Origin of the sequence: Clostridium sp. 001 (genome assembly GCF_019056555.1) — a bacterium.
In the GTDB taxonomy this organism is placed as follows: domain Bacteria; phylum Bacillota; class Clostridia; order Clostridiales; family Clostridiaceae; genus Clostridium_B; species Clostridium_B ragsdalei.
The window spans coordinates 461,370-922,742 of the sequence record NZ_CP020473.1 but is presented as its reverse complement, the minus strand read 5'-3'; the positions used below and the strand labels follow the sequence as shown (position 1 = coordinate 922,742).

The following is a 461,373-nucleotide window of genomic DNA, read 5'->3' as shown; positions in this document are numbered from 1 at the left end:
TTGGAATAGCTGAAATTTGTATAGTAGATGAAGTAGAACCAGATATGGATAGTATAAAGGAACAATGCCTTAAAAGTATACAGCAAAATTCAGGAACTACTTTTAAAGTAGTGACTAAGAGGGCAAATAAGAAATTCCCCCTTAATTCTATGGAGGTAAGTAGGGAAGTTGGAGCTCATATTTTAAAAAATTCTGAAAATTTAACAGTAGATGTAAGAAAACCAGATTTTTTTGTAAATATAGAGATAAGAGATAGTGCTTATGTATATTCGAAAAGGATAAAAGCCATAGGTGGAATGCCTTATGGAACAAATGGAAGCACAATGCTTATGCTTTCAGGAGGAATAGATTCCCCGGTAGCCGGATATATGATGGCTAGAAGGGGAGTCAGATTAAATTGTGTATACTTCCACAGCCATCCTTATACTAGTGAAAGAGCTAAGGAAAAAGTTAAGGAATTAGCTAGAATATTAAAGGGGTATACAGGAAGCATAAATCTTTATGTAGCACCTTTTACAGAAATACAAATGCAGATAATTAAAAATTGCAGGGAAGACGAACTAACTATAATAATGAGACGATTCATGATGAGAGTAGCTTGCAAGTTAGCGGAGAAATACAATGTTGATTCGGTAACTACAGGTGAAAGTGTTGGTCAGGTGGCAAGTCAAACCATGGAAGGGTTAATTGTAAGCAATGACGTAGCAGACAGACCAGTCTTCAGGCCTCTTATTGCCATGGATAAAGTAGACATAATGGATGAAGCAAGAAAAATTGGTACTTATGAAACTTCAATACTTCCTTATGAAGATTGCTGCACTATATTTGTGCCAAAGCATCCTAAAACTAAGCCTAGAGTTTCCGAAATAAGAAAGGCTGAAAGTGTTTTGGATATAGAAAGCTTGGTAGAAGAAGCAGTTAAAAATACGGAACTTTTCAACTAAAAAAAGGAGGACAGCTTTACCTATTGTAGTGGCTGTACCTCCTTTTTTAATTATTCTTCGCATCCATGACAGCTGTCACAGCTGCTGCAATTAGAAGTCTGGGGCTTGAATACAGGCTCTAAAGTAAATCCTCCAAGTCCATTTTCACTTCCACACAGCAATATAAAACCGCTAAATTGTACAAACAGATCACTATCTACGATAAAAGTTATGTCTTTTACTTTTTGAATCAAATCATGATCTTTTTTTTCATCTACAGATATGTTAAAAGATGGTCCATGGCAGGTCATGCCAGCCAAATATATTCTTATTGCACCAGAAGTTGCGTTATTCTCATCTAAAAATTTTTTGAATTCCTGGTAGGCTATATCACTTATTTTTAAAAAATCCATATAAAAAACCTCTCTTAAAATTATATTTTGTATACTCATTGTATCAAAAATCTTAAATTTATACCATTAAAAATTGTGATAAAATATAACTTGTAATAATTCAAAGTGAATTTTTAATGAATTGGAGAGATAAGTATGAATAAAAAGGATTTGGCAAGTATAAGGAAAGAGTTTAAACTAGGAAGTTATGTACTTCCTATTAAAGAGGTATACAGTGTGTATTTAAAAAAGGATAATGGAGAAATAATAACTAGGGAACTGGAACATTTTGAGATGATGGAAGTGGAAAAAAGAGAGTTGTATTTGAATAACTTTAAAAAAGTGCTTACGGGAACTCTGGATTCTAAAATATTTGAGTTGGACTTTAAAGAAAGCAGAGGCAATGAAGATGGTGAGCACACTCAAAATATATTATATCAAGCGCTAAATTCTGGACAAAGTATAGCTGAATTTGGAGATAAAATAGTAGATAAAGTTTCTAAAAATTACACTTATGATACAGATGTAGTTATAAATTTTATAAAAGCAGAATATTATAATGCAGATAAGAAAAAGGGAAACGAGGATTCTCCAGAGGAATATGTACATGCTATAGAATTTATATTGTGTAGTGTAAATAAGGTGGAGATTCCCAAAAAGGTACTAAAATTTGATTATGCTGAAATGAGATTTAAACCAAATTCTGCACTGGATATGGTTATAAATTTAAATTCACCGCTAGATGGATTTATGTTTCCAAGTTTTTCTTCCCAGTATGTAGATGTAAATAAAGTTATATATTATTCTCAAAAGGCAAAACAAATAAACAGTGCTTTTGTACAAAAAGTATTAAATTGTACTATAAAGCCTACAGCGGTAGAAGAAAAAGAAAGTTTTAATGCTATATTAGGTACGGCAGCAGGAGGCAAAATAAATTCCGATACCATGCAGGAAATATATGAAAAAATGAATGAAAAACTAAGTGAAGAAGAGGATGAGGAAGAAACTACTTTAGATATGAAACAAGTGACGGAAGTGCTTGGAGAAAGCGGTATAGAAAATCCACAAGTTGTAAAAAGCGCATTTGAGGAAGTATGTGGGGGAGACTATGAATTTAAAGTTAGAAATATAATTCCTGATTTTAAAAGTAAATCTATAAAGATAGAAAATGAAGATACAAGTATAACTATAAATCCTCACGACTTAGGAAGTGTAAAACAGGTAGTAAATAAAAGTGGTAGAAAGTGCCTACTCATAGAATTAAAAGATGATATGGTGGTAAATGGTCTTAAACTTGAAACTGAAAAAATGGAAGATTATATATAAGTTTTAGTATTTGGTCTACATTTAAGTGCTTAAAGAACCATAGTATTATGAGAAATACTTATATAGGTTTATGACAAAGTATGATATAATAAATTAAAAAATTTTTCTGATTTGATTTTCCGTAAAGAAAATATTACTTAGAAATTAAGTCATTAAAGAATAGTGTAGATTTAAGGCTATAGGGTAAACAATTTAAATTATTAATTAAGGGGAGTGGGCGTATTGGAAAATGCAATATACATGCTTCAGAAAAAGTTAAAACAATCAAATATTGAATTTATATTTTCAGGAACATTTTCTCAAGGACTAATAGAAGAACTTGGAATAGCTCTAAAACAGAGAATGCAGCTTCAGCAAGCTAAAAAGAGGAAGATTAGCTCGGCTTTTTTTACTTTTGTTGAACAAACACAAAATATTAAACAATATGAAGTATCAAAAGAAAATACAGAAGATTTTTTGGCTATAGTTGGATCTGGTGTAATAGCTATTTCAAAAACTGATTCAGGATATTGTGTAAACTCAGGTAATACTATATTAAACACAGATATTTCAAGTTTGAAAGAAAAGCTAGATAAAATAATATCTATGAATGATGAAGAGCTTACTAATTATTTTAGAGAAGTATCAAGAAGAGAAGTCGATATGAATAGGGGAAGGTGCGGGCTTGGTTTGATTCAAATTGCAAGAAAAGCCACTAAAAAAGTTGAATATAACTTTGAGAGAATAGATGACAGTTACTCTTATTACACATTAACTGTTACGGTATGAGGTGAAAAATGAATAATTTTATGGTTGAAAGTACAAAAAGTACTCCCTATGTAGAGTTTAGTCCAGAATATAATGAACTGATTTTCAAAGGAGAGTCTTATCCAGAGAATGCCTATAGCTTTTATGAACCCATTTATAAATTAATAGATGAATATTTTATTAATTTTCAAAAGTTAACTGTAAATTTTCAGCTTTCATATATCAATACTAGCAGTATAAAGTGCTTAATTATATTGTTTGATAAGCTCAATACTAATTATAAAAATGGAAAAGAAATTATTACAAACTGGTATTATGATGAAGATAATGGTTTTGATTATGACATGGGACAAGACTTTAAAATGGATATAGATATTCCTTTTAACTTTATTGCAATTAATGATGAGGAATAAGAAATGAAGAAAAAAGAGTCACCTAAAGAATTTAGCCGATCTTATATAAAAAATATTTTTAGAATAATTTTTATATCTGGTATAATTATATCTTTTGCAGTAATTGCTACAGCCTTTTTAGGATATATAAATATAAAAAATTCTCTTATAGCTAAAGCTAAGTCTCAAGATATTGTTTTTATGGTAAAATCAATGGCATCTAAGATAGATGGACGTATTAGCAGAGCTGTTGAAACTTCTTATATTTTTGCAAGAGATCCCTTGAATGTAGAGTGGGTAAATGGAGAAGAAAAGGATCAAAAGGTTGGAAAATTGGTTCTAAGTAATTTGGAAAGTATTGCAACTTCCTATGATTACAATTATTTTTTTATAGCAGGAGTAAAAACAAAAAATTATTATTTTAGGCAAAGTTTAAATAAAAACGATAAAAATTTTATAGTGTTATCGGAAAACAATCCTGAGGACAGATGGTTTTTTGAAACTCTTAAATCTAAAAAGCAAATGAGTTTTAATGTAAATTATGATCGTGTAATGGATGATACTTTTCTTTTTGTAAATACAATTATGGGAAGTGTAGAAAACCCTGTTGGTATAACAGGTGTTGCTTTAAGTCTCAACAACATAACAAAGGAATTTAAAGAATTTAAAGTAGGTAAAAAAAGCAACCTTTGGATGGTAGATGAAAAAGGTGTAATTAAACTGTCTGATAAAAGAGAAGATGTAGGAAAAAAAGTTGAAGAGTTTTTACCAAAAGATGTTGTTAAGCAGATTCAAAATCGACCTCTAAATGTTAAAGTAGCACAATATTATGATTCTAATGATGAAATTATGGACTATGCTTACTGTAAGTTAAATTCAACTGATTGGACTCTATTTTATGAAATTCCGAGAAAAGAAAGCATTTCTCTTATTAACTCGCTAAAAATTAATACTGTAATAACTGTAATCTTAGTTTTGTTATTTTTTATGCTTTTATATTACTTTATTTCTAAAAAAATCGCCAATCCATATAAACAGGCTATGATGATTAATGAGGAACTTGAAAATAAGGTCAGTGTGAGGACCCGAGAGCTTCAGGAGTCTAACGAAAAAATAAAAGATAGCATTGAATATGCTAAAAGACTGCAGGAGTCTATCTTGCCTTTAGATAAGGAAATGAAAAAAGTTTTTATGGATAGTTTTGTGATTTGGAAACCTAGGGATATAGTTGGAGGAGACTTTTTCTGGCTAAGAGAAATTAAAGATATGATTATATTAGCAGTAGGGGATTGTACAGGCCATGGTGTTCCAGGTGCACTTATGACTATGACTGTAAATGCAATATTACATGATATAGTAACTACTATAAATAGTGATGATCCTAGTACAATTTTAAAAGAACTTCATGTAAGGCTTAAGGAAACTTTAAATAAAAGTTCTAATCCTCAAAGTATAGATGATGGGCTGGATATAGCATTATTTTGTATAGATAAAAAATCTAATGTGATGTATTGTGGTGCTAATTTGGATTTATATATTAAGCGTGGTAAAGAAGTAAAAATTGTGAAACCTCAAACTAGAGGAGTTGGATATGATTATATAGAATTAAATCAATCTCTATGCAGTGAAGTTATATCAGCTGAGGAAGGAGATATACTTATTGTTAGTACAGATGGTTTTATCCACCAAAATGGAGGATCAAAAAACTATCCTTTTGGAAAGAAACGTTTGTATAATATGATACAAAAATGTGAAGCTCAAGATTTGGGTTCAATGAAAATTCAATTTGAAACAGTATTGCAGAATTACATGGGAAACAAGGAACAGAGAGATGATATTACTGTTTTTGCATTTAAATTAAAATAACTATAGATGTGGGGGGGAAAGTAATGCCAGGTGATTCTGATTTTTTCGAAGCTGAAAAAGCATTGATTAAAGAAGCTCGAGAATTAATTAAAGGTGGAAAGTGTGATAAAAAAACTTTATTGAAAAGTTTTACTATTCTTACTGAACAGTTTGATAAACTCATAAGAGATGTGGAAAAGATAATAAAAATTAGTGATGGTCAACAAGAATACCTTCATAGAATTCAAGGTGATTTGAAAAAGGAAATTGAAGATAGAATAAGAGCAGAAGAAAAACTAAAATATTTTGCAGCTATAGATTCACTTACAGGATGCTATAATAGAGGTATGGGATTAGCATTTTTAGATACTGAATTGAATGCTATAAAGAGAAATAAGAGTTTCTTTTCTATATGTTATATAGATGTAAATGGATTGAAATATGTAAATGATAATTTTGGACACTTCGAAGGCGATGAACTTCTAGTAATGGTTTGTAGATTTATAAAAAAAGTTATAAGAAGTAATGATATTTTATGTAGATTAGGAGGAGATGAATTTTTAATTATTTTTTCAAATAGCAAAAAGGAAAATGTAGAAAAAGCTATAGAAAGAATTAATTTTGACATAAATTCAGAAAATGAAAAGAAGCTGAAGCCTTATTCTGTTTCATTTAGTTATGGGATATTCCAAGTGGATTATGGTAATAGTTTAAGTATTGATGAAATTATACAAAGGGCAGATGCAAAAATGTATGAAAATAAGCAAAAATGTAAGAAATTAGGCTAAACTTAAAATTGAGATCCATATGGGGTTTCTAGCTTGAAAGTTAACTTATACGAATCATGTAATGACAAATTTCATCACGTTAAAAACTTTAATAAGTCTAAAGCTCGGCATTTTGAAAATCTAAGAAGCTTAGCTAAACTCATACTTCAAACATATCTAAGTTCCTAATATTTTCTAAAATACCTCGCTAAAATTTATTGAAAAGTTTTCAAATGTGCTTTCAATTTTGTCATTACATTTTATGTATAAGTTGATTTTTTTGATTAGAGACTCTATAGGTTATTTATCCGATCGCTACCATTGCTAACACCCCCATCGTACTCTGTGATAGTCGCTTTTTTTCAAAGTGGGGGATAAGCACTGCTACGCGCCTGGATAAGTTCTTCTAAGGTTCAGATGGAGAAAAGGTATTCCTTATAAGCAAACTCCACCTAAACCTAAGAATCTCTTGATAAATGAGGAATATTCAGCATGTAATTTTAATTTATCCTCTGCGCTGGCAAACGAAAAGTTTATTCCGTTTTCCGTAACTTTTTTAATATCTTCAATATCAAAATTTTGATATTTTACGAGACATTCGAGTTCCTTAGTTATAGTAGTATTTGATACAGTTGTATTATCTGTATTTACTGTTACAGCAAGTCCATAGTCCAAGTATTTTTTTATAGGATGTTCTTCGTAAGAATTTACAGCAGAAGTATTTACATTACTAGTTATACACATTTCTAATGGAATTTTATTTTCTGCCAGATATACGAGGGTATTTTTATCTTTATAGGCATAAGTTCCATGGCCTATTCTTTCAGCATGCAATAATTTTATAGATTTCATTATATTTTCTACTATACCCGTTTCACCAGCATGTACCGTACGGTGAATATTATAGTCCTTAGCTAAATCAAAAGGCTTTTTGTGTATTTCAGGTGGGAAGTCTGCTTCATTTCCTGCTAAATCCAGAGCAACTACTCCTTTACCTGCATATTTTTTGGCTGAATGGATAAGTTTTAGGGCTTTTTCTACAGGTTCATGTCTTAAAGCACATATAATTAAATTTGACATGATGTTTAGGTTACTTCTTCCATAATCCATAGCAGAAAGCACAGTTTCTATAACTTCATCTAAAGTTAATCCACCATCTAAATGGTTTAAAGGAGCAAACCTTATTTCAATATACTTTATATTTTCTTTTAACGCATCTTCTAATAATTCTAGAGTAACTCTATATATATATTCTTTTTTCTGCATTATTTTTATAGGTAGATAGAACTTATTCAAATATTCTTTTAAGGAATTACATTTTCCTAATACTTTAACTTCTTTCTGAAAGCTACTTAAATCATCATTTATAGTAGAAATATGTTCTTTTTTTGCAATATCCAAAATGGTTTCAGGTCGTATACTGCCATCTAAATGACAATGGAGATCTGTTTTTGGAATAAGTTTAATAAGTTTATTTAAGTTCATGAGTGTCCTCCTATTTTCCATTTTACTGGAATATTTATGAAAATTTTATATTATAATACCATTATTAATAAAATTTTTCAATATAAGTACCATATTTTATAGTAATTTATATAAAAATATATTTTTAACAAGTATTGTAATTTATTAAAAAAAGTAATACAATAAAAAATGTTGTTAAAAATTTTTATGAGGATGGTAGAATTATGGAACAAATGGAAAAAATTAGAAAAAAATTAAATGAATTAGTTATTTTAAGTAATGATTTGTGTAGGGGAGAAGTATTAAGGCTAAGTCAGGAATTGGACAAGTTGATTTATTTACATTATAGAAATATGAATAATTGTAGAGAAAATATGAGATCATCTCTAATTTCTTAGGGGCTGAACAAATTTTTCATATTATGTTACTAAAAACTTATCCAGGTGTATCTGAACATGATATTTGTAGAAATGTATTAAAAACGGATGAAAAAGTTAGATAACTTATTTAAGTGAAGAGTAGATGTTCTGTATTTATTACTTTATATGATATAATAGTTTTTGTTCCGTTGGAACATGACAGCAAGGTTCAATTATTTAAAAATGAATTTATAAAAATTAATTTTTAAATAATGTTGACAAGATAAAAAAGACGTGATAAACTATAAAAGCTGTTGAAGTGAGATGGCAAAATGATCCTTGAAAATTAAACAGAGGAAGATATAAGTACAACTTATTTAGAATAAACCAGCAATTCTTTTGAGCTGCGAGAGCAGCTAAAAAAGTAATTTCGTAAGAATAATGTATTATATTTTGCTAACAAGCTGAAATGTAATATATTAAAAATTGGTAGTAGCGAGCAAGACAAGGAAAAGTTTGAATGAGGAGCGGAACTTACTAACGTAATTGAGCACCGGAATGAAAGCTTTGACGCAGTATTGCGAAGCTAATAGCAATTTTCTAAAATCAATAATAACGAGTAGTTCAAGGAAAACCTCGAGCGAGGAGCGGAGTTTACTTAAGTAAATGAGCACCACAGCGAAAGGTTTGACGCAGAAATGCGAAGTTAGTATTGATTTTCTATAGAGCCATATAAACTTTTAAATTAAGAGTTTGATCCTGGCTCAGGACGAACGCTGGCGGCGTGCTTAACACATGCAAGTCGAGCGATGAAGCTCCTTCGGGAGTGGATTAGCGGCGGACGGGTGAGTAACACGTGGGTAACCTACCTCAAAGAGGGGGATAGCCTCCCGAAAGGGAGATTAATACCGCATAATAATCAGTTTTCACATGGAAATTGATTTAAAGGAGTAATCCGCTTTGAGATGGACCCGCGGCGCATTAGCTAGTTGGTAGGGTAACGGCCTACCAAGGCGACGATGCGTAGCCGACCTGAGAGGGTGATCGGCCACATTGGAACTGAGAGACGGTCCAGACTCCTACGGGAGGCAGCAGTGGGGAATATTGCACAATGGGCGAAAGCCTGATGCAGCAACGCCGCGTGAGTGAAGAAGGTTTTCGGATTGTAAAGCTCTGTCTTTGGGGACGATAATGACGGTACCCAAGGAGGAAGCCACGGCTAACTACGTGCCAGCAGCCGCGGTAATACGTAGGTGGCGAGCGTTGTCCGGAATTACTGGGCGTAAAGAGTGCGTAGGCGGATATTTAAGTGAGATGTGAAATACCCGGGCTTAACCCGGGCACTGCATTTCAAACTGGATATCTAGAGTGCGGGAGAGGAGAATGGAATTCCTAGTGTAGCGGTGAAATGCGTAGAGATTAGGAAGAACACCAGTGGCGAAGGCGATTCTCTGGACCGTAACTGACGCTGAGGCACGAAAGCGTGGGTAGCAAACAGGATTAGATACCCTGGTAGTCCACGCCGTAAACGATGAGTACTAGGTGTAGGAGGTATCGACCCCTTCTGTGCCGCAGTAAACACAATAAGTACTCCGCCTGGGAAGTACGATCGCAAGATTAAAACTCAAAGGAATTGACGGGGGCCCGCACAAGCAGCGGAGCATGTGGTTTAATTCGAAGCAACGCGAAGAACCTTACCTGGACTTGACATACCCTGAATATCTTAGAGATAAGAGAAGCCCTTCGGGGCAGGGATACAGGTGGTGCATGGTTGTCGTCAGCTCGTGTCGTGAGATGTTAGGTTAAGTCCTGCAACGAGCGCAACCCCTGTTGTTAGTTGCTAACATTTAGTTGAGCACTCTAGCAAGACTGCCGCGGTTAACGCGGAGGAAGGTGGGGATGACGTCAAATCATCATGCCCCTTATGTCCAGGGCAACACACGTGCTACAATGGGCAGTACAGAGAGAAGCAAGACCGCAAGGTGGAGCAAACCTCAAAAACTGCCCCCAGTTCGGATTGCAGGCTGAAACTCGCCTACATGAAGTTGGAGTTGCTAGTAATCGCGAATCAGAATGTCGCGGTGAATACGTTCCCGGGCCTTGTACACACCGCCCGTCACACCATGAGAGCTGGCAACACCCGAAGTCCGTAGTCTAACTTAGGAGGACGCGGCCGAAGGTGGGGTTAGTAATTGGGGTGAAGTCGTAACAAGGTAGCCGTAGGAGAACCTGCGGCTGGATCACCTCCTTTCTAGGGAGTCGAAAGATAGAGTATAATCTATCTTATAAATTGATGGTTTAAGTAAGTTAATACTTAAAAATTGATAGTAACAAGTATATCAAGGAAAAACATGAGCGAGGAACAGAGTTTACTTATGTAAATGAGTACCGCAGTGAATGATTTTGACGAAGATATACGAAGTTAATAGCAATTTTTTCACTCTGTTTAATTTTGAAGGATCAGATAGATTCTTCTTTCAATTTACAACCAATTAGGAATATAAATTGAAAAATTGTCCTTTGAAAATTGCACAGTAAATAAGAAATAAAAAAATTGATAGTAACGAGCAGATCGAGGAAAAACATGAGCGAGGAACAGAGTTTACTTATGTAAATGAGTACCGCAGCGAATGATTTTGACGAAGATATGCGAAGTTAATAACAATTTTTAAAAGTAAAGCTAAGGTTATAATATAGCCTTTGTAGAATAAACTTTAATATCATTTTAAAGATTTAAGATGATACAAAGAAAATTGCTAATAGCAATTTTCGATAATAAAGGTCAAGCTACAAAGGGCGCATGGAGGATGCCTTGGCACCAGGAGCCTAAGAAGGACGCGATAAGCTGCGAAAAGCTCTGGGTAGGCGCAAATAGCCAGAGAACCAGAGATATCCGAATGGGGAAACCCACCTAGATAACGCTAGGTACTGCAAACTGAATACATAGGTTTGTAGAGGCAAACCCGGGGAACTGAAACATCTAAGTACCCGGAGGAAGAGAAAGAAACATCGATTTCCTAAGTAGCGGCGAGCGAACGGGAAAGAGCCCAAACCAGGAACTTGTTCCTGGGGTTGCGGATAGGTCATAAATACTGTGAAGTGTTAATTGAAGAGAGCTGGAAGGCTCCGCCGGAGAAGGTAAAAGCCCTGTAAATGAAAGCAAAGAGCAGCCAGATCTAATCCAGAGTACCACGAGACACGAGAAACCTTGTGGGAAACAGGGAGGACCACCTCCCAAGGCTAAATACTACCTGGTGACCGATAGAGAAGGAGTACCGTGAGGGAAAGGTGAAAAGAACCCCGGGAGGGGAGTGAAATAGAACCTGAAACCGTGTGTCCACAAACAGTCGAAGTACGTAAAGTACGACGGCGTGCTTTTTGTAGAACGAGCCAGCGAGTTACGATATGCAGCAAGGTTAAGTACTTAAGGTACGGAGCCGGAGGGAAACCGAGTCTGAAAAGGGCGCCAAGTTGTATGTTGTAGACCCGAAACCGAGTGACCTATCCATGGCCAGGTTGAAGCGGAAGTAAAATTCCGTGGAGGACCGAACCACGTTGGTGTTGAAAAACCATGGGATGAGCTGTGGATAGCGGAGAAATTCCAATCGAACTCGGAGATAGCTGGTTCTCCTCGAAATAGCTTTAGGGCTAGCGTCGGAAATGAGTAATGGAGGTAGAGCACTGAATGGGGTAGGGGCTGACAACAGTTACTGAACCTTATCAAACTCCGAATGCCATATACTTGAATTCCGGCAGTCAGACTGCGAATGATAAGATCCGTGGTCAAAAGGGAAACAGCCCAGACCACCAGCTAAGGTCCCAAAGTGTAAGTTAAGTGGGAAAGGATGTGTGATTTCTAAGACAACTAGGATGTTGGCTCAGAAGCAGCCACTCATTTAAAGAGTGCGTAATAGCTCACTAGTCAAGAGATCATGCGCCGAAAATGTCCGGGGCTAAAACTTACCACCGAAGCTGTGGACTCGAAAGAGTGGTAGAGGAGCATCCTGTATGAGTAGAAGTCGTACCGGAAGGAACGGTGGATTGTACAGGAGAGAGAATGCTGGCATAAGTAGCGAGAAATAAGTGAGAATCTTATTGGTCGAAAACCTAAGGTTTCCTGGGGAAGGTTCGTCCGCCCAGGGTAAGTCGGGACCTAAGCCGAGGCCGAAAGGCGTAGGTGATGGACAATCGGTTGAAATTCCGATACCGCATAAAAGCGTTTGACAAAAGGGATGACGCAGGAGGATAAGGTGTGCATACAAATGGATGTATGTCTAAGCACCGAGTCAGGTATACCAGGAAAATCCGGTATATCAATGATGAGGTGTGATGGGGAACCCGCAAGGGGAAGTACCTGATTTCACGCTGCCGAGAAAAGTCTCTATGGAGCTTTTATGTGCCCGTACCGCAAACCGACACAGGTAGGTGAGGAGAGAATCCTAAGACCATCGGAAGAATTGTTGTTAAGGAACTAGGCAAATTAACTCCGTAACTTAGGGAGAAGGAGAGCCACGCAAGTGGCCGCAGAGAAAAGGCTCAAGCAACTGTTTATCAAAAACACAGGTTTCTGCTAAAGCGAAAGCTGAAGTATAGGAGCTGACGCCTGCCCGGTGCTGGAAGGTTAAGGGGAAGACTTAGCGCAAGCGAAGGTCAGAACTTAAGCCCCAGTAAACGGCGGCCGTAACTATAACGGTCCTAAGGTAGCGAAATTCCTTGTCGGGTAAGTTCCGACCCGCACGAATGGCGTAATGATTTGAGCACTGTCTCGACAACAAATCCGGCGAAATTGAAGTGCAAGTGAAGATGCTTGCTACCCGCGATTGGACGGAAAGACCCCGTAGAGCTTTACTGCAGTTTAGCACTGAATTTCGGTATTGTCTGTACAGGATAGGTGGGAGACTAGGAAGTAGTGGCGCCAGCCATTACCGAGTCGATGTTGGGATACCACCCTGACAGTACTGGAATTCTAACCGGGCTCCATGAAACTGGAGACGGGACAATGTTAGGCGGGCAGTTTGACTGGGGCGGTCGCCTCCTAAAAAGTAACGGAGGCGTACAAAGGTTCCCTCAGAAGGGTTAGAAATTCTTCGAAGAGTGCAAAGGCAGAAGGGAGCTTGACTGCGACACAAACAAGTGGAGCAGGGACGAAAGTCGGGCTTAGTGATCCGGTGGTACCTCGTGGGAGGGCCATCGCTCAACGGATAAAAGCTACCTCGGGGATAACAGGCTGATCTCCCCCAAGAGTTCACATCGACGGGGAGGTTTGGCACCTCGATGTCGGCTCGTCGCATCCTGGGGCTGAAGTAGGTCCCAAGGGTTGGGCTGTTCGCCCATTAAAGCGGCACGCGAGCTGGGTTCAGAACGTCGTGAGACAGTTCGGTCCCTATCCGTCGCGGGCGCAGGAAATTTGAGAGGAGCTGTCCTTAGTACGAGAGGACCGGGATGGACCGACCGCTGGTGAACCAGTTGTTCCGCCAGGAGCATAGCTGGGTAGCCAAGTTGGGAAGGGATAAACGCTGAAAGCATCTAAGTGTGAAGCCCACCTCAAGATAAGATTTCCCATAGCGTAAGCTAGTAAGACCCCTCGAAGAACACGAGGAGATAGGTCAGAGGTGTAAGCAGGGCAACCTGTTAAGCTGACTGATACTAATAGGTCGAGGGCTTGACCAAATAAAAACGAAAGAAAAAAAGTTTACTGTGCAATTTTGAGAGGACAAATAAAATGAAGTTGATAATTGACAATGGAGAGTTGACAGTTAAAGATATTAATTTTAATTTGATTTAAACTTCTTAAAAGTAATATATAAGAAAATTGATAGAAGCGAGCAGATTGAGGAAAGGTTTGAGCGAGGAGCAGAGGTTACTTATGTAAATGAGCACCACAGGGAAGACCTTGACGAAAATATGAGAAGTTAATAGCAATTTTCGATAACAAAATCTGGTGGTAATGACGTGAAGGTAACACCCCTTTCCATACCGAACAGGAAGGTTAAGCTTCAGAGTGCCGATGGTACTGCAGGGGAGGCCCTGTGGGAGAATAGGTCGCTGCCAGGTAAGTAAGATACCCATTGTATAGAACATTTTATGCAGTGGGTATTTAAGTATATGCTTAAAAGTAAAAATTAAAAAAGAAATGAAAGTAAATTAATCTACTTTCATTTCTTTTTTAATCACAAATATATTATTTTTGTTTAACAATTCTTTCGATCCTATCTTTAGTTTCTTTAGGAAGCTTTATATCATAGTATCTTATAGAAGTGTTGAAATCCATATTAAGTGTTATACTTGCCGCAGTTTTTGTAGACAATATATTGTTGCTGCCAGGTATTTCACGTACAGCCATAATCTTATTTATTCTTTTTTGAAGTAATAGCAATTTATCAAAGTCTTTATCCATAAAGGTTTTATAAGTCTCAACCATTAATTTTGCTTGAGTATTAGTTTGAGTTCCTACAATACCGTTTCCACCTATTATAAGGTTTGGTATAAGGTATTCATCGATTCCAGAGAAAACAGCAAAGTTTTTATGGACACTTTTAACCTTTTCTACAAAATTTCTTACATTAGCTAGGGCTGGAGTAGTGTCTTTTACGCCGCCATTTGCTATGTTTTCATATTTATTAGCTAATTTTAAAATTAAATCTGGAGATAAATTTACCTTTGTATTTTGAGGAATATTGTATAATATCATAGGCAAATTTGTATTCTCTGCTATAATGGAGAAATATTCAAAAACATGATTGTCATCTAACTTAAAGTAAAATGGAGGTAAAACCAATATTGCATCTGCATTATTTTCTTCTGCAAATTTGCCCAGTTCAATAACTTCTTTTAAATTGGTACTACCTGTGCCAACTATTAATTTAACTCTTCCATTTATAACTTCTGATGCAAATTTTATGTATTGTTTCTTTTCTTCAAAAGTTAAATTAAAAAATTCACCTGTAGTTCCTAGTATACATATTCCATATATTCCATCAGAAATTAATTTTTCAATCATAGCTTTATTTGATTTACTGTCAAATTGACCATTTTCATCAAAAATAGTTATCATTGGTGTAAAAACACCTTTTAACATAATACAATTCCTCCCAAGTTTTAGTATAATACTCCTATGAAATTAGGAATATTAACCTTTTTATATTACAATTATAATAAGATTAATTTTAAATGAATAATCTTACAACATCATTATCGTATTTATAGTAATATATAGCAATGTTCAATTGCACAAATATTAATCGTTATCAGTTAAACATTTTCATTTATGTGCACATTGTAGCAGAATAAGATTTGCTCTTATTATATAGTCAGGGGGAAGATTAATGGACATTAGTACTAAATTGGCTGAAGAAATAGTGGATAGAACTATGAAAGCCGTGAATAAAAATATTAATATAATGAATAAACAGGGTATTATAATAGCATCAGGTAATAAAGATAGAATTGGAAGCGTTCATGAAGGTGCAGTTCTTGCAATTGGAAGAAAATCTGAATTCAGTATTGATGAAAATCAATGTAGAAAATTAAATGGAGTGGAACAGGGTACAAATATAGTTATTGAATTTGAACATGAAATTGTAGGAGTAATAGGTATTACTGGAAAAAGAGATGAGGTTATAGGCTATGGTAAGCTCATCAAAATGACTGCAGAAATGATAATAGAACAAGCTTATGTTATGAAGGAACTTGAATGGAGCAACAGAGTTAAAGAGGATATGATACTTTCACTTATTAAAAATGATCAAGGATCATTTCGTTTACTTGAAAAGTATACTAAAAAATTTAAAATAGCTTCTAATTATCCTATGGCTATTTTTATTATACAGGTTAATTTTAAACAGATTTCAAATAGAAAAGATTTGGATATATTAAAAAATATAGTATCAATTTTGGAGGGTACTCTTAAGGAATCATTAGTAGCAGTTATTGACTCAAAGACTATCGTTTTATTATATAAGTGTCCAAATATAAAATATAAGGCTATAACTTGTAAGGATAGAATAGAGGGGATTTATGAGAAAATACAAAATCAAACTAATACTGATGCAAAAATATCTGTTGGAAAGGTATATACTAAATTAAGTGATATACATAAATCCTATGAAATAGCCAGAGAAACACTTTTGTTTGGAGAAAAAAGTCATCCTGATAATAACGTATACATTTTTGATGTATTGAAGTATGAGATGTTATTTTTTCAGGATAATGCACAATGGAAAATCAATGAATTGAAGGATTCTTATGGATTAATTGAACTAAATGATAAAAATGGTGAATTAAGAGAAACACTAAAAGTTTTTATAGAAGAAAATGGAGAGTTAAATAAAGTATCAAATAAATTATTCATACATAGAAATACCCTTAATTATCGTCTTAACAAAATATATAAGATTACTAATATGAATCCTAAAAATTATATTGATTTATTTTGGCTGTACTGCTCTATTATTAATTTTGAAACTAATAAAAATTAATGGTTATAATTATGAAAAGAAAGGAATTGATATTTTGAGTTTAATAAGTGATGAAGAAATAGAACAAATTAGAAACATAAATCAGAAAAGGTTAGTAAAATTGCCAGATGGAACTTTAGTACCAGCATTAGGACAAGGCACATGGTATCTGGGTGAAAATTCACAAACGAGAAAAAGGGAGATAGAAACTCTTAGAATGGGAATAAGGCTTGGAATGATACTTATAGATACAGCAGAAATGTATGGAGATGGTGGTTCTGAAGTTTTAGTAGGACAGGCAATAAAGGACATTAGAGACAAGTTATTTATTGTATCCAAAGTATATCCATACAATGCAGGACTTTCAAATATAGTTACTGCTTGTGAAAATAGTTTAAGAAGATTGAATACGGATCATTTAGATTTGTATCTTTTGCATTGGAGAGGAAGTGTGCCTTTTGAAGAAACTATAAAAGGCATGGAAAAATTGAAAAAGCAGGGAAAGATATTAAGATGGGGAGTATCAAATCTAGATACAGTAGATATGAAAGAATTTTCAAGTTGTAAAGATGGGGAAAATTGTATGGTTAATCAGGTATTATATCACCTGGGATCAAGGGGAATTGAATTTGATTTACTGCCATGGCAGAGAAAGCACAACATGCCAATTATGGCGTATTGCCCAATTGCCAAAGGTGGTAAATTGAGAAGACAGTTATTAGATGATCCTATTTTAATAAATATGGCGAAAAAATATAATGCAAAGCCATTACAGATACTTTTAGCCTGGAGTATAAGGACAAAGGATGTGATTGCAATTCCTAAAGCTTCCTGTGAGGAACACGTAATAGAAAATGCAAGATCTGGATCAATTGTTTTATCTAAAGAAGATTTAATTGAACTTGACAGGATATTTCCAAAGCCTACTAGAAAAGTGATTTTGGATGTACTTTAGGCATTTTCAAAGAAATAACTAGTCAGTATGCTAGCCTATTTTTTATCATACTGCGTCGGTAGAACCCTTAGATAGGATTCACTATCTGCGGAACCTGTCTCCTTGTCTGATAAAAAATATACGTCGCATCTTTGACTTGTTATTTTCTTTCAAATGCCTTAAAAAATTTTATTTAGATTAATCTTTGAAATACATCTTCGTTTTAGTTATAATTAATCGAGTAAAACTTTATTAGATATATAAATATTTATCATAACGGAGGGAGTATTATGAAAATAAATCAATTACCAAAGTATTTGAAAGAAGTTGATGGCGAACTGTGGTTTGAGGAGTTTGAGGTTGAGAAAAAAAATTTAAAGATCACTTATAAAGTTAACAAGGTACTTTCTTATTTGAAATCCCCCTATCAAGAGATAGCTTTGATTGACACTGCGGCATTTGGCCCATGTCTTGCACTAGATGGAATAATGCAGTCCACTTCTGCAGATGGGTTTATATACAATGAGATGATAACCCATATTCCAGTACTTACGCACAAAAAACCAGAAAAGGTTTTAGTAATTGGCGGAGGAGATTGCGGGGCAGTGCGAGAACTTTCAAAGTATGAAGAACTTAAAACAATTGATATGGTTGAGCTGGATGAAATAGTAACAAGGGAATGTATAAAGTTTCTTCCAAACATAAGCGGAGGAGCAAATTTTGATAAAAGGGTGAATTTCAAATTTGGAGATGGAGTTCAATATGTAAAAAACACAGATATTAAATATGATGTAATAGTAGTTGATTCACCAGATCCAGAGGGACCTGCCAAAGATTTATTTGGAGAAGAATTTTATAAAAATGTGAAAAAAACATTAAATTCTGACGGAGTAATGGTATGTCAAAGTGAATCTCCAATGCTGCATCGTGATATAATTGAAAGTACAAGAAAAATATTAAAGGATAACTTTAAAATTGTAAAAACATATGTAGCTTTTGTTCCTACTTATCCTGGAGGATTGTGGAGCTTTACAATGGCCTCAGATGTCTATGATCCTTGTAATATAGATGTAGATAGATTGCCCTTAAATACCCGTTATTTAACAAAACAAATTGTAAAGTCCTGCTTTGACCTTCCAAATTTCATAAGTGATTTAAAATAAAGAAAAAATAAATTTAGCTAACATTGTTATGTTAGCTAAATTTATTTGGGGAGGATTATATGGTAAATAGTTTAAATGTAAAGGCAATTAAATTTAATTCTCCAGTTAAATTAAAACCTTTACTAATATCAATTTTAATTGGAGTACTAATTTGTTTTATACCTAAACCCAATATGGTACCTAGAAATGGATGGTACCTCTTGGCAGTGTTTATAGCTATTATAGTTGCCTGTGCTTTAGGGGCTGTATCACTTGGACTAGCATCCTTTATAGGCATATTTATTTTAACTTCCACACACATTATTACAGTAAAAACAGCATTTTCGTCCTATGCAGAAGGAGTTATTTGGCTGATTGTATGTGCTGATTGTCTTTCTATAGGAATAACTAAAACAGGCCTTGGCAAAAGGATTGCCTATAATCTTATTAAGAAGATAGGTAAGAGGACTATAGGTGCAGGATATTCTCTGGTTATATGTGAAATTATATTGTCTATGTTGATTCCAAGTTCTGCTTCAAGGGCTTGTGGAATAGTATTTCCTATTGCAAAATCTTTGTCAAGAGCCTATGGATCAAAAGTTGGAGATGGAACTGAGAAAAAAGCAGGAGAATTTTTAATGCTTACGGCACTACATAGTAATCTTATTTCATCTTCTCTATTTATGACATCTTCGGTTGTAAATTTACTAGCAATTACTATGGCTAGAGATTTGGGAGTAAAAGAGAATATAACTTTTGGCATGTGGTTTTTAATGGCATTAATCCCATCATTGATAGCTTTTATAGTTATACCTATAATCATTTATTTTTTATGTTCTCCAGAAATAAAAAAGATGGACAATGTTAAAGAATTGATGGATAAAAAATTAGAAGAATTAGGACCTATAAGTAAATCAGAGAAACTAATGATTTTTGTATTTGCAATAGTAGTTTTCCTTTGGATTATTGGAAATAAGATAAATTTAGATGTTACAACTGTAGGAGTTTTAGGGCTCATAATATTAATTTCTACAGGAATTGTGTCCTGGGAAGAATTTACTGGCAAAAAGGAAATATGGAATTTACTCATATGGTTAGGAGCATTTATGATGATGGCAGGTCAATTAAACAAATTGGGAGTTATTAAATGGATAAGCAGTATAGTAAGAGAACACATATATACAAAATCATGGATGCTTACACTAATTATAGTATGTATTATAATGTATTATTTGCATTACTTGTTTGCAAGCAATACAGTACATTTTACTGCCTTATTTTCAGCATTTTTAACTATATTATTAAGTGCTGGAGCTCCAGCAGTAGTATCTATATTTTTACTAGTTAATATATCAGCTTTAAGTTCTGGACTTACTCATTATGGGTTAGCACAAGGAGGAGTTTATTTTTCGGAAGGATATGTTAAGCAAAAGAAATGGTGGTTTGTAGGCTTTTGCGTTTCAATAGCACATCTTTTAATTATCATTGGAATTGGAATGTTGTGGTGGAAATTGATTGGAATATATTAAGAAGCTATTTATAAAGTTTTTTAAGTTCTAAATCTCTGCTATAAGAAATTATATATTTAAAAATATATTAGAAAAGCCAAGTTCTTGAATAGATTTTAGGAAATAGGAGGGTTTAAACATGAAAAAGGATTTTAGTATTTTGCTGGCACCAGATTCCTTCAAAGAGAGTATGACTGCAAAAGAAGCTTGTGAAGCTATGGAAAAGGGAATAAAAAAAGTAAATAAAAATATTAAGTGTATACAAGTTCCTATGGCTGATGGGGGAGAGGGAACAATGCAATCTCTCGTTGATGCTGCAGGAGGAGATATATATAAATTAAAAGTAATTGGACCGCTTGGAGATGAAGTGGAAGCTGAATATGGTATTTTAGGAGACGGCGAAACAGGTATTATAGAAATGGCCAGTGCAAGCGGAATAGGTCTGGTGCCCAAAGAAAAGAGAAATCCCCTCATAACAACAACATATGGAACAGGACAATTAATAAGAGAGTGTTTAAACCATAATATAAAAAAATTGTTAGTTGGAATAGGGGGAAGCTCTACTAATGATGGTGGTGTAGGGGCAATTCAAGCTCTAGGCGGAAAATTTATGAACAGAGATGGAAAGGAGATTGGATTTGGCGGCGGTGAGTTAGGCAAAATAGAAAAAATTGATTTAACAAATTTTGATGTTCGCTTGAAGAACGTCAAATTAGAAGTAGCTTGTGATGTTACTAATCCTCTCTGCGGAAAAGAAGGAGCGTCTAATGTCTTTGGACCGCAAAAAGGAGCTACTTCTGAAATGATTAAAGTATTGGATGATAACTTAAGGCATTATGCTAAAATAATTAAGGAACAAATTAATGTAGATGTATCAAATATACCTGGAGCAGGCGCGGCTGGTGGATTAGGAGCTGGACTTATGGTTTTCTTAAAAGGAGAGCTGAAAAACGGTATTGATATAGTTATAGAATATTCTAAGTTGGAAGAAAAAATTAAGCAAGCAGATATAGTTTTTACTGGTGAAGGTAGTATTGATTTTCAAACACAATATGGAAAAACCCCCATTGGAGTAGCTATGATAGCAAAGAAATACAATAAGCCTGTAGTAGCACTGGCAGGTAGTGTTGAAGATGGTATAGATGTATTGTATGAAAAGGGTATAGATTCAATTTTTAGTATTGTTAGAGGTGTGACCACATTAGACTGTGCTCTAAAAAAAGGCAGTGAAAATATAGAGAAAACAGTTGAAAATATAGTAAGATTAATGAATGTAAAATAGTTAAAATCACATGTAAGGAGGTTAAAGTTAAATGGATAGTAATCAATTAAAACCTTTGTATATTAAAGTTAACCCTGAAGACAATGTGGCTATAATAGTAAACAAAGGTGGACTTAAAAAGGGAACTACTTTTGAAAAATGATTGACAAATATGAACCCTTACAAGGTTACACATTTATGGGATATAAAAATGAAGATGGCAGCGTTGGAACTAAAAGTATACTTGGAATAACTACAACAGTTCAATGCGTACAAGGTGTTGTCAACGTTGCAGTAGAAAGAATCAAAAATGAGCTTTTACCTAAGTATAAAAATGTTGATGCTGTTGTAGCTTTGAATCATCTATATGGATGTGGTGTTGCAATACATGGTGATAATTCTGAAATCCCTATAAGGGCAATAAGAAATTTATCCAAAAATCCTAATTTTGGCGGTGAAATGCTGACAGTATCTCTTGGGTGTGAAAAATTAGTACCTACATTACTTTTTCCTGAAATAAAAGATGAAAATCTTGTCATACTACAGGAATGTTTTGGATTTGATGAAATGATTGATGAGATTATGAAAAGAGCAGAAAAAAAACTTAAAAAGTTAAATTCAAGAGTTAGAACCAAATGTCCAGTATCTGATTTAGTAGTTGGACTCCAGTGTGGTGGAAGTGATGCTTTTTCAGGAGTTACGGCAAACCCAGCAGTAGGATTTGCAGCAGATTTATTAGTTAGATCAGGTGCAAAGGTAATGTTTTCTGAGGTGACTGAAATCAGAGATGCAGTTCATTTGCTAGCACCTAGAACAGTTAGCGATGAAGTACTTGCAAATATAATAACGATGCTTCCAAATTCTCCACAGGTTAAAGAAGTTGTCTTGGGGGAAAATGGTGTTATTGAGGGAATAAAAAAGGGTTCTGTATTTATTGATATGAGTTCCATAGCACCGCTTGTTTCTAGGGAGATAGCTAAAAAATTAGAAGAAAAAGGAATTGACATGCTGGATGCTCCAGTAAGTGGAGGAGAACCAAAAGCTATTGACGGAAGTTTATCTATGATGGTAGGCGGAAAGAAAGAAGTTTTTGAAAAATATAAAGATTTACTTTTGAAGATGGGTACAAGTGCAGTACTATGTGGTGATGTTGGTGCAGGAAATGTAACAAAGTTAGCAAACCAGGTAATTGTTGCATTAAATATAGCAGCTATGTCAGAAGCCTTTGTACTAGGAACTAAAGCTGGTGTATCTCCAGAATTAATTTACAATGCTATTCGTGGAGGACTAGCTGGAAGTACTGTATTAGATGCTAAAGCTCCAATGGTACTAGACAGAAATTTCAAACCAGGATTCAAAATTGACCTACATATAAAAGATTTAAAGAATGCTGTTGAAACTGCAGCAGGAGTAGGAGCACCACTTTTCCTTACAAATCAAGTATTAGAAATGCTTAGAAATTTGCATTTAGATGGAGAGGACAAAGTGATCATTCTGCTTTAGTAAAATTCTATGAGAAATTAGGAAAAGTTGAAGTAACTAAATAATTTTGTAGGAATCCGTAGAACTTTAAAACAAAAAATAAACTACTTATGCTTGAGATTAACTTAGGTAAATGTAAAAAAGGATTTAGTATTGAGATCAGGTTCTTGATGCTAAATCCTTTTTTTATTGGAAATCCTGTTCATTAATTATTAACAACTGTATCTTGAAAAAGGCGCAGAAGTTCAATCTTTTTATTTACTTCTGCTTTTCTATAAATATTATGAACATGAGTTTTGGTAGTTCCAATTGATATGTATAATAGATCACTTATTTCCTGATTACTTTTGTTTTCTAATAAAAGGTGAATAACTTCTTTTTCACGGTTAGTTAAATTGTAAGTGCTGCAGAAAAAATTTAGCTGCTTTTCAAATTCAGAAGAATTTGTATCTGTATATGTAGAAGAATCTTTAGTGTAGAAAATACTATGAAGAACTTTATAGGATATTTTAATGGCCATAATAGAGAAGAAAATAGATAAAATATCTTGACTAAAATTTCTTTCGTTTACATTTCGTATTGATAAGTAAGCAATTAATTTGCCCATATTGGGAATTGTAACAATATCTTCTAAAGCAATAAAAATTGTGATAATAAAAGTTGTAGTAAAAAATATTCGGTATGGTTGTATACTAGCTTTATAGTCAGGATTGGTAGAGAACCTGAGGTAATAAAAATAAAAAAAGCAAAGACTAATGATATATAGTTGTTGTATTCCATAAAAGCATTCCAACTTCATGACAGATTCAGGCAACGTAGTTAAATAAATAGAAAGTAAGAAAAATGACATTGGAAACAATAAGTGTTTTATATGAAAACCTTTTTTTAATAATGCAAAAGTAATTAGTAAATAAAAAATTGATATTCCTGTTCCAACTAGTATTTTTAAGATAGGATATGTAATATGTGGAACTACATTTAGATTAAAATTAGTGCCGTATAATAAAAATTCAGCATTATAAATTATGAATTCATCTAAAACAAAAAAAATAAAAGTAAGCCCACCGTATAAATAAATCTTTTTTTTAGAATAACAGTAAGCAAGGAAACAGCTGGTAGACGCCATAGCGTACATAACAATTAAAAAAATATTATAAGAAAAGAAAAATAATTTCATTTTACAATCTCCTTTCACAGTGTTAGCTCATCTAGAAACTATTGCATTCCATTGAATACAAAATAATTTTATCATTTTTCTAATGAAAAAAATAGTCAAATTACAAAAATAGATAAAAGTTTATGTCGGTTTATGTGGTAAATATAAAAAATCCATCTATAGGTATAGCTAATTATATATCTATAGATGGATTTATAAATTTCCTCCAGATGGTAAGCTAGGAAATGCAAGTTCATGAAAATGAACAAACAACAATAAAAAAATATAAATTTTTAGGAGGAAGAAAAAATGGCAGTAAAAGATTTTATTAACACAAATGATTTTAAAAAGGAGGAATTAATGGATATTATTAACTTATCCTTAAAGTTGAAAAGATGTATCAAAAATGGATATTATCCACAGTTACTTAAACATAAAACATTAGGAATGATCTTTCAACAGAGTTCAACTAGAACAAGGGTATCTTTCGAAACAGCAATGGAACAACTTGGTGGACATGCTCAGTATTTAGCTCCAGGTCAGATTCAATTGGGAGGACATGAAACTATCGAGGATACAAGCCGTGTTTTATCTAGATTAGTAGATATTCTTATGGCACGTGTAGACAGACATAAGAGTGTAGTTGATCTTGCAAAAAATGCTACAGTACCAGTAATTAACGGTATGTCTGATTACAACCATCCAACCCAGGAAATGGGAGACATTTGTACTATGACAGAACATTTACCAGAAGGAAAGAAATTAGAAGATTGTAAAGTTGTATTTGTAGGAGATGCTACTCAGGTATGTGCTTCCTTAATGTTTATTACAACTAAATTAGGAATGCATTTCGTTCAATATGGACCAAAAGGTTATCAGTTAAAGAAAGAACTTACTAAGATTGGAGAAGAGAATTGTAAAGTATCTGGTGGTTCATTATTGATTACAGATAATGAAGATGAAGCATTAAAGAATGCAGATTTTGTTTATACTGATGTTTGGTATGGTTTATATGATGCTGAACTTTCTAAAGAAGACAGAATGGCAATATTCTATCCTAAATATCAAGTAACTAAAGAGATGATGGCAAAAGCAAGTCCTAATGTAAAATTTATGCACTGCCTACCTGCAACAAGAGGAGAAGAAGTAGTAGATGAAGTAATAGATGCTGATTATTCTATCGTGTTTGATGAAGGCGAAAACAGATTGACAGCTATGAGAGGATTACTTGTATATTTCTTAAATCAAAATGCAAAAAAAGAAGATAAAGTTGCACAAATGAAGTCTAGAGCTGAATTAGAAGTAGTTCTAAATTCTATTGGTTCAAAAAAATAGATTGGGGTGCATAAAATGGATGAATTAATGACAAACCCGGAAGCAGATGTTAAAGATAGAGAGTTAGGCACAAAGCCCGTAAAAAGTTTATATGCAAGATATAGTTTTGTTACTTTAGTTGGAATGATAGCACAGTGCGTTATGGTTATGTTTGAAGGAGTTATTATAGGACGTGGATTAGGAACTTTAGGTTTAGCTACAGTGAGTATTATCATGCCTCTTGAAAATTTGAGCCTGGCGCTAGGAGGATTTTTTGGAGTTGGTATCAGTAGTATCGCGGCAATAAAGTTAGGTGACAATGACCATGAGGGTGCTAGAAAAGTATTTGCACAGGGATTTTGGTTTTGTACAATATTTATGATTGTGTTGTCAATTCTTATTTTTACCAATGTAGGTAGAGTTGCTGGATTCTTAGGTGCAACATCTCAAATTACAGGTGATGTGGTAAAATTTATAAAAATATTTATGATAGGATACCCATTTTGTGTTATTGGGCAAATGCTGTGTTATGTATTGAGGGTGGATGAAAAACCAGGAATAGCTTCTTTCTTTATGTCCTTTGCATCTATTGTGGCATTAGCAGAACTATTTTTGTCCGTAGTTGTTTTTAAGATAGGGATTACTGGTGCTGCTATCTATTATGCGTTGTCAATAGGTTTATGGTTCGGTTGTATTTATTATTTCCTATTAGATAAAAACACTCTATTTAAAATTAAGGTATCTGATTTAAAAATTGATTTTACTAATATAGCAGCTGCACTAAAAACAGGAATACCGTTTTTTATCATACAGGCAGGTACATTTATTTTTGGAATTGTGATTAATAACATGCTGGGTAAACTTGGAAATGAGGTAGACATTGCAGCTTTTTCAATTATTAATGGTTATGTTATTTATATTCTTATGATGATTTGCAATGCTATGCTTGGTGGTGTTCAGCCAATTGCTAGTTATAATTATGGAGCTAAAAACAAGAGTCGTTTAAAAGAATTAATTAAAGTTAGTGTTTCAAGTAATTTTATTATTGTTATGATACTGGTTATAATTACTGAAATATTTGCTAAACCAATTATTAGTGCATTTGCTGGAAATAATGCTGGCCTTGTAAATTCAGCAACACTTTATACAAGAATTGTAGTATCTTTTGCGGCTTTTGGGTTTACTTCTAACCTGATTTCTGGATATTATCAAGCAGTGGACAAAGTTGCTGTATCTACTGTAATCGGTATAAGTCGATATGTGTTGTTTGCTATTCCACTTATATTTATACTAGTAAAACCATTTGGTATGATGGGAATTTGGTACAGTCAGCCAGTTGCTGATATACTAGCATGTTTATTGTCGTTAATTTTATTAGCAAGAGAAATAAAATCTATTAATAGTTTGGGGTAGTTTGATACTTAGAAAGGGGAAGTTTATGAATAAAGCAGATATTATTCTAAAAAGTAATCATATTTTTACAGGAACTTCAAAAGAAGTCATAGAGGGTATTGTTGCAGTTAAAGATAATAAAATAAGTTATGTGGGAGATGCATCTTGCTTAGATGAGCTAGTTGATGAACATACCCAAATATATAATTATGGTGATCAAATAATTATACCAGGATTTCATGATGCTCATGTTCATGGATTAATGTCAGCACTTATTTTTGATAAAAAAGTACTGCTTATTGGAGGTTTTTCAGAACAGGAATGTGTAGATGCTATTGGTGATTTTGCAGATCGATTTGGAGAAGATGAATGGATAGTTACATCAGGATGGTATCTTCCTGTATGGAAAAATAAAGTACTTCCTACAAAGGATTCTTTGGATGCAGTTTACCCTGATAGACCTGTGGCAATGATGTCAGGGGATGGACATACACTTTGGCTCAATTCTAGAGGACTTAAAAAATTAGGAATTACTGAAGATTCAATTCCACCAGTTGGGGGAAAGTATGGGAAAGATGAACAAGGGCATTTAACTGGTGTTTTATTTGAAACCGCAGGTTTAAGTGCTAGCTCAGATATTTTACAATCCAATGAAAAATGTTTATTTGAGGCTTATAAAAAATTTCAAGGGTATTTAGTACAAAATGGAGTAACATCTATTTGTGATGTGTCTATGATGGCTATGGAAGGAATGGATCAACTTAAAGATGATATATATCAAAAATTATTAGACGAAAATTTGCTAAAAGCACGTGTTAATATGTTTCCAACTATGACAAAAAATTTGGAACGTCCTTTGAAGATGAGAGAAAAGTATAAAGGTACTATGTTGAAATTTGGAGGAACTAAGCAGTTCTTTGATGGTGTTTCAAGTACACATACTGCATATCTTTCAGAACAATATTCTAATGCTTATTTTGAAGGTGACAATGGGAGAACTACCATTGATCCAAAAGATATGGAAGATCTTATTATGTCAGCAGTAGAAAATGATATGAGTATCAGAATTCATACAATTGGAGATGGAGCTATACACTTAGCTTTAGATTCTTTTCAAAAAGCAGAAAAGCAATATGGAAGAAAGCCAAATTTACAGCATACTTTAGAGCATTTGGAAAATATTCAAAAAGAAGATATAAAACGTTTAGCTGATTTGCATGTGATTGCATCAATGCAGCCGGGACATTGTCTAATAGATCCAACAGGCATTGAAAAGGATTTAGGATTGGAAAGATCTAAATTAATGTGGGCTTTCCGTGATATGCTTGATAGCAACGTTACATTGGCATTTGGAACTGATTCTCCAGTTGTTGAACCGATTCCTTTATTAACAATTTATTATGCTGTTACAAGAGAAAATGTACAGGGAGAACCTGAAGGAGGCTGGGAACCTCATCAGAAAATTTCAGTAGAAGAGGCATTGATAGCTCATACCTATGGATCAGCATGTGCTGCTGGCCGTGGTAAGGAACTTGGCACATTGGAAAAAGGTAAATTAGCAGATATTGCAGTTATCGACAGGGATATTATTAATCTGCCACCTAAGGAACTTCTAAATGCTAAAATATGCTTTACTATGACTAATGGAAAAGTAGTACATAAGGCAGAGTAGTAGTTTTAAATAAATTTTATCTAATTAGTACTATAGATTAACTTTAATAATCTAAATATATTATATTAAGGAAGGTATTTATTGTGAAAACGTTAATGTCAATACCTAAAGAAGATGGATTTAGAATGCCAGGAGAATTTGAGAGACATGATGGATGCTGGATGATTTGGCCTGAAAGAACGGATAACTGGAGACTTGGAGCAAAACCTGCACAAAAAGTATTTGTTGAGGTTGCAACTGCTATTAGTGAATTTGAACCAGTAACTGTATGTGTTAGCAATTCTCAGTATGATAATGCAAGAAGCAAACTTTCAGGGCAGGTGCGTGTGGTTGAAATGTCCACAGATGATTCATGGATGCGTGACTGTGGTCCTACTTTTGTAACCAATGGAAAGGAAGTAAGAGGAATTGACTGGACTTTCAATTCATGGGGTGGTTTGGTAGATGGTCTGTATTTCCCATGGGATAAAGATGATCATGTTGCTAGAAAAATTTGTGATATTGAGAGAAAAGATAGATATCGTCTGGATGACTTTATTTTAGAAGGTGGTTCAATTCATGTAGATGGTGAGGGTACGTTGATTACAACGGAAGAATGTCTATTAAGTAAGGGACGTAATTCTCATCTTACAAAATTAGAAATCGAAGATATATTAAAGAAATATTTAAATCTGGAAAAAATTATTTGGATTCCTTATGGAATATACAATGATGAGACAAATGGGCACGTAGATAATATTCTTCATTATATTGCTCCAGGTGAAATCGTTCTTGCATGGACAGAGGACGAAGATGATCCACAATATGATATTTCTCAAAAAGCATATGAAATTCTAAGTAGGGAAAAGGATGCAAAAGGTAGAAATCTAAAGATTAACAAATTAATGTTACCTAAAACATTCTAATTACGAAGGAAGAAAGTGAAGGAGTGGATTCTGTAGATGGTACTCTTCCACGTTGTGAAGGAGACCGACTTGCAGCCTCTTATGCAAATTTCTATATTGCTAATGGAGGTGTTGTATTCCCAATGTTTGGAGACCCTAATGATGAAAAAGCAAGAAAAACTCTTGAAGCTTGCTTCCCTGGACGTAAGGTAGTTGGAATATATGCTAGAGAAATTCTGCTTGGTGGAGGAAACATTCATTGTATTACGCAGCAGCAGCCTGGTATAAAATAATTAGGCATAGAAATTTTTATAAAAAAGGAGAAGAAATATGTCAAGAATTGTAATTGCCCTTGGGGGAAACGCTTTAGGAAAAACTCCAATAGAACAACAGAAAATGATAGATAATGCAGCTCCATCTTTAATTGGATTAATCAAACAGGGGCATGAAATAATTATAAGTCATGGCAACGGTCCTCAAGTAGGAATGATAAGTCTGGCACTTGATATTGCTTCAGCTAACAATGATAAAGTTGCAAAATTTGAGTTACCAGAGTGTACGGCTATGAGTCAGGGATATATAGGATATCATTTGCAAAAGGGGTTAAAAAAAGAACTAAAAAAGCAGGGAATGCCATGGCATGTGGCAACTGTAGTAACACAAATGTTAGTAGATAAGAATGATAATGCTTTTAAATGCCCTACAAAACCAATTGGAGGATTTTATTCAAAAGAAGAGGCATTAAAGATGATGGAAGAAGACCCTAAATTAGTAATGAAAGAAGATGCAGGAAGGGGCTACAGGCAGATGGTTGCATCTCCTAAGCCAGTTGACATAGTGGAAAAGGACTCCATATTGAATTTGCTTGACCATGAATTTATAGTTATTGCATGTGGAGGTGGTGGCGTACCAGTTATTTTAGATGAAAATGGAGATTATAAAGGAGTTCCAGCTGTTATTGATAAAGACTTTGCTTCTGCAAAGCTTGCAGAACTTGTAGACGCAGAATACTTGTTTATTTTAACAGCAGTTGATCGTGTTGCTATTAATTATGGGAAGCCAAATCAAAAAGAATTAAAAGAAGTATCAGTTAAAGAAGCAAAAGCATTAGCTGAAGAAGGACACTTTGCTCCTGGAAGTATGCTGCCTAAAGTAGAAGCTGCTATCCAGTTTGCAAGTAGTAAGCCTGGTAAAAAAGCTGTAATTGCTTCTTTAGAAAAAGCACCACTTGCAATGCAAGGACTCAGTGGAACTCTAATTAAAATGTAGTACTAATTAAAATGTAGTATATATAATAGTAATTTTAAAGATACCTGGTGAGGCTAATAGTTTTACCAGGTATTGATTTAAAAGAATGTAATTATGGTTCATTCGATGAATTCAGAATAATATGACAAAGGATTATTGAATATTTAGGGTAATATTGGTTTTAGAGTCAAGTGAAAGATATTAATTTTAGATGAGAAAGGAGGAATGAAATTGAAACTAAAAAAGATTAGTATGAAAATTTTGATGATATTCTTACCAATAACTATAATTTCTGTACTTATGCTTACTACTACAGCTTATTACTCAAGCAAGCAAATAATTGATACTGAAGTTAATGGAAAAATGAAAAGTCTTTTAAGTAATAATATAGATAATATAGAAAAAAAGCTTATAGTACATTCAAAAATTGTAGAAGCTATGACTAATGTTGTCAAAACATCTTATAAGAAGGTAGGTGAAGAAAATTTACAAAACTTGCTTAAGGAAATGTTGGATTCTAATTCGGATTCTGGAACCCTAGGGGCAGGTATATGGTTTGAACCTAATAAATTTGATTCTGCATTAAAGTATTTTGGACTATATGCATATAAGAATGAAGGTAAAGTAGTCTTTACAGATGTGTATAAAACTGGGCAGGATGATTATTTTAAAGATAGCTGGTATAAGGTAAATATTAATTCTAAAAAAACTGTAAAATGGTCTTCAGCACTGTGGGATTCACTTGCTAGTAACGGTACTTCAAAAGTGACTTTAGTTTCTGCAACATCACCTATTTATGACGATAATCATAGTTTTATAGGTATAGCTTCTGCTGATATTGACATAAGTTCTATTCAAAAGAATATTGCTAACATAAAGATTGGGAAGAGCGGAAGGGCCTTTTTAATAGATGAAAAAGGATTTTATATGGCTGGAGCTAATATTGGCACTGATAAAATTATGAAATCTAAAATTACTGAAGATAAAAATAATTCTTTGAAAAAGTTAGGACAAATTATGATTAATTTAAAGGTTGGCAAAGGAGAGGTAATAGATAAAAATGGAAGAAATATAGTTTATTTTGACGAAGTTCCTGAAACAAAATGGATAGTAGCAATTTGTATTCCTGAAAAAGAATTATATGCAGGTGTAATTTCTCTAATGAATAGAATGATAGCAATTGCTGCTATTTTTATATTAATATTAGTTTTATCTATTATCTTTTTAGTAAAATATTTAAAGAGCAATGTAGATAAAGTTAATAATTTAGCAAAGAGTTTAGGTTTGGGAGATTTAACTCATAAAGTACAAATCAATTCTGAAGATGAATTTGGTCAAATGGCTGTTAATCTTAATTTTATGATAGATAATATTAAACAAATTGTAAGCAATGTGGCTGGCTATTCTAATGAATTAAATTTTTCTAGTAAAAATTTATCTGAAACAGTAGCAAAAGTTACTTCACAGTTTCAAACTATTAATGGCGCTATGAAAGAAATTAATGGAGGGGTGCAAGAAACTACAGCTTCTGCCGAAGAAATATCAGCATCTATGTATGAAATTGGGACTAACGTGAATACTTTATCAAATAAAGCACTTAATGGAAGCAATAATTCATTAAAAATAAAGGAAAGAGCTTCAGAAGTTGAACAAAATAGCAGCAATGCAATTCATGAAACTGAATTAATTTATGGAGAAAAAGAAAAGAAAATTATTGAATCTATTAAAGAGAGTAAAGTAGTTGAAGAAATTGATATAATGGCAGATACTATAGCAGATGTAGCCAAACAAATAAGTTTGTTATCCATAAATGCGGCCATTGAAGCTGCAAGAGCAGGGGAAAAAGGTAAGAGTTTTGCGGTAGTTGCTGATGAAGTAAAAAAACTAGCAGAACAAACATCTGAAGCTGTTAAGAACATAAAAGAGATTATTAGTGAAGTGAAAAATGGATTTACTAATCTTTCAAATAATAGTAATGAATTATTAGTTTTTATGGATGAAAATGTAAGAACTCAATTTAAGTACTTTAATCACATCGGAATCCAATACCAAGAAGATGCTAAATTTGTAAATAATATGTCTAAAAATTTAGCTTCTATGACTGAAGAAATTAGCAGTACTATGGGGGAAGTGTCTACAGCAATAGAAAATTTAGCAGAGTCATCTCAACGGTCAGCTGAAAGTTCAAATCTTATTCATAAAAGTATGGATCATTCTGAATTAGCAATGGATCAGATATTAAAAACTTCTCGAGATCAAGCTGAATTAGTTCAAAAATTGAATAAGCTAATACAAAAATTTAAAATAAGCTAGCTGGAGAAAAATATTTATCCATACATTAGAACAGAAATAGAGCTATTGAATATAATAACTAATGGTAGTAAATAAAAAAGGAGCGTATATATATTTGAATATATATGTAGTCCGTCCAGGAGAATCTACATGGTCTATAGCTAGAAAATTTGGAGTTTCTCCGGACAGTATAATAAAGGCCAACGACCTCAATCCAAGGGAAAGTTTAGTAGTTGGACAATCAATTGTAATTCCATCAAGGGAAAGAGCCTATAGGGTTAAAGCAGGAGATTCACTGTGGTCTATAGCTCAAAAATTTGGAGTTTCCGTAAACAGCATACTGAGTTTAAATAACATGTCAAGTTCTTCCGCTATTTATCCAGGTATGACACTTAGAATACCTGAAAAATCCAAAAACTATGGAACTATTGAAACAAATGGTTTTATACAACCTTCTACTGATGAAAAAGAAACTAGAATTGTAATTGATGCAGCACCATATCTAACTTATATAACTCCTTTTAGCCATCATATTACTGCAGAAGGGGGATTGACTCCGCTTAGGGATGAAACAATTATTGCGGTTGGAAAAAATAATAGGGTTGCACCGTTACTTTCAGTTACAAATTTATCTGAGAAAAACTTTGATACTGAGCTAATAGGAAAGTTCCTTAATGATGAGAAAGCTCAAAATAATCTTATAAATAATATGATAGATATGATGAGGAGAAAGGGTTATTATGGAACTATAGTAGATTTTGAAAGGATTCAACCAGAAAATAGAACGAAGTATAACCGCTTCCTTGAGAAATTAGTAGCAAGGCTTCATCCACTTGGATATGTAGTTGGAACTGCATTGGCACCTAAAACATATGATGTAAAAGCTGGTGCATGGCATGGAGCTCATGATTACAGTGCTCACGGCAGGATAGTTGATTTTGTAATAATAATGACTTACGAGTGGGGGTGGTCGGGTGGCCCACCTATGGCCGTTGCCCCAATTAATGAGGTGAGAAAAGTAATAAACTATGCAGTAACCGTAATACCTCCTAATAAGATAATGATGGGAATGCCGCTTTATGGATACGATTGGACACTTCCATACACCCCAGGAGGAGAATTTGCAGAAAGCGTAGGAAATAGAGAAGCGGTGGATAGAGCAAGAAGATACGGAGCTGTCATAAGGTATGATCAAAAAGCACAATCACCATATTATAACTATATAGATGAAGAAAGACGGCAGCATGTAGTTTGGTTTGAAGATGCAAGAAGTGTAGAGGCCAAATATAAACTTGTAAGTGAATATGGACTTCGAGGTGTTAGCTACTGGGTTTTAGCAAAGCCATTCCCAGAAAACTGGCAGGTACTTGATAATATGTTCAATATTGAAAAAGTTATACCAGCTAGGTGATATGGTTAGAATATAACTGCGAAATTAGTTTTTTCCTCCATAGTTTAATTATTAAAAACTGTTTAGTACAATTTAAAATGTACCCTGTAGGATGGACACATTAAAAGAGGTTGTGTCTAATCTTACAAGGTACTTTTATAGTTTGTGCTAATTATTTTCCTTGAGCTAGAAGTTAGGTATTCAGAATGGTGTTTCAAATACAAATGATAATAGATGGATTAGATATAATGGAACAATTACTATGTATTATAAGGACAGGCTGTTATTCTGGTAACTAATGATGGAGAGAAAATAGTAAAAGTAAAGCAGAGCCAGATGATAAATAGTTATAATAAAACAGATAAATTTAAATTAATAGTTGTATGCCTTGAAAGCCAATATGGAAAATTTAAAAGAGAGCTTGAAAATTTAATAATAAAAACTGTGCCAGACAGTATACTGTAAAAACCATACTACTTACATATAGTATTAAAATAATACGACGATAATTACATGATATAATTTTTTATGAGGAAGGTGAGAAAATAAAAAATGAAGGACAAGTATTTTGATGAATTGATAGAGGAAGGTGAAAAAGATATTGATAAAAATAGTAATATAACTATAGATTTGAATAATAAATGGAACTGTGAACTAATAAAGCATTTGTTAAAGGCTGCTTATGAGGATGGATTGGAAGAAGGGAAAGGTATAAGAGGCCAAGAAATTATAGATATGCTAAGTAGAAGATACTGCTAAAATAAAAATGAACACAAAAGGTAAAACGAATGTAATACTAGTCATGTAAGATAATAAAAATAAAAAAGGAAGGATACTATGAAAAAGATAAAAACTGTTTTTATCATTGCTGCATGCATTGCCCTTAGTTCACAGGTATATTTTAATTTATTTGCACCTGGTTTTACAATAACATTATCTGTAATTGTGCTGCCTATTCTTCTCTATTTTAATAGGGAAATTAATCCTCTTTATTTAACAGCTATAGTTGGAATAGCTTCACCACTTTATAGAGGACTTATTATGTACATAAGTAATACTAGTTTACATCAAATAGTTAGTCCAGTTTTTACTGATATTCTATTTTATTTTACATATGGAATGGTATATTATTTTTTATATTGGAAGAAAATAGAGGCAAATTTGACTAATTTTTTTGTTTCAGCTGTTTTAAGTGATTTTATTGGTAATGTTTTAGAACTAAGTGCACTTATGGCTTTCAAAGGATATAAGTATATTATGTTTCAAGACCTCGTAATTATAGCTTTTATAAGATCTACAATAGCAATAGGTGTAATACTGTTATTTAGATATTATAGTTTTTTACTTGTAAGGGAAGAACATGAGAAGAGATATAGAAAGCTGATACTTATTACTTCAAAAATTAAAAGTGAAGTATATTTTATGAATAAAAATAAAACAGATATTGAAGGTGTTATGAAAAAGGCTTATTATCTTTATAAAACGTTGTCTGAAAATAATTATCCAGTTGAATTTCAAAATGCGTCTTTAGATGTTGCAAAGGATGTTCATGAAATAAAGAAAGATTATGCAAGTGTTATAAAAGGTTTAGAAGAGATATTTGATAAAAAATATGATAATGTTAAGATGAACATTAAGGATATTATGGATATTGTTGAAGCAGATGTAAAAGAACATATAAGAAGAAATAAGTTAAATGTATACTTAGATTTTAAGATATATGATAATTTCAGCGTAGAGAAACATTATTATCTGGTTTCAATTATAAGGAACTTAATTTACAATAGTATTGAATCTATGGAAAAGAGAAAAAATGGCTATATAAGAATTGTTATTAGTAAAAGACAAGGTGAATGCATTTTTGTAGTGTCAGATAATGGATCAGGAATAAAAAAGAAGGATTTAGCTTATGTTTTTAATCCTGGATTTTCAACGAAATTTAATAAAGAAACCGGAGATATATGCAGAGGAATAGGTCTTACTCATGTAAATGGAATTGTAACTGATATTTTTAAGGGCTCAATATCAGTTGTTTCAGAAGAAAAAAAAGGCACAGAGTTTACTATAAAAATAAAAGAGGAGAAGATAGAAGGCGATCAGGATGAGATTTTATGTTGTAGATGATGATATAAGCATAGTTAGAATATTAACTATGATAATAGAAGAAGACGGCAATTTTGAAGTTGTAGGAAGTTCATGCAATAGTGAAGATGCTTTTAATGACATACTTTTACTTAAACCTGATATTGTACTTGTAGATCTTCTTATGCCCGAAATGGATGGAAATGTTCTTGTAAGAAAACTTAAAAGCTTGGATTCAAGCATTTGTTTTATTATGATATCTCAAGTATTAGACAGTGATTTAAGAGCAGAGTCTTATGAAGCAGGAATAGAATTTTTTATAAATAAGCCAATAAATAAGATTGAGGTTAAAAAAGTAATTTCAAAAGTGGCAGAAAGGGTAGAAATGGAGAATATGCTGTCTAATATAAAGAAAATGCTTAAAACTCCAAATAAAAGTAAAAAGGTCGACAAAACTGAAAATGAAAATCTGATCAAAGTAAGACATATTCTAGGTATGCTTGGTATGCTCGGAGAAAAAGGTACAAATGATATAATCAAGATAAGTTTATATCTTATGAAGAATAATAGAAATTTTGTAGAATGCAATTTAGATGATTTGAAAAACTATCTAGGAGATAATGCTCAAGTTGTAAAGCAAAGGATAAGAAGGGCAATAAAAGTAGGATTTACTAATACAGCTAATATGGGTATAGAGGATTATGCTGATGATACTTTTCATACATATGCAAATACACTTTTTGATTTTACCAATGTAAAAGCTGAAATGGATTATATAAATCATAAAAGGAAAACAGGAGGAAAAGTTTCTGTAAATAAGTTTTTTGAAGGGCTTGTACTTAAATGCCAGGATGAATAAAAAATAGCATAGTATTAAATTAAAAGTTCTTAAAATTTTATCTTGAGAACTTTTTTGAATTATCTTGATTTATTTTGAAACTTACATTTTATCATAAAATATGATTAATTGTGACATTTGAGAAAACGGTTTATTTTTGATGGTTTATAAATTAAATTAAGGAGGAAATAATATGGATGCAAATGAAAACGATATAGAAGAGGTACTTGATAAGTCAAAAGGTCTTGAAAGAAGTATGGCAAGCAGACATATTCAAATGTATACAGTTGGCGCAACAATAGGGACGGGCATTTTTTTAGCTTCTGGAAACGTTATCAATAAAGCCGGCCCAGGAGGTGCTGTAATAGCATATATAATTGGAGCATTGATAATGTATTTAATGATGTCTTGTCTTGGAGAGCTTGCAGTAGCAATGCCTGTTTCAGGAAATGTACAAGCATATGCAACAGAATTTATTAGTCCTGCAATGGGATTTACGACTGGTTTTATGAAATGGATAAGCTGTGCAGTTACAGTTACTGCACAAATAGTTGCCTCATCTATTATAATGAAAAATATCTTTCCAAATATTAATCCCATAATTTGGATATTATTGTTTACTATATTGTTAGCAGTTCTTAATATTCTTCCATCTGGAAATTTTGGAGAAACTCAATTTTGGTTTGCGAGTATTAAAGTAATAGCTGTAATATTATTTGTTATAACTGGAATTGGAATAATTACAGGTATTATAGGAGGAAAAACTATTGGATTTACAAATTTTATTTCTGATGGTGGTGCCTTTCCTAATGGCTTTAATGCAATATTAGCATCGATGTTATCTGCTATTTTTGCATTTGGTGGTTCTGATCTTATTGCAACTGCAGCTGGTGAGAGTAAAAATCCTGAGATAGAAATGCCGAAGGCCATAAGAGGATTTATAATTTTAATAACTTTATGTTATGTTACATGTATTTTCTTAATTGGATGTGTACTTCCATGGAGACAGGCAAATCTTGCAGGAAGTCCATTTGCATATATGTTTAAAAGTGCAGGAATTACATCAGCTTCACTTTTAGTTAATATAATTGTTGTAACGTCAGCATTATCATCAGCCAATTCTTTTTTATATGCAAGTATAAGAACGCTCTGGTCACTTGCAAAACATAATCAAGCTCCTAAAATACTAGCTAAAACAAATAAAAAAAAGGTTCCAATATATGCACTTATTATCTCTCTGTCATTTGCATCATTTGCAATTATTTCAAGTTTTATAGCAGCAGATACAGTTTATCTTTTTCTTATATCTTTACTTGCTAGTATTGATATATTTATTTATACAATCGATTGTATATGTCAAATGCGCTTTAGAAAAAATTTTATGTTAGAAGGAAATAAAGTTGAAGATTTAAAATATAAAACACCATTTTATCCAATTACTCCGATTGTAGCAATTATATTGTATGTGGTAGTAATAATAGCAATGATAATTGACCCTACTGAAAGAATGGCTATTTATACTGGTGTTCCTACAGCTTTGATTTTGTATATAGGATATGTACTATTTTCTAATAAAAATAAGAAGAGGAATATTGAGAGAGCAAGTTAATTTATATCAATTGTTTCAAAAGAAAAAAAGACACAGAGTTTACTATAAAAATAAAAAAACATGAGATAGAAGGTGATCAGGATGAGATTTTATGTTGTAGATGATGATATAAGCATAGTTAGAATATTAACTATGATAATAGAAGAAGATGTTAATTTTGAAGTTGTAGGAAGTTCATGCAATAGTGAAGATGCTTTTAATGACATACTTTTACTTAAGCCTGATATTGTACTTGCAGATCTTCTTATGCCTGAAATGGATGGAAATGTTCTTGTAAGAAAACTAAAAAGCTTGGATTCAAGCATTTGTTTTATTATGATATCTCAAGTATTAGACAGTGATTTAAGAGCAGAGTCTTATGAAGCAGGAATAGAATTTTTTATAAATAAGCCAATAAATAAGATTGAGGTTAAAAAAGTAATTTCAAAAGTGGCAGAAAGGGTAGAAATGGAGAATATGCTGTCTAATATAAAGAAAATGCTTAAAACTTCAAATAAAAGTAAAAAGGTTGACAAAACTGAAAATGAAAATCTGGTCAAAGTAAGGCATATTCTAGGTATGCTTGGTATGCTCGGAGAAAAAGGTACAAATGATATAATCAAGATAAGTTTATATCTTATGAAGAATAATAGAAATTTTGTAGAGTGCAATTTAGATGATTTGAAAAACTATTTAGGAGATAATGCCCAGGTTGTAAAGCAAAGGATAAGAAGGGCAATAAAAGTAGGACTTACTAATATATCTAATATGGGTATAGAAGATTATGCTGATGATATTTTTCATACATATGCAAATGCACTTTTTGATTTTACCAATGTAAAAGCTGAAATGGATTATATAAATCATAAAAGGAAAATAGGAGGAAAGGTTTCTATAAATAAGTTTTTTGAAGGCCTTATATTTAAATGTCAGGATAAATAAATTATTCTTATTAATAAATCTTGCTTGTTGGAAGAATCACCACTAGAAAAATAAAATAGATTCTTTAATCTATATGGAAATATAAAAAATAAATAAGCCTATAGCAAGTTCTTTAACTAGTTATAAACTTATTATACGAGGAGTGCAATTTATGAGAAGTATCAAATACAATATAATATTAGTTATTTCATCTCTATGCATATTAAGTTTAATAATATTAGCTTCAGTAAGTTATTTTATTTCTTATGATTTAATAATGAAGGAATCCAAAAGCAAAATTATCGCAGAATCAGATAAATATTCTGAAATAACTAACGAATGGATTGGCGAACAGGGAAAAGTAATCAAAGAAATTGGAGATTGTATTCAGCAAATGGACACAAATGATAATAAAAAAATTTTAACATACCTGCAAGAAAAAACAAAAGACAATCCTAATACAGGGGGAATATATCTAGGGTTTAAAGACAGAAGATATTTAGATGGAACTGGGTGGATACCTGATAAAGATTTTGATTGTACTCAAAGGTACTGGTATAAAGATGCTGTCCAAAAAAATAAATTAGTTTATTCTGAACCCTATTTAGATGAACTTACAAAAAAAATGACAGTTTCGATATCTGAACCTATTGTAAAAAATGGTGAAATAATCGGTGTTGTAAGTTGTGACTTTAAATTAAATACAATTAAAATCATGCTAGATAAAGTAAAACCTGTAAATAATAGTTATACATTTCTGCTAGATAATAAAAATGATTTTATAATGCATCCCAATAAAGATTTTCAACCTACAAAAAATGAAAATAAAAATGTTAATAAAATTATGAATGGAAAATTTGCTAAGATATTAAATAATAATATAACTCTATTAAAGGATTTTGATGGTAAAGAAAAATATTTTGTTACTTCTAAGGTTAACTGTTGTAATTGGCTTGTTGGTGTTGTAGTACCTAAAAATGAATTGGAAAAACCACTTCATTCATTATTGTTAGGATTCATTTTGGTAATAATTATAATGTTAGTGCTTTCAATCTTACTTTCCTTATATATTGGAGGTAAAATTGGAAATCCAATAATATCTGTAACAAAGTTAGTAAAGAAAACTTCCAACTTTGATTTAACTTCTGATACTAGCTGTGATTATTTATTAGGAAGAAAAGATGAAATAGGACAACTTGCTAATGCTACAATTTCAATGAAAAGTTCACTTATAGAATTAATAGGAGCTATACTAGAAGAATCACGTACAATAGAAAATGTAGTAAACACTATAAAAGATAAAATGTCAAATTTGAATGAAGATGTAAAAAAAGTATCTTCAAGTACAGAAGAATTATCGGCAGGTATGGAAGAGACAACAGCGTCTGCTGAAGAAATGTCAGCTACATCACAGGAAATAGGTAGTGATGCTCAGTCTATAGCAGAAAAATCACAGACAGGTGCACTACAGGCCGGAGGAATAAATAAAAGAGCAGATAAAACTAAAAAAAGTGTACAAGCATCTCAGGAAAAAAGCTATCAAATGTTTTTAAGTACAAAAAAAGAACTTGAAATTGCTATAAAAAAGTCCAGCGTAGCCAAACAAATAAATGTGCTTTCAGATACTATCATGCAAATAACGGAACAAACAGGCCTTTTGGCATTAAATGCAACTATTGAAGCTGCAAGAGCGGGAGAAGCAGGAAATGGATTTTCAGTAGTAGCTGAAGAAATTACAAACCTTGCAGGACAATCAAAAGATGCGGCTTCTGAAATACAAAGTATAACCAATAAAGTAATTGAAGCGGTAAATAATCTCTCACAAAGTTCCAGCAGTCTTTTAGAGTTCATGGAGAAGGATGTAAATAAGGATTACAAATCAATGCTTACAGTATCAGAAGAATATAGTAAAGATGCTAGATTTGTAGAGAGTTTAGTAGTAGATTTTAGTTCTACATCAGAGGAACTTTTAGCATCTATTAGTGATGTGTTAAAAACTATAGATAATGTAGCACAGTCAGCAAGTGAAGGTACAAGTGAAATATCAAATATTTCCGATAGAGTACTTGAAATTAATAATAGGTCAGATTATGTATTAGATGAAGTAATTAAAGCAAGTGATTGTGCTAATAAATTGAAAGCTCAAATTTCTAAGTTTAAAATTTAAACAAACTTTTAATAATTTCTGGTATACGTGAAAAAATCCTACATACACCAGGGATTAAGGAAAAAAGGTGTGTAAATTATTTTATGTATTCTCCTCTCTTTACACAAATAATTATTGAAAAGTAGATATTTGTATCTACTTTTCCTCATTTTATAGTCTTATAATATATCTTAATCATCTTAATTTTTCTAGTACAAGTCATATAGTATCAACTCTATATTCTATACTTATTATCTCGTATATATGATTATTATATCTAATTCATATATGTTCATCAGTTCAAGTAGAGGCAAATATTTAATAATATGATTAAGTTATGGTAATTTCTATAGAAACAACCTTTTACATATTGTTTTAATGATTTAACCTATTCATTTTCCTATGCGTAAATCATTCTATGCAAGTACTGTATTGAAGAGAGTAAATTTTAAAAATTTATTTTAAGAACTTTTTGAATTATCTTGATTTATTTTGAAACTTACATTCTAGAATAAATCATAATCATTATAGGAGGTAGTTAAATGTACAATTTAAGAAACAGAAATTTTTTAACACTAATGGATTTTACAACAAAGGAAATAAATTTTATGCTTGATCTTGCTAAAGATCTCAAGAGGGCAAAGTATGCTGGAACGGAGCAACCAAAACTTAAAGGAAAGAATATAGTTCTATTGTTTGAAAAGGATTCAACTAGGACAAGATGTGCATTTGAAGTTGGAGCAAAGGATCAAGGAGCAAATGTAACATATTTAGGACCAACTGGAAGCCAAATGGGAAAGAAAGAGTCAGCAGCAGATACTGCAAGAGTACTTGGAAGAATGTTTGATGGTATAGAATATAGAGGATTTGCACAGGAAACAGTTGAAGATTTGGCTAAATATTCAGGAGTCCCAGTATGGAATGGCCTTACAGATGCTGATCATCCTACTCAAGTATTGGCAGATTTCCTTACTGCAAAAGAACATTTGAATAAACCATATAACAAGATGGTGTTTGTATATTCTGGAGATGGAAGAAACAACGTAGCAAATGCACTTATGATTGGTGCATCAAAAATGGGTATGGATTTTAGAATAGTTAGTCCTAAAGAATTATTTCCATCAGAAGAATTGTTAACTAAATGCAAAAATGTAGCAAAGGAAACAGGAGCAAAGATCACAGTAACCGATAATATTGATGAAGGTGTAAAAGGCGCAGATGTTCTTTATACGGATGTATGGGTATCTATGGGAGAACCTGATGAAGTATGGGAAAAGAGAATAAAGCTTTTGAAGCCATATCAGATAAATAAAGAAATGATAGAGAAGACAGGAAATGAAAAGGTAATATTTGAACATTGTCTCCCTTCTTTCCATGATTTAAAAACTAAAGTGGGAAAACAGATACATGATAAATTTGGCTTAAATGAAATGGAAGTTACAGATGAAGTATTTGAAGGAAAGCATTCAGTAGTATTTGATGAAGCAGAAAACAGAATGCATACTATAAAAGCAGTTATGGTTGCTACACTTGGAGATTAGTTAGAAGGGAGAAGTAAAATATGTCAAAAATAGTAGTAGCATTAGGTGGAAATGCACTGCAGGCTAATCCTAATGACAAATCAGCTGAAACACAACTAAAAACATGTATAGAAACGGCAAAACCAATTGTTGACCTTATTGAAGAAGGTCATGAAGTAGTAATAGCACACGGAAATGGACCTCAGGTTGGGCAGTTAGTTGCTGCATATGAAACAGCTGCAGCAGTAAATGAAAAAAATCCAATTATGCCTTTCCCAGAATGCGGCGCAATGAGCCAGGGATATATAGGATATCAACTTCAGCAGGCAATAAAAGAAGAAATGAAAAAAAGAGGATTAAGTAAGGAAATTGCTACAGTAATTACTCAAGTTGTAGTAGATGAAAACGATCCAGCTTTCAAAAATCCAACTAAACCTGTAGGGTCATTTTTTACAGAAGAACAAGCGAAAAAACTTATGGATGAAAAAGGATATGTTATGAAAGAAGATGCAAACAGAGGATGGAGGAGAGTAGTTCCTTCACCACTTCCTAAAACTGTGATCGAAGAACCTGTAATTAAAACTCTAGTTAATGCTGGACATGTTGTTATCACTGTAGGTGGTGGCGGCATCCCTGTAGTTGATAAGGGAAATGGAGATCTTGAAGGAGTTCCTGCAGTAATTGATAAAGATTTTGCCTCAGAAAAAATTGCAGAATTGCTCAATGCAGATAAATTAGTTATTTTAACTGCAGTAGAACAAGTATCAATTAATTTTGGTAAACCAAATCAGAAAAATATTTTAAAAATGACAGTAGATGAAGCTGAAAAATATATTGAGGAAGGACATTTTGCACCAGGTTCCATGCTTCCAAAAGTTAAAGCTGCATTATCTTTTGTACAATCAAAACTAGGAAGAATAGCAGTCATTACTTCACTTGAAAAAGCTAAAGAATCCATAATGGGCTTGACTGGTACAACTATAACAGTATAATTTTAACGAACAAATGCAATCTAATTAAAATTATATTATATGCTGTAATGTTTGTATAGTATAATGAATATCCAACAAAATTATATTTATTATCTTATTAATAAATATCTATATAACATAGGAAGTTTACTAATAAAGTAAAGTTGAGATAAGGAAATGTTAGGTTATAAAATTACTGCCATATATAATTTATCTGGCAGTAATTTTATAAATGAAAAGGATTTCTAGACATAAAGTTACCGCATATTTTATTCAAAAAGAAGTATCAAATGTAGAAATTTTTATATGAAAGTCACAAAGTTAACGCTTACTTAGTTTCACAAAAGATTATTGATGTTTATAAGGAGGAGTGTTAGTATGCAAAGTGGTATAGAAGGTAGTGTACAAAACCAAGGAGAAGGAAAATTAGGACTTGTACCTTTAATTGGATTAGTAATTGGTTCTATAATTGGTGGTGGAGCTTTTTCTTTTCCAGCAGATATGGCAAAGGTAGCAAGTCCAGGTGCAATTATTATAGCATGGATTATTACTGGAGTTGGAATGTTTACACTTGGTTATGTATTTCAAAATTTATCTCAGCGAAAACCAGATTTGGACTGCGGAATATACAGCTATGCTAAAGCAGGTTTCGGGGAATATACAGGATTTAATTGTGCTTGGGGACACTGGGTTAGCTCGATGTTAGGTGATGTTTCATATTTGGTTATGCTTTTTTGTACAATAGGATATTTCTTTCCTGTATTTGGAAATGGAAATAATTTACCTGCACTAATAGGTGAATCTATATTGATATGGAGTGTTAATGTACTTATATTAAAAGGTGTAAAAACAGCTGCATGGGTAAACGTTTTAACTACTATTGGAAAACTTATACCTATATTTATATTTATAATAGTATCAATAATTATGTTTAAAGTTAACATATTCACCTTGGATTTCTGGGGAAATATGAGCACTAATCTTGGAAGTGTATTGACACAGGTAAAGGGTACAATGCTTATAACCTTGTGGGCATTTATTGGTATAGAAAGTGCAGTTGTATTTTCAAAGCAAGCAAAAGTAAGAAAGGATATCAGTAAAGCCACTATAATAGGATTACTAGGAGTACTTGTTATTTATGTTTTAGTATCATTATTGGCACTTGGTACAATGAAACAAGCTCAATTGGCTGGATTAAAGAGCCCTTCTATGGCATATGCTCTAGAATATATGGTTGGTAAATCAGGTGCTATAGTAGTAAATATAGGTTTGATAATATCATTATTAGGTGCATTTCTTGGATGGACTTTGATATGTTCAGAATTGTCATATTCTGCAGGCAAAGGTAAAGCATTTCCAAAGTTTTTTACAGAAGAAAATGCAAATGGAGCACCTAAAAATGCTCTTTTGGTTACAAATATAGTAACTCAAGTTTTCTTAATATGGGCTTTCTTTGCTAAAAGTTCGTATCAGATACTATACGCTATTGCAAGTTCTGCCGTATTAGTGCCATATTTTTTCAGTGCATTGTATGCTCTAAAATTAACTATCACTAAGGAGACATATACTGCAGGTGATAATACAAGAATTAGAGATATGGTTATATCAGGATTGTCAGTTATATATGCAGTTTGGCTTATATATGCAGCAGGCTTAAGTTATATGCTTCTTCTTACTATATTATTTTCAGGTGGAATTTTAGTTTTTTATAAAGCTAGAAAAGAGGGAAATACAATTGCTTTTACAAATGTAGAAAAAGGTGTAGTAACAATTCTAGTAATTCTTGCAGTTATAAGTGTATATATGATAGTTTCAGGGAAAATTACGATTTAGTTAAAAAATAAAAAGTAGGTAAAATGTTTTTAGGCAGAAAAAAGAAAGGCCGCCAGCAGATTGATATGCCGGTAGGCCTTTATTCATGCTAAAATCTTTTTATAATTGAATCTGCGAAAATAGAACTATTCTATAATAATTAAATTGATGAAAGCATGAAGATGAATTGTGTGTTATAATTTTCATATATAGTTAAATTTAGTAGGAGGAAGTATACTAGTGATGAGTAATTTAAAAACAATTACAATTGCATCTCTATTTATGCTGATGTCGCCATTTTATGCATATACTTGTACTTATGCTAAGGAACTGCCACAACAAAATGGTGTATCTATTAATAAGATATGGAATATAAAGTTTAATGAAAAAATCGATTATAAAACATTATATAATAATATAACTATAACAGATGCTAGCGGAAAAATGATTGATACTATTTTAAGCTTGAATAATGATTGCAAAACAGTTACAGTAACTCCTAAAGGCCAATATAAACCTGGTCAGGTTTATAAAATAACTATAAATAAGAATGTTAAGTCATTGAAGGAAAGCGCAGCTTTAGAGGCGGTTACTAAAGTTTTTTCGACTCAAAGTCAGGAAGATATACTTGCCCATCTACCCCCAACAGATTGGAACCCATTTATAGCTTCGGATAAAGAGCTTACACATTATGGCTATCCATCTAGGCCTAATGATACGCAACAATTAAAAGAATGGAAGAAAAGTGTTACAGGTGGATGGTATGATCCTGAATCAGATACAATTCCTAACCATAGTCATACATGTATTCCTTGTAAAATTGTGTGGAATAAACAAGTATATGATGTAGATGTCAGATGTGGACCAATAAATGGGCAGAAAATTGGACAAACCAGTGATGGGGGAGATATATATCAAATACCTGGAGTTAGCAGTTCATATGGCGTCATTTTAGAATTTAGTGATAAAGATGGACATAGGTGCACAAGAATTGATTATAATGCAAGCGATGCTTTATCTATGTTGTTCTCAGATCCAAGTGAAATTTCAGGAAAAGTTGGTAATTTACAATTTCCTCAATCAGCAACTAAGATTAAAACATCTGTTAATGTTGAAAATAAAAGTATACCAGTAGAACTTGCAACAGAAGTAGATGAATCAGATAAACCAATATATATTATTACATTAATTGAAACTTGGAATACTAAAGGATATTATCATAATGGCTGTATCCAAACTGTGAGAAGGCATTATTGGAGGTTTAGAGTACTCCCCAATGGATATGATTATTTAGATCAAGGAGGAGATGTTCCGCCTCAAACTAAGTAAATAATAAATAGTTTACTAAAGCACCGTATTATTCAGAAAATGGATTTTGCGGTGATTTTATATTTGTAGATCAATAAATTTGAATGTATAGATGCTATTTGATAATTGAATAATGTAGTGTTGAAGATACCTATACTTTTTATATACCTGTGAAAGCATATGAAAAAGTGTGGTACAATTTTTATGTCAATTAAATCACAATCGTAAAATATTGCGATGTAATGATATCTATTTAACTAATAGATAAATAGGTATTTGTTTATGAGAGGTACAAGAATATTTTAGTATGAATAGGAGCGACATAGTTATGGAATTTACAAAACTTAAAAATAGCCTCGAATGCTTAGGGTACAATGTAAGTGAATTTAGTCATGCATATGAAGCAACAAAGTATTTGTCTAATCAAATGAGCGATAGAACTATTGGAATAGGAGGCTCAGTTACAGTAGAGGAAATGAAATTATATGATGCCCTAGCATCTCATAATGAGGTGTACTGGCATATGCGATTACCTGAAAACATGAGTGCTATGGAGATAAGAAAGAAAGCAAACCTTGCGGATATTTATATCTCATCAGTAAATGGAATTGCCGAAACAGGAGAAATCATTAATATTGATAATACTGGAAATCGTGTATCTGCAATCAGTTTTGGACATGATAAAGTTTATTTAATTATTGGTGAAAATAAAATAGCTTCAAATTATGAGGACGCTTTAGATAGAGCAAGAAATATAGCAGCACCTCTTAATGCAAAACGTTTAGGAGTAAAAACCCCATGTGCGGTAAAGGGAGATAAATGTTACGACTGTAAAAGCCCACAGAGAATATGTAGAAATTTTTCTGTATTATGTCGAAAACCTACAGGATGTAAATATGAAGTTGTTTTAATTCATGAAAAGCTTGGATATTAGATAAAAATATATGAATGAATTTTTAAATTTTAATTTATCGTTTAGTTAGCTCGCATTTTACTTAAAAGAGGTAGCCAATACTTTTGAAAATAATTAATGGATTATAAGCATGGCTTTGATTGCATGGGTGTAAGCTATTGATACTAGTGAAGAAGCTTTTTAAATTGTGCTGCATATGTAGCAGATATTACATTCTCTAAATTAAGGTATTTTCTCCACCTGCAGAGGTGGGGATTTTTTATAGAAAGGATAGGATGCCAATGTCTACAAAAAAATCAATGATAAGGTAAAAGATTGATTACATCAGGGATCTATAGTATAACCAAATTGTCTAGAAAAATTTAATAATAGAGGTATTGAATATTGGTAAAAAAACATATTTAAGTAGTATGCTTAGAATTTTTAGAGGAGCTTAAGTCAAAACATAGGAAAGTCTATGATTTTTTAATCTATAAGTAAATTGACACAATTCATCATTAAATATATTTGGACAATTGATAGTAAATTGGGTATACTATAAAAAAGTGACTTGAATTTTAAAGTGTAGTTATATTGCATTATATTAAAAAATCAGAAAATATCCATATTGGAGATGAAAATTTGAATAAGCACATGAATTTATTTAATGAACAGATACAAAAAACAAAAATAGAATATGGGACTAGTAGTTTACCTGTAAGTGATGTACTTAAGATACCTATTTTTAAAGGATGTAAATTAATTTCAGGTGAAAGTGGAATAAGTAAACAGTGTAAGGATTTAACTATACTTGAAACTCCTGATGGTGTTGATTGGCTAAGAGGGGGAGAATTTTTGGTAAGCTCTGGTTATGCATTTAAGGATAATAAAGAAAAATATGATGATATTATATATAGGCTTCATCAAAAAGGAGTATCAGCATTTGGAATAAAGAGAAATAGATATTTAAAGATAATACCGGAAAAAATGATTGAACAATCTTGTAAATATTCACTGCCCCTTATTCTTTTACCATTTGAATTAATATATACAGATGCAGTATCGCAATTTTATGAGGCACTTTTTTATAAGAAGAACAAATATCTTTTAGAACAAAAGTCCATTCTTGAAAAATTTAACAATATAATTATAAATGGTGAAAATACACAGCAAATTGTAGAATTTATAGCAATGCTTACTGATTCAAGTGTTTTAATATTTGATTGTGTGTATAATCTTATATCAAAAAGTGTAAATAGCTCACAGCATGAATTAATAATAGGAAAAATCATAGATAATGTAAGTAAATTTTATGAGGTAAATAGTAATAAACAAATTCAGATAGATAATGTATATATAAATAAGCATGAAATAAAAAATAGAGATAAAACGTTAGGCTATTTTATAAGGATAGGAGATAATCCGGAGGATAAAGTTTTGAGGAAGACGATTAATTATGGATGCTGGATTATATCTTCGAAAATGGTAAATAATGTAGGAGATCATTTTAACAATTTAAAAATTAAAAAAATGGTTACTGAAATTATAATGAATAAGGATAATCTGAGTAAAAGTTTCTTTTTAAATATACGTGAAATTTTTCAATGGACAGATAAAGATAAATTTGTTGGAATATGTTTTCACTTTTTATATAATGATTCAATAAAAAATAAGATTAACGAGTATAAAAAACAATTTTATGACATTATTTTAATACGTATACTGGACAAGAATGGTTTCTTAATTACAGAGAAGAACAATAATGTTTTTGTACTTTTCCCACTAAGAGACGATATTTTACATAACATAAAGAAAAAGGTGGAAATTTTATGCAAGAGCTGGAAAGATGAAATTATTATATCCTATGGAACTTCAGATAAATATACTGATTTTATATATATTAAAAATATGTATTATGAGAGTATGATATCTGCGATATTTCCCACTAATAATTTAATTGCTAAAAATGATTCGCTGAGGTTTGCAAAAATTATTGGATTACTTGAAGATAATAAAGAATTGTACAATTCTTATGATAGCGTAATCTCAAAATTAGAGGACTATGATTCTAAACATAATGCTATGCTATTAGAGACATTAAAAATGTATCTAATTTGCAATATGAATAAAAAATATACTTCGGATAAATTGTTTATTCATGCTGAAACATTAAGATATAGGTTGAATAAAATTAAAGAAATTACTGGGTATTCCTTAAACACGTCCGAAGGAATTTTTATGTTATACATGGGCATAATAATTTACGAGGTTCAAAAATCAAATTAGAAATTCAAGTAATTGCGTTTTATGGTATAATCAAATTAATAAATTATAAAAAAACATTACACATTATTTAACATAAATTAAAAAAAGCCACAGTTTTTATGAATTATCATAAAAAACTATGGCTTTTTTTATGAAAGTGCTTATATTAATTACTGAAAGTTTTTGATATCATCTAAACAATAAATAGATCAAAAAAATTAGGAGGTGATTAAATGAGTAAAACTGTCAATGTAGGGTTGGTTCAAATGAATTCAAAGCTTGGAAATGTAGAGGAAAATGTAAAGAGAGCTGTAAGTTTTATAAAACAGGCAAGTTATAAAAAGGCTCATATAGTATGTTTACCTGAACTTTTTGCTACTGGATATAATCTTGATATTTTGAAGAATCAAACGAACATTTTGGGAGAAAATTATTATGATTTTATAGTAAAAAATATGTCTGAGGCTGCAAAAAAATATAATGTTTTTGTAATTGCCCCTTTTGCAGAAAAAAGAGGAATAAAAGGTGTGCTATATAATTCGGCTGCGTTATTTGATAATGAAGGTAATATTCTTGGAAGTTATGCAAAGACTCATCTTTGTGCTGCAGAAAAACTTTACTACAGAGAAGGAGCAGAGTATAAAGTTTTTAACACTAAATTAGGGAAAATAGGAATTATCATATGTTATGATGCTGGATTTCCTGAAGCATGTAGAACACTGGCACTTGAAGGAGCAGATATGATATTTATTCCTGCAGCATGGAGAATACAGGATGAATATATGTGGGATTTGAATCTTGCCCAGAGAGCTCTTGAAAATGTACTTTTTACTATAGGTGTAAACAGGGTTGGAATAGAAGGAAATTTACATTTATTTGGAAAGAGTAAGATATGTGCACCAAACAGCTCAATTATAAAAGAACTGCCAAAAGATTTGGAAGAAGTTGATGTTGTGGAAATTAATCTTGAGGATATAAGTAAGTTTAGAAGTGAAATACCATACTTGAGAGACAGAAATCCAATTATATATAAAAAAATTGTTGAAGAATACTAATGAAAATTGAGGGGTGATTTAAATGTCAAAAGAAAAAGCAGGAGACGATTATGCATTAAGTAGAGTGCCTAGTAATGTAAGAAGACCTATGTGGGAAGTACTTATAATAAGACTTGGTTGTTTGGCATGTGTTTCACAAGTTATGCTTGGAGCTGCTCTTGGTTATGGAATGACATTTTGGGGTGCTTTCTGGGCTACAATATTTGGAAGCGTTATCCTCCAGGCGGTAAGTTTCGCCATAGGTGCAGCTGCTGCTAAAGAAGGGCTTTCTACAAGTCTTCTTTCAAGATGGTCTGGATTTGGGAAAGCTGGTTCATCAATAATAGGGGGAATTATAGCAATATCTCTGATGGGGTGGTTTGGAATACAAAATTCCGTTTTTGCAGAGGGTATATATAAAGCAACTGGAATTTTTAATATGCAAATTTGGTCTGCTATTACAGGTCTTGTAGTTACAATCATAGTAGTTTACGGATATAAGGTATTGAGTCTTACAGCGGATGTTACTTTACCACTTTTCTTGTGCACTATGGTATATGCTGGATTTAAATTGTTATCGGGACATGATATAGGAAATCTTATAATGACTGCACAACCTGCAGGAAAAATTCTTTCTATGGGTGCGGCAACAACTATGGTTGCAGGAGGATTTATAACAGGTGCAATAATAACTCCTGATTTAAGTCGTTATATGAAAGGACCTAAAGATGTTTTTGCGGCTACTGTTGTAAGTACATTTGTTGGTGAATTAACTATAAATTTACTTGGTGTTTTAATGGCTCTTGCAGTTAGGACAAGTGATATTGTAAGCATAATGCTATCTATAACAGGATGGCTTGGTGCAGGTATTGTAATATTTTCTACACTTAAGATAAATGATATAAATTTATATTCAGCAAGCCTTGGTATAACTAACATGATAGATGCTATATTTAATATAAAATTGAATAGGGCTGCTGCTACCTGGGGAATAGGAATATTTAGTACAATCTTATCTATGTTAGGTATTATAAATTATTTTCAGAGTTTCTTAACTTTACTTGGAGTTACATTACCTCCTGTTGCAGGTATTATTTTTGTTGATTACTATATATTAAAGAGAGATAGAAAATTACTTGAAGCAACAAGGCATGATGAAAATCTTCCGGAGAGCTGTGAAATTATAAATCCTATTGCAATAGCAGCATGGATTATTGCATCAATTATTGGAAAATTCATAAATATAGGAATACCTGCTATAATGTCTCTGCTTGCTGGTGCAATTATTTACTACTTAGTGTCTATGCTATATAAAGCTGTAACTAAAAGTGAAAAAATTGAATTTAAGAGAACTGTGGATATATAACAATAATTATTGCTAGTAAATGAAATTGTTAAAATATTATTTGAAATTACAATATATGGCTTGATAGGTAGAGAAGACCCGTTGGAAAATACCAGGGAGGAAAGAATATGTCAGATAGTGTATTATTAGACGTTATGAAAAAGAGAAGAAGTATTAGAAGGTTTTCTGAAGAACCAGTTACAAAATCTGAGGTTATGGAATTGCTTAAAGGAGCTGTTACAGCTCCCTCTGGCAGCAATATTCAGCCATGGTTGTTTGGAATTATAGATGATCAAAAACAATTGAATAAAATTTTCCCTTTTAGTCCGGGATTGGGTGGGAAGCCATCCTGCATAATTGTAGTTTGTTCTAATCGAAAATTAGCATATGATAAAGGAGGTAAATTGGGAAGAGATGAACTGGCAATAATGGACATTTCTATGGCATCAGAAAATATTATGCTTCTGGCCGCAGAAAGAGGCTTAGGAACTTGCCCTGTAAAGTCTTTTAATGCTCAGGCAGTTAGAAAAATATTAAAGCTCCCTGAATATGTATCGCCAGATTTAATAATAACTCTTGGATACCCTAAAAATGAGACTAAATCGCCTCCTAAAAGAAAGTTAGAGGATGTTCTTTTCTATAACGACTGGGAGGAAAAAACATATGAATGAAAAATTGATTGAGTTGCTTGCTTATATTGTTTCAAGTGCAGTTGGATGCCTAAATGAACCTAAAATATACGGTTCGCTTAGACTTATTGATACAACTCAAAAAATAATTGAACTGTTTAATGAGCTGAATCTTGTTGAAGATGAAAATTTAAATAAGATAGCCAATATAATAAATGAGGAAAAATCTCTATGCATGAGTGATGATGCAGCATTTGAAAAGATGCTTAATAGTGTATCAGATAAATTAGTACAATTAATAGTAAATGAAGGGAAGTAAGGCTATGAGGAAAATAGGTGTTAAAGAAATTGAGGATATAGCAGTTGGAGCTGCAGTATATGGTACAGGCGGTGGTGGAGATCCATACGTTGGCAAACTTATGGCTATTGATGCCATAAAAACTTATGGAGAAGTTACACTACTTGATGTGGATGAAGTACCAGAGGATGCAATTGTTGTACCTAGTTCCATGATGGGAGCACCGACTATTTTAATTGAAAAAATACCTAACGGTAAAGAAGCCTTAAGTGCTTTTTCACTTTTAAAAAATTATATTGGAAAAGAAATTTCTGCTACAATTCCAATTGAAGCAGGGGGGCTTAATTCAATGATACCTTTTGCAGTGGCGGCAACACTAGGAATACCTGTTGTAGATGCAGATGGAATGGGAAGAGCTTTTCCAGAACTTCAAATGGTAACTTTCAGCCTTGGTGGAGTAAAATCAACACCAATGATATTATGTGACGAAAAGGGAAATGCTACTATGTTTAATACTATAAACAATAAGTGGACTGAAACTTTAGCTAGGGCTGTAACTGTAGTATCGGGCGGCTCAACGATGCTGGCAAGTTATGCTATGACAGGGTCTCAAGTCAAAGAAACTTCAATTAAAGGAATTATAAGCACAACTGAAAAAGTTGGACGTGCGATAAGAATAGCAAAAAGTAATAATACAAATCCTGTTGATGCAGTACTCAAGGCAAGTGGAGGATTTGAATTATTTAAAGGCAAGATATGTGATATATTGAGAAAAACAGATGGTGGGTTTGTACGTGGAGAAAGTAAAATGATGGGTATTGACGAATATAAGGGAAAATCAATTAAAATTGAATTCCAAAATGAAAATTTAATGGCACAAACTGATGATGGAAAAGTACTAGCTACAGTGCCAGATCTCATTGTGGTACTTGATATTGAAACGGGACATGCCATAACAACGGAAACACTTAGATATGGAAACAGAGGAGTGGTAATCTGTATACCTTGTGATGAAAAATGGAGAACTGAAGCGGGAATTAAGACTGTAGGACCAAGATATTTTGGTTACGATGTAAATTATGTTCCTATTGAACAAAGAATTAAAAGCAGAATGGGGGAATTTTAAAATGAAATATAGGATTGGTATAGATGTTGGTGGGACCAACACAGATGCAGTAATTCTTGATGAAAGTTTAACCCCTGTAGCAAAAATAAAAACTCCAACTACTTTAGATGTAAGTTCGGGAATATACAGGGCACTTTTGGAAGTTTTAAGAATAAGCAATGTACCAAGGGAAGATATAAAATACGCTATGCTTGGAACTACACACTGTACTAATGCAATTGTTGAACGTAAAAGGTTAAACAAAGTTGGTGTTATAAGGATTGGGCTTCCTGCTACCACAGCAATAAAGCCAATGACAGGATGGCCTGAAGACCTTAAAGAAGCAATAGGTGATTTTAGGTATATGGTTAAAGGTGGATTTGAATTTGATGGAAGTGAAATTTCAACACTTGATGAAGAATATTTGAGAAAAATAGCAAAAGAAATAAAGGAAAAAGTCAATTCTATAGAAGTTACATCTGTATTTTCACCTGTATCAAATGAACATGAGATCAAGGCTGCAGAAATTTTTAAAGAGGAGATGCCAAATGTACCAGTATCTTTATCGTCCGAAATTGGAAGTATAGGTTTTCTGGAACGTGAAAATGCAAACATATTAAATGCATCTCTGGTAGATGTTGCAGAAACTACTGTTAAAGGTTTTATAAAAGCGCTTAAAAATGAAAATATAAATTGTCAAGTTTATATTGGACAAAATGATGGCACACTTATGTCTGTGGATTATGCAATGAAATATCCTATACTTACTATTGCCTGCGGACCAACTAATAGTCTTAGAGGAGCTTCTTACCTTGCAAAACAAAAAAATGCACTTGTTGTAGATGTAGGAGGTACAACTACGGATATTGGTGTACTTATAAATGGATTTCCGAGAGAGTCTTCTACTGCAGTTGAAATAGGAGGAGTAAGGACAAATTTCCGTATGCCAGATCTTGTATCTATAGGACTTGGAGGAGGAACTGTTATACGAAAAGCTGACAATAAAGTTTCAATTGGACCGGATAGTGTTGGATATAAACTTATAGAAAAGTCACTGTGTTTTGGAGGAGATACGCTTACTACTTCGGATATAGTAACCTCACTTGGTATAGCTAAAATAGGTGATAACGAAAAAGTAAAAGAAGTTGACTCAGAAATGGCAAAAGAAGTATATGAAAAAATAATAGATATGGCAGAAGGGGCAATTGATAGAATAAAGACAAATGCAAATGATATGAAAGTTGTATTGGTAGGTGGGGGAAGTGTGCTTCTTCCAGACAAATTGGCAGGGGCATCAGAAGTCATAAGACCCGATTACTTTGATGTAGCAAATGCTATTGGTGCAGCAATATCCCAAATAAGTGGTCAGGTTGAAAAAATATTTATGTTGGATAAGATTGGACGAGACGAAGCTATCGAAGAAGCCAAAAATATGGCTATTGAACAGGCAATTAAAGCAGGAGCTGATCCTTCATCCATAGAAATTGTAGATATTGACGATGTACCACTTGCGTATATTCCAGGAAATGCAACAAGGATAAGAGTGAAGGCTGCAGGAAATCTCTTAAAATAACTATACTTGGAGGAATAAATATGATATTAAAGCAAGCCATTGATATATATGAATTATTGGATGATCCGAAGATAGATGGAGAAAAAGTTGTGGATTTTTTCACAAAAAATGGTGTAAAGGATATTAATAGCACGAGAATATCTGGTGATAAAGGTTATACTGATTTTGTAAAAATAAAGATTCCTGGAATCAATGGAAAATCTCAAGGTGGATATGCGCCTACTCTGGGTGTTGTTGGAAGGCTTGGAGGTATTGGAGCAAGACCAGATGTCATTGGAATGGTGTCTGATGGAGATGGAGCGGTAGCAGCACTTACTGCAGCTTACAAGCTTGGAATTATGAGCGATAAAGGGGATAAATTAAATGGTGATGTAATAATATCTACTCATATTTGCCCTAATGCTCCTACCTTGGAGCATAATCCTGCTCCATTTATGAATTCACCGGTTAATATGTATACTATGAATGAAAATGAAGTTGAATCAAAAATGGATGCTATACTATCTATTGATACTACAAAAGGAAATAAGATTGTTAACCATAAAGGAGTGGCAATATCTCCTACGGTTAAAGAAGGATATATACTTAAGCTATCCTATGATTTACTCGAAATACTAGAAAAAACTAGTGGAGAAAAGGGAGTTACATTTCCAATAGCTATGCAGGATATTACTCCTTATGGAAATGGAATTTCTCATATCAATAGTATATTACAGCCATCTACTGCGACAAGCTCACCGGTTGTTGGGGTAGCCATAACTACAGAATCGCTAGTTGCAGGGTGTGACACGGGTGCAAGTCACATAGAAGACATATCACTGGCAGCAGGCTTTGCAATAGAAGTAGCTAAGGCTTTTGGAAAAAATAATTGCAGTTTTTACGATGAGGATGAATTTAAAAAATTGAATGAAATTTATGGCAGTATGACCAAGTTTCAAAAGTAAGATAAAAATAATTATCAGAAATATAATAATATTGAAACTGGTTGCTATTATAGAAGTGTGTATTATAGCTATTTTATAGGATTATGTAAAATAGCTATTGTATTTTTCGGAGGTAATTATGGGTTTATATAGTGAAATGTTAGATGAACAAAGAATTAAAAATATGTTTCAAGGGTCAAAGAATGTTTTAGTAATTACTTGTCCTGGATGTGCTTGTGAAAGTCTCTCTTATTCTGATGATCTGCCTTGCAGAAGCTTAGATCAAAATAAAGATATGGTACACAGTGCTATAGCAGTACATAGGATAAGAGATAAATGGAATAAAATATTAGAAACTATGAACATAAATGTTAATAATATAAGTGTTGCATTTCCATGTGAAATGTTCGATACGGAAAGAGAGAGCATATGGAAAGAGTTGAATGATATTGATACAATTGCAATATTAGCATGCTCTAGTGCTTATGTTGCAATCAAAGGAATGCTTCCTGAATTTAAAGGAAAGTTTATTCCAATGATGAGAACGGTAGGGACCTTTGTTTTTACTTTAATTAAAGACGAAACAGGACTTAATTCTAAAGTTGATCGGAAAACAGCTAAAATTCAAAGATTTTTATCATAAACAAAATTTATAAAAAAGATATATAGAGGTGAGCTTATTTAATTGATTAGAATCTTCTTTATGTAACATAAAATTGCCTATTTGATGAATGGTTTTATATTATTTAATATCATATTGCCAAACACATGTTCTAATATAAATAGATAATATAGTTCACTGATTTTAATAAAGACACTGAATTATTCAAAGTCGTTAATGTAGAGCTGAAAGACACATTAGAGGAATATGTAATCCCAGCTACTAAGGCAGCTATAAATCAAAAAGAATATTTTACAGGTTCATCATTTTTTTTGTTGACGGAATAGACATTGGAAAGTTAGCAGATTTATTGCAAAACTATCTGAATGAATATTAAGTCAAATTTCAATTTATATGACAGAATAAAATGAATATAATTCACATTTTTCATATTGAAGATAACAATTGAAAAGTGAATATTTACTGAAATGCCGTATTATTTTAAAAATTTTAAATGTATAAAAGAACTTACGGTGAATTTTTCAAAACTGACTAATATCTATGGAGATAATGTAACGGGAAAGACTACTATATTTGATGCTTTTATATAGTTTCTCTTTGATAAAGACAGTCAAAACAAAAGTAAGTTTGATGTGCAGCCGTTAGACAAAAACCACCTGCTTCAAGCAGGTGGTAGTTAAGTTGATATTTATATAAAATTCACACTAAAGAACTGCCATACCTATAAAACCACTTATAATACCAATTACTGCTACAGAGCATCCTACAAACACAAGTACACGAGTTGAAAAAGCTCTTTTTACTAATAATAAGGATACAATACTAACTGATGGTAAAGTTATAAGTAATGCTGCGGCAGGACCTGTTCCAAGTCCAAAAGCCATTAATGTCTGAATTATTGGTACTTCTCCTGCTGTTGGAATAACAAATAAAGTACCAGCAATTGCAAGTCCAATTATAGCAATTATACTATTTCCCCATGCTGGAGTAACAGCTGGGAATATCCATGCTCTTACTGCTCCTAATATTGCAACAACAATTAAATAAGCAGGAATAGTATCTATGGTTAATTGAAAAAGAGCTTTTAGCCAACGGTTAAATAAATTTCCATCTTCTTTTTCTTCTTGTAGCCCAGGTAATTCTATATCATTATTAGTGTTTTCATTTTTTGAAAATTTAACTGCTAAGGATGAAATACCTAAAACTAAAATAAGTCCAATAACTATTCTAAATATTGCAAAGTTCCATCCTAAAACAAATCCCATAAATATAATAGTTGCTGGATTAAGAGTCGGATTTCCTAGGAAAAAAGCTAGTGCAGCATTAACTGATGCTGAAGATTTTCTAAGACCTACTGTAACTGGTGCAGCACAGCATGTACACATCATTCCTGGGAGAGCAGTAGTTCCAGCTGCTACTGTACTTTTAAGTGAATTACTTCCTATAAACTTTCTTATCCAATTTCTAGGTATTGCTACCTGTACCAATGAACCTAGTAATAAACCTAATATTACGGCCTTCCATACAGCTTTAAAATATGCAGACATATATCCTAAAGATGCGGCCAATGAAGGAGCTGGTGAAGCATTAGACTTTCCTGTAAGTATAGAAGCTCCAATAGAATGTTTTGAAGCTGCTACAAATGCCTTAGAATAATAAGGACTCCATTTCACATAAAATAACCCTACAATTGTTACAATTGCAAAAATTAAAATTAGTACTGTGTTATAATTTTGTTTTTTCGTTTCCATTTTTGTGTAAACCCCCCAGTTTTATTTTTATATTTAAAAATACTTAATTTTTCTCCAAAATAATCCTCCCAATATGCAAAATGCATGTCTTATTCCATTTTTCTTTTTTATGTTATCACAGCTTTTATTATAGTAGAAGTATTATTAGATCTTAAAATAAATAAAATTTATCTATAAGTAAAATGTATTAATAAAACACTTACATACAATATTTTAAAAATATGTTCTATATTAAAACATGACAAAATAAAAGAGCAAATACAATATGGTACTTACTCTTTTATATAAAACATTTCATTGCATTTAAAATTCAGCTCTCAGTCATATAGTAATTTTTATCATATCTATTTTAGTTTACACAAACCTAGGGATGTTCTTTTTATTGTTAGATCGACTTAAATTAATTTATAAAAGAAGTAGTTAGTTGTTTAATATACCTTAACATTGTTTCTGAGCACTCTTCAACACTAGAGGTTTGCTCATCATTCAATATTTTATTAAGCATACCTTGATACAAGAGTATGGTCATTTGATTAAGATCATTTAGGCATTCTGGTTTTAAATATCCATTATCTGCTATTATTTTTAGAAGAGCTAGGTTTCTCTCATATAAATTGCTCTTTAAAAGCATAGGAAGCAAATTCTCGGAATGATCTCCCAATTCTTCAGGAAAAATTGAGTAGTATTCTTCAATAATATTTGAGATAGAATTGCTGTGCTTCACAAAAAAAATATTATTATATATCTCTGGATTTGAAAAAGAATACTTACAAAAATATTTCCAAATTTCATAATACTTATCAATGTTATTATGAAGAGCGTTAATATATTGAGAAAGACTAAAAGTATATTCTCTTAAATGTCTTATAGAAGCGTAAAGAATAAGTTCATCTAAATTTTCAAAGTAGTTATATAAGGTAGCACTATTGTATCCTGCCATATCAGCTACTTTCCTTATTGTTATAGATTGTACTCCTTCTTCATCCATAATTTTAGAAGCAGCATCAATAAAATAACTCATATTTCTGTGTTTTTTAATTGTTTTTTTAACCATATTTATCTCCAATGTTTAAAATATTAGTTTCTATTTAAGTAGTTAGATCAAAAAATAATTGCAATTAATTTTTAATTGCAATTTTACAATTATTCATTATACCATGAAATACTAGAGTTTACAATAGACTAACTTAATCAAGGTATGTAATTAATTATCCAATGTATTCCAGACAGTTGCGTTTCCAAATGTCACGGTTATTCTGAGAAAACTTGTTTATAATGGATGAACTATTAGATATGATAATGTCCTAAATGGCTTATTTACTGTATTTATTAGCATTTGAACATTTAATGGTTAGAAGCTTGTTGTGAACAAGAAAATTGGAATAAGTGGGACATTTTTGTGTGTGGTCCACAATTTTTTACCAATATATAACAGTTTTTGTTAAATATAAAACCTGTTATAAAAATAACAAATACAATCTATCAGAAAATTCAATCGCGATTATATTATAAATGTGATTGAAACATAATCATGACAGTGTTAAAATTAAAACAAATAGCGCTATTGTATTATGTAAATTGAGAATAATGTGTAAAGGTATAGATTAATTTATAAAAGGAGGTATAATTAATGAAACTTGAAATTGGAAACTTTCATGTTAAAGATGTCGTTTTTGGTGAAACAACAAACTATAAAGAGGGCATTTTAACAATTAACAAAAAAGAAGCTCTAGCTTATGTATTGGAAGATGAACATATTACTGAGGCAGATCTTTTAATCGTAAAGCCTGGAGACAAGGTTCGTCTTGTTCCTGTAAAGGAAGCTATTGAATGTAGAGTTAAGGTTGATGGAACCACGTTGTTTCCAGGAGTAACTGGGGATGTAGCTCCAGTTGGAAATGGTCGTACACATGCACTTAAGGATTGCAGCTTGCTTGTAGTTGGCAAGCATTGGGGTGGATTCCAGGATGGATTAATAGATATGAGCGGTGAAGGAGCTAAGTATACTTACTTTTCACAACTGAAAAATATTGTCCTTGTTGGAGATACAGATGAAGATTTTGAGAAAAATGAACAACAGAAGAAAAATAAAGCTTTGAGATTGGCAGGACATAAATTGGCTGAATATATAGGAAGCTGTGTAAAGGATTTAGAGCCCGAAGATATTGAAACTTTTGAATTGACTCCTGTTACCAAAAGAGCTGAAGATGTTCAAAAGCTTCCAAGCGTTGTATTTGTTATGCAGCCTCAATCACAGATGGAAGAAATGGGTTACAATGATCTTGTTTATGGTTGGGATACAAACCATATTGTTCCTACATTTATGCATCCAAATGAAATTTTAGATGGAGCAATGATTTCTGGAAGCTTTATGCCAGTATCATCAAAATGGGCAACATATGATTTTCAAAATAATCCTACTATTAAAGAGTTATATGCAGAGCATGGAAAAACAATAAATTTCCTAGGTGTTATAATGTCAAACTTAAATGTTGCTTTGGATCAGAAAAACCGTGCAGCGTTGTTTGTAGCTCAAATGGCAAAGTCCTTGGGAGCAGATGGAGCTATAGTTTCTGAAGAAGGTTATGGTAATCCTGATGCTGATTTTATTGCATGCATTGTGGCACTAGAGGATGCAGGAGTTAAAACTGTAGGAATTACTAATGAATGTACAGGTAGAGATGGAGAATCACAACCTTTGGTTGCTCTTGATGAAAAAGCGGATGCTATAGTTTCTACTGGAAACGTTTCGGAACTTATAGAGCTTCCTCCTATGGAAACAGTAATTGGTGAACTTGAATCACTTGCTAGAGATGGATTATCCGGTGGTTGGGCAAATGATGAAATACTTGGACCTTCTGTACGAAAAGATGGTTCAATAATTATGGAAAACAATTCTATGTTCTGTGGAGATCAAATTTGTGGATGGTCACCAAAGACAATGAAAGAGTTTTAGGGAGGTGGACTAATATGAAAAAAGCAATTTTATATATAAATCAGTTCTTCGGACAAATAGGAGGAGAAGAAAAAGCTGATTTTGAACCTGAAATTAGAGAAGGACAAGTTGGACCAGCTTTGGCATTAAATGCACTTCTTAAAGATGCTGAAGTTACTCATACCATAATATGTGGTGATAACTTTATGGGATCTAATGAAAAGGAAGCAGTAAGCAGAATATTAGGTTTCCTTGAAGGAAAAGAATTTGATATATTCTTTGCAGGACCTGCATTTCAAGCAGGTAGATATGGAAATGCCTGCGGAGTTATATGTAAAGCAGTAAAAGAAAAATTTAATGTACCAGTAATATCATCTATGCATATTGAAAATCCCGGAGTTGAGATGTTTAAAAAAGATGTTTACATCTTTAAAGGTGGAAATAATGCAGGAAGAATGAGAAAAGACATGAAAGCCATGGCTGATTTTGGAAACAAAATATTGAATGGTGAAAAGCTTTTATGGGCAGATGCAGAAGGTTATTACGGAAGAGGTAAAAGACATCAGATATGGCTTGAATCCAAAGAACCTGCAGCTAAAAGAGTTGTAAAAATGCTCATTAAAAAACTTAATGGTGAGAAATTTGAAACTGAACTTCCTATTCCTAAAAAGGATACAGTAGCTATAGCTCCTGCTATAAAAGACCTAAGTAAAGCTAATATAGCATTAGTAACTACAGGAGGAATAGTTCCAGTGGATAATCCTGATAGAATCCAATCCGCATCTGCAACAAGATGGGGCAGATACGATTACTCCAAGATGGATAGATTGGAATCAGGAGTATTTAAAACAATACATGCAGGTTTTGATCCAGCTGCAGCAAATGCTGATCCTAATGTTATAGTTCCTTTAGATGCTTTAAGAGCATATGAAAAAGAAGGCAAAATAGGAAAAATTCATGAATATTTTTATTCAACCGTAGGAACCGGTACAACTCAAGGTGAGGCAGCCAGAATGGCCAGAGAAATTATAGAGCATTTGAGGGAGGCTAAAGTAGATGGAGTTATATTAACTTCCACCTGAGGAACTTGTACACGTTGCGGTGCAACGATGGTAAAAGAAATTGAAAGAGCTGGCTTCCCAGTTGTTCAAATGTGTAATTTAATTCCTGTAGCAACAACAGTAGGTTCAAATAAAATAGTACCAACTATTTCTATTCCATATCCACTTGGAAATCCTGCAGATTCTAAAGAGCAGCAATGGAAATTAAGATATCATAGAGTTGGTGTAGCTTTAGATGCCCTTACAACTGATATTCAAGAACAAACTGTTTTTAAAGTAAAAATCTAAATCACCTACTCATTCGACGAAAGGAGAAGGGGTTTCATGTAACTAAATAGGTCTTGTTAAAGTGAATGAGACCTATTTAGATTGATTTTGTGAGGGAGGAAAATTAATTATGTCAGATGAACAAAAGTCAAAAGATCGTTCTGTTCTGTATGTTTCTGCAGGTATAGCTTTGGTGTTTGTAGCATTTAGTATAATCCTGCCTTCTCAAATGGCTAAAGCAGCCAATGGTGTGTTATCATTTTTAACTACTAATTTTGGTTGGCTATATCTTTTGTCAGTATTTATCTTTACAGTAGTTATATTTATTATTGCTCTCAGTCGCTATGGTAATATCAAGCTGGGGAAAGATGATGAAAAACCAGAATTTACAACTTTCCAGTGGTTTACTATGCTATTTGGAGGAGGAATGGGTATTGGAATGGTTTTTTGGGCCATTGCTGAACCGATGACTCATTATATGGCACCTCCTGTGGGGCAACCGGGGACTCCGCAAGCTATGCATGATGCTATGCGAATTGTATTTAATGATTTTGGCTTTCATGTATGGATTATTTATGCGGTTTGTGGTTTAGCTCTGGCATATTTCCAGTATCGGAAAGGTCTTCCATGCTTAATCAGCTCGGCTTTTTATCCAATTCTTGGTGAGCGTATTCATGGACCTATCGGTAAAACTATCGATATATTAGCAGTATTTGCTACGATATTTGGAGTAGCAACCAGCTTAGGATTAGGAGCTGCTCAAATTGCCACAGGGATACAATATATCTGGGGAATTACAGCGACACCTGGTATGACTGCTGTTATTATTGCAGTTATGACAGCGATATTTACGTTTGCTACTGTATCTGGACTACATAAGGCAATGCAGGCTGTTGCTGATGTGAAGGTATGGCTTTCAATTGGATTTATGGTATTTATCTTCCTGTTTGGTGGAATGGTATTTATACTAAATACTTTCACTCATACGTTTGGTGATTATATTCAAAACTTTATGGGACAGAGTTTGTGGATGGGCAATATTGAATGGACTAAAGCCTGGCCGATATTCTACAGAGCTTGGTATATTGCATGGGCAGCGTTTGTAGGTCAGTTCATAGCACGTGTTTCCAGAGGTCGTACTATTCGCGAATTCATACTAGCGTCAGTCTTCCTGCCTGCAGGTTTCTGTCTTATATGGATTGCAATCTATGGTGGAGCAGCATTTAATCTAGATGCATTGTCACACGGTGCAATTCAGGCAGCAGTTAAAACTGATATTTCCACAGCTTTATTTGCAACGCTGCAGCATCTACCACTTTATGTTATCACTGCACCGCTTGCGATTGTACTGATCATTGCTTCCTTTGCTGGAGCTGCTAATTCAGCTACCTATGTACTGAGCATGTTTACATCTGGGGGAGACCAGGATCCAAGTAAAAAGTTATGTGGGTTTTGGGGAATTGCCCAAGGAGCTATCACAATAATGCTTGTTTTAGTAGGAGGAACAGCTGCTATAAAGACACTTCAAACGGCTTCAATTGCTGCTGCCTTTCCGTTTATGCTGATTATGCTTGTCATGTGCTACAGCATATACAAGGCTCTTCGGGAAGAGAAAGTTTAAAGAAGAAATAGTAGTATATAAAAATGGTGAACTAAAAGTAAATTTATATAAGTAGTAAGTAAATATTATTGAAATATTAAGAAAGAAGGTGCAATATGAATAATATTTATGATGTTATTATAATAGGTTCTGGTCCTGCCGGACTTTCTGCAGCCTTATATTCAGCAAGGGCTAAGATGAAAACTTTGCTACTAGAAAGAAGCAAGGCAGGTGGACAGATTGTAATTACAGATGAAGTTGCCAACTATCCAGGGTCAATAAAAGAGGCTACAGGTCCCAGCTTAATTGCCAGGATGGAAGAGCAGGTTGAGAGCTTTGGAGCAGAAAGAAAAAAAGATGAGATAAAAGAAGTAGATTTTACTGGAAAAATAAAAAGGCTCAAAGGCATTAATGAAGAATATCAGGCTAAAGCTGTAATCATTGCAACTGGAGCTACTCCAAGACATATTGGATGTCCTGGGGAAAATCAGTTAATTGGTAAAGGCGTGTCTTATTGTGCAACCTGTGATGCAGAATTTTTTGAAGATCTAGAAGTTTTTGTAGTAGGGGGAGGTGATGCAGCTATTGAAGAAGCTCTTTATCTGACGAAGTTTGCTAAAAAGGTTACTATAGTTCATAGAAGAGATGAACTTAGAGCAGCAAAATCCATACAGGAAAAAGCCTTTAAAAATCCTAAAGTTGAAATAATGTGGAATAAAGTAATAACAGAATTAAAAGGTGATGGATTGCTTGAATCTGCTGTATTTAAAGATACAAAAACTGGAGAAATAAATGAATATTTCGCTGATGAAGAGGATGGAACATTTGGAGTGTTTGTCTTTGTAGGTTATTTACCTATAAATGGTCTATTTAAAGATAAAATTACAATGAATAAGGCAGGCTATATTATAACAAATGATAAAATGGAAACTAATATTTCTGGAGTATTTGCAGCAGGAGATATTAGGGAAAAGCCATTGAGACAGGTAGTTACAGCTGCAGCAGATGGAGCAATAGCAGCTGTGGAGGCTGGAAAATATATAGAAAATAATTTTGAAGAGTAGAAGGTGGAGTTAAAATGGTAATTTTGGATAAAAACACATTTAAAGATGAAGTTTTGGAAGCTAAGGGTTATGTACTTGTAGATTATTTTGGAGATGGCTGTGTGCCTTGTAAAGCATTAATGCCTGATGTAGAAGCTTTAGCAGAGAAATATGGAGAACAAGTAAAATTTTGTAAACTCAATACTACAAAAGCTAGAAGATTAGCTATTTCTCAGAGAGTACTTGGTCTTCCAACAATTATTCTCTATAAAGATGGAGAAAAACTTGAAGAAGTTGTAAAAGACGATGCTAATAAAGAAAATATTGAAGCAATGATTAAAAAACACATATAAATATTTAATGTAATTGAGGAGGAAAAGATATGAGTTTATTAGAAGGAAAAAAAGTAATTGCAATAGGAGATAGAGATGGAATTCCAGGCCCAGCTATAGAAGAATGTGTTAAAAGTGCTAAAGGAGAAGCAATATTTGTTTCAACAGAATGCTTTGTTTGAACAGCCGCTGGAGCTATGGATCTGGAGATCCAACAAAGAGTAAAAGATTTAACTGAAAAATATGGCGCAGAAAATGTAATTGTAATTTTAGGAGGAGCAGAAGCAGAAGCATCAGGACTTTCAGCAGAAACAGTATGTGCTGGAGATCCAACATTTGCAGGACCTCTTGCTGGAATAGCATTAGGACTTGGTGTATATCATGCAGTAGAACCTGAAGTTAAAGCAGAATTCGATCCAGCTGTTTATGATGAACAATGTGGAATGATGGAAATGGTTCTTGATGTGGATGAAATTATTAGTGAGGTAAAAACTGTTAGAGACAGTTATTCAAAGTATAACAAATAGTCCATATAACATTTAATAATTAGAAAAAATTAAAAAATGGCATGCAGAAATGTATGCTATTTTCCAGCATATATTAATTGAAATTATTAAGGAGGGTTTTTAATGAGTTTTCCAGTAATCAAAAATGCTGCCTATGTATTAGTAAATGCACCGGATATGACAATACATAATGGTACTACTCAAACATTAGAAAGAGAAACGAATCCAGAGTCAGAGTATTTAAAAGAAATGCCGAATCACTTAAGATCATTTGAGGATGTAGTTGGTTATGCACCAAATCAAACTTATATAGGAAACATGACTCCAGAAGAATTAAGTGAAAGAAAAAGACCTTGGTATGATGAAAAAATTGATGGTGCATCAAGGTTTGGTAAGTTTGGAGAAATAATGCCTGAAGATGAATTCTATGGACTAATTAAGGTAAGTGATGTATTTGATCTTGTCTTATTAGAAAAGAATTTTACTGAAACAGTTAGAGAAAAGTTTAAGGCACGTCCAATTTTAAGTAAGAAAGCAGATGAATTAAAGGAAGGTGTTTGTCTAGCTGATATAGAGAAATTGGTAGAAGATCATGTAGCTGAAGGTTTATATTTAAATGATAAACTTGTAGGATGCGTAAAAAGAGCACATGAATTTGATAAAAATTTAACTTCACATATAATTGTTGAAAATTTATCAGTTAAAGCATCAGGAGTTCTTGCTCTAATGCATTTAGTTGAAAATTCAGGAATAGATGTAAATGAAGTAGAATATATGATTGAATGTTCAGAAGAAGCTATTGGAGACATGAATCAAAGAGGCGGTGGAAATATAGCCAAAGCTTGTGGTGAAATTGCAGGAATCAAAGGTGCTACTGGTATAGACATGAGAGGTTTTTGTGCTGGCCCTTCACATTCAATAGTTAATGCAGCTGCATTAGTTAAAGCAGGAGTTTATAAGAATGTCATTGTGTTTGCTGGTGGTTCCACTGCTAAGCTTGGAATGAATGGTAGAGATCATGTTAAAAAGGGATTGCCTGTTTTAGAAGATTGCTTAGGAGGATTTGCAATACTAATATCTGAAAATGATGGTGTAAGTCCTGTAATAAGAACAGATGTTATAGGAAGGCATAGTATATCTCATGGTGCTGCACCACAGGCAGTATTGGAAGCATTAGTTTTAGATCCATTAACTGAAAATGGATTAAAGATTACTGATGTTGATAAATTTGCGCCGGAACTGCAGACTCCAGACTTAACTGAACCTGCAGGGGCAGGAGATGTTCCAACTCAAAATTACAAGATGATAGGAGCTCTCGCAGTAAAAAATGGGCAGCTAGATAGAAAAGAACTGCCAAACTTTGTAAAACAACATGGATATCCAGGATATGCGCCAACACAAGGGCACATACCATCAGGAGTTCCTATAGTTGGTCATGGTATTGAACATATAATGTCAGGAAAATTAAATAACTTTATGTTAATAGGAAAAGGAAGTCTATTTTTAGGAAGAATGACTAACTTGTTTGATGGAATATCAATATTGGTAGAAAAGAATACTGGTATTGTAGATGATGCTAATACGGTTTCAAAAGAAGAAATTAAGAGCATGATAGCTGAAGAACTTAAGAAATTTGCTGCTCAAATGATAGAAGAATAACAAGTGGCCAGTTTTGACATAGAAAAGAAAATTTCTAGTTAAACATTACAAATTGGGAAATGAATACTAACAAAGAGGAGGGAGCAGCGTGGAGCAAACTAAAAAAGTAATTTCAGAAGTATTTAATGAAATAGCTGATGGAATAATAAGTGGAAGCTTCGGAAAAAGAGTTAAAATTGGATTAACCACTTTTGGTTCAGAACATGGTGTTGAAGAGATGATTAAAGCTGCAGCACTTGCCAAGAGCAAATATGGTGATTTTGATATAGTTTTAATAGGACCTAAAGTTGAAGGAGACTTTGAAATAGTTGAGGTTAGTGATGCTGAAGAAGGCCATAAAAAAATGGTAGAGTTGTTAGATAATAAAGTAATAGACGGATGTGTCACTCAGCATTTTGATTTTCCTATAGGAGTTTCAACAGTTGGAAAAGTTATTACTCCAGGGTTAGGAAAAGAAATGATAATTGCTACAACTACAGGAACAACAGCTACCCATAGAGTTGAAGGAATGATTAAAAATACTATAAATGGAATAGCCGTTGCAAAAGCTTGCGGAATAAAAGATCCTAAGATTGGCATATTAAATGTAGATGGAGCTAGAGGAGTTGAGAGAGCACTTAAAGAACTGCAAAGCAGAGGATATAAGTTTTCTTTTAGTGAATCTTTAAGAGCTGATGGAGGTTCAGTCATGAGAGGAAATGACCTGCTGGCAGGAACACCTGATGTTATGATTTGTGACTCCTTAACAGGTAACTTGCTTGTAAAGATATTTGCATCATTTACAACAGGAGGAAATTATGAAACTACTGGATATGGATATGGTCCAGGAGTAGGAGAAGGCTATGATAAGATAATTAATATAGTATCTAGAGCATCAGGAGCTCCATTAATTTGTGAAGCATTAAAATATTGTGCACTTTCTGCAAAAAATAATTTATTGCAGCTTGCTGATATTGAATATAAAAATGCCAATAAAGCAGGTTTAAAAGAAATAATAGGAAAAATCCTTGAAAAGGAAAAGCCTGCAGCTGCAGTAGAAGAAGTTAAGATTCCACCTAAAAAAGTAGTAACCTATGGGATCCCTGGAATTGATATTCTTGAGCTTGAAGATGCTTGTAGATCACTTTGGAAGGAAGGAATATATTCTGAGAGTGGAATGGGCTGCACTGGACCAATAGTTTTGGTAAGTGAAGATGAAAGCGAAAACGCTATTAATGTACTTGTAAAGAATGGATTTAAATAGTATTATACACAAACACAGTGGATAGAATAAATACTTTTCATAAGTCTAAAGCTCAGTATCTTAAAAGTCTAAGAATTATTGGTAAACTCATACATGAAACATATCAAAGATACTAAGACTTTATAAAATACTGAGCTGAGGCTTATGTCAAAGGTATTTAAATATGTCTTTTAGAATGTTAATATATTTCTTTACATAAGTTAAGTGTCTGTTGGGATTATCTATGTATTGAGATAATTCATGTTGTCATAGTTTCAGTAAGAAAGTCTAGCAGGTTTATAGAAAAGTTCTTTATATATAAATTAAGAATAAGGTGATTTTTATGAAAGAAAAAATAAGAATATGGACTAGGCAGGATAAGAATATTCTTGATGTTTTGGAAAAGGAACAAAGATATATTGTAAAAAGAGAATATATAGAAAACAAAATGGAAAACTGTGCAAAATATTATTTTGAAGTGTATTCTTGGTACACTATGAAAGCAAGTGAAATAGTTCCAATACCTAACGATGTAAAATATCCTATATGGGTTTCAATAACTCCTGATTTTATGCTTCAACGAACCCCTGGTACTGTTATATTAGAGCTTTTAGTAGATAAGGATTTGGTCATTGTGACGGATACAGAAAAATGGGGTAGAGTAGTGAATTTATGGTATGTTCCATTAAGTAAGGAAGATGAAGAAGAATACGATAAAAAACTTAATAATTATGGAATATCAAATTGTTCAAATGCATATATAAGCGGTTTTTACCCTCATCTTAAAAGTGAAATAATTAAAAGTTGGAGTAGATTATTTGACAATTCTTATTCATTGTCAAATTTAAAGCAGGGTACAATTTGGGAGGTGAAAAAGGAATGGGTTCAAAAAGTAATAAGGTAATACTATATACTTCCCAAAGTCCCATAGTTATTAAAACTTTACTTGAACAGAAGGTATGCCATGTAAAAAGAGAATACATTGTAAAAAAGTATCAAGAGGTTTCAAGTATATTTTTAGAGGCATATAATTGGTATATAAATAAAGCACAAAATATTGTAAAAAAGCCTGAACATGCTGAGTATCCATTTTGGACACATAATAAAATAGATTATGCTGGATGGTATCCAGGCAATTACCTGCTTTCTTTGGAAGTGCCTGTAGAAGAATGTGTTTTTTTTAGAGCTGAAGATTGGAATAAGATTTTAAATCTGAAATATTTAGCTGCTGATGAAAAAGATGAAAGAATACACAAGGATATGTTAGCAAAGTTTAATATTTCAATTGAGTCAGACATATTTACCAAGCCTTTTTATCCAAATTTGAAACCAGAAGTAAAAAGAAGCTGGGATAATTTATTTAAATATCATGAGGTAATAAAGTTTGGAGCCATGCAGGAGGAAAACTTACAAGCAGGTTTATGGGAACTTAGAAAAGAGTGGATTATTGATATTAAATCTTCCTTTTAATGAATAACTAAGAAAATATTTGCTTAAAGTATTATACAGCAAGAATTAATTAAGTGTACCATAAAATTCTATTTTGTGTAAAAGGACAAAAATTGATGAATAATCATGTAATCAGGAGGACATTTTAATGGAGTTTAATCAAATAGAAGCATTTATTAATGTAGCAAAGTTTAAAAGCTTTTCTAAGGCTGCGGACTCAATTTTTTTATCACAGCCTGCTATAAGTGCTCATATAGCTAGTTTAGAAAAAGAATTAAAGGTACAATTATTTAATCGAACATCTAGAGAAGTATTTCTAACACCTGCAGGGGAGTCATTTCTAAAATATGCTATAGATATTTTAAATTCCCGGGATAAAGCTATCTATAATCTTGCAAAGTTTAGTGGGACAGTTAGTGGAAAGCTTAGGGTATCAGCAAGTACTGCCCCTTGTAATAATATATTGCCTTCTTTAATAAAAGATTTTCATCAGCAATACCCTGATGTTTCATTTGATGTTGTAGAAGAAAGCTCTGATAAAATAATTAAAGATATTATAAAATTTAATTGTGAAATAGGCTTTGTAGGAAGATTTGTTAATGATGAAAAGATTAGGACTTATAGCATTATGGAAGATGATCTAGTTGTAATATCTCCGTCAGATTTTAATTTCCCTGATATCATAGACATAGACTTTCTACTTAAATATAAGTTTATATTAAGAGAACCAGGATCTGCAACTCGTAAAGCCTTTGAAGACATTCTAAAAAAACAAGGGATAGATGTTTCAAGTATAGATGTGTATTTTGAAGTGAACAATCTAGATGCACTTTATAAGTTTGTAAAAAATGGTCTTGGAATATCCATAGTTTCAGAAAACACATTTAAAGATTATATATCATTAGGATTTATAAAAGAAAGTCGTATAGAGAACATTTCTCTTAAAAGATATATTTATTTAATTGTTAGTTCTAAGAGAACTCTTACTCCTGCTGCAAATGCTTTTTTTAATCTATGTAAGAGGCGTTATAAGTTCTAATAAATATTGGAATTATATGTTAACATATAATATTGTCTTTTATATGTGGTAATTGTTCGTACATAAAATCATTAAATGAATTAGGGGGGTGTAAATGTGAAAGTTTATTTAGATAACTCTGCAACTAGTTATCCAAAACCAGAAGATGTTTATTATTCTGTTTTTAATTATATGAAAAATATAGGTGCAAATCCAGGCAGAGGTGGATATGCTAATGTTTTAGAAGGAGACAGAATTATATTTAGCTGTAGGGAAGCTTTAATGAAGCTTTTTAATTTTAACAAACTTGAAAATGTAATTTTTACATCAAATATAACTGAATCCCTTAACATATTATTAAAAGGTGTCATAAAAGAAGGATGGCATATTATTACTTCATCTATGGAGCATAATTCAATTTTAAGGCCACTTTCTAATCTGAAAGAAACTAAACATATTGATCTAGATATAATTGAATGTCCAGAAAGTGGGATTCTCAATATTGAGGATTTAAAAAAAGCTATTAAGCTTAACACTAAGCTAGTAGTTTTAACTCATGCTTCTAATATAATAGGCAGCATTCAACCCTTAAAGGAAGTGGGCAAAATCTGTCAGGAAAAAGGTATTTATTTTATAGTAGATTCTGCTCAGAGTGCTGGAGCTATACCCGTAGATTTTTCTGAAATAGGCTGCAATGCATTAGCTTTTACAGGACATAAGTCTCTTTTAGGTCCTCAAGGAACAGGTGGCTTTTTAATTGACGATGATTTAAATAAAGAAGCTTCACCTTTTATTGAAGGTGGTACGGGAAGCCTATCAAAAAGTATAACTCAACCTGACTTTCTTCCTGATAAATTTGAAAGTGGAACATTAAATGCACCTGGTATAGCTGGATTACTAGCAGGAATTAATTATATAACTAAAGAAGGAATTTTATCAATCCAAGAAAAGGAACAGCAGCTTTGCCAACATTTTATTGATGGACTTTTAAACATACCTTCTATTAAAGTCTATGGTTCTAAAGATGCATCTTTAAGAACCCCTACTATTTCTATAAATTCAACTAAAATTAATAATGCTGAATTAGGATTTATTTTAGATAGAGACTATGGAATAATGGCTAGATCAGGATTACATTGTGCGCCTTTAGCTCATAAAACTATAAAAACTCTTGCTGAAGGAACTTTAAGATTTAGTTTAGGGCCATTTAACGATAAAAAAGATATTGATTACACTTTATATGCACTAAACTTAATATTAGGATCTGTCTAAAAAAGATGTCAGAGGGTTCACATCTTAAAACTTTTATGGTGGTAGCTTGTTGAAAAGGCCACATTTACTGTTGATTGATTCTAAAGTTATATTTTTTTCATTCTTGGCAATAATTTATAAGTGAAAAAGAGAAATAAAGTGGATATAAAGTGTGAAATTTTAGTAGGAGGTGTCAATGTGGCTCAAAAAAGACTTACAGAGCTAAGTAAAACTTCAGGATGAGCAGCGAAAATAGGGCCGGAGACCCTGTCAAAAATATTAGGCAAGTTACCTAAAATGGAAGATAAAAATTTAATAGTGGGAATAGAAACCTCTGATGATGCGGCTGTCTATAAGATAAATGATGAAATGGCAGTTATACAAACATTAGATTTTTTTACTCCAGTAGTCGATGACCCTTATACTTTTGGGCAAATTGCTGCAGCAAATTCTATAAGTGATGTATATGCAATGGGTGGAAAACCGACAGTAGCTTTAAATATAGTGTGTTTTCCAAATTGTTTATCTATAGATATTTTAGGGGAAATATTAAGAGGGGGAGCAGATAAGATAATTGAAGCAGGAGCAGTAGTTATTGGTGGTCATACGGTAGAGGATGATGAACCCAAATATGGATTATCTGTAATGGGAATAGTCCATCCAGATAAAATTCTTAAAAATTTTGGTTCGAAAGTAGGAGAGGATGTTATTATAACAAAGCCCTTAGGAACTGGAATAATAAACACTGCTATAAAAGGAGGAATGGCATCAAAGAAAGCTTATGATGAAGCTGTAAAAGTTATGACTACCTTAAATAAATATGCAAGTGAAATAATTGCAAATTATAATATTTCAGCTTGCACAGATATAACGGGTTTTGGACTTATGGGGCATGGATATGAAATGGCCGAAGCTTCAGGTGTCACTTTTAAATTTTATAAGGATAAAATACCTTATATAAAAGAGTCAAAAGAGTATGCAGAAATAGGACTTGTACCAGCAGGAACTTATAATAACAGAAAATATATAGAAGGTAAATTTGAGTTTAGAGATACTCCAGAATGGATGAAAGATATATTATTTGATCCTCAAACCTCGGGTGGCCTTTTAATAACTTGTTCAAAAGAGGAAAGTTCTAAAATAATAGAGGAACTTTCAAAATTGGAATTACCATCAGCGATTATTGGTGAAGTAATACTTAAGCAAGAAGAAGGATATATAATAGTGGAATAAGTCTAAGAGGCAGAATAAATTTCTTAGGCTTTTTAATGTCTATGACGGCGAAGATATAATTTTAGAATAGTTTAGAAGGTGGGAATTAGAGTGGAAAAGAATCAACTGTTAAGAGATCTACCAAAGATAGATGAACTTCTAAAAGAAGATATAGTAAACAATGAACTAAAATTTACAATGAGAACGATTGTTGTTGAGACATTAAGAGAGGTTATAGATAACTATAGAGAGCTTATATTAAGTGGCAGTATAGATGAATATTCAAAAGAGGATATATTCAAAAGCTTTTTAGAACTTTTAGAAGAGAAGAAGGGTTCAAAATTTAAAAAAGTTATAAATGCTGCAGGAGTTATTATACATACTAATTTAGGGAGATCACTATTAGCTAAAAAGGCTTTAGAGAATGTTGTAAATGTGGCTGATAACTATAATAACCTGGAGTATGATTTGAAAAAAGGACAAAGGGGTTCAAGGTATAGCCATGTTGAAGAACTTATTAAGAGAGTGACAGGAGCAGAAGCTGCTATTGTTGTAAATAATAATGCAGCTGCAGTTATGCTGGTGTTGAATACTTTGTGTAAGGATAAAGAAGCAATTGTATCTCGAGGGCAGTTAGTTGAAATAGGAGGTTCTTTTAGAGTGCCAGATGTTATGAGTTTTAGTGGAGCAAGGCTTGTAGAAGTTGGAACAACAAATAGAACCCATTTATATGATTATGACAATAATATAAATGAAAATACTGGTGTTTTACTAAAAGTACATACATCTAATTTTAAAATTCTAGGATTTACAGAGGATGTATCTTTAGAAGAACTGGTTAAGCTAGGGTATGAGAGTAAAATACCTGTAGTAGAAGATATAGGAAGCGGTACATTAATAGATTTTTCAAAATATGGATTTACACATGAACCTACAGTTCAGGAAAGTATTAAAAAAGGTGTAGATGTAGTCACTTTTAGTGGAGATAAGATGCTTGGGGGACCGCAGGCAGGAATAGTTATAGGTAAAAAAGTATATATAGATAAAATGAAGAAAAATCAACTTACGAGGGCACTGAGAATAGATAAAATGACACTTGCTGCATTAGAGGGAACACTTAAGTATTATTTAGATGAAAAAGAGGCTGTAGAAAACATACCTACACTGCATATGATACTAAGTCAGAAGAGTGATCATAGAAAAAGGGCACAAAGACTTAAAAAGAAACTTGAAAACAAAATTAAAAACTTTAAATTTGCATTAGAAGAAGATTATTCAATAGTAGGTGGAGGTTCAATGCCTACGGAAAAAATAGGTACATATGTTATAAAGGTAGAAAGTGATAAGTTTTCTCCGCAAGAATTAGAAAAAAAATTGAGAGAAAATAAAACTCCTATAATAATTAGAATTTCAAATAATGAGGTTATATTAGATGTAAGAACTATTTTTGATAAAGATTTTGATATAATAGTAAATGCTTTTGTTTTTTTAGATTAAAAGAGAGGTAGTAATGTATATGAAACATATTATAATTGGAACAGCAGGACATATAGACCACGGAAAGACCACTCTTATAAAAGCCTTAACCGGTAGAGAAACAGATACTCTTAGAGAGGAAAAAGAAAGGGGAATATCTATAAATCTTGGCTTTACTTTCTTTGATCTGCCATCGGGTAAAAGAGCAGGGATTATAGACGTGCCAGGGCATGAGAAGTTTATTAAAAATATGTTAGCAGGAATAAGCAGCATAGATATAGTTATTTTAGTAATAGCTGCAGATGAAGGAATAATGCCTCAAACAAGAGAACATTTTGAAATTCTTCAATTATTGGACGTTAAAAAAGGTATTGTTGTCATTACAAAGTCAGATTTAGTAGATGAAGAATGGTTATTAATGGTAAAGGAAGATATAAAAAATGAATTTAAGGGGACTTTTTTAGAAAATGCTCCAATTCATTCAGTATCTTCTAAGACTGGTATTGGATTAGATGATTTGATAGAAGATATAGACAAATTTACAGAAGAAGCAGAAGCTAAAGACGTGCAAGGGCATTTTAGGCTTCCGGTAGATAGGGTATTTACGATAAGTGGATTTGGAACAATAGTGACAGGAACAGTTATAAGTGGATCCATTAAGGAAGGTGAAATAATAGAAATTTACCCAACAAAGCTTGTATCTAAAGTAAGAGGAATTCAAGTGCATGATCACTCTGTAAAGGCTGCTGAAGCAGGACAGAGATGTGCTATAAATATAGCAAATGTAAAGGTAAGTGATGTTAAAAGGGGAGATGTAATATCTGTTGAAAATTTAATGGAACCATCTTTAATGGTTGATTGTAAATTATATTATTTAAAAAGTGCATTAAAACCCTTAGAAAATAGGCAGAGAGTAAGGCTTTATCATGGGACAAGTGAGATCATATGCAGAGTTGTTATATTAAATAAAGATCAGGTGGAGCCAGGAGAAGAAGCATATGTGCAGCTAAGGTTAGAAAAACCTCTAACTGCTCAAAGAAATGATAGATATGTAATACGAAGCTACTCACCTATGAATACTATAGGAGGTGGATCTATAATTGAGCCACTTGCTAAAAAAGCAAAACGATTTGACCAACAATATATTGAAGAGTTAAAGATAAAAGAAAGTGGAAAAACTGAAAGTATATTAGAAAATACTATTAAAAACTTAAGTAAGGAATATCCAGGAATCACAGACATATTAAAATCATTTGGGAAAAATGAGGAAAATATTGAGGAAAAGCTAGGAAAATTAATAAGTGAAAATAAAATAGTGAAATTTGACAGAGGAGATAAAGCAATTTACGTTCATAGATGTTTTATTAATAAAAAAATAGCTGAAATAGTTAATATACTTGGTAAATACCATAAGGAAAACCCACTTAAATGGGGGATATCTAAAGAAGAAATAAAAAACAAAGTGTTCGGGAAATCACTGAATCAGAAAACCTATGGTCAGATAATGGATTTACTAGTAAGTGAAAAATTATTACTTATACATGGCAATTTTATTTCACTTCCAGACTTTAGTATAACTTATACTAAAGAGCAAAAATTAATAAGAGAACACATTATAAAATCTTTTAAAGATGGTAAATTTTCACCTCCCAAATATAATGAACTTGAGACAAAAGAGAAGGATACTAAAAACTTTAGGATGGTATTTGATTCTATAGTGGATGAAGGTATTTTAGTAAAAGTATCAGAGGATTGTTTCTTTTTGTTAGAAGATTACAGAAAGGTTAAAGAATTAGTTATAAATATTATAACTAATAATGGAAGTATGACTTTAGCAGAACTAAGAGATGAGTTAAATACAAGCAGAAAATATGCTGAGGCACTTGCAGGACATTTTGACAGTATAAAGTTAACTAAAAGGTTAGAAGATAAGAGAGTGCTTTATTAATACTAAAGAATTATAAAAAAAGCTGCTTTGACTTAGTGAATATCTTAATTATATTATAATTGTATCATAAAATGTGATACAATTAATCACATAAAGTGATAAGAAAATAGACGAAAAATGTTGACATAATAAATGGTACATATTATAATACTTTATGTAATTAAATATGGGAGTAGATAGGTTCTGGTGTTCCTGGCGGTCTTCAAAACCGTTCTGTCGTGCTAAGACCATGACGGGTGGGTTCGATTCCCACATATTCCCGCCATTAATAGGATAAAAGACATCTAGTAAATTTGTAAAGTTTACTAGATGTCTTTTTATTTTCCAAAAATTGTACAAGTATAAAATATTAGTATAGAAGTGTTAATATTTATAATTTTTTCAAATTTGACGTAATAATAGCAAAGCTGTATAATCAAGTCAGTTATTGTTGAAAGATTAAAGGTTTATCGTTAAAGTTTATAATTTATATTTGATGTAAATAATATGTTTTTCATAATATAATTTTGACATAATAATATTTCATGAAATACTTATATTATTATTTTTTTGTGTAGAATGGAGGAGTAAAATTGATAGTTATAGAGAACCTTAGCAAAAATTATGGAAAATTGAATGTTTTAGACAAAATCTCATTAACTATTAATGATGGAGAAATTTTTGGGTTAGTTGGAAGAAGCGGTGCAGGAAAATCTACATTATTAAGATGTATTAATGGCTTAGAGAACTTTCAAGAGGGAAATGTAATAATTGATAATGTAAAAGTTAATTCATTAAATAGAAATGAATTAAGAAAATTTAGAAAAGATATTGGAATGATTTTTCAACAATTTTCAATTCTAGAAAGAAAAACAGTGTATGAAAATATTGCACTTCCAATGAAATGTTGGAAATTACCAAAATTACACATAGATAAAAAGGTTAAGGAACTTGTGGAATTAGTAGATATTAAGGACAAGCTTTATGTGAAAACTAATAATTTAAGTGGTGGTCAGAAGCAGCGTGTTGCAATTGCCAGGGCTTTAGCAATGGAACCTAAAATATTGCTATGTGATGAAGCAACATCAGCATTAGATCCTCGAACAACAAAAGACATATTAACGCTACTAAGTAAAATCAATGAGGAATTGAAGATCACAATAGTGTTTGTAACACACCAGATGTCAGTTGTAAGACAATTATGCACAAAATTAGCATTATTAGAAAACGGAAAAATTGTTGAAAATGGGGATGTTCGACAAATTTTTACAAGTCAGTCAGATGCTTTACAAAGATTATTAGGAACTGAAGATTATGAATTAGTGGAAGGGTGCAATTATCAATTAATAACTACAGAAGCTGATGAAAATGATACATTGCTGTCTAAACTGGCAATAGAGGTACAAGTTCCATTTTCTATTGTAGATGGAAATGTAGAACATTTTAGAAAAGAAAAAATGGGAAAATTTATTATAAATTTTGAAGAACAATATGAAGAAAGTTTTCTTTCATATTTTAGACAACATAATGTTATTTATAAAAAAATACATGCTAAGGTGTAAAAAATTAACAATTAGGGAAAGGAAGCGGCAAAATGAGGGATATACCATGGGAAGAAATTATTAATAGGATTATGTTGCCTGCATGTACTGCTACATTAAAAATGCTTGTGTTAGGAGCTTTATTAGGCGGTTTTTTTGGATTTATATTGGCTATGATTATGTATATGACAAGAGAAGATGGCATACGACCGAATAAAACAGTTAATGCAATTTCAAATGCTTTGATTAGTGTTATACGTTCCTTTCCATTTATTATATTAATAGGTAATTGCGAAACTCGCTAATAAAAATGAATAAAAGATGTTTAGAAGTTGCAAAAGTATTGTTAGAAGTTTAAAGACAAATTTTTATGATTTGAAATAGCCATATTGATAAAAAAGGGCGCACGAAATAAAGCAAAGTTGGGTTTCTATTTTTTACAAATAAAATTTATGCAATTAATGGTTTTAGGCTTCTAATATATTCATTTTTATGTATTTTATTTGCTACAATAACTGTTATTAGCTGAGTTATACCGGCTAGAAGTAAGTCAGAATGAAGCGTTAGCTCATTTTGTGTCTTACGATCCGCAACGCAATAACTGCCTTTGAAATGGTTGATGTTTTTCTCGACAGCAGTCCTGATTTTATAAGTGTTTTCCCATTGGAGAGTTCCACGAGTAGTTCCAGGATATGCACGAAGATTCTTTTCAGGATAAATGTAAAACATTCTGCCGCAAGAAGATTTTGTACATGGATTTTCACATAGAGTTACACGTTTGCTCTTTTTAGTTTTTTTATTGTATACCCATTTCATTTTGGGACATACGAATTTCATTGATGGAATTCCAGAACGTAAGTGTGTTTTACTGCCTTCTCGTTTCATTGGAAGCGAATGGTCATAAGGACAGCATGGAATACCATTTTCATTTAAAGGGCAGTCGAATTCTTTTGATGCAAGTTTAGTTTTTAATGGAATGAATGCCTTTTCAAATTTCAAATCATGCAAAAGGTATCGATAAATCAGAATGCTGTCAAAAGCAGCATCACCTAAAAAGATTTTTGGATTTATCAAAGGATGTTTTGCAAAGAAATCCATAAGAACAGGTATAAGAGCTTTAGAATCAGCAAGAGATTTATCTTCATCCGGTGAATCAGATTTTTTCTCAATAACAATATCAGGATGTGCTTTTAGAAAATCCTGATTGTAAAATGAAATATCTCTTACAATACCAAGTCCGTTGGTTACAATGCCAAATTTAAAAGCATAGCAAAAATGACCGTTAATGTACATTTGTTGAATGGCCGGATTAGCTGAAGCGTGTGGAGGCATAGAACCATAGGCAGCTTTATAAGGATCATAAGAATCATCTAAAGCATGTACTTTCTTAAAAGTCTTAAGCTGTTTTATGATGCGGTTAGCATACTTAGGGTTGTTTTCAGTAACAAAAGCTTCGATACCAGAAGTATCAAAAATAGTCATAGAAGCAAGTTTGGGGTCAATTTGCTGGCATATTGGTTCAGTAATATCAACGAGATTATCAAATATCAATTGTAAGTCCAGAATAAAATCCTGTTTAAAACGTGTGAATTTAGAAGCATCAGGGACTTTAAGGAAACCGCAGAAATCCCTTAACTCTTGAGAATATTTAAGAAAAATAATCAAAAGGGAATCCGTAGGAATAGAAAAAATGTGCTGCAAAATCAAAGCACGGAGCATGGCGTAAAGACTGTATTTACGGGGCCTTCCAGTAGAAGCATAAAAATGATTTATGAAGGAAGCAGGGATTAAATCATCAAGGTTAATAGTATTTTCAAGTAAAGAAAGAAACTGAGGCTTGTTATTTTCAAATTTTTCTTTGCAATCAGAAAAAATATCTGCCAAAGAAAGCTGTTTATATGGTATCATAAATATATAACTCCTTTCTGAGGTATATGGTGATTTTGTTTCTTTGCAATTCAATTTTACCATAAATCAGTGAGGAGTTATTTTGTTTTGTAACAAAAAATACACCGCATTTATACGGGTTGTAGCGTTTCGCAAACGCCTAATTATATTAATGGTTTCAATTATACCGTTGACACGTTTAATTGTGGGAAGCAGTATTGGCTGGCAGGCAGCAATTGTTCCATTAACAATAGCTGCAACACCATTCATGGCACGTATATTTGAAAACAGTTTAAAAGAGGTAAATCCATCATTAGTGGAAGCAGCAAAATCTTTTGGAGCTTCTGACATGCAAATTATTTTTAAAGTAGTTATTGTAGAAGCACTGCCATCACTTGTATCAGGTTATATCTTATCTGTAATTCAAGTATTAAATTTCACTGCTGTTGCAGGAACTATTGGTGCTGGAGGATTAGGGGCTTCTGCACTCCAATATGGTTATCAAAGCAATAATGATAAAGTAATGTATTCTATTGTTCTAGTTCTTGTTGTATGGGTTATTTTAATTCAAGTAATAGGAGATTTTGTGTATAAAAAGATTAGATAAATGATTGTGGAATTATGCAAACGATTAAAAAGTATATAAAGGAGGAAAATATGAAGAAAAGAGTTTTAAGTGTATTATTATGTGTTGTTATGTCAGTAGTTATGTTAATGGGATGTGGAAACAAAAGCACTGATAAAAATGGGGCTTCAAAGGATAAAAAGACATTGAAGTTGGCATGTGTAGCCTTTAACTATGATGAGGTGAATGATCCTATAGCAATAAACAAATTAAAAAAGCTTGGATATGATGTTAAAGTTATAGTAATGGAAGATGCAACAACAATGAATGAAGCATGTATGAAAGGTGAAATTGATGCTTCACTACATCAACATAAACCGTGGATGGATGCATATAATAAGTCAAAGAAACAAAATATGGTAATGTTAAAACCGTATATTCATTACAATGTATTTGGCATCTACTCAAAGAAATGGGAAAATATTAAAGACATTCCTAATGGTGCAAAGGTTTGTTTGGGAGAAGATTCAAGTAATCAAGCAAGAGGACTTTTGATGTTACAAAAAGCAGGAATGATTAAAATTAAAGATGGTGTAACTGTTCCGACAACATTAGATATTGCTCAAAATCCTAAAAATCTTAAATTTACAACTGTAAATGTTGCACAGGTTATGAGTTCACTTCCAGATGTAGATATCTGTTTAAGTGCAAAGATGTTTCAAGTAAGTAATAAAATTAGTCAAGATACAGAAATTTATACTTCAGATGATTTATATAATTTTGGAGTAGGATTTGTAGTAAGTCCTGACAATGCAAATGCAAAATGGGCAAAAGATTTAACTGATGCGTATACAACACCTGAAATGAAAAAGGAAATTAACAAAATATTTAAAGGCTGCTATGTGCCAGGTAAATAGCAAGGATAGAGGTTGAAAGTTAAAATAGTAAAACAAAAACTTTCTCAAAGCCAGGTATTTTCATTATGTTTTGTGACTTGAGAATAGGTAATTGCGAAACTCGCTAATAAAAATGAATAAAAGATGTTTAGAAGTTGCAAAAGTATTGTTAGAAGTTTAAAGACAAATTTTTATGATTTGAAATAGCCATATTGATAAAAAAGGGCGCACGAAATAAAGCAAAGTTGGGTTTCTATTTTTTACAAATAAAATTTATGCAATTAATGGTTTTAGGCTTCTAATATATTCATTTTTATGTATTTTATTTGCTACAATAACTGTTATTAGCTGAGTTATACCGGCTAGAAGTAAGTCAGAATGAAGCGTTAGCTCATTTTGTGTCTTACGATCCGCAACGCAATAACTGCCTTTGAAATGGTTGATGTTTTTCTCGACAGCAGTCCTGATTTTATAAGTGTTTTCCCATTGGAGAGTTCCACGAGTAGTTCCAGGATATGCACGAAGATTCTTTTCAGGATAAATGTAAAACATTCTGCCGCAAGAAGATTTTGTACATGGATTTTCACATAGAGTTACACGTTTGCTCTTTTTAGTTTTTTTATTGTATACCCATTTCATTTTGGGACATACGAATTTCATTGATGGAATTCCAGAACGTAAGTGTGTTTTACTGCCTTCTCGTTTCATTGGAAGCGAATGGTCATAAGGACAGCATGGAATACCATTTTCATTTAAAGGGCAGTCGAATTCTTTTGATGCAAGTTTAGTTTTTAATGGAATGAATGCCTTTTCAAATTTCAAATCATGCAAAAGGTATCGATAAATCAGAATGCTGTCAAAAGCAGCATCACCTAAAAAGATTTTTGGATTTATCAAAGGATGTTTTGCAAAGAAATCCATAAGAACAGGTATAAGAGCTTTAGAATCAGCAAGAGATTTATCTTCATCCGGTGAATCAGATTTTTTCTCAATAACAATATCAGGATGTGCTTTTAGAAAATCCTGATTGTAAAATGAAATATCTCTTACAATACCAAGTCCGTTGGTTACAATGCCAAATTTAAAAGCATAGCAAAAATGACCGTTAATGTACATTTGTTGAATGGCCGGATTAGCTGAAGCGTGTGGAGGCATAGAACCATAGGCAGCTTTATAAGGATCATAAGAATCATCTAAAGCATGTACTTTCTTAAAAGTCTTAAGCTGTTTTATGATGCGGTTAGCATACTTAGGGTTGTTTTCAGTAACAAAAGCTTCGATACCAGAAGTATCAAAAATAGTCATAGAAGCAAGTTTGGGGTCAATTTGCTGGCATATTGGTTCAGTAATATCAACGAGATTATCAAATATCAATTGTAAGTCCAGAATAAAATCCTGTTTAAAACGTGTGAATTTAGAAGCATCAGGGACTTTAAGGAAACCGCAGAAATCCCTTAACTCTTGAGAATATTTAAGAAAAATAATCAAAAGGGAATCCGTAGGAATAGAAAAAATGTGCTGCAAAATCAAAGCACGGAGCATGGCGTAAAGACTGTATTTACGGGGCCTTCCAGTAGAAGCATAAAAATGATTTATGAAGGAAGCAGGGATTAAATCATCAAGGTTAATAGTATTTTCAAGTAAAGAAAGAAACTGAGGCTTGTTATTTTCAAATTTTTCTTTGCAATCAGAAAAAATATCTGCCAAAGAAAGCTGTTTATATGGTATCATAAATATATAACTCCTTTCTGAGGTATATGGTGATTTTGTTTCTTTGCAATTCAATTTTACCATAAATCAGTGAGGAGTTATTTTGTTTTGTAACAAAAAATACACCGCATTTATACGGGTTGTAGCGTTTCGCAAACGCCTATGACTTGAGAAAAGCGAAAGGAATGAATGTAAATATGAAGATAACGAAGATAGATATAATGCTTGTAGATGTAAAGTCTAATGATAATCCTGGGTGGTCTCCAATTGTATGTAGAATTTATACAGATGAAGGCATATATGGTGATGGTGAAGCTGCTATGGCTTATGGGGTAGGAGCTACAGGAGCTTTTGGTATTATTCAGGATCTTTCAAAAAAAATTATTGGTATGAATCCATTAGATAATGAAGTTATTTGGGAGAAATTGTATAAATCTACATTCTGGGCACAGAATGGAGGGCCAGTAATATTTTCTGGTATATCAGCTATAGATATTGCACTTTGGGATATTAAAGGTAAATATTTTAAAATGCCTTTATATCAGCTTTTAGGTGGGAAAATGCGTAATAAGTTACGATGTTATGCAAGTCAGTTACAATTTGGATGGGGAGATACAAAAGTGGCTGCAGCAAGCATTGAAGATTATGTTTTTTATGCAAAAAAAGCAGTCTCAGAAGGATATGATGCAATAAAAATAGACTTTTTTACTTTTGCTCCTGATGGGACAAGGTATAACAGCGAGACAACAACAAGACTTCAATCTCCCAAATATGTAAATATGGTAATTAATCGTTTAAAAGCAGTGAGAGAAGCAGTAGGATCGAATGTAGATATAATTATGGAAAATCATTCATATATTGATGCACAAGTAGCTGTTCAAATTGGGTCACTTGCAAAAGAATATGGAATATTATTTTTTGAAGAACCATGTACACCAAACCCTAAAATGAATAAGTTTGTATGTGATAAATTAAATATTCCTATTGCACAAGGTGAACGTATATATACAAGGTGGGGATATGCTCCATATTTTGAGAATAATTCAATTCAATTAATACAGCCAGATTTGGGAAATTGTGGGGGGATTACAGAAGGGAAAAAAATATGTGATTTAGCACATATTTATGATGTAGGCGTTCAGATGCATGTTTGTGCAAGCCCATTATCCACTGCAGTAGCTTTGCATTTAGAAGCAGCTATTCCTAATTTTACAATTCATGAACATCATGTATATAATTTACATCAATACAATAAGCAATTATGCGTTTATGATTACCAACCTAAAAATGGATACTTTGAAGTACCTGATTTGCCGGGTATTGGAAACGAATGGTCTGATTATGTATTTAAAAATAGTAGTTTAGTTACAATAAAGTAATAGATATTCTTTATAGCTATTGATTTTTAAGCAATTCTTGAAATCCTTCAAATCACAAAAATCAATACATAATGAGACAATAATGGCATGGAAGCTAACAAAAAAGTTAATTTTAGAATATTTTGACTGGTTTGAAGAAAATAGAATATGTGAGCAATTAGAAATATAGAGAAAGTTAGAGGATACAGCAAGATGATTAAGATTGAACATTTAAAAATGCAATTTGGACAATCTGTTATTTTAAAAGATATTAATATTGAGATAGGAAAAGGTGAGGTCATAGTATTGATTGGCCCATCAGGTACAGGTAAGTCCACATTTCTTCGTTGTCTTAATTTTTTAGTAAAGCCTACAGAAGGTAAAATTACAATTGATGATTTTACTGTGGATGCTAAAACTGCTTCTAAAAAAGATATTTATAGATTAAGGCAAAAAACATCCATGGTTTTTCAAAATTATAATTTATTGAAAAATAAAACTGCTATCCAAAATATTATGGAACCTATGGTAACGGTACAAAAGAAAAGCAAAAATGAAGCTGAAGAGACAGCTGTTGTTTTACTTAAAAAAGTAGGACTTTTAGAAAAAAGGGATGCATATCCCAAAGAAATGTCTGGTGGGCAACAACAAAGAATAGGAATTGCAAGAGCAATGGCTGTGGATGCAAATGTGATTTTATTTGATGAACCTACATCTTCTTTAGATCCTGAATTAGTTGGAGAAGTGTTAACTGTGATTAAACAATTGGCAGCAGAACATAACAAAACAATGCTGATTGTAACTCATGAAATGAAATTTGCAAAAGAGGTTGCTGATAAAATGATTTTTTTAGAGGATGGTTATATTGCAGGAAAGGGAACTCCTAAAGAAATATTTGAAAATTGTACAAATGAGAGAATTAGAAAATTTGTAAATATAATGACAGCAAATAGTATGGGGGATAAATAAATGAATTTTGATTTTCAATGGTTTATTAATCTGTTTCCAATTGTTTTACCATCATTAAAATTAACAATTGAAATATCCCTAGTGTCATTAATATTTACATTATTGTTATCTGTTGTAATATCAATTATAAGATATTATAAAGTATGGGGATTATATCAATTATTTGGTGTATATATTACGTTTTTTAGAGCAACACCACTTGTAGCACAACTATTTATGTTGTATTTTGGCCTTCCTTGTGTAATTCCAGCACTAAAATCTATGACAGCATTCCAAGCAACTGTAATTGCTCTTACATTAAATACAGCTTCTTTTATGGCAGAAACTTTAAGAGCAGCTTTAGAATCTGTGGAAGTAGGACAACTAGAAGCTTGCTATTCAATGAGCATGACAAAATATCAGACAATGATGCGTGTTGTTTTACCACAAGCATTTGTTGTAGCACTACCTTCTCTTGGAAATCAATTTATTGGCATTATTAAAGGGTCTGCATTAGGATTTACAGTAGGTCTTGCAGATATAATGGCAAAGGCAAAAACGGAAGCTGCATTAACCCTGCGCTTTTTTGAAGCATATTTATGTGTAACTTTAATTTATCTAGTAATTGTAATCTTTGTAGAAAAAATTCAAAGATTAGTAGAGAAAAGAATTGAAAAATTTTGTTAAAAAATGAGGGGGAAAAGCATGAAAAATATTAAGAAAATATTTTCACTTGCAGTATGTGCTTGCATGATTTTTGGTATGACTGCATGTGGAAGTACAAAAAATGATTCACAAAAGAAAGAAGAAACTAAAGGTCCTACAAAAATTATTGTAGCATCTGGTTCATCTTCAGTACCTAATTCATATGTAGAAAATGGCGTACATAAGGGACATGAAGTGGATATTTGGAATGCTATTTCTGCTAAAACCGGTATTAAAGTTCAATTTGTAACTGGTGATTTTGATACTTTGTTTGGATACTTGGATTCTGGTAAAGCAGATACAGTAGGAAATACCATTACAATTAATGCTAAACGTAAAGCCAAGTATGATTTTTCAGAACCATATGCATATATTCCAGAAAAATTAGTTGTACATTCAGATAAGACTAATATTAAAAAATTGAAGGATATATCCGGTATGACTTGTGGATTTTCATCAGGTTCAAATGGTGGAAACCTATTTAAACAAATTGCTAAAGAACAAGGAATTAAGATCAACTTAGTTACATATGATAGTTCTGATTTGTTATTTGAAGCTTTTCGTCAAGGAAAAGTTGATGCTATGATTTACTCTGCAGGCGAAGCAGCATATAAAATTAAAAATGGACTTCTTAATGCAAGAATGGTTGAAGAAAATGTTACAGTTGGAGCAAAAGCATACCCATTCGTAAAAGGTAATGCCAATTCAGAAAAATTAAACAAGGTTGTTACAAAGGCTATTCAAGAAATGAAGAAGGACGGTACATTATCAAAGATTTATCAAAAGTGGTATGGACAGGACTTTAGTGAGAAACCGAAGGATGCTAAAATAGCTAATTAATTCTACATGATAGTAAAGATTAATGATGAGGAAGTGTTGCAACTTGTTAAAGTATGTTGAAAGAAAACAAACCGATAGTAAAAAATGGGATGGATTGGAGGCTATGTTTGGAGCTTCAGATCTAATGCCACTATGGGTTGCAGATATGGATTTCAAAGTAGCTGACTGTGTTGTTGAAAAACTTAAAGAATATTTAGATTTTGGTGTTTTGGGGTATTATAAAGAACCTGAGCAGTATAAGCAGGCTTTTATAAATTGGGAGCAAACTTATCACGGATACACAGTTAAGAAGGAATGGCTTCGCTATTCTCCAGGTGTTGTTCCTGCTATCAATTGGTTCATACAGTTACTTACAGAGAAGAAGGATTCTATTATTGTTTTAACACCTGTATATTATCCATTTTTAGATGCTGTAAAGAATAACGGCAGAAACCTGATAGAAAGCGATTTAATTAATGAAGGTGGAAATTACACTATTGATTTTAAAGACTTTGAAGATAAAATCATAGAAAACCATGTAAAGCTATTTATACTTTGTTCACCACACAATCCTGTAGGCAGGGTTTGGAAAAAGGATGAACTTAAAGGTATCATGAATATCTGCAAAAAACATGATGTAAAGGTAATTTCAGATGAAATTCATCAGGATATTGTAATAGGTGAAAATAAGCATATCCCAGTGGCTACACTAGGAGATTATGACTCTATGCTTGTTACACTTACAGCTGGAACGAAAACTTTTAATCTCGCTTCATGTAAAAATTCTTTTGTTATTATACCAGATCCTCAGATCCGAAAAGCCTTTGATACTTTTGTACAATGTATCCGTGTTCCAGATGGAAATGCCTTTGGATATATTGCAGTACAAAGTGCCTATGAAAAGGGAAGAGCATGGTTAGAAGCAGTATTGCATCAAATTGAAGAAAATTATCTATATATTAAGAAAAAGCTTCATGAGGAACTTCCTCTTGCTGAAGTATCTCCGTTAGAAGGAACTTACTTGCTCTGGATTAATCTAGGTAAGTACATAGAAGGTAATGAGTTGGAAAGTTTTATTAAAGAAAGATGCAAACTTGCTTTAGATTTTGGAGTATGGTTTGGAGGGGAACGTTTCAATCAGTATGTAAGAATGAATATTGCTACGTCAAAAGAAAATATAATTAAAGCTGTTGAACAACTTATACAAGGAATAGAGGACACAGCATTTAAAGTAAAAAATAATATATAACAAATTTATTGAGGGGCATGACCTATCCTCAAGCCAATATGCTTACGTAGAAGCGTTTTTATCTCAGAACCAAGAGTGTTGGATTACAGTCTATACAAATGCATATAAATTCTTAGGTGCTGTTACTACAATCCTTGTTCCAGACAATCTTAAAACAGGAGTAGAATGTGTTTTTTGGTATACTCCTATAATTAATAAGAACTAACATGAAATGGCATGAGCATTGTGGTACAGCAGTAATTTCTGCCTGTGTTAGAAAGCTAAAAGATAAATCCAATGCAGAAGGTTGTGTAGGTATAATATCAACATGGATTATACTGGAGTACCTCCAGTTTCATGCCATCTCATTCTATTTAAGCGTTTAGCAGCTTTTCTATATGTCGTATCTGTCACTAAATCAAAAACTATCTCATCAAAGCACTCCGTGCGATACCATTCCTTTGACATTAATTTTATAAAGATATCTTTTGCAGTATTGAGATTTAATCTTTTCATCCTTAATAAGGATATGTGTTTTAAATTCGATTCTACCGATTCCTTCATCTACACGATATTTATTAACATTTTCTTCAATTCTTCCTCCAATTTTCTTTGTTCAGAAATAATATCAAAATTTACTTTAATTTTATAATTACCCATAAACACCACATTCTTTGCTTTAATATTTGTTTATTTAAGCATCTTACTTTTGTGCCCAAAAGTTTACTGGTAATGTTTTGGATTAATTTATAAAATTTTATGGCACAGGTTGATGTACTTGGATTGATGAACACATATGAGTTAGATATAAAATATAGTATTGCAGCAATGAATATTAGGAGCCTTTAAAATCAAACAAAATAATATGCGGCAAGGCAAGATATATTCTGGTACATAGAAATATATTATAACAATCAGAGAAGGAAACAGGCAATTGTTTATAGTGTACCCTCTCAATTTAGAAAGGAATTTAGAATTTTAATGGCATCATAATTAAAATTATTTTTAGAGATATGAACTGAAAGTATTGTTTTCAAAGAATTTTAAGTTTATATCTGAACTTTTCGAAGTGTCTTCAGCAGTTTACTTTCGTTCATTTTCATAATACACATCTAAAAAATTTTTTATTTTCATACTTAAGGTTTATTTTATTGGGGAAAGGTCAGGACTTTAGATTTAGAAAAGCAATTTATATGTAGTTATGATAAATATTTAAATTATTATATTTATTTTAAATTATTATATTTATGTAGTATATAATTAAACAAATGGACAATTGTATTAAATTATGAAGAAAATTTATAAACAATGAAATATATAAATCGGAATTTGAAAGGTTGATACATGGTGACAAAAATGGATGATAGCACTGAAATGCTTTTTAACTTAGATAACTTGCATACAACTGATTTAGGAGTAGTTAGAATTAAGAAAAATCTTTCTTTAGATGTGGATGATGTTATTAGATGGTGTAGAGATAAAATACAAAATCCAAATGCTCTGATAATCAGAAGAGGCAAAAATTGGTATGTAGATATAGATGATTGTGAAATAACGGTAAATGCTTATAGTTATACAATTATTACGGCTCACAAGATAAAGAAGTAAGTTGGGGTTATTTGAAATGGATTATAGAATAGAGGAATTAGACGCATTTTCTGTTATCGGGCAAGAAATTGAATTAACAAATTACCAAAATAAAAATATAAAAATATGTACTGAATTTTGGAAACAGTTTAATTGTAATCTAAAAAAGGCATATTTATCACAATATGCAAATTGGATTAAATATGCTTTTATGGAAAAAAGAAATGAAACTCTTTTTTACCACTGTGCTGTACCTAAAAAATTAACTATTCCAGAGAACTTTATTTTAAGAGAAGTAGAGCCACAAAAATATTTGGTATTTGAACATACAGGTTCTATGGATAAAATCTATAAAACCTATGCAAAAATTTATAAAGATATATTACCCAATAACAAGTATATTCTTGTGCAAAATAATTTTCTACATTTTGAAAAATACGATTATCGTTTTCATTGGAATAATGAGAAATCTATTATTGAAATTTGGATTCCAATTCAAAACTAATCAAATTCCAGTTTGTATAGTTGAGTAAAATGTGCATAGTATAAAGTTAAGTTGGTTCATAATTCTCATAAATCATATAATAATGGAACTCATTTCAAAGAGTTCTATTATTATATACTATATTATCAACATTGTTCATTAACATAGCCTAAATAAAAAATCAAAAGCAGCATAAGAATTAGAAAATTATGATAATCTACGAAATAAAGAGATATTACGAGTTTAAGATGTCTATTTTATTGGGGAAAGGTCACATTTCATTGTATTTAAAATTCAGCTCACAGTCCTATAGTAATTTTTATCATATCTATTTTAGTTTACACAAACCTGTAGACGTTCTTTTTATTGTCATATGGCCGATTAAATTAATTTCTAAAAAAAGTATTTATTTGTCTAATATACCTTAACATTGTTTCTGAGCACTTTTCAACATTAGATTTTTTTTACTATTTAATATTTTAGTAAGCATTCATCGATATAACAATATGGTCACTTCATTAATATCATTTAGGTATTCTGCTTTCAAGCTTCATCCATAAATTTAGAAGCTACATCAATAAAATAACTTACATTTCTATTTTTTCAATTGTTTTCTTAATCATATTTATCTCCAATGTTTAAAATATTAGTTTTTGCTTAAATAGCTAAAATAAAATTTAACCAAGGTTAAATTTTATTTGCCATTCTACAATTTCTCATTATAATATAAAATGCTAGAATACACAATAAACTATAACTATTTGATTGTTTCAATTTACCATAAGTTAAAAAATTACAAACTTTACTATAATACACTTTACCTATGCACCTCTAAGGGTTCTAAGCATACTTTTTAACAATGTTTAGTAATTTTATTAAATAAAAAATTGCTATAAAAGTAACAAAAAAATCTGTCAGAAAATTCAATCATGATTATATTATAACTATAATTGAATCATGATAATAGTTATGCTAATGTCAAAACAAATAGTGCTATTGGATTATGTAAATTGAGAATAATGTTTAAAGGAATTGAAAATAATATGTAAAGAAATAAATGAATTTATAAAAGGAGGTATAAAGGTGAAGTTAGAAATTGGAAACTTTCATGTCAAGGATATTGTTTTTGGTAAAGCAACAAGCTATAAGGAGGGTATTTTAACAATTAACAAAAAAGAAGCTTTAGATTATGTATTGGAAGATGAGCATATTACTGAGGCAGATCTTTTAATTGTAAAGCCTGGAGATAAAGTTCGTCTTGTTCCAGTAAAGGAAGCTATTGAATGTAGAGTTAAGGTTGATGGAACCACGTTGTTTCCAGGAGTAACTGGAGATGTAATTCCAGCTGGTAATGGACGTACACATGCACTTAAAGATTGCAGCTTGCTTGTAGTTGGTAAGCATTGGGGTGGGTTTCAGGATGGTTTAATTGATATGAGCGGTGAAGGAGCTAAGTATACTTATTTTTCACAGCTAAAAAATATTGTTCTTATTGGAGATACAGATGAGGACTTTGAAAAGAATGAACAACAGAAGAAAAATAAAGCTTTGAGATGGGCGGGACATAAACTGGCCGAATATATAGGAAATTGTGTAAAGGATTTAGAGCCTGAAGATATTGAAACCTTTGAATTAGATTCTATTATGAAAAGGCATGAAGCTGTTAAAAAACTTCCAGGTGTTGTATTTGTTATGCAGCCTCAATCACAAATGGAAGAAATGGGATATAATGATCTAGTCTATGGATGGGATGCAAATCATATGGTTCCAACATTTATGCATCCAAATGAAGTATTGGATGGAGCTGTGATTTCAGGAAGCTTTATGCCATGTTCATCAAAGTGGTCAACTTATGATTTTCAGAATAATCCAACCATTAAAAGACTTTATGCAGAGCATGGAAAAACACTTAACTTCTTAGGAGTTATAATGTCCAATCTTAATGTAGCATTAGAGCAAAAGAAACGTTCAGCCTTATTTGTAGCTCAAATGGCTAAATCCTTAGGTGCAGATGGAGCCATCGTAGCTGAAGAAGGATATGGAAATCCAGATGCAGACTTCATAGCGTGTATAGTAGCTTTAGAAGATGCTGGAGTTAAAACTGTAGGAATTACTAATGAATGTACAGGTAGAGATGGAGAATCACAACCTTTGGTTGCTCTTGATGAAAAAGCGGATGCTATAGTTTCTACTGGAAATGTTTCAGAGTTAATAGAACTACCTCCAATGGAAACTGTTATAGGCGAATTACAATCTTTAGCTAGAGATGGTTTGTCTGGCGGTTGGGCAAATGATGAAATATTAGGACCTTCAGTAAGAGAAGATGGTTCAATTATTATGGAAAACAATGCTATGTTCTGTGGAGATCAGATTGTTGGTTGGTCGCCAAAGACAATGAAAGATTTTTAAGGAGGTGTAGTTTAGATGAAGAAAGCAATTTTATATTTGAACCAATTCTTTGGTCAAATAGGCGGAGAGGATAAGGCAGATTTTCAACCAGAAATAAGAGAAGGGTTAGTTGGACCTGCTTTAGAATTAAATAAACAACTTAAAGGTGCAGAAGTAACTCACACAATAATATGTGGGGATAACTTTATGGGTTCAAATGAAAAAGAAGCAGTAGAAAAAATACTAGGATTTTTGGATGGTAAAGAATTTGATATATTCTTTGCAGGACCTGCATTCCAAGCAGGCAGATATGGAAATGCCTGCGGAGTTATATGTAAAGCTGTAAAAGAGAAGTTTAATGTACCGGTAATATCATCTATGCACATTGAAAATCCTGGTGTTGAGATGTTTAAAAAAGATGTATATATCTTTAAAGGTGGAAATAATGCTGGAAGAATGAAAAAAGATGTAAAGGCAATGGCTGACTTTGGAGATAAAATACTTAATGGTGAAAAGCTTCTTTCTGCAGAAGAAGAAGGCTACTATGGAAGAGGCAAAAGACATCAAGTTTGGCTTGAATCAGGTAAACCAGCTGCTGATAGAGTAGTAGAAATGATGATAAAGAAATTAAATGGTGAAAAATTTGAAACAGAACTGCCTATTCCTAAAATGGATAGAGTTCCAATAGCACCAGCTATTAAAGATTTAAGTAAAGCAACTATAGCTTGTGTAACAACTGGAGGTATAGTTCCTGTAGATAACCCTGATAGAATTCAATCTGCTTCAGCAACAAGATGGGGTAGATATGATATATCAAATTTAGACGATTTAGAAGGTGGAGTATTCAAGACAATCCATGCAGGATTTGACCCTGCAGCAGCAGATGCAGATCCAGATGTAATAGTTCCATTAGATGCTTTAAGAGCATATGAAAAGGAAGGAAAAATAGGTAAACTCCATGAGTATTTCTACTCTACAGTTGGAACTGGAACTACCCAAGGTGAGGCTGCTAGAATGGCAAAAGAAATTATTGTACATTTAAAGGAAGCCGATGTAAATGCAGTTGTACTAACTTCCACCTGAGGAACTTGTACACGTTGCGGTGCAACAATGGTAAAAGAAATTGAAAGAGCTGGCTTCCCAGTTGTTCAAATGTGTAATTTGATTCCTGTAGCAACAACAGTAGGATCAAACAGAATAGTACCAACTATCTCAATTCCATATCCACTTGGAAACCCTGCAGATTCTAAAGATCATCAGTGGAAGTTAAGATATCACAGAGTAGGTGTAGCTTTAGATGCTCTTGCAACTGATATTGAAGAACAAACTGTTTTTAAAGTAAAGATCTAAATCAGTAACTAAATAGGTCTTGTTAAAATTGATGAGACCTATTTAGATTGATTTTGTGAAGGAGGAAAATTAGTTATGTCAAATGAACAAAAAGCAAAAGGCCGTTCTGTTCTGTATATTTCTGCAGGTATAGCTCTAATATTTGTAGCATTTAGTATAATCCTGCCTTCTCAAATGGCTAGAACATCCAATGGTGTGTTATCATTTTTAACTACTAATTTTGGTTGGCTATATCTTTTATCAGTATTTATATTTACAATATTTATATCTGTTATTGCTCTCAGCCGCTATGGTAAAATTAAGCTGGGAAAAGATGATGAAAAACCGGAATTTACAACTTTCCAGTGGTTTACTATGCTATTTGGAGGAGGAATGGGAATCGGAATGGTTTTTTGGTCCATTGCTGAACCGATGAGTCATTATATGGCACCTCCTTTGGGGCAACCAGGAACTCCGCAAGCTATGCATGATGCCATGAGGATTGTATTTAATGATTTCGGTATTCATGTTTGGATTATTTATGCGGTTTGCGGTTTAGCTCTTGGTTATTTTCAGTATCGAAAAGGTCTTCCATGTTTAATCAGCTCAGCTTTTTATCCAATTCTTGGTGAGCGTATTCACGGACCTATCGGTAAAACTATCGATATATTAGCAGTATTTGCTACGATGTTTGGAGTAGCAACCAGCTTAGGACTAGGAGCTGGTCAAATTGCCACAGGAATACAATATATCTGGGGAATTACAGCGACACCTGGTATGACCGCTGTTATTATTGCAGTTATGACAGTAATATTTACGCTTGCTACTGTATCTGGCTTGCATAAGGCGATGCAGGCTGTTGCTGATGTAAAGGTATGGCTTTCAATTGCATTTATGGTATTTATTTTCCTATTTGGTGGAATGGTATTTATACTAAATACTTTTACACATACACTTGGTGATTATATTCAAAACTTTATAGGACAGAGTATGTGGATGGGCAATATTGAATGGACTAAAGCTTGGCCAATATTCTACAGAGCTTGGTATATTGCATGGGCAGGATTTGTAGGCCAGTTTATAGCACGTGTTTCCAGAGGCCGTACTATTCGTGAGTTCATACTTGCATCAGTGTTCTTGCCTTCTGGTTTCTGCTTCATATGGCTTGCAATTTATGGTGGAGCTGCATTTAATTTAGATGCATTGTCAAATGGTGCAATTCAGGCAGCTGTTAAAACTAATATTTCGACTGCTTTATTTGTAACATTACAGCATCTACCACTTTACGTTATCACTGCACCACTTGCGATTATACTGATTGTTACGTCCTTTGCAGGAGCTGCTAATTCAGCAACCTATGTACTTAGCATGCTTACATCAGGAGGAGACTTAAATCCAAGTAAAAGACTTTGTGGTTTTTGGGGAATTGTTCAGGGAGCTGTTACTATAATGATTATTTTAGTAGGAGGCACTGCTGCAATAAAGACACTTCAGACGGCTTCTATTGCTGCTGCTTTTCCGTTCATGCTGATTATGCTTGTTATGTGTTACAGCATATTTAAAGCTCTTCAGGAAGAGAAAGTTTAAAGAAGAAATAGTAGTATATAAAAATGGTGAACTAAAAGTAAATTTATATAAGTAGTAAGTAAATATTATTGAAATATTAAGAAAGAAGGTGCAATATGAATAATATTTATGATGTTATTATAATAGGTTCTGGCCCAGCAGGACTTTCTGCAGCTATATACTCAGCAAGATCTAGACTAAAAACTTTGATACTGGAGAGAAGCAAGGTAGGCGGACAAATTGTAATCACAGATGAAGTAGCTAATTATCCAGGATCAATAAAAGATGCTACAGGACCAAGTTTAATCGCTCGAATGGAAGAGCAGGTTGAAGGTTTTGGTGCCGAAAGAAAAAAAGATAATATAAAAGAAGTTGATTTTACTGGAAAAATAAAAAAATTAAAAGGTGAAAAAGAAGAATATTATGCTAAATCTATAATTATTGCTACAGGAGCTAACCCTAGAAAAATTGGTTGTCCAGGAGAAAATGAATTGATAGGTAAAGGTGTATCTTACTGTGCAACTTGTGATGCAGAATTTTTTGAAGATCTAGAAGTTTTTGTAGTAGGGGGAGGTGATGCAGCTATTGAAGAAGCTCTTTATCTGACGAAGTTTGCTAAAAAGGTTACTATAGTTCATAGAAGAGATGAACTTAGAGCAGCAAAATCAATACAAGAAAAGGCTTTTAAAAATCCTAAAATTGAAATAAAGTGGAACTCAGTAATCACTGAAATAAGAGGTGATGGAATAGTGCAGTCAGCAGTATTTAAGGATACTAAAACAGGTGAGTTGAGTGAATATTTTGCAGATGAAGAAGATGGAACTTTTGGAGTATTTGTATTCGTTGGTTATTTACCTACAAATCAATTAGTTAAAGAGCTAGTTGATACTAGTGAAGCAGGATATATTATAACTAATGATAAGATGGAAACTAATATTGAGGGTGTATTTGCAGCAGGAGATATTAGAGAAAAACCATTGAGACAGGTAGTTACAGCTGCTGCTGATGGTGCTATAGCTGCTGTGCAAGCAGAGAAATATATAGAAAATAATTTTGAAGAATAGAGGATGAAGTTAATATGATAATTTTAGACAAAGAGACATTTAAAGGTGAGGTTTTAGAATCTAAAGGTTATACACTTGTTGATTATTATGGAGATGGTTGTGTACCTTGTCAAGCTTTATTGCCAGATATAGAAGAATTATCAGTTAAATTTGAAGGAAAAGTTAAATTTTGTAAATTGAATACTACAAAGGCTAGAAGATTAGCTATTTCACAAAGGGTACTTGGACTTCCTACAATTGTACTTTATAAAGATGGGGAAAAAATTGAAGAAGTCATAAAGGATGATGCTACAAAAGCAAACATTGAAGCAATGATTGTTAAAAATATTAATGCTTAATTAAATTTATTAGATTGAAGGCCTAAATGGCCTTTAACAGATAATTTATGAGTGGGAGCAAATGGGTAAAATTACCCTGTGTTTCCGACTAAAAGGAGGAAAAAGTTATGAGTTTATTAGAAGGAAAAAAAATAATTGCAATAGGTGACAGGGATGGAATTCCAGGTCCAGCTATCGAAGAATGTGTTAAAAGTGCCAAAGGAGAAGTTGTATTTGTTTCCACAGAATGTTTTGTTTGAACAGCCGCAGGTGCTATGGATCTGGAGATCCAACAAAGAGTAATTGATTTAACTGAAAAATATGGTGCTGAAAATGTGATTGTATTAATAGGAGGAGCTGAGGCAGAGGCTTCAGGTCTATCAGCAGAAACTGTAGCTGCTGGAGATCCAACTTTCGCAGGACCACTTGCAGGAATAGCATTAGGTCTTGGAGTATATCATGTAGTAGAACCAGAAGTTAAAGCAGAATTTGATCCAGCTGTTTATGATGAACAATGTGGAATGATGGAAATGGTTCTTGATGTTAATGAAATTATTAGTGAAGTAAAGCCTATTAGAGATGAATATTCAAAGTACAATAAATAGTTATCGACAACTTTAACAGGCTAAAGATGGCATGCAGCAATGCATGCTGTTTTTGAATATATAATAACTGAACATAATGAATGGAGGTTTTAAAAATGAGTTTTCCAGTAATTAAAAATGCGGCTTATGTATTAGTAAATACACCAGATATGATATTGCACAATGGTACTACTCAAACCCTAGAAAGAGAAACAAATCCAGAATCAGAATATTTAAAGGAGATACAAAATCACTTAAGATCTTTTGAAGATGTTGTTAGTTATGCACCAAATCAAACTTATATCGGAAATATGACTCCAGAAGAATTAAGTGAAAGAAAGAGACCATGGTATAATGAAAAGGTTGAAGGCTTATCTAGATTTGGTAAGTTTGGTGAAATCATGCCGCAGGATGAGTTCTACGGTTTAATGAAGATAAGTGACGTATTTGACCTTGTTTTGTTAGAGAAGAATTTCACAGAGGCTGTTAGAGAAAAGTTTAAGTCTCATGCTGTTTTAAAGATTAAAGCTGACGAGTTAAAGGAAGGAATTGACTTATCTGAAATAGAAAAGCTGTTAGAAAATCATGTAGCTGAAGGATTATATGATAATGGTAAGCTTGTTGGTTGTGTAAAAAGAGCTCATGAGTTTGATAAAAATCTAACTTCACATATTATTGTTGAAAATTTAGCTGTTAAGGCTTCAGGAGTTCTTGCATTAATGCATCTAGTAAAGAATTCAGGGGTAGACGTTAATGAGGTAGAATACTTAATTGAATGTTCAGAAGAAGCTATAGGTGATATGAATCAGAGAGGCGGCGGAAACATAGCTAAGGCTTGCGGTGAAATTGCAGGAATTAAAGGTGCTACAGGCTCAGATATGAGAGGCTTTTGTGCTGGTCCTTCACACTCAATAGTTGCAGCAGCAGCATTGGTTAAAGCAGGCATTTATAAAAATGTAATAGTTTTTGCTGGTGGAGCTACTGCTAAGCTTGGAATGAATGGTAAAGATCATGTTAAAAAAGGATTACCTGTTTTAGAAGATTGCTTAGGAGGATTTGCAATACTAATATCTGAAAATGATGGTGTAAGTCCAATATTAAGAACAGATGTAATAGGAAGACACAGCATTGGACATGGTGCTGCGCCACAAGCAGTTTTAGAAGCATTGGTTTCAGATCCATTAAGTAAGAATGGACTAAAAATTACTGATGTTGATAAATTTGCTCCAGAACTTCAAACTCCAGATATAACAGAACCAGCAGGAGCAGGAGATGTTCCAACTCAAAACTATAAGATGATAGGAGCACTTGCGGTAAAGAGCGGACAATTAGAGAGAAAAGAGTTAGCAAATTTTGTTGTAAAACATGGATACCCAGGATATGCACCAACACAAGGTCATATACCATCAGGAGTACCTATAATTGGTCATGGTATTGAACATATAATGGCAGGAAAATTAAATAACTTTATGTTAATAGGAAAAGGAAGCTTGTTCTTAGGAAGAATGACTAACTTGTTCGATGGAATTTCAATTTTGGTTGAAAAAAATAATGGTGATTCAGATAGTTCGGCTGCAGCAGTTTCAAAAGAAGAAATTAAGAACATGATAGCTGAAGAATTAAAAAAATTTGCATCTAAAATGATGGAAGAATAAATAATGGTATTATAGACATTAGGAAGTATTGAATAGATGCTAATAAAAAGGAGGGAGCAACGTGGAGCAAACTAAAAAAGTAATTGCAGAAGTATTTGATGAAATAGCTGATGGAATAATAAGTGGAAGCTTCGGAAAAAGAGTTAAAATTGGATTAACTACGTTTGGTTCAGAACATGGTGTGGACGAGATGATTAAAGCTGCAGCACTTGCCAAGAGCAAATATGGTGATTTTGATATAGTTTTAATAGGACCTAAAGTTGAAGGAGACTTTGAAATAGTTGAGGTTAGTGATGCTGAAGAAGGCCATAAAAAAATGGTAGAGTTGTTAGATAATAAAGTAATAGACGGATGTGTCACTCAGCATTTTGATTTTCCTATAGGAGTTTCAACAGTTGGAAAAGTTATTACTCCAGGGTTAGGAAAAGAAATGATAATTGCTACAACTACAGGAACAACAGCTACCCATAGAGTTGAAGGAATGATTAAAAATACTATAAATGGAATAGCCGTTGCAAAAGCTTGCGGAATAAAAGATCCTAAGATTGGCATATTAAATGTAGATGGAGCTAGAGGAGTTGAGAGAGCACTTAAAGAACTGCAAAGCAGAGGATATAAGTTTTCTTTTAGTGAATCTTTAAGAGCTGATGGAGGTTCAGTCATGAGAGGAAATGACCTGCTGGCAGGAACACCTGATGTTATGATTTGTGACTCCTTAACAGGTAACTTGCTTGTAAAGATATTTGCATCATTTACAACAGGAGGAAATTATGAAACTACTGGATATGGATATGGTCCAGGAGTAGGAGAAGGCTATGATAAGATAATTAATATAGTATCTAGAGCATCAGGAGCTCCATTAATTTGTGAAGCATTAAAATATTGTGCACTTTCTGCAAAAAATAATTTATTGCAGCTTGCTGATATTGAATATAAAAATGCCAATAAAGCAGGTTTAAAAGAAATAATAGGAAAAATCCTTGAAAAGGAAAAGCCTGCAGCTGCAGTAGAAGAAGTTAAGATTCCACCTAAAAAAGTAGTAACCTATGGGATCCCTGGAATTGATATTCTTGAGCTTGAAGATGCTTGTAAGTCACTTTGGAAGGAAGGAATATATTCTGAGAGTGGAATGGGCTGCACTGGCCCAATAGTTTTAGTAGCAGAAGATGAAGCTGATAAAGCTATAAACGCATTGAAAAAAAATGGATTTAAATAATTTAAAACCGGTATATCAACGAGTTAAGTGGTTTTATGAAAAAATAATTTGATTGAAGATAAGATTGCCTCATTTAGAATTTATAGAGAATGCAGATATGATAGGAATTATACATACTATATATATTAGAACATCTTGATAAGTCTAATGAGGCATCTACTCTTTTAAGAAAGATGGTTAAAGGAGGAGAGTTAGGTTTTAAGAGCAGTAAAGGATTCCAGAACTGGGATCGAGAGCAAGCTAAGTAATCAAGCGAAGGACTAAGAGAGTACTTGTTTAAAGTATTATATAGAAAGAGTTAAATAAGTGCACCATAAAATTCTATATTGTGTAAAATAACGAAAATTGATGAACAATCATGTAACCAGGAGGATATTTTAATGGAGTTTAATCAAATAGAAGCATTGATATTTCAAATATAGATGTGTATTTTGAAGTGAACAATCTAGATGCACTTTATAAGTTTGTAAAAGTAAACAGCTTAATTATATTATAGCTGTATCATAAAATATGATACAATTAATAACATAAAGTGATAAGAAAATAGACCAGAAGTTTAGCACTTAAAAAATTTTTAGGACGGTAGTCCTTTGGATTATAAAGTCTTATGAATATTTACAGTAGAAGTAATAGATTCCGATTTTTACTGGAAATTATACGGAAAAAATTTGCATAATAAAAGCATCCTTTTTATAATGGTTTTGCTGAAAACTAAAAATAAAAGGATGCTGATAAAATGAGTAAAAGTTATTTAAAACAATTACTTACTTATATTAATAAAGTATATGATATAGGTGAAAAAATCAATAGTTTAAAAGATAAAAGAGTAAAATCTCCAGTAAAAGTTTCAACAATAGTTTTCGTAGTGTTATTTGGATTCATGCTTCAAATAAGAAGTTTCAATAGATTAGAACATTGGATTGAAAAGAATAAATTTAAAAAAGTGTTACCTAAAAATACTAAAATGCTGCACATTGACGCAGTCAGGCGGTGTTTAAGTAACTTTGATATGGATGGCTTGAAAAACATTCATATCAGCATAATAAAAACAACTATAAAAAACAAAGTATTTCGAAATGGTACTATTGATGGTTTAAAAGTAGCTGCCATAGATGGTGTAGAGTTATTTGAAAGTACTAAAAAATGTTGCAATAAATGCCTTTCTCGAGAGAATAGAGATGGAACTACCCATTATTTTCATAGATCTGTAGTGTGTGCAACAGTAGGATCAGACCCACATATTATTTTAGGTCAAGAGATGCTTGAACCTAAAAAAGATAGTTCAAGTAAAGATGAAGGTGAAATTACGGGTAGTAAACGACTAATTAAGAAGTTATATAAGAAGTATCATCATTTCGCTGACATCATAGTGGCTGATGCTCTTTACTGTAAATCTACTTGGATAAAAGAAGTTCTTTCTATAGGAATGGATGCATTGGTAAGAGTAAAAGATGAAAGGCTGCACATTGTAAAAGATGCATTAGCCCTATTTAAATGCCGGGAGGCAGATAAAGATTGGACTGTAAAGGAAAATGTAAATACCTATAGAAAGATTAAAGCGTGGGATGATGATAATTTTCAAATGTCTGATTCAAGTATAGAAGTAAGATTCATAAAATTTATAGAAGAAATTCATACTGGAGATAAAGCAGAAATTAAAGAAGAATGGATCATAACAACAGATAAATTTATATCAGTAGAAACTTTATGGAAAATAATGCATAAAAGATGGGATATTGAAAATAATGTATTTCATCAGTTGAAAACTGAATGGCATTTAGATCATTGTTTTCTTCACAGTTCTACAGGGGTAGAGACAGTTTTAATGTTTATGATACTAGCATTTAATTTAATGCAGTTATATTTTTTTAGGTGTATCAGAGGTTTTAGGAAGAAAAAAATGCTCCAAATAGATATTATTGAAGATATAAAAGATGAAAGATTTACTATAGAAGATGATTGGGATAATCCACTATTCATAAAGACGTAATTTTAAAATAAAAACTGGAAACTTTGCATTAAGATTTTTAGGGGTAGGGGAGTGTATAACAATTTTTACGATCTACCGGTTTAAGGGCTTACCAGACCTTTAAATAAGTGTAAAAAAATATAATTCCAGTAAAAATAAAATTTTCACTGGAATTTAGGTGCTAAATCTCTGAAAATAGACGAAAAATGTTGACATAATAAATGGTACATCTTATAATACTTTGTGTAATTAAATATGGGAGTAGATAGGTTCTGGTGTTCCTGGCGGTCTTCAAAACCGTTCTGCCGTGCTAAGACCATGACGGGTGGGTTCGATTCCCACATATTCCCGCCATTAATAGGATAAAAGGATATTTAGTAAATTTGTAAAGTTTACTAAGTATCTTTTTATTTAGTAGAAATTTAAAACTTTTCTCAACTTTCGCACATAAAAATTAAGGCGAAAGCCTTCAGAATAAACACATAAAGCAAAAAAACATTCCTTTTGGTATAATAGAATTGCTAAAAACACCACACCAAAGAAAGGAATGTTTCTTATGAATACTATTATATCAAATGATACTACTGATAAACAATTTAATTTTACTATAAATAGATTTTTTAAAGACAACAAAATTGGACATATACTTAGGCAATGCAATTTTTCTAAAGAAAAAGGATTTTCATGTATTAAAATATTTCAATATATTTTTATGCTTGTTTTTACTGGAAAAAACTTATTTAGAAACTTGGAGTCTGGAAAAAATAATCAATTTTCAAAGGATACTGTATATAGATTTCTTAATTCACCAAACTTTAATTGGAGAAAGTTTTTGTTTTTACTTTCTTCATCAATCATAAAAAATATTATTGTACCACTTACTTCAAAAGATAGAGTTAATGTACTTGTAGTTGATGACTCTTTATACAGTAGGTGCAGGAGCAAATCTGTTGAACTTCTTGCAAGAGTTCATGACCATGTTGAACATAAATATGTCAAAGGCTTTCGCCTTCTCACCCTTGGTTGGTCAGATGGCAATACTTTTTTACCTCTTGCTTTCACTCTGCTTTCTTCCGAAAAGGAGAAAAACAGACTTTGTCCTGAAAACCACAATATTGATAAAAGAACCAATGGTTCTAAACTTCGTAAGGAGGCTGTTTTAAAGTCACCTGAGGTTATGATTAGTTTACTTAAACAAGTTTCAAAATATGCTATTCCTGCATCATATGTTCTTTTTGACAGTTGGTTTACGTACCCAAAAACTCTTATACAGATTTTAGAACTCAAACTTAATACTATTGCTATGGTCAAAGCAATGCCAAGGGTTTACTACAATTACAACGGTAAGTTATTGAACCTTAAAAATCTCTATGCTAATTTAAGAAAAAAGCGTGGTAAGGCAAAAATTCTTTCTTCTGTTATTGTAGGTATTGGCTCTGACAAAAATAGTAATGAGGTAAAAGCAAAAATTGTATTTGTAAGAGATAGAAACAGAAGTAGAAAATGGCTTGCTTTAATTTCTACAAATATATCCTTAGATGACAATGAGATAATAAGAATTTATGGAAAACGCTGGGATATAGAGGTTTTCTTTAAAATGAACAAGTCTTTTCTAAAACTCGCTAAAGAGTTTCAAGGGCGTTCTTATGATTCCATGGTTTCACATACTTCTATAGTTTTTACCAGATACATTATGCTTACTTTAGAGAGCCGTAAGAATAATGACGTTAGAACTATTGGTGGTTTTTTTTATCAATGCTGTGATGAACTTCAAGATATCCAATTTTGTGAAGTAATGAATATTATTATAGATATTCTAAAAAGTGTATTAACTGAAAAACTTCTTCTTTCAAAGAACGTTATTGACTCAATAATAGATAGTTTTATTGCTGCTTTGCCTTGTTATATCAAGGAGAAATTAGTCTTTTTGTCCTGCGAAAGTTGAGTTTTTTAATCCCCAAAACATCCATTATATATTTTAATGTGAATGTTATACAATAATAAAATTAACTAAAAGAAAGAACACCCTATTTTAGAAGAAGGATGTTGACAACGAAACAAGAAAAGTATGTTAGAAAATGCTGCATACAGAAAGGAACGTCCATCAATAGTGTTGCTAGAAAAACAGGACATGATTGGAGAACGGTTAAGAAGTGTATAGAGAAAGAGGATTATAATCAAAAAGTCACATTTTACCTTTACTCAAAATAACTGTAAAGAAGAAACTACTTCCACTTGGTTAATTGCAAATGGTAAAACTTTTGAGCTAGCTGAAAAAGGCTATTTTGCTAAGAAAAAAATTAAAGAGGATATCAACTAGTTGCCCGCCTTTACTGGTGAACATTCTGAAACAGCAGCAATGTTTTTAGATTCTGGAAACACCCATTGTACTGATCAATAAAGAATACTTAAAAATAAAATATAATAAACAAAAAATAATTTTATTTGGGCATTCCTGGTGAACTATTTTAGAAAGTATATTTATAAAAAAATATCCGAAAGAAGTAGCCTATTATATTGGAGTAAGATGATTTATTTTGTATACAAAATTTATAAGTTGCAAAAACTATATAATAGGAGGTGCTTTCTGTGAAAATTGCTATTTTAGGTGCTGGGATGTCAGGCTTGTCTTGTGCAATAACATTAGAGAAACATGGAATTATACCAACAATTTTTGAAAAAAGAAATTGTGTTGGAGATAGATTTGTTAATGCTGAAGCAATGTTTAGTTTACTAGATAGACCTATTAAAGATTCTCTGCATTTTCTCTCTAAGAATTATGATATACATTTGAAACCAATAAATGCTGTTAATAAATTGGTTGTCCATTCAAAAAAGCAAATAGGAAGTATTGATGGAAAAATCGGATACACAAATGTTAGGGGAAGGCATGAAAATTCATATGAATGTCAACTAGAGAAACAATTGATGACAAAAATTAATTTTAATTCAACTTGTGAATATGAAGAAGCATGTAAAAATTTTGAGTATGTAATATTAGCAACAGGAGATGGGGAATATGCTTCACATTTAGGAAATTACAAGTGTGATCTTACATTTACATTAAGAGGTGTAACAGTTGAGGGTAAATTTGCTACAGATATTTCCCATGCATGGTTCAATTATGACATCATACCTAAAGGATATGCATGGATTGTACCATTTTCTGAAAAAGAAGCTAATATTGTTATAGCTTACCCTGACTATCCTGATAATATAAAATTAGATATAAATACAATATGGGAAAGATTTTATAATTTAGTTTGCAAAGATTTAGATCAAAAATTTAGAATAACAGATAAGTTTGAGATTACAAAATATATGACGGGAATATGTAATGTACCCAAGGTTGATAATACTTATTTTGTTGGGAATTGTTTTGGAGCTCTTTCTCCTGGATTAGGATTTGGGCAATTTGCATCAATACTTACGGGGATATATTCAGCTTATGATATATGTGGAATAGGAAAATATGAAAAACTTGTTAAACCCTTATTTAAAAACTATAATCACTCCCTTGTTTTAAGAAGGTTCTTGGAAAATTTAAATGACAAGGATTTGGATTTTGCAATTAAAAATTTAGATAATAAATTAGTACATAAAATCATCGATACAATATGTAGTACTGACAGTAAAATTGATGTACTTCAAGGGATGACTCCATTAATGAAATTATGGAATAAGTATAATTTTTAATAAGAAAAATAGAAAAAACTGTTAGCCAGATATCTACATATCTGGCTAACAGTTTTTATGATAACTTCTCCACCATATCGTAAATAGAGCCATTTTACTTATATGAATTTATAATCTTAGATTTCCATAAACTTCTTAATATCATTTTCAACATCAGTTATTCCACCTATTCCAAAGTTATCCACTAATACCTTAGCAACATTTGCTGAAAGGAACGCAGGAAGCGTTGGTCCTAAGTGAATGTTCTTAACACCTAAGTGTAATAATGATAATAATACTATTACAGCTTTTTGTTCATACCAAGCTATATTATATGATATAGGTAACTCATTTACACTCTTCAATCCAAATACTTCTTGAAGCTTAAGTGCTATAACAACTAATGAATATGAGTCATTACATTGTCCTGCATCTAATACTCTTGGAATTCCACCAATATCACCTAAATTCAATTTGTTATATTTATATTTAGCACAACCTGCAGTTAATATAACTGTATCTTTTGGTAACTTTGAAGCAAATTCTGTATAGTAATCTCTTGATTTTGCTCTTCCATCACATCCAGCCATCACAAAGAATCTCTTTATAGAACCTGATTTAACAGCTTCTACAACCTTATCAGCTAAAGCTAAAACTTGATTATGAGCAAATCCACCAACTATTTGTCCTTTTTCTATTTCTGTAGGTGCACTGCATTTCTTGGCCATTTTTATAACCTTAGAAAAATCTTTTGTTCCATCAGCTTTAACTTCTATATGGCTACATCCTGGCATTCCCGTATCACCTGTCGTAAATAATCTATTCTTATAGGTATCTTTTGGTATAACTAAACAATTTGTAGTCATGATGATTGGGCCATTAAATTTTTCAAATTCTTCTTTTTGCTTCCACCATGCATTACCATAATTTCCTGCAAAGTGCTTATACTTTTTAAATTTAGGATAGTATTGTCCGGCAAGCATTTCACCATGAGTATATACATCTACTCCAGTTCCTTCTGTTTGTTCCAGTAACATTTCTAAGTCTTTTAAGTCATGTCCTGAAATTAATATTCCTGGATTACTTCTAACTCCAATATCAACGGTTGTTATTTCAGGATGTCCATAACTTTCAGTATTAGCTTTATCAAGTAATGCCATGCCATCTACACCAAATTTACCTGCTTCAAGTGATAAAGCTACTAGATCATCAACAGTTAAGCTGTCATCTATTGTAGCTGACAATGCTTTTGCCATAAATGCATGAATCTCTTCACTATTGTAATTCAAATTCATTGCATGCTTCATATAAGCAGACAATCCTTTTAATCCATAAGTGATAAGTTCTCTTAAGCTTCTTATATCTTCATTTTTTGTTGCAAGAACTCCAACTTTTTCAGCTTTTGCATCAAATTCTATAGTATTATCAGCTGTCCAAACTGCTGCATCTGGCATAATCATCTCTGTGGTTTGTATTCCAAATATCTTCTTGAAAAAGCCACCAGTTACTTTTACTTCTCCAACTTTACCACCAGCATTAATTACTTTAGATTTTAAATTTTCTCTTATTTTTAAAGTTTCTTTTACCCTGCCTAAAATAAAATCTCTGTGAAAGTTAGCATTTGTAATCGTTGTAAATAAATTTTCTACTATAACTTTATCAACATTGCTGTCTTTAACTCCAACTTTTCTTCCTTCATTGCTTACAATAGCTAATCCTTTAGTTACATATATTAATAAGTCTTGAGCTTTTGCAACATTTTCATTCTTACCACAAACTCCTACTTTAGTACACCCCTTGCATCCAGCTGTTTCTTGACATTGATAACAAAACATTGACATTTAAGAATTCCACCTTTCTCCTTAAAATTTATACCTACGGATTTATTACTTTCTTTGCTATGATTATATATTACTAAAATACTGTAATTTAATCTGTAACAATAGTTACGAAATAAAAAAATAACAAATGTAAGATTAAAAGAGATTTTAAAAATATAGCCAAGCTCCAGGTAAAAAGGGATGATATAGAGAGAAGAATAAAAGAATACGTAAGCCTAATATAGTTGGTGCAGATTTTTATTGGGCTAAATACAAATGGCATTATATACCTAGATATAAGAAATCAACAAACATATATTATCAACATCAGATAAAAGTAATAGGAGTAGGACTAAATGTGGTACAATTTTTATATCAATTAAATCACAATCGTAAATTATTGTGCAGTAATTATATTAGATAAATGTGAGGTAGAATAACTATGTTAATTAGTTCAGTAACAACAATATATTTTTCACCAACAGGTACAACTAAAAAGATTATTAATTCAATTGTAAAAGGAATGAAAATAATTAATAATAAGATAATTGATTTAACCTTGCCTAAAGTAAGAGAGGCTGGCGTTCCTTTAATTGATGGAGACATAGTGTTAATTGGAGTGCCTGTTTATGAGGAAAAAATTTCTCAAGGGAAACTACCATTAATGGCAAAAATAGTGCCTAAAAATAGTGCTAGATTATTTACAAAAACTCCTTTTGCAGATATGAGTAAATGTAGTCACTGCAATATATGTGTAAAACTGTGTCCTATGAATGCAATCGACAAGGAAACTTTAGAAATAGATGAAGAACAATGTCTGCGTTGTTTTTGTTGTGCTAAAAGGTGTCCTAAAAAGGCAAGAAAAATTATTTATAAACCGAGATTTCTGGTTTCAAAAGTATTAACAATGAAAAATAGAATTATAAAGGAGCCTAAACTGTATTTGTAGGATTTTGTACATAATATTTTTGTCTTGCGTCACAACGGTAAGTTATTATGACATACAGGTGTCATATTTAATATGTTACTATAATATATAGATAGAAATTTATAAGTTAATAATATGAAATATTTAATTTATTTGATTATAGAAATGGCTTTAGAAAATAATGTAATTTTGGTAAAATGATATCTTATTGAAATTGAATTTATGAACTATGAATACTTGTAACAAAGGAGTGCTAATTATGTATACGAGTACAGTTGAAAGGTTTATGGATAAGAATGTAATTCCTACGTCTTTAGAAATATGTAATCTTTTAGGAAAAGAAGCTTATAATAGACTATCAAAGCTTGAAACATTTTTACACGATAGTTATGATTTAATTCGTGAATTAAAATTTCCATTTGGCAACAACTATGGGTGGGGGTATAAATATAGCCATAAAAATAAATTATTGTGTTATGTATTTTTTGAAAGAGGTTCATTTACAGTCACAATAACAATAGGCAAAAATGAATTAAAAAAGCTATATAAAGAGTTGGATAAAATGATTCCTAAAACAAAAAAACTATGGGAAAATCGTTATCCGTGTGGTGATGGTGGTTGGATACATTACAGGGTAGAAAATGATAATGAACTGATGGATGTCCAGAAACTTGTGTGTATTAAGAAAAAACCTAAGCAAAGGTAATTTTATATAAAAAATTCTATAACCCTTGATATATAAGGAATAAATTTAAAAAATAGTGTAAATATCCCACTTGTGAGTATTATTGAGGCTACTTGTGATGAAGTAAAACGACGTAATATATCTAAAGTAGGATTGTTAGAAACAATCTTTACTATGAATGGGGAATTTTTTAAAAAGCCATTCACAAAAAATCATATAGAAGTGATAACTCCAACTGATGAAGAAAGGGAGTTTGTTAATCAAAAGATTTCGCAAGAATTAGAGTTGGGTATTGTCAAGGAAGAGACTTTATTAGTATTTTTGAAGATTATTCAAAGAATGAAAGTTGAAAATGGAATACAGGCAATTATTTTAGGTTGTACTGAATTGCCGTTGTTGGTCAAAGGAGTCAAAACACCAGTGGATTGTTTGGATACAATGCATATACATATTGAAACTCTTGTCAATATGATTATAGATAATTAAATTAAATTTTAATTTAAGGTTTAGCATCATAAATTAGTAATTTGTAGTACAGGTTATTTATATTATGTGATGTAAAAGTAAAAAGTTACGTAATAAATGGAAATTGAATCATATTCGAAACAGGAACTTACTTTGTGGATCATGAAGTGGTAGAGGTAGGAGATAAGGTAACTGGATTTTATGACGCAAATGCACCGGCCATTCGTATTTATCCTCCACAATATCCTGCAATTGTTATGGTAAAAAATATAGAATATCAAAATGTTACTGTGGACTATTTTAACAATCAACTTATAAGCAGCGACGGAAATTTAAAATTAAATATCGCCCTATTTTGTCTATCATCAGCAGGCAGTCTAATTTTATCTTAAATTTGGACTGCATGTTTTTAGAATATATCACTAAGTTCTAATCCATTGTGACCATGTAGTTTTAAAGTTGTCATCATTTTCAACACAATATATATAAAATCTTTCTATTAATTTAGCTCTTTGTTTGGAGCGGTTCATTAGGTATAGTTCATCTCTAAGTAAGTCCTTTCCTCCTAGTAAGACCTGTCTATTCATTATATTTTGGAGACTAACATTTTTAGCATTTTTCATCATATCATACATTACCATAAAAGTACTTGTTCTTCCTACTCCACCTTTACAATGAAAATGTAGCCAGGTATTTTTGGGCAATGATTTAACGAATTTTATAAAATAATCAACCATGTCATTAGTAGGCCTTTCTTTATCTGTTACTGGTATACGCATATATGACATACCATAGCTTTCAACTAATTTTTCTTCATCTTCAACCTTCTTTGGTATTAATATTTTATTGCCAATAGATAGTGGCTTGTTTAATAAGATGCTTTGTAATCTCGTATTTTCATCAAATAAAACTTCTTCTTTAGTCAAGCCTTTATTAGCTTTGTTTCTGTTACCTGACCAACTTATCGCTATACCGTTAATAAATCCATGTGATTCTTGTCTTAAGTCAACTATAATTATTGGCATAGCATCGCCTAGGGATTGTTTAATTAATATAAGACTATTTTCAGAAAATTGGGAACTACCAGATATATTTAAATTAGCTAATCCATTTAAGTTTATAACTTTATTACCTTTAAAATTAGTTAAATCAGTAGTTTTGTGAAAGTGTTTAGATAACTTTTTTGTATTATTAGAATTTATAACAAGGTGCATATTATTATTTTGAGGTTCATAATAGCGTTCTTGCAGCATTCTATCATTCATATACAAGCCATATTTATAAAAAAATGGATGACAATAAGCAGGTACTTTATATGGACAACGGTGTAAATAATAACAAAGATGCGAATATTTATAAAAATAAGCATAGCAGCCATAATGGTTATGTTTAAAACTATCCTGAACTAAATTGTAATTTGTGGAGTTATTTGAAATTATTTTATTTTGTTTCATATATAATTCTCCATAAAAGTTTTTCACACTATATTGTATGATATTAACTCATATTGTTCCTAATTATTTCTACCAATTTTATAATTTTATTATGGAATTAATGTTTTTTATTACCAGGTATAAAGATATATTTATTAATTAAATATTAATTGGTATATGAAAATTAAATAAAGAATTATAGGACTTTTAAAGTATTGATAATATGTTAAGAAGGACTCTTTTTATTGCTTTGATTTGTGGTAAACTTAACATAAAGAGATATATGAGTGTTATGTTTTTAGAATAATATAGGTATTAATGTATGGCGTTCGTACTTAGTTGATTAAATAGTAGAATTTAAGAATCGGAGGCATAATGATGATTACATCGGAAGAGATTAAAAGAAGATTATGGGATGGAGCAAATGAATTAAGAGGTTCCATGGATGCAAGCCGCTATAAGGATTATATGCTTGGACTCATGTTCTATAAGTTTTTAAGTGATAAAACTTTGGAGAAATATAGAGATGCTGCAGGAAAAGGTCAATTATCAGAAGATGAGTTGGTTAGTGAGTATGCTAAGGACAAGCTTGAATATGGAGATGACCTTGAAAAAATGATACAAGATGTTTTGGGGTATTATGTATCTCCAGAATATCTTTATCAAACATGGATTAAAGATATTAATTCAGGAAATTTTGAAGTCCAAAAGGTTTCAGATAGCCTTAATAATTTTGAAAGAACAATAGCTGTATCCGATGATGCAAGTGACTTTAAGGGGCTTTTCTCTAGTTCCACTCTTGATCTTACAGACACAGCTTTAGGCAGCAATTTAAATGAAAGAAGTAAAAATATTAAAGCACTGATACTATTATTTGCGGATCTTAACATGGTGGCTCTGCAAAAAGGTGATGTGCTTGGAGATGCCTATGAGTATTTGATTGGTCAGTTTGCAATGGAGTCTGGAAAGAAGGCTGGGGAATTTTATACACCGCACCAAGTTAGTGAAGTTATGGCTCAGATAGTCGCAAAATCCTCAGAAATTAAATCAATATATGATCCAACAGTTGGGTCAGGCTCCTTACTTTTGACAGTTAAAAAGCACCTGGACAAGAATGTGCAAAGAGATTTGGATTACTATGGTCAGGAAAAGAATACAGCAACCTATAATTTGACCCGTATGAATCTTCTTCTTCATGGAGTGCGTCCGGAAAAAATGACCATTAAAAATGGTGATACTCTTTCCAATGATTGGCCAGAAGATCCAGCAAATCCTAATGAAGGAGTGCAATTTGATGCGGTTGTTATGAATCCACCTTATTCAGCAAAGAACTGGAATAAAGCGGGATTAAAAGTAAGCGACCCCCGTTTTGAAATAGCAGGTACTTTACCACCAGATTCAAAAGGTGATTTTGCATTTTTGCTGCATGGATTATATCACCTAGGAACAAATGGAACTATGGCAATTGTATTACCACATGGGGTCTTATTTCGTGGATCTTCTGAGGGGGAAATCCGTAAAAGATTACTAGATAAGAATTATATTGATGCAATTATAGGTTTACCAAATAATCTGTTTACAAATACAGGAATTCCAGTTGTGATTATAATATTAAAAAAGAATCGTAAAATTGATGCTCCAGTACTTATTATTGATGCATCAAATAATTTTATTAAAGTAGGAAAGCAAAATGTACTTCAGGAAAAAGACATTGCAAAAATAGTAGATGCGTACATGGAAAAGGCGGAGATACCTGGATATAGTCACCTTGCAACACGGGAAAACATCAAGAAAAATGAATACAATATGAATATACCTCGTTACGTTGAAGCTATCGATACGGAAATTAGCCATGATGTGGATGCTCATTTGCTAGGAGGAATCCCACAGAACAATATAGACGATTTAACAGTATTACAAGCACTTGTTCCTGATGTCTTGAATCACTGCTTTGAAACAATTCGTCCTGGATATGTGAGTCTTACAAAGCCAGTAAGTGAACTAACAAACGAGATTTTAAATGATGCCCATATTATTACTATGTCAGATGAAATCAGGACAAAAACAAAGGATTATATAGGGAAGTATTGGGATGTCTTACGAAATGTTGATAAATATACTGATCTAGTAAATCTTATGGAAGAAATGCTTGATAGCATCAAGAAAATTTTGTCCGATTATAAGTATATTGATGTATATGATGGATATCAGATAATAGCGGAAATTTGGAAAGATGCATTAACCCATGATACAGAACTTATTGCAAGTGGTGGATTTTATAATATAGGCCGTACCCGTGAACCTAATATGATAACAAAAGGTTCAGGAAGTAATAAACGAGAGGAACAAGATGGATGGGTTGGAAGTATTATTCCGAGTGGTTTGATTGCAAAGGAACTTTATCATGCAGAATTAGAGGCAATTGAAAATAAAAGAGATTCCATTCAAAGGATAGAGACAGAATTAGCTGATTTGGTAGAAGCTGCAAAGGTTGAAGATAGTGTAGAAAATAATGCTTTATATGATGCTTTGAAAAAGAACGAGGAGGATGAACCAGGTGATGCTTTTGACAATAAATTATTGAAGGCAGAGTTAAAGAAAGCTGAAAAAGCTTCAGAAGAATATGAGTTACTAAAAAAGGTTGAAACATTAATAAATAAAAAATCTTCACTTGCTAAAGCTATCAAATCTGAAGAAAAAGAGCTTAAGGATGCAGTGCAGGAACGTATTTTAGTATTAACGAATGATGAAATAGATAATTTAATGTATAAAAAATGGTTTGAAAGTACTGCTGAAAAAATGGTGAGTTTAGTACAAATTCCATTGAAAGCAGAATTAAACACTTTACAAATGCTTGAGGAACGTTATGCAAATACACTGTCAGAGATAGATACGGAGATAGATAGCTTGATGGGTGAGTTTGAAGCACTTAAGGATGAATTGGTGGTGAAATAATGAGCGAAAATGAGAAAAATGTACCGAAAAGACGATTTAAAGAGTTCGAAAATGCTGAAGTTTGGGAACAGCGTAAGTTAGGAGATGTGATAGATGGATTATATAATGGACAAACTCCATCGCGATTCCGAGATGACTTTTGGAATGGCAATATCAACTGGTTATCAAGCGGAGAATTAAATCGCTCGGTTGTCATAATGACAAGTGAAAAAATAACGTCCGCTGGCCAGGATGACGCAAATTTACGTATTGTTCCTAAAAACACCTTTGTTATGGCAATAACTGGACTAGAGGCTGCTGGAACTCGTGGTAACTGTGGAATTCTTGGTATTGATACAACATTGAATCAGTCCTGTATGGCGGTATTTCCTAATAAGAAATTGCTAAGTACGCAGTTCTTATTTCAATGGTATAAGATGGTAGGAGAAGACTATGGTATTAGATTCACTCAGGGGACAAAGCAACAAAGTTATAACGCTGAACTTATAAAAAATCTTGATATATGCTTGCCAAAAGTAGAAGAACAATTGAAAATAGGTGAATTACTTTCAGAACTCGACAACCTTATAGCCCTTCATCAGTGTAAGTTAGATAAGATGAAAGCATTAAAAAAAGCATATCTTAAGGATATGTTTCCTGCTGAAGGTGAGCGTAAGCCAAAACTAAGATTTGCTGGTTTTACGGACGATTGGGAACAGCGTAAGCTAGGTGAAGAAGTTGCAACTATTGGAACAGGAAAAAGTAAATTTGCTTCGGGTGTTCAAAAATCAGATATAACTCCTTATGCTGTTTTGGGTTCAACATCTGTGATAAGCTATAATGAGAAATATGATTATTCCGGTGATTTTGTATTAACTGCTCGTGTTGGTGTGAATGCTGGTGATTTGTATAAGTATTCTGGAAATGTGAAAATAAGTGATAATACGGTGTTCTTGCAGGGAAGCAACTTGGATTTTATTTATTATGCACTTTCTAAATATAATTTAAAAAACCTATCTTTTGGTACTGGTCAACCACTAATTAAAGCCAGTGAATTGAGTGAGTTGAGATTAAAATTTCCAGTGAGCGAAATAGAACGGAAACAACTTGGAAACTATTTTGCTCACATTGACAACCTTATCACCCTTCATCAGCGTAAGCTCGAAAAACTTCAAAATATAAAGAAAGCATACCTAAATGAAATGTTTATTTAGAGAGGAGCGTAAATCATGAGTAATGCATCTAAAAATTCTTCTGAAAGGACTTTTCAGGAGAATTTTGTGAAAGAACTAGTAAAATACAAATGGAAGGCTCCAGATTACCTAAATGGAAATAAGAAGAAAGTAACGGTATCTGATCTGATTAATCATTGGAGAGGCGAGTTAAATCGTATAAATGCGGATCAACTTGAAGGTGTAGAGTTAACAGATAATGAATTTGCACAGGTAATGACTAAGGTAGGTCAAATCAGCAATAGCTATGAAGCTGCTAAAATATTGTCAATTGAAGAAGCTAAAGGAAAAATTGACGGGATTTATCGTGATGATAATCCAAAAGTAACCAGGAAACAGATTACTTTAACTATATTCAAAAAGGCAGAGGTAAGAGGCGGTGACTCAAGTTACCGTATTGCAAGAGAGGTAGTAACTCCGGGTGATAATCGATTTGATATAGTATTACTAATTAATGGCTTACCACTAATTAATATAGAACAAAAACGCACGGATAAGTCGTTAGATGAAGCCTATGAACAGTTTAAGAGGTACTATAGGGATGGTGAATACTGCAATAACTTCATGGCATTCTCACAGATGATGGTAATTACTACAGAGATTGAAACTCGTTATTTTGCGACACCAAAGTCTGTTGATGCTTTTAATCCATCCTTTGTTTTTCATTGGGCAGATAAAAAGAATAAACCGATAAATGATTGGAAAAAAGTGATTCAACATTTCTTAATGATACCTATGGCACATCAAATGGTTGGAGATTACCTGGTAATTGATGAGGCGAAAGAAGAGGAAAACAGGAAGCATATGCTAATGCGACCATATCAGGTTTACGCATTGCAAGCTGTGGAAGGTGCTGCTTTTGGATGGGATAATAATGGTATACCCCATGGAGGCTTTGTTTGGCATACAACTGGTTCTGGAAAAACAATTACTAGTTTTAAGACAGCCTTGTTTTTATCTACCCGCGCAGGGTTTGATAAGGTAGTATTTTTAGTTGATAGACGAGAACTAGATAGGACTACTAGCGATAATTTTAAGGCATATGCAGCTTATGAACCAGTAACTGTGGATGACACCAAACATACCTATCAATTAAAAAAGCAGCTTAAATCACAGAAGTCAGGAATTATAGTTACAACAACATTTAAACTTAATGCACTTGTAAAGGAATTAGAAGAAGCTAAGGACAATACAGTGGCAGATAAAAGAATTGTATTTATTGTAGATGAAGCTCATCGAACAACAATGGGTCAGATGATGGGGACAATTAAAAATTATTTTAGAAAAAATGGTCTTTTCTATGGTTTTACGGGAACACCTTTATTTGATGAAAATAATGTTAAAGGTAAAATAAATGAGAAAAGTGAAGTAATTAACACTACGGAAAAGTTATTTGGACCGAAACTTCATGAATATACCATTGACGAGGCAATTTCAGATGGGAATGTTTTAGGGTTTTATGTGGATTATATCAATACTGGTGAATTTAAAAGTTATGAAGATTTAAGAGAACAGTTAGTAGAAAAAATGAAAGAAGGGCACCCGGAGCTTTCAGATAGAGAGCTTGAACGGAAGGTACAAGCATTGTCTGAAACAGAAGTGGAAAGGCAGGCTAAAAAAAGAAACATTTTAACCTATCAAGATGAAACACATATTCCAAGAGTTGTTGAGGAAATATTAAATAACTGGGAGAATCAGTCTAAAGAAAGAAAATTTAATGCTATTTTAACAGTTGAGTACAAAAGGCGGGTAGTAGCTTTCTATGATGAATTTAAGAAGCAATTAGATGAACGTGGGAAAAAACTAAATATTGCCATGACCTTCAGTTTTGGAAATGAAAATGATAGTGATACTTATAATATTTCATCAAAAATCATTGAAGGAATGTTTAAGGATTACTCTGAGTTTACAGGTATTGAATTTATTGCCGGTGATAAAAAGCATGGTGAGAATGCATATTTTGAAGATATAGTGGAACGTGCAGCCCGTGGTGGAAGTGGACGTAATAAAAAGAATATAGACCTTGTGATTGTTGCAAAGCAATTACTCACAGGATATGACTCTAAACGATTGAATACGCTGTATGTTGATAGAAAACTGGAACTACAGGACTTAATCCAGGCATATTCCCGTACAAATCGTGTATTTGGAAGGGATAAAGAATTTGGAACAATTGTTAACTTTCAGTATCCAGGGCTTACAAAAGAAGCAGTAACAATTGCGTTGAAATTATATGGTAGTGGAGGCAGCAATAGCAAAGCAATCGTTGATACATATAAGGCAGCGGTTGAAAAATTCAAGATAAATGCGTTGAAAATGGTTAAGTCACTTAAAGATCCTTCGCAGTGGCAAATAATAAAAGATGTGAAAGAAGAGAAAGATAAGTTTATTACTGCATTTAAAGATGCATATGAACAATTCAATTTAGTGGAACAATATTATCAATATAAATGGGAGGATAGTACTTTTGGTATTGAGGAGCATACCTGGTTAAAATATAGAGGTGCGTATAAAAATTTGATAGGTAAAGGTGGGACAGGTGATCCTATACCAAGCATTGTTAAACCTCTTATTGGAAAAACAAAGTTAGCAGGTACACAAGTAATTGATGCATCACATATACTTGAATTGATTGGCTCCAAGGTGAGCAATGTGGATGGTATGCAAACAGTAGATGGGGAAACACGGCGTATAATTTATGAGCAAATTCAAGAACTGAGTGATATGGGTGAAGATAGTAAAGCACATCTATTGAAGGAGTTTGTAGATACTGAATTAATAACTGGAAATTTGCCCTACAACTTAAATTTTGATGAGGCCTTTGATATTTGGAAACAGAATAAATTAAAAGCCGATGTTAATGATTTAGCGGACAGATGGGGAATTGATAGAGAATGGCTTTTCAAATCTGTAAATGCCTTTTCAGTGGCAGAACCTAAGAGGATACCTTATAGAGATGAACTAACCCAAAATGTTAACTATGATGCGGCAGAGGATAAATCAGCAGGTAATAAGTTAAAACATATGATGAAATTAACGCATAAATTGCCAGAGTTGATAGCTGAGACGAAAGAAAAGTATGATTAAAGCTAATGTATATCAGGGAGTATATACGATACCTATAGGTTAAAGAAGTAGGAAATTATTTCGCTAAATATCTCGTTGATGAAACTGCCATTAGAAAGGATATCATAAATATAGCCATATCTGATGCTGATACACTCCTCATAAAATAATCAACTAAAGTTATTGAATTCAAATATATGAATGCTTTTTTAAAATTTAATAATATGGTATGTTATATAAATATTAGGCTATAATATTAAAACTGGGAATTTATATAATACATAAGAGAGATAGGAAATGTATATAAGTATGAAAATAGTAGTAATATATAAATCAAAAACAGGTTTTACAAAGAAATATGCAGAGTGGATTTCAAAAGAATTATCAGCAGATATTTTTGATGCAGCAAATGTTAATATTAATATGCTGGCTAAATATGATACCATAATTTATGGTGGTAGTTTGTATGCAGTAGGCATTATTGGCATAAATTTAATCACAAAAAACTTTAATAAATTAAGAAATAAAAAGATTGTAGTTTTTGCCACAGGGGCATCACCTTCAAGAGATGAAGTGATAACTGAAGTTAGAAATAAAAACTTTACTACAGATCAACAAAAGTCTATCAAATTTTTCTATTTAAGAGGTGGATTTAATTATAGTAAACTAAATATTTTTGATAAATTTCTTATGACACTATTGAAATGGAAAATAAAAAATAAAAAGCAGGAAGATTTATCGTCTGATGAAATAGGTATGCTTTCTATATATGATAAACCAGTAGATTATACAAATAAGAAAAATATACAAAACATAATAACTTATATTAATTCGTAATATATTAATAAGTTCTTGTTCTTTTTTAGATTGTAAATTTAAAAATAACTGGAGGAAATAGGATATGGCTTCTAGTCAAGAGTATTTAGATTTTATCATTGGACAGTTAGATACACTGAATAATATTTCCTATAGAAAAATGATGGGGGAATATATATTATATTTTCAGGGGAAAATTTTTGGAGGAATATATGATGACCGTTTTTTGGTTAAGATAACTAAATCCAGCAAACAGTTGATGTTAGGGGGAACAGAGGAATTGCCATATGATGGTGCAAAACCAATGCTTTTGGTTCACAATGTTGATAACAAAGAGTTATTATACAAACTGATAACAGAGATGTATGAAGAACTTTCTTATCCAAAAGTAAAAAAGAAAAAGTGATTTTTAAATTTAAGGTAGTTATATAAATAGTAGATTTATATAACTTAGAATTATTCCTCTAAATCTTTTGTTGATGAAACTGCCATTAGAAAGGATATCACCAATATAGCCATATCTGATGCTGATACACTCCTCATAAAATAGAATAATCTTAAGTACAATCCTAGTAGATAGTTATCATATATAACAATGATTTATTTCTTGTGTTATTCATATATCTTTCATTTTTAAGATGTGTTGATGAAATAATATAATTCAATAGTTTAAGGCTATGAAAATAACTTTTCATAGTGTCAGAATATTGTTCATTAATTATAAAAAAGAGTGGGGGAGTATAGTGTGAGAAAAATAGCCATAATTTTAATCACTATAATGTTGTTTATGGTTGCAGGTTGTTCAAATAAAGACGTAATTAAACACAACTACACTTATAAAGGAGAAAATGAATTTTGGACTGTCCAATATAAGGTGAATTCTATATACACATTTACTAAGAAAGATGACAAGCTACATTATGAAGGTAATTCTAACGACACATTTACAGTAACCTATAAGAAAAATATATCTGACTTATCTTCGGTAAAACATCTGCAAATATCGTATAAAAGTAGTGCTGGAGGTGGAAGTATAGGGCAAAACTCTCCAAGGAAAAGAACTTATACTATGACATCAAGTAGTACAGGTGGAGCAACGGAGGATAAAGACGAAGTAATAAAAGTCACCATAAATCTTGATGGAAAGATACAAACAATTGAATTAAAAAATTAGAATTACATTAAATTATAGACCAGCTAGTAAAAGTCAATAATTTTTTATAAAAAATTTTATTAATAAAAATAGGCATCACAAAAAATCCATTGAAAAGTACGAACAATGGAAATTGACTCCTAATTATTTTAGCCGTTAGGCTGCTGATTTAGATTGCTTATTAAGATACATTTTTGTATGTATTTTAGGATCACGTAGTTCATACTTTTTTTGATTTTTAAGAACAGAGAATATGTAGTTAATTAACTTATGCATTATTGCTACTAAGCCTACTTTTTTGCTTTTACCTTTCATATTCTCAGTATAGAAATTAAGCAGAACTTTATTTATTGGTTCACCGTTTCTATTTTTACGTATGGATGCTAACGCGACAGCGTATAAGGCTCTTCGGCCTATTCTGGTACCTCGTTTAGACATAACATTTTTGTCACTATTAAACTTACCAGATTGACTAACAGAAGGATCTAAACCAAAATAAGCAACTAAGTGCTTAGGCTTAACGAAGCCTTTAATATTGCCAATTTCACTCATTATTGTGATGGAAGTTAATTCGCCAACACCTGGTATTGAGTAAAGTAATTGTACATTTTTTTTAAATTCATCAGAAATCCTATTGCTACTTAGTAATAGATGTATTTCTTTTAATAGATTTTCAATTTGAATTTCTAATGATTCTATTATAGCAATTGTATTAATTATTTTTACAAATAAACTAGGTGATTTAAGACCAATGTAAACAGCTTCTTCAGCAGCATCATATAGCTTTTTATAAATTTTTTCACTATGGGCTAGTCCTTTTCTAGAATTAGTTGAAATGAAGTTAATAAGTTCATTTCTATCAGCATTCATAATTGATTCAGGACTAGAATACTTTTTTAGAATAGCAATTGATGTTTTACCAGTAATGTCTGAAAAAACAGAGTTATAACTAGGAAATATAACTCTTAAATCAGTAGAAAGCTTTTTCTTAAATGTAGATTTACTATCAGTAAATTTATAGTAATCTCTACAAAGGGATTTTAAAGTGTAAATTTCAATATCAAAATTAGAAGAATATTTGACATTTTGAAATTTACCTATAGTAGCAATGGTTAGAGCATCTTTTTTATCATTTTTCACTTTTCTTATATCCACATTTTTGTTACAATTAGTAATGAGTGGATTAAGGATGCATGTTTCAAATGTATCTTTAAGAAAGTGGAAAAGAGTAAGGTGGTATACACCAGTAGATTCCATGAAAATTGCCGTTTTCATGTTAAACTCTTCTTCCACTTTTTTTATTTGATCTACTAGGTAATCAAAACCATTTCTATTATGCATAATCTTAAAAGGCTTTCTATAAATTTCACCGTCAGGTGATAGTATAGCAACTACTGAGAAGTCTGCTGATACATCAATTCCAACTGTTGGTCTATAAAAAAATTTACTCATATATAATATCTCCTTTGTTTATGAGATAGAATAGATATTCCATTTCTATCAGTAATTTTGTAACCTTGTTTGTGACACAGGTAATTCCCAAAGGGAAACCTAACCAGCTAAACACAGAATTCTCACTGATGGAATGATACGCTATTTCACGGGTAATAATGACTCGGTAGAGTCACTTCCCAGGGGGATCACATCTATCTTCTATTCATGAGATATTATACATCAATATTTACTAGTTTGACTTCCCGTTAGGGAAAAATAGAAAACTAAGTTATAGAGTAGAAATACAAACCCTATCGGGTAATAGAAATTAAGAATAATAAGAGAAAATTGAGTTGTAATGTTCATAAATAATATAGATAGTTTTCTATTGAATGTTATGACTACATTATACAAGGGGGATAGGCAATGGATTATCGGATAAATGAGAAAATATCAGTTTCGAATTTAGCAGATTTACGTCAATCGGTTGGTTGGAATAGAATGGAGTGCGAATTAGAAAATCCTAACTTACAAGATTTTCATACAATTGCTTGTTATAATAATCTTCAATTATAAAGGTGCTTTTATTTTGGAAGGTTACCCGAATGACCAGTTGGAATCTTTAAAGTATCTAAAAAAATTAAATTTGGAAGGATAATTTTATGAGTAAAAAGAGAATTGAAACTAAGAAAATTCAATTAGAATCAAGACATGCTTATGACGGCAGGTCTTATTTTTTTCGAAAAAATACTGAGAAAATATCAAAAAATTACCTAACAAATAATCCAATAATAAGACATAAATTAATTGACTAATATCCATATTTAGGTAGGGCCCTTTTGTAATAAATTTATTTTTTCTTTATTTTTAATATACTTTTAATATATTTTTACCTTTTATAATTGTAAATATTGGTAGCAAATAAAATATATTAAAAGAGGATGATGAAAATGGCGGAGAAAGTTTTAGAATTAAAAAACATTTCTAAAAAGAGAGGTAAAAAGCAGGTATTAACTGATGTTAATTTTTCTATAAATAAGGGCGAGATATGTGGTTTTGTAGGAAGAAACGGGGCAGGCAAGACCACATTAATTAAGATTATAACAAGCATGTTGTTTCCCGATGAAGGTGAAGTTATAATCTGTGGAAAAAATCTTAAAACTGAAAGAGAAGAAGCTTTAAAAAATGTTGGATCAGTAGTGGAAACACCAGTGATGTATGGATATATGACAGGAAGGCAAAACCTAAATTATATATCAAGCGTACTTAAAGATGTAACAAAAGATCAAATAGAAGGTGCTGTAAAATCATCTAATTTAGGTGAAAAAATTGATGAAAAGGTAAAAAAATATTCTCTAGGGATGAAACAAAGACTGGGACTTGCAGAAGCACTGATGGGAAATATATCATTACTAATACTAGATGAGCCTACAAATGGACTGGATCCCATGGGAGTTTTTGAACTTAAAAATACTATAAACACTTTAGCTAAAGAAAAAGGAGTAAGTGTTTTTATATCTTCACATATCTTAAGTGAAATAGAAAATATATGTACAAAAATTGTATTTATAGATGACGGAAAAATTATTAATATTCAGGAAATAGGTGATAAAGAAAAGGCTAGCAGTGAAAAAAATATGTTTATAAAAACTAATTTCCCAGAAAAATCATCAGAAATTATTCAAAATATACCTGATGTAAAATTATTAAAAGTAGAAAATAATGGTATTTCAATTTTAATAAATACTGAGTTACATGATATTTTTGATATATTAAAAAATTTACATGAGGCTGGAATAAAAATAGAAGGTTTCTTTGAAGTAAAGCAAAATTTAGAAGATAAATTTATAAAGATGATGGGGGAAGATAGTGATGAGTAAATATATATGGCAGGAACTTAAAAGAGTTATGATGAAAAAGAAAATTGCGCTTATTGTCATTCTCATTGTTACAATAGCTTTTGGATTAATGAGAATCTCAAAAATAGATACTGTAGAAGTACAAATTCAAAAAGATAAAGTTCTTCTTAACAGTCTAAAGATAGACAAAACTAAAGCTGATACTGAATTTAAAAAGGCAGATATTTCTAGAGATATATTGGAGACCCAAAAAGAAATAGATGACAAAGAAGACATGCTAAATCAAATAAATAACTATGATAAATCAAAATTAGATAAACAAATTGAAAAATTGGAAAAAGGAAATAATCCTAAAAATGAATACAAAATACTTCAATTGAAATATGAAAAAGAACACAATATAGAAAAAAGTGAGTTAGCACCAAAGGGAATGTATGCAGCTATAGATATTTTACAATATTTTGTATTGCTTTTTTTGATTATTCCTATTGTATTGTCATCTGATATAGTATCAGGGGAATATTCACCTAATACAATTAAGGCTTTAATTACTAAACCTATTTCAAGAAAAAAAATCATAACATCCAAGTTTATTGTTTCAGTGATTTTAAGTGCAGGCACTATAATTATAAGTACTATAATATTTATAGTGGAAGCTGGAATTCACTTAGGCTTTTCAGATTATAGATTGCCTTTTGATGTAGGTGCAAAATATGTTTTAGATAAATCACTACCTTTAAGTCCAGTGGCTTCTCAAATGAAGTACGTAAGTGGAAGTATGTCAATAATTCCTGCTTGGAGTGTAATTCTTCAACTTATATTAATTTTAATAGTTATTTCAATAGCTATTATATCAATAATTATGTTTAGATCAACTATTTGCAGGAATTCACTTATTTCATCGCTTGCAAGCTTCATACTAATTGCAGGAACACAATTTTGGTACCTCTTTTGTTTTTCAGGTAAATATCTTGCAGCAGCTAAATATGGCGTTTTTGTAAAGTTTTTACCTATCCCATATATAGTTGATAGTTTGGGTACCTTATCCGGAGATATTTCTTTAAAACTTGCTAGTAGTATAAATGTGTGTTTTGTTTTGATTGTATGTCTTCTGTGGACTTTAGTTATGATGTTTTTAAGTACTTATGTTTTTGGAAAGAGAGATCTTGATTAGCTGTTTTCTAAATATGTATAAATAAAAAGTGATATAATTTTGAATTGGGTGATGGTTATGAAAGAAAATATATTGATAATAGATGATGACAAAGATATAAGAGAAATGCTTGTAAATGAAATTTTATACACACTGGCATCAAATAAAGGCAGGGTGTACTCAACCAAAATGCTTTATGAAATGCTTTGGAAAGATACATTTATGGAAAATGATAATACTGTAACCATGCATGTTAAAAATCTGAGGAACAAGCTAGGTGACAGCATTAAGAAGGGCAAATATATAAAAACTATCTGGGGAGTTGGTTATAAAATTGAGAACGATATTTGAACTTATTATTGTTATAATACTATTTTCCGTAACTTTAAAATTAAAAAGAATATTTAAGCTTAGAAGTGAATTAGTTTTTTGTGCAATTGTTTCTGGACTTATATCATTTATGCTTGTAGTTTTTTTAAAGGAATATATTTTGGGCTCATTTTTGAACAATTATAAAGACACTCCTACCTATATAAATAAACGTATAGTTTCTAGGATTGAAGATAATTTAAAAAAAATGGATATTAATAACTCCAGCAAACTACAGAAATATATGGATAGAGAATTTAATATGTCATGTTATATTTTTGTGGTAAAAAAAGATGGAACAGTAATAGCTGCAAATAATAGAGAAATTAAAAATGTAGATATTCATGAAATTGTAGACGGTAAAAATACATTTAAATTTTTAGATACTAGTAGAGATAGTTTATTTAAAACAACCAGGTGTGATTACTTAAAAGATGGATACTATTTATATTATATATATATATAGGTTATGGAAAATTAGACAATGAAAACAATATAGGCATACTATGGATTGTAACTTTTGCAATTATTTTTTTCTTGCTCATATGGAAGCGTATTTCCTATATATCTAAAATAAAATCAACAGTTAGAAATATTGCAGAAGGCAGATTATCCAATCGTGTTCCATTAAAATACAAAAATGAATTAGGTGAACTTGCCGAAGACATAAACTACATGGCTTCAAAAATTGAGAAAGAAGAAAAAAACAGAAACGAATTCATGACCAATATATCTCATGACTTGAGAACTCCGTTAACTACTATCCTTGGATATATAAATATGATTAAAAATAACAAGTATGAATCAAAAGATGAACTTGATAATTACGTTGACATAATGAATAAGAAAGGTATTTATTTGAAAAACATGCTTGATGATTTTTTTGAATACTCAAAGCTCTCTTCAAATGATATCATACTTGAAAAGCAGAAACTTGAGTTAAATGAACTTGCAAGACAGATAGCTGAAGAAGAGGAAGACGAATTCACACAAAAGGGATTAAAGCTTTCAATTAATCTGCCCCAGGAATCTATTTATATTGAATCAGATCCTAATTTATTTTTAAGGGCTGTGAATAATCTCTTAAGTAATGCATTTAAATATTCCAAAGAAAATACAGTTGTGGAGTTTAATATTAGTAAAGAAATTTTTAATAATACGCCTTATGCAGTGATTTCAGTGTCAAACATTCCTAATGATCCAATCTCAAATGATGATCTGGAAAACTTTTTTGAAAGATTATATAAAAAAGACTCATCTAGACAAAAAGAAGGCAGTGGCTTAGGCTTATCTATTGTCAAAAACATAGTAAAACTTCATGGTGGATTTATAAAAGCTTATAAGCAAGATAATAAATTAGTATTCAAAGTATATCATCCATGTTAACGATCTAATCCTACTATTGGCTTTATGTCTAACTTCATGTATGAAAACATGGCATTGAGTTTCATAGTTTAACTATTTAAATTCTTATATCTATCTAAAAAATATTTTAAATATAGGATTCTTTTTTCTATATCATTTTTCCAATCATCAAGTTGATTTAATCCGGTGTCAGTAATAGTATAGATTTTTTTTGCAGGTCCTGAATTAGTTGTATCCCACGAAAATATTACTGCACCATCATCTTCAAGCTGCTTAAGAGTACGGTATATAGCTCCTTGATCACACTGAAAATCAGGTATATTTTCTATAAGTGAAGTATATATTGCACCACCATATGCAGAACCTTCAGCTAGTGTCAATAAAATAAATGCAGGAAGATGACGAGATTGTTTTCTTTTACCAGCCATAGAATATCTCCTTTTTATTTATAGTATAATAACATTATATTACTTTATACACCTTATTGCAAATAATATATTAGTGTTATTGACACTATCAAAAAATAGATGTATGCTAATAGTGTTAAATACACTATTATATTTATTACACTATGGTGCTTAATTTTACACAACTAATTATATGAGGAGGTAAAAGAATTTTATGTTTACTATGGGATTATACTTTTTAATGCTTGTTCTATTATTTATATCATTAATTAAAAGCCACGAAAAAACTTTACTGGCTCTAAAAAAAGCTTGGAAGTCTTTTGAAAATATCTTGCCGTTATTCCTTTCCATATTGTTTATTATAGGAATTATGCTTGCTATTTTAAGCCCGCAGGTCATTTCAAAAATAATGGGTCATCAATCTGGTATATTAGGTTTAGCGTTAGCTGCACTTATTGGATCTTGTACTGTAATACCTGGTTTTGTCACATTTCCATTAGCAGCTACTTTGTTAAAAAATGGGGCTGGCATGGCTCAAATAACAATGCTTATATCAACGTCAGTCATGGTTGGAATTATTACAATCCCTATTGAATCAAAATATTGGGGTAAGAAAGCCACATATGTTAGAAATTCACTTGCCCTTGTGTTTTCTTTTGCAATTGCTTTTGTGATGGGAGTGTTAATATGATGAAAAGAATATTAAAAAGATATAGAACTTTTGGTATTATTTTAATAATAAATTTAATTTTATTGTTAGTAAAACCTTCATTGGGAATAAATTCGTTGGAAGGAACGGCAGATAATTTAAAGGAACTGCTTGCTATTATGCCCCCGATCTTTATTCTGATGGGGCTTTTGGATGCTTGGGTACAAAAGGAAACAATGATAAAACTTATGGGAAAAGGTTCAGGGTTAAAAGGTATGATTATTGCCTTTTTATTAGGTTCATTTGCTGCTGGACCGGTATATGTTTCTTTCCCTTTTGCTGCAGTTTTGATGAAAAAGGAAAGTGCATTTTTCAACGTGCTAATTTTTATAGGAGCATGGTCTGCTACAAAAATACCTATATCATTATTTGAAGCATCAGTAATGGGATGGAAATTTATGATTACCCGATATGCAATTGATATACCTGTGATTATTTTAATAGCGTATATTACAGATAAAGTTATTTCACCCAATGAGAAGAAAACCATTTATGAAGATGTTGAAATACTTAAATAAAACTTATGTCATTAGGATTTTCTGAGTATAGTAGTTGTATGTGTAAAAATAGACCATATGGTAGAATTAATATCCATCATGTGGTCTTAGTTAGTAAACAAAATATGAAATTTTATTATTTAAAAGTACTTTTATAAGCTTTAAAACTCTTAATTACTTCAGGGTTGTCCTTAATAAATCTTAAAAAATCTTGAAAACATTTTGTTGTTTGCTTACTTACTGTATGCTCAATTTTTTCAGTTTCTTCCAAAACATTAGATTCTGAAACATCAAGTATTCTTAAAAAATTTTCAATAATATTGTGACGATTCAATAATTCAGCTCCAAGAGCTTTTCCTTTCTTCTCAAGTATTAAAATTCCATACTTTTCATATTTTAAAAGTTGTAATTCTGCTAATTTTTGTACCATTTTTGTAGCTGAAGGAGGCTGAACATTAAGTGCATGTGAAAGTTCATGAATTCTTGTAAATCCTGTATTTAAAGATAATCTATATATCATCTCAAGATAATCTTCCATAGAAGCAGTAAGATGTTTATCTTCTTTTTTCATATATTCATTAAAAGTGTAAAAATTATTTTTAGCCATATTTTCACCTACTTTCAGCTGTAGTCTTTTAATAAAGTATATGTTTGATTAAATAAAAAATTGCTTTATTGGAACATTTTTTTTGTTATTACATAGTTTATATTAGAAAAAAAATTTAGCCTTAGCTAACAAGGTTAACTATTAATAACTATTTTATTTGTAATCAACATATCTAATAAGAAGGGTGGTATTTTAATGCAGAGTGAAAAAAGTTCAATTGATGTTAGTTTAACTCAATCAGGAGATATCTATATAAAAAAAGATATAAAAAGGAAAAAGGTAATAGGTCAAAGTAAAATAAAGGAATTAACAAAATTTTTAGGACCTGCTTTTGTTGTAAGTGTAGCATATATTGATCCTGGTAATTTTGCAACTAATATCAGCGGAGGATCAAAATTTAACTATACCCTAATTTGGGTGATTTTATGGAGTAACATAATGGCCATATTTTTACAAACTATGTCTGCCAAATTAGGAATAGCTACAGGACATAATCTCCCTGAAATGTGTGCAAAGGTATTTCCCAAATCTGTAAATTGGGTGTTTTGGATTATTGCTGAATTAGGGGCCATGGCAACAGATTTAGCAGAATTTCTTGGAGGAACATTAGGATTATACCTATTGTTTCATATACCTATGATATATGCAGGACTTCTTACAGGATTAATAACATTTATAATTTGCTATATGGAAAAGTATGGACAAAAAATGATAGAAATTATAATATCAACACTTGTTGCTGTAATCTCTGTTGCATATATAATAGAGATATTTCTTTCTAAACCAGATTGGGCTCAAGTAGGTATTCATACGATAATTCCTATGTTACCTAATGGAGAAGCTGTACTAATTGCTGTAGGAATGCTTGGAGCAACAGTTATGCCTCATGTAATATATTTACACTCACAATTAGTGCAAGATAGAAGTATTGATTTATCAGATAAAGGAAAACTTAAGCATTTAAAAATGGAAAAGATAGATATTGTTATAGCTATGAATATAGCTTTTATTGTTAATGCTGCGATGGTAGTAGTATCTGCTGCAGTTTTTTATAGAAATGGAATGATAGTAGGCACAATGGAACAGGCTCATAAATCATTACAACCGTTAATAGGTTCTTTGTCAAGTGGTGCGTTTGGAATAGCATTACTTGCGTCAGGCTTATCATCTTCGGCTGTGGGAACTCTAGCAGGCCAAACTATAATGAAAGGTTTTGTTAATTTAAGTATACCTATAAATTTAAGAAGACTTATAACAATGATACCAGCTCTAATTATTATTTCACTTGGAATCAATCCGATGTATGCTCTTGTTTTGAGTCAGGTAGCACTTAGTTTTATTTTGCCATTTCCAATAATCCAAATGTTAACTATAGCGAAACGTAAAGATTTGATGGGAATCTTAGTTAATAAAGGATTTGTACGATTGTTAGGTGTCTTAATAGCTACAATAGTAATACTACTGAATATAGTACTTTTATACTTAACATTTACTGGTCAGGCTTAATATTTTCTCTTATTTTTGAGTATTATTTTGCAAATGAATCTGTTAAATTGGACACTTTCATGTACCCCAGTAGGAGAACTTGCAGAAAGTGTGAGATATCATGTTTAGGACTGGATCGTGGAGATATTCACGGTGGAGAAAGAGATGTTGTGGTAGAAGGAGCTTAATCTGGGGACTTTGTCCCCAAATCACTGAGGTTTATTAATTTCTGTAAAGAATACCAATAAACGCTCAGGCTGCTCCTTAGCATTGTCTTATCCCTTAGCAAAATTATCATTACCCTTTTTATTAAAAACTTCATCCCATGTTTTTTCTGCATAGGGTACAAAATCTTCTGCTGATTTTGTTATTTTTTTATGAAATTCATCGTCATGAAGCATTTTTTCTGCTCCAGAATCGTCAGGCTTTGCTCCAACCTCCTTACATACATTAATTATAACATTTGTGTTATCTATCATCATACACGGTCTTAACATATTTTTATTATAAGGTTGTATTGACCTTAGTTTTTTGAAAAAAGGATCTCTAAAAGCATCAATTAAATGTCTACCCTTTAAGTTAATTGTTGAAAAGTGAGAAAATATACAAGGTTCAACATCCTCTTTTGAATTAACATGAAAATAGTATTTGCCTGCTATACACCCACCTACATATGGAGCATCATTAAAGAAATCTAAAGTAAAATATGGTTTATTAGCTCTTATTTCTCTAGCTCTTTTTCCAAGGTGATCTCTCTGTTCTGCTGTAAGCATCATATTAAAATCTTCATCTTCGCCATTAACAGGCATGAATAAAAAGTACCAGCTCATTTTAGAACCTTTTTCAATCAACATATCTGTGAATTCATCACTGAGTACGGTGTTTATATTAGTTCTTGTAACTGCTGAAGATACTCCGAATAATATACCCCTTTCATGGAGCATGTCCATAGCTTTTAAAACTTTTTGGTACGTTCCTTTTCCCCTACGAGCATCAGTATCATTTTCAAATCCCTCAATTGAAAGCATAGGTATTACATTACCACATTTCTTGATTCTATCTGCAATTTTTTCATTAAGTAAAAGTCCGCTAGTAAATGGTGTAAACATTACATCGTCGTATTTTTCATATATATCCAAAAGATAATCATTGAAGAAAGGCTCGCCACCTAAAATGATAATATAATAAATTCCAAGATCTCTTGCTTCTCCTATAATTCTATCAACTTCTTCAGGGGGAATATCATCTTTTTTACTGTAGCTTGAAGCATAACATCCTTTACAGTGAAGTGGACACCTCATGGATGGACTTAAAAGCATGACAAATGGTATTTTAGTATTTTCTTCATCCATGTACTTTTGTCTCTTAGGGCCAGCATACCAATTTGCATTTGCAAAAAAATTAGTAAAAAACTTCTTTAAAGATTTAGTATCTGTATTTTTTAAAATATCCTGGATAAATTCATGTTTGGATTTATCGTTGTTGTAGTAATTCTCAACAAACTCAATCTGAGCTAATGCAGATTTATCTTTTGTCAGCATTTTAATAGCTGAAAATATCTTATCTACATTTTCTCCTGGGTTTTTATCAAGATAATTAACGATTTTGTTTACAATAGCTTGTTTAGTGTTTTTTTCTAAAGCATTTTTTATTTTCATATAAGAGTCCTCCTAGTAAATTTTTTTAAAATTTTGGCCTATTAACTGCTAAAAAATTTGTTCGCTTATATCCCCATAAAATTTTTAGTATATTATACAAGTACTATAAATTAAAATTGAACTAAAGAATATAATTCATCTTTATTTTCCTGAGTTATCCCAATGTATCTAAGAGTGATCTTTTTTGATGAATGATTAAATGTATACATAATAAGACCAATATTGTACCTGCTCGCCTTATAAGTCCAGTATCCCCATGTTTTCCTTAAGCTGTGAGTCCCAAAATTCTTTATATGAAGACTTACAGCTGTAGCTTTTAGAATTCTATAAGCTTGTGTGACACTTATGGGTTTATTTAAGCCTTTTCTGCTCTGAAAAATATAAAAAGTTTGTCCAAGATTATTATGCTCTATATAGGCATTTAGAGCTTTCTTAAGGCTGTTATTTAATTTGATTTTCTTTTTTTGAATCACAAGATCATCCTTGAAACTAAGATAGGAAGTCATTAGATCTTGAACTCTAACTTTAATCACGTCACTAATCCTTAATCCCGTGTTTAATTGAAATTTTGCTAACAGCCAGTCTCTTTCACTTTTATCTTTTAAATGCATGAGCAATGCGTCTATCTTATTTTTATCTCTAATTGGATCCACAACCATCACTTTTTCCTCCTAAAAGCTATGTATTGTTTTTTATATTATACCATAAAAACAATACATTGGAACAAAAAATAATATAAAAACTTACATATAACATAATTTGTGGTATATGATTATGACTTATAATAGATATATTAAAAATGATTTTTATACTATATTTTATGTATAATAAAAGGTGTAAAGAAAGATATGAAGGAGAATACAATGATAAAGAGTAAATTAAAAATAGAAAATATCCCTGCAATTTTGTGGGGTAAGAAATCCGATAAATTATTTGTAGCGGTACATGGTAATATGTCAAATAAGGAAGACGATGCCATTACTATATTTGCAGAAGAGGCAATAGCAATAGGTTATCAAGTGCTTAGTTTTGATTTACCTGAACATGGAGATCGTAAGGATGAGGCCTATGTTTGTAAAGTTCAGAACTGTATTAAAGATCTTAATACTATTATGAATTATGCGCAGTCATTATCAAGTAATATAAGTGTATTTGCTTGTAGTATGGGGACATATTTCACTTTATTAGCATATAAAGATGAGCTACTCAAACAGTGCTTATTTTTATCTCCTGTAGTAAATATGGAACGTATCATAAATAATATGATGACATGGTTTAATGTAAGTGAGAATAGACTTAAATCAGAAAAAGAAATTTTGACACCTATTGGACAAACACTCTATTGGGACTACTATTGCTATGTAAAAGAACATCCTATTACTGTTTGGAATAAGCCAACTTCAATTCTTTATGGTTCAGAAGACAACTTATGTGAGTTTGATGTGGTAGATTCGTTTGTAAAACGCTTCAATTGTAACTTACAAGTTATGGAACAGGGAGAACATTATTTCCACACCGAAGAACAACTACAATTTTTAAGACAGTGGATTAAGAAATATATCCAGGACTAATGAGTGTAATACTTAGTAAATGTATTGAGTAATGTCCTGAGCCTTGAAGCATAATTGCTCTTGCACAGAAAAATTAAGAGAGTGCCAATTAAAGATTATTTATATTTTGTGAAAGAAGGTAGAATAATGACAAGCGTTACAATACGTATGGCAACTAAAGCAGATGCAAAAGAAATTTTAGCTATATATGCACCTTATGTAAGGAATACTGCAATCTCTTTTGAATATGATGTTCCATCTGTTGAAGAATTTACTGAGAGAATTAATAATATATTAAAAAAATATCCATACATAGTAGCGATAGATAACAATCAGATTATTGGTTATGCATATGTTTCGTCATTTAAGGAGCGAATTGCATATGATTGGGCTGTTGAAACTACTATATATCTAAATCAGGATTGTCGAGGTAAAGGTGTAGGCAAAAAATTGTATTTAGCTTTGGAAGAAATATTAAAGAGACAAAATATTCTTAACCTGAATGCGTGTATAGCTTATACATCTACTGAGAATGCATATCTTACCAATGCCAGTACATATTTTCATGATCATTTAGGATATAGGAAAGTTGCACATTTTACAAAATGCGGATACAAGTTTAGAAACTGGTATGATATGATTTGGATGGAGAAAATTATCGGAGAGCATTCTGAAAATCCAAAACCAGTAATTCCAATTTCAGAATTACAATTATAAATTCTAGCTCATGTAACTCTGATGTAAAAATTACCCCAGAAGAATTATCAAAAGTAACTTCTGGAACATGGGTTGGTGTATGTAAATAATAAGAATAAATTCCAATTTAGAAAGGAAATTAATTAAATGATACGTTTGCTTCAAGAAGAAGATATAGAAATTGTTTGTAAAATTGTCAATGATAATTGTAGATCTGTATATGATGGTTATGTAAATGAACAATTGCTCAATGATAATGGTTGTTTTAATAGGGAAAAGAGATTGAAAGCAGATTTCTTATCTGGTAGATTATCAAACTATGTTTATGAATGTAATGGGCATATTGCAGCATTATTATCCATTGGAGATACAGTTGACAATGATAAAATAGGGGCTTTTGAGGTTTGGCGTATTTATATTTCGGAGGCTTATCAAAATCGAGGAATTGGAAGTCAATTAATTAACTTTGCAGAGCAACAGGCGTTTAAATATGGTTATAAAGAAATTGTAATATGGGCTTTTAAGGGAAATAGTAGAGCCATTTCATTTTATAAAAAACATGGATATAAAAAAGATAAAGAAGAATATTTTGGAGAGCCATATTTAACGTATGCTGTTAGATTTAATAAAAACTTAAATAAGTAAGTTCAAAATTAAAATATCGACAAAATGCAGCAATTATATATTTTTAAACCATTTCACTTTTTGCCTCAAGCTTGGAATACATCTTTTCCTGCTGTTTTGTTGTAAATTGAAAGTATATTTCTGTATTTGTAACAGATTTATGCCCAAGCCACCATTGTAATTCTTTTATGTCCATGTCAGATTCTGCTAAATGAACTGCTGTAGTATGCTTTATAGAATGAAAATGATATTTACTTTTATCATAAATATTAGCATAGGAACAATATTTTTTCATCATATAATCAAGAGTTTGTCTGGAAATTGGTTTCCCTCTTTAGCTTTTAAATAAAAATTCAGAATTAGATGATAATTTGCTTTCATGTATATACGTATCTAATGCATTTTTAGTTTTAGTATCAAGTCTTATAGTATTATTGTAACTGCCCTTTAATCTTTTGCAGTAAATTGCACCTTTGGAAGCATTATAATCTTCCAATTTAATTAAACCTATTTCTGAGGCTCTCAAGCCGCATCTATAAGCAACTCTAAAAATTGCTAAATCTCTAACCGCATGTGTACTATCTAAACTGATAATGGCTTTAAAAAGATTTTTTGCTTCTTCTTGGGTAAGATATTTTACTTTTCTGTCACTTTTTCTTTCCATTTAGTCTCCTCTTTTCAAAATAATTGTACATTATAAATATTTTGTATTATAAATTATAACATAATATTGCGTAAAATCCAATTATTATAAGAAAAATATCAAAGTAATGTTATTATTTTCAATAAAATGGAATAAAATATGTAATTATTTTCAATTTATGAAATTAAATTAAAATAAATGAGTATAAAATCATCATTTTTAGAACAAAATATTTATTTCGTCCTAAATAATAATGTATATAAAAAACAAATTAAAATGTGTAAAATACTCTTATAATATAATGTTTTTTACTAACTAGAGTGAAATTTCCAAGTTTTGAGGTGTTGTCCTATAAATAAATATTTATTTATTACAAGACATTTACTTAATAGTGTATTTCTTTTCATTTCATTTCTTTTTATATGGAGTCAATTTTTTAAAAATAAGGAACATTTATTAAACCCATCGTCTCCTGTAAGGATAAGAGTGTTATATGGAATTACTTCAGGGGTTTTAGGCGGATTTTTGATACCTTTTATTATGGAAGATAAAGGTTACATACCGGTAGATTTTCAAAATTTTGCTATACTTATTTCAGCAATAAACGGCGGCTTTTTATCTTCATTTATTACAGGGGTAGTAATTTCTTTCTTTTCAATAGTATTTTGGCTAATAAGTTATCAAACATTACTTATGTCAATTACAATATTAAGTATAAGTATTAGCTGTGGGATTATTTCTAAATGTAGTGTACAGAAAACAAAAAAATGGCTATGCATGATTATCAGCAGCTTGATTTTGCATTTTCTTTTTATGAATATAGTATCGTCAACTGCAAAAATCAATAATACAATTTACAAAGCATTCATTATATATTCAATTTTAACAATTATATTTGGATTTATAATATATTATCTTTGCGAGTATATAAATCAATCAAGTTTGTTGTTTATGAAGTTTAAGGAAGATTCCTGCAGAGACTTTTTAACTGGGCTTAATAATGTTAGAAATTTCAACAACTTATTTAATGATTTATCTAAAAGGGCAGTTGAAAGAAAAGAAAGGCTTTCACTTATTATGATAGATATTGATTGGTTTAAAAAAGTTAATGATACATATGGGCATCCTTCGGGTGATGAAGTGCTAAAACAAATTGCTTTAGTGCTCAAAACAGTATGCAGGTCTTTTGATATAATTTCAAGAAACGGTGGAGAAGAGTTTTCAATATTATTAATAGACTGTCCTAATAGACAAGCTATAGAAATTGGTGAACGAATAAGAAAAGCAATAGAACAGCATGAGTTTATACTATCCACGGGTAAAAAAATTAATATTTCTGTATCTATTGGGGTTACAACTTATCCTGATATTGTAAATAATGTTAAACAAATTGTAGAAAGTGCAGATATCGCTCTATATGAAGCAAAGCATACAGGTAGAAATAAGGTAATTCCATATTATTGATTTTTTATCTATAAAACGGGAAAGCCATGATTGAAGTTTAGAATATATTTTTATGTATTAGAAAATAATATTAAAAGTTATAATAGGTTAATATTATTTGAAAGTCATAAAAGGAGAAAATATGAAATTTAAGAAAAATATAATTACAAAGATAATATGTACAGTTATAATTTTGGTTATTAACATAATTGTGTTTACTGGAGCAGCAAAGGCTTTTAAAAGTGGGTGAAGTATCTGAAAATGAAGCCAAAAACATACTAAAAAATAGCAGAAGATTGCAAAATCAAAAAAAGTATTTAAAAGCTATAGAAGGATATAATATAGTTTTAAAAAATAAGAATATGCCTAAAAGTATTATAAACGAAGCAAAAATATGTAAGCTGCTGGCAGAAAGAAAAGTGCCTGTTTTGGATAAATATTCTTTCCTGCCGGAGTATATGAATATTGGCAAAAATGGTGTGGATTATTATAAAAGCAACAAGTGTAATTACACATTATATGGGGAATATAATCCTGTAAAAAAGTACTTTAATTATCAACCAGATTGGGCTTATATTGAGTCTCCTAGTTTTAAATATGATAAAAACGGCATACCCATGGTAAAATACAATGGCAAATTTTATTATAATGCAGTTACTATATGCCAATATGCACTTTATTTATATGATGGGTATATGGATACTGGAGCTAATAAAGATAAATTTTTAAATACAGCGGATTTTTTAATAAAGAGTATAAAAAAAGATGGATCTCTAAGATATGAGTTCAAATTTGGATATTATGAATGCTTAAATGAAGGATGGGCTTCAAGTATGTCCCAGGGGCAGGCACTTAGTGTATTTACTAGAGCCTATCATTTAACTAAAAATTCAAAATATATAAATGCAGGGCAGAGAGTGCTTAAATATCTTTTAACGCCTGTTTCAGAAGGTGGTGTTATGGATAATCTAGGTGCTTTAGATAAAAGCCTTGACGATAAGATATTTTTTCAGCAATATGTGGGAAAAACGTCTACCTATACATTAAACGGGTATATATTTACATTGATAGGTTTATATGACTGGAGCAGTGTACATTGTCCTCAAAATATATACTATTCTAACATGGCTAAAAGATACTGGAATAAAGGACTTCTAAGCTTAAAATATATACTGCCTTATTATGATATAGGGAACTTCACATCCTATGATTTATATCACATTATAAAAAATGGACCTCCTAGTAGTTCTGACTTTTATCATTGTATTCACATTGAAGAAATGAATGTGCTTTATAATATTACCAAGGATGAATATTATAAAAATATAAGAAACATGTGGATATCTTATGTTAAAAATTAGTATTTGAAAGGTTTAAAAATTCATGCTGGAGGTGTAACATTATAGTTATATGTGAGGTGTGTTGCTATGAAAAAAAATCTTCTCAGCATTGATTGGGATTATTTTATTCCTGTAAGAGAGGAATGGTGCGGCTCTTATATTGAGAATAAGAGAACAAATATTATATTGTGGTATAGGAGATATTTTAAAAATAGGCAAATGGGAGAAAACGTTGAAAAAACAGTTAGAACCGGCAATGAACTGAAAGGCTTTTGGAGTAAAATAAAACAATGTTTTTCCATAGAAAGTAAAGCTAAGGTATATGTATCTGACTCCCATAAGTTTTCTTATTTCATAGCTCAAAACAATAATTGTGATGAAGTTATAAATTTTGATGCACATTCTGATTTGGGTTATGGTGGAATGAAGTCACTTGATTTTGAATTGAATTGTGCCAATTGGCTTGGAAAACTTTTAAAAAACAGTATTATAAAAAAGGCAAGTATAGTTTACAGTCCTTATACTTATGAAGAAAAAAGTGAATTTGAGGAAATAAATAAATCGTTTTCTATAAAATATCCTAAGGTGGAGCATTTAGTAAATAAGAACATAAATGTCATTCACATATGTAGGTCGGGGAGTTGGACTCCTCCCTGGCTTGATAATGAGTTTTATAAATTCATAAATGATTTGCATATGTCATATAAAATTATGAAATGTCCTAAAAGGTGTTGGAATCCTAGAGAGCTTACACTCTCGGATAAAATATATATAATGCTTTGAAAATGTGTTTAATTTTGTAAAGCAGTACTTAGTGTAAAAACTAAATACTGCTTTTTGTATAATGTCACTTTGTATAGAATTTTTTAATGGTTTCGCACACAAAGTTAACTTCATCTTCAGTTATTTCAGGGTATATAGGAAGAGCTAAAACTTTAGTTGAAAGTTTTTCAGCTACAGGGAAATCGCCTTTTTTATAGCCTAAATAATCAAAGCATTTTTGAAGATGAAGAGGGATTGGATAATAAATACTAGTTCCAATTTCATTTTCCTTTAAGTATGCAGCAAGTTCATCTCTTTTTTCTACTAATGTATTGAATGCATAATATACTGGTTTTTGATTTCCTTTAACTGTAGGAAGTTTTATATAGTCACAATCAGCAAGTCTTTCTTTGTACCAATCAGCTACCTTTTGTCTTTGTTTAAGTGCATTGTCTATATACTTTAGTTTAACTAAAAGTACAGCAGCTTGAATAGAATCAAGTCTTGAATTATATCCTATATAGTCATAATGATATTTTTTAGAAGCACCATGTACTCTAAGCATTTTAGCGGTTTCAGCTAACTTGTCATTATTAGTTACTATCATGCCTCCGTCGCCATAACCACCTAGTGTTTTTGTTGGGAAAAATGAATAAATACCAATATCTCCTATAGTACCAGAATGTTTGTATTCATTTGAGGAACCTCCCCACTGCATACCAAAAGCTTCTGCAGCATCTTCTAAAACGCTTAAATTATGCTTGGATGCTATATCCATTATTTTATCCATATCTGCCATCTGTGAAAAAAGATGTATTGGTAATATACTTGCAGTTTTTGAAGTTGTTTTTTCTTCTATTTTATTTGCATCTAGATTAAAAGTATCTTCATCTACATCAACAAAAACTGGTTTTGCATTTAATTTAGCTATACAAGAAGTTGAAGCTAAAAATGTAAAAGGGGAAGTTATAATTTCATCTCCATCTTTAAATCCAAGCGCATGGGAAGCAACTAAAAGAGCATCTGTTCCAGAAGCTACAGCTATGGCATGTTTGGCTCCTGTATATTTTTTTATTTCTTCTTCAAGTTGTGATACTTGAGGTCCAAATATAAAACTTCCACTTTCAAGTACGGCTGATATAGCCTTATTAAATTCTTCTTTTTTTTCTAAGTATTCTCTTGTAGGTGTAAAAAAATTAACTTTCATTTTTTGTCCTCTCTTTCAATTTATTTCATTACTTTTTCTACAGCAGAAATTAATTCTTTAACGACATATTCGGCATCTTCTAATTTAAGAAGAGAATAAACTGGTACAGAAATTTCATTTGCATAGTGATTATATGCATTTGGATAATCCTTTATATCGTAACCTAAATTTTTGTAAAGTGTAAACATAGGCAAAGGAGTATAGTGGACATTAGTAGCTATATCTTTTGCCGCAAGGGATTTTATTACTTCATTTCTTTGATCTTCACTAAAGTCTTTTATACGAAGAAGATATAAGTGGTATGAAGTTTCACGTATAGCATCTTTCTTAAATGGAATTATAGCCCAATCTTTTTCAATTAAAAATTTAGTATATAAATCAAATATAGCTTTACGTTTTTTTAACATTTCTTCATATCTTGGAAATTGTGCCAAACCTATAGCTGCAGATATATCAGTTAAATTGCATTTACCTCCATCTGTAACTATATCATATTTCCATGCGCCTGCCTGCATTTTGGAAAGAGCATCTTTTGATTGGCCATGTAGGGATTCCAACTTAAAATCCTTATATAAGTCCTTTTTACCAAATTTATCATTCTCGTTAAATGTTATTGCACCACCTTCAGCAGTAGTAAAGTTTTTTACTGCATGAAAGGAGAAAACATGGAAATCAGCTTGAGAACCAACTCTTTTACCTTTGTATTTTGCACCAAATGAATGTGCAGAATCCGATACAAAAATTATATCTTCGCGATTTTTATCCTTTAATATTTTGCGAACAGCATCATAATCTATAGGTACTCCTGCAACATCTACTGTATATATAGCTTTTGTCTTAGGTGTTATAGCATCTGCCAATTTTTCTAAATCAATTAAGAAAGAATTTTTTTCTATATCTACTAACTTTGGTTTTATTCCTCTACGTATAGCAGCACTTGCTGTTGCAGTATAAGTATAAGGAGTAGTTATGACTTCATCTCCTGCTTTTATGTCAAATTCCTTCAATACAAGTTCTAGTCCAGCAGAATTACTGTTTACAGCTAGTGCTTTATCGCTATTACAATATTCAGCAATCTTTTTTTCAAATTCAGCACATTTTGGACCTGTAGTAATCCATCCTGATTTTAAAACTTCTACAACTGCGTTTATTTCGGCTTCACCTATATCTGGTGGTGAGAATGGTATTTTCTTATTCATTTATAATCAATCCTTTCATTTCGTTTCATTGTTTATTATATAAATTTTTAGATTGTAGGTTGATGTATAAAACTATTTCCTACTTTCAAAAAAACCAGTATCTTTTGTTATATAAATATACCCATTTTTGTTTATTTCAGACTGCAAGTATTCTGCAAAAGATTCGAGTTTATCTTTGTCAAATGTAGTTTTTGTATTGCCGGGCATAGAAAATATATAGTCTATGAGAGGAGATGCAGCTGTTAGCTTTAAGTTATCACTATATCTTTTCATTTTTACATCATTAAACCACTTAGAGAGTTTTAACAGACCATTTTCAAGTTGAAAACTTTCTGTAATATTAAAACTATCTGTAGTTATATTCTTAAAGTTATATTTTTTAACGATTTCTCTCATTTCCTTCATATGATTTTTACCTACAGTTGAGGCATAAAAATAGCCTTTAGGTTTTAAAACACGATAAATCTCTGAAAGGGATTTGTCTAAATCACCTACATGGTATAATACATGATTTGCTATTACTACATCAAAACTATTGTCCTCATAAGGTATATTTTGTACATCTGCTATTTTAAATGTAAATCTTTTTGAATTAATACCTAAATTATTTTTTGTATCCTGAAGCATTCCGGGGGAAAAATCAGTAAGAGTAATGTCCCAACCTTCAGGAATTTTATCCAAGTTTTTTTGCCATAGCTCCCCATTACCACATCCAAGTTCCAAAATAGAAGCTTTGGAAGGAATATTTAATTGATTAAAAAACCATTTCATCCATCCTCGCTTATTTGTGCTGAAAAGTTCATGAATTCTTATTCTGGCTTTTAAGTTAGAGGCATTTTCATATTGTTCCATCCACTTTTGATCTGTATTTACTATGCTTATTATGTTTATAAACTTGTTCCAATTGAGTTCCTTGTCATTGTCAAGCATATGCACAGCTTCATCTATGGATTTTATTACAGCTTCAATGTGGTATATTTTTTCTTTCATTATCTTTTTTTGTATTTGGAGAGATCTTTTTAAATCACCTTGATTTAAATCATAGTTCATTATTTTAGATATATCCTCAAGTGAAAGACCTATAAATTTAAGAGTAAGTATTTTTTGAAGCTTACCAAAATCTTCAACATTATATAATCGGTGACCAGACTCAGTATAGGCACAGGGCTTTAAAAGGCCTATTTTGTCATAGTACCTTAAAGTCCTCAAGGTAACACCTGATTTTTGGGCAAATTTGCCGATACTTACTAGTTCTGATTTATGGGAACTCATTATTTATCACCTCTGCCTAAATTATTGTAACACATGACGTAAGGTAAGGTACAATAAAAATTTTTATTTTTAAATAATATTTTTGTGATATTATGGTTATATTAGCATAAATAAAGGGTTTGTGTTGAATATAAAATCATTATATGGTAATATCAAATAAAAGTATTTGATATATAATTTATTTTAAAGGAATGTTTATCATGAACATGGACTTTTTCAATATTTTCTACTTTATTCTGTTGTTTATGTGTATAACTGCAGTTTTTTCTGGTGTTTTACAGGTACATAAAAGCTTAAGAGAAAGTATTAGATATAATTTAATAGAATGTATAGTTTTAAGGGCATTAGGTTATCCAAAAAAATTATATATAAAACAGTATGTGAGTTACGAAAAATATAAAGTGTGGATATATTTTACACAGCCTTATTTAAAAATAATGTTTTAAAATATAATAATTTATAGATAGGAGATATTATATGAACATTATTTTTAATTTGCTGGGTGCTTTGCTCAATCACGTATTTAATTTTACAGGAGATTGGGGTATTGCAGTTGTTGTTCTCACTTTAATTGTAAAGGTACTTTTGATGCCTATGTCTATGAAACAAAGGTTTAGCATTTTAAAGCAGCAGAAAGTTGCTAAAAAGATGGAAGACATAAAAATTAAGTATAAAAATGATAAGCTTAAGATGGAAAAGGAAATACAAAACTGTTATAAGGATAATTTAAAAAGCATGATGGGATGTTTACTTACAATTATTCAGTTTCCTATAATAGGTGGGCTTTATAAAACCATTATAAACATGCCTGTAATTTCAGGTACAGTGCTTATACCTTGGGTAGCTTCAATAAAATTAAGCGATAGTTATTTTATAGTTCCTATAGTGTATTCGATCATTTCAATGCTGCCTGGCCTAGTAAATTCTATAGATTATTTTAAAGTCTATAAGGAAGTGCAGTACAATAAGATGTCAGCAATACTTCCTGGAGCAATTGGACTTTTAATAACAATTAAAGCTCCAATAGCACTTGGATTGTATTTTATAACATCTAGTATTTTTTCACTTGTAGAAGAGATAGCCTTTAGAATTTATATTAAAAACAAGCAATTTGTATAGATATTTAGAAAAGGCATTTACTTATAAAAAATGCCTTTTCTTTCAATCAGAGAATCCAAATCATGATTTGGTCAGGTAACGATTACCACTCTGATGTACATATCAATGAATCTTACTTAGTGGGAGATTGTTTCTCCCACTAAGTTTAGATGAATTATCTAGGGGCGTAGCTACTGTTATCTCCCATTTTGATAAAAGTGGGAGTGTTACAGTAGGTATCCATCAGATAAATAAGTTTTAGAAAAGGATGGTTAACTTATGGAAGAAAGCAAGAGTTCATCAAATTTTATTAAAAACATAGTAGAAGAAGACATGAAGTCAGGAAAGTATAAAAAAATAATAACAAGGTTTCCTCCAGAACCTAATGGATATTTACATATAGGCCATGCGAAGTCAATAGTTTTAAATTTTGGATTGGCAGATGAATTTGGTGGAAGAACTAATTTAAGATTTGATGATACTAATCCTTCAAAAGAGGATACAGAATATGTAGAGTCAATAAAAGAAGATGTAAAATGGCTTGGATATGATTGGGATGAATTGCACTTTGCCTCCAGTTATTTTGATGAAATGTATAAAAGAGCATTACTTTTAATAAAAAAAGGTAAAGCTTTTGTGTGCGATTTGACTCCAGATGAAATAAGAGAATATAGGGGCACTTTAACTAAACCTGGCAAGGAAAGTCCTTATAGAAATAGAACTGTAGAAGAAAATCTTGAATTATTTGAAAGAATGAAAAATGGAGAATTTAAAGATGGAGAAAAAGTTTTAAGAGCTAAAATTGATGTGACTTCTCCTAACATAAATATGAGAGATCCAATTATATATCGTATAGCACATGCCCCACATCACAATACTGGAGATAAATGGTGCATATATCCTATGTACGATTTTGCACATCCGCTAGAAGATGCCATTGAGGGAGTAACTCACTCCATATGTACACTTGAGTTTGAGGATCACAGACCTCTTTATGATTGGGTAGTGCGTGAATGTGAAATGGAAAATGTGCCAAAGCAGATAGAATTTGCTAGGCTTAACATTACAAATATGGTAATGAGTAAAAGAAAACTTAAAAAATTAGTAGATGAGAATTTTGTAGATGGATGGGATGATCCACGTATGCCAACTATTGCAGGACTTAGAAGAAGAGGATTTACACCAGAATCTGTCTGCAAATTTTGTAAAGCTATAGGCGTGGCAAAAGCAAGTAGTGTAGTAGATTCTCAAATGCTAGATTACTTTTTAAGAGATGATCTGGAAACAAAAGCACCTAGAACTATGGCTGTTCTAAGACCGCTAAAAGTCGTAATAACAAATTATCCTGAAGGACAATGTGATACTTTTGAAATTGAAAATAATCCAGATGATCCTACAGCAGGAACTAGAAAAGTACCTTTTTCAAAGGAAATATATATTGAACAAGAAGACTTTATGGAAAATCCACCTAAAAAATATTATAGATTATTTCCGGGAAATGAAGTTAGATTAAAAGGTGCTTATTTTATAAAATGTGAAGAAGTCATAAAGGATGAAGAAGGGAACATAAAAGAGCTTCACTGCAGCTATGATCCTGCATCAAAGGGAGGAAATAGTCCTGACGGAAGAAAAGTTAGAGGTACACTTCATTGGGTAAATGCAAGTACTGCAATTCCAGCAGAAATAAGACTTTATGAACCTTTAATTTTAGATGAAAAGGAAGAAGAAGGCAGTGATTCATTTTTAGATAATGTAAATCCAAATTCCTTGGAAATATTAAATGGATTTTTGGAGCCTGATATGAAAAATGCAAAATCAGGCCAAAAATTTCAATTTTTCAGACATGGATATTTCAATGTTGATCCTAGGTTTTTTCAAGAAGGTAAGCTAGTATTTAATAGAATAGTATCCCTTAAGAGTTCTTTTAAAATAAAAAAATAATCTAAAAAACTATAGAGAAGTTATAGTACTATAACTTCTCTATAGTTTTTTTATGCCAATGAATAATTTCAGATTTTTTAGAATATATCATTAAAGAGTTAAAACAAATTACAAAATGATTACATTTTGTCATAATGTATAGTAAAATAGGATGATTTATTATACTATAAATAGGGAAATTAATGAAGTTAAATTAAAGGAAGGTATCGAAATGCTATTTTTTAATTTTACTTAGGCATTTTCAAAGAAATATCTAGTCAGTATGCTAGCCTATTTGACTTGTTATTTTCTTTCAAATGACGTATGACATTAGAATCTTATTAGGGAGATGGAACTGATGAATAAATATGAGGACAAAATTAAAAAAAATAGAATCATTAAAAGAAGAAATAATGTAATTATAGGAGTAATTTTATTATGTGCTTTTGGTTGGGCATTCTTTATAGGAACTAAAGTTGCATACAAAAAACATGCAGTAGTAACTACTTCTAATAAAGTAGAACATCAGAAAAGCGCTGAAGAAAAGCAGCAGGATGAACTAAAACAAAGATTTACAACAAAACAGCCTGCAGGAGCGTATATGCCATGGAAAACCAAGAGAACGGATGGAAAGAAAGTAGCTTATTTAACTTTTGATGATGGCCCTTCTCCAAATACTCTTAAAATACTTTCAATATTGAAACAAAATAATATAAAGGCAACCTTCTTTTTAATCGGACAAAATGCAGAAAGAAATAAGGACTTGGTAAAAGAAGAAGTAAAAGAAGGACATGTAGTTGGAAATCATACTTACAGCCATGAACTTAGATACAGAGAAGATCCATCAGTATTTGTAGATGACATAAATAGATGTGATACAGTAATTAAATCCATAGTTGGAAAAGACTACAATTTAAAACTTATGAGGTTTCCAGGAGGTTCTTTTAACACTCGTCATTTAAACTTGAATCCTTTTAAAGATGCAGTTACAAAAGCAGGATATCATTATGTGGATTGGAATGATTGGATTGGAGATGCTATGAGAAATAATGTTCCTGTGGATGTTTTATTAAATGAGCTTAGAAAATACAGTAATGATAATACTGTAGTAGTTTTGATGCATGATGCTGCTGCAAAGGGAACAACAGTACAAGCTCTTCCTGAAGTAATACAGTATTTAAAGTCAAAAGGATACACTTTTGAAACATTAAATTAGAGTAATTGAAAACTGCTGCCTTGAATAAATAGAAAAATTCATTCACATATACATTTTTTAAATCATAGATTAAATTATATGTACATTAATAATATTTATTCGGAGGCGGCTTCTTATGTGTGGAATTGCAGGATGGATTAATTTAAAAGAGGACATTTCCCAAAACAGAGATGTTATTTTAAATATGACAGATACTTTAAAGAAAAGAGGACCTGATGATGCAGGCTATTACTTTTCTAAAAATGCACTCTTAGGACACAGAAGACTTGTAGTTGTGGATCCTTCTGGTGGTGCACAGCCTATGTCAAAAAGTGTAGGTGGCAGGAGATATATTATTGTATACAATGGAGAACTTTATAATACTGAGGATTTAAGAAAGTTACTTGTAAAAGAAAATTATTCTTTCAAATCCTATTCTGATACAGAGGTACTTCTAACCAGTTACATCCATTGGGGAATAAATTGTTTGAAACATATAAATGGAATATATGCTTTTGCAATATGGGATGAAAGTAAAAATCAGATATTTATGGCAAGAGATCCATTAGGAGTAAAACCACTATTTTATACAGTAAAAGATAATTCACTTATATTTGGTTCAGAAATAAAAACATTACTGGCCCATCCCTTTATTGAACCTGTAGTTGATAGGGATGGCCTGACTGAAATATTTGCCCTTGGACCTGCTAGATCTTTGGGTGGAGGTGTATTTAAAGGTATATATGAAGTACCACCTGCTAATTATGTTCTATATGATAGATATGGTATTAAGCTACGAGAATACTGGAAACCACAGTGTAAAATTCACAATGAAGATACAGAAACAACGGCTCAGCATGTAAAAACACTGCTTGTAGATGCCATTAAGAGACAGCTTGTAGCAGATGTACCCGTTTGTACACTGCTTTCAGGAGGACTTGATTCTAGTGTTATATCTACAGTAGCTGCAGCAGAGTTTAAAAAACAAGGAAAGACTTTAAATACCTACTCAATTGACTATGAAGATAATGACAAATATTTTAAAGCAAATTCCTTTGAACCTACACCAGATAGAGTTTGGGCACTAAAAATGTCGGATTATATAAAAAGTGTTCATCATGGGATTATAAATACAAGTTCTGATTTAGCAGATGCCCTTTATGACTCTGTAAGAGCTAGTGATTTGCCTGGAATGGCAGACATTGATTCCTCGCTGTACCTTTTTTGTAAGGAAATAAGGAAAGACAATACAGTTGCACTGTCAGGAGAATGTGCAGATGAAATTTTTGGAGGATATCCGTGGTATAGAAGACCTGAAGACATTAATGCAGATACTTTTCCATGGTCAAAATCTATTAATTCAAGAAAGGAAATATTGTCTGATGAATTAAAGGCACTTGATTTGGAGGAATATCTAAATGAACAATATAAAAGTAGTATAAAACAGGTGCCTCACATAGATGGTGAATCCAAATTAGAATACAGAATGAGAGAATTATTTTATTTAAATATAAAATGGTTTATGATAACACTTTTAAATAGAAAAGATCGTATGAGTATGTCTAATAGTTTGGAGGTTAGAGTACCTTTTGCAGATTATAGATTGGTAGAGTATGCTTTTAATATACCACCAGAGATAAAATTTTATAAAGGAAGAGAAAAGGGCTTACTGAGAAAGGCACTAGAAGGAATACTGCCAAAGGAAATTGTTGAAAGGAAAAAGAGCCCTTACCCAAAAACTCATAACCCTGAATATACAAAAATAGTTACAAAACGGATGTCAGATATTATGAAAGACAAGAGTTCTCCTATTTTGCCGCTTATAGATAAAAAATCAGTTAAGACATTAATAGATACAGGAGGATCTTCTTTTAAAGCACCTTGGTTTGGCCAACTTATGAGAGGACCACAGCTTCTTGCATATCTTATTCAGGTAAATACATGGCTTAAAGAGTATAATATCAAGATAGAATTTTAAAAAATAGAGTTTCTAGCTTGAAAGTTAACTTATACAGGTAATGTAATGACAAATTTTAGCACCATAAAAACTTTTGACAAGTCTAAAGTTCGGTATTTTGAAAATCTCATACAGTGGTATTCTTAAAAATAAACGTATAACAGAGATACTTTATTGTATGTTTTCTAACTTAAAAATCAACTTATACGCAGGTATATTTTTACAATAATGAAGCTCATTTAAATATTTTGTAAATAAGGCTTAGTAAAAAATTCGTAAAAACTTAGAACTTTTGAATTGTTTGAGGTACGAGTTTTCAAAAGTTCTTAGATTTTTTAGAATTTTTTACTTAGGCTTATCACAATATTTAACTGAGCTAAATGTTGTAAAAAATATCCGGAGTATAAATTGATTTTTTTGATTAGAAAATCTTATTTAGCATCCTTTAGTACAGCATTCATGCTGCCAGTTTTATAGCCTAATAGATCTAAGGTTACATATGTAAAACCTATTTCTTTTAATTTTTGTCCAACCTTATCCATTATATCTACATTAAAAAACTTAGATCTTTCTTCTGGATCAACTTCAATTCGAGCAATTTCGTTGTGATGTCTTACCCTAACTTGTTTAAAACCTAAATCCATAAGAAATTGCTCTGCATCTTCTACCATTTTTAGTTTTTGACTGTTGATCTCATTTCCGTAAGGAAATCTGGAAGCTAGGCATGCAAAAGAAGGCTTGTTCCAGGTTGGAAATCCTATTCTTTTTGAAAGATTTCTAATATCTTCTTTGGTAAGCTCAGCTTCTTTTAAAGGACTTAATATGCCTAGTTCTTTAGCTGCTTTCATGCCAGGTCTAAAATCTCCAGTATCATCTAAATTTGCTCCATCTAAAACATAAGCTACATTATTTTCTTTTGCAATTTCTTTTAGTTTTGAAAATAATTCTTTTTTGCAATAATAACATCTGTCTACAGGATTTTCTTTATAGCCTTTAATGTCGAGTTCTTCTGATTCTATAATCAGGTGTCTTACCCCTATTGATTTAGCATATTTTTTAGCTTCGTCTAATTCCCTTTTAGGATAAGTAGATGAAGCAGCGGTAACTGCTATTACTTTATCTTCAAGGATATCATGGGCAATTTTTAGCAAAAAAGTACTGTCTACTCCACCCGAAAAAGCAATTACTCCACTTTTAATATTTCTCAAATTTTCTTTTAAGTCTTCTAGTTTTAAATTTGTTATATCCATAATTATCCCCCTAATATGCTATAGTTTTAAGTTCATGTATAGTATAACATAGAATTTACAATATGATTTAAAATCATATCCTTGTGTGTTAAAATGAAATATATACTAAAAAAGACACATAGGGGGGTGCTTTTTATGAAAAGCACAAATTCAAAAAATATTTTTGAAATAAGATATGTAAAACTAGCTTTTGATTCAGTATCTATTTATAGAAATTTACTTGAAGATGAAGTAATAAAAAATTTGAGAAATCTTATAAGCTATATTGATATGGAGAAAATCAATATAGGTTACACTGCAAACATGTACAATGATTTCTTTTTTAAATTAGTAAACAGTGGATATTGTTCTCTACAGGAATATATCATGGATAAAGTGATTTTCAATGAAAATCCATTTTCCATGAAAGCTGAAAACAAAGAATTAAAAAAGAAAAATGATGTAATTAAGGAAGCTGCTAAAAACGATTTAAGAAATCTTTGTTGTATTGCTAAATTAACTTCCACAGATGTAAAGAAAAGTGTGTTAAAGTATATTTCTGACAGTAAATTAAAACATGTAGTAGAGAGATTACCGGAGTGGAAAACAGAACTTGATTTTCAAGGAATAAATAGTCCAGGGTATGTAAGAGACATAAAACAAAAAATTTATAATAGCGGTAGCTGGGATGAATGTGTAGATGATATTCAAGATTTTCATAATCACTATGGTTGTGGAATTTTTGCTCGCTACAGGGCTTTTATATGGGAACATATTGAGGGCAAAGGCTGCTTTAAGGGAATTGAAAATCCAGATCCTATTGAGCTTTCAGATCTTATTGGATATGAGAGAGAGCACCAAATAGTAATAGAAAATACACTGCAGTTTTTAAATGGATTTTTTGCAAACAATGTACTTCTTCATGGAGATAGGGGTACAGGTAAATCATCCACGGTAAAAGCCATACTCAATAAATATTATACTCAAGGACTTCGTATGATTGAACTTCCAAAATCTTATCTTGTTGATTTTCCCAATATAATAAGAAAATTAAAAAACAGGCCTGAAAAATTTATTATATTTATAGATGACCTTGTATTTGGGGATGATGAAGAAAGTTATACTGCACTTAAGTCTATACTTGAAGGAGGACTTGAAAATAAATCCTCTAATATTATAATATATGCTACATCAAATAGGAGACATCTTGTAAAAGAATATTTTAATGAGAGAATGATGTCTTCCTATTCCGGATCAGAAGGGGAAGTACATGAAGGAGATAGTGTGCAAGAAAAACTTTCACTGGCAGATAGATTTGGAATAAATGTAGTATTTGTATCTCCAGATAAAAATAAGTATTTGCAGATTGTAGATGGAATAGCTGAAAGAAGAAAATTAAATATAGACAAAGATACTTTACATAGAGAGGCTCTTAAGTGGGAACTTTGGTATAATGGACGTTCTGCAAGAACTGCAAGACAATTTGTAGATTGGATAGAAGGGCATAACATTATAGAGAAAAATAATATTAATTAAAAGAAAAACTCAGGAAATCAAATTCCTGAGTTTTATTTATTTATTCAGATAAATCTCTAAGCTTGTCTACCAATTCGGATAAGTTATTTATGGAAGAATCTATTTCGTGAATTTTGGAGAATTGGTTATTGAAAGTATCTTTTGTTGATGCAAGGCCTTCAGATATTTTGGCTACAGATTTTTCTATTTCAGTTAATGTAGAATTTATTTCGTTTATAGACTTACTGCTGGAATTAGATAACTTTCTTATCTGGTTTGCTACTACTGTAAATCCTTTTCCCCGATCTCCAGCTCTTGCTGCTTCAATAGATGCATTTAATCCCAGTAGATTAGTTTCAGATGCTATATTTCTTATAAAATTTAAAACTTCATCTGTATTTTTAGTTTTATCAGAGGCATCGTTTACTTCTGATAATAAAACCTCGTTATGTTTTGTCATTTCATCTATGTCAGAAGACAGTACACTTGAGGTTTCTGAAAGAGTTTCTATTGCACTTGACAGTACTTTAGACATCTCAACAAATTTATTGTGTCTTTCCAAACTTTTTACGAGTACTATGCTTCCTATGATTTCATTACCTTCCTTTACAGGTAGTCCTATAGCTTTTATTTCTACACCAAAAGTTTCTTTAGGAACTATAGTAGAAATAGGTTTTCTTGCTTTTATACATTCATAAGCTGCGCCAGTAGGTCTTAAAGGATCACCTGGTTTTGCATTCATATTAATGTTTTTGCTATTTACTACTCTTAAAAAATGAGTTGTAGTTGACATGGTAAAGGCTATTTCATCATCAAAAAAGTAATGCATATAAGGGATTAAGGTATCAAAAGCTTGTTGCAACTTATTATTAATTTCTAATTCGTCCATAAGTATTATGTACCTCCAAATTTTTATGGTATAGTTAAACATTTTCACATATAACTATATCATATATTTTAAATAAGACAAATTTCTAATTGTCGCTAACAAAAATTAAAAGTAACATTTATTAATTTGATTAATATTATAGAAGTATAGAACAGATGATGAAAAGTGAGAATCAATAAATATTTATAAAAATATTAAAAGAAGACAAGGAGGGAAACTTTATGTCATGTAGATGTGGGGGTTACGGAAAAGAGGTAGTAATAATTATAATAATATTATTACTATGCTGCGGTTGTGGTTGTGGACGTTGCTAGTTACTAATACTAAAAAAGCAAATTTCTTAACTTAGCAGTAACCTTTATAAACTTAATTAATATAATAAAGTGTAGAGCAAATGATGAGAAATTAGATAGCTTAGAATTATTTTAGGAAGATAAGGAGGGTTCTTTATGTCATGTAGACACGATGGTAGAGGAAGAGAAGTAGTAATAATAATAATACTGTTATTGTTATGTTGCGGATGTGGATGCAGAAGATAATTGTACAATAAGTAGTAGGGAAGGAAACGAAATTTTCGTTTCCTTTTCTTCATTTAAAAGAAAAGTTATTATTATATGTTATTTACTCTTTAGACTTAGTAACATATGTTACAGATTTTGTGACTGCATTTTATTATAATATAGACAGTAAAGTAAGGAGGAGAAAATACTATGATAAGAAAAATTGTTAATATAAATAAAGAGAAATGCAATGGATGTGGACTTTGCGTAAATGCATGTCATGAAGGTGCTATTGAACTTGTAAAGGGAAAAGCTGAACTTATAAGTGATGAGTACTGTGACGGACTTGGTGACTGTCTTCCTGAATGTCCTACAGGAGCTATAAGCATAATTGAAAGAGAAAGTAAGGATTATGACGAGGAACTAGTTGCTAAAAAGGCTAAAGAAAAGGAAAAGAAAGAAGTTATGCCCTGTGGATGTCCAGGTACAGCAGCTAGAAAGATAGAGAGAGCTTCAGATAAAAATGTGCATATAGATAAAAAGAATTCAGAAGATTTTAGTGCTGCTTCTGAGTTAACACAGTGGCCTGTTCAATTAAGGCTTATAAATACCAATGCACCTTATCTTAAGAATGCAAAGTTACTTGTAGCGGCTGATTGTACTGCATATGCCTGTGGAGATTTTCATAAAAAATTTATAAAGGATCACATTACAGCAATAGGGTGTCCTAAGTTAGACGACATTAAATATTATGAAGATAAATTAACTGAAATTATAGAGAAAAATGATTTGAAAAGTATAACTGTAGTGAGAATGGAAGTACCATGCTGCTCAGGCATTGTAAATGCAGTGAAAAATGCAATGCTTAGGGCAAAGACAATAATTCCTTATGAAGAAGTTATAATATCAATTTAGACAATTCACAATTAATGAGGATTTTCAGCGAAAGTTGAAAATCCTTTAAATTTATTTTGACTTCAGGCAAAATTTTATTAATTGTAAATTGTTAACTGTCAACTGTTTTCAAAGGTTCCATATACTACTGGTTTGTAATTTTGAACCATAATTCTACCTTTACTTATGAGAGTATGTATGTTTAGTTTTTTATCCAATAAAATTAGATCAGCATCATAACCTTCAAGGAGAGAGCCCTTATGTTCAAATTTTAGAAATTTTGCAGGGGATGAAGTGAAAGGAATGATGGATTCTTCCATAGATAGCCCCATTTTTATACACTCTCTTATTGATTCCATATCTGTAGATGGAAGTCCTACAGTTAATTTTGTTAGATTGCCTTTATCATCAAATATAGGCATGCTTCCTCCTGCATCAGAGCTCATAGTTACGTGATAAGGAGATATATTTTCCTTTAGAATTTTACTGTAGAGTTCAGGGGCACTTTGAGCAGTATCCCCTTCATTTTTAATTCCAGTAGTTATATCTATAAATCCACCTATTTTTAAATATTCTAAGGCTTGCTTGGATACTAAACTGTTTCTATTTAAATGTGTAGGCAGCAAGTTTTCAAAAGGTATGTCTGATTTATCTATTAAATCAAATAGAGGAGTCATACCTTTTTTACCATCTCCTAGATGCATGTGAAGTACACCACATTTGCCTGAAATGATTCCACCTATTCTTGTTTCGCAAGCTAAATGTATTAAGTCTTCTTCAGAAGGATGACTGTCCCTGTGATCGGATACAGCTATTTCACCAGCTCCTATTATTTTATCTACAAGTACAATATCGCCCCTCACACTGTCTGTAAGAGTCCTTGTAGGTACGGAGTAGCATCCTGTCCAGCAGTATGTTGTTATACCTTCTTTTTCAAGAGCCCGGGCTTTAGCTATAAGTCCACCCATATTTCTTGTAATTCCATCTGTTCCCAAAAGTCCTACACAGGTAGTGATACCATTCAAAGTAAGATTTGTAAGGTTTAGTTCAGGAGTTCTGTTATTAAAGCCTCCTTCACCTCCGGCCCCATTTATATGTATGTGGAGATCAATCAAACCAGGAATTGCAATTAAATCATCGCCATCTATTATTTCAACTGTAGGGAAATTACTAGATGGAAAGTCTATCTTTTTAGATATGTAAGCTATTTTATCAAAACAGGTTAATATACTTTTTTTACCCATGGATTTAGGATTAAATAATTCTACATTTTTTATTAAAATCATTTTTTAGCACATCCTTAAATATATTTTGCCGCTATTTTTATTATGATTTAAATATAAAAATTTTAACCATTTTAAATATATTTATCTAAACCTCTTATAGAAATTTCTCCAGATATTAATTTTTCAAAAGAACCATTTTCATATTGTACGATTAATCTACCATCCTCAGCTAGATCTACTGCTTTTGCCTGTCTTTCATTTTTATTTTGAATTATACGTATATTTTTACCTATAGCAGCAGAACTATTTTTGCATACTTCTATAGAGGATTTAATAGTTCCTTTTTGGATGAATTCTTCATATAGAGGTTCAAATTTATTTAATATAGTGCTTAAGATAACTTTTCTATCCATAGTGGATGCTGTTTCTATTTTAAGAGAAGTGGCTTTATTTAAAATATCTTCTTGGAAATCTCCTTTGCTTAAGTTTACATTTATGCCTATTCCAGGAATCACATAATTTACTTTATTTAACTCACCGCTCATTTCTGTCAAAATACCGCAAACCTTTTTACCATCTATTACTATATCATTTGGCCATTTTACTTTAGCCTCTATTTTTAATTCTTTTAATCCCTCTATTATGGCAGCAGCAATTATTTGTGTTATCTTTGGAACTTCCATAGGATTTACATTCGGCCTCAATATTATAGAAAAATATATGCTTTTATATTTAGGAGATGCCCATGTTCTTCCGATCCTGCCGCGTCCTGCAGTTTGTTCCTCGGCTATAATTATAGTTCCATTTTCTTCTCCCTGTTCAGCTAATTTTTTTGCTGTGGTGTTTGTAGATCCTATACTTTCATAATGAATAATTTTTTTGCCTATATATTTTGTATTCAAATAGCCTTTAATTTCTTCAGAAGTAAGTATATCAGGGGAACTTATAAGTTTATATCCTTTTTTAGAGGAAGATTCTATAGTATAGCCTTCTTCCTTTAATATTTTTATATATTTCCATATAGCAGTACGGCTTACACCTAATTTCTCGCTTATAAGTTGACCGGAAACAAAGTCATTTCTATTTTCTTTTAGTAAGTAAAGAACTTCATAATGTTTCATGTAAAAACCACCTTATTATAATACTTAATGGTATTATAACACAGTTGTACTATTAAATATTTGTTAGGTTTATATTAAAAAAATAAAATTTATCTGTAAATTCCTGCTTAAAAGTAATATAATCAATTTAAAGAAGTTAATATTAAATAGGGGGTTTTCTTATGTTAAACGGAAAAAAAATTCGTGATATAAGAGTAAGTTTGGGATATACTACTTTGGATATTCAAAATCTTGCTAAAGATACCAGATTTCAAACTTCAATTTCAAAATCTTATTTGGAAGAATTGGAGAGAGGAGATAAGAAAAATCCAAGCCTTGAAAAAGTTGCAGTGATTGCAAAGATACTTGGCTGTAAAATTGATGATTTAATATTAAGTGCATGATTGCCGTAAAAACTTCTTAAATAAAAGTTATAATAGATGAATTATTTTAAAACACTTATATAATTAAGGATTTATCACTGAAGGTGAAGATGATCTCAGGATAAATCCTATTTTTTTATTTTAATCTCTCAAGTGATAAACAGAGTTCTTGGCATAAGATGGAGTACTAGAGCAGGTAGTCATCGGATAAAAAAATTAAATTAAGTTCTAGCTTAAAAATAGACATTAGGCATATACTAATTAGAAGAGAAGGTTGAAATTATGTTGGATTTATGCTTATTAGGATGTGGGGGAAGTATGCCTGTGCCAGATAGGTACCTTACATCTATGATAGCATCTTATAATGGAAAAAAACTACTTATAGATTGTGGTGAGGGAACTCAAGTTAGCTTAAAAATACTTGGATGTAAAATAAAAAATATAGATGTAATTTTATTTACACACTTTCATGCAGACCACATAGCAGGTCTGCCAGGATTGCTTCTTACCATAGCTAATTCTGGCAGAAATATGCCTATCACGATAATTGGACCTATAGGATTAAGAAAAGTAATAGAGGGACTTATGGTAATAGCACCTGTGCTCCCCTATAGCATAAACTTACTTGAACTTTGTGGTAAAGAAAGTTACTTTGAAAAAATAGGAGATTTTAATATAGATGTATTACCTGTAGACCACGGAATGCCATGTTTTGCATATTCCATAGGTGTAGATAGAAATAGAAAATTTGATAGAGACAAAGCTTTAAAAAATCAAGTGCCATTAATCCTCTGGAACAGACTTCAAAAGGGAGAAAAGATAGAATATGGAGAAAAAATATATACTCCTGAAATGGTACTTGGAGATAAAAGAAGTGGATTAAAAGTGTCTTATTGTACCGATTCAAGACCAACCCATGAATTAGCTCAATTTGTAGAAAAATCTGATGTATTTATATGTGAGGGGATGTATGGAGAAGATGAAAATATTTCAAAGGCCATTCAGTATAAACATATGTTATTTTCAGAAGCAGCTGCTCTTGCCAAAAGGGCGGAAGTGGGAGAATTGTGGCTTACTCATTTTAGTCCTTCTATGCCTAAACCAGAATTGTATCTGCAAAATGCCAAAAGTATATTTGAAAAAACAGTGCTTGGAAAAGATAGATATGTAAAAAGTATAAGTTTTAAAGATTAGAAATTACAAATAAATGACTATGACCTGGGTAGTAATATTATATGTTTTACCCTATAATAAAATTATGGGAAAAATTTTATTGTGAGGTGATTTTTTAAATGATAGAACATCATAATGATATGGATACATTTTTTAAGAACTTAGAGGAAGATATAATTCTTTTTAAAAATAAAGCACTGGTAAATATAAATGAGTATATGTTTATGCTCTACTGGAAGATAGGAAATTTAATTTTAATGAGAGAAAAAGAAGGCTGCGAATCAGAATTTATAAGTGAAACAGTAGAATATCTTAAAGGTAAGTTCCCTGGTAATCTATGCTTTACAGAAAAGAATTTAGAAAATATGGCTAGATTTGCTGAAGAATATAATTCTCAGGATTATGTAAGTCAATTGTCATCTAAAATAAGCTGGTCGTGTAACTTAATTCTCATGAATAAGATAAGAAATGTTGATAAAAGAAAAGAATACATAGATAAGATGTGGGAAAAGGATTGGTCCGTTGAAGATTTAATAGGGGAGATAGATAAAGAGTGTGGAATTGAGGAATTAGACTATGCAGAACTTTTTAATGCAGAATCCCCTGAAAAAGAAAATATTGAAAGTAAAAGCATTATTACTTCTGAGGAAAAAGACTCTGAAGAAGAAAAGAATGAAGAAAAAACAAAAATAAAATCTGAAGACAATTTTTGTTTTATAAAGGATGCTATTTCAAAAGAACAGGGAGAAGATCTATCTGAAGGTGATATTAAAAAATTTTCTCCTATACTAAAAGATGAGTATCTCATGGATTTTATGGACATTTCAGATGAAATTAAAGAAAAGGCTTTTCAACAGCATTTTATAAAGAGTGTAGTAGAATTTTTCCTGGAATTGAATTCTGGATTTGCCCTAGTAGGAAAAAAACATCATATGGAACTTTCAGGTGGAGATTATTATGAGGATTTACTTTTTTACAATTTGAAATTAAAATGTTATATAGCTGTTGAACTAAAAATAGGGAAATTTAAACCAGAATATCTTGGAATTTTAACTTTCCATCTTTCTGCCATGGATGATTCAGTAAGAGATGAAGGGGACAACTCATCTATAGGTATAGTTTTATGTAAGGATGGAGAAAAGCTAATTGTACAGTATGCCTTTAAGGATGTAGATGATCCTAAAAATGCAGAATATATGTTAAGTGAAAATATACCAGAGCAATTTGAAGGAATATTACCTACTATAAAGGAAATAGGACGTGGAATTAAGATAAAATTAAAAGATTGAAAAAAGGATATTGAATGAAACTTCAGGACTATAAGGCATTTGAAAGAAAATAGGATAGCATACTGACAAGTTATTCCTTTGAAAATGCCATATAAACCTGAGGTTTTTTTAAGGACAAATTTCGGTACTTATTAAAGGATGTGATTTAATATGGAGTCAAAAAACAGAAATATAATAATTGCAATAATGCTAGCTACATTTCTTGGAGCTGTAGAAGGAACTGTTGTGACTACAGCTATTCCTACTATTGTGAAAAGCTTAAATGGGTTTGAATTAATGAGCTGGATATTTTCTATGTACTTACTTACTTCTACTATAACTACGCCTATATATGGTAAATTATCAGATTTATATGGAAGAAAAAATACCTTAATTGTAGGAATATCAATATTTCTATTAGGAAGTTTTTTATGTGGAATATCTATGAATATGTATTCACTTATAGCTTTTCGTGCTATTCAGGGAATAGGTGCGGGTTCAATATTTACAGTAACATATACTATAGTTGGAGACTTATTTGCTGCTTCTGAAAGGGCAAAGATTCAAGGATGGGTAGGTACAGTGTGGGGAATTGCCAGTCTACTTGGCCCTTTTTTAGGAGGATTTCTAATAGATACACTCTCCTGGCACTGGATATTTTTTATAAATATACCTTTTGGAATAATTTCTATAGTGCTTCTTAAAAATAATTTAAAGGAGAATTTTAAGAAGAGGAAAGTAAGAATAGATTATATGGGAACACTGGTTTTAACTACTTCCATAGTACTTATTTTGTATGGATTTTTAAGTGTCGGGAAAAAAAGTTCGCCTGACATGGTTCTTCCAGTTATATGTATAGGTGTAGCTTTAGCACTTATGTTTGTATTTTATTTTGTGGAAAAAAAGTCAGAGGAGCCTATCATGCCTTTTGAAATATTTACAAGAGTCAACATAGTTGTCAGTATAATAGGCTTTTTAGTATCAGCTTCACTAATTGCAATTGATGTATATATGCCAATTTATATTCAAAATGTACTTGGATTTGGAGCAACTATTTCAGGCATTTGTATTGCTCCTATGTCATTTACCTGGCTTATATCTTCTATAGTTCTTTCAAAATGGCTGACTATATATAAGGAAAAAAGTATAATTTTAATATGTTCCATTATATTGTTGCTTTCTAGTTTCATTTTATTGACTTTTAGTGTAGGTTCATCATTACCTTGGATTATATTGTGTGTCTCTATAATGGGTTTTGGTTTTGGAGGTACTTTTACAATTGTCACTATAGTGGTGCAGGATTCTGTAGATTATGCTATGAGAGGAGCAGCTACGGCATCAAATATTCTTCTTCGAAATTTAGGACAAACCATAGGTGTGAGCATATTCGGTACTATATTTAATTTAAGTATAATAAAGTATTTCCAGAACATAGGAATAAAAGACATAAATCCAAGTAATCTTTATTCTTCATCTATTTTAAATAGTGGTGTTTCACTTCAATTGATAAAGGAATCTTTGATTTCAGGTTTACATCTTTTATTTATATGCGTTATTGGAATAAATTTAATTTCTTTCTTCTTTGGGATGCTTTTCCCAAAGAAATTCAAAATAAAGTAAAAAAATTTTTATATTACCATGAGATACTTGATTTTAAGTACTCATGTTACAAAATATAGTTTCATACAATATACTAAGAATAATATAGAAAGGTATATTTATGAAGAAAAGGGATGGATATTATATTCAATTAGATAGCGCAGCTGAAAACATGCTTAGGAGGGCAAATTTTTTAGGATGTGGGCATAATGGAATTGTTTATTTATTAGAAGATAATAATAAAGTGATTAAAATATTTAAAAGCAAATATGTTTGCAGAAGTGAATATAACATATTACAAAAAACTAGTAAGAGCAAGTATTTTCCTAAAATATATTCTCATGGGCTTTATTATATTGTGAGAAGTTATGCAGAAGGGGAGAGACTTGATTACTACATTAAACAAAATGGGTTAAATGAAAAAGTTGCAAAGAACATTATTAATCTCATTAAAGAGTTTCAGAAACTCAAGTTTACTAAACTGGATATAAGGTGTAAGGACTTATATTTATGTAAAGATTCTTCCATAAAAGTAATAGATCCTAAAAATAATTATTCCAAATGCTGCGATTATCCAAGACATTTAATGAAAGGATTAGATAAATTGGGAGTACTAGATGAATTTTTAGAATTTGTAAAAGAAGACTATGGCGAAGTTTATGAAGATTGGAACTATAAAATAAAAAGGTACTTATGCAGGGGAATAAAGTAATAGATATTTAATATACTTCAGTGTATATTTAAAGTATAATTATTTATAAATACAGTGGCAACAGGGAGGCAAATATGGTTTTTATAGTAACAGCATTACATTGTGAGGCAAAGCCATTTATAGAAAGGTTTGATTTAAAAAGGGATAATTCCGTAAATAAATTTCAAGTTTTTAAAAATGAAGAAATTGTACTTATAGTAAGTAAAACTGGAGCAATAAATATGGCTTCTGCTTGTGCATATATTATAGCTAAATTTGAAGCTGATCAATACGATACCTTTATAAATATAGGCGTTTGTGGAAGTAAAGATAGAACTTTTCAAATTGGAACGTCAGTACTTTGTAATAAAATAATTGATAACATTACGGATAAGGATTTTTATCCAGATATGATATTTAAACATCCTTTTAAAGAAGCATGTTTGGAGAGTTTTGCAAAAATAGTGGATCAAAAAGACCTAGAAAAAATAAGAGGGGATATTGTAGACATGGAAGGAGCTGCTTTTTTTCAAGCGGTATCTATATTTATGCCGCCCCATAGAATTTATTCTTTGAAGATAGTATCTGACTATTTGGATGGAACAAATGTAACTGGGGAAAAAGTTACTGAATTAATTTGTGAAAAGTCAGATGAAATATGTAATTGGATACAGGATATCGAACATGAATGTGCAAAACCTAAAGATATATTGGATGAAAAGGATATGAACTATATAAATGAAATAGTATGCAATTTTAATTTATCTGTTTCTATGCAGCATCAGCTAAAGAAGTTAGCTAAAGGCTATAAGGTTAGAAATGATAACTTAATCTTAGCTCTTGATCCCTTTACCCAGATTTACTGTAAGACTAAATATGAGAGGAAGATGTATTTTGAAAAACTTGTACAACAGCTTGAACTTATGTAGCTTTTCTCATATTTATGTGGAAAAAGGGGTTACTGAAAATGAAAATACAAAGAGGGTACTGTCTAAGTTTAAAAAATCCAATATTATAAAAATAAATCATTATAAAGATGTATTTTGCAGACACAATCAAGATTTTCTAGTGCAAAAAAAGTCTCCTAAACTAATACTTGCACGCAATGATGGAAACTTAATTTATGAAGGTGCAAGGGTATGTGATAATTTTGGAAATGAATATTTTTATTATACTTCATCTATTATGAATTGCTTGTATAATTGCGAGTATTGTTATTTGCAGGGAGTTTATTCTTCGGCAAATATAGTTCTATTTGTGAATTTGGAAGATATTTTCAAACAGGTGGAGTGTATTCTAAAAAAGCACTCCGTTTATTTATGTATATCTTATGACACGGATCTTATGGCCTTTGAAAATATAACAGGTTTTATTAGAAAATGGATACAGTTTGCAGAAAAGCATAATAATTTAAAAATAGAGGTAAGAACTAAAAGTTCCAATTTTAAAAGTATAGAAGATTTGGTGCCGCAGGATAATGTAATACTTGCATGGACTCTTTCACCAGAAGAAATTTGCAGGAAATATGAAATGGGTGCTCCAAGTTTTAAGCTCAGGTTGGATAGTATTAAAAGTGCTGTAGATAGGGGCTGGAAGGTGAGAGTTTGTTTTGATCCGCTGTTATATGTACATAATTGGGAAAAATATTATAAAAATTGTGTAGAAGATACATTCAGGGTTATTCCGGAAGAAAATATACAGGATGTGAGTATTGGTGTATTTAGAATTGGTAAGGATTATTTAAAAAACATGGAGAAAATGAATCCACAATCGCTATTATTGGCTTATCCATTTAAAACTGAAGATGGAACCTGCAGTTATTCAGAAGAGCACCATAAGCTTTTGGTGAATTTTGTATATGATCTGGTTTGCAAATATGTTAAAAAATCTAAAGTGTTTGTACAATAAAAATAATACAAAATTATAGAGAAGGTGTAAGGGTGAAAACTGCAATTGTAACGGGAGCTTCTTCAGGTATAGGATTTGAAATAGCTCAGAAACTATTGAATATGGGTTACAAGGTTTACGGATTTGGCAGAGATTTTTCCAGGGTAGAATTTGATAATCCCAATTTTATAAGAGAAATTTGTGATATAACAAATACAAATAAATTCTTCCAGAGAATAGATGAAATAAAGGCCAAAGATGAAATATTTTTACTTGTGAATAATGGTGGAGTTGGATACTTTGGCCCCCATGAAGAATTAAATCCTAGAAAAATACACGAAATGATAACAGTGAATTTGGAAGTACCTATGGTACTCAGTAGTATACTGATGAGGCAGCTTAAGAAAAATAAGGGAATTATAATAAATATATCATCAGTTACAGCAAAGGAAATAAGTACTTATGGCTGTGCTTATTCTGCTACAAAAGCAGGGTTAACTCATTTTTCTGAAAGCCTTTTTAGTGAAGTGAGAAAAACAGGTGTAAAAATAATAACAATACATCCAGATATGACGAAATCAAATTTCTATAGAAATGCAAATTTCAGTGAAGATGATAGCAGTGAAGACTTTTATATAAATTGTAAAGACATAGCAGATGTGGTGGAATGGGTACTTAGGGAACCTTCTAACTTGGTAGTAACAGAACTTACTTTAAAACCTCAAAAGCATAGAATAAAGAGAAAATAGTAAAATATCCACAAATATATTATATTTGTGGATATTTTTAACTTTTATAACAGAAGGTTTAATGTTATAATACAGATGTATTTTGTTAAAAAAATAACTAAGATTAGGAGTGGTTAAAGATGTCAAGAATTATTATTTCTACGGGAAAATATGTACAGGGAAACGGCGAACTTAAAAATATATCTAACTACGTTGAAAATCTTGGAGATAGTTTTTTTATCATAGCTAGTGAAAATGGAATTAAGAGAACAAGAGGTGCAATAGAAGAAAGTTTTAAAGGAAAAGATTCTTCATTGTCATTTGAAGCTTTTAATGGAGAATGTTCCAAAAATGAAATAGATAGATTGTGTAAAAAGCTAAAACAAAATGAAAATAATGTTGTAATTGGTATAGGAGGAGGGAAGATATTTGATACAGCAAAAGCTGTAGCATATTATGCCAAAGTCCCAGTTGTAATAGTTCCAACTATAGCAGCAACAGATGCTCCATGTAGTGCACTCTCTGTAATATATACAGATGAAGGTGTATTTAGTGAATATCTGGCACTTCCTAAAAATCCAGATCTTGTACTTGTAGATTCATCTATAGTTGCAAAAGCACCTGTAAGGCTTTTAGTTTCAGGTATGGGAGATGCATTAGCTACTTATTTTGAAGCAAGAGCTTGTGTAAGATCAGGGGCTGTTACTATGTCAGGTGGAAAGGCTACAAAAGCTGCTTTTGCACTTTCAAAGTTATGCTATGATACGATTTTAGAAGATGGTCTCAAAGCTAAAATGGCGGTTATAAATAAAGTCCCAACTAAAGCTGTAGAAAATATAATTGAGGCAAATACTTATTTAAGCGGAGTTGGATTTGAAAGCAGCGGACTTGCAGCTGCCCATGCTATTCATAATGGATTTACAGCACTTGAGGAATGTCATGGATTGTATCATGGAGAAAAAGTTGCTTTTGGAGCTTTAGTTCAATTGGTTCTTGAAAACAGTCCTATGGAAGAAATAGAAGAGGTCATAGATTTTTGCTTGCAGGTTGGTCTTCCAATTACATTAAATGATTTGGGTATTAAGAAGGTAAATAATGAAGATATAATGAAGGTAGCTGAAATTTCCTGTGCTGAAAATGACACTATGCATAATATGCCATTTGAAGTTACAAAGGAAGACGTATATTCTGCTATACTTGCTGCAGATGAATTAGGAAAGCAATATAAATAAGGCATCTAAGTTAAAAATGATATGATACCTCTTAAGTAGACAAAGGAAATAACTAAAATCTACTTGGGAGGTATTTTTATGTCCAAATCGCCATACACTCCAGAATTCCGTGCGAAAGTTTCGCAGGAATATCTTGATGGAGCTGGATCTTACGATTATATATCTGCTAAATATGACATTGGAAAGAAGACATTACAGCAATGGGTTGCTAAATACAGGATTTACGGAGTTGTAGCATTTGTTCATAAATCGGGGAACTCTTCTTATTCATCTAATTTTAAAACCATGTGTGTTAAAGCTGTTTTGTCAGGTGAAGGAAGTATCGATGATATAGTTGCTAAATACAACATTTCTTCAAGAGAAGTGCTCAGAAACTGGATTAAGCGTTATAATGCCAATAGAGAACTTAAGGATTATGATCCTAAAAGGGAGGTCTATATGGCAGAAGCAAGAAGAAAAACAACCATTGAAGAACGCAAAGAAATCGTTGAGTACTGTCTTAAACATAACCGTGATTATAAGAAAACTGCAAACATTTATGATGTTTCATATAGTCAAGTCTATTCTTGGGTAAAGAAATATGATGCTAACGGAGAAGAAGGATTATCAGATAAACGTGGACACCACAAAACAGATGACGAGGTTGATGAATTAGAACGTCTGAAACGTGAAAATCTCAGACTCAAACGACAACTTGAAGAAAAGGACATGGTAGTTGAATTGTTAAAAAAAGTGAAAGAATTCGAAAGGATGTGAGGCTTGGAAAACTGCGTTACGAATCAAAATATTTAGATGTGAGATATTTCCATGAAACAAAAAAATGGAGTATAGAATGGATGTGCGAGCAGCTTGGAATTTGCAGAGCTGCTTATTATAAATGGTTGCATCGAGAAATCCCAGAACAGGAACTGGAAAATATTAAGTTGGCAGAACTTATCAAAGAATTTGATGAGCGTTTTAGTCATATTTTAGGTTATCGCAGAATGACTTCATGGATTAATCACTTTAATCATACCAACTATGGCAAAAAAAGAGTGCATAGGATTATGAAGAAGCTAGGTATTCATTCCGTAATCAGGAAGAAAAAGCAAAAATATAAATGTTCTCCTCCTGAAACCACAGCGGAAAATAATCTAAGTAGAGATTTTTATGCAACTGCTCCAAATCAAAAGTGGTCTACAGATGTAACTGAATTTAAGATTCCAGGTGAAAAGAAAAAACTGTATTTAAGTGCAATCCTTGATTTGTACGATAGATACCCTGTTTCATATGTGGTTAGCTATCGAAACGATAATAAGCTAGTATTTAAAACATTCGATAAAGCAATATCTTTTAATCCGAATGCAAAACCAGTCTTTCATAGCGACAGAGGGTTCCAGTATACAAGTAAAGTTTTTCAAAAGAAACTTAGAAATCAGGAAATGGAGCAATCAATGTCCAGAGTTGGTCACTGTATTGATAATGGACCGACAGAGGGCTTTTGGGGTATCATAAAATCAGAAATGTATCAGATGTATGAAATCACAGATGAAGCATCATTGAGATTCGCAATCAAGGATTATATAAGGTTTTATAGTGAAGAACGTCTTCAGGATAGATACTATTGCAAGACACCACTGGAAGTAAGAAGAGAAGCATTTTCCTCGGAGAAACCAGAGAAATATCCTATTCCTGAAAACAAACGAATTAAGAAATATAAAGAAAAATGGTGTGCATAGAAAAACAACCACACAAAGCTATGTGTGGTCGTTCATCAGCACCTCGTTTTAGATATTTATCATGTTTACTTGACAGGGGGCATATCAAAATCAACTTATTCTCCGGATGCTTTTACAACATTCAGCCCGGTTAGATATTTTGATAAGTCTAAGCAAAAAATTTAAAAAAATCTAAGAACTTTTGAAAACTCGTACCTCAAACAATTCAAAAGTTCAAAGTTTTTTATAAATTTTTCACTAAGACTTATATGCAAAATATCTAAACGGGCTTCATCATTGTAAAAACATGCCTATGAATTAAGTGAATTTTAATCTAGAAACCTTATATAAATTCAATTTTCAGAGTAGAATTTATATAAGCTATAGGGTAATATTACTCTGAGAGAAGGAGCTCTGTTAGTATTTTTGCTATGATACTTTCAGCTCCTTGATTTAAATTCATTTTATTTTCCATTATTCCATCCATGCCTCCCCTTGTAAAGTTATCTACAAGTGATTTTTTTGCAGAATTTTTACCTAAAAACCAATCATAACATAATTTTGCTTTATCCAAGTATTTTGTGTCTTTAAGTAATTTGTAAGCTTCCATATACATAAGAGCTGTTCCGCAGGCCTCTAAAGGCTGTTCATCAAATTCGCATGGATAAAAATCATTTCTTTTAAACCAACCATTATTTCCTATAGGTTTAAAATAATCCTGTTTAAAACACTGCTGCTCCAAAAAGCTTAAAGCTTCTAGGGCAATATCTAGATACTCCCTATTATTTAATGTATTACTGCTTTTTAAAAGGCACCAGGGAAATATGCCATTACCATAGGTGAGACTATTTTCAAACCATTTCCAAGAGTCACTGCTGTAACACTTAAAATTTTCTATAAGAGAATCTGAAAGCATAGTTATATCTTCTTTTACAGTATGCTTTGAAATTTCAAATGTAGAACTGGTTTCTAAAAGTTCACTGTAAATCAAATTTAGCCCCAAGAGGCAGTATGCTTTACTGTGAGTGTAAGATAGTGATTTTACATTGGGTAAAGCTTTTGATATCATATTTTCAGCTGCATGTTTTATAGAGGATGGAATAATTTTTGATTGGAACATATACCCTAGTGACCACAGGCATCTTCCAAAACAATCTTCAGAGCCTTCCTCTTCAATGAAATTTCTATTGTAGGCCATAAAATTTTTAAAAGTTCCTCTTTTATTTTGAGCATAGAGCAAAAATGAAGTGTATGTAAAAATTAATTTTATATACTTTTCACTTTTGAATTTTTCATACAGCATTACAGCTACAATGAGAGCCCTTGCATTGTCATCTGTAGTGTATCCTGAATTTGGATCCGGAACTGAAAATACACTGTGCTGTATCATTCCAGTATCGTCAGTCATGATAAAAAGGGGTACAGAATCTTTTTCTTCAAAGGTAAGCATATATTACACCACCTGAGTTGCAATTTCACTGCTTTTTATAACAGAAGCAAATAGATTTTCATATTGTGCTGCAACAGAAGGCCATCTCATTTTCATGCCTAACTTCATGGTAGCCTTTTCCATGTTACGCCGCTTAAGTGGGTTATCCAATAAGAAATTCACAGCCTCTGCCAGGGAATCTGCATCTTTAAACTTTGCAAGAAGTCCTCTATTTTTGCTTAACATTTCTTGCGCATACCTATAAGGAGTGGAAACAATAACTCTACCATAGCCTGCTGCATAGGCTAAAGTACCACTTACAGCCTGTTCTTTACCTAAATAAGGAGTCATGTATATATCAGATAAAGTTAGGTATTGCACTATTTCTTTTTTTGTAAGATATTTGTTTATAAACTTTACATTGTTTTGAATATCAAATTGTGATACTAAATTCTTAAGTTTATTTCTATAACTTTCACCTTGTTCCTTTTTTACACAAGGATGAGTTTGCCCTAGCACCAGATAAAGAACTTCAGGATGCTTTTTGGCTACTTTAGAGATAGATTCTATAGCATATTCAATACCTTTTCCAGGACTTAGAAGTCCAAAAGTACTTACTATGCTTCTATCTTTATATCCTAGTTTTTCTTTTAAACAATTTCTATCTTCTACAACAATATCCGGAACTCCATGAGGAATAAGTATGATTTTGTTTTCAGGAATATTATATGTGTTCATCAAAATTTTTATAGAACTTTTTCCCATAGTAATTACTTTCTGGCTCTTATTACCTAAAGTTTTAAGTATAAGTTTTTGTTTCTCAGAAGGTATTGAAAGTATGGTATGAAACGTAGTTATAAATGGAATATTTAAATTATTTACAAAATTTAATATATATTCTCCGCAGTCTCCACCATATATTCCATATTCATGTTCTAATATAACTAAATTAGTATCTGAATTATTTAGCATATTGGCAAGATGAATATAGGATTTTTTGTCAAATTGATTTAAGGTGAAGGATACTTCCTTTGGATATTTATAATTTTCATCATTGACAGCAGCTATTTTATAGGAATTGGAAGAAAACTTATTTTTCAAATTTTTTACAAGATCGGCAGTAAAAGTAGCTATCCCACAGGCACGTGGCGGATAGGTACTCAAAAATACTATATTTTTTTTCAACGATATCACCTCTTAAGTTTTTATATTGCAAGTAAATTATTATTATAATTGTTTGAAACATAAGCTGAATTAGTTATATTGCAATATTTTTCTATAGTGCAATCTGAAGCTACTACAGAATTTGTCAGATTAACATTTTCATGTACATTTATTCTATCCCACAGTACACTCTTGCTTACATTGCAGGAACCACCAATATGGCAGTTGTTACCTAAAACTACATAAGGACCTATCTGAGAGTTTGCTTCAATGATACAGTCCTGACCTATAAATACAGGTCCTATTATTTTAACACTGGGATGAATTTTAACACTTTTATTTTTAAAAATTATATTGCTCTTATTTGTAAGATTTTTTGTTTTCATAAGTTTATTGCAGTTGCTGTACAATATATCTACATGTGCTTTTATATATTTTTTTATTGTGCCTATATCTATCCAGTAGTCGGTGTATTTGTAAGCAGCCATTTTATAGCTTTTATTTAAAAGCAGGGGATAAGTGTCTTTTTCTATAGATACAATTTCCTTTTCAGGTATTTCTTTTAGTACTTCTGGCTCAAATATATACACTCCTGCATTTATCCATTTTGAAGTAGTTTCTCCTTCTTTAGGTTTTTCTTTAAAAGCTTTTATATAGTTGTCTTCATCAAATTCTATAACCCCATACTGAGATGGATCTTTTACTTCAGTCATAGCTATGGAAACATAAGCTTTCTTTTCTCTATGAAATTTTATGAAATCAGAGTAATATAGATTATGTACTATATCTGAATTCATGATTATAAAAGTGTCATCAAAGAAACTTTCAGCATTTTTTATGGCGCCTCCTGTACCTAAAGGCAAGTCTTCGGAGATATAATGTATTTTTAATCCATATTTTTTACCATCACCTAAATAATTTTCAATATAATCAGATTTATAACAGGTGCTTATGACAATTTCACTAACACCAGATTCTTTTAACTTTAGTATAGTTCTTTCTATAAGCGGTTTACCCATAATTGGGACCATTGGTTTTGGAAGTTTGTCTGTCAAAGGCCTTAGTCTAGTGCCTTTGCCTCCAGCTAAAAGTAATGCTTTCATATTGATTCCTCCTTATGCTGAACAAATTTTTGAAATTTAATAAACATCTTAATATATAGCTACAAAGATGCTTAGGCATTTTCAAAGAAATAACCAGTCAGTATGCTAGCCTATTTTTTACCATACTTCGTCGCCAGAACCCTTAGATAGGATTCACTATCTGCGGAACCTGCCTCCTAGTCTGATAAAAAATATTCGTCGCATCTTTGACTCGTTATTTTCTTTCAAATGCCTTTATTAATAAATATTTTTCAGTTATTAACAATTATCTTTTTAAAGGTAATGCTTTTAGATAACTATTACTGATCTTAAACTTAAAGTAAGAGATCAGGTTAAGATATGGATTGATAACTGTGAAATTTAAGATATTTTTAATATACTAAATTGATAGCAATTTATGGGATATATTGTTAATACTTTTATTTTAATCCAAAAGATTTATTATGTCAACCTATATTTTTAAAAATTCTAAATATAAAATTAATTAAAGCCTGAGGATAATGTTATAATAAAATAGAATTGTGTCTATGTTTTAAGTTAATTAGCTATAGGAGGAATTTTATGAAAAAAAAGATAGGTATATTTATAATGTCATTTATAATTATAATTTCAACTCTGTTTGCAGCAGGTTGTTCTAATGATTCAACTGCAACTTCAGCTAAAAAAGATAAAATTAAAATAGCTGCTTTAAAGGGACCTACTGGAATGGGCATGGCAAAACTTATGGAAAATAAGAATGATTATGATATTACTGTGTATAATTCTGCAGATCAAATAGTGTCTAAAATTGTAAACGGAGAATTGGATGGTGCAGCAGTTCCATCTAACCTTGCACCAATTTTATATAATAAAACCAAAGGTCAAGTTGAGTTAGTTGGAATAAATACATTAGGTGTTTTATACATTGTGGAAAATGGAAATACAGTAAACAGTATAGCTGACCTAAAGGGAAAGACTATTTATTCAAGTGGTAAGGGATCTACTCCTGAGTATGTACTAAATTACATATTGAAGAAAAATGGATTGGAGCCAGGGAAAGATGTGACTATTGATTATAAAATGGATCATGGTGATCTAGCTGAAGCAATAGCATCTAAAAAAGTGAATCTGGCTGTTTTACCAGAACCTTTTGTAACTACAACTAAAATGAAGGACAGTAGTTTGAGAATACCTATAGATTTGACAAAGGAATGGGACAAGGCTTCTCAAGGACAGAGCAAGCTTGTAATGGGAACTTTAGTTTTTAGAAAATCATTTATAGATAAGAGAGGAAAAGATTTAGATACTTTCTTGATCAAATATAAAGAATCAGTAGATTTTGTAAATAAAAATAAACAAGAATCAGGAAAACTTATAGCAAAGGAAGGTATAATTCCAAAGGCTAAAGTAGCAGAAATGGCTATTCCAAAGAGTAATATAGTATTTATAAGTGCTAAAGATGGAAAGCAGGCCTTGGAGAAATTTTATGAAGTTTTAAATGATAATAACCCAAAATCCATTGGAGGAAAAGTGCCGGATGAAAATTTCTATTACAGTGGAAACAAAAATAATTAAAAAACTGTCTATACTGATATTTTGGATGCTGATTTGGGAGCTTTGCTCCCTTTTTATGAATAATTCTCTTCTTTTACCTTCACCATTTGAAGTACTAAAAACCCTAATAATTTTAATGGGGAAAAATTATTTTTGGAAAAGTGTTTTTAATAGTATATGGAGAGTGATTATTGGAATTTTATTATCCATAGCTATTGGAATTATAACTGGTGTAATTGCAGGAATGAATAGATCTATAGAAGAATTATTAGAACCCCTTGTAGTTACTGTAAAATCTACTCCCGTTATATCTATAATTATCATAGCTTTAGTGTGGTTTAATTCATCTAATGTGGTGATTTTTACAGCTATACTTATATGCTTTCCAATAATATATACAAATGTAATTGAAGGTATAAAGTCTGTAGATAAATATTTAATACAGATGGCGAGTGTATATAATGTAAAGCAAAAGTATGTGATAAAAGATATATATCTACCGAGTATAAAAAATTATATTATATCAGGAATATTTATGTGTCTTGGAATCGGATGGAAAGTTTCAGTGGCATCTGAAGTATTAAGTACTCCTAATTATTCTATAGGACTAAATCTTTTAAATGCTAAAACAACTCTGGAAACATCAGAACTTTTTGCGTGGACTATTGTAATCGTAATTTTAAGTTTTATTTTCGAAAAAATATTTAAGTATTATTTGAGTAGAGCAAAAAAGTAGTTGTTTACTAAAATTATAAATTGTGAGCTGCAAATTGTGCATTGATAAAGAAGGTGATTTTATGGAAAAGCAAAATGAAGACCAATATGAAGTTACAATAAGTAGATTGAGTAAATACTATGATGGAGTACCTGTTTTTTATAATTTAAATATGAAATTCTTGAGAAATAGGATTACAGCTATTCTTGGTCCTTCAGGATGTGGTAAGACTACTTTGTTAAATATAATAAGTGGAATTGAAAAAGATTATAATGGAGAAATTAATTTAAAAGGCAGTACCATATCTTATGTGTTTCAAGAGGATAGATTGATTCCATACCTTAGCGTATATGATAATGTGGCTTTTGTATTAAAATCTACTATGGACAAAGGTAGAGTAGACTTAACTGTAAGAAAATTTTTAAATATGGTAGAATTGTGGGATTATAAAGACAAGCTTCCTTATAAATTAAGTGGTGGAATGAAGAGAAGAGTTGCACTTGCTAGGGCATTTGCCTATAAAAGCGATCTGCTTTTGATGGATGAGCCCTTTAAGGGACTTGATGATAAATTAAAAAGTAATATAATAGAGAAATTTTTAATGATTTACAGCGAAAATAGAAGGACTATTATACTGGTTACTCATGACAAAGCAGAAGCTGAACAATTAGGTGATGTGATCTATTCACTGGATTAAAAATTTTAAATTTACTAATATATGGCTGGTATAAGTGAATTTTATACTTATACCAGCCATAACAACTATTTAGAGCTTATTACATATTGAGCCAATTCAGACATTTGACTTTCACTTAAATTGCCCATAGAAGTAAGTTCATAGTTTATACCATTGTCTTTCCACTTTAATGCACATTCTTGGCTAAACTTTTCTTTGAGCTTAACATTTTTTTTCGGACTTCCCATACCAATTAGAACTTCCTTACCATCTTTGATATCTTGCTTTTCTTTAGCTGAAAATTTAGTGCCTTCAGGTGCTTCATGTACTTTATATTGTGTAAAATATCCTGTAATGCTACCCATTTTTACAGGTACGGCATTTTTAAATATTGGAGCATCTGCTTCTACTGATCTTTTTGAAGCTCCAAGAGATAAGGTTGTTTTTCTATCATTATTTATTGAATAGATTGCATATGCGCCTCTATTACCATATTGGTTGTCCGGGGTTGCACCATCTATATGTCCATCTACACCAGAGTCAACCAGCTTATATCCTCCAGAAAGAGAGTCAGGTATTTTTACACTGTAACCTAAATCTTTTTGTAAATCTGCTTTAGATGGAGCTTTATCGTAATGCTTCATATCTGTATAACCATTAACATATTTACCTATACTCTGAAGAGCTGAAGCCCTTAAATTTGGTGATGCAACAACTGAACCTGCTAGTATAAGAAATCCGCAGGAAGCAGCAATGACAGTTTTTTTAATATTTAAACTAAAAGGTAAGAATTTTTCTTTAGACATATATTTATCACTCCTATTTGATGTAATTTCAGATTTTATATTTTCAAACATGTTATCAGATGGTACTATATCCTGAGATTTGTTTAATAAAGCTTTTTTTATATTTTTATCAAATTGTTCTTGATTAAGCATTTTCATTACACCTCACATCCTTATTATCATTGAAATAGTAACCTTCAAAATTTTCAGTTAAAAATTCTTTCTTAAGTAATTTTCTAGCGTTATGCAGTCGAGATTTTATCGTACCTTCAAAACATCCTAATACATGTGATATTTCTTTTATGGACAACTCATTATAATAGTATAAGATAACGGTTGTTTTTAAAGGCATACTCAATTTATCAAGGGCCTTATCCACAAGATGTTTTATTTCATTTTTTTCTGTTATGTCAGATAGTGAGTTGTTTGAAACTGTATTTTTATCATTGATATCATCAATACACAGGTTGTTTTTTTGTTTTGAACAGTACCTCCAGCATATTCTTGTAAGAAGGCGATAGAACCATGATTCAAATGCCTCTGCTTTTTTTAATTTTTTTATTTGATTGAAACATTTTATAAATGCTTCTTGAGCTATATCTTCTGCAATATCTTTTTGACCGGTTATAAGATATACAGTACGTACAGCTTTTACACTGTATTCTTCAAATAATATATTAAAGGCATCTAGATCACCTTCTTTACAGCGCTGTATTATGTCGATGTTATTCACTTAATTACCTCCTCTTTTTGGTGCACCTATTATATAAGAGACACCTTAGCTCAAAAAGGTTCAAAAATTTATTATAATTTAATGATAATTCCCTATAGAGTTTCTAAACGAAAAATCAACTTATACTCCAGATATTTTTTAATAATTAAAAATTAAAAGTTAAGAATTAATAGTTATGGATGATTTTCTTCCGTTAGCACTATAGAAAATCTAAAACATTGTACTATTGAAGCAAAGCTTCAATAGGCTTTAAATTTGAGATTTTCCGCACCACAGTAGAGAAAAGTTTTCATTCACTATTCATTATTAATTATTAATTATTAACTTAAAAATATGCCTGCGTATAAGTTGATTTTTAAGTTAGAATATCATGCAGGTTGTAAAGTTTAATTATAGAGTTAACCATTTATATTAATATGAGTGATTCTAATTGAAATTTAACTTATACATAAAATATACTAACAAAATTGAAAGCACATTTAAAAACTTTTTTTATAAGTCTTAGTGAGGTATTTTAGAAAATCTTAGAAGCTTATATATGTCTGAGGTACGAGTTTATATAAGCTCCTTTAGATTTTCAAAATACCGAGCTTTAGACTTATAAAAAGTTTTTAGTGTGATGAAATTTGTTAGTATATGGCTGGTATAAGTTGATTTTCTGGTTAGAAACTCTATATGAAAAGTTTAATTACAATTGGTATAGTAACTATTGAGAGCAGTGATGAAAAGGATACTATAAAAGCAGAATACTCTTTGTTTTTGTTAAAGTTTTCTGCAAAAATTGTTGTAAATGCTCCTGCAGGCATAGCTTGCATTAAGATTAATGTCTTTAATACCATAGAATGTTCTTTAAATAAAAGTGAAACTACGTATAATGCTGCTGGTATAAGTATAAGTTTTATGAGTGAACCATAGTACATACTCTTGTCTTTAATAATCTTACTAAGCTCACTTCTTGACAATAAACTTCCTATTATGAGCATAGATATAGGAGTTGTGAGACTTCCCACCATTTTCATTGTGTTCATAAACATAGGGGGGATTTTTATTGAAAATACCATAATTAGAAGTCCAATTATTGCAGAAACTATTCCTGGATTTTTAAGAGATTTTATTACTTCTTTAAAGCTGCTTGTATTATTAAATAGCATTACACCATAAGTCCATACAAAGATATTGAAAACCATGTTAAATATAGCAGCATAAACAACTCCCTCATTTCCAAAAATACTTTGAGCTACAGGAAATCCCATAAAGCCGCAGTTTGAAAACACCATTGCAAATTGAAGAACGTTCTTCTTATTTTTATCAACTCCTATAAGTAAAGGCTTTACGAATAGTGGAGTTAATGTAAATATTATAAAGCTGTAGATAAAAGCCCTTATAATATTATTTGCAACATTTGAACCATAAGAAATACTAAATGAAGAAATAACTAAAAAAGGAGTGGTTATTTCTACTAATAGCTTGGACAATCCATTTGATAAATTTTCATCTATAATATTTTTCTTTCCACCATAAAAACCTACTAATGCAACTAAAAACAACGATATTATTTGAGTTATTACTGTATTTGTTCCCATATATTAACCTTCCTGCTATTTATTGTTTTATAAAAAATTATATAAACAAATTTATCATATACAGATAAGATGTAAGTTGTCAAACATTAAGTTAGCAATTGAAAAGCTTTTATATCTGACTCAAATAGCGTATAAGGGGGGATAGATAAGAAATTAACAGAAGTTTAGCACTTAAAAAATTTTTAGGACGGTAGTCCTTTGGATTATAAAGTCTTATGAATATTTACAGTAGAAGTAATAGATTCCGATTTTTACTGGAAATTATACGGAAAAAATTTGCATAATAAAAGCATCCTTTTTATAATGGTTTTGCTGAAAACTAAAAATAAAAGGATGCTGATAAAATGAGTAAAAGTTATTTAAAACAATTACTTACTTATATTAATAAAGTATATTATATAGGTGAAAAAATCAATAGTTTAAAAGATAAAAGAGTAAAATCTCCAGTAAAAGTTTCAACAATAGTTTTCGTAGTGTTATTTGGATTCATGCTTCAAATAAGAAGTTTCAATAGATTAGAACATTGGATTGAAAAGAATAAATTTAAAAAAGTGTTACCTAAAAATACTAGAATACTGCACATTGACGCAGTCAGGCGGTGTTTAAGTAACTTTGATATGGATGGTTTGAAAAACATTCATAGCAGCATAATAAAGATAACTATAAAAAACAAAGTATTTCGAAATGGTACTATTGATGGTTTAAAAGTAGCTGCCATAGATGGTGTAGAGCTATTTGAAAGTACTAAAAAATGTTGCAATAAATGCCTTTCTCGAGAGAATAGAGATGGAACTACCCATTATTTCCACAGATCTGTAGTTTGTGCAACAGTAGGATCAGACCCACATATTATTTTAGGTCAAGAGATGCTTGAACCTAAAAAGGATAGTTCCAGTAAAGATGAAGGTGAAATTACGGGTAGTAAACGACTAATTAAGAAGTTATATAAGAAGTATCATCATTTCGCTGACATCATAGTGGCTGATGCTCTTTACTGTAAATCTACTTGGATAAAAGAAGTTCTTTCTATAGGAATGGATGCATTGGTAAGAGTAAAAGATGAAAGGCTCCACATTGTAAAAGATGCATTAGCCCTATTTAAATGCCGGGAGGCAGATAAAGATTGGACTGTAAAGGAAAATGTAAATACCTATAGAAAGATTAAAGCGTGGGATGATGATAATTTTCAAATGTCTGATTCAAGTATAGAAGTAAGATTCATAAAATTTATAGAAGAAATTCATACTGGAGATAAAGTAGAAATTAAAGAAGAATGGATCATAACAACAGATAAATTTACATCAGCAGAAACCTTATGGAAAATAATGCATAAGAGATGGGATATTGAAAATAATGTGTTTCATCAGTTGAAAACTGAATGGCATTTAGATCATTGTTTTCTTCACAGTTCTACAGGGATAGAGACAGTTTTAATGTTTATGATACTAGCATTTAATTTAATGCAATTATATTTTTTCAGGTGTATCAGAGGTTTTAGGAAGAAAAAAATGCTCCAAATAGATATTATTGAAGATATAAAAGATGAAAGATTTACTATAGAAGATGATTGGGATAATCCACTATTCATAAACACGTAATTTTAAAATAAAAGCTGGAAACTTTGCATTAAGATTTTTTGGGGTAGGGAAGCGTGTAACAATTTTTACGACCTACTGGTTTAATGGTTTACCATCCCTTTAAAAAGGTGTAAGAAAATACAATTCCAGTAAAAATAAAATTTTTACTGGAATTTAGGCGCTAAATCTCTGAGAAATTAAAATAAATATTGACTTATTAGTAAATAAGATTTACACTAATGTTTGATAAACTGGTTCTTTCTATACAATTCGTTAGAATTATGGAATAGAAAAGTTTAGCGGCAATAAGTTTTACATTGCGGCAACGTAGACAAGCCTTGTGCTGATTTTGAAGTACGGGTAATTTTTTGATGTTTTCTCTAGGGGGAAATATGGCTATAAATGTGTTAAATAAAATAAAATTAAAATTATGTGAAGATATTTTTTTCTCGGCTTCTTTATTAGCAGTAATAATTACTTCTTTTTTTAATATTCCTCGTATAGATTACATAGATTTCAAAGTAATAGCTTGCTTATTTGAATTAATGATTATAATAAAAGTTTTTGAAGAATACTCTTTGCTTAGTTATATTTCGGTAGCTATTTTAAATAGTTGTAAAAATCAAAGAATATTAACTCAAGTATTGTGTTTAATTTCATTTGTATTTTCAATGCTTTTAACAAATGATGTGTCATTATTGACGGTGCTGCCTATTATGGTATTAATCTCACAAAAAAGTGATTTTAATATTATTATACCTTCAGTTATGGTAACAATTTCTGCAAATTTGGGAAGCAGTGCAACACCCATGGGGAATCCACAAAATCTTTATATTTTTTCATTTTTTAAATTAAATGCAAAAAGTTTTTTCAATTTTTCACTACCCATTTGTATCATTAGTTTAATTTTAATCATATTAATAAGTTTTATTATTAAGCCAAAGCAAATTAATTGTGATATGAGTTGTATTAAAGTAGTTGAAAAAAAGAAAATTGGTATATTTTCAATATTATTTGTTCTTATAATTTTAAGTGTTTTTGGTATGGTGTATTATTTAGCTTCATTATTTGTAGTGGTACTAATTACTTTCATTTTAAACAAAAGTACATTTAAAAAGGTTGATTATAGATTGCTAATTACTTTTATATGCTTTTTTATTGCAGTTGGCAATATATCAAATATATCTATTTTGAAAAGTAATTTATCAAATATTACTCAAACCATGGGAGCAAGTTATATTGTATCGATTATTTTAAGTCAAATAATCAGCAATGTACCGAGCACAATTTTGTTGGCTCCTTTTACAAAATATAGCTATGCTTTATTTTGCGGTGCAAATATTGGGGGACTTGGAACTCCAATTGCTTCTTTAGCTAGCCTTATTTCATATAAGATATTTGCCAATGAATATCCAGAGAAGAAGAAGGAATATTTAATGAAATTTACTATTTTAAACTTTTTTTTCTTAGTTGTTCTAGGAACTTTTTTTTATAGTAGAATGTGAAAAATGGGGTTTTATCATGGAAATGAATTTAATTTGTTCTGAAAATATGACCAGAGTATTAGAAGAAATACTTAATACCCGGAAAATAGAAATTAGTAAGGATGCCAATGTGTGTGTAATTGAAAAAGGATTTCCTTTAGAAAAGGGAAAAATAGGAATATATTTTGATATGACGACCATAAATGTTTTAATGGATTATTTAGATGAAATTTCAACAAGTAAAGAGGAGTTTAAAAATATAATTACAGGAAGATGCGAAAAAGATGAGCTTAAGGTATTAACTTATGATGAAATTTACTATTTTGAAGCTATGGGTAATGACGTTTTCGGTAGAACAAGGGACAAAAAATATAAAGTAAAGGAAAAGCTTTATGAGTTAGAAGAAAAACTAGAAAGTAAAGGCTTCATAAGAGTGAGTAAATGTTTTGTTGTAAATATAGAGAAGGTAGATCGTATAATTTCTTGGTTTAATAGTAGGCTTATATTAAAAATTATGAATATAGATGAAGAAGTTTATGTTACACGAAAATATTTGAACGATTTTAAGAAATTCCTCGGAGTATAGAGAGGTTTATAAATTTTGAGGTGATTTGAATATGAAGGAAAGCGTAAAGGACTTTTTATTTAACTTAATAATATCTGTATTTATTGGATTATTTGTTGGTATGTGCCAGGTAACGGTTATAAATATGAATGGTGTAGTTGCATCTATATTAATTATATCTTGTATACTTGGTGGTGTTATCGGAACAATTTCTAGGCTTATGTTTATATATATATTTGGTATAAAACAAAAGGATGTAAAGGTAGCATTTATAGCGGTATTTACTATAATTGGAGCTATTTCTTGCATTCCATCCTTATATTATCATTTGGTTTATAATGAAAAAATTGTAACAATGACGTTGGTGTCAATTTTAGCATCGGCAGAACTTCTTGGAATGAGTTTTTGTTACTTCTCTTATAAAAAATATTTGAATTTTAATTTAAAACTTATAAATAAGAAGAAACAATTAAGAGGAAATCGTTAAATGTGTTAAAAAATAACTAAATAGAAAGTAAGGTTCAAAACTCTATGTGAACCTTACTTTTTATCTGATGGCTACCTACTTTTTTAAATTTACTCTGACAGCATAGCCCGTTGTTATTTTATATACTCCCTGCAGAGAAACTACATTTTTATTTAAAGATTTAAATTCAGATTTATCATTTTTAGTGTCGTATTTAATATAAAAGTCATATTTACCATCGCTGTCAAAATCTATATTTTGAGAAATTACTGTGGGTATATTTTTACCTACATAATCAACTTCAACAAAGCCCTTATGTCTATCAGAAAAAAGACCCTGAAATACAGGTTTGTGTATTTTTATGGTATAATCCTTGAAAGAAATAGCCCTATTTACTTCACCGCCGGTATATATAGGAGAAACTTTTACTGAAGTTATATTAACAAATTCTTTAGCCCAGAAGTCATTAGCTACAAAAGTGGCTAGTACTACAAATAAGGATAAAATAGCAGCAGTATACCCTAAAAAAGCTTTCAATTTGATCATTTTTAATCCGCCTTTCTCGTTATTATTAATTACTTCTAAAAAAAGCTGCCTGTAGTTATGAGTTTTAAAAGTCTATATACTCCCTTAATCATAGCTCCACCACCAATTGTAAGTGCAAAAATATATGCAGGATAGAGAAATAAATACCTGGATAAATTAGTTTTTACACCTATTTTTGTGCCTTTTATGTGATAGGATACAGCAGAAGCAGGGCATGTATCTATACATTTTCCGCATTTGGTACAGGTCATTAAAGCTTTTCCATTTGCAAGACTGTTCTCATTTATTGAGTAAGTTGGACATTCTCTTACACACTTTTTGCAATTTAAGCATTTATTTTTATCTATTCTTATTTCAAATATATTTATTTTATTAGAAAAGGACTGGAAGGCTCCGAAGGGACAAAATAGTCCGCATTGAGTTCTTTTTCCAGTAAGTATAGGCAGTATTATAACTAAAATTAAGAATAAGGAGTAAAAAACAATAGTTTTAATTAACACTATTGTGGAAGTTATTTGTTCTGCTTCCGTAACTGCTTTAAAGGGACAAAGCCAATCACAGTAAACAGGAGCAAGAGTAGCAGCAGACAATAAAACAATAGATATTAAAATAGCAAAGGATAAATAAGTCCACTTCCTATTTATTTTCAATTTTGGCTTTTTACATAATAAAGAACATCCTTCATCAAATCCTCCATAAAAACAAGCCCAACTGCAAAAGCCTCGTCCAAAGGCTATACTAGCGCCAAGCCAAATTACTATCATACTTGCAATGCTAGCAAATCCAGTTAAAAGTGAGCCGGGGAAAATTATGGTTTTGGTTAAAGCAGCAGGTATTATAATCATTGGAATTACCATATGGCAAAATGGAGTTTCTCCATTAATAAAAGTGGATTCATTATAGAAAATACTTCCTCTAACTTCTATTAAATTAGTCATAAAACTGACTGCAAAAAGTAAGGCATATATTACAAAAAATATCCTCCTATATTTATAAGTTTTCTTTGTGTACACCATAAGAAAAAATATTATATTTATAAAAACATAGCCTATGGAAAAAGAAATTCTCATTAAAGGTTCCTTTGGAAGGGAACTGCCGCCGCTTAATAAAACAATACTTAACAGTAATATTGGTATACAAGCAGCTACTGATTTTGCAAACTTTTTGCCTGTACTTGTTTCTGCTATTTTTTTAGTTTCTAAATTATTCAATTTAACATCATCTCCTTAAAAAGCATAATTATTCCTGAATACATGTAAAACACTCCAATTATTAAAGAGCACATTTGACCTATTAATTTAATTTGCTTACCTTTTAAAACACCTATAAATGGAATGGGTATAAAATAAACAGCAGTGCCTACGAAAAAGGCAGCAAAGTATAAAATACTGCTGAGGATATTAGTAAAGAAAGCAGCATCTGAAAAAGCTAAAATGAATGGAGGACATACATTTATACCTGTTAAAAAGCCTAAAAGCACTACAGTAGTAAAGCCTTTTTCTTTATTTGAGTAGTTAGAAAACTTACTAAAGTATTTAATATTGCAAAATCTATGCGACTTTGAAAATGTGTAAACTATAAGTGTAAATGATAAAAATATATAAGATAGTGCAAATATAATTTCTTTAAAGTGAGATTGTTTTATTATAAAGTTTCCTGTAATCCACGCTAAAATAGCAAATAGTATATAACCAAGAAGTCTTCCTAACATGAATTTAGATAAACAAATAAAATTCCATTTTGTCTTTTTATCTTCACTTAAAATATAGGGAACAAATACAGGAATACAAGAAGCAAGGCAGTAGCCTCCGCTTGAAAGTCCTAAGATAAATCCTTTGAACATAAATTAACCTCCTTTTCATTACAAATTTATTATATTGAGTTTTATAAATGTAAACTATAGATTTCTTTTAACATGCAATATAGAGTATATAAGATGCATTTTTAAACATTGCAACTCAAATTAAGAAAATTTTAAGTTATGTATATAGAAAAAGCATATTAGTATATTTGAGAATTAATTTCTAGAAATTTAATATACATATAACTATAAGGATAAGTTATGAATTTACGAGGTAGGGGAAATTACATGGAGAATAGGCAAATCTTAATAGGCCAGTTAGAAACAATAAGAAAAATAATAATTAGAATTAATGGGTTAGATCAAGAAAGAGTTAAGTATGAGAAAAAAGGAAAGAAAACAGTTCAAATTTCAGGGAGTTTATTTGTTCTTTTCCTTTCATTTGGAATAATTTCAAAGGAATCTTATAACAGCGTAGCTTCTTTGAGTAGTTTTTTTATTGGAAAAGATGTGAATACAAATATTTTTAAGTATTATGCATCGCGATTTACTGCAATTTTAGCAGGTATATTTATTTTAACAATTATATATAGGTTAGTTTCTAAACAAATAAATAGTAATATAATTGACCAAATTGTTATTGACATTCAGAAACTACGCACACGTATTGAACAAAATGGGGTTGTACATAGTGACTACTGTAATGAAAATGCGTTAAATGCATTTATAGGATATTTAAAACGTGGGCAAGCAAGAAACTTGCAGGAGTGCATAAATTGTTATACAAATAGTCAATATGTAGATAGAATTGTCAATGGATTGGAAGGTATTCGAAGTTCTATATCAAAGAAATAAAATTTAGTATTTTGTAATGTAAAAAAGCAAATTAAATTATCTCTTTTCTAATTCACGCATTATAGTAAAGACTTCCTCATCAGTAGTTTGTTCAAAGTTTTTATAATGTAAGCCTACAGCATAAAATTCATCGGGTATAAATAGGCATATAACTTCATCTACAAATTTCTTCAATAAAGAAATTGTATCTCGTGGAGCTACTGGTACAGCTAGAATGATTTTTTTTGCAGCATGTTTTTTGATTGACTTTATAGCGGCCTGTATTGTAAAACCCGTTGCAATTCCATCATCAATAATTATTACTGTTCTATTTTTTACATCAGGAAAATTTTCATTTCCTTTATATTTATTTAATCTACTTTTAATTTCTTTTATTTGCTTAGATATTTCCTTTCCTATATAATCTTCAGATATATTTAGCACATTTATAGAACCTTCATTCAAAAGATAGGTTCCATCTGAAGATACAGCACCAATGGCAACTTCTTTATTACGAGGTGAACCTATTTTCTTTGGAATGATTAAATCCCATTCAAATCCAAATTCTTTTATGGTTTCATAAGCTGTTATTATTCCTCCTCTTGGAATAGCAAGAACAATAGGGCTTTCATCCTTAAATTTTCCCAGCTCTACAGCAAGTTTTTCACCAGCATCTTTTCTATCTACAAACATAGTATCAACTCTTCCTTAAATTTTATATAGATTAGTTTAAGTTGAAACTATAGAATTATGCAAGAGATTTTAAATTTTTCTCTATATATTATATAATAGTAACATAATATATGGTGGGGAGGTTTGTCCTTATATGAAGAATATACTAACACAAGAAAATATTGATAAATTAAGAGAAGAATTAGACTATAGAATGACCGTAAAAAGGGCTGAAATAGCAAAGGAAAAATTAGTAGCTGCTGCACATGGTGATAGGTCTGAAAATGCAGAGTATAAAGAAGCCTGTGCAAACTACAGAGAAAATGACAATAGAATCCAGTATCTATTAAGTATGATTTCAACTGCAACTGTAATAGATGTTAAAAGTGCAGATAAATCGATAATAGGTGTTAATAGTAAATTTAAAATTAAATTTGTAGAGGATGAAGATGAAGAAATTGTATCATTAGTAACTACTATAGATGCTGACCCAGAAAATATGCTTATAAGCATAGAGTCAGATTTAGGAAAAGCATTAGTAGGCAAAAAAGTTGGAGATACAGTTGAAGTTAATGCTCCAAGTGAAAAATATACGGTAGAAATATTGAAAATGTTATAGTAAGTTTTATTTCAAATGATACATACGTTAGCTGTTCTAATATGAAAGATCACTGGATTGCGAAATTAAAAGATAAATATTTCTAAAGTGGGACTGTAAAATGTAGCCTCCTATGATAAAATCAAAATATCATAGGAGGCTATTATAAATTTAAATGATGGTTATAGACTGAAAACTTTATTTTTGTATTATACTAAAACTATTGGCTTTTTCTATAAGAAATTAATAAGGAGATTAGAACTAATGAAAACGAAAAATAAATTTTGCAAATTATTCAAGATAAATGAAATACAAACTTTAGTACTTGGGTTTTTAATAATAATACTATTTGGTACAGTACTTCTGCATCTTCCTATTTCATCTACAAACAGGTCATATACAAGTTTTATAGATTCTCTATTTGTATCAACCTCGGCTACATGTGTAACAGGACTTGTAACTGTAGATACGGGAAATCACTGGAGTTATTTTGGAAAAGTAGTAATTATGATACTAATTCAAGTCGGTGGATTGGGATTTATGTCATTTTCGACTCTATTTGCACTAATTATTGGAAGAAAAATTACATTAAAAGAAAGGATGATAATACATGAATCTTTAAACTCATTTAATCTACAGGGACTTGTTAAAATGTCAAAATACATATTAATTTTCACCTTTTTAATTGAATTTATAGGAGCTGTAATTTTATCTATTCAATTCATACCTGAATTTGGATTTATTAAAGGATTGTTTTTTTCAGTATTTCATTCTATATCTGCTTTTTGCAATGCAGGTATAGATTTATTTGGAGATGGAAAAAGTTTAACTCCTTATAGTAACAACTACCTTGTTATATTTACAATAAGTTCTTTAATTATAATTGGAGGTCTTGGATTTTATGTATGGCAGGAATTGTGGAGTATATTTTATAGCTCAAAGCGAGTTAAGTTATCACTTCATTCAAAAGTAGTACTTATTACAACTTGCATTTTAATAGTTTCAGGTACAGTATTGTTTTTTATATTTGAAAGAAACAATACTGCAACCATAGGAAATATGAGTACAAAGAATAAAATATTATCTTGTGTATTTGCATCCATTACACCAAGAACTGCAGGTTTTAACTCTATTTCACTTGCCGATATCAATGGAAATAGTAAACTGTTAACTATGATACTTATGTTTATAGGAGGCTCACCAGGTTCTACAGCTGGGGGTATAAAAACAACTACCTTAGCTATCATTATATTAACGGTTTTATCTATAATAAGTGGTAGGGAAAATACTGAAATTTGTAATAGAACAATAGATAAAAATACAGTGTATAAGTCACTGGTAGTTTTATCTATAGGAATAATTATAGTATTTGTATCTTCAATCATGTTATCTATAACTGAAAGTGGAACTACTATGGAAAATATATTGTTTGAAAGTGTATCTGCTTTTGGAACTGTAGGACTTAGTTTAGGGATTACACCAAATTTAACTCCTTTTGGTAAATTTGTTATATCAATGGTGATGTTTTTAGGGAGATTAGGAGGCCTTACAATAATATTATCAATAGTAAAGAGAACAACCCCTAATTCTATAAAATACCCTAAAGGTAGAATATTAATTGGATAAAATAAACTTAAGAAATGGAGGAAGTATGATGTCAAAAAAACAATATATAGTTTTAGGTTTAGGTAAATTTGGAGCTTCAGTAGCTACAACACTTTATAATTTAGGTAATGATGTACTAGCGGTGGATTCAAAAGAAGAGGTAGTACAGGAAATAAGCCCTTATGTAACTCAGGCTATGCAAACGGATATATCTGATGAAGAAAATTTAAAATCTCTTGGTGTGAACAACTTTGATGCTGCCATAATAGGGGTAGGTACTAATCTTCAAAGTAGTGTTATTGCTACTCTTATATTAAAGGAAATGGGTGTGAAATATATTCTTGCTAAAGCAAATACAGAAATTCAAGCAAAAATCTTATATAAAATAGGTGCTGACAAAGTAGTTTTTCCTGAAAGAGATACTGCGTTTAGAGTTGCTCATAGTCTGGCATCAGAAAATATACTTGAACTTATAGAGTTATCTTCAGAATATGGTATAACAGAAATATTTGCATTTGAAAAGTGGTACGACAAAACTTTAAAAGAGTTAAACATAAGATCTAAGTATGGAATAAATATTATAGCTATAAAAAGGAATGATTCCATTTATGTATCTCCTAAATCCGATTATAAAATATCAAAAGGTGATATTTTAATTGTCATAGGTAAGTATAATGAAATTGAAGATCTGAAGTAGATTATATGTAATAGAGAAAAATATACGGTAGAAATATTACAAATGTTATGAACTTATGAGCACTATATTTAGAGACTTTGATGATGAAGAATTAGAGACATTGTGGAAACTTTTAAATAAATTAGCTGCTTATGATGAGTCTAACTGGACAGGTTATGGAGAAATAGCAGATTTTGATAGAAGGTAGAGGAGAAGCTATGAATAATGATAATTGTACAATAAAAATAACACCAGAAGTATCAAGAGTAGATGAGCCAGTTGATATAAAAATAAATGGTCTTCCCAAAAATGAAAAAGTTACAATTCGTGCTGTAAGCAGCGATTACTATTGTATTAATGCTTCTATACTTGAAATAGGAGATAACACGTTGTGGGAGTCTTATGCAGTTTTTGAAACAGATGAATGTGGAAATATTAACTTGGAAAATGCAGTGCCAGTTGATGGAACTTATAGTAATTGTGATAAAATGGGATTATTTTATTCTATGAGGCCAAAGCAGATCCGTAAGAGCAAGTTAATACAAAAGTTAAGTAATATAAATGAAAATAGAAAGTACAAAATTACATTTACAGTAGAGAAAAATGGAAAAATAATTGCATCAAAGGAACATACAAGGGTTTACTGTGATGGCACAATTAAAAGTGTTGATGTAGTAGAAAAAAATCTCTTAGCAAGATATTTTACTTCGAAAGATAATATAAAACACCCTGCAATAATTGTTTTAAGTGGAAGTGATGGCAGAATTGAAAAAGCACAGGCAATTGCTGAACTATTTGCCATGAGAGGATATTCTGCATTAGCAGTCTGTTATTTTGGACTTGAAGGAACACCAGAGGATCTTAACATGATACCTCTTGAGTACGTTGAAAATGCAGTAAAGTGGCTAAAGAGGCAGGATACTGTTGACGAAAACAAGATAGCTATATATGGAAGATCTAAGGGTGGTGAACTGGTGCTCCTTGCAGCATCTATGTTTAAAGATATCACCTGTGTTATTGCAAATACTCCAAGTTGTTACGTATATGAGGGAATTAAGAATGGAAAACTTCCATCTCATCATTCTTCATGGATATATAGAGGTGAAGAAATACTTTATCTAAAATTTAGTTTTCATATTATACTGCGCTTGATAATAAAAATGATGAAAAAAGAAAAAGGAGCACTGGCATGGATGTATAAAAAACTAATTGAAGAAGGCGATAGGGACAAGGCTACTATTGCATTGGACAAGATAAATGGATCTGTTTTAATGATATCATCAGCAGCAGATGAAATATGGCCTTCAAAAATGCATTCAGAAACAGCTTGCAGTATATTTGAAAAATCACATTTTAAACGTGAATATAAGCACATTACCTTTTCAAAGTCAGGTCATATGTTGACAGTGCCTTTCCAGTCAATATATCCATCAGAGAAATATCCATATGATGTAGAAAGTTGGGCAGAGGCAAATATGGACTCGTGGAATGAAACAGTCAAATTTTTAGAGAAGTGGGCAATTAAATAAATATTAAATATGAAATTTTATTGAATTGAAAATTATGTAAACTTATTATATGGGGGAGGATTGTGATATGAAAGTAATAGCTATTAATGGAGGTCCTAGAAAAAATCATAATACAGCAACTTTATTAAATAAGGTTCTTGAAGGAGCTGCTTCTCAAGGGGCTGAAACAGAAATTATTCATCTGTATGAGTTAAACTTTAAAGGTTGTACTAGTTGTTTTGCATGTAAATTAAAAGGAGGTAAAAGTTACGGTAAATGTGCCAGGGTAGATGATCTTTCTTCTGTACTAAAAAAGCTGGATACAGCAGATGCAGTGGTTTTAGGTTCGCCTATATATTTGGGTAATGTTACGGGTGAAACAAGATCATTTATAGAAAGGTTATTTTTCCCGTTGATAGAGTATACTAATCATCCTACGCTTCTACCTAGAAATATTTCTGCAGCATTAATATATACAATGAACATATCTGAAGAGAAAATGAAAAATATATGTTTAGATAAATATCTTGAATCTAACGAAATTCTATTTAAAAAATTCTTTGGAAAATGTAAAACATTGTATTGTACTGATACTTACCAATTTAATGATTATTCAAAGGTAGTTTCAGATATGTTTGATTATGAAAAAAAGTTAAAAAGGCATAAAGAAGTATTTCCCAAAGATTGTGCTAAAGCATTTGATATAGGAATTGAATTTGTGAAACACAAGATTTAATATTTCCAAAGATAAAGTAATAACAGGTGCACTTATGGTTGGATATCCTAAATACAAGTATAAAAGGTTAGTAGATCGTAATAAATTGGATGTTGCATTTATATAAATATAAAAATGAGGCTGTTGCATTAGCATAAAAAATATGCTAACGCGGCAGCGTTTTTGTGTATGTCTCATAGAAAATTTAATGATATTTTACTCTCCAATAAGCTCGATAATTAAAAAGTGGCACAATTTAATAAGCCTTTGATATTAAGGCTTATTTTGATTTGTATAGTTTTTAAAATTTAAAAATTATGCTTCCTTTTTAAGCTGAAAAAGATGTGTTCCAGTTCTATCTGATTGAATTTTATTATGCAGCTTATTTATATTATGTGCCATTGCTAACAGAATACTTTCGGCCAAAACATTCTTCTTACATTTACTTAGATATCTACGAAATCCCATATCCTGATTTATCTCTGCAAAAGAGCCTTCGGCTTGAATACTTCGATCCATTATGTCCTTTATACATTTACTCTTGTAAACACAGTTACTACAATCTTCAGAAGCATAAATTGTTTTTTCACTTATATAGCCTGTCTTGCTTTTTCTCTTTACCATTTTATTTACTATTAGTTTCTTATTATTTTTACAAGTATAATAATCACCCAATTCAGTATTGATCTGGTACTGGTGAACCTTCTAGAAGGTACATGAAATTTACATCTCTTTTGCAAGAGGTTTCCATTTCTCTAGAAGAATAGCTATGATTCATATAAGAATAAAGTACAATCTTCAGCATCTGACGAGGCGTAGCCTGATTTTCCCTTAATCGGGAATAAGTCGAATATAAATCTTTCACTCTTCAGAGTGGGAGATTTATTTTTTAGGCAAAAAGGCTGCCACACTAATTTTTTAGTGCGACAGCCCCCTACTTGCCATTTAGCGTTATAGAAACGTTTATAATATTAATCCGCAGCCTTCTATTGACAAAATAAAAATATTCAATTAAAATATCATAAGATATATAACTTAAGATATATAACTTACGATATATTATGAAAGGGGGGAGTAGAATGGCGCCGAAAATCAAAATAGCCAAAGCCGATATTATAACGGCTTCTCTTGCTATTGTTCGTGAAAGTGGAGTAGAAGCTTTGAACGCCAGATCTGTGGCCCAAAAATTAAACTGTTCCACACAGCCGATTTTTAGCAACTATTCCACGATGGAAGATTTAAAAGCGGATGTAATGCAATCGGCAAAGCAGATTTATCAGCAATTTATTGAAAGAGGCATGGAAGATTCCGCCTATCCGCCGTACAAAGCAAGTGGTATCTACTATATTAAGTTTGCCAGAGAGGAAAAAGAACTGTTCAAACTGCTTTTTATGCGTGATCGGTCTCATGAAGAAATAAAAGAGGAACGAGAGGACATTTCTAAACTTTTACACCTCATTTCAGCTAATACCGGAATGAGTTTGGATGATGCCTTTATGTTTCACATTGAAATGTGGACCTATGCTCACGGAATTGCCACAATGAGTGCTACATCCTATCTGGATTTGGGGTGGGATATGATCAGTATGATGTTGACCGACGCATACGAGAGCATGAAAGAACGATATAAAAATAAGGAGGGCAAGTAAATGGATGCGATTGTTATGAGTAACTTAACTAAAAAATATAAAGACATAACTGCTGTCAATGACCTAAGCTTATCAATTCAGGCCGGAGAATTATTTTCACTTTTGGGTGTAAACGGAGCGGGTAAAACTACGACAATAAAAATGCTTTCATGTCTTACACGGCCTACAAGTGGCGATGCGGTATTGAGTGGCAAAAGCATTACTAAAGATACGCAGGCAGTAAAGTCAATAATCGCTGTTTCACCACAAGAAACAGCTGTTGCACCTAATTTGACCGTAAAAGAGAATCTAGGGCTTATGGCAGGCGCTCATGGTTTTTCAAACGAAAAAGCTAAAGCCAAAATAACAGAGCTGATTGGTCAATTTGGCTTACACGAAATCGCAAATAAGCAAGCAAAGAAACTTTCAGGCGGCTGGCAACGTAAGCTTAGTATTGCAATGGCTTTGATTTCCGAACCGCAAATTTTGTTTTTAGATGAGCCAACGTTGGGACTGGACGTTTTGGCACGAAGCGATTTATGGGATATCATTCGTTCTCTTAAAGGAAGAATTACAATAATCTTGACAACGCACTATATGGAAGAAGCAGAATCACTTTCAGACCATATCGCCATTATGAAGAACGGTAAGCTCTTATTTGCAGGAACGGCCGATGAAATCAAAATTAAAGCCGGAACGGATCGCTTTGAAGACGCTTTCGTGAAACTTGTCAAGGAGGGAGTGTAATGAGAATGCTTTCTTTTTTCACACGTACAACAAAGGAAATCCTGCGTGACCCTTTAAATGTGGCATTAGGTATAGGATTCCCGTTAGTCGTCCTTCTGTTGTTGTCTGAGATACAAGCAAATATCCCTATCAGCCTTTTCAAGATAGACAAGCTTGTGCCGGGAATATCTGTATTCGGGTTATCCTTTATGACGTTGTTTTCTTCAATGTTGATAGCAAAAGACCGGTCAAGTGCTTTGATTCAAAGATTATACACTACACCCTTAACTGCAAGTGATTATATCTTGGGATATGCGCTCCCCCTTATTCCGATTTCATTGGCGCAAAGCGTAATTTGCTACATTACGGCCATCTTTTTAGGATTGAAGATTACTATAAACATTGTCTATGCGATTCTCTTTTCCGTACCGATTGCGTTATTCTTTATTACATTAGGACTTCTGTTTGGAAGTATCTTTAATGACAAGCAGGTAGGTGGTATCTGCGGACCGTTACTTACAAACTTAGCAGCATGGCTTTCAGGAACATGGTTTGATTTAGGCCTTGTTGGAGGTCTATTTAAAAAAATAGCATACGCTTTACCGTTTGTGCACGCTGTTGAACTTGGACGAGCCGTTTTGGGGGGCAACTTTGAAGGAATATTCCCGCATATATGGTGGGTGCTTGGATATGCTGGTTTGACTGTAGTCATATCTATCTTTGTATTCACCCGAAAGATGAAAATTAATTGAGCTTAATAAAGAGCTATGAGAACAGAATGGTTATTGTGTCCTGTATGCGAAAATAAAACCCGCATTAGGGTACGTGGTGATACAACTATTGAAAACTTTCCTCTATTCTGCCCGAAGTACAAGCAGGAAACGCTAATCAATGTACGACAACTAAATATGTCAGTTATCAAAGAGCCAGACGCTAAGACGCAGAGCCACGGGTCTAATGTTTAATCTACGACAGGCGACATCTTGATTACGTGGATTTCATAGGCGGTTTGACCGACGCGGCTATGAATCACCCACAGGCGGATACCGCCGATCTCGTAATTAGGATGGAAAGGTACCGGCAGCTTTATACGGCTATCGGTCAACTTCCCGAGGTATAGCGCCGGAGGCTACTTTTACATTTTGTGGACAATCTGACGTACCGGCAGATTTCCGAATTAGAAGGTGCTGATCGCAGCACTGTAGGCTGTTCCATCAAACATGCCTTAATCCAACTGCAAAAGTATCTCACCGATTTAGTTGTATTTTGAATATGAATTTGATATTATAGGCAGGTAAAGCAAAGTAAGTAAATAACTTTTTATGTAGGAGTATAATTTTTAATGGAGAAAACTATAAGGCGATGCGACATGGATTGGATACGAACAGTTGCAGTTCTTCTGATAATTCCATTTCATGCATCAATAATTTTTGATACTAATCCAAAAGCAATTATGTATATCCGTTCGGGAGTAAACATATTTGGATTAAATATATTTGAAATGTTTTTGGATCGTTTCCAAATGACATTATTATTCTTTTTAGCGGGAATGGCAGCTTATTATTCACTAAAAAGGCGTGATAATAAACAGTTTTTGCAAACTCGTGGGAAAAAGCTATTTCTACCTGTGATTATTGGATCTTTAACACTTTGTCCAATAACTACATATATCTATAGCAAATCTCAAGGGAGCAGCGAGAGTTTTATTCATCACTACATAGGATTTTTCACAAAACCAGTTGGCAGCCTTGATGGATTAAATGGTGGATATACACCTATGCATCTTTGGTTTATACTCTACCTATTTTTATTTTCATTAATTGGTTTACCTATATTTAGGTTTATTATGAATGAAAGATATGAGAAAATGGTGGACAAGTTTGCAAATATTTTTTCAAAGCCTATGCTGTTACTTACATGGGTAATACCATATTCTTTAATATTTCTTGTAGATATATTAGATGAACGTAATCCAATAGCATATTTTTTTGTTATGATTATTGGTTTCATATGTGCAAGCAATGAAAAACTTCAAAGAGCTTTAGAGCGTGATAAATGGGTCTATCTTATTTTGAGTTTTAGCTTAATGCTACTCTTGTATTTTTGGGTTTTCCAAGGAGGGGAAAAAGGTACAATATTTGTTCTTTATCTAAAATATTTTATTATAAAGTCAGCGCGAATAGTACCTAGTTTCGCTATTGTAGGTTTAGGAAGTTGCTACATAAAAAGAGGTGGAAAAGTACTTAGGTATTTATCAAAAGCATCTTTTCCAATTTACATTATACACATGATAGTTGTAACTACTTTAGGATATTTCATAATAAGGATGAAGGTTTTACCAATAGTTCAATACTTTGCAATTGTAATACTTTCATATATGATATGTTTCTTGATATATGAAGGATATAGGAGATTTAGAAAATGACATGATTAAATTGAGTTTTGATCATGTCATTTTTTCTGTTTTCTATTTTCTCTAAATCTGCGAACTTTTATAAGAGTTGCGCAGGTATTGTCACACCATTTTCGTGTATGACTTTTACTTTCATCATAAAAAACCCATCTACAGTCAGGATTTTCACAAAGTTTAATTCTGTCTATATCGTATTTTGAAATCATTTGAGCAAAAGAAGAAATTATTTCAAATATGATTAGATCTGAATTGGATTTAACTGGAACAGTTTTTATGCAAAATCTATCTCTACTTTTTTCTAATATTTTATAAAATGAAGAAGCTTTAAGATAAACATTTATTTTATTTATATCTTCTAAATCTAATGTTTTTTTTGTATATAGTTTATTTGTAAGGTAACTTAAAAAATCCCTAAGTTCTAATAATTTATTAATCATTTCTTTATCAGGTATATTAACAGCTGCTAAATTCCATTTTGCACAAAAATCTTTTAACCAATTTTCATCCTTTAGGGGATCCTTAAAAATTTTATGAGTTTTGTACCATTGACTATTGATAAAATCCATACATAAGAACTCCATTTTGAGTAACCTCCATTAGCTATATTGACCGTTACCGGGATTGATGTTATTATTCAATTATACCAATGTAACTGCATTATGTAAAATTGATAGTTACACTATACATATTAAGAAGAGGGGTGCAGGCAAATGAAAAACTATGCAAATAATTTCATAAAGAAGGTTGAAGAATATGGTTTTAAGGCACAAGTTATCTCCTTTAAACATATGGAAGAAATAAAATTAGACATAGAAAATATGAAACAAACTTATGAAGATATAAATGTTAATATTGGGAAGTATTTAAATAAGTTTGATTATAAAGTATCAGATGATTTTTTAAAACCAAAATCAATTATTATTATAGCGGTTCCACAGCCAGCAGCAAGAGTATATTTTACTTTAGGCTTAAAAAAGTATGCTGTAATTATGCCGCCAATGTATTTATTAAATTCAAGCAGTGAATTTGAGAAAAAACATAAGAAAATATGTGAGATAACTGAAATTGTTGAGAACATACTTTCCTATGAAAATTTTAAGGCAATTAAGGTTAATATTCCATGTAAGCCTTTAGCAGTAAAAAGTGGACTAGGTGCATATGGAAAAAATAATATTTGTTATATAAATGGTGAAAGCAGCTTTTATTGGCTTGGAGTATATGTATCAGATATGCCCTGGGAAAATGACTCCTGGGGAGAGTATACCGTTATGGAAGCATGTAAAAATTGTGATCTGTGTTTAAAAAATTGTCCTACAGGGGCAATAGCAGAAGATAGATTTATAGTACATGCTAATAAATGTATTACACTTCAAAATGAAGATAGCGGAGATTTCAAAAAAAGCTTAAGACCAGAGTGGCACAATTGCTTAATAGGTTGTATGAGATGTCAAATTATCTGTCCTGCAAATAAAAAATGTATAACTAGCATAAAGGATATTACCGAATTTAATGATTGGGAGACAAGAAAAATACTTGCAAAAACTCCATTAGAGGAATTGCCAGAAACAACCTACAAAAAGCTAGAATCAATTAGTTTTATAGAAGACTATAAATTACTTCAACGCAATTTGAAAGTTTTAATAATGAAATGATTTAAAAGATAAGTTATAATAATCATAATATGGCATATATTGTGCAGATATAATTATGGAGGAGAAGATGAGCAGTAATAATAAAAGTAAAATTACTTTATATTTAATGAGACATGGACAAACCATTTTAAACAAAGCTAATAGAACTCAGGGATGGTGCGATGGAGTTCTTACCAAGGCAGGAATTGAGGTAGCTGTAAATACAGGGCTTGGACTTAGCAATGTTAAATTTAAAGCAGCCTACAGCAGTGATTTGGGTAGGGCAGTGAAAACTGCAAAAATTGTTATAAAGGAAAATAGGGCAAGTGAAAATTTACAGTTAAAAGAACTTGAAGGACTAAGAGAAATGTATTTTGGAAAATACGAAGGAGAGCTTGAGAGTATAATGTTTAACGATATACTTAGCTACCTTAATGTAAGCTCCTTTAAGGAAGCAGAAGAAAAGTATGATTTCCAAAGAGAATACTGCAATTCATGTGCAACTTTGGATGATACAAAGGAAGCGGAGTGTTATGATACAGTAATAAAAAGAGTTATGAAAACACTAACAGGGATATGCATGGAAAATTCTGATGGTGAGAGTGGAAATATACTTGTAGTAGCTCACGGTGGAATAATTAGATTGATTATTGATTATTTGGACAAGAATTTTAATGTGCGAGATATGGATAATTCAAGTATATCCAAGATTACATATGAAAATGGAAATTTTAAAGTAGAATCTGTAAATGACACTAGTTATAGTGAAAAAGGTAAAGCTATGAAATGTGTTTTGGAATAATCAAGTGATTCTTAGGTTCAGATGGAGTTTGCTTATAAGGATAACTTCCTCCAGCTGAACCTTAGAAGAACTTATCCAGGTGCGTAGCAGTGCTTACCCCCACTTTGATAGAAGATGAGGGTGTTAGCAATGGTAGCCGATCGGATAAAATTGAAAGTGGCATAATCAAGTAAAGTTTTATTTGATTATGTCATTTTTCATTATCTGAATAAATTTTCGCTTATAAAAATAAATTATGTTGAATTGTGCGGAATTGGATTGATTTACATGGAATTAACTTATTTGTAAAGTTGTCTTAACAAGCTAAGTGCATAATTCTAGTTGTAGACAACTTGAAAGGAGATTAGTGTATGAAAAAGTTAATATTTATACTACTAGATGGACTTACGAGAAAAGGTGCAAAAGATCATATGGGATATTTATGGCATATGGTTGAATACAAAAAAGCTAAATATGTAAATATAAGAGGTGAACTTCCCAGTCTTTCCAGGCCTTGTTATGAAACCATATTTACTGGTACACCTGTGTGTGAACATGGTATAACATCTAATAATATTACACGCAATTCAAATATGGAGAATATTTTTTCTTTAGCTAGAAAAAGTAATTTAACTACAGGAGCTGCAGCTTATAGCTGGATAAGTGAATTGTATAATATAAGTCCCTTTAATAATATGCGTCATAGGCAACTTCATGATGATGATTTGAATATTCAACATGGTATTTATTATTTTGATGACAGTTATCCTGATACTCATTTATTTCTAGACGGAGAATATTTAAGAAATACATATTGCCCAGACTTGTTGTTGATTCATCCTATGGGATTGGATTTTGTTGGACATAAGTATGGTTCTAGTTCTAGAGAATATGAAGCAAAGTTGGTTGAAATGGACAGCATTCTAGCCAATTTAATACCATTGTGGTTAAAAGATGAATATTCAATAATAGTAACTTCTGATCATGGAATGAGTGAATTAGGGAATCATGGTGGCAATGTTGATTTGCTTAGAAACTTACCCTTATTCATATTTGACAACAGTGTAGATTTTGAAAAAGAAGAATACTCACAGCTTATAGTCGCACCACTAATATGTGAAATACTTAAAATAGATCCGTCACCCTATATGAAATTTAAATTTAAGTAATAATACAAAAGTTTAAAGGAGCGAAGATATGTTAAAAAATTCCAAAAGAGCCATAATATTAAGTTTAATTGTTACATCAATATTTACATCTACACTTGCAGGATGTGGAACCAAAAGAGATGCTGTAAAAACAAATAATAATGATGCACAGCTTCAAGTAAGGCCTACAAAAGAAGCTGTAAAAAAAGAAGGAAAACTTATTTCTTATGGTATGCCTGATACTTGGGCAAACTATAGCGAAATTTTTAAAAATGTTGAAAATCAATATGGAATAATTCATCAAGATACAGACATGACAAGTGTAGAAGAACTTTCAAAATTCAAAGCTGAAAAAGATAAACCAGTAGGTGACATAGGTGATGTGGGAATAACTTTTGGTGATATTGCTAAATCTCAAAATATAGTACAACCTTATAAAAACAAATACTGGAATGATGTCCCTGACTGGGCTAAAGATAAAGATGGATATTGGACAGGTGCTTATACAGGAACTATAGCCTTTTTTGTAAACAAGAAGCTTGTAAAAGACGTACCTCACAGTTTTAAAGAGCTTTTAAATCCTGAATATAAAAAATGTATATCTGTAGGAGATGTAATGAAGGCTGCAGAATCACAAAATGCTGTACTTGCGGCAGCATATGCAAATGGTGGAGATGAAAAAAATATTCAGCCGGGTATTGATTTTTTTAAAAAGTTAAATGCTATGGGCAATTTAAACAATGTTGATGAAAAAGTAAGCAATTTTCAAAAAGGAGAAATTCCAATTGGTATTGTGTGGGATTTTAATGCTTTAAATTATAAAAAGCAAATTGATCAAGCAGGTGATTATGAAGTCGTAATTCCTACTGATGCAACAGTTATGAGTGCTTATGTATCGATAATAAACAAATATGCTCCTCATCCAAATGCAGCTAAAGCTTTCCAGGATTATTTATTTAGCGATCAAGGCCAAATAAATTTAGCTAAGGGATTTGCAAGGCCTATTAGAAAAGTTAATATTCCTGAAGATGTAAAAAAACAAATGATGCCAGATAGTGATTATAAATCTGCAAAAACTATAAAGGATTATGCTGTGTGGAATAAAACATGTAAGGAGATACCGGACTTATGGAAACAAAATATATTAGCACAATAAAAAATGAAATAAGAAGGAGAAGCCTTTTATGGCTTCCTTTCATATTTTTAATAATTTTAGTTTTATCATTTGAAATAATACCTGGAATTTATGTATTAATAAATAGCTTTATTACAAATAGTGGAATAGGACTTTCTAACTATATAAAAGTGTTTACAAGTAAATTTTATTTAATGTCTTTAACGAATGGGTTAACTGTATCTATTTGTTCATCGCTAGTTGGTTTGATTATAGGTACTTGTGCTGCAATATGCTTAAAATCGTTAAAGAAGGATATTGCAGAAAGATTAGTTTCTATTGTGAACATGACTTCTAACTTTTCCGGAGTACCTCTTGCCTTTGCTTTTATTGTATTACTTGGAGCTAATGGTTTGATTACCATATTTTTTAAAAGCAAACTAGGCATTAATTTATACAGCAGTGGATTTGACTTATATTCTTGGATGGGAATAATTCTTGTGTATATATACTTTCAAATTCCTTTGGCAATAATGCTTATGTATCCTGCTGTTTATGCAATAAATGACGATATCATAGAAGCAGCTTCAACGCTTGGTGCAAGTAAATTTACTATTTGGACTAAAATAGAAATACCTACATTACTACCTTCATTAGCTGGAAGTTTGTGTATCCTTTTGGCAAATTCACTAGGTGCCTATGCAACTGCTTATGCTCTAGTTGGTTCTAATAAAAATCTAGTTGCAATAACTATTGCAAATCTTGTATCTAATGATATAGCTTCTGATCCCTCACTAGCTAGTGCATTATCTATGGTTTTAGGTGGAATTTTAATGATATTTGTTTTTGTAAAAATTAAACTTATTAAAAACATAGATTAAATTTTGGAGGAAAAGAAATGAAAAAGAGTATAGGAAAAAAGATTTTTTTAGTACTATTATTTATATATTTATTTGTACCAATGCTGGCTATAATTCTGTTTTCTGTGGCAGGCAGTTGGGATACAACTATTTTGCCTACAAGCTATACTTTTAAATACTATAGTTTGATATTAGGAAATTCTCAATTTAAATTAGCATTATTAAGAAGTACAGTTATAAGCATTTTGACTTGTTTAGTAAGTATTATCATTATGGTTCCAAGCATATACCTTGCTAGTTTACATTTTAAAAAGTTGGAAAAGATTTTTGATGTATTGTCATTACTCCCTTTTATTATGCCAGGTGTGGTACTTGTTATAGGGCTTATCCAGATCTATTCTAAAGACCCTATAAATATATCTGGAACCATGTGGATATTATTAGGAGCATATTTTATTATATGTTTACCATTTATGTATCACTCTATAAGAAATAGTTTTAGGGGAATAAATGCACCTAATCTTAAGGAAGCTGCAATGATTTTAGGCTGCACTGAATTTCAAGCATTTATTAAGGTTATAGTGCCAAATATAATGAGAGGATTGATATCTGCAGTACTTTTATGTGTAGCAATATTATTTGGTGACTTTGCCTTAGTTAACCTATTGGTTGGCAGCTCATACCAGACTGTTCAGATGTATCTTTATAATATTTTAAGCCAAAATGGACATGCAGCTAGTGCAGTTGTAACAATTTATACAATTGTTATATTTGTTATTTCATATATTACAACAGTATTAACAACGCCAGGAAAAAAATGGAGGGTTAAAGAATAATGGACTATATTTTAATAAAGGAGCTAAATAAGAATTTTAATAAAGTAAAAGCTTTATCCAATATAAATATTAGCATAAAAAAGGGTGAATTTGTATCATTACTTGGACCATCCGGCTGTGGAAAGAGTACTTTGCTTAGAATAATAGCTGGACTAGAAGATCCAAGTAGTGGAGAAATTTCTGTAAATAATAATGATTTAGTAAACATTCCAGTTAATAAAAGAAATATGGGGATGGTATTCCAAAGTTATTCTTTATTTCCCAATATGACTGCTAGAGAGAATATAGCTTTTGGACTTAAATTAAAAAAAGTACCACAAGAAGAAATAAAAATTAAAGTTGAAGAAATTATAAATTTAGTTGGTCTCAATGGACGTGAAAATCATTATCCAAGCCAACTTTCTGGAGGACAACAACAAAGAGTAGCACTTGCAAGGGCTTTAGTAGTAAGTCCTGATGTACTCTTACTTGATGAACCACTAAGTGCTTTAGATGCTCAAATACGAATTACCTTGAGAAAGTTAATAAAGGAAATTCATAATAAATTTAAAATAACAACACTTTTTGTTACACATGATCAAGAAGAGGCTTTATCTATTTCAGATAGAATATTTATTATGAATAAAGGAGAAATTGTTCAGTATGGTACCCCGGAAGAAATTTATAAAAATCCGGAGACAAAATTTGTTGCAAATTTTGTTGGAACTTATAATCTTTTAACACCTAAATTTTTAAATCAACCTGAGGATTGTAGTAATATTTTTATACGACCTGAACATATTAGCATTATTTTGGAAGATACGGTAATTGGTAAAAACACCTTCAGTGGAGTTATTAGAAATGTATATTTTTTAGGCAATATTGTTAGACTAAATGTAATTGTAAATGGTACGATGCTGCTAATTGATACGTTAAATAGATGCGATAATGTTTATTATGAAGGTGAAAAAATAAATGTCTATGTTCCAAGTGATAAATGTTTAAAAATAAAAAGTTAGAAATCTGGAGGAAAATAAATGCTTGCTGGAGAACGACAGGAACAAATATTTAGGCTTATAAGAGAGCAAAAAAATATAAAAACATCTGAACTTATGGAAATTTTTAATGTTTCCAACGAAACTATAAGGAGAGACTTAGATTATCTTGAACAACAAGGTTGTCTAAAGAAAGTATATGGTGGTGCAATTTTAACTAAAAAATTAAGCTGGGAACCTTCATATAATGAGAGAGCATTAATAAATAAAGAAGAAAAAAAGGCAATTGGAATAGAATGTGCTAAGTTAATAAATGATAATGATATAATTTTTATGGATTTAGGTACAACTCCCCTGGAGGTTGTAAAGAATTTAAGAGACAAGCTAAATTTGACTATTTTTACTACTTCCCTTTACGTGGCAGGGTTTGTAACTGAGCAATTAGATGCAAAATGTATAATTTTAGGTGGAGAAGTTAGAAAAAAAGAAAAATGTTTAAATGGTCCTCTTACTGAACTTGTTTTAGAACATCTTCATTTTGACAAGGCAATACTTTCAGCAGGTGGAATTGATGATGAAATTGGTCTTAGTGATTATGATTTAAATGATGTAAGTGTAAAAAAGAAGGTAGTAAATTGTGTGGATGAAGCCATAGTAGTTTCTGATTCTTCTAAATTTGGTGTAAAAGCCCTTTCACAAGTAGTACCATTAAAAAATTTATCAGTTATAGTCACAGATAACAATATAGATGAAAAGTGGAAGGAAGAGATAATTAAAAGTGGTGTAAATTTGATGATTTGTAATTTAAACTAAAAACTCAGTCTCAATTTGTAAAAAGTGTTTTGTGTGATGAGAGGGGCTGCTGCAATAGCCCTGATTAAAAATTGAGACTTGACAATGTTGGCGTACTAATGACTAGCAGCAGACTCCTTAAATATTAAAAATGCTTTGTAATTTCATGTTGTATTCTGCTTATTTCTTTAGGTCTTAATCCGGTTTCGTCTTTGATTTCTTTATCGGTTTTACCAGAAATAAGCATTTCTCTAGCTTTTTTCTTTTTTTCATCTAAGCTATTATCACTCATGCATAGAACCCCTTTCTACATTTTGCCTTCCATTTTCATTCTAGCTTTAGTTACATCATGTTCATTGAGACCAGTAACTTCTTTTATCTCTCCCATACCTGTACCTTTATGAAGTAAATCTTTAGCTTTTTCCATGGCTTTTTCATGATGACCTTTATTTTGATGTGATTTCATCGCTTAAGCCTCCTAATTTGTTTTATTAATAACTTTGTATATAGAATGTTAATTTTCAAAAATTAATCTAAATGTTTTTCTGGTGGAGAACCAAACTTTATTCTTGAACTTTCATCCTGAGGGTCATGGTTTATATTTTTCTTTTTAAATCTATTGTCTTCTTTTTTATTATTAGTAGTCTTACGCATTTTATTTTGCACAATTGTCTCTCCTTTCTAATACAATGTAGGTTTTCCCCAAAACTAGTTTTTATGCTTGGTTTTAAATAGTATAAGTTTACTTTCCTAATATATTTAGTAAATCTTAAGATTTACTTTATTATTTTTTGAATATTTTATTTTAATATGTATATACAAAATAAATATTTTAAGTAATAATGATATTAAGTTAAATAGGGAGGGAATTATAGTGGATATAAGATTGAAAGAAAAGGTAGAACTAATGGTAGAAAACTATAGTGAACTTAAAAGTAATTTTAAATGGGATACAAGCTTGTTAAAGCACTTTTGTGCAATGATGCATGCAACAAGAGGTGAAAAGGTAAATATAGATAAAATTGAAGAAATAAAAAAGTATATAAAGCAGGAAACAGGATGGACATCTGATTATAGAGGAAATAATGAGCTTATTATGGCTACCCTTCTATGCTTTGAGGAAGATTATAAAGGATTTTTTCAAAAAATGCTTGAAATTCATGAAAAAATGAAGGGGGAAGGTTTTAAAAAAAGCGCATATCTGCCGCTGGCTACTTATACTTTTGCAAAAGATGTTACTAGAGAGTATTGGAATTCTAAAATCGAGAGAATGAAAGAGTTCTATAAAAATATGAAAGAAAATCATTTTTGGCTAACTTCTACTGATGATTATGTTTTTGCTGCAGTACTTGCTGCTTCGGATTTAGATGTAAGACAAACTATGGGAAAAGTAGAAGAGTGCTATAAAGAATTAAATAAAGAAGGATTTTGGAAGGGAAATGATCTTCAGACATTATCTCATATTTTGTCACTTGGAGAAGAATCTGTTTATGAAAAATGCAAGAAGGCAAATAGACTTTATAATAAGCTTAAAAGTGAAAAATGCAGTCTTAGATACAATGGCCTGGCAACACTAGGAGTGTTAACTCTTATTGCAGATGATGAAGATCAAATAGTTAGAGAAATAAAAGAAGTCAATGATTTTATTCATAAGAAGCCTGGATATGGAATGTGGAGTTTAGATAAATATACTAAAACAATTCTTTCAGCTAATTTAGTTTGTGACTTCTATGTAGATGGTATGAAAAGGGGAGTAATTAAAGTAGCTTTAGCAAATAGTATTAATGCTATTATTATTGCTCAAGAACAGGCAGCAATTGCAGGATGTGTTGCCGCTGCAGCTGCTGCGTCAGCTTCTTCATCAAGTTCATCATAGATAAATTCAAACAGGGATTTTTTGTTAGGCAGGATTGTTTTAGAAATAATCAATCCTGCTTGACTAGCTTTACCATAAGCCAATGTTATTGTTGTGAATTTTAGGTAAGTTTTTAACTTACTCTCAGTAGCTTCACTTATTTTGGTGTATAAATTGGCTGTTATATATATCACTATACAAACCACTTTTAGCTAATAATTCGCTATGGTTTCCTTGTTCAACAATATTTCCTTTGTCCATGACTAGTATCTTATCTGCATTTTTTATTGTAGATAATCTGTGTGCTATTATAAAGCTTGTTCTTTCTTTCATCAGATTATCCATGGCATTTTGTATTTCTAATTCTGTACATGTATCTACACTTGAAGTTGCTTCATCAAGTATTAAAATATATGGACTTGCTAAAATAGCACGGGCAATACATAAAAGTTGCTTTTGTCCTTGTGATATTGAAGAGTTTTCATCATTTAAAACTGTATCATAGCCATGAGGAAGTGTTCTTATGAAATAATCAGCTCTGGCAAGTTCTGCGGCTTCTTTGATTTCTGAAATTGCAGCTCTTTCTCTGCTGTATGCAATATTATCTTTAACACTTCCATCAAATAGCCATGAATCCTGCAGGACCATTCCAAATAAAGATCGCAAATCACTTCTTTTAAGTTCAGTTATATCGATACCGTCAATTTTAATTTTCCCATCATTCAATTCATAAAATCTCATAAGCAGGTTTATTAAAGTAGTTTTTCCTGCACCTGTTGGTCCAACTATAGCAACTTTTTGTCCTGCTTTTACCTCTAGGTTTATTCCTTTAATTATAAGCTCTTCTCCATATCCAAACTGTACATTTTCAAAGGTTACATTGCCCTTTGGATTTAGTATAGTTTTATAGTTTATAGGGTCTGTTTCTGACTCATCCTCATCTAAAATTTCAAATACACGCTCAAGTGAGGCAATAGCTGCCTGCATTGAATTTAAAATATAAGCTGCTTCAGTTAACGGCTCTGATGCTTGATCTACATATTGAAAGAAGGCTTGTATTAGGCCTATTGAAAGCCTTCCTTGAATAACAAATACAGCACCAAGAGATGCTATTAGCACATATCCTATTTGATTCATCAGACGGATTAAAGGATCTATAGCATAGGTAATAAATTGTGCTTTTTTTTCATCAGAATACAATTTATTATTAGTTATTTCAACGCGATTAATTATTTCCTCTTCCATATTAAAGGTCTTTACAACCATCTGACCGGTAAAATATTCTTCTATTTGTCCATTAAATTTACCTAAGGATTCCTGTCTGTTTGAAAAATAATTTATACTCTTTTTCCCAATTATAGAGGTGGCGATACCTCCCATGATAATAGTGAAAATGGCGATTAAAGTTAGTATCCAATTTATTGAGAGCATGAGGGATACAGCTCCTATAATTGTGAGTACTGCTGTAATAAATTGCATCATACCTGACTGCAATGTCTCAGATACTTTTTCTAGGTCATTTGATATTCTGCTTAGAATTTCCCCTTTTTTGTGTGTATCATAATATTTTAAAGGAACTTTTGAAAGTTTTGTACTTATATTTTTCCTTATAGATAATACCAATGTTTGAGATACAGCAGCCATTATGTTCTGCTCAATATAATTAGCAAATGAGGATAGTAAATATATAATAAGCAGTATCAGTGAAAGCTTTTTTATGATATTAAAATTTATATTGAAGTAACCAGTATGTGATACATTCTTTATTCCGTCATAAATAGTATTGATAGCTTTGCTAAAAATTAATGGAGCAGTCATTGTAAAGGCTAAGCTTATAATAGTAAAAAATATAACAATAATTATTTTCCACTTTTGATTTAGAAGTAATTTTATTAATCTTATAACAGTTTTCCTTGTGTCTTTAGCTTTCTCTACGGACATTTCAGTATCAAAAGAAATTGCATCTGTTGAATTTTCTTCATTTAGCATACCAGCTCCTCCTCACTTAATTGTGATTCAGCTATTTTTAAATATATGGGACAATTTTTAAGAAGTTCTGTGTGGGTACCTATTCCTGCTATTTTTCCTTCTTCTAGGACTAAAATTTGATCTGCCTCCATAATTGTGCTTATTCTTTGGGCAATGGTTATGACAATTGAATCTTTTAATCTTGGTTTTATGGCTTCTCTTAACTTTGCATCTGTTTTATAATCCAGGGCAGAAAAACTGTCATCAAAAATGTATATATCACTGTCCTTAATTAAGGCCCTTGCTATGCATAATCTCTGCCTCTGCCCGCCTGAGAAATTACTGCCACCTTGTGATACAAAGGATTCATAGCCTAGATTTAGCTCAGAAATAAATTTATCCGCCTGAGCCATTTTTGCAGCACTTTTTATCTCATTTATAGTTGCATCCTTTTTCCCGTGCCGTATATTGTCAACTATGGTTCCACTAAATAGGAATGCTTTTTGAGGTGAAAAACTTATCATATCTCTTAAATTTTTTTGAGAAAAATATTTTGTATTGACACCATTAATCAAGATTTTACCATCTTGTATTTCATGTAATCTTGGTATTAATTTCCCAATAGTACTTTTCCCTGAAGCAGTGGCTCCTATGATTGCAGTAGTTTTACCACTTTCACATACAAAGCTAACATTTTTTAAAACAGGCTTTTCGGCATCTTTATAGGAAAATGTGACATTTCTAAATTCTAAGGTCTTTCTATTATTTGAAATGGCCTCAGTTACTTTTTTATCTACTATTTCAGGTTTGTATTGTAATACTTCTAATATACGCATTGAACAGGTACTAGCACGTGGTATATTAATTAATACAATAACAGCCATTACCAGGTAGACCAATATTATTATTGCATATTCAATAACGGCCATAATGTCTCCTACCTGCATAGTTCCTCTACTTATTCTTATTGTTCCAAACCATAAGACAGCAACAGCACAAACATTCATTATAGCCATTATAGTTGGCATAACTACAGCAAATGTCTTATTAAGCTTTACATTAATATCTGCATAATTTGTAAATGCAGCATCTATTAATTCTTTTTCATGCTTTTCTCGATTAAAAGCACGTATAATTCTTATTCCTGAAATATATTGCCTTACTCTAGAATTTATTTTATCTAACCCAACTTGGATTTTATTCGATAAATTTATTACTTTTTTACTTATAAGCATAATAAATATTATAAAAATTGTTCCTGCTATAGAGATTATAAGAGCCATATATTTATCTTTGGAAAAAGCTAAAAACATTCCTACCAGAGTTATAAATGGAACTGGAATAATCATTTCGAAAAACATGGTTAATGTATTTTCAATTTGATTTACATCACTTGTACATCTTGTAATTAAAGATGAGGTGGAAAAATGTTTAAAATCATTTATTGACAGTTCTTGTGCGTGAGAAAATATTTTGCTTCTAATATCTCTGGAAAGTGTTGATGATAAATTTGAGGAAAAATATGTAGAAATTATAGCAAGTATGCCTGTAAATACAGCAGTGCCTATCATTATTCCACCAGTTCTTAATACATAATGAATGTTACCTTTTATTACACCATTATTTATTATATCTGCAGTTAATGTGGGGATATATAAGGTACCTACAGTTTTAAGCAAAATTATTACGAATAGTGAACCTAAAAGTATTTTATTAACTTTAAAGTGTTTAAATAGCTTTAGCATTATAGTATCCTTTCATATGTAATTTTTATGTATAAGAAATAGTATAAACTGTACAGTAACTTGACAGTCAACACTTTTCAAGATAGAATATTACTTTTCCTCAACAAGTTCTTTCTAATAAAGAATTAAGTTATACTTTTTTAAGCTTAAATTTTGAGAGCATAAGATAAGCAAGAATCCCTATTAAAACAGTTGATAAAAGTATAGACCTCCCATTACTAGGTGCAACTAATGAAAATAATGCAATAATAAAACCTGCAACTGTTATAGGCACTCCAGTAAAAACACCATCAAATTCACTGATATTATATTTAGCCAATCTATAAGCTCCACTCATAATGTATGACAATATGAAACAACCACCAATAACTTCAATGTAATCTAAACTAGAAAAATAGTACTTAATGAACATTAAAAGAGCTGGTGCAACCCCAAAAGAAACTAAATCTGCTAAGGAATCTAACTCTTTTCCAAGATTTCCTGATATATTTAAAAATCTAGCAATTCTACCATCGTATCTATCTATTAAGGCTGCAATCACTATTAATATTGCAGCACAAAAGTAATTTTGCCTAAAAGTTTCAAGTATTGAGAGAACTCCAAATGATAGATTAGTAAGTGTAAATAAATTAGGTATAGCCATTTTTAGCATATAATCACCCCTCGTCAACTGAATTAAATTAATTTGCTTTAGCTTTATATGATTCTTGAACATTTTTATCATATGAAAGCTTATTTATAAGTTTATCTTTGTAAACTATTCCTAAAACAAATGATATTAAGGCTATGAATGATACTACCATTGTTGATACATAGTTACCATAATGAAGATTGGAGCCAATACTTACAGATGCTAAAAGCCATGGAAATCTGCTAACAAGTAAAATTCTGAAAAACCTTAATGGCTTTATAGATGTTAATCCTGCAACATATATCAAAAAATCTTTTGGTAGTCCAGGAACTAAGAAAACAATAAATAAAATAAAAGAGAATTTTTTACTATCCATAATATTCTTCATCCATTGAGAATTTTCTCCCTTAAGTAGTTTTTGTATAAAAGAGCCACCTATAAGCCTAGTAAAATAAAAAGCTATAATAGCTCCCAATAGCATCCCTACTGTGGTATAAATTATACCTAAAGGTACATCATATATATATCCACCAGCAACTTGGATTACTTCTCCTGGAATTGGCGCAATCACCGTTTGTAGTATTTGGAAGAAAATGAATACAATAGATCCACTTCTACCTAAGGAAACTATATAACCCCTGAATTTATCAAGTGATACAGTTAGTTCAATAATACGTGGTAAATATTTCATAACTAATGTAATTGTAAAAATACCTAATAAAACTAACAATATTTTATAAATTAAAAGTTTTCTATTTTTATTCATAATTTTACAATCCTTTCTATATTCTATTTTCAATTAATAGTATATTAGAAACATATTAAGATCTCTCTATAATAAATCTTAATAATTCTTAAGTCATTTAAATAATATAGATTTTAACTATATTGCAGTATATACTAATAGTAAAATGGAGGTATATAAATGAATACTATGAAGAATATTTTGATTGCAGATGATAACGAAGAAATAAGAGAAATAGTTCGTATTTTATTGGAAAGTGAAGAATATAATGTAATAGAAGCTGCAGATGGTGAAGATGCTGTAATTAAAGTTGATGAAAGTATAGATTTAATAATACTTGATATAATGATGCCTATAAAGTCTGGATTTAAAGCTTGTGTAGAAATTCGTAAAAAAACAAGTGCTCCTATTTTGTTTCTAACTGCTAAAACTCAAGATTCAGATAAATGCATGGGATTTTCTTCTGGATGTGATGATTATCTATCAAAACCATTTTCATATACAGAATTAGTTTCAAGAGTTAAAGCATTGCTTAGAAGGTATTACGTATACAAAGGAAAAGATAGAGTTGATTCAACTGAGTTTATTAATATAAATGGATTAACAATAAACACAATTTCAAATGAAGTATCAATAGATCAAGAAGAAGTTATCCTAACCGAAATAGAATATAAGCTATTGTTGCTTATGGCACAGAATCGAAAAAAAGTATTTTCAGCACAAAATTTGTATGAAAGTGTTTGGGAAGAGCCTTATTTTTACTCTTGTAACAATACAATTATGGTACATATAAGAAACTTAAGAAGGAAATTAGAAAAGGATCCACAAAACCCTAAATATATACAAACAGTATGGGGAAAGGGGTATAGAGTTGAATAAGAACTTTTTATGCAAAAAACTAGAAATCAAATTAATTCTATGCCTAATATTTTCATTTGTTATAGCTGTTAGTATATTCTTTTTACTAACAACAATAGGGGAAAATATGCTGGATAACCATTTTAATAAAACTTCTTTTATAAGCAGTCAAAAAAATCAAGCCTTATCCGATTTCAGAAGATATATATTAGATAACAATTTGACAATAAATGATTATGATAAAATAACAGAATGGGTTCGTAAAGAGAAATATGTAAGCCTTTATATATACAAGGACAAACAGTTAATTTATAATTCTGATAGAAACAATTCAGCTATCGATTATGGAAAATATGAAGAGAATCCATTTTTACCCGATATGTCACTTTATGATATTAAATTTGCTGATGCAGACGCAAAAATGTATGTGGAATGCTTTTTTCAATACAAGTATTATTATATTGTAAGCTTTTTGAATGCTTCGATTTCCTTTTTCTGCTTTATATCAATTATGTTGTTTTTCATAAAAAGAAAAACAACGTATATTGGAATGCTTGAGAGTGAAATAAAAATATTAGAAGGTGGCAATTTGACTCATGAAATTACTGTTAATGGAAATGATGAACTTTCTTCCTTGGCGCAAGGTATTAATGAGATGAGAAAATCATTCATTGAAAGATTGGAAAGTGAAGATAAAGCAAGACTTGCAAATAGCGAACTGATTACAGCAATGTCACATGATTTAAGAACACCTCTCACAGCACTGGTAGGCTATTTAGATATTATAGAATACAAAAAATATAAGACAGATGAAAATTTGAGACAGTATATTCATCGTAGTAGAGAAAAAGCATACCAAATTAAATATCTTTCTGATAAATTGTTTGAATACTTTATAGTGTTTAATACTAATGATGATGATTTGGAATTAGAAGCTTTTGATGGAAATGAACTTTTAGATCAACTACTTGAAGAACAAATTTTTATATTGGAAGACAATGGGTTTATTTCTCAAATTGATTCCTGTAATACGCCTTTTCTTATAGAAGTAAATTTAATTTCTATACGTAGAGTTTTTGATAATATTTTCTCTAATATCATGAAGTATTCAGATAAATCGAAGATAGTTAAAGTTAAATACTATATCAAAAACCAACTATTATTTGTTTATATTGAAAATGAAATAAATAATAATTTAAAAACAGTAAGTAGTACAGGAATCGGTCTAAAAACATGTGAAAAAATTATAGAAAGACATAGTGGAAAATTTGTTATCACAAAAGCGAAAGATACCTTTTCTGTCCAAATTAGTTTAGCTATAAAACTACATAATGACTAAATAGAGTCTATAAAAAAATTGTTTTTTATAGTTTATTGACTATTTTATTCATAGAAAATATTGTAAACTGTACAGCAACTTGACAGTCAACACTTTTCAAGATAGAATATCTTCAAAAAGAAAGTTATTATTAGATATTATAATAATTATAAAAGGTATAGGTTATGAATGATTTTATAAGTTCAAAAAAATATTTAACTATAGGGGCTTTTTCTAAGTTGTCTGGTATAAACAGAAAAAATTTAATATATTATGATAATGTAGGAATATTGAAACCTATATTTGTGAAGAAAAATGGCTATAGGTATTATTCCTATAGTCAATTAGACGAAGTAAGCATTATCCTTGCTCTAAAAGATTTAGATATACCATTAAAGAAAATAAAGAATTATATGGAAAATGTATCTCCTCATAATCTTATTAACTTAATTACTGACCAGAAGCAAAAAATACTAGAGGAACTCAATAGGTTAAATCAAATGAATTATATTATAGAACAGCGAACTAGTAATATTCCTGTTATATCTAATATTAGTTGTGACAAGATTTTTTTGAAAAATTGTAAGCAAGAATTGTTGTTTTTAGGACCGAAAATGAAATTTGATATTGACAATTTTGAAGAAGATTTTGTTAGTTTTATAGATTATTCGAAAAGTAAGAAATTAGTTTATGGTTATCCATTAGGTGTCTATCTTGATTATGATGGGGCAATTGAGGATAGCATCAAAACTTATAGATATTTTTATAAGGTTTCTCAAAATGTAAATGTAGAAAAAACCATAAAGCCAGCAGGACTTTATGTTATAACTTATGATAATAGCTATTTAGCTGAAGATATGAAAAATTTTGATAAATTAAACGAGTTTATAGAGAATAATCATCTTAACATTTGTGGAAGTGTTTACATAGAAAATATGTCAGATGAAATAATAACTAAAAACCCCAATAAATATTACTCAAAAATTTCTGTGAAGGTAAAAAAATTGGACGATAGAGTTACTTTATCCTACTAATAGATATATTTAGACGATAATTTCCAAAGTCTAAAATTTTATTTAATAAGCACATAAGATTTTCTTCATCAGTTACATTTACCTTTAATAAATAGCAGCCATCTCCGCTTATCCTGTGGCACTCAATTATGAATTTATTGTTTTTAACAAATTGTATAAAAGCAGGATGATTGGAGGTTTTCATAAAAACAGTTATATAGGCAATTAAGCTTTTATCAAGTTTTGTGTTATTTAAATTTATGGTATACTTTTCAATGATCCCTTCTTTTTCCATTTTCTTAATTCTATTTGCTACTGCTTGTCCTGTTAAATGAACTAACTCTCCAATTTCACGCCATTGAAGTCTAGAATTTTCTTTTAATAAGGTTAAAATCTTTATATCTGTTTGGTCAAGCATAATTATAAATTTCCTTTCATGATGAAACTGAAAATAGGCAATTACTTTCTCCAAGTAAAAGCAGTATGACTTATAATTAATATATCATATACAAGGAGGAAAAACTATGAGAATTCAGCTTATACGCCATGCAACATTAAGGCTAATTATAAATAATAAGACAATTCTAGTTGATCCAGTGCTTAGTAAAAAAGGAACAATGCCTTATATTCCTAATGTGTCAAATAAAAATAGAAATCCACTGGTGGAATTGCCCATTGATGTTAATGATATTGTAAGAACTGATGCAGTCCTTTTAACCCATATGCACAGCGATCATTTTGATGAAACGGCAGCAAGATTATTACCTAAAAATATACCTATATTCTGTCAGAGTGAGGATGAAGTAAAAGTGAGACAAAAGGGATTTTACTCTGTTAATCCAATTGAAAAAGATTGTCGTTGGAATGATATTATTTTTAAACGTGTAGGGGGTCAACATGGTAAGGGTGAAGTTGCAAAACAAATGGGGATAGTTTCAGGATATGTTATTAAAACTAAAAATGAACCCTTATTATATATAACAGGGGATACAGTATGGTGTTTGGAAGTAGAGCAAGCATTAAAAACTTATAATCCTGAATTAGTTGTTATTTTTGCAGGTGCTGCGCAGTTGACAGAGGGAGGTATTCCTATTACCATGAGTAAAGAGGATATATTTCATATTTGCAAAAAAATGCCAAAGTCTAAAGTGATTGTTGTTCACATGGAGGCATGGAATCACTGCAGCCTTATGAGAGAAGAACTAAGAAGTTTTTTGAAGGATAATTCACTTTCAGGACAAGTTTCTATTCCAAAGGATGGAGAGTATATGGAATATTGAGTAATAAATAATAATATAATAGGAGGAAGGTTTGTACAGTTAAAGTCTACAGATGAAGTTGAATTTTAGATAGGTACAGCAAAATTAACAGTAAACAATATGACAGTTTTTTATAAGTGTTGTCATATTGTTTTTTTATTATAAAGGTGGTATTGTTATTTTAAGATGACTGGTCAAAATAAAATAATCGCATATTAGGGGGAATTGTATGCCTAAAGTTGGGATGGAGCCTATAAGAAGAAGTCAAATAATTAATTCAACGCTAGAGTGTATTTGTAAGGTGGGTATAGAAAAAATGTCACTGGACATGGTGGCAAAAGAGGCTAATTGTTCTAAAGGTGTTATTAGTTACTATTTTAAAAGTAAGGGCAATCTTATTATTGAAGCCTTTAAAGCATTTTTAAGCTATTATGGTACAAAGATAAATAGTGAAGTAAGGAAGAATATGACCCCATTTCAAATTCTGAAAATAGTTCAGAAAAATGCTTTGCCAGAGTATTACAACATTGATAAGAAATCTGAACTTAAATTAAATGTATCTGAAATTCATGGGGTGGGGGCAATGAATATTCCGCCAGCAAAAAAAGCTAAGTTATTTGTAAGTTTCTTTTCAAGGGCAATGGTAGATGCAAAGCTGCAGACAGTTTTACATGAAGTATATAAAGGCGATTGTAAAGGAATTTCATCAATTATTAATTATGGAAATAAGGTTGGCGACTTTAAAGAAACGGATATAAATAAGTCTGCTTATGCAATAATAGCATTGTATATAGGTATAAGTATGCTGAGAGTAGTTGGCTTTAAACCAGAAGAAATCGATGATGATGTTGATGTATTTTGGAGTGTTTTAAATAGCATGTTTGGTAAATAGTGAAAGAAGTTGAAGGTATATGGCATTAAAAACTGGTCGATTTTATGAATGTGCTGAAGTTAAAATAGATAAAAACAAATGTACAACCTGTGGACTTTGTGTAAAAGTATGTAAGGGAGCACCATTATTTATAGAAGATAAAATTGTTAAAGTAGATCATAGTCGAGTATTTGGATGTATTGCTTGTGGACAATGTATGGCAGTTTGCCCAAACAAAGCAATAAAAATTATTGGCAGGGATATGACGCCAGATGATGTCATGGAATTACCAAAGTTTCAAGACAGGACCAATTATGAAAATTTAAAGTCGTTAATGATGTCCCGTAGAAGTGTAAGAAATTATAAAAAGCAAAAAGTAGAACGTGAAATAATAAAAAAAATATTAGAAGCATCCGCAACCGCTCCTAACGGTCTTGGAAGTTCTGATGTTGAAGTCTTGGTTTTAGATGGAAATGAAAAAGTGGAAGAGTTTACACTGGATTTAATCAATGTTTTGAAAAAAAATAGGTGGCTATTTTCCACTATAATGCTTAAAATCTATAGGCCATTTATAGGAAAGGCTGCATATGATTCTTTAAAAACTTTTGCCTCAACTGCTATAGAGACATTTATAAGAAATTATGATGAAGGAAAAAACTGGCTAACATATTCTGCACCGTTAGCAATGTATTTTAATGCTTCTCCATATGCTGATCCTGCTGATCCATATATTCCTGCAACTTATGCAATGCTTGCAGCACAATCATTAGGATTAGGAAGTTGTATGCTTGGTACACCAAATGTACTGTTAAACCTTTTTGGAAAGAAAATAAAAGAAAAGTATGGGATACCATTGAAAAATAAAAATGGTATTATGGTCATATTTGGCTATCCTGATGTTAAATATAGCTTTGCGATAAAAAGAAGATTTTCAAATATTAAATTTTATTAGTATGGCAAAAGAGTTTAATTTTGAATGAAAGATGTTTTAGTAAAAATATATGTTTATTTTTATATTAATTTTGGTATAGTATAAATAAGAAATGCTTAGTACTATCAACACTAAGAATCCTTAGAACAAAAGTAGGTAGCCCCAATTTTATATTTGGTGCTAATCACTTTCACAGAGTGCTTATTTTGTTTTAGGGCTATTTGGATTAGATCGCAAACTATAGGTCTAAAAAAAGTGCTAATCTTGTGAGGATGGAGCACTTTTTTCTTTGCTTTTGATTTAAATAGTTACATATCAATTTCAGTAAATTTTTTTAAATCATTAATAAAATCTAAAACCATAGACTCTTTTGTTGCCCAAGAATTTACAAGGCGAATAACAGAGTTATATTCATCTGATTTTTTCCAAATTGTAAAAGAATATTTATTCCCAAGCTTTTCAATCAATTTGTTTGGTAAGATTGGGAATATCTGATTTGAAGGCGAGTGGGTCAAAAATGAATATCCAGCCTTACTGATTTCCTTCCTAAGTAAATCTGCCATGGCATTTGCATGCCTTGCCAAATCAAAATATAAGTCATCTTTGAAAAGTTCTAAGAATTGTATTCCAAGAAGCCTACCTTTTGCAAGTAATGCTCCCTTTTGTTTAATATAAAATCGAAAGTCTTCTTTAAGTGAGTTGTTACATATGACCATAGCCTCACCCATTAGCGCACCATTTTTAGTTCCACCTATATAGAACGCATCTGCTAATCTAGCTAAATCAGAAAGTTCAACATCATTTTCTTCTGAACATAGGGCCGAACCTAACCTTGCACCATCTATGTATAAAAGCAGTTTATTTTCTTTGCAAAATTTGCTTAGTTTTTCTAGTTCGCTTTTTTTATATATAGAACCAATTTCTGTAGAGTTTGAGATGTACACTAGCTTAGGTTTTACCATATGTTCATCGGCATGTTCATCTAAGGCAGGTTTGATGTCTTCGGGACTTAGTTTGCCATTGCTTACTTTTATAGAGATAATCTTATGCCCTGTAGCTTCTATAGCTCCTGTCTCGTGAACTAGTATATGTCCTGTATTAGCAGCAATAGCTGCTTCATGGGGTCTTAAAAAAGCTGAAATTGCAGTGAGATTTGCCTGTGTGCCTCCAACAAACAGGTGAATGTGGGCATCGTCTTGCTTAATTTTTTGCTTCAAAAGCTTAATAGCTTTTTCTGTATACATATCTTCACCGTAACCTGAAGTTTGCTCCATATTTGATTCAACTAAAGCATTTAATATTCTTGGATGGGCTCCTTCACTATAATCATTTTTAAAACTATACATTGTCAAAAACCTCCTCTTACATTTTCATTAACTTTCTTTTCCTTATTACTAAAGATGTTATACCTTATGTTGTAAAAGTCAATACTATTGGAACTTCTTTACTAAAACCCTTATTTCGACCAAAATCGCTTGACGTTTCCAAGGTGAAGTGATAATATTATGAATATTGTAGAGAAAAAATGTAATAACATTCGTATAGCACAAACATATATTAATAGTTTGTTTGATATCAAGTAATTCTTAGATTCAGATCGGATAAAGTTAAAAATACAAAGGAGGGCTACTTATAATGAGAAAAAAAGTACTTTATTTTATGTTAGTACCTGGAATTTTAATAATTTTGTTCTTTTTAATGGCACCACTTATAAATATACTAATTCCTACAGTTGTAAGTGATAAAGGTATTACACCTAAGTTGTATTTATCTTTCTTTAAAGATAGTTATTTAATGAACATATTTTTTCGTACTCTTAGAATAGCAATTATAACGACTATTGTTTGTATGATACTTGGAGTACCAGTTTCTTATTATTTATCAAGAAGCGATAAAAAAATAAGAGGATTACTTCTTGCACTTACAGTATTTCCACTCTTAACCAACTCTATTGTTCGTGCATTTGCATGGATGACTATACTTGGTAAAAATGGAGCTATAAACACACTACTTATAAATTGCCATATTATAAGCGAACCACGAGAAATTCTTTATACGGAGTTTGCAATAATTATAGGAAGTGTATACTTATTTTTGCCTCTTATGATTGTTTCTTTGGTTGGAGTTATGGAAAATATTAATAGCGATTTTGTAGAAGCCGCCCAAAGTCTTGGTGCTAGTAGAATAGCAGCCTTTTTTAAGGTCATTTTTCCATTAAGTGTTCCAGGAATGATAGTTGGAAGTATTCTTGTTTTTACTGGTGCATTAACAGCGTATACAACACCCCAACTTCTTGGAGGAAACAAAAATACAGTGCTTGCAACGCTCATATATCAAAAGGCTATGACGCTAAGTGATTGGACAGGCGCTTCTGTAGTTTCTGCTGTCATGATCATAGCTACATTGATTGTTATGTTTGGAATTAATAAATTTGCATCAAGATTATATGAAAGGGGTGTATAGAATGAAAAAAAATAAGTTGCTTACATTATTCGTATTTCTTGTATACATATTTCTATTTGGACCGCTTTTGATAGTTGCTGTAACAGCTTTTGGAACAGATAATTTCATAGCATTTCCACCTAAGCATATAGGAATAAGATGGTTTATACATGTTTTTCAGTCACCAACTTTTATGACTACGTTAGGTATAAGTTTGGAAGTATCCATAGCTGCAACTTTAATTGCACTTATTGTTGGAATACCTGCTTGTTATGTAATTAGTAGAAATGATTTTAGAGGAAAAAAGTTTATTAACAATATATTTCTATCACCCGTTACAATACCAGGAATAGTACTTGGATTTGCACTTTTTAGATTTATAACAATTACTCTTAAAATGAATATTTTAACTAGCTTATTAATTGGACATGTTGTTATAGTAATTCCATATATAATAAGGGTTATTGGCTCAAGTCTTGGAGGATTGGATTATTCTATTGAAGAAGCAGCTATAAGCCTTGGAGCTTCTAGAATAAAAACATTTTTCCTAGTTGTCATGCCAAATATAACATCTGGCATAATTGCAGCCTTTATGTTGGCATTTATAAATTCCTTCAATAATGTACCTGTATCTATATTTTTAACAGGACCGGGAGTCAGTACGCTGCCAATAAGTATGATGAGTTATGTTGAATACAATTATGACCCTAGTGTTTCAGCTCTTTCAGTCATATTGATGTTTATGACTATTATAATAATGTTTATTGTTGAGAAAACTTTGGGATTAAATTATTTTACAAAATAAAATATGGAGGTGCTACATGGCTTTAATAAATTTAAAAGATATTGCAGTTTCTTATGATGGAAAAACAAATATATTAAAAAAATTAAACCTTGATATTGAAAAGGGAAAGTTGGTTTCACTTCTTGGACCAAGCGGGTGTGGAAAGACTACTACATTGAGAGTAATAAGCGGCTTTTTGGAGCCAACAGGTGGAAAGTTTATATTTGATGGTAAGGATTATACTAAAATACCTGTTAATAAGAGAAATTTTGGAATGGTATTTCAAAGTTATGCGCTTTTCCCTCATCTCAATGTTTTTGATAATATAGCTTTTGGACTTAAGATGAGAAATGTAGATAAAAAAACTATAACTGAGTCAGTTAACAAATTTCTTGAAATAGTAGATTTAAAAGAATATGGCAAAAGGTATCCTGCAGAATTGTCAGGAGGACAAAGACAGAGAGTTGCTATAGCTAGAGCACTTGTTATAAAACCTGATCTTCTTTTGCTGGATGAACCGCTTAGTAATTTAGATGCTAAATTGAGATTAAAAATGAGAGTAGAAATTAGAAAGTTACAGCAGCGTTTTGAAATTACAACTGTTTTTGTAACTCATGATCAGGAAGAATGCTTTTCCATATCAGATAAAGTTGCAGTAATGAATAAGGGTGTAATTGAACAATATGATACTCCAGAAAAAATATATTCAAAGCCTAATACAGAATTTGTTGCAAAGTTTGTAGGATTCGAAAATTTTATTGACTTAGAATATGTTAAAGATGATGTATTTAATGCAGATCACAATATTGAAATTCACATTAAAAATCATGAAAATGTTTCTGGTAAAATAAAAGCTACTATAAGACCTGATGATATTAAAATATTAGCATCTGATTTTACAGGCAATGAAAATATACTAGATGGAACAATCGAAGTTAGAACATATTTGGGAAAAGCATACCAATATTCTGTCAATACAAAGCTTGGATCAATTATTGTAAACAATGGAAATGATGAAGTGTATGATATTGGAAATGAGGTAAAGCTTTATTTACCTTCAAATAAATTAATAATTGTTAAAAAATCTGAGGAGGAATAAAAAATGAAAAAATTACCTTTAGCTTTAGCATCCATATTTTTGCTATCAACACTTTCTGGATGTGGAAGTGCAGCGCAAAGTACAGATTCAAAAAGTGATCAAAAGCAGCTTGTAATATCAACATGGGGGTTAAATGAAGATGCTCTTCAAAAAGATGTTTTTAAGCCTTTTGAGAAAGCAAACAATGTAAAAATAGTTTTGGAAACAGGAAATAATGGAGAAAGATTAACTAAACTCAAAAATAATCCAAACAGTAACGTTGATATAATGTACCTTGCAGAATCTTTTTCTGAAGAAGGCATACAAGATGGATTATTTGAAAAAATTGATTATAGTAAGGTACCAAATGCAAAGAAAGTTATACCTAAGGCACAAAAGTTTATAACTGAAGGATATGGTCCAGCATATACTTTAAATAGAGCAGCTATAGTTTATAATCCTGAAAAAGTAAATGGAAATATAGCTTCATGGAAAGATTTATGGAGTCCTGATTTTAAGGGTAAAATAGCAATACCAGATATAACAACAACATTTGGACCTGCTATGGTTTGTGCAGCTTCAAAGAAGGATGGTGTTGATGTAACAAGTGATAAAGGTGCAGATGCATTTAAATCACTTCAAGCTTTAAAACCAAATGTAGTTAAGACATATACTAAATCTTCTGATCTTGTAAATATGTTTTCTAATGGAGAAATAACAGCTGCAGTTGCTGCGGATTTTGTTTATGGTTCAATTAAAAAAGCAGTTCCTTCAGTAAAATTTGTTGATCCAGGTGAAGGAGCATATCTTAACTTTAATACTGTAAATATAGTAAAGAGTTCAAAAAATAAAGAGTTAGCATTGAAATTTATAAATTATGTATTAAGTGCAGAAGTTGAACAAAAAACATCTAAAGATGTAGGCGAATCACCAGTTAACAGCGATGTAAAATTACAAGGTACGGAAACACAGGGTCTAACATATGGAGATGAAGTTGAAAAATCAAATGTTTTAGATTTCAAATTTATAAATAAGAACAATAAAAACTGGATTGATCAGTGGAACAAGATTTACAATAATTAGTTTTAATTTTAAATAGAAGACATCTGAAAAATAATGAATCCATATGCTGATGAACTTATTTTTTCAGATGTCTTATTTACGTTTAAGAAAGGTGATCATATGAAAGCAGATTTAATCATAAAAGATGTTTATGTTTTTAATGCTTATTTTAAAAAATTTATATATGGTGATGTATCAATATTAAATGGAAGGTTTATATATATAGGTAAGGAGTGTCATGAAAAGATAAGTGCAAGGACAATTATAGAAGGCAACAATAAGTATCTGATACCTGGCCTTATTGATATACATATGCATATTGAAAGTTCAATGACTACGCCAACGAACTTTGCAAATGCTGTTATTAAGAATGGAGTTACAACAGTTGTTGCTGATCCACATGAAATTGCAAATGTATTTGGAATAGAAGGCATAAAAGCTATGATAAATTCTGATAGTCAGCATATAATGGATATATTTTATGGTATTCCAAGTTCTGTACCATCAACATCAGGTAAATTTGAAACTACAGGTGGACAAATAGGGATAAAAGAAGTATCAGAGCTTATAAAAAATGACCGTATATGGTGTATTGGTGAAGTTATGAATTTTAAAGATTTGGTTTATAGTGAAGATTCACTTATAAATAATATAATTAAATTAATAAAAAAGGAAAAACCTCATTTCAAAATAGAAGGACACTGTCCAAAAATATCAGGACTTGATCTAGCAAGATACATATATCAAGGGGTAGATGCAGATCATACTCAGCAAACTCCAAAGTCTATTGAGGAAAAAATATCAAATGGCATGTTTTTAGAAATTCAGGAAAAATCAATGACAAAAGAAAACATGGAATATTTAATTTCTAATGATTTATATGAGCATTTTTGCTTTGTTACTGATGATACGATGGCAGATAAATTAATTACTTCGCATTTGAATGGACTTGTTAAAAAAGCCATTGACATGGGTATGAAGCCGGAAATGGCTGTTTATGCAAGTACTTTTATTCCAGCAAGAAGAATGAATTTTTACGATAGAGGAAGCATTGCACCTGGAAAAATAGCTGATTTTATTTTATTGGATGATTTAAAATCATTTAGTATAAATGAAGTGTATAAAAATGGTGAACTTGCATGTAAGGGTGTTAGTGAGAAAAAAGAACATGAGTTTCCAGATCATTTTTATAAAAGCATTAAAATGAATCCAGTTAGTGAATCAGACTTTTCAGTTAAAGCACCTGTAAAAGAGGGTAAAGTAAAATGCAGAATAATGAAGGTTCAAAGTGATAGTACATTTACAAAAGAGGAAAGTGATTTTGTAGAGGTGAAAGACTCAAGGCTTTCTTTTGAAACTTCTAAGTATGCACTTATTACGGTTTTTAATAGATATGACAATACTAAAAAAAGATCTTATGGACTTGTTTCAGGTAGTATAATCCAAAGAGGAGCAGTTGCTTCTAGCTATGCTCATGACCATCATAATTTAATGGTAATGGGAAGAAATACAGAAGATATGAAAGTAGCAGCAAATTGGGTTATTAGAAACAATGGGGGTTACTGTGCAGCTTTGAATGGAAAAATTATAGCAAGCATAGCTCTTCCTGTTGGTGGTATATTGTCTGAAGAGCCAATCGAGTTGATAGCTTCAAATTTAAAAGAAGTGAGAATGGCATTAAAGAAACTTGGATATAAACATAATAATGAAATAATGTCTTTTAGTACCCTATCTCTTCCAGTAAGCCCGGAACTAAAAATTACGGATAAAGGTCTTATAAGAGTTAATACACAGGAAATAGTAAGCTTATTTTGTGAGTAAATATCAAAATTATTTGTATGAGGATGATTTTATGGATAGAACAATAATAAAAAATGTAAATATAATTACTATGAATAAAGAAAAAGAAGTAATAGAAAATGGAGTAGTAGTTGTAAATGGGAATATAATTGAGGATATAGGAAAAAGTGAACTTTTAAAAAAGTATGTTGGAGAGAAAGTAATAGATGGAAATAACGGAATATTAATGCCTGGCATGGTAAATACCCATACTCATGCATCAATGCTGCCATTTAGAAGTCTTGGAGATGATTTAGCTGACAGGCTTAAGAAGTATATATTTCCACTTGAAAGCAAGTTTGTCGATAGCAAGTTTGTTTATGAAGGAGCAAGAGCTGGAATAGCAGAAATGCTCTTAGGAGGAGTTACAACTTTTGCTGATATGTATTACTTTGAAGATGAAGTTGCAAGGGCTGCAAAGAAAATGGGAATCCGTGCAGTACTGGGTGAAACGGTGCTTAATTTTCCATCACCAGATTCTAAAGAATCCTATGGAGGAATTGAATATGCTGATGAATTTATAAAAAATTGGCGGAAAGAAGAATTAATAACTCCATCGATAGCACCACATGCTCCCTATAGTAATGACACTGAGCATTTAGTAAAAGCACATAATATTTCTCAAAAATACGATATTCCAATGATGATGCATGTGGCAGAAATGGATTATGAAACTGAAAAGTATGAAAAAGAATATAACATGACACCTGTACAATATTTAAATAGTATAGAAATTTTAGATGAAAATTTTGTAGCAGCACATTTAATAAATATAACGGGTGAAGATGTGGAGATTGCTTGTAAAACTAAAATTGGAATAGCTCACAATATGGGCGCAAATTCAAAAGGAGCAAAGGGAGTTTCACCAGCAGTTAAAATGTATAAAAGAGGTATGAAAATAGGACTAGGAACTGACGGACCAATGAGCGGCAACACTCTTGATATAATAACTCAAATGTCTCTTGTTGGCAAAATTCATAAATTAGTTAATAGAGATAGAACACTTTTTCCAGCTTCTGAAATAATCGAAATGGCAACAATTGGTGGTGCAAGAGCATTGAATATGGATAAAACTATAGGATCTATTGAGAAGGGAAAGAATGCAGACTTAGTTATAATAGAAACCAAGTCCATTAATATGCAGCCTATATATGATTATTATTCAGCGGTAGTTTATTCTGCCAATCCAGCAAATGTGGATACAGTAATTATAAATGGTAAAGTCCTTGTAAAGAATAGAAAACTCATAGGTATAGATATTGATGATATTATAGATAAAATAAATAGCATTAAAAATAGTATAATTAAATTTTTCTAAAGAACAGTGACAGATATATACGGAAACGGATAGAGTAAAACTATCCGTTTTTTTTTAAAAACAAGTAATTTTTACATTGATAATAGAAATGCCTTCAAACAGAGTGTTAATTTGTTCCATTGATAATTCAGTAAGTATGTAATAATATTTTAGTAATACACTGTTAACCGGAGGTATCGTATGAAAAAATTTATTTTACCTATTATTCTTATAGCTTTATTAGTAGGTATATCTCCAGCTTTTAATGATTCTAATATGCATAGTCATATTAAGGCAGTTAAAGGAACTCTAAATTTAAATAATTACAATTTTCAGCAAAGAGGAAATGTAAAGATTGAAGGACAATTAGAGTTGTATGTGAATAAACTTCTTAAACCAGAACAAGTGAAGTATGAAAAAGCTGATAAGTACTTAATTTTACCAGATAAACTGACAACACAGCTAAATGGAAAAAATACTGGATATATGACAGTACATTTGAAAATATTTCTTCCAGAAGGGATTGTCTATGGGCTTAGAATAGGAAGTTTTTTGTCAGCTTCAAAGATTTGGGTGAATGGTGTTTTACAAGGACAAGTGGGCCAAGTAGGTAAAAGTTATGAGAAAGAAAAATCTATATACTTGCCAAGTTATACATATTTTACAGCACAAAATGGAGTTGCTGATATAGTAATTCAAGCATCCAATTACAGAATCATTTATCCAGTATTAAAGCCTTTTGATCTTGGACTTAAGGATAGAATTATGAATAGATTCATAGTAAATGCTGGCGGTGATTTAATTATAATAGGAGTCCTATTTATTGTAGAATTGCTATTTTTATGCTTGTATACACGTTTGAAGAATAATAAATTTTTTCTATATTTTTCTATATTATGCTTGCTTACACAGCTAAGGTGTTTGGTTTTAAATGAAAGAATAATTGTGCACATTTTTCCCAATATGCCTTTTGAATTGCTTAGTAAAACAGCGGCAATTACATACTATTTATACATACCAATTTATGTTTTGTTTTTAAAGGAATTGTTCTCAGACTTTCCTAAAAAGTTAGTTAATATATCATTTTGCTTTTCAATATTCTTTACCGCTATATGCATTATAACTAATAATACTTTTTATGATAGATTATCTTTTTTAGGTGAAGCTATTTTGATATTTATTGTGATTGGTATATTGTTATTTTTTATAAAAAAAGCAAGAAAAAAAGAAGGAATAATATCATTTGTGGCATTCATTACTTTAATTGCTACAGCAGCAAATGATATACTCATAAACAATGGGATGATATATGGCAGGTATGGTTTTCAAGTAGGTATGCTTATTTTTGCTTTTTTAGAAACCTATGTAATTGTAATGCAATATTCTGATGAGATAATTAATGCAGAAAAACTAAAGATAGAAAATCATATTATATATGAAAAGTCTATTAGAGATGACCTTACGGGCTTATATAAAAGAAATTATATTGAAGAAATATTAGATAAAGTTATGATAAGGTATATAAATGAAGGTGAAATATTTAGTATAATGATGTTTGATGTGGATTATTTTAAATTGATTAATGACAATTATGGGCATCTACAGGGAGACAAGGTTTTAACTGATATAAGTAAAGTAATAATGGAATGTATAGGGGACACGGATTATGCAGGAAGATATGGTGGGGAGGAATTTATTGTTATTTTGCCTAATACAAAACAAGAAAGGTTAGTAGAAATAGGAGAAAGAATCAGAAATAAGATCAATACTTTTCCATGGGAAGATGGAATAAAAGTTACTATAAGTGGTGGATTATATGAAAACAAGTCAAATACAAATATGGAATGTATAAAAATTGTTGATGATTTATTATATGAAGCTAAGAATAGTGGAAGAAATAAAATTGTAGTATAGCTAAATATGTTGTATTAATTAATTAGTATGTCAACCTTTTTAACATATACATATGTTTTTAAACAGTTGACAATTAACTGTCAACTGTCCATTCTCAACTTTTAATCGGATTTATCTACAAAAGTTTATATTAGATGAATTTGGTATCAGTTTTAGTTAATAAATTTGTAATTTCCTTGTCTGGTGGAGACTCTGTAATAATTGTATTTATATCATAAAGGGTAGCAAATTTATAAGTACCATCAATATAAAATTTCCTATTTTCCATAACCAAAAATATTTCTTTACTGCCATTTATTATGGCTTTTTTTGTGTTTCCATCTTCTACATCAAAAGTAGTGACACTTTTATCAAATATGTTTACTCCACAGCTTCCTATAAAACATTTGTTGGGCTTGTAGTTAATGATACTTTCAATAGCCATTGAACCTGTAAAGCCATCTAAATCTTTGCTAAGAACTCCTCCAGTACAAATAACTTTAATGTTATTATCTTGTTTATTTAGTATTGAGATTATATCAAGCATATTGGTTACTACTGTGAGCTTCTTTGGGCTCTTTGAAAGCTTTTCAGCCAACATCATATTTGTAGTTGATATATCTAGAAAAATCGTTTCATTTTCGAAAATAGAATTAAAAGCTTTTTCAGCTATAACTTCTTTTGATTCTACACTAATATTTTTCCTTATAGAAATGTCCTGCTTGGGAGCTGAATGTCTAACAGATACGGCACCTCCATAAGTTCGCTGCAGCAAATTTTTATTTTCTAATATTTTCAAGTCTTTTCTAATGCAGTCCTCTGTTACATTAAATTTGGAACTTAAATTTTTGACAACCACTTTTCCTTCTTTATGTAAAATATTTATTATTTTATCATGTCTTTCTTCTGGAAACAAAAGTTACCTCCCCTTTATGTTACATAATTGAATCTTATTGATTCATACTAATATTATTATATCAAAATTTCATTTATAATGTGGAAATACATTGAAGAATTCAAAAAAGATTATGATTGAAACAAATGTAAAATGGCATAGATAAGATAATTAATGTTTTTACTGAGGAGGATATAATAATGAATGACATAATAAATAAAGACCTTGTTGTATTAGATTTAGAAGCTTCTTCTAAAGAAGAAGTTATTAGAAAGCTTTCAAAGCTTATAGAAAAACAGGACAAATTAATAGATTTTGATGGCTATGTCAAGCAGGTATTTAAAAGAGAAGAGGATTTTCCTACATCTATAGGATTTGATGTAGCTATTCCCCATGGTAAATCTGACTCTGTAAAAAGTGCTGCAGTAGCTTTTGCTAGACTAAAAAAGGAAGTTAAGTGGAGTGAAGAAGAATCGGTAAAGTATGTATTTTTAATTGCTGTACCAGAAAAAGAAGCCGGAGATAGGCATTTGCAGATTCTTGCTCAGCTCTCCAGAAAGATTATGAGAGAGGAGTTTAGAACTAAGCTGCGAGAAGCTTCTAACATAGAAGAGATATTAGAAGCATTGGATAGTTAAGAATTAGTAATGAAAAATTAATAGTGAAAGATGATTTTTAGCTGTCGCAAAAAATCTTTTAATTTATATAAGTCAGTGCTTAGTAATGTTTTGCTTTAGCAAAATGAGCTTTCAAAAATTTAATTAAAGATTTTTTGTAGTGTAACGGAAAAAAATCCACATTAACTATTAATTCTTCATTCTTAACTATTAATTTAAATTTTATATGTATGAAAGTTGATATATTAAACAATAAGAGTGGAGGTAAGTAAAATGGATGATTTAAAGGATTTATTAAAAAATACGAGACAGCATCTAATGACAGGTGTTTCATACATGATTCCTTTTGTTGTATCAGGAGGAGTTTTATTAGCACTTTCAGTTTTATTATACGGTTCAGCAGCAGTTCCACCTAAAGGAACAAGGTTGAATGATTTGTTTAATATAGGAGCAGCTGGACTTGGATTAATGGTTCCTATACTAGCAGGATTTATAGCATTTTCAATGGTAGATAGGCCAGGTATAGCACCAGGAGCTATTGGTGGGTATCTCTCAAATCAAATTGGAGCGGGATTCTTAGGAGGAATTATAGCAGGTTTGCTTGCAGGTATAGTAGTTTTTTATTTAAAGAAAATAAAAGTTCCTTCAATTATGCGTTCTGTAATGCCAATATTTGTTATTCCACTAATAGGTACATTTATCATAGGTACACTTATGGTTTGGGTTATAGGAACTCCTGTTGCAGGAGCTATGACAGGAATGAAGGCTTGGCTAGAAGGGTTAGGTACTGGAAATTTGGTACTTTTAGGAATAGTTTTAGGTTCAATGATAGCTTTTGATATGGGAGGTCCAGTAAACAAAGTTGCATATGGATTTGGAGCGGCAATGGTAGGAACGATAAATCCTACAACTGGAATGGCAAGTCCTATAGCACTAAAAATAATGGCAGCCATAGGTGTTGCAATATGTACTCCTCCAATTGGGATGGGTGTAGCTACTTTCTTAGCACCTAAAAAGTACTCAACTGAAGAAAAAGAAGCAGGAAAAGCTGGTATATTGATGGGGTTAATAGGAATAACAGAAGGAGCTATACCTTTTGCTGCATCAGATCCATTGAAGGTTATTCCTTCTTTAATAGTGGGTTCTGCCAGTGGGGCAGTTACTGCAATGTTATTAGGGTCTGGAAATCCTGCACCTTGGGGTGGATGGATAGTATTGCCAGTAGCTACAGGTAAATTTGGTTATATTATAGCTACTTTGGTAGGTGTTGCTGTAACAGCATTGATGGTAAATATTTTAAAGAAACCAGTCACAGAAAAACGTAATGATGACCATGGTGGAGATGGTGAAGAATTAAATTTGGATTTTGAATAATATAGGTTAAAACAAGATAATAGGAGATGAATTAAAATGAAGATATTAGCAGTTACGGCTTGCCCATCAGGAGTTGCACATACTTATATGGCTGCAGAGGCATTGGAAAAAGCAGCAAAAGCCAAGGGAATTGAAATAAAGGTCGAAACTCAAGGTTCAATAGGTATAGAAAATAAAATTACTATGGATGATGTAAAAGATGCAGATGTAGTTATATTAACTAAAGATATTGGTATAAAGGAAACAGAAAGATTTAACGGATTGCCAACTGTCAAAGTTGGAGTTAGCGATGTAGTTAAAAAATCAGATCAAATAATTGACAAAGTTGAAGCGTATGTTAATAGTAAAAAACAATAACAATAAATAAGCTGTTGGTTACTCCAACAGCTTATTTGATATAATTTAAATATTTGAAAGAAGAGGGAAGCATAATGGTGAAATTTGCTGTAATAGGAACAAGTAAAATCACTGATAGGTTCATAGAAGCAGCTAAGTTATGCAGGAATTTTGAACTCACTGCAGTGTATTCAAGGACAAAAGAAAGAGCTTTAGAATATGCAAGTAGATACGAAGCTCCATTGGCGTATGATGATCTAGATGAACTTGCAGCAAGTAGAGAAGTAGATGCTGTTTATATAGCTAGTCCAAATAATTTTCATGCTTTTCAGTCAATTAAAATGCTAAGGGGCAAAAAACATGTATTGTGTGAAAAAACTATAGCATCCAATAAAAAGGAATTAGAGCAGATGATAAAAGCAGCTAAAGAAAATGGAGTAATTCTTTTAGAAGCAATGCGTTCTGTATTTGATCCAGGATTTAAGGCCATAGAGAACAATCTTATTAAGCTTGGAACTATTAGAAGGGTTACATTTCAATATTGTCAATACTCTTCCAGATATGATAATTTCAAAAAAGGAATTGTTGAAAATGCATTTAATCCTGTTTTTTCTAACGGGGCACTAATGGATATTGGGGTATATTGTATTCATCCGTTAGTTAAGCTTTTTGGAATGCCTAAAAGTATATGGGCAAATTCTGTAATTTTAGAAAATGGAGTGGATGGTGCTGGAACCATTATGGTAAACTATGGAAATATGCAGGGGGAACTTTTATACTCTAAGATTACCAATTCTAAATTACCAAGTCAAATTCAAGGTGAGAAGGGATGTATGATCATAAAGGAAATACCAGATACAAGGCAAGTTACTATTATATATAATAATGGAAAAAAGGAGTATATAAATATCAATAAGTATGATAACAATATGTATTACGAAGTAGAAGAGTTAATTAGGCTTATTCAAATAAAGAAAAATGCAGATGAGTATAATAAATGTTCTTTTATGGAACTTAGTATAATGGATGAAGCGAGAAGAAAAATGGGGATTAAGTTTCCAGCAGATGTTTAGAAAGAATATAAATCAATAATAAACAATAAATAATAATACAAATGTTGTTGTAAAAACCTAAAAATCACTGTATAATATAAGTGTAAATAATAGATAACAATAGAAGTATTCTATAGGTAATAAAGAAGGTGAGTTGTATGGAAGAGTTAATTCAAACGGACAGAATAGCCTGGCTAAAGAAAAAAATGATGGATGAGCCAAAATACGTATCTATTGAGCAAGCACTTATTATCACAAAAACATATAAAGAAAATGAAGATAAAACCGTTATTATTAAAAGGGCACTTGCTCTAAAAAATGCATTGACACACTTGAATATTGCGGTAGAACCAGAAGAGATGATTGTTGGAAATCGTACAATGGGTGTAAGATATGGTGTTGTATTTCCTGAAAGCGGAAGTTCTTGGGTTGATCGTGAAATAGAAACCCTTCCAACAAGGCCTCAAGATAGATTTAATGTAAGAAAAGAAGATATTACTATATTTAGAGAAGTTATTAAACCATATTTTAACGGAAAATCCTTAGAAGATGTAATTAGAAAACGATATGGAAAAGAGATAGATGAAATTGCAAAGGTAGTTAAAATCAATCAAAAAGATCATGCACAAGGTCATATTTGTCCAGATTGTGAAAGCTGGTTAAAATACGGACCTGAGGGATTAAAAAATCAAGCTGTTTTGAGATTAGAAGGTGCTTCTAAGGAGCAGCAGCATTTTTTAAACAGCGTCATTTTAGTTATGGAAGGTACTCAAAGGTTTATGATGCGATACCATGATCTTTTAATAGAAAAATCAAAGGAAGAATCAAATGAAGAAAATAAGGCCAATATGCTTCAAGTTGCATTAAATTGTAAAAGCTTGAGTATGAATCCTCCAAATTCTTTTCATGAAGCTGTACAGTCTATTTGGTTTCTATTTGTTATTCTTCACATGGAATCAAATGCATCTTCTTTTTCACCAGGTAGAATGGATAAATTCTTGTATCCTTTTTATAAGAAGGACATTGACAGTGGAAAAATTGATAATCAAAAAGCTTTGGAAATTATAGAATGTCTTTGGCTTAAATTCAATCAAATTGTCTATTTGAGAAATTCACACAGTGCAAAGTTTTTTGCAGGTTTTCCAATTGGATTCAATGTCGTAATTGGCGGTCAAGATGAAAAAGGCAATGATTTTTTTAATGAACTATCTTTTCTGTTTTTAAAAGCACAAGAGCATTTAGGATTACCACAGCCTAACTTATCAGTAAGGCTTCATAAAAAAACTAACGAGCGGCTTTTAAAGGAAGCAGTAAAAGTAGTGTCAAAGGGAAGTGGAATGCCGCAATTTTTTAATGATGAGGCTATTATTTCTTCCATGATGAAGTTAGGTGTAAAAGAAAAAGATGCAAGGGATTACGCTGTTGTAGGATGCGTGGAAATCACTACCCAGGGCAATAATCTTGGGTGGAGTGATGCTGCTATGTTCAATTTAGACAAAGTATTGGAGCTAACCTTAAACAATGGAAGGTCTCTATTAAGTGGAGATAAAATTGGCCCTGATTTAGGGAATTTAACTGATTATGAAACTTTTGGAGAATTAGAAGAAGCTTTTGCAAATAGTATCACTTATTTTATGGATAAAATGATACTAGCCTGTGAAGAAGTAGAAAAAGCACATATAGATATATTGCCATCCCCATTTTTATCTTCTGTAATTGACAATTGCATTGAAAAGGGAATGGATGTTACAAAAGGAGGAGCTGTTTATAACTTTTCAGGAATTCAGATGATACAAATAGCTAACCTGGCAGACAGTTTAGCTGCTATTAAACTTTTAGTATATGAAGAAAAGAGAATATCAAAAGAAGATTTACTAAAAGCACTGCAAAATAATTTTGAAGGATATGAAGTAATACGTACTATGCTGCTTAAGCGTGCACCAAAGTATGGCAATGACATTGACTATGTTGATGAACTTGGTGCGAAGTGGGCAAGATTTTTCAGTAAAAAGTTAAGCTGCTATACAAATTATCGCGGGGGCAGGTATCATACAGGAATGTATACAGTCTCTGCTCATGTACCTATGGGAGAAAATGTTGGAGCTTCACCAGATGGAAGATATGCAAAAACACCTCTGGCAGATGGGGGTATGTCTCCCGTATATGGAAGAGATATTGCCGGTCCAACAGCAGTACTAAAGTCAGTTTCTTCATTAGACAATTACTTAACTACTAATGGTGGACTCTTAAATATGAAGTTTTTACCTGAATTCTTTAAGACCGAAAGCAATATAGATAAGTTTGCTAAATTTTTAAGAACTTTTGTGGATTTAGAAATACCACATATACAATTCAATGTAGTGAGAAAAGAAGATTTGATTGCAGCACAAAAGAATCCTGAAAATTATAGAAGTTTAACTGTTAGAGTTGCAGGATATACTGCTTATTTTACAGAACTGGCAGGAGAACTTCAAAATGAAATTATTGCTAGAACAAGTTATGGTAATATATAAGTGCAGGTGATTAAGTGATTGGTAAAGTATTTGATGTTAGGAGATTTTCAACACATGATGGAGAGGGAATTAGAACCACAATCTTTTTAAAGGGATGCCCACTTCGCTGTGTGTGGTGCCAGAATCCAGAGGGCTTTTCCTTAGAGCCTAAGCTTATGTACTTAGAAAATCAGTGTATACACTGTGGAAGCTGTATTAAAGTGTGCAAAAATAAATCCATTACTTTAAAGAATAACAAGCTTTATATTGACAAAAGTGCGGTAGATGAGTGGAAAGATCCTATAGATGCATGCCCAGCAGGATGCTTGACTATGGATTGTAAGTTATATACTGTGGAGGAATTAGTGAAGTTTGTGTTAAAAGATAAAGCATTTTTTAAATATGGTGGAGGAGTTACCTTATCAGGAGGAGAACCACTTTTTCAAAAAGACTTTGCAATATCCCTACTAAAGATGTTAAAAGAAAATGGAATTCATACAGCAATAGAAACTTCACTTTACGCAGCTAAAGATACGATTAAGGATGCTCTTTTTTATTTGGATTCTATTTATGCAGATTTAAAAGTATTTAATAGGGAAAAACATAAAGAGTTAACTGGAGTTTACAATGATGAAATAAAAGAAAATATAAGATTTATATTGGAATCGAATAAAAGAAATAAGGTAATTATTAGAACGCCGCTTATTCCCAAAATGACGGCAACTAAAGAAAATATCTATGCTATAGGTAAATTTATCACTGGTATTTATCCAGATGTAAAATATGAATTATTGAATTATAATCCTCTTGCCAAGGCAAAGTATAATTTAGTGGAAGAAGAATATTGTTTTTACGATAATCCTAAAATATATACTGAAGATGAAATGAACGAGTTTAGAGAAGTGGCAAGAAACGCAGGAGTAAAAAGCCTCATTATTGAAGCTTAAAATAAATTGCAATATGCAGTGGAAGAAAGGAAATCAGGTTTATGAAACTTATTGTAGATTATGCAAATTTAGATCGAATTAAGGAAATGTATGCTTATTATCCAGTAGATGGAGTAACTACTAACCCATCTATTCTAGCTAAAGAAGGAAAAAATCCCTATGAGGTATTAAAGGCAATTAGAAAGTTTATTGGAAAAGATGCAGAACTTCACGTACAAGTTGTTTCCAAAGATGCTGAATCAATGCTTAGAGAGGCACATAAAATTCAACAAGAATTGGGGTCTAGTACTTATGTAAAGGTTCCGGTATCAAGAGAAGGATTAAAGGCAATAAAGGCTCTTGCAGCAGAAGGTGCTAATATTACAGCAACTGCTGTCTATACACAGATACAGGCTTATTTGGCAGGAAAAGCTGGTGCTAGCTATGCAGCTCCATATGTAAATAGAATTGACAACATAGGTGCAGATGGTATAAAAGTTGCAAAAGATATTCATGATATATTTAGAAAGAATGATTTAAAAACAGAAGTTCTTGCAGCAAGTTTTAAAAATTCACAACAAGTTTTAGAATTAGCGAAATATGGTGTTGGCGCCGCAACAGTTGCTCCAGATGTAATTGAAGGATTAATTAAATTAGATGCAGTTGATTGTGCAATAAAGGCATTTACAAAAGATTTTGAAAAGCTGTGTGGTGAAGGAAAAACTATGCTAGATTGTTAATTTAAGATTGAGCCTGTATCAAAATTATTTTGATACAGGCTCAATGTATTTGTCCGATGGCTACCAGCCGTAATACCCCCATCGCACTCTGTGAAAGCGACTATCACCAAATCAAAGATTTGGGATATCTGCTTTTCTTATAAAGTGGGGGATAACGGCTGTTACGCCCCTGGATAACGATTTCCCCTAAAGGATAACGCCTTCTAAGTGCTAAAGCACTAAGAATCCTGTTAATAAGTTTCAGATGGAAAAAAAAACTCCACCTGAAACCAAGAATTCTGTTTATGAGAAAACGTTAAAAATATTGTTGATATTAAAATTCTTTGAAAATTTCTTTCTTTGCACCACAAACTGGACAATCACTGACATTATCACCCATGTATGTATATCCGCAAATTGGACAAACATATATCTTTTGATTTGGAATATCTTTTCCTGATTTAGCTGCTTCCTGTGCCCCCTTAAACATATTGGCATGTATTTTTTCAGCTTCTAGTGCAAAATGAAATGATCTTTCAGCATCTTTTTCATTTTGAAATCTTGCAGTTTCAAGATATACAGGATACATTTGATCTACTTCATGAAGTTCTCCATTTATTGCTCCCTGAAGGTTTTTTACAATATCGGTATTTCCAAATACAGCACCAGCTGCAACTGTATTGTCACCAACTTGATTTTTAAGTACATTGAAATGATTTTTAGCATGTGCCCATTCTGCATAGGCTATGCCTCTAAAAAGTCTGGCAATGTTAGGATATCCAGCTTTCTCAGCATGATCTCCCCAAATGAGATATCTCATATGAGCCATACTTTCTCCACCATATGCAGATCGTAAAAAATCAGCGGTCATTGCATTATTTAATGCCATTTTGTACACATCCTTTCATATCTGTAATATATATTATTATCTATAATATATATTAATATTCATATGGTAAATTAAATTGACTACATAACTTGCAATAGCGCATTAATCATAAAACTGATTTACTTTTTTCAATATTAAATTTATCCGATGACTAGCTGCTCTAATACTCCCACTTTTCCAAGCTATACATTGCACATAAGTTTGGAATTTAATTGGTAAGTAACGTATACAGAGCCAAAACATACATTTGAACATTGATAAATAAATATATTAATATGCATATAAGATTAAATATTTCAGGAGGCTTATATGCATACTAATGATTGGGTACTACAGGAATTTAATGATGCACCTTTTGCAGATAATAGACTAAATGAAAGGTTAACTAAAATAGCTAATTCTTTCTACAAAAACCCTGAAAGTTCAATACCTCAGTCATGTAAAAGCTATGCTGCAACACAGGCAACATACAGATTCTTTAGTAACAATAGAGTTAAACCGGAGGCAATCCTAATGAGCCATAGAGAACAAACTATCGAGCGTATGAAAAAGTATGACACTGTCTTGGCAATACAAGATACCACCACATTAGATTATAAAGATCATCCTGCAACTAGAGGTTTAGGTATATGTGGTAACACAGAATATGACCTTGGGTTGTTAAATCATACTACCCTTGCAGTAACAGTAGAAGGTATCCCTCTTGGTATTTTATCAAGACATGTATGGACACGTGATCCAAAAAAACTTGGGAAACGGGTTACCAAACGTGAACGCTCTACATCAGATAAAGAAAGTCAAAAGTGGCTTGACGCTTTAGATTCAAGTCTCAAAGATGTTCCACAATACATAAATGTAGTTACTGTTTGTGATCGTGAAGCTGACGTTTATGATTTCTTCCATAAAGCAGTATCGGAAGAAAGAGATTTGCTCGTAAGAGTCACCCAAAAAAGGAGAGTTCTCGAAAACGGGAAGCATCTAATTCAAGAAATTGAGAGTAGTCCTGTAATGGGTCAAATCCTTACAAACATACCTAGAGACACTGAAAACAAACGTCCACCTAGAGAAGCTACATTATCTATCAAATATTGCCCTGTTACAATAAAACCTCCAGTTAATCGTAAAGATTCAAAGTTATTACCTAATCTTAAATTATATTTAGTTTTGGCAGAGGAGATAAATTCTCCCAAAGGAGTTAAACCTATATATTGGCTTCTTATAACAACATTGCTTGTAAAAAGCCTTGAACAAGCAGTTGAAAAAATCAAATGGTATAGGCAACGTTGGAAAATTGAACGTTATCATTATACTTTAAAAAGTGGTTGTAATATTGAGGAACTCCAATTAGAGACCTCAGAAAGCTTGCAAAACGCCCTTGCAATATATTCTATAGTGGCATGGAAGCTTCTTTGGTTAAAGCTCGAATCTGAGCAAAATCCAGAAGCAATATGCGATATAGTTCTGCAAGATCATGAGTGGCAAGCACTCCATTGCGTAATTAATCGAGTACCTATTCCACCAACTCAGCCTCCAACACTACAGGAAGCTGTACTTATGATAGCTAAATTAGGTGGATTTCTTGGTCGTAAAAGCGATGGTCAGCCAGGTGTAAAAGTTATATGGCGTGGTTTAATGCGCCTTAATGATATTGCACAAGGTTGGATTGCAGCTCGTTTACCAATTTCTTACCAATGATGTGTGCAATGTATAGCTTTTCCAAGTGGGAGTAAAGAGAAGCTACGTCCCTGGATAATGATTTCTAAGCATCAGGTGGAGTCAAAACTCCATCTGATGCTTAGAAACTCTGTTTATCTATTGTTTCTTGGATGCTGTTAATTAATTTACTTACATGATATCCATCAGCCACTGCGTGTGATATTGTCACAGTAAATGGCATTAACCATTTTCCATTTTCTTCATGATATTTCCCATAGGTTATAATTGGCATTAAAGATGGAGTTGATTCGCTGCTGTATGTTGAATATCCTGTAAATGTGAGCCATGGGACACAAGATATGCAGTAGAAATTTTTAGGCTGGTTTGCCTTAATTTTTACACCTTTAATATGTGAGTATTTTTTCATATCACATTTATAATTATCATAAAATTTATAAAAGTCATCTGTATATTCTGACCAAATGTCCGAGAATGTATGATCATCTTTATGAAAAATTGTATAGTTAGGATGGACAATATCATATACAATTAATTGGCTGTTTTCCCCAAGACGCATACGAAATTCCGGCATAGAATTTATGTTATAACTAACACAATAGATAAATGAAGGATAAAATTTTAAATTATTTTTTCTTAATGATTCCTTAAATAAAGTAACATCAAGATTTGCGGTAATACTATAGGCACATTTAAGCCGTTCAGTATAATATTTAAAGTGTTCACGCCTTTCCCATTTTTCAAAATCAACTACATGAAACATAAACTAACCCCTCATTCCTTTAAGTACACTATTTTAAAAGTGCGTACTATATTATAATTTAATTATATCCTAATTATAACATTTTTTAAGGGAAGTCAGAAATGACTTCCCTAGGATGTTTATCCGATGACTATCTGCTCTAATACTCCCTTATCCAAGTGGGAGTAAAGAGCAGCTACATCCCTGGATAACGATTTCCCCTAAAGGATAACGCCTTCTAAGTGCTTGAAGCACTAAGAAGCCTGTTAATAAGCATCAGGTGGAGTCAAAACTCCATCTGATGCCAAGAACTCTGTTTATTTAATAATATTAGCTATAATTATTTTGACCAATAGCTTGGGCGGATTATCATTATAGGCAGTTTTGTATGGGAATTACCCTTAGCTGTATTGATTTGAGACTGAGTAAGAAAGATGCTTTTTGAGAGATTGGCTTCGCTGAGATCAGCATCTCGCAGGTCAGCTCCAATGAGATCAGCATAACTTAAATCAACTCCTCTAAGGTTTGCAGCAATAAGGCATGTTCCCCTTAAGTCTGCACCTCTAAGATTAGTTTTTCTCAGGTCTGTACCAAAATAATCTAATCTGTGAGATAAAGGTTTTTTTCTATGAGCTCTGGAACGTATAAGCTCGCTTGTATTTCTAAGTATTACATTAACCTTGTTTCTATGAGTTTCTACATCTAGTGATAATAGAGAATCAATGTCAAGAAGAGTAAGGTCTTCGGTATTTTCAATTAAGGAGTTTATATTTTTTTTGATATTGCTATCTGTTTGTAGGGTATGTGCTTCAGAAAGATACCATAGTATTTCGTGAAGCTGTCTCATAATTAAAAAGGCATCAAACATTTTCTTAGCGTATTCAGAGCCTTGATGCCAATCACGTCCGCTGCAGGTAATCTGGGCTAATTTTTGACCAGCACCAAAACAATCATAGGAAGTACAACCTTTAAGGCCTTTGTTCCTAAGATTTTTGTGAACAGAACAGGCAAAGTCAGGTTGTAAATTTATACAGGATTTACCTGCATCTTTGTTAGTTGGAAAACCTTCGGACGCTGAGAAGTATAATGCAACGCAGCATAATCCAAAACATTTTTTACAGTCAACTCTCAATTCTTTATTACGTTTATCTTCATGCTTATATATCATATTTTTAACATTCTCCTAATTTGCATATGAGTTAATATATTTGAAGGGATAATAGATCTTCATTTCTATCAGTAATATATTTATAACAATCATAAACTCCCTGATTATAAAATTCTGAAGCTAATTCTTCTACTATAAAATCTAGTATCAAGCTTGAGGCTAAATCACCTAATTCTTCATCTCTTTCATTTAGAAAATAGTCCTTTATTGTAGAAATCATTTCTTGCTTTTTTTCTTTGTTTAATTTAATTTTGTTCATTATAGCATACCTCCATTTAAAATTGTTATTTTTCATGATTTTAAAATAGTTTATTAATTATATCATAATTCTTGTCATAATTTTTAATACTTATGTGTTAATATTATAGATACCAAATTTAACAAAAAAGGTATCAAGTATATTCTAGAATATATTAATCAAAAGCTTTTGAACAAGGTTACCTAGAAGGAGGAATACAGTCAAAATATGGGTGTTATCAGTTATTTTAAGAAGAAAAAATATGAGCAAAATTTTAAAGCTGTATATGAGAAATATTATGACACCATCTTCAGAAGAATTTCCTACCTTACTGGGGACATGCATGCAGCTGAAGATTTGGCGCAGGAAGTATTTATGAAGTTATATAATTCACCACCTGACCACAATAACATTGCTGCATGGTTAAATAAGGTTTCTACCAATACTTCCTACAATTATATAAGAAATAAAAAAATTCATGAGGGAAAAAATGAGATGATTTACAAAAAAGAAACAGATAACGTTATTTCAATTGAAGAAGTTGCAATTAATAATTGTGAGGTAGATTTAACTAAAAAAGTACTGAATGCACTTCCACCTAGAGATCGTATGTGTCTGGTTCTTAAATTTTCAGGATACAAATATAGTGAAATTGCAGAAATAATTGGAGTAGATAAAAACTCTGTAGGCACACTTATATCGAGAGCACAAAGAAAATTTAAAGAAAGCTATTTAAGCTTAGAAGAGAGAGGTGAATAAAAAGTGAAGTGTCTAAGTGAAGGAAGCATTCAAGCATATATTGATGGAGAACTTAGTAATACTGAAATAAAAGAAGTAGAAATGCACCTTTTTCAATGTGGAAAATGCAAAGAAGTTTATAAAGAATTGAAGTCTATAAATAGTTTTGCCGTGGAAAAACTTCAAGATTATGAGAGAGATTTTAAAATAAATCATGTAGAAATAGAAAATAGGGATATTGAAGTAAAAAATAAAAAGGGAGAGTTTAAAATTATGAAAAAATATAAAAAAATAGCAGCAGCAGCTTGCGCAGCCATTGTCATAACCACTTGTGTTTCTGTAGAGCCTATAAGAGCATCAGTTATTAATGCAGTTTCAATTTTTAGAGCAAAGGATATCAAAAGTGTAAATATTTCATTAGATGATATTACAAAACTTAAAAATGAACTTATAGACCATAAGGCAGATATTAATATTGATAAAATAGGCAAAGTTAAATATCAGGGCGGCGAACAAAAAAATGTTACTATAGATGAAGCAAAAAAAACACTGCCATTCACAATATCTATACCTCAAAATATGCAATCAAAAGAAGTAAAGAATATTTCAATAGATAAGCCTTCCAAAATGGATTTTACTTTAAATGTAGAAAATATAAATGGGCTTCTTAAATCTTTAGGAGGGAAAAAACTATTTCCTAAAGACTTAGATGGAAAGACTTTTTCTTTAAACATGGCTGGAGGGTTAAGCATTATGTATGAAGATTCAACAAATGGTGACCGTATAGCTGTTTCAGAAACCAAAGTACCGGAAATTGTGGCACCTGATGGTGCAGATGTGGATGAAATATTTAATGCACTTTCAGATCTTTCAGTACTGCCGCAAGATATGCAAAATCAGCTGAAATCCATGAAGGATTGGAAAAGTACTTTGTATATTCCAAATGTAGGAGGTAAATCTGAAGAAATGAATATAAATGGTATGAAAGCCATTGGATGCTTTGATACCAGTCAAAATGATAAGGAAAAGATACATTCTTCTATTTTAGTTCTTAAAGACAATGTTTTAATTAGCATTGATGGTAATGTAGATAAAAATAAATTACTGGAAACAGCAAAGTCTATGAGGTGATAAATTTGGTAATCGAAACAGAAAATCTTTCTAAAATATATGAGAATAACAAAGGATGCAGAAATATAAATATATCTGTAGCTAAAGGTGAAATTTATGGATTTCTAGGCCCTAATGGTGCAGGAAAAAGCACATTTATAAAAACCATTGTTGGGCTGCTGTTTCCCACTTCAGGAAATGCAAGTATATTAGGTAAGCCTATTGGGGATTTGGAGACCAGGAAAAGGATAGGATATTTGCCTGAACTTTTTAAATATCAAGAATGGATGACAGGATTAGACCTCCTGTCCTTCCACTCTTCATTATATAAACTTGATAAGAAGACTTCTTCTATAAAAATAGAAGAAGTCCTTGAAATTGTTAATTTAAAAGGTGCTGAAAAAAGTAAAATAGGTACTTATAGTAAAGGCATGCAGCAGAGAATAGGAATTGCAAGTGCTCTTCTTTGTGATCCTGAGCTCCTTTTTTTAGATGAACCTACTTCTGCATTAGATCCTATAGGTAGAAAAGAAGTTAGAGATATTATGTTGAAGCTAAAAGATATGGGCAAAACTGTATTTTTAAATAGTCACCTTTTAAGTGAAGTAGAAATGATCTGCGATAGTGCAGCTATTATAAGTAAAGGAAGTATTGTAAAACAAGGAAAAATCGATGATCTTTTAGAAGGAAACACTGTTTTGGATATTCATGTAGAAAATATAAATAATGAAATTTTAAATAAGCTTGAAAAAATTGATGAAGATATGACTTTCGATGGGAAAAACATTAAAATGCATGTTAAGGAAAACTATGAGATACATGAAGCTGCTTCAATAATTATATCAGGTGGCGGAAAGTTGTATGGACTTACTCCTCATAGAAATAGTCTGGAAGACATATTTATAAAACTTATTGAAGGAGGTGAAGAATAATGTTTATTATTGCACTTTCTACTTTTAAGGAAATTTATAGAAAGAAAATCTTTCACTTTATAGGCATATTGACTATAATATATCTTATCCTTTTAACTATTATTTTTAAATTTACAAGTAATAATGTGACTGGTAATAATGGCATGATAGATATGATTGCTAATCTTTCTTCAACTATTTCTATAATTGGGTTTTATTTTTCCAGCATACTTGTAGCATTTTTAACTATAATGCTGTCCATAGGAATGGTTTCTTCTGAAATAGAAAATGGAACTATTTTAACCATTTTAACAAAGCCAATTAAGAGAGAAGAATATATACTTGGGAAATACCTGGGTACAGCTATTCTTATTATTTTATACAGTACTTTTCTTTATATAGCAGTAATTATTATTTCCACTGTAAATAGAATATCTATGGTAGAAACTTTTGGGACAGCAGCACTTGCTAAGGGATTCTTGTTTTCTATTTTGCAGCCTTTGACTATATTATCAATATCTCTTTATGGAAGTACTAAATTCAAAACCTTAAATAATGGGATAGTAGTAGTGGCTTTATATGTACTTGGATTAATTGGTGGAGTGATGGAACAAGCAGGAGCATATATTGAAAATGATTCCCTTTCTACAATTGGAATAATTTCAAGTTTAATTTCTCCTTTTGAAGTAATTTACAGAAAAATGATTTCTACTATTTTTACTTTATTAGGAACATTTAATCCTATGTCAGGTTTTGGTTTTGGTATACCAGGGAAGTCTACTACACCAAGTGTATGGATGATGGTCTATGTATGTGTATATTTAGTATTTTTCATATTTATGAGTATTAAAGGATTTGCTAAAAAGGATATTGGCTAAAATACATGGTAGTAATTTATTTACTGCCATGTATTTGTTTGTCTTACGTATATTTAATATTGAAATACCCTAGGTGAACAGTTATCCCTTTGTTTTTAGATATATTTGGCTTTCTCATTTTGCTTTTTATACTGCATAGGAGTTAGACCAGTAATTTTTTTGAATGTTTTTGAAAAGTGTTTTTCATCACAAAAGCCTACTTTTTCAGCAATATTGTAAATTAGTTCGTCACTTGAAGAAAGAAGTTCTTTGGCTTTTTCTACTCTATAGTTAATAATATATTTTATAATGCTTGTACCAATCTCCTTTTTAAATATCTGACTTAAATATGAGTTGCTAATATTTAAGCTAGATGCAATAAGATTTACAGTAATATCTTCCATGTAGTGAATATGTATAAAGTTTAATACTTGAATAACTATAGAATTTTTTATCATATATTTGTTAGAAAGCTCAGACTTGAGCTGATTTATAGAATCTATAAACTCACTGCATTTATCCTCTATTGAGGTAAAGAATACTTTTTTGTTAGGTAAATTCCTTGGTAATATTTTTTTATATAGGTTGCTATACCTGTCAACTAATGTGGATGATAATGAAGCCTGGCAATAATAATAAAGATTATAGTCAAGACTTGGTTTTACAATATCTAAAAATAGTTTATATATTAAATTATTTAATTTAAAATTAAAAATATCATAATTTATAAGTTCTTTTATTTGCTTTAGAGTGTTGTCTACTAGGGGATAGTCTATTTCTTTTTTTATTGAATTGATATATTTTTGAGTGAGTAATTTGGCGTCAGAACAGAAAAAATTATATGCCTTTAAGCAATGGAAAGATTCATAAGCATCTCTCATACTTTCAATGTCTTTGATATAGCTGCTCATATATCTGAATGCTGTCTTAGATTTTGTTACGTTATTCAATTTGTTAGTAATTTCAAAAAGTTTATTTTGTTTGCTAGCAATACTTCTGCAATTAAAATCATTGATAATTATGCACAAAATATCGGGATTAATATAAAAAACCTCACCTCCACTGTACTCGTCAAGAACGGTTTGACATTCTTTAATAAATTCTTCTCCAGTTAAGTAGTAAATATTTTTATTTAAGTAGTGGTCTGAATATTCAATTTCCATAAGATTACAAATGTATACGTAGTAACCGTAATTATTTAGATTTAAGTGTACTTTTTTTTTATAATATAAAAATTCACTTTTAATTACTCCGCGTAAAATATCTTTTAGATATTCTGTTTTTTCTAGCTGACTGATTTTGAAGTTCATTACCAAATTTGAATTTTTCCCTTCACCAATATAGTTAAAATGACAAGTATATTTTTCACTTAAAGACTGAGTAAAAAAGGATTTTATTTTATTAATATAAGTAATGTCCTTGTGACTTGTAATAGAGTAGATAATTTGATTTTCTGAAATAACATTAAAAATTAGAAGCATTGGATATATATTTGACATTGTTAAATCATAGAAAAAGTTATGAACTTTATATACAGGGTGTTTAAGTTGAAGAATTATAACTTGAGCATTAAGTTCTATTGCTTTTTCAATACTATTTTTATAAGAGTTAGCAATATAAGAAATAGAAAAATTACTTTTAGTTGTTCTGTAGAAGTTATATATCATATTAGCAATTTTATCTTCTGCATATAAGATAACCTTAGAAAACATTTACATAGTACCCCCCCAGACTATCTAAGTTACTAGTATAGATTTTTAACTATGATTTTATTGTATATATATATTAGAAATTTGTAAATATTATTTCCAAAATATATAAAAAGTTATATGTTCAAAAAAATATATTTAAGAATAACAGATAACTAAATTAATATAGAAAAGTACACGTTTTCATAAAAAAAACACACTTAAGTTAGGACTAAATAATATAAAATTAATAATTGAAAAGTGGTGAATAAAATAAAAAGGAGGAGCTAAGCTTTTGAACTATGCCATTTTATTTAGAAGGTACATTTTGCAATCGTTTACTATTATTAAGAAGTTTTAAAAATTGTAAGCTATGCTGTATATCTGGTTTTATGTTGTTTAATCTGATAATACAAGTATAAATTCGAAAAGGAGTTGACGAAATAGTGGCAAAAACTATAAGTTTATATGAAAAAAGTGGTGACAATCCTGGTTTTTATAAACTTCCAACCAAAGAAGTAGTAGGATATTCACTTGTAGATGGTGGAATGAATTTAGTTTTTCAGTCAATTTTAATGTTTCTCACATTCTACTATACTGATGTTTACGGATTAACTGCTGTAGAAGTTTCTGTTATGTTTCTTATTTCTAGAGGATGGGATATTATATGGGACCCTACCATGGGTATTATTGCAGAAAGAATGAATCCAAAGCATGGTAAATACAAAAGTTATCTTATTTATGGAGCTATTCCCTTTGCCATTGCAGGTATTTTGACTTTTACAGTACCTAATTTGGGACATACGGGCAAATTGATATGGGCATATGCCACGTACAATTTGATGCTCACATTATATACTTTCATAATTAATCCATATGTATCTTGTACAACTGTCATGACAGCAGATCCTATGGAAAGGACTAGGCTAAATTCCGTAAGAATGATGTTTGCTCAGTCCGGTGGTGTGGTAGTTGCACTGTTTATTCCTATTTTATCGCAATTTTTCGGCAGAGGTAATGCAGCAAAAGGTTACCAGATGACTATTATTTTACTTTCTATTATTTGTGCGTCCATCTTGATTTATAGTTATACTACTTTGCATGAACGTATCAGAGTAAAATCTCATCTAGATCCAGTTACTTTTAAAGGATTTATTTATCAGATTACACATAATAAACCAGGTGTCGTATTATTTTTACTATTTGTTGGTGTTTATGCATTCTCGTCTATACAATCAGCTTCAGGAATTTATTATATGACTTATAACGTAAATAGAAAAGATCTAGTTGCTTTATTTTCTATGTTGAATGTTTTACCTTCAGTTGTGGCAGTTCCTTTTGTGCCTACGCTTTTTAGACATATCAAAAAGAAAAAAACTGTTGCACTTGGTTTGATTTTAGGTGCCATTGGATCAGCAGCTTTATATATCATTCCGGTTTCACAAATTGCAGCAATGATGATAGCTAAATCAGTAGCTACATTTGGCTATGGTATACTTATGGGCAGTTTGTGGTCAATCATTCCAGATGCAGTTGAGTACGCTGAGTACAATACTGGCAAAAGACATGCCGCAGTTGTGTACTCACTTATTACTCTTGGATTAAAGGTTTCATTAGCAGTAGGGGGAGTTATACCTACGTTGATATTAGCTAATGTTGGATATATTCCTAATGTACCTCAAACTGCAAAATCGTTGAATGGAATTTTAATTATGACATCTATTTTGCCAGCTGTTGTCTGTGTAGTTACATTGATCATATTCATGACATTCTATAATTTAACAGAAGAAAGAGTAGCTGATATAATGGCTGAATTAGACATAAGACATAAAAATGATAAAGAAAATTGTTTGGTTGAGTTAGTAGAGGAAATCCCTGACCAATCAACAAAATTATAAATATTAGGAAGGTGTTATTATGGAAAAGAAGCTTAGTGATTTTTCAATGAATGCATTTTCACTTAAAGGTAAGGTAGCTGTGGTTACAGGTGCAAATCAAGGTCTTGGTATGGCTTATGCTGTTGCTTTTGCAAAAGCAGGTGCTGATCTTTTTATACCTCACTTTACTGATGATGTATCTGAAATTAAGAGTCTCATAGAGGAAACTGGTCAGAAGGTTAAGTTCTTGCAAGGAGATTTAACGAAAAAGGACTATATTGAGCAGGTTGTCAATACCTGCTTGAAAGAATATGGTAAAATTGACATTTTAGTAAATAATGCAGGTGGAAGTACGTTTGCAGAATTTTTAGAGTATCCGGATTCAGCATGGCAGAAGATTATTGATATTGATTTAAACTCTGTGTACTATCTCAGCCACAGGGTAGTTAAAGAAATGGTTAAACAAAAATCCGGTAAGATTATAAATATTGGTTCAGCATTATCCTTTACTGCGGATAAAAAGTGTCCGCCATATACAGCAAGTAAACATGCTATTCTTGGTTTGACAAAGGTATTTGCCAATGAGGTTGGCAAATATAATATTCAAACCAATGCAATTTGCCCTGGCTTCTTGGCAACTGATGTTAACAAGGAGTTACGTGCTGATAAAAATTTTTACGATAAAATTACGAATAGAATCCCAAGTGGCCGCTGGGGTGAACTTAATGATTTAATGGGAACTGCCGTATTTTTAGCAAGTAGTGCATCAGATTATATTAATGGATGGTATATAAGTGTTGATGGTGGATTCCAGACAACATTATAAAATAAGGGGGCGTTAATTTATGAAGACTATTGCTTGTGTTAAGGTAGGAAGTTTAAAAGATCCTGATGTTAATAAGAGGGGACGTGTTCAGGTTATAGATATGCCTGAGCAGGAAATGGGAGATGAGGATGTTAAAATAAAGGTTGCTTACTGTTCAATATGTGGTTCTGATCCACATTTAATAGAAGGAATTTTTGGCCTTGAACCTCCCTTCGGAATAGGACATGAGATTTCAGGTACTATTGTGGAAATCGGTAAAAAGGCTACTAAAAAGGGATTAAAAGTAGGGGACAGGGTTGCAGGAAACTTTTTAAGATTTTGTGGTACATGTTATTATTGCCGAAATGGTCAGGAGCAGTTCTGTGAATATCAGGATAATAAGCCTGGTATGTCCGAATATGTAGTGTGGCATGAATCTCAGGTTTTTAAAGTTCCGGATGATGTCAGTTTAGAAGAAGCATGCTTGTTAGAACCTGTGTCAATTGCAGTTAGAATTGTAGACAAAACAAATATGAAGATTGGTCAAAGAGTTGCCATTTCAGGAGGTGGACCTATAGGATTATTGTCACTTCAAGCAATGAAAATGTTTGGAGCTACATCATTGACACTTATAGAACCTATCAAGGAAAGACAGGAACTTGCCAAAGAATTTGGTGCTGATTATGTTATCAATCCTTTGGAGCAGGATGTATGTGTAGAATCCAATAAAATAACTAATGGATTGGGTTTTGACCTGGTAATAGAGGCTTCGGGATCACCTAATGCTGCACCGGCAGCTAGTGAAATAGCTGCAAAAGGGGGAACTGTTCTTTATATTGCAATGTTTCCCAAAAATTATGATATGCCACTGAATTTATATGACAAATTGTATAGTAAGGAATTGACTATTTCTAGTATAAATGTAGCTCCATATGCATATCCACGTGCTGCTCAAATTATGCCTAGAATGAATTTGAAACCTTTTATACAGAAAATTTTCACTATTGATCAGGCAGAAGAAGCTTTTGCTGCTCAAATTAGTGGAAAATATCCCAAAATACTTATTAAATGTAATGATTTTTAATAACATTTGTAAATAAATGAAAAAAGGAGATGCCTATTATGTATTGTAATGTTGATATGGAACAAGTTAAACAATTAGAAGATAAGGCAGTAGAGATTCGAAAAAAGTTATGCTCATTTATCTATGAAATAGGTATGGGCCATCTTGGAGGAGAATTATCTATTGTTGATATGGCTGTTGGTCTCTATTACAAGTACATGAACTACGATCCTAAAAATCCTAAATGGGAAAAAAGAGACAGATTGATTTTAAGTAAAGGACATTGTGGAGAGACATTGTATACTATATTTTCAGATTTAGGCATGTATACAATGGAATATATGGTAAAACATTTTGAAACCTTAGATACTGCTAAATTTGGTATGCACCCTAATAGAAAGTATGTTCCTGCTATTGAAGCGTCAACAGGTTCTCTGGGGCATGGATTATCCATAGCTACCGGTTTAGCATTAGGTGCTAGAATGTCAAAGTCCTACTGGAGAACTTTCTGCATCATAGGAGATGGCGAGATTGAAGAGGGTTCAAATTGGGAAGCCTTTATGGCAGCGGGTCACTATAAGCTTGGCAATCTTGTAGCAATTGTTGATAAAAATCGCCTGCAGATGACAGGTTTCACCAGAGATGTAATGAATATTGATCCTTTAGGAGATAAAATAAAAGCTTTTGGGTGGGATGTTATCTGACTTACGGACAGTAAATTGGGCTAAATATGAAAGTAATACATAAAAATTATTTATTGTATTATAAATACAAATGAGTTTTATGTACAAATATCCTTATGATGATATTTATACTTATACATGAATTATCTTCAAGCTGAAATAGGTATACTTGTCCCATATTTTTAAGTAAGCTATTTACTTTTTTTACCATACTAAATATCGTAAAGTATAAAACTAAATTTTAACCTGTATTTTTTTCTATCAGAATCATAGCATCTATTAAACCAGGCTAATCCACTTCTAAATAGGCTGTATATTCTAACTGTCTTATTCTTTATTTTCTTAGTTACTCCTATGATTTTGCTCTTCTTATTTTTAGAGCAATCAGCACCTAATACTATCATCCATGTATATGCTATACATAAACATAGATACAGGTTTTCGAAATATACAACATTGTTTGTCCAGGTACCTTCCATATTAAATCCACTGGACTTTAGATCTCTAAACATTTCTTCTATATCAAATCTCTTTTTATATTCATTAACAGCCCTCTTGCTAGACATATTAGTTGCTAGATACCATGTATCCTCTGCTTCTTCAGCCTTACATACTGCTAAATTACATACGTATTCCTCTGCACTCAATAAGACTTTATTGAACTTTTTAACACTTTTCTTTAGAGGTTTTATATATCTAAGGTATTTTATTTTTTCATTTTTCTCTATTTTCACAAGCATATCATTAGTGCATCTTATACAATATTTCCATCCAAGCCCATCTATAAATCTGAATAAATCTATACTTTTAAAGCCTCTATCTGCAAGCAGTATAACTTCATAATTGTATGAAGCAAAAATATCATTGAGTTCTTTTATTCCCTGCTTTACATGTTTAAAACTTTTGCTGCCTCTTTCCTTATACTTGAATATTTTGTACCATAGGGGAATAACCCTTTTACCTACTTTCAATGAAAACTGCAGTATTAAGAATTTATCCTCTATAGTTGTATGGTCAAATATTATGATTATCTTATTATTGTTACTTCTCTTAATGTATTTTCCCATTACCTCAGCAATGAAGTTGTAATATATGTACTCTGATTTTATTATAGAACTTGTTAAAAATCTAAATATTCTTTTTATCTTGCTGGCTTCACTAGCTTCTGTATAATCATCTTTCAGCTTCTCTGATATTTCTGATAGTACAACTGATTTTGATAGTACTATTCCTACTACAATATATACCAAATTTTTTAGTTTGTTGGATGATATGGGTAAAATGTTATATAGTATTTTTCTTAATTCTGTTGTAATATATTCTTGATTGTTTAGCATAGCTAGTCCTCCTAATTTAGTTTTATAACTCATATTCTAGGACTTGGCTATGTTTTTTTCTACCACTTTTTATTGGTAATTTCAACTCATGTATGCGTTTTTATCCTTTATTTATAAACTTATCCTTTTTACTGTCCGTAGGTCAGGGGATGTTATAGAGATTCAAGGTAATGACATGTATGAAGTTTGTAGTGCTTTACAGTCTCTTCCACCAGCAGATCCAGAAACTAGAAGAAAGCCAATATGTATTATTTCAAATACCACTAAGGGCTGTGGCGTTTCATTTATGGAAAATAATGCAGTATGGCATGGTGGTGGAATTGCCAAAGAGCAGTTGGACGAGGCACTAAAATCAATAGAAAATAATAGGAAGGTGAGATAAATTATGGCAGTTGAAACAACTTTCGATTTTGATCAGATGTTATCATCCGCAAGAGAAGCTTATGGGGTCGAATTGATGAAAATGGCAGATGAAGGATTAGGATTTGCATTTACTTATTCTGATAATGTTGCACCTTCCACATCTACAGGAAAGTTTATAAAAAAATATCCTGAACGTTGTTTTAATATTGGTATTGCAGAAGCCAATCAGGTTGGTATATCTGCGGGATTAGCTCTTTCTGGTAAAATTGTGTTTTCACAAGTATTCGGACCATTTCTTCCTTTGAGGGCAGCAGACCAGATACACACAGATATTGCTTATAATGATGTGCCTGTAAGATTGATTGGAACTCATTCTGGAGTTACATCTGGTGGAGGTCCTACCCACAATGTTATTGCTGATTTGTCATTTTATAGAGCAATACCAAACTTAACAATTTGTGTTCCAGCAGATGCAGGTCAGTGTAGGAAAGTGGTAAGAGAGTCAATGACTTATAAAGGACCTATGATTATCCGTATTGCAAGAGGTGCTGAGCCAGATGTATATAAAGATAACGATTATGAATTTAAAATTGGTAAAGCTATTACTGTAAAGGAAGGTAATGATTTGACTTTAATTGGGACAGGTAACAGCGTGTATTGGTCTCTTATGGCAGCAAAGGAGCTTGCAGAAACAGGTGTAAATGCTAGAGTTATAGATATGCATACTATTAAACCCTTTGATGTTGATATAGTTTTAAAATCTGCAAAGGAAACAGGTTTTATTGTAACCGTTGAAGATCAGAGCATTAATGGTGGTCTTGGTGGTGCAGTAGCTGAGGTTATAGCAGAAGCGGGTATAAATTGCAAGTTTAAGAGAATTGGGTTACCTGATGAGTTCAGTGTTATTGGCCCTGATACTGAGATTTACAAATATTATGGCCTGGATTCACATAGTATTGCTGAAACAGTGAAAAAAAATGCTTTAATTTTCTAAGGTAATTTATCAGATCGCTACCATTGCTAATACCACCACTTTGTATGAAACTCCTTCTCCTATTGTCGAAGGAGTAAGTGATTCGCACAAAATCATAGATTTTGGCTCTCTACTTAACTGGTGGATAAGCACTGCTATGCGCCTGGATAAGTTCTTCTAAGACTCAGATGTAGAGAGGTATTCCTCACAGGCAAACTCCACCTGAGTCTAAGAATCACTTGATAATGATTGCAGATGATTGGTGCCTGTATATTAACAAGTATCAATCTTCTGTTAGCGTATATTTGGTATTTGAATTATATACAAGGCTATTAAAAGTTATATTAAGCAGGTGAAATATATGAAAATAGGAATTTTAACAAGTGGAGGAGATGCTCCAGGAATGAATGCTGCTATAAGAGCAGTAGTAAAATCTGCAAATTATAATAATATAGAAGTTTTTGGCATAAAATATGGATATAAGGGCTTAATAGAAGAAGATATAATGAAATTAGATAATTTAGATATAGATGGTATTGCAGAAAAAGGAGGAACTATACTAAAAACGGCTAGATGCCTAGAATTTATGAATGAGGATGGAAGAAAAAAAGCTTTAGAAGCATTAAAAAAATTTGAAATAGATAGTGTAGTTGTAGTTGGAGGAGATGGCTCTTTTCAAGGGGCAGAAGAACTTAGCAAACTAGGAATAAAAGTTATAGCATTACCAGGAACTATAGATAATGATTTGGCTTATACAGACTACTGCATAGGGTTTGATACAACCTTAAATACAGTTTTAGAATGTATAGGTAAAATAAGAGATACAGATTCCTCCCATGAAAAAACTACTATTGTAGAGGTAATGGGAAGGTATTGTGGTGATTTAGCTTTATATTCAGCTTTAGCTGGGGGAGGAGAAATAATATCTACTCCTGAAAGAAAATTGGATTTTAATACTATATGTAATAAATTGAGCAAAAACATAAGCAAAGGGAAAAATGATAACGTAATAATAATAACTGAAAGAATGTATGATATAGAAGAACTTCAAAAGTATATAGAAGAAAGGCTAAAAATTAGTATAAGGAACACGGTTTTAGGATTTATACAAAGAGGAGGAAATCCATCTGCTTTTGACAGAGTATTAGCGAGTAAAATGGGTGTTAAAGCTGTAGAATTATTGATGAAAGGTTTTGCAGGAAGGGCTGTTGGAATTAAGGATAACAAAATAATAGATGTAGATTTCAGCAAGGTAAATAGCAAAAATACTGATAAACAAAAGGAATATGATTTATTAAAGTTGCTCCTATAGATCTCTACTACAGTTAATACACCTCTTAAAAGTAATGTTGCTTATTTCCATTTTATTATAATATAATTAATAAATATTAAAGGTAGGATAATTTCATGATAATTAATTCAGCAGCAAATTGCATATCGCTTTTAAGAATATTTCTTGCAATTATGATGTTATTTATAAAGCCTTTGAGTGCACCATTTTTTATAATTTTTCTTGCTTGTCAAATTACTGATGTTCTTGATGGATATATAGCAAGAAGAACGCATACTGTGAGTAAACTAGGTGATAACCTTGATTCTATTGGAGATTTTATAATGATATTGGTATTAATAATTGTACTGTATCCAGTTATTAAACTGACAATTAAAATTATCATCTGGGTTGTCGTTATAGCAATAATTAAAATAATATCAATGATAGTGATATTTATAAAGTATAAAACTTTTGAGATGCCTCATACTTATGGAAACAAATTTACAGGATTTATACTAGTTGCATTTATAATATCACTTGCTTTTGTGCAATCAAATATGATTATGTATATAGTTTGTACTATAGCGAGCATTTCTGCTATTGAGGAATTATTGATTAATTTATATTCAAACAAACTGGAGATAAACAGAAAGAGCATTTTTACAAAATAGAGAAAAAAGAAGATGAAAATGGAACGTCAGAGGTAGGAGAAGTTATTTCAACTGCAAACAAAATAGTAGAAGGAGATTTTGAAAGCTGGTGCACAGAATGGACTAAACTTGCAAAGAGAATTCATGAATTTGCAGACAAATGTTATTTGGAAAGCCATTTGGTTAGTGCAAAAAGGGCTTATCTCAGAGCTTCTAATTATTATAGTACAGCTGAATTTTATGGAATAGCAATGTCAGCCTTAGAGAGGGGTATGAACTTTTTTACCTTTGAAGGTCCTGGACAGGGAGAGGCTGTAAGAAAGCAGCATCTGTTCTTTAGATATGATTATGAAAAAGTTGTAACACCTGTAATAGATTATCTAATTTCAAGAAAAGAAATAGATCCAAATCGTATTGTGCTTATGGGAAAAAGCTTTGGAGAATATCTTGTTCCAAGAGCGGCAGCCTGTGAAAAGCGTATAGCAGCCTGTATTGCAAATGGAGGAGTATATGATTTTATGGGGTTCAGGAGACCTTCTAATTTTTCAAGAGAGGATTTATTTAAATATGTATGTAACTGGTGCAAAAACTCCTTCTGAATTCATGTTAATTAATAGTATTGTGTTTGTACTTGAATATGTACCGTATATGAATAAGATTCAAAATTTATTTGTAGTTATTTCCCTTACAATTTTAGGAGTTGTATTTATAATTTATGGATTAAAAAAAGTAAGTAAATGTAAGCATTTAGATAAGGTACCTAGAATTTGATGAATATTAAAAAATGTATAATAAAGGGTTAGTTTAATAGTGTAATATATGCTATAATGTTCATAATTTAAGGAAAGGTGTGACATAATATGCTTAAAGTTATAGCAAAAGCCTGTGTTAAAGCAACTGAAACAGAAAAATTTAAGAAACTTTCTTCTGAATTGATTAGAGAAAGTCTAAAAGAAGAAGCTAACATATCTTATAATTTATATGAAGATATTGGTAATAAACAAATTCTAACTTTTATAGAAGAATGGAAGGATAAAGAGGGATTGACTAAGCACATGAAGTCACCTCATTTTATAAGAATAATGGCAGAACTTGGAAAAATTCAAGAAAAGGATATGGATATAAACATATATACTAATTGTTTCTAATCCAAATTATTTATTGACACAAAGTATAGGATTACAACATAGAACTTATTAGCATGGAGTTTCTATATAAAAACCTCACTTTTATAAATTCTTAATTATATGAATTTATACGAAGTGAGGTTTATTCTATATGTAAATTTTTAATAAAAACTACACATTTGAAAAATAATACTAATAGTTAGAATTTTGATTGAAAAAGGAGAAGACTGATGAAATTTGTAAAAGAGACGTTACTAATTTTTAGTATTATAATTATTTTTAGCAGCAATATAGGATATGCCTCAGTATGTTTAAATAATAAAAATAAAAAGGTTACGTTTAATGAAATGCTCTGTACAAGCAAGAAGTATCACGCTTTAGGAAAATTTGATTCTGCCATTAAAGGGTATAATTCAATACTAAAGAGTGAGGCACCAAGGTATATTAAAAATGAAGTACTTGTCTATAAGAAACTAGCTGAGGTAAAAAAGCCAATTTCAATAAAATATAGATATTGTCCAAATTTTATTCAACTAGTGTCTAAATCAAAAGAGGAGTATAAATTAAAGGGATATTCAGTTGAATTAAGTCATTATTATAGTCCCTATAAGTGCTATTTTGATTGTGAAAAGAGTAATTATGAAAATTGTGATGATTTTAGGTTTGATGCAAATAATATACCTATGCATAAATATGATGGTAAGTTTTATTATAATCCTGTATCAGTAGAATTATATGCATTGTCTATGTATGGCAAATATATAAATGGAAATGATACAAAAAAAAGTTTTTTAAATTGTGCTGATTTTTTAATTAATTACATGGATAAAAGGGGTGCTCTAAAATATGATTTTGTATACAATCACTATGAGGACTTGAAACCCGGATGGACATCGAGTATGGCTCAAGGTCAGGGATTAAGTGTATTTGGAAGGGCGTTTAAAATAACAGGAGACGAAAAATATATAGAAGCTGGAAATAAAGCTTTAAAGTATCTCATTACACCTGTTTCAGAAGGAGGTGTAATGGATACACTGGAGGCCCTGGACACAAATTTAGGAAACAAGATATTTTTTCAGGAATATGTAAATACTACTAGTTCCTATACATTAAATGGATATATTTTCACTTTAATGGGATTATATGACTGGTGGCACGTTAAAGAAGATCAAAACAAGTACTATTCTAATATTGCTTATGAGTATTTCAATAAGGGAATTGACAGCCTTAAATGTATTTTACCTTACTACGATATTGGAGGTTTTACGAGCTATGATTTGTACTATATAACAAATGATTCCAAACCCAATAGCGCAGGATACTATCATTCTGTACATGTAAAGCAGCTTGACACAATATATTATATTACCAAAGACAAGTACTTTAAGGATATGAGAGATTTATGGAATAGTTATGTTACACTGATATAAAATAATATTTTTACTGATTCGTCAGTTTTGCCTATGATATCTGTAATTTTACTTTTAGGTTCGATTCCTTTGACAGAAATCCATTAAAAAAAATTATTTGATAAAAATGGAATGAAACAAACATAAAAGTTCTTTGAATACGATAGCTTATTATTATAGATAATAAGCTAGAGGTGATAATAATGGTCAATAAGCGTAAAGTTAAAGATAAGCAATATGAAAATATGGGAATAAGAAAAAATTCACAAGGAGACTTTGAATATATAAATCCTGAAGATAAAACTAAATCAAAATATAATTCTGTTAAAAAGAGTTAAATCTCATAGGAGGAGGCCCATTTAACCAACGGTCTGTTTTTGCCAGTTCAATCATGTTGTCATGTACACGTTCAGCAATGGTTTCACGATCTAATTGTGCGAATACAGACCAATATGGGTAAAACTTGTATCAAACTGTTCCTTTATGCTTACAAAAGATATATCACATTGCTGTAGTAGTTTAAGAATAGTAGAAAAGTCAGTAACATTTCTGCTTACACGGTCAGGTCTGTAACATACTAGAGCATCAAATTTATCATTTTTTGCATTTTTTATCATTTGCTGAAACTGTGGCTTGTATATATTTCCACCGCTAAAGCCTTCATCCTCAATATATAGATTATAATTGTTCTACATATTTTTTGGCATCCATTAAATTAAGGTGTAAATCATGTTCAGCTTCTTTAATTGCCCTAATTTTTTTGCCCTGAGATAGAAGTAGCCTTAATTTATCATCAATATCAGAATCGTCATCTGATATTATAATCATATTTTCTGATCTAGATTTTTTTCTTACATTATGAATAACATGGACTAAAGCTCCAGCTGAAAGTAATCCAATTGCGAATAATTTTGTTTTATTTTTCATTATGAACCTCCCCTAAATATGTAATATTTTTTATAGTATATCATATATAAGTTAGAAATTTGTAGATAAAAATAAATTTCTAACTTATATTGTTAAAAAAATGATTTTGAAGGAGAGCTAAATTTACGATAAACTAAAAGCAGTTAGAATATTATATACTCTGACTGCTTTCATAGCTCTCAGTTTCATATTTAGTCTTTTTATATTTAAAATGTTCAAAAATAAAACTATATATTTTTGTAATGTTTCCTACAAGTACAGCACAAATTATTGTCCCTTCTCGTACTCCTTTTATTTTTCCAAAAGTAAAAAGTGAAATCACTATTGCAATTATACATAGGGTGGAGTCAAACATAATTTTTATGTTTCCAATGTTTTATACAGAGCATCTTGAAAAGTTAGAAATTACTAGTGGACAATTTATGTATATAGTCTGTATTTGTGAAAATGCTGGACAGACACAGGATGAATTATCTCAACGATTGATTATAGATAAGAGCACTGTAGCAAAGGTTTTATCACAACTTGAAACAAAAGGATTTATTACTAAAAGAATAAATTCAAATGATAGACGTGCATTCAATATTTTCCCTACAGATAAAGCTATGGCTGTCTACCCAAAAATATTGGAAATAAAGGATGAGTGGCATCATAGACTGACTGAAAATTTGAGTGATATAGAATGTGACGTTTTTCAAAAGTTAATGGAAAAGGTTATGGAGAATAGTATTAAAAATTGCAAAAAATTAGTTTAAAGTAACAATTTAAAACAAATATTTGACTGGACAAACTGTTAATATAAACACAACGATTACATCAGGCTCTGGGAGTTACCTTTATAAGTATGTAATTTCTTTAAACGGAACAACTTTGACAACTGTAGATTATAGTAAAAATGCAAATTTACTTTACAAAGTAAATAGTGAAGGAGATTATAATATAACAGTGTATATGAAAGATTCACTTTCAACGAAGGATTATGATGGCATGAAAACTATGGCTGTTAAAGTGTATGATCAACCTACTATGACTTATACTAGTGCACAAAATTTTATCTTTATTGGAGGCACTGTGAATTATACTATAAGTGAAGTAAATGGTTCTGGCAGTGTAAAATATAGGTTCGTGGTTATGAATGGAAGTAATACAGCAGCTGATAGTGGTTATTTAAGTTCAAATACTTTTAGTTTTAAACCTGCAGCTGCAGGAAGTTATCAAGTAATAGGATACCTTAAGGATTCAGTGTCCGAAAAGACCTTTGATGTTCAAGGTACCTTGAATTTAAATGTATATAATCCTCAAATCAAAAATGTAAATGTAAGTGGATACTTTTATGTAGGAACTGCATTAAGTTTTTATGCTAACAGCACAGGTGTAAGTCCTTCTGGGATGAGCTACAGGTATGAGGTGTATAATAACGGGAAGATAGCGGCATTCAGTAATTTCAGCACTTCCAGCACATTTTCATTTACACCTGCTGTAAGTGGAACTTATACAGTTAAAGTTTATGGTAAGGATATTAAGTACAAAGAGTTATGATAGTATAAAGCAGTTTAATATTACAGTGAATAGTAAGCCTTTGTATATTTCTACATTGCCTTTAAATTTAGGGATGACAAATAGTGATGTGGTAGCATTGCAGAATGCTTTAATAAAATTGGAATATAATGTTTCTAGTGCTACAGGATATTTTGGAAGCCAAACTAAAAGTGCAATAATAGCTTTTCAAACAAGTGCAGGAATGCCAGCAAGCGGAACGATGGGAACTTGGACTTATAGTGCATTAAATTATGCTCTTATAACAAAATCAGAAATAAAAAACTTAAGCTTTTAATGAAAACAGGAACTTTGATATTTCTTCAAGGTTCCTGTTTTTAAGGATGAATTTTTGCTTTAAACATATGTATAAAAGTCTTTTCATTAAAATATAATAGCAGTAGGAGGTGAATTTATGCTTTGTAACATATTTAAGGTAAATGGAGAAAAGCATATTGGAAAACTTATTATAAGTATTATAATTGCAGAAGGAGTCGGAGCTATTAGTGCTTTTCTAGGAATGTCTAATCAAGAAATGTATAGTCAGCTTGTTAAACCTGTGTTTTCACCGCCTGGTTGGGTATTTCCTATAGTGTGGATTATTTTATTTTTTCTTATGGGTACAGCTGCATATAGAGTATGGATTAGAGGAAAGCAGGGAGAAAAGGTTAAGAGGGCGCTGGTGCTATATGTTGTTCAATTGGTGTTAAATTTTATGTGGACAATTATATTTTTTAGATTTCAGTTATATGGTTTAGCTTTTCTAGAATTGATGATTTTGTTAGTATTTATTTTAATGACGACTTTTGAGTTCAGTAGAATTGATAAAACAGCAGCTTATTTAATGATACCATACATACTTTGGGTGTCATTTGCAGGTATATTAAATTATGCAATATGGATGTTAAATGAATGACATATATAATTAGGTATTATTGTGAAAATGTTTGAGATTTTGTATATTCACTCTTGAATGTTAAAATTAATTATTTTGCGTTCAGAAGTGAATTTTTGTTTTTAAAGATATGTATAAAAGGCTTAAACTTTGCTATAATATAACATGTGTTTAAATTTGAGACAATAGGAGGATGTAAAATGAAAGTTGTTGCAATTGCTCCTTACAATGGGCTAAAAGAACTCATCTTGCAGTTGAGTAAAGATGAAGAAGATATAGATATGCAGGTTGAAGTTGGAGATTTGACTCAAGGAGTAAATATGGCAAAGATGGCAGAAAAGATGGGTGCTGACATTATAATAAGTAGGGGTGGAACAGCACAGCTTATTCAAAAACAAGTTTCAATTCCGGTTGTTGATATAGAAGTTTCAGGTTATGATATGCTTAGAGTTGTAACACTTGTAAGTGGTTTTAAAGGAAAAGTTGCAATTGTTGGTTTTCCAACTATAGCAGAAGGAGCAGCAACTGTTTGCTCACTTTTGGATATTGACATCCCAACATATATAATTCAAAGTGAAGATCAAGTAATTCCTAAGTTAAAAGAACTTCAAAAAGAAAATTATCAGGTTATTATAGGAGATGTTATAACTACACAAAAAGCAGAAAAACTTGGCTTTGGAACAGTGTTATTTACTTCAGGTAAGGAAAGTGTTTTAAAGTCATTTAATGATGCGAGAAAAATATATAACATTTTGATGAAAGTTAAGAGTGAACAGATTATACCTAAGACAATTGTTGAAAGTATTGATAAAGGAGTAATAGTATTTGATAGAAATTTTAAACTAGTTTACTTAAATTCATATGCTAGAAACAACTTTGAGTGTGAGAAGCTAATAAAACGAGAATGGATTTTAGATGTATTTGAGAAAGATGAATTTAATTCAGTAATTGATTTGAATAATTTAACTTTTAAAATAATTGGTTGTAAGATGAAACAGGCAGAAAATGAATATAGTGTGTTTTACATATCCAAAGTATTTAATTCCTGTGAACATAAGTTTAAAGGTGTTTCAGTTAAAAACAAGGATACGTATACAGGGTTAAATGGAACATTAAATTTATCTTTAGAAAGTGGATATATGAAAAGAGAAAACATATCAGACAAGGTTAATTCGTACAAGGATGAAGATTCACCAATTTGGATTGTTGGAGAAATTGGTACTGAAAAAGATGAGCTAGCGGAATATATCCATTTTGGAAGTAGTATGAAGTTTTCATCATTTATAGTATTTGATTGTAATATAATATCTGATTTTGATTGGCAGAAGTTATTCAATATAGAAGAACTAGAAGACAACATATTTTCAGTTATGGAGTGTTCATCAATATACCTGAAAGATATAAATAGTTTGTCAGAGGTAGGACAAAAATTTCTTTTAAAGTTTATTAAATTCAATGAGAAAAATAAGCTTAAGTTTATTATATCATCAACTGATGATATGGAGAGCAGGATTAAAAAAGGAAAATTTAATTCAAATTTATATTATTTGCTTTCACATTTTACTCTAAAAATTCCTCCACTTAGAGATAGAATTGAAGAACTAGATAGTCTTACAAGGCTTTTTATAAGTGAATTTAACACTTTTTATGGAAAGCAAATTGCAGGTATACGTGATGAAGCTGTTTTAAAGTTAAAAACATACAAGTGGCCTGGCAATGTAAGTCAACTTAAAAATATAATTGAACAATTAGTTGTATCGTGCAAGGGTGATTATATAGAATTAATTGATGTTGAACAAGTGTTGCAAAATAAATCAAGTGAAACAAGTATATATACAGATAGCATAAAATTAAATGGTACATTAGATGAACTTGAAAAGAAAATTATACAGACAGTACTTGAACAGGAAGAGATGAATCAATCTAAAGCAGCTAAGCGGCTTGGAATTAGTAGATCTACATTATGGCGCAAATTAAAATAGCGCCTTTTATTTTTTTGTCAAAAAATCAAATATACTATTGCATTATAGAACAACATGTTTTATAATATAAATGTAATCGTTACATAAGTGATCTAAAATGAAACGCAAATAAATCAATGATATTATGATTTTTATTATAGAGGAGGAAAATAAAATGGAGTTAAAAGGTATTATTACTGCTATGGTAACGCCCATGACAAAAGAACAGAAAATTGATGAAAATGTCACTAAACAATTGGTAAATCATCTAATAGATGCAGGCGTTAATGGAATATTTATATTAGGTACAAATGGTGAATTTCATCTATTAAGCAATGAAGAAAAGATAGAACTTGCTAAAATAGTTATAAAGGAAGTAAGTGGAAGAGCACCTGTATTTGTTGGAACAGGTGGAAATAGAACTGAGGAAGTCATAGAATTATCAAAGAAAATGGAAAAGATAGGAGCAGATGCACTATCAATTATAACTCCATATTTTATTCCAGTAACACAAGACGAAGTTATAAATCACTATAAAAAAATAGCAGCATCAACATCTCTTCCAATATTACTCTACAACATACCTAGTAAAACTGGTATGACCTTAGAACCTGAAACAGTAGCAGAACTTTCAAAAGTAGACAACATAATTGGAATTAAAGACAGCAGTGGAAAATTTGAAAACATACAAAATTATATAGAAATTACTAAGAATAGCAAAAACTTTGGAGTGCTTGCCGGAACAGATTCTCTAATACTTAAGACTCTTATGGCAGGAGGAAAAGGAGCAATAGCAGCTACTTCAAACATGATACCAGATATAGTTGTATCTATTTATAAAAACTGGAAGAATGGAAATATTGAAGCTGCAGAAAAAGCACAGGAAGAATTACAGCCTCTTAGAGATACGTTTAAATATGGAACACTTCCATCAATTTTAAAGAAGGCTGTTGAATTATACAGTATTCCAGTTGGACCTCCAAGATTGCCTGCAGCAGAGCCAACAGGACAAGCCCTTGAAAAAGTGAAGGAAATGGTTAAATTTTACAAGAATAAGTAGATATTAAAATTTAAATGGATAGTTTAGAAATAAGTAAATTATAAATATGAAGAGAGGTAATTGTATATGAAAAAACTTTATGGTTTTCAAACTGCAGATAACATTATTGCAGGACAAAATTCCCTTAAAACTTTAAAGGATAATATGAAATTAATTGGTAGTGAAGTTAAAAAGGCTTTAATTGTTACACAAAAACCAATACAGGATTTAGGATTTGTAGATACTATTATAGATGAATTAACTAGTGTAAAAGTTAAAGCTGATGTAAATACAGATACTATTCCAGAACCAACAGTTAAGAGTATAGAAGATATATTTAAAACTATAAAAAGTGAAAATTATGATGTATTAATTGGAATTGGTGGAGGAAGTGTACTTGATACAACTAAAATTTTATCAGTACTTTTAACAAATAATTGTACTATAAAAGATATTTTAGGCACTGATTTAGTTAAAAAAGCAGGGGTTCCAACAATACTTGTCCCAACAACAGCAGGTACAGGATCAGAAGTAACACCAAATGCAATAGTTACTCTACCTGAAGAAGGATTAAAAATAGGAATAGTAAGCAGATATTTTCTTCCTAAGATAGTAATTGTTGATCCTAATTTAACACTTGGACTTCCTAAGCCAATTACTGCATCAACTGGTATGGATGCATTTATTCACTCACTTGAATCTTTTATTTCAAATAAAGCCAATCCAATAAGTGATATGTTTGCATTAAGATCTATAAAATTGATTTCTTCAAGTATCGTAGAAGCATATCAAAATGGGAGTTCAATTGAAGCTAGGGAAAACATGATTTTAGGATCTCTATATGGAGGTATGGCACTTACAGCAGCAGGAACTGCAGCTGTTCATGCACTTGCATATCCTCTAGGAGGAAGTTTCAAAATATCCCACGGAGTTGCAAATTCAATGTTACTTCCACATGTTATGAAATTCAATATGGATTGTATCACTGACCGTCTGTATGAAGTAGCAGGTTATATGGGAATTGATGTTAAAGGAGACACAGAAGAACAAGCGTCTAAAAAGGTTATAGAACGTCTTGTTAAGTGGACAGATACTTTACACATTCCACAGAATTTAAGGGAATTTGGAGTAAAAGAAGAAAATATACATGAATTAGCGGTAGCTGCTTCAAAGGTTACACGTCTTTTAGGCAATAATCCTAAAAAACTTAGTATAGAAGATATAGAAGCAATTTACCGTAAATTACTAAAGTAGATAAATGGAGAAAGCTTATGAAAATAGCAGTTATTTCTGATGACTTAACAGGAGCAAATGATTGTGGAGGACAATTGATTGATTATGGCTTGGATGTTTCTGTAATCTTGAAATGGGATAGATGTTCTTTAGATAAAAAGGATGTAGTTATATACAATACTAACAGCAGAGATTTAGCATCAAATGAAGCTTATGATAGAGTTAGGGATGTGTCAAAACATTTAAAAGAAAAGTCTTTTGATTTAGTGTATAAAAAAATTGACTCTACAATGAGAGGAAATATTGGTGATGAGATCAATGCTATGTATGATGTGTTTCAAACTGACTTTGTTATTATTGCACCTGCCTACCCACAAAATGGGAGGCAGGTCATAGATGGAACATACTACTTGAATAATAAAAAATTAAGTGAAACAGAAGTAGCTAAAGATCCTAAGACACCTGTGAAAACTTCATTTATAAAAAATATAATTGAAGATCAATCACATAAAAAAGTTGGACATATTTTATATAGTGATTTAGGCAGGGGTTATGAATATATTTTAAAGTGTTTGAAATCATTTAAAAAGCAAGGTATTTATTACATTACTGTAGATACCGTTTGTGAATCGGATTTTACAAAACTAGTTAATTTTATAAAAAAGACTGAATTTTCAGTTATATGGTGCGGTTCAGCTGGATTAATGGAATACCTGCCCCAAGCTTATGAAATAAAAAAGATAAAAGAAAACGTAAGATTATCGCAAAATAAGGATACAGTCTTACTGGTTGTAGGCAGTGTTAGCAAATCAAGTAGAAAACAGCTGGATAAATTACTATCAGATACTAATACAGTTGGAATTGAAATGAAATCCACAAAAGTTATTTTGGATGGTGATGAAAGAAAAAAAGAATTAAATCATATTTTCTTAGAAGCCCAAAATGCTATAAAGTGTAATAAAAATTTGGCACTATTTTCTTCAAGTGAAGTAGAGAAAACCCAAGATATTGGTATGAAACATGGCTATACTGCAATTGAAATAAGTAATACTATTTCAAGGTTATTGGGTGAAGTTTCTGTAAATATAATAAATAATTTTAAAGTGAAAAATCTTTTCTTAACTGGAGGAGATATTGCATATCAGGTATTTAACAAACTTGATGCAAATGAGTTCCATTTGCTTTCAAAAATAGAACCTGGAATACCACTTGGAGAATTAAATGATGGTAGAAAAATTTTAGCTGTAACAAAAGCAGGAAGTTTTGGCTCAGAACTTATTATGAGTAAAGCTATTTCAGCACTTCAAGGAGGTAATGAATAATGAAACCTATAATTGGTATTACAATGGGAGATGCAGCAGGAGTTGGTCCTGAAATCATTGTAAAGGCATTAAAGCATAGTGATATATACGATATTTGTTCACCTGTAGTTATAGGAGATCCAAAGTTTTTAAAAAAAGCAATAGAAGTTACTAAATCAGATATTGGTTTAAACTTGATAGATGATATAAAAGATGCAAAGTTTTTATATGGTCAAATTGATTGTTTTAATATTGATATAATTCCAGAAAACTTACCTATTGGGAAGGTATCTCCAGTATCTGGAGATGCGGCATTTCAATTTGTGAAGAAAGCTATTGAACTTGCAAAAGAAAAGAAAATACAAGCTATTTGTACAGCTCCTTTAAATAAGGAAGCTATGCAAAAGGGAGGACATAAGTTTGCTGGCCATACAGAAATTTTGGCCAAGTTAACTGATACAAAAGATTATTCAATGATGTTATCTTCACCAAAACTTAAGGTAATTCACCTTACAACACATGTGGGACTTGTAAAAGCAGTTGAAATGATAAATCCAGATAGGACTTATAAGGTTATTAAATTGGCCAATGATGTACTTTCTAGAGCAGGCTATAAGAAACCTAAAATTGCAGTTTCGGGTATAAATCCACATGCTGGTGAAAATGGGCTTTTTGGAAATGGAGAGGAAGAAGAAAAGTTGATTCCAGGAATAAAAAGAGCTCAAGAAGAAGGGATAGAAGTAAGTGGACCTTATCCACCTGATACAGTATTTTTCCGTGCTGTAAATGGTGACTTTGATATTGTAGTTGCATGCTATCATGATCAAGGACATATTCCTATAAAAGTTCTTGGAATGTCTGATGGAATAAATGTAACAGTTGGGTTAAATGGAGGAGTTATACGTACATCTGTTGATCACGGAACTGCTTTTGATATAGCTGGAAAAAATATTGCTGATGAAAAGAGCATGTTAGCTGCAATTAAATCAGCAGTTGAATTAGTACCTAAAACTAAGTATTAAAAAGTAAATTATCAAGTCAGTATGATTAAAATATTTAAATTCATATTGATTTGATGAAATAAAAGGGAGGAATTTAAAATTGAAAGTAATTAGGACAGTTTTGGGGGATATTTCGCCAGAGGAAATGGGAGTAACTGATTCACATGATCATTTAATAAGAAGTGGAGGATTGGAAGTGGCTAAAAATCCACCTTCTTTACTAGATAGTATACCTTTTGCAATAGAAGAATTTTCATCATTTATCAATGCTGGTGGAAGAACTATTGTATGCATGGATCCTATAGAATGTGGTAGAAATGTAAAATCAATGCTTAAGGTAGCTGAAGCATTGAAGGGTAAAGGACATATTATAATGACAACAGGATTTCATAAGGGTGATCTTTACGATAACAGAACTTCATGGCTTGCAACAGTTGATATTGATAAAATAGTTGAAATGATGGTAGCTGAAATAGAAGTGGGAATGGATATTCATAGTTATAATGGTCCAGTTGTAGAGCGTACAAATGCACGTGCTGGTGTAATAAAAGCTGGTACAGGAAATTTATTAATATCGGAAATCGAGCAAAAATCATTAAGAGTGGCTGCAATGACTCAACAGGAAACTGGATGTGCTATTTCAGTACATGTAGATCTTGGAACAATGGCCTGGGAAGTAGCAAAATTATTAAAAGAATATGGAGCAAAACCAGAAAAAATTATATTATGCCATCTTCAAAGAAACCCAGATAGATATTATTATGAAAAAGTACTTGATGAAGGTGTTAATCTTTGTTTTGATGGACCAAATAAAGTTAAGTACTATACAGATACTCTTTTGGCTGAAAATATAATGTGGATTGTTCAAAAAGGATATGGAAAACAATTACTATTGGGAATGGATGCAGGTTTTATAGATGCGCACTCTGCTTATATGGCAAGTAAAGGTAAGGCAAATGGAATAGAATATATGCTTACACGATTTGTTCCATTATTAAAACAGATTGGTATGGAAAACTCGGTAGTAGAAGACATATTAAAGAATAACGCTGCTAAAATTTTTTCAATTGAAAAATAAAATGAAAAGAGGTTTTATTAATGAAAGTTATATCTACATCACCTTCATTTGCAAAATATTCAAAAGAACCTATAGAGTATTTAAATAAAAACGATATAGAAGTGAGTTATCTGCCAGCAGATATTGCAGAAGACGAATTTATAGAAAAGATACACGATGTTGATGCATTAATAGTGGCTTTTACTCAAATTAATGAAAACGTATTAAAAAATGCGCCAAATTTGAAAATTGTATGTAAACATGGTGTTGGAGTTGACAATATTGATTTAGAAGCAACAAAAAAGAGAAATGTATATGTAACAAATGTTCCAAATGCCAATAAACATGCTGTTGCAGATTTTGCATTTGGATTAATACTTGCTTCAGCAAGACAAATTCCTCAAGCTAATGATTTGACAAAGAAAGGCGAATGGCCAAGAATTTTTGGAACTGATGTCCATGGAAAAACTTTAGGAATCATTGGGCTTGGGAATATAGGTAAAGAAGTTGCTTTTAGAGCAAAGGGATTCAGCATGAATGTATTGGCATACGATCCTTATCCAGATGAAAAGTTTGCAGCTCAAAATGGAATTACATTTGTAACAATAGATGAATTATTAAAGCAAAGTGATTTTGTTTCAATTCATATTCCACTTTTGGACAGTACAAGAGATTTAATTAATTACCAAAAAATGAAAATTATGAAAAAAGGTTCATATTTAGTTAATGCTTCAAGAGGTGGAATTGTTGTAGAAAACGATCTATATAAGGCATTAAAAGAAGGAGTGATTTCAGGGGCAGCTTTAGATGTATTTACAGAAGAACCATTAAAATCACATCCACTATTTGAGTTACCTAATTTTATTGCATCACCTCATATTGCAGGATATACAGCTGGAGCTACTGACGCACTTGGCATGACTTGTGTAGAAAATATTGTAAATGTATTGGTAAACAATGAAAAACCTGAGTTTATTGTAAACAATATGTAGATGTAAAGCTTAATGGCTAAAAGTTAGGAAATTAACGAATGTGGAATTTCGCATTCGGTTATATAAAATTTCGGAAGGGGGTGTATGATTAAATATCATTTTATTGCTATAGAATATTTTTATAATGGGTAAAAATGAAAACAACGACGAAATTTATAGTCACTTTAGAGGAAAATAAATAATATACATTTTACAGCTTTGATTAAACATCTATCAAGATGTGAATCATAGGAAAGGAGAATTAATAATGAGCATACAGAATGAAAAAAATATTATAGGTAATCAAAGTACGGGTAATGTGCGTAAAAAAGCTGGCCGTCGATGGGCTATGCTGTGTATTCTGTCACTAGGTGTGGCGTTCAATTATTTGGATAGATCAACATTAAGTATTGCATTGCCGTACATTCAGAAAGATATTCATATGTCCCCTGCTGTAACAGGTTTTATTCTTTCCGGATTTTTCTGGTCATACGTTATTTTCCAAATTCCAGCAGGATATATAGCTGACAAGATTGGACCGAGGTTGACACAAGGCTTTGCTTCAATTATTTGGGGATTATCAACAGCCTTAAATTCACTTTCTGCAGGTTTCTTGTCTTTTTTCAGCCTTCGTTTTGTCCTTGGTGCGGCAGAATCACCTCTTTATACTGCTGGCAGTAAAGCTATTAAAGATTGGTTTCCAAAGAAGGAACGTAGCTTTGCCAGTGGTACATTTAATAGTGCATCAAAACTTGGCGGAACTGTTGCTACTCCACTTCTTGCAGTTTTTATTACTACCATTGGATGGCGTTTATCGTTTGCAATTGTTGGTGGCATCGCAGCTATCTGGGGCTTTGTATGGCTGAAATACTACAAAACACCAAGACAGCATAATAGTATTACTAGTGAGGAATTGAACCTTATTGAGTCTGATCAGGAAGAAGCAAAAGGGAATGTTTCAAAAGAACTTCCGAAATATGCGATGGCAAAGTTATTTAAGCAAAAAACAATGTGGTGTATGATGGTGGGATTCTTTGCAATTAATTTTGTCTCTTACTTTTTCTTCACATGGTTTCCTACTTACATGATTAATACTTATCATCTTAAACTCCTTAAGTTTGGTTTTATTGGTATCTTACCAGGAATTGCTGCAATGCTTGGTGGCTGGATCGGAGGAATTGTTTGTGACCAGCTTTATAGAAATGGACACTCAACGACGGTATCAAGAAAAGTTCCATTGATTGTGGGCTTATTATTGAGTTGCGTGATTGGTCTGGCAGCTATTTCCCATAACATGTGGTTTACTGTAACCGTTCTTTGCATAGCAAATGGAGCAGCAACTGGAGCAGGATCTGTTGTATGGACGCTTCCTGCAGATGTTGCACCAAACAGTAATATGATTGCTACCATAGGTGCTGTACAAAATGCTGCGGCTAATATCGCTGGAATCGTTTGCCCAATTCTGATTGGCGTATTGATCGGCATTAGCAATTCTTATGCGTTGCCATTTATTATATCGGGTATTGTTGCTCTCATTGGAGCATTTGCTTATTTGATTATGCCAGAATTGAAGCCTATGAAATTAGATTAAGCAACTATAATCTTCTATACTAACGGAGTTTATCATATCTTCTGTAGTTTTAACTTTTATATGATAGACTTCGTATTCTTTTGATATCGTTTGCTAGAATAAACGCGATCATTTGTTCCAGCAATATTATTATCAGTAGATATGAGTTCAATTATAATTTTTTAATATTTTTATCTTATATGAAAAGATTAAACGCATACAAATATTAATGTAAATGTATTTTTAAATGTTAATAATCAAAAAAGGAGGAGATAATTTTGAAGATAATAAGGACAGTTTTGGGAGATATTTTACCAGAGGAAATGGGGGTAACTGATTCACATGATCATTTAATTAGAAGTGGTGGACCAGAAGTAGATGAAGATCCAAGTTTTCTTATGGATAGTGTACCTAGTGCAATAAAAGAGTTCTCATCTTTTGCTGATGCTGGTGGAAAAACTATGGTTTGTATGGATCCTATAGGCTGTGGAAGAAATGTAAAATCAATGCTTAAAGTAGCTGAAGCAGTAAAAGACAGAGGACATATTATAATGACAACTGGATTTCATAAAGGCATACGTTATGATAAAAGGACATCATGGCTTGCAACAGTTAATATTGATAAAATAGTTGAAATGATGGTAGCTGAAATAGAAGTAGGAATGGATATTCACAGTTATAATGGGCCTGTAGTTGAACGTACAAAAGCTCGTGCAGGTTTAATAAAAGCAGGTACGGGGTATAGATTGATATCCAAGCTTGAACAAAAAGCATTGGAAGTAGCTGCATTAACCCAACAGGAAACTGGATGTGCGATTTCAGTACATGTGGATCTTGGAACAATGGCCTGGGAAGTAGCCAGGTTATTAAAAGCATATGGAGCAAACACTGATAAAGTTATACTGTGCCATCTTCAAAGAAATCCTGATATATATTATTACGAGAAAGTACTTAATGAAGGTGTCAATATATGTTTTGATGGACCGAATAAAGTTAAATATGCTCCTGATAGTTTATTAGCCGAGAATATGATTTCACTTGTAAATAAAGGATATGGCAAACAACTTTTATTGTCTATGGATGCAGGATTTATGGATGGACTTTGGAGTTATATGGAAGACGAGGGTATGGCAAACGGTATAGATTATATGCTTACACGTTTCGTACCTTTATTAAAACAAATTGGAATGGAAGATAAGGCATTAAACTACATTTTGAAAGATAATCCAGCTAGAATTTTTGCTATTGATAAATAATAATTAAATTATTGTATAATTTAAGCAAAAGAGGCTGTTACGTTAATTGCGTGACAGCTTTAGCATTGACCAACTTTTGCTATTGTAGTAATATAAATATTGTATTGATAATGTAAAAATTAAATAGATTTAGTATCCCAGGGGGGCTGGTGTTACCGGCTGAGAGTAAGAATATAATTCTTAGACCCTATACCTGATCTGGTTAATGCCAGCGTAGGAAGAGGTTTTTATGTAATTGATAAATAAAGGTACAAACTTCCTAAGAGGTTTGTACCTTTTATTTTCAATTAATAATGTGTCTGTCGGATGAAAAAGGAGAAACTTATTATGAAAACATCTATGAAATTATACGAAAGCGTAAAAGACATATGGAATTCTTACTATGAACATCCATTTGTAAAGGGAATAGGAGAGGGAAACTTAGAAATAGATAAATTCAAATTTTATATGATTCAAGATTACATATATCTTTTAGATTATGCGAAAGTGTATGCCTTAGGGGTGATAAAATCCAGTGAAGAAAGCATAATGCAGGGGTTCTCAAATATGGTGGACAATATATTAAATGGAGAAATGAATATTCATAGGCATTATATGAAAAAAATAGGCATTAAAAAAGAGGAAATAGAAAATGCTAAAGCTTCTATTGAAAATATTTCGTATACAAGCTATATGCTGTCTGTATCTCAAATGGGAGATTTAATGGATTTAACTACTTCTCTTTTAGCTTGTATGTGGAGTTACTATTTAATTGGTAAAAAGTTGAGTAAAATAGATGGGTCACTGGACAATGAGTTCTATGGACAGTGGATAAAAGGGTATATATCTAGTGATTATGAAAAGGAGACTAAGTGGGTGATAGATTTGTTAGATTATTTGACAGAAAATATATCGGAAAAGAAATTTAACAGGTTAAAGGAAATATTTATAAATACAAGCAAGTATGAATATATGTTCTGGGATATGGCTTATAACGAGGGGATGTGAAATCATGCTGGAATTTAAAAATGTAAGCTTCAAATACGAGGAAGATCCTGATTTCATTATAAAAAATCTCAATTTTAATGTAGATAAAGGGGAATTTATAAGTATAGTAGGTCCTAGTGGATGTGGGAAAAGTACTGTACTTAGACTTATTTGCAAGCTAGAAAAGGCTTTTGAAGGAGATATAGTTTTAAAAGATAAAAATATAAATGATTTAAAAGGTTATATAGGATATATGCCGCAAAATGATCTTCTTATACCCTGGCGAACTATACTTCAAAATGTATATCTTCCCCTTGAAGTTAAAGGTGAAAATTTGAAAGAGGCACAGGTTCAAGCAGAAAAAATGTTAAAGGATTTTGGACTTGAAAAATATAAAAATAAATACCCGAAGGATTTATCAGGAGGCATGCGGCAGAGGGCGTCTTTTGCAAGAACTCTCCTTACGGGAGCAGAAGTGTTGCTTTTGGATGAACCTTTCAGTGCATTAGATGCTATAACAAGAGTTTCTATGCAGGAATGGCTCATTGATAAATGGTTAGCTTTAGATAAAACTATATTATTTATAACCCATGATGTAGAAGAAGCTCTTTTTTTATCAACTAAGATATTTGTTACATCTGAAACTCCAATAAGAAAATTTAAAGAAATAAAAGTGCCTCTCAACTATCCGAGGACTAGAAGTATGATAGACACACCTCCTATATTAAAGATAAAAGAGGAACTTATAAATGAACTAAAAAAGGGGGTTAGGCTGTGAAAAGGTATAGATCATCCATAATAGTTGCTGTATTGTTTTTTGCAATATGGCAGGCTCTAGCAATGTATATAGATGCAATGTATATACTGCCTTCTCCTACTGCTATTTTAGAAAAAATATGGGAACTTAAAGATATTTTATTTTTAGTACACCTTCCTGCCACTCTTTTGATTACTATTGAGGGACTTTTAATATCTATAGTGCTTGGGGTAGTGCTTTCTGTGGCTATGAATATAAGTGAAAGAATACAAAGAGCTCTTTATCCAATTGTAATTGTAACTCAAACAGTTCCAATTACTGCACTTGCACCTATATTCATACTTTGGTTTGGATATGGTATATGGAGTAAGGTACTTGTAACGGTACTTATAACATTTTTTCCTATAACTATAAATGTATATGATGGACTTCGTTCTACAAGAAAAGATATGGAAGAACTTTTAATCACCTATGGTGCTAGTAAAAAAGATATATTTATGAAGTTAAAGTTTCCAGCTTCACTTCCTTACTTTTTTTCTGCACTTAAAATGGCAGTACCTTTAAGTGTAGTGGGGGCAGCTGTAAGTGAGTGGCTTGGAGCAGAAGCAGGTCTTGGATATTTTAGTAAGAGAATGATGACACAAATGGATGGGGCAGGAGTGTTTGCACCTATTGTCATATTATCACTAGCTGCTCTAATTTTAGTGGAAATATTAAATGTTTTAGAAAATAAAATAGTAAAATGGAGGAATGAAGTATGAAAAAAAATAAATATTTATCTCTTGTAATGGCATTTTTACTGACAGCTGTTATATTAGGAGGGTGTGGAAATAGCAGTGATTCATCAAAAGGTAAAGATGGTAAGTTAGAAAATGTGGATTTAGTACTTGATTGGTATCCAAATGCAATACATAGTTTTATATATGCTGCTATTAAAAATGGGTACTATAAGGAAGAAGGACTTAACGTAAATATTAAATTTCCATCAGATACTACAGATCCTCTTTCACTTCCAGCAGCAGGAAAAGCTACGATTGGAATATACTATCAACCGGATATTGTAATTGCGAGAGCAAATCAGGGGGTTCCTGTGAAATCTATAGGAGCTATTGTACATACACCGCTTAATGTAATAATAGCTTTAAAGGAAAAGAATATAAATACACCGAAAGATCTTCAAGGAAAGACTGTAGGTTATTCAGGAAATTCTTTAAATGTTCAATATGTAAAAACTATGGTAAAAAAAGAAGGAGGAGATCCAAATTCCGTTAAAATGGTTGATGTAGGATTTGATTTACTATCTTCTATGGTAACTAAAAAAGTAGATGCAACTACGGGAGGACTTATAAATCATGAGGTTCCAGTACTTCAAAATGAAGGACATCCTGTAAATTATTTTGATCCTGCAAAATATGGGGTGCCAAATTATTATGAAGAAGTGTTTGTAACTAGTGACAAAACTCTTAAGGAAAAACCTGAAGTACTTAAAAAGTTTATGAAGGCATCTCAAAAGGGATTCGAATATACTAAGAAAAATCCTAAGGCAGCTTTAAAAATACTTATGGACAATCAGAAAAAAGATAATTTCCCTTTAGTACAAGCAGTAGAGGAAAAAAGTATGAGTATACTTCTTCCTAAGATGGAGTCAAATGGTGAACCTTTCTTAAGTCAGGATAAAAGTGTTTGGCAGAATAATATAGATTGGCTAAAGAAACAAGGGCTTCTAAAGAAAGATATAAAACCAGAAGATCTTTATGTAAATATTCTGGATAACAATAAATAAAGATATATACAATCACAGTTTTAGAAATATAATATCCTAAAACTGTGATTGTATTAACTTGGTTAAGAATACATATGGATTGTTTGTCCTGACATATAGCTTGATTCATTGGAAGCTAAGAATACATAGGCTGGAGCAATTTCAAATGGTTGAGCAGCTCTTCCCATTGGTGTTTTTGAACCCCAAACGGCAACTTTATCTGCAGGTAATCCTGCTGGAATTAAAGGTGTCCAGGTTTCACCTGGAGCTACACCATTTACACGTATTCCTCTTGAAACCAAACTTCGGGCTAAATTTATAGTGAAATTAGCAATGGCACCTTTTGAAGCTTCATAATCTAAAGATATCCCATAAGGAGGATTAAAAGCAACTATTGAAGAAGTATTGATGATAGAACCGCCTGGTTTCATATAAGGTAGAGCTGCTTTAGTTAAGTAGAAATAAGAAAATACATTTATACGAAAAGTCCATTCTAATTGTTTGCTAGATACTTCTTCTATAGAATTATTGTAATAAAGTACTGCAGCATTATTTACAAGAATATCTAATTTACCAAAATGATTCATAACTTCTTGAATTATAATTTTACTATTCTCTTCGACTCCTATGTTAATTGGAATGGTTAAACATCTTCGCCCCAATTTTTTTATTCTAGATTTTGTTCCCTCTGCATCTACATGTTCATTTAGATAGACAATGGCAATATCAGCTCCTTCTTTTGCATAAGCACATGCTACAGCACGCCCAATACCGCTGTCTCCTCCTGTTATTAAAGCTACTTTGTTTAATAATCTTTTTGTCGTTTGATATTGTGCACATAATGGTGGTTCGAAAACTGGTCTAGGTGTCATAATATATTCAATACCAGGTTGATGTGGCTGATGTTGGGGTGGAAAAAAGCGTGGAAATTTGCATCCAATATGATTTGAACACATATAGTAGTTCCTCCAATATTGTAAAGTACTTCTATTTAATATATGAATTTCGAAAATATATGTGATTATAAACTACAATTTTTGAAACCCTGTGAACTAATATAAACAAACTTTAGAAGTATAAGCTGTATAGCATTTTACATGCAAGTATGATAAAATATATTTCGTATTTGTACGACTAAAAAGTTATATATCAACTATAGGATAAAAATAATATATGGAGAAAACAATATGAAAAATGAGGAAACGTTTCAAATAAACGAAATTTCTATGATAATTGGAGGTTTCGCAGTACAAGCTATGATTTATGAAGTCTCTTGTTATCCCAGTCCTGGCCTGGTGTCACCTGTATCATGTGGTGCTCATAAGGATATGGACTTTTTTACTTTTATAGATAGTACTTCTGTTTTAAGCAGATATATGACTATGTTTGTTCAAGAAGGACTTTCAGATAAATCCTATAAAGAAATATTTAATAGCATTAGAAATTTAGGAATAAAAGCTGAAAAAGATATGTTTATTAAGACAAAGGGAGTTAATACCCATAAAGGAATGCTATTTTTGATGGGTGTTACCTGTGCAGCTGTGGGAAAGGTCATTTATGAGAGAAAAAAATTTGACGAAATTAGAAGTATTATAAAACAAATGACAAAGGGTATAGTTTCAAAAGAACTTTTTACTTTAAAAGATAGTACAAATCTAAGTCATGGAGAAAGATTATTTATTAAATATAAAACAGATGGTGTGCGTGGAGAAGTAGAGAGGGGACTGCCTACAATTTTTGATTTTTCTCTGGATTTTTATAAGAAAAATGTGGATTTAAATACTAATGATAGATTGGTACATACCCTTATTGGAGTAATGCAAAAATGTGATGATTCAACTATAATATACAGGCATTCTCCTGAAGTTTTAGAGGAAGTTAAAGAAAAAGCTAGGAAAGTACTTTTAGCTGGAGGAATGAGGACCAGTGAGGGAAGAAAAAGAATAAATGATCTCTGTAATGAATTCATAGATAAAAATATAAGCCCTGGAGGAAGTGCCGATTTGTTAGGCGTAACTGTATTTTTATGCTTAGTGGAAGAATATATGAAAAGTACAAGTAATATTCTTGATGAAATACTTGAAGCTAAAGAAAAAAGGGCGAAAATTCAAAAAGAGTTATTAAATACATTTAAAACCACACTAATTTCATTTACATTAAATATACCAGGAGCAGAAAAAAATAATGAATCCTTTGCTAAACTTCATAAAAAGGGGATTTGCTTGCTGGAAGAAGAGTTAGAAAAGAATAATATAGATATATTTAACAAAATGTTAAATAGTTCTGCTGCTGGTGATGAGGCATTTTTAAATGTAGATGCAGATGCAATTAGTGTAAAAAAAATCACTGTATCCATTGAAGAAAACCATGAGCTTGGAAGAATATTTGACTTTGATGTATTCACTAAAACTGGAGAGCAGATTAGCAGGACAGATTTAGGTGTAAGTGAGAGAAAGTGTCTCTTATGCGGTGAAAATGCCAAAGTATGTGGAAGAAGTAGACGTCATTCTGTGGAAGATCTTTTAAACAAAATTTATTCATTAATGGATAAGTTTTTATAGTGAAGTATACTAAGGTCTTTAAAATAAAGGAGGACAATATGTCTTTCCTTTATTTTGATATAATAAGAATACAAGTATTAATTTTGCCTTTGGGATATAATGTCCTGGAGATTTTTTATAAGTTTTTCTTTTTTCATCATAGAGCCTCTTAAATGTTTAATTTGTTTTTCAAAAGAGGCATTTTTATTTTGCAGGACATTTAATTTGTTTTTTAAATTTTTTACGTCATTCAATTTTTCATCTAATATAGGTTTATATGCAGTATCAATAGTTTTTTTCTTATCAAAAAACAAATTCAAATTTTGCATACCAAAAATAATTGACTTTTCAATTTTTTTTAGATATTTTAATATTAAGGTATATACTTTATCCATTTTAGACACCTCTATATAATTTTATAAAATTATGATTTATAGTGCAATAGCTATATATATTAACTCAACTTTGGCAGTTTAAAAACTTTACGAATCAAAGCTTCGCAAGTTGAGAATTGAAAATTGAGAGTTGAGAGTGAAGGTTGATTTTTAGCTATCGCAAAAAATCTTTAAATTATATAAGTCATCAATGTTTTGCCTTAGCAAAACGAGCCATCAAAATTTAATTAAAGATTTTTCGTAGTGTAACGGAAAAAAATCCACATTAACTCTCCACTTTCCACTCTCAATTCTCAACTAAGCAAATTACTTCGTAATATTTTTATATTATGCCCCAATTTTGTATGTGCCAAAGTTGAGATATTAACAAATGTGAAAAGAGGAATGTATGTGAATGAAAATGAGAATATGTTGCATAAATTTATAAAAAACTATACTGAAAATAAACAAAATAGAGCCGGAAATTTAGAAACAAAAAAAGAAAAATTGGAGATTCAATTAAAGAAGGAAGGAGAAAAATTAGATAAACTTTCAGCTATTAAGGAGAAACTTATTGCAAAGGAAAAATCCTATGATGAAGTTTACTCCCATCTTTTGCAAATATTGAGAACAAGAGGTATACTATTTGATATCCCAAAAGGTGTAGTAGAAATTGAGGAGTGGGATAATTTGTATATAAAAAAGGAACAGGGTGCTTACAGTCTGATAGATAAAAATCAACAGGCTGTATACTCTATAGATAAAAAATACTATGATTCTATAGAACATATAGTTACTAATTACAAGTACAGTGCAATTGTAGTGAGAAAAGATGCTTATTTTTTAAAAGTGCAAATCAGGATATTATAATATCTCTATGCTATAATAAAAATATAGATTATGTTACAGGGGTGAAATCATTGCTTAGTAGTGCTTTGGAAATTCTACATAAATATTATGGGTATAGTGACTTTAGGAAGGATCAAGGAAAGGTAATTGAAAGTATACTAAAGGGGAAGGATACTTTAGCTGTAATGCCCACTGGAGGAGGTAAATCCATATGTTATCAGATACCAGCAGTGTTATTTGAGGGGGTAACAGTTGTAATATCTCCACTTATTTCACTTATGAAAGATCAAGTAGATAACATAAAGGATTTAGGAATAGGAGCAGCTTATATAAACAGTTCTATTTCACACCAGGATATTTTGCATATATGTGAAAGCTTAACTGCAGGAAATATAAAAATGCTGTATGTAGCACCGGAAAGGTTGGAGTCTTCTGAATTCTGCCAGATTATAAAAAGCATAGATGTATCTCAAATAGCAGTAGATGAAGCACATTGTGTTTCCCAATGGGGACATGATTTTAGAACTAGCTATACATATATATGGAGGTTTATAGAAAGCTTTTCTAAAAGACCCGTAGTTACAGCTTTTACAGCTACGGCTACCATAGAGGTTAGAGAAGATATTGTAAATCAAATAAAGCTGAATAAACCTGAGGTTTTCATATCTGGTTTTGATAGAGAAAATTTGAAAATTGGATGTTTGAAAATTGGAAATAGGTTAGGGTATATGCTAAAATACATAAAAACTAATGAAGAACAATCTGGTATAGTATATGCAGCTACTAGAAAAGAAGTGGATAGCATATATGAAAGACTTAAGGAAAATAATATAGCTGTTACTAGATATCATGCAGGTCTTTCTGATAAAGAAAGAAAAAATAATCAAGAGGATTTCGTATATGACAGGGTAAATGTAATAGTTGCGACAAATGCATTTGGAATGGGTATTGATAAGTCAAATGTAAGATATGTTATTCATTACAATATGCCTAAGAACATAGAAAGCTATTATCAAGAAATAGGTAGAGCAGGTCGTGATGGAGAGAAAAGCGACTGTATTTTAATGTTTGCTCCTCAAGATGTTATTACTCAAAAATATCTTATTGAAACAAGTATTCAATCTCCTGAAAGAAGATTAAATGAATATAAAAAACTTCAACAAATGATAGATTTTGTACATTACAATGGATGTTTACGGAAATATATATTAAATTATTTTGGAGAACAAGTAGATTATGAAGAATGTGGAAACTGCAGCAATTGTATAAGTGAAGGAGAGCTTGTAGATAAAACTATAGATTGCCAAAAAGTACTTTCCTGTATATATAGAATGAAAAGAGAATTTGGAGTAAATATGATAGTAGATGTACTTAGAGGTTCCTCACAGAGAAAAGTGATTCAGTATGGATTTGATAAGTTGTCTACCCATGGCATAATGAAAAATTATTCAAAGGAAGAACTTTCAAATTTCATAAATACACTTATAGCTCATGGGTACATTTCATTAAAAGAAGGAGAATATCCTACTGTGGTATTGAATCCTAGATCCATAAAGGTTCTAAAGGGAGAAGAAAAAGTAACCTTAAAGGAAATTGTTAAAGCTAAAAAGATTATTTTAAATAATGATCTATTTGAAGTTTTGAGAGTTTTAAGGAGGGAGATAGCAGGCGAGGAATCCATACCCCCTTATTTGATATTCCCGGATACTACGCTAAAGGAACTTAGCAGTAGGTGTCCTGTAAATTTTGAGCAGATGCTGGATGTATCTGGTGTAGGCCAATTGAAATTAAAGAAATATGGTGAAAGATTTTTAGAAGCTATAAAAAACTATCTGGATGAAAGTAAAATTAAACCACAGTGGATTTTTAAAAATGAGTTAAAGAACGACAAAAATGATAAAAACGAGAAAGAAAGCAAAAATTTAAAACTAAAAACCCATGAAATAACGGCAGGGATGATTAAAGAGCACAAAGACCTTGAACAAATAGCAAAAGACAGGCAAATTACCGTATCTACGGTACTTTCACATATAACAAAGTATGCAGAGGAAAAGGGTGTTCTAGATTTAAATATAAATTTTGGTGGAATATTTACAGATGAAGAAGAAAATCAAATTTTAAAAGTTACGAAAAAGATAGGAATATCAAAATTAAAACCTATAAAAGAGAAACTTTCTGAAGATATAAGTTATGATAAGATAAAAGCAGTTATATTAAAAGACTATATTTTAATAGATAAAAATGCATAAGGAGGCGAAATGCTGTTTGAAAATAAAATCTTAAGCAGCAATTATATTATGAGTGAACTTTCTAGAAGATTAAATCAGTGTAGAAAACCTGCAGGGGAAGTAGGAAAATTTATAGCCGATTCAATGAATGAAGACCACTTCCAAGTTACTACCTGGGGGCTAGATAAAATTTCTATTAAGCAAGATGATATTATTTTGGATATTGGCTGTGGAGGCGGAAGAACTATAAATAGACTAGCTAACATAGCAAAAAAGGGAAAGGTCATAGGTGTAGATTATTCTATTGATTGTGTTAACTGGTCCAAAGAATTTAATAAAGAGCTTATAGATGAAAAAAGAGTGGAAGTGTACAATGCAAATGTAGAAAAACTTCCTTTTGAAGATGATAAATTTAATGTAGTAACTGCAGTTGAGACTATATATTTTTGGCCTGATTTATTAAAAAGCTTTAAAGAAGTTAAAAGAGTTTTAAAGTCAAATGGAACTTTTACAGTAATAAATGAGATGTACATAAGCGATAAATTTAAAGAAAAAAATGATGAATATATGGATAAAATGACTATGCACACCCCGGAACAGTTAAAGCAGCTCTTTGTAGATGCAGGTTATGAAGATGTATCTATACATGTATGTGAGGAAAATAATTGGATGTGCTGCAGCGGAAAGGCATAATATAAGTTCAACTAAGATTGATTTAATATAAGTGGGAGATGTTAATATGAAGTTTTTAACATATCTGTATAAAGAAAAAGAATGCATAGGAATTTTAAAGAACAATTCTGTCATAGATTTTGCTAATGTATTTAAAAATATAGGAGAAAAAAATCCACCTAAAACTATGCTGGAGCTTATAGATTATCTGGATGATTGTAAATTGAATATAATTAAAGAGTGCATAAATAATGAAGGTATAGAAACTATACCAATAAATAATATTAAAATTGAAGCTCCGATACCATATCCAAGGAGAAATGTTTTTTGTCTTGGAAAAAATTATATAGAACATGCTAGGGAAATAAAAATTACTAGAATAGCTGGAAATGGTATTCCAGAGGTACCAATTTATTTTACAAAGGCAGCATCACCAGCTGTGGGAACGGTCGATAATATTGAATTTTCTAGAAAAATTACAAATCAGGTAGATTATGAAGTTGAACTTGCAGTTATAATAGGCAAAGATGGCAAAAATATAAAAAAAGAGGATGCTGAAGAGTATATTTTTGGCTATACTATAATAAATGATGTATCTGCAAGAGATCTTCAAGGAAAACATATACAGTGGTTTAAGGGAAAAAGTTTGGATACATTCTGTCCTATGGGACCTTACATAATTCATAAAACCGAAGTACCATTTCCCGTTAATTTGGATATAAGTTGCACTGTAAATGGAGAGGTAAGGCAAAAATCTAATACAAAGAATTTAATTTTTGATATACCTTATATAATAAGTGATTTGTCTAAAGGTATTACATTAAAAACTGGTGATATTATATCAACAGGTACACCAAGTGGAGTTGGCATGGGATTTACACCAATTAAAGTGTTAAAACAAGGTGATATAGTTGAATGTAGTATTGAAAAAATAGGAACTTTGGTAAATAGGGTAGTAGAACTTCATTAGTGCATTAAAAATAAAAAATTGTATGTATACAAAATGTATAAATTACTTCAGATTTAAAAAATCTTCAATAGTTATTTTCTATTGAAGATTTTTTTTAACTTTGTATTTTAAGGTATTTCAAATCAATACAAAATAAAAAATTTTAAATTTATATTGAATTATTATTAATATAAATGTATAATTATAAAATATCAATGAATTAATATAAAGATATTTCTAATGTTTAAAGTAAAGCTTAAGGAAATATTTGTTTCCTATATTTATAAAAAATGATTTTAAGGGGGAAGAAAAATGATAGATTTAAAGGGTAAAAGTTTTTTAACATTAAAAGATTTTACAAAGGAAGAGATAAAGTACTTTATTGATCTTGCAAAGAAGTTAAAGGAAGAAAAATATAATGGAACGGAAAAAAAGAGATTGCAAGGGAAAAATATTGCCCTTATATTTGAAAAAGATTCCCTGAGAACAAGATGTTCCTTTGAGGTCAGTGCTTATGATGAGGGTGCAAATGTAGTTTATATAGGTGCCCAGGGAAGTCATATGGGTAAAAAAGAATCTGTGAAAGATACGGCTAGAGTAATGGGTAGAATGTTTCATGGCATAGAATACAGGGGATTTTCTCAAAGAGATATGGAGATATTGGCAGAATATTCAAAAGTACCTGTATGGAATGGACTTTCAGATGAAGATCATCCAACCCAGGTTTTAGCGGACTTTCTGACTATAGAAGAACACATAGCTAAACCTTTAAAAGATGTAAATTTTGTTTACATCGGAGATGGAAGAAATAACATGGCAAATGCCCTTATGATAGGTGCTTCAAAAGTTGGAATGAACTTTAAAATAGCAGCACCTAAAGAGCTTTTCCCAGAAGATGAACTAGTTAAAGAGTGTAAAAAAGTAGCCGAGGAAAGTGGAGGCACTATTACAATTACTGAGGATTTGTATAAAGCTGTAGAAGGAGCAGATGTCCTTTATACTGATGTATGGCTTTCCATGGGAGAAGAAAAAGAACTTTGGAAAAAGAGAATAGAAACTTTAATGCCATATCAAATAAACAGCAAACTTATAGAGGCTTGTAAAAATGAAAATGTTAAGTTTATGCATTGTCTTCCAGCTTTTCACAATACGGAAACTAAAGTAGGGGAAGAAATATATAAAAAGTTTGGGTATGAAGCACTAGAGGTAACTGAAGAAGTATTTGAGGGACCTAATTCTATAGTGTTTGATGAAGCTGAAAACAGGCTTCATACTATAAAGGCTGTTATGGTGGCAACTTTAAGTAATATTTAGAAAGAAGGAATAAAATGAATTCCATATTGTATTTAGAAGATGGAACTGTATTTATGGGAAAAGCCATAGGACACAAAGCAATAACGGCAGGAGAGTTGGTTTTTAATACCTCCATGACAGGATATCAAGAAATACTTACAGATCCATCCTATAGAGGACAGATAATAACAATGTGTTATCCTTACATTGGTAATTACGGAATTAATTACAATTTTAGCCAATCTAGTGAGATACAGGCTAAAGGTATGGTAATAAAAAACATGTATAATAATACATCTCACTATTTGAGTGAAAATAGTTTCGAAAATTTTTTAAAGGAAAATAAAGTCGTAGGTATAAGTGGTATAGATACACGAAGTATAACCAAAAAGATAAGATCAAGTGGAACTATGAAATGTGTAATATGCAGTGAAAATGAATCTATAAGTGAAATAAGAAGAATGCTAAATTCTTATGAAAATAAAAATTTAGTATCTCAGGTAAGTACAAACTCCATAAAGCATATTTCAGGAAATGGGCCTAAAGTTGCACTTTTAGATTTTGGAAGCAAAAAGAACATTATTGAAAATTTGAAGGATAGAGACTGTGATATAACAATATTTCCTTACAATGCTTCTTATGAAAGTATAATGAGTATAAATCCTAAAGGCATACTTTTAAGTAATGGCCCTGGAGATCCTAAGGATTTAGGAGAGATAATGGGTACTATAAAAAAGTTAATAGGTAATTTACCTATATTCGGAATATGCCTTGGACACCAATTATTATCACTTGCACTTGGAGGAGATACCTATAAGATGAAGTTTGGCCATAGAGGTGGAAATCATGGTGTATATGATAAGGATATAGATAAAGCTTTTATAACGTCTCAAAATCATGGCTATGCAGTTAAAAGAGAAAGTTTAAATAAAGACAGTATTGAAGTAACTCATTTTAATTTAAATGACCATACGGTAGAGGGAATTAAACATAAGACGCTGCCTATATTCTCAGTACAGTTTCACCCTGAAGGCTCTCCAGGACCTACAGATACGGGCTATTTATTTGATAAATTTTTGCGATTAATGACTTTAGTATAAATAAGGTATTTTCAAAGAAATGACTAGTCAGTATGCTAGCCTATTTTCTTTCAAATTCCTAACAAGGAGAAGTGATATAATGCCGTTAAGAGAAAACTTGAAAAAGGTTTTAATAATAGGATCGGGTCCTATAATAATAGGTCAGGCTGCGGAATTTGATTACTCGGGAACACAGGCCTGCGAGGCTATAAAAAAAGAGGGAATACAAACTGTTCTGGTAAATAGTAACCCTGCTACTATAATGACTGATAAAAATGTTGCAGACAAGACCTATATAGAACCTTTAACTGTTGAATCACTAGAGGCAATAATAGGAAGGGAAAAACCAGATGGGATTTTAGCTGGATTTGGTGGACAGACTGCCTTGAATTTGGCAATGGAACTTAATGAAATTGGGGTATTTAAAAAATACAATGTAGAACTTCTTGGAATAAAAACTGAATCCATAAAGAATGCGGAAGATAGGGAAAGCTTTAAAAATCTAATGAATGAAATAGATGAACCTATAGCTGTAAGTGAAATTGCTACAAATCTAGAAGAATGCAAGCAATTTTTAGATAAAGTCAGCCTTCCAATTATAATAAGACCTGCATATACCTTAGGAGGAACCGGAGGTGGTATTGCAAGTACTTATGAGGAATATATGGAAATATGTGAAAATGGATTAGAAGAGAGTCCTATAAATCAAATACTTCTTGAGCAAAGTTTAGCTGGGTGGAAAGAACTAGAATATGAAATAATGAGAGACAAAAAGGACAACTGTATGGTAGTTTGTAATATGGAAAATTTGGACCCTGTGGGAATACACACAGGAGACAGCATAGTAGTAGCCCCATCTCAGACACTTAATGATAGAGAGTACCAGATGCTTAGAAGATCTGCTATAAAGATAATAAGGACTTTAAAAATAGAAGGTGGATGTAATATTCAATTTGCATTAGATCCTAATAGTAATAGGTACATGGTTATAGAAGTAAACCCTAGAGTAAGCAGATCAAGTGCATTGGCTTCAAAAGCAGCAGGATATCCTATAGCTAAAATTGCAGCTAAAATTGCTCTTGGATACACTTTAGATGAACTTAAAAATTATGTTACGGGAAATTCCAGTGCACTGTTTGAACCAGCTCTAGATTATTGTGTAGTTAAAATGCCTAAGTGGCCTTTTGATAAATTTAAAACTGCAAACAGGACTTTAAAAACTCAGATGAAAGCTACAGGAGAAGTTATGGCTATAGATAGGAGTTTTGAAAGTGCTCTTTTAAAAGCAGTTATAAGTTTAGAGGGAAAAATAATAGGGCTGAAATTAGATAAATTTGAAAATATGAGCAAGGATGAAATAATAGCAAAGATAAATAACCAGGATGATGAAAGACTTTTTGCTTTAGCAGAAGCTCTTAGAAAAGGAATGACTATAGATGAGCTTCATGAATTAACTAAAATAGATGAATGGTTCTTAGGTGGAATAGAAAATATAGTGAATATGGAAAATGAATTGACAGGCAATGTGCCAAATGTTGAAACCATTCAAAAAGCTGAAATCATGGGATTTACGGATGAATATATTTGTAAATTGATAGGTATGAAATTAGAAGATTTAAAGAAACTTAGAGAAGTAAATGGCATAAAATCCGTTTATAAAATGGTAGATACCTGCAGCGGAGAGTTTGAAGCAAAAACTTCTTACTATTATTCCTGTTATGATTTAGAAAGTGACAATGTTGTTTCAAATAATAAGAAAATACTTGTAATAGGTTCAGGACCTATTAGAATAGGACAGGGAATAGAGTTTGATTACTGCTGTGTTAATGGTGTCTGGGCCATAAAAAAAGCAGGATATGAAGCCATTATAATAAATAATAATCCAGAGACAGTAAGTACTGATTTTGATATTTCAGATAAGCTGTATTTTGAGCCGCTTTATATAGATGACGTTATGAATGTAATAAATGAGGAAAAGGTGGATGGGGTTATAGTACAATTTGGAGGACAGACTGCACTTAATCTATCTAAAAAGTTAAATGACAGAGGAGTAAATTTAATTGGCACGTCCTTTGAATCTATAGATTTGGCAGAAGACAGGGAAAAATTTAGAGTACTTCTTAAAGAACTTGAGATAAATTCACCTGTAGGTGGATCTGTAACAAGCCTTGAAGAAGCAGATAACTTAGTAGCTGAAATAGGTTATCCTGTTATTGTTAGACCATCTTATGTAATAGGTGGTAGAGCAATGAAAGTTGTCTACAATTATGAAGAGTTGTGTAAATATTTAAAGGACGCCGTAAATTTATCTAAGGAACATCCTGTTCTTGTAGACAAATATATAGTGGGAAAAGAAATAGAAGTAGATGCCATATCAGATGGGGAAGATTTAATAATTCCGGGAATAATGGAGCATATAGAGAAAACAGGGGTACATTCTGGGGACAGTATAGCAGTATATCCAGCATCAGATTTACCAGAGAATGTACTTAAAAAAATAGAAGACTATACAGTGAAGGTTGCCAAGAAGTTGAATGTTAAAGGACTTTTAAATGTTCAATATGCTTTTGATGGAGATAAGGTGTATGTAATAGAAGTAAATCCAAGAGCATCGAGAACTGTACCTATTTTGAGTAAAGTTACTGATATTCCAATGGTAGAGATAGCTGTAGAAGTTATGTTAGGTAAGAAAATAAAAGATTTTCACTATAAACAGGATATGTATAAGTACAGCAATATTTATGCAGTTAAAATGCCTATATTTTCTAATAAAAAGTTATCTGGAGTAGATGTGGCACTAGGACCTGAAATGAAATCTACAGGAGAAGTCTTAGGAGTGGACTTTGATAAGGACAAGGCTATATATAAAGCATTTAAAGCTTCAGGAGTTAAAATACTTCAAAAGGGAAATCTTTATGTTTCTATAAATGATATAGATAAAAAGATTTCACTAAATGTAATTAAAAAATATGGAGAACTTGGATTTAGTATAAGTGCATCCAGTGGAACTTATAAGTTTTTAAGTGAAAATGGAGTAAAATGCAGGAAGCTTGATTTAGATACTGCAGTGGAATATATAAAAGATAAGAAAATAGATATAGTTATAAATACAGCTACTCAAGGATATAACACTACAAGGCAAGGTTTTATACTTAGACATACAGCTTTAGCTCATGATAAAATAGTATTCACATGCTTGGATACAGCAAATGCCTATATTAATGCTATTTTGACAGAAAAAAATGAAGAAAATATAGAATACAGAACTATGGGTGAATATTTGCAGGAGCTGGCACTTAGAAGTTAAGAGTTAATAATTATATGGATATTCTAGCTTGAAAGTTAACTTATACAATATCGTATAATGACAAATTTTATCATCATAAACAGAGTTCTTGGCATCAGATGGAGTTTTAAACTCCACCTGATGCTTAGAAATCGTTATCCAGGGACGTAGTCGCTCTTTACTCATACTTGCACAAGTGGGAGTATTAGAGCGAGTAGTCATCGGATAAAAACTTTTAATAAGTCTAAAGATTAGTATTTTGAAAACCTAAAGTAACTTATATAAACTCGTACCTCAGACATATCTAAGTTACTAAGGTTTTCTAAAATACCAAGCTAAGACTTATTTATAAAAGTTTTTAAGTATGATTTCAATTTTGTCATTATATTTCATGTATAAGATTAAATTTCAATTAAAGGCTATATATATGGATATTATAAGTTGATTCTTTGTTTAGAATTTATATAGGGCAATATTTGTCAGCATTATTTTTCTTCGAAGGTAGACTTAACTTGCCTTAAAAGTACCCTGATTGGAAGATGCTGCGGGCAATTATCCTCACATTTTCCGCAGGATATGCAGCAAGATGCTTTTGATTTTTTTGGCATATTATTATACTTATTAAATATAGACTCTTTACTTTTATACATAAAGTAATTATTATACATAGAAAAAATATTTGGAATATCCAAATCCACTTTGCAAGGGGAACAGTATCCACAGCGGGTGCATTTTATTTTCATAAGGGCATTGAATTTTTCTTTTGCCTGTTCTATTAAATCCATGTCTTCCTCAGAAATTGAATTAGGGAGAGATTTTGATGCTATAGATATATTTTCATTCACTTGTGCTAAAGAGTTCATTCCACTTAGTAATATTGACACTTCAGGATGATTTAGTACCCAGCTTAAAGCCCAGTCAACTGGACTTTTTTTTACTTTTGATTTATTGAATATGTTGTTTATATCTTCTGGAAGATTACCGGATAAAAGTCCACCTTTTAAAGGTTCCATCACAACTACAGATAAGCCTTTATCGGCTGCATATTCTAGTCCATCTATACCTGCCTGGTAATCCTCATCTAAATAATTAAATTGGATCTGGCAAAATTCCCAGGGAAATAAATTTATTATATGTTTGAAAGCCATTAAATTGTCATGGAAAGAAAAGCCTACATGATTAATTTTACCGTTTTCTAAGGCTTTATTTAAAAACTTAAAAACACCTAGGTTTTCCATTTTATCCATTCTGTCTTTGGTCATAGCATGGAGCAGGTAATAATCAATATAGTCTACATCAAGCCTTTTTAATTGTTCATTCAAATATTTATCAAAATCTTCATATTTTTCTACTAGCCATACAGGCATTTTAGTTGCAATTCTAACTTTTTTCCTGTAACCATCTTTAAGTACTTTACCTACTAAAACTTCACTATTTCCGCCGTGGTAAGGATATGCTGTATCTAGATAATTTACACCATTATCAATGGCATGCCTTATGATTTTTAGTGCTTCTTTTTCATTAATTTTTGAAAGATCGTTATTTATTATTGGAAGTCTCATGCATCCAAAACCTAAAGTAGATACTTTAAAACCATCTTTACAAAATTTCCTGTATTGCATAAAATATCCTCCTTAAAATATATTTATGGGTATAAATTTAACTTTCGACTATAAACTCTATAATAAGTATAGTACAGTGATAGTTCAGTTCTGTCAACGCAGTAAAATCATGCTATTATATGTTATAATGAATACTATGAACTAAGATATAGTGATATTTTTATACTTTAAAATTAGAATTATTATACAAAGATTTGTAAAAGATGGAGTGATTATTATGAGTTTAAAAACTGTATGTATAGATCCAATAAGAGAGGATTTGCAGGAATTTGATGAAGAGTACCCTACATTAGTAGAAGGGTCTATTTTTAACAGCAAAGGTTCTAAGCTTCTGGGTGTAATACATATTGCACAGGGAAGGGGACCACATCCTACTGTAATCTTATTCCATGGGTTTCCAGGATATGAGCAAAATTTTGATATTGCCCATGTTTTATTGAGAGCAGGATACAATGTGTTTGTATTTCATTATAGAGGAAGTTGGGGAAGTGAAGGATCTTATTCTATAGCTAATGTACTTGAGGATGCGGATTCTGCCATTAATTTTTTAAGATCACCGCATTATGCGAAAGAGTATAGAGTTGACGAAAAAAATATAATTTTGATAGGGCACAGTCTCGGAGGATTTGCTACCCTTATGACTGCAGCAAGACATCCTGAAATCAAATATGCAGCTTGTATAGCAGGATTTAATTTTGGACTTATGGGAGAAACGCTCTTAAAGGATAGTAATTTAAAAAAAGAAACTATTAAAACTTGGAAAGATTGGGTTTTGCCTCTTAATGGTATAACTGCAGAAAAAGTTGTACAAGAAGTTATAGAAAATAGAAAAGATTGGAATCTGATAAATATAGTAGAAAAATTAAAAGGACATTCTATACTTATAATTGGAGGAGCTAGAGATGACATCGCAACTATAGATGAACACTATAAACCACTTATAGGAGCTTTAAAAGAACAAAATGTTTGCTATAAAAGTGTAATTTTAAATACAGATCATGGATTTTGTGACAAAAGAATATCTCTCCAGAAAGAAGTGCTTAGCTGGTTTGAAAAAGAAAGAGTATAAACATTATAGAATTTTAAGTTAAAAAGTTAAAATAGGTTGACAAACTTCTTACAGTTACAAGTCTGTCAGCCTATTTTTTATAGCTTCTATACGAATGCATAATATAAATCTATGAACAACATAATATAAGTAGAGAACCCAAATCTTCGATTTGGTGTGAATCACTTACTCATTTGACTGATAAGGAGAAGGAGTTACACAAATTAGAACCCAAATCTTCGATTTGGAGTGAATCACTTACTTATTGACAAGGAGCCTATAGTATGAAAAAAAAGATAATTATAGTAGCACTATTATTGATTTGTGTATGTGTAAGCCCTGTGAAGGCATTGACAGATGACTATTATACCACAATGAAACAGGATATTTTGTGTCTTATGATGGCCTACCCGGAATATATTACAGATTTGGAAAAAGGTAATGATGGAAAGGTATATGTAGTTGCAAAGTCTGGTAAAAGAATTTTATATGATGATAAGGGTAGTAAAAGTTTTCAGCAAAAAATGTATGATACGGATCTACAGGACATGATGGAACAGTCCTATCCCATAGGTACCATAAATGGAGTAATGGAAAAAGATTTTGATCCTGGAAGAATTAGGACATATTCGCTTTTGAAGGAAGTTTATGGATGCGATAGAAAGGCTATAGAATCTAATCTTAAAATGGCTAATCTAGGATATAGAAGATTTCAGTTTAATGGAAATAACAATGCCTCTAAATCTCTTGAAAATGCAGTAAAAGAGTTGATGCCTATTTCTCAGAGAAATTCAAAGGTTTATAAGGCCTTGTTTCCTAGTAGTGGCACATTTAATTACAGGTGTATTTCGGGAACTAGTTTGCTAAGCCCCCATTCCTTTGGAATAGCCATTGATCTTGCTAGAGATAGAAGAGATTATTGGAAATGGGTGACTAAAGAAGAAGGAGATAAGAGAATACAGGAATACCCAAAAGAAATTGTAGATGCATTTGAAAAAAATGGCTTTGTATGGGGCGGAAAGTGGAGTCATTTTGACATTCTTCATTTTGAATACAGGCCAGAAATAATTTTAAAATCAAGATATTTTGGACAAAAAAATAGTAACAGTAAATTTTGGTATTCACAAGCACCCTACAATGATAAATTGGTAAATGGATATATTCAAAAGATAGATGAAAAATTAAAGTAGTAATAAATATGAAACCTTGGGTGAAATTCACAGAGTGATTATTATTTTAATTGGGAATAATAACTATGCAAAGTATATGATAATTCTACACAGTTAGTAAATTAATTATATGAGGAGTATGGTTATGAAAATTTCTCTAAAAAAAAGGTTTCTCCAAGTCATGGTGATCGCTTTGTTTATATTTCTAATATGCCCGTTTTGTAAGCCTAAAGGTGAAGAAATTAGCACAAAAGAAGAGGTTGCAAATTCTATACAAGATATATTCCAAAACAGGAATAAAGCTATATTAAATGGAGATTTAAAATTAATAGAAGGTAATTATGATAGAAGTACAAAATATGGAAAATGGGCTTATGAGCACGAAGAACAGAAGATGAAATATCTTAAAAATTGGGAAGAAAGGCAAGGAGTAAAGTTTACTGAAATTATGCCAGAGGTAATGATCAAGAGAATTAGAGGTAAGGATGATAAGTATTCTGTAAACTTAATATGTTCCACAAAATATAGTTATATATATGAAGATGATCCAGTAAAAGTTAACAGCTGCAAAATTGGGACGTCTCATGTTTTGAATATTTCAAAAAAAGGGGACAATTGGATAATAAGCAAGGAGTGGTATAAAGATCCTTTTGCTGATTCTCTAAATTTAGGAAATTTAAAAGTTGATGCTATAAATCAATATATAAAATCTCAACAAGCAAGAGATTTTTCTAATATGAACAATAGAAGAAAAGGAGCAGTGGAATATGCAGATAGGTACTGTGGGATAGCATCGGAGAAAGAGTATGGGTATAGCTACAATAGAAAGTATAGAAATTATAATTCCCAGGGAGGAGATTGCGCAAATTTTGCATCACAAATACTTCATGAAGGCGGTAAGTTTAGAAAAAATTCTGGTTGGAACTATGATGGTTCTGGAGCCACTAGATCCTGGCTAAATGCAGACGGATTTAAAAGTTATATGATATACAGTGGAAGAGCATCCCTAGTAGCCCATGGGAGTTATGAAAAGGTATATAAAGCTTCTTATAAACTTTTGCCTGGAGATTTTGTAGCCTATGAAAAGAAAGGAGACATAACTCATATTTCAGTAGTAACTGGAGCGGATTCTAAAGGATATTCTCTAGTAAGCTGCCACAATACAGATAGAAATAGAGTACCTTGGGACCTTGGATGGAGTGATAAAAATATAAAGTTTTGGCTAGTTCATGTGAATTATTAGAAAAGCTGCTGTATAGTGAATAAATATTTATTATACAGCAGCTTCTCTAACTAAGTAATATCATTTCATTGATGCTGTTAATTTAGTTCAAGTTTAATAGTACCTTTGGCTTTTATTGCTATACAATCAAGCTTAATATTTTTAGCATCTTCCTTTGAAATTGTTATAGTTTTGTTTGTTGGGTTTATCTTTTCAAATAATACTTTTTTATCATTGTAAATTTTTATAGATACATTTCCGCTTTTTATATTTGTATTTATTTTTATACTATAGCTAGTTTTATGAGAGGTTATTTTATACGATTCTATCCCATTAAAGAAATCAAAATCAGCTGCAAATATATTATTTTCAAAATTAGAACTCCAATATTTTTGATAGCCATTAAAATCCAATTCTTCAAATTGAAATTCATCTGTACTGTTAAAATTTAGTGAGTTATTGCTTGCAAAATTATTATTTTCACTAGAATTCATGTTGTACACAGAGCTGTGACCTTTGGCAGAATTTATTAAGTAATCCATAATGCTTTCATAGTAAGGTTTGGAATTGTAGTTATCACTATTTGGTTTTGTCTTAGAAATACCACTTGTTAACCCTACTGTTGTAAGAGCAGTGATAACTAAAATTCCACATATTATATTTTTTAAAGAATTTTTTTTATGTTTTGATATCATAGTAATTCTCCTTTTGATTTCGGAATTATTTACAGCCATAGGAGCTGAAGTAATTAGCGAAGGGGTGTCATTTTCTAATTGCAATATTTTTATAATTGTGTTTCCATAATTTATATTTCTATCTATGCCTAAATACCTAAGGGCATAAGCATCACAGGATGTTTCACAATCCTGTTTCATTTTATAAAAACCATATCGTATTATTGGATTGAACCAGTAAACAATATTTAAGATTATTATAATCCAGTTAATAAGTAAATCTTTTCTCTTTAAGTGACAGAGTTCATGTATTATAATATGTTTAAATTCATCTTCTGAAATATTTCCTATAATACTTTGTGAAATAAATATTGTAGGTTTAATTAATCCACATAAGCATGGGCTAATCGGTTTATATGGGTACATTAAAGATACACTTTTATTTATGTTCATTATATTTAGGCAGCTGTTCAATATGATATTAAGATTAGAAGACTTATCACTCATTGCATTTTTCTTTATAAATTGAATTTTCTTTATTTCATATAATGTATTAGCTATAAAAAACACCATTCCTAGTATCCATATATAAAACAGTACTGTTTTATAATTTATTTTCTTATTTAAACTCTCTACATTTTTACCATTATACGAATTATTAGGAGCAATCATATCTTGAGATTTATCTCTACTCATTGATTTAGATATATTATTTGCTTTTAAATAATTACTGGAGATAGTTTTTTCCTTCTCACTTACAGCATCAAATATGTTAAATATGCTTAAATTACTTTCAGGTCCATAGGGTATAATGAGTTTTATTATTAAAAGAAACCATATGAAATAATGGAATTCAGCTCTTAATTTTTTCTTTAACAGCATCTTTATTAAAAGTATTAGCATAACTAGTACGCTTCCGTTAAGTGATGCTATAAAGATAGTTTTTATTAAAGTTGACATATAAGCACCTCTTACTCATGCTTTTTATTTAAAATATCTTTCAGTTCTTTAATTTCACCTTCAGATAATTTTTTGTTCTCAACAAAATTTAATACCATTGAAATGACAGAGCCATTGAATATTTTATTTAAAAAAGAATTGCTTTCTGCATTTATATAATTTTCTTCCTGAACTACAGCATAATAGTAATATTCTTTACCTTCCTTGTTAAAGCCAATTACATTTTTCCTTAATAATCTATTTATTAATGTCTTTACGGTGTTAGGCTTCCACTTAGTTTTATCTGATAGTTGTTTTATAATTTTATTTGCAGTTATATTGGGATTTTCCCATATTATTTTCATAATAGTAAGTTCTGCATCTGAAATGCTTGGTATTTCCTTCATGGATATATACTCCTTCCATTTCTGTTTACACGTGTAATTTATAATTTAATATTACATCTGTAAACGGAAATAGTCAATGCATTTTTCATAACTATCAATTTTACACTGTTTAAAAACATGTATATGTGTTAAAGGGCTTATGTACTAATTAATTAGTGCAACAGCCCTTTAGAAATCTGTTTACATTCTATCCATTAAAGGAATATTTTCAGTAAATTTATTTACCACACTTTTTATATTGTTTTGGACATTTCCTATGGCTTTTGCTTTACCTACAGAAGAGTCTTCTGTGCCTTCTACCAGTATATAGTCAAACTTATTCACTCCTAAGAATTTAAATACATCTCTAAAATAGTCGATGGCATGATTAAACTTGGAATTAAATATTTTAGGATATACTGCTGCTGAAGATTGAATATAGACCATATTCCTCTTTTTATCATCTAAAAGACCTTTTATGTCTTCTTCAGAAATTTTAATTAATCTGTTATTTATTATAATACAATCTAAATAGGATTTAAGCCTTGCTGGGTAACTTACACTCCACATAGGAGCTGCAATAACATAAGTATCTGCACTTAAAAATTGATTGCATAGTTCATTTATCCTGTCTACTATTTTTTTATCTTCATCTGATAGGGTATTGTAATCATTTCCTGAAACTAATTCGGCCCTGCCTTTAAATATTCTATGATTTATTTCAGGAATATTTTCATTGTATAGATCCAGTTCTTCTACCATATAATCTGCATTTTTCGATAAAAATTCTTTTACAAAGCTTCTACCAACAGTTTTGCTGACAGACAAAGTTTCTGGTTTTGTATTTGCAGTTATATATAATAATTTTTTCAATTTATATACCTCCTAATTAAAAATATTTTAAGTGTTGTATATCTTCATTATATTTTTAACCTAATATCTTAATTTATGCTAGATCATAGAAGTGTATAAACTAATAAAATAGGGAAATGATATAAAAAGAATATATTTTACTATTTAAAAGAAAGATATACATGGAAGTGGGGAAAGATGTATGTTATTTAAATTAAGTAAAACTCAACAGATAACTGGTAATATATATGTGGTAAGATCACTCATTTCTAATTTTTTTATATATTCTGATTTCAGAACAACCATATGTTTTGATACAGGATTTATACCTTCCGTTGTAAATCGGGAATTAAAGAAAATAAATATTGAGCCTAAATCTGTATCCCACGTATTTTTAACTTACCCTAGTTTTTATCATGCAGGATGTATTAAATTGTTTAAAAATGCTGATATCTATTTTTCTGCTGAAACTTCTTTAAGAAAATCAGGAAAGGGTATGTTTTCTTGTAAAAGTGATGAAAATGAAAAATACAAAAAACTTAAAGATGGTGATGTAGTAGATGTAGATGGGATAAGAATAAAATCAATTGTATTTCCTAAACATAAATTAGGGTCTATATCATATATGGTTAATGATGATATTATCTTTATATAATACTGTGCTGGAAATTTACCTTTTAGAAATTAAATATTAAATAAAAAACATCCCTAGAGTATTTGTAACAATGCAAAAAATTTAGGGATTATTTTAGTTGTTTAAATATATATATTGACTTTACTACTCGTCTAGTGTATTATTATATCAGTACACTAGATGAACTACTTGTGGAGGTGATAAAATGGATGTTGAATTTGATTCCAATATACCAATATATATGCAGATAATAGACATTGTAAAGAGAAAAATAGTAAAAGAAGAATTGAAGCCAGGAGATAAACTGCTTTCTGTAAGAGAAATGTCCTCAAAACTAAAAGTAAATCCCAATACTATTCAAAGGGCTTATCAAGAATTAGAGAGAAATGATATTGCTTATAAGCAAAGAGGAACGGGTACTTTTATAAAGGAGGATATATCTATGGTAGAAAAATTAAAAGAAGAAATGGCTCAGAATATTATATATAGTTTTATAATAGGAATGAAGGAATTAGGCTTTTCTTCAGATGAGATAATAAAGATTGTAGAAGAAAAAGTACAGGGAGGTAAATAGATATGGAACCGCTGCTTAAAAGCACAGATTTAAAAAAAATTTATTTTAGAAAACAAGCTTTAGATGGGCTTAATTTAGAAATTCAAAAAGGGAAAATAACAGGACTATTAGGTCCTAATGGAAGTGGCAAAACTACTTTTTTAAAGATTGCAGCAGGAATATTAAGGCAGAGTTCAGGCGAAATACTTATAAATGGGAATAAGCCTGGCACAAAGACAAAAGCTGAAGTATCCTATTTGCCAGATAAGGATTATCTTTTTAAATGGATGAGGATACAAGATGCAGTTAATTTTTTTAAAGATATGTACGCAGATTTCGATGAAGATAAAGCTCAGGACATGTTAAAGTTTATGAATTTGGATCCAGATAGTAAAGTTAAGACTTTATCAAAGGGAATGAGCGAGAAATTATATTTAAGTCTAGTACTTTCAAGAAAGGCAAAGCTTTATATACTAGATGAACCTTTAGGGGGAGTGGATCCTACAACTAGAGAGAAAATATTAGATGCAATACTTGAAAATTATACGGAAAATAGTTCTGTGCTTATAACCACACATCTTGTTAGCGATATTGAGAGATTGTTTGACGATGTGGCTTTTATATCTGAAGGAAAAATAGTACTCTTTGGAAATGCAGAAGAACTTAGAAATGAGAGAAAAATGTCAATAGATGAAATATACAGGGAGGTGTTTAAGTAATGTTCAAATTGGTGAAATATGATCTTCAAGGGTATTTTAAAGATTTTTTGATTATGATATCCGCCATAGTAATTTTAAATGTAGCATTATTTACTAGAGTAAATGTTTGGAATTCAGGATCAATATTAGCTTTAAATATGGCTATAGGATTTGCAGCAGAAATTATAGTTGTCATATGGAATATAAAATTATTTAGCCGTGATATACATGAAGATACTTCCATTTTACTTTTTACCCTTCCTAAGAGTGGAAAAAATATATTAATGAATAAAATCGTAACAGCTCTTATACAAATGGCTATAGTACAATTTGTTATATTTATTTTTACAGCTATGTGGATTCAAATATTTAAAGTTGTTCAAGGTGGGGTAATTGATATAAAAATAAGTTTTTTACAATTTATAAAAAGTGTGAGTCCTAAATTTGCATTATTTACTTTTTTGGCCATTTTAGTTATATACGTTACTTTTTTGCTTACAGTATATATTTCTATAACTTTAAGTAAAGTGGCAATAAAGAATAGAAAATTTGGTAAGCTTGGATCTTTCATCATATTTGTAATTTTATGTATAGTACAGGGAAAGATAGCTGAAATTTTTTCTGAGGCGTTTCCTCAGACATTTAAACTAAAAGTATTGAATTTAGATATACCTTCTGTTAATCCAAATAACATAGTAGCTAATGGAATTGACATTAATATAGTCTCAATTTTTGTATCTGTAGCAGTACTTATAGGATTATTCTATGCTACAGCATATCTTATAGAAAATAAATTGGATTTATAGAGTTTGCAGCTTGAAAGTTAACATATACAAATCATGTAATGACAATTGAAAGCACTATAAAAACTTTTGACAAGTCTAAAGCTCGGTATTTTGAAAATCTAAGAATCTTAGCTAAACTCGTGCCTCAAACAATATCTAAGCTCCTAAGATTTTCTAAAATACCTCGTTAAGACTTATGGAAAAGTTTTTAAAAGTGTTTTCAATTTTGTCATTACATTTTATGTATAAGTTTAAATTTCAATTAGAAACTTTATATAGGGTTTCTAAGTGATAATTTAACTTATACTAGGAAACTTCTAGCATAAGCTAATGAATGAATCTTAGCAAAATTAGAATTAAGTTCGTCAAAAAGAATTTTAATATCTGATACTAATTCCCATATACAACTTCTAGCAGATGGTTTAAACAACTTTGCTTTTAGGTTTCTCCACATATTTTCTTGAGGGTTCATATATGGGGAATACCTTGGTAGAAGTACTACCTTCAATTTATCTTTGTTATCATAGTAAAAGCTTTGCATTAGCTTACTTGTATGGGTTTTAGCATTATCCATAAATATTACAATTTTTTTATTAGGATTAAGTTCCATCAGATATTCTATATGCGACTTAATTTTTTCAGATGTTATAGATTCTTGGGAAGAATAAACATCATTGACAGTATGAAAATTATTTAAAATTGAAGTAGACCCTACAATATTTACCCCTTTATGCGAAGCATTCTTCTCTAGTATAGGGGGATTACCTACAGGGCTCCAAGATGAATAGTTGTCCGACTCTATGCTGATACCAGTCTCATCTAATGCATATACAATAGTATCAGATGAAGACTCTAAAGTATCTAGCAGTTTTGGCATTTTTTTTAAAAGCTTCTTGTTCATCTTTATCAGCTTTTGTAGGTTTAGGTTGAGATCTTTTATAAGATATATTATGAGATATTAAAATGGATCTGATAGTTTCATTACAAACTTTTACTCCATATGTTTTTTCAACATATAGAGCTAAAAGCGCTAAAGTCCAAGTATGACATGTAAAATCAAAATCTATAGGGGATTTTTTTAGAACTACGTCTATAAGATCATCAACTATTTCTGGTTCTAATTTAGCTTCACTACCGCCACGATGATCTTTTATAGCTTTGATGCCAACTTCGTTCCAATTTTTAATATGTTTAACTATAGATACTTTACTTAGACCTGTTTCTATCATAATATCTCTATTTGAGCATCCTCGATATCTCATAGTAACCACAGCTAATACTAATCTAGTAAATTTAGAATTCGTAGTGTTTTTTAGCTCAATTAAATCTTCAATTTTATAATCATACAGTGATTCTATTTCAAATGATTTTCTTCCCATAATTAAAACTCCTTTCTCCGTACATTTAGTATTTGGAGAAGAATTTTAATTATTCTGTATAAGTTAATATTTTAGTTAGAAACCCTATATCTATGGGTTTTGAAGCTTAGATTATCCATAAAATTGTTTTAGTATCTTTAAATATATTGTTGTGTAAATTTGTATATAGAATTATATTATAATTATGTATGTAAGTTTTTGAGTTGAAAGTTGATAGTGGACAATTGACAGTGAAGGATGATTTTTAGCTATCGCAAAAAATCCACATTAACTATTAATTCTTCATTCTTAACTATTAACTAAAAAATAATATATTTAGGAGATATTTAAATGAACAAGACTATTTTAATGGTAGATGATGAAGAAAGAATGAGGTTTCTCATAGAAGCCTATTTGAAAAGTGAAGGATTGAATATGATTCCAGCAGGAAATGGTCAGGAAGCACTAGAAAAATTTAATGAAAATCATGTGGATTTAGTAGTGCTGGATATAATGATGCCTGTAATGGATGGATGGACGGCATGTAAAGAACTTAGAAAGATTTCCAACGTGCCTATAATTATGCTTACAGCTAGAGCTGAGGATGAGGAACAGCTTTTAGGATTTCAACTTGGGACAGATAGTTATGTAACTAAGCCAGTGAGTCCAAAAGTATTGGTAGCAAAAATAAAGGCACTTTTGAAAAGAACTTATTCTGAGGAAGAAAATCAGAATAAGCAGAATAGTTATGATGGACTCTACATAAATAGGGAAGGTCATGAGGTTAAAGTAGATGATGAAAATGTATATCTTTCTCCAAAAGAATTTGAATTACTTTGTTATTTAATAAAAAATAAGGATATAGTTTTAAGTAGAGAAAAAATTTTAGATGCAATTTGGGGAATAGACTACTATGGAGATCTTAGAACAGTAGATACCCATGTGAAAAGGCTGAGAGAAAAATTAGGAGTTAAATCTTATTTAATAGCAACTGTTAGAGGGGTGGGTTATAAATTTGAGGTAAAAAAGCAATGAAAATAAGTCATATCATAAGTGAAAGCAAACTTGTTACCAGAATAAGAAAAAATATAACATGGAAATTGTTTATAATAACAGCTCTGGTGTTTATAATCTTTATAAGCAGTACATTAACATTCCAAATGCTATTTTTTGGTAGGTTTTACATAAACAAAAAAGAAAGTAACATGCTAAATCAGGTTGAAAAGTTTAGAACGCTTTATAATAAGACAAATGATGAAGATGAGTTAACTAATTTAATTAGAAGATTTGAACAGGATAATAATGCTAAAATAGTTATAATGGATAGAAGTGGAAAAATAAAATTTATAACAAAACCAGATAGCCAAAGTTATGATGCAGTTAGAATAAAAGCTATAAATGATATTATAGTAAATTGGACTATGAATTCTGATTTATTAGAGCAAGTAAAAAGAGATAACAGGTCTGTAACTGTAATTACCGAAAAAAAAATTAATGGCACGAAAAATATATTAACAGTTGTACCTAACAAAAAAAATATGGAAATAATATTTTCAATTACATCCTTGCAGCCTGTAAATGAAGCATCTTTAGTAATAAAGGAATTTTACTTTTATTTTTATATAGGTGCCATAGTTTTAATTTTGATATTATGTTTAATGTATACTAATATGGTTTCAAAGCCGTTAGTAAAGTTAAATGACACTGCAAAGAAAATGGCAGCACTTGATTTCTCTGAAAAGTGCAATATTAAAAATGAAGATGAAATAGGAAATTTGGCAAGTACTTTAAACTTTTTATCATACAATTTAGATAAAGCCCTAACTTCAGTTAATGCAGCCAATGAGAAACTGGAAAAGGATATAGAAAAAGAAAGAAATATAGATAAGGCTAGGAAAGAATTTATAGCTGCAGTTTCCCATGAACTTAAAACTCCAATAAATCTAATAGGAGGATATGCAGAAGGGCTAAAAGATGGAATATTTAAAGAAAATGAGAGAGAACAGTACATTGATGTTATAATAGATGAGAGTAATAACATGGCAAATTTAGTATCAGATATGTTAAATTTATCACACCTTGAATCTGGAACCATGAAACTTTCTAAAGAGGAGTTTTTTATAGATGATCTTATAGAATCTGTAATAAAGAGATTTTATAAAGTTATAAAGGATAAGGGTATAACTATAAATTGCAAGATTATAACAAAAACTAAAGTTTGTGCAGATTGGGATAAAATGGAGCAAGTAATAACCAATTTTACAACTAATGCTATAAAAAATACTTATGAAGGAGGAATTATAACTTTTGCTATTGAAAAGGAGTCTAATAAAACTATTGTGTCTGTAGAAAACACAGGGAAGAGTATACCAGAAGAGGAATTAGGGAAAATTTGGGATAATTTCTATAAGCTAGATAAATCAAGAAATAGAAAGTTAGGTGGTACGGGTATAGGCCTTGCTATAGTGAAGAATATATTGATACTTCATGGATATAAATATGGTGTTAAAAACACAGACAATGGTGTAAAATTTTATTTTGTTGTATATCAATGAATCTTACTTAGTGGGAAAAGCAGATATCCCAAATCTTTGATTTGGTGATAGTCGCTTTCGCTGTGTGCAAGCAGATATCCCAAATCTTTGATTTGGCAATAGTCGCTTTCTCTTTAGAGTTTTGCTTCTCCCACTAAGTTTAGATGAATTATCTAGGGGCGTAGCTACTGTTATCTTCCACTTTGATAGAAGTGGGAGTGTTACAGTAGGGAGCCATCAGATAAAGTTTAAGGATGTTAACAATTCATTAATAAATTCTTAACATCCTTGCCATGCAAGTGTCACTTATATATTGTAAAATTCTCTTTATAAATTAAAAAATATTCGATTATAAAAAGGAGAAGAAATGAAGATTACGGATATAAAAGATAGTAAATTATTTAACTTTGCAGCGGATATAAGAGATAGCAGATTATTTAATCTTGCAATTAGTTTACTATTCGATAATACAGATATAATTTTATTTTTTATTATAATTTTTTGGAAGTTACTGTCTTATGAAAAAGATATATCATCTAGCTTTGTACCAATGTCTGTAAGACTTGCAATAGCTGCATCTATATTGATATTGATAAGTTTTTCACTGATTCTTAAAAGGAAGAGCAGAATAAGTTTTTTATATACAGTAGATATAATACTAAGTTTAATACTTATAGCAGATTTGATGTACTATAGATATTTTAAGGACATTACTACAGTAGCAGCTATAAAAAATGCTAAGCTGTTAAAAGGTGTATCTGCAAGTGTAACTAGTGTAGCTAGTGTTAAAGATTTGTGGTATCTGGTAGATATACTCATTTTATTCCCTTTAAAGAGGAAGTGTAAAAAAGCAGAGTTTGGTATAGTGCCTATGAGAAGAAGACTGGTGAGCTTTATAGTAATTTTGGCAGTAGGAGTAGGTATCAATGCAAAAACATTTTATAGGGTATCTAAAGAACAACCTACGCTTTTAACTGCCATGAGCAATAGAATATACTTAACTATAATGATAGGAAATGTAAATTTCCATATAGTAGATTCATATAACTATATAAGTAATAGCCTTAAAAATTCAAAAAAATTACCTACGGATGAAGAAAATAAGATAAATACTTTTTTACAAAACAATAATAACACCACAGGAGAAACTAATTTCAAAGGCCAGGCTGAAGGAAAAAATTTAATAGTAATTCAGGTAGAAGCACTTCAGGGATTTGTTATAAATCAAAAAATAAATGGACAGGAAATAACACCAAATTTAAATAGATGGGTAAATAAGTGTATGTATTTTGATAACTACTATTATCAAGTTGCAGGGGGGAACACCTCTGATGCGGAGCTTATGTCAAATAATTCACTGTACCCTGCACAGTCAGGAGCAGCTTACTATACTTATAGTGGAAATAAATATGACTCTATAGCAAGTGAACTGAAAGATAAAAATTATTATACTGCAGCTCTTCATGGTAATACTGAAGGATTCTGGAATAGAAATGTGATGTATAAAGCTCAGAGCTTTGATGACTTCTATGGAGAACACAGTTTTAATGCAAGTGAACAGATAGGACTTGGAATTAGTGATAAGTCGTTTTTAAATCAATCCCTTGAAAAGATGAAGACTTTTAAACAGCCGTATTATTCTTTCTTAGTGACACTTACAAGTCATTATCCTTATGAGGCCGTGGACAAGTATGGAAGTTTTGACGTAGGTCAATATAAAGGCACTCTTCTTGGAAACTACTTACAAGCAATACATTATACAGATGCACAGCTTGGAGAGTTTTTAGATGAGATGGAAAAAGAAGGAATGATGAAAAATTCTATTGTGGCATTGTATGGAGATCACTTTGCTATACCAAAGGATAATGAAAGTCAGCTTTTTAGTTTTGAGAATGAAAGCAAGAATGATGATTATACTTGGTTTAAATACCAAAAAGTACCTCTTTTAATTCATTTTCCAGAAGACAAGTATGCAGGAGTTAATCATAAGTACACCAGTCAGATGGATTTATACCCTACTCTAGCAAACTTATATAATTTGCCTAAAAACTATATGTTTGGCAAAGATATGTTAAATGAGGACAGTGGAAAAGTTATTTTTAGAAATGGTTCCTTTATAGATGGAAAAAATTTATATGTATCTTGGACAAATACTTACTATGACCTGGCAACAGGAAATAAAATTTCAGAAACGGATGCACTTAAAAAGGAAAAAGAAGAGTATACTAAGGAATTAGAATACTGTGATGAGCTTCAAAATCATAATTTAATAAAAACCTTTGATCAGCAAAAAACAAATTAGTTAAATTTATTTAGTATATGAAACGAACTTTAAGCATAGTATTTATAGATATATAATTTAAAGCGAAAAATGATATATGATAATTAAAAGTATATTACAGTTTATTTTTACTATATTTATATTTATTATACCTATAAGTTTAGTAGTTTTGGTATATGTTGACTTGAAGGAATTAGTTTATAAAATAAAAAACATTCGAAGGAAATAGTAATTTGTAGGAGGATAATATGGCACATGGAGACTTTTTCACCTTTAGCGAGTACATGAAAAAGGAATATGATGTTTTAACTCCATCTATGGAAGATTACCTTGAGATGACATATAGATTATCTTGTGGGGAAGGGTTTACAAGGATTCATGAATTGGCAAAGGCTTTAAATGTGCAGCCTCCTTCAGCTACAAAAATGGTACAAAAATTAGCTGAATTGAAATTTATAAATTATGAAAAGTACGGAATGATAATTCTTACAAAAGAAGGAGAAAAAATGGGACAGTACCTCTTAAAAAGACATAATACTGTTGAAAAGTTTTTAAAGGTACTTGGAATACATGAAAATGTATTAGAACAAACGGAAAAATTAGAACACACTATAAGCGATGATACGGTTCAGTACTTGGAGGATTTTATAGATTTTGTAGAGTTTAGATCGGATGTTATAGAGGATTTTAAAACTTTTAGAAAAAATAAAATTGGTAAAAAAAGTAAAAAAATTAAAGAAAAGCATAGTTGAAAAGTAAAAAATAATTTATTCAAATTATTTTTTACTATTTTAAATTATATGTTATAATTGAGTTATACTAATAAATGAAGGAAGAGAGGAAATAATATGGATTTTGTAAATAAAAGTTTTCCGGTAATTTGGAAAGTATTGTTGGTATTAGTGGTAGCTTTTATTTTAGTAAGAATAGTCCCTTTTATTGTAGTAGCTGGAACTGCATTATTTGCATTTGTAAAAATAAAAAAATATTTTAAAAGTAAGAAAAATACCTCATCTAAAACGGAAAATATGAATAATATGGTTGACGATAAAGAGGACCCATTTAATTTCTCTAATAAAAAGGTTATAGATGTAGAATATGATGAAGTTAAAAAGTAAAATATATTAAAAACTGCACTAGGCAGTTTTTAAATGAAAGGAGTTGAAAACCTTTTAATAAAGGTTAGCATATGATAAATACGGCGATAATTACAATGAGTGACAAGGGATCCCAGGGTAAGCGAGAAGATAAAACGGGGCCTGCTATAGAAAATATGTTAGATAAGTCCCAATATAAGGTTGAATATTATAAAGTTATACCAGATGAAATAGAAGAGATAGAAAAACAATTGTGTTATATTTGTGATGACTTGAAATTAAATTTAATTCTTACTAATGGAGGAACTGGTTTTTCTGTGAGAGATGTAACACCAGAGGCAACTTTAGAAGTTATAGATAAAAATGTGCCAGGAATTGCTGAGGCAATGAGAATGAAATCATTAAGTGTAACTCCAAAGGCAATGTTGTCTAGGGCAGTTAGTGGAATAAGAAAGAAAACTTTAATTGTAAATCTTCCAGGGAGTCCAAAGGGTGCTGTAGAAAACCTTCAGTTTATACTACCTGCACTTCCACATGGGATTGACATACTCATGGGTTGGGATTCTGAATGTGCTAGATAACTTTAAACAAAGGAGGACATATTTATGGAACTTACTCATATAAATGATCAGGGTAGAGCTAAAATGGTAGATGTAAGTGAAAAAGGTAATACTGAAAGAAAAGCAGTGGCTGCAGCTTCCATATACATGAAAAGGGAAACTCTAGATATCATTGCGCAGGGAAAGGCAAAAAAGGGAGATGTGCTTTCTGTAGCCCAGGTAGCAGGAATAATGGCTGCAAAAAATACTTCAAGTTTAATTCCCATGTGCCATCCATTAAATATATCTGGATGTGATATAAAGTTTGTATTGGATTTTGAAAAAAATAAAATTGACATTGAAGCTTCTACGAAAATTGTGGGAAAGACAGGAGTGGAGATGGAGGCATTAACGGCAGTTAGTACAGCAGCTCTCACTATATACGATATGTGCAAGGCTGTTGACAGGGGAATGGTAATATCCGATATTATGCTTCTTCAAAAAAGTGGAGGAAAATCCGGTGTATTTAAGAGGGAATTTTAATTGTTTTTATCTGATGGCTACCTACTGTAACACTCCCACTTCTATCAAAGTGAGAGATAACAGTAGCTACGCCCCTAGATAATTCATCTAAACTTAGTGGGAGAAACAAAACTCTAAAGAGAAAGCGACTATCACCAAATCATAGATTTGGGATATCTGCTTTTCCCACTAAGTAAGATTCATTGATAGTTAGGAGGAAAACTATGGCTAAGGTTATTTCAGTAAACATAAGTGAAAAAAAAGGTGAAATAAAAAAACCTATAGGTAGGGGGTTCTTTAAGAAAGATAATGGCCTTGAGAATGATGCTCATGCAGGAAAATGGCATAGGCAAGTTAGTTTGCTTGCACAAGAAAGTATAGATAAAATGACAGCACAGGGAGTGGAGAATTTATCTAGCGGTAAATTTGCAGAAAATCTTACTACAGAAGGTATTGTGCTTTATGAACTTCCTGTAGGTACCAGACTTAAAATAGGTGAAGTACTTATGGAAGTAACACAGATAGGTAAGGAATGTCATAAAGGATGTGCTATACGACAGCAGGTAGGAGACTGTATTATGCCAAGGGAAGGTATATTTACAAGAGTTATTGAAGAAGGATGGATATCCGATGGAGATAGCATAACTTTAGTTTAAATAGATACAATTAATAGTTAATAATTAAAAATTAAGAGTTATAGATGATTACGATTTGATTCAATAAGTTTTTAGCTTAAAAATCAACTTATACGGAGTATAAGTTGATTTTTTGCTTCAAACTATTTTATTAATCACGAATTTTTACATCTAAAAGATCAAGTATGAACATAAAAAGCGGAATACCTATGAGAAATCCCCAGGCACCCATTATACGTTCCGAAACTATAAGTACTATAAACGTAAAGAATATAGGAAGTTTTACTTTTGAAGACATTAATTTCGGATTTAAAACATAACTTTCAATAACATGAATTATAGCAACCATAATTAGTACGTATATAACTTTTGTAATTCCACCTATACTGAAGGCAACTATGGAAAGTGGGATAAGTGATATTATAACTCCTGCTACAGGAATTAAGCTGAGTATGAATATCATAAATCCAATAGTAACTAGTTGTGGAAAGTTCATAATGGAAAGCATTATAACAGATATAATAGTGTTAAAGAATGCTATAATAATCTGAGCTTGCATTACTTTTCCAAAAGAATTTAAAAAGTTTTTACCAAAAAAGCACAAGTAATTATATAACCCTGATACTTTGCTGTCTTTGAATTTTTTCAAGAATTCAATAATATTATGTTTCCCAAGTATGAAAAATAAACTTAACATTATAGAAATAAATATGTTTACACTCCATTTTCCTACGTTTGTTGCCAGTTGAAGGGATATATTGAAAGCAGATCTCAAGTAACTTTTTATATCTATTTGCCCTAGCATACTTACTAAATATTTTTGAAATATGTCTAAATGTGAATTAGTACTAGTAGGATGTATTTGAAATTGTGCAGCATGATTTATCATATATTTTGTTTGATTTATTAGCTGGGGTATATAATTTACAACTAACAATGTAATAAGTAAAAACAGCAGCGAATATAAAATAATTGTTGTAATTTTTTCTTTTGTCACAGTAACGTTTTTAATGTATTTCAACAGAAAATTCTGAAGACTATTCATTATATAGGAAAATAAAAAAGTTAACAGGAACAAATCAATTATAGATTTGGACCAATAAACCACTAGTATTATACAAGTGAAAAAAAGTACTCGTTTTGTGGATTCTTTTGAAAAAAATTCTTTGATAAAAGACATCTAATCTCTCCTTAAATTTATTGTCATTATATTATATATTATAAAAAGTATTTTACCCAAAATTCAAGTAGTATTTGATATAAAAATAAGTAATTTTGATAATAATTTTTAATTTTATATTAATATAGCGAGTCTAGTCTTTAAATTAACTCACACAAGGAAATATTTTGACAAATTTTATTATTGTAAAAATTTTTTAATGAGTCTAAGGTTTGTATTCTAGGCATTAAATTTGAAATATAAAATATAATTATAGTAGATAATATTTGACATGCAAACATATGTTCGGTATAATGATTTTAAGACAACATAATGATTGCAACTTTTAGTATAAATTAATAAATATCAATCTTAGGAGGTAAAATGAGTAATTATAATATATTTGTAAGTATAAATTATAAGGGAGATAAATCTGAAGAATTGTATAAGAAAGCTAAAGTAAATAATTTCAATATAAATTCAAATAAATATCTAATAGGTGGTGGCATTTACAACAGTAAAAGGGGTGGAAAGATTGTATTTACTGCAAAAACTTTAGAAGAGATAAATCAAATAACTAAAAAGAAACCTTTGCTAAAAAATAATATACCTATGAAATACAGTATAGCATTTATTCCTAAGAAAATATATTAAATAGTGAAATGCATATTTTTTATTTCCCATTTTTTAATATTACTATTGCATAATTATAATATTAACTGTATAATTATAAAAAAATGAGGGGGCAAAAAATATGAAAAAAATAGGTATGATAATGTTAAGTGCAATTATGGTGTTTACACTTTTTACAGGATGTGGTACTAATGCAGGAGAACAGGATACTTCTCTTAATAGAGTTAAGGATGCAGGTAAGTTAACTATAGGATTAGATGATTCCTATCCACCTATGGAATTTAGAGATAACAAGAACAAATTGTCTGGGTTTGATATAGATTTAGGCAATGCACTTGCTCAAAAATTAGGGGTAAAGTTAAATATAGTAGTCACAGATTTTAATGGTATAGTTCTAGCACTGCAGTCAGGGAAATTTGATGTTATACTAGCTTCCATGAGTATAACTGACGAGAGAAAAAAGAAAATAGATTTCGTAGGACCTTACATTGACGGTGGACAAATAATAATAACTAAAGCTGGAAATAGTTCTATAAAAACTAAAAATGATTTAAAAGGTAAGATAGTAGGTGTACAACTTGGAGCCACAGGGGAACAGGCTGCTGCAAAAGTAAGTGGAATAAAAGAAATTAAAAAATATGACAAGATAACAGAAGCTTTCCACGAGGTTAACATAGGTAGAATTGATGCAGTAGTATGTGATGCTCAAGTTGGACAATATTATATTTCAAAAGATAAAAGTAATTATGTTATTTTGAAGGATAGACTTACAAAGGAACCTATAGGAATAGGTATAAAAAAGAAGGATAAAAAATTAGAAGAAGCTTTAAATAAAGCACTAGATGATCTTAAGAAGGATGGAACTATGTCTAAACTATCTACTAAATGGTTTGGCTATGATATATACAAATAATATTGACAGCAGGTTCTCTATGTAAAATATAGGGAACCTGTTAAATTTTTATTGCTTATTTATTTCAAATATAAATTCATCTTTATGCATTAATTCAAGTATATGAAAGGATAAGTATATATGATGTATAATATTGGGATCACTAAGATTTATTTTCATATTACACAAGATTCCTGACAAGGTTCAAGCAGCTATGGATGTTATGGAAAAGGAAAATGAGAAAGCGTTAATGTAAAGGCTATGGTTGAAGCTGCCCTTGACAATTAGTACATCTGAATTGAACAAATATTTTCATGAAAATTACATTAAATATAGCATCATTGTAGTAAATCTGCAATGGTGCTGTATTTTTTAGTTAATAGTTAAGAATGAAAAATTAATAGTTAATGTGGATTTTTTTTGTTACACTACAAAAAATCTTTAATTAAATTTTTGAAGGCTTGTTTTGCTAAAGCAAACATTACTAAGCGCTTACTTATATAAATTTAAAAATTTTTTACGACAGCTAAAAATCATCCTTCATTATTAATTTTTAACTTGCGAAAGTTGAGTTAATAAATAAGATAAGTTATTATCAATAGAGATATATATCACTATTGATAATAACTGTGCAAGTGATATAATTATTGTGATAAACAGAGTTCTTGGCATCAGATGAAGTTTTAACTTCATGTGATGCTTATTAACAGGATTCTTAGTGCTTCAGCACTTAGAAGGCGTTATCCTTTAGGGGAAATCGTTATCCAGGGACGTAGCTGCTCTTTACTCTCACTTGGAGAAAAGCAGATATCCCAAATCTTTGATTTGGTGATAGTCGCTTTCGCTGTGTGCAAGCAGATATCCCAAATCTTTGATTTGGTGATAGTCGCTTTTATAGAGTATGTGGGAGTATTAGAGCAGGTAGTCATCGGATAAATTTTGATAAGTAGGGAGGAACAAGTTTTGGAAAAGATTGCATTAATAACAGATAGTACTAGTGACTTGAGTAATAGTACTATAGAAAGATATAATATAAAAGTACTTCATTATAGGATAATATATAAAGACAAAGAATTTATAGATAAAGTAACTATAACTCCAGAATATGTATATGATAATTTTGATAAGGAAATACCTACATCATCTATGCCATCTATGAGTGAAATGGAAAATTTATTTGCAAATTTAGAAAAAGAAAATTATACACATGCCATAGTTGTAACTCTTTCTGCAGGATTAACTGGTTTTTACAATGGGATAAAATTAGTAAGTGAAAATCATCCCAAAATCAAGACATATATATTCGATTCTAAATCAATTTCTTTTGGAGAAGGTTTTATAGTAGTTGATTGTGCAAAGCTCATAGAAAAAGGTGTAAATTTTGATGAGATAGTTAGGACAATACCAATTGTAAGAAGTAAGATTGATCTATTTTTTGTAGTTGGAACATTAGAATATTTAAAAAAAGGTGGCAGAATAGGGAAAGTAGCAGGTACTATTGGAGAACTTTTAAATATAAAACCTATTGTATCAATTGATAATAATGACGGGAAATACTATACTTATGATAAGGTAAGAGGAAGAAAGAAATCTTTAAATAGATTGATTGAAATTGCAAATGAAATTCTTGACAAAAAAAAGTGTAAACTGTGTATTGTACATGGTCATGCACTGGAGGATTCAAAAAAAATATTTGATTTAATAAAGAATCATAAAAACGTAACTTCTGCAATTTTTGGAGGAGCACTAAGTCCTGTGGGAGGAGTTCACAGCGGACCTGGTTTAGTTGGATTAGTATTATTTGAGGAAGAATAAATTTTATGAGTAAATTTGATTTTAAAGGAAATACAAAGAAAGAAGAAAAATTTCTTTATGAAGAATATAAAAGGAAACTGGCAGAATTAAAAAAGGTAAAAAAGGAACAAGAAGCTGTAGGACAGGTCTTTACAAAAGGACTTCTTCCTATATATGTACTTTATATTTTAAGCATAAGTCCAACTAATGGAAATGATATATCCCATAAAATAGGAGAAAGGACAGGTGGAAGGTGGATCCCAAGTACAGGAGGAATCTACCCAATCCTAAGAAAACTGGAAAAGGATAAGTTAGTAATTGGAAAATGGGATGATTCTAAAAACAAAATGCAAAAAATATATACTCTTACGGATTTAGGAGTATGTGAACTGAAAAATAGAAAAAATCTTCTAAGAGATAAAATAGAAGATTCTCTAGAAGTATTTAAAATTGTATATAAAGATTTGTATGATGAATTAGAAGAAAATAAAGATTTATAAAACATGCTGCTTAATTAGGTGTGGATGTTATTTGAACTTATCTAGAACTTTACTTTAAATGAAATATTAGAGCTGATAAGTTATGGGATAAGACACCATTTAAGAGCATGTTTTATTATATTAACTATTACTTTTAAAATAATCTTCCTTAAATTTTTTAAAGTAATAACTTATAGGTTTGTTTACTCTATATAATCCATATAGTAATACTATAATTGCAAAGCCAAAGGATAATACATTTGTTAGTACAGGTGATGTGAAACCTGCTAATATTTTGTCTTCTAGCATCATATTTACGGATGTATGGGCCAGTACAGCGCCTCCTAAGTATATTACCATAGGGTGTTTATGCATAAGTTTTGCTACAAACTGACTTCCAAAAAATATTATAGGAATATTTAATACCAATCCAAATATTATACTGGGCACATGTCCATGAGCAGCAGCAGCTATTGCAAGTACATTGTCCAGACTCATGGTAGCATCAGCTATTACTATACTTGAGATTGCACGAAAATATTTATTTGAAGGACTGATTTTTAAATTTTCCTTCTCAGATTTAGGGCTTATGAAATTCCAGGTTATTTTTATAAGTAAGATTCCACCTATTAATTTTATAGGAAGCCATTCTATTAACATTATGTAAGTGATGAGACAAGCAAATATTATTCTTAGAAAAATCGCAGCAAATACTCCAATCATAGAAGCAGATTTTGCATGATTCTTTGGTAAATCTTTAGTTGCCAGGGCGATAACTCCTATATTATCACCACTTAATACTATATCTAATAAAGTAATTTGTAGAGCCCCTAGCAAAAAAGTAGTTAAATTATCCACGCCGTTTACTCCTTTTATTCTAATTTTTAAATTAAGTTAGTATTGTACAAAGTAATATATTCATTAAATATAATAAATATTACTTATTTAGTTTTTCTATAATTTATTGTAACACATAAATGATACAATATAAAGTATATAAAGCAAAATAATTTACCATATAATATGGTTTTTAAATCTACATACATTTTAAATAATAATGAATATAGAAGATTCTGACTTATTATTTTATTTAATTCATATATGTGATAAAATTAAATTTGAACAGATGTTTATATGAAATTAAAACGATTGCAAATAGGGGGAAATTAAATGAAAAACTATACTAATTTATTTAGAATTAAGTTAAATGATAAGTGGGGTTATATGGATAATAATGGACAAGTTATCATAGAACCTGTATTTCAATATGCATGGGATTTTCTGGATAGTTTAGCTGCTGTTAAGATGAACAATAAATGGGGATATGTAGACTGCAACGGAAAAACAGTTATAGACTATAAATATACACAGTCATGGAATTTCTCCGATGGATTTGCTCCTGTGAAAATAAAGGAAAAGTGGGGTATTATAGATCATAATGATAACATGGTTATAGAACCAAGTTTTAATTTTATTGATGAGTTCTCAAATGGAATGGCACTGGTAAACAAAAATAGTAAGTATGGTTTTTTGGACAAAAAAGGAAACTACCCAATAGCATTGAAATACGAAAATGCCTTTAGTTTTTCAGAAGAGGTTGCTAGGGTAAATAATGGCGATAAGTGGAAGTACATTGATAGTAAAGGAAATGAAGTAATAAACTGTAATTTCGATTGCGTTTTTGATTTTCATGAAGGATTAGCTCAAGTTATGAAAAATTTTAAATATGGATTTATTGATAAATCAGGTAATTTAGTTATAGAACTTAAATATGATAGTACAGATGGTTTTTATGAAGACGTAGCTAATGTAAAAATAGATGAAAAATGTGGATACATAAATAAAAAAGATGAATTTGTAATAGACCCTATTTTTGATGAAGCTCTTAATTTTAGTGAAGGACGAGCCTTTGTAAAGATAAAGGATAAATGGGGATGTATTGATAAAAGTGGAAAGTTTGTATTGAAACCTCAATTTGATGATGTAAATAATTTTTGTAATGGAGCAGCTATGGTAATATTGGATGATAAATATATATATATTGACAAAGAGGGAAAAAGAATTTGGGAAGAACAGTAGATACAATTGAGAATTAGAAGTTAAGAATTAAAGAGGAAATGGGCATAGATTTGTGTAAGAGTGAATCCATGCTCATTTATTATTGAAGGTAATTCAACTTTCGCACATATAGAATTTTGACTTAATATAAAAAAATTGTGAAACAATATTTTTAAAGAACAAAGTTCAAAGTTCAAATATCAAATAAGGATAATTTTCTTCCTAACGTCAGAAAATATTAAAATTATAGATTTCCTGAGGTACGAGGGAAATCATCTTTATCTGTTCTTTGTTATTTGAACTTTGTTATTTGAACTTTGTTATTTTAAAAAGCTTTGCTTCGCAAAGTTTTTAAACTGCGAAAGTTAAGTCTATATTTTTATGGCTCTTAGATATATAATAGGTTTTGTGACTTAATTATTATGAATGCGTTTGGAGGACTGAATATTTTGAAGTTATATATTTCGGACTTGGATGGAACTTTATTAAATTCAGATCAAGTCGTAAGTAAAGATTCAATTAGAATTATAAATAAGTTAATAGATTCAGGATTAAAATTTACTATTGCTACAGCTAGGTCCTATGAAGCTTGTAAAAGTATATTGAAACCATTAAATCTAAATATACCTATTATTTTAAATAATGGAGCTTTCGTATATGATACTACTTTGGCTAAAAATATAGTAGAGAACTATTTAGATGAGTGTACGGTTTATTTTATTTTAAAATATTATGAATTAAAAAAAATTTCACCTATAGTGTCTGCAGTGGATTCAATTGGAAATAAAAAGATATTTTATAGGGGCATTTTTAATGAAGGACAAAATATATACATAAATTCAAGAATACAGCATGGTGATACAAGGCTTACTGAGGTAAGTGATTTTTCACAAATAGTTAATTATAATATAATAAATATTTTTGCAATAGAAGCAAAGGGTGTTTTAGATGACACATATCAATTATTTACAAAAATAATAAAGGGCAGTTTTCATTACACAGAGGAAATTTATGCGAAAGGTTTTTTCTGGCTTGAATCAATGAATTATAATGCTAATAAAAGATTAGCAGCTAAATACTTAAAGGAAAGTTTGAAAGCAGACAAGCTTATTTGTTTTGGAGATAATTTAAATGATGCACCACTTTTTAAATTTGCGGATGAAAAATATGCAGTTAAAAACGCATATGATGAATTAAAAAAGTTGGCTACAGGAATTATTGGTTCAAATAATGAGGATGGAGTGGCTAAATTTCTTGAGTATAATATTGGTAATAGTTAAGAAGATTATTTATGGTAAATGTATAATAAAGGTCTGAAGATGGTATAGTAGGGTTAAACTTATATTGAATTAAATTTAGGAATAGTATATAATATAACTACACCCCCTCTAGGGGGGAGGGAGGAAAAATGAACGAAGAAAAAAAGAAGGCCATACAAGCTTTAAAAACTTCAAAAGGACAAATAGAAGGTATAATAAAAATGATTGAAGAAGGAAGATATTGTATTGATATATCTAATCAAATGGTTGCAGCTCAGTCATTGCTAAAAAAAGCTAATTTGCTTATTCTAAAACAACATCTTAATAATTGTGTAAAAGATGCTTTTATTAACAATAGTGGTGATGAGAAGGTAGATGAGATAATAGGGTTACTTTCAAAGTTACTAAAAGACTAATATATAACTTAAAAAATTATAGATATGCCTCCTCTTGCTTTCCATCTTACATTAAAGGTTTACATATAGCAATGTAGGAGGCGTAAAGCAAAAGCATAAATGATAACTTATAGTAAAATACCACCCCGCAGGTGGGGGGTAAATATAATACTAAATGTAAAAGCTTAAAATATCAAGTGATTCTTAGGTTCAGGTGGAGTTTGCTTATAAGGAATACATTTTCTCAATCTGAACCTTAGAAGAACTTATCCAGGTGCGTAGCAGTGCTTATCCACCACTTCGAAGAAAAGCAGATATCCCAAATCTTTGATTTAGTGATAGTCGCTTTCACAGAGTGCGATGGGGGTGTTAGCAATGGTAGCAATCGGGTAGATAGTAGTTTTAAAGTTATGCGTATCAAAACAGAAGGAGGAAGAAGCAATGATAAAAAGGACATTAAAAATAGAAGGAATGACCTGTGCAGCTTGTGTTAAAGCAGTGGAAAGAGCTTCAAAAAAACTAGATGGTGTGTTAGACGCTAATGTTAATTTGGCAACGGAAAAATTAAGTGTAAGTTTTGATGAGTCAAAGGTTAATGTTCAAGATATACAGTGTGCAATAGATAAAGCTGGATATAAGGCTTTAATTGACACTACAAATAGAATATTGAAAATAGAAGGAATGACTTGCGCAGCTTGTGCTAAAGCAGTAGAAAGGGTTTCAAAAAAACTAGAAGGCGTATATGAAGCAAATGTAAATATTGCTACAGAAAAGCTAAGTATAGCATTTGATGCTTCAAAAGTTAATGTTCAGGATATAAAAAAGGCAATAGAAAAAGCAGGATATAAAGCTTTAGAAGAAGAAATTTCTGTAGATACAGATAAGGGAAAAAAAGAAAAAGAAATAAAGTCGTTATGGAATAGATTTATAATATCTGCTGTATTTGCAGTTCCACTACTTATAATAGCTATGGTACCAATGATTAGTGAAAAATTGGGATATATGCTTCCACAGGCTATAGACCCAATGAATCATCCGCAAGTTTTTTCAATAATACAGTTACTTTTAGTATTACCTATAATGATTGTTGGTAGAAAGTATTTTACTGTTGGTTTTAAATCATTATTTAGAAGAAGTCCCAATATGGATTCACTTATAGCAATAGGCTCATCTGCTGCTTTTATCTATAGTGTTTTTGCAGTATATGAAATTTTTATAGGAAACACAAACTATCATTTATATTTTGAATCAGCAGGTACAATACTTACTCTTATTACATTAGGTAAATATCTGGAATCTGTTGCTAAAGGAAAAACTTCGGAAGCTATAAAAAAGCTTATGGGGCTTGCACCAAAAACTGCTACTATAATTAAAGAAAATAAAGAAATAGAAATTTCTATAGATGAAGTTGAAGTTGGAGATATAATTGTAGTAAAACCTGGTGAAAAAATACCTGTAGATGGAGAGGTTACAGAGGGAATTACTTCAGTAGATGAATCCATGCTTACAGGCGAAAGTATACCTGTAGAAAAAAATCCTTCTGATAAGGTCATTGGAGCAAGTATAAATAAAAATGGTTCTATTAGGTATAGAGCTACAAGAGTTGGTAAGGATACAGCACTGGCACAAATTATTAAATTAGTAGAGGAAGCTCAGGGGTCAAAGGCTCCTATTGCAAAATTAGCAGATGTTATATCAGGATATTTTGTACCAGTAGTAATGGCATTAGCTATAATTGGCGCTTTAGCTTGGTATATACATGGTGAAACCGGAGTATTTTCACTTACTATATTTATATCAGTGTTAGTAATTGCGTGTCCTTGTGCTTTAGGATTGGCAACACCAACTGCTATTATGGTTGGTACCGGAAAAGGTGCTGAATATGGTGTGCTTATAAAAAGTGGTACTGCACTTGAAACAGCACATAGAATTCAAACTATAGTATTTGACAAAACAGGAACTATAACTGAAGGCGATCCAAAGGTTACAGATATAGTTACAGCCTCAAATATAGATGAAAATTATTTACTGCAATTGGCAGCTTCAGGTGAAAAATCATCAGAGCATCCTTTGGGAGAAGCAATAGTTAAAGAAGCTGAAAATAGGGAAATTGAATTAAAAAAATTAGAGTCATTTAAAGCTATACCAGGTCATGGAATAGAAGTTGATATAGAAAACAGTAAAATATTGCTTGGTAATAAAAAGCTTATGGATGAAAGAAATGTTTCCTTAGAAAAATTAGAGGAAAAATCACAAGCTTTAGCAAATGAAGGCAAAACTCCTATGTATGTTGCTTTTGAAAATAAGGTAATTGGTGTAATTGCTGTAGCAGATACAGTTAAAGAACACAGCAAGAGGGCTATAGATAAACTTCATTCCATGGGAATTGAAGTGGCAATGATAACTGGAGATAACAAAAAAACTGCTGACGCTATAGCTAAGCAAGTTGGAATAGATAGAATACTTGCAGAAGTTTTACCACAAGATAAGGCAAAGGAAGTTAAAAAACTTCAAAGTGAAAACAAGAAAGTTGCTATGGTTGGAGATGGTATAAATGATGCACCAGCCTTAGCACAGGCTGATATAGGTATAGCTATAGGATCTGGTACGGATGTAGCTATGGAATCTGCAGATATAGTTTTAATGAAAAGTGACTTAATGGATGTAGTCACAGCTATAGATTTAAGTAAGAAAACCATAAAAAATATAAAGGAAAACTTGTTCTGGGCCTTTGGTTATAATACTTTAGGAATTCCAGTAGCCATGGGGGTACTGCATATATTTGGAGGACCACTTTTAAATCCAATGATAGCAGCCCTTGCCATGAGTTTTAGTTCTGTATCAGTTTTAAGTAATGCTTTAAGATTGAAAGGCTTTAAGCCATCAATATAAACAAAGTTCTTGGCATCAGATGGAGTTTTGACTCCACCTGATGCTTAGAAATCGTTATCCAGAGACGTAGCTGCTCTTTACTCCCATTTGGAGAAGTGGGAGTATTAGAGCAGGTAGTCATCGGATAAAATTATAAAATGAAGGGTGGAATAAGTTATGAAAAAGAAGATAATCGTTGAAGGAATGAGCTGTGGACACTGTGTTAATCATGTAAAAACAGCATTGGAGGAAATTAAAGGTGCAGCCAATGTATCTGTTGATTTAGACTCTAAAACAGCTTTAGTTGAATCTAGTGGTGAAATTAAAGATACTGACATAAAATCTGCTATTGAAGATGCAGGTTATGAAGTTATTTCTATAGAGCAAGCATAATATTTAATATTTAGCACAAAGAAGATGCTTCACAATAGAAAATAATTTTAAATAATATGTTCCTTTTCTATGGATGTATACTTAACTTTCATAGGCACAAAAATACTCCTCTTATTATAAACAGATTGGGGCTGTCTACTCTAAGGGGAGCATACTACTTTAGTTTGTGTACATTTTTCTAAATATAAATACATTAAATATAAATACATTAATTTTTAAACTAGAAATTAACTTTTTGCCCATTATACATATACTGCAAGAGCTTTTTCATTTCTTCCTCAGTTATTGCTCTAGGATTAGCTCCAGTGCAAGCATCCATCATGGCATTGTGAGCTATAAAATCTAGGTTTTCATTAAAATCATTTTCGCTTATACCATAATCTTTTATGGTGAGAGGAATATCCATTTTTTTATTCATAGTACAAATCATTTCAGTTAATGAATCTACTAAATCATTTTCATTATTTCCTGGAAGTTGGAGTTTTTTAGCTATTTCAGCATATCTTTCTGAACAAGCTTTCTTGTTAAAATCTATAATATAAGGCAAGTATATAGCATTAGCACACCCATGAGGTATGTGAAATACTGCACCAGTTTTATGTGCTATACTATGAGTTATTCCAAGGAGTGCATTTGAAAATGCCATTCCAGCCAGACATTGGGCTATATGCATATGGCCCCTAGCTTCTTTATCTTCTTCATAGGATTTCAATAAATATTTATGAATCATGGTTATAACATGCATAGCAAGTGGATCTGAAAAATCTGAATGCAAACTTGCAACATATGCTTCTATTGCGTGAGTAAGTGCATCCATTCCAGTGTGTGCTGTAAGCTTTTTAGGCATTGTTTCTGCAAGAGACGGATCTATTATAGCTATATCGGGTGTAAGGTTAAAATCTGCAAGAGGATATTTTATTTTAGCTTTATAGTCTGTTATTACAGAAAATGATGTTACTTCAGTTGCTGTTCCACTTGTAGAAGGTATAGCAACAAATTGTGCCTTTTGCCTTAATTTAGGAATCCCAAAAGGGACTACCGCTTTTTCAAATGTAAAGTCAGGGTATTCATAAAATATCCACATTGCTTTGGCAGCATCGATGGGAGATCCTCCACCTATTGATACTATCCAGTCTGGATTAAAGTCTCTCATTATTTTAGCACCATTCATAACAGTATCAACAGATGGATCAGGCTCAACACCTTCTATTAATTTAACTTCCATACCTGCTTCTTTTAAGTATTCTTCAACTTTGGCTAAGAACCCAAATCTCTTCATAGATCCTCCACCTACAACAACTACTGCTTTATTTCCATCTAAATTTTTTAAATTTTCTAAGGCATTTTCACCAAAGTAAATATCCCTAGGCAAAGTAAATCTTCCCATTTTTGTCCTCCTTATTATTAAGTTATATTACTTTTTTAGAATTTAACTATTGGGGTAATTAAATTTTTTGGTTTATATTTAATTAAATATATAAGCAAGTATTGTGCCAGTATATTTTTTATCATGAAAAGATTGAATCTAGATGGATATTTTATAGAGTTTAGTTATCTTTTAAAATACTGTTGCAAAAAGCAACAATTTTCCTTAAAATACTGTTGCTTTTTTACAACAGTGTTGTTTTTATATACACTTTAAGAAAAATTAATTTGATATTTTTTTATCTTTGTGTACAAAGTACTTCTATTTATTCCTAAAATTTTAGAAGCTTTTGACATATTATGATTACAATTATTTATACAATTTATTATTGCTTTTTTTTCCCATTCTTCTAATGAGCACATATCATACTTAAGGTTTGTAGTACAAGGACTAGTTTGCTTATTTACTGAAAGATTATTTTGAAAGTCAAAAGATGTATTTCCATTCATATTTACAATGTTCTCAATACAATTTTCTAATTCTCTAACATTTCCAGGCCAATTATGGTTTAAAAGCTTTTGATATATATCAGGTCTTACTATTGGAATGGATTTTTTAAGTTTAAAAGCTTTTATTTTTAAAAAATAATCTATTAGTACTTTAATATCCATATCTCTTTCCCGCAGTGGTGGTACATATATAGGTATTACATTTAGCCTGTAGTATAGGTCTTCGCGAAAAGTTCCTTTTTTTATCTTTTCTCTTAAATTTTTGTTGGTAGCCGCTATAATTCTTACATCTATTTTGATGCATTTATTTCCACCTATTCTCGTAATGCAGTTTTCTTGGAGAACCCTTAAGAGATTTACTTGCATATCTAAAGGCATTTCTCCAATTTCATCTAAAAATAAAGTACCACCATTTGCAAGTTCAAATTTTCCTGCACGCCCTCCATGTTTTGCACCTGTGAATGATCCATCTTCATATCCAAATAATTCACTTTCTATTAAATTTTTGGGTATGGCACCGCAATTTATTGCTATAAAACTGTTGTTTTTTCTGCTGCTGTCATTGTGGATGGACTGGGCAATAAGTTCTTTCCCTGTACCGCTTTCGCCTTGAATTAGTACAGTGGAAGGACTGTTAGATATACTTTTTAACTGTTTTTTTAAATTTATCATTTTTTCACTGCTGCCAATTATATCATCAAATGTGTAAGTAGCAGATCCGCTTGTGTATTTGTTAACCAAGTTGTATACATTTTGTATATCTTTAAATGTAACTACCATACCAGTTACGGTATTACTTTTATCCCTTATAGGATATACATTTAAATTAAATCTTCTTCTTTTATCCGAATATAAAATTTCTTTATCTTCATATGAGTTTCCTGATTTAAGTTCATTAAGTATATATTGCCAATTAGATAAAACTTTACATGCATTTTTATCTATAATATCTTTTTGGTTTATACAAAGCATATTACATGCACTGTTATTTATAGCTTTAATGATTCCATTGTTATCTACAGCTAAAATTCCAAAATCTATGGAATTCATGATTTTGTTTAAGTATTGATAGGCTTTAAATAATTCACTTTGAGATTTGTTTAATTTTAAGTGATTTTCAATGGATTTTACTGCTGCTACAACAAGACCTAATGTATGTGGATGAGCCAGTTGACGTTTTCCAGTTAGATTTAGACATCCGATTATATTTCCTTGTTCGTTGTGTATGACAGATGCAGAGCATGTACAAATTTGAAAAATATTTATAAAGTGTTCTTTGCCTGAAACTTGAACTGACAAATTTTCAAAAAGAGCAGTTCCTATTGCATTTGTACCAGCACTTTTTTCACTCATATCAGCACCTTCTACAATTCCAGCTTTTGATTGTTCTATTAATATATCTTTGTCACCTATGATAGTTAATACAATTCCATTTTTGTCTGTAAGATATAATGAAAAACCTGACCCATTTAGAAAATCATAAAGTATTTCCATAAATGGTCTTGCTATTTCTATAATATAGCTGTTTTCTTTTATTAAGTTGTCCAATTCTTTACGGTTAAGATTGCGTTTAGGCCTTGGGATACCTTTTTCCATATGATATTTAATGCACCTATTAAGAGACCTGCTAACTATTTCATTATGAGTAGATGATTTAAACATTATTAGATTACCTTCCTTTGTATATCATAAATAGCTTTATGTAGCGTATTAATTTATAATTATGTTTATTTTGAAATTATAATATATAATTTTATCATAACTTGGATGTAAATGTTGATTTATCGATAACAGATATTAATTAAATGTTTAATTCATAATTAAAAAAATTGAAAGTGTATTTGAATCTGCAATAAAAGGGGTTTAGAAGTAGAACAATTTCATAACTTTATAAAAATAAGGCTATGTTTTAATATAGTGTTGAAATATGATAAAAAATTATAGGTGAGGTTGTCCACCTATAATTCTCAATATTTAAAAAATATGAAATAAATCATATAATATAATTGTGACAAATGATATAAACAAAAACAAGTATACTATATTTATATGCTTGAAAATTTTTATGTTTTTTTGTTTATCATATCTAATCAACCTATCCAATACACACATGAAACCTATAAGTACTATTACATTCCCCCAATAAACATACTTTACAGCTATTTCATTTGCAGTGCTAAATGAAAATCCTAAAATAATATAAATAATAACGCTCTTTAGTATAAAATCTAAATTCTTACCCATTAAATTCCTCCATTCCTCTTAGTTAATTATATTATAATTTTATATTGCATCTATTATAACGCTTGGCTCTCTTTATTTTAGGAATCCTTTGCCTCAAAGTGACAAAAATATTAACTTTTTATATGATAAAATTCATAAATGTTTTTGAACGTCATAATTTTGATGCAGCGTCTAAGGTTAATGCTGTCAAGAATTTATTGGAAATTTTATAAATGCAACATTGTGCCCGTCTTATTTATAAAATAATTATTACATTTTCTATTAAAAAGGTTAACTGCTTTTTCTCCAGTGCAGTGGGATAGCCCGATATATTTAAATGTGCGTTATTAAAATACAATAAATTAATATCGAAAAACAATAAAAAAGTATTGAATTACGATTGAAATTGGTATATAATACAATAAAATATAAAACTCATACATAGGGGGTAGTATGAATAATGAGGAAAAAGTATATCAAAATATTTAGAAACTGTGTATTAGCTGTAATTTGTATAGTACTTGTAATATTTATGATTATACCAGATTATATTATGTGTTTTTTTTCAAGAGACTTTTATTTTAGAAAATATCCTTCCCACAAAAAAGTGTTGATATTGATGGGTAGTGCACATGTGACACTTGAAGAGCCGAAGCTTGAACAAGCGGGGTATAAGAAGGTGCTTTTTCCAGAAACTGAAAAAAATTAAGTTGCTTAAAGTTCACAATAAGAAACTCGTGTATCCAAAGGGAATGGCTTTTTATATTAAAAAGAGAATTAATTATGAAAAAAGTTGTATAGGTACTGTATACAAGACAGATGCTTTCAAAAAACAAGCTTCTATAGTAATTCAAGAGCTTAATAGAGAAGTAAAAGTAGTTGAACAGACAGGAGAAGAATAGACTGTGTAATTTAAGAAATATATGATAATTGGAGGGATGAATATAATATGTTTTGTAAAAAAATAAATTTAATGGAAAAACTTATTGTTAGATTTAATGGAGAAAAAAACTTTATAATAAGCTTTTTAAATGTAACTGTAAATATTTTCTTTGTAATGAGTTTAAGTAGTATGTTAATATTTCCATTTTTTTTAGCACTACCTTTTAATGTTCCTATAAAACATTTGATTTTTTTAGAGTTGGAATTAGCATTAACTAGCCTTATACTTTATGAGTTAAAGAATGTAATAGAGAGAATTAAAAAAGATAAGATATTTATTATTGAAAATGCAGATGGATTTACTAAAATAGGTATTTATGTTTTCCTCGGGGGTATTGTATATGAAGCAAATAGTATAATAAATGCATATTGTGAACCGCCATTTAAGCTTGATGGAATGCTGTTTAGATTTGGGGACGATGGGAATTTGAAACCTGATATTTTTGTATTTATAATAATAGCATGTATTTCTCTGGTTATTGGGGAAGTGCTCAGGAAAGCAGTAAAAATAAAAAATGAAAATGACTTAACTATTTAGGTGGGATAGATTATGGCAATTATAGTTAATTTAGATGTAGTGATGGCAAAAAACAAAATTTCCCTTTCAGAACTTGCAAAAAAGGTAGGAATTACCAATGCCAATTTGTCAATACTCAAGAATAACAAAGCAAAGGCAATAAGATTTTCAACACTTGAGGCAATTTGTCGTGAACTCAGCTGTCAGCCTGCAGACTTATTAGAATATAAAAAAGAATAATTAATACTCTTTTCACAATTAAAAATACGATAAGGAGAATTTTAAAATGAATGGGAAAAATAAAACTTTATTAATTATTGCAATTATATTTATGGCATTTAATCTGCGATCACCTATTACTGGAGTTGGTTCACTTATCAGTATAATAAAAACACAGTTAAATCTTTCTGGAAGTTCATCAGGAATTATTACAACCATTCCTTTGATTGCATTTGCTATTGTATCACCTTTTGTAAGTAAGTTAAGTCAAAAATATGGTTCAGGACACCTTATGTTTTATGCGCTAATTTTTATGGCAGCTGGAATTGTGATTCGTTCTTTTGCAGGGACATCAGGTCTATTTATTGGAACAGCCGTTATTGGTACAGGAATAGCAGTAGGTAATGTGATGATTCCAAGCATTATAAAATCTGAGTTTCCCTTAAAGATTGGAATGATAACAGGCATTTTTACCACCTCAATGTCTATTTTTGCAGGTATATCATCTGGAATTAGTGTACCACTTTCAAAAGATGCGGGTTTAGGATGGGAAAATGCGTTGGCAGTTTGGCTGATACTTGTAATTGTTACAATGCTAATCTGGATTTCTCAATGGAATTTACAATTGAAAGGCAAAAATGAATTTGCAAATGATAGTTCTGAAAAGAATGTGTACAAGTCATCTATTGCCTGGTATGTTGCTTTGTATATGGGTATACAATCATTTTTGTATTATTGTTTTGTGGCCTGGCTTCCTACGATTTTACAGGCAAAAGGAATTAACGTTGAGATTGCAGGATATTATGCTTCGGCTTATCAAATAATTGCTATTCCTGCATCCTTTGCTGTTCCTTTACTAGCAGTAAGAGGAAAAAATCAGAAGCTAGTAACAGGTACCATTTCCTGCATTTATGCAGTTAGTATATTCATGTTCTTGATCGCAAACAGTACTATGATTATTGCAGTTTCTGTTCTCCTATGCGGTTTATGTTCAGGAGGATGCATTAGCCTTGCAATGTCATTTATTGGACTTAGAAGCAGCGGGGCAGGGGAGGCAGCAAAATTATCAGGAATGGCACAATCATTAGGCTATACTCTGGCAGCTGTTGGACCTTTTATAATTGGAAGTATATTTGATTTATTTCACTCCTGGAATATACCACTTACGGGATTAATTATTATGGCAATATGTCTTCTTATTGTAGGAAATAAAGCAGGAGAAGATGTAACGATATAGTTATATAAACAGAGTTCTTGGCATCAGATGGTTTACTCCACCTGATGCTTATTAACAGGATTCTTAGTGCTTTAGCACTTAGAAGGCGTTATTCTTGTGCGCCCAGCATGGGCGCTTACTCGTCGGTGAAAGTCCGATATGGGGGTTGATAGTGCCAACCGTTAGCTTAAGACAAGGGTGTCCACCGTGAGGTGGAATCTGAAGGAAGTCAGCGGCAAAGCTCTGGTCTGACGAACAGAAACTACATATGAGGCATATGCTTGTGGGTGAATTTGCAAGACAAAACGAAACCCTAAACTATCCGAAGCAGGCGGTGTAAATGTAGCAGATATATGGAGTGAAAGTAAGCGTTCTTACCTGGGGAGGTCTTACAAATATATCACCAAAAAATGTATTTCTAGGTGATAACCCATATAGGGATATATGGCTGAATTGTAAGAAGTCAGCAGAGGTCATAATACCACGTGAAAACCCGTTAGCGTGGGAAGGACTGAACATTAGGAGGTTTTCAACTTTGATAAACTCAAAGATTCAAAATAAAAAGCAGATAACTCAATATAGAGGTCGCCTTGTAGAGGTAGAAGTGGAACTTCAAGATAAGCAAGGGGCGCTTAATGAAAATTTGGCGTTTACAAAGAGAGAAAGAGAAAACGATGAGTTAGACGATACCAGTAACTTACTCGACAGGGTATTAGAGCGTGGAAATATGCTTATTGCTATGAAACGAGTAATCTCAAACAAAGGAAGTCATGGTGTTGATGGTATGGGAATCGATGAACTTCGAACGTTTATCATTGACAATTGGCTGAGAATTAAAGAAAAGTTATTGGAAGGTAGATATAAGCCATCTCCAGTTAGGAGGGTAGAAATACCAAAGCCTGATGGTGGGATAAGATTGCTTGGAATACCTACTGTACTTGATAGATTAATACAGCAAGCTATAGCTCAAGAACTTAATAAAATTTATGACCATACATTCTCAGAAAGTAGTTATGGATTTAGACCTAATAAAAGTGCAAAGCAAGCTATACTTAAAGCAAAAGAATATATAAATGAAGGATATAGATGGGTAGTGGACATGGATTTGGAAAAGTTCTTTGATAAAGTTAATCATGATATATTAATGGAAAGATTATCAAAGAAGATTAGGGACAAAAGAGTTCTAAAATTAATAAGGGCATATCTTCAAGCAGGAATAATGATAAATGGAATCAAAGTAAATTCTGATGAAGGTACACCACAAGGAGGACCATTAAGTCCACTATTAGCTAATATAATGCTTGATGAGGTGGATAAGGAACTTGAGAAGAGAGGTCATAGATTTTGCAGATTTGCAGATGATGCAAATGTGTATGTAAAAAGTAGAAAAGCAGGCTTGAGGGTAATGGAAGGTATGAGAAATATACTCGAAGGACGCTTAAAACTCAAAGTTAATGAGAATAAAAGTTCAGTAGACCTTGTATCTAAAAGAAAATATCTAGGTTTCTCGTTCTACTTTGCAAAAAGTGGAGGAAATATAAGAATTCATGAGAAATCGTACAAAAGATTCAAGACAAGGATTAGAGAGATAACTAATCGAAATATGGGTATAAGTATGGGGTTAAGGATAAAGAAACTCAACGAATATACCGTAGGTTGGATTAACTATTATGGAGTAGCGAAGGCTTCCGCCAGAATAAAGGGACTGGATGAATGGATAAGAAGAAGGTTGCGGGCATGTATCTGGAAGCAATGGAAGAAGGTTAAGACTAGAGGTCGTAATCTCATGAAACTTGGAGTACCCGAGTACAAAGCTTGGGAATACGCTAACACAAGAAAAAGCTACTGGAGAATATCCAACAGCCCAATTCTTAATACAACTCTAAATAATAGATATCTTGAAAGTCTTAAATATAAAAGTATTTCCAAGAGATATCAACTAATTCATAAATCTTAATGAACCGCTGTGTACCGAACGGTACGCACAGTGGTGTGAGAGGTCGCTGAATAAAATAATTATTCAGCTCCTACTCGATTTAGGAAAAATCGTTATCCAGGGACGTAGCTGCTCGCAACGTACACTTGGAGAAGTGGGAGTATTAGAGCAGGTAGTCATCGGATAAAATGGAAAATGAGCATAGACTGTGCTTGTTGCACAAAAATCTATGCCCATTTTTTATAGTGTTAATCTAGTTTATTTACCAAATAAGCTACATTTTCAGAAAATCTCTTTACTGTTCTCATTCCTTCTTCATCCTTTAAAGCTTCACCAGGTTTTTGTCCGAAGACTACATTCCAGTATGTTGAGCCTGGTATAATCATGTCATTGTAGAGATAGAACATAAGCATTTCCTGTATTGATGATGTCTGGCCAGCACGCCTTGCAACAGCAATAGGTCCACCTACCATTCTGGATAAGAAATTTCCACCTTTCATAGATGCCATAGCGATTCTTTGAAGTGCTGTCATGAGCTCTGCTCTTGCAGTTCCCCAATAAACAGGCGATGCTGCAATGAGTCCCTTAGCTCCCTTTATTTTTTCAATTATTTCATCAAATCCGTCATTATAGCCTCCTTGAGGGTTCATGGAATCTTTTAAGTTCATTCCAGCTAAGGACACAACTTCAGCTGAAACACCATTTTGTTCTATGACTTTTGCACATTCTTTAAGTACTTGCACAGTGTTGCCTTCTGGATTTGGACTTCCGCTTAACAATATTACTTTTTTCATATGTAATATCTCCCTTCAATTTTAGAATATAACTACTCAACTTTCTCACATATAAAATTTTGACTTAATATAAAAATATTGTGAAACAAAGCTTTCGAGTTGAAAGTTGACAGTGGACAATTGACAGTGAAGGATGATTTTTCTCCGCTATGCTACGAAAAATCTTCAATTTAAAGGAAATTTATGTTCTTTTGTTTTTCATGGATACTCTTTTAGTAAGTAATTATCTGAAAATCATAGATTTTAAAACCTGCTTAAGCGATGTTTTGCATTAGCAAAACAAGCTTAAAAATAAATTAGTTTTCTGACGTAAGGAGGAAAACTCACCTTCATTGTCCTCTCAAGAAAATTTGCTATGCTCATGACCTTTTTCAATTGGAATTTTATAAATTCTTATACATTGAAAAAGTTGTTTCGCAATATTTTCAAACTGGGAAAGTTGAGTAACTATTATTACATAATCATAGTACTAAATAAGAACAATATCAATATTGATATATATTGTTTTGCATGATAAAACTTTATAGCTAATTAAAGTAATATTATACTAATTGTCTGGCTAAATTTCATAAATAGTATTAAATACAGGAAATAATAAGGATGAAACTGGTACTTTGGCAAGTAATGTAAAAATAATGTATTTTATCAAGTAGGAAGGATTTATATGGAGTGCATATAAAGAAAATGCAAATATTTTTAAAAGTTTAAAAGGAATTTGATAAATCACAAATTAGATGACTTTTAGAAAATCAAGATTAAAATTCTTGATTTTTTTGAGACTAAGCTGCTTTTGCAGTATAGCGACTTGATTTGACAAAAAAATACAATTTACCTGAATATAAATTTGATATATGTTATAATATAGGTGACTTAATTTGAAGAGGTGAGAATTTTGTATAAAGAGTTTTATTCTAATATAAAAAATATAGTAAACGGTACAGAATCAAAGTATTCCATTGATTTATCTCATATAATGGCGAGAAGACTAATTATCTATAAATTAGGTGAAATACAGATGTGGTGGAATAGTGAAATATTTACTAAAGAAGGATTATTGTATATGAAGAGTATGTTTCCTAATTCATATCCAATAAATATGATTATTACAGCTATGAGAACTGCAAAAAAAGTTGAAAGAGAGTATTTAAATAATTCGAACAATTTAGTTTCATTTTATAACTTAACTGATGAAATAGAAGATAGCATTGGAAAAATAACATCAGTGATTTGTGATGTACATGATGATTTAATTAAGAAAATTATTGATAATTTAATTGACAACGATGATATAGCAAAACTAAATAGTGTATTTAACGAAATTGAAATAAAAAAACCAGATAAAATTGAACCTCCAATTATTTATTTTGGAAATATAAAATATGATAATTTATTTAATAACGATGAAATTGATTTTAAAAAATTGAATAATATTTTACAACCATTACTTTTAGGATATCAAAATTCTGAACAAAGGTTATTAAATGTAGGTTACTATAATTTAGAATAGGAGTTGAACTGATGTTTCCAATTGTTAAAAAATATAATTCAAACATTAGAGCTGTTGGTACAAAAATACCAGAAACAATAGAATTTCTAAGATTGTATTCAAATAATTATGATATTGATTATGCAAAAAGTAAGATTGTTGATGAAAATATTTTCGATATAGATAATTTAAGAACAATTAAAAATTTATTTTCTACATTAAAGGCACGTTATGCATATGATAGTGAAATATACAGTGTGAGAGATTTAACAAGTATTGTAAACTCGTCTTTAGATATAGAAGTTATAAAAACTATACTTTTTTTATATTTTGCACAATATGAATATGCAGTATTTGAAGTTATGACTGAATGTATATTTCCATTAAAACAATACAAATTTAATATGCTTAATGGAAGTAACGTATTAAGTTTTTTTGCGGATAAAAAGTTAGAGCATCCAGAATACACTAAATGGTCAAAAAATAGTTGTGAAATATTTTCAAGTATGATGCTTACAACGGCAAGAAATTTTGGATTTCTTGAAAAGAAAAATAATAAAAAATACATAATAACGAGTAGGTTATTGCCTATAGAAACTGTAGGATACTTATTATACTACATAAAAAAGTATAATGAAGAAGTTTGTAATTCAATATATTTAAAATTGTTTTTAATAACACCTGAAGAATTGACATTTTATCTTAAAGAATTAACTAATCGAGGATTTTTAGAGTTCACAAAAACTGATGATAAAATAAATATAAATTTCAAATATAATTCATTAGAAGAGTATATAAAAGAAATTGTAGGCAGGTGACAATATTGAATATTAATAAAAAAATTAAATTATTTATAGATTGTATAGAAAACATGAAGCTTCCAGATAGTAGAGGGTCAAGACTATTTTGTATCACCATAGATGAAGATGAACAGGGCTTTTACTATGAATTAGATAACATAATAAAGGGACTTAATGGAAAAGGTGAGAACATTGAAAATATAAATATTAGCAAATTAGTAATAGATAATTTGCAAGAAGATAATATGTTAGAAGGAATAGTGGAAATAGAAAAGAATTCTCCTAACCTTATTGATAATCAGTATAGAATATTAGAAAAATATATTATTAGTAAAATAAATGACAAAGTTCAATCAAGTAGAGCAGATATAATTGTCTTATCAAGAATAGAATTTACTTATCCGTATGTAATTAATGTTTTTAGAATAATGATGGAGTTTGAGAATGAAACCAATAAATCTATTTTGTTAGTATTGCCAGCTGAAAGAAAAGGAGAAAACTTATATAAATATTTAAATAAAAAGGAAATATCAAGTCCAAGTTACAGAATAAAGGACATCACAGATTTTTAGGAGGAAATATTATGGAAATGCTAAAGAATATATTTGATTCCGATGTTATGGATAAAACTATTAATCCAGTTATAAAGGTAAATGATAATAAAGATGTTATAGCAGAAATACAAGAATATGTAGTTACTAATGAAATTGAAGAACATTATAAAAGATTCTTTGATGCTTATTTTAATAATAGTGCACCGGATACCTGTGTGTGGATTTCTGGATTTTTTGGAAGTGGTAAATCACATTTTATGAAGATATTAGGATATTTATTACAAAACCAAAATTATCATGGAATCGATGTAGTAAAAACAATTGCCAATAAAATAAAAAATAATGCTTTTCTTGCTGCTGATTTAAAAAATAAACTTACTAAACAAAACAATAAAGTTATTCTTTTTTCAATGACAGATGTATCATCGAGAGATAAAAGTTTACTTGAGTCAATATATTCACAAATAATGATAGCATTTGGTTATTCAGAAGATATTGAACTTGCAAATTATGAGCTTACTATGACATTGGAAGGTAAATATGATGATTTTAAAAGGATGGCTTTGGAGCTACAAGGTGAGAAATGGGAAAAATTTAGAGATATCAAATTTAATGATAGAAATAAGGTTTTAAGTTTAGTAATACCCAAACTATATCCTGAAGTATATAAAAATGGATTTACTCTTTCAGATGTGTTTATGAATCTAAACATTACAGCTGATAAAATTGCTAAACTTATAAAACAGTTAATGATATTACATTCAGAATATGACAATATTATAGTAATGATCGATGAAATGGGTCAATACATAGGAAATGATGAAGAAAAGATGATTTATCTTCAAGGAACCGCGGAAAGTATTGAAAAAATAGGAAAAGAACTTGGAAGAAAAAAAATATGGCTAGTTGTTACAGCACAACAAAAGTTGCAGGATATGATAGAAGATTTTGATGTAAATTCAAAAATAAAATTTAATCGATTGAGCCATAGATTTTCTACAAGATTAGATTTAAGGTCAGAAGATATTGATAGAGTAATAAAAGATAGAGTTTTAAGGAAAAAGGATAGTTATAAGCTACAACTAGAGAAATATTATAATGATAACGGTGGTGCTATTGCAGCAAATTTAAAAATTGAAAATTCGAGAAATATGTATATAGGTTCTGAAAATGTATTTATAGAATCTTATCCATTTTTAAATTATCACTTTTATATTTCAAGAGATTTACTTCAAGAAATGATGGGCCTAGATAAAAAAGAAGTAAATTATGGTGAAAGAAATATGATTAGGTTAACTCAGAATGTTCTTAAAAATAGTATGAAAGAAATGCCTTTTGGAACTTTTGTTACACTTGATTATATTTTTGATGCAGTTAAACAGGATATTGAGAATGAAGTGAGGCTTGATATTGAAAAAAAGATTCCAGATGTATTTGAAGGTTACGATAATAAAGAATTATATATAAAAGTTGCAAAAGCTTTATTTGTATTAGATCGTGTAAAGTACATAGGGAATAACATTAAAAATATTGCTACATGTCTTACTAATAATCCACTTTCTCCATTAGATGGAGGAGAAGTTAAAAAAGTTTTAAACGATTTAATTAATAAAGGTTTTGTTGGAAAAATAAATGAAGATGGATATAAATTATTATCGGTAAAAGAGAAAAAGTTTGAGGAAAAGGTAAGGGATGTATCTATTAGAAAATCGGATGTTGAAAGAAAAAGACGTGAAATAATAGAAGAATTATTAAAAGATACAAAATCAGGTATAAGATATGAAGGTTCAAAATTTGATATTAATATAAAAATTGATGGAGAGGAAAAGTCTAAAGGCGGTTTTATAAATTTAGAAGTATATACATCAGAAGAAGGGCAAATATTATTTGCAATGGAAAATAATGAAAAAGTAATTAAATGGTATTCCATAGATCAAATAGAAGTTACAAATATGATTATAAGAATGATGAAATTAGATAAGGCTATAGATGGTATAAGAAAAGATAACTCTGAAGAAGCCATTGCAATAAAGAGAGAAAAACAAATTGAATTCGATGGGTTAAAAAAAGATATCCCAAATAAAATAGAATATTCTTTGTTAAATGGGAAAATAGTTTATTGTGGTTCGGATTATAGACCTAAAGATTATGGGAATGCAGCCAAAAATATTATGGAAAAGTTTATTATAGAGGAATCAATTCCTAAAGTATTTAATAAATTTGAGGATGGAGCAGTAAATATTCAGCCTGCTGATTACAAAAAATATATTCAGGATGTTGTTTTAATTGATAGGCCAAAGGGTTCTTATCCTGATTTATGTGAATTGGGAGTTATGGAAGATAAAACAATAAAATTAGGTGGAGCTGTATATGATGCATTATATAGTTATATTGTAAATAAGAATAAGTGGAAAGAAGCGGTAATAGGTAGTTCCATTATTGAAGATTATAGTAAGCCTCCCTATGGTTGGGCACCTAATATAATTAAGCTTACTGTTGCAGCAATGCTCCGTGTCGGTAAAATTGAGATAAAATCTGATGGAATTAGATATGATAATTATAGTCAGTCAAAGGTAAAGGAAATATTTTTAAAGGACTCACTTTTTAATAACATAACAATTTTACCAATAGTTGAGGCAGATGCTACAGCAAGAATTCTTGCTAAAAATAGACTTTCTACTATATTTGGCAAGTATGCCATTGACACTGTTGAAGATTTAGCAAAAAAAATTAAAGAAGTATGCCTGGAAGAAATAAGCAAAATAACAACTATAAAGGATCAGGTCAAACATATTGAATTTTCTCAAGAAGTTATCAATAAATTAACCGAGAAGTCGAGAATATACGAGAAAATAGAAATAGCTGGCGATAATCAAAAGATTAATGATTTTGTTAAAATCACTGAAGAAGAAATACAGGAAATGTTTAGAATTGTCAAATTATCATTGAAATTTGTAAATACAAAAATAGATGAATACAAAGAGGTAAAAATTCAATTGAATTCTATAAAAAGGTTTTCTTTATATTTCCGTGGAGATGAAAAGTTAGATTTTGAAAGTAAAATAAATTCTATTACAGGAAGTATTACATCGAATTCTTTTATAGATAACTGGCAAAATATTTACTCACAATATTTAAATTTAAAAAGTAATGTAGATGCTTTATATATTAACAAACATAATGAATGTAATGATATATACAAAAAAACAATTGAAAATATTAAAACTAAATATGCAGAGCATAAAGATATTATAAGCAATGAAACTATGGAAGAATTTATAAGGCCACTATCTAATAAATTATGCGTTACTATAGATAAATGTGAAAATTATAAATGTGAAGAATGTAAACGCGATATACAATCTTTAGATAACGATATAGAAATACTTGAAACATTAAAGTCTGGAATTACAGCAAAAATAGATAATTTTATTAATCCACAACAGGAAGCAGTTAATCCTCCTGTGAAACATTTGGTAAAAACAACAAAAAATGAGGTATCGATAAAGCAACTTATTTTTGACACTAATAAAAAGGTAATAAAGAATGAAAATGATATAGATGAGTATATTGAAGAAATAAGGTTGAAGATGCAAAAACAAATACAACAGGGAAAAGAAATTTTTATTAGATAAGAGGTGGGAATATGAGTCTTAAAGATATTGATATAGGAATAAAGAAAATAAAGTTAATGCTTATAAATGATATAGAAAAGCAATTGAGATTTCTAGGAATTAGTTATGATAAAATTTATACATCAGAAGAAATAAAAAATGGTTTTGATGTAAATAGGAAATATAAGAGAAATCAAGTTCTCGATGTATTAATGAATGAATGTGAAAATGACGAAGCTGGTTCATTATTAAATGATATTAAAATCAGAAAGAAAAACTTAAAAAAGTTCATAAGAGAATGTGCTTTTGATTTTACAAATAAATTTTGTGCAATAAGATTACTGGAAGAAAGAAACTTGATTTCTCCAACAATAAAGAAATTCAAAGAGTATGGTGATAAATCCGAAGTACAGAAGAATTTAAGCAGGGTATCTTATGCGTTATTAGATAAAGATCCTTATGATGGCCTTAAACATGCTATAGAAGGAATATTAAGAGAATTATCTACGCAGATAAAGTTACTTTTTGAATTAAACGATGAGCACAGTTTGCTTTTCCCGGGACCAAAGACCATAAAGGAAATAACAAAGGTTCTTTTAGATGAAATTCCATCAGACGACTGGAATAGGGATGATTTTGTAGGCTGGACTTATCAATACTTTGTAGAGGATGAAAAAGAAGAAATAGAGCAGGCTGATACTCCTGAAGAAATAGCGGCAAAAACGCAAGTATATACTTATGACTGGATTGTAAAGTATATAGTTGATAATACTCTTGGCTCTTATTGGAATGAAATAGAATCAGGCAAAAGACCGCAGCAAGAAGTAGAAACAATAAAGTTGATAGATCCATCTTGTGGAAGTGGTTCTTTCCTTACATATGCCTTTGACAAGTATTATGAATTATACGTGGAAGAGGGGAAAATACCCGAGGAGCAAATTCCAAACTATATAATTAGTAAAAATATTCTTGGAATGGATATAGATGAAAGAGCAGTTCAGCTTGCAGCACTCAACCTTTATATTAAAGCAAAAGAAAAGAACAGAAATTCTCAAATAGAAAAATTCAATATTATTTGTACAGATAGCAGAATAAAAGGAGAAGTAAATATTGATAAGTATTTGATGTCAATATCAATAGATCCAAAGTTAAGAAATGTTATTGAAAATATAGTTAGAAAATCATTTGACTATATGCAGGAAAATAATTTACTTGGAAGTCTTATGAAGATAGAAGATGTAATTAATCCAATCATTGATGAATATGTAGGGGGAAGAAGAAGACCATCTATAAGAGAAGTTGAAGCCAAAAAAGAAAAAATATTAAAACAATCAGACCAAACGACAATGTTTAAGGCTGAAGTTCAGCAATTATCATTAGATAGTATAGAGGACATAAGGTACTTTGAATCCAGAGAGGAATTTGTTGAATATTTAAGACAAAAAATATTAGATTGTGTTGATTATGTTGTTACAAAGATAAATAAGTATAATGATATAAATAGCAGAATGTTTGCAAAAGATTTAAGTAAAGGGAGCAATTTTATTGGAGCAATGATGCAGAAATATGAAGTCGTTGTTGGAAATCCTCCATATCTGCATAATCGTAAAATGGGAAACAATTTAAGAAATTGCTTAAATAAAAAATATGAATCGACTAAAACAGACTTATATTCAGCATTTATAGAAAAAACAGTTTTTTTAAATAGAAAAAATGGGTATACAGGACTTCTTACGCCAGATACATATTTAAATTTAATAGCATATTCGTCATTAAGAAATTTAATAGTTGATAGTTTTAATTTAAAAATCTTTATTCATTTAGGTAAAGTATTCAATAATGTTGCAGTAAGTCTTGGTATATCCATATTTAATTATTCAAATCAAATAGTTGAATCAAAATTTATTGATATAACAAATATTAACAACAAAAAAAATGCTATTTATGATGATAAATATATTAGTAAAATAAATTTAAGGATATTTAAGCAAATAGGTAATTGTCAGTTTATATATTCTATGCCAGATGAAATATTAAAAACACTAATAGATGATAATAAATTAGTACCGAAATATGCTTTATGTAAACCAGGGATTAAAACAGCAGATAATTATAAATTTGTATATATGTACTGGGAAATAAAACAAAAGCTAAAAAGATGGAAATTATATTTAAAAGGAGGCTCACAAGGGTATTTTAATGACATAAATAATCTAATTGATTGGAATAGTGAAGCACAAAATTTTTATAAAGAAAATAAAAATTCACGTATAAGGGAACAGGCCTTTAGGTTTAAAGAAGGAATCACCTATAGTGTTATAGGAGGAAAAAATTTTAGCGCACGGTTTATGAAAAATGACAGCCTATATGATGTAGTTAGTCCGGCAATATTTCCCAAAACCATATCAATAAAATATTTACTTGGTTTTTTAAACTCAAAATTGTGCAAATGTTTGCTTTGGGCACTAAATCCAACAATATCATTTACTATGAATGATATTGAGAATATACCATTTAAAATAATTGAAGATGACGAAGTTATTGAAGATTTAGTGAATTTTATTATGTTAAACAAGATGTTGATTTTTAGTAGAAAAGTTAATTCATATATTTTTCAAGATCATATTGATATAAAAGAAATATTTGATAAGAAATATTTATTAAATAACAATCTTGAGACTATTTTTATTGAGGAAAGTAGTTATATTATAAATGAGATTTTGTTATACCAATATGGATATAATGAACAAACCATTGATTTTATAAAATTAAATTTCGGTAGAAGTATAATTAGTTTACCAATTATAAAAAATTATTATTTTAATCCTAAAATTTGTAATGTTGAGGGATGTAAAAATATAGATAGGATCTTATCAGAACATGAAACAATTGGAGATATTACTAAAAGTTGTGAAAGGGCATATAAATATATAAATAATTACTATTGCTCTAATATAGATTTTGAAGCATTTAAATCAGTAAAACCTTCATATATAGAATATACAGAAGAAGAAATTATAGAAATAACAAATAAAATCAGAAATTTATGCATGAAAAAAGGTTCTACTATAATTAGTATTTCTGAAGAATTAAAAATAAATCCTCGCTCTGTACTTGCTATAATGGAAAAAAATGATTTGTACATTGAGGAAGATTTAATAGAAACTGTTAAAAGATATCTCCAGAGTTTTGCAAGAAAAGCTTTCGATGATGATAGAGATGGTATTGTTCTTTTATCAGAGCTTGTTAACAAAATTCATGATGAATTGGATAAAACTTTTGGAGAAAGTGCTTCTTTTATTGAAACAGAAATTGTTAATATAATAGGCAAGAGTATAGAAAAATGGTTGCGTGATGATTTTGCAATAGATTATATAAACAATAAAGGTTATGACAAGAAAAAAGATAAGTATAAAGAAATTAGGAATCCCTGGGAGCCATTAATATGGAAAGGGCAGTCTTCTAAAAAGAATTTTACTGTTTTTGTATGGAGATATAAAATAACGCCAGATACTGAATTAAAAATAAGAAGTCAATATCTTGATAGTGAAATAGAATCTTATGAAAATAAAATTAAAGAATTAGATGAGAGATTATTGGCTTTAGAAGGAAAAGAGAAAAGTAATCTTGAAAAAGAAAAAGATGAAATATTTTATATTTTGGACGATTTGAATGAGTACAAGGAATGGATCAAAGAAAATGGTGTTAGATTAAGAGGAATGTGGTTTAATTGGGAATAAAAACGGGGTGTTTTGATTGAAAGACTACATTAAGAAATTAATTGATGATGCATTTAAAAATAAGAATATTGTTATATGGCATGATAATGAAAAATACTTTGAGAATTTTTTTAATGAATTTCATATGGATGGAGTAACCAATATATATTACACTAACAGCATTACTCAATTGAAATTTATGATAGAGAAAAGTGATCCTTATATAAAGAAAAAGTACCTTATTTATGTTACATCCGATAATTTTGATTGTGATTATGAATACTTTGGAAAAAGTATAACAGTTAATCTATTTGATATTCTTAACTTAACTTTTGGTATTAAATATAATAAAAAATTATTTGATTTTGCTAATGAATATAAGGATTATATTGTAACAAATTTTGATAAGTTAAAAGAATATTACAATGGTACTACCCTATCTGTAAATGATTTAAAAGATTTGGTACTTGAGGCTGTTTTTGAAATAAATCATTTTAATATGGATGATATAGTTATCAGATTAATGTTTGCACCAAATAAATCTAAATTATTTGAGTTAATTAAAAAACCAACGCTCTTAGATTATTTCTATCAAAGGTTACAGGAAAATTACGGAATAAAAATGCAAGAAAAAACTATTGAAAGCTTTATTGATAAAATTTCCTTTTTTATGATTGCTAATGCCTTTTACTATCAAGCTGATGGGAGAGGAATGAATTCTTATGAGTCTTTTATAATATCTGATAGTATTAAACGAGAGAGAATTTTCAAGTTTGTAGATGATGTTTGGAGAAATAATGATAAATATAAACAGGAATATATAGATTGCTGTAAAAAATATCAAGCCGATTTTATAAACGATTCAATAGATACAGTAGTTAATGATGCTGCTCTACTTGATGAAACTAAATGTGATATTTTTATTGATATTGATGAAAAACTATATAATGAGGTAAAAAAGAAGGTTAATGATGTTATATACAGTGAAAATGATATTAAACTATTGAATGATATTTATTACATTATAAAGATACGTCAAAACACATTTTGGAGTAAAAACAAGCTATTTACGAAATGGACAAGTATAGGTTACTTAATTGACTTTCTTAAAGCAAGTTTTGATTTTAATATTAATTATAAAGATAAAATGTATTTAAAAATTGAGGATTTGATAAGAGATTATATCAGGTGTCTTTATAAAATTGATTTTAATTATAGAAAGTTTAGAGAGGTACTAACAGAAATAGACGTAGAAGGGTTAACTATAAGTAAGATAAATCAAATTTATAATCTTTATCTTGATGATATTAATTATAAATATAGTATGCTTGTAGAAAAATTGCCTGAATTTAAGATAGATGGTATGGCTAACCAGCAAATAGTTTGGAAAGATTTTGTCGGACAAAAGGGCAGAAAATGTATAATATTTGCAGATGCTTTAAATTATGAACTTGGAAAAGAATTAGAAGGCAATTTAAGTGAATTTAATACTGAATTTACTGCAATGTTAAGTTCACTTCCGTCTATAACTGAAGTAGGGATGACAAAGTTAATTATGAATCCTGATGAAAGTATGATATTAAAAAGCGAAAATTCGGGCATCTCAATTATAACTGATAAATGTAACAAGAATTTTGTACAGAGAAATAGCAGAAAAGAAAAGATGATGAATGATGTATACAATATCCAGTTTGAAGAAATTTCAAATTTGTTAATGCGAAGTATAGGTGACATTCAGGACAGTATTGCAGTTTTTTCAAGAGATATAGATAGTATTGGGGAATCAGGTATATCTTTTGGAATAGAAATATTTAAAAATAATATAAGAGATATAGTTAAAGTAGTTAAATTGCTTTCACATAAAGGATATATAGTGTTTATAACATCGGATCATGGATACTTATATACAACAGATAATAAAGCAGTTAGGGCACCACAAGGGAAATATTTAAAGATTTCATCAAGATATGGGATTGGCAATGATATTCAGGGCGAACACATAGTGAAGAACAGCAGTTGGTGTAACATTCAAAGTAATTTTGATATAGTATTTGCAAGAGGAATTACAGAATACAGTATGAAAGGCGGAAATGTGGAGTTCGATCATGGTGGAATATCATTGCAAGAAAATATAATACCATATATTAAAGTTGAACCATTAGTAGAAGAAAGACAAGACAATGTTAAATATGAGTTTAAGGTTCCAACAAAAATTAAAAGTAAAATTATTAAAATATGTATACAGTGTGATAAAGAAAGTATAGGTTTAGATATTGTTATAGCACTTGAAGGTAACGGATATAATGATAAAAAAAATTTTTCAGTTCAAATAGAAAATGGACATACGGAGATAAAGTATAGGTTAAATCAAAAAATTCCGCCTAATAATGAGTACATTGTTATTAAAGTGTTTAATGAAGAAACACAATTAAAAATGTATGAGAGTAGAGCATATGTTGATTTATTAGATGACAAAAAACTATTTTGATAGTAGGTGATATGAGTGCTGGATAATTTAGATAAATTAGGGTTTGAATGTTTTGAAGGTCGAGTCGTAAGAAAAGACCTGGTACGAAAATTAAAAGTAGGATATAATGTACCCTCATATGTTCTTGAATATTTATTAGGAAGATACTGTGGTGTTGATGATGAAGAGGAAATAGCAAGGGGATTACAATCTGTAAAAAATATTTTGGAAAAACATTATGTATCACCTGATGAAAGCGAAAAAGTTAAAGCTATTATTAGAGAAAATGGTATGTATAGAATCATAGATAAAATATCAGTTAAACTAGATGATAGAAGAGATAGATATTGGGCCGAACTTCTAAATATGGGGCTTAAAGAAGTAAATATCGGTGATGAACTTGTAAAGAAAAATGATAAGTTATTAGGCAGCGGTATGTGGGCTATACTTGATATAGGATATGATACGGAAATGTATAGTAAGGGTGGAACAAGACCATTTGTAATAAAAGAAATAATTCCCATACAGATGGCATCGTTAGACTTACAGGAAATTAAAGAAGGAAGATCAGAATTTAATACTGAAGAGTGGATGGATTTTGTACTACGAAGTGTTGGCTATGAACCAAATGAAATGGAGAGCCAGAGAGTAAAACTATTATTTATTTCAAGGTTAATACCACTTTGTGAGGCTAATTTTAATTTAATAGAATTAGGACCAAGAGGAACTGGAAAGTCTTATGTTTATAGAGAAGTTTCACCGTATTCTATTCTTGTAAGTGGTGGAAAAACGACAGTGGCAAATTTATTTTATAATATGAGCTCAAGACAAATTGGATTAGTAGGATACTGGGATACTGTTGCATTTGATGAGGTTGGAGGCTTGAAATTTGGAAATTCTGATGCCATACAAATTATGAAAGATTATATGGAATCAGGCAGCTTTTCGAGAGGAAAAGAAGAAATAGGTGCATCAGGTAGCATGGTTTTTATTGGTAATATTAATGGTAATATTGAAAGAATAAGTGAAATTTCTCATTTGTTTACGCCACTTGTACCAGAAATGAGGGATGATACTGCATTTCAGGATAGGTTGCATTTTTTTTACCGGGATGGGAAATACCAAAAATGTATCCAGAACTGTTCACGTCACATTTGGGATTAATTGCAGATTATTTTAGTGAATTTTTAAAAGAAATGCGTAAAGTTTCTTATACGGATATAATAGATGACTATTTTAGATTTGGAAAAAGTTTAAATCAAAGAGATGTTAAATCAGTTAGAAAGACAGTATCAGGATTAGTAAAGATACTTCATCCAGACGGAAAATTTGTCAAAAATGATATTGAAAATTATCTTATTTTTGCAATGGAAATGAGAAGAAGAGTAAAGGAACAAATGAAAAAAATAGGAGGATTAGAATTCTGGGCAACTTCATTTTCATACATTGATATAGAAAGTAGTCAAGAAAAATTTGTTACTTTAAAAGAAAAATCAGGTGGAAAAGTAATACCGGAAAACAACTTATCTCCTGGAGAAGTATATACAGTTGGTATAGATTTGGATACTCAAAAACCTTCAGTATTTAAGATTGAAGTTCAGACTACAACTGGATCAGGTATTCTATTTACTGGCAGTATGTCAAGAGCTATGAAGGATGCTGCAAATAATGCGAGAACATATATAATGACTCATGCTAAAAGTCTTGGTGTTGAAAAACAGATTAATGAATGTAAATTACATATTAATGCAATTAATCTAATGCAATCTAAAGAGGGCAGCGAGACAGGAATGGCATTTTTTGTGGCTATAATGAGTTCTCTTACAAGTAAATACATTAAAAAGCAGATAGTAGTATTAGGGGAAATGTCTAATAAAGGTACAGTAAGTCCGGTGAGTAATCTAATTGAAGCACTTCAGGTTTCATTAGATGCTGGAGCCAAGACTATAATAGTACCGATGAATAATTTAAAAGAAATTTCAGGAGCACCACAGGATTTAATGGCGTCTATTACACCAGATTTTTATCAAACTCCTGAAACTGCAATTTATAAGAGCTTAATATTAGAATAAGATAATGAATCACGTAATAATTTAATATTCTTTAAATAATGTTAGAATTTCTAACATTATTTGTTGTAAAAATCATCAACTTTATATATAAAAATGAGGAATATTACCAAGATAAAACAGTTAGTACCTCTAAGGATGCTAACTGTTTTTTACAATTACTTATCTATTAAATTTTTTTCAAATTCCTCTACCATTTTTTTAGTCATTAAGCCGCCAACAAGTCCGCCATTATGGCCATTTAATTTTGAAGTCTTGTTTCCCTTATAATCGTTGTTAAATTCCATGCCAAATTCGTTTGAATATTTTGTTTTCAATTTATCCAGTTTGGGTTTTGCTTCTGGAACTAAAGGTCTTCTACTCATAATGTAACACCTCCATTTCAATATTAGTTTTATACTTTTATATGAAGATATACTTAGTAATTTATTCATTTATTTGACAGTTAATTTAATCTCATAGTAAAATATAAATAATATAATAAATTTTAGAAGAATTTATGTATGTATTATCAGATATTAAAAAATGAGTAATATATACATTTTTACTTAGTTTACATAAAAGGGGAGAACAATATTATGAATAAAAAATTTATCAAAGTAACTATGGTTTTGACCTGTGCCATTATAGTATCATCTTTCCATAATGTTTTTGCAGACAGTGGAAAGTATTACAATATTTCTAGAATATATGGTGTTAACAGGTATGAAACCTCTGCAAATATAAGCAGACAATTTGATTCAAAAGAAGTAAAAAATGTGATATTGGCATCAGGAAAAGATTTTCCAGATGCTCTCGCAGGTTCTGTACTTTCAAAAAAATTAAATGCACCTATTTTGCTTATGGATGATGTTAATGATCCTTCTCAGTATGACTCTTTAAGTTATATAGAAAGTCATGTATCTAAAGATGGAACTATATATGTTTTAGGAGGAGATGCATCTGTAAGTCCACAGGTTATAAGTTGTTTGAATAAGTTAAATTTTAACAATATAAAAAGACTTGGAGGAAAGAATAGATTTGAAACCAACAATTCCATAGTTGATGAAATAAATCCTTCAAAAGGTACTCCTGTAGTGCTTGTAAATGGATTAAATTTTCCAGATGCACTTAGTATATCAAGTGTAGCAGCTTCTAAAGGATATCCTATATTTATGAGTTTATCTAATTCTATTCCAGATAGCATAATTCAGAAGATAACTTCTATAAATCCATCTAAGATCTATATAGTTGGTGGAACAGGTGTATTGGATAGTCAAGTTGAAGATCAGCTTAAAAATGCTATGGCTTATATAAAAAGCGATGATTTAGTTAGAATTAGCGGCAGTAATAGGTATGAAACCTCAATTAAAATAGCTAACTATTTTAATTTGGATTCCAAAAGCGTAATTTTAGCTAATGGTGAAAATTTTCCAGATGCTCTATCTGGTAGTGCACTTGCTTCAAAATTAAATGCACCTATAGTGTTAACTGATGGAGTAAATGCAAATGTACAAAAAAAATACATAGATGATTCAAAATACACAAGCCTATATATTTTGGGTGGACAAGGTTCTGTAAATTCTTCCATAGAAAATAGTTTTAATGGTACTAAATTAGATCTTGATGGAGATTTTCAAGGAAATAAAATAATTGATTTTAAAACTGCTGATGTAAATAATGATGGAAAACCTGAGAATGTTATATTAGCCTGTAAAGGTGATGATTTAAGTCCAATATTATATGTGCAGGATGCTTCAGATGGAAAAGTAATTGATTCCAAGACTATTAAAGACTTTTCATCTGGGGAAGGGGATATCGTACTTGCAGACATAAATGGAGATGGAACCCCAGATATTACAGCAGTAGTTGAAAATGGGGGAAATAGTTATATACAAACTTGTGATATAGAAACTTTAAAAGATAATAAATTTGTTGAACTTGGAAAATATGGTGCTGAAAATTGTTTAAATCCTTTTCCTGAGAGTGACCTTTCTTTTAACCTTGATGGATATGATACATTAAAAATGTATTCAAAATCTCTTGATAAGACTTGTTCTGTGGATTTGACAGGAGATGAAGGCATACAAAATATTAAAAAGGATGGAGAAAGTTTAGATCTATACGTAGGTCATGGACCAAGATTTACAGTGTCTGACATAGATGGTGATGGAGTATATGAATTAAAGGTTTATGAAGATATATCGGGAAGCTGTCATGCAGATGTGATTGGATGGGCCAAAGGATCTTATAAATACAAGGATTCATCTTTGAAACTTATTAATATTGATATGGGAAGTTATTATCCTGTAAAGTAAAAAATAGCATATAAAAACATCCTTCTTATGGGGATGTTTTTTTACATACATGTAATTAATTACTTTCCAGATGTGTATAATTGAAGCTTCTGTGATCTACTTTTCCAGTAATATCAATTCATTATTGTACACTTTGAAATTAAATTATGTTAAAATGATTTTATGTATTATATATTTAGACATTTGAAAAAATAGGCTAGCATATTGACTGGTTATTTCTTTGAAAATGCCTTACACCTATGGAGTTGTTAAAATGACGCAAAAAACTGTTTTAAAACAAAATCCTCAATTGAAAATTAAACCACCTTCTATGTATAAAGTCATTATACACAATGATGACTATACTACTATGGAATTTGTAGTTGAAGTTTTAATAAAAATATTTGAAAAAAGTGCTGTAGAAGCTACCCAAATAATGTATGATGTACATAGAAGAGGTATAGGAGTAGCAGGTGTATATGTTTATGATATTGCTGCTACCAAAATAATGCAAGCTGTAAAGATGGCGGAGAGCAGTGGGTTCCCACTAAAATTTAGTATGGAAGAGGAATAATTATGAAACTAGATAGAATAGTAAATGAAATTATGACTGCGGCTTACAATGAAGCAAAATATTGTAAGCATGAATATTTTACACCAGAACATTTATTATATGCTGCTTTATTTTTCCCAGAGGGAATGGAAATAGTAGAAGGATGCGGCGGAAGTGTACAGGATATAAAAAAAGATTTATTACAGTATTTTAGTGATAATATAGAAGTTACAGAAAAAAAAGAGCCGCTGGAAACTGTAAGTTTGCAAAATGTATTAACCTCTGCGGGAGAGCATGTTTTAGCAGCTGAAAAGGAAATAATAAAATTAGGAGATATCTTTATATCCATATATGATGAAGAGCAGAGTTTTGCCAGCTTTTTTTTAAAAAAACAAGGGATAAAGAGAATAGATATATTAAATTATATAACTCATGGAACTCCAGCAAATATGTTTAATTATAATATTGAAGATGATGCTATATATTCATCTGACGAACAGGATATGCCCTTATTTTTTCAAATAGAAGATTTCTCAGTAGAACTTACTGAAAAGGCAAGAAATGGTGAAATAGATCCTTTAATTGGTAGAGATGATATACTTAGTAGAACAATTCAGGTGCTTTCAAGAAGAAACAAAAATAATCCAATTCATGTGGGAGATCCAGGGGTTGGAAAGACAGCCATCACAGAAGGACTGGCGAGCCTGATTGCAGATGGCAAAGTGCCTAAAAATTTAAAAGACAGTAAAATATATTCCTTGGATATGGGGTCTATTTTAGCAGGCACTAAGTACAGGGGAGATTTCGAAGAAAGAATAAAAAATATATTGAAGAAAATAGAAAAGGAAGATAAGGCTATAGTATATATAGATGAAATACACACTATAATAGGAGCGGGATCTGTATCTGGTGGGTCTCTTGATGCTGCAAATATTTTAAAACCTTTTTTGACTAGTGGGAGAATTAGATTTATAGGTTCTACTACTTATGACGAATACAAAAAGATATTTGAAAAGGATAGAGCCCTTGCCAGAAGATTTCAAAAAATAGAAGTACCGGAGCCTACTGCAGAAGATACTTATAAGATACTTTTAGGTATAAAAGGACAGTATGAAAAATTTCACAATGTGGTTTATGAAGATGAAGCTTTAAAAGCAGCAGTAGATTTATCTATAAAATATATAAATGATAGGTATTTGCCAGACAAAGCTATAGACGTAATAGATGAAACTGGTGCCTATGCAAGGCTTCATGGAAAAGATGAAGAACAAATAGTTATTGAAAAAAAACACATAGAAAAGACAATTTCATCTATGGCAAAAATACCAGAGGGAACTTTGTCACAGGATGAGACAAAAGTACTTAAGGATTTAGATAAGATTCTTAAAGAAAAGATATTTGGACAGGATGAAGCAGTAAAGGCTGTAGTAAGGGCAATTAAAAGGTCAAGAGCTGGATTTAATGAAGACAACAAAACCGTGGCAAATCTCCTTTTTGTAGGCCCGACAGGTGTAGGAAAAACGGAAATAAGTAAACAGCTTTCAAATGCTTTAAATATTCCATTAATAAGGTTTGATATGAGTGAGTATCAGGAAAAGCATACAGTGGCAAGGCTTATTGGCTCTCCACCAGGATATGTAGGATATGAAGAAGGTGGACTTTTAACAGACACTATAAGGAAAACTCCTTACTGTGTACTGCTTTTAGACGAAATAGAGAAGGCACATCCAGATGTACTTAATATAATGCTGCAGCTTATGGATTATGCTACTCTTACAGATAATACTGGAAGAAAAGCTGATTTTAAAAATGTAATACTTATAATGACCTCAAATGCAGGAGCAAGGTATTTAGGAAAGTCACTTATGGGATTTGGGAATAGAATTGTAAAAGATGATGCAATTTCCCAGGAAGTAAATAGAGTATTTTCTCCAGAATTTAGGAATAGATTGGATGACATAATATTTTTTAATGGAATGAATGAACAGATGGCATATCGTGTAGCACAAAAAGCCATGGGTGAATTTGAAAAGCAACTTTTAACTAAGAATATAAAGATAACAGTTACAGATAATTGCTATAAATGGCTAGCACAAAAAGGCGTGTCATTAGAATATGGTGCAAGAGAGATAATGAGGATAGTAAAACAGAAAATAAAACCCTATTTTGTAGATAAAGTGCTCTTTGACAATAAAATTAAAGATACCGTTAGCGTCATAGATATAGAAAATGATAGCATAAAGATTAAAGTAGAAGGATAGTAAGTTAAATATTAGAGGGGATCTATGGCGGAAGGATGAATTGAAGTGAAAAAAGTAAGTAAGATTATTGTAATTAGTTTGTTGGCGTTTATTGTAATGACTGCAGGTATGTTTTTTGCAAAAGTTATGGCAAGCGGGACTTCAGACATCGATAACACACCAGTTCATGGCAAAGTTATTAAAATACATGCAAATGGTGGCAAAAACTCTCAAAGATTTTCCAATGCAGATGTAAAAATTATATCGGGAAGTTTTAAAGGCAAAGTGATTACAGTTCAAAATTTTGCAGGTGGTCAAATCAAAGATGAAGGAAGCAGTACACAGAGCTTTGCAAAAGTAGGAGATGAAGTATTAGTCAATATACAATATGACTCAAAAAACAATGTAAAAAAAGCTTATATTTATGAGATAGTGAGGTATAAATGGCTATATGGATTGGCTGCATTTTTAATTATATTGCTTATAGCTATAGGTGGCTTAAAAGGGTTTAAATCTGTGATAACTTTAGCCATAACTGGAATTGTGGTAATAAAAGTGCTTATACCACTTATACTACAGGGATTTAACCCAATGATAGTATCTATTGCAATATGCATTTTTGTAACCATAGTTAACCTGCTTATAATAAGCGGTAAAAATAAAAAAACACTTGCTGCTATTATAGGAACCTCTGGTGGGGTACTTATTGCAGGGGCCATAGCTTTCTTTTCAAACTCTATAATGATGTTAAATGGACTTACTGATGATCAAATGCAGTCTATTATATATACCTCACAAAATGCTAATTTCAATTTTCCAGGTTTACTGTTTGCAGGAATAATCATGGGAGCACTTGGGGCAGTTATGGATGTAAGTATGTCTATAGCGTCCTCTATAATGGAAATAAAAGAGGCAAAACCTGATATGACTGTAAAGGAACTTGTGAAATCGGGTATGAATGTGGGAAAAGATATTATGGGTACTATGGCTAATACTTTGATACTTGCCTATGTAGGAGGGGCCATGTACATAATGATTATGATTTCATCTTACTCTTATAGTACATCTATTTCTACAGCATTAGACCAGGATATTATTGCTTCTGAAGTTTTAAAAGCTCTGGCAGGAAGTATAGGGCTTATATTTGCAGTGCCTATAACAGCAGTTACAGCTGCGTTTTTAATTAAACTGAACAAAGGTAAGGAAAAGTAACATTTTTTCATCTAAAACAATATTATAATACAGTGAAACAATTTGAAAATATGGAGATGAACATTAATGGAAACTGTTGTAAATTTTTATGTTGTTTTAGATGAAAATGGAGAAAATAAAAAAGAACTGAAAAGTCAAGTAACTTCAGATAATCCTATGTTTACAAATATACAAAGTGGAGACACTATAATTCCTAAAGAAGGTAACGAAGAATATATGGTTTTAAAAACCGTAAGAAATTTTGCAAAAGAAGAATTGGATATATATATAAGTAGAATAAAAAGTAAAGATGAGGTAATGGATGAAATAGAAGAACTGGCTAATAAGACTGTAAAATCAGTACTGGATTCTATTAAAGATACATTTGACTTTGATAAAAAAGAGTAATTTATCTGATGGCTACCTACTGTAACACTTCCACTAAGTAAGATTCATTGATAGATAGTAATTTAAAAACACTATTAAAATCATTTGATATGATGATTTTAATAGTGTTTTTTTATATAATGCAAAGAACTCTGTTTATAGAAATTTTGGTATCAAATCCACTTTATATAGGGAAACTTAAAAAAATAAATTAACTGGAAAAGTATGATGAAATGATGAAATACATGGATTTTACAAAAATAGAAATAAATTTGGATAAAGGTGTGAAAACTAACTATAAAAAGTTTAAAGAACTACTATGTAAAATGTAATTCTAATTTTAAGGAGAAAAGTATGGATGAAGATTATAAAAATCTCAAGATTGCAGAAAAGGGTGCACGTATTAGCATTATAGCTTACATAATTTTATCGATGCTTAAATTGACTTTAGGATATTTTTATCAATCTAAAGCACTTACTGCTGATGGAGTCAATAATTCCACGGATATAATTGCGTCACTGGCTATTATTATAGGACTCAAAATATCTGGAAAACCAGCAGACGATAATCATGCCTATGGTCATTTAAGAGCACAGACTATATCCTCACTTGTTGCTTCGTTAATAATGATAGCTGTAGGTTTAGATGTAATTTACAATGCAGTGTACTCTACTATTTTTTTAAAGAACAAGGCACCAGATATGATTTCAGCAGTGGTCGCCATTATTTGTGCAATACTTATATATGCAGTTTATGTATATAATAAAAGGGTAGCGCTTAGAATTAAAAGTTCTGCACTTATGGCTGCTGCAAAAGATAATCTTTCAGATGCCTGGGTAAGTATGGGTACTGCAGCTGGAATCATAGCTTCTCAGTTTGGATTTCCCTGGATAGATCCACTAGCAGCAGTGCTAGTGGGAATTTTAATTTGTAAGACAGGTGGGGAAATCTTTAAGGAAGCAGCACATAATTTAACAGATGGTTTTGACAGCAAACAGTTAGATAGTATAGTTTCTAAAATAAAGGAAGTTGATGGCGTGAGCTGTGTTAAAGGGACGAAAGCACGTGTTCATGGTAATAATATTTTGCTTGACATTGTAATAGGGGTTAATTCTAAGCTCACTGTAGTTAAAAGCCATGAAATCACGGAAGAAATAGAAGAAATGTTAAATAGAGAGTTTAAAATCAAACATGCAATTATACATGTAGAACCGGATTCAAAATAATGTTATTATTTTGAATCCCTATTTACTATAAAAATTCCTATACATACAAGCACAAGAGCTGCAATGTTTTCAACATTAAAGATACTTTCACCTAAAAATATAGAAGATAGAATGGTACCTGCTACAGGAATTACAAAATTAAACATGGAAATAAATCCAACCTTATTATATTTTAATAGCACTGTCCAAATTGAAAATGCGGCAGCTGACAGCATTGCTAAATATAATAAAATAGAAGTAGAGGTAATTGTGAAGTTTGTCACGTAGCCTTTATTGAAAATTCCAAGAGCTAAAAGAGCTAAACCTCCTATAAGGAGTTGATACCCTGTTACAAGCACTGAATCTATATTTTTGCAGATTTGTTTTCCATAAATTGAAGATGCAGAAAATACAAAGGCAGATAATATGATAAAACCTTCACCTGTAAATTTAAAGCTAAAACTCAAAAGTTCACTGCTGAAGTTTACAATTAGCACACCAATAAAACCAAGTATACAGCCTATAGCTTTTTTAGTATTTATTCTATCATTTTTATACAAAAAATGGGCTAGTACTACACTGAAGAATGTACCAGTAGAATTCATTATAGAGCCTTTTGACCCCGTGGTATTAGCAAGTCCAATATAGAAAAATATGTATTCAAGAGTAGTTTGAGTCAAACCAAGTAGGATAATCTGTTTGACATTTTTTTTAGTTATTGAAAATATGTTTTTAGAGGAAAATAGGGCTACTATTAAAACAATTACTCCTGCAAGTATGAATCTGTAGCCGGCAAAAGACAATTCTGAAAATATATCTTTTGAGCCTATCTTAAAAAGGGCATACCCACTTTTAACTCCAGGGTAGGCACTTCCCCATAATATACAGCAAAAAGATGCAAGTAGTATTACTATTTTTTTATTCGTAAAAAAACTTTTGTTGTCCAATTCTGTCAATTCCTTTCTTTAAGCAATAATTATATTATACATTTTTTAAAAATTAAGTGAAGGTAAAATTTTGGATATAGGTTAAATAAATGTTGAGTTACAATTATACTTAATTTATAATTGTACTGTGATATTTGGGAATATTTTAAAAGAGTTTTATAGGTTGACTTCACTAATCTAAATATATTGTACAAGGATGGTTAGTTTTGCTGGAAATAAGTGAGTTATATAAAGTAAAAGGCGATATTGTAATAAATAATATAACATTTAAAGTTACAAAGGGTAATTTGATAAATATAGAGTGTAGTGATCAAATAAGTGATTTATTGATTGATCTTATTTTAGACAAAGAGGTGCCTACTAAGGGGAAGATATATATTCACGGAGAAGGTAACAAAACTTATATAAGAAGAAATATGAAACACATAGGCGTTGTATTTAGAAAAGAAGGCTTTTATGAAAATATGACTGTAAAATCCTATATGAAATTTTATAAAAATATGGCCAATTCTAAAGTTAATTATAAGGAAATAGTGCTGAAACTTGCTCTTATAGATATTGAAAATACTAAAATAAATAAGCTTACTTATTCTCAAAAAAGGAGACTTAGCTTTGCAAGGGAATTGCTTAAAGAACCTAAGTTTCTAATATTTCAAGAACCTATACTTAATATGGACAGATATGATGCAAAGCTTATAACACAAAGCATGGATCAATTGATTTCAGATGGCGCAATTGTATTCAATACTTCTGTATCTTTTAAGGATATACTACTCCTTGGTGGAAAATCCTATAGCATAGATGAAAATGGATTAAAAGAAATACAGGGAGAGGAAAACAGCCAAGAAGAATCAGATAGCGGAGATGAGACAGTATATAAAATTGAAAAGATTCCTGCTAAAATTAATGAAAGAATGATTCTCTTTGATCCTATGGAAATAGATTATGTAGAAAGTGAACAGGGTGTAAGTAACTTAATAGGTAATTGCGAAACTCGCTAATAAAAATGAATAAAAGATGTTTAGAAGTTGCAAAAGTATTGTTAGAAGTTTAAAGACAAATTTTTATGATTTGAAATAGCCATATTGATAAAAAAGGGCGCACGAAATAAAGCAAAGTTGGGTTTCTATTTTTTACAAATAAAATTTATGCAATTAATGGTTTTAGGCTTCTAATATATTCATTTTTATGTATTTTATTTGCTACAATAACTGTTATTAGCTGAGTTATACCGGCTAGAAGTAAGTCAGAATGAAGCGTTAGCTCATTTTGTGTCTTACGATCCGCAACGCAATAACTGCCTTTGAAATGGTTGATGTTTTTCTCGACAGCAGTCCTGATTTTATAAGTGTTTTCCCATTGGAGAGTTCCACGAGTAGTTCCAGGATATGCACGAAGATTCTTTTCAGGATAAATGTAAAACATTCTGCCGCAAGAAGATTTTGTACATGGATTTTCACATAGAGTTACACGTTTGCTCTTTTTAGTTTTTTTATTGTATACCCATTTCATTTTGGGACATACGAATTTCATTGATGGAATTCCAGAACGTAAGTGTGTTTTACTGCCTTCTCGTTTCATTGGAAGCGAATGGTCATAAGGACAGCATGGAATACCATTTTCATTTAAAGGGCAGTCGAATTCTTTTGATGCAAGTTTAGTTTTTAATGGAATGAATGCCTTTTCAAATTTCAAATCATGCAAAAGGTATCGATAAATCAGAATGCTGTCAAAAGCAGCATCACCTAAAAAGATTTTTGGATTTATCAAAGGATGTTTTGCAAAGAAATCCATAAGAACAGGTATAAGAGCTTTAGAATCAGCAAGAGATTTATCTTCATCCGGTGAATCAGATTTTTTCTCAATAACAATATCAGGATGTGCTTTTAGAAAATCCTGATTGTAAAATGAAATATCTCTTACAATACCAAGTCCGTTGGTTACAATGCCAAATTTAAAAGCATAGCAAAAATGACCGTTAATGTACATTTGTTGAATGGCCGGATTAGCTGAAGCGTGTGGAGGCATAGAACCATAGGCAGCTTTATAAGGATCATAAGAATCATCTAAAGCATGTACTTTCTTAAAAGTCTTAAGCTGTTTTATGATGCGGTTAGCATACTTAGGGTTGTTTTCAGTAACAAAAGCTTCGATACCAGAAGTATCAAAAATAGTCATAGAAGCAAGTTTGGGGTCAATTTGCTGGCATATTGGTTCAGTAATATCAACGAGATTATCAAATATCAATTGTAAGTCCAGAATAAAATCCTGTTTAAAACGTGTGAATTTAGAAGCATCAGGGACTTTAAGGAAACCGCAGAAATCCCTTAACTCTTGAGAATATTTAAGAAAAATAATCAAAAGGGAATCCGTAGGAATAGAAAAAATGTGCTGCAAAATCAAAGCACGGAGCATGGCGTAAAGACTGTATTTACGGGGCCTTCCAGTAGAAGCATAAAAATGATTTATGAAGGAAGCAGGGATTAAATCATCAAGGTTAATAGTATTTTCAAGTAAAGAAAGAAACTGAGGCTTGTTATTTTCAAATTTTTCTTTGCAATCAGAAAAAATATCTGCCAAAGAAAGCTGTTTATATGGTATCATAAATATATAACTCCTTTCTGAGGTATATGGTGATTTTGTTTCTTTGCAATTCAATTTTACCATAAATCAGTGAGGAGTTATTTTGTTTTGTAACAAAAAATACACCGCATTTATACGGGTTGTAGCGTTTCGCAAACGCCTAAAGTAACTTAAACATAAAAGGAGAAAGGTTTCCATGCATGCTGCCGCTCACAGAGCTGGAAAAAAGGCTAAAACATTTTGGATTTTTTAGATGTCATAGATCTTATTTGGTAAATCTTCAAAGAGTACGTGAAGTTGTGATGTGGACAAGAAATAGTTATAGTTTAAGTCTCGATGATAAAACTAAAAGTTCTATTCCACTTTCAAAAGGGAGAATGAAAGAGCTAAAAGATATCCTAAATATATGATATTTTTAACTCAAAATGTGAAAATTCAGCTCTAAAAAAGCAGGATTCATAAGTTGTATTACTCTTTTCATGTTGATTTTATGGTTTAATAGCAGCATTTGTATAATAATTAACCATAGTAAAACTGAAAGGAGTTTTTAGCTATGGAAAATATTATTTCTATTAAAAGTCTTAGAAAAGATTTTGGGGAAAATACAGCAATTAAAGATTTAACTCTGGATGTTAAAGAAGGAGAAATATTTGGATTTTTAGGACCAAGTGGAGCTGGAAAAACTACTACAATTAAGATACTTACATGCCAATTACTGCCAACAGGCGGTGATGTGAAAATATTTAATAAAAGTTTGCGTTCACAAAAAAAAGATATTTTTAAAAATATAGGAGTGCTTTCAGATAACAGTGGGTTATATGAAAGACTTACAGTTGAAGATAATTTGATGCTATTTGCAAATATAAACGGAGTAAAAAAGAAAAATGTAGATGAAATACTTGAAAAAGTGAAAATGACAGAGTATAGAAAAAGGGATGTGAAGAAACTATCTAAAGGAATGAAACAAAGACTTATGATAGCAAGAGCAGTGATTCACAATCCTAAATTGTTATTTCTTGATGAACCTACGTCATCTTTAGATCCTGGCACGGCTTTAGAAGTTCACAAACTGCTTCTTGAGCTTAATAGAGAAGGGACAACCATATTTTTAACTACTCACAATATGTATGAAGCTGACAAGCTGTGTCATAGAGTAGCTTTTTTAAATGAAGGAGAGATAGTTGATATAGGAGCTCCTGGAAAATTAAAGTTAAAATATGCAAAAGACGATATCAAAGTTGTTTTAAGAGATAATGAAGAAGTAACCGTGAAGAATAATAGGGATGGAGCAATTAAAGTTAAAAACTGGATGGAAGATGGAAAGATTTTATCCATTCATTCAATGGAGCCAAATCTTGAAGAAATATTTTTAGATATTACAGGGAGGGAATTGTAATGGAATTTTCAATAAGAAGAGTAAATGCATTATTCAACAAGGAGTTAAAGGAACTGCCTAAAAATATAAATGTACTTTTTATGGCCGCACTTCCAGTAATATTTTGTGTTATATATTTAAAGATATTTAGAAATATAATAAATTCACAAGAAGGAAAAATATATATTTTAAATATAATACTTAATATGAACTTGGTTATGGTGGCTACACTTATAATGGCTATGTTAATAGCAGAGGAAAAGGAAAAAAATACATTGAGGACTCTTATGTTAACTTCGCTTTCTCCTGTAGAATTTTTAATTGGAAAGGCACTTATAACTATTTTCATTTCAGCGATTGTAAATATAGCTATATTTTTTATGTTGGGGATTCAACTGCAGTATTTGTTTATGTATTTTATTATAACGATTGTAGTTTTAATTAGTATGGTAGAAATTGGAGCTGTAATTGGAATTATATCTAAAAATCAAATGGCAACAGGGACTATTGGTACCCCTCTATGCATGTTTTTATTTATGATACCTGTGCTTTCAGGATTAAATAAAACTTTTTATAAAATTGCCACTTTGCTGCCAAACTACAATTCAATGATAATTCTTAAAAAAGTTTTTGATGGTAAAAATATACTTGAAGGTTCAGGTTATAATATATTTGTAATTTTTGCATGGATAGTAGGTTCATCCTTGATTTTTGCTTATGTTTATAATAGAAACGGAATATAAATTACTTATAAGGATACTATAAAAAAAAATAAAGACTTTAGGCATGATAAATAAAATGCAGAAGTCTTTATTTTATTGTTTATAACTGATATATAAATACATTAAAAGAAAAGTTTGCGCTATTGACAGAAAAATATTAATCTTGCTATAATTTAAATAGTTTAGTTATGTTTTGATTGCTTATATTGTTAATAGTCCATTATTATTTTGTTAAGTTGTATTTAGTTTGCTTTAGTTATAATAGACACATAAAATATTAAAATTATAGGTTTCCTGAGGTACGATGGAAATCATCTTTATCTGTTCTTTGTTATTTGAACTTTATTATTTCCAAAAGTTAAGCAAGTAGTATGTAAGTAGAAAGGAAGGTGAATGATTTGAAACTGAATTTAATGCGCCTTTTAGCTGAATATCAGGAAGCTAATAAGGAAGCGGCTCTGATTACAGTTATTTCTTCAGAGAGTATAAATAATTGCAGAGTTGGTGCAATGATACTGGTTAATGCAGAAGGTGAAGTTCTGGCTGGCAGTTTAGGAAGTGAACTTATTGAAAAAAAGGCTGCTGATCAGGGAAAAATATGTATCAATAGGGGACTTTCAAGGAAGGTTTTACTTGATACTCTTGAAGGTAAAGTTGAGATTTTTATCAATAGTTTCTGCAATCATGATAGTTTGATAATAGCGGGGGCAGGCACAGTTTCACATAACATTTATAAATTTGCAAGGATGCTTGGCTATCGAGTTACAATAGCCGATAACAGACCAGATATGTTGTCTAAAGAAAGATTTTCTGAAGCTTATGAACTCCTTTTAGGTGATATTGTTGAAAACCTTAAATTGTGTTCTATAACAGAAGATACAAGCATTGTGATAGCAACACACCATCATGAATTTGATGAGAAGTCACTGCAAGCTGTTATTTCTTCTCCAGCACGTTATATAGGAGCTTTAGGTAATAGCCGCAGGGTAGCAGGTTATTTCAAAAATTTGAAAACGATTAATATTACGGACGAGATTATAAAAAAGGTTCATTCGCCTATAGGACTTGATCTTGGTGGAAAAAGAACGGCTGAGATTGCTTTAGCAGTGATGGCTGAAATTCAAGCTGTAAAATATCAGCGTTCTGGTGGTCCTATTAGTCAAAAATAGGTATATATTTTGATATAAAACATTTTAAAGGGAGTGTTAATATGGATAATCATTTTGAAGAAGATGTAAAAAAGGCACGTGAATTTCATGGCCATTTATGCAGCGGTATTATTTTAGGTGTAAGAATTGCTCGTGCAGGATTGAACTATTTGGGAATTGAAGAACCTGCAAAAAATAAAGATTTTATAGTATTTGTAGAAACAGATAGATGTTTAACAGATGCTGTCCAAGCTGTAACAGGATGTTCGTTGGGAAAAAGAAGGTTGAAGTGGATAGATTATGGTAAAATGGGTGCCAGTTTTATTGATATGAATACACAAAAGGGTATAAGAATTGTTGTAAATGCTAAGAAAAATCCTTCCCCAGATGAGGATGCACTTTCATTTTGGGAACAGTTTACTGATGAACAATTATTTAAATTTGAGCCTGTTAAGATAGATATAAAAAAAGAAGATTTGCCAGGAAGGCCTACTAAGAGTGTAAAATGTGAAATTTGCCATGAAAAAGTTATGGATGGCAGAGATGTCATTAAAGATGGAAAGGTATTATGCAAGGCTTGTGCAAACGGTTCTTATTATAAAAAAATTTAGATAGGGGGGAAAACGTGTGTGGCAGATATATGATGATCTTATTAATGAAATCCCCGATGATCTAACAGTACTTGAATGTATGGTTGGGGCTTCATGGACTCTTGTACGTTCAGAAAAGGGACTAGGTATTGTTAAGACTATTAAAGGTGGTAAGCAAGGAACTAAACTTACCAATATTTCTGGAATGCAGCTTAAAAGACTTGCTGAATATTCAAAGTCATGGAATATGCTTGAAGCATCACTTGGAATGGCGGCGATTAATGCAGCATTTAATAATTCTTCACAAATTAAAGATATCACTGGTGAGCCAGTGCCTAAATCCGATGATGCAGAAAAGTATAATGCTTTTAAAATTTTAGAGCCAAGTATGAGAGGTAAAAAAGTGTCAGTTATTGGCCATTTTCCGGGTATTGAGAAGCTTAATAAAATGTGTGAATTATCTATACTTGAAAGAGAACCACAGGTAGGGGATTATCCTGACTCAGCTTGTGAGTATTTGCTTCCAGAGCAAGACTTCGTATTCATTACAGGAACAGCATTTACAAATAAAACAATGCCTAGATTGATTCAGCTGTCTAAAAGAGCTGAAATTGTTTTAGTAGGACCAAGCGTACCAGTTTCTAAGGTATTATTTAATTATGGAGTCAAACTCATAGCAAGCTTCATTGTAATTGAGCAGCAACTTATTTGGAAGGCAGTTCAGGAAGGTAAAAAAATGAACATATTTAAAAGTGGAGGTAGAATGGTATGTGTTCACTCACAATAAAATTAATACTGGCATTAAAACACATTATCAACAGTAAATATATTTGAAAGGGGTAAATACAAAATGATAAGAAAAAAGAAATCTAAGATTTTTCCTATAATGATGATTTTTTTATTAATTTGTTCGGTATTTTTTAGCTTGACAGGCTGTGGAAAAAAAGCAGAAACGCCAAAAGCTACTACACAAACAATTACTGATGATGCAGGAAGAAAAGTTACGATTCCTAAGAAAATTAATAAGTGCTATTATACTAGTCCTATTGGTATGATTATGGCATATTCCCTTGCACCAGACAAGATGGCTGGATTGTCAATGAAATTCACAGACAGTGAGAAAAAATACATACCTTCAAAATATACATCACTTCCACTTTTGGGTGGTTTACAGATGAATGGCAATATTAATACAGAACAATTGGCAAAAGTTAAACCAGATGTAATATTTTCAATTGGTCCTGATGATATTAACAAAGCATCAGTAAGTACTGCAGATAAATTACAACAACAGATTAATATTCCAGTTATTGTAATTGACAGCAGTTTTGAAAAAATAGATAAAGCTTATGCACTTATGGGAAAGATACTTGGAGCGGAGGACAAGGCAAAAGAGCTTACAAACTATTGTACCGATACTGTTAAAGAGGTTACAGAAGCAACTAAAAGTATACCTAAAGAGAAAAGGGTTAATGTTTATTATGCTGAAGGTCCAAAAGGTCTTACAACAGAACCATCCGGTTCAAGTCATGCTTTGGTACTGGATATGGTTAATGGAAATAATGTTGCTAAAGTCAAAGCAAAGCCAGGAAGCGGTATGAGCGATGTTTCAATGGAACAGGTTTTGTCATGGAATCCCGATGTAATACTTTCATGGGGAAAGGATGATGGAGGTGCTTCTGATTTAATTAAGACTAGTGAGGAGTGGAAAAATATTAATGCAGTAAAGAATGGTAAAATATATGAAATACCTAGTCTACCTTTCAATTGGTTTGATCGTCCACCTTCTGTAAATAGGTATTTAGGCTTGAGATGGTTAGCTGCAACTTTATATCCAGATGTTTATAAAGTTGATATGGTTAAGGAAGTAGAAAAGTTCTATTCTCTTTTCTATCATACTAATATATCTGATAATGATGCAAAAGCTTTACTAAATAATTCTGCTAAATAGGTAATAATTAAGAAAGGATGTTATAGTTTATGAAAGCTGATAGCGTTACATTTACTCCTATAGGAATCGTAAAATCTAAAATAGCAGATACAAAAATTATGCCGTTAAGTGGAGTTGATGCCAAAATAGAAGTATTCCCAGAGTTTTTAGAAGCATTGGAGCGTATTGATGAGAGTTCACATTTATGGATTTTGTCATGGCTTCATAAAGCACCGCGAAATTTAATGAAGGTTGTGCCTAAGAAAGTTAATCCATTATCAGATGAATTTGGTGTGTTTGCAATTAGATGTCCCGCTAGACCTAATCCAATTGCATTAAGTTTGGTTAAGCTAGAGAAGGTTGAAGGAAACGTTCTTTATGTTACTGGTCTTGATGTTATTAATGAGACACCTGTTCTTGATATTAAGCCTTACTTTAAAAATGATATAGTATTGTCTCATCGGGAGCCAGACTTAAATCATAAAAATACAATGTCACAGGAGAGTGAAGGTGAATAATATGTTAGATTTGAATAATAGTAAGACTAAGGCGGAGGCGCTGAGTATACTGTTTCAAAAATGTCCCCCAGGTCGGCAAATTGAAACTGTTCCTATAGCAGAGGCTGTTTATAGAATACCTGCAAAAAACATATATTCCTGCAATACACTGCCTACTTATAGAGTTTCAATGATGGATGGTGCAGCGGTGTCCTCCAGTTTTTTTAAAGATGGCATGCCTGATACTTCTCATTGGATAGATGGAAGGGAATACTCAAGAGCAGATACAGGTGATGATTTTGATGATCGTTATGATACAGTAATACCGATTGAAAAGGTTTCTTTTGATGCACAAGAGAGACTTAAGTTTCAAGAGAAAATTGAAGTTAAAGAAGGAATGTGTGTAAAAAAAAGAGGCAGTACTATTAAAGAAGGCGATTGTGTATTAAAAGCTGGAATGCCAATACGTCCCAGTGATTTAGCAGCCTTGGTTATAGGTGGAATTGTCCAGGTTCCAGTTCTAAAAAAGCCAGTAGTAGCTTTTATTCCAACAGGTAGTGAACTTGTGGCTGCCGGTACAGAACCACAAAGAGGCCAAAATATTGATTCCAATAGTATTATGGCCAAGCATATGATTATTGAGATGGGGGCTGAACCTCTGTGTTATCCAATTGTAAAAGATAATTCTGAAAGTATTGAAATTGCTTTAGAGAAATCATTAAAACAAGCAGATATTGTTATAATGAATGGAGGATCTTCTAAAGGTGGAGAGGATTTTACTACAAAGGTGTTTAAAAACAAAGGGGAGGTTTTATTACACTGGGTTAAGGCAGGTCCTGGCAGACCAATAAGTCTGGCGGTTATCAATAAAAAACCTGTTATTAATTTGCCTGGACCTGCTTTAGCAGCATATTATGGGTTAGATTGGTGTATTAGAAGCATAGTTAATAAGTATTTAGGGATACCTATGATAAGACGTCAAAAGGTTACTGCTGTTCTTACCGAAGATATGCCTTGTCCGAAGCCAATTTCATTTTTGTGTAAGATGGATATAGGAAAAAAGACGGATGGGACATATATAGCTACTCCTGTTCCTTTTAAAACCTCCTCTATTGGTATGTGTTTGGGAACAAATGGACAGTTTATTTCAGAAATTGGTGAAGGAGACTATAAAAAAGGAGATGCTATTGAAATAGAGTTACTTTGTAGTGAAGAATTCATATTTTAAAAAGACATACAAACAAAGCATCAGATGAAGTCAAAACTTCATCTGATGCCAAGAGCTCTGTTTATCAAAAAATCTACTTATAAACTGTTACAGACATGGTTTTAAAAACCACATATAGCTCAGTTCCTTTTTCAATCCCCATTTCAATTAAAGATTTTGTAGTTATAAGTGCTTTTATGGGGATACCAATGTTAACAACTACCATTGCACTGTCATCATTATTGATAATGCTAATTACATTGCCTTTAAGGAGATTTCTTGCACTGCTTTCAAATGTCCCCTTAGCTAATATAATATTTTCAGGGCGAATGGAAATTTTAACATTTCCCTCAAGTTTAGAGTTAACACAGATGCTGACAGATCCAATATTTGCAAAGGTTTCACCATTTTTATTACTTAAGGTTGCCTCATATATATTTTCATAACCATTAGATTTTAGAAGGTAGGCTTCAAACTGAGTGTCAGATATACGAATATACCTTCCTATATGGTGTGCTTGAAGCTCTCCGCGTTTAATCATCTCATATATAGTACCTTTTGTTAACTTAAGTTTTTGTGCAATCTCTTCTGGTTTATATAAAGTTTCTTCATTCATTCAACTCACCTGCTTTTGTATTTTATTTATTATATTATAGCATTATATAGAAAAAAATTTTTATGCTACAATATATTAGAACGAAATGTATATGCATTGTAGATTTTTTAAGAGGGGTAGAATATGAATAAGACAATTGGATTATTTGCTCATGTAGATGCAGGAAAAACTACTTTAGCTGAGCAGATTTTGTATCATACAAAGAGTATTAAAAATTTAGGAAGAGTAGACCATAAGGATTCATTTTTAGATAATAATGACATAGAGAAGAATAGGGGAATTACCATATTTTCCGATGAAGCTGTATTTAAGTATAAGTCTTCTACTTATTATTTGGTAGATACACCTGGACATGCCGATTTTTCATCCGAAATGGAAAGAACCATTGAAATAATGGATTATGCCATTGTTATCATAAGTGCAGTTGAAGGTGTTCAGGCACAGACTGAAATAGTGTGGCAGCTTTTGAAAAAGCATGGGATACCTACATTTTTCTTTATAAATAAAGTAGATAGGGTTGGAGCAAATGTAGAAGGTATACTTAAAGATATTAGAGTAAACTTAACAGAAGATGTATGTTTTATTTCTGAATCTGTACAGTTAGATAAAATCAGTAAAGAGATTATGGAGTTTGCAGCAGAACGGAGTGATAAACTTCTTGAAAAATATATAGAAGAAGATTTCACAAATCAATTATGGCTGGATTCTATAAGAGACATGATATCTAAAAGTAAATTATTTCCTTGCATGAGTGGGTCTGCCCTTCAAGATAAGGGAATAGATGATTTTCTAGAAAAATTAGATGTGCTTACTTTTACAAAATATAATGATAGAGAAAAATTTCAAGGAATTGTGTATAAAATACGCCATGACAAGCAAAAAAATAAAATTACTTATATAAAAATACTAGAAGGTACTTTAAAAGTTAGAGATGAAATTGCAGTGAATACATCTCAGGATTGTTTTGAAAAAGTAACACAAATTAGAATCTGTAATGGTGACAAATTTAAAACAGTAGATGAAGCATCAGCAGGAGAACTTGCTGCAGTATCAGGCTTATCAAATTCAATTGTAGGGTGTGGACTTGGAAATTGCTATAGAAAAGTTAATTATGAGATGGTTCCAGCGTTAAAATCAAGAGTAATATTTGACAAAAGTTTAAACGAAAAAGATGTATTAGCTTGTTTTAAAATTTTAGAAGAAGAAGATCCTGCGCTTAAAGTAAGTTGGAATGAAAAGCTAGGGGAAATACAGGTAAATATTATGGGAACAATTCAGCTGGAAGTGCTTAAAGAACTAGTAAAGGAAAGATTTGATTTACCTATAGATTTTGGACCTTGTGAAATTTTATATAAAGAAACTATAGTAGAAACGTTTTATGGCTGTGGACACTTTGAACCTTTAAGACATTATGCAGAAGTATACCTTAAATTGGAGCCAGGAGAGAGAAATAGTGGTATTTCATTTTACAATGAGTGCAGCACAGATGATTTAGACATAAATTATCAGAAACTGATAGGCAAACATATCTATGAAAGAGATCATCACGGTATTTTAACAGGCTTTCCTATAACTGATATAAAAATTACACTTATTACAGGAAGATCCCATGTTAAGCATACCTGCGGCGGAGATTTTAGAGAGGCAACTTTTAGGGCACTTAGACAGGGACTTGAAGGTGTGAAAAACATACTTTTAGAGCCCTATTATAGATTTAAGATTAAGGTAAGTTCAGATTATATGGGAAGAGTTTTATCCGATATACAAAAGTTAAAAGGCTCTTTTGAAAATCCCGATAATTTAAATGGTGAAGTTATTATAACAGGCAGAGGGCCAGTATCTACATTTATGAATTATGCTGTGGATTTTATCTCTTTTACAAAAGGAAGAGGTAAAATTAATTTTGTATTAGATGGATATGATATTTGCCATAATGAAGGAGAAGTCATTGAAAAAATGGGCTATGATAAAAATGCAGATATTGAATATACATCTACTTCGGTATTTTGTTCTAAAGGAGAGCCCTTTTTAGTAAAGGGAGATAGAGCAAGAGAATATATGCACTGCTTAAAGTAGATTTTAGTTTTTAGAAAATCATTTGAAGGGGTATTAATTTGTAATTGTAAATTATGACAAATTAAATAAATAATGAGATGAAGTTCTTAAAGTAAGGGGAAATAAATGAGTAATTTAAGTTATCATTGTAAGTGGAGAATAGAATTAGCAAAACAGATTTGTGAAAAGGTAAAAATTATAGAAGGTGTTAAAGCAATAGTTATTGGTGGTTCAGTCGCAAGAGGTTACGCTGATGAATATTCAGATTTAGAAATACCTATATTTTGGGATAAGCTCCCCAATGAGAATACCCGAAAGCTTATAGTTAAAGAACTGAATGCAGAATATTTCTATCCGTACAATTATGAATCAAATGAGGACAATGTAGTTGTCAATGAATTTAGGATCGATTTATGGCACCTTACTGTTGAGAATGAAGAAGATACTATTAAAGGTGTTCTAGTAGATTTAAAAACAGATTTTGGGTATAGTAATGCTATGGATACTATAAGAACTTGCATACCACTGTTTGGTGAAGAAATAGTATATTTTTGGAAGGATAGAGCAAAAGGCTATCTAAAGGAGCTTGCAATAAAGAATATTAAAGAAAGTCTGCAATCAATTGATAGTACTCAAGCTGAACTTTATATCCAAAGGCAAAATTCAACATTAATATATGAGCATATTGCAAATTTACAAAAGAATATATTCTTAATACTTCTTGCTTTAAATAAACTATACTTTCCTACATTTAAATGGATGTATAAATCACTTGAGACTTTTAAAATTAAACCTGAAAATATTGAACAAAGATTTAGAGATATTTTTACCTATCCACCAAAGGAGGCATATGAGAATACTTTAGTTATTATAATGGAGACCCTAGATATAATAAATGAAGTATATCCAGAACTTAATGCAAGTGTAGTTCTAAGTAAACTAAAATCTGATCGAATACCTCATGACAATCCGGTAAATATTTGGGTTTAACTATCTTTAACGACATAATATTTTTATATTGTTTATTAAATTGCAACTTTAAAGTTAAATGGAGGTTAAATATGATAGATTATAGTGAACAAAATAAAAAGGCTTGTGAGCATAATGCATATGATTTTTGGGTAAATACATCAGGAAAACCATCCGATAGAGCTAAGAAAGATTTAGAAGATCCCATAAGAGTGCTAAAAAGATATGCAGGCTATTTTGATACTTATGAAGGTATTAAAATTGCCAATATTTGTGGTTCATGTGGTAAAAAAGCAATCCCATTAGCAATTTTGGGTTCAAAAGTTACAATCTTTGATATTTCAGAAGATAATAAAAAGTATGCACTTGAAGTTGCAGATGAAGCCAATGTGGATATTGATTTTATAGTTGGTGATGTATTGGAAATTGATATGACAAAATATGAAAAATATTTTGATGTGGTCTTTATGGAAGGAGGAATCCTGCATTATTTTCATGATATCAACCAATTTATGAAAATAATGCAGCAGCTTTTAAAAACAAATGGAAAAATGATTTGTAGTGATTTTCACCCATTTCAAAAGATATCAGATATACTAGGGTTAGAACAGCCAACAATGAGTTATTTTTCAACAGATGTATTTGAAGGTGAAATGGCTCATGCAAGATTTTTTCCAGATGAGATTCGCAGACAAATGCCATTATGTAGTTATAGAAAATATACCATTAGCGAAATCATTAATGCAGTTATAGAAAATGGATTTACTCTTAATAGATTTGATGAACATCCATCTTGGATAAATGAGGATGTACCTGGAGAGTTTACAATTATAGCAAAGAAGGATTAGGTGTAATATGAGAGGTTATAATATGATAAATGATATTAACGTAAAGTTTGCTGCACTTGATGATTTATATTCTTGGATGAAATTTATTAGACTAGTAAGTTGGAATTTCCCAGGGCTTGAAACTGAAGAATTGCTTATGGATTATCAAGAGACCGTTATCAAAAATATAAACAGAAATAGTGCAATTTGTGCTAAGAATCGTGGAAAAGTAGTTGGAGTATTATTATTTTCAGTTAAACGTAGTATGCTTTGTTGTATGGCTGTTCATCCTAACTATAGGAGAAATGGAATTGCAACTAAAATGATAGATTTAATGCTGGCTCAATTACCTAACAATTGTGATATAGTTGTTATGACTTTTCGGGAAGGGGATGAAAAGGGGATTGCCCCTCGTGCATTGTATAAAAAGGTTGGATTTACTGAAGATGAGTTCTGTTATGATTTTGGCTACCCACAACAGAAATTTATTTTACACAGAAAATGAGTGGAATGTATTGTTGCGACGATTCAAAATATTCTTATATTGTAAATTCGGCTTTTATACAATGCTTTGCGGACAAATTGAAATACATAAAAGTAAATAATGTGAAAGGAAAAGTTATATAATATGCTTGAATTAATACGGCGAAATGCAATATATGTAGATGGGTATAAAGAATATTGTCAAGAATTTTGGGATCATGACATCCGTTATTTTCGGCCGACAAATCCTGCGTTGATTGATGAAACCTGGTTTGAAAGAACTAAAAGCTGGTATGATAAAAAAGAGTTGGGATTGATTTGTAATCAACCTGTAAGTTTTCATTACTGGGCGGTGGATGGGGCTAATTTTGTTAGTGAATTCCAATTGCGGACAGAACTGTCGGAGAAAGTAATTACCGGAATTGGAAGTATAGGCTATTCTGTTCGTATAACTGAGCAGGGAAAAGGTTATGGAACAGTGACCCTTACCCACTTTGATAGACACGAGGAACTCGTGTTATATTAAAAGTGAAAGGAATGGTAGGGTTATGAAAAAACAATATAGTGCAGAATTTAAAATTGAAGCAATAAAAAGATTAGAGAAATCTGGAGAATCATTAAATAAGATAGCAACAGAATTAGGAGTAAGACCAACAACAATGCATGGATGGGTAAAGAAGTATAGAGAATCACCTGATACACCTTTTCCTGGCAGTGGACATCTTAAGCCTGAAGATGAGAAATTAAGAAGATTAGAAAAAGAAATTAGAGATCTTAAAGAAGAAAATGAAATATTAAAAAAAGCGGCAGCCTACTTCGCCAAGAACCTAAAATAAAGAGGTTTGAGTTTATCAAGGCTAGTTGCCATAAATATAGAATAGCGAAGCTGTGCAAGGTTTTAAGCGTGTCAAGAAGCAGTTACTATGCATGGGATAAAAGACCTGAAAGTCAAAGATCAAAGGAAAATAAACAGTTATTAGAACAAATTCAAACAATCCACAAAGAAAATAGAAATGTATTCGGTTCTGTTAAAATTACTAAAATAGTAAATATGAAAAATGATAAACCTATTAATCATAAAAGAGTAGAACGTATCATGAATCAGAATGGCATAAAATCAAGGGTTTCAAAGAAATTTAAGGCTACTACTAATTCAAATCATAAACTTCCAGTAGCAAAAAATATTCTTAATCGAGATTTTACTGTGGATAAACCTAATGAAAAAATGGTCAGTGATATTACATATCTGTGGACAAATGAAGGATGGCTTTATATAGCAGCAGTAATGGATTTGTGTGGACAAAAAATAGTTGGTTTATCTATGAATGAAAGAATGACAAAAGAATTAGTAATCAACGCATTAAATGACGCATATCAACGTGCAGGAAGACCAACTGGTGTTATTCTACATTCGGACAGAGGGTCACAATATTGCTCAAATGATTACCAAAATTTAATAAATAAGTATGGATTTATATGCAGTATGTCTCGTAAAGGTAACTGCTGGGATAATGCTCCTATGGAATCATTCTGGGGTAAAATGAAATGTGAATGGCTTTATGGGAATCACTTTAAAACACGTGAAGAAGCTCGTGCTGCTGTATTTGAATATGTTGAGATATTTTATAATAGGCAAAGAATACATGCTTCTAATGGTTATGTAACGCCTGAAAAATATTATAACAATTCAAATAAAAAATCAAAAGCAGCATAAAAATTATGATAATCTACGAAATAAAGAGATATTACGAGTTTAAGATGTCTATTTTATTGGGGAAAGGTCACAGAAATATTAAGGCAAGGACTTATTATAGCAAGAGGCCATCAGCTTGAAAAAGTTTTACTGACGATCAACGATCAAAACACATTGTCGGCACATATATGTGAAAAACTTGGTGATGTGCTAATGGATAGAATACCTGCTTATAATAAAGATGAAGGCAACCATATCATGTGAAGGTATTGGATTTATCTGTAATTGCATGAGCATAATATAAATAATTTATGATGAAGAAAAGAGTATTTATATAACGAACAGGAGTATGTATGTGGAAGAGAAAGATATAGTATTTAAAACCAATCAAAGTTGCTTTATTTATAGGGTTGCGGCAATTATCATCAAAGACAACAGATTACTTATGGCAAAACATGAAGATTATCCATGTTATTATACAGTTGGGGGAAAAGTTAGAATAAATGAAACCTCGGAGGAAGCCGTTGTCCGTGAGGCTTATGAGGAAACAGGAATTGAATTTGAAATTGATAGACTTTCCTTTATCCAAGAAAGATTTTTTGAAATAGCAGGAGAACATCATCATGAAATTGTTTTTTATTTCTTAATGAAAGAAAATACTAATATAGATTTACATTGTAGAAATTTTACAGACCAAGGTTCCAAAGAAAGTCTGCATTGGTTGCCTATTGAAAGTTTAAATAAGACTTATATAATTCCAGAGTTTTTTAAAACTAAATTATTAGGCAGTATAGTTGGTATTGAGCATATTGTTACCAAAGAATAATATTGATGATTTTATACATAGCTTTTAGTTCGAAATCTAAGAAATTTGTGATATAAATGGGCATTTGAAAGACAAGCCACTTCTGCATAAGCATTTTTAAAATTGATATTTAGCATACTACCAATATAATTAGTAATATTTATGCTCTTTCTTAGAGGGAGTTCAATACCAGACTACTAGTATATTCATCGTGAAATGCAGAAAAGTACTATAGTTTACATTATGTTATTAAGCATTAATTAAATAAGTTAAAAAACTCTCGTATTGCAGGGGTAATCCATTGGTTATTTTTATGAATTACGTTTATATATGTGGTTGGAATACTATTTATAATATTTAACTTATATAGTTTGTGAGCAGCCAGTTCTTCCCTAACAGCTATTTCAGGTAAAAAGGAAATTCCTAAATCTGATTGAACAAAGCGTTTTATGACCTCTGTATTTTCAGATTCAAATATGATAGAAGGCATAATATTATTTTTAGTAAATAATTTCGTTAATAATCCACGGTAGCTGCATTGGGGTTCGGTGGCAATAAACGGAATTCCTTCTAATTCTTTTATAGAAAGAAGGTTTTTGCTACATAACACATTTTTAGCAGAACAGATAAAGTAAATTGGATTTTCTATATGGACTGCTGTATAAGTATCTTTTGGCGGAATTTCAAAATCCATATAAAGCCCAATATCAGCTGATCCGTCATTCACCATTTCAAGTACTTGTAATTTGGATGCTGTTGTTGCTGAAATAGTGACACTAGGAAATGCTTCATTATATTGTTTTATCAATCGAGGTAGCATATTGGCACAGAGAGAACTGATTCCAGCAATTCGGAGCATTCCAGAAGGAGAAGAATTTTGAACGATTGCATGCTTTGCCTCATCAGACAAAGACAATATTCTGTGTGTATATTCTAATAAAATATGACCGGAATTAGTAAGCCGAATATTATTGCCAATCCTGTCAAAAAGAGAAACACCTAATTCTGTTTCTAATTGTTTTATGTGAAAGGTAATAGTGGATTGCACATATCCAAGGACAAGAGCTGCTTTGCTAAAACTTTTTAACTCTGCAATTATCTTAAAACTAATTAAATTTTTAAATTCCATAAATCTCCCTTTATAGCATATCAATATTTTTAATGAGTTAAATTCAAAACATCAATTTAACAAATAACATAACTTATGTTACATTAGATTTATATAAAAAGCAACAGTAAAGGAGAAAGTATAATGAGAAAGATATTGATATTGTTAGGAAGCCCGCGTAAAAACGGAAATACTGCAGCATTGGCAGAAGCTTTTTCAAATGGAGCAAAAGAGAGCGGTCATGAAGTAACAACTTATTGGTTAGGTGATGCTACAATAAATCCATGTAAGGCATGTGATTACTGCCAAAGGAACAATGGGAAATGTATTCAAAAAGACAGCATGACAGAACTATATAAACTTTTACAGAACCACGATACAATAGTAATTGCATCTCCGGTTTATTATTTAGGATTTCCGGGGAGCATAAAAAATGTAATAGACAGAACCTATGCGGAAAGTGTACGAGGCAGAAAAATTAAGTACTCCATTTTACTTACAGCAGCCTGTAAGGAGGATAGCTGGGTTACAAATATTTTAACTGATTATTATAAGGAACTGACTAAATATATTGGAGTAGAAAATTTGGGAATAGTAAGTGGGCGTGGAGTCGAAAAACCAGCTGAAGTAAAAGATACTAAGTGGATTGAAGAAGCTTTTCAATTAGGAAAGAGGATTTAAAACCTTGAAAACTTTCCATTGGATTGCATACATATAAATTAGAATTGGATTTCTATATTATAATATTTCTAATAAAAGGGAGGAAAATAGTTATGAAAAAAGCTATCATATTATATTGTTCTTTTACCGGAAATACCAAGAAGGTAGCTAAAGCTATTGAAGTTGGTTTGACCAAAGGAGGAATGCAGACATCGATCATGAAATTTCAGGATGCTGAGCAAATAGATTATTTTGATTATGATCTTGTTTGCGTCGGTTCACCATCCTATAACTGGAGCGTTCCTCAGCCCGTTAACGAATTCCTCAAGAAAAAGTTCACGTATTACAAAAGAATCGGAAAGGTTAAACCGAGCAGTCCCCGTGTTGGAAAAAACGCACTTGTCTTCTGTACATATTCGGGACCTCATACCGGGATAGACGAAGCGATACCAACTGGACTTTATATGGGTCAGTTTTTTGACCATATTGGTTTTGACGTTTTGGACAAATGGTATATACTCAGTGAGTTTATCACTTCTCTTGAGAACAGCACACTGGGACGCATGGGAGATATCAGAGGACTACCGACGGAAGAAAAACTAAAAGAAATTCAGGAAAATGCGAGGAAATTAGCTCAGAGGCTTGCCGGATAAAGTAATAAAAACCTGCTAACTCAAATCGAACTGAATCATCCTCATGTATTAACATTTCTAAATTTAATGGTAAAACCAATTCATAATATCCATGTAAGATTTATATTTTTTATAGATGTATTTCTTATTTTACTCAATGCCATAAAATGAACTGTTGTAAATGCAATAGTTATAACAATAATGATCCATCGCTCCACAAAACAGGTCACACAAGCTAAGTACCAAAATGAGCTTTTTAAACTAAAAGAATTTAAAAGCAAAGTAATTCTATTGACTTATATGGGTTAATAGATGTAGTAGTATATTATAAAAGAAAATAATATTGGTTTTCGCGTAAAAACGTGGGAGGTCAAGGAGTAGTTATCCTTGGCCATTATATTTATAAAATTCCTATTTGCAGTAAGCTTGACCTGTATTCGAATTGATGAACACATATGAGTTAGATATAATAATCATATGGAGGAGATAAGAAATCTCAATTATAGAGAATAAAAACTTTGAATAGGAGAGATAAGTTATGAATGATAAGGATAAAGCAGCTTATAGCAAAGAAGAATTAGTACGACAGATATTAGAAAAAGATAGGGATCTAAAGGAAAGCAATATTGATGAAGAATTGATACATGAACTTATTAGTGGAAAAATATCGAAAAATATAAATGAAGCAGATGATGAAAATGCAACATTGGGACAACAAATTGCAGATAAAATAGCTACATTTGGCGGCAGTTGGACGTTTATAATAAGCTTTTGTGTGGTGTTAGCAGTTTGGATCATAGGAAATGCTATTATTCTAAGTAATAGAGCATTTGATCCATATCCATTTGTATTTTTAAATCTTGTGTTATCGTGTCTTGCTGCTATACAAGCACCTATAATTATGATGTCACAAAACCGTCAATCAGAAAAAGACAGATTAACGGCTGGAAATAATTATCTTATAAACTTAAAATCTGAAATTATAGTAGAAGATTTGCACTACAAAATTGATATGTTAATGGATCAGCAGGCGGAGAATACGAAAACTATAGAAATGTTATTAAAGACAATAGAAGAATTAAAAAGTATGAAGTAAGTCGCAATCTTGAAATTTATGCGACGTAACTATTGAATACGAAAATACGAACTATGGCCTTTGAAAATTGAATAGTACGGTGTATCATATAATTAATGTAAGTTAATACAGAATAAATAGTATTTTATGAATTAATGGAGATGAAAGTTAAATGAATTTAGGTTATGAAAATCCATCATTGTTGTATAGGTTGATAGATGAATTTGGAAATAATAGATTGTTTAGCTCAATGTATAAAAATTATATTAGAACCTTAAATCTTAAAGGAAATGAAAAAGTATTGGATTTTGGAAGTGGTTCAGGTGCAGGTTCAAGACATTTGGCAAAAATACTTAAACAATGCGGTGGGCATTTAACATGTATAGATATTTCAGAATATTGGATAGAAAAAGCAAAAAAACGAATGAAACATTATAATAATGTTGATTTTTTAGTGGGACAACTTCCTGAACTTAAATTAAGATGTAAATCCTTTGATGTTATTTACATTTTTTATGCATTACATGATGTTTCAAAGGATTTAAGAAATGGTATAGTAAGTGAATTTTTTAGGATTTTAAAAAATGAAGGAAGATTATATATTAAAGAACCACAAAGAGAAAATGATGGTATGCCTATATCGGAAATTATAGAGTTGATGAAAAGCAATCGCTTTTATAAGGAAAACTCCATAACTGATAAGGGTACATATAGTGCAGTATACAGAAAAATATCTTCGTAATTTTCTTATTAAACGCAATAACTTTTTTAGTATTTTTAAGGTCATTGATTTGCCCTTTTTATTTATTCACATAAATATTTATACGGATATCCTTATAATTATAAGCCTGTAAGGATTGATTAGTTGTATATTGTGAGATTGCTGAATACAGATTAGGACATTTTATCTTATAATTAATACGGATTGTGGCAAAGATACTTATGAATTGTGACAGCTTCAAAATATAAAAACATATATTTTAGTCAGTATTTTATGACAATATTAATTATAACTCACATTTGTAGATTTGAAATAAAGTTTGATTGAGGATCATGAGTGGAATGAAGGAGAAATCCTGAAGCCATTCATGGTTTTTTGTTTTGTGTAAAATGCTGCCTAAATATATAGAAGAACTATTCAATAGATACAAGATATTGTATAAAATGATATAATCTACTTATAAGTTAATTGGCAAAGGTAAGAATTTACGTTGCACCAAAATAAATTCAACTGTATTGGCTGATATATATGTATTTGAGCTTATATATCTTAGAAGATAGAGAAAATTATAATAGGGAGAATATACATGAATAAAATTATAATTGCAGATGATGATGCTAATATTCGCGAACTAATCCATACCTTTGAAAGAGTTTGAACTATTATTTATGCTGGCTGGGTATCCAGGTAAAACTTTTTTGAGAGATCAATTAATAGAAGATATCTGGGGAGTTGATTTTGATGGGAATGAACGAACACTAGATGTTCATATAGGTCGTATAAGGGGTAAGTTTCCTGAACACAAATATGGATTTAAAATTATTACAATTCGAGGAGTTGGATATAAGTTTGAGGTGACAATATGAAAAGAAAATTAGCAATGACGCTGGCTATTATAATATTATTTATACCACTTTGTTTATTAGCAGATTTTTATATTATTTCACCTCTTTTTAATATTTATCATAATTCCTTTGTGCTTGTAGAATATTTAGTAATTTCAATGAGCGGAATCTTTCTATTTATTTTTTTATTAGCAATAATGATAATTCAGCATCATTTATTTAAGAAGGATAGATACCATAGTAAATTTTACATAGACATTCAAGAAGCACTTAATAGAATTACTAGAGGTGATTTGGGAGTTGTAATAGATATAGATTTAAATCATGATAAGCATTTTATTGAGCTAGCCGAAAAAGTAAATGTTATGGCAAAAGAACTTAGAGGGATGGAAGCCATGCGTGAAAATTTTGTATCTAATGTATCTCATGAAATTCGATCTCCTCTTACATCTATTCAGGGATTTACTGCATTACTTAAGGATGGAAAACTAAGTGAAAAAGACCGCCTTCATTATATTGATATAATTCAAGCAGAAAGTTTAAGATTATATAAACTCAGTGATAATTTGCTTAAACTTTCCACTTTAGACTCAGAATATGCACCATTTAAGCCAAAAGCTTATTTACTCAATAAGCAGCTTAAAGATGTTATACTTCTATTGGAACCACAATGGGCCGTTAAAAATATAAAAATTGTTGTTGAAGATGAAGATGTAAATATTACAGCAGATAAAGAATTACTCAATGAAGTGTGGATTAATATATTAAATAATAGCATTAAATTTACACAAACTTATGGGGAGATTTATATATCTATCTCAAAATCAGATAAAGGTGCTAAAGTTATTATAAAAGATAATGGAATTGGTATGACAACTGATACTATCACTCATATATTTGAAAGGTTTTACATGGCAGATAAAGCACGTAGTCGAAAGAATGGAGGGAGTGGATTAGGATTATCCATTGTAAAGAAAATTGTAGAAATACACAAAGGCTTTATTGATGTAAAAAGCAGTTTAGGTATAGGAACTACTTTTAGTATAATTATTCCTTATAAATAATTTTTAAATTTATATAGTTTAAATTGAGTTTAAAAAAGGTTGGTAATATGTAGTCAATAAAATGAATGGAGGCAATAATAATGGAAAGTAAATCAAATTCATGTATGACTACAAAATCAAATGATGAGCCTATTAAACTTAATGTTATTTTGTTTATTTTGGGGTTGGCTGCGTTTATAGTAATGGCAGACAACTGGGTTGTATCGCCAATACTTCCTGCAATATCTAAAGACCTAGGTGTTTCAGTTACTTCAGCGGGAATATTAATATCAGCGTATATGATCCCATTTGGACTCTTCCAATTAATATTTGGACCACTTTCAGACCGTTTTGGGAAACGACAAATTTTAAACTTTACCATGTTTTTTTCCATTTTCGGTGTAGCTTTGACGGCATTTGGTAAAAGTTTGGGCCAATTAACTATTTATAGAGCTATAACTGGAATTTTTGCTGCTTCGGTAATGCCAGTATCAATGGCATTGATTGGCGACTTAGTGCCTATGGAGAAAAGGCAATCAGCTATTGCGACTTTTATGGGTGCAGCATTTTTAGGACAATCATTAAGTATGTTTATTGGTGGGTCAATTGCTTATTTCCTAAATTGGAGAAGTACTTTTATAGTATATGCTGTATTGGCAGCATTTGTAACGATAATATATTCTACAGTTGGGCATAGGATACCCTCGCAGAAAAATCCTAAAAGTGAATTTTTAGTGCCTTATGGTAGATTGCTTAAGAATACTTCTAGTTTAATTGTATATATTTTAATTCTTTTAGAAGGTATGTTTATTTTAGGTTCATTCTCATATTTAGGAGCATTTATCGATAAAATATATAGATTTAATTACCTAACTATAGGATTTATTATGACGGCTTTTGGTTTTACTGCTTTAATTGGAGGCCGTGTCAGCATTAAATTATCAAGTAAACTTGGAAAACGCAATGTAATTATACTGGGATTAGTTTTGGCTGCATTTGCAGATATGGTATTTTTTATTGCAGGTAATGTCCTTTGGAGTTTAGTTATTGGAATTGCATTATTAGGTTTGGGTTTAACATTAGAACATTCTACATTGATTACAATTGCAACCGGATTTGCAGTGAAAGCTAGAGGTTGTGCAATGTCATTGGTGGCCTTTTGCTTTATGGGAGGCGGTGGTATCGGTACTGCAGTGGGTGGTAAATTAATTAAAATTTCAGGATTTAAAAATTATTATATGTATTATGGAATATTGTTAATTATATTAGCTTTTTTAGCTGGATCATTGCTCAAATATACAATTAAAAATGAGTGATTGCAATTACAATAATAATTAGGATAATGTATGTGTATTAATTGATTTATATTACCATTGTCTAACATCTCCATAAGAGTGATAGGTATCATAATATTTATTGATTTGTTTGCTTTTACTTATATCACAGTTTTTAGTATTTCCTTATTATATAAATGATAAAGGTATAGAATATGCTATATTTCACAGAAGCGATGAAGATTGGTGGCAAGCTATTTCTGGTGGCGGAGAAGATGGTGAAACGATAATGGAATCAGCCAAAAGAGAAGCATGGGAAGAAGGAGGAATTTCTAAGGATTTAACGTATGTGAAGTTAGACACAGTTAATTCAATTCCTTCTGAAGAATTTGCAGATAGTATTTATTGGGATGAAAATATCTATGTGATACCTGAAAATTGTTATGGAGTTGAAATAATAGATAAGCAATTAATACTTTCATATGAACATACAGAATATAGGTGGATGAGCTATAATGATGCTATTTCATGTTTAAAATGGGATGGAAATAAAGTAGCACTTTGGGAACTTAATAAAAGACTTAGCAAGAAAATTTAATTGTTAAGATGAAATGCTCTTATTCTACGATATTAGGAGGAGTAAGAATGCAAGGAGTTGAGCGTCATAAGGTTAGACTATTACCTCATTGTGAAGAATGGAAAGAGAAATTTGAAGAAGCAAAAAAACAATTGAAAGAAATTTTCGGGGATAACGTAAATGATATACAGCATGTAGGCAGCACCTCAATTAATGGTATCTATGCCAAGCCAATACTTGACATTGCCATAGTATTAAAATCATTTGAAGATATGAACATAGAAGGAATGAAAAGGGCAGGTTATGATTATTGTGGTGCACAAAACAACAAAAAGAATAGGTATCTTTTTGTTTTAAGAGGTGAAGGAGAGATTTCATTAAGGCACATTCATTGTTATGAATCAAACAATGTTGACTTTTATTTTGTGACACGATTCAGAGATTTCCTAAATGAGCATGAAGAGTATGCTAAAGAGTATAGCGATTTAAAAATATCTTTAGCAAAGCAATACCCGGGTGATAGGATTACATATACAGATAAAAAAGAAAGTTTTGTAAGAATGATATATCAGAAAATTGATTCTGGGAAATACAAGGGTGACATAATCGAATAAACATAATTAGAAATTATTTTACTGCGGAATATTCTTATTATGTGACTAAAAAATAAACTATGATGAACTAAAATTGGTAATCGTATAGGGGGAATAGTATGTTTATAAGGAAATCAGCCCGAGCCATATTAATTAGTAGTGAAAATAAAATATTGCTATTAAAATTTAAATTTCCTCAAATTCAAAGTGAGAAGGTTTTATGGGTGACTCCTGGTGGTAGAGTTGAGAAGGGCGAAAATTTTGAACAAGCATTAAAAAGAGAATTATTTGAAGAAACAGGATTAATGTTTGATTCAATAGGACCTTGGATATGGACAAAAGAAGTAATCTTTAATGGCAAAAAAGGAGATTTTGTTAGTTACGAGAGATATTACCTTATTAAATCAGGGAATACAGATATTTCTTTTAAGAATATGACACTCAATGAGGTAATAACTCTAAAGGATTATAAATGGTGGAGCTTAGATGAGATAGTATCATCGAACGAAGAATTTTTTACGCCACAAATTGGTAATCTTTTTTTAGAAATTATTTCTGGAAATATACCTAATAGTCCAATAAACATCAATTAGGTAATATTCTGTTTTTATCTATTTTTATAAACTTAAAACATAATATTCTTATTTAGTATAATGATTAAAAAGTTAACAATTTACTGAAACGCCGTATTATTTGATATGATCCCCTTGTGGTAGACAGTTAAAAAATAAAAACAGTTTGATATAAGGAGGAGCATATTTTATGGGTAGAAAAGCAAAGATATTATTTGAAAAAAAGCGCAAAGCCATTGAAGATTATTTGAATAACAAAAGAAGTGTAAGGGAAATAGCTAGAGAATATCAAGTTGCTCTAACTTCAGTGCGTGACTGGATCTATAATTATCAATCTATGGGCTCAGAAGGATTAATAACTGTGTGCACGAATTCTTGTTATTCAGAAGAGTTAAAACTGTCTGCTATTCAAGAACATTTATCTGGTAAAGAATCGCAAGAAAGTATTTGTAGAAAATATGCAATACGTTCAAGAGTAACTTTACGGGATTGGATTTTAAAGTATAATAGTCATGAGAAGATTAAAGCTTGACGATAACAAAAAGAAAGCAATATATTAATTATAGCAGCAGAAGAAAACAACGGTAAAAAATTTGTGTAATATGTTTAATATAAGTAAACCTATCCCTTTACAAAGTTATAGAAGAAATTAGTACGAACCGGGTATTATAGTGATATTATAAAGTTATAATTAATACGCACTTGTAAAATTTTATAAATTAAAAATAAAAATATTTCATTTTTAATTTATATACTATAAGATAAAAGATTAATATAAGTATCTATATTTATGAAGGTGAAATTAAATGAATGAATGGTTTACAATTGAAAAAATAGATGAAGGTACATTTGCAATTAGTGAATATAAACATTGGGAACAAACTCACTGCTATTTACTGATTGGAAAAGAAAAGGCACTTTTAATTGATACGGGGTTAGGAATTAGTGATATTAAGTCTGCTGTTTTAAATATTACAGATAAACCTATTCAAGTTATTACAACTCATGTACATTGGGATCATATAGGTGGACATAAGTACTTTGATAATATTGCTGTTTATGAAAAAGAAAAGAACTGGCTTTGTAGTAAGTTCCCAATTCCATTGCAAGTTGTAAAGGCTAATTTAATGAAGGAAAGTTGTTTTTTTCCTAAAGATTTTAATATAGATGAGTATAAGATTTTTCGAGGTAATGTAAATTTAGTAGTAAATGATATGGATATAATTGATTTGGGAAATCGTCAAATTCAAATAGTACATACACCAGGACATTCGCCAGGTCATATATGTTTGTTTGAAAAGGAAAAAGGATATTTATTTTCAGGTGATTTAATTTATAAAGGAACTTTAGATGCATTTTATCCTACAACAAATCCATTTGATTTTATGCAGTCAATAAGGAAAGTTAAAAAAATGGCTATACAGAAAATATTCCCTGGACATTATAATTTGAATATTTTAGTGAGTATTATTGATGAAATTGATAAGGGATTCTCTGAATTATATGAAACAGGAAAGTTAAAGCAGGGAAATGGAATCTATAAATTTAATAATTTTAGTATTCATATATAAATAAAAAACATTTATATATGTTCACAATATTCTTGTTATGTTCAACAATTATCAATAAAATAAGAATAAGCCACATCATGGAACTTATATCCATGATGTGGCTTATTCTTTTGAAATGGCAATGGGCCAACTTTATAATGTTATTTTTTCTTTTAATTAAGTAAGCTTATTATATGTATGAAGGAGAAGTCATTGAAAAGATAGGCTATGATAAAAATGCAGATATTGAATATATATCTACTTCAGTATTTTGTTCTGAAGGACAGCCCTTTTTAGTAAAAGGAGATAGAGCAAGAGAATATATGCACTGCTTAAAGTAGATATATCCTGAAATGCCATAAATCTACTTGCACTTTTACATCAATCTCGTTTAATTATTCAGTGGAATATACGATGATTAAATATAATTTAGGGACTCCCTTAAAATTATTATTTGTTTCGTATAATTTTATAGATGAGGTGATGTAATGGCAGATATTGCTCATTTACTCCATGAAAACAGAGATGAATTCATTAGTCAAAATAAAAATTTTATATATAAATGTACTTATACTATTTCAAAAAGATATCTTCAATGGGAAAATGATGATGAACTGAGCATTGCTTTGATTGCATTTAACAAAGCTTGTGATAATTATACAGAAACAAAGGGAAATTTTTATGCATATGCAAAAATTATAATTAGAAATGCATTAATTGATTATTTTAGAAAAAATAAAAATTCACCTTTACTTACTTTTGACGATAGTGACTGTAGTATGGAAAAATTAAACAACGCCAATTCAATAACAAATTTTCAATTGGAATTGGAAAATAAAAATAGAGCAGATGAAATTATTGAATTAAATAAAAAACTTATGGAATATAAAATCGATTTTAGCAGTCTTGTAAATAATAGTCCAAAGCATAAGGATACAAGAGACAGTATTTTAAAACTTGTGTTAAAAGTATGTAGCAATAGTGAAATTAGTAATTTTATATTAAATAAAAAGCAGCTGCCTGTTAAGCAAATTTGTATATATACTGGATGCAGCAAAAAATTTATTGACAAGTGGAGAAAGTATATTATTGCTCTATTTATATTATTTAACAGCGAAAATTTTATGTATATAAGGTCCTATTTAAATGTAAAAGTGGGTGAGAATGATGGGTAAAAAAGAAGGCATAGTAGTAAGTGTAGAAGGAAAATATGCTAATTTACTTACTCCTTATGGTGAATTTATAAAAGTAAATTGCAGCGGCAAAAAACTTTATATTGGCGAAAAATTTGAGGGAGATGAAGTTCTTCACAGATTAAGTTTTTTTTATACAAGAAAGATAATAGCGGCAGCCTGTATAATATTTGTATTATTAGTAGGTGGTGGTGTAAAAGCCTACTATACTCCTGCAGCCACTGTTTTAGTAAATATAAATCCTAGCATTGAGCTAAAAGTGAATTTCTTAAATAAAATCATTTCTTTTAAAGGGTTAAATGGTGATGGAAATAAAATATTGAGTGAAGTGAAAATAAATAATGACAATATAAATGATGCTTTAAAAATAATAATTGATCAAGCTAAAAAGGATAAATTTATCGATAAGAATTATGCGAAAACTATATCAATTGACATTAGGGGTAAAAACATAGATGTTTCTGGTTTCAAATCAAATATGGCATCTTCTAATTTAAGTGTAAAAATTGAAACTAATGGTAATATTATTTTAAATAATAAACCAAAGGATAATTCTACTAACAAGAACTTAAATAGCAGTGATAAAGCTGCTGCTAAAGAAAATACTCCAAGCAGTGAAAAACATTTAAGTGATAAAAAAGAGGATAAAAAATTAAATAATAGCATCAGCAGTGAAAATAAATTTAAGAATGAAAGTAATTCATCAAGTGTAGGAAATTCATCAAGTGAAAGTAATTCTAGCTCATATAAAGGAAAAGACAAAGGTGAATCTAATGTAAAACAGCCACAAGATTCAAATAACAGCAAAGTTAAAGAAAATCAAAACTTAAATAAAAAAACTGAGGAAAATATGAACAGCAAGCAAAATGATAATTCCAATAAAGATAATTCGCACCAGCAGAATTCTAATGTAAATAAGAAAAAATAAAAGAGCAAGACCTGTGGAAAATAATCTTACAGGTCTTACTCTTTATTTTTCTACAGCTTGGTTTAGTGCACTTTGTACTGCATCTGTAAATCCTTTGCTGCTATAGGTAGCTCCAGACACTGCATCAACAGAAGTTGATTGTGTTGAAATTATTTCACTAGGCAATGTACTTTCTACATTTTGATAAAACCTAGGTGTATCTTCTGTAGATACTGTTTGAGTATCAGTAATTTTACCATTTTTTATAGTGACAGAAACTTTTGTTGTACCTCCTCTAAAGCCGGTTCCAGTTCCAGTATAAGTTCCATCTTTATATTTACCTTGTACTGTATTGGAAGAAGATGTACTTGTATTATTATTGGAAGCACTTTCCTGAACCATGGTTTGAGTAGTAGCTGTATTATTTATGGAAGAGGCGTTTTGCCTGCTTAACATAGTATTTCCCAGGTTTACAAGACCGTAAGTTCCAATAAATAGAGTTAAAGCAATTGAACATGCAAGTTTTGAATCTACATTTTCTCCAATTATGTTTACACTCGTATTTTTCCTAGGACATACCTCTATGCATTTTAAGCAATTTATGCATTCTCCACCATGTACGCTATTTGTACCATAAAGTTTTAATCCCATAGAACAATTATTTGTACATACCCTGCATTTACCACATTTATCATTAGGTTTGCTAATTTTGAATATACTTATTTTAGAGAACAGTGAGAATACAGCGCCTAAGGGACACAAATATCTGCAAAAAAATCTTTCAATAAAAACATCTCCTAAAGTTATTAAAACTAAAAGTACAAAACCTATAGTTAAAGTTGATATAACTTTAGAAAAATCCGTTATTTGAGCAAAGGCATCCCAGGGACTTGTACCTTGTAAAAAATTACTTCCGCTATTGTATCCAGCAATTAAAAGCAATAACAGCACTACGTATTTTACATATTTGAGTTTAGAGTCTAGATTTTCACTTATTTTAAAATTAATTTTAAATATTCTTTTCGATGTAATATGAACCCAATCATTAAAAGTACCGAAGGCACAAAACCATCCGCAGAAAAATCTGCCTGCAAAAATAGTAAACAGTATGCATATTGAAAACTCCAATAACTGTGGAAATGCCTGAATGAAATTAAAGTTTCCCCTAATAATCATTTGAAAAATATTTTTTAGTTCACTAAATGCCATTATATAAATGCCAGGTAGTAAAAAAAATAAAATTAATTGTACAATGTGTCTTATAATTTGTATTTTCCTTATTTTTTTTGCCATCTTTATAGCTCCTTTTCAATTTATAATTTTAATCTTATAGTAAAAGATTAAAAGATTAAAATAAATTATTATAGAGCTATTATAAAAAGGCAACCTTAAAAATAGATTAAAATTAAATAATTTTATCTGATGACTACCTACTGTAACACTCCCACTTTTATCAAAGTGGGAGCTAACAGTAGATACGTCCCTAGATAATTCATCTAAACTTAGTGAGAGAAATAAAACTCTAAAGAGAAAGCGACTATCACCAAATCACAGATTTGGCATATCTGCTTTTCTCACTAAGTAAGATTCATTGATTTAAAATCCTCCAGCACCGCCGCCTCCAGCAGCACCGTCGCTGCTTCCAGATGAAGTATCTGATGAAACAATTGAATTACCTGAAGATCCTGTGTTAAAAGAATTGTATATATTGCTGCTAAAGGTGTCGTCTTTGTCAAAGGTAGAACTGTCAAAAATTAAATAGTAGTATAGCCATCCCATATCATCCTTTGAAGGAGTTCTAAAAGAATTTTTAAGCTTAGACATACTATTTTGTTTTATATTTAAGGCTTCTGCATAGGGAATATAGGTTTCAATGGTGGCATTTTCCATATTATATTCTAAGTCTATATTTTGTACATGAAATTTAAATTTCATCCATTTTTTATATTGAGATTGTCCATAAGCGCTTTTTTTACAGCAGCATATTGATCCATAGACAATCATAAAGATTGATATGACTAAACTAAAAATACCTGCATGAGCTTCAGTCATAAGTGAAATAGTTGAAAAGATCAATTCAACTACAGCAAGAATAATTATAAACATTCCTGCTTTGGAAGCTTCAACATCATAATAATTTCGTGATTTGGATTCTTCTTTTATAAGGTTTAACCAGCTTGCAAAATTACTATGAGATGAGGATCTTTTACAATGTTTTTTAATTTCTAGGGTGCTTACATTTTGGCCGCTGCCCATTATGTTAAATATCCAATGCATAAAGTATTTTTCGTGTTTTAAGAGCAGCCAATCGGGTTCTTTATTTTTTATAATTAAGAAGTTTAGTTTTTTCTTAGTACCATCCAATATGTTTTTCTCAATAGTTAAGTAACCTTTTCTCCATAAGTCAAGTATTGTAGCGTAGATAGTTCTTCCATTTATAGTTCTCATAACTAAATAAGCTGCAACTGCAGGTGTACAATCTTCAGGAATCTCAACAGGAGAATATACACTATAAGATGTATCTTCAACTTTGTTGAACTTTGTTGATGTTTTAAATATCAAGAAGATGGAAAGGAGACACAGCACTGTGCTTATAATATTTAATATATTTCTTACAAGTATAGTATGAGCTATTTTTTCCTGCTGTTGCTTTTTATAGTTTGCCTCTTGACTTAAAATGGTATTTAGCATGTTTTTATTACTTATGTTTTTACATAAAGGTATTAACTTGCTTGGGAAAAGCAACCTTACCTGCACGAGCTCCTTTGATTTCACATGAGGAAAAGAGTAATCTATATGTCCTTTTGTAACGGAGTAAGCTCCATTTAAAATGCCGTGGTAATAGGCTTTTATATATTGCTTGTCAATATTTTCTGGAAGATTAATGTGTATCTTTAAATTGTCTATTTTAGCCTCATTATAGTCTGACCAGTAGGTGTAGTAAAATTCACCAATATCATTATATTTTACTGATACATTTTTTATAGTATAGGTTATTTTAAAAGTTTTTTTCTCATTTTTTGAAGGACAGTAAATTTTAATTCCATATAAATTCCTACCTTTTGACAATATTTGAAATACACCATTGTCTCCATTTTTAATATTAGAACTTTCTTTAAATGGAATTTCACTACCATTATGTGATATAAGTGATACTTTAAGGTTGTTTATACCCTTGGTTCTTATGGTAGATATATCCCGGTAGGCTCCATTATAGTTATCTTTAAAATTGTAGGTTATAATTTCTTCTATATCTATAGAGCCATCCTCTTTTATAGTGGTGGTTATATTGAACATGGATAAGTCTACTCCACCTGAAGCATACACTTTAAATGAATGAATGGAAATTGCAAAAAGTAATATAAAAGTACTTATTAAAAATTTTTTTAAAAAATTCATTAGTATTCTCCTATTAATTTTTTTCATAAGTTATAAAACTGTATTTTATGTTGTCATAGCAGTGCTCTTTGAATTCGATTACATGGTAATTATTTTTATCAAATTTAGGAAAATAAGTGTCACCTTTTTCATGAGAGTGAATTTTGGTAAGGTATAATTTATTGCAGTAGGGTAATAATTGCTTATAAATTTCCCCTCCACCTGAAACAAAGCTCTCTATAGGTGAATCTTTGTATTTTAAAACGTCTTCAACATGGTGGAGTATTTCTACTCTTTCATCTAAAATGTTATAGTTTGTATCTCTTGTAATGACAATATGTTTTCTTTTAGGAAGTATACATGGGAGGGATTCAAAAGTTTTTCTTCCCATTATAATGGATTTACCGTAGGTGATGTCTTTAAATCTTTTTAAATCCTCTGGTATATGCCAGATTAGTTTATTGTCCCTGCCAAGCACATAATCTTCATTTAAAGCTGCAATTATATGTAACATTATATGATTACCTCCTGTTTATTTAATACTAAAGTATATATAAATAGTATATCATAACTTCTTATAAATTTTTACAAAAATAATATAGAGTTTCTAATTGAGAGTTAACTTATACAATATTATATAAGTTTAAATTTCAATTAGAAACTCTATAGGTTTTCTGACTTAATATAAAAAAATTGCGAAGGTTGAGTTAGCCCTTTTTTACAATATCCATAATGAAACCATTGGCATATACTGCATATATTTTTGAAGCTTTCATAAGTTATTTTTTTGTGTATAATATTTAAAAGATCTTTATAGTAGTATACTTTATTTTTCTCTATTTGAAATAGATCTAATACTTTTTTGTCTAAATAGTCTACTTTATATCGATGCTCACAGGATTTGCCACCTATGTTATGTGGGCAGCAAGAACAAATGATATCTGTTTTTGTTATAATTTTTACCTGTATGGAAGGGTCATTTTTTAAGGCATAAACAATCTTATCCATATTTTTAGTGAAATCTTTGCTATAACCGTGTCCTTTATAACCCTGAATACATAATAAATGGTGAGCTCTTAATGTTAACATTTTATAAGATTTGTTTTTATGAGGGCTTCCCGAACTCTACAGCCTAATATGTAAGCAGTTATAACTTTTATGGTATCTAAAGGGATAAATGGAATAGCACCTACTAATATGGATTTTTCTATTGAAATTTTTGTTATAAATGAAAGCTGAAGCACTCCAATTGCGTAACAAAATATTAATGAAATAATTAAACCTATAATTGATTTAACAAAAGACAGTTCTTTTTCTGAAATTTTTCCTATGATGTAAGCTATAATGGGATAAGCTATGAGATATCCTCCAGTTGGTCCTAATACTACACTTAAACCACCATGGAAATTTGCAAATACAGGCACACCAACTGCTCCTAAAAGTACATATACCAATTGAGATAATGCACCAAGTTTGCTTCCTAAGATTACTGCAGATATGTAAACTGCTAATATTTGAAAGGTTATAGGTACAGGACTAAAAGGCAGTGGTATAGAAATTTGAGCTAAAATAGCCGTTAAAGCCGTAAATATAGCTGTTGTAGTCATTTCTCTAAGTTTTAAATTCATATTTTACCTCCTTAACAATTGTTAACTAATATATTATTTACGTTAACAATAAAATTATAATAATTATTTAATGAATTGTCAACATAAAATGCATATTGATGTTAACAATCAATTGAAAGTGCAATAAAAAATAGATGTGATATATCAAACTTTTCACATCCATAACATTAAAAAATTTTTTGCACAATATATATTTTATTGCCAGTTAAATTCAATTTCATAATAATATTTTTTTGTAAAGGACATTTTATTTTTATGTTTAGCGTATTTTAATGCTTCATTGTACACTTTATCTTTAGATTCTTCATTAAATTCAAAAGATTTTATTGTGCCAATGTATATACCGGTCTTAGTTAGCCTTTTTATTATTTCCCAATGCATTTAATATCCCCCCATATTATTTGCTCTACATGTCTTGCTTATAAACTGTGTTTTTATAATTTAAGTATACTATTTGTATTTAAAATATTATACTTAAATTTGTCTACTATATTTTACACATTGTGACTTTTTATAAAATAATTTTCTAATACCCATTTAATATGACTGTCATTAATATTTAAACACTTGTACAATTAAAATAAGGAAAGACCAAATAATGTTAGTGTTAGATTTATATTTAAAAATTCTGTAATTTGGAGGGATATTGATGAATCCAGTTAATGTAATTAATAGTGAAAATCCATGTAATATAGTTGCAAGTATTCCACATGGATCTAGTAAAATAACTTTGGAAATGAAACAAAGCATGAAAAAAGGAGTGGTGCTTCCAAATAATGATTGGTTTTTAAATGACCTTTATGATTTTTTACACGAGTTAAATATAACTGTAGTGTCGGCTAATTACAGCAGATATGTTATAGATGTAAATAGAAATATTGAAAATAAATTTATACAGGGAAAATATACAAAGTCATTAGTTTATTACAACACTACCTTTGACAGAAAAATTTATGACAAGCCATTGGAGATAAAGATAATAGAGGAACGAATAAAGAATATCTATAATCCCTATCACTTTTCTTTGAAAAGAGAATTAGAAAAGATTTTAAAACTAAAGAATAAAGTCTACTTATTAGATATACATAGTTTCTTTGAACAGTCAAAAGCAGATATAATACTTGGAACCCGTGAAGGAAAAACTTGTTCCAAAGAATTTTTAAAGGTTGTGTATGATGCATTTACTTCTCAGGGCTTTAGTGTAAAAGTTAATGAAAAGGGACTTAGAGGAGGATATATCGTATCTCATTACAGTTCTATGAAAAATGTGGAGGCTATACAAATTGAAATAAGATATACATCCTATATAGAAAATAGATATTTCGGTGAAGAAGAAGTTAAAAATGTAGATAATAATCTATTTTATAGTACTAAAAGACGTCTATATAATGTCTTATGTTGTATAAGAAATAAGTTAGAAAATTAAATATTATGTATAAGTTTAGTAAAAAGTAGGAAAACGAGGAAATAAATATAGTAAATTTATTGATTAAGTTCTGCCGGTTAACTATAATAAAAATAACGGTTAGTATAATTTTTAAAGGTAATGGAAGGAGAGTAGATTTTTATGATTTCTATAAATGAACTTGATTGTGTAAAACGTATGTGTGAATCACAAGCAGAAATGATATCAGGTGGGGTAGTATATTTTATTACTGAGAAAAATAAAGTCGTTTGGAAAAAGAAATCAAAGATATTTGATATGAAGTCAATGGATATTGGATTTGATTTAAGTGAACATAATTTAAGATTAAAAGCATTAGAGGAAAAGAAAAATATTACAGAGAATATTTCAAAATCTAAATATGGAGCACTTAAAATTTTTGAAGAACCTATAACTGGTGAAAATGGACAAGTTACCGGGGCGTTTTGTTCTGTGTTTCCAAAATCACATCCTGTAGCAAAAGCGTTTAACAATTTTGCACCAATATTAGTTGAAATGTTTCCAGAAGGAGCTTTTTTCATTTTATCTGACTTGGAAAAAGTGACTAGCGTACAGCGATCTGAAAAATTTGATATACCTGCTATTAAGCCGGGAGTCCCATTTGTAGATAATCTTGCATCTGTAGTACATAAGGCAATTCAAACTAAAAAGTTTGCAGCAGAGAATGTAGATAGTTTAGGAAAGTTAGGAGTACCTGTTAGGATGGCAACTTATCCATTATGCGATGAAGATACAGGTGATGTTGTGGGTACTTTTGGAATGATTATACCTAGAGGGGCTACAGTAAATTTGAAAAATATGTCCAATGATCTTACGGAAAATATTACAGGAGTATCTTCTACTATTGAGGAATTAGCTGCCTCAGCATCTGAAATACATACAAATGAGCAGAACCTGGATAATGAAATAAAACAAATAATATCTTTGTCAGAAGAGATAAATGAAGTATCTTCTTTAATAAAGGGTATTTCAGATGAGACTAAGATGCTTGGATTAAATGCCTCAATTGAAGCAGCTAGGGCAGGAGATGCTGGAAAAGGTTTTGGGGTAGTTGCACAAGAAATTAGAAAGTTATCAGAACAGTCAAGAAGCACAGTTCCTAAAATTGCAAAGTTAACAGATAATATTAGAGAAAAGGTTGAGTCTTCTAGCAAGATGAGTCAGAATTCATTGACTTCAAGTCAAGAGCAGGCAGCGGCTACACAGGAAATCACCGCTAGTATAGAAGAAATTACATCTATGTCAGAAAATTTAAATCAAATTGTAAATAAGTTGTAAATTATAGTAATTTACTAAAAGTATGGATTATGATCCATGCTTTTTTTAATGGTGCGCCCAGCATGGACGCAATCTAAAGGGTGAAAGCCCCTAGCACGGGTTGATAGTACCAAGTGCATAGCTTAAGACAAGGGTGTCCATGGTGACGTGGAATCTAAAGGAAGTCGGCGGCAAAACTCTGGTCTGACGAACAGAAACTACATATAAGGCATATGCTTGTGGGTAAGGTTGCCGTACAAACCAAAGCCCTAAACTATCCGAAACAAGTGGTGTAAATGTAGCAGACAGATGGAGTGAAAGATTGCGTTCTTACCCGGGGAGGTCTGATAGGTATGTTATGGATATGAAATTAGAAATAATAACCTACACAGCGATGCGTAGCTGAACTATCAGAAGTCAGCAGAGGTCATAGTACCACGCAGTATGCGTTAGCGTGGGAAGGACTGAACAATAGGAGGTTTCAGAATTTTGAAAGATACGAAGAATTGTGGCAAAAGCAGACAACTTCATAAGGAAGGCTATCTACATGGAAATAGAGTGGAACTTAAAAGCAATGTAGAAGTGCATAGTAATTAACTTCAAGAAGTAATGCAATGAATATGGAATATAGGTTTTTAAAATTAAAAGAAACGATAGTTGGATGGATAAATTATTTTGCTATCGCTGACATGAAAAATATTCTTAAAACGATTGATGAATGGCTAAGGCGAAGGGTAAGAATGTGTTTTTGGAAACAATGGAAAAAGATTAAAACAAAACACGATAATCTTGTAAAATTAGGAACACAAAATAATAAGGCATGGGAATATGCTAACACAAGAAAGAGCTATTGGAGAATATCCAACAGCCCAGTATTATCTAAAACTTTAACCAATAATTATTTAAAAAGGAAAGGACTAATCTCTATTTCAGAAACTTATTCATTAGTACATTAATTCCTATTGAACCGCCGTGTACCGAACGGTACACACGGTGGTGTGAGAGGTCGCTGAATAAAATAATTATTCAGCTCCTACTCGATTAATTGTAAAGGTGGAATTTAGTAGTACCTTTATTGTATGTTGTTAAAATATAAAAAATAGTATATACTGGTGTATATACATCAAATTGTAGTATAAAAATATTGGTATGGTATAAAAATATTAATATATTATCAAATAAAAATATTATTTTAGAGGTGTAATATGGATAAAACATTTTTAATAAATGAAATAAATAGGTTGAAAAAAGAAAAAAATGCTTGCATATTAGCGCATAATTATCAACTGCCAGAAGTTCAAGATATAGCAGATATTGTAGGGGATTCTTTTGCACTAAGTAGAGCTGCTGCTAAAATGGATAATGAAGTTATAGTATTTTGTGGGGTTAAATTTATGGCAGAAAGTGCAAAAATACTATCACCAAATAAAAGAGTTTTACTTCCTTCAAAATATGCAGGATGTCCTTTAGCAGAGTGTATAGACGAAGAACAACTTATGGAGGAAAAAGAAAAGCATCCAGAGGCAGCTGTAGTGTGTTATATAAACTCTTCTACTGAGGTTAAGGCTATAAGTGATATATGTTGTACTTCTTCTAATGCAGTTAAAGTTATAGAGAGCATAGATAAGGATGAGATATTATTTGTACCAGATGAAAATCTTGCCAGTTATGTAGCCGAAAAAGTTACAGATAAAAAGATTATACCTTGGTCAGGTGGTCACTGCATAACTCATGCTAGAATAACTATAGAAGATGTTAAAAAAATAAAAGAAGAGCATCCTGGAGCTGAAATGTTAGTACATCCTGAAGTTTCAAAAGAAATAAGGGATAGTGCTGAGTTTGTTGGAAGTACGTCACAGATAATTGACTATGCAAAGAAATCACCAAACAAGGAATTCATAATAGGTACTGAAATAGGGGTGCTTCATAAAATGAAAAATGATAATCCTGAGAAAAAATTCTATTTATTAAGTCCAAGACTTGTATGCCAAAATATGAAAATGACTACACTAAAAGATGTTCACAATTCTCTTTTAAATATGGAACATGAAATATTTATTCCTGAATCAATGAGAATAAAGGCATTAGGTTCCCTTGAGAAAATGTTACGTATTGAATAAATTCTATATAGGCTGGTGATGTAAAGTGGAAAGAAGATATTTAGCAAACTATAACATGAATTCCTGTGAAAGCAAGAGTTTTGATGCAGTTATAATTGGAGCAGGAATAGCAGGACTTTATACTGCTTTAATGCTTTCTAAAAATTTAAGAGTAGCGGTTTTGAGCAAAAAGGATTTATATGATTGTGATTCGTACCTGGCTCAGGGAGGAATTGCGGCAAGTATACAAAATGATGACAGACAGCTTCATATAAAGGATACTATAAATGCAGGATGCTATGTTAATGATTTGGAAGCTGTAAATGTACTTGTAAATGAATCTGAGAAAGCTATAAATGATTTGGTTCGTCTTGGAGTTGAATTTGATAAAAACTCCCAAGGTAACTTTTATAGGTCTTTTGAAGGAAATCATTCTATTCCAAGGATACTTCATGTAAATGGAGATTCTACAGGAAAAGCTATAATGGAGGTTCTTGTAAACCAGGCTAAAAATGCTTCCAATATAGAAATAATACCTAATATCTTCGCTCTGGATATTGTTGATAACAAAAACAAATGTTGTGGTATAATGACATTTTACAAAAATAAATTTGTTTATTTAAAGTCAAAGTGTTGTGTAATAGCCTCTGGTGGAATTGGACAGTTATTTTCTAAAACTACAAATGTAGATGTACTTACAGGAGATGGAATTGCCATGGCAATAAGGGCAAAGGTAACCTTAGAAGATATGGAATACATTCAATTTCATCCTACAGCTTTATACTCTAAAAATAATGAGGAAAAAATGTTTTTAATATCTGAAGCTGTAAGAGGGGAAGGTGCAGTACTTAAAAATAAATGTGGGAACAGGTTTATGAAAGAATATGATTCAAGGATGGAACTTGCTCCTAGGGACATTGTAGCTAGGGCAATTAGTGATCAAATGCAAAAAACTGATTCTAAATATGTCTATTTGGATGCTACTATGTACGAAAAAAATTTTTTGAAAAATAGATTTAATAAAATTTATAGTGAATGCGAAGACAATGGTATAGAAATATATAAGGATTACATACCTGTAACTCCAGCTGAACATTATTTTATGGGTGGTATTAAGGTGGATTTGTTTGGAAGAGCTAGTATGGAAAACCTTTATGCAGTTGGAGAATGCGCTTGTACTGGGGTTCATGGGGCAAATAGGCTTGCCAGTAATTCTTTAATGGAAGCTCTGGTTTTTGGGAAAAGGGCTGCAGAGGATATCTTAAATAAAGTGAAAGTTATAGATGAAGATAATTTTGAAGACAGTGTATTTATTCCTCAATGTAAAGAAAATCACATGGACTTTTCAAAACTTAAAGAAAATCTGAAGATATTAATGGAAAATAATTTGGGAATAGTTAGAAAAATTGATAACATTAAAAGTGCATTAAAGGTTGTAGATGAAGTTCTCCTTAAAATTCAATATATAAATTTTAAAAGTATTGAACAAGTAGAAGTTTATAATATGTATGAAGTTGCTAGAAGTATAATTATGGCTACTTTGGAAAGCAAGACTTCCATAGGAAGTAATTATATTGAAGATTATTCTAAAGATAACGTAGTTTTGAGGTGATTGAATTTGAATTACTTAATAGTTGATAAATTAATAAAAAATGCTCTTATAGAAGATATAAATTATGGTGATGTTACTACAGATAATTTGCTTTTGGAAAGTGAAGTTTCAAAAGGAAGATTTATTGCAAAGGAGTCAGGTGTTATTGCTGGAATTGATGTGGCTAAAAGAGTATTTGAAATTGTGGACAGCAGTATAAGATTCAACATCAAGGCAAAAGATAGTTCCAAAGTGGAGAAAGATGATGTTATTGTAGAATTAGAAGGAAATTCTAAATCTATATTAAAAGGAGAAAGGGTTGCCCTTAATATACTTCAAAGAATGTGTGGAATTGCAACTAAAACTAATAACATGGTTGATTTAGTAAAGGATTATGATGTGAAAATAGTAGATACAAGAAAAACTCTTCCTGGATTTAGAATTTTGGATAAATATTCTGTTACAGCAGGAGGAGGATACAATCATAGGCTGAATTTGTCTGATTTTGTAATGATTAAAGATAATCACATAAGGGCAGTAGGTTCTATAACGGAAGCTGTTAAAAGAATAAAAAATAAAATTCCATTTACAGCTAAAGTAGAAGTAGAAGTAGAAAATCTGGATCAGCTGAAAGAAGCAGTTAATACTGAAGTTGATGTAATTATGTTGGATAATATGGATGTAGATACTATGAGAAAGGCTGTGAAATTTGTAAATAAAAAGTTTATTTTAGAAGCTTCGGGAAATGTCACCGAAAATACTATAGTGGATATTGCTTCTACAGGTGTTGATATAATATCTATAGGTTCTCTTACACATTCTGTAAAAGCGATGGATATAAGTTTAAGATTTATATAGAGTTCCTAATTTTAAAGTCATGAATAGTATATTAAGAGGAACAAATGAGGTGATGACATTGGCTATAGAAAACTTGAAAGAGTTAAAAAGTCAATTGGAACTGGATGCAACTAGATTAAGAGAAAGTATATGTATAAAAGACAGTCTTTGTATAAAAGATAAGATATGGGATACTGATGAAATGTTTCAAGATATAAAACAAAGGGTTATACTTGAGTATATTGAAAAACTGCTGGATAAAATTGATGCAGAATAAATTTAAAGTGGGGCTGTTACACTAAGCTTGAATACTACAGTATGTTGTTCCAACATATTGTATGTAAATTACTTAGTGCAACAACCCCATAAATACTATAATGATAAAATCTTACATATGTAAAGTAAAAAAATAAAATAAAAATTAAAAATAATACTTGATAATATTTAAATTACGTAGTATCATAAATTTAAATTAAATCTTAGTAAATAACTATGAATTGCGATGATAAGAAGAGTAGGTTATAATTTGACTATTACAGAGAGGATTTCCCTTGGATGAAAGGAGATCTTAGTTGATGATAATTGAAGTGCATCTTGGAGCTCTGAATTGAAGTTTAGTAGACTTCAGCGTATATGCCCGTTAAAGCATTGAGGTATGATTGTACCAAAAATTAAGTTGTCCCATTATATGTATTTTTTATAGGATAAACAGAGTGGAACCGCGGAAGTAAACCTTCTGCCTCTGAATTGAGGCAGAAGGTTTTTTTGTTTTTGAGAATCCGGAACTCAAAAATATAACATTTGAAAATAATTGAAAATTTTTTATATTGAAATTATTTATAGGGAATCAAGAAAGGAGAATAAACAGATGAATATAGAATCATTATTAATACACGGTGGGGTTGATGGGGATAAAACTACAGGAGCAGTTAGTGTTCCAATATATCAGACGTCAACCTATAAGCAAAGTGGACTTGGAGAAAACAAAGGATATGAATATTCAAGAACGGGAAATCCAACTAGAGAGGCACTTGAAAAACTTATAGCACAACTTGAAGAAGGTAAAAATGGATTTGCATTTGCCTCAGGAATGGCAGCGATAACTGCCGTGCTGACACTTTTCAAAAGTGGAGACAAAATAATAATATCAGACAACGTATATGGTGGAACCTATAGGGTACTTGATAAAGTATTTAAAAATTTTGATTTAAACTACGAATTGATTGATACAAGTGACCTGGAAAAAGTTGAAAGTAGCATTACAAAAGAAGTAAAGGCAATATATATTGAATCCCCAACTAATCCACTTATGGATATAACAGATATAAAAAAGATATCTGAAATTGCAAAGAAAAATAACCTTTTGACTATTGTAGACAACACTTTTATGACACCTTATCTTCAAAATCCAATAGAACTCGGAGCAGATATAGTACTTCACAGTGCAACCAAGTATTTGGGGGGACACAGCGACTTAGTTGCAGGACTTGTTGTTGTAAATGATGAAAAGTTAGCTGAAAGACTGTATTTTATACAAAATTCAACAGGTGGAGTATTAGGACCTTTTGACAGTTGGCTCTTGATAAGGGGAATAAAAACATTGTCAGTTAGAATGGATAGACACCTTGAAAATGCAGCCTATATAGCTCAGTTTTTAAATGAAAGTCCTTTTGTAGAAAAAGTTTATTATCCGGGACTTGATAGCCATAAAGGCTATGAAATTCAGAAAAAACAGGCTAGAGGTTATGGAGCTATAATTTCCTTTGTACTGAAAAAGGATATAGATATAAAAAAATTTTTTAAGAATTTAAAACTTATAACTTTTGGAGAAAGTCTTGGTGGAGTGGAATCTTTAATGTGCCATCCTGCTACTATGACCCATGCAGCTATACCTTATGAAATAAGACAAAAAGTTGGAATTGTAGACAATTTGGCAAGACTTTCTGTTGGAATAGAAAATAAAGAAGATTTGGTAAAAGACTTAAAAAAGGCAATTGAGCTTTCAAAATAGAGTTTGATAAATAATTTGATTGGAGGATTTTTAAATGGAAGTTTTTGATGATATAAAGGAAATGATAGGAAAGACTCCTATATTAAAGATAAATGAATTTGATTTAAAAGATGGTGTGAATATATATGCTAAACTTGAGAATTTCAATCCAGGAGGAAGTGTAAAAGACAGAATTGGGGATTATATGATAAAGCAGGCAGAGAAAAGAGGAAAGTTAAAAAAAGGATATACTATAGTAGAAGCTACAGCAGGAAATACTGGACTTGGAATTGCACTTGGAGCACTCAATAGGGGATATAGAGTAGTATTTGCGGTCCCAGAGAAATTTTCCATAGAAAAGCAAGTGCTTATGAGGGCACTTGGTGCAGAAATAGTGCATACTCCTGAAAAAGACGGTATGCGAGGAGCTATAGAAAAGTCAAAAGAACTTTTAAGCAAAATTCCCAATTCTATATCATTTGGTCAATTTGAAAATGAAGACAATCCACAGACTCATTACCTTACAACAGGTCCTGAAATATATGAGCAGTTAAACGGTAAGATAGATTACTTTGTAGCTGGAGCTGGAAGTGGGGGAACTTTTACAGGAATAGCAAGATATTTGAAAGAAAAAGATAGTAATGTAAAAGCTGTATTAGCTGATCCGGAAGGATCTACTCTTGGCGGCGGCACTGAAGAACACGGTTATGCCATTGAAGGTATAGGAAATGACTTCCTGCCAGACACTATGGATTTGAAATTAGTGGATAAAGTCATAAAGATAAATGATGAGGAGGCCTTTTCACTAGTTAAAGAACTGGCTAAACGTGAGGGATTGATAGTGGGTTCATCTTCTGGAGCAGCAATTGCAGCTGCATTAAAGCTAGCTAAAATTATAGATAAAGGTAATATAGTTACAGTATTTCCGGATAGAGGAGACAGATATTTTAGCAAAAACTTATATGAATAAATTGCGAAGGTTTTAGATTAAAACAAGAGAGAAAACCATCAGCTAAACTAAGCTGATGGTTTTTTTTCATCTTCATTATACTCAAAGTTACATTCTTTGAGAGGTACTATCTTTGTCTTCTTAATAATCTTGTATCCAAGATACAAAGATATAAATATAGGAATGCACATATAATTTGTTACAAAATCAAACCAGCTAAATGTTTTAGCTTGAAATACCCATATGTTAGAGCCAAATATAACAATTATACAAAGTATTATAGATATAATGGGGGCAAATGGATATAACTTAGCTCTATATTTCAAATCCTTCAAATTTTTACCTTGTGCAGTGTATGCTTTCCTAAATCTATAATGGCAAATAGCTATACCTAACCATGCAAAGAAGGCTGTGATACCAGAAGCATTATAGAGTATGTAATATATTTTTCCATCTCCAATCAAAGAGGCGAAAAAAGCAAAACAAGCAATAACAGTTGTGGCGTATAAAGCAGTTGTAGGAACACCATGTTTGTTTACTTTTGATAAAAATTTAGGTGCTTTTCCTTCTTTGGATAGGGAATAAAGCATACGTGAAGCTACGTAAAGGCCTGAATTACCGCAGGATAGAACTGATGTCAAAATTACTGCATTCATAATACTTGCTGCAATTGCAAGACCAGATCTTTTAAATACCATGGTAAAAGGACTGAATGAAATATTATCTGCACCACTTTTTAATAAGTTTGGATCAGTAAAAGGAACTAAAAAACCAATTACTATAATTGCCCCCATATAAAATAGTAAAATACGCCAGAAAACATTTTTTATAGCTTTAGGAACATTTTCTTCAGGATTTTCCGATTCACCTGCGGCAAGGCCAACTATTTCTGTTCCAGAGAAAGAAAATCCTGCAACTAAAAATACATTAATAATAGCAGATATTCCGCCAACAAAAGGCCCTTTTTTTCCAGAAGCATCTGATAGAACCCAATTACTTAATCCAGGTGATTTTCCACCTAAAATGCCAAATATCATGAGAACACCTACTATAAGGAATACTATAATTGTGACAACTTTAATACTTGCAAACCAATATTCACTTTCACCGTAAATTCTTGCTGAAAGAATATTTAAAATAAAAATTATTACTAAAAATAGCATACTCCATAAAGTAGTATTGGTATTCGGAAGCCAGAATTTAACAATCATTGAGCCTGCAACCAATTCAGCTGCAACGCATATTGCCCAGCAAAACCAGTAATTCCATCCAAGGGTAAAACCTAGTGCAGGGTCAATGAATCTTGTAGCATAAGTTTCAAAAGATCCTGATATAGGCAGCAGTGTTGCCATTTCACCGAGGGATGTCATTAAAAAATAAACTAAGATTCCCATAATTACATAAGCTAAAACAGCACCGCCAGGTCCAGCTGTGCTAACTGCACTTCCGCTAGCAAAAAATAAACCAGTTCCAATTGATCCTCCTATGGCAATCATGTTCATATGTCTGGCTTTTAGAGTCCTTTTAAGTTGACCTTGTTCATTTGATTTTGAATTTGTGTCCATTTTAAACTTCCTCCTTTTGTTTAGCAATAAAATATATAGTTATTTACCTATGGGACACGCATATTCACATATTCTACAATATTTTATAATATTAACGGGTTCTTCTGTGGAAACTTCAGGTATATTCATAGGCTTAATACTAGCTACATCTTCTTCCATTTGTATATTACACAAGGTCCTATCAAAATTTCCTACTCTTCCAGGCAGTTCACTTCTACCTAATTCTGAAGAAAAATATATTTCCTTAGCAAATGCACCTTTTTGACATTTTTGCCAGCACTTAATTTCGCAGCTTTTACATGGATCGTATCCAGAAGGTCCGGTTGATTGTAAATCTAAATTTAAACCAAGTGCTCGTAATCTTATGTGTGGACCATACTCAGGTGTCACCAATAAGTTATTTCTTCCTATACATCCTAATCCAGCCACTACTGCTGAATCTTTTAGGAATATTCCACCCTTTTCCACATGATAATTAAAAGAATAGGTTTCTATACCTTCATTTTCCAATATGCTTTTAACACTTTTGGTAATACTAATTAATTTTTTGTTGCCTATAGTATTGTGATCTTCAATCCAATAATCCACAGTAGGGTTGTCTATAGGATGATGATAAGCTAAAATAAGTACACTTTTTATTCCCTGGGGCCATAGAACTTCTGTTAGAAATTTATCTTTTTCTCCACGCATATAAGTTCCAACACCATTATATTTAGGCATCTTAGGTACTACAGTAAAGGCAGGGGCTTTTTTTAGGTCCTCAACATTTGCAATGCCTGCTAGAGAAGCTCCAGTTTTTAGTGCAAGTTTTATAATTTCTTTTGATGTAAGTTTGTCCATAATTTGTACTAATGTATTTTAATATGTAAAAATACATTATTCACTTCCTCTCTTTAAGTAATGTATTTTAAATTCATGAATTTTTTACTGAAAAATAAAAAATCCTCTTCCCAAAAAGAAGAGGATAAATAGCGTAGGTTATTACGAGAGTTTATTAAGAAAACATCTCTCCCTCATCTTTCAGAATTATTATGATCTGCTGGAATTAGCACCTTTACATGTTTACGCATAGGCAAAACATGAGGTTGCTGAAACTTCATAGGGCCAGTCCCTAAGTTTCTCTTGATAAGGATTTATTTAATTTTAATTTTTTGTAAAAATATTATTAACTAATACGTATTATATATGTTATGTTTTTCAATGTCAATAAAAATCTAATTATGTTACAGGACAATATGATTGAATTGAATGTTTATACAAGATATGCAAATATTTTATGTATAAATTACAATAATGTATAATTACCATTGAATCTTGTAAAATTTTAGTGTAATATATTTTATATTACTACATTGATAATAGCACATTTATCGAAAGATAAAGTCGCAAAGCTATGGGCCTAAAGGAAATTATTTCCTATGGCTGCCAGGTTACCAAATTATAGTTTTAATAATCAATATTTATCCGATCGCTACCATTGCTAATACCCCATCACACACAGTGAAAGCGACTATCACCAAATTAAAGATTTTGGGATATCTGCTTTTCTATCAAAGTGGGGGATAAGCACTGCTACGCGCATGGATAACGATTTCTAAGCATCAGGTGGAATCAAAACTCAACCTGGTGCCAAGAACTCTGTTTATACTTATATTTTGGTACCTATTTATATATTAATAGGTACATTTTTAATTTGTAAAAGTTTTTAAATCTGTATTAGAAAAACCAAATTTGAAATGAAGTGACATAGATGTATTAATCTATTCTTATATATTATCAAAATATATATCACCAGCAACATCAATTTTATTGCACAAACAATTAAATTAATGATATTAGTATGTTTTGTTTATCTCAACTTGCACTTAAAAATGTAAAAAAATTAATATATTTAGGGGGACATAAAATGAACACTAAAGAAGAGAGCTTTCAAATAACTTTTAATAAAAAATCACTTAAAGTTGTGCTAATAATTTATATGGTATGCTGTGTTCTATCATTCTTATTTTATTTTTCAATAAAATTACTTGGACTTAATGACAACATAAGTGTAATTTCTTTAATTATGCTTGGAATATTTGTTTTAATTTATGGTATTATATTTTATAAATGTTATAAATGTACCATTACTCAAAATAGTTTTAATATGAAAGCATTTAATACAACAAAAATTGTGCTTTTAATAATAACTTATTTTCAGTATTTATATTTGAACTTTATAATGCACTTAAATTCCATATGGCTTATAGTTTTCTTTTTCGTTATTCTTGGAGCCCTGTTTTTTGATATAAAAATGATTATAGAGTCAATAGCTTTAAGCCTTTTATGTCAAATCATAGTATTTGTAAATAATCCTTCAATTTTTCAGGATAAACAATTGATTATTGCAGAAGCGGCTATGAAAATCATCACTATTTTTATAACTTTGGCATTAATTTTCATAGTTGTATACTTTGCATCTAATCTATTAAAGTCAATTGGTAATAAGGAAGTTGAGTTAAAAAAAGAAAAGCAAAAGTTGCTGGATTTATTTGAAAATATAGCTCAAATTTCTGGTACTGTTTTATCATCAAGTGAAAACTTAAGTGCAGCTATTGAAGAACAAACAAGTTCACTTTTGGAAGTTTCAGAAACAAGTCAATCTGTATCAAAAAGTTCTGGTGAAATGCTAGATAAATCAAATAAGAATAAAGAAATATTAAATACTTTATTAAATGCTAATGAGGTTGTTGCTAAAAAAACCAAGGATAGTGAAGATAAAATAAATTACTTTATCAATATTACAGATAAAAATCAGAAATCTTTAAATGATACTCTTTCAATTATTATGGATATAAAAAATAGTATAGAGGATACGTTTAAGTCTACAAAAGATTTGGAACAAAAATCAAGACAAGTAGATGAGATATTAAATATTATAGGAGATATATCAGAACAAACTAACCTTCTTGCTTTAAATGCATCAATTGAATCAGCAAGAGCAGGTGAAAATGGTAAGGGTTTTGCTGTAGTAGCAGATGAAATAAGAAAATTAGCTGAAGGAACAAAACAATCACTTAATCAAGCAAGTGCAATAGTGGATGAACTAAAAAATAAAATTGATGTAGTTCAAAAACAGATGACGTATAATAGCGAAAAGTCTCAGACCGGTAATAGTATTATTAATGAAACAGTCAGAGGAATAAATGTTATGACTTCCAATTTGAAATTATTTAGTAATAATGTTCTGGATACAAATAACGCTTCTACTACATTATTTACAAAAACTAAAAATGTAGTTCAATTTAATGAAGAAGTATCGAATATGACAAAAGATACAATATCAAAATATGAAATGATAACAGAAACAATATCTCAAAATGCTGCCACAAGTGAAGAAATAGAAGCTAATATTAATGAACTTAGAAATGTTGCTGAAGATATGAATAAACTTATTAAATAGATTTTGGTTATTTCTAACCTAGTTATGAAATTGAAGTATCCTAGCAACTAATTATGCTCCAAGTATTGAAATTAGTTGGATAGTTTTGATGTGAATTTAAATTTGCTCTAATAAAATGAGGTTGTTGACAAGTAACCCAAAAAAATATATACTAGCTATAATATTCAAAATAATAACATGTTATTAGGAACTGTAAAATTTAAAATTAATTGTTTAATTTCTTATCTAGAGTGGCTAAGGGACTGGCCCTATGACGCCCGGCAACCTGAACGTTTATGTTCAACGGTGCTAATTCCAGCAGGTTATACCTGAAAGATGAGAAACATGAAGATAAAATCTTCTTGTAACTTGTCTTACAAGAAGATTTTTTTATTTTATGAAATTATAGAAATCTCATCTAAAATAACAAAAAAGCTTAGATGCTAATTATATGTTATCTTTGCGGTTTATGATGCAAAGGTGATCGGTTGTTAAGGAGGTACAAAGATTTGGAAGAAGATCGTTTAAAGAAAAATTTAAAGAATAGGCATATTCAGATGATTGCTATTGGAGGAGCTATTGGAGTAGGATTATTTTATGGATCGGCAGATGCCATAAAGATAGGTGGACCATCAATTATTTTAGCATATTTACTGGGAGGTTTTTTTGTTTTCCTAATTATGAGAGCTCTTGGTGAACTTGCAGTTGACAATCCTAATTCAGGTTCTTTCAGTGCCTATGCAACACAATATCTTGGCCGCTTTGCAGGATTTTTTTCCGGCTGGACTTATTGGTTTCAGTGTATATTAACTGTTATGGCAGAACTTACGGCAGTGGGAGTATATGTTCAATTTTGGATTCCTGCTTTTCCTAAGTGGATTACTGCTTTAATATTTTTATCTATACTTATAATAATCAATTTAATTGGAGTTAAAACTTATGGAGAATTTGAATTTTGGTTTGCACTTGTTAAAGTTGTAGCTATCATATGTATGATTATATTTGGACTATTGATTATTTTCTTTGGATTTTTTAATGGAGGACATGCTGCTGGGTTATCTAACCTTTGGACAAATGGAGGATTTTTTGCAAATGGATTTAGTGGATTTTTGATGGCATTTACATTTGTAACTTTTGCGTTTGGTGGTGTGGAACTTATAGGAATAACTGCGGGAGAAGCGGAAAATCCTAAAAAATCAATACCTAAAGCAATCAATAATGTATTTTGGCGCATACTCATTTTTTATGTAGGATCTATTTTTGTCATGTTAGCACTTTATCCGTGGAATAAGATAGGGGTAAATGGAAGTCCTTTTGTATTGGTATTTTCTAAGGTAGGAATTCCAGAGGCAGCAGCAGTTATCAATTTTGTAATTTTAACAGCAGCACTTTCAGGAATGAATAGTGCACTATATGTAGATGGAAGAATGCTCTACAGTTTAGCTTTAAATAATAATGCACCCAAAATATTTGCGAAAATTAGCAAATCCGGCGTACCTTATGTGGGAATATTATTTAGTAGTGCAGTGGCAGCAATTGCAGTAATTTTGAATTATTTTGTACCAGGTAAAGTTTTTACTTATATTTCATCGGTGACAACAATAGCTATATTGACTGCCTGGGGAACTATTTTACTTGTCCAGTTGAAATTTAGAAAAGAAAAACTTCAGTCTGGAGGAAAAATAGATTTTAAGATGCCATTTTATCCAGTGTCATCATACATTGCTATTATATATTTAGTGTTAATAGTTATCTCTTTGGGATTTTTGTCAGCTACCCGAGTAGCACTTTATGTAGCACCTGTATGGGTATTGTGTCTTATAGTTATGTATAGATTTCTTATAAGAGAAGAAGCAAAATCAAATTAATATTAATTTATGTTAATTATAATGTATAATAAAAAAGAAATGGAAATGATACTATTTTATTAAAAGGTCATTTCCATTTTTCTATGCTATTGAAGACTATCCAAATTATAAGGTGTTTCTTGATATACATAGTAATTCAGCCAGTTTAAAAATAAAAGGTTGGCATGACTTTTCCAGGTTGCCATAGGCTGTTTGGTTGTATCATTACCAGGAAAATAATTTCTTGGAATTTCTATGGGCAGATTAGCTGCTGTATCTCTATCATATTCTGATTTTAATGTTAAGGTATCATATTCAGGATGCCCTGTTACAAAAATTTGGCGGCCGCCTTTTGTTGACATTATATAGACTCCGGCATCTTTTGATTCTGAAAGTATTTCTAATTCAGGTACTTTTTCAATATCTTCTTTTTTTACACAGGTATGTCTTGAATGAGGTGCGTAAAATATATCGTCAAATCCTCTAAGTAACTGTGTATTTTTTTCATTTATTATATGTGGGAAAACACCAAACATTTTTTTATCTAAAATATATTTTGAAATACCAAAATGGTGGTAAAGTCCGGCCTGAGAACCCCAACATATGTGTAAAGTTGAATATACATTTTTTTTACTCCAGTCCATTATTTCAGTTAATTCATCCCAATAGTCAACATCTTCAAATTTCAGTTTTTCAACAGGTGCTCCTGTTATTATCATGCCATCAAATTTTCTGCCCTTTATTTCATCAAAAGTTTCATAATACTTGAGAAGATATTGTTCTGAAGTATTTTTTGATCTGTGAGATTTAGGATACATTAATGTTATATCAACTTGAATAGGGGAATTACTAAGTAACCTTAAAAGTTGCACTTCCGTAACGGTTTTAACTGGCATTAGATTCAATATTACTATATTAAGAGGTCTTATATCTTGCTTTAATGCGCGTTTTTCATTCATTACAAATATGTTTTCAGCCTTCAGTGTTTTAGAGGCTGGAAGATCGTTAGGTATATTTATTGGCATAAAAAATCCTCCTTTATATATAGGTAGCTTAGGCATTTTCAAAGAAATAACTAGTCAGTATGCTAGGATATTTTTTATCAAATGCCTTAATCAAATAAAAATCTTATTTTGGATATTTGAGTAGTGAATAACTATACAAAGGAATAGGTTAATTTAAATAATTTGTATAATAAAAAAGCTGTTTTCATAAGAAAAACAACTTTTAATACTAATTATAGAAACTATTTTCCTTATCTTTCAGAAATAATCTGCTGGAATTAACACCATACATTCAAATGAAAAATGTTGGTTGTCGGGTTTCATAGGGCCAGTCCCTCCGCCGCTCTTGATAAGATTTAAACTGATTTTATTTAGCTTATTATATAATATACTAAAATTAAATTTTTGTCAAATACAAGTGTCTCAATATCAATAAATAATTTGAAAATTCATAACAATGAAGAAAAAGAAGTGTTGGTAAATGCTTAATTCTGTGGTACAATAAAAATTAATATTTTATGCTGTTTGTAGTGTTTAGATAGCATGATGTATAAAAGCAATATTCATTACAATATTAATAAATCAAAGAGGGGGATATTTGATTATGGAATCAAAGTTAGAAAAAAGGTATGGCCTTATTACGGCTATAGCTATGGTTATTGGTATTGTTATAGGTAGTGGTGTCTTTTTTAAGGCAGAAAAAGTTTTAACTGCAACAGGTGGAAATCTTACACTTGGTATACTGGCTTGGGTTATAGGTGGTATTATTATGATTTCTTGTGCCTATACTTTTGCTGTAATGGCAACTAAGTATCAATATGTAAACGGTGTAGTAGATTATGCGGAAGCTACTTTGGGCAAAAAGTATGCATATTATGTTGGGTGGTTTATGGCACTCATTTACTATCCGACATTGACGTCAGTGTTAGCATGGGTTTCGGCTAGATATACTTGTGTATTACTTGGATTCTCAATTACAGGCGGAGAGTGTATGACTATTGCAGGCCTATATTTGATAGCAAGTTTTGCGTTAAATTCACTGTCACCAATTTTAGCAGGTAAATTTCAAGTTAGTACAACTATTATAAAACTTATTCCACTAGCTTTAATGGCTGTAATTGGAACAGTTGTAGGTGTGGGTAATGGTATGATTGCATATAATTTTACAACAGTGGTAAAAGAAGTTAATACTTCTAATGCGTTATTTACAGCTGTTGTTGCTACAGCTTTTGCTTATGAAGGATGGATCATTGCTACAAGTATTAATGCTGAGTTAAAAGATGCAAAGAAAAATCTTCCACTGGCGCTTGTTGGAGGAACTTTTGTAATTATGATTATTTACATACTCTACTATGTAGGACTAGCTGGAGCAGTAACAAATAAGGTTATGATGGCTGGCGGTGAAGCAGGAGCTAAATTAGCTTTTCAGACAGTTTTTTCATCAGTAGGTGGTTCACTGCTGTTTGTATTTGTTATCATTTCCTGCCTTGGAACTTTAAATGGATTAATGCTGGGATGTACTCGAGGTATTTATTCTTTAGCAGCAAGGAACATTGGACCAAAACCAGATGTATTTAAGCAAGTTGATAATGTAACAAATATGCCTACTAATTCATCTGTATTTGGACTGCTTCTTTGTGGTATATGGTTATTATACTTCTATGGTGCTAACTTAACAAAGCCTTGGTTTGGATTTTTCTCTTTTGATTCTTCCGAATTACCTATAGTTACTATTTATGCATTGTATATTCCTATTTTTATTATGATGATGAAAAAAGAAAAAGATTTAAATTCATTTAAGAGATTTATAGCACCTATTATTTCTCTAGCTGGATGTATTTTTATGATAATTGCTGCTTGCTTTTCTCATAAAATGGAAGTCGTTGCATACTTAATTGTCTTTGCAGTTGTAATGATTTTTGGGGCTATGTTTTCTAAAGAAAAGATTGCGGAATAAGGATAATAATAGAATTGAATGCATAAAGAAAAAATATCAATGAATCTTACTTAGTGGGAAAAGCAGAGAACTTAAATCTTTGATTTAAAGTGAATCGCTTTCTCTTTAGAGTTTTGCTTCTCCCACTAAGTTTAGATGAATTATATAGGGGCGTAGCTACTGTTATCTCCCACTTTGATAGAAGTAGGAGTGTTACAGTAGGTAGCCATCAGATAAAAACAAAGGGTTAAAGTATTTAGCCCTTTGTTTTTATATTTTTTGATATCTATATTAAAAAAGTATTGACATAAGGACACGTTAGTAATATTATGTTAATAACAAATATTTAATAACAAATTTTAAATATGTAGGTGATAATATGGATAAAAAGCAATTTCAAAATGAAAAAGATTTTCTAAAAAAAGATGAAGGCCATAGATCATCTAAATTCTATAAATTTAATAATATTTTTTAGGAGGAGTAAAATTATGTTTGGATTTAAATTTATAAAATTTCAACCAAGTGAGTATGTGTTAAAGTATAGGAACGGTAAAATTGTAAGGGAAGGTGCTGGAATATCATTTTATTATTATGTTCCAACCACTTCAATTGTTCTTGTTCCTGTTGGAAGTGTGGATTCACCTTTTATTTTTGAAGAAGTTACTTCAGATTTTCAGACGGTTACAGTTCAAGGACAGGTTACTTTCAGAATTGTTGATCAAAAGAAAATTGCAGGAGTTTTAAATTATACATTTGATATGAAGAAAGGAAAGGGCTATGTTTCCGATGATCCTCAAAAACTTCCGCAAAGGGTAATAAATATTGTAAGGGTGCTAACTAAAAAGACAATCGAGAATTTGGAGCTCAAAGATGCTATTAAATCAAGTGAAGTACTTGCAAGTGAGATATTGAGTAAGATTAAAAAAAGTGAGGAGATAGAACTTCTTGGAATTGAGATACTTGGACTTTCAATATTAAATATCGTTCCAAATAAAGAAACCGCAAGGGCATTAGAAGCCCAGACAAGGGAGCAAATCTTGAAAAAAGCAGATGAAGCTATTTATGAGAGAAGAAATGCTTCAATTGAACAGGAAAGACGTGTAAAGGAAAATGAATATAATACGGAGATAGCAGTTGAAAATAAGAAAAAACAAGTTAGAGAAACCCAACTTGAAGCAGAGAGAACTTTCCAGCAAAAGCAAAATGAACTCAAACAAGAAAAGATGAATTTTGAAACTGCACTTGAAGAAAAAAAGAAATCACTTGTTGACATTTCTGTAAAAAATTCAAAAGTTAGAGCTGATGCAAAAGCTTATGAATTGTCAGCTGTTATGAAGTCGCTAGAAGGAATAGATTCTAATGTAATACAATCTCTTGCAAGCATTGGAATGCAGCCAAATAAATTAGCAGCACTTGCCCTTCAAGAACTAGCAGAGAATGCAGGAAAAATTGGACAGCTTAATATATCACCCGATCTTTTTCAAGAAATGCTTAAAGGGAGAAATTAGTTATGGTAAGATTAACTGAAAATAAGATAGTTATAATAAAGAGAAAGACAGGACTTGAAGAATTAATTGCAAGATATAATACAATTGAACAAGCAAAGTTTTATATCGAACATCTTGGAAGTGACTTTTCAGATTATATCACTGAAGATAAAATTTATAAACAAGCTGTATCTAAAGCTCAAAGTCAACTTGAAGAATTAGGTAGAACTCAAATTGTGGATAGGGATTTTATACCTAACTTTATATTTGGGGGTAATGATTTAGTGGTAGTTATAGGACAAGATGGTCTTGTGGCAAATACTTTAAAGTATCTTTCAAATCAGCTTTTAATTGGTGTAAATCCTGATCCTTCAAGGTGGGATGGAGTGCTTCTTCCATTTAAAGTTGATGATCTTAAATTGGTTGTTAAAGATGTCTTTAATGTAAAAAGACAAGTTAAAGAAGTTTCCATGGCAAAAGCAGCTTTAAATGATGGACAGAGTATTTATGCTGTAAATGACTTGTTCATAGGACAAAAAAGTCATGTATCTGCTAGGTACAATATAAAGTTGGGAAAAGATGAAGAACATCAATCTTCAAGTGGAGTTATTGTATCTACTGGTCTTGGTTCAACAGGGTGGCTCAAAAGTATACTCACAGGTGCTACAAATATTATAAATAACACGTCCAATTTAGATCTTAAAATCAAGCAAAAAAATAATCCAGCTTGGGACATTGACTATTTGTACTTTTCTGTACGTGAGCCTTTCCCAAGTAGAACTACAAAAGCAGATATAGTTTTTGGAAAAGTTAAGAAAGGATCTCAACTAAAGATCTCATCTCAAATGCCTGAAAATGGAGTTATATTTAGTGATGGCATTGAAAGTGACTATCTCAAATTTAACTCTGGTATAGAAGCCACAATCACACTTGCTGAAAAAAAGGGCCATCTAGTTATATGATTTTATGAAACTCTAAGTAAAAATGATTTATTAACTTCCGGAAGTTTAATTTAGTCTTTAAAATTAAAGAGCATATTCTTTAGGTGGATTACCTGAAAAATCCGCTATTACAGCTTTTGCATCTTTAAGATAAAAAATTTCGAAAATTGGGTTTTCTGCTGACTTATAAAGTGATTTTACTAGACTACTGCTCTCTATAATAGCTTTTTTAGTTTCCATATCATTTGAAAACACAACTTTACCATTTAATCTTATCCATGCAAATTTTGGACTTGATGTTGAAATTTCAACATAGGGACATTTTTGAAGTTGGGCAAAAACGTCTTTTTTATTGTTTGTGCAGAAATATAGATTCCCATCTTTCTCAAGCATAAATTGGAAAGGACGTACTTTGGGTTTACCGTCTAATCCTACAGTTGCAAAATATTGCACTGGATTTTCTTTTAAAAATTTTACTACTTCGTTCATGTTAATGAACCTCCTTTAAAATTGAACTTGCAATTTGCTACTTACAAATTTATAATAATATTCATAATATCAAATGTAAAGTAAGCACTTAAAAGTACTGTAGTTACCTAAAGTATACTATTGTGTGTTTATAATACTTTTAAAGGAGAAACTTTTATGGATAAAAAAGATTTACCTGCATGTCCAGTTGAAACTACACTCTCACTCATAGGTGATAAGTGGAAAGTTTTAATCATTAGAGATTTGCTTACAGGTACCAAAAGATTTGGAGAATTAAAAAAGTCGGTTGGAAGTATTTCGCAAAAAGTTTTAACTCAAAATTTAAGACGAATGGAGCAAGATGGTCTTGTAAATAGAAAAGTATATGCCGAGGTTCCACCTAGAGTTGAGTATTCACTGACAAGCCTTGGATTCAGTTTAAAGCCAATACTAGATGTCATGTGGAGTTGGGGAGAAGAATATAAGAAATGCAGTGTAGGTAATCGTGCGACTTGTTTCTAAGTAAAAAGCTTAGACTAATTAGCTGATTAAATTCAGAAATTAGAACTGTTATTACGAGAAATCAAATGATAGAGTAACGCCTTGAAGGGTTTCCACTAATACTCCGATTAGCGTCTTAATAAGTAAATATTAAGAGGTTGAAAGCTCGGTGAAGACGACTGAGAGCCACTGTAAGTAGATGAAATAATCCCTACACGAAATGCGAACTAGAGGTAGTCGAGTGGTGATAGGACGGGTGTCTATAAAATATCTATGGTTAGGATGTTGCTTAGCAACTGACAAAGTTGGGAATGTACAGGTCTAAACTACAAATATCTAGAAATGGATATAACACATATGTGTGGTAAGTGTGGATGAGTAAAATTAGTTACTATGAAAATCCATATAGTGTTATAGGCATTATCAAACTTACAGGCTTATACCAACAACCTAAGGATATATGTAAAGATAATAATAACGGAACAAGGAAAGCTTAGAATATGGAGGTTTTACTACCTATGAAGTAGTGGTAAGGAAAAGAGTATATCTATAACTTATCTTAATCTAAGTGATGGTGGTGGCATGAAGCAAAGATAACTATCGTAATGATAGATTAGTAATAGCCACTAGACAATTTGTTATATGAAAATTAAATACTGAATAAAACCAAGGTTCGAGTAAGACTAAGAGATGTTAAATCCGTTAAAGGAGAAAACAGACTTGGAGGAAAGCTTAAAATTAGAGAAAAGACAGTTACTAAGAAATAATGAATATTACACAATTCAAGGCACATTTGACAATCTGTATAATCAATCTTGTAACAATAAAAAGTTTACAGACCTAATGCAGTATATAACCTCTAAGAATAATATCTTACTGGCATATAGAAATATCAAGAAAAACAAAGGTTCAACAACATTTGGAACTGACAATCTTGATATAAGCTACTTCAAGGATATGAAAACAGACAAATTTGTTACACGTATCCGAAATAAACTAGCAGACTATATACCAAAAAGTATAAGACGTGTGGAAATTCCTAAACCAAATGGTAAAACTAGACCACTAGGAATACCATGTATCGAAGATAGAATTATCCAACAATGTATTAAACAAGTGTTAGAGCCTATATGTGAAGCCAAATTCCATAAACATAGTTATGGTTTTAGACCTAATCGGTCAACAAGCCATGCAATAGCAAGAAGCATGTATCTAATGAATATAAATAAACTACACTACGTAGTAGATATAGACATCAAAGGTTTCTTCGATAACGTCAATCATAGTAAATTAAAAAAACAAATGTGGAATTTAGGAATTCAAGATAAAAACTTGCTTAGCATAATTGGAAAAATACTAAAATCAGAAATACAAGGAATAGGAATACCAACAAAGGGTACACCACAAGGTGGCATAATTAGTCCATTGTTATCAAATATAGTTCTTAATGAACTGGATTGGTGGATTAGTTCACAATGGGAAACTTTTGAAACAAAACATAGTTACACACAAAATAACAAAGATAAAGCATTAAAGAAAACAAATCTCAAGGAAATATTCTTAGTAAGATATGCAGATGATTTTAAAATTTTTTGTAGAGACTATAAAACTGCACAGAAAATCTATAATGCTACAAAAATATGGTTAAAAGAGAGATTGGATTTAGATATAAGTCCTGATAAATCTAAGATAACCAACTTAAGAAAGAATTACACAGAGTTCTTAGGATTTAAACTAACACTAAAACCCAAGAGAGGTAAATATGTATGTCAAAGTAGAATGTGTGATAAAGCTAAAAAGAATACTGTTGACAAGCTAAAGAAGCAAATTAAGAAAATCCAAAAGCATTGCAATGGTATAGAAGTAAATAAATTGAATTCAATGATATTAGGAAGTCACAATTATTATAATAGTGCTACAAATGTATCATTAGACTTTAGAGAAATAAATTTCTTAGTTATAAAAACCTTGGAAATACGTTTAAGGAGTTATATATCAGATAAACCTAAGTTTTCGAAAACCTATGAACGGTTATATGGAAACTACAATGGAAAAATCAGAACGATTCATGATGTTACGATATTTCCAATCTATGGTTGTAAAACAAAACCACCTATGAGTTTTAGTCAAGATATCTGTAATTATACAAAACTTGGCAGAGAAAAAATCCATAAAAATCTTAGAGGCTATAAACACTTAATTAACCACCTACTAAGAACAACAAATGGAAATAAAACTGCTGAATTTGACGATAATAGAATATCTTTGATTGCTGGACAACAGGGTAAATGTTATATTACAGGGTTAGACTTGGAAATAGATAACATGGAATGTCATCATAAAAAACAAAAATGTGATGGTGGAACAAATGAATATAAAAATCTTGTTTGGATATGTGGAGAAGTCCACAAGCTTATTCATAGTACTAAACAAGATACTATAAACAAATATCTAGGTTTATTGTCCCTTGATGAAAAAGGGTTAAATCGTGTCAATTCTTTAAGAAAGTTAGTAGGAAATTCAGTTATTTTTAATTAGAAAGTAATAAATTGTTGGGGCGCCGTATGAGTTCGAAAGTCTCAAGTACGGTGTTAACTGGGGGAAAAGGTGGAGATAACATCAAAGTTTTACCTATCAGAACACTTATGCTAATTGAAAATATTATTTTACTTATGCTTATTTTGCTTTTATATATAATAGTATGGTATTACGTTGGAAGAAAAGTAAAAGGGGTATTTTTAAAGAAAAATAAAAATTTAAAAAAGAGACTGTACTGGATTGGATTTTGGTTCATAGCTTTTTCTTATATTATAAGTTCTATATTTAAAAGTGTTGTATCAGTAAACAACATATTAGCTTCACTATTAACACTAATAGGAGCAGTATCTCTAGACATTTTGTATTACTTACTTATATTATTTCTGCTCACGGATGTGGTAAAATTTATTTTAAAAAAGGTAGGGTTTAAGGGGAAAATTAGAAATTGTATAAGTGTCATATATGATGATGGAATTTCAATTTTTATAATAGTTTTAATTATTTTTTCCTTTGGCATGTGGAATGCCCTTCATCCAGTCATAACAAATTATAGTATAGATATAAATAAAAGTGCAGGTAAAATAAATTCACTAAACGTGGTAATGGTGTCAGATGTACACATGGGTATAATGATTAAGGAAAAAGGCATAGATAAAATGGTGAATTCCATAAATAAATTAAAACCTGACATAGTTTTCTTTTGTGGAGATATGGTTGATGAAAGTACAACTACAAAGTTAAAGAAATATTATGGACAAGCTTTTAAAAAGATAAACTCAAAGTATGGTGTATATTACATTACAGGAAATCATGAATATGGAGAAAATTTATCTGAAACAATTAGTTATATGAATGAAGCAAAGGTTAAAGTACTGCAAGATAAAGCAGTTAAAATAGACAATAGTTTTTATGTGGTAGGTAGAAAGGATGCTGATAGCGGCGAAAAGATAAAACCGCTAAAGGAAATTTTGAAAAATACAGACAAATCCCTACCTATTATAGAATTAAATCATAGACCGGTGGGTCTTGAGGAGGCTCATAAGGAAGATGTGGATTTACAGCTTTCGGGACATACTCACAGGGGGCAAGTTTTCCCTAATAATCTTATGACAAAGCTTATTTATGAAGATGACTATGGATATCTTAAAAAGGACAATTTTAATTTAATAGTTACTTCTGGTTATGGGACCTGGGGACCTCCCATAAGAATTGGAACAAAAGGTGAAATAGTAAATATTAAAATTAAGTTTAAGCACTAGGCAATGAAATATGAATAAGAAAAATGAGGCGAGTGAAACATATATTTTACTTGCCTCATTTTTCTTTAGGGGATGATTAAACTAATTATGTGTAATCTATTGTGAACTTAAGGTAGAATGGCAAATGAACGAACAGGGAAACCGGGTGCTTTTTGAGCTTTGGGAACTATGCTGAAGATTATTGCTCCAGTTGGAGGTACTTTGTCCAAATTGGTCATAACTTCAATTTGATAATGGTCTTCTTTTAATACATAATATTCTCCCTGAAATCCAGTTGCTTTTTGTTCTATTGGTGCATCTGTATCAAAGGTTTCATGTCCATTTGCTGCTATTTTGCGAGTCTCATATAAGAATTTGAGTGCATCAAATGACCATCCAGGATAGTGTTCATCACCTTTTTCATCAAGGTTTAAAAATTTGTCTTGATCAGGCCATCTTTTACTCCAGTCGGACCTAAATGCTACAAAAGCACCTTCTGGTATTTTACCATATTTCTTTTCCCATTCTAAAATATCATCTACTGTAAGTACGTAATCATTATTTTCTTTTACTTTTTCTGAAAGATCTATAACTACAAGAGGTAAAACAAGTTCTTGAAGTTCTAATTCATCAATGTATCTTCCGCCTTCTGCAAAATGTATTGGAGGATCAAGATGAGTTCCGTATTGTCCTGCAAATGTATATTGTTTTACAAAGAACCCATCTTTGTGAGTGAAAATAGTCTCAAATTTTGCAGGATTAAAGCTTGCAAATCTTGGGGTGTCCGGTCCAAATTCATGGGTAAGATCTACCCATTGGTGTTTTTTTAAATCACCTAAAGTATTCCATAAACTATTAGTCATAATATATAATCTCCTTCCAAATTAAATAGTATATTAATTAGCAACCTTCTCTTTAGAAGCTGCAGGTAAAACTGATCTTTTTTTATAAATAGAGGTAATACTAAAACCTACTATTATCCATGCCAAAACTATATAAGGAAATATATTATTAGGAAAGGCTGGTATAGGATAAATATTTGAATAAAAGGTAAATGCTAAAACAAGTAGAGCTACAACTGGTATAATAAGCTGCCATGTCCATATTTTTTTCTTTCCAAAGTATATAAGTGAACCCAAGCTTGTTATGAAGTAAGCAATAAGTAATGCAAGTGCACCTATTGTTCCTATATATCCAAATACTTCTACTCCATCATGCCTAAAAAGTGCTAAAACTGGAACTATTATTATTGCAAGTATGATGTTTAAAGCTACATAAGGAGTATGGTGTTTAGAGTGTACGCCAGAAAAAATTTGTGGAACATTACCATCTTTACTCATTGAATATAAAAGCCTTGAACCTGCAGTCATAGATCCTAAAGCAGTTGAAAAAGCGGAAATGCTGATAGCCAGCGTAATTAATATAGTAAATACACTTCCTATATAATTTTTAGAAAGGTCTACTATAGTAGATGGTGACTTTGTTAGAGCACCTATTCCTGAAGGCGATACTCCAAATCCTATAACCTCAGCATAACTTACGAATACGAATATAAGTCCGGTTACAACAACTGTACTTGCAATTGCAAGAGGTATTGATTTCTTAGGATTTTTACTTTCTTCACCAAGACTTGATGCCCCCTCAAAACCGCCAAAGCATAGTATTGCATATACGATTCCAGCACCATAATTTGAAAATTTATTTCCATTTCCTTTAAAAGGAACTAAACTTAATCCTTTTGTTGAACCAACTTTTACAAGAATGACCACTGAAAGCAATATTACGAGGAGGATTGATACAGCTTCTATGACAAGCATAATGTTTGTACTTAATTTTACATCACTATAAGATACAAACCATATAAATACCTCACAAATTAGTGCAAATATAATCCAGGATATGCTTATTCCAGTTAATTCTTTAATAAAGCTAGAAAAAAGAGATCCAAAAGCAGAAGAACATCCAGCAGAAAATCCTATATAGGTAAGAAGAAGAGCCCATCCTGATATTGAAGCAGCTTTTTTACCCAAAGATCTTTCTGTAAATGTATAAACCGAACCTGCAGATGGAAAATATTCATTGAATTTTATAAAAGATACGGCTACAAAGCCCATTAGTATAGTTGATATAACAAATACTGCACTTACAGAGTAAGATACTGTTGATGCCATAAGTCCTACATTCATTGACATAGCAAAAGTAGGTGCTATTATTGCAACTGAAAGTGCAATAACTTCTACAAAATTAAGTTGATTTTTTTTAAGGGCATTAATGCCTTTAGAGTTTTCTTTGCTCATATTGTTCACTCCTTAGCGAATAGGTTTTTACTTATATTTTTATTAATTAAATGGAAATCTTATCGGAATATTTGATTTGCGCAAATCGAATGGTTTATCTTATAGAAAAATAAGGTCATTTTTCTATAAGATAAGAAAAATGACCTTTTAATATCATGATATTAAAAATCAATTATCTCATCTATCAGAAATAATCTGCAGGAATTAACACCAATACATTTAAATGAAAATGCTGGTTGTTGGGTTTCATAGGGCCAGTCCCTCAACCTCTCTTGATAAGATTTTATTTAATTTAGTTAGTAGTATACTACCAAGATTGTCCTGTTGTCAATAACTTTTTTTGAAAGATTAAAGTTGTAATTTATATAATTGAACTATAAATAAGTTCCTAAATTTCTTTATAAATATACAATTTAAATGCTAAATTTGTCACAAGAAAGCACTACTTGTTTTTTAATGTCTGCTATGATAAAATTTAAGTTAAATTTAGATGCAGGAGGGAAATTATGACACATTTACTTGAGCCACTAAACAGTGGTAAATTAGTTTTAAAAAATAGATTAATTATGCCGCCTATGGCTACAGAGAAATCTGAAGATGATGGAAAAGTAAGTAGTAAGCTCTTAGAACATTATGATGAAATATCTAGAGGAGGATATTTATCACTCATTATAGTTGAACACAGCTTTATTGAACAAGAAGGAAAAGCTAGTAAAAATCAGCTTTCTGTTGCAGATGACAGTACAATAGAAGGTTTAAGAAAAGTAGCTGATACTATTCATAAAAACGGTTGCAAGGCAGTTATGCAGCTTAATCATGCTGGGAGTGCAACCACGGTGGCAGTTACAGGAAGTGTTTTAGTTGCACCTTCAGCTGTGGAAAATCCTTTTATGAAATCGGGTATTCCAAGAGAGCTTACTTATGATGAAATTCAAGATATAGTTAAAAGCTTTAAGGATGCTGCTGTGCGTGTAAAGGCGGCGGGTTTTGATGGAGTAGAAATTCACTCTGCCCATGGATATCTCTTAAATCAATTCTATTCTCCCCTTACAAACAAGAGAACTGATGAATATGGTGGAGATGATGTAAAGAATAGAATTAAAATTCATCTTCAAGTTATAAAGGCTGTACGTGAAGCTGTAGGAAATGAATTTCCAATTTTTATGAGATTGGGAGCTTCTGATTACATGGAAGGTGGAACTACACTTGAAGATAGTAAAGCTGCAGTTTGTGAATTTGAAAAAGCGGGTCTGGATGTTTTAGATATTTCAGGAGGATTTTGCAGATTTACTGTACCGGGAAATAACTCTCAAGGATATTTCTCAGAACTCAGTGGAAGCTTGAAACAGTTTGTATCAATCCCTGTTATATTAACTGGAGGCATTACAAAAGCTGAAGCTGCAGAGGAACTGCTTGTAGATGTAAAAGCTGATCTCATAGGTGTAGGAAGAGCTATGTATAAAGATTCTAGTTGGGCCAAAAGAGCCGTTGAAAGTTTTGAACATAGTAAATGCTAGTATGTTTTATATATAAGTGACTCAACTTTTGCACATAAGAAATTAACTTAATATAAGAACTTTGCGAAGCAATTTTTTTAAAGAACAAATAACAAAGTTTAAATATCAAATAAGGATAATTTTCTTCCTAACGTCAGAAAATATTAAAATTGTAGATTTGCTGAGGTACGAGGAAAATCACCTTTATCTGTTCTTTGTTCTTTAAACTTTGTTATTTTCAAAAGCTTTGCTTCGCAATATTTTAACTCCTGTTTTTATTATTCTAAAATTGTATTTTTGCTAGAGAAAGTATTTTTGAGGCAGTGGCGTCATCGGTAATAAGTGTGTTTATATACTTCCCACGCAGGGCTCCTAAGATTGCCTTGGCTTTAAATTTCCCTGCAGCAATACCTATTACATGGTTTACCCGGCGAATAGATGAAGTATCTATACCTATCACTTTTTGATTTATATCAATATCAATTTCTTCCCCTAGCTCATTGTAAACACGGCCATAAATACATCCTACAGCTTTAAGATCATCTAAACTGTATTGTTTGACTCTTTCCAAATAATTTGCCCAAAGTGAGGAAGAGAACATGGCATCTGTTGTACCTATTCCTGTGAGAATTATGTCCGATTTATTTGCAAGAAATAGAGTATCACTTAATACAGGTTCCCGCATAAGTGCCTTTCTAGCATAATCATTATCTATATAAAGAGGTGCATACAAGTATTTGCATTTACCTCCATATGTATTTGCTAAATTTCTCATAAGTTCCTGAGAATCCACAATAGTTACATCCTTAGCCGCCGCCCCCACTATCTGGACAGCAGTTATAGGAAGTTTCTTTTTTGGCTTTAGATTTTTTATTAAATTTAAAAGAGTTTTTCCCCAAAGTACACCTATAATAGAATTTTCACTAATTAAATTGTCTACATATTGAGCACCCAATTTTCCCAGTGTATTTAAAGTTTCTTCATAAGCAAACACCTTATTGTCCAGTACCAGTGCATCTTTTAAGTCAAAGTTTTCTTTTAAAACATTTTCTAATTTAGGAACTCTACTGTGAGGTTTGCTTATAGTAATTTCCACTACATGTTTGTCACGCGCCTCTTGAAGCAGTTTAGAAACTTTAAATCTAGTAGTAGATAACTTGGCTGCTATTTCACTTTGAGTCATATTTAATTCATAATACATATCAGATATTTCAGCAAGAAAATTTAATCTTTCAGTTTCATTTATTTTTTCAAATTCATCTATCATGTCTACCCTCTCAAATAATTTTATATTTAACGTACTAATTTAAAGTGATTTAGAAATAGCATTGAAGGAAGCTAATAACCCAATTATACAAAATAATTATAATGTAACTCATTTGTTTTTTCAATATAATAAGCAGTAATTTACAGTTTTATGCAAATACTAATGATACATAAATTTAAAAATGTAACGATAAATCTTATATAGCATTTATTTTATAAGATAATTTAAAAACATTTGTGCAAAATATTAACTAATGTTGACTTTGAAAAATGAATTTGCTATCATTAAATCATATTTACGATGATTAGAAAATTAGGATATCCATAAGCTAGTAAGGAGGAAGTTATGATTAAATTACATGGTGAAGGTGCATATTTATTACATGGAGACGAATTATACTTTGATAATAAAGAATCTAATGAAGAACTTAAGGCAAAATTAGGAAAAGAGCATATTGACAAGGAAGAAGCTAAAAAACAAACTATAGCTTATTCTATTTTGCAGAATCATAATAAATCAAAAGATAGTGAAAACTTAAACATTAAATTTGATGCTCTTGCTTCTCATGATATTACTTTTGTAGGAATTATACAGACAGCTCGTGCCAGCGGACTAACAAAATTCCCAATACCCTATGTGCTTACTAATTGCCACAATAGTCTTTGTGCTGTTGGTGGAACAATTAATGAGGATGACCATTTATTTGGATTGTCTGCAGCAAAGAAGTATGGAGGAATATATGTTCCACCTCATTTAGCAGTTATCCATCAGTATATGCGTGAAATGATGGCAGGCTGTGGAAAGATGATTTTAGGATCAGACAGTCATACCCGTTACGGAGCACTTGGTACAATGGCAATAGGTGAAGGTGGCGGAGAACTTGTTAAACAGCTGCTATCACAGACATATGATATATCTTACCCTGGGGTTATAGGAATTTATTTAACTGGAAAACCACAAAAGGGCATAGGACCGCAGGATGTTGCCTTAGCTATAATTGGTGAAGTGTTTAAAAATGGCTTTGTTAAAAACAAGGTAATGGAATTTGTTGGACCTGGAATAGAAAACTTATCTGTAGAATACAGAACTGGCATTGATGTAATGACCACTGAAACTACATGCTTGACTTCCATATGGAAGACTGACAGCAAAGTTTGTGACTATCTTGAATTACATGGAAGAAAAGATGACTATAAAGAATTAAATCCTGGGAGTGTTGCATATTATGATGGAATTGTATATGTGGATCTGTCAAAAATAAAATCTATGATAGCAATGCCTTTTCACCCAAGTAATGTATATACTATTGAAGAACTTAACACAAACCTTTATGATATATTGGATAAAGTAGAAAGAGATGCACAAAAGAGAATGTCTAACAAAAATCTTAACTTCTCCTTAAAAGATAAGATTAGAGATAATAGATTATATGTAGAACAAGGATGCATAGCTGGATGTGCTGGAGGTAACTATGAAAATATTTGTGAGGCTTCCAGTATATTAAAAGGAAAATCTATTGGAAATGATGAATTTACGTTAAATGTCTATCCTTCCAGTCAGCCTGTTTATTACAGCTTAGCTCAAAATGGAATTGCTGGAGAACTGATGCAGACAGGAGCAATAGTCAAGACAGCTTTCTGTGGACCATGTTTTGGAGGAGGAGATACGCCTGCAAACAATTCACTCAGCATAAGGCATACAACTAGAAACTTCCCTAATCGTGAAGGTTCAAAACCTAATGATGATCAGCTTTCTTATGTAGCACTTATGGATGCACGTTCAATAGCAGCAACAGCTGCTAACAAAGGATTTGTTACAGCAGCTACAGATTTAGATGTAAACTACAATATACCTAAATATTATTTTAACAAGACAATTTATGATAACCGTGTTTATAGTGCCTTTGACAAAGGAAATAGTGATGAAGAATTGAGATTTGGACCTAATATAAAGAACTGGCCGGATATGCCTGAGCTTGCAGACAATTTAATATTAAAAGTATGTTCTTTAATTAAAGATCCTGTAACTACAACAGATGAACTTATACCTTCAGGAGATGCATCTTCTTATAGATCTAATCCATTAAAGCTTTCAGAGTTTACGCTGTCACGTAAAGATCCTGAATATGTTGGAAGATCAAAACAAATTCAAAAATCGGAAAAAGATAGACTTGTAGGAAAATCTCCTTTTGATGCAAATAGGGATCTAGAAAAAGTATTCAATGTAGTAAAAGAAGAGTTTGGCAGCATAAATACAAGTAATACAGGTATAGGAAGCATGATATATGCGGTAAAGCCTGGAGATGGTTCTGCTAGAGAACAGGCAGCCAGCTGTCAAAAAGTTTTAGGTGGATATGCTAATATTGCAAGAGAATATGCTACTAAAAGATATCGTTCAAATTTGATTAATTGGGGTGTACTTCCTTTTGTTATGGAAGATGAACCACAGTTTGAATGTGATGACTATATATTTATACCTAATGTAAGGAAGGCTGTTACTGAAAGACCAGCTGAAATAGATGCTTATGTAGTAAAGGGTAGTCTCAAAAAGTTCAGTGTAAAAATTGACAAACTTACTGAGAAGGAAGTAAATATCTTGTTAGACGGATGTTTGATAAATTATAATAAAACAGATAAATGATCTAGTGTAATAAATTTAATTAATAGTAAAAATTTTAGCAGAAATAGTGTTTGTGAATGCTAAATGTATGGTTAATATTTAGAACATCATTGAAAAGCTGCATTAGATGGAGGATTAACTTCAAGCTAATGCAGCTTTTTATTTAAAATACAACAAATTATTATTCTATGATTAAATTATTTTACGTAAGTACTGTTACTAATTATTTTTAAACAATTTTACAAAAGTCAGGAAGAAAACAGGAGCGTTCGTTGTATATGATAATTATTATAAATCTTATGAAATCTTAAGCATTTTTAAGATGGATTAAGAGATACAGAAGATAATTAACATAGATACAGATAATAAATATTGAGAATTTACATTATATATGATTATATATATGTAATATAAATATTAGTACATCATATTGATGAAAATAGTACAGATGGTAAATAAAACATTATAAAGTTTATTTACACAAGGGAGGAAAAAGGATTGGATAAAGTTGTTTTTGGTGAAGCTAATAGATGTCTCGGATGCAAAGTACCTCAATGTAAAAAAGGATGCCCTGTAAATACCCCTATAAATGAAGTAATAAAATTTTTTAAAGAGAATAAAATAAAGGAAGCTGGGAAACTTCTTTTTGAAAATAACCCCATGTCAGCTATTTGTTCACAAGTTTGTCCGCATGAAAAGTTTTGTGAAGGCCATTGTGTGCTTGACAAAAAAGGAACTTCTATAAAGTTTGGACTTATCGAAAAATATATATCGGACTTTTACCTTAATTTTATAACGTCAGCTGATATAAAAAAGTTGAATAAAAAAATTGCAGTAGTAGGATCAGGTCCAGCAGGATTGAGTATTGCTTTTATAATGGCAAGAAAGGGATATGATGTAACTATATTTGAATCCCACGAAGATATAGGAGGAGTTTTGAGATACGGCATACCTGCATTTAGACTGCCTAAAGATATTTTGGACAGGCTTAAGGATAAACTTTTCCATATGGGAGTTAAGATAAGGCCTAATACCCTTATAGGACCTGTGATAACTGTTGAAGATTTGTTTAGAGATGGATACAGGGCAGTTTATATAGGAACAGGAGTATGGAGCCCGAGGAGCTTGGGACTTAAAGGAGAAACTTATGGTAATGTGAATTATGCCATAGATTATCTTAAAAACCCTGAGTCTTATAATTTGGGAGATAAAGTTGCAATTATAGGCGCAGGAAATGTTGCTATGGATGCTGCAAGGACCATAATTAGAAATGGATCAAATGACGTAACTATCATTGCAAGGAGTGATGAAGAACATGCAGGAGCAGATAACATAGAAATTGATTATGCCAAACTTGATGGAGTGAAATTTCTCTATAAAATGGCACCAGTTGAAATAACAGATGATGGAATAAAGATAGTTCCAACTGAGGTATCTTTTGATGAAAATACCGGAAAAAAGAAAGTAATGCTAAAGGATGAGGAAGCAAAGCTTTTTAATGCAGATTCTATAATAATTGCTGTAGGCCAGGGACCTAAGGCAAATATAGTAAACAATTCTGAAGGAATAGAAGTGAATTCCAGAGGACTTATACAGACAGATGATTCAGGAAGAACTACAAGGTCTGGAGTTTTTGCATCAGGTGATGTGGTGACAGGTGCCAAAACTGTTGTTGAAGCAGTAGAGGTTTCAAAACACCTTGTAAATGCTATGGAAGAATATATAAAGAGTATGGATAAGAAATATGAAGATTCAGATAAAAATTAAAAAATATTTTATAATCCAGATATAACTGTGTATTTTCTTGATAGACAGCCTAACCAATGGATTTAATATTTAAAACATCATTGAAAAGCTGCATTAGATGGAGGATTAACTTCAAGCTAATGTAGCTTTTTATTTAAAATACAACAAATTGTTATTTGGCACCTGACTCAATATTACTAGCTGTAGATTTTGACATAACCCCTGTCCCTCCTAAAATAAACCCCTTAGTCTTCTTATTTTGGCTTATGTGGCTATAAGGGATGACTGCGGAGTTATTAGTATTGGATAGCCCTTATATGCTGCAATTGAGGATATAGACAGAGCATCTGGGAAATTCTTTTCGGATGCTATTATAACTGGAGTACCTTAAGGTGCTTGGACGGCAGTGGATATCTGGCTTGCTGTTCCCTCTCTAGTCTGTCCCCAATATCTAGCAATGTTGTTTGTATTGAATCCTTGCAAATAAACCAGTCTTTAAGGGTGTGTGAAACTGCCACATTGCCATCTAAAATGTAGATATGTCCATCTTTGTCTAAATTGGATGCTATATAGTTTAAGGTATCTGATCTGTCATCCAGATTATCAACTAAAAGAATCTGGTAGTTTAACTTTTGTGCCAAGGTGGAACCTGCAAGAGCATCTGCAAATCCTTCACCAGAGGATATGATTACATTCTTCATAGTTGCACCATTATTATACTGCTTGGCATGATAAATTTTACCGTTCAAGTTTAGCTTAGCTGGGTGGAGTCTAGGATTTCCTCCTATATTTTGAAACAAATCTGGGTTACTTTCTGGAGTAACTGTCACAGTATGCCTACCGTTCACTAAATTGTCATAGGACATATTAGCGAGCAAATAGTTTTGTTCAATCATCGTTGAACATACAAATCCTGTTGGTGTTAATAGTGTGCCTTTATAATCATAAATTTGATTTAGTTCTGCTGTCTTTACAGTATTATAAGAAGTATGTGTACCAAAAGCTGGTGCAACCAATAAACCACAAACTATGCCAAAAGCTAGTAAATTTTTTATAATTATATATCAAAAAGGATTTTTTACATATATTTTCATAATAATAAAGTATTTTAATATAATGTAAATAAAAAGAGGAATTTTTAAGTTTTTGTAGAATGCTTAAAAATGAATTTTTTATTAAATATATCAGCTCTAGTTTTTTATAATGAAGGAAGGTAATTAATGTGATAGATGGAATTAAACATTTATCTACTAAAACAATTTTAATTATAATTTTAGTTGTAATTGTTGCAGGGTGTTCTGGATTTTATTATTTCAACAAGGTTAAGCCATATAATGATCTTTTGACGGCTGCAAATAAAGCTGTAACTACAGAAGATTACGATAATGCAATAAAGTTTTATACAGAAGCAGAGACTTATAAGAAAACTTCTGATGTTGATAAAAAGATACAACTTATGAGCGTTTTAAAGAAGTCAAAAGAAAATTATGAAGGTGCTGTGCAAAAAATGAAGAGCAAGGATTACCTAAGTGCAATTAATATTTTCAAGAAGGTAGATAAACAAGACCCTAAAAGATATAGTGATTCTCAAAATAAAATCAATGAGTGTAAAAAACTATATGTATCTGATAATTTAGCTAAGGCCAAAGATGATATAAAAAATAATAAGTTTGATGAAGCAAGTATTTGTTTAAATAACATATTTAAGCTTGATGCTAATAATTCTGATGCGAAAAAACTTGAGGGTGATATTGCGGATGGTCAAAAAAAGAAAGATCAAACTGAAGCAGCTGAAGCTTCTACAGGAGTTCCTTCAGCAAGTGGATCAGTAACCTTTGATCAGGCATTGTCTATGGTCTTGAAAGCTGAATTTCCTGATGGCAAATACGCAGTAATTAAGAATGATGATGGAACGAATTTGTATGCAAGTCTTGATTCTACTGCAGTAATTAAAAATGAGGTTAAGTGTATGGCAGATTATCGCGGTAAAACAATTTCTTATGATAGTAAAGAATCTAAACCTATAGAAGCATATTTTAATAGTAATTCATCTACTACAAAGAATGGCTATGAATTTTATCTTACTTTAGGAGGTCATACGAGAGATGGATATTATGTTGAGGCTTCTACAGGCAAACTATATAAACATGATATGGGAAATGTACACAGTATCAACTAGAACTTTTAGATATAGGTGAGTATAATTTAACTACCACCTGATTAAATCAGGTGGGGAAAAGTCAGTTAGTAATAGTGTTATTAAAGATATAGAAAACAAGTTTAACAAATAGACAGACGTTAATACAGATAAAGTTAGTTTATTTGTTGCATTTGCTAGGTCAGCTTTACATTGTAAATTGATCAACTTTGTTATTTAAATAACAAAAGATATTTTTATTGAAATTCCATATTCTAAGGTGTATATTAATAATGTAGTAAAAAGTATATAAATTGGATGAATATAGTGCGAGATAACATCTAGTTGTTAACCGAAGAAGCAATGATATACCGCCACGGCTATATCAAAAACTCTCAGGTAGAAGGAGCGCTGTAGGACAAAACTCTGAAAAATCTGCTATAAAAGCAGTACCAAAGGTGAAAGATATTTAATATCGAAACTCTCAGGTAAAAAAACAGAGGATATGTGGACTATTAGGTAAATAGTCTCCATATCCTTTTTTAATGCATAAAAATATGAAGGAGGTCTTATGTTATGGAAGAATTAAAGAAAACTCCGCTGTTTGATTCTTATGAGAAATACGGTGCAAAAATAATAGATTTTGCAGGATGGGATATGCCAGTACAATTTGAAGGCATAACAGCTGAGCACCAAGCAGTACGTAAAAAAGCAGGATTGTTTGATGTCTCACATATGGGAGAAGCAGATATAACAGGAAAAGATGCACTAGAATTTGTTCAAAATTTAATAACAAATGATGCATCTAAGATTAAAGAAAACCAAATATTATATACACCTATGTGCTATCCAGAAGGTGGAATAGTGGATGATATACTTGTTTATAAATTTACAAATGAGCACTTTTTTCTCGTAATAAATGCTGCAAATACGGATAAAGATATTGATTGGATGATGAAAAATAAGGGAAATTTTCAGGTAGATATAAAAAATATATCTCCTTCAATTATACAGCTTGCAATTCAGGGGCCAAATGCGCAAAAAGTACTTCAAAAATTAACGGATACAGACTTAGATAACATCAAGTTCTATTTCTTCAAAAAAGATGTACTAGTTGCAGGAAAAAAATGCTTGGTTTCAAGAACAGGATATACAGGAGAAGATGGATTTGAAATTTATTCAGGAACTGAAAATGCAGAGTATCTGTGGGATAAAATACTTGAAACAGGTAAGGAAGATGGCATAAAACCAGTAGGACTTGGTGCAAGGGACACTTTGAGATTTGAAGTTAGCTTGCCCCTTTATGGAAATGAATTGTCTAAATCAATTACACCTCTTGAAGCAGGTATAGGAATTTTTGTCAAATTAGATAAAGACAATTTCATAGGTAAGGATGCTCTTGTAAAGCAGAAAAAAGAAGGACTAAAGAGAAAAATAGTGGGTTTTGAAATGAAGGAAAGAGGAATTTCAAGGCACGGATATGAAGTTTTTGCAGAGGATAAGAAAATAGGAGAAGTAACCACTGGATATCGCTCGCCTTCTTTAAATAAAAATATAGGTTTTGCTTTAATTGATTCTAAATATGCATCCATTGGAACTTCTATTTCTATAAAGGTGAGAAATAAGCTTTTGAAAGCCGAAGTGGTTAGTAAAAAATTTTATAATAAAAATTATAACAAATAGTGAGGGGGATTTATAAATGAAAACTTTAAAGGAATTATTGTATTCAGAAGATCATGAATGGATAAAAGTTGATGGAGACAAAGCCTATATAGGTATTACGGATTTTGCACAGGATTCTTTAGGAGAAATTGTTTTTGTGGAACTTCCTGAAGTGGATTCAGAATTCTCAAAAGGTGATGTATTTGGAACAGTTGAATCTGTAAAAGCAGCCTCAGATTTGTGTATACCAGTTTCAGGTAAGGTGTTAGAGGTAAATGAGGAACTTGTAGATAGGCCTGAAGGTCTAAATGAAGATCCTTACAAAAATTGGATAATTTCAATTGAAGTATCAGATGAAGCTGAATTGAAAGACTTACTTGATGCAGCAAACTATGAAAAAATATGTGATAAGGAGTGATTTATATGCATCCTTATTTACCGCTTACAGAAGAAGACAAGAAAATTATGCTGGAGAAAATAGGAGTAAGCAGCATAGATGATCTGTTTTCCGATATACCAGAAAGCGTTCGTTTAAATAGAAAATTGAATATAAATGATGGAATGTCTGAGCTTGAAGTGGAGTCTTACATTAAGGACATTGCAAAATCAAATAAAAGCTGTGATGATCTAACATGCTTTTTAGGTGCAGGAGTTTATGACCACTATATACCTTCTGTGATAAAACACATAACGTCAAGGTCTGAGTTTTATACCGCCTATACTCCTTATCAAGCTGAAATAAGCCAGGGTACACTTCAGACTATATTTGAGTACCAGACGGTTATGGCTAATTTAACAGGTATGGAAGTTTCAAATGCTTCAATGTATGATGGAGCTACAGCTTGTGTAGAAGCAGCACAAATGGCTGCAAATGTAACAAGACGTAAAAATATAGTTGTTTCAAAAACTTTAAATCCTGAAGTTAGAAAGGTACTTAAAACCTATTTGAGATTTAAAGATTTAAATCTAATAGAAATAGATGAAGCAGGTGGAGTTACTGATATAGACAAACTTAAAGGTGAGATTAATAAGGATACAGCAGCAGTTATAGTTCAAACACCAAATTTTTTAGGACTAATAGAAGAGCTGCAGGATGTGGAAAAGTATGTTCACGATAATAAATCCCTTTTAATAGTATTTTGTGATCCTATTTCTCTTGGAATACTAAAGAGTCCTGGAGAGTATGGAGCAGATGTAGTTGTAGGTGAGGGACAATCTCTTGGAAACAGCATGAATTATGGAGGTCCTTATCTTGGATTTTTAACTACTACTAAAAAATATATGAGAAAGATTCCAGGAAGAATTGTAGGTGAAACTACGGATTCAGAAGGTAAGAGAGGCTATGTGCTAACACTTCAGGCAAGAGAACAGCATATAAGACGTGAAAAGGCTTCTTCAAATATATGCTCTAATGAAGCATTAAATGCACTGACAGCACTTATATATTTAACTACCCTAGGTAAAAAGGGAATTAGAGAAGTAGCTTACCAGAATGTTCAAAAATCTCATTATGCATTTAAAAAACTTACTGAAAATGGAAAATACAAAGCTGTATTTGACAAGCCATTTTTTAATGAATTTGTAGTTACTTCCAAAAATTCAGTACAAGATGTAAATAAAACACTACTTGAAAATAAAATATTAGGTGGATATGATCTGGAGAAAAAATATCCTTCTTATAAAAATTCCATGCTTTTATGTGTCACTGAAAAGAGGACAAAGCATGAAATTGATAAATTAACTTCTGTATTGGAGGGAATTGAGTAATGAAAGAGTATAACAAACTTATTTTTGAACTTTCCAAAGAAGGCAGAAAGGCATACTCCCTTCCTAAATGTGATGTACCAGAAGAAGGCATTGAAAAATTGCTGCCTGAAGAATTTATAGGCAAAGAGGAGCCTGAGCTTCCAGAAGTAAGTGAAGTAGATGTAATAAGACATTTTACACTGCTTTCCAATAAAAACTTTGGTGTGGATACGGGATTTTATCCTCTTGGTTCCTGTACTATGAAGTATAATCCTAAAATAAATGAAGATATGGCAGATTTTAAGGAGTTTACGCAGCTTCACCCTTATCAGCCAGAAGAGACTACCCAGGGAGCTTTAAGACTTATGTATGAATTAAGTCAAAAACTTGCTGAAATAACAGGCTTTGAAACTGTATCCCTCCAGCCGGCAGCAGGAGCTCATGGAGAACTTTCAGGACTTATGATTATAAAAGCTTACCATGAAAAAAGGGGAGATTTTAAGAGAAAAAAGATTATAGTTCCTGATTCAGCTCATGGTACAAACCCAGCTTCAGCTTCCTGTGCAGGGTTTGAAATAATAGAAGTGAAATCATATGATGACGGAACAGTGGACATTGAATCTTTGAAATCCATATTAAGTAATGAAGTAGCAGGACTTATGCTTACAAATCCTAATACACTTGGACTTTTTGAAAAAAATATTATAGAAATAGCTAGACTTGTCCATGAAGCAGGGGGACTTCTTTACTATGATGGTGCTAACATGAATGCCAATATGGGAAAGACAAGACCTGGAGATATGGGATTTGATGTATGTCATATGAACCTTCACAAGACTTTTTCAACACCTCACGGCGGTGGCGGACCAGGAAGTGGACCTATAGGAGTTAAAAAGAAACTTATGGAATTTTTACCTGTTCCCGTAGTTTCTAAAGACAAAGACAAATATTATTTGGATTATGACAGACCTTATTCCATAGGAAAAGTAAGAAGCTTTTATGGAAACTTTGGAGTTATGGTAAAGGCATTTTCCTATATCTTGAGTATGGGAGCAGATGGATTAAGGGAAGTTAGTGAAGATGCAGTCTTAAATGCCAACTATATAAAGGAAAGACTAAAGGATTATTATAATATACCTATAAATACAGTTTGTAAACATGAATGTGTACTTGGGGGCTTGAAAGAAGATGAAAATGGAGTTACAACTCTGGATGTAGCAAAAAGACTTTTGGATTACGGATACCACCCTCCAACTATATATTTTCCATTAATCGTAAAAGAAGCGATGATGATAGAACCCACAGAAAATGAAAAGTTGGAAACACTGGATGAATTTATAGATGATATGATAAGCATTGCAAAAGAGGCTAAGGAAAATCCCGACATAGTAAAATCAGCACCAAATACGACTGTAATTAAAAGATTAGACGAAGTAAAGGCAGCAAGAAAGCCTGTAGTTAAGTGGAATAAAGGCAAGTAGAGTTTCTAAACTAAAAATAAACTTATACTCCGAATATTTTTTACAATCACAAGCACTGTTAAATATTTTGATAAATCTAAGCAGAAAATTCATAAAAACCTAAGGATTTTTGAAAACTCGTACCTCAGACAATTCAAAAAACCTAAGCTTTTTCATGAATTTTCAACTAAGATTTATATGCAAAATATTTAAATGTGATTGTTTATTGTAAAAATATTTCTACGTATAAGTTTATTTTTTTAGTTAGAAAACTTGTATATTTAGTTCCATATAGAGTGGAGATGAAGATTGTAAAAATATCTGGAGAATAATTCAATTTCTAGCTTAGAAGTCTTTTATTAATTCCATTGATTTTTCCCTGAGCTATAAGCAAATATCCTAAAAATGGAGCTCCTATAAAAGAAGTTATAATGCTAATGGGTAGTTTAATATCCTTTAAATTTTGAGCAACATTAATGCGAAATAAATGACAATATTTAAAATATGTTCAAAAAACGAACTGTAGTCAAAAAACGAACACCGTTTTTTTAATTGATTTGATCAAAAAAAGAACATACATAATAAAAAATATAAAGAAACTACCTAATTTGGACATTTTAAACAATGGCATATATATTGCTTATAAATAAATAATGACTCTAAATTTAAATATCTAACTATTATTAAGGTGTTTGATTTTTGTGGTAATTATATATAATGTTAATGAACTTTACTATAATAATGCAAAGTTAAATTAGAAATTGTTATTATGACGGGGGGATTATAATGAATGCAGCTATTTGCAAATTGGACAATGCAGTTGTATCTAAGCCGTATATAGAACTTTCACATAGAAGATGTAAAAAGTTCAGTATTGATTCACACCAGGTCTTTAGTAAAAAAATAATACACGATGCTGAATTACAGAAAAGATTTGCAGCTAACAGAAATTTAATATTAACTGCAGCACCTTATATGGAGCAGCTAATTAATTTTGTAAAGGGATTTAATTTTTTTGTATTACTTACAGATGGAGAGGGATGTATATTAAATGCATTAGGTGATGAAAAAATACTTGAAGAAGCTTTTTCTTTGAAAATGGTACCGGGAGCTTTTATGAATGAAGAAAACATTGGAACAAATGCTATGAGCGTAGTTATAAAAAGTAAGCTGCCAGTTCAAATTTCCGGAGATGATCATTTTATTAATGCATATCATAGATGGACATGTTCCGCCGCACCTATAAAAGATAATAAGGGAAAACTTATAGGTGTATTGAATCTTACTGGATATATTGAGTTTGTACATTCCCATACCCTTGGTATGGTTATAGCAGCGTCAAATGCTATAGAACAAATGCTTAAAGTAGAAGAGTATAATAAAATTCAAAACATGAATTACAAGCATATAAAAAATATATTTAATTCCAGTCCTGTTGCTATAATAACCTCAGATATAAATGGTAAAATAAAAATTTGTAATAAAAAAGCACAGGATATGTTTGGCATAAGGGGCAATAAGTTAGAAACAAACAATATGGAAGATATTATAGAAAACTGGAATGATATAAAAACATCTATGTATTTAGGAGAAAGTGATTCAAAAGAAACAATTATGGTTTCACTAAGAAATAAGATTCAGTATCAAGTAACTACTAGTTCAATATACAATTGTGATGATGATAATAATATTGAGATAGTTTATGTTTTTGAAAAAGCTAAAAAGGTAAATAAAAAGAATAATGGCCAGGCTTACTATACTTTTGGTAAAATAATGGGTCAGGATGAAAACTTTACAAAAGTAATAAATTATGCAAAAAAGATTTCAGATAGTAAATCAACTATACTTATAATGGGAGAAAGCGGTACGGGAAAAGAAGTGTTTGCACAATCCATTCATAATTACAGCAGCAGAGTAGATGGACCATTTGTGGCTTTAAATTGTGGTGCTATACCTAAACAACTTATAGAGTCAGAACTTTTTGGATATGAAGAAGGAGCTTTTACAGGAGCAAAAAAGGGTGGCAATCTTGGAAAATTTGAATTGGCAGATGGCGGAACTATAATGCTGGATGAAATTGGAGAAATGCCTCTTGATATGCAGACAAAGCTTCTAAGAGTTGTACAGGAAGGTGTAATAACGAGAATTGGGAGTTCAAAATATATACCTGTAGATGTAAGAATTATAGCTGTTACAAATAGAGATTTAAAAAAAGAAGTGGAAGCTGGAAGATTTAGAAAGGATCTATATTATAGGCTAAATGTGCTGCCTTTATTCTTACCTCCACTTAGAGAAAGAAAAAAGGATATACCTCTTCTCATTCAATATTTTGTTAAGAGTATAGCACAAAAATTAAATAAAAAAGAGCCAGTTATATCAGAAGAATACTTGAAGAAAATGATTAATTATAATTGGCCTGGGAATATAAGAGAATTAGAAAATCTGGTTGAGCTAATTATAAACACTGAATCCATACCAGCGGGTTACTTTACAGAAGAAGATTGTAATAATGAGGTACTTGTGAATATTAGTGATGACTGTTTAAAGCTGGATTATATGGAAAAAGAACATGTAACTAAAGTATTGAAGAAATTTAAGTGGAATATAACCCATTCAGCAGAAGCACTTGGTATAAGGAGAAATACTTTATACAGTAAGATAAAGAAGTATAATATAGCAATGTAATATTTTTCGTTAAAAAAAGAAAGAGAGAGGGTTACCTACAAATATATTGTAGGTAACCCTATAATTATGTTTTTATCCGATGACTATATGGGGAAAGAAAGAAGAATGACCAAAAAGCGAACAGTAATCAAAAAATGAACACCATTTTTTGATTACTTTGATCTAAAAATGAACACAACATAATAAAGGTCATAAAAACACTACCTAATTTGGACACTTTCAACATTGGCATACTTATTGCTTATATGAATAGTAACATTAAATATTTCGACCAACATTAAAACACATCTACAATTTGTAATATGAATGTCATTTGAATTGCAAATTGCAGATAAAAATTGAGGAGGTATAGTATGCTAAAAAAGTATTTAATTATTAATGGAGTTAAAAAAACTATTATAGCAGATCCAGAGGCATGTTTGGCAGATGTTTTAAGAAAACAAGCATTTCTTACTGGAACAAAAGTTGGATGTAGAAAAGGAGAATGTGGTGCTTGTTCTGTAATTTTGAATGGTAAAGTAGTAAGATCTTGTATAACTAAAATGAAAAGGGTTCCAGATGAAGCAGAAATTATAACTATAGAAGGAGTTGGCGATCAAAAACATCTTCATCCACTTCAGTTAGCATGGATGGTCCACGGTGCAGCACAGTGTGGTTATTGCACACCTGGATTCATAATTTCAGCTAAAGTATTACTTGAACACAATAGTAATCCAACAAGAGAAGATGTTAGAGCCTGGTTCCAAAAACATAGGAATGTTTGCAGATGTACAGGATATAAGCCATTAGTTGATGCAGTAATGGAAGCAGCAAGACTTATGCGTGGTGAAGTAACAAAAGAAGAATTATGGTATAAGCTTCCAAAGGGAAAAAGCCTTTTAGGTTCAGAAGCTATACGTCCTTCTGCTCTTGCAAAAGTAACAGGAACTTGGGACTTTGGAGCAGATTTAGGATTAAAGATGCCAGAAAATACATTACACATTAAGCTAGTACAGGCTACAGTATCTCATGCGAACATATTATCTATAGATACTTCAGAAGCAGAAAAAATGGAGGGAGTTTATAGAGTACTAACCTATAAAGATGTACCGGGTACAAATAGAATAAATGGATTGGCATTCCCAACAAATAAGGGTGATGGACTTGAGAGACCTATATTAAATGATAAAAAGATCTTCCAATTTGGTGATGCAATAGCTATGGTACTTGCAGATACACCATGTCAAGCAGAAGCAGCAGCAAAAAAAGTAAAAGTTGAAATAGAAGAGCTTCCAGCATATATGAGTGCACCGGCAGCTATGGCTGAGGATGCTATAGAAATTCATCCTGGAACACCAAATATTTATTTTGAATGTGGCACTGTAAAAGGTGAAGATACAAAACCTTTAATGGATTCTCTTCCTTATGTTGTTGAAGATGATTCATATGTACAAAGGCAGCCGCATCTTCCGCTTGAACCAGATGTTGGATGTGCATATATTAATGAAGATGGAAAGTTAATTGTACACTCAAAGAGTGTAGCACTTCATTGCCATGCAGCTATGGTAGCTGATGGTATAGGAGTACCTTTAGAGGATCTTTATATAGTTCAAAATCCTACAGGTGGTACTTTCGGATATAAATTTAGTCCAACAATGGAAGGACTTCTCGGTGTAGCTGCATTGGTAACTAAAAGACCAGTATACCTTGAGTTTAATATGTACCAGCAAATAACTTACACTGGAAAAAGATCACCTTTCTTTATGCATCTTAAATTAGGTGCTGACAAGAATAGAAAATTTACTGCATTAGAAACTGATTGGTCTTGTGATCATGGTCCATATTGTGAATTTGGCGACCTTGTAACTACAAGGGGCTCACAATTTATGGGTGCAGGATATAATATTCCAAATATAAGAGGAGAAGGAAGAACAGTTGCTACAAACCATGCTTGGGGTTCAGCATTTAGAGGATATGGTTCACCACAAAGTTTATTTGCTTCAGAAGTTTTAGTAGATAAAATGGCTAAGAAAATGGGTGTAGATCCTCTTGAATTGAGATATGAAAATGTCTATAGAGAAGGAGATAAAACCCCTACAGGTTGCGATCCGGATGTAATATGTCTGCCAACTATGATTGAAAAGTTACGTCCATTATATAAAGAAGCTAAGGAAAGAGTTAAAAATAAGAATGTTAACTCTGGAGATAAGAAATATGGAGTAGGAACTTCCTTATTAATTTATAGCTGCGGTCTTGATGGTCCAGATAGTTCAAATGCATGGGCAGAATTAACTGCAGAAGGGGTTACTGTAGGAAACTCCTGGCAGGATCATGGTCAAGGAGCTGACATGGGAACTTTAACTATAGCTCATGAAACTTTAAGGCCTTTAGGATTAGAGCCAGAAGATATTAAGTTAGTTATGAATGATATGGAATTTACTCCAGACAGTGGTCCTTCAGGTGGAAGCCGTTCTAACGTTTTAACAGGAAATGCTACTAGAGTTGCTTGCGAAAACTTACTGGCAGCTATGAAAAAGGACGACGGTACTTACATGACTTATGATGAAATGGTAGCTGCAAAAAAACCTTTAAAATATGCTGGAAAATGGACAGCACCTTGTACAGCTCCTGATCCAGCAACTGGTCAAGGAAATCCATTCCCAACTTATATGTATGGTGTCCTTATGTCAGAGGTAGAAGTAGATACTACTACGGGAAAAGTTAAAGTAGAAAAACTTACTATGATAGCTGATGTAGGAACTATAGTAAATAAACTAGTAGTTGATGGTCAAATGTATGGTGGATTAGCCCAAGGTATAGGACTTGCTTTAAGTGAAGATTTTGAAGACTTAAAGAAACATACTACACTTACAGGTTGTGGAATACCACAAATTAAAGATGTACCTGATGATATACAAATAATATATCAAGAAACACCAAGACCAAATGGCCCTTATGGTGCTTCAGGTGCAGGTGAAATGCCACTTTCAGCACCTCATGCTTCTATAGTTAATGCAATTTATGATGCTTGTGGAGTACAGATAACAAAATTACCTGCACGTCCAGAAAAGGTATTAGCTGCACTTAAAGAATTAGAAAAATAGTAAGAAAACAATTTAAATATCTCTCTAAATGAATCAGAAACAAATAATTATATAAAGATTTCTAAGAGCTAAAAACGCTAAAAGGTTTGTTAATAGTCATCAGATGGAATTAAAATTCCATCTGATGAAAAGAAATCTATTGATGTTAAAAATTATAAGATAATGTTTTCATAGTTTCTGGTTCATTTTTATTTAAAAAGGGGGAAGGAGTTATATGGATTTAAATAAATTGTTAGGTAAAGAGAATTTATGTATTGCAGATAAACCTTCAGCTTGTATATCTGCGTGTCCCATACACATGGACGTAAAAACTTTCATTGATGCAATAGAACAAGATGACTTCAAGAAAGCTTATAAGGTTATGACTAAAAAGATGCCTTTTACTAGAATAATAGGCAGTATATGTGATCATCCTTGTGAAGAGGCATGTGTAAGAAATGAATTAGGTGGATCTATAAATATACATGAACTTGAAAAAGTCGTAGTAAAAATAGGTCTTTTTTCTAAAAAAAGAACGATTCCAATACCTAGAAATGGGAAAAAAGTAGCAGTAGTAGGTGCAGGTATAAGCGGTATTACAGCTGCTTTTGATTTAGATAAAAAAGGATATCAGGTTACTATTTATGAAAAAAGTGATAAAATAGGCGGCAGGATATGGGACTTTCAAGGAGATCAACTTTCAAAGGAAACAATAGAAGAAGAATTGGCAGTAATGAATAAGAAAGATATAAAAATTAAGTTCAATGAATTTGTAGATGAAAAGAAATTAGAAGAAATAGTAAATAGCTATGATGCAGTTTATATAGGAACAAGTGTTTGGAAAAAAGATTTAAAAGTAAACACACAAACTTTTCAAGTAGAAGATAGTTCTTTGTTTGCAGGAGGAAGAATTGTAAACAAAAACAGTTCAGTTATATTTTCAATAAGCTCTGGAAGAAGAGCAGTCATATCCATTGATAGGTATCTTCAAAAAATTTCTCTTATGGTGGCAAGGGAAAATGAAGGCGCTTATGATACACCTTTAAAACTTAAATTAGATGATATAGAGAGCGTAGAAGCAATTAAAAAAAATTCTTTAGGATATAATAAACAGGAAGCCATTAAAGAAGCAGGCAGATGTATAAAATGTCAGTGCACAGAGTGTTCAAATGTTTGTGTTCACTTAAGAAAATATGATATTACACCTAAAAAATATATAAGACAAATAAATCACAATGAAGTTATAATATTAGGAGATCATTATGCAAATGAAATGATTAATTCCTGCACTCTTTGTGGACTTTGCGGTGAAGTGTGCCCTTCTAATTTAGACATGAAGGATATAATACAAGAAACCCGTGAAAGTATGGTAGAAAGAGAAAAAATGCCTGTATCAGCTCATGATTTTGCACTTAAAGATATGGAATTCAGCAATAGCAAATATTTTTCAATGGTAAAAAATCAACCGGGATATGAAGAAGTTAAATATATGTTTTATCCAGGATGTCAATTGCCTGCATCCTCTCCTGAATATATACCTGAAATATATAAATATCTTATGGAAAATATCAAAGATGGAGTTGGAATAATGCTGGGCTGCTGTGGTGCACCGGCGGATTGGGCTGGAAGACAGGATTTACTGGAGAAAAATATAAAAGATATACGAAATAAGTGGGAAGAGGCAGGAAAGCCAACTTTCATTTTAGCCTGTTCTAGCTGTTACAGTATGTTTGAAAAATATATGGGGGATATGAATTTTATCTCTCTATGGGAAGTTATGGATAAGTATGGAGTGCCTGAGGGCAATAAAATAAAAGAAAACAAGATATTGACTGTACATGATGCATGTTCCACTAGATATAATAAAGAAATTCAAGAAAGTATACGAAATGTAGCAACTTCTTTGGGATATAAAATAAAAGAACTTAAATTTTCAAAAGAAAAAACTAAATGCTGTGGTTACGGAGGACTTGTGTATTTTGCCAATAAGGAACAATCAAAGGACTTTGTAAAAGATAGAATAAATGAAAGTAACCTGGATTATTTAGTCTATTGTTCAATGTGTAAGGATTTATTTATAGATGAGGGTAAAAAAACTTTTCATATTTTAGATTTAATTTACAGTGATGATTTAGAAAAAGCTGCTTTAAGAAAAATACCTACTCTTTCATGCAGGCGTGAAAATAGAACACTTCTTAAAATTAAACTTTTGAAAGATCTATGGAATGAGGAAGTAAATGATTTAATAGAGCATTATGAGTTTAAATTAAACATACCTGATAATGTTAAAGATCAAATGAAAGATAGACTAATTTTACTTGACGATATAGAAAAAGCCATAGATAATGCCGAAAAAAATAAAGAAAGATTTTTTAATCCTGAAAATTCACATTATTTATGCAGACTTAGAATTAGTAATGTAACTTATTGGGTAGAATATGAAAGAAGCAAGGATGAAATTTTAGTTAAAAGTGTGTATAGTCACAGAATGGAAATAGTGGAGGAATAATTATGAATGTTATCAAAGAAGGAACAACTCCATGGATTTGTGATAAGTGTAGTAAAGAATTAGAACTTAAAAAGGTAAAAGTTTGTTATCTTGGTGGAAATTTTGAAGTTGAGCTTATGCAGTGTCCTAAGTGCAAGATGGTAATTATAGAGGAAGATTTAGCCTTAGGTAAAATGCTGGAGGTGGAAAAAGGACTGGAGGATAAATAATGAAATGCTGTAATGCTTATGAGAGTGATGATATGAAAAATATTACAGGAGAAACTCTAAGGCCTGGGGGATTTACATTGACAGATAAAGCAGTAAAATTTTGCAAACTTTCTTCAAAAGATTCTATAATGGATTTGGGTTGTGGTACGGGAGCTACATTAAATTATTTGTGTAAAAAATATAATATAAGCGCAGTTGGCCTTGATCCTTCTCAAAAATTAATAAATAAAGGTAAAAAAATATATAAAAATTTAAAATTTATCTGTGGGAAAGGTGAAAAAATTCCATTTTATAATGCAGAATTCAATGGAGTTTTTGCAGAATGTACCCTTTCCCTTATGGAAAATTTAAATAATGTCATAGGGGATGTTTTTAGAATATTGAAACCTGGTGGATGGTTTATTATTACAGATGTATATGCCAGAAAACCTGAATTTATCCATGAACTTCATGAGATTTCAGTTAATAGCTGTATGAGAGGTCTTCATAATTTGGATGAACTTAAAAGTATAGTTAAAAATATAGGTTTTCATGTGGAACTTTTGGAAGACTGCAGTGATATGTTAAAAGAACTTATGGTAAAGACAATATTTACTTATGGGTCCATGAGTATTTTTTGGAATAAAGTGTCTAGCTGCTCTATAGATGGTTGTGAATTTCAGCAGCTATTAAAAAATTGTAAGCCCGGCTATTTTATAATGATAGCGAAAAAGGAGGATGAATGTTATGAATGATACTGCTTTCCGTATATATAAATTAGCTTCATCGGGGTTTTGCTGTACTCAAATAATTCTTAAATTGGCTTTAGAAGATGAAGAAACAGAAAATACAGACTTGATAAGGGCTTTGAATGGACTTTGTGGGGGGCTTGGATCCGATGAAAAAGTATGTGGAATTTTAACTGGAGGTATAGCTGTTATAGGACTTTATGCGGGAAAAGGTGAGCCGAGGGAATATCACAGTGAAAATTTTCAGCCCATGTTAAGTGAATATATAAATTGGTTTAAAGAAGAATTTGAAAGTACTGAGTGTAGAGATATAATAGGAATTCAAAAAATAACTGATGAAAATGGTAATATAAATTATCCTGTGAAATGTGGAGAAATACTTCTTAAAAGTTATGAAAAGATTCAACAGATAATATGTAAGTATGGATATGATTTTGGAGATAGGGATGATGATGTGTGAAAAGTGTAGATATAATTTCTGAAACTCAAAGTTTATGTCCAATTTGTTTAAAAAAGATTGACGCAAAAAAAGTTTTAGATGTCAATAAAGTTTATATGGAAAAATATTGTCCAGATCATGGACAATTTAAGACTATCTTATGGAAAGGAAATATTTCCATGAAGAAATGGATTAGAAATAAAGAAAGGGCTTATATAAAAAATCCTTCTACAAATGTCCAAAAAGGATGCCCATTTGACTGCGGCCTTTGCAGTGAGCATAGGCAGCATACATGTACAGCTTTAATAGAAGTTACTCAAAGATGTAATTTAAAGTGCAAATTTTGTTTTGCAGATTCTTATGCAGGTAAGGAAAAAGATATTTCCATAGAAAAAATAAAATTTATGTATAAAAAATTACTAGAGTCTTCTGGAAGCTGTAATGTACAGTTGTCAGGGGGAGAGCCTACGATTAGAGATGATTTACCTGATATAGTAAAATTAGGAAGGAAACTTGGATTCAAATTCATACAGGTGAATACCAATGGTATACGCATGGCACAAGATGAGGAGTATGTTAAAAAATTAAAGATATCAGGACTTAGTTCGATTTTTTTACAATTTGATGGTACAACGGATTTGATATATAGAAAATTAAGGGGAGCTGAACTTTTGAACCTTAAGGTGAAAGCTATAGAAAACTGTAGAAAGCATAATATAGGTGTAGTTCTTGTACCAACTATAGTTCCCGGAATAAATGAGGATAATATAGGGGAAATTATAAATTTTGGATTGAATAATATGCCGGCAGTAAGGGGAGTACATTTTCAACCTGTGAGTTATTTTGGAAGGGTACCATTTATTCCTAAAGAAGAACAAAGAATTACCCTACCTGAAATCATAGAAAATATAGAAAAACAAACACTTGGAAAATTTAAAATAGAAAGCATGAAACCTCCTGGATGTGAAAATGCACTTTGCTCTTTTCATGGCAATTATATATATAAAGATAAAAAAGAATTGATAAATGTTACAAATAACTCTAAAAGTTGCTGCAGCAAAAATGAGAAGGCAGAAGAAGGGGCAAGAAAAGCCAAAGAGTTTGTTTCACGAAACTGGTCTTCTAGAAAAGTGATTAATCCTAATACAAAGGTGAAATCTAGTAAAATTGATAGCTGGGATAAAATATTATACAACATAAATAATTATTCTTTTAGTATATCTGGCATGGCCTTTCAAGATATCTGGAATGTGGATTTGGAAAGAGTAAAGGACTGCTGTATTCATGTAGTAAGTGAAGAAGGAAAACTTATACCGTTTTGTATGTATAACATTACAGATGTAGAAGGAAATTATATTTATAGAAATTGCAAAGTCAAAATGAAAATGACATCCCTTGAAGCATAGATAGTGATGAAGAAAAGGTACATGATAATAGGGGGAGAGGGTAATTATGGAGGATATTTATGAAACAATAAATGAGCTTTTGGATAAAAAGGAAGACTTTGTTTTAGCTACTATTTTAAAAAAATCGAAATCTGCCTCTAGAGAAGAGAGCACCAAGATGATTATAAAAAAGGATTTTTCAGTTATAGGGAGCATAGGTGGGGGTATATTTGAAGCTGCAGCTATAAAATTGTCTTCAAAAGTTTTTGAAAATGGTGCATATATAATTAAAAAATGTTCACTTACTAATGAAAGAGTGGAAAAACTAGAAACAGCATGTGGTGGAGACATTAAACTGCTTTTGGAATATGTGGATTACAATGATAATAAGATGGTGGAAATGTATAAAAATGTTCAGAAGTTAAAGAGAAGAGGTGATAATTTTGTAATTGTAACCAGGATCCCTGAAGAAGGAAAGAGCATAAAAGGTATAGATAAATGGGTTTGTAGTGAATCATCACTTTATGGTGAAGAAGACGAGAAAGTTCAGTGTGTAATAAGAAAGATAAGAGAAGAATTTAAACATATTACTATGCAGTATATTGATCTAGAGGAGGGACATTATTTAATAGAACCTGTTTTAAATTGTAGAACCCTATATATAATAGGAGCAGGGCATGTATCACAAAAAATTGCAGAAGTAACAAAAATATTGGATTTTAAAACTATTGTCATAGATGATAGGAAAGAATTTGCAAATAGAGAGAGATTTAAAGATGTTGAAGAAGTAAAAGTAGTTCCTTCTTTTGAAAATATACTTAAATATATAAATGTGGATAATAACAGTTATATAGTAATAGTCACTAGGGGGCATGCCTATGACAAGGAAGTGCTGGGGCAAATTCTTAGAACTGATGCAAAATATATAGGTATGATAGGAAGTAAGGCCAAAAAAGAAGTTGTATATAACTGTCTTTTAGATGAAGGATATACAGAGAAAGACTTAAAAAGGGTACACAGCCCTATAGGTATTACTATATTTGCGCAAACTCCTGAAGAGATAGCAATAAGTATTGTAGCAGAACTTATAAAAGTTAAAAGGGAGTCCTTCAATCAAAAAAATAAAGTTCAAGCTATGATTATTTAAGTATGATATTCTTCTATAATGGGAAAATAGAAGAATGTTAATGGACTTTCCTATAATAATACAAGGTTGAATTGAAAATTGTTATTATGACGGGGGGATTATAATGAATGCAGCTATTTGCAAATTGGACAATGCAGTTGTATCCAAGCCTAATATAGAACTTTCACATAGAAGATGTAAAAAGTTCAGTATTGATTCACACCAGGTCTTTAGTAAAAAAATAATACACGATGCTGAATTACAGAAAAGATTTGCAGCTAACAGGAATTTAATATTAACTGCAGCACCTTATATGGAGCAGCTAATTAATTTTGTAAAGGGATTTAATTTTTTTGTATTACTTACAGATGGAGAGGGATGTATATTAAATGCATTAGGTGATGAAAAAATACTTGAAGAAGCTTTTTCTTTGAAAATGGTACCGGGAGCTTTTATGAATGAAGAAAACATTGGAACAAATGCTATGAGCGTAGTTATAAAAAGTAAGCTGCCAGTCCAAATTTCTGGAGATGATCATTTTATTAATGCATATCATAGATGGACATGTTCTGCGGCACCTATAAAAGATAATAAGGGAAAACTTATAGGCGTATTGAATCTTACTGGATATATTGAGTTTGTACATTCCCATACCCTTGGTATGGTTATAGCAGCGTCAAATGCTATAGAAGAAATGCTTAAAGTAAAAGAGTACAATAAGATTCAAAATATGAATTACAAGCATATAAAAAATATATTTAATTCCAGTCCTGTTGCTATAATAACCTCAGATATAAATGGTAAGATAAAAATTTGCAATAAGAAGGCACAGGATATGTTTGGCATAAGGGGCAATAAGTTAGAAACAAACAATATGGAAGATATTATAGAAAACTGGAATGATATAAAAACATCTATGTATTTAGGAGAAAGTGCTTTAAAAGAAACAATTATGGTTTCACTAAGAAATAAGATTCAGTATCAAGTAACTACTAGTTCAATATACAATTGTGATGATGATAATAATATTGAGATAGTTTATGTTTTTGAAAAAGCTAAAAAGGTAAATAAAAAGAATGATGGCCAAGCTTACTATACCTTTGGTAAAATAATGGGGCAGGATGAAAACTTTACAAAGGTAGTAAATTATGCAAAAAAGATTTCAGATAGTAAATCAACTATACTTATAATGGGAGAAAGCGGTACGGGAAAAGAAGTGTTTGCACAGTCAATTCATAATTACAGCAGCAGAGTAGATGGACCATTTGTAGCTTTAAATTGTGGTGCTATACCTAAACAACTTATAGAGTCAGAGCTTTTTGGATATGAAGAAGGAGCTTTTACAGGAGCTAAAAAGGGTGGTAACCTTGGAAAATTTGAATTGGCAGATGGCGGAACTATAATGCTGGATGAAATTGGAGAAATGCCTCTTGATATGCAGACAAAGCTTCTAAGAGTTGTACAGGAAGGTGTAATAACGAGAATCGGGAGTTCAAAGTCTATACCTGTAGATGTAAGAATTATAGCTGTCACAAACAGAGATTTAAAAAAAGAAGTAGAAGCTGGAAGATTTAGAAAGGATCTATATTATAGGCTAAATGTGCTGCCTTTATTCTTACCTCCACTTAGAGAAAGAAAAAAGGATATACATCTTCTTATTCAATATTTTGTTAAGAATATAGCACAAAAGTTAAATAAAAAAGAGCCAGTTATATCAGAAGAATACTTGAAGAAAATGATTAATTATAATTGGCCTGGGAATATAAGAGAATTGGAAAATTTGGTTGAACTAATTGTAAATACAGGATCTATACCAGCAGGTTATTTTACAGAAGAAAACTGTGATAATGAGGTACTTGTGGACATTAGTGATGATTGTTTAAAGTTAGATTATATGGAAAAGGAACATGTAATTAAAGTATTGAAGAAGTTTAAGGGAAATATAACTCATTCAGCAGAAGCGCTTGGTATAAGGAGAAATACTTTATACAGCAAGATAAAAAAGTACAATATACAAATGTAATATTCTTCATTCAAAAAATATAATTAGAGGGTTACTTACAGATATGCTGTTGGTAACCCTCTAATTATGTTTCAAAAAGAAAGTTTAAAGAAAACATAGGTGAGTTCAACATTTTGAATATTGGTATTAATTATTGCTCATAATAATATTGAAATTAATGTTTCTTCCAATAATATAAAATTAGGGAGGTACAATATGTTAAAAAAGAGTTTAATTATTAATGGAGTTAAAAGGACTGTTATAGCAGATCCTGAGGCATTTTTAGCAGATGTTTTGAGAAAACAATTACATCTGGTTGGAACAAAAGTTGGATGTAGAAAAGGAGAATGTGGTGCCTGCTCTATAATTTTGGATGGAAAGGTTGTAAGAGCTTGTATAACCAAAATTAAAAGAGTTCCTGATGAAGCGAATATTATAACTATAGAAGGAGTTGGCACTAATGAGCATCTTCATCCACTACAGTTAGCATGGATGGTTCATGGTGCTGCACAGTGTGGATTCTGTACTCCTGGATTTATAGTTTCTGCAAAGGCACTTTTAGATGAAAACATAAATCCGACTAGGGAAGAAGTAAGAGATTGGTTCCAAAAACATAGAAATGTATGTAGATGTACGGGATACAAACCAATAGTTGATTCTGTAATGGAAGCAGCAAAACTTATGAGAGGAGAAATAAGAAAGGAAGACATATGGGCTAAACTTCCTAAAGATGGAACCTTGCTTGGTTCAAGTGTAGTACGTCCATCTGCTCTTGCAAAAGTAACAGGATCATGGGAATTTGGAGCAGATCTTGGACTAGAACTTCCACCAGGAACATTGCACATCAAATTAGTTCAGGCAACAGTATCCCATGCCAATATAATATCTATAGATACTTCAGAAGCAGAAAAAATGCCTGGAGTATATAAAGTAATAACATATAAAGATGTACCAGGCAGCAATAGAATAAACGGTTTGGCTTTCCCATCCAATAAGGGAGATGGACTTGAAAGACCTATATTAAATGATAAGAAGGTTTTCCAATTCGGAGATGCTTTAGCTATGGTTTTGGCAGAGAATCCAACAGTAGCTGAAGCAGCAGTGGGAAAAGTTAAAGTAGAGTTAGAAGAGTTACCAGCTTATATGAGTGCACCAGCTGCTATGGCTGAAGATGCTATAGAAATTCATCCAGGAACTCCTAATATTTACTTTGAATGTGGTACTAAAAAAGGCGAAGATACAAAACCTTTAATGGGTTCTCTTCCTTATGTTGTTGAAGATGATTTTTATGTTGGAAGACAACCACATTTACCACTTGAACCAGATGTTGGATTCGCATATTTCGATGAAGACGGAGATTTAATGGTACATTCAAAGAGCGTTGGAATACACATACATGCAGCAATGGTTGCAGATGGAATAGGAATACCACTCGAAAAACTTAAAATAGTTCAAAATCCTACAGGAGGTACATTTGGTTATAAATTTAGTCCAACAATGGAAGGACTTCTTGGAGTAGCTGCTATGGTAACTAAAAGGCCTGTGTACCTTGAATTCAATATGTATCAGCAAATAACATATACTGGAAAGAGATCTCCATTCTTCATGCATGTTAAATATGGTGCAGATAAAGATGGAAAGATAAAGGCAATGGAATCAGACTGGAGTGTAGATCACGGCCCATATTCTGAATTTGGAGACCTTTTGACAATGAGAGGAACTCAATTTATAGGTGCTGGATATAATGTTCCAAATATAAGAGGTGCAGGTCGTACTGTAGCTACAAACCATGCTTGGGGTTCTGCATTTAGAGGATATGGTTCACCTCAATCCCTATTTGCGTCAGAAGTAGCAGTTGATGAGCTAGCTGAGAAGGTTGGAATGGATCCTCTAGAATTTAGATATAAGAATGTTTATAGAGAAGGAGATACGACCCCAAATGGATGTCCTCCAGATGTAATTTGTCTGCCTCAGGCAATAGATAAATTAAGGCCATTTTATAATGAAGCAAAAAAGAGAGCTAAGGATAAAAATAATGCTAGTTCTGGAGATAAAAAATATGGTGTGGGAGTTTCACTTCTCATATATGGATGCGGCCTAGACGGCCCAGATACATCAAGAGCTTGGGCTGAAATTACTCCAGAGGGTGTTACTGTAGCAAACTCCTGGGAAGATCATGGCCAAGGTGCTGATATGGGAACACTCACAATTGCTCATGAAACTTTAAAACCTTTAGGAATAAAACCTGAACAAATTAAGCTTGTTATGAATGATATGAAATTTACTCCAGACAGCGGTCCTGCAGGTGGAAGTCGTTCCAACGTTTTAACTGGTAATGCTACAAGAGTTGCCTGTGAAAACTTAGTAAATGCTTTGAAAAAAGAATATGGAACTTATAGAACTTATGATGAGATGGTAGGCCAAGGTCTTCCAGTAAAATATGATGGAGAGTGGACTGCACCATGTACTGCTTGTGATGTAGAGACAGGTCAAGGAAATCCATTCCCTGTATATATGTATGGTGTACTTATGGCAGAAGTAGAAGTCGACGTCAATACAGGAAAGACTAAAGTTGAAAATCTTACTATGGTTTCAGATTGCGGTACTATAGTAAATAAAATAGTAATTGAAGGACAGCTTTATGGTGGATTAGTTCAAGGTATAGGACTCGCTTTAAGTGAAGACTTTGAAGATTTAAAGAAACATGTTACACTTACAGCTTGTGGAATACCTCAAATAAAAGATGTTCCGGACAATATAACACTTATTCATCAGGAAACACCAAGACCAAACGGACCTTACGGAGCAGCAGGAGCTGGAGAAATGCCACTTTCAGCACCACATGCAGCAATAATTAATGCAATATATAATGCCTGTGGAGCACGTATTACTAAATTACCAGCTTTACCTGAGAAGGTTTTGGCAGCACTTAAAAAATAAGAGATAACGTATATTAGGCATATCTCTATAAAGGAATCAGAAGCAAATAATTTCTACATTTTATATTGAAGTGTTTTTTTAAGTTTCTGATTCCTTTCTGTTATAGATAATTAACATTGAGACTAAACTTATCCAGTATCATTTCATTATTAGATGATTTAAAATATACATGAAGAAATGAATATTACAAAGATTTAAGCAAAAGAAAATAACTTTATAAGTTTAGTTCTAGAGTTAATAATCTATAAAGGAAGGTGAGAAGTTCTATGGATTTAAATAAACTACTAAATAGAAGAGAGTTATGTATTGGAGACAAACCTTCAGCCTGTATAGCAGGGTGTCCTTTACACATGGATGTAAAAGCTTTTATTGAAGAAATACAAAAGGGAGACTTTAAAAAAGCCTATAAAATTATGTCTAAGAAGGTTCCTTTTGCAAGAATAATAGGAAGTATATGTGATGAGCCTTGCAAGGGCGTATGTCCTAGAAATAAATTAGGTGGAGGCATAAATATACATGAGCTTGAAAGGACAGCAATAGAGTTAGGTTTTTCTTCCCCCAAAAAGTCTATTCCTATACCTAAAAATGAAAAAAAGGTTGCAGTAATAGGCGCAGGTATAAGTGGTATTGTTGCTGCTTTCGACTTGGATAGAAAAGGATATCAAGTTACTGTCTACGAAAAAAGTGATAAAATAGGCGGCAGATTGTGGAACTTCCAGGGGGAACAACTTTCAAAGCAAACGATAGAAGAAGAACTAGAAATAATGAATAAAGACGATATAACAATTAAGTTCAATGAATTTGTAGATGAAAAAAAATTGGAGGATATACTCAATACCTATGATGCAGTTTACATGGGGACAGGAACTTGGAAAAAAGATTTAAAAGTAAATCCACAAACTTTCCAGGTGGAGGATAGTTCTTTGTTTGCAGGGGGAAGAGTTGTAAACAAAGGCGATTCAGTTATACTTTCCATAAGTTCTGGAAGAAGGGCAGCTACATCCATTGACAGATACCTTCAAAAAACTTCTCTTACAGCAGCTAGAGAAAATGAAGGTCCTTATGATACTCCCTTAAAACTTCAATTGGATGATATAGAAACTGTAGAACCTATTAAAAGGACTTCTTCAGTATATAATGAAAAGGAGGCAATAGAAGAAGCACAAAGATGTTTGAAATGTGAATGTTCACAGTGTGCTAAAAATTGTCCACATTTAAGAAAGTATAATACTGAACCTAGAAAGTATATAAGGCAGATAAATCATAATGAAAACATAGTACTAGGAGATCATTATGCAAATGAAATGATTAATTCATGTACTCTTTGCGGACTTTGTGGTGAAGTGTGCCCTTCTAATTTAGACATGAAGGATATAATACAAGAAACCCGTGAAAGTATGGTAGAAAGAGAAAAAATGCCTGTGTCAGCTCATGATTTTGGACTTAGAGATATGGAATTTAGTAATAGTAAACATTTTTCTATGGTAAAAAATCAGCCGGGATATGAAAAGGTGAAATATATGTTTTATCCTGGATGTCAGCTGCCTGCTTCTTCTCCTGAATATATACCTGAAATATATAAATATCTCATGGATAATATTAAAGATGGAGTTGGGATAATGTTAGGCTGCTGCGGTGCACCAGCAGATTGGGCTGGAAGACAGGATTTAGTGAAGAAGAATATGGAGGATATGAAAGATAAGTGGGAAAAAGCAGGAAAGCCAACTTTTATTTTAGCTTGCTCAAGTTGCTATAGAAACTTTAAAAAATATATACCGGATATTAAACTTATTTCTCTATGGGAAGTTATGGATAAATATGGTACCATGAAAAATAATAAAACAGAGAAAAAGAAAGTGTTAGCTGTACAAGATGCATGTTCAACAAGGCATAATAAAGAAATTCACGAAAGTATAAGAAGTATAGCAGACAAATTAGGATATGAAATAAAAGAACTCAAATTTTCAAAAGAAAAAACTAAGTGCTGTGGCTATGGAGGCTTAGTATATTTTGCAAATAGAGAGCAGTCTAGGGAATTTGCAAAAGATAGGATAGGTGAAAGTAACCTGGATTATTTAGTTTACTGTGCAATGTGTAAGGATCTATTTATAGATGAAGGTAAAAAAACCTTCCATATCTTAGACTTAATTTATAGCAATAATTTAGAAGAAGCCGGACTGAGAAAAGTTCCAAGTCTTTCAAAGCGTCATGAAAATAGGGCACTTGTTAAAAAGAAACTTTTAAAAGAAATATGGAATGAGGAAATGAATGACTTTAAAAAGGATTATGGATTTAAATTAAATATACCGGACAATGTGCAAAATCAAATGGAAGAAAGACTGATTTTGCTTGAAGATATAGAAAAAGCAGTAGATAATGCGCAAAAAAATAAAGAGAGATTTTTTAATCCTGAAAATTCTCATTATTTATGCAGACTTAGGATTGGTAGTGTTACCTATTGGGTAGAATATGAAAAAAATGAAAATCAAATTTTTGTTAAAGACGTTTACAGCCATAGGATGGAAGTAGTGGAGGAATAGCTATGAATATTAATAAAGAAGAGAAAACTCCATGGATTTGTGACAAATGTAATAAAGAATTAGAACTTAGACAGGTAAAGGTTTTATATCTTGGAGGAAATTTTGAAGTTGAACTCATGCAGTGTCCACAATGTAAAATGGTAATTATAGATGAGAAACTTGCATTAGGAAAAATGAAGGAGGTAGAAAAGGGACTGGAAGATAAGTGATGATAGCAGAGAAGGAGAATAAAAGTTATAAATGATACTGCTTTTCGTATATATAAATTGGCTTCATCAGGATTTTGTTGTAACCAAATAATGCTTAAATTGGCTTTAGAGGATGAGGAAAAAGAAAAAACAGATTTAATAAAGGCCTTAAATGGCCTTTGTGGGGGATTAGGATCTAGCGAAAAGGTTTGCGGAATTTTAACTGGAGGTATAGCTGTTATAGGACTTTATGCAGGAAAAGGTGAGCCTAGAGAATATTATGGCGAAAATTTTCAACCTATGTTAAGTGAATATATAGATTGGTTTAAAGAAAAATTTGAAAGCACAGAGTGCAGAGATATAATAGGAATTCAAAAAATAACTGATGAAAATGGTAATATAAATTATCCTGTAAAGTGTGGAGATGTTTTATTGAAAAGTTATGAGAAGATTCAACAGATAATATGTAAGTATGGATATGAATTTGGAAATAGGGATGATTAGTAAAATTAACAGTTGGGATAAAATATTGTACAATATAAATAGCTATACTTTTAGTATATCTACCATGGCATTTCAAGACATTTGAAATGTGGATTTACAGAAACTGTGGAGTTAAAGGGGAGAGGGCAAAATGAAGCTGACACCACTTGAAGCATGGATAGTGGATAAAACGGGGATAAAGGAAAAAAGTAGGGAAGCTTTAGAAAATTATCAGTTAAATAAAATAAGAAAAGTTATAGATTACGGAAAAAAATATAGTAAGTTTTATAAGGAATATTTGAAAAATATTGAGGAAGATGATATAAAATCCTTTAAATATTTTGAAAAAATTCCTTTTACATTGCCAGAACATATAAAAGAAAACTCAAATAATTTTTTATGCGTACCTCAAAGAGATGTTGCCAGGATAGTAACGTTAAGAACTTCGGGAACAAGTGGAGAAGAAAAAAGAATATATTTTACGGAAAAGGACTTAGATCTTACTGTAGAATTTTTTAAATATGGTATGCAGTGTATTGTAAATAAAAATGACAGGGTATTGGTGCTTTTACCAGGAAATAGTCATGGCAGTATAGGAGATTTGCTAAAAAAAGCGTTAAAGGATATAGATATAACATGTTATGTTCAAGGTGTACTTGTAAATCCTAAGGATACTGCAGAATTTATAAAGGAAAAAGGTATAGATTGTATAGTAGGGATTCCACTTCAGGTATTGTATTTTTCCAGAGTGGAATCTGAAACATTTAAAGCCAATATAAAAAAAATTCTTCTAAGTGCTGATTATGTGCCAGAAACATTAATAAGAGAAATTACACATAAATTTAACTGTAAAGTTTTCACACACTATGGTATGACGGAAATGGGGTATGGAGGAGGAGTAGAATGTGAGGCTTTAAGTGGTTACCATATGAGAGAAAATGATCTGTATTTTGAAGTAATAAATCCTCGTACAGGAAAGGTAGCAAAAGATGGAGAATATGGAGAGATAGTATTTACAACTCTTACAAGAGAAGGAATGCCTTTAATAAGATATAAAACAGGTGATATAGGGTGTTTTAAAGCAGGTTTGTGCGCTTGTGGTACTTTTTTAAAGACTATGGAAAGAGTTCATGGAAGGATGGAAAATAAAATTGTAATAGGTAAAAATAAATTCCTATCTATGAGAGATTTGGATGAAATAATCTTGTCTTTTGAAGAGGTAATAAATTATAATGTTTATATTGAAAAGAAAAATATTTTGTATATAGATATTGCTGTAAAAGATGAAGAAGACTTTTACAAATTAAAAGGGCGTATTAAAAATAGCATAGAAAAAATTCCATCAGTAAGAGAAGCATTAATTGATGGAACTTTGGAAATTGTATTAAAGTATATGAAAAAAAGTATAGAAGTAAAAAATAGTATGGTAAAGCGAAAAATATATGATTATAGATGGAGGGGATAAATGTGGAAGATATATATGAGATGATAAATAATCTTCTGGATAAAAAAGAAGATTTTGTTTTGGCCACTATTCTAGAAAAATCTGGATCTGCGCCTAGAGAAGAAGGTACCAAGATGATTATAAAAAGGGATTTTTCTATTATAGGAACTATAGGTGGAGGCATATTTGAGGCATTGGCCATAAAATTATCTTCAAGGATATTTGAAAATGAGGCTTATATAATTAAAAATTGTTCACTTACAAATGAAGGTGCAGAGGCTTTAGGTGCTGCCTGCGGTGGAGATCTTAAATTGCTTCTGGAATATGTAGATTATAAAGACAGTGATATGGTGGAAATGTATAAAAATGTGCAGAAGCTGAAGAGAAAAGGTGATAATTTTGCAATTATAACTAGAATACCTGAAGAAGGAAAAAGCATAAAAGGCACAGATAAATGGATTTGTAGTGAAGCATCATTTTATGGAAAAGAAGATGAAAAGATTCAGTACATAATTAGAAAAATAAAAGAAAATTTTAAAAATATTACTATGAAGTATACTGACCTAGAAGAGGAACATTATTTAATAGAACCTGTTTTAAATACTCAAACTATATATGTAATAGGTGCGGGACATGTAGCACAAAAAATTGCAGAAGTAGCCAAAAGTCTGGATTTTGACATTGTTGTTATAGACGATAGACAGGAATTTGCAAATAAGGAAAGGTTTAAAGATGTAAAAGAAGTAAAAGCAATTCCTTCTTTTGAAAATATTCTTAAATATATAAAGGTAGATAGTAATAGTTATATAGTAATAGTTACAAGAGGCCATGCTTACGATAAGGAAGTATTAGGGCAGATGCTTAAGACTAATGCAAAGTATATAGGGATGATAGGAAGCAAGAGCAAAAGGAAGTTTGTTTATGAGAGTCTTTTGGATGAAGGATATACAGAGGAAGATTTAAAAAGGGTACATAGTCCTATAGGTGTTTCTATATATGCACAAACTCCTGAAGAAATAGCAATAAGTATTGTGGCAGAACTAATAAAGGTAAAAAGGGAGACTTTTAATGGAAAAAGATAAATTAGGGGCCATTATCATTTCGGCAGGATATTCTTCAAGGATGGGAGACTTTAAACCACTTTTGAAATTTGGAGAATGTACTGCAGTGGAAATGATAATAAATACTTTTAAGGCTTCAAAAATTGATGATATTGTAGTAATAGTAGGCCACAGGCAAAATGAAGTAATAGATGTAATTAAAGATTTAGGAGTTAGGTGGATAAAAAATGAAGATTATTCAAAGGGCATGTTTTCTTCCATAGTAAAGGGTATGGAAGTATTGCAAGAGGATGTAAAAGGATTTTTTATGAATCCTGTAGATATACCTCTCATAAAAACACATACTGTAAATATGTTAAAAGATAAATATATGGAGTATGGTAAGGGCATTATATATCCTAAGTTTAATGAAAAATCAGGGCATCCTCCCTTCATAGATTGTAAGTATAGATCAGAAATAATGAAAAGTGATGGTGAAGGGGGACTAAAGAGAATACTTCAAAAGTTTGACAATGATTCTATAAGAGTTTCGGTTCCAGACCAAGGTATATTGATGGATATGGATATTAAAGAAGACTATAAAAAATTACTAGAATATTTTTATTTAAAAGCACCTAATTTGGAAGAATGTTATTGCATTTTAGACTTATATGGTGTACCTTGTAATATAAGGAGACATAGTAATAAGGTATCAGAAATAGCCCTAAATGTTTTAAATAAGTTAAATAGTAAAGAATATAATTTTAATAAGAATACAATGTTAGCTGCAGGACTTTTGCATGATTTGGCTAGAAAAGAAAAAAATCATGCTAAAGAAGGGGCTAGAATATTAAGTGACTTGGGTTACCCGAATATAGCGAAAATAATAGCAACTCACATGGATATAGAGGTAAATGAAGAAGATAATATTACAGAAGGAGAGCTACTGTACTTGGCAGATAAAGTTGTTCAGGAAGACGAATTAGTAGGATTAGAAAAAAGATTTTCTGAATATTCTTCAAAATTTTCAAATAATCTTGAAGCATTAAATAAAGTGAGAAAAAGGTTTGGGGAAGCTAGAAAAATCGAAAAAAAGATAGAGAATGTATTGGGGAAAAATTTTAGCTATGAGTAGAAAAATATATTTAATAAGACATGGAAAAATAAATGTAGGTAATGAAAAACGTTACATAGGAATTACAGATATACCTTTAAATGAAGAAGGTACTTTACAAGTGCTAAAACTAAAAAGATTTTTTGAAAAAATAGACATAGAGAAAGTATATTTAAGTCCTCTAAAGAGATGTGTTGAAACAGCACATATAATTTTAGAAGATAGAAATATAGATAAGATTATAGTAAATGAGTTAATGGAAATAAACATGGGAGAATGGGAAGGAAAAACTTTTAGTTTTATTAAAAGTTCTTTACCAGAGCAGTTTAAAAGTAGAGGAGAAGATATAGGAGGTTTTGTACCAACAGGTGGAGAAAGTTTTAAAAATCTTGAGAAAAGGGTTATCCCTGTTTTTAAATCTATTATAAATAGCACTAGTGGCAATATAATTATAATTTCCCATGCAGGAGTTAATAGAGTTATACTAAAGAATATTTTATCAATATCTATGCAGGATATATTTAAAATAAATCAACCCTATGGGTGTATAAATGAACTTTCCTTTAGTAATGGAGAGTGGAATTGGAAATTGTTATTATAATGGGGGGGATTATAGTGAACACAGTTACTTCTAAATTGGATAATGAAGCTGTATATAAGACGGATATAGAACTTTCGCATGAAAGATGTAAAAAGTTTGGTATTGATTCACGCCAGGTTTTTAGTAAAAAAATATTATATGATAATGAATTACAGAAAAAATTTGCAGCTAACAGAAATCTAATATTGACCGCGGCACCTTATATGGAGCAGCTAATTAATTTTGTAAAGGGTTTCAACTTCTTTGTATTACTTACTGATGGAGAAGGATGTATATTAAATGCATTGGGAGATGAAAAAATACTTTCGAAAGCTTTTTCTTTAAAAATGGTACCAGGGGCTTTTATGAATGAAGAAAATATTGGAACTAACTCTATGAGTATGGTTATAAGCACTAAAATGCCAGTTCAAGTTTCTGGAGATGATCATTTCATTAGAGCATATCACAAATGGACATGTTCTGCAGCACCTATAAAAGATGGTAAAGGAAGACTTATAGGCGTATTGAATCTTACCGGGTATGCCGAATTTGTACATTCTCATACACTTGGGATGGTTATAGCGGCGTCAAATGCTATAGAAGAAATGCTTAAAGTAAAAGAATGCAATAAGATTCAAAATATGAATTACAAGCATATAAAAAATATATTTAATTCTAGTCCTGTTTCTATAATAACTTCTGATATAAATGGTAAAATAAAAATTTGCAATAAAAAAGCACAAGATATGTTTGGTATAAGAGGTAATAAGTTAGAAGCAGATAAAATGGAAGATATTATAGAAAACTGGAATGATATAAAGACGTCCATATATTTAGGCCAAGGTACTTCAAAAGAAACAAACATAGTGGCTGTGAGAAATAAAACTAGATATCAACTAACTACCAGTTCTATATATAACTGTGAAGATGATAACGTTGAGGTAGTATATGTTTTTGAAGAAATCAAAATGGCAAGGAAAAGAAATGATGGTCAGGCTTACTATACTTTTGATAAAATAATTGGCCAAGATGAAAGCTTTATGAGAATAATAGAGTATGCCAAAAAGATTTCAGATAGTAAATCAACTATACTTATAATGGGAGAAAGCGGTACGGGAAAAGAGGTATTTGCACAATCTATTCATAATTACAGCAGCAGAGTAGATGGGCCTTTTATAGCTTTAAATTGTGGAGCTATCCCTAAACAGCTTATAGAGTCAGAGCTTTTTGGATATGAAGAAGGAGCTTTTACGGGTGCCAAAAAGGGTGGCAACCTTGGAAAATTTGAATTGGCAGATGGCGGAACTATAATGCTGGATGAAGTTGGAGAAATGCCTCTTGATATGCAGACAAAGCTTCTAAGAGTTGTTCAGGAAGGCGTAATAACGAAAATTGGGAGTTCAAAATCTATACCTGTGGATGTTAGGATTGTAGCTGTCACAAACAGAGATTTAAAAAAAGAAGTGGAGCGTGGAAGGTTTAGAAAAGACTTATATTATAGATTAAATGTACTGCCTTTATATTTACCACCACTTAGAGAAAGAAAAAAGGATATATCTATTCTTATTCAATATTTTATTAAGAGCATATCACAAAAATTAAGTAAAAAACAACCAGTTATACCAGGAGAATATTTACAAAAAATGATTAACTACAGTTGGCCTGGAAACATAAGGGAATTAGAAAATGTAGTGGAATTAATTATAAATACTGAATCTGTACCTGCAGGTTATTTTTCAGAAGAAAGTTGTAATAATGATGTACTTGTAAATATTAATGAAGACTGCTTAAAATTGGATTACGTGGAAAGGGAACATTTAGTAAAGGTGTTGAAGAAGTTTAAGGGAAATATAACTCATTCGGCAGCAGCATTGGGAATTAGGAGAAATACTTTGTACAGCAAGATTAAAAAATATAAAATAGAAATGTAAAAGAAGTATATGGTTATAAAGCAAAAAATAAACTTATAATCTAAATATTTTTACAACCTTCAGCCCATTTAAATATTTTGATAAATCTAAAATATTTAAATGGGTTTCATAATTGTAAAATGTTTCTGCGTATAAGTTTATTTTTAAGTTAGAAAGCTTATAAATTTTACACTTTTGCTTAATTTTATAATATATTATTACAAAATTAATATATATTGACAGAAGTATAATTCAGATTTATAATAAAAATGGACGAACTAGTTAGTATAAGTAAAAACAATACTATACCATCACACATTATATGGTATGCTATATTAAATTAACTTATTTGAGTATAGATTATATCATATTTAACTCTTCAGTATTCTAATTTACAATCATTTTTAATAATAATGTATTAATATCTTATTTAAATTTCTATTTCTAATCTTTAAATGCAAAAATTACAATAACTTAAAAGGGGGCAGCTTAATGGAGGGCATATATATTGTTAAGGGTAATATTATCTTTACTAAAACTTTTGGCAAATTTGAAGTATTTGAAAATGGGTATATTGTAGTTGAAGGTAAGTGTGTTAAAGGTGTATATAAAAATTTTCCTGAAAAGTTTAGAAATACAAGGGTTATAGACTATGGAGATGCAATTATAATACCAGGATTTGTTGATTTGCATTTACATGCATCACAATATGGAAACTTAGGATTAGGGCTTGACAAAGAACTGATGCCATGGCTTCAAGAATATACTTTTCCTGAGGAAGCAAAATATGCAGATATTAACTATGCAAAAAAGGTGTACTCAGCTTTAATAAGAGATTTGTGGAGATTTGGTACCACAAGGGCATGTGTTTTTGCAACTATTCATAAAGATTCAACAAAACTTTTAATGGATTTATTTGCGGAGTCAGGATTATCAGCATATGTGGGAAAAGTAAACATGAACAGAAATTCACCAGAATATTTGGTAGAAAGTACAGAAAATTCAGTTTATGATACAGAAGAAATATTGCAGGAATATTCTACAAAATATGAACTTGTCAAGCCTATAATTACACCTAGATTTGTTCCAAGCTGCAGTATGAAGTTATTAAAGAACTTAGGAAATTTAGCTAAAAAGTACAATGTCCCAGTACAATCACATTTATGTGAAAATAATGATGAAGTCAAATTTGTTAAGGAGTTACATCCAGATTGTAAAAATTACGCTAGAGTATATGACAGAGCAGGACTATTGGGTGATGTACCTACTATTATGGCTCATTGTATTTTAGTAGATGAAGATGAAATTGAATTAATGAAT

At 31.1% G+C, this 461,373-nt stretch carries 414 protein-coding genes, 2 tRNA genes, 3 rRNA genes, 12 pseudogenes and 7 riboswitches (2 of these 438 running past the window's edge); of the genes and pseudogenes, 342 read left to right on the top strand and 89 right to left on the bottom strand.

Going from position 1 to position 461,373, the window contains the following annotated elements:
• A protein-coding gene (thiI, locus tag B5S50_RS04105) for a tRNA uracil 4-sulfurtransferase ThiI (RefSeq protein WP_122059759.1) crosses the window boundary here: on the top strand, positions 1-944 show its 3' portion. 199 nt of this gene lie to the left of the window's left edge; only the last 944 of its 1,143 coding nucleotides appear in the window; the start codon falls outside the window, past its left edge; the stop codon is at positions 942-944.
• Between the two features lie 50 nt (positions 945-994).
• Here thiI and B5S50_RS04100 read toward each other — a convergent pair whose 3' ends face one another.
• Positions 995-1,336, bottom strand: coding sequence for a HesB-like protein (locus B5S50_RS04100; RefSeq protein WP_013239475.1), 342 nt, complete (start codon positions 1,334-1,336; stop codon positions 995-997).
• A gap of 135 nt (positions 1,337-1,471) precedes the next feature.
• Here B5S50_RS04100 and B5S50_RS04095 point away from each other — a divergent pair, with 135 nt between their 5' ends.
• The 5 genes from B5S50_RS04095 to B5S50_RS04075 all read left to right on the top strand — a co-directional run bounded on the left by B5S50_RS04095 (position 1,472) and on the right by B5S50_RS04075 (position 6,413).
• Positions 1,472-2,641, top strand: coding sequence for a DUF4317 domain-containing protein (locus tag B5S50_RS04095; RefSeq protein WP_063600637.1), 1,170 nt, complete (start codon positions 1,472-1,474; stop codon positions 2,639-2,641).
• A 222-nt stretch (positions 2,642-2,863) separates the two neighbouring features.
• Positions 2,864-3,409 carry a SiaB family protein kinase gene (locus tag B5S50_RS04090; RefSeq protein ID WP_013239473.1) on the top strand — a complete coding sequence of 182 codons (546 nt, stop codon included), beginning with the start codon at positions 2,864-2,866 and terminating at the stop codon, positions 3,407-3,409.
• An 8-nt stretch (positions 3,410-3,417) separates the two neighbouring features.
• Positions 3,418-3,801 carry a DUF1987 domain-containing protein gene (locus tag B5S50_RS04085; RefSeq protein ID WP_013239472.1) on the top strand — a complete coding sequence of 128 codons (384 nt, stop codon included), beginning with the start codon at positions 3,418-3,420 and terminating at the stop codon, positions 3,799-3,801.
• 3 nt (positions 3,802-3,804) lie between these two features.
• Complete coding sequence (locus B5S50_RS04080; protein ID WP_217303184.1) at positions 3,805-5,646, top strand: SpoIIE family protein phosphatase; 1,842 nt, start codon at positions 3,805-3,807, stop codon at positions 5,644-5,646.
• A 23-nt stretch (positions 5,647-5,669) separates the two neighbouring features.
• Entirely contained in the window at positions 5,670-6,413 is a 744-nt protein-coding gene (locus B5S50_RS04075) for a GGDEF domain-containing protein (RefSeq protein ID WP_217303183.1), read from the top strand.
• Positions 6,414-6,827: 414 nt separating this feature from the next.
• Here B5S50_RS04075 and add read toward each other — a convergent pair whose 3' ends face one another.
• Positions 6,828-7,877, bottom strand: a complete 1,050-nt coding sequence (gene add / locus B5S50_RS04070; protein WP_217303182.1) for an adenosine deaminase — start codon at positions 7,875-7,877, stop codon at positions 6,828-6,830.
• A 203-nt stretch (positions 7,878-8,080) separates the two neighbouring features.
• On the opposite strand from add, the gene B5S50_RS04065 reads away from it, so the two are divergent.
• The 4 genes from B5S50_RS04065 (at position 8,081) to rrf (ending at position 14,269) form a co-directional block, all read left to right on the top strand.
• Positions 8,081-8,254, top strand: a complete 174-nt coding sequence (locus B5S50_RS04065) for an aspartyl-phosphate phosphatase Spo0E family protein (RefSeq protein WP_217303181.1) — start codon at positions 8,081-8,083, stop codon at positions 8,252-8,254.
• Positions 8,255-8,956: 702 nt separating this feature from the next.
• Positions 8,957-10,466: ribosomal RNA gene (locus tag B5S50_RS04060) — 16S ribosomal RNA — on the top strand.
• Positions 10,467-10,995: 529 nt separating this feature from the next.
• A 23S ribosomal RNA gene (locus tag B5S50_RS04055) occupies positions 10,996-13,885 on the top strand.
• A gap of 267 nt (positions 13,886-14,152) precedes the next feature.
• Positions 14,153-14,269 (top strand): 5S ribosomal RNA (gene rrf, locus B5S50_RS04050).
• The 16S, 23S and 5S rRNA genes sit together here, the layout of an rRNA operon.
• 127 nt (positions 14,270-14,396) lie before the next feature.
• Here rrf and B5S50_RS04045 read toward each other — a convergent pair.
• Positions 14,397-15,293, bottom strand: coding sequence for a dihydrodipicolinate synthase family protein (locus B5S50_RS04045; RefSeq protein ID WP_217303180.1), 897 nt, complete (start codon positions 15,291-15,293; stop codon positions 14,397-14,399).
• Positions 15,294-15,540: 247 nt separating this feature from the next.
• Between B5S50_RS04045 and B5S50_RS04040 the strand changes: the two genes are divergently transcribed.
• From B5S50_RS04040 to garR, 7 genes and pseudogenes are all read left to right on the top strand, one after another.
• Positions 15,541-16,692, top strand: coding sequence for a sugar diacid recognition domain-containing protein (locus tag B5S50_RS04040; protein ID WP_063602337.1), 1,152 nt, complete (start codon positions 15,541-15,543; stop codon positions 16,690-16,692).
• Between the two features lie 34 nt (positions 16,693-16,726).
• Positions 16,727-17,626, top strand: coding sequence for an aldo/keto reductase (locus tag B5S50_RS04035; RefSeq protein ID WP_217303179.1), 900 nt, complete (start codon positions 16,727-16,729; stop codon positions 17,624-17,626).
• 269 nt (positions 17,627-17,895) lie between these two features.
• On the top strand, positions 17,896-18,768 hold the full coding sequence (gene speE, locus B5S50_RS04030; RefSeq protein ID WP_063602338.1) for a polyamine aminopropyltransferase: 873 nt from the start codon (positions 17,896-17,898) through the stop codon (positions 18,766-18,768).
• A 59-nt stretch (positions 18,769-18,827) separates the two neighbouring features.
• A complete protein-coding gene (locus B5S50_RS04025) occupies positions 18,828-20,276 on the top strand; it encodes a DASS family sodium-coupled anion symporter (RefSeq protein WP_217303178.1) in 1,449 nt (482 codons plus the stop codon).
• A 118-nt stretch (positions 20,277-20,394) separates the two neighbouring features.
• Positions 20,395-21,537 carry a glycerate kinase gene (locus B5S50_RS04020; RefSeq protein ID WP_217303177.1) on the top strand — a complete coding sequence of 381 codons (1,143 nt, stop codon included), beginning with the start codon at positions 20,395-20,397 and terminating at the stop codon, positions 21,535-21,537.
• Between the two features lie 138 nt (positions 21,538-21,675).
• Positions 21,676-22,074: pseudogene (locus B5S50_RS21920) on the top strand (UxaA family hydrolase); the annotation flags it as partial.
• A gap of 9 nt (positions 22,075-22,083) precedes the next feature.
• Positions 22,084-23,063, top strand: a pseudogene (garR, locus tag B5S50_RS21475) (2-hydroxy-3-oxopropionate reductase).
• Between the two features lie 140 nt (positions 23,064-23,203).
• Here the strand turns inward: garR and B5S50_RS04010 are convergent.
• Positions 23,204-24,175 carry a helix-turn-helix transcriptional regulator gene (locus B5S50_RS04010; protein WP_217303176.1) on the bottom strand — a complete coding sequence of 324 codons (972 nt, stop codon included), beginning with the start codon at positions 24,173-24,175 and terminating at the stop codon, positions 23,204-23,206.
• 288 nt (positions 24,176-24,463) lie between these two features.
• Between B5S50_RS04010 and ptcA the strand changes: the two genes are divergently transcribed.
• The 30 genes from ptcA to B5S50_RS03870 all read left to right on the top strand — a co-directional run bounded on the left by ptcA (position 24,464) and on the right by B5S50_RS03870 (position 58,808).
• A complete protein-coding gene (gene ptcA, locus B5S50_RS04005; RefSeq protein WP_217303175.1) occupies positions 24,464-25,489 on the top strand; it encodes a putrescine carbamoyltransferase in 1,026 nt (341 codons plus the stop codon).
• Between the two features lie 15 nt (positions 25,490-25,504).
• Positions 25,505-26,881 carry an MATE family efflux transporter gene (locus B5S50_RS04000; RefSeq protein ID WP_254306702.1) on the top strand — a complete coding sequence of 459 codons (1,377 nt, stop codon included), beginning with the start codon at positions 25,505-25,507 and terminating at the stop codon, positions 26,879-26,881.
• Positions 26,882-26,906: 25 nt separating this feature from the next.
• Positions 26,907-28,532 (top strand): amidohydrolase, encoded by a 1,626-nt coding sequence (locus tag B5S50_RS03995; protein ID WP_217303174.1) that lies wholly within the window; start codon positions 26,907-26,909, stop codon positions 28,530-28,532.
• Positions 28,533-28,615: 83 nt separating this feature from the next.
• Positions 28,616-29,437, top strand: a complete 822-nt coding sequence (gene aguA, locus B5S50_RS03990) for an agmatine deiminase (RefSeq protein WP_368041498.1) — start codon at positions 28,616-28,618, stop codon at positions 29,435-29,437.
• 23 nt (positions 29,438-29,460) lie between these two features.
• Positions 29,461-29,709, top strand: a complete 249-nt coding sequence (locus tag B5S50_RS21915; protein ID WP_368041497.1) for an agmatine deiminase family protein — start codon at positions 29,461-29,463, stop codon at positions 29,707-29,709.
• Between the two features lie 37 nt (positions 29,710-29,746).
• Complete coding sequence (gene arcC, locus B5S50_RS03985; RefSeq protein ID WP_217303173.1) at positions 29,747-30,685, top strand: carbamate kinase; 939 nt, start codon at positions 29,747-29,749, stop codon at positions 30,683-30,685.
• Between the two features lie 210 nt (positions 30,686-30,895).
• The gene (locus tag B5S50_RS03980; RefSeq protein ID WP_217303172.1) at positions 30,896-32,977 is read left to right on the top strand and encodes a methyl-accepting chemotaxis protein; all 2,082 of its coding nucleotides are present in this window, start codon (positions 30,896-30,898) and stop codon (positions 32,975-32,977) included.
• A 94-nt stretch (positions 32,978-33,071) separates the two neighbouring features.
• Complete coding sequence (locus B5S50_RS03975) at positions 33,072-34,367, top strand: LysM peptidoglycan-binding domain-containing protein (protein WP_217303171.1); 1,296 nt, start codon at positions 33,072-33,074, stop codon at positions 34,365-34,367.
• 315 nt (positions 34,368-34,682) lie between these two features.
• Positions 34,683-34,811: a hypothetical protein gene (locus tag B5S50_RS21775; protein WP_302180679.1), complete on the top strand. Its 129-nt coding sequence runs from the start codon at positions 34,683-34,685 to the stop codon at positions 34,809-34,811.
• Between the two features lie 87 nt (positions 34,812-34,898).
• Entirely contained in the window at positions 34,899-35,105 is a 207-nt protein-coding gene (locus B5S50_RS03970; RefSeq protein ID WP_041705147.1) for a hypothetical protein, read from the top strand.
• A 78-nt stretch (positions 35,106-35,183) separates the two neighbouring features.
• Positions 35,184-36,470 (top strand): ATP-binding protein, encoded by a 1,287-nt coding sequence (locus B5S50_RS03965; RefSeq protein ID WP_217303170.1) that lies wholly within the window; start codon positions 35,184-35,186, stop codon positions 36,468-36,470.
• Positions 36,448-37,287 (top strand): DNA-binding domain-containing protein, encoded by an 840-nt coding sequence (locus B5S50_RS03960; RefSeq protein WP_217303169.1) that lies wholly within the window; start codon positions 36,448-36,450, stop codon positions 37,285-37,287. Before B5S50_RS03965 ends, B5S50_RS03960 begins: the two co-directional genes overlap by 23 nt.
• Before the next feature lie 172 nt (positions 37,288-37,459).
• Positions 37,460-38,875: an amino acid permease gene (locus B5S50_RS03955; protein WP_217303168.1), complete on the top strand. Its 1,416-nt coding sequence runs from the start codon at positions 37,460-37,462 to the stop codon at positions 38,873-38,875.
• A gap of 81 nt (positions 38,876-38,956) precedes the next feature.
• A complete protein-coding gene (locus B5S50_RS03950) occupies positions 38,957-39,796 on the top strand; it encodes a DNA-binding domain-containing protein (RefSeq protein ID WP_217303167.1) in 840 nt (279 codons plus the stop codon).
• Positions 39,797-39,947: 151 nt separating this feature from the next.
• Positions 39,948-41,942: a methyl-accepting chemotaxis protein gene (locus B5S50_RS03945; RefSeq protein ID WP_217303166.1), complete on the top strand. Its 1,995-nt coding sequence runs from the start codon at positions 39,948-39,950 to the stop codon at positions 41,940-41,942.
• Between the two features lie 521 nt (positions 41,943-42,463).
• Positions 42,464-43,462, top strand: coding sequence for an ornithine carbamoyltransferase (gene argF, locus B5S50_RS03940; RefSeq protein WP_217303165.1), 999 nt, complete (start codon positions 42,464-42,466; stop codon positions 43,460-43,462).
• A 20-nt stretch (positions 43,463-43,482) separates the two neighbouring features.
• Entirely contained in the window at positions 43,483-44,433 is a 951-nt protein-coding gene (gene arcC, locus B5S50_RS03935) for a carbamate kinase (protein ID WP_063602359.1), read from the top strand.
• 357 nt (positions 44,434-44,790) lie between these two features.
• Positions 44,791-46,245, top strand: a complete 1,455-nt coding sequence (locus B5S50_RS03930; RefSeq protein WP_254306701.1) for a basic amino acid/polyamine antiporter — start codon at positions 44,791-44,793, stop codon at positions 46,243-46,245.
• 222 nt (positions 46,246-46,467) lie between these two features.
• Positions 46,468-47,553 carry an Ig-like domain-containing protein gene (locus B5S50_RS03925; protein WP_217303164.1) on the top strand — a complete coding sequence of 362 codons (1,086 nt, stop codon included), beginning with the start codon at positions 46,468-46,470 and terminating at the stop codon, positions 47,551-47,553.
• Between the two features lie 307 nt (positions 47,554-47,860).
• The gene (locus tag B5S50_RS03920) at positions 47,861-48,466 is read left to right on the top strand and encodes a lactate utilization protein (RefSeq protein ID WP_217303163.1); all 606 of its coding nucleotides are present in this window, start codon (positions 47,861-47,863) and stop codon (positions 48,464-48,466) included.
• A 600-nt stretch (positions 48,467-49,066) separates the two neighbouring features.
• Positions 49,067-50,710 carry a PucR family transcriptional regulator gene (locus tag B5S50_RS03915; protein WP_217303162.1) on the top strand — a complete coding sequence of 548 codons (1,644 nt, stop codon included), beginning with the start codon at positions 49,067-49,069 and terminating at the stop codon, positions 50,708-50,710.
• 212 nt (positions 50,711-50,922) lie between these two features.
• The gene (locus B5S50_RS03910) at positions 50,923-51,744 is read left to right on the top strand and encodes a nitrilase-related carbon-nitrogen hydrolase (RefSeq protein WP_063602315.1); all 822 of its coding nucleotides are present in this window, start codon (positions 50,923-50,925) and stop codon (positions 51,742-51,744) included.
• A gap of 22 nt (positions 51,745-51,766) precedes the next feature.
• A complete protein-coding gene (locus tag B5S50_RS03905; RefSeq protein WP_063602316.1) occupies positions 51,767-53,089 on the top strand; it encodes a cytosine permease in 1,323 nt (440 codons plus the stop codon).
• Between the two features lie 107 nt (positions 53,090-53,196).
• Entirely contained in the window at positions 53,197-53,739 is a 543-nt protein-coding gene (locus B5S50_RS03900; RefSeq protein WP_013239437.1) for a nitroreductase family protein, read from the top strand.
• Positions 53,732-54,016: a DUF6092 family protein gene (locus tag B5S50_RS03895; RefSeq protein ID WP_063602317.1), complete on the top strand. Its 285-nt coding sequence runs from the start codon at positions 53,732-53,734 to the stop codon at positions 54,014-54,016. Before B5S50_RS03900 ends, B5S50_RS03895 begins: the two co-directional genes overlap by 8 nt.
• 4 nt (positions 54,017-54,020) lie before the next feature.
• Positions 54,021-55,121, top strand: coding sequence for a DUF917 domain-containing protein (locus tag B5S50_RS03890; protein WP_063602318.1), 1,101 nt, complete (start codon positions 54,021-54,023; stop codon positions 55,119-55,121).
• A gap of 1 nt (position 55,122) precedes the next feature.
• A complete protein-coding gene (locus B5S50_RS03885; RefSeq protein ID WP_217303161.1) occupies positions 55,123-56,673 on the top strand; it encodes a hydantoinase/oxoprolinase N-terminal domain-containing protein in 1,551 nt (516 codons plus the stop codon).
• Between the two features lie 20 nt (positions 56,674-56,693).
• Positions 56,694-57,617 (top strand): DUF1177 domain-containing protein, encoded by a 924-nt coding sequence (locus B5S50_RS03880; RefSeq protein WP_013239433.1) that lies wholly within the window; start codon positions 56,694-56,696, stop codon positions 57,615-57,617.
• Positions 57,618-57,735: 118 nt separating this feature from the next.
• Positions 57,736-58,239: a hypothetical protein gene (locus tag B5S50_RS03875; RefSeq protein WP_063602321.1), complete on the top strand. Its 504-nt coding sequence runs from the start codon at positions 57,736-57,738 to the stop codon at positions 58,237-58,239.
• Between the two features lie 446 nt (positions 58,240-58,685).
• Positions 58,686-58,808, top strand: a complete 123-nt coding sequence (locus B5S50_RS03870) for an ATP-binding protein (RefSeq protein WP_341467302.1) — start codon at positions 58,686-58,688, stop codon at positions 58,806-58,808.
• 114 nt (positions 58,809-58,922) lie between these two features.
• Here B5S50_RS03870 and B5S50_RS03865 read toward each other — a convergent pair whose 3' ends face one another.
• Both B5S50_RS03865 and B5S50_RS03860 read right to left on the bottom strand, forming a co-directional pair.
• The gene (locus tag B5S50_RS03865) at positions 58,923-59,969 is read right to left on the bottom strand and encodes a permease (RefSeq protein ID WP_013239430.1); all 1,047 of its coding nucleotides are present in this window, start codon (positions 59,967-59,969) and stop codon (positions 58,923-58,925) included.
• Between the two features lie 400 nt (positions 59,970-60,369).
• Entirely contained in the window at positions 60,370-61,023 is a 654-nt protein-coding gene (locus B5S50_RS03860) for a TetR/AcrR family transcriptional regulator (protein ID WP_217303160.1), read from the bottom strand.
• 576 nt (positions 61,024-61,599) lie between these two features.
• On the opposite strand from B5S50_RS03860, the gene B5S50_RS03855 reads away from it, so the two are divergent.
• The 18 genes from B5S50_RS03855 (at position 61,600) to B5S50_RS03770 (ending at position 80,773) form a co-directional block, all read left to right on the top strand.
• A complete protein-coding gene (locus B5S50_RS03855) occupies positions 61,600-62,925 on the top strand; it encodes a glycine/sarcosine/betaine reductase component B subunit (RefSeq protein WP_217303159.1) in 1,326 nt (441 codons plus the stop codon).
• A 14-nt stretch (positions 62,926-62,939) separates the two neighbouring features.
• Positions 62,940-64,253: a betaine reductase selenoprotein B gene (gene grdH, locus B5S50_RS03850; protein ID WP_217303158.1), complete on the top strand. Its 1,314-nt coding sequence runs from the start codon at positions 62,940-62,942 to the stop codon at positions 64,251-64,253.
• A gap of 109 nt (positions 64,254-64,362) precedes the next feature.
• Positions 64,363-65,853: a BCCT family transporter gene (locus B5S50_RS03845; RefSeq protein WP_217303157.1), complete on the top strand. Its 1,491-nt coding sequence runs from the start codon at positions 64,363-64,365 to the stop codon at positions 65,851-65,853.
• Between the two features lie 95 nt (positions 65,854-65,948).
• On the top strand, positions 65,949-66,896 hold the full coding sequence (gene trxB / locus B5S50_RS03840) for a thioredoxin-disulfide reductase (protein WP_063602323.1): 948 nt from the start codon (positions 65,949-65,951) through the stop codon (positions 66,894-66,896).
• Between the two features lie 14 nt (positions 66,897-66,910).
• Positions 66,911-67,228, top strand: a complete 318-nt coding sequence (locus tag B5S50_RS03835) for a co-chaperone YbbN (RefSeq protein WP_122059567.1) — start codon at positions 66,911-66,913, stop codon at positions 67,226-67,228.
• A gap of 29 nt (positions 67,229-67,257) precedes the next feature.
• A complete protein-coding gene (grdA, locus tag B5S50_RS03830) occupies positions 67,258-67,734 on the top strand; it encodes a glycine/sarcosine/betaine reductase complex selenoprotein A (protein WP_013239423.1) in 477 nt (158 codons plus the stop codon).
• A gap of 102 nt (positions 67,735-67,836) precedes the next feature.
• Positions 67,837-69,372, top strand: a complete 1,536-nt coding sequence (gene grdC / locus B5S50_RS03825; protein WP_217303156.1) for a glycine/sarcosine/betaine reductase complex component C subunit beta — start codon at positions 67,837-67,839, stop codon at positions 69,370-69,372.
• A gap of 88 nt (positions 69,373-69,460) precedes the next feature.
• Entirely contained in the window at positions 69,461-70,615 is a 1,155-nt protein-coding gene (gene grdD / locus B5S50_RS03820) for a glycine/sarcosine/betaine reductase complex component C subunit alpha (RefSeq protein ID WP_217303155.1), read from the top strand.
• A gap of 322 nt (positions 70,616-70,937) precedes the next feature.
• Entirely contained in the window at positions 70,938-71,498 is a 561-nt protein-coding gene (locus tag B5S50_RS03815; protein WP_217303154.1) for a DUF3841 domain-containing protein, read from the top strand.
• Positions 71,474-72,064: a DUF3841 domain-containing protein gene (locus B5S50_RS03810; protein ID WP_217303153.1), complete on the top strand. Its 591-nt coding sequence runs from the start codon at positions 71,474-71,476 to the stop codon at positions 72,062-72,064. Before B5S50_RS03815 ends, B5S50_RS03810 begins: the two co-directional genes overlap by 25 nt.
• Before the next feature lie 127 nt (positions 72,065-72,191).
• On the top strand, positions 72,192-73,082 hold the full coding sequence (locus tag B5S50_RS03805) for a selenium metabolism-associated LysR family transcriptional regulator (RefSeq protein WP_217303152.1): 891 nt from the start codon (positions 72,192-72,194) through the stop codon (positions 73,080-73,082).
• A 96-nt stretch (positions 73,083-73,178) separates the two neighbouring features.
• Positions 73,179-74,333 (top strand): aminotransferase class V-fold PLP-dependent enzyme, encoded by a 1,155-nt coding sequence (locus B5S50_RS03800; RefSeq protein ID WP_217303151.1) that lies wholly within the window; start codon positions 73,179-73,181, stop codon positions 74,331-74,333.
• Positions 74,334-74,510: 177 nt separating this feature from the next.
• Positions 74,511-75,545, top strand: a complete 1,035-nt coding sequence (gene selD / locus B5S50_RS03795; protein WP_217303150.1) for a selenide, water dikinase SelD — start codon at positions 74,511-74,513, stop codon at positions 75,543-75,545.
• Positions 75,546-75,635: 90 nt separating this feature from the next.
• Positions 75,636-77,021, top strand: a complete 1,386-nt coding sequence (gene selA, locus B5S50_RS03790) for an L-seryl-tRNA(Sec) selenium transferase (RefSeq protein ID WP_217303149.1) — start codon at positions 75,636-75,638, stop codon at positions 77,019-77,021.
• A gap of 19 nt (positions 77,022-77,040) precedes the next feature.
• Positions 77,041-78,948: a selenocysteine-specific translation elongation factor gene (gene selB, locus B5S50_RS03785; protein ID WP_217303148.1), complete on the top strand. Its 1,908-nt coding sequence runs from the start codon at positions 77,041-77,043 to the stop codon at positions 78,946-78,948.
• A 168-nt stretch (positions 78,949-79,116) separates the two neighbouring features.
• Positions 79,117-79,213: transfer RNA gene (locus B5S50_RS03780), tRNA-Sec, on the top strand.
• Between the two features lie 307 nt (positions 79,214-79,520).
• Entirely contained in the window at positions 79,521-80,489 is a 969-nt protein-coding gene (locus tag B5S50_RS03775; protein ID WP_217303147.1) for a methionine ABC transporter ATP-binding protein, read from the top strand.
• A gap of 32 nt (positions 80,490-80,521) precedes the next feature.
• On the top strand, positions 80,522-80,773 hold the full coding sequence (locus tag B5S50_RS03770) for a hypothetical protein (RefSeq protein ID WP_217303146.1): 252 nt from the start codon (positions 80,522-80,524) through the stop codon (positions 80,771-80,773).
• A 258-nt stretch (positions 80,774-81,031) separates the two neighbouring features.
• Here B5S50_RS03770 and B5S50_RS03765 read toward each other — a convergent pair.
• A pseudogene (locus tag B5S50_RS03765) lies at positions 81,032-82,376 on the bottom strand (transposase).
• A 184-nt stretch (positions 82,377-82,560) separates the two neighbouring features.
• Between B5S50_RS03765 and B5S50_RS03760 the strand changes: the two are divergent.
• Both B5S50_RS03760 and B5S50_RS03755 read left to right on the top strand, forming a co-directional pair.
• Entirely contained in the window at positions 82,561-82,962 is a 402-nt protein-coding gene (locus B5S50_RS03760) for a methionine ABC transporter permease (RefSeq protein ID WP_368041496.1), read from the top strand.
• A gap of 50 nt (positions 82,963-83,012) precedes the next feature.
• The gene (locus tag B5S50_RS03755; protein ID WP_217303145.1) at positions 83,013-83,837 is read left to right on the top strand and encodes a MetQ/NlpA family ABC transporter substrate-binding protein; all 825 of its coding nucleotides are present in this window, start codon (positions 83,013-83,015) and stop codon (positions 83,835-83,837) included.
• A 365-nt stretch (positions 83,838-84,202) separates the two neighbouring features.
• Here B5S50_RS03755 and B5S50_RS03750 read toward each other — a convergent pair.
• Positions 84,203-85,547 (bottom strand): annotated as a pseudogene (locus tag B5S50_RS03750) (transposase).
• A 176-nt stretch (positions 85,548-85,723) separates the two neighbouring features.
• Between B5S50_RS03750 and B5S50_RS03745 the strand changes: the two are divergent.
• From B5S50_RS03745 to B5S50_RS03725, 5 genes are all read left to right on the top strand, one after another.
• The gene (locus B5S50_RS03745; RefSeq protein WP_217303144.1) at positions 85,724-86,905 is read left to right on the top strand and encodes a mandelate racemase/muconate lactonizing enzyme family protein; all 1,182 of its coding nucleotides are present in this window, start codon (positions 85,724-85,726) and stop codon (positions 86,903-86,905) included.
• 192 nt (positions 86,906-87,097) lie between these two features.
• Positions 87,098-87,853 carry an amino acid ABC transporter ATP-binding protein gene (locus B5S50_RS03740; protein WP_217303143.1) on the top strand — a complete coding sequence of 252 codons (756 nt, stop codon included), beginning with the start codon at positions 87,098-87,100 and terminating at the stop codon, positions 87,851-87,853.
• Positions 87,854-88,519, top strand: coding sequence for an amino acid ABC transporter permease (locus B5S50_RS03735; protein WP_217303142.1), 666 nt, complete (start codon positions 87,854-87,856; stop codon positions 88,517-88,519).
• A gap of 18 nt (positions 88,520-88,537) precedes the next feature.
• Positions 88,538-89,377, top strand: a complete 840-nt coding sequence (locus tag B5S50_RS03730; RefSeq protein ID WP_217303141.1) for a transporter substrate-binding domain-containing protein — start codon at positions 88,538-88,540, stop codon at positions 89,375-89,377.
• A gap of 43 nt (positions 89,378-89,420) precedes the next feature.
• Positions 89,421-90,605 (top strand): MalY/PatB family protein, encoded by a 1,185-nt coding sequence (locus tag B5S50_RS03725; protein ID WP_254306699.1) that lies wholly within the window; start codon positions 89,421-89,423, stop codon positions 90,603-90,605.
• A 312-nt stretch (positions 90,606-90,917) separates the two neighbouring features.
• Here B5S50_RS03725 and B5S50_RS03720 read toward each other — a convergent pair whose 3' ends face one another.
• Positions 90,918-91,100 carry a hypothetical protein gene (locus tag B5S50_RS03720; RefSeq protein WP_217303139.1) on the bottom strand — a complete coding sequence of 61 codons (183 nt, stop codon included), beginning with the start codon at positions 91,098-91,100 and terminating at the stop codon, positions 90,918-90,920.
• 366 nt (positions 91,101-91,466) lie between these two features.
• Between B5S50_RS03720 and B5S50_RS21910 the strand changes: the two genes are divergently transcribed.
• The 15 genes from B5S50_RS21910 to B5S50_RS03650 all read left to right on the top strand — a co-directional run bounded on the left by B5S50_RS21910 (position 91,467) and on the right by B5S50_RS03650 (position 108,439).
• On the top strand, positions 91,467-91,577 hold the full coding sequence (locus tag B5S50_RS21910; RefSeq protein WP_368041502.1) for a hypothetical protein: 111 nt from the start codon (positions 91,467-91,469) through the stop codon (positions 91,575-91,577).
• Between the two features lie 363 nt (positions 91,578-91,940).
• Positions 91,941-92,192 (top strand): DUF3781 domain-containing protein, encoded by a 252-nt coding sequence (locus B5S50_RS03715; RefSeq protein ID WP_217303138.1) that lies wholly within the window; start codon positions 91,941-91,943, stop codon positions 92,190-92,192.
• Between the two features lie 16 nt (positions 92,193-92,208).
• A complete protein-coding gene (locus tag B5S50_RS03710; RefSeq protein WP_217303137.1) occupies positions 92,209-92,676 on the top strand; it encodes a GyrI-like domain-containing protein in 468 nt (155 codons plus the stop codon).
• A 1,062-nt stretch (positions 92,677-93,738) separates the two neighbouring features.
• Complete coding sequence (locus B5S50_RS03705) at positions 93,739-95,064, top strand: glycine/sarcosine/betaine reductase component B subunit (RefSeq protein WP_013239383.1); 1,326 nt, start codon at positions 93,739-93,741, stop codon at positions 95,062-95,064.
• A gap of 15 nt (positions 95,065-95,079) precedes the next feature.
• Positions 95,080-96,393, top strand: a complete 1,314-nt coding sequence (gene grdH / locus B5S50_RS03700; protein ID WP_217303136.1) for a betaine reductase selenoprotein B — start codon at positions 95,080-95,082, stop codon at positions 96,391-96,393.
• A gap of 75 nt (positions 96,394-96,468) precedes the next feature.
• Positions 96,469-97,959: a BCCT family transporter gene (locus B5S50_RS03695; RefSeq protein ID WP_217303135.1), complete on the top strand. Its 1,491-nt coding sequence runs from the start codon at positions 96,469-96,471 to the stop codon at positions 97,957-97,959.
• A 95-nt stretch (positions 97,960-98,054) separates the two neighbouring features.
• Entirely contained in the window at positions 98,055-99,002 is a 948-nt protein-coding gene (trxB, locus tag B5S50_RS03690) for a thioredoxin-disulfide reductase (RefSeq protein ID WP_217303134.1), read from the top strand.
• A gap of 14 nt (positions 99,003-99,016) precedes the next feature.
• Positions 99,017-99,340, top strand: coding sequence for a co-chaperone YbbN (locus B5S50_RS03685; RefSeq protein ID WP_013239379.1), 324 nt, complete (start codon positions 99,017-99,019; stop codon positions 99,338-99,340).
• 107 nt (positions 99,341-99,447) lie between these two features.
• Positions 99,448-99,924 carry a glycine/sarcosine/betaine reductase complex selenoprotein A gene (grdA, locus tag B5S50_RS03680; protein WP_217303133.1) on the top strand — a complete coding sequence of 159 codons (477 nt, stop codon included), beginning with the start codon at positions 99,448-99,450 and terminating at the stop codon, positions 99,922-99,924.
• A 95-nt stretch (positions 99,925-100,019) separates the two neighbouring features.
• Positions 100,020-101,558 (top strand): glycine/sarcosine/betaine reductase complex component C subunit beta, encoded by a 1,539-nt coding sequence (gene grdC, locus B5S50_RS03675; protein ID WP_217303132.1) that lies wholly within the window; start codon positions 100,020-100,022, stop codon positions 101,556-101,558.
• A 61-nt stretch (positions 101,559-101,619) separates the two neighbouring features.
• Positions 101,620-102,774, top strand: a complete 1,155-nt coding sequence (gene grdD, locus B5S50_RS03670; protein ID WP_217303131.1) for a glycine/sarcosine/betaine reductase complex component C subunit alpha — start codon at positions 101,620-101,622, stop codon at positions 102,772-102,774.
• A 736-nt stretch (positions 102,775-103,510) separates the two neighbouring features.
• Positions 103,511-104,764: a transposase gene (locus B5S50_RS21470; protein ID WP_254306610.1), complete on the top strand. Its 1,254-nt coding sequence runs from the start codon at positions 103,511-103,513 to the stop codon at positions 104,762-104,764.
• A gap of 236 nt (positions 104,765-105,000) precedes the next feature.
• Positions 105,001-105,097, top strand: a tRNA-Sec gene (locus B5S50_RS03660).
• Positions 105,098-105,299: 202 nt separating this feature from the next.
• Positions 105,300-106,688 (top strand): transposase, encoded by a 1,389-nt coding sequence (locus B5S50_RS03655; protein WP_217302540.1) that lies wholly within the window; start codon positions 105,300-105,302, stop codon positions 106,686-106,688.
• Positions 106,689-107,332: 644 nt separating this feature from the next.
• Positions 107,333-108,439, top strand: coding sequence for an FAD-dependent oxidoreductase (locus tag B5S50_RS03650; protein ID WP_063601939.1), 1,107 nt, complete (start codon positions 107,333-107,335; stop codon positions 108,437-108,439).
• 116 nt (positions 108,440-108,555) lie between these two features.
• Here the strand turns inward: B5S50_RS03650 and hcp are convergent, their stop codons facing one another.
• Positions 108,556-110,259 carry a hydroxylamine reductase gene (gene hcp, locus B5S50_RS03645; RefSeq protein WP_217303130.1) on the bottom strand — a complete coding sequence of 568 codons (1,704 nt, stop codon included), beginning with the start codon at positions 110,257-110,259 and terminating at the stop codon, positions 108,556-108,558.
• A 421-nt stretch (positions 110,260-110,680) separates the two neighbouring features.
• On the opposite strand from hcp, the gene B5S50_RS03640 reads away from it, so the two are divergent.
• From B5S50_RS03640 to B5S50_RS03625, 4 genes and pseudogenes are all read left to right on the top strand, one after another.
• Positions 110,681-111,187: a 4Fe-4S binding protein gene (locus B5S50_RS03640; protein WP_065077268.1), complete on the top strand. Its 507-nt coding sequence runs from the start codon at positions 110,681-110,683 to the stop codon at positions 111,185-111,187.
• 238 nt (positions 111,188-111,425) lie between these two features.
• Complete coding sequence (locus tag B5S50_RS03635; protein WP_065077267.1) at positions 111,426-111,872, top strand: DUF3788 domain-containing protein; 447 nt, start codon at positions 111,426-111,428, stop codon at positions 111,870-111,872.
• 72 nt (positions 111,873-111,944) lie between these two features.
• On the top strand, positions 111,945-112,337 hold the full coding sequence (locus tag B5S50_RS03630; RefSeq protein ID WP_254306698.1) for an aspartate/glutamate racemase family protein: 393 nt from the start codon (positions 111,945-111,947) through the stop codon (positions 112,335-112,337).
• Between the two features lie 125 nt (positions 112,338-112,462).
• A pseudogene (locus B5S50_RS03625) lies at positions 112,463-112,666 on the top strand (hypothetical protein); the annotation flags it as partial.
• A gap of 72 nt (positions 112,667-112,738) precedes the next feature.
• Here the strand turns inward: B5S50_RS03625 and B5S50_RS03620 are convergent.
• Positions 112,739-113,770, bottom strand: coding sequence for a phosphatase (locus tag B5S50_RS03620; RefSeq protein ID WP_217303129.1), 1,032 nt, complete (start codon positions 113,768-113,770; stop codon positions 112,739-112,741).
• Between the two features lie 357 nt (positions 113,771-114,127).
• Between B5S50_RS03620 and B5S50_RS03615 the strand changes: the two genes are divergently transcribed.
• The 6 genes from B5S50_RS03615 (at position 114,128) to B5S50_RS03590 (ending at position 122,971) form a co-directional block, all read left to right on the top strand.
• A complete protein-coding gene (locus tag B5S50_RS03615; RefSeq protein ID WP_217303128.1) occupies positions 114,128-116,704 on the top strand; it encodes a type I restriction-modification system subunit M in 2,577 nt (858 codons plus the stop codon).
• Entirely contained in the window at positions 116,704-117,897 is a 1,194-nt protein-coding gene (locus tag B5S50_RS03610; protein ID WP_065077264.1) for a restriction endonuclease subunit S, read from the top strand. Before B5S50_RS03615 ends, B5S50_RS03610 begins: the two co-directional genes overlap by 1 nt.
• A gap of 15 nt (positions 117,898-117,912) precedes the next feature.
• Positions 117,913-121,002: a type I restriction endonuclease subunit R gene (locus B5S50_RS03605; protein WP_217303127.1), complete on the top strand. Its 3,090-nt coding sequence runs from the start codon at positions 117,913-117,915 to the stop codon at positions 121,000-121,002.
• A gap of 288 nt (positions 121,003-121,290) precedes the next feature.
• Entirely contained in the window at positions 121,291-121,818 is a 528-nt protein-coding gene (locus B5S50_RS03600; RefSeq protein WP_217303766.1) for a flavodoxin domain-containing protein, read from the top strand.
• Between the two features lie 64 nt (positions 121,819-121,882).
• Positions 121,883-122,203, top strand: coding sequence for a TfoX/Sxy family protein (locus B5S50_RS03595; RefSeq protein WP_065077262.1), 321 nt, complete (start codon positions 121,883-121,885; stop codon positions 122,201-122,203).
• Positions 122,204-122,542: 339 nt separating this feature from the next.
• The gene (locus B5S50_RS03590) at positions 122,543-122,971 is read left to right on the top strand and encodes a hypothetical protein (RefSeq protein ID WP_254306697.1); all 429 of its coding nucleotides are present in this window, start codon (positions 122,543-122,545) and stop codon (positions 122,969-122,971) included.
• A gap of 135 nt (positions 122,972-123,106) precedes the next feature.
• Here the strand turns inward: B5S50_RS03590 and B5S50_RS03585 are convergent, their stop codons facing one another.
• Positions 123,107-124,402 (bottom strand): IS110 family transposase, encoded by a 1,296-nt coding sequence (locus B5S50_RS03585; protein ID WP_217303126.1) that lies wholly within the window; start codon positions 124,400-124,402, stop codon positions 123,107-123,109.
• A 408-nt stretch (positions 124,403-124,810) separates the two neighbouring features.
• Here B5S50_RS03585 and B5S50_RS03580 point away from each other — a divergent pair, with 408 nt between their 5' ends.
• The 6 genes from B5S50_RS03580 (at position 124,811) to B5S50_RS21460 (ending at position 129,151) form a co-directional block, all read left to right on the top strand.
• The gene (locus B5S50_RS03580; protein WP_154104936.1) at positions 124,811-124,960 is read left to right on the top strand and encodes a hypothetical protein; all 150 of its coding nucleotides are present in this window, start codon (positions 124,811-124,813) and stop codon (positions 124,958-124,960) included.
• 368 nt (positions 124,961-125,328) lie between these two features.
• A complete protein-coding gene (locus tag B5S50_RS03575) occupies positions 125,329-126,264 on the top strand; it encodes an ABC transporter ATP-binding protein (protein ID WP_217303764.1) in 936 nt (311 codons plus the stop codon).
• Positions 126,257-127,417 (top strand): ABC transporter permease subunit, encoded by a 1,161-nt coding sequence (locus B5S50_RS03570; protein ID WP_217303125.1) that lies wholly within the window; start codon positions 126,257-126,259, stop codon positions 127,415-127,417. Before B5S50_RS03575 ends, B5S50_RS03570 begins: the two co-directional genes overlap by 8 nt.
• Positions 127,418-127,474: 57 nt before the next feature.
• Complete coding sequence (locus B5S50_RS03565) at positions 127,475-127,747, top strand: helix-turn-helix domain-containing protein (RefSeq protein WP_254306696.1); 273 nt, start codon at positions 127,475-127,477, stop codon at positions 127,745-127,747.
• Positions 127,731-128,231 (top strand): hypothetical protein, encoded by a 501-nt coding sequence (locus tag B5S50_RS21465; RefSeq protein ID WP_254306695.1) that lies wholly within the window; start codon positions 127,731-127,733, stop codon positions 128,229-128,231. Before B5S50_RS03565 ends, B5S50_RS21465 begins: the two co-directional genes overlap by 17 nt.
• Positions 128,232-128,302: 71 nt before the next feature.
• Positions 128,303-129,151 (top strand): HAMP domain-containing sensor histidine kinase, encoded by an 849-nt coding sequence (locus tag B5S50_RS21460; RefSeq protein ID WP_254306693.1) that lies wholly within the window; start codon positions 128,303-128,305, stop codon positions 129,149-129,151.
• Between the two features lie 68 nt (positions 129,152-129,219).
• On the opposite strand, the gene B5S50_RS03555 is transcribed toward B5S50_RS21460, so the two are convergent.
• Positions 129,220-129,558 (bottom strand): PadR family transcriptional regulator, encoded by a 339-nt coding sequence (locus B5S50_RS03555; protein WP_065077258.1) that lies wholly within the window; start codon positions 129,556-129,558, stop codon positions 129,220-129,222.
• Between the two features lie 193 nt (positions 129,559-129,751).
• Here B5S50_RS03555 and B5S50_RS03550 point away from each other — a divergent pair, with 193 nt between their 5' ends.
• Both B5S50_RS03550 and B5S50_RS03545 read left to right on the top strand, forming a co-directional pair.
• Positions 129,752-130,228: a permease gene (locus tag B5S50_RS03550; RefSeq protein ID WP_065077257.1), complete on the top strand. Its 477-nt coding sequence runs from the start codon at positions 129,752-129,754 to the stop codon at positions 130,226-130,228.
• A complete protein-coding gene (locus B5S50_RS03545) occupies positions 130,225-130,764 on the top strand; it encodes a permease (protein WP_217303124.1) in 540 nt (179 codons plus the stop codon). The genes B5S50_RS03550 and B5S50_RS03545 overlap by 4 nt, the downstream gene beginning before the upstream one ends.
• Before the next feature lie 115 nt (positions 130,765-130,879).
• Here B5S50_RS03545 and mntR (B5S50_RS03540) read toward each other — a convergent pair whose 3' ends face one another.
• The gene (gene mntR / locus B5S50_RS03540) at positions 130,880-131,350 is read right to left on the bottom strand and encodes a transcriptional regulator MntR (protein ID WP_217303123.1); all 471 of its coding nucleotides are present in this window, start codon (positions 131,348-131,350) and stop codon (positions 130,880-130,882) included.
• Positions 131,351-131,545: 195 nt separating this feature from the next.
• Here mntR (B5S50_RS03540) and B5S50_RS03535 point away from each other — a divergent pair, with 195 nt between their 5' ends.
• Positions 131,546-132,856, top strand: a complete 1,311-nt coding sequence (locus B5S50_RS03535) for an Nramp family divalent metal transporter (protein ID WP_217303122.1) — start codon at positions 131,546-131,548, stop codon at positions 132,854-132,856.
• Positions 132,857-133,110: 254 nt separating this feature from the next.
• Here the strand turns inward: B5S50_RS03535 and B5S50_RS03530 are convergent, their stop codons facing one another.
• Both B5S50_RS03530 and B5S50_RS03525 read right to left on the bottom strand, forming a co-directional pair.
• Positions 133,111-134,493 carry a radical SAM protein gene (locus B5S50_RS03530; RefSeq protein ID WP_217303121.1) on the bottom strand — a complete coding sequence of 461 codons (1,383 nt, stop codon included), beginning with the start codon at positions 134,491-134,493 and terminating at the stop codon, positions 133,111-133,113.
• A gap of 110 nt (positions 134,494-134,603) precedes the next feature.
• The gene (locus tag B5S50_RS03525; protein ID WP_217303120.1) at positions 134,604-135,152 is read right to left on the bottom strand and encodes a tyrosine-type recombinase/integrase; all 549 of its coding nucleotides are present in this window, start codon (positions 135,150-135,152) and stop codon (positions 134,604-134,606) included.
• A 204-nt stretch (positions 135,153-135,356) separates the two neighbouring features.
• Between B5S50_RS03525 and B5S50_RS03520 the strand changes: the two genes are divergently transcribed.
• The 3 genes from B5S50_RS03520 (at position 135,357) to B5S50_RS03510 (ending at position 137,384) form a co-directional block, all read left to right on the top strand.
• Positions 135,357-136,064 (top strand): carboxylesterase, encoded by a 708-nt coding sequence (locus tag B5S50_RS03520; RefSeq protein ID WP_217303119.1) that lies wholly within the window; start codon positions 135,357-135,359, stop codon positions 136,062-136,064.
• Between the two features lie 126 nt (positions 136,065-136,190).
• Positions 136,191-136,760 (top strand): N-acetyltransferase family protein, encoded by a 570-nt coding sequence (locus B5S50_RS03515; protein WP_368041495.1) that lies wholly within the window; start codon positions 136,191-136,193, stop codon positions 136,758-136,760.
• 126 nt (positions 136,761-136,886) lie between these two features.
• Positions 136,887-137,384 (top strand): GNAT family N-acetyltransferase, encoded by a 498-nt coding sequence (locus B5S50_RS03510; protein ID WP_217303118.1) that lies wholly within the window; start codon positions 136,887-136,889, stop codon positions 137,382-137,384.
• 43 nt (positions 137,385-137,427) lie between these two features.
• Here B5S50_RS03510 and B5S50_RS03505 read toward each other — a convergent pair.
• A pseudogene (locus tag B5S50_RS03505) lies at positions 137,428-138,027 on the bottom strand (tyrosine-type recombinase/integrase).
• A gap of 465 nt (positions 138,028-138,492) precedes the next feature.
• On the opposite strand from B5S50_RS03505, the gene B5S50_RS03500 reads away from it, so the two are divergent.
• The 3 genes from B5S50_RS03500 (at position 138,493) to B5S50_RS03490 (ending at position 141,572) form a co-directional block, all read left to right on the top strand.
• On the top strand, positions 138,493-139,470 hold the full coding sequence (locus B5S50_RS03500; RefSeq protein WP_217303117.1) for a GGDEF domain-containing protein: 978 nt from the start codon (positions 138,493-138,495) through the stop codon (positions 139,468-139,470).
• Positions 139,471-139,691: 221 nt separating this feature from the next.
• Positions 139,692-140,810, top strand: coding sequence for a D-glucuronyl C5-epimerase family protein (locus B5S50_RS03495; protein WP_217303116.1), 1,119 nt, complete (start codon positions 139,692-139,694; stop codon positions 140,808-140,810).
• A 66-nt stretch (positions 140,811-140,876) separates the two neighbouring features.
• Entirely contained in the window at positions 140,877-141,572 is a 696-nt protein-coding gene (locus B5S50_RS03490; RefSeq protein ID WP_217303115.1) for an arginase, read from the top strand.
• Between the two features lie 64 nt (positions 141,573-141,636).
• Here the strand turns inward: B5S50_RS03490 and B5S50_RS03485 are convergent, their stop codons facing one another.
• From B5S50_RS03485 to B5S50_RS03475, 3 genes are all read right to left on the bottom strand, one after another.
• Positions 141,637-142,758, bottom strand: a complete 1,122-nt coding sequence (locus tag B5S50_RS03485; RefSeq protein ID WP_217303114.1) for a DegT/DnrJ/EryC1/StrS aminotransferase family protein — start codon at positions 142,756-142,758, stop codon at positions 141,637-141,639.
• Positions 142,759-142,778: 20 nt separating this feature from the next.
• Positions 142,779-143,957 carry a DegT/DnrJ/EryC1/StrS aminotransferase family protein gene (locus tag B5S50_RS03480; protein WP_217303113.1) on the bottom strand — a complete coding sequence of 393 codons (1,179 nt, stop codon included), beginning with the start codon at positions 143,955-143,957 and terminating at the stop codon, positions 142,779-142,781.
• A gap of 72 nt (positions 143,958-144,029) precedes the next feature.
• Complete coding sequence (locus B5S50_RS03475) at positions 144,030-145,229, bottom strand: MerR family transcriptional regulator (RefSeq protein ID WP_217303112.1); 1,200 nt, start codon at positions 145,227-145,229, stop codon at positions 144,030-144,032.
• 477 nt (positions 145,230-145,706) lie between these two features.
• Between B5S50_RS03475 and B5S50_RS03470 the strand changes: the two genes are divergently transcribed.
• The 4 genes from B5S50_RS03470 to asnB all read left to right on the top strand — a co-directional run bounded on the left by B5S50_RS03470 (position 145,707) and on the right by asnB (position 151,420).
• On the top strand, positions 145,707-146,348 hold the full coding sequence (locus tag B5S50_RS03470; RefSeq protein ID WP_063601000.1) for a YidC/Oxa1 family membrane protein insertase: 642 nt from the start codon (positions 145,707-145,709) through the stop codon (positions 146,346-146,348).
• A 258-nt stretch (positions 146,349-146,606) separates the two neighbouring features.
• Positions 146,607-148,268 carry a glutamine--tRNA ligase/YqeY domain fusion protein gene (locus B5S50_RS03465; RefSeq protein ID WP_013239322.1) on the top strand — a complete coding sequence of 554 codons (1,662 nt, stop codon included), beginning with the start codon at positions 146,607-146,609 and terminating at the stop codon, positions 148,266-148,268.
• Between the two features lie 337 nt (positions 148,269-148,605).
• The gene (locus B5S50_RS03460; protein WP_063601001.1) at positions 148,606-149,463 is read left to right on the top strand and encodes a polysaccharide deacetylase family protein; all 858 of its coding nucleotides are present in this window, start codon (positions 148,606-148,608) and stop codon (positions 149,461-149,463) included.
• 115 nt (positions 149,464-149,578) lie between these two features.
• Positions 149,579-151,420, top strand: a complete 1,842-nt coding sequence (gene asnB / locus B5S50_RS03455) for an asparagine synthase (glutamine-hydrolyzing) (protein WP_063601002.1) — start codon at positions 149,579-149,581, stop codon at positions 151,418-151,420.
• Between the two features lie 410 nt (positions 151,421-151,830).
• Here the strand turns inward: asnB and larE are convergent, their stop codons facing one another.
• Positions 151,831-152,649, bottom strand: coding sequence for an ATP-dependent sacrificial sulfur transferase LarE (gene larE / locus B5S50_RS03450; RefSeq protein ID WP_217303111.1), 819 nt, complete (start codon positions 152,647-152,649; stop codon positions 151,831-151,833).
• A 135-nt stretch (positions 152,650-152,784) separates the two neighbouring features.
• On the opposite strand from larE, the gene B5S50_RS03445 reads away from it, so the two are divergent.
• Entirely contained in the window at positions 152,785-154,164 is a 1,380-nt protein-coding gene (locus tag B5S50_RS03445; RefSeq protein WP_217303110.1) for an ATP-binding protein, read from the top strand.
• A gap of 40 nt (positions 154,165-154,204) precedes the next feature.
• Here B5S50_RS03445 and B5S50_RS03440 read toward each other — a convergent pair whose 3' ends face one another.
• Positions 154,205-155,032, bottom strand: a complete 828-nt coding sequence (locus B5S50_RS03440) for a methyl-accepting chemotaxis protein (RefSeq protein WP_013239317.1) — start codon at positions 155,030-155,032, stop codon at positions 154,205-154,207.
• 710 nt (positions 155,033-155,742) lie between these two features.
• On the opposite strand from B5S50_RS03440, the gene B5S50_RS03435 reads away from it, so the two are divergent.
• A complete protein-coding gene (locus B5S50_RS03435; protein WP_217303109.1) occupies positions 155,743-156,447 on the top strand; it encodes an ATP-binding protein in 705 nt (234 codons plus the stop codon).
• A 98-nt stretch (positions 156,448-156,545) separates the two neighbouring features.
• On the opposite strand, the gene iadA is transcribed toward B5S50_RS03435, so the two are convergent.
• Positions 156,546-157,712 (bottom strand): beta-aspartyl-peptidase, encoded by a 1,167-nt coding sequence (gene iadA / locus B5S50_RS03430; protein ID WP_217303108.1) that lies wholly within the window; start codon positions 157,710-157,712, stop codon positions 156,546-156,548.
• A gap of 71 nt (positions 157,713-157,783) precedes the next feature.
• Positions 157,784-158,773: a biotin--[acetyl-CoA-carboxylase] ligase gene (locus tag B5S50_RS03425; RefSeq protein ID WP_217303107.1), complete on the bottom strand. Its 990-nt coding sequence runs from the start codon at positions 158,771-158,773 to the stop codon at positions 157,784-157,786.
• Between the two features lie 161 nt (positions 158,774-158,934).
• On the opposite strand from B5S50_RS03425, the gene B5S50_RS03420 reads away from it, so the two are divergent.
• The 11 genes from B5S50_RS03420 to B5S50_RS03370 all read left to right on the top strand — a co-directional run bounded on the left by B5S50_RS03420 (position 158,935) and on the right by B5S50_RS03370 (position 169,431).
• Entirely contained in the window at positions 158,935-159,156 is a 222-nt protein-coding gene (locus tag B5S50_RS03420; protein WP_013239313.1) for a helix-turn-helix domain-containing protein, read from the top strand.
• A 261-nt stretch (positions 159,157-159,417) separates the two neighbouring features.
• Positions 159,418-160,329: a ribonuclease Z gene (locus B5S50_RS03415; protein WP_217303106.1), complete on the top strand. Its 912-nt coding sequence runs from the start codon at positions 159,418-159,420 to the stop codon at positions 160,327-160,329.
• 98 nt (positions 160,330-160,427) lie between these two features.
• A complete protein-coding gene (locus B5S50_RS03410) occupies positions 160,428-161,597 on the top strand; it encodes a PDDEXK nuclease domain-containing protein (RefSeq protein WP_217303105.1) in 1,170 nt (389 codons plus the stop codon).
• A gap of 150 nt (positions 161,598-161,747) precedes the next feature.
• Positions 161,748-163,196: an MDR family MFS transporter gene (locus B5S50_RS03405; RefSeq protein ID WP_217303104.1), complete on the top strand. Its 1,449-nt coding sequence runs from the start codon at positions 161,748-161,750 to the stop codon at positions 163,194-163,196.
• Positions 163,197-163,296: 100 nt separating this feature from the next.
• Positions 163,297-163,887: a protein kinase gene (locus B5S50_RS03400; RefSeq protein WP_217303103.1), complete on the top strand. Its 591-nt coding sequence runs from the start codon at positions 163,297-163,299 to the stop codon at positions 163,885-163,887.
• A 74-nt stretch (positions 163,888-163,961) separates the two neighbouring features.
• Entirely contained in the window at positions 163,962-164,795 is an 834-nt protein-coding gene (locus B5S50_RS03395; RefSeq protein WP_217303102.1) for a hypothetical protein, read from the top strand.
• Positions 164,761-165,774 carry a spore photoproduct lyase family protein gene (locus B5S50_RS03390; protein ID WP_217303101.1) on the top strand — a complete coding sequence of 338 codons (1,014 nt, stop codon included), beginning with the start codon at positions 164,761-164,763 and terminating at the stop codon, positions 165,772-165,774. Before B5S50_RS03395 ends, B5S50_RS03390 begins: the two co-directional genes overlap by 35 nt.
• A 32-nt stretch (positions 165,775-165,806) precedes the next feature.
• Positions 165,807-166,502 carry an SDR family oxidoreductase gene (locus B5S50_RS03385; protein WP_217303100.1) on the top strand — a complete coding sequence of 232 codons (696 nt, stop codon included), beginning with the start codon at positions 165,807-165,809 and terminating at the stop codon, positions 166,500-166,502.
• Positions 166,503-166,621: 119 nt separating this feature from the next.
• Positions 166,622-167,713, top strand: coding sequence for a glycerol dehydrogenase (locus B5S50_RS03380; RefSeq protein WP_217303099.1), 1,092 nt, complete (start codon positions 166,622-166,624; stop codon positions 167,711-167,713).
• A 78-nt stretch (positions 167,714-167,791) separates the two neighbouring features.
• Positions 167,792-168,469: a helix-turn-helix domain-containing protein gene (locus B5S50_RS03375; protein ID WP_217303098.1), complete on the top strand. Its 678-nt coding sequence runs from the start codon at positions 167,792-167,794 to the stop codon at positions 168,467-168,469.
• A complete protein-coding gene (locus B5S50_RS03370) occupies positions 168,466-169,431 on the top strand; it encodes an IS3 family transposase (RefSeq protein WP_217303097.1) in 966 nt (321 codons plus the stop codon). Before B5S50_RS03375 ends, B5S50_RS03370 begins: the two co-directional genes overlap by 4 nt.
• 373 nt (positions 169,432-169,804) lie before the next feature.
• Here B5S50_RS03370 and B5S50_RS03365 read toward each other — a convergent pair whose 3' ends face one another.
• From B5S50_RS03365 to B5S50_RS03355, 3 genes are read right to left on the bottom strand one after another with little or no spacing between them, the layout of a single operon-like run.
• Positions 169,805-170,860 carry a glycosyltransferase gene (locus tag B5S50_RS03365; protein ID WP_217303096.1) on the bottom strand — a complete coding sequence of 352 codons (1,056 nt, stop codon included), beginning with the start codon at positions 170,858-170,860 and terminating at the stop codon, positions 169,805-169,807.
• A gap of 3 nt (positions 170,861-170,863) precedes the next feature.
• A complete protein-coding gene (locus B5S50_RS03360; protein ID WP_063601015.1) occupies positions 170,864-172,024 on the bottom strand; it encodes a glycosyltransferase family 4 protein in 1,161 nt (386 codons plus the stop codon).
• Between the two features lie 20 nt (positions 172,025-172,044).
• On the bottom strand, positions 172,045-173,106 hold the full coding sequence (locus tag B5S50_RS03355; RefSeq protein WP_063601016.1) for a sugar phosphate nucleotidyltransferase: 1,062 nt from the start codon (positions 173,104-173,106) through the stop codon (positions 172,045-172,047).
• A gap of 561 nt (positions 173,107-173,667) precedes the next feature.
• On the opposite strand from B5S50_RS03355, the gene B5S50_RS03350 reads away from it, so the two are divergent.
• From B5S50_RS03350 to B5S50_RS03340, 3 genes are all read left to right on the top strand, one after another.
• On the top strand, positions 173,668-174,660 hold the full coding sequence (locus B5S50_RS03350) for an ABC transporter substrate-binding protein (protein WP_063601017.1): 993 nt from the start codon (positions 173,668-173,670) through the stop codon (positions 174,658-174,660).
• On the top strand, positions 174,623-175,375 hold the full coding sequence (locus B5S50_RS03345; protein WP_217303095.1) for an ABC transporter permease: 753 nt from the start codon (positions 174,623-174,625) through the stop codon (positions 175,373-175,375). Before B5S50_RS03350 ends, B5S50_RS03345 begins: the two co-directional genes overlap by 38 nt.
• A gap of 61 nt (positions 175,376-175,436) precedes the next feature.
• The gene (locus B5S50_RS03340; RefSeq protein WP_217303094.1) at positions 175,437-176,051 is read left to right on the top strand and encodes an ABC transporter ATP-binding protein; all 615 of its coding nucleotides are present in this window, start codon (positions 175,437-175,439) and stop codon (positions 176,049-176,051) included.
• 65 nt (positions 176,052-176,116) lie between these two features.
• Here B5S50_RS03340 and B5S50_RS03335 read toward each other — a convergent pair whose 3' ends face one another.
• The 3 genes from B5S50_RS03335 to B5S50_RS03325 form a co-directional block, all read right to left on the bottom strand.
• A complete protein-coding gene (locus tag B5S50_RS03335) occupies positions 176,117-176,974 on the bottom strand; it encodes a hypothetical protein (protein WP_217303093.1) in 858 nt (285 codons plus the stop codon).
• On the bottom strand, positions 176,961-177,548 hold the full coding sequence (locus B5S50_RS03330; protein ID WP_217303092.1) for an RNA polymerase sigma factor: 588 nt from the start codon (positions 177,546-177,548) through the stop codon (positions 176,961-176,963). Before B5S50_RS03330 ends, B5S50_RS03335 begins: the two co-directional genes overlap by 14 nt.
• Before the next feature lie 671 nt (positions 177,549-178,219).
• A complete protein-coding gene (locus B5S50_RS03325) occupies positions 178,220-179,131 on the bottom strand; it encodes an AEC family transporter (RefSeq protein ID WP_065076878.1) in 912 nt (303 codons plus the stop codon).
• A gap of 344 nt (positions 179,132-179,475) precedes the next feature.
• On the opposite strand from B5S50_RS03325, the gene B5S50_RS21455 reads away from it, so the two are divergent.
• The 4 genes from B5S50_RS21455 (at position 179,476) to B5S50_RS03305 (ending at position 183,244) form a co-directional block, all read left to right on the top strand.
• Positions 179,476-180,729, top strand: a complete 1,254-nt coding sequence (locus B5S50_RS21455; protein ID WP_254306692.1) for a transposase — start codon at positions 179,476-179,478, stop codon at positions 180,727-180,729.
• A 371-nt stretch (positions 180,730-181,100) separates the two neighbouring features.
• Positions 181,101-182,213, top strand: a complete 1,113-nt coding sequence (locus B5S50_RS03315; RefSeq protein ID WP_254306691.1) for an SLC13 family permease — start codon at positions 181,101-181,103, stop codon at positions 182,211-182,213.
• Positions 182,214-182,229: 16 nt separating this feature from the next.
• Positions 182,230-182,778, top strand: coding sequence for a LytTR family DNA-binding domain-containing protein (locus B5S50_RS03310; protein ID WP_217303090.1), 549 nt, complete (start codon positions 182,230-182,232; stop codon positions 182,776-182,778).
• A 31-nt stretch (positions 182,779-182,809) separates the two neighbouring features.
• Entirely contained in the window at positions 182,810-183,244 is a 435-nt protein-coding gene (locus B5S50_RS03305) for a hypothetical protein (protein ID WP_063601024.1), read from the top strand.
• Between the two features lie 75 nt (positions 183,245-183,319).
• On the opposite strand, the gene B5S50_RS03300 is transcribed toward B5S50_RS03305, so the two are convergent.
• The 3 genes from B5S50_RS03300 to B5S50_RS03290 are packed head-to-tail and all read right to left on the bottom strand — an operon-like array spanning position 183,320 to position 185,612.
• A complete protein-coding gene (locus B5S50_RS03300; protein ID WP_122058031.1) occupies positions 183,320-183,769 on the bottom strand; it encodes a hypothetical protein in 450 nt (149 codons plus the stop codon).
• A gap of 35 nt (positions 183,770-183,804) precedes the next feature.
• The gene (locus tag B5S50_RS03295) at positions 183,805-184,980 is read right to left on the bottom strand and encodes a 4Fe-4S binding protein (RefSeq protein WP_063601026.1); all 1,176 of its coding nucleotides are present in this window, start codon (positions 184,978-184,980) and stop codon (positions 183,805-183,807) included.
• Positions 184,977-185,612 carry a sulfite exporter TauE/SafE family protein gene (locus tag B5S50_RS03290; RefSeq protein ID WP_217303089.1) on the bottom strand — a complete coding sequence of 212 codons (636 nt, stop codon included), beginning with the start codon at positions 185,610-185,612 and terminating at the stop codon, positions 184,977-184,979. The genes B5S50_RS03295 and B5S50_RS03290 overlap by 4 nt, the downstream gene beginning before the upstream one ends.
• A gap of 246 nt (positions 185,613-185,858) precedes the next feature.
• On the opposite strand from B5S50_RS03290, the gene B5S50_RS03285 reads away from it, so the two are divergent.
• Entirely contained in the window at positions 185,859-186,425 is a 567-nt protein-coding gene (locus B5S50_RS03285) for a hypothetical protein (RefSeq protein ID WP_063601027.1), read from the top strand.
• Between the two features lie 36 nt (positions 186,426-186,461).
• Here the strand turns inward: B5S50_RS03285 and B5S50_RS03280 are convergent, their stop codons facing one another.
• Entirely contained in the window at positions 186,462-187,097 is a 636-nt protein-coding gene (locus tag B5S50_RS03280; protein ID WP_217303088.1) for a phosphoribosyltransferase, read from the bottom strand.
• Between the two features lie 133 nt (positions 187,098-187,230).
• Between B5S50_RS03280 and greA the strand changes: the two genes are divergently transcribed.
• The 7 genes and pseudogenes from greA to B5S50_RS21450 form a co-directional block, all read left to right on the top strand.
• Positions 187,231-187,695 carry a transcription elongation factor GreA gene (greA, locus tag B5S50_RS03275; RefSeq protein WP_065076869.1) on the top strand — a complete coding sequence of 155 codons (465 nt, stop codon included), beginning with the start codon at positions 187,231-187,233 and terminating at the stop codon, positions 187,693-187,695.
• Between the two features lie 243 nt (positions 187,696-187,938).
• A complete protein-coding gene (locus B5S50_RS03270; RefSeq protein ID WP_065076868.1) occupies positions 187,939-189,300 on the top strand; it encodes a TrkH family potassium uptake protein in 1,362 nt (453 codons plus the stop codon).
• Positions 189,301-189,328: 28 nt separating this feature from the next.
• Positions 189,329-189,976: a TrkA family potassium uptake protein gene (locus tag B5S50_RS03265; protein ID WP_065076887.1), complete on the top strand. Its 648-nt coding sequence runs from the start codon at positions 189,329-189,331 to the stop codon at positions 189,974-189,976.
• Positions 189,977-190,031: 55 nt separating this feature from the next.
• Positions 190,032-190,163, top strand: a complete 132-nt coding sequence (locus tag B5S50_RS03260; protein WP_217303087.1) for a transcriptional regulator — start codon at positions 190,032-190,034, stop codon at positions 190,161-190,163.
• Entirely contained in the window at positions 190,150-191,484 is a 1,335-nt protein-coding gene (locus B5S50_RS03255) for an acyl-CoA thioesterase/bile acid-CoA:amino acid N-acyltransferase family protein (RefSeq protein WP_254306690.1), read from the top strand. Before B5S50_RS03260 ends, B5S50_RS03255 begins: the two co-directional genes overlap by 14 nt.
• Before the next feature lie 67 nt (positions 191,485-191,551).
• Positions 191,552-192,199 (top strand): flavodoxin family protein, encoded by a 648-nt coding sequence (locus B5S50_RS03250; protein WP_217303086.1) that lies wholly within the window; start codon positions 191,552-191,554, stop codon positions 192,197-192,199.
• Positions 192,195-192,305 (top strand): annotated as a pseudogene (locus tag B5S50_RS21450) (ferredoxin); the annotation flags it as partial. The gene B5S50_RS03250 and the pseudogene B5S50_RS21450, both read left to right, overlap by 5 nt.
• 188 nt (positions 192,306-192,493) lie before the next feature.
• On the opposite strand, the gene B5S50_RS03245 reads toward B5S50_RS21450, so the two are convergent.
• Both B5S50_RS03245 and B5S50_RS21445 read right to left on the bottom strand, forming a co-directional pair.
• Complete coding sequence (locus tag B5S50_RS03245; RefSeq protein ID WP_254306689.1) at positions 192,494-192,802, bottom strand: transposase; 309 nt, start codon at positions 192,800-192,802, stop codon at positions 192,494-192,496.
• Positions 192,803-192,854: 52 nt separating this feature from the next.
• Positions 192,855-192,956 (bottom strand): hypothetical protein, encoded by a 102-nt coding sequence (locus B5S50_RS21445; protein ID WP_254306748.1) that lies wholly within the window; start codon positions 192,954-192,956, stop codon positions 192,855-192,857.
• A 301-nt stretch (positions 192,957-193,257) separates the two neighbouring features.
• Between B5S50_RS21445 and B5S50_RS03235 the strand changes: the two genes are divergently transcribed.
• From B5S50_RS03235 to B5S50_RS03215, 5 genes are all read left to right on the top strand, one after another.
• Positions 193,258-193,827, top strand: a complete 570-nt coding sequence (locus B5S50_RS03235; protein WP_217303085.1) for a TetR-like C-terminal domain-containing protein — start codon at positions 193,258-193,260, stop codon at positions 193,825-193,827.
• The gene (locus tag B5S50_RS03230; RefSeq protein WP_217303084.1) at positions 193,828-194,553 is read left to right on the top strand and encodes an ABC transporter ATP-binding protein; all 726 of its coding nucleotides are present in this window, start codon (positions 193,828-193,830) and stop codon (positions 194,551-194,553) included.
• A complete protein-coding gene (locus tag B5S50_RS03225) occupies positions 194,553-195,284 on the top strand; it encodes an ABC transporter permease (RefSeq protein WP_217303083.1) in 732 nt (243 codons plus the stop codon). The genes B5S50_RS03230 and B5S50_RS03225 overlap by 1 nt, the downstream gene beginning before the upstream one ends.
• 15 nt (positions 195,285-195,299) lie before the next feature.
• Positions 195,300-195,497 (top strand): cysteine-rich KTR domain-containing protein, encoded by a 198-nt coding sequence (locus tag B5S50_RS03220; protein WP_217303082.1) that lies wholly within the window; start codon positions 195,300-195,302, stop codon positions 195,495-195,497.
• Positions 195,498-195,874: 377 nt separating this feature from the next.
• Positions 195,875-196,957, top strand: a complete 1,083-nt coding sequence (locus B5S50_RS03215; protein ID WP_217303081.1) for an acyltransferase — start codon at positions 195,875-195,877, stop codon at positions 196,955-196,957.
• A gap of 26 nt (positions 196,958-196,983) precedes the next feature.
• Here the strand turns inward: B5S50_RS03215 and B5S50_RS03210 are convergent, their stop codons facing one another.
• Positions 196,984-197,526 carry a CGNR zinc finger domain-containing protein gene (locus tag B5S50_RS03210; RefSeq protein ID WP_217303080.1) on the bottom strand — a complete coding sequence of 181 codons (543 nt, stop codon included), beginning with the start codon at positions 197,524-197,526 and terminating at the stop codon, positions 196,984-196,986.
• A 129-nt stretch (positions 197,527-197,655) separates the two neighbouring features.
• Here B5S50_RS03210 and B5S50_RS03205 point away from each other — a divergent pair, with 129 nt between their 5' ends.
• The 8 genes from B5S50_RS03205 (at position 197,656) to B5S50_RS03170 (ending at position 205,102) form a co-directional block, all read left to right on the top strand.
• Positions 197,656-198,597, top strand: a complete 942-nt coding sequence (locus tag B5S50_RS03205; RefSeq protein WP_217303079.1) for a 4Fe-4S double cluster binding domain-containing protein — start codon at positions 197,656-197,658, stop codon at positions 198,595-198,597.
• A 67-nt stretch (positions 198,598-198,664) separates the two neighbouring features.
• Positions 198,665-199,378, top strand: coding sequence for a histidine phosphatase family protein (locus tag B5S50_RS03200; protein ID WP_217303078.1), 714 nt, complete (start codon positions 198,665-198,667; stop codon positions 199,376-199,378).
• Between the two features lie 350 nt (positions 199,379-199,728).
• Complete coding sequence (locus B5S50_RS03195; protein ID WP_217303077.1) at positions 199,729-200,526, top strand: alkaline phosphatase family protein; 798 nt, start codon at positions 199,729-199,731, stop codon at positions 200,524-200,526.
• A 28-nt stretch (positions 200,527-200,554) separates the two neighbouring features.
• Entirely contained in the window at positions 200,555-201,661 is a 1,107-nt protein-coding gene (locus tag B5S50_RS03190; RefSeq protein ID WP_217303076.1) for an extracellular solute-binding protein, read from the top strand.
• On the top strand, positions 201,634-202,500 hold the full coding sequence (locus B5S50_RS03185; protein WP_063601036.1) for an ABC transporter permease subunit: 867 nt from the start codon (positions 201,634-201,636) through the stop codon (positions 202,498-202,500). The genes B5S50_RS03190 and B5S50_RS03185 overlap by 28 nt, the downstream gene beginning before the upstream one ends.
• A gap of 17 nt (positions 202,501-202,517) precedes the next feature.
• Positions 202,518-203,315, top strand: coding sequence for an ABC transporter permease (locus B5S50_RS03180; RefSeq protein ID WP_063601037.1), 798 nt, complete (start codon positions 202,518-202,520; stop codon positions 203,313-203,315).
• Entirely contained in the window at positions 203,315-204,313 is a 999-nt protein-coding gene (locus tag B5S50_RS03175; RefSeq protein WP_217303075.1) for an ABC transporter ATP-binding protein, read from the top strand. The genes B5S50_RS03180 and B5S50_RS03175 overlap by 1 nt, the downstream gene beginning before the upstream one ends.
• Positions 204,314-204,331: 18 nt before the next feature.
• The gene (locus B5S50_RS03170; protein ID WP_063601039.1) at positions 204,332-205,102 is read left to right on the top strand and encodes a DeoR/GlpR family DNA-binding transcription regulator; all 771 of its coding nucleotides are present in this window, start codon (positions 204,332-204,334) and stop codon (positions 205,100-205,102) included.
• Positions 205,103-205,226: 124 nt separating this feature from the next.
• Here the strand turns inward: B5S50_RS03170 and B5S50_RS03165 are convergent, their stop codons facing one another.
• The 3 genes from B5S50_RS03165 to B5S50_RS03155 all read right to left on the bottom strand — a co-directional run bounded on the left by B5S50_RS03165 (position 205,227) and on the right by B5S50_RS03155 (position 205,747).
• Complete coding sequence (locus B5S50_RS03165; protein ID WP_217303074.1) at positions 205,227-205,373, bottom strand: hypothetical protein; 147 nt, start codon at positions 205,371-205,373, stop codon at positions 205,227-205,229.
• A gap of 15 nt (positions 205,374-205,388) precedes the next feature.
• On the bottom strand, positions 205,389-205,547 hold the full coding sequence (locus tag B5S50_RS03160) for a hypothetical protein (RefSeq protein ID WP_023161945.1): 159 nt from the start codon (positions 205,545-205,547) through the stop codon (positions 205,389-205,391).
• A gap of 62 nt (positions 205,548-205,609) precedes the next feature.
• The gene (locus B5S50_RS03155; protein ID WP_167351546.1) at positions 205,610-205,747 is read right to left on the bottom strand and encodes a CPC_1213 family protein; all 138 of its coding nucleotides are present in this window, start codon (positions 205,745-205,747) and stop codon (positions 205,610-205,612) included.
• A 208-nt stretch (positions 205,748-205,955) separates the two neighbouring features.
• Between B5S50_RS03155 and B5S50_RS03150 the strand changes: the two genes are divergently transcribed.
• Positions 205,956-206,957: a DUF4003 domain-containing protein gene (locus tag B5S50_RS03150; RefSeq protein WP_217303073.1), complete on the top strand. Its 1,002-nt coding sequence runs from the start codon at positions 205,956-205,958 to the stop codon at positions 206,955-206,957.
• Between the two features lie 132 nt (positions 206,958-207,089).
• Here B5S50_RS03150 and B5S50_RS03145 read toward each other — a convergent pair whose 3' ends face one another.
• The 4 genes from B5S50_RS03145 to B5S50_RS03130 all read right to left on the bottom strand — a co-directional run bounded on the left by B5S50_RS03145 (position 207,090) and on the right by B5S50_RS03130 (position 212,046).
• Positions 207,090-208,925 carry an ABC transporter ATP-binding protein gene (locus B5S50_RS03145; RefSeq protein ID WP_217303072.1) on the bottom strand — a complete coding sequence of 612 codons (1,836 nt, stop codon included), beginning with the start codon at positions 208,923-208,925 and terminating at the stop codon, positions 207,090-207,092.
• Positions 208,919-210,649 carry an ABC transporter ATP-binding protein gene (locus B5S50_RS03140; RefSeq protein WP_217303071.1) on the bottom strand — a complete coding sequence of 577 codons (1,731 nt, stop codon included), beginning with the start codon at positions 210,647-210,649 and terminating at the stop codon, positions 208,919-208,921. Before B5S50_RS03140 ends, B5S50_RS03145 begins: the two co-directional genes overlap by 7 nt.
• Positions 210,650-210,779: 130 nt before the next feature.
• Positions 210,780-211,301, bottom strand: a complete 522-nt coding sequence (gene pssA, locus B5S50_RS03135; RefSeq protein ID WP_065076861.1) for a CDP-diacylglycerol--serine O-phosphatidyltransferase — start codon at positions 211,299-211,301, stop codon at positions 210,780-210,782.
• Positions 211,302-211,329: 28 nt separating this feature from the next.
• On the bottom strand, positions 211,330-212,046 hold the full coding sequence (locus B5S50_RS03130; RefSeq protein ID WP_217303070.1) for a TVP38/TMEM64 family protein: 717 nt from the start codon (positions 212,044-212,046) through the stop codon (positions 211,330-211,332).
• A gap of 168 nt (positions 212,047-212,214) precedes the next feature.
• On the opposite strand from B5S50_RS03130, the gene B5S50_RS03125 reads away from it, so the two are divergent.
• From B5S50_RS03125 to B5S50_RS03115, 3 genes are all read left to right on the top strand, one after another.
• Positions 212,215-212,904 carry a response regulator transcription factor gene (locus B5S50_RS03125; RefSeq protein WP_065076885.1) on the top strand — a complete coding sequence of 230 codons (690 nt, stop codon included), beginning with the start codon at positions 212,215-212,217 and terminating at the stop codon, positions 212,902-212,904.
• Positions 212,897-214,222: a HAMP domain-containing sensor histidine kinase gene (locus B5S50_RS03120; RefSeq protein ID WP_065076859.1), complete on the top strand. Its 1,326-nt coding sequence runs from the start codon at positions 212,897-212,899 to the stop codon at positions 214,220-214,222. The genes B5S50_RS03125 and B5S50_RS03120 overlap by 8 nt, the downstream gene beginning before the upstream one ends.
• A gap of 164 nt (positions 214,223-214,386) precedes the next feature.
• A complete protein-coding gene (locus tag B5S50_RS03115; protein ID WP_065076858.1) occupies positions 214,387-215,235 on the top strand; it encodes a MerR family transcriptional regulator in 849 nt (282 codons plus the stop codon).
• Here the strand turns inward: B5S50_RS03115 and B5S50_RS03110 are convergent.
• Positions 215,219-215,632: an Lrp/AsnC family transcriptional regulator gene (locus tag B5S50_RS03110; protein WP_023161938.1), complete on the bottom strand. Its 414-nt coding sequence runs from the start codon at positions 215,630-215,632 to the stop codon at positions 215,219-215,221. The genes B5S50_RS03115 and B5S50_RS03110 overlap by 17 nt on opposite strands.
• A 106-nt stretch (positions 215,633-215,738) precedes the next feature.
• Between B5S50_RS03110 and B5S50_RS03105 the strand changes: the two genes are divergently transcribed.
• The 3 genes from B5S50_RS03105 to B5S50_RS03095 all read left to right on the top strand — a co-directional run bounded on the left by B5S50_RS03105 (position 215,739) and on the right by B5S50_RS03095 (position 218,296).
• Positions 215,739-216,494, top strand: coding sequence for an MBL fold metallo-hydrolase (locus B5S50_RS03105; RefSeq protein ID WP_065076857.1), 756 nt, complete (start codon positions 215,739-215,741; stop codon positions 216,492-216,494).
• Between the two features lie 208 nt (positions 216,495-216,702).
• A complete protein-coding gene (locus B5S50_RS03100) occupies positions 216,703-217,365 on the top strand; it encodes a TetR family transcriptional regulator (RefSeq protein ID WP_217303069.1) in 663 nt (220 codons plus the stop codon).
• Between the two features lie 19 nt (positions 217,366-217,384).
• Entirely contained in the window at positions 217,385-218,296 is a 912-nt protein-coding gene (locus B5S50_RS03095; RefSeq protein ID WP_217303068.1) for a nitroreductase family protein, read from the top strand.
• Between the two features lie 287 nt (positions 218,297-218,583).
• On the opposite strand, the gene B5S50_RS03090 is transcribed toward B5S50_RS03095, so the two are convergent.
• Complete coding sequence (locus B5S50_RS03090) at positions 218,584-219,621, bottom strand: low specificity L-threonine aldolase (RefSeq protein WP_217303067.1); 1,038 nt, start codon at positions 219,619-219,621, stop codon at positions 218,584-218,586.
• Between the two features lie 289 nt (positions 219,622-219,910).
• Here B5S50_RS03090 and B5S50_RS03085 point away from each other — a divergent pair, with 289 nt between their 5' ends.
• The 7 genes from B5S50_RS03085 to B5S50_RS03055 all read left to right on the top strand — a co-directional run bounded on the left by B5S50_RS03085 (position 219,911) and on the right by B5S50_RS03055 (position 228,691).
• On the top strand, positions 219,911-220,738 hold the full coding sequence (locus B5S50_RS03085; protein WP_217303066.1) for an ABC transporter permease: 828 nt from the start codon (positions 219,911-219,913) through the stop codon (positions 220,736-220,738).
• Position 220,739: 1 nt separating this feature from the next.
• Positions 220,740-221,522 (top strand): ABC transporter permease, encoded by a 783-nt coding sequence (locus B5S50_RS03080; protein WP_013239263.1) that lies wholly within the window; start codon positions 220,740-220,742, stop codon positions 221,520-221,522.
• A gap of 16 nt (positions 221,523-221,538) precedes the next feature.
• On the top strand, positions 221,539-222,600 hold the full coding sequence (locus B5S50_RS03075; protein WP_217303065.1) for an ABC transporter ATP-binding protein: 1,062 nt from the start codon (positions 221,539-221,541) through the stop codon (positions 222,598-222,600).
• A gap of 3 nt (positions 222,601-222,603) precedes the next feature.
• A complete protein-coding gene (locus B5S50_RS03070) occupies positions 222,604-223,662 on the top strand; it encodes an ABC transporter substrate-binding protein (protein ID WP_023161923.1) in 1,059 nt (352 codons plus the stop codon).
• A gap of 33 nt (positions 223,663-223,695) precedes the next feature.
• Positions 223,696-225,462 (top strand): adenine deaminase, encoded by a 1,767-nt coding sequence (locus tag B5S50_RS03065; protein ID WP_254306688.1) that lies wholly within the window; start codon positions 223,696-223,698, stop codon positions 225,460-225,462.
• Between the two features lie 31 nt (positions 225,463-225,493).
• Positions 225,494-226,798 (top strand): amidohydrolase, encoded by a 1,305-nt coding sequence (locus B5S50_RS03060; RefSeq protein WP_217303064.1) that lies wholly within the window; start codon positions 225,494-225,496, stop codon positions 226,796-226,798.
• Between the two features lie 180 nt (positions 226,799-226,978).
• Complete coding sequence (locus B5S50_RS03055; protein ID WP_217303063.1) at positions 226,979-228,691, top strand: diguanylate cyclase; 1,713 nt, start codon at positions 226,979-226,981, stop codon at positions 228,689-228,691.
• 130 nt (positions 228,692-228,821) lie between these two features.
• Here B5S50_RS03055 and B5S50_RS03050 read toward each other — a convergent pair whose 3' ends face one another.
• Positions 228,822-229,586 (bottom strand): DeoR/GlpR family DNA-binding transcription regulator, encoded by a 765-nt coding sequence (locus B5S50_RS03050; RefSeq protein WP_217303062.1) that lies wholly within the window; start codon positions 229,584-229,586, stop codon positions 228,822-228,824.
• A 179-nt stretch (positions 229,587-229,765) separates the two neighbouring features.
• On the opposite strand from B5S50_RS03050, the gene B5S50_RS03045 reads away from it, so the two are divergent.
• The 7 genes from B5S50_RS03045 to B5S50_RS03015 all read left to right on the top strand — a co-directional run bounded on the left by B5S50_RS03045 (position 229,766) and on the right by B5S50_RS03015 (position 237,102).
• Entirely contained in the window at positions 229,766-230,203 is a 438-nt protein-coding gene (locus tag B5S50_RS03045; protein WP_065076847.1) for a PTS sugar transporter subunit IIA, read from the top strand.
• Between the two features lie 252 nt (positions 230,204-230,455).
• Positions 230,456-231,556, top strand: a complete 1,101-nt coding sequence (locus tag B5S50_RS03040; protein ID WP_065076846.1) for a PTS fructose transporter subunit EIIC — start codon at positions 230,456-230,458, stop codon at positions 231,554-231,556.
• A 36-nt stretch (positions 231,557-231,592) separates the two neighbouring features.
• Positions 231,593-231,913, top strand: a complete 321-nt coding sequence (locus B5S50_RS03035; RefSeq protein WP_065076845.1) for a PTS fructose-like transporter subunit IIB — start codon at positions 231,593-231,595, stop codon at positions 231,911-231,913.
• A gap of 74 nt (positions 231,914-231,987) precedes the next feature.
• Positions 231,988-232,965, top strand: coding sequence for a Gfo/Idh/MocA family protein (locus tag B5S50_RS03030; RefSeq protein WP_217303061.1), 978 nt, complete (start codon positions 231,988-231,990; stop codon positions 232,963-232,965).
• A gap of 137 nt (positions 232,966-233,102) precedes the next feature.
• Positions 233,103-235,457, top strand: a complete 2,355-nt coding sequence (locus tag B5S50_RS03025; RefSeq protein WP_217303060.1) for a formate C-acetyltransferase/glycerol dehydratase family glycyl radical enzyme — start codon at positions 233,103-233,105, stop codon at positions 235,455-235,457.
• 14 nt (positions 235,458-235,471) lie between these two features.
• Positions 235,472-236,383, top strand: coding sequence for a glycyl-radical enzyme activating protein (locus tag B5S50_RS03020; protein ID WP_217303059.1), 912 nt, complete (start codon positions 235,472-235,474; stop codon positions 236,381-236,383).
• A gap of 41 nt (positions 236,384-236,424) precedes the next feature.
• Positions 236,425-237,102: a fructose-6-phosphate aldolase gene (locus B5S50_RS03015; RefSeq protein WP_217303058.1), complete on the top strand. Its 678-nt coding sequence runs from the start codon at positions 236,425-236,427 to the stop codon at positions 237,100-237,102.
• A gap of 313 nt (positions 237,103-237,415) precedes the next feature.
• Here the strand turns inward: B5S50_RS03015 and B5S50_RS03010 are convergent, their stop codons facing one another.
• Entirely contained in the window at positions 237,416-237,970 is a 555-nt protein-coding gene (locus B5S50_RS03010) for a rubrerythrin family protein (protein WP_217303057.1), read from the bottom strand.
• Positions 237,971-238,279: 309 nt separating this feature from the next.
• Here B5S50_RS03010 and B5S50_RS03005 point away from each other — a divergent pair, with 309 nt between their 5' ends.
• Positions 238,280-239,665 (top strand): IS4 family transposase, encoded by a 1,386-nt coding sequence (locus tag B5S50_RS03005; RefSeq protein WP_217302042.1) that lies wholly within the window; start codon positions 238,280-238,282, stop codon positions 239,663-239,665.
• Between the two features lie 100 nt (positions 239,666-239,765).
• Here B5S50_RS03005 and B5S50_RS03000 read toward each other — a convergent pair whose 3' ends face one another.
• From B5S50_RS03000 to B5S50_RS02990, 3 genes are all read right to left on the bottom strand, one after another.
• A complete protein-coding gene (locus tag B5S50_RS03000; RefSeq protein ID WP_217303056.1) occupies positions 239,766-240,407 on the bottom strand; it encodes a chloramphenicol acetyltransferase in 642 nt (213 codons plus the stop codon).
• A gap of 319 nt (positions 240,408-240,726) precedes the next feature.
• Positions 240,727-241,554, bottom strand: coding sequence for a pentapeptide repeat-containing protein (locus tag B5S50_RS02995; RefSeq protein ID WP_217303055.1), 828 nt, complete (start codon positions 241,552-241,554; stop codon positions 240,727-240,729).
• A 31-nt stretch (positions 241,555-241,585) separates the two neighbouring features.
• Positions 241,586-241,813 carry a DUF2164 domain-containing protein gene (locus tag B5S50_RS02990; protein WP_217303054.1) on the bottom strand — a complete coding sequence of 76 codons (228 nt, stop codon included), beginning with the start codon at positions 241,811-241,813 and terminating at the stop codon, positions 241,586-241,588.
• 207 nt (positions 241,814-242,020) lie between these two features.
• Between B5S50_RS02990 and B5S50_RS02985 the strand changes: the two genes are divergently transcribed.
• The 4 genes from B5S50_RS02985 to B5S50_RS02970 are packed head-to-tail and all read left to right on the top strand — an operon-like array spanning position 242,021 to position 245,429.
• The gene (locus B5S50_RS02985; protein WP_013239239.1) at positions 242,021-242,551 is read left to right on the top strand and encodes an RNA polymerase sigma factor SigX; all 531 of its coding nucleotides are present in this window, start codon (positions 242,021-242,023) and stop codon (positions 242,549-242,551) included.
• Between the two features lie 3 nt (positions 242,552-242,554).
• Positions 242,555-243,661 carry an anti-sigma factor gene (locus B5S50_RS02980; RefSeq protein ID WP_013239238.1) on the top strand — a complete coding sequence of 369 codons (1,107 nt, stop codon included), beginning with the start codon at positions 242,555-242,557 and terminating at the stop codon, positions 243,659-243,661.
• Between the two features lie 5 nt (positions 243,662-243,666).
• Positions 243,667-244,572: an ABC transporter ATP-binding protein gene (locus tag B5S50_RS02975; protein ID WP_217303053.1), complete on the top strand. Its 906-nt coding sequence runs from the start codon at positions 243,667-243,669 to the stop codon at positions 244,570-244,572.
• Positions 244,572-245,429: an ABC transporter permease gene (locus tag B5S50_RS02970; protein WP_217303052.1), complete on the top strand. Its 858-nt coding sequence runs from the start codon at positions 244,572-244,574 to the stop codon at positions 245,427-245,429. Before B5S50_RS02975 ends, B5S50_RS02970 begins: the two co-directional genes overlap by 1 nt.
• Positions 245,430-245,524: 95 nt before the next feature.
• On the opposite strand, the gene B5S50_RS02965 is transcribed toward B5S50_RS02970, so the two are convergent.
• Positions 245,525-247,120 (bottom strand): AraC family transcriptional regulator, encoded by a 1,596-nt coding sequence (locus tag B5S50_RS02965; protein ID WP_217303051.1) that lies wholly within the window; start codon positions 247,118-247,120, stop codon positions 245,525-245,527.
• Positions 247,121-247,542: 422 nt separating this feature from the next.
• Here B5S50_RS02965 and B5S50_RS02960 point away from each other — a divergent pair, with 422 nt between their 5' ends.
• From B5S50_RS02960 to B5S50_RS02945, 4 genes are read left to right on the top strand one after another with little or no spacing between them, the layout of a single operon-like run.
• Positions 247,543-248,994 carry an MFS transporter gene (locus B5S50_RS02960; protein ID WP_254306687.1) on the top strand — a complete coding sequence of 484 codons (1,452 nt, stop codon included), beginning with the start codon at positions 247,543-247,545 and terminating at the stop codon, positions 248,992-248,994.
• A 19-nt stretch (positions 248,995-249,013) separates the two neighbouring features.
• Entirely contained in the window at positions 249,014-249,799 is a 786-nt protein-coding gene (locus B5S50_RS02955; protein ID WP_217303050.1) for an SDR family oxidoreductase, read from the top strand.
• A 19-nt stretch (positions 249,800-249,818) separates the two neighbouring features.
• The gene (locus B5S50_RS02950) at positions 249,819-250,862 is read left to right on the top strand and encodes a zinc-binding dehydrogenase (RefSeq protein WP_217303049.1); all 1,044 of its coding nucleotides are present in this window, start codon (positions 249,819-249,821) and stop codon (positions 250,860-250,862) included.
• A gap of 38 nt (positions 250,863-250,900) precedes the next feature.
• Positions 250,901-251,545, top strand: coding sequence for a transketolase (locus B5S50_RS02945; RefSeq protein ID WP_254306686.1), 645 nt, complete (start codon positions 250,901-250,903; stop codon positions 251,543-251,545).
• A 191-nt stretch (positions 251,546-251,736) separates the two neighbouring features.
• Here B5S50_RS02945 and B5S50_RS02940 read toward each other — a convergent pair whose 3' ends face one another.
• Entirely contained in the window at positions 251,737-252,861 is a 1,125-nt protein-coding gene (locus B5S50_RS02940) for an IS4 family transposase (protein ID WP_217302419.1), read from the bottom strand.
• A gap of 175 nt (positions 252,862-253,036) precedes the next feature.
• On the opposite strand from B5S50_RS02940, the gene B5S50_RS02935 reads away from it, so the two are divergent.
• From B5S50_RS02935 to B5S50_RS21770, 9 genes are all read left to right on the top strand, one after another.
• Positions 253,037-253,243 carry a hypothetical protein gene (locus B5S50_RS02935; protein ID WP_254306685.1) on the top strand — a complete coding sequence of 69 codons (207 nt, stop codon included), beginning with the start codon at positions 253,037-253,039 and terminating at the stop codon, positions 253,241-253,243.
• Between the two features lie 3 nt (positions 253,244-253,246).
• Positions 253,247-254,218 carry a transketolase family protein gene (locus B5S50_RS02930; RefSeq protein WP_217303048.1) on the top strand — a complete coding sequence of 324 codons (972 nt, stop codon included), beginning with the start codon at positions 253,247-253,249 and terminating at the stop codon, positions 254,216-254,218.
• Between the two features lie 340 nt (positions 254,219-254,558).
• Complete coding sequence (gene pfkA, locus B5S50_RS02925) at positions 254,559-255,509, top strand: 6-phosphofructokinase (RefSeq protein ID WP_217303047.1); 951 nt, start codon at positions 254,559-254,561, stop codon at positions 255,507-255,509.
• A gap of 95 nt (positions 255,510-255,604) precedes the next feature.
• Positions 255,605-256,141: a CDP-alcohol phosphatidyltransferase family protein gene (locus B5S50_RS02920; RefSeq protein WP_217303046.1), complete on the top strand. Its 537-nt coding sequence runs from the start codon at positions 255,605-255,607 to the stop codon at positions 256,139-256,141.
• A 158-nt stretch (positions 256,142-256,299) separates the two neighbouring features.
• On the top strand, positions 256,300-256,719 hold the full coding sequence (locus B5S50_RS02915; RefSeq protein WP_254306684.1) for a S9 family peptidase: 420 nt from the start codon (positions 256,300-256,302) through the stop codon (positions 256,717-256,719).
• Complete coding sequence (locus tag B5S50_RS02910) at positions 256,688-256,891, top strand: hypothetical protein (protein WP_217303045.1); 204 nt, start codon at positions 256,688-256,690, stop codon at positions 256,889-256,891. Before B5S50_RS02915 ends, B5S50_RS02910 begins: the two co-directional genes overlap by 32 nt.
• Positions 256,892-256,980: 89 nt before the next feature.
• Complete coding sequence (locus B5S50_RS02905; protein WP_217303044.1) at positions 256,981-257,268, top strand: putative quinol monooxygenase; 288 nt, start codon at positions 256,981-256,983, stop codon at positions 257,266-257,268.
• 209 nt (positions 257,269-257,477) lie between these two features.
• Complete coding sequence (locus B5S50_RS02900) at positions 257,478-258,677, top strand: D-glucuronyl C5-epimerase family protein (protein ID WP_217303043.1); 1,200 nt, start codon at positions 257,478-257,480, stop codon at positions 258,675-258,677.
• A 182-nt stretch (positions 258,678-258,859) separates the two neighbouring features.
• Positions 258,860-258,994, top strand: a complete 135-nt coding sequence (locus tag B5S50_RS21770; RefSeq protein ID WP_302180677.1) for a hypothetical protein — start codon at positions 258,860-258,862, stop codon at positions 258,992-258,994.
• Here the strand turns inward: B5S50_RS21770 and B5S50_RS02895 are convergent.
• Positions 258,987-259,324 (bottom strand): annotated as a pseudogene (locus B5S50_RS02895) (recombinase family protein); the annotation flags it as partial. The gene B5S50_RS21770 and the pseudogene B5S50_RS02895 sit on opposite strands and share 8 nt — an antisense overlap.
• A 10-nt stretch (positions 259,325-259,334) precedes the next feature.
• Positions 259,335-259,583: a hypothetical protein gene (locus tag B5S50_RS02890; RefSeq protein WP_217303042.1), complete on the bottom strand. Its 249-nt coding sequence runs from the start codon at positions 259,581-259,583 to the stop codon at positions 259,335-259,337.
• A 362-nt stretch (positions 259,584-259,945) separates the two neighbouring features.
• Between B5S50_RS02890 and B5S50_RS02885 the strand changes: the two genes are divergently transcribed.
• From B5S50_RS02885 to B5S50_RS02810, 17 genes are all read left to right on the top strand, one after another.
• Positions 259,946-260,338, top strand: a complete 393-nt coding sequence (locus tag B5S50_RS02885; RefSeq protein ID WP_217303041.1) for a MarR family winged helix-turn-helix transcriptional regulator — start codon at positions 259,946-259,948, stop codon at positions 260,336-260,338.
• Between the two features lie 115 nt (positions 260,339-260,453).
• Positions 260,454-261,122, top strand: a complete 669-nt coding sequence (locus tag B5S50_RS21440; protein WP_254306683.1) for a triple tyrosine motif-containing protein — start codon at positions 260,454-260,456, stop codon at positions 261,120-261,122.
• Positions 261,091-261,417, top strand: coding sequence for a peptidoglycan-binding protein (locus B5S50_RS21435; RefSeq protein WP_254306682.1), 327 nt, complete (start codon positions 261,091-261,093; stop codon positions 261,415-261,417). Before B5S50_RS21440 ends, B5S50_RS21435 begins: the two co-directional genes overlap by 32 nt.
• 117 nt (positions 261,418-261,534) lie before the next feature.
• A complete protein-coding gene (locus B5S50_RS02875; RefSeq protein WP_217303040.1) occupies positions 261,535-262,035 on the top strand; it encodes a TspO/MBR family protein in 501 nt (166 codons plus the stop codon).
• Positions 262,036-262,214: 179 nt separating this feature from the next.
• Positions 262,215-263,996: a sigma-54-dependent Fis family transcriptional regulator gene (locus B5S50_RS02870; RefSeq protein WP_217303039.1), complete on the top strand. Its 1,782-nt coding sequence runs from the start codon at positions 262,215-262,217 to the stop codon at positions 263,994-263,996.
• A 154-nt stretch (positions 263,997-264,150) separates the two neighbouring features.
• Positions 264,151-265,035 (top strand): 4-hydroxy-tetrahydrodipicolinate synthase, encoded by an 885-nt coding sequence (dapA, locus tag B5S50_RS02865; protein ID WP_217303038.1) that lies wholly within the window; start codon positions 264,151-264,153, stop codon positions 265,033-265,035.
• A 66-nt stretch (positions 265,036-265,101) separates the two neighbouring features.
• Complete coding sequence (locus tag B5S50_RS02860; RefSeq protein WP_217303037.1) at positions 265,102-266,268, top strand: iron-containing alcohol dehydrogenase; 1,167 nt, start codon at positions 265,102-265,104, stop codon at positions 266,266-266,268.
• 17 nt (positions 266,269-266,285) lie between these two features.
• Complete coding sequence (locus B5S50_RS02855; protein ID WP_217303036.1) at positions 266,286-267,569, top strand: four-carbon acid sugar kinase family protein; 1,284 nt, start codon at positions 266,286-266,288, stop codon at positions 267,567-267,569.
• A complete protein-coding gene (gene pdxA, locus B5S50_RS02850) occupies positions 267,569-268,570 on the top strand; it encodes a 4-hydroxythreonine-4-phosphate dehydrogenase PdxA (protein ID WP_217303035.1) in 1,002 nt (333 codons plus the stop codon). Before B5S50_RS02855 ends, pdxA begins: the two co-directional genes overlap by 1 nt.
• Positions 268,571-268,649: 79 nt before the next feature.
• Positions 268,650-269,627 (top strand): phosphotriesterase, encoded by a 978-nt coding sequence (locus tag B5S50_RS02845; RefSeq protein WP_217303034.1) that lies wholly within the window; start codon positions 268,650-268,652, stop codon positions 269,625-269,627.
• Positions 269,628-269,647: 20 nt separating this feature from the next.
• Positions 269,648-270,598 (top strand): phosphoglycerate dehydrogenase, encoded by a 951-nt coding sequence (locus B5S50_RS02840; RefSeq protein ID WP_217303033.1) that lies wholly within the window; start codon positions 269,648-269,650, stop codon positions 270,596-270,598.
• A gap of 247 nt (positions 270,599-270,845) precedes the next feature.
• The gene (locus B5S50_RS02835) at positions 270,846-272,168 is read left to right on the top strand and encodes an MFS transporter (protein WP_217303032.1); all 1,323 of its coding nucleotides are present in this window, start codon (positions 270,846-270,848) and stop codon (positions 272,166-272,168) included.
• Positions 272,169-272,425: 257 nt separating this feature from the next.
• Complete coding sequence (locus B5S50_RS02830) at positions 272,426-273,403, top strand: phosphotriesterase (RefSeq protein ID WP_217303031.1); 978 nt, start codon at positions 272,426-272,428, stop codon at positions 273,401-273,403.
• A gap of 129 nt (positions 273,404-273,532) precedes the next feature.
• A riboswitch (TPP riboswitch) is annotated at positions 273,533-273,640 on the top strand.
• Between the two features lie 90 nt (positions 273,641-273,730).
• Positions 273,731-274,390, top strand: a complete 660-nt coding sequence (gene tenA, locus B5S50_RS02825) for a thiaminase II (protein WP_217303030.1) — start codon at positions 273,731-273,733, stop codon at positions 274,388-274,390.
• Between the two features lie 4 nt (positions 274,391-274,394).
• Complete coding sequence (locus tag B5S50_RS02820; RefSeq protein WP_217303029.1) at positions 274,395-275,147, top strand: ABC transporter ATP-binding protein; 753 nt, start codon at positions 274,395-274,397, stop codon at positions 275,145-275,147.
• Positions 275,144-275,887, top strand: a complete 744-nt coding sequence (locus tag B5S50_RS02815) for an ABC transporter permease (protein WP_217303028.1) — start codon at positions 275,144-275,146, stop codon at positions 275,885-275,887. The genes B5S50_RS02820 and B5S50_RS02815 overlap by 4 nt, the downstream gene beginning before the upstream one ends.
• Positions 275,884-276,909 (top strand): ABC transporter substrate-binding protein, encoded by a 1,026-nt coding sequence (locus tag B5S50_RS02810; protein ID WP_217303027.1) that lies wholly within the window; start codon positions 275,884-275,886, stop codon positions 276,907-276,909. Before B5S50_RS02815 ends, B5S50_RS02810 begins: the two co-directional genes overlap by 4 nt.
• A 62-nt stretch (positions 276,910-276,971) precedes the next feature.
• Here the strand turns inward: B5S50_RS02810 and B5S50_RS02805 are convergent, their stop codons facing one another.
• Positions 276,972-277,844 carry an SDR family oxidoreductase gene (locus B5S50_RS02805; RefSeq protein WP_065076801.1) on the bottom strand — a complete coding sequence of 291 codons (873 nt, stop codon included), beginning with the start codon at positions 277,842-277,844 and terminating at the stop codon, positions 276,972-276,974.
• Positions 277,845-278,075: 231 nt separating this feature from the next.
• Here B5S50_RS02805 and citG point away from each other — a divergent pair, with 231 nt between their 5' ends.
• On the top strand, positions 278,076-279,449 hold the full coding sequence (citG, locus tag B5S50_RS21905) for a triphosphoribosyl-dephospho-CoA synthase CitG (protein WP_083985495.1): 1,374 nt from the start codon (positions 278,076-278,078) through the stop codon (positions 279,447-279,449).
• A gap of 77 nt (positions 279,450-279,526) precedes the next feature.
• Here citG and B5S50_RS02790 read toward each other — a convergent pair whose 3' ends face one another.
• On the bottom strand, positions 279,527-279,823 hold the full coding sequence (locus B5S50_RS02790) for a hypothetical protein (RefSeq protein ID WP_065076800.1): 297 nt from the start codon (positions 279,821-279,823) through the stop codon (positions 279,527-279,529).
• A gap of 390 nt (positions 279,824-280,213) precedes the next feature.
• Here B5S50_RS02790 and B5S50_RS02785 point away from each other — a divergent pair, with 390 nt between their 5' ends.
• The 7 genes from B5S50_RS02785 to carB all read left to right on the top strand — a co-directional run bounded on the left by B5S50_RS02785 (position 280,214) and on the right by carB (position 290,179).
• Positions 280,214-280,672, top strand: coding sequence for a hypothetical protein (locus B5S50_RS02785; protein WP_065076799.1), 459 nt, complete (start codon positions 280,214-280,216; stop codon positions 280,670-280,672).
• A 50-nt stretch (positions 280,673-280,722) separates the two neighbouring features.
• On the top strand, positions 280,723-282,900 hold the full coding sequence (recQ, locus tag B5S50_RS02780) for a DNA helicase RecQ (protein ID WP_217303026.1): 2,178 nt from the start codon (positions 280,723-280,725) through the stop codon (positions 282,898-282,900).
• Positions 282,901-282,948: 48 nt separating this feature from the next.
• Complete coding sequence (locus tag B5S50_RS02775; RefSeq protein ID WP_065076879.1) at positions 282,949-283,572, top strand: class I SAM-dependent methyltransferase; 624 nt, start codon at positions 282,949-282,951, stop codon at positions 283,570-283,572.
• Between the two features lie 46 nt (positions 283,573-283,618).
• Positions 283,619-284,521 carry a fumarylacetoacetate hydrolase family protein gene (locus tag B5S50_RS02770; protein WP_217303025.1) on the top strand — a complete coding sequence of 301 codons (903 nt, stop codon included), beginning with the start codon at positions 283,619-283,621 and terminating at the stop codon, positions 284,519-284,521.
• 291 nt (positions 284,522-284,812) lie between these two features.
• Positions 284,813-285,814, top strand: coding sequence for an ornithine carbamoyltransferase (gene argF / locus B5S50_RS02765; RefSeq protein ID WP_217303024.1), 1,002 nt, complete (start codon positions 284,813-284,815; stop codon positions 285,812-285,814).
• Between the two features lie 14 nt (positions 285,815-285,828).
• Positions 285,829-286,893, top strand: coding sequence for a glutamine-hydrolyzing carbamoyl-phosphate synthase small subunit (carA, locus tag B5S50_RS02760; RefSeq protein ID WP_217303023.1), 1,065 nt, complete (start codon positions 285,829-285,831; stop codon positions 286,891-286,893).
• Between the two features lie 79 nt (positions 286,894-286,972).
• Positions 286,973-290,179: a carbamoyl-phosphate synthase (glutamine-hydrolyzing) large subunit gene (gene carB / locus B5S50_RS02755; protein ID WP_217303022.1), complete on the top strand. Its 3,207-nt coding sequence runs from the start codon at positions 286,973-286,975 to the stop codon at positions 290,177-290,179.
• Positions 290,180-290,643: 464 nt separating this feature from the next.
• Here the strand turns inward: carB and B5S50_RS02750 are convergent, their stop codons facing one another.
• Positions 290,644-291,780, bottom strand: coding sequence for an aldo/keto reductase (locus B5S50_RS02750; RefSeq protein ID WP_217303021.1), 1,137 nt, complete (start codon positions 291,778-291,780; stop codon positions 290,644-290,646).
• A 217-nt stretch (positions 291,781-291,997) separates the two neighbouring features.
• Here B5S50_RS02750 and B5S50_RS02745 point away from each other — a divergent pair, with 217 nt between their 5' ends.
• The 3 genes from B5S50_RS02745 to B5S50_RS02735 all read left to right on the top strand — a co-directional run bounded on the left by B5S50_RS02745 (position 291,998) and on the right by B5S50_RS02735 (position 295,240).
• Entirely contained in the window at positions 291,998-292,849 is an 852-nt protein-coding gene (locus tag B5S50_RS02745; RefSeq protein ID WP_065076792.1) for a S9 family peptidase, read from the top strand.
• Between the two features lie 263 nt (positions 292,850-293,112).
• Positions 293,113-294,018 carry a M15 family metallopeptidase gene (locus B5S50_RS02740; RefSeq protein ID WP_065076791.1) on the top strand — a complete coding sequence of 302 codons (906 nt, stop codon included), beginning with the start codon at positions 293,113-293,115 and terminating at the stop codon, positions 294,016-294,018.
• A gap of 124 nt (positions 294,019-294,142) precedes the next feature.
• The gene (locus tag B5S50_RS02735) at positions 294,143-295,240 is read left to right on the top strand and encodes an amidase domain-containing protein (protein ID WP_154104923.1); all 1,098 of its coding nucleotides are present in this window, start codon (positions 294,143-294,145) and stop codon (positions 295,238-295,240) included.
• A gap of 77 nt (positions 295,241-295,317) precedes the next feature.
• On the opposite strand, the gene B5S50_RS02730 is transcribed toward B5S50_RS02735, so the two are convergent.
• The 3 genes from B5S50_RS02730 to B5S50_RS02720 form a co-directional block, all read right to left on the bottom strand.
• Positions 295,318-296,853 carry a M56 family metallopeptidase gene (locus B5S50_RS02730; protein ID WP_217303020.1) on the bottom strand — a complete coding sequence of 512 codons (1,536 nt, stop codon included), beginning with the start codon at positions 296,851-296,853 and terminating at the stop codon, positions 295,318-295,320.
• A gap of 11 nt (positions 296,854-296,864) precedes the next feature.
• The gene (locus tag B5S50_RS02725) at positions 296,865-297,239 is read right to left on the bottom strand and encodes a BlaI/MecI/CopY family transcriptional regulator (protein WP_065076788.1); all 375 of its coding nucleotides are present in this window, start codon (positions 297,237-297,239) and stop codon (positions 296,865-296,867) included.
• 180 nt (positions 297,240-297,419) lie between these two features.
• Positions 297,420-298,091: an FMN-dependent NADH-azoreductase gene (locus B5S50_RS02720; protein WP_065076787.1), complete on the bottom strand. Its 672-nt coding sequence runs from the start codon at positions 298,089-298,091 to the stop codon at positions 297,420-297,422.
• A 181-nt stretch (positions 298,092-298,272) separates the two neighbouring features.
• Between B5S50_RS02720 and B5S50_RS02715 the strand changes: the two genes are divergently transcribed.
• The 4 genes from B5S50_RS02715 to B5S50_RS02700 all read left to right on the top strand — a co-directional run bounded on the left by B5S50_RS02715 (position 298,273) and on the right by B5S50_RS02700 (position 300,761).
• On the top strand, positions 298,273-298,725 hold the full coding sequence (locus tag B5S50_RS02715) for an MBL fold metallo-hydrolase (RefSeq protein WP_065076786.1): 453 nt from the start codon (positions 298,273-298,275) through the stop codon (positions 298,723-298,725).
• A 184-nt stretch (positions 298,726-298,909) separates the two neighbouring features.
• Positions 298,910-299,278: a GntR family transcriptional regulator gene (locus tag B5S50_RS02710; protein WP_065076785.1), complete on the top strand. Its 369-nt coding sequence runs from the start codon at positions 298,910-298,912 to the stop codon at positions 299,276-299,278.
• Positions 299,279-299,280: 2 nt separating this feature from the next.
• Positions 299,281-299,976 (top strand): ABC transporter ATP-binding protein, encoded by a 696-nt coding sequence (locus B5S50_RS02705; protein WP_065076784.1) that lies wholly within the window; start codon positions 299,281-299,283, stop codon positions 299,974-299,976.
• Positions 299,976-300,761, top strand: a complete 786-nt coding sequence (locus tag B5S50_RS02700) for a hypothetical protein (protein WP_065076783.1) — start codon at positions 299,976-299,978, stop codon at positions 300,759-300,761. The genes B5S50_RS02705 and B5S50_RS02700 overlap by 1 nt, the downstream gene beginning before the upstream one ends.
• Before the next feature lie 280 nt (positions 300,762-301,041).
• Here the strand turns inward: B5S50_RS02700 and B5S50_RS02695 are convergent, their stop codons facing one another.
• Positions 301,042-301,617: a transposase gene (locus B5S50_RS02695; protein ID WP_065079513.1), complete on the bottom strand. Its 576-nt coding sequence runs from the start codon at positions 301,615-301,617 to the stop codon at positions 301,042-301,044.
• Positions 301,580-302,119, bottom strand: coding sequence for a winged helix-turn-helix domain-containing protein (locus tag B5S50_RS02690; RefSeq protein ID WP_217301872.1), 540 nt, complete (start codon positions 302,117-302,119; stop codon positions 301,580-301,582). The genes B5S50_RS02695 and B5S50_RS02690 overlap by 38 nt, the downstream gene beginning before the upstream one ends.
• Before the next feature lie 330 nt (positions 302,120-302,449).
• Here B5S50_RS02690 and B5S50_RS02685 point away from each other — a divergent pair, with 330 nt between their 5' ends.
• The 8 genes from B5S50_RS02685 to B5S50_RS02650 all read left to right on the top strand — a co-directional run bounded on the left by B5S50_RS02685 (position 302,450) and on the right by B5S50_RS02650 (position 309,727).
• On the top strand, positions 302,450-303,133 hold the full coding sequence (locus B5S50_RS02685) for a response regulator transcription factor (RefSeq protein WP_013239158.1): 684 nt from the start codon (positions 302,450-302,452) through the stop codon (positions 303,131-303,133).
• Positions 303,130-304,653, top strand: coding sequence for a HAMP domain-containing sensor histidine kinase (locus tag B5S50_RS02680; protein WP_217303019.1), 1,524 nt, complete (start codon positions 303,130-303,132; stop codon positions 304,651-304,653). The genes B5S50_RS02685 and B5S50_RS02680 overlap by 4 nt, the downstream gene beginning before the upstream one ends.
• A 346-nt stretch (positions 304,654-304,999) precedes the next feature.
• Positions 305,000-306,934, top strand: a complete 1,935-nt coding sequence (locus B5S50_RS02675; protein ID WP_254306681.1) for an LTA synthase family protein — start codon at positions 305,000-305,002, stop codon at positions 306,932-306,934.
• 227 nt (positions 306,935-307,161) lie between these two features.
• On the top strand, positions 307,162-307,665 hold the full coding sequence (mntR, locus tag B5S50_RS02670; RefSeq protein ID WP_217303018.1) for a transcriptional regulator MntR: 504 nt from the start codon (positions 307,162-307,164) through the stop codon (positions 307,663-307,665).
• Positions 307,666-307,761: 96 nt separating this feature from the next.
• On the top strand, positions 307,762-308,031 hold the full coding sequence (locus B5S50_RS02665; RefSeq protein ID WP_217303017.1) for a hypothetical protein: 270 nt from the start codon (positions 307,762-307,764) through the stop codon (positions 308,029-308,031).
• Between the two features lie 71 nt (positions 308,032-308,102).
• Positions 308,103-308,591 (top strand): MogA/MoaB family molybdenum cofactor biosynthesis protein, encoded by a 489-nt coding sequence (locus B5S50_RS02660; protein ID WP_217303016.1) that lies wholly within the window; start codon positions 308,103-308,105, stop codon positions 308,589-308,591.
• Between the two features lie 24 nt (positions 308,592-308,615).
• Positions 308,616-309,092, top strand: a complete 477-nt coding sequence (moaC, locus tag B5S50_RS02655; RefSeq protein ID WP_217303015.1) for a cyclic pyranopterin monophosphate synthase MoaC — start codon at positions 308,616-308,618, stop codon at positions 309,090-309,092.
• A 203-nt stretch (positions 309,093-309,295) separates the two neighbouring features.
• Entirely contained in the window at positions 309,296-309,727 is a 432-nt protein-coding gene (locus B5S50_RS02650; RefSeq protein WP_217303014.1) for an MOSC domain-containing protein, read from the top strand.
• 130 nt (positions 309,728-309,857) lie between these two features.
• On the opposite strand, the gene B5S50_RS02645 is transcribed toward B5S50_RS02650, so the two are convergent.
• Positions 309,858-310,886: an AI-2E family transporter gene (locus B5S50_RS02645; protein WP_217303013.1), complete on the bottom strand. Its 1,029-nt coding sequence runs from the start codon at positions 310,884-310,886 to the stop codon at positions 309,858-309,860.
• Between the two features lie 363 nt (positions 310,887-311,249).
• Between B5S50_RS02645 and B5S50_RS02640 the strand changes: the two genes are divergently transcribed.
• The 4 genes from B5S50_RS02640 (at position 311,250) to B5S50_RS02625 (ending at position 314,684) form a co-directional block, all read left to right on the top strand.
• Positions 311,250-311,519 carry a hypothetical protein gene (locus B5S50_RS02640; RefSeq protein WP_217303012.1) on the top strand — a complete coding sequence of 90 codons (270 nt, stop codon included), beginning with the start codon at positions 311,250-311,252 and terminating at the stop codon, positions 311,517-311,519.
• Positions 311,520-311,619: 100 nt separating this feature from the next.
• Positions 311,620-312,411, top strand: coding sequence for an ABC transporter substrate-binding protein (locus tag B5S50_RS02635; RefSeq protein WP_217303011.1), 792 nt, complete (start codon positions 311,620-311,622; stop codon positions 312,409-312,411).
• A gap of 942 nt (positions 312,412-313,353) precedes the next feature.
• Positions 313,354-314,205 (top strand): DegV family protein, encoded by an 852-nt coding sequence (locus B5S50_RS02630; protein WP_217303010.1) that lies wholly within the window; start codon positions 313,354-313,356, stop codon positions 314,203-314,205.
• Positions 314,206-314,210: 5 nt separating this feature from the next.
• A complete protein-coding gene (locus tag B5S50_RS02625) occupies positions 314,211-314,684 on the top strand; it encodes a PadR family transcriptional regulator (RefSeq protein WP_217303009.1) in 474 nt (157 codons plus the stop codon).
• A 120-nt stretch (positions 314,685-314,804) separates the two neighbouring features.
• On the opposite strand, the gene B5S50_RS02620 is transcribed toward B5S50_RS02625, so the two are convergent.
• A complete protein-coding gene (locus tag B5S50_RS02620; RefSeq protein ID WP_217303008.1) occupies positions 314,805-315,521 on the bottom strand; it encodes a TerC family protein in 717 nt (238 codons plus the stop codon).
• Positions 315,522-315,833: 312 nt separating this feature from the next.
• Between B5S50_RS02620 and B5S50_RS02615 the strand changes: the two genes are divergently transcribed.
• The 5 genes from B5S50_RS02615 (at position 315,834) to B5S50_RS02595 (ending at position 321,639) form a co-directional block, all read left to right on the top strand.
• Positions 315,834-316,742, top strand: coding sequence for a WG repeat-containing protein (locus B5S50_RS02615; protein WP_065078094.1), 909 nt, complete (start codon positions 315,834-315,836; stop codon positions 316,740-316,742).
• Between the two features lie 428 nt (positions 316,743-317,170).
• Positions 317,171-318,001: an HAD family hydrolase gene (locus B5S50_RS02610; protein WP_207644800.1), complete on the top strand. Its 831-nt coding sequence runs from the start codon at positions 317,171-317,173 to the stop codon at positions 317,999-318,001.
• Positions 318,002-318,129: 128 nt separating this feature from the next.
• On the top strand, positions 318,130-318,396 hold the full coding sequence (locus B5S50_RS02605) for a metal-sensing transcriptional repressor (RefSeq protein ID WP_065078096.1): 267 nt from the start codon (positions 318,130-318,132) through the stop codon (positions 318,394-318,396).
• 420 nt (positions 318,397-318,816) lie between these two features.
• The gene (locus B5S50_RS02600) at positions 318,817-321,267 is read left to right on the top strand and encodes a heavy metal translocating P-type ATPase (RefSeq protein ID WP_217303007.1); all 2,451 of its coding nucleotides are present in this window, start codon (positions 318,817-318,819) and stop codon (positions 321,265-321,267) included.
• Positions 321,268-321,423: 156 nt separating this feature from the next.
• Positions 321,424-321,639 (top strand): heavy-metal-associated domain-containing protein, encoded by a 216-nt coding sequence (locus B5S50_RS02595; RefSeq protein ID WP_217303006.1) that lies wholly within the window; start codon positions 321,424-321,426, stop codon positions 321,637-321,639.
• Between the two features lie 220 nt (positions 321,640-321,859).
• Here B5S50_RS02595 and B5S50_RS02590 read toward each other — a convergent pair whose 3' ends face one another.
• The 3 genes from B5S50_RS02590 to B5S50_RS02580 form a co-directional block, all read right to left on the bottom strand.
• Entirely contained in the window at positions 321,860-323,026 is a 1,167-nt protein-coding gene (locus tag B5S50_RS02590; RefSeq protein ID WP_217303005.1) for an iron-containing alcohol dehydrogenase, read from the bottom strand.
• 251 nt (positions 323,027-323,277) lie between these two features.
• Complete coding sequence (locus B5S50_RS02585; protein ID WP_217303004.1) at positions 323,278-325,176, bottom strand: sigma-54-dependent Fis family transcriptional regulator; 1,899 nt, start codon at positions 325,174-325,176, stop codon at positions 323,278-323,280.
• A gap of 312 nt (positions 325,177-325,488) precedes the next feature.
• Positions 325,489-325,758, bottom strand: coding sequence for a hypothetical protein (locus B5S50_RS02580; RefSeq protein WP_217303003.1), 270 nt, complete (start codon positions 325,756-325,758; stop codon positions 325,489-325,491).
• 439 nt (positions 325,759-326,197) lie between these two features.
• On the opposite strand from B5S50_RS02580, the gene B5S50_RS21430 reads away from it, so the two are divergent.
• The 6 genes from B5S50_RS21430 (at position 326,198) to ltrA (B5S50_RS02555) (ending at position 330,588) form a co-directional block, all read left to right on the top strand.
• Positions 326,198-326,446, top strand: coding sequence for a hypothetical protein (locus B5S50_RS21430; protein WP_254306680.1), 249 nt, complete (start codon positions 326,198-326,200; stop codon positions 326,444-326,446).
• Positions 326,447-326,489: 43 nt separating this feature from the next.
• Entirely contained in the window at positions 326,490-326,639 is a 150-nt protein-coding gene (locus tag B5S50_RS21425) for a hypothetical protein (protein WP_254306679.1), read from the top strand.
• 47 nt (positions 326,640-326,686) lie between these two features.
• The gene (locus B5S50_RS02570) at positions 326,687-327,217 is read left to right on the top strand and encodes a DUF2975 domain-containing protein (protein WP_217303002.1); all 531 of its coding nucleotides are present in this window, start codon (positions 326,687-326,689) and stop codon (positions 327,215-327,217) included.
• A gap of 12 nt (positions 327,218-327,229) precedes the next feature.
• A complete protein-coding gene (locus B5S50_RS02565) occupies positions 327,230-327,436 on the top strand; it encodes a helix-turn-helix transcriptional regulator (protein WP_217303001.1) in 207 nt (68 codons plus the stop codon).
• A 46-nt stretch (positions 327,437-327,482) separates the two neighbouring features.
• Entirely contained in the window at positions 327,483-328,652 is a 1,170-nt protein-coding gene (locus B5S50_RS02560) for an MFS transporter (protein WP_217303000.1), read from the top strand.
• Positions 328,653-329,166: 514 nt separating this feature from the next.
• On the top strand, positions 329,167-330,588 hold the full coding sequence (gene ltrA, locus B5S50_RS02555; protein ID WP_217303757.1) for a group II intron reverse transcriptase/maturase: 1,422 nt from the start codon (positions 329,167-329,169) through the stop codon (positions 330,586-330,588).
• 227 nt (positions 330,589-330,815) lie between these two features.
• Here the strand turns inward: ltrA (B5S50_RS02555) and B5S50_RS02550 are convergent, their stop codons facing one another.
• Entirely contained in the window at positions 330,816-331,361 is a 546-nt protein-coding gene (locus tag B5S50_RS02550; RefSeq protein ID WP_217302999.1) for a flavodoxin family protein, read from the bottom strand.
• Positions 331,362-332,253: 892 nt separating this feature from the next.
• Between B5S50_RS02550 and B5S50_RS02545 the strand changes: the two genes are divergently transcribed.
• The 8 genes and pseudogenes from B5S50_RS02545 (at position 332,254) to B5S50_RS21415 (ending at position 346,073) form a co-directional block, all read left to right on the top strand.
• Entirely contained in the window at positions 332,254-332,868 is a 615-nt protein-coding gene (locus B5S50_RS02545) for a BrxE family protein (RefSeq protein WP_217302998.1), read from the top strand.
• An 11-nt stretch (positions 332,869-332,879) separates the two neighbouring features.
• Complete coding sequence (locus B5S50_RS02540; RefSeq protein ID WP_217302997.1) at positions 332,880-333,665, top strand: BrxA family protein; 786 nt, start codon at positions 332,880-332,882, stop codon at positions 333,663-333,665.
• A gap of 5 nt (positions 333,666-333,670) precedes the next feature.
• Entirely contained in the window at positions 333,671-334,219 is a 549-nt protein-coding gene (locus B5S50_RS02535) for a BREX protein BrxB domain-containing protein (protein WP_217302996.1), read from the top strand.
• Between the two features lie 11 nt (positions 334,220-334,230).
• Entirely contained in the window at positions 334,231-337,836 is a 3,606-nt protein-coding gene (brxC, locus tag B5S50_RS02530; protein WP_217302995.1) for a BREX system P-loop protein BrxC, read from the top strand.
• Between the two features lie 11 nt (positions 337,837-337,847).
• Positions 337,848-341,555 carry a DNA methyltransferase gene (locus tag B5S50_RS02525; protein ID WP_217302994.1) on the top strand — a complete coding sequence of 1,236 codons (3,708 nt, stop codon included), beginning with the start codon at positions 337,848-337,850 and terminating at the stop codon, positions 341,553-341,555.
• A 16-nt stretch (positions 341,556-341,571) separates the two neighbouring features.
• Positions 341,572-344,022: a PglZ domain-containing protein gene (locus B5S50_RS02520; RefSeq protein WP_217302993.1), complete on the top strand. Its 2,451-nt coding sequence runs from the start codon at positions 341,572-341,574 to the stop codon at positions 344,020-344,022.
• Positions 344,023-344,037: 15 nt separating this feature from the next.
• Positions 344,038-345,383, top strand: a pseudogene (gene brxL / locus B5S50_RS21420) (protease Lon-related BREX system protein BrxL); the annotation flags it as partial.
• Positions 345,369-346,073, top strand: coding sequence for a S16 family serine protease (locus B5S50_RS21415; protein ID WP_368041501.1), 705 nt, complete (start codon positions 345,369-345,371; stop codon positions 346,071-346,073). The pseudogene brxL and the gene B5S50_RS21415, both read left to right, overlap by 15 nt.
• 155 nt (positions 346,074-346,228) lie before the next feature.
• On the opposite strand, the gene B5S50_RS02510 is transcribed toward B5S50_RS21415, so the two are convergent.
• Positions 346,229-346,435 carry an alpha/beta-type small acid-soluble spore protein gene (locus B5S50_RS02510; protein ID WP_217302992.1) on the bottom strand — a complete coding sequence of 69 codons (207 nt, stop codon included), beginning with the start codon at positions 346,433-346,435 and terminating at the stop codon, positions 346,229-346,231.
• 213 nt (positions 346,436-346,648) lie between these two features.
• Here B5S50_RS02510 and B5S50_RS02505 point away from each other — a divergent pair, with 213 nt between their 5' ends.
• From B5S50_RS02505 to B5S50_RS02480, 6 genes are all read left to right on the top strand, one after another.
• A complete protein-coding gene (locus B5S50_RS02505; protein ID WP_217302991.1) occupies positions 346,649-348,367 on the top strand; it encodes a cell wall-binding repeat-containing protein in 1,719 nt (572 codons plus the stop codon).
• A 253-nt stretch (positions 348,368-348,620) separates the two neighbouring features.
• Positions 348,621-348,920: an ATP-dependent Clp protease adaptor ClpS gene (locus B5S50_RS02500; RefSeq protein ID WP_217302990.1), complete on the top strand. Its 300-nt coding sequence runs from the start codon at positions 348,621-348,623 to the stop codon at positions 348,918-348,920.
• 2 nt (positions 348,921-348,922) lie between these two features.
• Positions 348,923-351,160 carry an ATP-dependent Clp protease ATP-binding subunit ClpA gene (clpA, locus tag B5S50_RS02495; protein WP_217302989.1) on the top strand — a complete coding sequence of 746 codons (2,238 nt, stop codon included), beginning with the start codon at positions 348,923-348,925 and terminating at the stop codon, positions 351,158-351,160.
• Positions 351,161-351,205: 45 nt separating this feature from the next.
• Entirely contained in the window at positions 351,206-352,351 is a 1,146-nt protein-coding gene (locus B5S50_RS02490) for a YibE/F family protein (protein ID WP_217302988.1), read from the top strand.
• A 66-nt stretch (positions 352,352-352,417) separates the two neighbouring features.
• A complete protein-coding gene (locus tag B5S50_RS02485; RefSeq protein WP_217302987.1) occupies positions 352,418-352,738 on the top strand; it encodes a hypothetical protein in 321 nt (106 codons plus the stop codon).
• A gap of 333 nt (positions 352,739-353,071) precedes the next feature.
• Positions 353,072-353,944 carry a cation diffusion facilitator family transporter gene (locus tag B5S50_RS02480; RefSeq protein ID WP_217302986.1) on the top strand — a complete coding sequence of 291 codons (873 nt, stop codon included), beginning with the start codon at positions 353,072-353,074 and terminating at the stop codon, positions 353,942-353,944.
• A gap of 5 nt (positions 353,945-353,949) precedes the next feature.
• On the opposite strand, the gene B5S50_RS02475 is transcribed toward B5S50_RS02480, so the two are convergent.
• Positions 353,950-354,870 carry a DMT family transporter gene (locus tag B5S50_RS02475; protein ID WP_217302985.1) on the bottom strand — a complete coding sequence of 307 codons (921 nt, stop codon included), beginning with the start codon at positions 354,868-354,870 and terminating at the stop codon, positions 353,950-353,952.
• 206 nt (positions 354,871-355,076) lie between these two features.
• On the opposite strand from B5S50_RS02475, the gene B5S50_RS02470 reads away from it, so the two are divergent.
• Positions 355,077-355,871, top strand: a complete 795-nt coding sequence (locus B5S50_RS02470) for an ATP-binding cassette domain-containing protein (protein WP_254306675.1) — start codon at positions 355,077-355,079, stop codon at positions 355,869-355,871.
• Positions 355,872-356,129: 258 nt separating this feature from the next.
• Here the strand turns inward: B5S50_RS02470 and B5S50_RS02465 are convergent.
• Positions 356,130-357,474, bottom strand: a pseudogene (locus tag B5S50_RS02465) (transposase).
• Between the two features lie 143 nt (positions 357,475-357,617).
• Here B5S50_RS02465 and B5S50_RS02460 point away from each other — a divergent pair.
• From B5S50_RS02460 to B5S50_RS02420, 9 genes and pseudogenes are all read left to right on the top strand, one after another.
• Positions 357,618-357,863, top strand: a pseudogene (locus B5S50_RS02460) (LytTR family DNA-binding domain-containing protein); the annotation flags it as partial.
• A 143-nt stretch (positions 357,864-358,006) separates the two neighbouring features.
• Positions 358,007-358,849, top strand: coding sequence for an ABC transporter ATP-binding protein (locus B5S50_RS02455; RefSeq protein WP_065078123.1), 843 nt, complete (start codon positions 358,007-358,009; stop codon positions 358,847-358,849).
• Positions 358,849-359,571, top strand: a complete 723-nt coding sequence (locus B5S50_RS02450; RefSeq protein ID WP_217302984.1) for an ABC transporter permease — start codon at positions 358,849-358,851, stop codon at positions 359,569-359,571. The genes B5S50_RS02455 and B5S50_RS02450 overlap by 1 nt, the downstream gene beginning before the upstream one ends.
• A gap of 377 nt (positions 359,572-359,948) precedes the next feature.
• Positions 359,949-360,719: an XdhC family protein gene (locus B5S50_RS02445; RefSeq protein ID WP_217302983.1), complete on the top strand. Its 771-nt coding sequence runs from the start codon at positions 359,949-359,951 to the stop codon at positions 360,717-360,719.
• Positions 360,720-360,760: 41 nt separating this feature from the next.
• Complete coding sequence (locus B5S50_RS02440) at positions 360,761-361,309, top strand: FmdE family protein (RefSeq protein ID WP_065078125.1); 549 nt, start codon at positions 360,761-360,763, stop codon at positions 361,307-361,309.
• A 16-nt stretch (positions 361,310-361,325) separates the two neighbouring features.
• Positions 361,326-362,075, top strand: coding sequence for a DUF364 domain-containing protein (locus tag B5S50_RS02435; protein WP_217302982.1), 750 nt, complete (start codon positions 361,326-361,328; stop codon positions 362,073-362,075).
• Between the two features lie 63 nt (positions 362,076-362,138).
• Complete coding sequence (locus B5S50_RS02430) at positions 362,139-363,239, top strand: ABC transporter substrate-binding protein (protein WP_217302981.1); 1,101 nt, start codon at positions 362,139-362,141, stop codon at positions 363,237-363,239.
• A 29-nt stretch (positions 363,240-363,268) separates the two neighbouring features.
• Complete coding sequence (gene tsaA, locus B5S50_RS02425) at positions 363,269-363,736, top strand: tRNA (N6-threonylcarbamoyladenosine(37)-N6)-methyltransferase TrmO (RefSeq protein ID WP_217302980.1); 468 nt, start codon at positions 363,269-363,271, stop codon at positions 363,734-363,736.
• 1 nt (position 363,737) lies between these two features.
• The gene (locus B5S50_RS02420) at positions 363,738-364,943 is read left to right on the top strand and encodes a molybdopterin molybdotransferase MoeA (RefSeq protein WP_254306746.1); all 1,206 of its coding nucleotides are present in this window, start codon (positions 363,738-363,740) and stop codon (positions 364,941-364,943) included.
• Positions 364,944-365,016: 73 nt separating this feature from the next.
• Here the strand turns inward: B5S50_RS02420 and B5S50_RS02415 are convergent, their stop codons facing one another.
• On the bottom strand, positions 365,017-365,538 hold the full coding sequence (locus B5S50_RS02415) for an excisionase family DNA-binding protein (protein WP_065078129.1): 522 nt from the start codon (positions 365,536-365,538) through the stop codon (positions 365,017-365,019).
• Between the two features lie 123 nt (positions 365,539-365,661).
• Here B5S50_RS02415 and B5S50_RS02410 point away from each other — a divergent pair, with 123 nt between their 5' ends.
• The 7 genes from B5S50_RS02410 (at position 365,662) to B5S50_RS02380 (ending at position 372,391) form a co-directional block, all read left to right on the top strand.
• A complete protein-coding gene (locus B5S50_RS02410; protein WP_065078130.1) occupies positions 365,662-367,614 on the top strand; it encodes a translation factor GTPase family protein in 1,953 nt (650 codons plus the stop codon).
• Between the two features lie 105 nt (positions 367,615-367,719).
• Complete coding sequence (locus tag B5S50_RS02405) at positions 367,720-368,583, top strand: nucleotidyltransferase domain-containing protein (protein ID WP_217302978.1); 864 nt, start codon at positions 367,720-367,722, stop codon at positions 368,581-368,583.
• Positions 368,584-368,654: 71 nt separating this feature from the next.
• The gene (locus tag B5S50_RS02400; RefSeq protein WP_217302977.1) at positions 368,655-369,410 is read left to right on the top strand and encodes a bifunctional 2-polyprenyl-6-hydroxyphenol methylase/3-demethylubiquinol 3-O-methyltransferase UbiG; all 756 of its coding nucleotides are present in this window, start codon (positions 368,655-368,657) and stop codon (positions 369,408-369,410) included.
• 22 nt (positions 369,411-369,432) lie between these two features.
• Entirely contained in the window at positions 369,433-369,894 is a 462-nt protein-coding gene (locus tag B5S50_RS02395) for a GNAT family N-acetyltransferase (protein ID WP_065078133.1), read from the top strand.
• Between the two features lie 123 nt (positions 369,895-370,017).
• Complete coding sequence (locus B5S50_RS02390) at positions 370,018-370,398, top strand: hypothetical protein (protein WP_217302976.1); 381 nt, start codon at positions 370,018-370,020, stop codon at positions 370,396-370,398.
• Between the two features lie 22 nt (positions 370,399-370,420).
• A protein-coding gene (locus B5S50_RS02385) for an IS3 family transposase (RefSeq protein WP_243121154.1) occupies positions 370,421-371,586 on the top strand; the annotation gives its coding sequence in 2 pieces (ribosomal slippage) (positions 370,421-370,679 and positions 370,679-371,586; 1,167 coding nt in all).
• A gap of 334 nt (positions 371,587-371,920) precedes the next feature.
• A complete protein-coding gene (locus B5S50_RS02380; protein ID WP_083985640.1) occupies positions 371,921-372,391 on the top strand; it encodes an NUDIX hydrolase in 471 nt (156 codons plus the stop codon).
• A gap of 235 nt (positions 372,392-372,626) precedes the next feature.
• Here B5S50_RS02380 and B5S50_RS02375 read toward each other — a convergent pair whose 3' ends face one another.
• Entirely contained in the window at positions 372,627-373,499 is an 873-nt protein-coding gene (locus B5S50_RS02375; protein ID WP_217302975.1) for a LysR family transcriptional regulator, read from the bottom strand.
• 123 nt (positions 373,500-373,622) lie between these two features.
• Here B5S50_RS02375 and B5S50_RS02370 point away from each other — a divergent pair, with 123 nt between their 5' ends.
• From B5S50_RS02370 to B5S50_RS02300, 15 genes and pseudogenes are all read left to right on the top strand, one after another.
• Positions 373,623-374,159: a flavodoxin family protein gene (locus B5S50_RS02370; protein ID WP_065078137.1), complete on the top strand. Its 537-nt coding sequence runs from the start codon at positions 373,623-373,625 to the stop codon at positions 374,157-374,159.
• A gap of 92 nt (positions 374,160-374,251) precedes the next feature.
• A complete protein-coding gene (locus B5S50_RS02365) occupies positions 374,252-374,791 on the top strand; it encodes a flavodoxin domain-containing protein (RefSeq protein ID WP_065078138.1) in 540 nt (179 codons plus the stop codon).
• A 517-nt stretch (positions 374,792-375,308) separates the two neighbouring features.
• The gene (locus B5S50_RS02360) at positions 375,309-375,866 is read left to right on the top strand and encodes a DUF1003 domain-containing protein (RefSeq protein ID WP_065078139.1); all 558 of its coding nucleotides are present in this window, start codon (positions 375,309-375,311) and stop codon (positions 375,864-375,866) included.
• A gap of 151 nt (positions 375,867-376,017) precedes the next feature.
• Positions 376,018-376,587, top strand: a complete 570-nt coding sequence (locus tag B5S50_RS02355) for a class I SAM-dependent methyltransferase (protein ID WP_065079124.1) — start codon at positions 376,018-376,020, stop codon at positions 376,585-376,587.
• A 617-nt stretch (positions 376,588-377,204) separates the two neighbouring features.
• Positions 377,205-377,432, top strand: a pseudogene (locus tag B5S50_RS02350) (winged helix-turn-helix domain-containing protein); the annotation flags it as partial.
• Positions 377,429-378,475 carry a cell wall metabolism sensor histidine kinase WalK gene (locus B5S50_RS02345; RefSeq protein WP_065079126.1) on the top strand — a complete coding sequence of 349 codons (1,047 nt, stop codon included), beginning with the start codon at positions 377,429-377,431 and terminating at the stop codon, positions 378,473-378,475. The pseudogene B5S50_RS02350 and the gene B5S50_RS02345, both read left to right, overlap by 4 nt.
• An 80-nt stretch (positions 378,476-378,555) precedes the next feature.
• The gene (locus B5S50_RS02340; RefSeq protein WP_254306674.1) at positions 378,556-379,770 is read left to right on the top strand and encodes an MFS transporter; all 1,215 of its coding nucleotides are present in this window, start codon (positions 378,556-378,558) and stop codon (positions 379,768-379,770) included.
• Between the two features lie 100 nt (positions 379,771-379,870).
• Positions 379,871-380,326: an NUDIX pyrophosphatase gene (locus tag B5S50_RS02335; protein ID WP_242872154.1), complete on the top strand. Its 456-nt coding sequence runs from the start codon at positions 379,871-379,873 to the stop codon at positions 380,324-380,326.
• Positions 380,327-380,373: 47 nt separating this feature from the next.
• Positions 380,374-380,919, top strand: a complete 546-nt coding sequence (locus B5S50_RS02330; protein ID WP_217302974.1) for a GrpB family protein — start codon at positions 380,374-380,376, stop codon at positions 380,917-380,919.
• A 98-nt stretch (positions 380,920-381,017) separates the two neighbouring features.
• Positions 381,018-381,491 (top strand): NUDIX hydrolase, encoded by a 474-nt coding sequence (locus B5S50_RS02325; protein WP_217302973.1) that lies wholly within the window; start codon positions 381,018-381,020, stop codon positions 381,489-381,491.
• Between the two features lie 169 nt (positions 381,492-381,660).
• A complete protein-coding gene (locus B5S50_RS02320; protein ID WP_065079129.1) occupies positions 381,661-382,002 on the top strand; it encodes a helix-turn-helix domain-containing protein in 342 nt (113 codons plus the stop codon).
• 274 nt (positions 382,003-382,276) lie between these two features.
• Complete coding sequence (locus B5S50_RS02315; RefSeq protein WP_065079130.1) at positions 382,277-383,041, top strand: MBL fold metallo-hydrolase; 765 nt, start codon at positions 382,277-382,279, stop codon at positions 383,039-383,041.
• A gap of 173 nt (positions 383,042-383,214) precedes the next feature.
• Entirely contained in the window at positions 383,215-383,361 is a 147-nt protein-coding gene (locus B5S50_RS02310; RefSeq protein ID WP_154104999.1) for a hypothetical protein, read from the top strand.
• 147 nt (positions 383,362-383,508) lie between these two features.
• Entirely contained in the window at positions 383,509-384,195 is a 687-nt protein-coding gene (gene sigI / locus B5S50_RS02305; protein WP_065079131.1) for an RNA polymerase sigma-I factor, read from the top strand.
• The gene (locus B5S50_RS02300; protein WP_217302972.1) at positions 384,188-385,141 is read left to right on the top strand and encodes an anti-sigma factor domain-containing protein; all 954 of its coding nucleotides are present in this window, start codon (positions 384,188-384,190) and stop codon (positions 385,139-385,141) included. Before sigI ends, B5S50_RS02300 begins: the two co-directional genes overlap by 8 nt.
• Before the next feature lie 42 nt (positions 385,142-385,183).
• On the opposite strand, the gene B5S50_RS02295 is transcribed toward B5S50_RS02300, so the two are convergent.
• From B5S50_RS02295 to B5S50_RS02270, 6 genes are all read right to left on the bottom strand, one after another.
• Positions 385,184-386,413, bottom strand: a complete 1,230-nt coding sequence (locus tag B5S50_RS02295; RefSeq protein WP_217302971.1) for a 4Fe-4S binding protein — start codon at positions 386,411-386,413, stop codon at positions 385,184-385,186.
• 303 nt (positions 386,414-386,716) lie between these two features.
• The gene (locus B5S50_RS02290; protein WP_217302970.1) at positions 386,717-388,519 is read right to left on the bottom strand and encodes a DUF2207 domain-containing protein; all 1,803 of its coding nucleotides are present in this window, start codon (positions 388,517-388,519) and stop codon (positions 386,717-386,719) included.
• Positions 388,520-388,532: 13 nt separating this feature from the next.
• Positions 388,533-389,012 (bottom strand): dihydrofolate reductase, encoded by a 480-nt coding sequence (locus B5S50_RS02285; protein ID WP_065079135.1) that lies wholly within the window; start codon positions 389,010-389,012, stop codon positions 388,533-388,535.
• Positions 389,013-389,161: 149 nt separating this feature from the next.
• A complete protein-coding gene (locus tag B5S50_RS02280; protein ID WP_254306672.1) occupies positions 389,162-389,506 on the bottom strand; it encodes a DUF1284 domain-containing protein in 345 nt (114 codons plus the stop codon).
• A 74-nt stretch (positions 389,507-389,580) separates the two neighbouring features.
• Positions 389,581-390,126, bottom strand: a complete 546-nt coding sequence (locus tag B5S50_RS02275) for a biotin transporter BioY (protein WP_065079137.1) — start codon at positions 390,124-390,126, stop codon at positions 389,581-389,583.
• 195 nt (positions 390,127-390,321) lie between these two features.
• Complete coding sequence (locus tag B5S50_RS02270) at positions 390,322-390,507, bottom strand: hypothetical protein (RefSeq protein ID WP_065079138.1); 186 nt, start codon at positions 390,505-390,507, stop codon at positions 390,322-390,324.
• A gap of 268 nt (positions 390,508-390,775) precedes the next feature.
• Between B5S50_RS02270 and B5S50_RS02265 the strand changes: the two genes are divergently transcribed.
• The 9 genes from B5S50_RS02265 to B5S50_RS02225 all read left to right on the top strand — a co-directional run bounded on the left by B5S50_RS02265 (position 390,776) and on the right by B5S50_RS02225 (position 400,314).
• Positions 390,776-391,552, top strand: coding sequence for an N-formylglutamate amidohydrolase (locus B5S50_RS02265; protein WP_065079139.1), 777 nt, complete (start codon positions 390,776-390,778; stop codon positions 391,550-391,552).
• 141 nt (positions 391,553-391,693) lie between these two features.
• A complete protein-coding gene (locus B5S50_RS02260; protein WP_217302968.1) occupies positions 391,694-392,848 on the top strand; it encodes a methyl-accepting chemotaxis protein in 1,155 nt (384 codons plus the stop codon).
• Positions 392,849-393,441: 593 nt separating this feature from the next.
• Positions 393,442-393,783, top strand: a complete 342-nt coding sequence (locus B5S50_RS02255) for a group II intron maturase-specific domain-containing protein (RefSeq protein ID WP_065079663.1) — start codon at positions 393,442-393,444, stop codon at positions 393,781-393,783.
• A gap of 249 nt (positions 393,784-394,032) precedes the next feature.
• Positions 394,033-394,947 (top strand): quinolinate synthase NadA, encoded by a 915-nt coding sequence (gene nadA / locus B5S50_RS02250; protein WP_065078726.1) that lies wholly within the window; start codon positions 394,033-394,035, stop codon positions 394,945-394,947.
• 25 nt (positions 394,948-394,972) lie between these two features.
• A complete protein-coding gene (locus B5S50_RS02245; RefSeq protein ID WP_242872142.1) occupies positions 394,973-396,538 on the top strand; it encodes an L-aspartate oxidase in 1,566 nt (521 codons plus the stop codon).
• A gap of 6 nt (positions 396,539-396,544) precedes the next feature.
• Complete coding sequence (nadC, locus tag B5S50_RS02240; protein ID WP_065078725.1) at positions 396,545-397,375, top strand: carboxylating nicotinate-nucleotide diphosphorylase; 831 nt, start codon at positions 396,545-396,547, stop codon at positions 397,373-397,375.
• A gap of 58 nt (positions 397,376-397,433) precedes the next feature.
• A complete protein-coding gene (locus B5S50_RS02235; protein WP_167351573.1) occupies positions 397,434-397,631 on the top strand; it encodes a hypothetical protein in 198 nt (65 codons plus the stop codon).
• 591 nt (positions 397,632-398,222) lie between these two features.
• Entirely contained in the window at positions 398,223-399,365 is a 1,143-nt protein-coding gene (locus B5S50_RS02230) for a bifunctional cystathionine gamma-lyase/homocysteine desulfhydrase (protein WP_065078723.1), read from the top strand.
• Positions 399,366-399,399: 34 nt separating this feature from the next.
• Complete coding sequence (locus B5S50_RS02225) at positions 399,400-400,314, top strand: PLP-dependent cysteine synthase family protein (RefSeq protein ID WP_065078722.1); 915 nt, start codon at positions 399,400-399,402, stop codon at positions 400,312-400,314.
• A 47-nt stretch (positions 400,315-400,361) separates the two neighbouring features.
• On the opposite strand, the gene B5S50_RS02220 is transcribed toward B5S50_RS02225, so the two are convergent.
• Both B5S50_RS02220 and B5S50_RS02215 read right to left on the bottom strand, forming a co-directional pair.
• The gene (locus B5S50_RS02220; protein ID WP_217302967.1) at positions 400,362-401,858 is read right to left on the bottom strand and encodes an amino acid permease; all 1,497 of its coding nucleotides are present in this window, start codon (positions 401,856-401,858) and stop codon (positions 400,362-400,364) included.
• 39 nt (positions 401,859-401,897) lie between these two features.
• Positions 401,898-402,698, bottom strand: a complete 801-nt coding sequence (locus tag B5S50_RS02215; RefSeq protein ID WP_217302966.1) for a hypothetical protein — start codon at positions 402,696-402,698, stop codon at positions 401,898-401,900.
• A 170-nt stretch (positions 402,699-402,868) separates the two neighbouring features.
• Positions 402,869-402,990: riboswitch (SAM riboswitch) on the bottom strand.
• 218 nt (positions 402,991-403,208) lie between these two features.
• A riboswitch (cyclic di-GMP riboswitch) is annotated at positions 403,209-403,296 on the top strand.
• Between the two features lie 468 nt (positions 403,297-403,764).
• Between B5S50_RS02215 and B5S50_RS02210 the strand changes: the two genes are divergently transcribed.
• Positions 403,765-405,300, top strand: a complete 1,536-nt coding sequence (locus B5S50_RS02210; protein ID WP_217302965.1) for a methyl-accepting chemotaxis protein — start codon at positions 403,765-403,767, stop codon at positions 405,298-405,300.
• Between the two features lie 218 nt (positions 405,301-405,518).
• A riboswitch (SAM riboswitch) is annotated at positions 405,519-405,622 on the top strand.
• A gap of 214 nt (positions 405,623-405,836) precedes the next feature.
• Positions 405,837-407,147, top strand: a complete 1,311-nt coding sequence (locus tag B5S50_RS02205) for an amino acid permease (protein ID WP_217303755.1) — start codon at positions 405,837-405,839, stop codon at positions 407,145-407,147.
• Between the two features lie 86 nt (positions 407,148-407,233).
• Here the strand turns inward: B5S50_RS02205 and metA are convergent, their stop codons facing one another.
• On the bottom strand, positions 407,234-408,151 hold the full coding sequence (gene metA / locus B5S50_RS02200) for a homoserine O-succinyltransferase (RefSeq protein WP_065078713.1): 918 nt from the start codon (positions 408,149-408,151) through the stop codon (positions 407,234-407,236).
• A gap of 227 nt (positions 408,152-408,378) precedes the next feature.
• A riboswitch (SAM riboswitch) is annotated at positions 408,379-408,486 on the bottom strand.
• Positions 408,487-408,734: 248 nt separating this feature from the next.
• Here metA and B5S50_RS02195 point away from each other — a divergent pair.
• From B5S50_RS02195 to B5S50_RS02185, 3 genes are all read left to right on the top strand, one after another.
• Entirely contained in the window at positions 408,735-410,087 is a 1,353-nt protein-coding gene (locus tag B5S50_RS02195) for an APC family permease (protein ID WP_065078712.1), read from the top strand.
• Between the two features lie 467 nt (positions 410,088-410,554).
• Complete coding sequence (locus B5S50_RS02190; RefSeq protein ID WP_065078711.1) at positions 410,555-411,574, top strand: SPFH domain-containing protein; 1,020 nt, start codon at positions 410,555-410,557, stop codon at positions 411,572-411,574.
• Between the two features lie 2 nt (positions 411,575-411,576).
• Positions 411,577-412,515, top strand: a complete 939-nt coding sequence (locus tag B5S50_RS02185) for a sugar kinase (protein WP_217302964.1) — start codon at positions 411,577-411,579, stop codon at positions 412,513-412,515.
• A 63-nt stretch (positions 412,516-412,578) separates the two neighbouring features.
• Here B5S50_RS02185 and B5S50_RS02180 read toward each other — a convergent pair whose 3' ends face one another.
• On the bottom strand, positions 412,579-412,983 hold the full coding sequence (locus B5S50_RS02180) for a pyridoxamine 5'-phosphate oxidase family protein (protein ID WP_065078709.1): 405 nt from the start codon (positions 412,981-412,983) through the stop codon (positions 412,579-412,581).
• Positions 412,984-413,139: 156 nt separating this feature from the next.
• Between B5S50_RS02180 and B5S50_RS02175 the strand changes: the two genes are divergently transcribed.
• The 4 genes from B5S50_RS02175 (at position 413,140) to B5S50_RS02165 (ending at position 417,260) form a co-directional block, all read left to right on the top strand.
• The gene (locus B5S50_RS02175) at positions 413,140-413,484 is read left to right on the top strand and encodes a helix-turn-helix domain-containing protein (protein ID WP_217302963.1); all 345 of its coding nucleotides are present in this window, start codon (positions 413,140-413,142) and stop codon (positions 413,482-413,484) included.
• Positions 413,485-413,837: 353 nt separating this feature from the next.
• Positions 413,838-413,960, top strand: a complete 123-nt coding sequence (locus B5S50_RS21765; protein WP_302180668.1) for a hypothetical protein — start codon at positions 413,838-413,840, stop codon at positions 413,958-413,960.
• A 223-nt stretch (positions 413,961-414,183) separates the two neighbouring features.
• Positions 414,184-416,001: a group II intron reverse transcriptase/maturase gene (gene ltrA, locus B5S50_RS02170; protein ID WP_254306671.1), complete on the top strand. Its 1,818-nt coding sequence runs from the start codon at positions 414,184-414,186 to the stop codon at positions 415,999-416,001.
• A 107-nt stretch (positions 416,002-416,108) separates the two neighbouring features.
• Entirely contained in the window at positions 416,109-417,260 is a 1,152-nt protein-coding gene (locus tag B5S50_RS02165) for a metallophosphoesterase (RefSeq protein ID WP_217303754.1), read from the top strand.
• A 107-nt stretch (positions 417,261-417,367) separates the two neighbouring features.
• Here B5S50_RS02165 and B5S50_RS02160 read toward each other — a convergent pair whose 3' ends face one another.
• Both B5S50_RS02160 and B5S50_RS02155 read right to left on the bottom strand, forming a co-directional pair.
• Entirely contained in the window at positions 417,368-418,102 is a 735-nt protein-coding gene (locus B5S50_RS02160; RefSeq protein WP_065078706.1) for a cyclase family protein, read from the bottom strand.
• 33 nt (positions 418,103-418,135) lie between these two features.
• The gene (locus B5S50_RS02155) at positions 418,136-419,536 is read right to left on the bottom strand and encodes an APC family permease (protein ID WP_065078705.1); all 1,401 of its coding nucleotides are present in this window, start codon (positions 419,534-419,536) and stop codon (positions 418,136-418,138) included.
• A 174-nt stretch (positions 419,537-419,710) separates the two neighbouring features.
• Positions 419,711-419,818, bottom strand: a riboswitch (SAM riboswitch).
• Positions 419,819-420,042: 224 nt separating this feature from the next.
• On the opposite strand from B5S50_RS02155, the gene B5S50_RS02150 reads away from it, so the two are divergent.
• A complete protein-coding gene (locus B5S50_RS02150) occupies positions 420,043-421,053 on the top strand; it encodes an NADH:flavin oxidoreductase (RefSeq protein WP_065078704.1) in 1,011 nt (336 codons plus the stop codon).
• Between the two features lie 262 nt (positions 421,054-421,315).
• Here the strand turns inward: B5S50_RS02150 and B5S50_RS02145 are convergent, their stop codons facing one another.
• The gene (locus tag B5S50_RS02145; RefSeq protein ID WP_065078703.1) at positions 421,316-422,299 is read right to left on the bottom strand and encodes a sugar-binding transcriptional regulator; all 984 of its coding nucleotides are present in this window, start codon (positions 422,297-422,299) and stop codon (positions 421,316-421,318) included.
• Between the two features lie 345 nt (positions 422,300-422,644).
• Between B5S50_RS02145 and B5S50_RS02140 the strand changes: the two genes are divergently transcribed.
• Together B5S50_RS02140 and B5S50_RS02135 are read left to right on the top strand one after the other, a co-directional pair.
• Complete coding sequence (locus B5S50_RS02140) at positions 422,645-424,939, top strand: hydratase (RefSeq protein ID WP_065078702.1); 2,295 nt, start codon at positions 422,645-422,647, stop codon at positions 424,937-424,939.
• A gap of 477 nt (positions 424,940-425,416) precedes the next feature.
• Positions 425,417-426,685, top strand: a complete 1,269-nt coding sequence (locus B5S50_RS02135) for an NAD(P)-dependent oxidoreductase (protein WP_217302961.1) — start codon at positions 425,417-425,419, stop codon at positions 426,683-426,685.
• Positions 426,686-426,928: 243 nt separating this feature from the next.
• Here the strand turns inward: B5S50_RS02135 and B5S50_RS21900 are convergent, their stop codons facing one another.
• Both B5S50_RS21900 and B5S50_RS02125 read right to left on the bottom strand, forming a co-directional pair.
• The gene (locus tag B5S50_RS21900; RefSeq protein WP_242872143.1) at positions 426,929-427,000 is read right to left on the bottom strand and encodes a hypothetical protein; all 72 of its coding nucleotides are present in this window, start codon (positions 426,998-427,000) and stop codon (positions 426,929-426,931) included.
• Between the two features lie 35 nt (positions 427,001-427,035).
• Positions 427,036-427,680, bottom strand: a complete 645-nt coding sequence (locus B5S50_RS02125; protein ID WP_065078700.1) for a cell wall-binding repeat-containing protein — start codon at positions 427,678-427,680, stop codon at positions 427,036-427,038.
• 206 nt (positions 427,681-427,886) lie between these two features.
• Here B5S50_RS02125 and B5S50_RS02120 point away from each other — a divergent pair, with 206 nt between their 5' ends.
• From B5S50_RS02120 to guaD, 24 genes are all read left to right on the top strand, one after another.
• Positions 427,887-428,843 (top strand): lipopolysaccharide assembly protein LapB, encoded by a 957-nt coding sequence (locus B5S50_RS02120; protein ID WP_217302960.1) that lies wholly within the window; start codon positions 427,887-427,889, stop codon positions 428,841-428,843.
• Positions 428,844-429,217: 374 nt separating this feature from the next.
• A riboswitch (glycine riboswitch) is annotated at positions 429,218-429,311 on the top strand.
• Between the two features lie 66 nt (positions 429,312-429,377).
• Positions 429,378-430,484: a glycine cleavage system aminomethyltransferase GcvT gene (gene gcvT / locus B5S50_RS02115; protein WP_217302959.1), complete on the top strand. Its 1,107-nt coding sequence runs from the start codon at positions 429,378-429,380 to the stop codon at positions 430,482-430,484.
• 16 nt (positions 430,485-430,500) lie between these two features.
• Complete coding sequence (gene gcvH, locus B5S50_RS02110) at positions 430,501-430,881, top strand: glycine cleavage system protein GcvH (RefSeq protein ID WP_217302958.1); 381 nt, start codon at positions 430,501-430,503, stop codon at positions 430,879-430,881.
• A 5-nt stretch (positions 430,882-430,886) separates the two neighbouring features.
• Positions 430,887-432,230 (top strand): aminomethyl-transferring glycine dehydrogenase subunit GcvPA, encoded by a 1,344-nt coding sequence (gene gcvPA / locus B5S50_RS02105; RefSeq protein ID WP_217302957.1) that lies wholly within the window; start codon positions 430,887-430,889, stop codon positions 432,228-432,230.
• Positions 432,230-433,690, top strand: coding sequence for an aminomethyl-transferring glycine dehydrogenase subunit GcvPB (gcvPB, locus tag B5S50_RS02100; protein WP_217302956.1), 1,461 nt, complete (start codon positions 432,230-432,232; stop codon positions 433,688-433,690). The genes gcvPA and gcvPB overlap by 1 nt, the downstream gene beginning before the upstream one ends.
• A gap of 765 nt (positions 433,691-434,455) precedes the next feature.
• Positions 434,456-436,354, top strand: coding sequence for a sigma-54-dependent Fis family transcriptional regulator (locus tag B5S50_RS02095; RefSeq protein ID WP_217302955.1), 1,899 nt, complete (start codon positions 434,456-434,458; stop codon positions 436,352-436,354).
• A gap of 353 nt (positions 436,355-436,707) precedes the next feature.
• Positions 436,708-439,437, top strand: coding sequence for a molybdopterin-dependent aldehyde oxidoreductase (locus B5S50_RS02090; protein WP_013239061.1), 2,730 nt, complete (start codon positions 436,708-436,710; stop codon positions 439,435-439,437).
• A gap of 214 nt (positions 439,438-439,651) precedes the next feature.
• The gene (locus B5S50_RS02085) at positions 439,652-441,925 is read left to right on the top strand and encodes a pyridine nucleotide-disulfide oxidoreductase/dicluster-binding protein (RefSeq protein WP_063601704.1); all 2,274 of its coding nucleotides are present in this window, start codon (positions 439,652-439,654) and stop codon (positions 441,923-441,925) included.
• Positions 441,926-441,927: 2 nt separating this feature from the next.
• Complete coding sequence (locus tag B5S50_RS02080; protein WP_013239059.1) at positions 441,928-442,134, top strand: DVU_1557 family redox protein; 207 nt, start codon at positions 441,928-441,930, stop codon at positions 442,132-442,134.
• A complete protein-coding gene (gene trsM / locus B5S50_RS02075; RefSeq protein WP_013239058.1) occupies positions 442,134-442,868 on the top strand; it encodes a DVU_1556 family methyltransferase in 735 nt (244 codons plus the stop codon). The genes B5S50_RS02080 and trsM overlap by 1 nt, the downstream gene beginning before the upstream one ends.
• The gene (locus tag B5S50_RS02070) at positions 442,861-443,322 is read left to right on the top strand and encodes a DVU_1555 family C-GCAxxG-C-C protein (RefSeq protein WP_013239057.1); all 462 of its coding nucleotides are present in this window, start codon (positions 442,861-442,863) and stop codon (positions 443,320-443,322) included. The genes trsM and B5S50_RS02070 overlap by 8 nt, the downstream gene beginning before the upstream one ends.
• Positions 443,319-444,707 carry a radical SAM (seleno)protein TrsS gene (gene trsS, locus B5S50_RS02065; protein WP_217302954.1) on the top strand — a complete coding sequence of 463 codons (1,389 nt, stop codon included), beginning with the start codon at positions 443,319-443,321 and terminating at the stop codon, positions 444,705-444,707. Before B5S50_RS02070 ends, trsS begins: the two co-directional genes overlap by 4 nt.
• 46 nt (positions 444,708-444,753) lie before the next feature.
• A complete protein-coding gene (locus B5S50_RS02060; protein ID WP_217302953.1) occupies positions 444,754-445,833 on the top strand; it encodes an XdhC family aldehyde oxidoreductase maturation factor in 1,080 nt (359 codons plus the stop codon).
• A gap of 103 nt (positions 445,834-445,936) precedes the next feature.
• Entirely contained in the window at positions 445,937-447,835 is a 1,899-nt protein-coding gene (locus B5S50_RS02055) for a sigma-54-dependent Fis family transcriptional regulator (RefSeq protein ID WP_217302952.1), read from the top strand.
• 195 nt (positions 447,836-448,030) lie between these two features.
• Positions 448,031-450,754: a molybdopterin-dependent aldehyde oxidoreductase gene (locus B5S50_RS02050; RefSeq protein WP_217302951.1), complete on the top strand. Its 2,724-nt coding sequence runs from the start codon at positions 448,031-448,033 to the stop codon at positions 450,752-450,754.
• A gap of 266 nt (positions 450,755-451,020) precedes the next feature.
• Positions 451,021-453,294, top strand: coding sequence for a pyridine nucleotide-disulfide oxidoreductase/dicluster-binding protein (locus B5S50_RS02045; protein WP_217302950.1), 2,274 nt, complete (start codon positions 451,021-451,023; stop codon positions 453,292-453,294).
• A gap of 2 nt (positions 453,295-453,296) precedes the next feature.
• The gene (locus B5S50_RS02040) at positions 453,297-453,503 is read left to right on the top strand and encodes a DVU_1557 family redox protein (RefSeq protein ID WP_013239051.1); all 207 of its coding nucleotides are present in this window, start codon (positions 453,297-453,299) and stop codon (positions 453,501-453,503) included.
• Positions 453,504-453,593: 90 nt separating this feature from the next.
• Positions 453,594-453,986, top strand: a complete 393-nt coding sequence (locus tag B5S50_RS02035) for a DVU_1555 family C-GCAxxG-C-C protein (RefSeq protein ID WP_023161853.1) — start codon at positions 453,594-453,596, stop codon at positions 453,984-453,986.
• 130 nt (positions 453,987-454,116) lie between these two features.
• Positions 454,117-455,430 carry a DVU_1553 family AMP-dependent CoA ligase gene (locus B5S50_RS02030; RefSeq protein WP_217302949.1) on the top strand — a complete coding sequence of 438 codons (1,314 nt, stop codon included), beginning with the start codon at positions 454,117-454,119 and terminating at the stop codon, positions 455,428-455,430.
• Between the two features lie 2 nt (positions 455,431-455,432).
• Positions 455,433-456,491, top strand: coding sequence for an XdhC family aldehyde oxidoreductase maturation factor (locus tag B5S50_RS02025; protein WP_063601693.1), 1,059 nt, complete (start codon positions 455,433-455,435; stop codon positions 456,489-456,491).
• Entirely contained in the window at positions 456,478-457,584 is a 1,107-nt protein-coding gene (locus tag B5S50_RS02020) for a DVU_1551 family NTP transferase (RefSeq protein WP_217302948.1), read from the top strand. The genes B5S50_RS02025 and B5S50_RS02020 overlap by 14 nt, the downstream gene beginning before the upstream one ends.
• Positions 457,577-458,164, top strand: coding sequence for an alpha-ribazole phosphatase (cobC, locus tag B5S50_RS02015; RefSeq protein ID WP_013239046.1), 588 nt, complete (start codon positions 457,577-457,579; stop codon positions 458,162-458,164). Before B5S50_RS02020 ends, cobC begins: the two co-directional genes overlap by 8 nt.
• Entirely contained in the window at positions 458,164-460,074 is a 1,911-nt protein-coding gene (locus B5S50_RS02010; protein WP_217303752.1) for a sigma-54-dependent Fis family transcriptional regulator, read from the top strand. The genes cobC and B5S50_RS02010 overlap by 1 nt, the downstream gene beginning before the upstream one ends.
• 471 nt (positions 460,075-460,545) lie before the next feature.
• Positions 460,546-461,373: the 5' portion of a guanine deaminase gene (gene guaD / locus B5S50_RS02005; RefSeq protein ID WP_217302947.1), read on the top strand. It continues 456 nt past the right edge of the window; 828 of the gene's 1,284 nt are visible here — the first part of the coding sequence; the start codon lies at positions 460,546-460,548; its stop codon lies off the right edge, out of view.

Coding starts and splice junctions, on each gene's coding strand:
- B5S50_RS04100 (WP_013239475.1), bottom strand. CDS start 1,336: ATGGATTTTTTAAAAATAAGTGATATAGCCTACCAGGAATTCAAAAAA.
- B5S50_RS04095 (WP_063600637.1), top strand. CDS start 1,472: ATGAATAAAAAGGATTTGGCAAGTATAAGGAAAGAGTTTAAACTAGGA.
- B5S50_RS04085 (WP_013239472.1), top strand. CDS start 3,418: ATGAATAATTTTATGGTTGAAAGTACAAAAAGTACTCCCTATGTAGAG.
- B5S50_RS04080 (WP_217303184.1), top strand. CDS start 3,805: ATGAAGAAAAAAGAGTCACCTAAAGAATTTAGCCGATCTTATATAAAA.
- B5S50_RS04075 (WP_217303183.1), top strand. CDS start 5,670: ATGCCAGGTGATTCTGATTTTTTCGAAGCTGAAAAAGCATTGATTAAA.
- add (WP_217303182.1), bottom strand. CDS start 7,877: ATGAACTTAAATAAACTTATTAAACTTATTCCAAAAACAGATCTCCAT.
- B5S50_RS04065 (WP_217303181.1), top strand. CDS start 8,081: ATGGAACAAATGGAAAAAATTAGAAAAAAATTAAATGAATTAGTTATT.
- B5S50_RS04045 (WP_217303180.1), bottom strand. CDS start 15,293: ATGTTAAAAGGTGTTTTTACACCAATGATAACTATTTTTGATGAAAAT.
- B5S50_RS04040 (WP_063602337.1), top strand. CDS start 15,541: ATGGACATTAGTACTAAATTGGCTGAAGAAATAGTGGATAGAACTATG.
- speE (WP_063602338.1), top strand. CDS start 17,896: ATGAAAATAAATCAATTACCAAAGTATTTGAAAGAAGTTGATGGCGAA.
- B5S50_RS04025 (WP_217303178.1), top strand. CDS start 18,828: ATGGTAAATAGTTTAAATGTAAAGGCAATTAAATTTAATTCTCCAGTT.
- B5S50_RS04020 (WP_217303177.1), top strand. CDS start 20,395: ATGAAAAAGGATTTTAGTATTTTGCTGGCACCAGATTCCTTCAAAGAG.
- B5S50_RS04010 (WP_217303176.1), bottom strand. CDS start 24,175: ATGAAATTATTTTTCTTTTCTTATAATATTTTTTTAATTGTTATGTAC.
- ptcA (WP_217303175.1), top strand. CDS start 24,464: ATGGCAGTAAAAGATTTTATTAACACAAATGATTTTAAAAAGGAGGAA.
- B5S50_RS04000 (WP_254306702.1), top strand. CDS start 25,505: ATGGATGAATTAATGACAAACCCGGAAGCAGATGTTAAAGATAGAGAG.
- B5S50_RS03995 (WP_217303174.1), top strand. CDS start 26,907: ATGAATAAAGCAGATATTATTCTAAAAAGTAATCATATTTTTACAGGA.
- arcC (WP_217303173.1), top strand. CDS start 29,747: ATGTCAAGAATTGTAATTGCCCTTGGGGGAAACGCTTTAGGAAAAACT.
- B5S50_RS21775 (WP_302180679.1), top strand. CDS start 34,683: ATGATAAATAGTTATAATAAAACAGATAAATTTAAATTAATAGTTGTA.
- B5S50_RS03970 (WP_041705147.1), top strand. CDS start 34,899: ATGAAGGACAAGTATTTTGATGAATTGATAGAGGAAGGTGAAAAAGAT.
- B5S50_RS03965 (WP_217303170.1), top strand. CDS start 35,184: ATGAAAAAGATAAAAACTGTTTTTATCATTGCTGCATGCATTGCCCTT.
- B5S50_RS03960 (WP_217303169.1), top strand. CDS start 36,448: ATGAGATTTTATGTTGTAGATGATGATATAAGCATAGTTAGAATATTA.
- B5S50_RS03955 (WP_217303168.1), top strand. CDS start 37,460: ATGGATGCAAATGAAAACGATATAGAAGAGGTACTTGATAAGTCAAAA.
- B5S50_RS03950 (WP_217303167.1), top strand. CDS start 38,957: ATGAGATTTTATGTTGTAGATGATGATATAAGCATAGTTAGAATATTA.
- B5S50_RS03945 (WP_217303166.1), top strand. CDS start 39,948: ATGAGAAGTATCAAATACAATATAATATTAGTTATTTCATCTCTATGC.
- argF (WP_217303165.1), top strand. CDS start 42,464: ATGTACAATTTAAGAAACAGAAATTTTTTAACACTAATGGATTTTACA.
- arcC (WP_063602359.1), top strand. CDS start 43,483: ATGTCAAAAATAGTAGTAGCATTAGGTGGAAATGCACTGCAGGCTAAT.
- B5S50_RS03930 (WP_254306701.1), top strand. CDS start 44,791: ATGCAAAGTGGTATAGAAGGTAGTGTACAAAACCAAGGAGAAGGAAAA.
- B5S50_RS03925 (WP_217303164.1), top strand. CDS start 46,468: ATGAGTAATTTAAAAACAATTACAATTGCATCTCTATTTATGCTGATG.
- B5S50_RS03920 (WP_217303163.1), top strand. CDS start 47,861: ATGGAATTTACAAAACTTAAAAATAGCCTCGAATGCTTAGGGTACAAT.
- B5S50_RS03910 (WP_063602315.1), top strand. CDS start 50,923: ATGAGTAAAACTGTCAATGTAGGGTTGGTTCAAATGAATTCAAAGCTT.
- B5S50_RS03905 (WP_063602316.1), top strand. CDS start 51,767: ATGTCAAAAGAAAAAGCAGGAGACGATTATGCATTAAGTAGAGTGCCT.
- B5S50_RS03900 (WP_013239437.1), top strand. CDS start 53,197: ATGTCAGATAGTGTATTATTAGACGTTATGAAAAAGAGAAGAAGTATT.
- B5S50_RS03895 (WP_063602317.1), top strand. CDS start 53,732: ATGAATGAAAAATTGATTGAGTTGCTTGCTTATATTGTTTCAAGTGCA.
- B5S50_RS03890 (WP_063602318.1), top strand. CDS start 54,021: ATGAGGAAAATAGGTGTTAAAGAAATTGAGGATATAGCAGTTGGAGCT.
- B5S50_RS03885 (WP_217303161.1), top strand. CDS start 55,123: ATGAAATATAGGATTGGTATAGATGTTGGTGGGACCAACACAGATGCA.
- B5S50_RS03880 (WP_013239433.1), top strand. CDS start 56,694: ATGATATTAAAGCAAGCCATTGATATATATGAATTATTGGATGATCCG.
- B5S50_RS03875 (WP_063602321.1), top strand. CDS start 57,736: ATGGGTTTATATAGTGAAATGTTAGATGAACAAAGAATTAAAAATATG.
- B5S50_RS03870 (WP_341467302.1), top strand. CDS start 58,686: ATGCCGTATTATTTTAAAAATTTTAAATGTATAAAAGAACTTACGGTG.
- B5S50_RS03865 (WP_013239430.1), bottom strand. CDS start 59,969: ATGGAAACGAAAAAACAAAATTATAACACAGTACTAATTTTAATTTTT.
- B5S50_RS03860 (WP_217303160.1), bottom strand. CDS start 61,023: ATGGTTAAAAAAACAATTAAAAAACACAGAAATATGAGTTATTTTATT.
- B5S50_RS03855 (WP_217303159.1), top strand. CDS start 61,600: ATGAAACTTGAAATTGGAAACTTTCATGTTAAAGATGTCGTTTTTGGT.
- B5S50_RS03845 (WP_217303157.1), top strand. CDS start 64,363: ATGTCAGATGAACAAAAGTCAAAAGATCGTTCTGTTCTGTATGTTTCT.
- trxB (WP_063602323.1), top strand. CDS start 65,949: ATGAATAATATTTATGATGTTATTATAATAGGTTCTGGTCCTGCCGGA.
- B5S50_RS03835 (WP_122059567.1), top strand. CDS start 66,911: ATGGTAATTTTGGATAAAAACACATTTAAAGATGAAGTTTTGGAAGCT.
- grdC (WP_217303156.1), top strand. CDS start 67,837: ATGAGTTTTCCAGTAATCAAAAATGCTGCCTATGTATTAGTAAATGCA.
- B5S50_RS03815 (WP_217303154.1), top strand. CDS start 70,938: ATGAAAGAAAAAATAAGAATATGGACTAGGCAGGATAAGAATATTCTT.
- B5S50_RS03810 (WP_217303153.1), top strand. CDS start 71,474: ATGGGTTCAAAAAGTAATAAGGTAATACTATATACTTCCCAAAGTCCC.
- B5S50_RS03805 (WP_217303152.1), top strand. CDS start 72,192: ATGGAGTTTAATCAAATAGAAGCATTTATTAATGTAGCAAAGTTTAAA.
- selB (WP_217303148.1), top strand. CDS start 77,041: ATGAAACATATTATAATTGGAACAGCAGGACATATAGACCACGGAAAG.
- B5S50_RS03770 (WP_217303146.1), top strand. CDS start 80,522: ATGAGGGATATACCATGGGAAGAAATTATTAATAGGATTATGTTGCCT.
- B5S50_RS03755 (WP_217303145.1), top strand. CDS start 83,013: ATGAAGAAAAGAGTTTTAAGTGTATTATTATGTGTTGTTATGTCAGTA.
- B5S50_RS03745 (WP_217303144.1), top strand. CDS start 85,724: ATGAAGATAACGAAGATAGATATAATGCTTGTAGATGTAAAGTCTAAT.
- B5S50_RS03740 (WP_217303143.1), top strand. CDS start 87,098: ATGATTAAGATTGAACATTTAAAAATGCAATTTGGACAATCTGTTATT.
- B5S50_RS03735 (WP_217303142.1), top strand. CDS start 87,854: ATGAATTTTGATTTTCAATGGTTTATTAATCTGTTTCCAATTGTTTTA.
- B5S50_RS03730 (WP_217303141.1), top strand. CDS start 88,538: ATGAAAAATATTAAGAAAATATTTTCACTTGCAGTATGTGCTTGCATG.
- B5S50_RS03720 (WP_217303139.1), bottom strand. CDS start 91,100: ATGAAAAGATTAAATCTCAATACTGCAAAAGATATCTTTATAAAATTA.
- B5S50_RS03715 (WP_217303138.1), top strand. CDS start 91,941: ATGGATGATAGCACTGAAATGCTTTTTAACTTAGATAACTTGCATACA.
- B5S50_RS03710 (WP_217303137.1), top strand. CDS start 92,209: ATGGATTATAGAATAGAGGAATTAGACGCATTTTCTGTTATCGGGCAA.
- B5S50_RS03695 (WP_217303135.1), top strand. CDS start 96,469: ATGTCAAATGAACAAAAAGCAAAAGGCCGTTCTGTTCTGTATATTTCT.
- trxB (WP_217303134.1), top strand. CDS start 98,055: ATGAATAATATTTATGATGTTATTATAATAGGTTCTGGCCCAGCAGGA.
- B5S50_RS03685 (WP_013239379.1), top strand. CDS start 99,017: ATGATAATTTTAGACAAAGAGACATTTAAAGGTGAGGTTTTAGAATCT.
- grdC (WP_217303132.1), top strand. CDS start 100,020: ATGAGTTTTCCAGTAATTAAAAATGCGGCTTATGTATTAGTAAATACA.
- B5S50_RS21470 (WP_254306610.1), top strand. CDS start 103,511: ATGAGTAAAAGTTATTTAAAACAATTACTTACTTATATTAATAAAGTA.
- B5S50_RS03655 (WP_217302540.1), top strand. CDS start 105,300: ATGAATACTATTATATCAAATGATACTACTGATAAACAATTTAATTTT.
- hcp (WP_217303130.1), bottom strand. CDS start 110,259: ATGTCAATGTTTTGTTATCAATGTCAAGAAACAGCTGGATGCAAGGGG.
- B5S50_RS03640 (WP_065077268.1), top strand. CDS start 110,681: ATGTTAATTAGTTCAGTAACAACAATATATTTTTCACCAACAGGTACA.
- B5S50_RS03635 (WP_065077267.1), top strand. CDS start 111,426: ATGTATACGAGTACAGTTGAAAGGTTTATGGATAAGAATGTAATTCCT.
- B5S50_RS03620 (WP_217303129.1), bottom strand. CDS start 113,770: ATGAAACAAAATAAAATAATTTCAAATAACTCCACAAATTACAATTTA.
- B5S50_RS03615 (WP_217303128.1), top strand. CDS start 114,128: ATGATTACATCGGAAGAGATTAAAAGAAGATTATGGGATGGAGCAAAT.
- B5S50_RS03610 (WP_065077264.1), top strand. CDS start 116,704: ATGAGCGAAAATGAGAAAAATGTACCGAAAAGACGATTTAAAGAGTTC.
- B5S50_RS03605 (WP_217303127.1), top strand. CDS start 117,913: ATGAGTAATGCATCTAAAAATTCTTCTGAAAGGACTTTTCAGGAGAAT.
- B5S50_RS03600 (WP_217303766.1), top strand. CDS start 121,291: ATGAAAATAGTAGTAATATATAAATCAAAAACAGGTTTTACAAAGAAA.
- B5S50_RS03595 (WP_065077262.1), top strand. CDS start 121,883: ATGGCTTCTAGTCAAGAGTATTTAGATTTTATCATTGGACAGTTAGAT.
- B5S50_RS03585 (WP_217303126.1), bottom strand. CDS start 124,402: ATGAGTAAATTTTTTTATAGACCAACAGTTGGAATTGATGTATCAGCA.
- B5S50_RS03580 (WP_154104936.1), top strand. CDS start 124,811: ATGGATTATCGGATAAATGAGAAAATATCAGTTTCGAATTTAGCAGAT.
- B5S50_RS03575 (WP_217303764.1), top strand. CDS start 125,329: ATGAAAATGGCGGAGAAAGTTTTAGAATTAAAAAACATTTCTAAAAAG.
- B5S50_RS03570 (WP_217303125.1), top strand. CDS start 126,257: ATGAGTAAATATATATGGCAGGAACTTAAAAGAGTTATGATGAAAAAG.
- B5S50_RS03565 (WP_254306696.1), top strand. CDS start 127,475: ATGAAAGAAAATATATTGATAATAGATGATGACAAAGATATAAGAGAA.
- B5S50_RS03555 (WP_065077258.1), bottom strand. CDS start 129,558: ATGGCTGGTAAAAGAAAACAATCTCGTCATCTTCCTGCATTTATTTTA.
- B5S50_RS03550 (WP_065077257.1), top strand. CDS start 129,752: ATGTTTACTATGGGATTATACTTTTTAATGCTTGTTCTATTATTTATA.
- B5S50_RS03545 (WP_217303124.1), top strand. CDS start 130,225: ATGATGAAAAGAATATTAAAAAGATATAGAACTTTTGGTATTATTTTA.
- mntR (WP_217303123.1), bottom strand. CDS start 131,350: ATGGCTAAAAATAATTTTTACACTTTTAATGAATATATGAAAAAAGAA.
- B5S50_RS03535 (WP_217303122.1), top strand. CDS start 131,546: ATGCAGAGTGAAAAAAGTTCAATTGATGTTAGTTTAACTCAATCAGGA.
- B5S50_RS03530 (WP_217303121.1), bottom strand. CDS start 134,493: ATGAAAATAAAAAATGCTTTAGAAAAAAACACTAAACAAGCTATTGTA.
- B5S50_RS03525 (WP_217303120.1), bottom strand. CDS start 135,152: ATGGTTGTGGATCCAATTAGAGATAAAAATAAGATAGACGCATTGCTC.
- B5S50_RS03520 (WP_217303119.1), top strand. CDS start 135,357: ATGATAAAGAGTAAATTAAAAATAGAAAATATCCCTGCAATTTTGTGG.
- B5S50_RS03515 (WP_368041495.1), top strand. CDS start 136,191: ATGACAAGCGTTACAATACGTATGGCAACTAAAGCAGATGCAAAAGAA.
- B5S50_RS03510 (WP_217303118.1), top strand. CDS start 136,887: ATGATACGTTTGCTTCAAGAAGAAGATATAGAAATTGTTTGTAAAATT.
- B5S50_RS03490 (WP_217303115.1), top strand. CDS start 140,877: ATGAAAAAAAATCTTCTCAGCATTGATTGGGATTATTTTATTCCTGTA.
- B5S50_RS03485 (WP_217303114.1), bottom strand. CDS start 142,758: ATGAAAGTTAATTTTTTTACACCTACAAGAGAATACTTAGAAAAAAAA.
- B5S50_RS03480 (WP_217303113.1), bottom strand. CDS start 143,957: ATGAATAAGAAAATACCATTCTCACCACCAGATATAGGTGAAGCCGAA.
- B5S50_RS03475 (WP_217303112.1), bottom strand. CDS start 145,229: ATGAGTTCCCATAAATCAGAACTAGTAAGTATCGGCAAATTTGCCCAA.
- B5S50_RS03470 (WP_063601000.1), top strand. CDS start 145,707: ATGAACATTATTTTTAATTTGCTGGGTGCTTTGCTCAATCACGTATTT.
- B5S50_RS03465 (WP_013239322.1), top strand. CDS start 146,607: ATGGAAGAAAGCAAGAGTTCATCAAATTTTATTAAAAACATAGTAGAA.
- B5S50_RS03460 (WP_063601001.1), top strand. CDS start 148,606: ATGAATAAATATGAGGACAAAATTAAAAAAAATAGAATCATTAAAAGA.
- asnB (WP_063601002.1), top strand. CDS start 149,579: ATGTGTGGAATTGCAGGATGGATTAATTTAAAAGAGGACATTTCCCAA.
- larE (WP_217303111.1), bottom strand. CDS start 152,649: ATGGATATAACAAATTTAAAACTAGAAGACTTAAAAGAAAATTTGAGA.
- B5S50_RS03445 (WP_217303110.1), top strand. CDS start 152,785: ATGAAAAGCACAAATTCAAAAAATATTTTTGAAATAAGATATGTAAAA.
- B5S50_RS03440 (WP_013239317.1), bottom strand. CDS start 155,032: ATGGACGAATTAGAAATTAATAATAAGTTGCAACAAGCTTTTGATACC.
- B5S50_RS03435 (WP_217303109.1), top strand. CDS start 155,743: ATGATAAGAAAAATTGTTAATATAAATAAAGAGAAATGCAATGGATGT.
- iadA (WP_217303108.1), bottom strand. CDS start 157,712: ATGATTTTAATAAAAAATGTAGAATTATTTAATCCTAAATCCATGGGT.
- B5S50_RS03425 (WP_217303107.1), bottom strand. CDS start 158,773: ATGAAACATTATGAAGTTCTTTACTTACTAAAAGAAAATAGAAATGAC.
- B5S50_RS03420 (WP_013239313.1), top strand. CDS start 158,935: ATGTTAAACGGAAAAAAAATTCGTGATATAAGAGTAAGTTTGGGATAT.
- B5S50_RS03415 (WP_217303106.1), top strand. CDS start 159,418: ATGTTGGATTTATGCTTATTAGGATGTGGGGGAAGTATGCCTGTGCCA.
- B5S50_RS03410 (WP_217303105.1), top strand. CDS start 160,428: ATGATAGAACATCATAATGATATGGATACATTTTTTAAGAACTTAGAG.
- B5S50_RS03405 (WP_217303104.1), top strand. CDS start 161,748: ATGGAGTCAAAAAACAGAAATATAATAATTGCAATAATGCTAGCTACA.
- B5S50_RS03400 (WP_217303103.1), top strand. CDS start 163,297: ATGAAGAAAAGGGATGGATATTATATTCAATTAGATAGCGCAGCTGAA.
- B5S50_RS03395 (WP_217303102.1), top strand. CDS start 163,962: ATGGTTTTTATAGTAACAGCATTACATTGTGAGGCAAAGCCATTTATA.
- B5S50_RS03380 (WP_217303099.1), top strand. CDS start 166,622: ATGTCAAGAATTATTATTTCTACGGGAAAATATGTACAGGGAAACGGC.
- B5S50_RS03375 (WP_217303098.1), top strand. CDS start 167,792: ATGTCCAAATCGCCATACACTCCAGAATTCCGTGCGAAAGTTTCGCAG.
- B5S50_RS03365 (WP_217303096.1), bottom strand. CDS start 170,860: ATGCTTACCTTTGAAGAAAAAGATTCTGTACCCCTTTTTATCATGACT.
- B5S50_RS03355 (WP_063601016.1), bottom strand. CDS start 173,106: ATGAAAGCATTACTTTTAGCTGGAGGCAAAGGCACTAGACTAAGGCCT.
- B5S50_RS03350 (WP_063601017.1), top strand. CDS start 173,668: ATGAAAAAAAAGATAGGTATATTTATAATGTCATTTATAATTATAATT.
- B5S50_RS03345 (WP_217303095.1), top strand. CDS start 174,623: ATGAAAATTTCTATTACAGTGGAAACAAAAATAATTAAAAAACTGTCT.
- B5S50_RS03340 (WP_217303094.1), top strand. CDS start 175,437: ATGGAAAAGCAAAATGAAGACCAATATGAAGTTACAATAAGTAGATTG.
- B5S50_RS03335 (WP_217303093.1), bottom strand. CDS start 176,974: ATGAAAATGCTTAATCAAGAACAATTTGATAAAAATATAAAAAAAGCT.
- B5S50_RS03325 (WP_065076878.1), bottom strand. CDS start 179,131: ATGGGAACAAATACAGTAATAACTCAAATAATATCGTTGTTTTTAGTT.
- B5S50_RS21455 (WP_254306692.1), top strand. CDS start 179,476: ATGAGTAAAAGTTATTTAAAACAATTACTTACTTATATTAATAAAGTA.
- B5S50_RS03315 (WP_254306691.1), top strand. CDS start 181,101: ATGGCTATAAATGTGTTAAATAAAATAAAATTAAAATTATGTGAAGAT.
- B5S50_RS03310 (WP_217303090.1), top strand. CDS start 182,230: ATGGAAATGAATTTAATTTGTTCTGAAAATATGACCAGAGTATTAGAA.
- B5S50_RS03305 (WP_063601024.1), top strand. CDS start 182,810: ATGAAGGAAAGCGTAAAGGACTTTTTATTTAACTTAATAATATCTGTA.
- B5S50_RS03300 (WP_122058031.1), bottom strand. CDS start 183,769: ATGATCAAATTGAAAGCTTTTTTAGGGTATACTGCTGCTATTTTATCC.
- B5S50_RS03290 (WP_217303089.1), bottom strand. CDS start 185,612: ATGTTCAAAGGATTTATCTTAGGACTTTCAAGCGGAGGCTACTGCCTT.
- B5S50_RS03285 (WP_063601027.1), top strand. CDS start 185,859: ATGGAGAATAGGCAAATCTTAATAGGCCAGTTAGAAACAATAAGAAAA.
- B5S50_RS03280 (WP_217303088.1), bottom strand. CDS start 187,097: ATGTTTGTAGATAGAAAAGATGCTGGTGAAAAACTTGCTGTAGAGCTG.
- greA (WP_065076869.1), top strand. CDS start 187,231: ATGAAGAATATACTAACACAAGAAAATATTGATAAATTAAGAGAAGAA.
- B5S50_RS03270 (WP_065076868.1), top strand. CDS start 187,939: ATGAAAACGAAAAATAAATTTTGCAAATTATTCAAGATAAATGAAATA.
- B5S50_RS03265 (WP_065076887.1), top strand. CDS start 189,329: ATGTCAAAAAAACAATATATAGTTTTAGGTTTAGGTAAATTTGGAGCT.
- B5S50_RS03260 (WP_217303087.1), top strand. CDS start 190,032: ATGAGCACTATATTTAGAGACTTTGATGATGAAGAATTAGAGACATTG.
- B5S50_RS03250 (WP_217303086.1), top strand. CDS start 191,552: ATGAAAGTAATAGCTATTAATGGAGGTCCTAGAAAAAATCATAATACA.
- B5S50_RS03245 (WP_254306689.1), bottom strand. CDS start 192,802: ATGGTAAAGAGAAAAAGCAAGACAGGCTATATAAGTGAAAAAACAATT.
- B5S50_RS21445 (WP_254306748.1), bottom strand. CDS start 192,956: ATGAATCATAGCTATTCTTCTAGAGAAATGGAAACCTCTTGCAAAAGA.
- B5S50_RS03235 (WP_217303085.1), top strand. CDS start 193,258: ATGGCGCCGAAAATCAAAATAGCCAAAGCCGATATTATAACGGCTTCT.
- B5S50_RS03230 (WP_217303084.1), top strand. CDS start 193,828: ATGGATGCGATTGTTATGAGTAACTTAACTAAAAAATATAAAGACATA.
- B5S50_RS03225 (WP_217303083.1), top strand. CDS start 194,553: ATGAGAATGCTTTCTTTTTTCACACGTACAACAAAGGAAATCCTGCGT.
- B5S50_RS03220 (WP_217303082.1), top strand. CDS start 195,300: ATGAGAACAGAATGGTTATTGTGTCCTGTATGCGAAAATAAAACCCGC.
- B5S50_RS03215 (WP_217303081.1), top strand. CDS start 195,875: ATGGAGAAAACTATAAGGCGATGCGACATGGATTGGATACGAACAGTT.
- B5S50_RS03210 (WP_217303080.1), bottom strand. CDS start 197,526: ATGGAGTTCTTATGTATGGATTTTATCAATAGTCAATGGTACAAAACT.
- B5S50_RS03205 (WP_217303079.1), top strand. CDS start 197,656: ATGAAAAACTATGCAAATAATTTCATAAAGAAGGTTGAAGAATATGGT.
- B5S50_RS03200 (WP_217303078.1), top strand. CDS start 198,665: ATGAGCAGTAATAATAAAAGTAAAATTACTTTATATTTAATGAGACAT.
- B5S50_RS03195 (WP_217303077.1), top strand. CDS start 199,729: ATGAAAAAGTTAATATTTATACTACTAGATGGACTTACGAGAAAAGGT.
- B5S50_RS03190 (WP_217303076.1), top strand. CDS start 200,555: ATGTTAAAAAATTCCAAAAGAGCCATAATATTAAGTTTAATTGTTACA.
- B5S50_RS03185 (WP_063601036.1), top strand. CDS start 201,634: ATGGAAACAAAATATATTAGCACAATAAAAAATGAAATAAGAAGGAGA.
- B5S50_RS03180 (WP_063601037.1), top strand. CDS start 202,518: ATGAAAAAGAGTATAGGAAAAAAGATTTTTTTAGTACTATTATTTATA.
- B5S50_RS03175 (WP_217303075.1), top strand. CDS start 203,315: ATGGACTATATTTTAATAAAGGAGCTAAATAAGAATTTTAATAAAGTA.
- B5S50_RS03170 (WP_063601039.1), top strand. CDS start 204,332: ATGCTTGCTGGAGAACGACAGGAACAAATATTTAGGCTTATAAGAGAG.
- B5S50_RS03165 (WP_217303074.1), bottom strand. CDS start 205,373: ATGAGTGATAATAGCTTAGATGAAAAAAAGAAAAAAGCTAGAGAAATG.
- B5S50_RS03160 (WP_023161945.1), bottom strand. CDS start 205,547: ATGAAATCACATCAAAATAAAGGTCATCATGAAAAAGCCATGGAAAAA.
- B5S50_RS03145 (WP_217303072.1), bottom strand. CDS start 208,925: ATGCTAAATGAAGAAAATTCAACAGATGCAATTTCTTTTGATACTGAA.
- B5S50_RS03140 (WP_217303071.1), bottom strand. CDS start 210,649: ATGCTAAAGCTATTTAAACACTTTAAAGTTAATAAAATACTTTTAGGT.
- pssA (WP_065076861.1), bottom strand. CDS start 211,301: ATGCTAAAAATGGCTATACCTAATTTATTTACACTTACTAATCTATCA.
- B5S50_RS03130 (WP_217303070.1), bottom strand. CDS start 212,046: ATGAATAAAAATAGAAAACTTTTAATTTATAAAATATTGTTAGTTTTA.
- B5S50_RS03125 (WP_065076885.1), top strand. CDS start 212,215: ATGAAGAATATTTTGATTGCAGATGATAACGAAGAAATAAGAGAAATA.
- B5S50_RS03115 (WP_065076858.1), top strand. CDS start 214,387: ATGAATGATTTTATAAGTTCAAAAAAATATTTAACTATAGGGGCTTTT.
- B5S50_RS03110 (WP_023161938.1), bottom strand. CDS start 215,632: ATGCTTGACCAAACAGATATAAAGATTTTAACCTTATTAAAAGAAAAT.
- B5S50_RS03105 (WP_065076857.1), top strand. CDS start 215,739: ATGAGAATTCAGCTTATACGCCATGCAACATTAAGGCTAATTATAAAT.
- B5S50_RS03100 (WP_217303069.1), top strand. CDS start 216,703: ATGCCTAAAGTTGGGATGGAGCCTATAAGAAGAAGTCAAATAATTAAT.
- B5S50_RS03095 (WP_217303068.1), top strand. CDS start 217,385: ATGGCATTAAAAACTGGTCGATTTTATGAATGTGCTGAAGTTAAAATA.
- B5S50_RS03090 (WP_217303067.1), bottom strand. CDS start 219,621: ATGTATAGTTTTAAAAATGATTATAGTGAAGGAGCCCATCCAAGAATA.
- B5S50_RS03085 (WP_217303066.1), top strand. CDS start 219,911: ATGAGAAAAAAAGTACTTTATTTTATGTTAGTACCTGGAATTTTAATA.
- B5S50_RS03080 (WP_013239263.1), top strand. CDS start 220,740: ATGAAAAAAAATAAGTTGCTTACATTATTCGTATTTCTTGTATACATA.
- B5S50_RS03075 (WP_217303065.1), top strand. CDS start 221,539: ATGGCTTTAATAAATTTAAAAGATATTGCAGTTTCTTATGATGGAAAA.
- B5S50_RS03070 (WP_023161923.1), top strand. CDS start 222,604: ATGAAAAAATTACCTTTAGCTTTAGCATCCATATTTTTGCTATCAACA.
- B5S50_RS03065 (WP_254306688.1), top strand. CDS start 223,696: ATGAATCCATATGCTGATGAACTTATTTTTTCAGATGTCTTATTTACG.
- B5S50_RS03060 (WP_217303064.1), top strand. CDS start 225,494: ATGGATAGAACAATAATAAAAAATGTAAATATAATTACTATGAATAAA.
- B5S50_RS03055 (WP_217303063.1), top strand. CDS start 226,979: ATGAAAAAATTTATTTTACCTATTATTCTTATAGCTTTATTAGTAGGT.
- B5S50_RS03045 (WP_065076847.1), top strand. CDS start 229,766: ATGAATGACATAATAAATAAAGACCTTGTTGTATTAGATTTAGAAGCT.
- B5S50_RS03040 (WP_065076846.1), top strand. CDS start 230,456: ATGGATGATTTAAAGGATTTATTAAAAAATACGAGACAGCATCTAATG.
- B5S50_RS03035 (WP_065076845.1), top strand. CDS start 231,593: ATGAAGATATTAGCAGTTACGGCTTGCCCATCAGGAGTTGCACATACT.
- B5S50_RS03030 (WP_217303061.1), top strand. CDS start 231,988: ATGGTGAAATTTGCTGTAATAGGAACAAGTAAAATCACTGATAGGTTC.
- B5S50_RS03025 (WP_217303060.1), top strand. CDS start 233,103: ATGGAAGAGTTAATTCAAACGGACAGAATAGCCTGGCTAAAGAAAAAA.
- B5S50_RS03015 (WP_217303058.1), top strand. CDS start 236,425: ATGAAACTTATTGTAGATTATGCAAATTTAGATCGAATTAAGGAAATG.
- B5S50_RS03010 (WP_217303057.1), bottom strand. CDS start 237,970: ATGGCATTAAATAATGCAATGACCGCTGATTTTTTACGATCTGCATAT.
- B5S50_RS03005 (WP_217302042.1), top strand. CDS start 238,280: ATGCATACTAATGATTGGGTACTACAGGAATTTAATGATGCACCTTTT.
- B5S50_RS03000 (WP_217303056.1), bottom strand. CDS start 240,407: ATGTTTCATGTAGTTGATTTTGAAAAATGGGAAAGGCGTGAACACTTT.
- B5S50_RS02995 (WP_217303055.1), bottom strand. CDS start 241,554: ATGATATATAAGCATGAAGATAAACGTAATAAAGAATTGAGAGTTGAC.
- B5S50_RS02990 (WP_217303054.1), bottom strand. CDS start 241,813: ATGAACAAAATTAAATTAAACAAAGAAAAAAAGCAAGAAATGATTTCT.
- B5S50_RS02985 (WP_013239239.1), top strand. CDS start 242,021: ATGGGTGTTATCAGTTATTTTAAGAAGAAAAAATATGAGCAAAATTTT.
- B5S50_RS02970 (WP_217303052.1), top strand. CDS start 244,572: ATGTTTATTATTGCACTTTCTACTTTTAAGGAAATTTATAGAAAGAAA.
- B5S50_RS02965 (WP_217303051.1), bottom strand. CDS start 247,120: ATGTTTTCTAAGGTTATCTTATATGCAGAAGATAAAATTGCTAATATG.
- B5S50_RS02955 (WP_217303050.1), top strand. CDS start 249,014: ATGGAAAAGAAGCTTAGTGATTTTTCAATGAATGCATTTTCACTTAAA.
- B5S50_RS02950 (WP_217303049.1), top strand. CDS start 249,819: ATGAAGACTATTGCTTGTGTTAAGGTAGGAAGTTTAAAAGATCCTGAT.
- B5S50_RS02945 (WP_254306686.1), top strand. CDS start 250,901: ATGTATTGTAATGTTGATATGGAACAAGTTAAACAATTAGAAGATAAG.
- B5S50_RS02940 (WP_217302419.1), bottom strand. CDS start 252,861: ATGCTAAACAATCAAGAATATATTACAACAGAATTAAGAAAAATACTA.
- B5S50_RS02935 (WP_254306685.1), top strand. CDS start 253,037: ATGTATGAAGTTTGTAGTGCTTTACAGTCTCTTCCACCAGCAGATCCA.
- B5S50_RS02930 (WP_217303048.1), top strand. CDS start 253,247: ATGGCAGTTGAAACAACTTTCGATTTTGATCAGATGTTATCATCCGCA.
- pfkA (WP_217303047.1), top strand. CDS start 254,559: ATGAAAATAGGAATTTTAACAAGTGGAGGAGATGCTCCAGGAATGAAT.
- B5S50_RS02920 (WP_217303046.1), top strand. CDS start 255,605: ATGATAATTAATTCAGCAGCAAATTGCATATCGCTTTTAAGAATATTT.
- B5S50_RS02910 (WP_217303045.1), top strand. CDS start 256,688: ATGTATGTAACTGGTGCAAAAACTCCTTCTGAATTCATGTTAATTAAT.
- B5S50_RS02905 (WP_217303044.1), top strand. CDS start 256,981: ATGCTTAAAGTTATAGCAAAAGCCTGTGTTAAAGCAACTGAAACAGAA.
- B5S50_RS02900 (WP_217303043.1), top strand. CDS start 257,478: ATGAAATTTGTAAAAGAGACGTTACTAATTTTTAGTATTATAATTATT.
- B5S50_RS21770 (WP_302180677.1), top strand. CDS start 258,860: ATGGTCAATAAGCGTAAAGTTAAAGATAAGCAATATGAAAATATGGGA.
- B5S50_RS02890 (WP_217303042.1), bottom strand. CDS start 259,583: ATGAAAAATAAAACAAAATTATTCGCAATTGGATTACTTTCAGCTGGA.
- B5S50_RS02885 (WP_217303041.1), top strand. CDS start 259,946: ATGTTTCCAATGTTTTATACAGAGCATCTTGAAAAGTTAGAAATTACT.
- B5S50_RS21435 (WP_254306682.1), top strand. CDS start 261,091: ATGGTAAGGATATTAAGTACAAAGAGTTATGATAGTATAAAGCAGTTT.
- B5S50_RS02875 (WP_217303040.1), top strand. CDS start 261,535: ATGCTTTGTAACATATTTAAGGTAAATGGAGAAAAGCATATTGGAAAA.
- B5S50_RS02870 (WP_217303039.1), top strand. CDS start 262,215: ATGAAAGTTGTTGCAATTGCTCCTTACAATGGGCTAAAAGAACTCATC.
- dapA (WP_217303038.1), top strand. CDS start 264,151: ATGGAGTTAAAAGGTATTATTACTGCTATGGTAACGCCCATGACAAAA.
- B5S50_RS02860 (WP_217303037.1), top strand. CDS start 265,102: ATGAAAAAACTTTATGGTTTTCAAACTGCAGATAACATTATTGCAGGA.
- B5S50_RS02855 (WP_217303036.1), top strand. CDS start 266,286: ATGAAAATAGCAGTTATTTCTGATGACTTAACAGGAGCAAATGATTGT.
- pdxA (WP_217303035.1), top strand. CDS start 267,569: ATGAAACCTATAATTGGTATTACAATGGGAGATGCAGCAGGAGTTGGT.
- B5S50_RS02840 (WP_217303033.1), top strand. CDS start 269,648: ATGAAAGTTATATCTACATCACCTTCATTTGCAAAATATTCAAAAGAA.
- B5S50_RS02835 (WP_217303032.1), top strand. CDS start 270,846: ATGAGCATACAGAATGAAAAAAATATTATAGGTAATCAAAGTACGGGT.
- tenA (WP_217303030.1), top strand. CDS start 273,731: ATGAAAACATCTATGAAATTATACGAAAGCGTAAAAGACATATGGAAT.
- B5S50_RS02820 (WP_217303029.1), top strand. CDS start 274,395: ATGCTGGAATTTAAAAATGTAAGCTTCAAATACGAGGAAGATCCTGAT.
- B5S50_RS02810 (WP_217303027.1), top strand. CDS start 275,884: ATGAAAAAAAATAAATATTTATCTCTTGTAATGGCATTTTTACTGACA.
- B5S50_RS02805 (WP_065076801.1), bottom strand. CDS start 277,844: ATGTGTTCAAATCATATTGGATGCAAATTTCCACGCTTTTTTCCACCC.
- citG (WP_083985495.1), top strand. CDS start 278,076: ATGAAAAATGAGGAAACGTTTCAAATAAACGAAATTTCTATGATAATT.
- B5S50_RS02790 (WP_065076800.1), bottom strand. CDS start 279,823: ATGGATAAAGTATATACCTTAATATTAAAATATCTAAAAAAAATTGAA.
- B5S50_RS02775 (WP_065076879.1), top strand. CDS start 282,949: ATGAGTGAACTTTCTAGAAGATTAAATCAGTGTAGAAAACCTGCAGGG.
- B5S50_RS02770 (WP_217303025.1), top strand. CDS start 283,619: ATGAAGTTTTTAACATATCTGTATAAAGAAAAAGAATGCATAGGAATT.
- argF (WP_217303024.1), top strand. CDS start 284,813: ATGATAGATTTAAAGGGTAAAAGTTTTTTAACATTAAAAGATTTTACA.
- carA (WP_217303023.1), top strand. CDS start 285,829: ATGAATTCCATATTGTATTTAGAAGATGGAACTGTATTTATGGGAAAA.
- carB (WP_217303022.1), top strand. CDS start 286,973: ATGCCGTTAAGAGAAAACTTGAAAAAGGTTTTAATAATAGGATCGGGT.
- B5S50_RS02750 (WP_217303021.1), bottom strand. CDS start 291,780: ATGCAATACAGGAAATTTTGTAAAGATGGTTTTAAAGTATCTACTTTA.
- B5S50_RS02745 (WP_065076792.1), top strand. CDS start 291,998: ATGAGTTTAAAAACTGTATGTATAGATCCAATAAGAGAGGATTTGCAG.
- B5S50_RS02740 (WP_065076791.1), top strand. CDS start 293,113: ATGAAAAAAAAGATAATTATAGTAGCACTATTATTGATTTGTGTATGT.
- B5S50_RS02735 (WP_154104923.1), top strand. CDS start 294,143: ATGAAAATTTCTCTAAAAAAAAGGTTTCTCCAAGTCATGGTGATCGCT.
- B5S50_RS02730 (WP_217303020.1), bottom strand. CDS start 296,853: ATGTCAACTTTAATAAAAACTATCTTTATAGCATCACTTAACGGAAGC.
- B5S50_RS02725 (WP_065076788.1), bottom strand. CDS start 297,239: ATGAAGGAAATACCAAGCATTTCAGATGCAGAACTTACTATTATGAAA.
- B5S50_RS02715 (WP_065076786.1), top strand. CDS start 298,273: ATGTTATTTAAATTAAGTAAAACTCAACAGATAACTGGTAATATATAT.
- B5S50_RS02710 (WP_065076785.1), top strand. CDS start 298,910: ATGGATGTTGAATTTGATTCCAATATACCAATATATATGCAGATAATA.
- B5S50_RS02705 (WP_065076784.1), top strand. CDS start 299,281: ATGGAACCGCTGCTTAAAAGCACAGATTTAAAAAAAATTTATTTTAGA.
- B5S50_RS02700 (WP_065076783.1), top strand. CDS start 299,976: ATGTTCAAATTGGTGAAATATGATCTTCAAGGGTATTTTAAAGATTTT.
- B5S50_RS02695 (WP_065079513.1), bottom strand. CDS start 301,617: ATGCCAAAACTGCTAGATACTTTAGAGTCTTCATCTGATACTATTGTA.
- B5S50_RS02690 (WP_217301872.1), bottom strand. CDS start 302,119: ATGGGAAGAAAATCATTTGAAATAGAATCACTGTATGATTATAAAATT.
- B5S50_RS02685 (WP_013239158.1), top strand. CDS start 302,450: ATGAACAAGACTATTTTAATGGTAGATGATGAAGAAAGAATGAGGTTT.
- B5S50_RS02680 (WP_217303019.1), top strand. CDS start 303,130: ATGAAAATAAGTCATATCATAAGTGAAAGCAAACTTGTTACCAGAATA.
- B5S50_RS02675 (WP_254306681.1), top strand. CDS start 305,000: ATGAAGATTACGGATATAAAAGATAGTAAATTATTTAACTTTGCAGCG.
- mntR (WP_217303018.1), top strand. CDS start 307,162: ATGGCACATGGAGACTTTTTCACCTTTAGCGAGTACATGAAAAAGGAA.
- B5S50_RS02665 (WP_217303017.1), top strand. CDS start 307,762: ATGGATTTTGTAAATAAAAGTTTTCCGGTAATTTGGAAAGTATTGTTG.
- B5S50_RS02660 (WP_217303016.1), top strand. CDS start 308,103: ATGATAAATACGGCGATAATTACAATGAGTGACAAGGGATCCCAGGGT.
- moaC (WP_217303015.1), top strand. CDS start 308,616: ATGGAACTTACTCATATAAATGATCAGGGTAGAGCTAAAATGGTAGAT.
- B5S50_RS02650 (WP_217303014.1), top strand. CDS start 309,296: ATGGCTAAGGTTATTTCAGTAAACATAAGTGAAAAAAAAGGTGAAATA.
- B5S50_RS02645 (WP_217303013.1), bottom strand. CDS start 310,886: ATGTCTTTTATCAAAGAATTTTTTTCAAAAGAATCCACAAAACGAGTA.
- B5S50_RS02640 (WP_217303012.1), top strand. CDS start 311,250: ATGAGTAATTATAATATATTTGTAAGTATAAATTATAAGGGAGATAAA.
- B5S50_RS02635 (WP_217303011.1), top strand. CDS start 311,620: ATGAAAAAAATAGGTATGATAATGTTAAGTGCAATTATGGTGTTTACA.
- B5S50_RS02625 (WP_217303009.1), top strand. CDS start 314,211: ATGAGTAAATTTGATTTTAAAGGAAATACAAAGAAAGAAGAAAAATTT.
- B5S50_RS02615 (WP_065078094.1), top strand. CDS start 315,834: ATGAAAAACTATACTAATTTATTTAGAATTAAGTTAAATGATAAGTGG.
- B5S50_RS02605 (WP_065078096.1), top strand. CDS start 318,130: ATGAACGAAGAAAAAAAGAAGGCCATACAAGCTTTAAAAACTTCAAAA.
- B5S50_RS02600 (WP_217303007.1), top strand. CDS start 318,817: ATGATAAAAAGGACATTAAAAATAGAAGGAATGACCTGTGCAGCTTGT.
- B5S50_RS02595 (WP_217303006.1), top strand. CDS start 321,424: ATGAAAAAGAAGATAATCGTTGAAGGAATGAGCTGTGGACACTGTGTT.
- B5S50_RS02590 (WP_217303005.1), bottom strand. CDS start 323,026: ATGGGAAGATTTACTTTGCCTAGGGATATTTACTTTGGTGAAAATGCC.
- B5S50_RS02585 (WP_217303004.1), bottom strand. CDS start 325,176: ATGTTTAAATCATCTACTCATAATGAAATAGTTAGCAGGTCTCTTAAT.
- B5S50_RS02580 (WP_217303003.1), bottom strand. CDS start 325,758: ATGGGTAAGAATTTAGATTTTATACTAAAGAGCGTTATTATTTATATT.
- B5S50_RS21430 (WP_254306680.1), top strand. CDS start 326,198: ATGAGGAAAAAGTATATCAAAATATTTAGAAACTGTGTATTAGCTGTA.
- B5S50_RS21425 (WP_254306679.1), top strand. CDS start 326,490: ATGGCTTTTTATATTAAAAAGAGAATTAATTATGAAAAAAGTTGTATA.
- B5S50_RS02570 (WP_217303002.1), top strand. CDS start 326,687: ATGTTTTGTAAAAAAATAAATTTAATGGAAAAACTTATTGTTAGATTT.
- B5S50_RS02565 (WP_217303001.1), top strand. CDS start 327,230: ATGGCAATTATAGTTAATTTAGATGTAGTGATGGCAAAAAACAAAATT.
- B5S50_RS02560 (WP_217303000.1), top strand. CDS start 327,483: ATGAATGGGAAAAATAAAACTTTATTAATTATTGCAATTATATTTATG.
- B5S50_RS02550 (WP_217302999.1), bottom strand. CDS start 331,361: ATGAAAAAAGTAATATTGTTAAGCGGAAGTCCAAATCCAGAAGGCAAC.
- B5S50_RS02540 (WP_217302997.1), top strand. CDS start 332,880: ATGTTTCCAATTGTTAAAAAATATAATTCAAACATTAGAGCTGTTGGT.
- brxC (WP_217302995.1), top strand. CDS start 334,231: ATGGAAATGCTAAAGAATATATTTGATTCCGATGTTATGGATAAAACT.
- B5S50_RS02525 (WP_217302994.1), top strand. CDS start 337,848: ATGAGTCTTAAAGATATTGATATAGGAATAAAGAAAATAAAGTTAATG.
- B5S50_RS21415 (WP_368041501.1), top strand. CDS start 345,369: ATGGAAATGAGAAGAAGAGTAAAGGAACAAATGAAAAAAATAGGAGGA.
- B5S50_RS02510 (WP_217302992.1), bottom strand. CDS start 346,435: ATGAGTAGAAGACCTTTAGTTCCAGAAGCAAAACCCAAACTGGATAAA.
- B5S50_RS02505 (WP_217302991.1), top strand. CDS start 346,649: ATGAATAAAAAATTTATCAAAGTAACTATGGTTTTGACCTGTGCCATT.
- B5S50_RS02500 (WP_217302990.1), top strand. CDS start 348,621: ATGACGCAAAAAACTGTTTTAAAACAAAATCCTCAATTGAAAATTAAA.
- clpA (WP_217302989.1), top strand. CDS start 348,923: ATGAAACTAGATAGAATAGTAAATGAAATTATGACTGCGGCTTACAAT.
- B5S50_RS02485 (WP_217302987.1), top strand. CDS start 352,418: ATGGAAACTGTTGTAAATTTTTATGTTGTTTTAGATGAAAATGGAGAA.
- B5S50_RS02480 (WP_217302986.1), top strand. CDS start 353,072: ATGGATGAAGATTATAAAAATCTCAAGATTGCAGAAAAGGGTGCACGT.
- B5S50_RS02455 (WP_065078123.1), top strand. CDS start 358,007: ATGGAAAATATTATTTCTATTAAAAGTCTTAGAAAAGATTTTGGGGAA.
- B5S50_RS02450 (WP_217302984.1), top strand. CDS start 358,849: ATGGAATTTTCAATAAGAAGAGTAAATGCATTATTCAACAAGGAGTTA.
- B5S50_RS02440 (WP_065078125.1), top strand. CDS start 360,761: ATGGATAATCATTTTGAAGAAGATGTAAAAAAGGCACGTGAATTTCAT.
- B5S50_RS02430 (WP_217302981.1), top strand. CDS start 362,139: ATGATAAGAAAAAAGAAATCTAAGATTTTTCCTATAATGATGATTTTT.
- tsaA (WP_217302980.1), top strand. CDS start 363,269: ATGAAAGCTGATAGCGTTACATTTACTCCTATAGGAATCGTAAAATCT.
- B5S50_RS02420 (WP_254306746.1), top strand. CDS start 363,738: ATGTTAGATTTGAATAATAGTAAGACTAAGGCGGAGGCGCTGAGTATA.
- B5S50_RS02415 (WP_065078129.1), bottom strand. CDS start 365,538: ATGAATGAAGAAACTTTATATAAACCAGAAGAGATTGCACAAAAACTT.
- B5S50_RS02410 (WP_065078130.1), top strand. CDS start 365,662: ATGAATAAGACAATTGGATTATTTGCTCATGTAGATGCAGGAAAAACT.
- B5S50_RS02405 (WP_217302978.1), top strand. CDS start 367,720: ATGAGTAATTTAAGTTATCATTGTAAGTGGAGAATAGAATTAGCAAAA.
- B5S50_RS02400 (WP_217302977.1), top strand. CDS start 368,655: ATGATAGATTATAGTGAACAAAATAAAAAGGCTTGTGAGCATAATGCA.
- B5S50_RS02395 (WP_065078133.1), top strand. CDS start 369,433: ATGATAAATGATATTAACGTAAAGTTTGCTGCACTTGATGATTTATAT.
- B5S50_RS02390 (WP_217302976.1), top strand. CDS start 370,018: ATGCTTGAATTAATACGGCGAAATGCAATATATGTAGATGGGTATAAA.
- B5S50_RS02375 (WP_217302975.1), bottom strand. CDS start 373,499: ATGGAATTTAAAAATTTAATTAGTTTTAAGATAATTGCAGAGTTAAAA.
- B5S50_RS02370 (WP_065078137.1), top strand. CDS start 373,623: ATGAGAAAGATATTGATATTGTTAGGAAGCCCGCGTAAAAACGGAAAT.
- B5S50_RS02365 (WP_065078138.1), top strand. CDS start 374,252: ATGAAAAAAGCTATCATATTATATTGTTCTTTTACCGGAAATACCAAG.
- B5S50_RS02360 (WP_065078139.1), top strand. CDS start 375,309: ATGAATGATAAGGATAAAGCAGCTTATAGCAAAGAAGAATTAGTACGA.
- B5S50_RS02355 (WP_065079124.1), top strand. CDS start 376,018: ATGAATTTAGGTTATGAAAATCCATCATTGTTGTATAGGTTGATAGAT.
- B5S50_RS02345 (WP_065079126.1), top strand. CDS start 377,429: ATGAAAAGAAAATTAGCAATGACGCTGGCTATTATAATATTATTTATA.
- B5S50_RS02340 (WP_254306674.1), top strand. CDS start 378,556: ATGGAAAGTAAATCAAATTCATGTATGACTACAAAATCAAATGATGAG.
- B5S50_RS02330 (WP_217302974.1), top strand. CDS start 380,374: ATGCAAGGAGTTGAGCGTCATAAGGTTAGACTATTACCTCATTGTGAA.
- B5S50_RS02325 (WP_217302973.1), top strand. CDS start 381,018: ATGTTTATAAGGAAATCAGCCCGAGCCATATTAATTAGTAGTGAAAAT.
- B5S50_RS02320 (WP_065079129.1), top strand. CDS start 381,661: ATGGGTAGAAAAGCAAAGATATTATTTGAAAAAAAGCGCAAAGCCATT.
- B5S50_RS02315 (WP_065079130.1), top strand. CDS start 382,277: ATGAATGAATGGTTTACAATTGAAAAAATAGATGAAGGTACATTTGCA.
- B5S50_RS02310 (WP_154104999.1), top strand. CDS start 383,215: ATGTATGAAGGAGAAGTCATTGAAAAGATAGGCTATGATAAAAATGCA.
- sigI (WP_065079131.1), top strand. CDS start 383,509: ATGGCAGATATTGCTCATTTACTCCATGAAAACAGAGATGAATTCATT.
- B5S50_RS02300 (WP_217302972.1), top strand. CDS start 384,188: ATGGGTAAAAAAGAAGGCATAGTAGTAAGTGTAGAAGGAAAATATGCT.
- B5S50_RS02295 (WP_217302971.1), bottom strand. CDS start 386,413: ATGGCAAAAAAAATAAGGAAAATACAAATTATAAGACACATTGTACAA.
- B5S50_RS02290 (WP_217302970.1), bottom strand. CDS start 388,519: ATGAATTTTTTAAAAAAATTTTTAATAAGTACTTTTATATTACTTTTT.
- B5S50_RS02285 (WP_065079135.1), bottom strand. CDS start 389,012: ATGTTACATATAATTGCAGCTTTAAATGAAGATTATGTGCTTGGCAGG.
- B5S50_RS02280 (WP_254306672.1), bottom strand. CDS start 389,506: ATGGATAAGATTGTTTATGCCTTAAAAAATGACCCTTCCATACAGGTA.
- B5S50_RS02275 (WP_065079137.1), bottom strand. CDS start 390,126: ATGAATTTAAAACTTAGAGAAATGACTACAACAGCTATATTTACGGCT.
- B5S50_RS02270 (WP_065079138.1), bottom strand. CDS start 390,507: ATGCATTGGGAAATAATAAAAAGGCTAACTAAGACCGGTATATACATT.
- B5S50_RS02265 (WP_065079139.1), top strand. CDS start 390,776: ATGAATCCAGTTAATGTAATTAATAGTGAAAATCCATGTAATATAGTT.
- B5S50_RS02260 (WP_217302968.1), top strand. CDS start 391,694: ATGATTTCTATAAATGAACTTGATTGTGTAAAACGTATGTGTGAATCA.
- B5S50_RS02255 (WP_065079663.1), top strand. CDS start 393,442: ATGAATATGGAATATAGGTTTTTAAAATTAAAAGAAACGATAGTTGGA.
- nadA (WP_065078726.1), top strand. CDS start 394,033: ATGGATAAAACATTTTTAATAAATGAAATAAATAGGTTGAAAAAAGAA.
- B5S50_RS02230 (WP_065078723.1), top strand. CDS start 398,223: ATGAATATAGAATCATTATTAATACACGGTGGGGTTGATGGGGATAAA.
- B5S50_RS02225 (WP_065078722.1), top strand. CDS start 399,400: ATGGAAGTTTTTGATGATATAAAGGAAATGATAGGAAAGACTCCTATA.
- B5S50_RS02220 (WP_217302967.1), bottom strand. CDS start 401,858: ATGGACACAAATTCAAAATCAAATGAACAAGGTCAACTTAAAAGGACT.
- B5S50_RS02215 (WP_217302966.1), bottom strand. CDS start 402,698: ATGGACAAACTTACATCAAAAGAAATTATAAAACTTGCACTAAAAACT.
- B5S50_RS02210 (WP_217302965.1), top strand. CDS start 403,765: ATGAACACTAAAGAAGAGAGCTTTCAAATAACTTTTAATAAAAAATCA.
- B5S50_RS02205 (WP_217303755.1), top strand. CDS start 405,837: ATGATTGCTATTGGAGGAGCTATTGGAGTAGGATTATTTTATGGATCG.
- metA (WP_065078713.1), bottom strand. CDS start 408,151: ATGCCAATAAATATACCTAACGATCTTCCAGCCTCTAAAACACTGAAG.
- B5S50_RS02195 (WP_065078712.1), top strand. CDS start 408,735: ATGGAATCAAAGTTAGAAAAAAGGTATGGCCTTATTACGGCTATAGCT.
- B5S50_RS02190 (WP_065078711.1), top strand. CDS start 410,555: ATGTTTGGATTTAAATTTATAAAATTTCAACCAAGTGAGTATGTGTTA.
- B5S50_RS02185 (WP_217302964.1), top strand. CDS start 411,577: ATGGTAAGATTAACTGAAAATAAGATAGTTATAATAAAGAGAAAGACA.
- B5S50_RS02180 (WP_065078709.1), bottom strand. CDS start 412,983: ATGAACGAAGTAGTAAAATTTTTAAAAGAAAATCCAGTGCAATATTTT.
- B5S50_RS02175 (WP_217302963.1), top strand. CDS start 413,140: ATGGATAAAAAAGATTTACCTGCATGTCCAGTTGAAACTACACTCTCA.
- B5S50_RS21765 (WP_302180668.1), top strand. CDS start 413,838: ATGAGTAAAATTAGTTACTATGAAAATCCATATAGTGTTATAGGCATT.
- B5S50_RS02165 (WP_217303754.1), top strand. CDS start 416,109: ATGCTAATTGAAAATATTATTTTACTTATGCTTATTTTGCTTTTATAT.
- B5S50_RS02160 (WP_065078706.1), bottom strand. CDS start 418,102: ATGACTAATAGTTTATGGAATACTTTAGGTGATTTAAAAAAACACCAA.
- B5S50_RS02155 (WP_065078705.1), bottom strand. CDS start 419,536: ATGAGCAAAGAAAACTCTAAAGGCATTAATGCCCTTAAAAAAAATCAA.
- B5S50_RS02150 (WP_065078704.1), top strand. CDS start 420,043: ATGACACATTTACTTGAGCCACTAAACAGTGGTAAATTAGTTTTAAAA.
- B5S50_RS02145 (WP_065078703.1), bottom strand. CDS start 422,299: ATGATAGATGAATTTGAAAAAATAAATGAAACTGAAAGATTAAATTTT.
- B5S50_RS02140 (WP_065078702.1), top strand. CDS start 422,645: ATGATTAAATTACATGGTGAAGGTGCATATTTATTACATGGAGACGAA.
- gcvT (WP_217302959.1), top strand. CDS start 429,378: ATGGAAGAATTAAAGAAAACTCCGCTGTTTGATTCTTATGAGAAATAC.
- gcvH (WP_217302958.1), top strand. CDS start 430,501: ATGAAAACTTTAAAGGAATTATTGTATTCAGAAGATCATGAATGGATA.
- gcvPA (WP_217302957.1), top strand. CDS start 430,887: ATGCATCCTTATTTACCGCTTACAGAAGAAGACAAGAAAATTATGCTG.
- gcvPB (WP_217302956.1), top strand. CDS start 432,230: ATGAAAGAGTATAACAAACTTATTTTTGAACTTTCCAAAGAAGGCAGA.
- B5S50_RS02095 (WP_217302955.1), top strand. CDS start 434,456: ATGAATGCAGCTATTTGCAAATTGGACAATGCAGTTGTATCTAAGCCG.
- B5S50_RS02090 (WP_013239061.1), top strand. CDS start 436,708: ATGCTAAAAAAGTATTTAATTATTAATGGAGTTAAAAAAACTATTATA.
- B5S50_RS02085 (WP_063601704.1), top strand. CDS start 439,652: ATGGATTTAAATAAATTGTTAGGTAAAGAGAATTTATGTATTGCAGAT.
- B5S50_RS02080 (WP_013239059.1), top strand. CDS start 441,928: ATGAATGTTATCAAAGAAGGAACAACTCCATGGATTTGTGATAAGTGT.
- trsM (WP_013239058.1), top strand. CDS start 442,134: ATGAAATGCTGTAATGCTTATGAGAGTGATGATATGAAAAATATTACA.
- B5S50_RS02070 (WP_013239057.1), top strand. CDS start 442,861: ATGAATGATACTGCTTTCCGTATATATAAATTAGCTTCATCGGGGTTT.
- B5S50_RS02060 (WP_217302953.1), top strand. CDS start 444,754: ATGGAGGATATTTATGAAACAATAAATGAGCTTTTGGATAAAAAGGAA.
- B5S50_RS02055 (WP_217302952.1), top strand. CDS start 445,937: ATGAATGCAGCTATTTGCAAATTGGACAATGCAGTTGTATCCAAGCCT.
- B5S50_RS02050 (WP_217302951.1), top strand. CDS start 448,031: ATGTTAAAAAAGAGTTTAATTATTAATGGAGTTAAAAGGACTGTTATA.
- B5S50_RS02045 (WP_217302950.1), top strand. CDS start 451,021: ATGGATTTAAATAAACTACTAAATAGAAGAGAGTTATGTATTGGAGAC.
- B5S50_RS02040 (WP_013239051.1), top strand. CDS start 453,297: ATGAATATTAATAAAGAAGAGAAAACTCCATGGATTTGTGACAAATGT.
- B5S50_RS02035 (WP_023161853.1), top strand. CDS start 453,594: ATGCTTAAATTGGCTTTAGAGGATGAGGAAAAAGAAAAAACAGATTTA.
- B5S50_RS02030 (WP_217302949.1), top strand. CDS start 454,117: ATGAAGCTGACACCACTTGAAGCATGGATAGTGGATAAAACGGGGATA.
- B5S50_RS02020 (WP_217302948.1), top strand. CDS start 456,478: ATGGAAAAAGATAAATTAGGGGCCATTATCATTTCGGCAGGATATTCT.
- cobC (WP_013239046.1), top strand. CDS start 457,577: ATGAGTAGAAAAATATATTTAATAAGACATGGAAAAATAAATGTAGGT.
- B5S50_RS02010 (WP_217303752.1), top strand. CDS start 458,164: ATGGGGGGGATTATAGTGAACACAGTTACTTCTAAATTGGATAATGAA.